We start from the raw sequence: 461373 nt of genomic DNA, 5'->3' as shown, positions 1-461373 counted from the left end.
CCAGCGATAGCGGCAAAGTGGTGACCAAACAGCACGTAGCGGTTGGTTGGCACATAGTTCAGGCCGTCATTGTTTATGACCGCCGGAGTGGCACGCGTCGGGTCGAGCTTCATGACCTTCTGCGCGATGTACAAGCTGTAGTAGCGATAAGCAACAAGATAGACGGAAACCGACGCGACCACGATCCACAGGGCGCTTACGTGCTCGCCCCGGCGTAATGCGACAACCGCCAGACAAAAAGCGCCGAGGATCCCGAGTAAGGCCCAGGGCACGTGCTTCAGTAGTTTTTTAGTATCCATAATAGACCTGGTTTTTTATGTAAAGAAAAAAGGGTCAGGGTTCGTTGTGAGGAGGTGTTGATTAATGCTGGTGGGATCTTGCCAGAACGTCGCGTGTGTAAAGGAGGGTAAATGGATGAGTGGTTGAAAGTGCCAGGTAAGCGGTCAAAGGTGGCGGCGAGTGGTTCCGGTTCGCCGCCAGCGGTCAGAATTATGTGATTGAGATCACTTGGTTATGCGCGCTGCTCTCCATTGCCAGGTAGCTTTCCAGTGTTCGGATGAGTTTCTCCTTAAGCCAGCTCGGCTCCAGGATCTGAATGTCTGGCAGCCAGTAGAAAAGCAGCGGCAAGATCTGATTTTCGTGTGCCGCCTGACAGCGCAGCGTGACGCCGCCGTGTTGCTCCTCCAGCAACTCTTGCTCCGGCAGGAGATCGCGGCGCAGGAAGTAATGTGAAATATTATTTTTAATAAATATTTTCACTGCGAAAGTATCTTCCGACACCCAGGGGTCGAGGCTTTTTTCCAGCAGCTCGCGGGCATTCTCTTCAGGAGTGAAGGTGGTCGTATGAATATCAAGCCAGCTAATCTGACTCAATGAGAAGGATTTCAGTCTGCCATTCTCGGTGGCTTGTAAATACCATATATTTTTTTTGTTAATCAGTTTATAGGGATTAATCAGGCGGGTTTTACTCTTATAAACGATCTGGCAAACATTATGGTTCTTAATCGATTTCTCGATTTTCGCTAAATGACGACGAATATCGCGTTGTACCGTGTGTTCTGCTTCATTCCCAAGGATAAGAATATGGTTTTCGTCAACGCGTGTTTCAAGTTTCTGCCAGAATTCCGTATTTCTTTCAGGGAAAAAGCTATCAGCATTCAGGAAGTTAGCCAGTGAGTGATGTAATCCTTGTCCGCCGGGAGATTGTGAAGAATGGATCAGTCGATATAGCCCATTACCGGTATGTTCAACAATCGGAGAGAGTGCATTTAAATCCCGGTAGACGGTACGCTCGGTAATTTTAAATTTTTCCATTAGCGCACTGCGGTTTACCACACCGTTTAAATGTAGTTCAACCAGAATATCGACCAGACGTTCAGCCGAGCGGCTCCGCGTCGTTTTAGCCATAAGGTCATCCTGTATATTTGTGTATGCGCTGAATGATGCGGATGGCACTGACAACAGATGTCAGTATTCAGGCACAGAAAATTTCTCTTATGGTTATATAACGGCGTGATTTAGTGGAAACCTTAGGAATTTTTGTGGAAAGCGGCGCTGGCCGGAAAAAAAGACCAGCGCGATAGGGGTTATACTGCGGCTTCCGTCTCCATCATGACCGGGTGAAAACGGCGTTTGAAGTAGATCAGGCCATGTTCCGCGTCACTCAGAATGATATTTTTAATTTCAACGAGATAGACAAGATGCGTACCGATGGTTTGCACCTGGCTTATCTCGCCCTCAAGGCTGGCCAGCGCGCCTTTCAGCACCGGCTGTGCCAGCGCGCCGTTCTGCCAGCAGGAGAGCGCAAAGCGCTCCTCCATGGCCATACCGGTCATTCCGGCGAAGTGGCGAGCCATGATCTCCTGCTCGTGGTTCAGCACGTTAACGCACAGCCTGCCGTTGCCCTGAAATACCGGGTTCATGGCGCTATTGGCGTTGATGCATACCATCAGCGATGGTGGTGTGTCCGTTACCGAGCAGACGGCGGTGGCGGTGATCCCGCAGCGACCAGTTTCACCCTCGGTGGTGATAACATTCACTGCGGCCGACAGACTGGCCATCGCATCGCGAAAACGCAGACGTTGTTCTGATTGCATTGTCATCTCCCGCTGCGTTATTTCAGCAGCTTATCCAGCATGTTGATATCGCTGTTGTTGTGCAGGTGCGGCACCGTCCAGCCGTGTTGGTCGTACTCGGACATGCAGCGGTCGACCATTGCCATCATCTTGTCCATGTTGCCGGAGCTCTGCGCCTGACGCAGACACTGCAGGCGGATCTCATCCTGGCTACCGGAGTAGTTGATTTCGTACAGCTCGTGACGGCCGCCAAATTCGCTGCCGATGGCGTCCCACATCAGTTTTAAAATCTTGATGCGTTCGACGTGATCCATACCGTTGGAGCCGCGCACGTATTTCGCCAGATACTGGTCGATCTGCGGGTTGTTCAGATCCCGGGCACTGGACGGCAGGTAGATCAGACCGGACGTCACGTTACGTTCGATGATGTTCTTGATCTTCGCGTAGGCCATCGGTGCCATTACGCGGTAGGTTTGCAGCGCGGCGTGATCCGGCAGATACGCACCGTTGACCCACGGCGTGGCTTCAGAGCACATGGAGTCGCTCAGCGCCCAGAACATGTTGCGCCAGGCCACCACTTCGCCGAGATCTGCCTGCACGCCGCGGAACTCCAGGGTACCGGTACACTCCAGGGATTTCTTCAGCAGGGCAGTGATGAAGTCGAGCTTCACCGCCAGACGTACGCAGGCCTGCAGAGGGTACATACGGGCAAAGCCACCTTCCATTGTCCAGCGACGGCAACGGTCGAAATCGCGGTAGATCAGCACGTTTTCCCACGGGATCAGCACATTGTCCATCACCAGGATCGCGTCGTTCTCGTCGAAGCGGCTGGAGAGCGGGTAGTCGTACGGGGAGCCTGTTGCGCCTGCCACCATCTCGTAAGAGGCGCGGGAGATCAGCTTCACGCCTTCGGCATCCATCGGGGCGACGAACATCAGCGCGAAATCCGGGTTTTCGCCCATCACCTGCGCGGAGCCGAAGCCAATCATGTTGTAGTGAGTCAGCGCCGAGTTGGTGGCCACCACTTTCGCACCGCTGACGATAATTCCCGCGTCGGTCTCTTTCTCCAGCTTGATGTAGACATCTTTCACTTCATCGGCGGGTTTATGGCGATCGATCGGGGGGTTAACGATCGCGTGGTTGAAGTACAGGCCGGTTTCCTGAATGCGGGTGTACCAGTTGCGAGCGTTCTGTTCGAACTGACCGTAGAAGGCCGGGTTAGCGCCGAGCGCGCAACCAAATGCCGCTTTGTAATCCGGCGTGCGACCCATCCAGCCGTAGCTCAGGCGCGACCACTCGGCGATGGCATCACGCTGCTGGCGCAGGTCGTCGGCACTTTTCGCCACGCGGAAGAACTTATGGGTATAGCCGCCACTGCCCGTATCGGTACCCCAGCACAGCGTGTCCTGCATGTCCGGCTTGTGCAGGGCATCGTACATCTGCGCGATGGAGGCTGCCGCATTACGAAATGCCGGGTGGGTGGTGACGTCTTTGACGCGCTCGCCGTAGATATAAATCTCACGACCGTCCTGCAGGCTTTTTAAATACTCTTCGCCGGTTAAGGGACGTTTGGTATCAGCGCGGAAATCTTCTGGCTTCATAGGGACCTCGTATCGGAATAGAGTTGTTAAATTTATGTTTTGTTTTTGTTGTTTAATTGAAGCGTGATAGAGGGGCGGCGTGAAGGGACGATTGGGACAACAACAGGTACTTTTCGGGTGGGTGTGGGTTTTGTGATCTGTGCTGCTTTTCGGCGGGTGGCGCTGCGCTTACCCGCCCTACGGAGCGTTGCCCCATTACGACACCGGTACTTTCTGTGCCCGATAGCTGCTGGGTGAGCATCCCACTAAGCGATTAAAAAATCGGGCGAAATAGGCCGGATCTTTAAACCCCAGCTGCCAGGCAATCTCGTTCACCGCGCTGTCGGAAAAAAGCAGCAGCCGTTTGGCCTCGCGCAGTTGCCGGTCGAAGATCAGCCGTTTCGGTGGGCGGTTGGCGAAGCGGCGGCAGATATCAGTCAGGCGCGATTCGGTGAGATGCAGTTCGCAGGCGTAGTCCGGCACCGTCCAGTGCTGGTGGTAGTGGGTGTCGATCATCTGGTTAAAACGCTGGAACAGCTTCAGCTCGCCGCGGATCCCGCTGGCGGCGTGGTCGTCGAGCTTTGCGTTGCGCAGCAGCAAGGTGAACACCGCCTGGGCCAAAAGTACCAGCGTATGTTCGCGTCCGGGCAGCTGTTCCGTGGATTCGCGTTCGATCAGCCGCCAGTAGTGTTTCAGCGCTGCCAGCTCGTCCGGCTTGTCGGCGAGGGACAGGCAGATCCCCGGCAGGCCGAAGGTTTCACGCGTGCCGGGATAGAGCACCTCCAGCAGCGGCCAGATCAGATCTTCGCGTACCGTCAGGACATGCCCGTCGCTGTCGGATTCGGTGATAAAGGCGTGCGGCACCGACGGCGGCGTGAGCACAAACAGCGGTGCCTGCACCGAATAGCGATGATCGTCGAGCTGAAGCTCAATTTGCCCGGTATCAAGAAAGTGCATCTGAAAGAACTGGTCGTGGCGATGGGCCTGCATATCGCGGCCAAAAAAGGCCGCCATGCGCGCGAACGACTGGTAGTGCACATCGTCGGTGCCCAGACTTTCGTCGTACTCCTTGCTGATATCAATGTTGGCGATGGGGCTCTGGCACATGGCCGCTCCTCTGCTGATCCCGGTGCGTCATCGGGATGCGTGTTAATACCAGCGCTCCGACCACCAGCAGACCGGCGACAAACCACAGTCCTGAACTGAAGCTTCCTGTCGCATCACGCAGAATGCCGATCAGCAGCGGGCTGACGGCAGATCCCACGTTGCCGATGGCATTGATCACCGCCAGTGCCACCGCGCGGGATTGCAGGCTAATAACCTGATCCGGCGTGGTCCAGAATATCGCCATGGCGGTAAACGATCCGGTTGAGGCCATGATGATGCCAAGTAGTTGGATCAGACTGTGATCCGTCGCCGAGGCCAGCATCCATCCCGCCGCCGCGAACAGATACGGCAGGATGGTGTGCTTTTTTCGCTCTTTCAGCCTGTCGGAGCGGCGGCTCCACCAGATCATCCCGAGGATGGTACAAAACTGCGGGATCGCCGCCAGCAGGCCGATCACGATATTGCTGCTGTGGCTGTTAAAGCTTTGCAGGATCTGCGGCGTCCAGATGTTGATTGCACTCAGCGTGTTGGTCAGACAGAAGTAGGCCAGGGTGTAGAGCAGCACCGCAGGGGTCAATACTTCACGTAGCGTCGAGCGCGGCGTGGCGGAATGCGCAACGGCAAGCTCCTGCTCGCGGGCGATCATGGTTTTGAGCGCCTGCTTTTCGTCATCATCAAGCCAGGTGGCCTGATCCGGCGTGTCGTTAAGGAAGAACCAGGTCACCACGCCAAGCACCACGGACGGCAGGCCTTCCAGCAGGAACAGCCACTGCCAGCCTTTCAGGTTCCATAGCCCGTCCATCGCCAGAATGTACCCGGAGAGGATCGAGCCGAGCATCATGGTCACCGGCATGGCAATCATAAACAGCGCGTTGGCGCGGGCACGGTGATACGCCGGGAACCACCAGGTGAGATACACCAGGATCCCCGGCAGAAAACCGGCTTCGGCAATACCCACCAGCATACGCAGGACGTAGAGCGTCTGCGGGCTGGTGGCGAACATGGTGCAGGTCGAGGCAATGCCCCACACCACCATGATCCCGGCGATCCAGCGGCGTGCGCCGATCTTTGCCAGCATGATGTTGCTCGGGATCCCACACAGCACGTAAGTGACGTAAAACAGCGTTGCCGCCAGGCCAAACATGGTGGAGGTCAGGCCCAGATCTTTGCCCATCGTCAGCCCGGCAAAGCCAATGTTAATGCGGTCGAGAAACGAAAAGACAAACAGGATAAAGAGAAACACGATCAAGCGACGGAACAGTTTGTTAATGACGCGATGTTCAACAGCTTTATTATTTTGCAGGGTAGAGGTCGTCATGGTGCGCTCCAGATCTTACGTTTAGTAGACGGATTTATTGTTATTAACTGACGTAACCGGTTTTTCGATAAATCTTGCAGCCAGGGCTTCGGCGCTGCGGGCGAGCAGGGTGGTATCAACGCCGACGGCGACAAACAATGCACCGAGTTCGAGATAGCGTTTTGCCAGCGCTTCATTCGCCATCAGGATGCCGGGCGCTTTACCTGCGTCGCGTATCTGGGCAATGGCCTGTTCGATAGCGGCCTGTACGTCTGGGTGCTGCGGATTACCCGCAAAACCCATGTCGGCGCTGAGATCCGCCGGGCCGATAAACACCCCGTCGACCCCTTCCACGTCCAGGATCTGCGGCAGATTTTTTAGCGCCTCGCGGGTTTCGATTTGCACCAGTACGCACATGGCATCGTTCGCCTGTTGCAGGTAATCCGGGATACGGTTCCAGCGCGACGCACGGGCCAGCGCACTGCCCACACCGCGAATACCCGCAGGGGGATAACGGGTAGCGCTTACCGCCAGCCGGGCTTCATCGGCGTTTTGCACCATCGGTACCAGCAGGGTTTGCGCGCCCACGTCGAGCAGCTGTTTGATCTGCACTGGATCGTTCCACGACGGGCGCACGACCGGCTGGCTGGCGTAAGGCGCAATTGCCTGTAGCTGCGTTAAGACGGTTTGCACATTGTTTGGCGCGTGTTCACCGTCGATCAGCAGCCAGTCGAAGCCCGCGCCTGCCAGCAGTTCGGCGCTGTAGCTGCTGGTCAGCCCCAGCCATAACCCAATTTGCGGCGTTCCGGATTTCAGCGCCGCTTTGAATGCGTTTTGCATGGTTGTCTCCTAGACGAAGCGGCAACTGATGGAGCCCATGTTGCCGTAGTCGACATGGAAGGTATCGCCCTTGCTGGCAGCCACCGGGCGGGTAAACGAACCGCCGAGGATGATTTGCCCCGGTTCAAGCTGCACGTCGTACGGTGCCAGTTTGTTCGCCAGCCACGCCACGCCGTTCGCCGGATGGTTCAGCACGCCTGCTGCGACGCCGGTCTCTTCGATCACGCCGTTGCGATAGAGCAGGGCGGAGATCCAGCGCAGATCCAGCTCGTCGGGTTTAATCGGGCGCCCACCGAGGATCACCCCAGCGTTGGCGGCGTTGTCGGAGATGGTGTCGAACACTTTGCGCGGGCGTTGGGTGTCGGGATCGATGTTGTGGCAGCGGGCGTCGATCAGTTCCAGCGCCGGGATCACGTAATCCGTAGCGTTGTAGACGTCGAAGATCGTGCAGTTCGGGCCGCGCAGCGGTTTGGCCAGCACGAAGGCCAGCTCCACTTCGATGCGCGGCACGATAAAGCGATCGACAGGGATGTCGCTGCCGTCGTGGAAGAACATGTCGTCCAGCAGCGCGCCGTAATCCGGTTCGCTGATCTGCGAGCTGGCCTGCATCGCTTTGGAGGTCAGGCCGATCTTGTGGCCTTTCAGTACGCGGCCTTCGGCGATTTTCAGGCTGACCCATTCGCGCTGCACGGCGTAGGCGTCGTCGATGGTGATCGTCGGGTAGTCCAGCGAGATCTGGCGGATCTGCTCGCGGGATTGCTCCGCCTGGTGCAGACGATGGGCGATCAGGGAATGGGTGTGTTTATCGAGCATGGCGTATCCTTTGTGCGGCTGTTGCCGGGTGGCGCTTCGCTTACCCGGCCTACGTTCGAGCCGTTGTAGGCCCGGTAAGCGAAGCGCCACCGGGCGAAAAGATGTCTACTTAAACAACGCGTGCACGTTGTTTTGTTTGTAATTGAGCGTTGGGTGAAGCTCGTCGAGCTCAAACGACAGCGCCAGATAGCGAGCCGCCATCAGATCCGCGAAATGCGTTTTGATAAGCTCAAACAGCATCTCACCCACGGCCTCACGGCTCTCCAGGCTTCGCCCGGCACCGATTTTCAAGGTCATGTGTACAAAGGCGTAATCATGTTTGCCGTCGGCCATCTGCCAGGTATCCAGCCAGTGCGCGCGGCTGCGGATGCCCCCGAGCGGGAAAATGCCCGTGGCGGCCAGTGCCTCGTTCACTTTGGCGAACAGTCCCGGCAGATCGGCCTGCTCGCGGATATTGTCGGTACATTCAGCGATAAAATGCGGCATGGTGGCTCCTTAAGCGGGCAGTGGGAAAACAGCGTTGACCTGGCCGGTGCCGGAACTGGCAAACAGCTCGGTGAGAAACTCCACCTTGCCGTCGTAATTGTCCCAGCCGAGCATCCCCAGCAGCATCACCGTGTCGTGCATATTGCCTTCCCCATAGCAGTAGTCGGCGTACTCCGGCAGCATGCTGCAAAACTCTTTGAACTGGCCTTCGCGCCACAGCTTCACCACGCGCTCGTCCATCTGGCGGTCGAACTCGCGGGTGTAGCTGTTCATCCCTTCTTCCGCGCGCTGGTCGTCAATAAAGCGGTGCGACAGCGACCCGCTCGCCAGTACCGCGACCGTGCCGTTGTATTTCTCAATCGCGCTGACGATGGCTTCGCCGAGCCTGCGGCTGTCGGCGAAGTCGTGAACGGTGCAGAACGCTGAAATGGAGATCACTTTGAAGTGCTTGTCGCTGTTCATGTAGCGCATCGGCACCAGCGTGCCGTACTCCAGCTTCAGGCTCGGGATGTTGTGCGCTTTGGCGCGCACGCCAAGCTTCACCGCTTCGTCGGCGATAAGCTGGCCGAGCGCCGGGTTACCGTCGTAGTCGTAGGTCATGTCGCGGATAAAGTGCGGCAGCTCGTTGCTGGTGTAGATGCCGGAAAAATGGTCCGCACAGTTAATGTGGTACGCGCTGTTCACCAGCCAGTGGGTGTCGAAAACAATAATGGTATCGACGCCCAGCTCGCGGCAGCGCTTGCTGATCTCTTTGTGTCCGTCGATGGCCGACTGACGGCAGCCGTGGTTTTTCCCCGGCAGCTCAGAAAGGTACATCGACGGAACGTGGGTAATTTTTGCCGCTAACGCTAACTTGCCCATATCAGACTCCCCATTTTGGAATCGGATGGTCGCCCATAGAGATGCAGACGTTCTTCATCTCCGCAAACACTTCGAAGCTGTACTCGCCGCCCTCGCGGCCGGTGCCGGAGGCCTTCACGCCGCCAAACGGCTGACGCAGATCGCGCACGTTCTGAGTGTTCACAAACACCATGCCCGCTTCGATATTACGCGCCAGGCGCAGCACTTTGCTGACGTCCTGGGTCCAGATGTACGACGCCAGACCGTACTCCACGTCGTTAGCCAGACGCAGGCCTTCCGCTTCGTCTTTAAACGGCAGCAGGCACGCCACCGGCCCGAAGATCTCCTCCTGTGCCACGCGCATACGGTTATCGACGTCCGCGAGCACGGTTGGGCGCAGGAAGTTGCCGCCTCTCAGGTGCGCAGGCAGATCGGTCGGTTTATCCGGCCCGCCGGCCAGCAGGGCCGCGCCTTCTTCAATACCGAGACGGATGTAGCCGGAGACTTTCTCCCAGTGCTGCTGGCTGATCAGCGCGCCGACCTGCGTGTTCGGATCGGTCGGGTCGCCCACGCGCAGGCGGTTGGCGCGTTCCGCGAAGCGTTTGACGAATTCCGGGTAGATGCTCTGCTGAATGAAGATGCGCGAGCCGGCGGTGCAGCGCTCGCCGTTGATGGAGAAGATGGTGAACAGGGCGGCATCCAGTGCGCGTTCGATATCAGCATCTTCAAAAATCAGCACCGGTGATTTGCCGCCGAGCTCCATCGAGTACTTTTTCAGCCCGGCATTTTTCATGATGTTGCGCCCGGTGGCGGTACCGCCGGTGAAGGAGACGGCGCGCACATCGTGATGACGCACCAGCGCATCGCCTGCCGTCGCGCCATAGCCCTGCACCACGTTCAGCACGCCCGCCGGAATGCCGGCTTCCAGCGCCAGCTCGCCCAGACGGTCGGCCGTCAGCGGGGAAAGCTCAGACATCTTCAGCACCGCGGTATTGCCCAGCGCCAGACACGGCGCCACTTTCCAGGTGGCGGTCATAAACGGCACGTTCCACGGCGACACCAGCGCACACACGCCCACCGGCTGCACCAGGGTGTAGTTCAGCATCGTGTCATCGACCGGGTAGGTTTTGCCGTTCATCTGCTGGCACACCTCGGCGAAGAACTCGAAGTTGTGCGAGGCGCGCGGGATCAGCACGTTTTTGGTCTGATGGATAGGCAGGCCGGTGTCGGCGGTTTCCATTGCGGCTATTTCAGGTACGTTCTGGTCGATCAGATCGCCCAGGCGACGCATCAGGCGCGCGCGCTCTTTCATCGGCAGGTTGGCCCATTTCGGGAACGCCTCTTTGGCGGCCGCTACGGCCTGATTCACTTCGGCTTCGCCGCCGGAAGCGACTTCTGCCAGTACCTCGCCAGAGGCCGGGTTGGTAGTGTGGAAGTACTCACTTCCCGCCACGTTTTTACCGTTGATCCAATGGTTTATCTTTTTCATTTTGTCGTCTCCTCACTGACAATTCGGTTCACCAGGCGGCCCACGCCTTCTACTTCCACCACCACTTCGTCGCCAGGCACTACGTCGGAAAGCCCTTTCGGCGTGCCGGTGGCAATCATGTCGCCCGGTTGCAGGGTCATAAATTCGCTCAGGTATGCAATCAGGAACGGGATGCTGAAGATCAGGTCTGCCGTGGTGCCTTCCTGGCGTAATTCGCCGTTAACGAAGGTGCGCAGGGCCAGGTTGTGCGGGTCGGGAATGGCCGTTTTCGGCACCACGTTGGGGGAAATCGGCGTCAGCCCGTCGCGGCTTTTGACGCGCAGATTCGGGCGATAGTAGTTTTCGAGGTAGTCGCGGATGGCGTAGTCGTTGCACACCGTATAGCCCGCCACGTAGTCCATCGCGTCGGCTTCACTCACCTTGTGCGCGGTTTTGCCGATGACCACCACCAGCTCCGCCTCGTAGTGCATGTACTCAACGTTGTCCGGGCGTACCGACGTCTGGTTATCACCGTTAAAAGTGTTCGGGGCTTTGATAAACACCAGCGGCTCGGTGGGCGGTTTGAAGTCCAGTTCGCTGGCGTGGTCGGCGTAGTTCAACCCCAGGGCAAACAGCGTGGCATGCGGGTGCGGGCCGTGTGCGATGGCTACGTCGCGTTCATCCACCACCGGGTTTTCCAGCGGGGGAAAACCTTTCGCCAGAATGCGCACGCGATCGCCGGGCTGCAGGGGGACGCGGGAATGCGGAGTACCGAGCAGAATGGCATCACCGGGATTGAGGGTGGCGAATTCGCTCAGGGCGCTGAGCAGTTCGGCGGCATTGCGCTGCAAATCGGCCGTGTTCCAGTGGTCAGCTTCGCGGCCGTTGATCTCGGTGATGATGGTCAGGTTATCGACGTTATCAACGACGACAAGCTCACCCAGCGGACAAAAACCGTCACGGCATTTGGCCTTAATCGCCGGGCGGTAGAAACTCTCTTCCGGCAGGCTCACTTCATTGGCTAACGCATATCCCGCGATGTATGCCGCCGCGTCTTCCACGCGCACCTTGCTGGCGGTTTTGCCCACGACCAGTGCCACCGTCGCACCGCTTAACACGGTTTCCCCTTGTGGGAACGGAATGGGCTCGCCTGCGCGGATCACGGTGTTATGCGGTTTGATAAACCACACCGCCGTTTTTGGCGGCGTGGTGTAGGGGGCTTTTTCAAACGCGTCGCGCCAGGCATCACGCTGGCTTTGATGGTTCAATGCGACGGCAAAAACAGTACCTTTCATTGACTACTCCTCACCCTGAAAGTCCGGGTTGTGATTTCGTTAATATATTAATGATCTGGTTTTATGCTTTTGCTGTTCGTTTCGCAATCAGAAGTGAAAAATTTGTGATATGAATAACAATAAATTTACATATAGATAATTAAATATTTATTTATCATGTAGTTAATAAAATTGTGTTGTTTCTGTTAGACTTTTTGACGTAAAACGAGTTGTTTATAAAAACATCTTTTGTGTAATTGTTTACTTGTTAATGACTGGTGGGGAGAGGCTATGCATGATTCATTAACCATCGCGCTGTTGCAGGCGCGGGAAGCGGCGATGTCTTACTTCCGCCCGATTGTGAAGCGGCATAACCTGACCGAACAGCAGTGGCGGATTGTGCGCGTGCTGGCTGAACATCCGTCGATGGATTTCCACGACCTCGCGTTTCGGACCTGCATTTTGCGCCCGAGCCTGACGGGCATTCTGACGCGCATGGAGCGCGACGGGCTGGTGCTGCGCTTAAAGCCGGTGAACGACCAGCGCAAGCTGTACGTGTCGCTGACTAAAGAGGGTAACGCGCTGTACGAGCACGCCCAGGCGCAGGTGGAAGAGGCCTATCAGCAGATTGAAGCGGAATACACGCCGGAAAAAATGAAACAGCTAACGGCGCTACTGGAAGAGTTCATCGCGCTCGGCAATCGCCATATTGCCGAACGCGGGGAAGAGGAGTAACTCAGCCCTCCGGTTTTGCCAGGTGGATCAGCGTGTCGATACGCGCGGGAGAAAGCGGCTCGCGCGGTTGCGGCAGCGGCCAGCCGTACAGCCAGCGGGCGCTGGTGGCGCAGGTTTTCCCCTGACACGCGCCCATTCCGCAGCGCGAGGCGAGCTTCGCCGCCTGCCAGCTTTCGGCATGTTGCACATCGCCGCAGCGCACATCTTCGCAGCGGCAGAGCAGGGTGTCGGCAGTGATAACGTCTTTTAATGATTCCGGTAAGGTGAAGGTGGTATGAAGCGCCCGGGCAAAACGCTGCCAGCGTGCGCGGGTTGCGATGGCCTTTTCTGCTTTCCCGGGGTTATCCGCCGCGCTATAACCCGCAATCTCCCCTTCTGCCTGCGCCAGTTCGCTGCCGCCAAAACCGGTGCACTCACCCGCAGCATAGATATCCTGCACGCTGGTGCGTTGAGAAGCATCGACCCGGATAGCCTGATTTTCGGTTGTGCAGCCGAAGAGCAGACCGGGTTCAATATTGGGCACCAGCCCATAGCCGATAGCCAGCCTGTCGCACGCTATCTCACGGGTTTTTCCCCCGTGACGCACGGTGACAGACTGAAGGTGTCTCTCCCCCCGGGCGTGGATGACCTGGCTTGCCGGGTGATAGTGGGCCGGAAAAAGCTCGCCGAGCTGGAGCAGTTTTTCTGGCCAGCGCCAGAGCCCAGCCGCGAAACGGGCCAGCGCGCTCACCGGCGCCTGTTCGATGATGGCGACGATATTTCCGCCTGCGCGTTTCACCGTACCGGCGACCGCCAGCAGCAGTGGCCCGCTGCCGGCAATGACGACCCGCTCGCCGTTGAGCGGCAGGCCATGTTTAATCTGTGCCTGTAGCCCACCGGCTCCCGTTACGCCGGGAAGCGTCCAGCCAGGAAACGGCAGGGAGAGTTCCCGTGCGCCGCAGCATAAAATTAACCGCTGCCAGCGGATCTCGCCGCAACTGTCTGCGGTTTCAAAAACAACGCAATGCGATTCAGGGCGGGCAATCAACCGGGCGCCGTTCAGTAGCGTAATGCCCGGCTGTTCCGCCACTGCCTGCCGCAGGGGTAAGGCGCGCGGAGGCAGCGAAACCTGTGGACCATCACGCCAGATTTGCCCCCCAGGGCGCGGGTTGTCGTCAAGTACCATCACCGACTTTCCACAGCGTGCAGCGGCCAGTGCCGCCGACAGCCCGGCTGGCCCGGCACCGAGGACAAGGATCTCGCACTCAAACGTTCGCATGTTGGCTCCTTTCAATCACCATGTCGGGCTGGCATTCCGTCTGGCAGGCCAGCACCCGTCGTCCATTCACCGTGACGCGACACTCCTGGCAAACGCCCATGCCGCAGAAGGGGGCGCGCAGCTCACCGCTGACCGAACTTCGCGTCACGCCGCTACCCGTAAGTGCCAGCGCCGCTGCGATGCTGATGCCAGCAGGAACGTCGCAGGGTTTACCTTCAATAATCAGGTTCAGGGTCGTCATGCAATGGCCTCCTGTATTTGCAGCCGCGCGGGGAGCCAGGCATCCGGTGAAACGGGTGAGCGTTCGCCGAGGATCTGCGCGCAGAGCAGTTCGGCGGTTGCGGGGGCGGTGGTGACGCCCAGCCCTTCGTGCCCCAGTGCCAGCCAGATACCCGGCCGCGCAGGATGCGGGCCGATGAGTGGGTTGCCGTCTGCCGACGCGGCGCGAAAGCCGCTCCAGCAGCGAATGATATTGAGGTTATCCAGAGAGGGGAGAAAATGGCGCGCGCGTGCCAGCATGGCCGCCAGAAGCGGTAAATCCAGCTCGCGGTCGGTATTGTCGAACTGGCGGGAAGAGCCAATCAGCAGCTGCCCGGTGGGACGCGGTTGGACGTTAAACGCCACCGAGGTGCCACCCGCATGAGCGCTGGCACCGTATCCCAGCTCTACCAGCTGGTGGCTGAGCAACGGGGCGTAGCGATCGGTGATCGCCAGTTGGCCTTTTTTCGCCCGTAGCCAGTTTTCGCCAAGCAGCGCGTTGGCCCTCAGACCGCAGGCGATGACGATGGCGCGCGCGCGCAGGCGTTTGCCGCTGTGCAGGGTGACGTTGGGGGCATCGACTGCGAGGGCGCGGTCACGAAGATGCGTGACATCGGCATCATCAATTAACCAGCGAGCGACGTTCGGCGCGTAGACAATCCCGTCTCCGGGCACCCACAGCCCGCCGCTGAGCCGGGAGGTGAGCAGGGGTTCACGTGCGGCAAGCTGGTCGCGGGTCTGCATGTCGCTGGCGACCTGGTGTTGCGCCATCCGCCGTTGCTTTTCTTCTGCCAGTTCAAGCTCCTGCGGCGTTTCCGCCAGCCACAGCGTGCCGCATCCGCGCCAGGCGCAGCTTTCCGGCATCCGGGGCGTCAGTTCCCGCCAGCGTGCCAGAGACCAGGCTGAAAGGGTAAGCTCTGCGGGGTCGTCATCCATGCACACCAGATGTCCCATCCCTGCCGCCGTTGCGCCCGCGTTACCGTCGTCGATCAGCGTGACCCGCTGCCCGCGCTTTGCCAGTTGCCAGGCACAGGCGGCACCGACGATCCCGGCACCAATGACAATGACGTCGGTGTCGGTCACAACGTAATCCCCCAGCGGAACGGATCGTCAGGATTGAGGATCAACCGGTTATCGCCGCAGACCCATGCCTCACCACGGATCGTCGGGATGATCTTGTTGCCATGCTGCACGAAATGGGCGGTAAATTCGCTGCCGATGATGCTCGCTTGCCGCCAGGTTTCTCCCGGCCTGAGTTTGCCGTCTTCTGCCAGACAGGCCAGCTTGGCGCTGGTGCCGGTGCCGCAGGGTGAGCGATCCCAGGCTTTTCCCGGACAGAGCACAAAGCTGCGGCTGTCCGCGCGGTCATCCTCCGCGAAGAGTTCAATATGGTCGATGATACCGTCATGTTCACCGCGAATACCGGCACGTTCTAACCCTTCCCGGATCGCCCAGGCATACTCCGTTAACTGGGGGATCTTGTCCGGCGTCACTGCAAAAGGATGATCGTTGACGAGGAAGAACCAGTTTCCGCCCCAGGCGATATCGCCCGTGACCGTACCGTGAGCGGTTTCAACCTGCACCTGTTTGCGCCAGCGATACGCCGGGACGTTTTCTACCGAAACGCTGCCATCGTCGTGCAGCGTGGCGGTCACATCACCCACCGGGGTTTCAATCAGATGTTTGCCGGGCTGAATGCGGCCAAGCCAGGCCAGCGAGGCGACAAGCCCGATCGTCCCGTGACCGCACATGTTCAGAAAACCGCTGTTGTTGAAGAAGATGACCCCCGCCGTGGCCTTCGGCGATACCGGCACACACAGCAGAGCGCCGACCAGGACATCGTTGCCGCGCGGCTCAAGAATGATGGCTTTGCGCCAGTCGTCATAGTCGCGGGCGAAGCGGTCCCGGCGCTCGGCCATGTTTCCTGCGCCCAGATCCGGAAAACCGTCGATGACCAGGCGGGTCGGTTCGCCACCGGTGTGGGAGTCAATTACTCTCAGTTCGCTGTGCTGCGCTGTCATGGGATCTCCGGAAAGTTAACACCTTGTTGCTAAATGCTGGCGTAAGGCCGGGATTCCTGCTTGATCGCTTTCGTCACCAGAAATGACGAAATCAGCACAGTGACCGGTTTCACTCTTAAGTAAAATTCATATTTATTTCTTATTAATCATTCTGTTGGTGGTGTGGTAAACCAAAAAAGGTGACTGCGCCAGTGGATGAAAAGGGGTAAATCATAAACCTGTGGCAGGATCGCAAAACGCGGTAAGGGCGCTTGATGAGTTAACGAAAAGTTAATAAAGATCCAGCTCACCGATCGGGAGGAAGCGTTATGTCCTGTGTGATTGATAATGCGCTGGCACCCTCGCCAGCACTGGAAGTGACTGAACTGAGCCAGATTTGTGAAGGGCTGGCGCGCCAGCGTCCGGACAATATCCAGACCTTGCTTCATGCGATGGCGTTGATTGCGCCGCTGCTCAATGCCATTCCTAATGTGGTGTTTTTTGTCAAAGACGTGCAGGCGCGCTATCTGATGGTCAATATGACCCTGGCGCGTCGCTGTGGGTTTAAGACGGTGGCTTCGCTGCTGGGGAAAACCTCTGCCGATGTTTTCCCTTCCGCGCTGGGACAGGGCTATACCGAGCAGGATATGCGGGTGCTGCGCGAAGGGGTGACGCTGCGCGATCAGCTGGAGATGCATCTCTATAACGGCCGTGAGCGCGGCTGGTGTCTGACCCAGAAACTGGCGTTGCGGGATGCGCAGGGGCAGGTGATCGGCATGGCGGGCATTTCGCATGACCTACAGGAAGCGCAGGCGCGACACCCGGCGTGGCAGCGGCTGGCGATCGTCGACGATCATATCCGCAAGCATTACCACCGACCGATCGCCATGGAGGAGTTGACCGCGCTGAGCGGTATGTCGGTGGCGCAAATTGAACGCTACTGTAAGCGCATTTTTCACCTCACCCCGCGTCAGATGATCCACAAAGTCCGTCTGGAAAAAGCGACCGAGCTGCTGGCGGGCGATACGCCGATTACCGATATTGCCCTGCAATGTGGCTATACCGATCACAGCGCCTTTAGCCGCCAGTTCAAGGCCATGACCGGCTCTACGCCGCGTGATTTTCGCGTCACGCTGGCCGGGTAAGACAAACGCACTGTGCTAATTTCGTCATCAAAGAGGAGGAAAACCACCAAGCCGTCGGACGCCTGAAACGTCAATCTGTCAGTGAATATTCACCATTCATTCACTTTGACTTAACAAATTGACGACAAGGAACCGAACATGAGCAAGAAAGCCATTCACTGGAGCGGTGTATTCCCGGCAGTCAGCACCCAGTTTCGCAGCGATTACTCTCTCGACCTGGATGCCACCCATACGGTGATGAAAAACCTGGTCAAGGATGGTGTTTCCGGCCTGGTAGTGTGCGGCAGCGTGGGCGAGAACACCTCGCTGACCACGCAGGAAAAGCTGCAAATTATCGAAGTGGCGAAAGACGCGGCGGGTGGCCAGATCCCGGTTATCGCCGGTGTCGCAGAATTTACCACCGCCTTTGCGCAGAAGATGGCGAAAGAGGCCGAGCGTGTGGGCGTTGACGGTATTATGGTGATGCCTGCGCTGGTGTACTCTTCAAAACCGCATGAAACAGCGGCCCACTTCCGCAGCGTGGCAACCGCCACTGACCTGCCAATCATGGTGTACAACAACCCGCCAATCTACAAAAACGATGTGACGCCGGACATCCTGGCGACGCTCGCCGACTGCGACAACATCGTCTGCTTTAAAGACTCTTCCGGCGATACCCGCCGCTTTATCGACCTGCGTAATTCCGTTGGCGACCGCTTTGTGCTGTTCGCCGGGCTGGATGACGTGGTGGTCGAGAGCATCGCCGTGGGGGCGGAAGGCTGGATCTCGGGGATGTCGAACGCGTTCCCACGTGAAGGGGAGACGCTGTTCCGCCTGGCAAAACAGCAGCGCTATGAAGAAGCGATGGCGCTTTACCGCTGGTTCATGCCGCTGCTGCATCTGGATGCGCGTCCGGATCTGGTGCAGTGCATCAAGCTTTGCGAAGAGCTTCTCGGTCGCGGTAGCGCCATTACCCGTCCGCCGCGCCTGGCGCTGGAAGGGGAAACCCGTGCGGAAGTGGTGGCGATTGTCGAGAAGGCGCTGGCGACCCGACCACAGCTGCCTGACGTCGGCCTGTAAGTAAAGGAGTGACGATGACTTTATCTCTCTCTGTAACAGGCCAGCAGTTTATCGCCGGACGCCGCGTGGCAAGCGGTGAGGCAACGCTGCCGGGCCTGCGTGCCGCTGACGGTGAACCCACCGGATACCGTTTTTACCCGGCCTCCCGCGAGGAGGCCGCCGCTGCGGCACTGGCGGCTGAACAGGCGTTCCCTGTTTATTCGCAGACCTCGCCTGAGGCGCGCGCCCGCTTTCTCGAAACCCTCGCCGACGAGCTGGATTTACTCGGCGAGGACTTTTTTGCCATCGCGCATCAGGAGACGGCGCTGCCGCTGCCACGCCTGCAGGGAGAGCGGGCCCGGACCAGCAATCAGCTGCGCATGTTCGCTGGCGTGCTGCGTCGGGGTGATGCCTTCGGCGTGCGCATTGATACCGCACTCCCTGCGCGCCAGCCGTTGCCGCGCCCGGACCTGCGCCAGTATCTGACGGCGCTGGGCCCGGTGGCAGTATTCGGTGCCAGCAATTTTCCGCTGGCTTTCTCCACCGCAGGGGGCGATACCGCCTCTGCGCTGGCGGCGGGCTGCCCGGTGGTGGTGAAGGCTCATCCGGGGCATATGGCAACGGCAGAACTCACCGCTCAGGCTATTGTGCGTGCGGTGGAGAAAGTCGCCCTTCCTGCGGGCGTTTTTAACATGATTTTCGGCACCGACATTGGCGCAGAGCTGGTGCGTCACCCGGCGATCCAGGCGGTCGGGTTTACCGGTTCTTTACGCGGCGGTAAGGCGCTCTGGCAGCTTGCTCAGCAGCGTCCGCAGCCGATCCCGGTCTTTGCGGAGATGTCAGCCATTAACCCGCTGATTATCCTGCCGCAGGCGTTAGCCACCCGGGCAGAGGCGCTGGCGAAGGAACTGGTGGCCTCTTTTACCCTCGGCAGCGGGCAGTTTTGTACCAAGCCCGGGCTGATCCTGGCCTTGCGTGGCGAAGGCATGACCCGCTTCACGCAGGCGCTGAAGGAGGCGGTGGATCAGGCTCCGGCACAGACCATGCTCAATGCCCCGACCCTTGCCCACTACGAAGAAGGCGTCAGTGCGTTTGAGGCGCATCCCGCGATTCAGCGGCTGGCAGGCTCTGATGATTCTGTTAGCGGACGCGCGCAGGCTCGCCTGTATCAGGCCCCGGTTTCGCTGCTGCTGGCGCAGGAGCCTCTGTTGCAGCATGAGGTGTTTGGCCCGCTGGCGGTGCTGGTTGAGGTGGCTGACGAGGCTGAAATGCAGGCTGTTCTGCGTGCCATCCAGGGGCAGTTGACGGCAACGGTGCACGCCGAATCCGATGACGGCCCGCTGGCACAACGCCTGCTGCCAGCCCTGAGCGAAAAGGCCGGGCGCGTGCTGTTTAACGGATATCCGACCGGCGTGGAAGTGTGCGATGCGATGGTGCACGGCGGCCCGTGGCCTGCCACCACCGATTCACGCGGGACCTCCGTCGGAACCCGCTCCATCGAACGTTTTATGCGTCCGGTGTGCCTGCAGAATGTGCCCGCTGCACTGCTGCCGCCTGCTGTCCAGGATGCTAACCCTCTGAACCTGCTGCGCCTGATTAACGGGCAGTGGACCCGGGAAGCCATTTCCCCCTCTGTTGACTGAAGGGCATGACCATGACGATTCACTCTACGCATCAAACATCGTCCCGCGTTGTTGAGTCAGGGAAATTTAAAAAGCAGCTCACGTTAACCGACCTGACGTTTATTGGTCTTGGGGCTATCTTCGGCTCCGGCTGGCTGTTTGCCGCAAGCCATGTGGCCTCGATTGCCGGGCCTGCGGGCATTGCCTCGTGGGTTATCGGCGGGATTGCCGTGCTGCTGCTGGGGATTGTCTATTGTGAACTGGGGGCGGCGCTGCCGCGCGCCGGGGGGATCATCCGCTATCCGGTGTTTTCCCACGGCGAGCTGATGGGGTATCTGCTGGGCTTTATTACGCTGATTGCGTTTTCAAGCCTGATCTCCATTGAGATTGTTGCTGCACGCCAGTACGCGGCCGCCTGGTTCCCGATGCTAACGCAGCCAGGCTCAAGCGATCCGACCCTGCTGGGCTGGGTGGTGCAGTTTTTACTGCTCTGTTTCTTCTTTGGCCTGAACTACTACAGCGTAAAAACGTTCGCACGCTCCAACAACATCATCAGTATTCTGAAGTTTCTGGTGCCGCTGGCGGTTGTCGTCACCCTGTTTACCTTTTTCAAACCTGAAAACCTGCACGTTCAGGGGATTGCGCCGTTTGGTATGTCAGGCGTTGAGGCGGCGATCAGCGCCGGGGGGATTATTTTTGCCTACCTGGGGCTGACACCGATTATCTCTGTGGCGAGCGAAGTACAAAATCCGCAGCGGACCATCCCGGTTGCGCTGATTTTATCTGTGGTGCTGTCGACCATTATCTACGTGCTGTTGCAACTGGCGTTTCTTGGCAGTATTCCAACCGAAATGCTCGGCAGCGGCTGGGCGGAGATCAGCAAACAGTTCTCGCTGCCTTATCGCGATATCGCCATTACGCTCGGTATGGGCTGGCTGGCATTTATGGTGGTGTGCGATGCGATTGTCTCCCCGAGCGGCACCGGCAATATCTATATGAACGCGACGCCGCGCGTGATTTACGGCTGGGCGAAAGCGGGGACGTTCTTTAAGGCGTTTACCCACATTGATAAAGAGTCCGGCATTCCGCGCCCGGCGCTGTGGCTGACCTTCGCCATGTCTATCTTCTGGACGCTGCCGTTCCCGTCCTGGGAGCAGTTGATTAGCGTGGTGTCGGCGGCGCTGGTGTTGAGCTATGCCATTGCCCCGGTCACGGCGGCGGGGCTGCGCCGTAATGCGCCCGATCTGCCGCGCCCGTTCCGCGTGCGTGCCTTCGGGATTATCGGCCCGGTGTCGTTTGTGATTTCAGCCCTGATTGTCTTCTGGTCTGGCTGGGGGACGCTGTCATGGCTGCTGGGGTTGCAGATTGTGATGTTCGTGGTCTACGTGCTGTGCAAAGCAAAAGTGCCTGTCCACACTGTGAGTCTGGCACAGCAGGTGAAATCGTCCCTGTGGCTCATCGCTTTCTACGCGCTGATTATGCTGTTCTCGTGGCTGGGCAGTTTTGGCGGCACAGGGGTGATTGGTCATCCGTGGGATACGGTGGTGGTGGCGCTGATGTCGCTGGGCATTTACTACTGGGGCGAGCGAACCTGTCTGCCACAGGCTAACTTTACCGGAGACGAAGAAGAGTAGAGGAGTGGGTCATGGAGATGGTAAACCTCTCGTTAACAGAGGCTTATGCGCTGGCATTTAACGTGCTGCGCGGGAACGGATTCAGCGAGGCGCACGCCGCCGCGGTGGCGAAAAACGTCACCCACGGCGAGCGCGATGGCTGCGCCTCGCACGGTTTGTGGCGGTTGCTGGGTATTGTCGAAACGCTGCGTAAAGGGAAGGTGTCACCAGACGCAGAACCGGCGATCGCCGATACCGCACCCGCCATCGTGAAAGCGGACGCTGGTGGGGCATTTTCCCTGCTGGCGTTCGAACGTGCGCTGCCGCTGCTGATAGAAAAGGCGCGACACGGTGGTATCGCCGCGCTGGCGATTAACCGCTGCGTGCACTTTTCTGCCCTGTTTGCGGACGTTGAACCGCTGACGGAGGCCGGCCTGGTGGCGCTGGCGACCACGCCGAGCCATGCGTGGGTCGCCCCTGCGGGCGGCACGCAACCGCTGTTTGGCACGAACCCGATTGCTTTTGGCTGGCCACGCGGCGATAAGCCGCCGTTTATTTTTGATATGGCCACCAGTGCGGCGGCGCGGGGTGAAATCCAGCTGCATCAGCGCGCGGGTAAACCCGTGCCGGAAGGATGGGGGATCGATGCTCAGGGCAAACCGACGACCGATGCACAGGCTATTCTCGACGGCGCGATGTTGACCTTCGGTGGACATAAAGGCTCGGCGCTGGCGGCGATGGTGGAACTGCTTGCCGGTCCGCTGATCGGTGATATGACCAGCGCGGAATCGCTGGCGTGGGATGAGGGCGCAGGCGGCCTGCCTTACGGCGGTGAACTGATTCTGGCGCTCGACCCGACGCGTTTTTTGGGGAATGACGCCGCGGCCCATCTGGCCCGCGCCGAGACACTCTTCAGCGGGATGACGCAGCAGGGGGCCCGATTGCCGGGAGAGCGCCGTTATCATTCTCGTGAGCGTGCGAACCGCAATGGTCTGGAGATAACCCTCACACTTTTCAATGACATATCTGAGCTGCTGAAATCATCATCGTGATCGTCAACACAAGAGGAGGGAAATAGTCCCTCTTCTCAGTACGTTTTTCGTAAAGTTTTCCCTTTCCAGGCCGAAAATTCTGTTATCTGTCTGAAGGAAAGAGAAAACATGTTAAACCGTATCAAGATTGTCACCAGCCTAATGCTGGTTTTAGCGATATTTGGCCTTTTACAACTCACATCCGGTGGTCTTTTCTTTAATGCTCTGAAGAATGACAAAGAGAACTTCACCGTCCTGCAAACCATTCGCCAGCAACAATCCACGCTGAACGGCAGCTGGGTGGCGTTGCTGCAAACCCGTAATACCCTGAACCGTGCGGGCATCCGCTATATGATGGATCAGAGCAATATCGGCAGCGGCGCGACCGTTAACGATTTGATGCAAATTGCGTCTGCGTCTCTGAAACAGGCGGAAAAAAACTGGGGTGCGTACGAAGCCCTGCCGCGCGACTCGCGTCAAAGTGATGCAGACGCGATGGAAATCAAACGTAACTACGATATCTATCACGGTGCGCTGGCGGAGCTGATTCAGCTGCTGGGCGCAGGTAAAATCAACGCCTTCTTCGACCAGCCGACTCAGAGCTATCAGGACGGTTTTGAGAAGCAGTACGTAAACTACCTGCAGCAGAACGACAAGCTGTACAAGACCGCCGTTGAGGACAGCAACAGCTCTTACTCTCAGGCTATCTGGGTGTTGATTAGCGTATTGGTTGCCGTTCTGGTGGTGATTGTCGCCGTCTGGCTGGGTATCAAACAGGCGCTGATCTCTCCGTTGAACCGTCTCATCGACAGCATTCGCCATATCGCCAGCGGCGACCTGGTGAAGCGCATTGATGTGGAAGGCTCCAACGAGATGGGCGAACTGGCCGATTCACTGCGTCATATGCAGGGTGAGCTGGTGCGTACCGTTGGCGACGTGCGTAATGGCGCGAACGCCATTTACAGCGGTGCGAGCGAAATCGCGATGGGCAACAACGATCTCTCCTCCCGTACTGAGCAGCAGGCGGCTTCTCTGGAAGAGACCGCTGCCAGTATGGAACAGCTGACGGCGACCGTTAAGCAGAACGCCGAAAACGCCCGTCAGGCAAGCCATCTGGCGCTGAGTGCGTCTGAAACGGCGCAGAAAGGCGGTAAAGTGGTGGATAACGTGGTGCAAACCATGCGTGATATCGCCGGAAGTTCGCAGAAAATTGCCGACATTATTAGCGTAATTGACGGCATTGCTTTCCAGACCAACATTCTGGCACTGAACGCGGCGGTAGAAGCGGCGCGTGCGGGCGAGCAGGGCCGTGGCTTTGCGGTGGTGGCAGGTGAAGTTCGTAACCTGGCGCAGCGCAGCGCCCAGGCGGCACGTGAAATTAAGAGCCTGATTGAAGACTCTGTTGGCCGTGTGGAAGTGGGCTCTACCCTGGTAGAAAGCGCCGGTGAAACCATGGGCGAGATCGTTAATGCAGTCACTCGCGTTACCGACATTATGGGTGAAATCGCCTCTGCGTCAGACGAGCAGAGCCGCGGTATTGACCAGGTGGGTCTGGCTGTCGCAGAGATGGATCGTGTGACCCAGCAGAACGCCTCGCTGGTGGAAGAGTCTGCTGCGGCCGCGGCCGCGCTGGAAGAGCAGGCGAGCCGTCTGACTCAGGCTGTGGCGGTGTTCCGCATTCAGCAGGAGCAGATGAAAGCGCGCGAGTTCGCTGCGGCTAAAGCGGTTTCCACGCCGGTGATGGCGCGTAAAACCGCGACTGCCGATTCAGGCGATAACTGGGAAACGTTCTAATTAAGTGACAGGCGCATGGCACAGCGGGATTCATACGCTAAGCCATGCGCCGCTTCATCCTCTCTTTTCTGACGCAGTTCTGGCGTTAGCTCAGCAATTTGTTCAAATCCCAACCGCGCATAGAACGGCGCATTCCACGGGACGTCCCGGAACGTCGTTAACGTCAGCGACGTCAGCCCTAGCTTACGGGCATGGTCAGCCACACAGGCGATGAGCTGTCGGCCAATCCCTTTTCCCTGCCAGTCCAGATCAACCGAAAGCTCCACGATAAACAGCGATGAAGAGTGTGCTTCGGTGAGGATAAACCCCACGGGGCGGTCATTCGCCAGCGCCAGCCAGCTTTGCCCGCGTTCGGCATACTCAAGGTGCTGCTCAGTGGAAATGACCTCACCCTCGGCAAGCCAGGCGAGCTCCGGATAGCGTCGAAAACGTTCGCCCGCCGCGCGTTCAATGGCGGGCAGGGCGTAAACGTCGTCACAGCGAGTTGGCCGAACGGTTATGTTAAGGGGGACGGTCATTAGCCTGCATTACTCACAATTTTAATTTCGACCATACCTACCCCCAGCTGACGCGGTGAATGGCCGAGGATATTCCCGTCATTCGTGGACTGCGGGTCTGGCGGCACAATCACCAGGGTATTGCTGCGGGATGGATTCTCAAAATGAAGCGTGTGAGTGGTCACTTCGTTTCCAAGCGTTAGCGTCTGCTCTTGTTCGCCCACGCGCACGGGCACGGGCTTATTTGCATTAGAGCCATACGCCCTGGCCGTGATCACCAGGTCAAATTGTTCTGGCAGGGGATGGGTGTACTCAATTTTCACCTCGTTGCCCAACTGCGCATTTGACCAGCGTCCCCAGGACTCCGGACGTGAGATGCCGCTAAACTGTTTCACCTCTTCCGGCGCGCCGGCCACGTTAAAGATAAAGCTGTCCGCCTTGTAGCGAATATCGTTATCGACGATTTTCAGCATGTCGACGTTGTGCTGGTAGCGTGCGGTATCAATCACCGTGTCTTTAAACGCGGTTTTGCCTTTCCATTGGGCTTTATCCACATGCTGCACGGTTTGCTCCCCGCCAAGCTGGCCCTGAGAAACACACCAGTCGGTAGAAAGCGCCAACGGCTGAGACCAGAGTTGGCCCATTTTGTAACATTTGTCGACCCAGACGAAGTTATCGCGAGGGGCAAAGTCAGCCAGCTGGAAACGCAGCGGGGCGGAGTACTCACTTTCCGGCAGCGGTTCGACGCGATTGTCCGACACGCGCACCAGCAGCGGCAGGCGGAAGCTGCTGCCCGAGAAGGCAATCGTGTTTTTATTTTGATCGATGGTGAAATCTTTCATCTCTTTCGGGAAGTTCCACAGGCGGATGATGTCTGGCTTCCACGCGAGGATTTTTTCCTTCATGTTGAGGAAGACTTCAGACAGAGATTGCCCCGACAACGTGCTGCGGCCCAGACCAATAAAGTTGTCTCCGCCCAGAATGTCCAGCACGGTCGCGCCGTTATCCATTGAGTTACGTTTGGTGGCAATCACTTCCTGTTGCGGCTGGTCGCCGCGAAGTACGAAGAACAGATTGCTGCGATCCTGCTTGTTGAGTTGATCCCATGCGCTGTTTTTCATCGCCAGATGGTCAGACGAAACGACGATGACGGTATTTTTAAAATACGGTGAAGCTTTGATTTTCTCGACCAGTGCGGCGATATGCTCCTGGCTACAGGTGACGGCGCTGAAAGATTTGTTGTTTTTGCCGCCGACATCATAGCTTCTGCGTTTACAGGTACGTGAGACGAACCCGTCCGGGTGGTGCGTATCCACGGTCAGAGCAAAGAGGGAGAAGCGCTTACCCGAGCGGGAAAGTTCTTCGAATTTCTTCCAGGTTTCGTCCAGCACCGTATCGTCGTAGAAGCCCCAGTCGTTACGGTAGTTTGGATCGGCAACTGTCGTTTTTAACTCCTCTGAGCCATACAGGTGGTCAAAACCGTGGGACTTCAGGAACACATCTTTTCCGGCAAAGCGCAGGTTCGCCCCCTGGACAAAATAGTTTTCATAGCCGGAGTTTTTCAGAATATCGCCCAGGCAAACATTCTGCGGGAAGAATGTCGACATCGAGGCTGAGGCGTTCCCTTCAAAAGGTGCAAACAGCGGGATACCACACTGGGAGGCAACCATTCCGGCGATAGTGTAATCCGTGCCGGGCAGCTGCATGGTGTGGCTGAAATCAAGACCTTCGTTTTTCAACGCGCCCAGCTCTGGTGTCAGGTTCGGGAACGCGTCGTTATCAAAGTACGTGCGCTCCAGACTTTCGCCGTAGATATAGACCAGATTGAGTTTCGGGCTGGCGATCTTTTTCGACGGCTCTTTGTAGTAGGCCACGAAATCCGGATCGCCGTCGCGCGACTGGGACTTTACCAGCTCGGCGATCTGATGGAATGCGGGACTGGCGTCGACTGAGGCCAGTGCCAGGAAAAGCGCCAGCAGGCTGTAACCATGATGGTGCGGATGATGGCGACGTCGCCGCAGTACCCAGGCCAGTGCGCCAAAAACGACCACCAGTGCCACAACCAGGCCCAGCCCAGGAAGAATATACTTACCTACGCCCGCGCCCGTCAGGCTGTTCGTCAGGGTGTAGAGCACCGCATCGTTAATCCCGTCACCGGTAAAGTAATCGCTGGCGTATAAGGTAATGTTTAAAATAATAAAAATGCCGAGCACCACCAGCGTGGCGATAAACCACCAGGTGTGACGGCCAGCTTTCCAGGCGTAAACGCCGACAGAAGCCAGAAAAAGGATAAGAGACATGAATTCAGACAACAGCATATCCTCATGACGCCAGATGCTTCGCTGGCTAACTGTTTATTTTTAGGTACTACAATGTAATTGCGATGTCGTTTAGCTGCAATTCTAGTGTCATGAAAGTGTGCTGTTATTAGGATTTGGTTTAGAAAACCGTTTTTTTGAAGGTGCTCGCATCCTGACAAACGGACGCTGAGACGGTGGCAGGCAGGGAAAACGCTCATTTAGCGCCGCGTTGCAAGACTATCGCATTAAACGCGGCGTGTTGTGGCAGAAAATGGGATGGATCAGGAGATGAAATTAACGCCTTGTTTCAGCACCAGATCGCAGGCTTTGGTTTTCACCTGTTTGGCCAGAGAAGAGTTGCCGATGGTGCTCAGGTTAAGCTGCTGGCCGTTTTTCGCGTTAAGCAGACCCTGAATACCGTCCATGTAGTTGGTATCCGCTTTCTGCTCCTGGGTATCCAGACCCAGCTTGCCCAGCACCTGGTTTTTGACATTTTGCGCGTCGGTCACGGAGGCCAGCTTTTGCTTCGCGCAATATTCCAGAATGCCCGCCGCGTTGTTCATTGTACCCGCACTCAGGCTCTGGGAGCTGTTACCCAGCAGGCTGGTGAGAGAAGATGCGGACAGCCCGCCCTGAGTGCTGCTGCTCTCTTTGGTCAGTTCGTTTGCTGCGCTTGACAGAGAATCCTGCCAGGACGCCGCTTGCACTGCGCCGGTAACCAACAGGGTGCCTAACAGCGTGCTGATAATAATCTGTTTTTTCATCGTAAATTTCTCAAAAAGGTCCGTTTTGGGCCGGAAGTGATTCCAGTATATACCGCCTTCTCACCATAGATTCCTGGAACTATCTTAATACTCTTTTCCGGTGACGCGGCTACGGTAACTTTCCCAGTCGAAGATGACATACAGGCTGTTACCCAGCTTCATGCGATCCATAACGCGCTCACCCAGTAAGCGGGTCATCTCGTCGATATTGTGGTTTGTCAGCATACCGGTAGGTCGTTTGGACGAGGAACGGCGGTCGACAATCTGGTTAATGATCACCTTTTCATAACGGGATTCCGTCTGCACGCCAATCTCGTCGATGACCAGTAAATCGACGTTACTCAGGTCGTTCAGGAGTTGTTCTTCGCTGGTTTCGCGGTTGCTGAAGGTGTCTTTCATCGCGGACATGATATCGGCCACGGTGATGATGAGCACCGATTTTCCGCGCAGGAGCAGTTCGTTGCAGATAGCGGCGGCGAGGTGATTTTTTCCGGTGCCAGGTTTGCCGCTAAAGATGAAGCTGGCAATATTACCATCGAATTCATCCACATACTGACGGGCGGCGGCAAGCGCGTTCATCTGCCCGTTGGTCTCAACTTTATAATTATCAAATGAGCAGTTCTGATGCAGGGGACGAATACCTGAACGGTTAAAGGTGCGCTGCATTTTCATCGCCCGATTTTCACGGGCGAGCGCGGCGGCGCGGATCTCTCCTTGCTCTTTTTGCCACGCCAGCAGTTCTTCACCCGTGGTGAAAGCGGGCTTCACGTTGGCAGGCATCATTTTTTGCAGACGTTTCATCAGGTCGCCGACGTTCTTCATTTCGCACCTCGGAATCCGTTAGGGATCTGTTTATCCGGTTCTGAAAACGCGTTGATATCGCGTTTTGGCTGGCCATTATTGCTGGCGCGGGTGATTTGAAGATGGCGCGCGAGCTTTTGCTGCCACTGAATATGGGTGAAGACTTTACCTTCTGCCTGCCACCAGGCCGTAAACGCGGCCAGTTCTTCAGCGGTGGCGGGTTGTGTTAACGCAATACCCCACAGCGCGGCCTGCCGCTGAAAATCGGCATCAGGTTGCCAGCCCGCATAGAGAGCAAATTTTCCCATCGGAACGCTCATCGGGGCGTTAACCGGCTCATCAAAGAACTGGTTATCCAGCATGATATCGCTCGCCGGGCGTGATAATTGCGCTTCGATCTCCAGGAGCTGTGCCAGACGTTCCGGTGTGATGGCGTAAAATGCCGGTGCATTGTCGGCAAAAACCGCAACCGTGCCGCCTTCGGCGTGGGTCAACACACCGCGTGGGTCGCGCATAAAGGCATCAATGCCAGCAATGCTGGTGGTCAGAATTCTGGAGGACATAACGCTTACTCTACTGATGACTACGGGCGTGATATGAGCTTATGGTAGCACAGAGAGGATGAGGGGATGGAGGGGATTTCCCCGGTGGCGATGCGCTTATAGGGCTACAACCGTAGACCTGATAAGCGCAGCGCCATCAGGCATTTATCATGCGATGATATTCAGGGTCACGTCGATGTTGCCGCGGGTCGCGTTAGAGTACGGGCAAACGATGTGGGCGGCATCGACCAGCTTTTTGGCTTCCGCAGGATCCATGCCTTCAACATGGATGTTCAGTTTTGCTTCGATACCAAAGCCGGTTGGCAGCGGGCCAATACCCACTTCGCCTTCAATAAAGGCCTCTTTTGGCAGGGTAAATTTGTCGCGTGCGGCGACAAACTTCATCGCGCCCAGGAAGCAGGCAGAGTAACCGGCAGCAAACAGCTGCTCAGGGTTCGTCACTTCTCCCCCCATGCCACCCATCTCTTTTGGCACGCCCAGTTTCACGTCCAGGACACCATCAGAAGAGGTGGCACGACCGTCACGACCTCCGGTTGCTTTTGCTTTGGCGGTATAAACGACTTTTTCTAAAGACATGGCAGGTTCCTCATTTTATATTTAAGTTCGCTATTAAATAGCGTGCGATATATATGTTTAAATAAATACGCGTAAAGTATAGCCTTACGCGTGGTGTAACTGGTGTCGCAAAAGTTCAAGCTGCTGCTTCAGCGCCAGCATCGTGTCAGTATCACATTGCGCTGCGCAACCCACCGCATGGGGGATATTTAGTGCCTGCTGCTGCAGTGCACGTCCCTCGTCGCTCAGCGTGACGGCCACCTGACGTTCGTCTTTACGCGAGCGCTGGCGTTTTATCAGCCCGGCGCTTTCCAGACGTTTTAACAGCGGTGTCAGGGTGGCAGAGTCAAGGAACAGCCGCTCACCAATGTCCGACACCGTCATGTCGTCCTGCTCCCAGAGCACCAGCATCACCAGGTATTGCGGGTAAGTCAGGTTCAGCGGCGCCAGCAGTTGCCGGTACAGCTTGTTAAGCGCCAGATTTGCCGAGTAGAGAGCAAAGCAGAGCTGGTTATCCAGCAGGAGCGCAGCGGTGGTGTCGTTCGTTTTCGTGTTCATGGAATGAATATAGATAGTGCGCGATTTAATTGCAAGCAATTTTATGGGCAGGTATAGCGGAGTGCCACCTGAACGGCCATTTTGCGGTAGTGCTGGCGCTGAGCCTGTTCATCCGCCCCATCTTCAAACAGCAATGTGAAGGTGTAGCTGTTGGCGACGTAGTGAAAGCTGAAACTGCTTATCAGACGGTGGAGATCGCGGGCGTCAACTGTCTGGTTGAATAGCTGCTTTTCTTTACCCCGGTCCAGGATCGCTTCCAGCAGATCGAGCGCGCTACGGTTGACCTGGCGCAGATAGCTCGACTGCTGCATAAAGCGACCACGCTGCATGTTTTCCATGCAGATAATGCGGATGTAATCCGGGTGATCGGCATGATAGTCAAAGGTAGCTTCAACCAGGTTGACCAGCGCTTCTACCGGTGGCATTCCCGCCAGGCTCAGTGCTTTCTCACTGGCGCGGATTTGGGTGTAAACATGCTCCAGGACAAGAAGGTAGAGATTTTCTTTGTTCTTGAAATGGTAAACCACCATGCGCTTGGTCGTGCCTGCTTTCTCCGCAATTTGCTCCATGCGGGCACCGTTCAAACCATATTCGGCGAAAAGCGCGATCGCGCTCTGAAAAATTTTCTCTTTCAGGCTGGATTCTTCATTGTGTGCGGGGTGTTCGCTGCCTGGGTTAGCCACAATCTTTCCTTATTATCACCAAACGGACCAGGACGATTATCCCCATGGCAGCGAAATAACACAAATATCAAACGCGTGGGCGTTTGCGGTACAGCCACAGTCCCGGGATCGACAGCCCGATAGAGAGTGCACCGACAATGGAAGAGGCCTTAAGGAAGTTGCTCAGAAGGAGGATCATCTGTGGCTCGGTGTAGCCAAAATGGCTGATTTTTACTGCGGAAATCATTGCCGTGTAGGCAGATATGCCCGGGAACATCGGGATAACGGCGGCAACGGTGAACACTTTGGGATGCGCCAGATACCAGCGCGACCACTGAATGCCTATGCTACCGACCAGCATAGACGCCATAAATGTCGACCATTCGATGTTAAAACCTGCCGTCATCATGATCATCCGTGACCCATGACCAATCGCACCCAGCAGGGCACACCACGGGAGAGCACGTTGCGGAACATTAAAGACCATCGCAAAGCCAACGGCAGGAATGGCGGCCAGAAGCATGTCCTGTACCAGTGCCAGCAGAAAATCTATCACGCCCATCCGCGTAACCCCCAGAGAGTCATGGCCATGACGACGCCAATACAGGTCGCCAGCGTCAGCAGGCTGGCGATAGCCCAACGTGCCAGACCGGTATTGATGTGCCCTTTAAACATATCGGCGACAGCGTTAATCAACGGGAACCCCGGGACCAGCAGAAGCACACTGGCGGCCATGGCAACAGTGGGGGTGTTAACAAACTGCGGCAGGCGCAGCAGTAAACCAGACACCGTGGTGGCGACAAAAGCGGTAATACAGAAATTGATTTGTGGGTGCATTTGCCGGTGTGTCAGTAGCTGGCGGACATACATCGCGATGCTGCTGGCGAAAAATGTAATGATTGCGCCGTCCCAGCCGCCTTTATTGAGCTTACAAAAACAGGCGCACGACAGCCCAACCATGAGCACAACGAGCCAGCGTGGGTAACGCAATGGCTTTATTTGGTTGAATTTTTTTTCAATCTCATTGTGGTCGAGCAGCTTATGCTCAGCAAGAATGACGATATGTTGCACTTCGGTGACGACGTGCATGTTAATACCACGGTCGTGGTTTTTGCGGGTGGAGGTCAGGCATTGACCATCTTTGATCGTAGTCAGCACAATGGCGTTTGAAGAGATCGCGCTTTCAACGCTATCCATACCTAACGCCAGCCCCAGCCGTGTTGAGAGCTCCTCAACCAGCGCGCTTTCCGCTCCGTGCTGGAGCAGAAAAAGACCGCACTGAATACATAGCCGCGTGATAGCACGCTGCGTTGACCGATCTGCCTGCATGTATTGTCCTGAAGAGAAAATGGATGTTAGCGGTTTGGCCCGTGATGCTTACTTTTAACACAAAGTGCGGTACCCCTTGCTGTGGGTCAGATCAAGATTTAAGCAAACAGTTGCAACCTGTATTGTGAAAGGGTTTTCGCTTTAATTCATAACAATGGTGAATCATTAATGCGGTAACATAAAATATTTGTATTTAGTTATTCTAAATTTATATTGTCGATATTTTAATGAGTCCGTAATTAAATTTTCTTGCACTTTATGAGATATTATCTCTGTTTTAGGCATTTCTTAAATCAGAAACATATCTCATCTTCTGCTTGTATTAATCTGTTTTACACTCAGGGACGAAAATACTTATTACGTTGATGCGTATTAACGTTACTCATCAAATGAAAAATGGACACGGAGGGTCTATGTTGTCATTACATGGTAAACATTGCGTAGTCATAAGCCGGATACCCGTGATGCAAAAAGGGTTTGCAGGCGTTATGGCACGTCACTTCCCCGATTTTGAATTGACCTTTTGCCGCTCACTGCAGGAGCTAACGCTGCTTCAGTTACGCAGTGCAGATGTAATTATTACCGATATTTCAGGTGAATACAGAAACCCCCGGGGCTCGCTCGAAGAGTACTACAGCTTATTGAACCAATACCGTGAAATACACTGGATCTTCTTAGTCTCCCGACCGCTGTACCCGATAGCGGTTGAGTTGCTTATGCGACCAGAAAGCACGCTGCTTTCCGATATGGAACCCATCGACGGCGTGATTAATGCCATCCGGGCCGGGAGTGAGCGTGCTGAACGGATAAGCCAGACGTTATTAATACCAGAACCTCAGAGTGTTGAAGATGAACACGTTATTGCGCTCACGCACTCTGAACGCAAAGTATTACGTTTGTTAGGTAAGGGATGGGGGATTAATCAAATTGCCACCTTGCTCAAGAAGAGCAATAAAACGATAAGTGCGCAGAAAAACAGTGCGATGCGACGGCTGTCGTTGCGGTCTAACGCCGATATGTATGCCTGGATCAGTAGTACACAGGGAATGAGAGAGCTGAGTTTAATCTCAGCCTATGGAGAGTTCGAGGAATGGAAAAAACCGATTCAACAAGACACATCGCCATTATCGAAAATTGTTCAATGAGTGCTGTTGGGCTACAGCATCTTTTTGCTATGCCCACCCTTAACCATTATCAGTTGCACTTATTTAGTGGATTTGAGGGCTTTAAGAAGGCACTTCATCAGACCAATTTTTTTTCGCTGATCTATTCACTTTCCGATGCGCGAGAAGAGCGTCGTAATTGCCTGGCGCACGTGCGGGATCTCGCATTTACCCATAGCCATATTCAACGCATTATTCTGGCGTCTGATGAGATGGAAGCACGGTTAATTAGCCATCTATCACCTTCACGTCTTCACGGAGTGGTCAGTAAATCCTTAACACTTGAGCACTTGCAGAAGGAGCTCGTGGTGTTGTTGGGTGAAACGCTGCGCATCAATGACAATATGCTGAACCACTGGTATCGGAGTCAAAACAGGATGTTAAGCCCCACGGAGCGGGCCATTTTGCGTTATATGTCTTTCGGGTATTCCATTCCCGAAATCGCCGCACAGCTTGAACGCAATATTAAGACTATCCGGGCACATAAGTTTAATGCGATGGTGAAGTTGGGAGTGAGTTCTGACGTAGGGCTGCTTGATGCAGCGGATATTCTTACGCATCTCCCGGCACGAGAACCGCTTAATCCTGCACTCAGCAAACCCACATTTTTATAACCTGCCTTGTGCGCCAGATACTCTCTGGCGCATCAATCAGATGCATACATCAACCCATTTTGCAGATGTTAGCTCTGCCATCCTGTCAGGTGAAATACGTACGGCACTGTGGATCGCGCCAGCGGCAGGGAGTACTTCAGCGTACTGCTTTAAGGAAATATCACAGTAAACCGCAAGCGGGTTTTCCAGCCCGAACGGACAAACACCACCAACAGGATGACCTGTTATGGTCACTACTTCATCACTGCTGAGCATGCGTGCTTTTGCACCAAAGGTGTCTTTTAGCTTTTTGTTATCCAGGCGCGCATCGCCTTTCGCTACCACCAGAATCACCTCGTTTTTCACCTTCAATGACAGGGTTTTAGCAATTTGTCCCGGCTCAACGCGATGGGCGGCTGCAGCGAGTGCAACGGTAGCGGTACTCTGACTCAATTCAATAACGTCTATATCCGGAGCGTTGTCGGCAAAAAACTGCTGTACAGACTGCAAACTCATTGTTTCCTCCTGACAAATATCCTGCGTAATCTGTCATAAGAATTTATGCTCTGTAAATATCTCTTAAGTAACAAATACCCCATATAGCTGATTTCTGGATCATCTTCACAATCACAGAAACCGGTTACAGTAACCGGTTGCAGAGCGTGGTGCGTAGATTAATACTGAGTACGTAACGTTCCCTGTATCCAATAATAAGAGCAAATTATGAAACCATTTAGTCTGAGCAGTACCGCTGGTACACAAGCCAGCAAGGTTGTGAAGCTGATTTATGGAACAACGTGTGGCACGAATGTGCCCGTAACAAACGTCTGACAGGAGATCTGCCATGTCTGCCAACCATGCTGCGTTTAACCTGATATTCCGTTTTGTTGAAAATTACGTTAGCCCAATTGCCGGGCGCATCTCTTCCCAGCGTCATGTTATGGCTATTCGTGATGGGTTCATCTCCGCGATGCCATTTATGATTGTCGGCTCATTTTTGTTAGTGTTCGCTTACCCACCGTTTTCACCTGATACCACCTGGGGTTTTGCGCGCGCCTGGCTGGATATGGCGAAGCAATTTGAAGGCCAGATTCTGACGCCGTTTGATATGACGATGGGCATTATGTCCATTTATATCTGTGCGGCTATTGCCTATAACCTTGGCAAACACTATGTCAAATCGCATCAGTTAGACCCATTTATGTGTGCCATGCTGTCGCTGATGGCGTTTCTCCTGGTTGCAGCACCTAAAACCAAAGGCACACTTCCTGTGGACAGCCTGGGCGGGACGGGCATCTTTACCGCGATTCTGGTGGCTATTTACTGCGTTGAGATGATGCGTTTCCTTAAAGCGCATAACATTGGTATTCGCCTGCCAGACCAGGTTCCCCCGATGATCAAAAACTCTTTCGACCTGCTGATCCCGGTGCTGGTGGTGGTGTTGACGCTCTATCCGCTGAGCCTGATTATTCAGTCTCAGTTTGGCATGCTGATCCCGCAGGCGATTATGTCAGTCTTTAAGCCTTTGGTTTCTGCAGCGGACTCACTGCCTGCGATTCTGCTGGCGGTGTTGATTGGTCATCTGCTCTGGTTCGCCGGGATCCACGGAGCCGCCATTGTCTCCGGGATGTTACAGATGTTCTGGCTGACTAATCTGGGAGCTAACCAGACTGCGCTGGCAGCCAGTCAGCCTCTGCCGCATATTTTTATGGAAGCATTCTGGACGTTCTTTATCGTGATTGGCGGGTCGGGAGCCACAATGGGGCTGGTGATTTGCTATCTGCGCAGTCGTTCAGCACATTTACGCTCTATTGGACGCTTGAGCGTGGTACCAAGCTTCTTTAACATTAACGAACCTGTCATTTTCGGTACGCCGATTGTGATGAACCCAGTGTTCTTTATTCCGTTCCTGTTGGCACCCATGGTGAATGCCGTGCTGGCCTGGGCGGCGATGTCATTTGATCTGATTGGCCGTGTCATTTCAGTCGTGCCCTGGACAGCACCCGCTCCGATTGGCGCCGCATGGGCCCTTGGCTGGGATTTCCGCGCAGCCATTCTGGTCGTTGTTCTGGCCTGCGTATCAGCAATAATCTACTTCCCATTCTTCAAAGTCTACGAGAAGCAGCTGCTGGAGCAGGAAGCCGAGGAAGCGCAGCGTAACGCGGAAGAGGAAAATCAGCAGGTGGCTTAAAAGCGTTGTGCCGGGTGGCGGCTACGCCTTACCCGGCCTACGAGTTGAGGTTTTTGTAGGCCCGGTAAGCGAAGCGCCACCGGGCAATTCAGTGCACTATTTCAGCGTGCAATCCCCGCACTGCTTAACGTCCGGCAGGCGATAGCGCTGGCAGCAGGTGCGACGAACCAGAAGTCCGTCACGGAGAACTACGGAACGGAATAACGGGTTTTCACTGCCATCAGAAAGTTGTTTTGCAAAGAAACAGGACTGACGCAGGGCATCAACGATCTCATCACCAAGCAGAGGCTTCATTTCCGTTAAATACCAGTGGATTAAATACCCGGTATTATTCCAGATAAGTTTCCCGTTAATCTCACCCGTCTCTTCAAGGGCATTAACCACCGGAATCAGAGCCTGAGTGATAAGCTGCTCCATACGCGCCTGAGCAGAAAGTGGCTCTGCGGCCTGGTCTTCGTGGAGATTAATCCAGAAACAGGCTGCACGCCCGGTTTCGTGAAACTCGACATGGAAATTATCCGGCGAGAGCCTCAGCATGCTCTTTTGCGTTAACAGCGCCAGCATGAGGGGGGGCACCATCAGCCCGATATACCACTGCGCCCAGAGAGAGAGCAGGGGTTTATTTTCCCGCTTAAGGGTGGGTTGATGACGATAGATATGGTCGGAATAGGTGGCCAGCAATGATTGCAGTTGGGCTGGTTGCCGCCACTCAGCAAGCGTCATGGCGTGCTGCGGGTGCGCTTCATCAAGCCGGATAAAGTCCAGCAGATGAGCACGAGTTTTCGCAATCTTATCCCGTATGGCATCCGCAAGCGAAGCATTCCCGCTGGCGAGGGGGGCTCGCCAGAGGAGTGGTTCAGCAATGTGTGCGGTTTGAGTGGCCATAGTATGGATAGAAATCTAAATGATAATGATTGCCAATCCTAACTATTGCTCAAACCAATGGCAAGACTTTTGTCCTGGTTAAACGACCTCGCGCTTAAGCCGACTGAAGGCCTTCACTAAGCAGAATATTATTGCGTCCCATATGCTTGGCTTCGTAGAGAGCTTTGTCCGCTTTTTCCAGTGCGCCTTCCACGTCTTCATCCTCGAAAATAGCAATACCAATGCTGATGGTGACATTTGTCGCAACGCTTTCGTTGAACAGATGCGGGATTTTCAAATCGTAGACTTTCTGACGGATCCGCTCTGCCGTCTGGCGGGCATGTTCGAGTGAAATATTGGTCAGCAGCACCATAAACTCCTCCCCGCCAAAACGCGCCACAATATCGCGAGAACGCACGGCGTCGCGAATTGCCGCAGAGACACGTTTCAATGCCTGGTCGCCCATCATATGGCCGTAGTGGTCGTTATAGGCCTTGAAGTGGTCGATATCCATCAGCAGGACAAAGTGTTCGCCGTTCTCAACCGCTGGCAAGTTCTCCAGACGGCTTTGCAGGCCGCGACGATTATAGAGTCCGGTAAGGGGATCCATCATGCTGAGATCGGTGAGGGTTTCCCGTTCTTCCAGTAAGCGAGAGAGCAGCTCCTGAGCAAAGCGATCGTTACGTCTTTGCAAAATGTTATGAATAGCAATTGCCACCACAGGAAGTGCGAAAGAATAGGCTATTCTCAGCCATATATCGTGGTTACCTAACCACAGGCAGACAATAAAGGTGGGTAATGAGTGCAGTATGAATGCCACAATATTACTGGCAAATGCCAGCGTACCGATAAAAAGCACCGTTAATAGCGCTATTATCAAATACGTCATATGGTCGTGAGTAATTAGTGAAAATTTTGAGACAATTTGCCAGGCCCACAAAATACCGAAAATCCCTGAAATAACAGGAATATTGATCTTCCGTGTCCTCTTCTTCCAGTGCCAGGCGAGCAGGCCAGTGCTGATGGAGAAAATAGCAATCAGAGGGAAAGAGAACACGCGCACAGAATTAAGTGGATTTGTTACCGAGAACACGGCTGATGTTGCGTTCAGGAATAAAAATAAACGTAACGATAATTGATATTTTCTGTGAACCAAAGACCGCCAGGATTGTGATGTCATAGTAGTACGTTTTTATTAAAATTTAATTAAAACAAATAAATAGGTGTGGTGTCGCAATTAAAAAAGTAAAAAACTCAAAGAATAATTATCAGAAAATCTTTAGGTGTAATTAACAGGTGTGCAATTTATCACCTTAGGCAATTCCTGTCATTATGGGAAAGGTAAAGGTCGATGGTTTTTGATTCGCTATGCTGACAAATGACAATTTATTTCATATGATATTGGTTATCATTATCAATGTGAGAGGGCGAGTCATGTTGAACAGAGCGCTGGGAAGTGGTTGGGGTGTATTACTGCCGGGAGTGATTCTCGGCGGTTTGATGTTTGCCGATCTCTCCATCAATGTCTGGAAAGCCATCATTGTGTCAGGATTATTAGTCACGTCAGGAATGATATGGCATAAGCAGTTACGCCACTTTGTTCTACTGCCATCGTGCGTTGCACTGGTTAGTGGAATTCTGGTGATACTGATGAGTTTGAAATAACAGAAAAAAGAAGAATTTCAGAAGGGCTGTAAGATAATTGGTGCGAGGGGGGGGACTCGAACCCCCACATCCGTAAGGACACTAACACCTGAAGCTAGCGCGTCTACCAATTCCGCCACCTTCGCACAGTCATCTTACTATTTTTGATATCGCCTCGTTGGTGCGAGGGGGGGGACTCGAACCCCCACATCCTAAGGACACTAACACCTGAAGCTAGCGCGTCTACCAATTCCGCCACCTTCGCCCAGTGCGAGCAATATCAACGTGATTTATGGTGCGAGGGGGGGGACTCGAACCCCCACATCCGTAAGGACACTAACACCTGAAGCTAGCGCGTCTACCAATTCCGCCACCTTCGCATACCATCGATACTGTAAAAGTATCGTAACCACGGAGGCGCATTCTAGATGTTTTCAGCTTTACGTCAACAGAAAAGTGCGCGCGACACCTTGATTGCTGGAAAAATGGCCGATGGTGATGCCATGTGGAGCCGGATAGCGCTTGCGCTTCTCCGGCCTACAGGATTAGAGATTATTTTTTGGCCTGACGCGTCATCACGGTGCGGTAAACCTTAAAGCGACCGGTCTGAGCGATCACTTCATGGAAGCCGAAGGTTTCGTCCAGCACTTTCGGGTACGCCAGGAAGGCGTTAGCCACGATGCGCAGCTCTCCACCGCTGTTAAGGTGACGAACTGCGCCACGGATCAGCGTTTGCGCGGCTTCAAGGCTGGTCTCCATGCCATCATGGAACGGCGGGTTGGAGATAATCATGTCGAAACGACCCGTAATGTCGGAGAAGACGTTACTGGCAATCACTTCGCCTTCGATTCCGTTTGCGGCAAGCGTTGCGCGACTGGCTTCTACCGCTGGCGCGCTCACATCACACAGGGTTAAACGCACTTTTGGCGAATGGCTGGCAAGAACTGTTGAAAGTACCCCCGCGCCACAGCCCACGTCCAGCACTTTGCCTTTGGTGTGCGGCGTCAGGGTGGAGAGCAGCAGTTTGCTACCCGTATCCAGCGCGTCACGGCTGAACACGCCCGGCAGGGTTTTGATGGTCAGACCGTCAAGCTGGTACTCGTCCCAGTAAGCTTGTGCATCAAACGAAGTCTGTTTTTCCAGACGGCCATGGTACAGACCACAGCGGCGAGCGCTGTCGACTTTATTCAGCGGCGCGTAGCCTTCCAACATCTGTTCAGCGCTACGCACGCCGCTGCGGTTCTCACCCACCACAAAAATATCGCAGCCGACCGGCAGCAGGGAGAGCAGGTTCATCAGCTGGAACTGGGCTTCCGGTTTATTCTTCGGCCAGTAGTAAATCAGCGTATCGCAGTCGGCGATATCGCTCTGCTCCGCCACCAGGCTAAAGCGCGCGCGCTCGCCCATCTGGCGGCTCAGGACCTGCCAGTGGTGATAATATTGGGTGTGGGCACGGCTTTCAGCACATTCGAAACGTGCGGGCAGGTCATCCTGCATATCTCCGGCAAACAGAATACGGCTTTCTTCGAAATCATCACTGTGACGCAGCAAGACTTCACTTGCCGGGGTAAATGCAGACATGAATTGTTCCTCAATAAACTCAGGCGGGGATTATAGTAGGTAGATGGCGCACTTTCGACACATTTGCTATATTTGCGCGCCTGAGAGACAGGAGTTTTCCCTATGACATCCCGACGAGACTGGCAGTTGCAGCAACTGGGCATCACCCAGTGGGCTTTGCGTCGCCCGACGGCGTTGCAGGGCGAAATCGCCATCTCCATCCCGGCGCACGTTCGCCTGGTGATGGTGGCGGAAGAACTGCCTGCCCTGAACGAACCCCTGATCGGTGATGTCCTTCGCTGCCTGAAGCTGACGGCCGACCAGGTTTTACAGCTGACGCCAGAACGGGTCGCGATGCTTCCTCCTGATTGCCGCTGTAACAGCTGGCGTATCGGAGAGACAAACGAAATCCCCCTACAGGGGAGCCAGATCTGCTCGCCAGCGCTGGACGAACTGAAAGCCAACCAAAAAGCGCGTTGCGCGCTATGGCAACAAATCTGCGAATATGAACACGATTTCTTCCCTCACGACGCCTGACCTGACCACAGCGTTTGCGATTGAAACACGCGCCCACGCGTTTCCGTGGAGCGAAAAAACCTTCGCCAGCAATCAGGGCGAGCGGTATCTGAATTACCGCCTGGACGTTGACGGCACCATGGCCGCCTTCGCGATTACGCAGGTTGTTCTTGATGAAGCGACGCTGTTTAATATCGCGGTTGATCCTGCGTTTCAGCGTCGTGGGCTGGGAAGAGAACTGCTTGAGCACCTCATCCGTGAGCTCGAAACCCGTGACGTTTTCACCCTGTGGCTGGAAGTGCGCGCATCGAACGTCGCCGCCATCGCGCTCTATGAAAGCTTAGGCTTTAATGAGGCGACAATCCGCCGTAACTACTACCCCACCGCAGAGGGACGTGAAGACGCCATCATAATGGCTCTGCCGATTGGATAACGAAAATAAGGTTGTAACGATGAAATGGGACTGGATTTTCTTTGATGCCGACGAAACGCTGTTTACGTTCGACGCGTTCGGTGGTCTACAGCGGATGTTTCTCGACTATAGCGTAACCTTCACCGCTGAGGATTTTCAGGACTATCAGGCGGTGAATAAACCGCTGTGGGTGGATTACCAGAACGGTGCCATCACCGCGTTACAACTTCAGCATCAGCGTTTTGATGTCTGGGCGGAACGTTTAAAGGTGAGTCCGGGGACGCTGAACGATGCCTTCCTGAATGCGATGGCCGATATTTGTGCGCCACTGCCGGGCGCGGTTTCCCTGCTGAATGCGTTGAAAGGCAAGGTGAAACTGGGGATCATCACCAACGGTTTTACCGCCCTGCAGCAGATCCGCCTTGAGCGCACCGGCCTGCGCGATCATTTTGACGCGCTGGTGATCTCGGAAGAGGTCGGCGTGCCGAAACCGGATCCGCGTATTTTCGATTATGCGCTGGCGCAGGCCGGCAATCCTGACCGCGATCGCGTACTGATGGTGGGTGATACCGCAGAGTCAGATATTCTGGGTGGCATGAATTCCGGTCTGTCGACCGTCTGGCTTAATGCGCATGGCCGCGTGAAGCCTGAAGGTATCGAACCGACCTGGACCGTGACGTCGTTGAACGAACTGGAGCAACTCCTGTGTAAACAATGATTGCCTGCCCCCCATTGATGGGTAAAATAGCCGCATTTTTCGTATTCCATGATGCACGGCGTGCTGCCGCGCTTATATAAGAAGATTTGATTATGACGTTGTCTCCTTATCTGCAAGAGGTGGCCAAGCGCCGCACTTTTGCCATTATCTCGCACCCGGATGCCGGTAAAACGACCATCACCGAAAAGGTGCTGCTGTTCGGACAGGCGATTCAGACTGCCGGTACGGTTAAAGGCCGTGGTTCCAGCCAGCATGCGAAATCCGACTGGATGGAGATGGAAAAGCAGCGTGGTATTTCGATTACCACCTCCGTGATGCAGTTCCCGTATCACAACTGCCTGGTGAACCTGCTGGACACCCCGGGGCACGAAGACTTCTCCGAAGATACCTACCGTACGCTGACGGCGGTTGACTGCTGTCTGATGGTGATCGACGCCGCAAAAGGTGTAGAAGACAGGACCCGTAAGCTGATGGAAGTGACCCGTCTGCGCGATACGCCGATCCTCACCTTCATGAACAAACTCGACCGTGACATCCGCGATCCGATGGAGCTGATGGATGAAGTGGAAAACGAGCTGAAAATCGCCTGTGCACCAATCACCTGGCCAATCGGCTGTGGCAAGTTGTTCAAAGGTGTTTACCACCTTTATAAAGACGAAACTTACCTGTATCAGACCGGTAAAGGCCACACTATCCAGGAAGTGCGCATCGTGAAAGGTCTGGATAACCCGGATCTGGATACGGCGGTAGGTGAAGAGTTGGCCGCACAGCTGCGCGACGAGCTGGAGCTGGTGAAAGGCGCGTCTCATGAGTTCGACAAAGAGCTGTTCCTGAGCGGTGAAATCACGCCGGTATTCTTTGGTACCGCGCTGGGTAACTTCGGCGTTGACCACATGCTTGACGGTCTGGTGGAGTGGGCGCCGCAGCCGATGCCACGTAAAACCGACACCCGTGAAGTGGAAGCGCAGGAAGAGAAGTTCACCGGTTTCGTATTTAAAATTCAGGCCAACATGGACCCGAAACACCGCGACCGCGTGGCCTTTATGCGCGTAGTGTCCGGTAAATATGAAAAGGGCATGAAGCTGCGCCAGGTGCGTATCGGTAAAGACGTGGTGATCTCCGATGCGCTGACCTTTATGGCGGGCGACCGTTCGCACGTTGAAGAGGCGTACCCGGGCGACATCATCGGTCTCCACAACCATGGCACCATCCAGATCGGTGATACCTTCACCCAGGGCGAAATGATGAAGTTCACCGGTATCCCGAACTTCGCACCGGAGCTGTTCCGCCGTATTCGTCTGCGCGATCCGCTGAAGCAGAAACAGCTGCTGAAAGGCCTGGTACAGCTTTCCGAAGAGGGCGCGGTACAGGTGTTCCGCCCAATCGCAAACAACGATCTGATCGTTGGCGCGGTGGGTGTGTTGCAGTTTGACGTGGTGGTGGCTCGTCTTAAGAGCGAATACAACGTGGAAGCGATTTACGAATCGGTGAACGTGGCGACCGCGCGCTGGGTTGAGTGTTCTGACGTGAAGAAATTCGAAGAATTTAAGCGTAAGAACGAAATTCAGCTGGCGCTCGATGGTGGCGATAACCTGACGTACATCGCCCCAACCATGGTTAACCTGAACCTGACTCAGGAACGCTATCCTGATGTTCAGTTCCGCAAAACCCGCGAACACTAATCCCCTCTCAGAGCACGGCTGCCGCCGTGCTCTTCTTTAATTCCTGTCTTATTAATCCCTTGCGGAATGTTCTTAATTCAACGCAATTTCTCGCTATTCGCGCGTTTTTTACCCAATTCTGAAAGCGGCTCTGTGAGAGTGATCTATATTTAACTCAGTGTTTAACGCCGGGCGTGGATAAATTAACTGTTCAATGCATGACTTTAGGTTATCCATTTTGCCCGTGTGTTTATTCGCAATATATAAAACTACTAAGGAAGTATGTAGCCCGAATAACGGGTAAACACAGGAATAGATCGATGAATATGACAAGACTGAAGATTTCGAAAACTCTGCTGGCTGTAACCGTGGGTAGCGTTCTGGTGAGCGGTTCCGCTCTGGCGGAAAGCAGCACCATGGATAAAGCACAGTCCACGGCCGATACCGCAGGGCAAAAAATCGATAGCTCTATGAATAAAGTCGGCAATTTCATGGATGACAGCTCAATCACAGCAAAAGTGAAAGCCGCACTGGTGGATGATGAAGCCATTAAGAGCACCGATATTTCCGTTAAGACCGACAAGAAAGTGGTCACGCTGAGTGGCTTTGTTGAAAGCCAGGCTCAGGCCGAACAGGCGGTGAAAGTGGCGAAAGGCGTCGAAGGCGTTGCGTCCGTTAGCGATAAGCTGCACGTACGTGACAGCAAAAACGCGTCGGTGAAAGGTTATGCCGGTGATGCAGCCACCACTAGCGAAATCAAAGCTAAACTTTTAGCAGATGACATTGTGCCGTCCCGTAAGGTGAAAGTGGAAACCACCGATGGTGTGGTTCAGCTCTCCGGTACGGTAGATTCGCAGGCGCAAAGTGAACGTGCCGAGTCCATCGCCAAAGCGATTGATGGCGTGAAAAGCGTTAAAAACGATCTGAAAACGAAGTAAATCTGGACCATTCGCCCGTCTGGCTAAAACCAGCGGGCGAAAATAAGAACGACTCTGGAAAACGCCGGTGAGTGACCTGAGCGCTCACGTTTAGCGGCCGACATTAACTATGGTAAAGGAGAGGCTTATGTTTCGTTGGGGCATTATATTTCTGGTTATCGCGTTAATTGCCGCCGCATTGGGCTTTGGTGGACTGGCGGGTACTGCGGCATGGGCAGCAAAAGTTGTCTTTGTCGTCGGTATTATTCTGTTCCTGGTCAGCCTGTTTACCGGACGTCGACGTCCGTAGCAAACGCAATATTCCTTCAACAAAAAAAAGCCAGTCACTGCGACTGGCTTTTTCTTATTTGCGTTGCAGGTCGTGTGCGTTACTGTGTTGTTACAGAATAACCAGAACAGGAAGGCAGAGGTGGGGCAACGAATTCCCGTTACGCTCGGCAATATCGCGCCGCTAACGTTAAAGCCGTTTCGTGCAGGCCAGCTCGCGCTGGTCTGTGAGGGGGGCGGGCAGCGTGGCATTTTCACTGCGGGCGTGCTGGATGAATTTATGCGCGCGCAGTTCAACCCGTTTGACCTTTACTTCGGCACCTCAGCCGGGGCACAGAACCTGTCTGCCTATGTCTGTAACCAGCCTGGTTATGCGCGAAAAGTGATAATGCGCTATACCACGGCGAAAGAATTTTTTAATCCGGTACGCTTTGTGCGTGGCGGCAATCTGATCGATCTCGACTGGCTGCTGGAATCCACCTCCAGCCAGATGCCGCTGGCTATGGACACTGCAGCGCGCCTGTTTGATGGCGGGAAAGAATTCTGGATGTGTGCCAGCCGGGGAGATGATTATTCACCGGGGTATTTCTCTCCGCAGAAGGAAAACTGGCTGGATATCATTCGTGCCTCGAGTGCCATTCCCGGTTTTTATCGTACCGGTGCGCAGCTGGATGGCATCAGTTATCTGGATGGGGGGATCAGTGACGCAGTGCCAGTGCAGGAAGCTGCCCGGCGCGGAGCGAAAACTATTGTGGTGATCCGTACCGTACCGTCGCAAATGTACTACACCCCGCAGTGGTTTAAACGCATGGAACGCTGGTTAGGCGACAGCAGCCTGCAACCGCTGGTGAACATCGCTAAACAGCATGAAACCACCTACGGCGCGATGCAGCGTTTCATTGAAAAACCGCCGGGAAAACTGCGTATTTTTGAAATCTATCCACCTAAGCCGCTGGTCAGTATGGCGCTGGGCAGCCGCGTCCCGGCGTTGCGTGCAGATTATAAAACGGGCCGGCTGTGCGGCCGTTACTTCCTGGCGACAGTGGGGAAAATGCTGGCGGAGCAACCACCGCTACATCGGCATAAACGTATTATTATGCCGCCTGCGATTGTCGCTAACGATGCCCTGACGATGCCGCTGGTGGATATTCCGCAGGCGAATGACGCTCTATTGGATAACGAGGATCTGGCGTGACGCACTGCTTTGTCGATACCCACTGCCACTTTGATTTTCCGCCGTTTACGGGGGATGAAGAGCAAAGTATTGCGAAAGCTGCCGAAGCAGGCGTTCAGGCCATCATTGTGCCGTCAGTGGAAGCTGCTTACTTTTCCCGTGTGCTGGATCTTGCCACGCAGTATCCCGCGCTCTATGCCGCGCTCGGCCTCCATCCGATTGTCATTGAGCGACATCTTGATGAGCACATTGAGAGGCTTGATGAGGTACTGCAGACCGCAGGAGACAAACTTGTCGCCATCGGTGAGATCGGCCTCGATCTTTACCGTGAGGAGCCGCAGTTTGAGCGTCAGCAGACGATCCTTGATGCGCAGCTCAGGCTGGCCAAGCGTTACGATCTGCCCGTGATCCTCCACTCAAGACGCACGCACGATAAGCTGGCGATGCACCTGAAACGCATCGATCTACCACGGAGAGGTGTCGTACACGGTTTCTCCGGCAGCCTGCAGCAGGCGCAGCGTTTTACCGAACTGGGCTATAAAATTGGCGTGGGTGGCACCATCACTTATCCGCGTGCCAGTAAAACCCGGGACGTAATGGCACAGCTGCCGCTGTCGGCGCTTCTGCTGGAAACCGACGCGCCGGATATGCCGCTGAATGGTTTTCAGGGCCAGCCGAATCGCCCGGAACAGGCGGCGCGCGTGTTTGTCACGTTGTGCGAGCTGCGCGATGAGCCAGAAGAGGTGATTGCTGATGCCTTGCTTGAGAATACGCGTTCGGTATTTGGTATCACACTATAGATAAAGTGCCGGGCGGATCACGGTTATCTTCTGTTTTTCCAGCGCGAGCGCCAGCGGCTCAACGTCTTCCGGTGTAGCGCTACGCCATGACGCCGCTTCGCCATAAACCCCCTGCGCATGAAACGCGTTGATTCGCACCGGGACGTTTCCAAGCCCGTGGATAAATGTCGTCAGCGGTTTGATCTGTTCCAGATAATCGCACCGATCCGGGATGACCAGTAAGCGCAGTTCCGTCAAACGGTGACGATCCGCCAGCCAGCGAATGCTTTGTTTAATCTGTGGGTTTTCGCGTCCGGTCAGGAAACGGTGATGCTCATTTCCCCATGCCTTCAGATCCAGCATCGCGCCATCCAGCACCGGCAGGAGTTTCTGCCAGCCGGTTTCACTTAACAGGCCATTGCTGTCCACCAGGCAGCTTAGATGATTCAGCGTGGGATCCGTTTTGATCGCCGTGAAAAGCGCGATCAGAAAAGGAAGTTGCGTGGTAGCCTCACCGCCACTCACCGTAATACCCTCAATAAAGGGCGCAGTTCTGCGGATTTGCGCGAGGATCTCCTCTACGCTAAAGCGATGCGCCATGGGCGTTGCCTGCTGCTGGCACTGGCGGAGGCAGGTGTCGCACTGCTGGCAGTCACTCTCCTGCCACCAGACGCGCCCGGCATGAATGGTCAGCGCGTCGTGCGGACAGTGGGGCACGCAGTCACCGCAGTCGTTGCAGCGGCCGATCGTCCACGGGTTGTGGCAGGTTTTACAACGCAGGTTACATCCCTGCAGGAAAAGAGCCAGGCGGCTGCCCGGCCCGTCCACGCAGGAGAAAGGGATAACCTGACTAACTAAAGCGCATCTGCTGTTCATGGCTAATCACGCGCGGCTGACGTTCGAGGATGCGGGTGTTACGCGCGGCTTCTTCTCCAAGCCACGTGGTATTAGTACGCGATCCGGCTTCACGGTATTTTTCAAGATCTGACAAGCGCACCATATACCCGGTCACGCGTACCAGATCGTTACCGGCTACGTTCGCGGTGAATTCACGCATACCGGCTCTGAACGCACCAAGACATAGCTGAACCACCGCTTGCGGGTTGCGTTTTACCGTCTCATCCAGGGTCAAAATATCGCTGATCCCTGAGTGGTAGTATTTATGATGCGGCGCTACGGCCAGCAGATGGTTGATCGGATCCGGTTCATCCCCATAGGGCAGGCGCGCCCCCGGCGTGGTGCCGGAGTCAGAGCTGATCCCCGACTGCGCGTGCAGCATCGCGCGGTGCTTCCAGCCGTGTTTCACCGGCGTGTTTTCCACAAATGCCGCAAGCTGCCCGCTGATGCGGTAGCCCAGCGCGTTGGCCTGCTCGTCTTTACCGTAGCGCCCCGCAATACTTTCCTTTTCGCAAAGTATGTTCACCGCTTCTGCCAGACCGTACATCCCAAACATCGGCACAAACCGATCGGCATCAATCAGTCCCTCTTTTACCAGGAAGCTATTCTCAAAGAAGCCAGATTGCTCGTACAGGAAATCGCAGCGTGAATCGATGATAGCAATTTGCTGCCGGCAGTAATGCGGGAGCGTGCGGGTGAAGAAGTCTTCAATGGAAGTGCTGCGTTCAGCAATGGCTTTGAGGTTAAGGCGTACCAGGGTGCTGCCACCGCCCGCAAGCGGCAGGGAGTTGTAACAACTCACCACGCCGTAACGGCCTTTTGTGAAAATTTTATCATTTTCCGGGCCGTTAGAAATATGTGGTTTGCTGCACTCACAGATGTTTTTTGCCACCTCAAGCAGCAAATCGTCCGGGGTAATATCTGGATCGTAGATAAAGGTGAGGTTCGGCGCGACCTGCTTCAGCTCTGCATCGGCACGCAGAATAGCACGGGTGATGGGGCCGTCAGCAGGTCCGATGTTTGCGTGCATAAATGCATCCGGCAGCGTTCGGTCGAGATAGCGCCAGAAACGTTTTATTCGGCTATCAACCTCTTCTTGTGTTAGAATTATAACATACGGTTGCAGTAACACATCGAGATGGCCCAGATAGACAGGCATGGATGTTACGGATGGCACATGGTGGTAAATAATGGTGAGTAGTGAAAGAGCGTCATCCAGGTCTTTCGCGCCTTCCAGCTCCAGCCATTCTGAGCCGTTGGACAAAAATTTTGCGTAATCCGGCAGAACATAGCGGGGTTTGTAAGGCGCATGGCCTTCGAACATGTCGCAGATAAACCCCTCGTCCAGCGCGGCGCGCGCTGCCTGAGGGAGTTCCGGATAAGGCAGGTTGTTTTCCGCTTCCAGCGCCAGGAAATGACGTTTTTGTTCCGGGGTTAACACCGGGCTTGTCACAATGTGCTGGCAACGTTGTTGCAGGGCGTCGGGGCTGGAGTGGGACATGATCGCTTCCTTGTTTATTCTGCGGATGATGAACGGATTGTAGGAAGCACATCTGTTGGGGCTTTTGATCCGACAGGGGGTATTGCTGCTTTCGTCAGCAATTAGCACGATAAAGTTTGAAGAAGATCTCATTACAGCAATGCAAATTTGTACGTAGTTTTCATTAACTGTGATGAATGTCGAAGTGTGGATGCGGGTGAATGTTAGAATACTCACAGACCCGCAAGGTAAAATTTATACGGCACTGCCGTTGGAGAATGTTATGACCGATTTAACTGCAAGCAGCCTGCGCGCGTTGAAACTGATGGACCTGACCACCCTGAACGATGACGACACCAATGAAAAAGTCATCGCCCTGTGCCATCAGGCGAAAACGCCCGTCGGTAACACCGCTGCTATCTGTATCTACCCGCGCTTTATCCCGATTGCCCGTAAAACGCTGAAAGAGCAGGGCACGCCGGACGTGCGTATTGCAACCGTGACTAACTTCCCGCACGGCAACGACGATATCGAGATCGCGCTGGCAGAAACCCGCGCAGCTATTGCTTACGGTGCAGATGAAGTTGACGTGGTATTCCCATACCGTGCGTTGATTGCGGGCAACGAGCAGGTCGGTTTTGACCTGGTGAAAGCCTGTAAAGATGCGTGTGCTGCGGCAAACGTACTGCTGAAAGTGATCATCGAAACCGGTGAGCTGAAAGAAGAAGCCCTGATTCGTAAAGCATCTGAAATCTCCATCAAAGCGGGTGCTGATTTCATCAAAACCTCTACGGGTAAAGTGCCGGTTAACGCCACCCCGGAAAGCGCACGCATCATGATGGAAGTGATCCGCGATATGGGCGTGTCCAAAACGGTTGGTTTTAAACCTGCGGGCGGCGTACGTACCGCGGAAGATGCGCAACAGTTCCTGGCCATCGCGGATGAACTGTTCGGCGCTGAATGGGCAGATTCCCGTCACTATCGCTTTGGCGCATCCAGCCTGCTGGCCAGCCTGCTGAAAGCGCTGGGTCACGGCGATGGTAAGAGCGCAAGCAGCTACTAAGGTTTGAATTGCCGGGTGACGCGAAGCGATCCCGGCTTATTTCGGGAGGTTACCGTGTTTCTCGCACAAGAAATTATTCGTAAAAAACGTGATGGTCATGCATTAAGCGACGAAGAGATCCGCTTCTTTATCAACGGCATTCGTGATAACACCGTCTCTGAAGGGCAGATCGCTGCGCTGGCGATGACCATTTTCTTCCACGATATGTCGATGCCTGAGCGGGTCTCGCTGACGATGGCGATGCGAGATTCAGGAACCGTTCTGGACTGGAAGAGCCTGAACCTTAACGGCCCGATTGTGGACAAGCACTCCACAGGTGGCGTAGGTGATGTGACTTCCCTGATGCTCGGCCCAATGGTGGCGGCCTGTGGGGGTTACATCCCGATGATCTCCGGGCGCGGCCTCGGCCATACCGGTGGTACGCTCGACAAACTGGAAGCCATTCCGGGCTTCGATATCTTCCCGGATGACAACCGCTTCCGCGACATTATTAAAGACGTTGGTGTGGCGATTATCGGCCAGACCAGCTCTCTTGCTCCGGCAGATAAGCGTTTCTATGCCACCCGCGATATCACCGCGACCGTTGACTCCATCCCGCTGATCACCGCCTCTATTCTGGCGAAGAAACTGGCCGAAGGGCTGGACGCGCTGGTGATGGATGTAAAAGTAGGTAGCGGCGCGTTTATGCCAACCTATGAACTTTCTGCCCAGCTTGCTGAAGCGATCGTTGGCGTCTCCAACGGTGCCGGCGTGCGCACCACTGCACTGCTCACCGACATGAACCAGGTTCTGGCCTCCAGTGCAGGTAATGCGGTTGAAGTGCGTGAAGCCGTACAATTCCTGACCGGTGAATACCGCAACCCGCGTCTGTTCGACGTCACCATGGCACTGTGCGTTGAGATGTTAATCTCCGGCAAGCTTGCCAAAGATGATGCAGACGCGCGCGCGAAACTGCAGGCGGTGCTGGATAACGGCAAAGCGGCGGAGATCTTTGGTCGCATGGTGGCGGCGCAGAAAGGTCCAACCGATTTCGTGGAAAACTACGCGAAATACCTGCCAACGGCGACGCTCAGTAAAGCGGTTTATGCCGATAGCGAAGGCTTTGTCTCAGCCACGGATACCCGTGCACTCGGCATGGCGGTTGTCTCAATGGGCGGCGGTCGTCGCCAGGCATCGGACATGATTGATTACAGCGTCGGCTTTACCGATATGGCCCGACTGGGCGACAGCGTCGACGGACAACGTCCGCTGGCGGTGATCCACGCCAAAGATGAAGCCAGCTGGCAGGAAGCGGCGAAAGCGGTTAAAGCGGCCATTACACTCGACGATAAAGCACCGGAAAGCACACCAACGGTCTATCGTCGTATCACTGAATAGCGGTATACTGATCTGATCAATCATTTTTAAGCACTACGTACGGAGAACAATTATGAAACGTGCATTTATTATGGTGCTGGACTCATTCGGCATCGGCGCAACCGAAGATGCAGAACGTTTTGGTGACGTGGGTTCCGATACCATGGGTCACATCGCGGAAGCCTGTGCCAAAGGCGAAGCGGATAAAGGTCGTAAAGGCCCTCTGACTCTACCCAACCTGACCCGCCTGGGTCTGGTGAAAGCGCATGAAGGTTCTACCGGTAAAATTGCAGCAGGTATGGACGGCAACGCGGAAGTGGTGGGTGCCTACGCATGGGCTCACGAGCTTTCTTCCGGTAAAGACACCCCGTCTGGACACTGGGAAATCGCCGGTGTGCCGGTTCTGTTCGACTGGGGCTACTTCTCCGATCATCAGAACAGCTTCCCGCAGGAACTGCTGGACAAGCTGGTTAAGCGCGCAAACCTGCCGGGCTACCTCGGTAACTGCCACTCTTCCGGTACCGTGATCCTGGATGAGCTCGGTGAAGAGCACATGAAAACCGGCAAACCGATTTTCTATACCTCTGCTGACTCCGTGTTCCAGATTGCCTGCCACGAAGAAACCTACGGCCTGGATAAACTTTACGAGCTGTGCGAAATCGCCCGTGAAGAGCTGACCGAAGGCGGATACAACATTGGTCGCGTTATCGCACGTCCGTTTATCGGCGACAAAGCGGGTAACTTCCAGCGTACCGGTAACCGTCACGATCTGGCCGTTGAGCCACCGGCACCAACCGTGCTGCAGAAGCTGGTTGAAGAGAAAGACGGTCACGTGGTGTCCGTGGGTAAAATTGCGGATATCTACGCCAACTGCGGCATCACCAAGAAAGTGAAAGCCACCGGTCTGGACGCGCTGTTTGATGCCACCATCAAAGAGATGAAAGAGGCGGGTGACAAGACCATTGTTTTCACCAACTTCGTCGACTTCGACTCTTCCTGGGGCCACCGTCGTGATGTTGCCGGTTATGCAGCGGGCCTGGAGTTGTTCGACCGCCGCCTGCCGGAGCTGATGGAGCTGGTGGGTGAAGATGACATTCTGATCCTGACTGCGGACCACGGCTGTGACCCAACCTGGACCGGTACCGATCACACCCGTGAGCACATTCCTGTGCTGGTGTACGGCCCGAAAGTGAAACCAGGCTCCCTTGGTCACCGTGAAAGCTTCGCGGATATCGGCCAGACCCTGGCGAAATACTTTGGTACGTCCGACATGGAATATGGCAAGGCCATGTTCTGAATCATGTTGGGTGCGGTCTGATGCCCTCACCCAACCCTCTCCCACAGGGAGAGGGTGAAAAGAATAAACAATTTAAAAGGAACTGAAGATGGCAACTCCTCACATTAACGCAGAAATGGGTGATTTCGCTGACGTCGTATTGATGCCGGGTGACCCGCTGCGCGCGAAGCACATTGCAGAAACTTTCCTCGAAGACGTGCGTGAAGTGAACAACGTTCGCGGCATGCTGGGCTTCACCGGGACTTACAAAGGCCGCAAAATCTCCGTTATGGGCCACGGTATGGGTATCCCATCCTGCTCCATCTACACCAAAGAGCTGATCACCGATTTCGGCGTGAAGAAAATCATCCGTGTGGGCTCTTGCGGCGCTGTGCGCATGGACGTTCAACTGCGTGATGTGGTCATTGGTATGGGTGCCTGCACCGATTCCAAAGTCAACCGCATGCGTTTCAAAGATCATGACTTTGCTGCGATTGCAGACTTTGGCATGGTGCGTAACGCCGTTGACGCAGCAAAAGCGCTGGGCGTTGACGCTCGCGTAGGTAACCTCTTCTCTGCTGACCTGTTCTATGCGCCAGACGGCGGCGAGATGTTCGACGTGATGGAAAAATACGGCATCCTGGGCGTGGAAATGGAAGCTGCGGGCATCTACGGTGTGGCGGCTGAGTTTGGTGCGAAAGCGCTGACCATCTGCACCGTGTCTGACCACATCCGTACCCACGAGCAGACCACCGCTGCCGAGCGTCAGACCACCTTCAACGACATGATCAAAATCGCGCTGGAATCCGTTCTGCTGGGCGATAAAGAGTAATTCTGTCTCTTCCCTCCCTCTCCCGTTGGGAGAGGGTACCGGACCGCACCTAGCGCACGGCCTGTGCAATCCACGCTGACAGCTCCCGCAGCTCATTTTCCTGCTCCGGGAAATCCTCGATTAACACCTCGCATTCCTGTTGCAGCATATCCGCCCGATACAAACAGCCCTGTAAACGTGCCGCAAGTGCTTCCAGCGGTGCCGGATTCAGGCTATCGGTAAACACCTGCGTGCGGGTGATATGGCCTTTCTCCACGTCAAAATGCAGCTCCACGCCGCCCCAGGTAAAACGCTCATCCAGCAGGTGAGAAAATGCAGGAGCCTGACCGAAGTTCCACTCCCAGCTGCTCTGACGGGCAAACGTCTCGGCAAAGTTGGGCAGATCCGGGGTTTTGTCTGGGGAGATCACTTCTGCTTCCACGCGCTCGCCGTAATGTTCAAAGAAAGCGTCACGGATCGCATCGCAAATCTGCTCGTGAGTAATCCCCGGCAGCAGTTCCACCAGATTTGCCACGCGGCCGCGCACGGAGGTAATCCCTTTGGCCTGCAGCTTTTTCTTATCGGGATTCAGATAGTTCGCCAGACGGCTGAGATCGGCGTTCAGAAGAAGGGTACCGTGGTGGAACCCGCGATCCATCGTTTCGCGGTAAGCCGAACCCGAGACTTTCCGGTCGCCTTCAGCGGTTTTCACCACCAGGTCGTTACGCCCTGAAGCCTCTGCCGTCACGCCGAGCGAATTGAGGGCGTTCAGGACGATGGATGTTGAGATGGTTTTGTCGTACTCCGGTTTGCCCGCCATAAAGGTAAAGCAGGTATTGCCCAGATCGTGAAACACCGCGCCGCCGCCGCTGCTTCTGCGCGCCAGGCGGACGTTGTCCTCTTCCATACGCCGCGTATTGCACTCTTTCCACGGGTTTTGCGCACGACCGATGACCACCGTATCCGCGTTGCGCCAGAGAAATAGTACACGTTGGGTGGCGGGCATCTGGCGGAAGATGCACTCTTCTACCGCGAGATTAAACCAGGGATCGTAAGAGTCAGAGATAAGCAGGCGTAACGTCGTCATGGCAGAGTTCCTTTTCCGGGTCGTCCGCCTACTTTATCATTAATCTTTCTTCTCGCTCTCTTCCTCTTCGGGGATAGACTTGCTTGCGGTCAGCAGGAACGGCGACTGTTGCCAGCGGGTGCGTTTGCCCTGAAGCAGCGTGCGCGCCAGCACGACGCCAATTGCCAGAGAGAGCAGCAGCATCAGGCGGAGAATATTGGTGGTGTTATCCACCTGTTTAGCTTCGGTTGGCAGGGTGTGGGTGTCGAGCGTCATACGCAGATACCCCAGTGGGCCATTTTTGCCCTGGACAGGTTCGACAATCTGCTGGTTGAAATAGCCTCCGGCTTTTTTGCCGTCCAGCGCCAGCCTGTCGCGCACGTCGACATGTTCGCCTGCGCGGGCAATCAGGTCTCCTTGCTCGTCATAAACGCCCGCATCCAGAATACGACTGTTTTCAGTGAGTTGACGTAAGACCTGACCGATTCGTTTATCGTCCGGCGTCTCGGTACGCATATAGGGTGCGACGTTGAGTGTCACCTGACGCGCCAGCGTGCGGGCCAGCTCTTCAAACTGTGGGTTACGTTGCCGTTGATGATTCTGGCTAAACCACGACGCCCCCTGCATCAGCACCACGAGGAGTGCGAGACAGAAAAGGACAATCACGGCGCGATGAAGCCGGAATTTCAGTTTTGCGCGAGCCATATTCCACCTGCTGAAAATTTAGGGCTTAATGTTGCCAGAAGTGATGGTTACAAGGTAGCCTCATGCGTTATTTTCCCTCTGGAACCTTCCGGCGCGAACGAAATTACAGGAGCTTTAATGCCGAACATTACCTGGTGTGACCTGCCAACGGATGTCTCTTTATGGCCAGGATTGCCGCTCTCTCTTAGTGGCGATGAGGTGATGCCTCTGGATTACCACGCTGGCCGTAGCGGCTGGCTGCTGTACGGACGCGGCCTGGATAAGCAACGCCTTACCCAATATCAAACCAAACTGGGTGCCGCGATGGTCATTGTCGCCGCCTGGTGTGTCGAGGATTATCAGGTCATTCGTCTGGCAGGCTCCCTGACGCAACGTGCGACACGCCTGGCGCATGACGCCGGGCTGGATGTTGCCCCGCTGGGTAAAATTCCTCACCTGAAAACGCCGGGCCTGCTGGTGATGGATATGGACTCTACCGCCATTCAGATCGAGTGTATTGACGAGATTGCGAAACTGGCAGGCAGCGGCGATCTGGTGGCGGAAGTCACCGAGCGTGCGATGCGCGGAGAACTGGACTTCACCGCCAGCCTGAGACAGCGCGTGGCGACCCTGAAAGGGGCCGATGCCAACATTCTGCGTCAGGTACGCGACGTGCTGCCGCTGATGCCAGGGCTGACGCAGCTGGTACTGAAGCTGCAGTCGTTAGGCTGGAAAGTCGCGATCGCCTCCGGTGGCTTCACCTTCTTCGCGGATTATTTGCGGGAAAAACTGCATCTGACCACCGTTGTGGCCAACGAGCTGGAGATCATGGATGGCAAGCTGACCGGCCAGGTGATCGGCGATATCGTGGATGCTCAGTACAAAGCCAACACCCTGACCCGTCTGGCGGAAAAATATGAAATTCCGCACGTCCAGACTGTCGCCATCGGCGATGGCGCGAACGACCTGCCGATGATCAAAGCAGCCGGGCTTGGCATTGCCTATCATGCTAAGCCGAAAGTGAACGAAAAGACGGAAGTGACTATCCGTCATGCTGACCTGATGGGAGTGTTCTGCATTCTCTCTGGCAGCCTTAATCAGAAATAACGAGGTAAACCGTGGCGAAAGCTCCAAAACGCGCATTTGTCTGTAATGAATGTGGTGCGGATTATCCGCGCTGGCAGGGGCAATGCAGCGCCTGTCATGCCTGGAACACCATCACCGAAGTGCGTGGTGTGGCGGCTTCGCCGAGCGTGGCGCGCAACGAGCGCCTGAGCGGTTACGCCGGTAACGCGGGCGTGGCGAAGGTGCAAAAGCTCTCGGATATCAGCCTCGAAGAGCTGCCGCGCTTCTCCACCGGGTTCAAAGAGTTTGACCGCGTGCTCGGCGGCGGCGTGGTGCCGGGCAGCGCCATCCTGATCGGCGGTAACCCGGGCGCGGGTAAATCAACCCTGCTGCTGCAAACGCTCTGTAAGCTCGCCGAGCAGATGAAAACCCTGTACGTCACGGGGGAAGAGTCCCTGCAGCAGGTAGCAATGCGCGCGCACCGCCTTGGCCTGCCAACCGGCAATCTGAATATGCTTTCGGAAACCAGCATCGAGCAGATCTGCATGATTGCCGAAGAAGAGCAGCCGAAGCTGATGGTGATCGACTCCATCCAGGTGATGCACATGGCGGACATTCAGTCTTCGCCTGGCAGCGTTGCGCAGGTGCGCGAAACTGCTGCCTATCTGACGCGCTTTGCTAAAACGCGCGGCGTGGCGATTGTGATGGTCGGCCACGTCACCAAAGACGGCTCGCTGGCGGGGCCGAAGGTGCTCGAACACTGTATCGACTGCTCCGTGATGCTCGACGGCGACGCAGATTCCCGCTTCCGTACCCTGCGCAGCCATAAAAACCGCTTCGGGGCGGTGAACGAACTGGGCGTATTTGCCATGACCGAGCAGGGGCTACGCGAAGTTAGCAACCCGTCGGCCATCTTCCTGAGTCGCGGCGATGAAATCACCTCCGGCAGCTCGGTGATGGTGCTGTGGGAAGGGACGCGCCCGCTGCTCGTTGAAATTCAGGCGCTGGTGGACGTGTCGATGATGGGCAACCCACGGCGCGTGGCGGTCGGTCTGGAACAGAACCGCCTGGCGATCCTGCTGGCGGTGCTGCACCGTCACGGCGGGCTGCAGATGGCGGATCAGGACGTCTTCGTTAACGTGGTGGGCGGCGTTAAAGTCACTGAGACCAGTGCAGACCTCGCATTGCTGCTGGCGATGGTCTCCAGCCTGCGAGACAGGCCGCTGCCGCAGGATCTGGTGGTATTTGGTGAGGTCGGTCTGGCTGGAGAGATCCGTCCGGTGCCAAGCGGCCAGGAGCGTATCTCCGAGGCGGCAAAACACGGCTTCCGCCGGGCGATTGTACCTGCCGCTAACGTGCCGAAAAAAATCCCGGAAGGGATGCAGGTTTTTGGCGTTAAGAAACTCGCAGATGCGTTAAATGTCTTTGACGACTTATAATTACGTATTCGATTTTGCAGGAGGCACCGTAATTTATGTCATCATTTGACTACATTAAGACCGCAATCCGCCAGAAGGGCTGCACGTTACAGCAGGTGGCGGACGCCAGCGGAATGACCAAAGGCTACCTTAGCCAACTGCTGAACGCCAAAATCAAAAGTCCCAGCGCGCAAAAGCTGGAGGCGTTACATCGCTTTCTGGGGCTGGAATTCCCGCGTATGCAAAAGAACATCGGCGTGGTGTTCGGCAAGTTTTACCCGCTGCATACCGGGCACATCTATCTGATTCAGCGCGCCTGTAGCCAGGTTGACGAGCTGCACATCATCATGGGCTACGACGAAACCCGCGATCGCCAGCTGTTTGAAGACAGCGCCATGTCGCAGCAGCCGACCGTGCCGGACCGTCTGCGCTGGCTACTTCAGACCTTCAAATATCAGAAAAATATCCGCATCCATGCCTTTAATGAAGAGGGCATGGAGCCGTATCCGCACGGCTGGGACGTGTGGAGCAACGGCGTTAAAGCGTTCATGGAAGAGAAGGGAATCACCCCGAACTGGATCTACACCTCTGAAGAGTCAGACGCGCCGCAGTTCCGCGAGCATCTGGGTATTGAAACGGTGCTGATTGATCCGAAACGGACGTTTATGAACATCAGCGGGGCGCAAATCCGCGAAAACCCGTTCCGCTACTGGGATTACATCCCAACTGAAGTGAAACCGTTCTTTGTCCGCACCGTCGCCATTCTGGGCGGTGAGTCGAGCGGGAAATCAACGCTGGTTAACAAACTGGCGAATATCTTCAACACCACCAGCGCGTGGGAATATGGCCGCGATTATGTCTTCTCGCACCTCGGCGGCGACGAGATGGCGCTGCAGTATTCCGACTACGACAAAATCGCGCTCGGTCATGCCCAGTACATTGATTTCGCGGTGAAATACGCGAATAAAGTGGCATTCATTGATACTGATTTCGTCACCACTCAGGCGTTTTGTAAAAAATATGAAGGGCGTGAGCACCCGTTCGTGCAGGCGCTGATTGATGAATACCGCTTTGACCTGGTGATCCTGCTGGAAAACAACACCCCGTGGGTGGCTGACGGGATGCGCAGCCTCGGCAGCTCCGTGGACAGGCGGGAATTCCAGACCATGCTGGTGGATATGCTCAATGAGAACAACGTTGAGTTTGTGCATGTTGAAGAGTCAGATTACGACTCCCGTTTCCTGCGTTGCGTCGAGCTGGTGAAGGAGATGATGGGGGAGCAGGGGTAAGCGTTAACCGCCCTCTCCCTTTGGGAGAGGGCCAGGGTGAGGGAATCAGACCACTCAGAACTCAACCACCACTTTCCCGCGCATATGCCCGTCCAGCACTTTACGGTGCGCCTCGGTAATGCTTTCCACGCTCAGCCCGTGCAATGTTTCACTCAGCGAACTCTCTACCACACCGTTATCTACCAGTTTCGCCACCTCATTGAGGATCTCCCCCTGACGTGCCATATCGGCAGTCTGGTACATGCTGCGGGTGTACATAAATTCCCAGTGCAGGGCGGCAGATTTTGATTTCAGCTTATCCTGGTTCAGCGGATGCGCGTTCTCAACGATAGAGCAGATATGCCCCTGTGGTGCAATCAGCTCACTGACCGCATCCCAGTGGCCATCGGTGTCGTTGAGAATGAAAATGTAATCCACAAAGGTGATCCCCTGTTTTGCCAGTTCATCTTTCAGGTCGCGGTAGTTCACCACCGCATCAGCACCGCGATCGCGGCACCACTGGGCGGAATCCTCTCTTGACGCCGTCGCGATGATCTTCACCTTGCTGTTGTGCTTCGCAAACGGGATCGCCAGCGATCCTACGCCACCCGCACCGCCGATAATCAACAGCGTTTTATCCGCGTCGGCATTCTGAATGTTCAGCCGCTCGAATAATCCTTCCCAGGCTGTCAGGGCGGTCAGTGGCAATGCGGCTGCGGCGGCCCAACCGAGGTTGGCTGGTTTGTGCCCGACGATACGCGCATCGATCAACTGGTGGGTAGTGTTGCTGCCAGGGCGGGTGATATCCCCTGCATACCACACCGCATCGCCCGGTTTAAATCCGCTAACGCCAGCGCCAACGGATTTAACGATACCGCTGGCATCCCAGCCGAGAATACGCGGCTCCTGCAGACCGTTTCTGGCAATACTGGCATGCACTTTGGTATCGACCGGGTTGATGGAAACGGCCTTCACCTCGACCAGCAGGTCGTGCTCGCCGGGTTGCGGCATCGGTTGAGCAATCTCAATAAAGGCTGAAGGGTTCGATGGGTTAACGGCAATGGCTTTAACGGACATGGTGTGCTCCTCAATGGAATGCGTTTTGTTGAGGCTAGTCTATTAAGTGGACAGCTGCATGATAAGATGGACAATCGAGAACTCAGCGTTCGTACAGGGTGAACAATCATGTTTAAACAGCTGCAGGATATGGCGCTGTTTGCGCTGGTGGCAGAGATGGGAAGCTTTACTGCTGCAGCGCAGAAGGCCGAACTGCCGAAATCCAGCGTCAGCCAGCGCATTAGCCAGCTTGAGCAGCAGGTGGGGATCCGCTTGCTCAACCGTACCACGCGCAGACTGAACCTGACGTTTGCGGGCGAGCACTATCTGGTGCACTGCCGTGAGATGCTGGCAGCCAGTGAGCGTGCGGAGTACGCCATTCAGCGGCTGCGCGAAAACCCGAGTGGGCGGCTAAGGATCACCTGCCCGGCAGGGATTGGCGCGACGCTGCTGGCGCATATGAACGCCGAGTTCCAGTTGAGCTTTCCTGACGTGTCGCTGGATGTGTCGATCTCTGATGACGTGGTGGATCTGGTCGAGGCCGGATTTGACGTGGCGCTGCGTACCGGCAAGCCGCAGGACTCCTCCCTGATTGGCCGGATGATCGGGCACTGTCCGCGCTTTATGCTGGCCTCGCCCGAATATCTCGCGCGTCGGGAGCCGCTGACGCATCCCCGCCAGCTGGTGGAGCACCGCTGTATTACCCACAAAGCCTGGTCTGAATGGCTGCTGCGAAGCGAGAGTGAGGATTACCGCTATCTGCCGGATAACGCCCATATGACGGATAACCTGGTGTACGCGCGTGAGTGCGCGATTGCTGGCGCCGGCATTACGCTGCTGCCTGCTTTTCTGCTGGAAGATAAGGTGGAGAAGGGTGCGTTGGTAAAAGTGCTGCCTGAGTGGAATGTCGAGGGGAATGACCTGTGGCTGGCCTATCCGAGCCGCAAGCTGAATTCGCCTGCGCTGATGAGCTATATCGAGTTTGCGATGCAGTTCGATGAGGTGAAGCGGTATTACGTGGGCGGGTGATTTTGTGCGGCCTGATGCCCTCACCCTGTCCCTCTCCCACGGGGAGAGGGAACAAACATAAAAAAACGGCAACCGAGGTCGCCGTTTTGCTTTTATTTCGCAATACGCTTGTACTTAATACGCTTCGGCTCCAGCGCGTCTGCGCCCAGCGTGCGTTTCTTGTACTCTTCGTATTCGGTGAAGTTACCTTCGAAGAACTCCACTTTACCTTCATCCTGGTAGTCCAGAATGTGGGTCGCGATACGGTCAAGGAACCAACGGTCGTGCGAGATAACCATGGCACAGCCCGGGAACTCCAGCAGGGCGTTTTCCAGCGCGCGCAGGGTTTCGATGTCCAGGTCGTTTGTCGGTTCATCGAGCAGCAGAACGTTGCCGCCAACCTGCAACAGTTTTGCCAGATGCAGACGACCACGCTCACCACCGGACAGCTCGCCTACGCGTTTACCCTGGTCGGTGCCTTTGAAGTTAAAGCGGCCGACATAGGCGCGACTTGGCATCTCGGTGTTGCCGATACGCATGATATCCAGACCGCCGGACACTTCTTCCCACACGGTTTTGCTGTTATCCATCGCGTCACGGAACTGGTCAACGGAGGCCAGCTTCACGGTATCACCCAGGGTGATAGAACCGCTGTCAGGTTGTTCCTGGCCAGACATCATGCGGAACAGGGTGGATTTACCCGCGCCGTTCGGACCGATAATGCCCACGATGGCGCCTTTCGGTACGGAGAAGGTCAGGTCATCGATCAGCAGGCGGTCGCCGTAAGACTTACGCAGATTGCTGACTTCAACCACTTTATCCCCCAGACGTGCTCCAGGTGGAATAAACAGTTCGTTGGTTTCGTTACGTTTCTGGTATTCGGTGTTGTTCAGCTCTTCGAAGCGAGCCAGACGGGCTTTGCCCTTAGACTGACGGCCTTTCGCGCCTTGACGAACCCACTCCAGCTCTTTCTCAATAGACTTGCGACGCGCCGCTTCCTGAGAGGCTTCCTGCGCCAGACGCTGATCTTTCTGCTCCAGCCAGGAGGAGTAGTTACCTTCCCATGGAATACCTTCACCACGGTCCAGCTCCAGGATCCAGCCAGCAACGTTGTCGAGGAAGTAACGGTCGTGGGTAATCGCCACAACGGTGCCTTCGAAGTCGTGCAGGAAGCGCTCCAGCCACGCCACGGATTCTGCATCCAGGTGGTTGGTTGGTTCGTCGAGCAGCAGCATGTCTGGTTTTTCCAGCAGCAGGCGGCACAGCGCTACACGGCGGCGTTCACCACCGGACAGATTTGCGATTTTTGCATCCCAGTCCGGCAGACGCAGGGCGTCAGCGGCGCGCTCCAGCTGCACGTTCAGGTTATGACCGTCGTGCGCCTGGATAATTTCTTCAAACTTGCCTTGCTGAGCAGCCAGTTTATCGAAGTCAGCATCCGGCTCGGCATACTTGGCATACACTTCATCCAGACCTTTCAGGGCGTTAACCACTTCGGACACCGCTTCTTCAACGGATTCGCGGACGGTGTGTTCCGGGTTCAGCTGAGGTTCCTGCGGCAGGTAACCAATCTTGATGCCAGGCTGCGGACGGGCTTCACCTTCGATGTCTGTATCGATGCCGGCCATGATGCGCAGCAGGGTGGACTTACCGGCACCGTTGAGACCCAGAACACCGATTTTTGCGCCCGGGAAGAAGCTCAGCGAGATATTTTTAAGAATATGACGTTTCGGCGGGACAACTTTGCCGACACGATGCATGGTATAAACGAATTGAGCCACGTTGGACTTCGCCTCTTTTATCGTAATGAGAAGGAATTTCAGCCTCGAAGTGTAGCCTTTTTCACGACCTAATCCCAGCCAGGAACGTCGGGAGTGTTAAAACGCGCAAGAAAGGTAAAAAAGTGTCCATGACGTGGCGCGTTGCAGGATGCCTGGTTAGCATAAGTTGATTAGACTTTGACGTGGCAAGACGCTGCAATTGACGAAAAACAAAGAGGAAGAGCTTGTGGAAAAAGCCAAACAGGTGGTCTGGCGTCTGCTCGCTGCCAGCGTATGCGTAATGGCGGTAAGCCAGGCGGTGCATGCCGATTCACTGGATGAACAACGTAATCGCTACGCCCAGATCAAACAGGCGTGGGACAACAAGCAGATGGATACCGTGCAGGCGCTGATGCCGACACTGAAGGATTACCCTCTGTATCCGTATCTGGAGTATCGCCAGCTAACTGACGATCTCATGAATCAACCGACCGTCGCGGTGAATAATTTCATTCAGGCTAACCCAACCCTGCCTCCCGCGCGGACGCTACAGTCTCGTTTTGTGAATGAACTGGCTCGTCGTGAAGACTGGCGCGGGCTGTTAGCTTTCAGCCCTGAAAAGCCGACCACCACGGAAGCGCAGTGTAACTATTACTACGCAAAATGGGCCACGGGGCAGCAGGAAGAGGCGTGGAACGGTGCCAAAGATCTGTGGTTGACCGGTAAAAATCAGCCCAATGCCTGCGACTCTCTCTTTGGTGCCTGGCGCGCCTCTGGCAAGCAAGATCCACTGGCGTATCTGGAGCGTATTCGCCTGGCGATGAAAGCCGGAAACACGCGTCTGGTCACCGCGCTGGCGGGGCAGATGCCATCGGATTATCAAACCATTTCCACTGCGGTGATTGGGCTGGCCAACGATCCTAACTCTGTGCTGACCTTTGCCCGCAGCACAGGCGCGACCGATTTTACCCGCCAGATGGCAGCGGTAGCCTTTGCCAGCGTGGCGCGTGACGATGTGGAAAACGCGCGGCTGATGATCCCGCAGCTGGTGCAGGCGCAGCAACTTAACGAAGAGCAAACCCAGGAGTTGCGCGATATTGTGGCGTGGCGACTGATGGGCACGGATGTGACTGACGAACAGGCGCGCTGGCGAGACGATGCCATTATGCGTTCGAACTCCATGTCGCTGGTGGAACGTCGCGTGCGAATGGCGCTGGGCTCAGGCGATCGTCGTGGGCTCAATACCTGGCTTGCGCGCCTGCCGATGGAAGCGAAAGAGAAAGACGAATGGCGCTACTGGCAGGCCGATCTGCTGATGGAGCGAGGACGTGATGAGGAAGCGAAAGAGATCCTCCATACGCTGATGCAGCAGCGCGGATTCTACCCGATGGCGGCCGCGCAACGCCTGGGAGAAGAGTACACCTTCCGCATTGATAAAGCGCCAGCCAATGCGAACCCTGCATTGACGCAGGGGCCTGAAATGGCGCGCGTTCGCGAGCTAATGTACTGGAATATGGATAACACCGCGCGCAGCGAGTGGGCGAATCTGGTCACCAGCCGTAGTACTGACGAGAAAGCTCAGCTTGCCCGCTATGCGTTTGATAACCACTGGTGGGATCTGAGCGTGCAGGCCACGATCGCCGGTAAGCTGTGGGATCATCTCGAAGAGCGTTTCCCGCTGGCTTACAAAGATCTGTTCGATCGCTATACCAGCGGTAAAGATATCCCGCAAAGCTATGCGATGGCGATTGCCCGTCAGGAGAGTGCCTGGAACCCGAAAGTTCGTTCTCCGGTGGGTGCCAGCGGTCTGATGCAGATCATGCCGGGCACGGCAACGCACACGGTGAAGATGTTTAATATCCCGGGGTACAGCAGCCCGTCACAGCTTCTCGATCCGGATACCAACATCAATATCGGTACCAGCTACCTGCAGTATGTTTATCAGCAGTTCGGTAACAACCGTATCTTCTCGTCTGCGGCGTATAACGCGGGCCCTGGTCGCGTGCGCACCTGGCTTGGCAACAGCGCCGGACGTATCGATGCCGTGGCGTTTGTCGAGAGTATTCCGTTTTCGGAAACGCGTGGCTACGTGAAGAACGTGCTGGCGTATGACGCATACTATCGCTACTTCATGGGGCAGAAAGATACCCTGATGAGCGATGCCGAGTGGCAGAGACGTTACTGATCGGCGCGGGTTGTGTTATGCTGTACTCGCTAAAGAGTACAAGAGGCAGCATAACATGACCCAGCATTCCCCGTATTCCTCGGCAATGGCCGAACAACGTCATCAGGAGTGGCTTCGTTTTGTGGAGTTGCTCCGCCAGTCTTACGCTCAGGATTTGCATTTGCCCCTTATGCAGCTGATGCTCACGCCAGATGAGCGTGAAGCGCTGGGCACGCGCGTGCGGATTATTGAAGAGCTGTTGCGCGGCGAAATGAGCCAGCGTGAACTCAAAAATGAGCTCGGTGCGGGTATCGCAACGATTACCCGCGGATCGAACAGCCTGAAATCGGCACCGGTTGAGCTGCGTCAGTGGCTTGAGTCTGTGCTGTTGGGCGATCAGCGATAAATCGCGTTATGGAACGGGCTTAAGGCCAGGATCACCGCCTGGTGGTAAACGCCTGAACGCGTCAGTGCGCCTGCAGTAAAGACGCCAATAGCCCCTTCTTTACGGCCAATCTCATCAATGCCGGTGTACTGTGACATCACCGGCCCCAGCGCGTCACCCGCACGGACTTTTTCCAGAATGATCTCTGGCAGAGGGAGGGTCGCCGAGCGCGCTTCACCACGCTGTTCGCGGCTTTCAATAACCACCCAGCTAAAGGTTGCGCCTTCGTCGATACCCGCTTCAATCGCCACCCAGAAGTCAGCCTCAGGCACCGCAACTTTGGCATTTGCCACGCGATTTCGTGCGCCAGCCCGCGTTTCCTCGCTGCCAAACGGCTGTTCAGGAACACCACTCTCGACGCCGATGGCATCAATATGGCAGGATCCTTCGCCGAAGATCTCTTCAAATGCCCTTAGAATTGCCTGAATTTTGGCAGGATTAGTGGTAGCAGAGACAACATGGTGCATAATTAAGCTCGATTCGAAAAAAACTCATCGCAGTATAACGGAAAAAAAGCATGTTACAGGTATACCTTGTTCGCCACGGTGAAACGCAGTGGAACGCCGAGCGACGTATTCAAGGCCAGTCAGACAGTCCCCTCACTGAAAAGGGGGTACAGCAAGCGTGGCAGGTGGCGGAACGCGCCCGAACGCTGGGCATCACCCACGTTATCACCAGCGATCTCGGTCGCACACAGCAGACGGCGCGCATCATCGCGGACGCCTGCGGCTGTGACGTCATGCTTGAGCCACGCCTGCGCGAGCTGGATATGGGCGTGCTGGAAAAACGCCATATTGATACGCTGACGGAGAAGGAGGAGGGCTGGCGTCGTACGCTGGTTAACGGTACCGAAGATGGCCGTATCCCTGAAGGCGAATCCATGCAAGAGCTGAGCGTTCGTATGCATGCCGCACTGGCGGAATGCCTGAAGCTTCCGGCGGGAAGCCGTCCGCTGCTGGTGAGTCACGGGATTGCGTTGGGTTGCCTGGTGAGCACCATTCTGGGGTTACCGGCTTACGCTGAACGCCGTTTGCGTCTGCGCAACTGCTCCATTTCCCGGATTGATTACCAGGAAAGCGCATGGCTGGCGTCGGGCTGGGTGGTGGAAATGGCAGGGGACATTTCGCATCTCGATGCCCCTGCACTTGACGAACTGCAGCGTTAACGACGAATCGGAATTAAGAATTCCATACGCAGATTGATTGGGCCTTCTTCCGGTTTGGCATCCTGCGCCGGGTAGTAGCGCTCAATGTCCTGACCTTTACGGCGATTCAGATTCAGCATAGGCATGCAGGTTCCGTAAACGGTCAGGATAAACTCCTGAACGCCCGTTCCCAGCCCTTCATAGGCGAACATCACGTATTCGCCGCCTTCGAGCACGACAGGCTTCGAACCCTGAATATAGCCATTGGCCATCTCTGGGGTCAGCGCGGTGGTGTAGAACACCTCCTGCTCGTCGTCTTTTTCCTGACTTGGATGCGTTTCGTTGAGGCCATACAGAATCGGCGGGATCGCCGGGGCGTGGCTCAGGAAGTCGCGCCAGAACTGAACGCGCATCTGATGACGGAACTCAGAAATCTGCTCCAGAGAACAGGAGTAGCTCTGCGTCGTACCGATCAGATGGGTTTCAGGCAACGTGACAATTTCGTATTTTGGCATCGCGAACTCGCCCAGACGCAGCGGTGGACGCATACCAAACGAGCTCCAGTCAGGCGAGCGACGATAAAGCGCTGGCGTTAACGAGAACTGTTTTTTAAAGGCTCGGGTGAAGGTTTGCTGCGAATCGAAACGATATTGCAGGGCAATATCCAGAATCGGCCGTGCCGTAAGGCGCAATGCCACAGCAGACTTAGACAGACGACGCGCGCGAATATAGGCCCCGATAGCATGACCGGTGACATCCTTGAACATCCTTTGCAGATGCCACTTGGAATAGCCTGCTTTAGCCGCCACATTATCCAGTGACAAAGGCTGGTCGAGATGACCTTCCAGCCAGGTGAGCAGGTCGCGAATAATTCCAGCCTGATCCATATACTATCCTCATCCTTAAAACAGCAGGTGCCTGATAACAGGTTAGCGGATAATAGCATTTTTTGATGTTTTAGCATTCAGTGTTTTTTTTGCGCATTCATGCTTTTTGGAGCACATTGTGGGCAAATATATTCTAATCCTGTGATCTTGCTACATTTTTGTCTAAAGTGTTGAATAATCGCCCAGTGTAATTTTAAAGAATGGTAACAATATGAAATACAAGACTTTGATCTTCACCGCGTTGATGCTGATGGTCGGGCGCGTGGCGCAGGCAGAACAGATTGGTTCCGTCGATACCGTGTTCAAAATGTTTGGCCCGGACCACAAAATTGTGGTCGAGGCGTTTGACGATCCGGACGTGAAGAACGTCACCTGCTATGTCAGCCGGGCGAAAACCGGCGGTATCAAAGGTGGCCTGGGACTGGCGGAAGATACCTCCGATGCGGCAATCTCTTGCCAGCAGGTGGGTCCGGTTGAGTTAAGCGATAAAATTAAGAACGGTAAAGCGCAGGGCGACGTGGTGTTCCAGAAACGCACCTCGCTGGTGTTTAAAAAGCTGCAGGTAGTACGTTTCTATGATGCGAAACGCAACACCCTGGCTTACCTGGCCTATTCCGACAAAGTGGTGGAAGGCTCACCGAAAAATGCGATTAGCGCGGTGCCAATCATGCCGTGGCGTTAATTCAGGGACGAACCATGCAACTACCTGTGGTCTGGCTGGTTGAAGACGAAATCAGCATCGCTGACACACTTATCTACATGCTTCAGCAGGAAGGATTCGCGGTGAAGGCGTTTGAACGCGGTCTGCCCGTGCTGGAAGAGGCGCGGCGGCAGTTACCCGCGCTGGCAATTCTTGATGTCGGGTTGCCGGATATCAGCGGCTTTGAGCTGTGCCGTCAACTGCTGGCGCTGCATCCGGCGTTGCCGGTACTGTTTCTGACGGCGCGAAGCGACGAGGTGGATAAACTGCTCGGTCTGGAGATGGGGGCTGATGACTACGTCGCTAAACCTTTCTCACCGCGCGAAGTGTGTGCCCGGGTGCGGACAATTTTACGGCGGATGCAAAAATCAGCCGCGCCTTCGGATGTTGTGCGTATCGGCCAGTTTGAACTGAACGAACCTGCGGCACGAATCAGCTGGTGCGGTGAGGTGTTACCCCTCACGCGCTACGAGTTTTTGTTACTTAAAACATTGTTACAGGCTCCCGGACGTGTGTACTCCCGCCAGCAGCTAATGGACAAGGTGTGGGGTGAAGACGGGGACAGTTTCGATCGTACCGTGGACACCCATATCAAAACCCTGCGCGCCAAGCTGCGGGCGGTGAACGAGGAGCTTTCACCCATCAGCACCCATCGTGGTATGGGCTACAGCCTGGGGCTTCATTAATGCGCATTGGGATGCGGCTGCTGCTGGGGTACTTCCTGATCGTGGGTATCGCCGCGTGGTTTGTGCTGTCGATCTTTGTTCAGGAAGTGAAACCCGGCGTGCGCAGGGCAACTGAAGGGACGTTGATCGATACCGCGACCTTGCTCGCCGAAGTCGGGCGCGAGGATCTCCTTTCGGGCAATGCGCAGCAGGGCAAACTGGCGCAGGCCTTTTCACAACTTCATCAGCGGCCTTTCCGCGCCAATATCGGCGGCATTCATAAAGTGCGCAACGAATACCACGTCTACATGACCGATGCGCAGGGCAGAGTGGTGTTTGATTCCGCGAGTCTGGCTGTGGGGAAAGATTACTCCCGCTGGAACGATGTCTGGCTGACCCTTCGTGGCGAATACGGCGCGCGGAGCACCCAGAGCAATCCTGACGATCCAGAGAGCACGGTGATGTATGTTGCGGCTCCGGTTGTGGACAACGGTAAGATTATTGGCGTGCTGTCGGTCGGGAAACCCAACAGCGCGATGGCACCTGTTATCCATCGCAGCGAGCGACGGATCCTGTGGGCGGGTGGTGCATTGCTTGGCATTGCTTTGCTGATTGGCCTTGTTGTGGCGTGGTGGATCAATCGTTCTATCGGTACGTTGTCGCGCTACGCTGACGCGGTTACCACCGATTCCCCTCTGCCATTACCGAATCCCGGCAGCAGTGAACTGCGCAAGCTGGCGCAGGCGCTGGAGAATATGCGTATTCGCCTGGAAGGGAAAAATTACATTGAACACTATGTCCACTCGCTCACCCACGAGCTGAAAAGTCCGCTGGCCGCAATCCGGGGCGCGGCGGAAATTCTTGCTGAGCAGCCCTCACCGCAGGTCGCCAGGCGGTTTATCGACAACATCCTGGTGCAAAACGCGCGTATGCAATCGTTGGTCGAAAAGTTGCTTGCCCAGGCCCGGCTTGAAAATCGGGTGGAGATTGTCCCCACAAGCGTTGATGTCGATGCGCTGTTTGCGCGGCTAGCTGACGCCCGCTCGACGCTACTGACCGCTAAAAATATCACCCTGACCTGTAAAAGCACCGCGCTGTGTGTGGAAGGTGATGCGGAGCTGCTTGAACAGGCATTGGGTAATTTACTGGATAACGCCATCGACTTCACGCCGGAGGGCGGGGCTGTTCAGCTTGCAGCCCATGAAGGGGACAAGCAGATACACTTTACCGTCACCGACAGCGGCAGCGGGATCCCGGATTATGCCCTGACGCGAATTTTCGAACGTTTTTACTCTCTTCCTCGTGACAACGGATTGAAAAGCAGCGGCCTTGGGCTGGCCTTTGTACAGGAGGTGGCGCGTCTGCACCAGGGGGAGATCACATTGCGTAATCGTGATGAAGGTGGCGTGATGGCCACGCTGATACTTCACCGTCCCTTCACATAACTTCAAACTGGCCCCACATAGCCCGGTTACGCTCTCCTCATCACAAAGGAGACGTAATGATGAAATCCCCCCTGTTCTGGAAAGTAAGCACTCTGCTGGGGTGCATCCTGCTGTTGTTAGTCCCGCTTTTTATGGTCAGTAACCTGATTTCAGAGCGTGAAAACTACCGCAACGATGTTGAAAATACGCTTCGTCAGAGCACCAGCGGACCGCAAAAGCTGGTCGGTCCGATGATTGCGATTCCGATGACGGAGATCTTTTACAAGATAGAGGACGAGAAGAAGGTCGAATACAAGAAAAGCTATATGCATTTCATTCTGCCGGAATCTCTGGTTGTGGAAGGTAACCAGCGCGTGGAGTCCCGAAATATTGGCATCTACGACGGGCAAATCTGGAACGCTGACCTGAAGATAAAAGCACAGTTTAATACCGAAGAGCTAAAACAACTGAGAGGGGAAACGATAACAACAGGGCAACCGTTTATCGTAACGGGCGTTGGCGACGCGCGGGGCATTGGCACGGTCAGTATCTCTAAAATCAACGGTGCGACGCTAAGCGTGGAACCCGGTTCAGGCGTCTACGGGGCGCTTGCTGGGATCCACATCCCGCTGACCGACAAAGCGCTGGAAGCCAAAACGTTTGCGCTTGAGATGTCCCTCAGCCTGGCGGGAACGGGCAGTTTTGCGGTGGTACCGGTAGGGCGTAATAGCGAAATGACGCTCACCAGCAACTGGCCGCATCCGGGTTTTATGGGCGATTATCTCCCCGTTAAGCATCAGATAGGCGAGTCCGGTTTCCAGGCGAACTGGCAGAGCAGCTGGTTTGCAAATAACCTTGAGAGCTGGTTCTACGACAAGGAGTCGCCGGAGTGGGAGGCGCTCCCGGCCTTCAGCGTCACGGTAGCGACGCCAGCCGACCAGTATCAGCTGACTGACCGTGCGATCAAGTACGCTATTTTGCTGATTGCGCTGACGTTTATGGCCTTCTTTGTCTTCGAAACCTTAACCGGATTACGCCTTCACCCGATGCAGTATCTGCTGGTGGGGCTGTCGCTGGTCCTGTTCTATCTGGTGCTGCTGGCGCTGTCTGAACACGTCGGGTTTACGCCCGCCTGGGTTGTTGCAAGTCTGGTTGGCGCAGCGATGAACGGAATGTACCTGCAGGCCGTGCTGAAAAGCTGGAAGCGCAGCGGGCTGTTTGTGCTGGCGCTACTCGGGCTGGACGTGGTGATGTGGTTCCTGCTGCGTTCGGAGGACAGCGCGCTGCTGTTGGGGTCAGCGGTTCTCGCGCTGGCGCTGTTTGCGGTGATGTTCCTGACCCGTCATTTTGACTGGTACTCGCTCTCTCAGCCGAAGCGTCCTGAACCTCCCGCAGAGCCTGATAACGATACACTGCGAATCTGGAAATAAAAAAAACGGCGCAAAGCGCCGTTTTTTTATGTGTTGCGTGCGGGATTACTCCTGCAGATCGCCGCAGAAACGGTACCCTTCGCCGTGGATCGTGGCGATGATTTCCGGGGTATCCGGCGTAGATTCGAAATGTTTACGAATACGACGGATCGTTACGTCTACGGTACGGTCGTGCGGTTTCAGCTCACGGCCGGTCATTTTCTTCAGCAATTCTGCACGGGACTGAATTTTGCCCGGGTTTTCGCAGAAGTGCAGCATGGCGCGGAATTCACTGCGCGGCAGTTTATACTGCTCACCGTTCGGGCTAATCAGTGAACGGCTATTGATATCAAGTTCCCAGCCGTTGAATTTGTAGCTATCGACGCTACGACGCTCTTCGCTGACCGTACCCAGGTTCATGGTTCGGGAAAGCAGGTTGCGTGCACGAATGGTTAACTCGCGAGGGTTGAACGGCTTGGTGATGTAGTCATCAGCACCGATTTCCAGGCCAAGAATTTTATCAACTTCGTTGTCACGGCCTGTCAGGAACATCAACGCGACGTTCGCCTGTTCACGCAGTTCGCGCGCCAGAAGAAGACCGTTTTTGCCCGGAAGGTTAATATCCATGATCACCAGGTTGATATCATTTTCAGAAAGGATCTGATGCATCTCTGCGCCATCGGTCGCTTCAAAGACATCGTAGCCTTCTGCTTCGAAAATGCTCTTTAACGTGTTGCGTGTTACCAACTCGTCTTCAACGATAAGAATGTGCGGGGTCTGCATGTTTGCTACCTAAATTGCCAACTAAATCGAAACAGGAAGTACAAAAGTCCCTGACCTGCCTGATACATGTCGCAAATTAACATGACCGGCCTAACGTGACTAAAGTACGTAATTGCGTTCTTGATGCACTTTCCATCAACGTCAACAACATCATTAGCTTGGTCTTGGGTACTTTCCCTTTGGACCCGACAGTGTCAAAAACGGCTGTCATCCTAACCATTTTAACAGCAACATAACAGGCTAAGTGACACCAGACACCCAATAAAACTACGCTTCGTTGACATATATCAAGTTCAATTGTAGCACGTTAACAGTTTGATGAAATCATCGTAGCTGAATGCTAGCCTTTATCACAATTTTTCAATAAACCAACTAGTTGCGGACCTTGATTTATAAACGAAGTGAATCCAATCAGAATAGGGTATTCATGTCGCTATTATCATTATAAAACATAAGGATAATAGTCTTCTGTTAACATTCTAACTGATTGTTCAGACACAAAATAGTTTAGCGTTTTTAATTTGTTATGAAACGCTATTTCGGTGATTTGTGTTGCAATTTTGTAAATTCGCGCTGCGTAATATGTTGATGTGCATCACATTTTTACCCGCTAACTGATTAAAAAGAGAGCATAAATGCATCTGTCGATTGTACTGGTTGCCCCAGCCAGAGCCGAAAATATAGGCGCAGCGGCGCGTGCCATGAAGACCATGGGTTTTACCGATTTACGTATTGTGGACAGCACGGCCCATCTGGAGCCTGCCGCCCGGTGGGTGGCGCACGGGTCGGGATATATTCTAGATAATATAACCACTTACGACACACTAGCCGCCGCGTTGCACGACATTTCGTTTACCGTTGCGACCACCGCGCGCAGCCGTGCGAAATTCCACTACTACGCCACCCCTGCTGAACTGGTGCCCATGCTGAAAGAGAAAAGCCAGTGGCTGGAGAAAGCCGCGCTGGTGTTTGGCCGTGAAGATTCCGGGTTAACAAACGAAGAGCTGGAACTCGCTGACGTGCTCACGGGGGCACCGATGGTGGCCGATTATCCGTCCCTGAATTTAGGCCAGGCGGTCATGGTCTACTGCTATCAATTAGCTTCCCTAATGCAAATCCCTCAGCCACAGGCTGAAGGGGCAAACGAAAACCAGCTGGCCGCACTGCGCGCTCGTGTTGAGCAACTGTTATCTCAATTGGGGGTTGCTGACGATCAAAAAATGGCTGACTGGCTGCAGCAGCGTTTGGGGCGTCTTGAACAGCGGGACACCGCCATGCTGCACCGTTTGCTGCACGATATTGAAAAAAAATTGGCCGAGTAAAATACTGCCATAAGTTTTTACTATGGCGAATAAGTCTGTCTGGATGGGTTGCACTTGGGGGAATCGGATGAAAATAAATCTGCACGCAGCGGGACGTGAGAGTCTCCCGAAATGTGATCAAATTAAAAATCCATTGACTTAAGGTGCCCGATCCTTTAACCCTAAAAGAATACAGCACAGACAGATAATAATGACAGAGTACACAACATCCATGAAACGCATCAGCATCACCACCATTACCACAACCATCATCATTACCACAGGTAACGATGCGGGCTGACGCGTACAGGAAAAACAAAAAAAAGCCCGCACCTGAACAGTGCGGGCTTTTTTTTCGGCTAAAGGAAACGAGGTAGAACCATGCGAGTGTTGAAGTTCGGCGGTACATCAGTGGCAAATGCAGAACGTTTTCTGCGCGTTGCCGATATCCTGGAAAGCAACGCCAGGCAGGGGCAGGTTGCGACAGTGCTCTCTGCCCCGGCAAAAATCACGAACCATCTGGTGGCGATGATTGAAAAAACCATCGGTGGTCAGGATGCACTCCCGAACATCAGCGACGCAGAGCGTATCTTCGCTGACTTACTGCAAGGGCTGGCAGAGGCGCAGCCAGGCTTTCCGCACGCTCAACTGAAGTCCTTCGTTGAGCAGGAATTCGCGCAAATTAAACATGTTCTGCACGGCATCAGCCTTCTCGGCCAGTGTCCGGACAGCATCAACGCGGCACTGATCTGTCGAGGCGAAAAACTCTCTATCGCTATCATGGCGGGCGTGCTTGAAGCGCGCGGTCATCACGTGACTGTGATCGATCCGGTTGAAAAACTGCTGGCGGTGGGCCACTACCTCGAATCCACTGTTGATATTGCCGAATCAACTCGCCGCATCGCTGCAAGCAAAATTCCGTCTGACCACATGATCCTGATGGCAGGCTTCACCGCCGGTAACGAGAAGGGTGAGCTGGTGGTGCTGGGCCGTAACGGCTCCGACTATTCCGCCGCCGTGCTGGCCGCCTGTTTACGCGCGGACTGTTGTGAGATCTGGACTGACGTCGATGGTGTTTATACCTGCGACCCGCGCCAGGTACCGGACGCCAGGCTGTTGAAGTCGATGTCGTATCAGGAAGCGATGGAGCTTTCCTACTTCGGCGCTAAAGTCCTTCACCCGCGTACCATCTCCCCGATTGCCCAGTTCCAGATCCCTTGCCTGATTAAAAACACCGGTAACCCGCAGGCACCCGGTACGCTGATTGGCGCGAGTAACGATGAAGACGGCCTGCCGGTGAAAGGGATCTCTAACCTCAACAACATGGCGATGTTCAGCGTCTCAGGTCCGGGGATGAAAGGGATGGTCGGTATGGCGGCGCGCGTGTTTGCAGCCATGTCCCGCAACGGTATCTCCGTGGTGCTGATCACCCAGTCTTCTTCGGAATACAGCATCAGCTTCTGCGTGCCGCAGGCCGACTGCCTGCGTGCCCGCCGCGCGCTGGAGGAAGAGTTCTATCTTGAGCTGAAAGAAGAACTGCTGGAGCCGCTGTACATTCAGGAGCGTCTGGCGATCATCTCGGTGGTGGGCGATGGCATGCGCACGCTACGCGGTATCTCCGCCAAGTTCTTCGCTGCGCTGGCACGCGCCAATATCAATATCGTGGCGATTGCCCAGGGCTCGTCAGAGCGTTCAATCTCTGTTGTTGTGGACAACGATGACGCCACCACCGGCGTTCGCGTGGTTCACCAGATGCTGTTCAACACCGATCAGGTCATCGAACTGTTCCTGATTGGCGTGGGCGGCGTTGGCGGCGCGCTGCTGGAGCAGGTGAAGCGCCAGCAGGCGTGGCTGAAGAAGAAACATATTGATCTGCGCGTCTGCGGGATCGCCAACTCAAAAGCGTTGCTGACCAACGTGCATGGCCTGAATCTGGAAAACTGGCAGGCGGAAATGAACGAGGCGAAAGAGCCGTTTAATCTGGGACGCCTGATCCGACTGGTGAAAGAGTATCACCTGCTCAACCCGGTGATTGTCGACTGTACGTCGAACCAGGCGGTTGCCGATCAGTACGCTGACTTCCTGCGTGAAGGCTTCCACGTGGTGACGCCGAACAAAAAGGCCAACACCTCGTCGATGAACTACTACCACCAGTTGCGCCTGGCGGCGAGCAAATCGCGTCGCAAATTCCTGTATGACACCAACGTGGGTGCTGGTTTGCCGGTTATCGAGAACCTGCAAAACCTGCTGAACGCGGGGGATGAACTGCAGCGTTTCTCCGGTATCCTCTCCGGATCGCTGTCGTTTATTTTCGGCAAACTGGATGAAGGCATGAGCCTCTCAGAAGCGACCCGCGCTGCGCGTGAACTGGGCTATACCGAGCCGGATCCGCGTGACGATCTCTCCGGGATGGATGTGGCGCGTAAGCTGCTGATCCTGGCGCGTGAAACAGGTCGTGAGCTGGAGCTGTCCGATATCGTGATTGAACCGGTCCTGCCCGCAGAATTTGATAGCTCCGGTGATGTCGGTGCCTTTATGGCTAATTTGCCGCAGCTTGACGATGCGTTTGCCGCACGCGTTGCGAAAGCCCGTGATGAAGGTAAGGTATTGCGCTATGTTGGCAATATTGAAGAAGATGGTGTGTGCCGGGTGAAGATTGCCGAAGTGGATGGCAACGACCCGCTGTACAAAGTCAAAAACGGCGAAAACGCCCTTGCGTTTTACAGCCACTATTATCAGCCATTGCCGCTGGTGCTTCGCGGTTATGGCGCAGGGAACGATGTTACAGCGGCGGGTGTGTTTGCCGATCTGCTGCGTACCCTGTCATGGAAGTTAGGAGTTTAACATGGTCAAAGTTTATGCCCCGGCTTCCAGCGCCAATATGAGCGTCGGATTTGATGTGCTGGGTGCGGCGGTCACGCCGGTTGATGGTTCTCTGCTGGGCGATACGGTCACGGTTGAAGCGGCAAATAGCTTCAGCCTGAATAACGTGGGCCGCTTTGCCAGCAAACTGCCGTCGGACCCGCGCGAGAATATCGTCTATCAGTGCTGGGAGCGCTTCTGTCAGGAGATTGGCAAAAATGTGCCGGTCACCATGACGCTGGAAAAAAGTATGCCGATTGGCTCAGGGCTGGGCTCCAGCGCCTGCTCGGTGGTCGCTGCGCTGGTGGCCATGAATGAACACTGCGGCAAACCGCTCAACAATAACCGCCTGCTGGGGTTAATGGGCGAGCTGGAAGGGCGGATCTCTGGCAGCATTCATTATGACAACGTCGCGCCGTGCTTCCTTGGCGGCATGCAACTGATGATCGAAGAAAATGGCATCATCAGCCAGCAGGTGCCAGGGTTTGATGAGTGGCTGTGGGTGCTGGCCTATCCGGGTATTAAGGTTTCCACCGCTGAAGCGCGTGCGATCCTGCCTGCGCAGTATCGTCGCCAGGACTGTATCGCCCACGGACGTCATCTGGCCGGCTTTATTCACGCCTGCTATACCCGTCAGCCGCAGCTGGCGGCGAAATTGATGAAAGATGTTATTGCCGAGCCATACCGCACCAAACTGCTGCCTGGTTTTAACGAGGCGCGACAGGCATCTTTGGATATTGGCGCGCAGGCATGCGGCATCTCCGGCTCCGGCCCGACGCTGTTCGCCTTATGCGATAAACCAGACACTGCGCAACGCGTAGCGGACTGGCTCTCTAAACACTACCTGCAAAATCAGGAAGGCTTTGTTCATATTTGCCGTCTGGACACGGCTGGCGCACGAGTACTGGGATAACGAATGAAACTCTACAATCTTAAAGATCATAACGAGCAGGTCAGCTTCGCGCAGGCGGTGACTCAGGGACTGGGCAAAAATCAGGGGTTATTCTTCCCCCATGACCTGCCGGAATTTCAGCTGACCGAGATTGATGAACTGCTGAAGCTGGATTTTGTCACCCGCAGTACCAAAATTCTGTCTGCGTTTATCGGCGACGAAATCCCGCAGGATCTGCTGGAAGAACGCGTGCGGTCGGCGTTCGCTTTCCCGGCTCCGGTTCAGCAGGTGGAGCCTGACGTTGGCTGTCTGGAACTGTTCCACGGCCCGACTCTGGCGTTCAAAGATTTCGGTGGCCGCTTTATGGCTCAGATGCTGACCCACATCAGCGGCGACAAACCGGTAACCATCCTGACGGCTACCTCCGGTGATACCGGTGCGGCGGTTGCGCATGCGTTCTACGGCCTGAAAAACGTTCGTGTGGTGATCCTCTACCCGAAAGGCAAAATCAGCCCTCTGCAGGAAAAACTGTTCTGTACCCTCGGCGGCAACATTGAGACCGTGGCTATCGACGGTGATTTCGACGCCTGCCAGGCACTGGTCAAACAGGCCTTCGATGATGAAGAACTGAAGGCGGCGCTGGGTCTGAACTCGGCGAACTCCATCAACATCAGCCGTCTGCTGGCGCAGATTTGCTACTATTTCGAAGCGGTTGCACAGCTCCCGCAGGAAGCGCGTAATCAGCTTGTTGTCTCTGTGCCAAGCGGTAACTTTGGTGACCTGACGGCTGGCCTGCTGGCAAAATCCCTGGGTCTGCCGGTGAAACGCTTTATCGCTGCCACCAACGCTAACGACACCGTGCCGCGTTTCCTGAAAGACGGCAAATGGGCGCCGAATGCGACGAAGGCAACGCTCTCCAATGCGATGGATGTGTCGCAGCCGAATAACTGGCCGCGAGTGGAAGAACTGTTCCGCCGCAAAATCTGGCGTCTGGGCGATCTGGGTTATGCAGCGGTGACGGATGAAACCACCAAAGAGACCATGCGTGAGCTGAAAGCGGTGGGGTACACCTCTGAACCGCACGCCGCAATTGCTTACCGTGCTTTGCGCGATCAGCTTAATCCAGGTGAATATGGCCTGTTCCTGGGGACGGCGCATCCGGCAAAATTCAAAGAGAGCGTGGAAGAGATTCTGGGTGAAACGCTGCCGCTGCCGAAAGAGCTGGCCGAACGTGCCGACCTGCCGCTGCTGTCTCATGAACTACCTGCGGATTTTGCCGCGCTGCGTAAGTTGATGATGGCTCGAGCGTGATTTTTGTCGGGTGACGGCTACGCCTTACCCGACCTACAACGGCTCAGAACGTAGGCCGGGTAAGCGCAGCGTCACCCGGCAACAGCAGCACTGTACCGAGGCCGGGTAAGGCGACGGCGCCCCCCGGCTTTTTTATGGAGAAATTAAGGAGAAAAAAAGAAGGGAAAATGCAGAAATTCCCAATAAATGCGGTCACTTAGAGATTAGGATTGCAGAGAATAACAACCCCGGTTCCTCTCACGTAACCTCCTTACATCGGCCCACGTTGGGCAAGAAGAATAAGGAGTCACCTATGTCTACGTTGAAACCTGTCCTCATCGCACTTTCACTGATGCTGGTCGCTCCTATGGCGGTACAGGCATCTGAAATCACACTCGTGCCTGCGGTAAAACTGCAGATTGGTGACCAGGATAACCACGGACACTACTGGGATGGCGGTCGCTGGCGTGACCATGACTGGTGGAAGGCCCATTATGACTGGCGCGATAATCACTGGCGTCCTCATGACGAACATCACGATCGTGACGACCATCCAGACCACCGTCACGACGATCATCGTCCAGGTCCGGACTGGAAGCACCATTAATGCAAACCCCGCCAGCTGGCGGGGTTTTGTTTTACTGCTCGTGGCGCTTAAACACCAGTTCACTTTTCCCTGACGACGCTTCGTCAAAGAAATACCCTTCGCTGTTAAATCCTGTCAACTGCTCCGGCTTCGTCAGTCGGTTCTGAATGATGTAGCGGCTCATCAGACCACGCGCTTTTTTGGCGTAGAAACTGATCACTTTGAACTTACCGTTTTTCTCATCAAGGAAGACCGGCTTGATGATTTCCGCATCCAGTTTCTTTGGCTTTACGGACTTGTAGTATTCGTCAGAGGCCAGGTTAATCACCACGTTATCGCCCTGGGCATGTAGCGCTGCGTTTAACTTGTCGGTGATGATGTCACCCCAGAAATGGTACAGATCTTTGCCTTTTGCATTCTCTAATCGGATACCCATCTCAAGACGGTAAGGTTGCATCAAATCCAGCGGACGCAGAACGCCGTACAGGCCTGAGAGCATGCGCAGGTGCTGCTGGGCAAAATCGAAATCGGCTTCGCTGAACTCTTCCGCCTGCAGGCCGGTATACACATCACCTTTAAACGCCAGCAGCGCCTGGCGAGCGTTGGCTGGCGTGAAATCCGGGTGCCACTCGTGGAAGCGGGTGGCGTTAAGATCTGCGAGCTTATCGCTGATGCTCATCAGCGAGGCGATTTGTGGTGCAGAGAGTTTACGCGCTTCGCGGATCAGCTGTTGCGAATAGTCCAGCAGTTCAGGTTGCGTATAGCGCTCGGTGGCGAGCGGGCTCTGGTAGTCGAGCGTTTTTGCAGGTGAAATAAGAATCAGCATATCCAGTCCTTGCAGGAAATTTAGAGCGACTTTAGCAAAAAATCGCCCTGAATTGATCGATAGCTGTTATCGCCGGGGCAAATCATCCCATGTGCCGGGGGCCAGTTGCGCGTCAACTTCAGGATAGCGTGTGGGATCAAATACCGGTGGAACACCCAGTTTGCGTTGACGAAGATAGTCCCGGGCAATCAGGCTAACAATGGGGGAGAGCAGCAGGATCGCCGTAAGGTTGGTGATGGCCATCAGTGCCATGATGACGTCAGCCAGTTGCCAGACCAACGGCATGCTGAGCAGGGATCCTGCAATGACCATCAGTATCACTCCCAGGCGCAACGCACTGATTGCGGCGCGGGAGTCGAGTTTCAGGAAGATAAGGTTATTTTCGGCGTAAAGGTAATTCACCACAATTGAGCTGAAGGCGAACAATATCAGTATGATCGCGACAAAACCGGCCCCCCAGCTGCCAGTAAGGTTCACCAGAGCCTGCTGAAGAAGCTGTATCCCGGCGTTTCCCGACGAATGCGGTACGGGGCCTGCCAGTAGCAAAATCATGGCGCTGGCGGAGCAGATAATAATGGTATCGGTAAAGACGCCAATCATTTGCACAATGCCTTGTGCGGCAGGGTGTGGCGGCCAGGAAGAGGCGGCTGCCGCCGCGTTGGGGGTTGACCCCATACCCGCTTCATTGGAAAACATTCCTCGCTGAAAACCCGCCATCAGCGCCTGGCTGAAGGTGTAGCCCAGCGCACCTGATGCCGCCTCACGCCAGCCAAAAGCGCTTTTGAAGATAGTGGTAATGATTCCTGGAACCTGGTCGGCATGCAGTGCGGCGACAAACAGGCTCGCGCCAACCCAGAGCAGCGCCATCACGGGAACCATCCACTGCATCAGGCGGGCGATGCCTTTGAGACCAGCAGAAATGGTGAACAGAACGAAGAGGGATAAAACGATGCCTGTGATCCACTCCGGGCAGGCGAAGGCATAGCGCAGAGCATTGGCGACAGAATTAGCCTGAACCGTATTAAAAATAAGGCCATAAGCGAGCAGTAAAAAAAGCGAGAACAGAACGCCCATCCAGCGCATCCCTAACCCACGCGCCATATACCAGGCCGGACCGCCGCGAAACTGACCGTGTTTGTCCTTCTCCTTGTACAGCTGTGCGAGAGAGCATTCGGCAAACGAGGTGGCCATGCCAACGATCGCGGTGACCCACATCCAGAAGACGGCGCCAGGACCACCGGCACTGATGGCCAGCGCTACACCCGCCAGGTTACCGCTACCGACGCGTGCGGCGAGACTGGTACAAAGCGCCTGAAACGAGGTGAGTCCGCCTGGCTGCGGCGTAATGCTGTTTTTCAGACTTCTGCCAAACTTGCGTATATATCTAAACTGGATAAAACCACTGTGCAGTGTGAACCATATACCTGTCCCTAATAGCAGATATATCATTATCGAACCCCAGAGGATTTCGTTGATAAAGAAAAGGAAATCAGGCATTAACGTCCCTCTTGTTGATGCCAATATGAATATGTAAGCGCTACCACTGATTGAGCATGCTGTTACTTAGCAGCCTGTTAATATTCTGAGTTTATCATACTCTGTCTAAGCGCACTGTCTGCGGTTGCGCTACCTCTCACTCGTGTTATCATCTGGGCAGACCGGTTACATCCCCCTAACAAGTAAACCTGTCATTTTTCCGCTGCAGGCATGCTGTCGGTAGCGTGAATTATCCAGGGCACGTTAAAAGAGAAACACTATCATGACGGATAAATTGACCTCCCTTCGTCAGTTCACCACTGTCGTAGCTGACACCGGAGATATCGCGGCAATGAAGTTGTACCAGCCGCAGGATGCCACAACTAACCCTTCTCTGATCCTGAACGCTGCACAGATCCCTGAGTATCGCAAACTGATTGACGACGCTGTGACCTGGGCGAAAGCGCAGAGCAATGACCGCGCGCAGCAGATCGTTGATGCCACTGACAAACTGGCAGTGAACATCGGTCTGGAAATCCTGAAACTGGTTCCTGGCCGCATCTCTACCGAAGTGGATGCACGCCTCTCCTACGACACCGAAGCGTCAATCGCCAAAGCAAAACGCCTGATCAAAATGTACAACGATGCGGGTATCAGCAACGACCGCATCCTGATCAAACTGGCCTCTACCTGGCAGGGCATTCGCGCGGCTGAGCAGCTGGAAAAAGACGGCATCAACTGTAACCTGACTCTGCTGTTCTCCTTCGCGCAGGCGCGTGCATGTGCAGAAGCCGGTGTCTACCTGATTTCTCCGTTCGTAGGCCGTATTCTGGACTGGTACAAAGCCAACACCGATAAGAAAGAGTACGCACCTGCTGAAGATCCAGGCGTGGTTTCCGTTACTGAAATCTACGAATACTACAAACAGCACGGTTATGAGACTGTTGTTATGGGCGCAAGCTTCCGTAACGTCGGTGAAATCATCGAGCTGGCTGGCTGTGACCGCCTGACCATCGCCCCTGCACTGCTGAAAGAGCTGGCAGAAAGCGAAGGCGCGATCGAGCGTAAGCTGTCTTACACCGGTGAAGTGAAAGCGCGCCCAGAACGCATCACTGAATCCGAGTTCCTGTGGCAGCACAACCAGGATCCAATGGCAGTAGACAAACTGGCGGACGGTATCCGTAAGTTTGCTGTTGACCAGGGCAAACTGGAAAAAATGATCGGCGACCTGCTGTAATCATTTCTGCGTGACCGGGTTCCCGGTCACGCGACTTCTTTCGTACCCTGTCTGAATTTCCTCTCTGCGTGTATCATTCCCTTTAATCAGTACTTTTTAGATGGAATGGCTATGAATACCTTACGCATCGGCTTAGTGTCGATTTCTGACCGCGCCTCCAGCGGTGTTTACCAGGATAAAGGCATCCCGGCTCTGGAAGAGTGGCTGGGCAGCGCGCTGACTACCCCTTTTGAAATCCAGACCCGCCTGATCCCAGACGAACAGCCGATCATTGAGCAGACGCTGTGCGAGCTGGTGGATGAGATGAGCTGCCATCTGGTGTTGACCACGGGTGGAACCGGGCCTGCACGTCGCGATGTCACGCCAGATGCGACGCTGGCAGTCGCCGACCGTGAAATGCCGGGCTTCGGTGAGCAAATGCGCCAGATCAGCCTACACTTTGTTCCAACCGCCATCCTCTCTCGCCAGGTGGGCGTGATCCGCAAACAGGCGTTGATCCTGAACCTGCCGGGCCAGCCGAAGTCGATCAAAGAGACGCTGGAAGGGCTTAAATCCGACGATGGCAGCGTGATCGTACACGGGATCTTTGCAAGTGTACCGTATTGTATACAGCTGCTGGACGGTCCGTATGTGGAAACCGATGAGAAAGTCGTAGCAGCTTTTCGGCCTAAAAGCGCGCGCCGCGAGACAATATCCTGAAAATAATGATTATGTGACATTAGCTGAAGCGGCGATGGCGTGGTAAAGGTTTTACGGTATAGTAATTTTTTCTTTACGTTTGCTGTAAAAATAAATCCACAACACACGCATAATGGTTCGCTATGTCACATAACACCCGACCTCTGAATCGACAGGACTACAAAACCCTCACGCTCGCTGCTCTGGGAGGCGCGCTGGAGTTTTACGACTTCATCATCTTCGTCTTCTTCGCCGCCGTGGTGGGGGAGCTCTTCTTCCCGGCAGATATCCCGGAATGGCTGCGCCAGGTACAAACCTTCGGCATTTTTGCCGCAGGGTATCTGGCTCGTCCGTTGGGTGGCATTGTTATGGCGCACTTTGGCGATCTGGTTGGGCGTAAGAAGATGTTTACCCTCAGTATTTTGCTGATGGCTGTACCTACGCTTGCCATAGGCCTGCTGCCTACCTATGCCTCAATGGGCCTTGTTGCCCCGCTATTGCTGTTGCTTATGCGCGTTCTTCAGGGGGCCGCAATTGGCGGTGAAGTACCTGGCGCGTGGGTGTTTGTGGCGGAGCATGTTCCGGCGCGTCGCATTGGTATCGCCTGTGGAACCTTAACGGCGGGCCTGACCATCGGCATTCTGCTGGGCTCGGTCGTTGCAACTCTCGTGAATACCCATATGACGCAACAGGCCGTGCACGACTGGGGCTGGCGTCTTCCGTTCCTGCTGGGCGGGGCCTTTGGTCTGGTGGCGATGTACTTGCGCCGCTGGCTACAGGAGACGCCGATCTTCCTTGAGATGCAGCAGCGCAAGGCACTGGCGCAGGAGTTACCGGTGAAGGCGGTGGTGGTCCGTCACAGAAGTGCGGTGGTGGTGTCGATGCTGCTGACCTGGCTGCTGTCGGCGGGTATCGTCGTCGTGATCCTGATGTCGCCGGTCTGGCTGCAAAAACAGTACGGTTTCGCCCCAGCAGTCACCCTGCAGGCAAACAGTATTGCGACCATTATGCTCTGTTTTGGCTGTCTGGCGGCTGGCCTTGCTGTTGATCGTTTTGGCGCGAGCCGGACCTTTATCGTCGGCAGTCTGCTGCTGGCAGCATCAAGCTGGGCGTTCTACCATCTGGCGGGCAGCCACCCGGAGCAACTGTTCCTGCTGTACGGCGTAGTCGGGCTGTGCGTCGGTGTTGTGGGGGCGGTGCCGTATGTGATGGTGCGTGCGTTCCCGCCAGAGGTTCGTTTCACCGGTATCTCTTTCTCTTACAACGTGTCGTATGCCATTTTTGGTGGTCTGACACCGATTGCCGTCACCATGCTGATGGGGATATCGCCGATGGCTCCAGCCTGGTACGTTCTCGCGCTCTCGCTGATGGGGCTGGTGTTAGGGGTCTGGCTTCGCAAAGGGTGGGAGTGTCGTGCCCGCGAGGCAGGCACGACAGAGGGATCAGTGTTTTTCACCAATCGGTAGAATGGTGCGGTCAAACTGCTCGTTCAGCACTTCGCCCATTGCCAGGTAGATAGCGCTCGCGCCACATACCAGACCAATCCAGCCGGCAACGTGAACGATGCCTTCGTTATCCACCAGGTGACCGATCGCCAGCAGAGCGAACAGTACGGTCAGGCTCAGGAAGACGAACTGCAGCGCGCGGTTACCTTTCAGGGTGCCGAAGAACATGAACAGGGTGAAGACACCCCACAGACCCAGGTAAACGCCCAGGAAGTGGGCGTTTGCCGCATCTGCCAGACCCATTTTAGGCATCAGCAGAATGGCAACCAGGGTCAGCCAGAACGAGCCGTAAGAGGTGAAGGCGGTTAAGCCGAAGGTATTACCTTTCTTATATTCCAGCAGGCCCGCGAAAATTTGCGCGATGCCACCGTAAAAAATGCCCATCGCCAGGATGATGCCATCCATCGGGAACATCCCGATATTGTGCAGGTTCAGCAGGATAGTGGTCATGCCAAAACCCATCAGGCCCAGCGGAGCCGGATTAGCCAACTTAGTGTTGCCCATAAGTCCTCAAAAAAATCATCATTAATATGGTGAAATGGTGAATCCCGCGTCAATACTCCCTGACGGGGCGCGGCATCATAATGGGCGCAATCGATGGCGTCTATGATCTCATCAGGGTGAAATTAAAATTTTTTTTATCCTTCCCCCTTGATGGATGCTGTGGCGACCCCATCTTGTAGTCAACCGCAGTGTGTGGACCTGAAAAAAATCAAATCTGGGCAGTTGAAAAAGCACGTTCTGCCCTTATTACAGGTACACAACCACATGTTGACTGAATTTTTAGTGGAGACGTTTAGATGGGTAAAATTATTGGTATCGACCTGGGTACTACCAACTCTTGTGTAGCGATTATGGATGGCACTACTGCACGCGTGCTGGAGAACGCCGAGGGCGATCGCACCACGCCTTCTATCATTGCTTATACCCAGGATGGTGAAACTCTGGTTGGTCAGCCGGCTAAACGTCAGGCAGTGACAAACCCGCAAAACACCCTGTTTGCGATTAAACGCCTGATCGGTCGCCGCTTCCAGGACGAAGAAGTTCAGCGTGACGTTTCTATCATGCCTTACAAAATCATCGCAGCAGATAACGGCGATGCATGGCTTGATGTGAAAGGCACCAAAACTGCACCGCCGCAGATCTCTGCTGAAGTGCTGAAAAAAATGAAGAAAACCGCCGAAGATTACCTGGGTGAGCCGGTAACTGAAGCTGTTATCACCGTTCCTGCATACTTCAACGATGCTCAGCGTCAGGCAACCAAAGATGCTGGCCGTATCGCAGGTCTGGAAGTAAAACGTATCATCAACGAACCAACCGCGGCTGCACTGGCTTACGGTCTGGATAAAGAAGTTGGCAACCGCACTATCGCGGTTTACGACCTGGGTGGTGGTACCTTCGATATCTCTATTATCGAAATCGACGAAGTTGACGGCGAAAAAACCTTCGAAGTTCTGGCAACCAACGGTGATACCCACCTGGGTGGTGAAGACTTCGATACCCGTCTGATCAACTACCTCGTTGACGAGTTCAAGAAAGATCAGGGCATTGACCTGCGTAACGACCCGCTGGCCATGCAGCGCCTGAAAGAAGCCGCTGAGAAAGCGAAGATTGAACTGTCTTCCGCTCAGCAGACCGACGTGAACCTGCCGTACATCACTGCAGACGCGACCGGTCCTAAACACATGAACATCAAAGTGACCCGTGCGAAACTGGAAAGCCTGGTAGAAGACCTGGTGAACCGTTCCATTGAGCCACTGAAAGTTGCTCTGCAGGACGCTGGCCTGTCTGTATCTGATATCCAGGACGTTATCCTGGTGGGTGGTCAGACACGTATGCCAATGGTTCAGAAGAAAGTGGCTGAGTTCTTTGGTAAAGAGCCACGTAAAGACGTGAACCCGGACGAAGCTGTTGCTATCGGTGCAGCGGTTCAGGGTGGTGTACTGACTGGTGAAGTGAAAGACGTACTGCTGCTGGACGTTACCCCGCTGTCTCTGGGTATCGAAACCATGGGTGGTGTGATGACTGCGCTCATCAACAAAAACACCACCATCCCGACGAAACACAGCCAGGTGTTCTCTACCGCTGAAGACAACCAGTCTGCGGTAACCATCCATGTGATTCAGGGTGAGCGTAAACGTGCGGCGGATAACAAATCTCTGGGTCAGTTCAACCTGGACGGTATTAACCCGGCACCGCGCGGCATGCCACAGATCGAAGTCACCTTCGACATCGATGCTGACGGTATCCTGCACGTGTCTGCGAAAGACAAAAACAGCGGTAAAGAGCAGAAGATCACCATCAAGGCATCTTCTGGCCTGAACGAAGCTGAAATCGAGAAAATGGTTCGCGATGCAGAAGCTAACGCTGAGTCCGACCGTAAGTTCGAAGAGCTGGTTCAGACCCGTAACCAGGGTGACCATCTGCTGCACAGCACCCGTAAGCAGGTTGAAGAAGCAGGCGATAAACTGCCAGCGGAAGACAAAACTGCTATCGAGGCTGCACTGAGTGCGCTGGAAACTTCACTGAAAGGTGAAGATAAAGCGGACATCGAAGCGAAGATGCAGGAACTTGCACAGGCTTCCCAGAAGCTGATGGAAATCGCTCAGCAGCAGCACGCTCAACAGCAGGCAGGCGCTGACGCTTCCCAGAACAACGCGAAAGACGACGATGTTGTTGACGCTGAGTTCGAAGAAGTTAAAGACAAAAAATAATCGCCCTGATGCAGGGTAATTAATCGGCACGGGCGTAGGAGAACTCTCCACGCCCGTGCTCGCATGTTAAGGGGCTTAAAAAAAACAATGGCAAAGCAAGACTATTACGAGATTTTAGGCGTTCCGAAAACTGCGGAAGAGCGTGAAATCAAAAAGGCGTATAAGCGCCTGGCCATGAAATTCCACCCGGACCGTAACCAGGGTGACAAAGAGGCTGAAGCCAAATTTAAAGAGATCAAAGAAGCCTACGAAGTCCTGACCGATGCACAAAAACGTGCAGCCTATGACCAGTATGGTCACGCAGCCTTTGAACAGGGCGGCATGGGCGGCGGTGGATTCGGTGGCGGCGGCTTTGGCGGCGGTGCTGACTTCAGCGATATCTTTGGTGATGTATTCGGCGACATCTTCGGCGGTGGCCGTGGTCGTCAGCGCGCAACGCGCGGCGCGGACCTGCGCTACAACATGGAACTGACGCTGGAAGAGGCCGTTCGCGGTGTCACCAAAGAGATCCGTATCCCGACGCTGGAAGAATGTGACGTTTGCCACGGCAGTGGTGCAAAAGCGGGGACCCAACCGCAGACCTGTCCAACCTGTCACGGTTCAGGCCAGGTACAGATGCGACAGGGCTTCTTCGCGGTACAGCAGGCCTGTCCTCACTGTCACGGTCGCGGTACGCTGATTAAAGATCCGTGCACCAAATGCCACGGCCACGGTCGCGTTGAGAAAACCAAGACCCTGTCCGTTAAAATTCCGGCTGGCGTCGATACGGGCGACCGCATCCGTCTGGCGGGTGAAGGTGAAGCTGGGGAACACGGCGCACCGGCAGGCGATCTGTATGTTCAGGTGCAGGTTAAACAGCACGCCATCTTCGAGCGTGAAGGTAACAACCTGTATTGTGAAGTGCCGATCAACTTCGCGATGGCGGCACTCGGTGGTGAAATCGAAGTCCCGACGCTGGATGGTCGCGTCAATCTGAAGATCCCAGGTGAAACCCAGACCGGTAAGCTGTTCCGCATGCGCGGGAAAGGCGTTAAATCCGTTCGTGGCGGTGCTCAGGGCGACCTGCTGTGCCGCGTCGTCGTGGAAACGCCGGTTGGCCTGAACGACAAGCAGAAACAATTGCTGAAAGAGCTTCAGGAGAGCTTTGGCGGCCCGACGGGTGAGAAGAACAGCCCGCGTTCCAAAAGCTTCTTCGATGGCGTCAAAAAATTCTTCGATGATTTGACCCGCTAATTCGTTAGCTGGCCTTCATCTGCAAAAGCCTGGAAGCAATTCCGGGCTTTTTCTTTTTGTAAGGATAGTTCGGTAAAACTGAATCTATACTCAATATTAATCTGTTTTTGCCGAGCTATGTGGCTTGGTATTATGGTTTTATCGAGGTATTGTTGTAAAAGAGAGAGTTAAAGTGAAATTACTACACCGTTTCTTTAGCAGTGAAGCGTCCGGTGGCGTGATCCTGATTATTGCCGCTGCGGCTGCGATGGTGCTGGCTAACCTGGGGGTTACCCGCGATCTATACCACGCATTTCTGGAAACGCCCGTCGAGCTGAAGGTCGGGGCGCTGGAAATTAACAAGAACATGTTGCTGTGGATCAACGATGCACTGATGGCTGTGTTCTTCCTCCTGGTGGGGCTTGAAGTTAAACGCGAGCTGGTGCTGGGTTCACTTGCCAGCCGCCAGCGTGCAGCGTTTCCGGTAATTGCCGCCATCGGTGGGATGGTGGTTCCGGCGTTGCTCTTCCTGGCATTTACCTGGCAGGACCCCCTTGCGCGTCATGGCTGGGCGATCCCGGCGGCAACGGATATCGCGTTTGCGCTCGGGGTGCTGGCCTTGTTGGGAAGTCGTGTGCCGGTGGCACTGAAGATCTTCCTGATGGCGCTGGCAATTATTGATGATTTGGGCGCTATTGTGATTATCGCGCTGTTCTATACCAGCGAGCTGTCGATCCTGTCGCTGAGCGTGGCGGCTGGGGCAATTGCAGTGCTGGCGCTGCTGAACATTTTCAATGTGCGTCGCATCGGCATCTACATCCTCGTGGGGATGGTGCTGTGGACGGCAGTGCTGAAATCGGGCGTGCACGCCACGCTGGCAGGTGTGATCGTCGGCTTCTTCGTGCCGCTTAAGCCGCAGGACGGCAAGTCGCCAGCCAAACAGCTGGAACATGTGCTGCACCCGTGGGTAGCCTTTATGATCCTGCCACTGTTCGCATTTGCCAACGCGGGTGTTTCCCTGGGCGGTGTGACGCTTGACGGGCTGACGTCCGTGCTGCCTCTGGGCATTATTGCCGGGCTGTTTATCGGTAAGCCGCTGGGGATTAGCCTCTTCTGCTGGCTGGCGCTGAAGCTGAAGATGGCATCATTGCCACACGGCACCACGTTTAAGCAGATAATGGCCGTAGGTGTGCTGTGCGGAATCGGGTTTACGATGTCGATTTTTATCTCGACGCTGGCATTTGGTACGCATGCGCCGGAGCTTATCGTCTGGGCTAAACTGGGCATTCTTATCGGGTCATTGCTGGCCGCAGTGATCGGTTATACCTTGTTGAAGGTGAAGTTGTCCGGACAGGCCGTCCAGGCATAACGGAAAACCGGGAGGAGGGGAGCCTTCTCCCGACACACTATCAGGGAGCGAAAACGCAATGTCTCATTTGAATTACAACCATCTTTACTACTTCTGGCACGTCTACAAGCAGGGCTCGGTCGTGGGGGCCGCAGAGGCGCTCTACCTGACACCACAAACCATCACCGGGCAAATCAAGGCGCTGGAAGAACGACTGCAGGGCAAGCTGTTCAAGCGTAAGGGCCGTGGGATTGAGCCCAGCGAACTGGGCGAGCTGGTGTTCCGTTACGCAGACAAAATGTTTACCCTGAGCCAGGAGATGCTGGATATCGTTAACTACCGCAAAGAGTCTAACCTGCTCTTTGATGTCGGTGTGGCCGATGCGCTGTCAAAACGGCTGGTGAGCGGCGTGCTGGATGCGGCTGTGGTTGAAGATGAGCAAATCCACCTGCGCTGCTTTGAATCTACTCACGAGATGCTGCTGGAGCAGTTAAGCCAGCATAAGCTGGACATGATTATCTCGGATTGCCCAATCGACTCTACCCAGCAGGAAGGGCTGTTCTCAGTGAAAATTGGCGAATGCGGCGTCAGCTTCTGGTGCATTAACCCGCCGCCGGAAAAACCGTTCCCCGCGTGCCTTGAAGAGCGCCGCCTGCTGGTGCCGGGAAGGCGCTCAATGCTCGGGCGCAAGCTGCTGAACTGGTTTAACTCGCAGGGGCTAAAGGTAGAAATCCTCGGTGAGTTCGATGATGCGGCTCTGATGAAAGCCTTTGGCGAAGCCCACAATGCGATCTTCGTTGCGCCGACGCTGTACGCGCACGATCTCTATTCGGACGACAAGATTACGGAGATAGGCAGAGTGGATAACGTGATGGAGGAGTATCATGCCATATTTGCTGAAAGGATGATTCAGCACCCGGCGGTACAGCGAATCTGTAACCGCGACTACGCGGCGCTGTTTACGCCACCGGCAATCTGAAGGCATAAAAAAACCCGCGTTAAGCGGGTTCTTTAAACAAGCAACAACAAGTAGAGATTAAGCCAGTTTGTTGATCTGCGCGGTCAGGTTTGCTTTATGACGCGCTGCTTTGTTTTTGTGGATCAGACCTTTAGCAGCCTGACGATCCACGATTGGTTGCATTTCGTTAAATGCGTTCTGCGCTGCAGCTTTGTCGCCTGCTTCGATTGCTGCGTATACTTTCTTGATGAAAGTACGCATCATAGAGCGACGGCTTGCGTTGTGCTTACGAGCCTTTTCAGACTGAACGGCACGTTTCTTAGCTGATTTGATATTAGCCAAGTCCAACTCCCAAATATGATCTATGTGGACAATTCAAAGGCCGAGGAATATGCCCTCTTTGCCTTCTTTTGTCAATGGATTTGTGCAAATAAGCGCCGTTAATTAGCGACGCTACGTTACGTAGTGATGGCGCAGGATTCTACCAGCTTGTGTTCCCTGAATACAGCCTTTCGGTATAAAAATCGCAGTTCACGAGCAGATTTTTTCGCTGCGAAAGGTCAGCCTGATGAAATCATTACGGCTTTCTGTTTTGCGCGAACAATCGCCGGTTAACCTTAACCGCCGTACAAGGTATACTTTGGCGATTTTCACTGTTTTGAGCCAGACATGAAGCTGATACGCGGCATACATAATCTCAGCAGAGCACCGCACGGGTGCGTGCTGACCATTGGTAATTTCGACGGCGTGCATCGTGGTCATCAGGCGCTGTTGCAGGGATTGCGTAAAGAAGGGGAGGCCCGTGGCCTACCTGTCGTAGTGATGATTTTCGAACCGCAGCCGCTGGAGCTGTTCGCGGGCGATAAATCTCCCGCCCGTCTCACTCGCCTGCGCGAGAAGTTGCGCTACCTGGCAGAGTCCGGTGTGGACTACGTATTGTGTGTACGTTTCGATCGTCGCTTTGCCGCACTGACAGCACAAAGTTTCGTCAGTGACCTGCTGGTTGAGCGTCTTGGCGTGCAGTTTCTTGCTGTGGGGGATGATTTCCGCTTTGGCGCTGGTCGTCAGGGCGATTTCTTGCTATTACAGAAGGCTGGTCTGGAGTACGGTTTTGACGTCACGAGCGCGATGACCTTCTGTGAAGGTGGCATTCGCGTCAGCAGCACGGCGGTACGCCAGGCACTGGCAGATGATGAACTGGATACGGCAGAAACCCTGCTGGGACATCCGTTCACCATCTCAGGTCGCGTCGTTCATGGCGATGCGCTCGGCCGCACTATTGGTTTCCCGACGGCGAATATACCGCTGCGTCGTCAGGTTTCCCCGGTTAAAGGGGTCTATGCGGTGGAAGTGGCTGGACTGGGCGATAAGCCGTTTTACGGCGTCGCTAACATTGGCACGCGTCCAACTGTCGCGGGTGTGCGTCAACAGTTAGAAGTGCACCTGCTGGATGTTGTAATGGACCTTTATGGTCGCCATATAGATGTGATACTGCGTAAAAAAATACGCAACGAGCAGCGATTTGCTTCGCTGGATGAACTAAAAGCGCAGATTGCGCGAGATGAATTGACGGCCCGCGAGTTTTTTGGGCTTTGAACCCGGCTTAAATGCCTACGTGATAAATACGGAACCGAGAATCTGATGAGTGACTATAAATCAACCCTGAATTTGCCGGAAACAGGGTTCCCGATGCGCGGCGATCTCGCCAAGCGTGAACCGGGAATGCTGGCGCGTTGGACTGATGATGACCTGTACGGCATCATTCGTGCAGCCAAAAAAGGCAAAAAAACCTTCATTCTGCATGATGGCCCTCCATATGCGAATGGCAGCATTCATATTGGTCACTCTGTAAACAAGATTCTGAAAGACATTATCGTGAAGTCCAAAGGACTCGCGGGATATGACTCGCCTTACGTTCCGGGCTGGGACTGCCACGGTCTGCCAATCGAGCTGAAAGTTGAGCAAGAGTTTGGCAAGCCAGGTGAGAAGTTCACCGCCGCAGAGTTCCGCGCGAAATGCCGCGAATATGCAGCCACTCAGGTTGACGGTCAGCGTGCTGACTTTATCCGTCTGGGCGTGCTGGGTGACTGGTCACACCCATACCTGACCATGGACTTCAAAACTGAAGCCAACATCATCCGTGCGCTGGGCAAAATCATCGGTAACGGCCACCTGCACAAAGGCGCGAAGCCGGTGCACTGGTGCGTGGACTGCCGTTCTGCGCTGGCAGAAGCGGAAGTTGAGTATTACGACAAAACCTCTCCGTCTATCGACGTGGCGTTCCACGCGGTAGATCAGGATGCGGTGAAAGCTAAATTTGGCGTGTCGTCCGTTAACGGTCCGGTCTCTCTGGTTATCTGGACCACCACGCCGTGGACGCTGCCTGCAAACCGCGCGATCTCCCTGTCAGGTGAGTTCGAATACGCACTGGTGCAGATTGACGGTCAGGCGGTTATCCTGGCGAAAGACCTGGTTGAAAGCGTGCTGAAACGCGCGAATATCGCCGACTATACCGTGCTGGGCACCGTGAAAGGCGACGCGCTGGAGCTGATGCGCTTCAAACACCCGTTCCTGGACTTCGATGTTCCGGCGATCCTGGGCGACCACGTCACGCTGGACGCGGGTACCGGTGCGGTGCATACCGCCGGTGGTCACGGTCCTGACGACTACAACATCAGCCTGAAATACGGCCTGGAAATCGCCAACCCGGTTGGTCCGGACGGCTCATACCTGCCTGGCACCTACCCGGCGCTGGACGGTATCAACGTCTTTAAGGCGAACGACATCATCGTCGATATGCTGCGCACCAGCGGCGCGCTGCTGCACGTTGAAAAAATGCAGCACAGCTACCCATGCTGCTGGCGTCACAAGTCGCCGATCATCTTCCGTGCGACCCCACAGTGGTTCGTGAGCATGGATCAGAAAGGCCTGCGCGCGCAGTCTCTGAAAGAGATCAAAGGCGTGCAGTGGATCCCGGACTGGGGCCAGGCGCGTATCGAATCCATGGTCGCTAACCGCCCTGACTGGTGTATCTCCCGCCAGCGTACCTGGGGCGTGCCAATGTCTCTGTTCGTGCATAAAGAGACGCAGGAACTGCACCCGAACACCCTGGAACTGATGGAAGAAGTGGCGAAGCGCGTCGAAGTTGACGGCATTCAGGCGTGGTGGGATCTCGATTCCCGCGACATCCTGGGCGCTGACGCAGACAACTACGAGAAAGTGCCGGATACCCTGGACGTGTGGTTCGACTCCGGGTCTACCCACTCCTCAGTCGTTGACGTACGCCCGGAATTTGCCGGTCACGCTGCCGACATGTATCTGGAAGGTTCTGACCAACACCGTGGCTGGTTCATGTCATCTCTGATGATCTCTACCGCTATGAAAGGCAAAGCCCCTTACCGCCAGGTACTGACCCACGGTTTCACCGTGGATGGCCAGGGCCGTAAGATGTCCAAGTCTATCGGTAACACCGTTTCTCCGCAGGACGTGATGAATAAGCTGGGCGCAGACATTCTGCGTCTGTGGGTGGCTTCGACCGACTACACCGGCGAAATGGCGGTGTCTGATGAGATCCTGAAACGTGCTGCTGACAGCTATCGTCGTATCCGTAACACCGCGCGCTTCCTGCTGGCGAACCTGAACGGTTTTGATCCAGTGAAAGACATGGTGAAACCGGAAGAGATGGTGGTTCTGGATCGCTGGGCGGTAGGCTGTGCGAAAGCGGCACAGGAAGATATCCTGAAAGCCTATGAGTCTTACGACTTCCACGAAGTGGTGCAGCGCCTGATGCGCTTCTGCTCCATCGAGATGGGCTCGTTCTACCTCGACATCATCAAAGACCGCCAGTACACCGCGAAAGCGGACAGCGTGGCGCGTCGTAGCTGCCAGACCGCGCTGTTCCACATCGCAGAAGCGCTGGTGCGCTGGATGGCGCCGATCATGTCCTTCACCGCAGATGAAATCTGGGGCTACCTGCCAGGCGACCGTGAGAAGTATGTCTTCACCGGCGAGTGGTACGAAGGTCTGTTCGATCTCTCCAGCACCGAAGCGATGAACGATGCCTTCTGGGACGAGCTGCTGAAAGTGCGTGGCGAAGTGAACAAGGTTATCGAGCAGGCACGTGCGGATAAGAAAGTCGGTGGCTCTCTGGAAGCGACAGTGACTCTGTACGCAGAACCTGAGCTGGCGGCAAAACTGACGGCGCTGGGCGATGAATTGCGATTTGTCCTGTTGACCTCCGGTGCGAAAGTTGCAGATTATGCCGACGCTTCTGCTGATGCTCAGCAGAGCGAGCTGCTCAAAGGACTGAAAGTCGCGCTGAGCAAAGCCGAAGGTGAGAAATGCCCGCGCTGCTGGCACTACACCACTGATGTCGGCAAGGTGGCGGAACACGCAGATATCTGCGGACGCTGTGTAAGCAACGTCGCCGGAGACGGCGAAAAACGTAAGTTTGCCTGATGAGTAAAACTCTCTGTTCAACAGGACTGCGCTGGCTGTGGCTGGTTGTGGTGGTGCTGATTATTGATCTGGGCAGCAAGTTCCTGATCCTCCAGAATTTTGCTCTGGGGGAGACGGTTTCACTGTTCCCGTCGCTTAACCTGCACTATGCACGCAACTACGGTGCGGCGTTTAGTTTCCTTGCTGACAGCGGTGGCTGGCAGCGCTGGTTCTTTGCGGGTATCGCGATCGGTATCTGCGTGGTGCTGGCGGTGCTGATGTACCGTTCGAAGGCAACGCAAAAGCTGAATAACATTGCCTACGCACTGATCATTGGCGGCGCACTGGGCAACCTGTTTGACCGCCTGTGGCACGGCTTTGTGGTCGATATGATCGACTTCTACGTCGGCGACTGGCACTTCGCGACCTTTAACCTCGCCGATAGCGCAATTTGCATCGGTGCGGCGTTAATCGTGCTGGAAGGCTTCTTGCCTAACTCGGCCGCGAAAGAGCAGGCGTAACACACTCGCCCGGTGGTGTAGTGCCACCGGGCAAAACAAGCGAGCAATTTGCATGTCTAAATCCGTACAGAGCAACAGCGCGGTTCTCGTTCACTTCACGCTGAAACTGGATGATGGCTCTACCGCTGAATCCACCCGCAATAACGGCAAACCAGCCCTGTTTCGTCTTGGCGATACCTCCCTGTCTGAAGGTCTTGAACAACAGCTTCTCGGTTTGAAAGAGGGGGAGAAAAAGGCGTTTTCACTGGAGCCGGATGCCGCATTTGGCGTGCCAAGCCCGGATCTGATCCAGTATTTCTCGCGCCGCGAGTTTATGGATGCGGGCGAGCCGGAAATCGGGGCGATTATGCTCTTTACCGCTATGGATGGCAGCGAAATGCCTGGCGTGATCCGCGAAATCAACGGCGACTCCATCACCGTTGACTTCAACCATCCACTTGCCGGGCGCACCGTCCATTTTGATATTGAAGTGCTGGAGATTGACCCAGTACTGGAGGCCTGAAATGCAGATCCTGTTGGCTAACCCGCGCGGCTTCTGCGCCGGTGTAGACCGCGCTATCAGCATTGTTGAAAACGCGCTGGAGATCTACGGCGCGCCGATTTATGTGCGTCACGAAGTAGTGCATAACCGCTATGTGGTCGACAGCCTGCGCGAGCGCGGTGCCATCTTTATCGAGCAGATTAGCGAAGTGCCGGATGGTGCGATCCTGATTTTCTCCGCGCATGGCGTTTCTCAGGCAGTGCGTAACGAAGCGAAAAGCCGCGATTTGACGGTGTTTGATGCCACCTGTCCTTTAGTGACAAAGGTGCATATGGAAGTGGCGCGTGCCAGCCGTCGTGGTGAAGAGTCGATTCTGATTGGCCACGCGGGTCATCCGGAAGTTGAAGGCACCATGGGCCAGTACAGCAACCCGGAAGGGGGCATGTATCTGGTTGAGTCACCGGAAGATGTCCTGACGCTGAATGTGAAAAACGAAGCCCGTCTGTCGTTTATGACCCAGACGACGCTCTCCGTGGACGATACCTCTGACGTGATTGACGCCCTGCGTCAGCGTTTCCCGAAAATCGTCGGGCCGCGTAAAGATGACATCTGCTACGCGACCACTAATCGTCAGGAAGCGGTGCGTGCACTGGCTGAACAGGCGGATGTGGTGCTGGTTGTTGGCTCGAAGAACTCCTCTAACTCCAACCGCCTGGCCGAGCTTGCGCAGCGTATGGGGAAAATGGCTTTCCTGATTGATGATGCATCAGATATTCAGGAAGAGTGGGTTAAACACGCGGCCTGTGTCGGCGTGACGGCTGGGGCGTCTGCGCCCGATATTCTGGTACAGAACGTCATTTCCCGTCTGCAGGCGTTGGGCGGTGGCGAAGCGATACCGCTGGAAGGACGTGAAGAGAACATCGTTTTCGAAGTCCCTAAAGAACTGCGTATCGACGCCCGCGAAGTCGAATAGTCCTTTTTCTTATGAAAGGCCAGCACCTCCTGTGCTGGCCTTTTTTTTACCCGTTACTTTATCGTGACGACAAAATCATGTCTTTTACTGATATTTAAGTCGGTTTCACGTTAAATTCTAATTATTGGTGTTTTCAGTTGGCAGCCTCCGTGAAGGCTGGTTAATCTGAAAACGGTTTACATCATTTTAACGTAAGAGAATAACTATGCATGATGCACAGATCCGTGTCGCGATTGCGGGCGCGGGTGGACGTATGGGCCGCCAACTGATTCAGGCGGCACTACAGATGGATGGCGTGGCGCTGGGTGCGGCCCTGGAGCGTGAAGGTTCCTCACTTCTTGGTGCCGACGCAGGTGAGCTGGCGGGTGCAGGAAAGACGGGCGTTACCGTTCAGAGTAGCCTTGATGCGGTTAAAGATGACTTCGATGTATTCATCGACTTTACCCGCCCGGAAGGAACGCTGACGCATCTGGCGTTTTGCCGCCAGCACGGCAAAGGAATGGTCATCGGTACTACCGGTTTTGACGACGCAGGTAAGCAGGCTATTCAGGACGCATCAAAAGAAATTGCGATTGTCTTTGCTGCGAACTTTAGTGTGGGCGTAAACGTCATGCTCAAGCTGCTGGAGAAAGCGGCGAAGGTGATGGGTAACTATACCGACATTGAGATTGTTGAAGCGCACCACCGTTACAAAGTTGATGCACCATCAGGTACGGCGCTGGCAATGGGCGAAGCGATTGCTCATGCACTTGATAAAGATTTAAAAAACTGCGCGGTCTATACCCGCGAAGGTTACACCGGCGAACGCGTGCCGGGCACCATTGGCTTCGCAACCGTGCGGGCGGGTGACATCGTCGGCGAACATACCGCGATGTTCGCCGATATTGGCGAACGTGTTGAAATTACGCATAAAGCCTCCAGCCGTATGACATTTGCAAACGGTGCCGTACGTTCTGCCTTGTGGTTAAAAGACAAAGGAAATGGTCTTTTTGATATGCGAGATGTGCTGGATCTTAACAATTTGTAAGGTTTATTACCCATCGTGATGTGGTTATTGCAGTCGTAATTACTTGATTGCATAGGGCAATAATTTATTGCCCTTTTATTTTTCTCATTTCGAGCTTTATTTGCGATATTGCTTTCAAAAGTAAGCTTATCATCCTATTTTTTCGTTGCTGAAATGTAAATTTTGACCATCTGGTCTACTTTTTATTGCTCTCTAGCCAGATTTCTCATTAAACTTGTCGCGCAAGCGTTTTCCGTGGTGATTTACCTGATCTTTTTGTCGGTTAAGCAGCATTCGGTACGTCAGGCTTGCAAAAGAACAAACAAAATATCCGTTTTAAGTTGACTTTTACCCACCAAATCTCCAGAATGCCGCCGTTTGCCAAAAATCCGCTGGCAACACATTTGCATTGATTCATGACATGGTTATGAATTAATATGCAAATAAAGTGAGTGAATATTCTCTGGAGGGTGTTTTGATTAAGTCAGCGCTATTGGTTCTGGAAGACGGAACCCAGTTTATCGGTCGGGCCATAGGGGCAACAGGTTCGGCGGTTGGGGAAGTCGTTTTCAATACTTCAATGACCGGTTATCAAGAAATCCTCACTGATCCTTCCTATTCTCGCCAAATCGTTACTCTTACTTATCCTCATATTGGCAATGTCGGCACCAATGCGGCTGACGAAGAATCCTCTCAGGTACATGCGCAAGGTCTGGTCATTCGCGACCTGCCGCTGATTGCCAGCAACTTCCGCAACACCGAAGACCTCTCTTCTTACCTGAAGCGCCATAACATTGTGGCGATTGCCGATATTGATACGCGTAAGTTAACGCGTCTGCTGCGCGAGAAAGGTGCACAAAACGGCTGCATCATTGCAGGTGATAACCTGGATGCGGCCCTGGCGCTGGAAAAAGCGAAAGCCTTCCCGGGCCTGAACGGCATGGACCTGGCGAAAGAGGTGACTACCGCTGAAGCCTACAACTGGACGCAGGGCAGCTGGACGCTGGAAGGCGACCTGCCAGAAGCGAAAAAAGAGAGCGAGCTGCCATTCCACGTGGTGGCCTACGATTTCGGTGCCAAGCGCAATATCCTGCGCATGCTGGTTGACCGCGGTTGCCGTCTGACCGTTGTGCCTGCACAAACCTCTGCGGAAGAAGTCCTGAAGATGAACCCGGACGGTATCTTCCTCTCTAACGGCCCGGGTGACCCGGCTCCGTGCGATTACGCTATCAACGCCATTAAATCTTTCCTGGAAACCGATATCCCGGTCTTTGGCATCTGTCTCGGCCATCAGCTGCTGGCGCTGGCGAGCGGTGCGAACACCGTTAAGATGAAATTCGGTCACCACGGTGGTAACCACCCGGTGAAAGATATCGACAACAACACGGTGATGATCACCGCGCAGAACCACGGTTTTGCTGTCGATGAAGCCTCAATGCCGGCTAACCTGCGCGTGACGCATAAATCACTGTTCGATGGCACCCTGCAGGGTATCCACCGTACCGACAAGCCAGCGTTCAGCTTCCAGGGTCACCCTGAAGCCAGCCCGGGCCCGCACGATGCCGCACCGCTGTTCGATCACTTCATCGAACTTATCGAGCAATACCGTAAGACCGCTAAATAATCAGGAGCTGAGAAGACAATGCCAAAACGTACAGACATAAAAAGCATCCTGATCCTTGGCGCTGGCCCGATTGTTATCGGCCAGGCCTGTGAATTTGACTACTCCGGTGCGCAGGCGTGTAAAGCTCTGCGTGAAGAGGGCTACCGCGTCATTCTGGTGAACTCTAACCCGGCAACCATCATGACCGACCCGGAAATGGCTGATGCAACCTACATCGAGCCAATTCACTGGGAAGTAGTGCGCAAAATCATCGAAAAAGAGCGCCCGGATGCGGTACTGCCAACGATGGGCGGCCAGACGGCGCTGAACTGTGCGCTGGAGCTGGAGCGTCAGGGCGTGCTTGCCGAATTCGGCGTAACCATGATTGGTGCGACCGCCGACGCGATTGATAAAGCAGAAGACCGTCGTCGCTTCGACGTGGCGATGAAAAAAATCGGCCTCGACACCGCGCGTTCCGGTATTGCACACAACATGGAAGAAGCGCTGGCCGTCGCGGCTGACGTGGGTTATCCATGTATCATCCGTCCTTCCTTCACCATGGGCGGCACCGGTGGCGGTATCGCTTACAACCGCGAAGAGTTCGAAGAGATTTGCGAACGCGGTCTGGATCTCTCCCCAACCAAAGAGCTGCTGATTGATGAATCGCTGATTGGCTGGAAAGAGTACGAGATGGAAGTGGTGCGTGATAAAAACGACAACTGCATCATCGTCTGTTCCATCGAAAACTTCGATGCGATGGGGATCCACACCGGTGACTCCATCACCGTGGCACCTGCCCAGACCCTGACCGACAAAGAGTATCAAATCATGCGTAACGCCTCGATGGCGGTACTGCGTGAAATCGGCGTGGAAACCGGCGGTTCTAACGTACAGTTCTCGGTGAACCCGAAAACCGGACGCCTGATTGTTATCGAAATGAACCCGCGTGTATCCCGTTCCTCGGCGCTGGCCTCTAAAGCCACCGGCTTCCCGATTGCCAAAGTAGCAGCGAAACTGGCGGTGGGTTACACCCTCGACGAGCTGATGAACGACATCACCGGCGGCCGCACCCCTGCGTCCTTCGAACCGTCTATCGACTACGTTGTGACGAAAATACCTCGCTTCAACTTCGAGAAATTCGCTGGCGCGAACGACCGTCTGACTACCCAGATGAAATCTGTCGGCGAAGTGATGGCAATTGGCCGCACCCAGCAGGAATCCCTGCAGAAAGCGCTGCGTGGCCTGGAAGTAGGCGCGACCGGTTTTGACCCGAAAGTGAACCTGGACGACCCGGAAGCACTGACAAAAATTCGCCGCGAGCTGAAAGACGCGGGCGCAGAGCGTATCTGGTATATCGCCGATGCCTTCCGCGCAGGCCTGTCTGTGGACGGCGTCTTCAACCTGACCAACATTGACCGCTGGTTCCTGGTGCAGATTGAAGAGCTGGTGCGTCTGGAAGAGAAAGTGGCGGATCTGGGCATCAACGGTCTGGACGCTGACTTCCTGCGCGTGCTGAAGCGTAAAGGCTTCGCCGATGCGCGTCTGGCTAAGCTGGCAGGCGTGCGCGAAGCGGAAATCCGCAAGCTGCGTGACCAGTTCAACCTGCACCCTGTCTACAAGCGTGTGGACACCTGTGCGGCAGAATTCTCGACCGATACCGCGTACATGTACTCCACGTATGAAGATGAGTGCGAAGCGAACCCGTCAGTCGACCGCGACAAAATTATGGTACTGGGCGGTGGTCCAAACCGTATCGGCCAGGGCATTGAGTTCGATTACTGCTGCGTTCACGCCTCTCTGGCGCTGCGTGAAGACGGTTACGAAACCATTATGGTTAACTGTAACCCGGAAACCGTATCCACTGACTACGACACCTCTGACCGTCTGTACTTTGAGCCGGTAACACTGGAAGACGTGCTGGAAATCGTGCGTATCGAGAAGCCAAAAGGCGTTATCGTGCAGTACGGCGGCCAGACCCCGTTGAAGTTGGCGCGCGCGCTGGAAGCGGCTGGCGTACCGGTTATCGGTACCAGCCCGGATGCGATTGACCGTGCAGAAGACCGTGAGCGTTTCCAGCAGGCGGTTGACCGTCTGAAACTGAAACAGCCGGCAAACGCCACCGTAACTGCGATTGAACAGGCCGTTGAGAAGGCGAAAGAGATTGGCTACCCACTGGTGGTGCGTCCTTCTTACGTACTGGGCGGCCGGGCGATGGAAATCGTTTATGACGAAGCAGACCTGCGTCGCTACTTCCAGACTGCGGTAAGCGTCTCTAACGATGCGCCAGTGCTGCTCGACCGCTTCCTGGACGATGCAGTAGAAGTGGACGTTGACGCTATCTGCGACGGCGAAATGGTGCTGATTGGCGGCATCATGGAGCACATCGAGCAGGCGGGCGTTCACTCCGGTGACTCTGCCTGTTCTCTGCCTGCGTACACCCTGAGCCAGGAGATTCAGGACGTGATGCGCCAGCAGGTACAGAAGCTGGCCTTCGAGCTGCAGGTTCGTGGTCTGATGAACGTCCAGTTCGCCGTTAAAGACAACGAAGTGTACCTGATTGAAGTGAACCCGCGTGCGGCACGTACCGTACCGTTCGTCTCCAAAGCGACCGGTGTTCCACTAGCGAAAGTGGCGGCGCGCGTGATGGCAGGCCAGACGCTGGCTCAGCAGGGCGTAACTAAAGAGATCATCCCACCGTACTACTCGGTGAAGGAAGTGGTACTGCCGTTCAACAAATTCCCGGGCGTTGACCCACTGTTAGGGCCAGAAATGCGCTCCACCGGGGAAGTGATGGGCGTAGGCCGCACCTTCGCAGAAGCCTTTGCGAAAGCGCAGCTGGGCAGCAGCTCCACCATGAGAAAATCAGGCCGTGCGCTGCTCTCTGTTCGCGAAGGCGATAAAGAGCGCGTGGTTGACCTGGCTGCCAAGCTGTTGAAACAGGGCTTCGAGCTGGATGCGACCCACGGTACGGCGATTGTGCTGGGTGAAGCAGGTATCAATCCACGTCTGGTGAACAAGGTGCATGAAGGCCGTCCGCACATTCAGGACCGTATCAAGAATGGCGAATACACCTACATCATCAATACCACGGCGGGCCGTCAGGCGATTGAAGACTCCAAGCTGATTCGCCGCAGCGCGCTGCAGTACAAAGTGCACTACGACACCACCCTGAACGGCGGTTTCGCAACAGCCATGGCGCTGAACGCGGATGCCACCGAGAAGGTGATTTCGGTGCAGGAAATGCACGCGCAGATTAACAAGTAAGTAAAAAATGCCCGGCAGCACTCTGTTGCCGGGCATTATCCCCACCTTCAGAACCTTCTGGTTTTCCATCCACATTCAGTCAGTTAGCCTAAAATGGTTAGGTCGATAACGAAATCCAACTGAATGCAGGGGAAAACACCATGCAAAATAAATTACTGATCGCTTCCTTTCTGGCTGCCACGACAATGTTTACCGTTGCGGGCTGTTCGTCTAATCAGGCCGTAAAAACCACCGATGGCAAAACCATTGTCACCGACGGCAAACCGCAGGTGGATGACGATACCGGGCTGGTGTCGTATAAAAACGCCGAAACCGGTCAATCCGAGCAGATTAACCGTGACCAGGTAAAATCCATGGGCGAGCTGGATAACTAATTCAGAATTCTGCCGTTAGCCCGTCAATAATATTCACTATTAGCCTGCTGAATTACTGACTACACTCTTTTGTTAAAAGAAAGCAGTAACAACAGGCTAATCAATGATTCTGATAATTTATGCACATCCCTATCCGCAGCACTCGCATGCGAATAAGCGGATGCTTGAGCAGGTAAGGACGCTTGATAACGTAGAGATACGTTCCCTCTATCAACTTTATCCCGATTTTAATATCGACATCGCCGCTGAGCAGGAAGCGGTTTCGCGCGCTGATCTGATCATCTGGCAGCACCCTATGCAGTGGTACAGCACCCCTCCGCTTCTGAAACTGTGGATTGATAAAGTCTTCTCCCATGGCTGGGCATATGGCCATAACGGCCATGCACTGAAGGGCAAAAACCTGATGTGGGCGGTCACGACCGGCGGTGGGGAAAGCCACTTTGATATTGGTTCCTTCCCGGGTTTTGACGTCCTGGCACAGCCGCTGCAGGCCACCGCGCTCTATTGCGGGATGAACTGGCTTCCGCCTTTTGCGATGCACTGTACTTTTGTATGCGACGATGAAACGTTGCAGGCGCAGGCTCGTCATTATAAACAACGCTTACTTGAGTGGCAGGAGGCGCACCATGGATAGCCATACGCTGATACAGGCGCTGATTTACCTCGGCGCGGCGGCGCTGATTGTGCCCGTGGCAGTACGTCTGGGGCTGGGGTCTGTCCTCGGCTACCTGATTGCGGGTTGCGTCATTGGGCCGTGGGGCTTTCGTCTGGTCACGGATGCAGAGGCGATTCTCCATTTCGCTGAAATTGGCGTCGTGCTGATGTTATTTGTGATTGGCCTGGAGCTCGACCCGCAGCGTTTGTGGAAGCTTCGTGCCTCGGTATTTGGCGGTGGCGCGCTGCAAATGGTGGCCTGCGGCCTGCTGCTGGCTGGGTTCTGCATTCTGTTGGGAATGGACTGGAAAGTGGCTGAGCTTATCGGCATGACGCTGGCGCTCTCCTCGACGGCCATTGCTATGCAGGCCATGAACGAGCGAAATCTGACGGTCTCTCAGATGGGGCGCAGTGCGTTTTCGGTGCTGTTGTTCCAGGATATTGCTGCTATTCCGCTGGTGGCAATGATCCCGCTGCTGGCGGCAAGTGGTTCCTCTACGACGCTTGGCGCTTTCGCGCTGTCGGCATTGAAGGTGGTAGGGGCGCTGGCGCTGGTGGTCCTGCTTGGCCGTTACGTGACTCGTCCGCTGCTGCGGTTTGTTGCCCGCTCAGGACTGCGTGAAGTCTTCAGTGCGGTGGCACTGTTCCTGGTGTTCGGTTTTGGTCTGCTGCTGGAAGAGGCCGGTCTGTCGATGGCGATGGGAGCGTTCCTCGCAGGCGTTCTGCTGGCGAGTTCTGAATATCGTCACGCGCTGGAAAGCGATATAGAACCGTTTAAAGGGCTACTGCTGGGACTGTTTTTCATCGGTGTGGGGATGTCAGTCGACTTCGGCACGCTGGTGACACATCCGCTGCGGATCATCATCCTGCTGGTCGGTTTCCTGGTCATTAAAATGGCGATGTTGTGGTTGATTGCCCGTCCGCTGAAGGTGCCGGGCAAACAGCGTCGCTGGTTTGCCGTGCTGCTGGGGCAGGGAAGCGAATTTGCGTTTGTGGTCTTTGGCGCGGCGCAGATGGCAAACGTACTCGAGCCTGAGTGGGCGAAAGCGCTGACGCTTGCCGTGGCGCTGTCGATGGCGGCGACGCCTGTTCTGCTGGTGGTGCTGACGCGTCTGGAAAAATCGGGCAGCGAGCAGGAGCGGGAAGCTGATGAAATTGACGAAGAACAGCCGCGGGTGATCATCGCCGGATTCGGGCGCTATGGGCAGATCGTTGGTCGTTTACTGCTGTCGAGCGGGGTTAAAATGGTTATCCTCGATCACGATCCTGACCATGTCGATACCCTGCGTAAATTTGATATGAAAGTCTTTTACGGGGATGCGACCCGTGTTGATCTGCTGGAGTCTGCCGGGGCGGCAAAAGCCGAGGTGCTGATTAACGCCATCGACGATCCAGAGACCAGCATGCAGATGGTGGAACTGGTAAAAGAACATTTCCCGGAGCTGACCATTATCTCCCGTGCACGCGATGTGGATCATTATATCCGCTTGCGACAGGCGGGCGTCGACGCACCTGAGCGTGAGACGTTTGAAGGTGCGCTGAAATCTGGTCGTATGGCGCTGGAAAATCTGGGGCTTGGCGCGTATGAAGCGCGAGAGCGTGCAGACCTGTTCCGCCGCTTCAATACCGATATGGTAGAAGAGATGGCGGCGATGGCGGGTAGTACGGCCACTGAGCGTGCTGCAGTGTTTAAACGTACCAGTGCGATGCTGACAGAGATCATCAATGAAGATCGTAATCATCTGTCGCTGATCCAGCGTCATGGCTGGCAGGGCACGGAAGAGGGCAAGCACACGGGTAACCCGGAAGACGAACCAGAGAGTAAACCCTCAGTGTGAAGTGGTGTTGCCAGCAATAATAAAAAATTTCTGTTTCTTTACCCTGCCGCCAGTCGACGAAAGATTAAGCTTTCCGTATAGTGGCGGCAATTTTTTGCATCCGGGAAATTTTCAATGATCAGTCTGATTGCAGCGCTGGCGGTGGACCGTGTTATCGGTATGGAAAATGCCATGCCGTGGAACCTGCCTGCCGATCTCGCATGGTTTAAACGTACGACGTTAAACAAGCCGGTAGTGATGGGCCGCCTGACCTGGGAGTCGATTGGTCGTCCATTGCCGGGCCGTAAGAATATCGTTATCAGTAGCCAGCCTGGCACTGACGATCGCGTTGAATGGGTGAAATCCGTGGACGAGGCGATTGCCGCATGCGGTAACGCCGAAGAGATCATGGTGATTGGTGGCGGGCGCGTGTACGAGCAGTTCCTGCCAAAAGCGCAGAAGCTGTATCTGACGCACATTGATGCAGAAGTGGAAGGGGATACCCATTTCCCGGATTACGATCCGGATGAGTGGGAGTCTGTCTTCAGTGAGTTTCACGATGCGGATGCACAGAACTCCCACAGCTACTGCTTCGAGATTCTGGAACGTCGTTAAGTGATTTTCCCTCTCCCGTCCGGGAGAGGGAATAAACCTCAGGAGGCAACGGCCTCGTCTTCACCTAAGTCCAGCTGTCGGTTGGATGGCTGGACAAAGTAAGCTTTATCTTCCCAGCGCAAGCAGGTTAACTCTCCACCCCAGCAGCATCCGGTATCAAGACCGTAGATCCCTTCAGGCGTGCCTTTACCTTCCAGCGCAGCCCAGTGACCGAACACCACGCTGTATTCGTTTGTCACAGGCCCCGGAATGGCAAACCACGGTTTGAGCGGGGCGGGCGCACTTTCCGGTGTCTCTTTTGAATACATGTCCAGCTGCCCGTTCGGGAAACAAAAACGCATTCGGGTAAAAGCGTTGGTGATAAAGCGCAGGCGGGCCAGACCGCTGAGATCTTCGCTCCAGTGGTTCGGCATATCGCCGTACATGGCATCGAGGAAGAAAGGATATGAGTCGCTTGCCAGAACCGCTTCAACATCACGCGCGCAGGTTTTAGCCGTTTCAAGATCCCATTGCGGCGTGATCCCAGCATGGGCCATGACCAGCTTTTTCTCTTCGTCGACCTGCAGCAAGGGCTGCCGGCGTAGCCAGTTGATCAGATCGTCCGCGTCAGGCGCATCCAGTAATGGCGTGAGCCGGTCTTTGGGTTTGTTGCGACTGATCCCGGCGAAGACAGCCAGTAAATGCAGATCGTGATTGCCCAGCACCATGCGCACGTTGTCTCCCAGCGATTTGACGAAACGTAAAACATCAAGAGAGCCGGGGCCACGCGCAACTAAATCTCCCGTCAGCCAGAGTGTGTCCTGTCCGGGCGTAAAGTCGACCTGTTTTAATAATGCGATCAGTTCATCGTAGCAACCGTGAACGTCGCCAATCAGATATGTAGACATTAGATTAATGAATGAGTGTTGTAACGGCGAGACGGAACACAGGAATAGCAACGCGGAACACATTGCCATCAACGTCGACCATTTCGTAATGGCCTTGCATGGTACCCAGCGGCGTTTCAATCACCGCGCCGCTGGTGTACTGATACTCTTCGCCAGGATCGATATGTGGTTGTTCACCGACCACACCTTCACCCTGAACTTCGATTTCACGGCCATTACCGTTGGTGATAAGCCAGTAGCGCCCGCGCAGTTGCACAGGCATCCGCCCCAGATTGCGAATGGTCACGGTGTAAGCGAAGACATAGCGTTCTTCATCCGGTGAGGATTGAGATTCAACATAGACGCTTTGTACATGGACACAGACGCGGGGCGAATCAATCATGGCTTAACTCTCCTTCGGAGGCGCATTTTCACTGATGTAATTAGCCAGCTTGCAGTACTGCTCTACGGAGATGTTCTCTGCACGCATTGCCGGGTCGATACCCAACTCAGCCAGCACGTCAACCGTAAACAGATTACCCAGGCTATTACGGATTGTTTTACGGCGCTGGTTAAAGGCTTCCGTAGTGATACGGCTCAGTACGCGCAGATCCTTGACCGGGTACGGCATCGTTTTATGCGGCACCAGGCGCACAACCGCAGAGTCTACTTTCGGTGGCGGCGTAAAGGCAGATGGCGGAACTTCGAGGACCGGGATCACGTTGCAGAAATATTGCGCCATCACGCTTAAACGACCATACGCTTTACTGTTCGGCCCTGCAACCAGTCGGTTAACAACCTCTTTTTGCAACATGAAGTGCATATCAGCAATGGCATCAGTATAGCTAAAGAGATGGAACATTAGCGGTGTGGAGATGTTATACGGCAGGTTGCCGAATACGCGCAGAGGCTGTCCCATTTTTTCTGACAGTTCGCCAAAGTTCATGGTCATGGCATCCTGCTGATAGATGGTCAGCTTTGGCCCCAGGAACGGGTGCGTTTGCAGGCGTGCGGCCAGATCGCGGTCCAGTTCGATAACGGTCAGTTCGTCGAGGCGTTCACCTACAGGCTCGGTCAGTGCGGCAAGACCAGGGCCGATTTCGACCATAGCCTGACCTTTCTGCGGATTAATGGCAGAGACGATGCTGTCGATCACGAACTGATCGTTGAGGAAGTTTTGCCCGAAGCGTTTTCGGGCTAAGTGGCCCTGATGGACTCGATTAGTCATTGAGTATTAACAATCATTTTGATGGCGAGATTAAGCGCCGTAATAAAACTGCCGACATCCGCTTTCCCCAGGCCTGCCAGATCCAGCGCAGTACCGTGGTCAACGGACGTTCGAATAAAAGGTAAACCGAGGGTGATATTCACCCCGCGGCCAAAGCCCTGGTATTTTAGCACGGGCAGGCCCTGATCGTGGTACATCGCAAGTACGGCGTCGGCATTATCCAGGTATTTCGGTTGGAAAAGGGTATCAGCAGGCAGTGGCCCGCTTAAATTCATCCCTTTTGCACGCATTTCTTCAAGTACCGGAATAATGGTGTCGATCTCTTCGGTGCCCATGTGCCCACCTTCACCAGCGTGTGGATTCAGGCCGCAGACCAGAACGTGTGGCTGTTTGATGCCGAATTTGGTTTGCAGGTCATGATGCAGGATCCCGATGATCTCCCGCAGCAGTTCCGGAGTGATGGCATCAGGGATGGCCTTAATGGGCAGGTGGGTTGTCACCAGAGCAACGCGCATCTCCTCCGTCGCCAGCATCATCACCACTTTCGGACTGTGCGAGCGTTCTTCAAAGAACTCGGTATGGCCAGTAAACGGGATACCCGCTTCGTTGATGACGCCTTTGTGCACGGGGCCGGTGATAAGCGCGGCAAATTCACCTTTCAGACAACCGTCGCAGGCGCGTGCAAGGGTTTCAACGACATAGTGGCCGTTTTCCGTGCTGAGCTGGCCTGGGACAACAGGCGTACGAAGGGGAACAGAAAGCAGCGTGAGCGTACCGGCTTGTTGCGGTGCTGGCTGTTGGCCTTCAACGTAAGGGATAAGCGTTAAAGGCAGACCGAGCAGTGTTGCCCGGTCTTGTAACAGTGTTGCATCAGCGCAGACAACCAGTTCTACCGGCCAACTGCGCTGGGCGAGCTGGACAACGAGGTCAGGCCCAATCCCGGCGGGTTCGCCGGGAGTGATAACAACACGATGCTGTTTCATTAGTTACTCAGAATTTTCACGTAAGCACTGGCGCGTTGTTCCTGCATCCAGGTTGCCGCTTCTTCAGAGAACTTACGGTTAAACAGCATCCGGTAGGCTCTGTCTTTCTGCGCCGCGTCCGTTTTATCAACGTTACGGGTATCCATCAGCTCGATCAGATGCCAGCCAAACGAAGAGTGAACCGGAGCACTGATCTGGCCTTTGTTCAGCTTCATCAGTGCATCGCGGAACGCAGGATCATAAATATCCGCAGCCGCCCAGCCCAGATCGCCGCCCTGGTTAGCAGAGCCTGGATCCTGAGAAAACTCTTTTGCAGCATTTGCGAAGGATGTTTTACCGCTCTTAATATCAGCAGCAATTTGTTCCAGCTTCGCACGTGCCTGATCATCATTCATGATCGGAGAGACTTTCAGCAGGATATGGCGAGCATGGACTTCCGTAACGGAAATATTCTGGCTCTGCCCACGGAGATCGTTCACTTTCAGAATGTGGAAACCCACACCTGAACGGATTGGTCCGACGATATCGCCTTTCTTCGCTGTGCTCAGTGCCTGGGCAAAGATGGATGGCAGCTCCTGAATACGTCCCCAACCCATCTGGCCGCCTTTAAGCGCCTGTTGGTCTGCGGAGTAGGTGATCGCCAGCTTGCCAAAGTCACCGCCATTACGCGCTTGTTCGACAATAGAACGTGCCTGGCTTTCTGCTTCAGCAGCCTGATCGGAGGTTGGATTCTCTGGCAGTGGGATCAGAATGTGGCTCAGATTCAGCTCTGTGCTGGCATCATTCTGGTTACCGACCTGTTTTGCCAGCGCGTCCACTTCCTGAGGCAGGATCGTGACACGGCGACGCACTTCATTGTTACGCACTTCCGAAATCAGCATCTCTTTACGGATCTGGTTGCGGTAGGTGGCGTAGCTGATGCCGTCGTAGGCCAGACGGCTGCGCATCTGATCCATGCTCATGTTGTTCTGTTTCGCGATGTTAGCAATCGCCTGATCGAGCTGCTCGTCAGTGACCTTCACACCCATTTTTTGACCCATCTGCAGAACGATCTGATCCATGATCAGACGCTCCAGGATCTGGTGGCGCAACGTTGCATCATCCGGAAGTTGCTGGCCTGCTTCGCCCGAATTGAGCTTCACAGATTTCATCAGACCGTCAACGTCACTTTCAAGCACGACGCCGTTGTTAACCACAGCAGCGACCTTATCAACAACCTGGGGGGCCGCGAAGCTGGTATTCGCAACCATAGCGACACCGAGCAGCAGCGTTTTCCAGTTCTTCATACTTTTTCCATTTCAATTAACCGCAAAGCGGATTACGTTGCAAATCAAGCACATTACAAAGAGCTACGGTACGGCAGAATGTTGGAACGAAGCATTTTCTGCGTACCCAGACCGTAATTGGAACTCAAACCGCGTAACTCGAAGTTAAAGCCAATCACGTTATCGTATTCGCTTTGATTGTTTTTAGTATCCCAGCCGTTAAGTTTGCGTTCGTAACCGACGCGCAGCGCGTAACAGCAAGAGTTATATTGCAGACCCACCATCTGGTCAGCTGATTTACTGGTGTTGGTGTCAAAGTAGTAAGCCCCTACGATTGACCAGCGATCGGCGATTGGCCAACTTGCCGCGCCACCCACCTGCGAGATGCCGTCTTTATACTGTGCCCCAGTACCATAGTTTGGCAATGTGGCCTGAATATATTCCGGACTGGCGTAACGATAGGTCAACTGCACCATACGGTCTTCATCACGGCGATATTCAATGGCCGCAGTACTGTTGGCTATATTGTCCAGGCGAGTGTCATATTGCACTCCGCCACGCAGGCCCCAGCGCTCAGTCATACGCCAGTAAGTATCACCAGCCCAAACCAGTGAACCCGTTTTGTTGTCTTTCTCCCAGTTAATGTTGTCATCACCGGTTCGTGACTCGGTGAAATAGTAGATTTGACCAACAGAAACGTTAAAACGTTCAACGGCAGCATCATCATAAACACGCGATGTGACGCCGGTCGTTAACTGGTTCGCAGATGCAATGCGGTCAAGGCCACCGTAGGTACGGTCGCGGAACAGGCCGCTATAGTCAGATTGCAGTAAAGAGGAGTCGTAGTTATTGATGTTGCTCTGGTCGCGATAAGGCACGTACAGGTACTGCATACGTGGCTCAAGCGTCTGGGTATAGCCATCCGCCAGCAGGCCCATATTGCGTTCGAAGATTAGCTTACCGTCCATTTTGAACTGAGGAAGCGTACGGTTTACGGATTCCTCAAGATGGGCATTGTTGGTGGTATTGTAATCATCAATATTTTTCTGCTGATAGTGGGTCGCCATCAGCTTGGCTTCTGTGTTCAGACTTGCCCAGTCGTTCGACCATGGCAGGTTGATGGTCGGCTCCAGGTGAACACGCGTGGCTTCCGGCATATTGGCGTTTGTGTTTACAAAATGCACCGCCTGACCATAAATACGGGTATCGAATGGACCTACGTCATTCTGGTACCAGTTGACGTCCAGCTGTGGCTCAGCACCATAGGTACTTGCTGTTTGGCTGGAGAAGACCTGGAACTGCTTGCTTGTGACCGTTGCATCAAAGTTCTGCACCGCATAGCCAACGCTAAAGATCTGTGTGGCATAGCCATCGGTACTTGAACCGTATTTTGACGAGAAATCGTTGAAGTAGTTCGGGTCACTGACCTTGGTGTAGTTGACGTTGAAACGCCAGACCTGATCCATCACCCCGGAATGCTGCCAGAAATACATCCAGCGGTGCTTGTTACCTTCCGTTGGATGCTCGTCCTGGAAGACTTTATCCGACGGCAGATAATCCAGCTCCATCAGACCCGCACCCGCCTGGGTCAGATAACGGAACTCGTTTTCCCACATGATGTTGCCGCGCTTATGGATATAGTGCGGCGTGATCGTGGCGTCCATGTTGGGCGCAATGTTCCAGTAATACGGCAGGTAGAACTCAAAGTAGTTCGTGGTGCTGTATTTGGCATTAGGGATCAAGAAGCCGGAGCGACGTTTGTCACCCACGGGAAGTTGCAGGTAAGGGCTGTAGAACACAGGAACCGGACCCAGCTTGAAGCGCGCGTTCCAGATCTCGGCAACCTGTTCTTCACGGTCATGGATGACTTCGCTCCCGACCACGCTCCAGGTATTCGAACCTGGCAGACAGGAGGTAAAGGTACCATTTTCCAGAATGGTATAGCGGTTTTCACCGCGCTGTTTCATCAGGTCTGCGTCACCGCGCCCCTGGCGACCCACCATCTGGTAATCACCTTTCCAGACGTTAGTATCTTTAGTATTCAGGTTTGACCAGGCTTTCGGACCTTTCAGGATGACCTGATTGTCGTCATAGTGCACATTACCCAGCGCATCCACCGTTCGTACCGGCTCGGCCGCACCTTCCGGCTGCTTCTGGTGCAACTGCACTTCATCTGCCTGCAGGCGGCTGTTACCCTGGTTAATATCCACATTGCCCGTAAACGTGGCGTTGTCAGGATAGGTACCTTTGGAACTGTCGGCAGTAATGGTTACCGGTAAGTTATTTGTATCGCCACTCACCAGAGGACGATTATAACTTGGGACGCCAAGCATACACTGCGAGGCGAGATCGGCCGCCAGCCCCTGTTGACTGTACAGGGCTGTGCCAATCATTGTGGCCAGGAGGGTGGGGATACGTTTTTTCATACGTTGTATTTTATTGTTCCGTCATCAGTGGCTACGGCTTACAAACGCTCAGAGACTATCTTACTCATCAGCGCAGTACCAGCGTTAATCCTGCCGTTTGCGTGCCAGAGTGTTAGGCTCGCTATCGAATGACGAGTATGATAAAGCAAATTATAGGCGATGTCCTTCAATTGACCGTGGCTTAAACACTGTGATGATGGCGTTGCGTCGTCCAGGAATATGACTATCCGGGGAGTATATGCAGTATTGGGGTAAAATAATCGGCGTTGCGTTCGCCATCATCATGGGTGCTGGGTTCTGGGGAATTGTGCTTGGGCTTATTATCGGCCATATGTTTGATAAGGCGCGCAGCCGCAAAATGGCCTGGTTTGCCAACCAGCGCGAGCGCCAGTCCCTCTTTTTCTCAACCACCTTTGAGGTCATGGGGCACTTAACCAAATCCAAAGGACGCGTGACAGAAGCCGATATTCAGATTGCCAGCGTCTTTATGGATCGTATGAATCTGCATGGTGACTCCCGTCTGGAGGCGCAAAATGCGTTCCGCATCGGTAAATCGGATAACTATCCACTGCGCGACAAAATGCGTCAGTTCCGCAGCGTCTGCTTCGGACGTTTCGATTTAATTCGGATGTTTCTGGAGATTCAAATTCAGGCGGCATTCGCCGACGGCTCGCTTCATCCTAATGAACGTGATGTGTTATACGTCATTGCGGAGGAACTGGGGATTTCCCGTATGCAGTTCGACCAGTTCCTGCGGATGATGCAGGGCGGTGCGCAATTTGGCGGCGGCTATCACCAGCAGTCATCTGGCGGTGCCTGGCAGCAGGCGCAGCGTGGCCCGACGCTGGAGGATGCCTGCAATGTGCTTGGCGTAAAGCCCTCTGACGATCAGACCACGATTAAACGTGCCTATCGTAAGCTCATGAGCGAGCATCATCCGGACAAACTGGTCGCGAAAGGCCTGCCGCCAGAAATGATGGAGATGGCGAAGCAAAAAGCGCAGGAAATCCAGAAGGCGTACGAGCTCATTAAAGAGAAGAAAGGTTTCAAATAAAAAAAAGCCCGACGGTGTCGGGCTTTTTTTTAGAAGTCCACCGGGGCTTTAAACGTCATCGCGTTACCGAAGGCCGGGTGGGTGATGGTGAGCGTCTGCGCGTGCAGCTGCAGACGTGGAGCCATCGCCAGCGCTTCTGGCGGCGCGTAGAAGCGGTCGCCCAGAATCGGATGCCCCATAGCGAGCATATGTACGCGCAGCTGGTGAGAGCGTCCGGTAATCGGCTTTAACAATACGCGCGCGGTGTTATCCGGCGCGTATTCCAGCACTTCATACTCGGTTTGCGCCGCCTTGCCGGTTTCATAACACACCTTCTGCTTTGGCCGGTTCGGCCAGTCGCAAATCAGCGGTAAATCCACCAGCCCTTCCTCCTGCGCCGGGTGACCCCATACGCGCGCCACGTACTGTTTTTTCGGCTCGCGCTCGCGGAACTGGCGTTTAAGCTCCCGCTCCGCCGCTTTATTCAGAGCCACTACAATCACGCCGCTGGTTGCCATGTCCAGACGATGGACGGACTCGGCCTGCGGATAATCGCGCTGAATGCGCGTCATCACGCTGTCTTTGTGTTCATCCAGACGTCCCGGCACGGACAATAAGCCGCTTGGCTTGTTGACAACCATAATGTGCTCATCCTGATAAAGAATGACCAGCCAGGGATCCGTCGGTGGATTGTAGGGCTCCATTACCATTTCGCGCTCCGTTTACTGATGCGTCACAACGATGAGACGCAGGGCATCTAGGCGCCAGCTCGCCTGGTCCAGGCTTTCCAGCACCTGCTGGCGGTTGCTTTCAATCGCCGCCAGCTCGTCGTCACGGATGTTCGGGTTCACCGCTTTCAGCGCTTCCAGACGGGAAAGTTCAGCAGATAACTTCTCGTCCGCTTCACTGCGCGCGGCATCAATCAGCGCCCTGGCCGCTTTTTCAACCTGGGTTTCACCCAGTTGCAGAATGGCATGCACGTCCTGCTGAACTGCGTTGACCAGCTTGCTGCCCGTATGACGGTTTACCGCGCTTAGCTGACGGTTGAAGCTCTCGAACTCGACCTGTGCGGCCAGGTTGGTGCCGTTTTTGTCCAGCAGCAGACGCACTGGCGTCGGCGGCAGGAAGCGGGTGAGCTGCAGCTGTTTCGGCGCCTGGGCTTCCACAACGTAGATCAGCTCGACCAGCAGGGTACCGACCGGCAGCGCCTTGTTTTTCAACAGGGAGATGGTGCTGCTGCCGGTATCACCAGAGAGGATCAGATCCAGACCGTTGCGGATCAGCGGGTGCTCCCAGGTAATGAACTGGGCATCTTCGCGAGAGAGGGCCACATCGCGCTCGAAGGTGATGGTGCAGCCATCTTCCGGCAGGCCCGGGAAATCAGGGACCAGCATGTGATCTGACGGGGTCAGAACGATCATATTCTCACCGCGATCGTCCTGGTTGATCCCGACGATGTCGAACAGGTTCATGGAGAAGCTGATCAGGCTGGTGTCGTCATCCTGCTCTTCAATGCTTTCGGCCAGCGCCTGTGCCTTTTCACCACCGTTGGAGTGGATCTCCAGCAGACGGTCACGTCCTTGCTCCAGCTGAGTTTTCAGCGCGTCGTGCTTCTCGCGGCAGGATTTGATCAGCTCATCAAAACCGTCAGTTGTTTCTGGTGCTGCGAGGTAACCGATCAGGTCGCTATGAACCTGATCGTAAATGGTACGGCCTGTTGGGCAGGTATGCTCGAATGCATCCAGACCTTCATGGAACCAGCGCACCAGAACGGACTGAGCGGTTTTTTCCAGATACGGAACGTGGATCTGAATATCGTGCGCCTGACCGATACGATCCAGACGACCGATACGCTGCTCCAGCAGATCCGGGTTAAACGGCAGATCGAACATCACGAGATTGCTGGCGAACTGGAAGTTACGACCTTCAGAGCCGATCTCAGAACACAGCAGAACTTGTGCGCCGCTGTCTTCTTCACCAAACCAGGCTGCCGCACGGTCACGTTCAACAATAGACATGCCTTCGTGGAACACGGCTGCACGAATACCTTCACGCTCACGCAGAACCTGCTCCAGCTGCAGTGCAGTGGCAGCTTTCGCGCAGATCACCAGCACTTTCTGAGAACGGTGTGCGGTCAGGTAGCCCATCAGCCACTCTACGCGTGGGTCAAAGTTCCACCAGGTGCCGGTATCACCTTCGAATTCCTGGTAAATTTGTTCCGGGTAGAGCATGTCACGCGCACGTTCTTCGGCGGTTTTACGCGCCCCCATGATGCCGGACACTTTAATCGCCGTCTGGTACTGCGTTGGCAGTGGCAGTTTGATGGTGTGCAGTTCGCGTTTCGGGAAACCTTTCACGCCGTTACGGGTGTTACGGAACAGAACACGGCTGGTGCCGTGACGGTCCATCAGCATATCGATCAGTTCTTTACGTGCTGATTCCGCGTTGTCACCTTCGCTGTTGGCTGCCTGCAGCAGCGGTTCAATATCCTGCTCGCCAATCAGATCGCTCAGGGTATTGAGTTCGTCATTGGACAGACGCTTGCCCGCCAGTAAAAGGGCGACAGCGTCGGCAACCGGGCGGTAGTTTTTCTGCTCTTCAACAAACTGCTCAAAATCATGGAAACGGTTTGGATCGAGCAGGCGAAGACGTGCAAAGTGGCTTTCCAGCCCCAGCTGTTCCGGCGTTGCGGTCAGCAGCAGGACGCCAGGTACACGTTCGGCAAGCTGTTCGATCGCCATATATTCGCGGCTCGGCGCATCTTCGCTCCAGACCAGATGATGCGCTTCATCGACGACCATCAGATCCCATTCGGCATCGCACAGGTGTTCAAGACGCTGCTTGCTGCGGCGCACGAAGTCCAGCGAGCAAATCACCAGCTGTTCGGTTTCAAACGGGTTGTCCGCATCGTGCTGGGCTTCTGCGTAGCGTTCGTCGTCAAACAGCGAGAAGCGCAGGTTAAAGCGGCGCAGCATTTCGACCAGCCACTGGTGCTGCAGGGTTTCAGGAACCACAATCAGCACGCGCTCGGCTGCGCCAGAAAGCAGCTGTTGATGCAGGATCATACCGGCTTCAATAGTCTTACCCAGACCCACTTCGTCTGCCAGCAGTACGCGAGGTGCATGACGACGGCCGACGTCATGGGCGATATTCAACTGGTGAGGGATCAGGCTGGTGCGTTGACCACGCAGGCCGCTCCACGGCATACGGTACTGTTCACTCTGGAACTTACGGGCGCGATAGCGCAGAGAGAAACGATCCATGCGGTCGATTTGCCCGGCAAACAGGCGGTCCTGCGGCTTACTGAAAACCAGTTTGCTGTCGAGCAGCACTTCACGCAGGATGACATTGGTCTCGTCAGTGTCCAGGCGAGTGCCAATGTAGGCGAGCAGTCCATTCTCTTCTTTTACGTCTTCAACCTTGAGCTGCCAGCCGTCATGGCTGGTCACGGTGTCACCCGGATTAAACATCACGCGGGTCACAGGGGAGTCATTGCGAGCGTACAGGCGGTTTTCACCAGTGGCAGGGAAGAGGAGGGTAACCATGCGCGCATCGACGGCAACGACAGTTCCTAATCCGAGTTCGCTTTCTGTATCGCTGATCCAGCGTTGACCAAGTGTAAAAGGCATAGTTGTTCGGCTCTAATCTTTAATTGCAGGCAATAGTTCGACCCCGTCAAAAAAGACGGTCATCGAAAAATGGGTCCGGGAATGGAAAGGGCGCTATGGTACTGGATGGCAGCCATTTCGTCACGCGTCAAAATAGGCCAAGTTGCCCTGTCACTAGTGTAGCAAAATCATCGTCGATGAAGGGTAAAATTCCCTCTGCAACGGGCTGGAGCTGGCGCGTCAGGTAGTGATCGTAATCGAGTGGCGACTGTTGATAATCAACAGGTTCCGGGCCGCTGGTGGTCCAGACATATTTGATTGTCCCCCGGTTTTGATACTGCGGCGAGCGACCCCGTCGCACATTCTCTTCATCCGCCAGACGGGCGGCGCGCACGTGTGGCGGTACGTTGCGCTGGTATTCAGCCAGCGGGCGGCGCAGGCGTTTGCGATATACCAGTTGATCGTCCAGCTCACCGGCCATCAGGCTGGCAATGGTTTCGCGCACGTAATCCTGATAAGGCTCATTGCGAAAGACTCGCAGATAGAGCGTTTGCTGGAACTGTTGCGCCAGAGGAGTCCAGTCGGTGCGTACCGTCTCCAGCCCTTTAAAGACCATCCTCTGCGCGTCGCCTTCCTGAATCAGCCCGGCGTAGCGCTTCTTGCTACCCTGATCGGTACCGCGAATGGTGGGCATTAAAAAGCGGGCAAAATGGGTTTCATATTCCAGTTCTAACGCGCTGTTTAACCGCTCTTTTTGCAAATGCACCCGCCACCAGTCGTTTACGTAGGCAACCAGCGCTTTGCCGATTTGCGCGGCATCGTCTTCCGAATGTCCACCCTTAAGCCACACAAAGGTGGAGTCCGTGTCGCCGTAGATGACGTCATAGCCCCTGGATTCAATCAGCGCTTTGGTCTGTCGCATGATCTCGTGACCGCGCATGGTGATCGAGGAGGCCAGTCGTGGGTCGAAGAAACGGCAGGCGCTGGTACCCAGCACGCCATAAAAGGCATTCATGATGATTTTTAGCGCCTGTGAGAGCGGCTTATTGCCGTGGCGCTTGGCTTCGTCGCGACCGTGCCAGATGCTTCCGACGATCTCCGGCAGACAGTGTTTTTCGCGTGAGAAGCGAGCCCCGAGAAAGCCTTCGGTGCTGTGCTCATCATCCGGTTGGGCCATGCCCTCAACCAGCCCGACGGGATCGATCAGGAAGGTGCGGATTATCGACGGGTAGAGGCTTTTGTAGTCCAGCACCAGCACGGAGTCATACAACCCTGGCCGGGAATCCATGACATAACCGCCAGGGCTGGCCTGCGGTGGTACTTCTCCGAGATTCGGGGCGACATACCCCGCACGGTGCATGCGGGGGAAGTAGAGATGACTAAAGGCCGCCACGGAGCCGCCGTGTCGATCGGCTGCGAGACCGTTTACCGTCGCACGCTCCAGCAGGAACGGCATAATCTCGGTTTTGTGGAAAATCTGCGTGACCAGCTCGCAGTCTTTCAGGTTATAGGTGGCAAGCGCCGGTTTATCTTCGTTAAAGCGCCGGTCTATTTCATCCATTCTGTCCCAGGGGTTGTCGATAGATTTGCCTTCGCCAAGCAGCTCCTGCGCGACGGCTTCCAGAGAGAACGAAGAGAAGTTCCAGAAGGCGGATTTCAGTGCCTCAATGCCGTCGATAATCAGGCGGCCGTTAGCCTGGGCAAAGAATACGCCGTTTTTAAATCCATGTTCGCGCCATTCTATTTCCGTATTGCCACGTCCCAGCATCAGCGGAATTCGGTACCGCTCGGCGTGTTTTTGCAACACCCGCAGGTCAAACTGCACCACGTTCCAGCCAATCAGCACATCGGGGTCGTACTCGGCAAACCACTGATTCAGTTTTTCCAGCAGATGAGGACGGCTGTTGACATACTCCAGCCGGAAATCCAGCGCGGAGGCATCGCCATTCGGCGGTCCGAGCATATAGACAACCCGATCGCCGCAGCCTTCCAGACCAATGCAGTACAGTTCCCCGTGGCGGGTGGTTTCGATATCCAGCGACACCCATTTCAGCGGCGGGCGATAGTGCGGGTTGGGCTTCAGGCGTGCATCGACAATTCGGCCGTTTTGCTCGGTGCCATCGACCCAAACCGGTGCGGTAATAAACCGCTCCATCAGAAAACGCTCCGGCGGACGGATATCCGCTTCATAAAGCGTGACACCTGCTTCACGCAGCAGTTTTTCATAGCGCATTAATTGCCGGTGGGCGCGACAGTAAAGTCCGTAAACCGGCTGACGGTGAAAATCATTCAGTTCAAGCGGCGTGATGCGCCAGTTATTTTCGCCGCGCAGCAACTGCTTCGCTTTTTCGACGTGTGCCTCAGGAATAAAGGCCACGGATTCCTGTGGCGGCAGCGTAACATTCAGCGGGCCGTTGTCCGTTGCCAGCCAGAATGCAACCTCAGTACCTTGAGGGGTATCCCGCCAGTGTCGGGTCAGTAAAAAGCCTTCTTGCGCCTGCGCCACGCCGTTATCCCATAAAACAAAACCAGGCATGATTATAGCCTGGTTGAATAGTTTATGCTGGGTATATATACAGTTTATTGCCCGTAATAGGCTTTCGCACCGTGCTTGCGCAGATAATGTTTATCCAGCAGGGTTTGCTGCATATCCGGTAACTGCGGCGCCAGCTGGCGACAGAAGATCCCCATATAGGCAATTTCTTCGAGCACTATCGCGTTATGCACTGCATCTTCCGCGTTTTTCCCCCAGGCAAACGGGCCGTGGGAGTGCACCAGAACCCCCGGCATCTGAGCCGCGTCGATTCCCTGCTTTTCAAAGGTTTCGACAATCACGTTGCCGGTTTCCCACTCATATTCACCGTTGATCTCTGCATCGGTCATTAAACGGGTACAGGGAATGGTGCCGTAAAAGTAGTCCGCGTGCGTGGTGCCAGTGGCCGGGATGGACTGGCCAGCCTGCGCCCAGATGGTCGCATGGCGTGAATGGGTGTGGACAATGCCGCCGACCGTCGGGAATGACTGGTACAGCAGACGGTGAGTTGGCGTATCAGAGGAGGGCTTTTTCGTTCCTTCCACTACTTCGCCCGTGGCGATACTGACCACGACCATATCTTCCGCCGTCATTACGCTGTAATCGACGCCGGAAGGCTTGATCACAAACACGCCTTTTTCCCGATCAACGGCGCTAACGTTACCCCAGGTCAGGGTGACGAGATTGTGTTTCGGCAGCGCCAGGTTGGCTTCGAGTACCTGACGTTTGAGTTCTTCTAGCATGCAATCCTCCAGGAAAAGAGGCCCGCCCTGCGGCAGGCCAAAGATTCCCCTGTTAACGTTTTGAACCGTAATAGACTTCGTTCCAGCGCAGCGCGTCTTTGAAGGCTGGCAGGCGGGTATCGTTATCAATCACGGTCAGCTCGATATCGTGCAGTTCGGCAAACTGACGCATGTCATTGAGATCCAGTGCGTGGCTGAAGACCGTGTGGTGCGCTCCACCGGCCAGGATCCAGGCCTCTGACGCGGTTGGCAGGTCAGGCTGTGCTTTCCACAGGGCGTTGGCGACCGGCAGTTTAGGCAGGGAGTGCGGCGTTTCAACCGCGTCGACGCAGTTGACCAGCAGGCGGAAACGATCGCCCAGATCGATCAGGCTGGCGTTGATAGCCGGGCCAGTACGCGTGTTGAAGATCAGACGCGCCGGATCGGCTTTCCCGCCGATACCAAGGTATTGCACGTCGAGGATCGGTTTCTCTTCGACGGCGATAGAAGGACACACTTCCAGCATGTGCGAGCCGAGCACCAGGTCGTTGCCGTTCTCGAAGTGGTAGGTGTAATCCTCCATAAAGGAGGTGCCGCCCTGCAGACCGGTTGACATCACTTTCATGATGCGAAGCAGAGCGGCAGTTTTCCAGTCGCCTTCGCCCGCAAAGCCGTAGCCCTGCTGCATCAGACGTTGTACTGCCAGGCCTGGCAGCTGTTTCAGACCGTGGAGATCTTCAAACGTGGTGGTGAAAGCGTGGAAGCCGCCCTGTTCCAGGAAACGCTTCATGCCCAGCTCAATGCGCGCCGCGTCCAGCACGTTCTGGCGCTTGTCGCCGTGGATCTGCGCGGCGGCGGTCAGGCGGTAGCTGCTTTCGTACTCATCCACCAGCGCGCTCACGTCGCCATCGCTGATTTCATTCACCACCTGTACCAGGTCGCCCACGGCCCAGGTATTCACGGAGAAACCGAACTTGATCTGCGCGGCCACTTTGTCGCCGTCGGTCACAGCGACTTCACGCATGTTGTCGCCAAAACGCACCACTTTCAGGTGGCGGGTGTCCTGCTTAGAGACCGCCTGACGCATCCAGGAGCCGATACGTTTTTGTGCGTGCTGATCCTGCCAGTGGCCAGTCACGACGGCGTGCTGCTGACGCATACGCGCGCCGATGAAGCCAAACTCACGGCCGCCGTGCGCGGTCTGGTTCAGGTTCATAAAGTCCATATCGATGCTGTCCCACGGCAGGGAGGCGTTGAACTGGGTATGGAACTGAAGTAAAGGTTTATTTAGGATGGACAGGCCATTGATCCACATTTTGGCGGGCGAGAAGGTATGCAGCCACACCACCATCCCGGCGCATTTATCGTCGTAGTTGGCGTCCCGGCAAATGTGAGTGATTTCGTCCGGCGTTGTGCCCAGCGGTTTCAGCACCAGTTTGCACGGCAGTTTAGCTTCTGCATTCAGCGCGTTAACGACATGCTCCGCGTGTTTTGTCACCTGCTGCAGCGCTTCCGGTCCGTACAGATGCTGGCTGCCAATCACAAACCACACTTCATAATTATTAAAAATGGTCATCGTCGTGTCCTTAATGGGTCAGGGTTGCCGTAGTGTCCGCGGTGCTTTTGGCCGGGGCGGCGACAGGGAGATAGTGGAGTTCGGCGCTTTTTGTCCATTGCTGGTAGCGCTGATAAAGCTGCTCAAAGCGCTGCGCCTGCGAGGCGCGCGGCTGCAGGGTGTTTTCGACGGCGCTCGCCATATGCTGCTGAGCCGTCGGAATATCCGCGTGAACACCCGCGGCGACGGCGGCGAAAATTGCCGCGCCCAGCGCGCAGCACTGATCGGAGGCCACAATCTGCAGCGGACGGTTCAGCACGTCGCAGCAGGCCTGCATGATCACCGGGTTTTTACGGGCGATACCGCCCAGCGCCATCACGTTGTTCACGTCGATGCCTTGTTCGGTGAAGCACTCCATAATGGCGCGTGCACCAAACGCGGTGGCGGCAATCAAACCGCCAAACAGCGCAGGTGCGTCGGTTGCCAGGTTAAGATCGGTAATCACCCCTTTCAGGCGCTGGTTAGCAAACGGCGTACGGCGGCCGTTGAACCAGTCCAGAACCACCGGGAGATGATCGAGAGACGGATTTTTTGCCCAGGCGTCAGTGAGCTGTGGCAGGAGCTGCTTTTTGCTCTCGGCGATCTGGGTTTTCAGTTCAGGATGCGCCGCCGCCAGCTGGTCCAGCGGCCAGCCGAGCACGCGGCCAAACCAGGCGTAGATATCACCAAACGCAGACTGACCGGCTTCAAGGCCGATAAAGTCTGGCACCACGCTACCGTCAACCTGGCCGCAGATACCTTTTACCACGCGGTTGCCAACGGTGGATTTATCGGCCGTCAGAATGTCGCAGGTCGAGGTGCCGATCACTTTCACCAGCGTATTGGGTTGTGCACCTGCGCCGACTGCGCCCATATGGCAGTCAAACGCGCCGCCGGAGATGGCCACATTCTGCGGAAGCCCAAGACGCTTCGCCCACTCTTCGCAGAGCGTGCCGACAGGGATATCAGCGGTGAAGGTGTCGGTAAACAGCGGATATGTCAGGCTCTTGTTGATGATCGGGTCGAGTTCATCGAAGAACGCAGCCGGAGGCAGGCCGCTCCAGCTTTCGTGCCACAGGGATTTATGCCCGGCGCTGCAGCGACCACGACGGATATCCTGCGGGCGGGTGGTGCCGGAGAGCAGAGCGGGAACCCAGTCGCACAGTTCAATCCAGGAGACGGCCGCCTGGGCAACCGATGCGTCTGCACGGGTAACGTGCAGGATCTTGGCCCAGAACCATTCGCTGGAGTAAATCCCGCCGATATAGCGCGAGTAGTCTGTTTTACCCGTTTGATGGCACAGGCGGGTGATGGCTTCGGCCTCTTCCACGGCGGTATGGTCTTTCCACAGCACGAACATGGCGTTCGGGTTGTCGGCAAACTCAGGGCGCAGCGCCAGCACGCGGCCTTCCGCATCCACAGGGGCTGGGGTAGAACCGGTGCTGTCGACGCCAATCCCGACAATCTCTGCCCGCTGAGCATCAGTCAGTTCAGCGAGGACGGTTTTGATTGCCGCTTCCATTGACTCGATGTAGTCACGCGGGTGGTGACGGAACTGGTTATTTGGCGCATCGCAGTAGCGCCCCTCTTGCCAGCGCGGGTACCACTCAACGCTGGTTGCTATCTCCTGGCCGGACGTGCAGTCCACTGCCAGCGCGCGAACCGAGTCGCTGCCAAAATCGAGGCCAATCGCAATTGCCATGGTGTTGCTCCATCAAAAAAACAGGTATGGAAGAACATTAGAGACTGGGGGCGAAAATCGTCAGGCAGGATCCGCTAATCTTATGGACTAAATTGCTGTTGCGATAGAAAGTGTGACGCCGTGCAAATATTCAATGTGGACATTTCTGCCGCACTTATAGACACTTTTGTTACTGCTTATTTGCCTGACCTGGCGGATAAATCAGTGGGAAAGGCTGAAACATGGCGGACGTAAAAGAGGCGTGATGCTTTTTGGATCTTTTCGCGGGCCATTTTTAACCTGCTTTTTACGATATGGACAATTGGTTTCCTTCAGGACCCTTGGGAGAACTGAATCTATGGCCGAAACGCAAAACGATCCTTTGCTGCCGGGATACTCGTTTAACGCGCACCTTGTGGCGGGACTGACCCCTATCGAGGCTGAGGGATACCTCGACTTTTATGTTGACCGCCCGCTCGGGATGAAAGGGTATATCCTCAACCTGACCGTGCGCGGGGAGGGGATCATCAAGAACGGTGACCAGCAGTTTGTCTGCCGCCCCGGCGATATCCTGTTGTTCCCGCCGGGGGAGATCCACCACTACGGGCGTCACCCGGATGCAAAAGAGTGGTATCACCAGTGGGTCTACTTCCGTCCGCGCGCCTACTGGCAGGAGTGGCTTTCGTGGCCTGCGATTTTTGCGCATACCGGTTTTTATCGACCGGATGATCTCCATCTTGCTCAGTTTCGCGAGCTTTTTGCGCAGATCATTGAGGCGGGGCAGGCGGGAGGACGTTATGCCGAACTGCTGGCGATTAACCTGCTTGAACAACTGCTGCTGCGGCGTATGGAGGCCATTAACGAATCGCTTAACCCTCCGCTGGATAACCGCGTGCGCGACGCCTGCCAGTACATCAGTGACCATCTGGCAGATAGTCAGTTTGATATCGCCAGCGTCGCTCAGCACGTCTGTCTGTCTCCGTCGCGGCTGTCGCATCTCTTTCGCCAGCAGCTTGGCGTCAGCGTGCTAAGCTGGCGTGAGGACCAGCGTATCAGTCAGGCGAAGCTGTTACTCAGCACCACCCGGATGCCGATTGCCACCGTGGGGCGTAACGTGGGCTTTGAGGATCAACTTTATTTCTCTCGTGTTTTCAAAAAATGCACGGGTGCCAGCCCCAGTGAATTCCGCGCGGGTTGTGAATAAACGGTAAAAAAAGATAAACAAACAGGTGAACTGTGGAAGCAACCTGTAAACTATTCAGACAATTGATGCCTTGACGCGGTGCGGGGCGCTAAGCAGAATCGCTGATTCGTTTTCTGACCGGAATAGTTATGCAGGCTTTGCTGGAACACTTTATTACCCAGTCCGTTATGTACTCGCTCATCGCCGTTGCGCTGGTGGCGTTTCTGGAATCGCTGGCGCTGGTCGGGTTAATTCTGCCCGGCACCGTGATGATGGCCGGGCTTGGCGCGCTGATTGGCAGCGGCGAGGTCAACTTCTGGCAGGCGTGGCTGGCCGGGATTATCGGCTGCCTGCTGGGCGACTGGATCTCCTTCTGGCTGGGCTGGCGCTTTAAGAAGCCGTTGCACCGCTGGTCGTTTATGAAAAAGAACAAAGCCCTGCTGGATAAAACCGAACATGCGCTGCACCAACACAGCATGTTCACCATCCTGGTCGGCCGCTTTGTCGGGCCGACGCGTCCGCTGGTGCCCATGGTCGCCGGGATGCTGGATCTTCCGGTCACAAAATTTGTTGTGCCGAATATTATCGGCTGTGTCTTCTGGCCGCCGTTTTACTTCCTGCCGGGGATCCTCGCGGGGGCGGCTATTGATATTCCTGATGGTATGCAAAGCGGTGAGTTTAAGTGGCTATTGCTGGCGACCGCTCTGCTGCTGTGGATCGCCGCATGGCTGTGCTGGCGGCTGTGGCACAGCGCGAAAGCGAATATTGATCGTCTGACGCGCTACCTGCCTCGCTCGCGCCTTTTGTGGCTTGCGCCGTTGACGCTCGGCATAGCCGTAGTGGCGCTGGTGGCGTTGATCCGCCACCCGCTGATGCCGGTGTATGGCGAGATTTTATTGAAGGTCGTCAGCCGTTAACCAATACCCAGAAGCTGTGATGCGCTCGCTTTCCCACTTACCAGTGCTTCCGTTTCGCCATCCCATAAAATGCGACCCTCCGCGATCACCACCGATCGCGGAGCAATCCTCGCGGCATCCTCAATGCTGTGCGATACCATCAACATGGTGAGCTTCTGACGCTGGCAGACCTCCTGTACCAGAGCCAGCATCTCCTGGCGCAGCGCCGGGTCGAGTGCAGAGAAGGGCTCGTCCAGCAACAGAACAGGCTGCTCGCGTACCAGACAACGCGCCAGCGCGACACGCTGGCGCTGACCGCCGGAAAGCTCCCCTGGCAGACGGTCGATAAACCCGGTGATCCCCATCTGCCCGGCAATAAGCTCCAGCTTCTGGCGCTGGGTATCGTTCAGTTTTAACCCCGGATCCATCCCCAGGGCGATGTTCTGCCGTACGGTAAGATGGGTGAAAAGATTATTTTCCTGAAACAGCATCGACACCGGACGCCGGGCGGGTGGCGTGCGGGTATGATCGTGGTTTTCAATCATTATTGACCCGCTTGCCGGTTGCAGAAACCCGGCTATCAGATTGAGCAACGTGCTTTTTCCTGCTCCACTTGGGCCCAGAACCGCAATCATCTCTCCCTGGCGGGCAGAAAGCGTGAAGCGCATTGGCAGGTGCTGGTAGAGCCAGGTTACATCAATCAGTTTTAACATCACGCCCCGGAAGTTTTTCGATAACGGTAAATAAGGCAAAGCAGAGTAGCAGCAGCAAGAGTGCCGTGACGGCGCCATCCTGGCTACGGTAGGAGCCGATCTGCTGGTACAGCCAATATGGCAGCGTGCGGAAATCTTCATTGCCGAAGAGCGCGACCACGCCAAAATCACCGATTGAGAGCACGCAGGCGAAAGCCAGCGCCTGTGCCAGCGGGCGTTTTAGTGCCCGCAGTTCGACCACTCTCAGCCGTTGCCAGCCCTGAATGCCAAGTGACTGACACAGCAGAGCGTAGCGGCTATTAACGTCGCGCATCGGGTTTTCCAGTACCTTCAGAGCATAAGGGATCGCCATCAGGGCATTGGTAAATATCACAATGCCGTCGGCACTTTCCGGCAGACCCACGGTACTGTTGAAAAGTAAAAAGAATCCCGTCGCCAGTACAATGCCTGGCATGGCCAGGATCAGCATACCCGTTAGCTCCAGCGCCTGTCCGGCTTTACGGGCATGGCAGGCATAAAGCTCGCGACTGCTCCACAGCAGCATCATGGTCAGTATGACGCACAGCAACCCGGCGGCCAGCGCAATGCGCAGTGAAGTCCAGGTCGCTTGCCAGAGCACAGACTGCTGCAACACGGACAGGAGATTGAGGTTCAGGCCATCGACGATAACGGCCATCAGCGGCGGCAGCATCAGCAGCAGCGCCAGCGTAATAAGCGAAATATCGGTGATACGGCTACGCAGGCTATCCTGGGGATCGCGCCAGCCTGTTATCTGGTTACTGCCCGGCGGAATGGCTTTACTCAGACGCTGGCTCAGCAGCACCAGTACAAGACAGCACACCATCTGAACTATCGCCAGCAGCGCAGCCCGACCAGGATCGTAGTCGTAACTCAGCGCCTGATAGATTGCCAGCTCAATGGTTGTTGCCTGCGGTCCGCCCCCCAGTGAAAGCACGGTAGCAAAGCTGGCAAAGCAGAGCATGAAGATCAGCGCGGCAACTGGCGGGATTTGGCGGCGCAGCCACGGCCACTCAACAAAGCGGAAGAAAGACCAGCCGCGCATGCCCAGCTGTGCCGCAAGCTGGCGTTGCTCTCCGGGGATATTTTCCAGCGCCTGTAAAAAGAGCCGTGTCGCCATCGGCATATTGAAAAAGACGTGCGCCAGCAGGATGCCCTGAAGCCCGTATGGCGAGAAATGCCACTCCAGACCGAGCAGGCCGAACAGTGAAGCCAGCCAGCCCTGACGACCATAAACGCTCAGAATGCCAAACACGGCTACCAGCACGGGCAGGATCAGCGTCATGGCGCACAGGCGCAGCAGCGCCTGCCTGCCGGGGAAACGCCTGCGATAAAGCGCACGAGCAAGGAAAATGGCGGGGATCACCGACAGCAGGGCAGAGAGAAACGCCTGCCAGAAAGAAAAGCGGATAACGTGCCAGAGATAGCTGTCGTGCCAGAGGGAGAGCAGGTCACTCTCTGGCGCGTTCAACCACAATGCAAGAAAAGCGCCCAGGCTGACCGCCACCATCAGCATGGCGGCGAGCAGCCCAGGAATTAACCAGCCGGGAATTAGCGGCTGACGGCGCGTTGCCATTCACTTACCCATGCTGCACGCTGCGAAGCGACCTGGTGCGGCGTAAACTCCAGAGAAGTTTGCGGTTTGGTCAGCTGCTCGAAACCTGCTGGCAGCGCTACGTTGGTCACGGGATACATCCAGTTACCCGCCGGAATGGCATTCTGGAATGCCGGTGAAACCATAAATTTCAGGAACTTCTCGGCAAGTTCTGGCTGTTTGCTGGCCGCGGTACGCGCAGCCACTTCCACCTGCAGGTAATGACCTTCAGCGAAATTGGCCGCGGCATAGTTGTCTTTCTTCTCGGCGATAATGTGGTAGGCCGGGGAGGTGGTGTAACTCAGTACCAGGTCGCTTTCACCTTTCAGGAACAGGCCGTAGGCTTCACTCCAGCCTTTAGTCACGGTGACGGTTTTGGCGGCCAGTTTCTGCCATGCTTCCGGCGCTTTATCCCCATAGACTTTCTGCATCCACAGCAGCAGACCCAGACCCGGAGTGCTGGTGCGAGGGTCTTCATAAATGACGCGCCATTTCTGATCGCCTTCCACCAGCTCTTTCAGGCTTTTCGGCGGGTTCTTCAGCTTGTTTTTGTCGTAAACAAAGGCAAAGTAGCCGTAGTCGAACGGAACGAAAGTGTCATTTTTCCAGCCGCCCGGAACGTTGACGGCATCTGCAGCTACGCCACTTTTGGCAAACAGTTTGGTCTGCGAGGCGGCCTCCAGCAGGTTGTTATCCAGCCCCAGCACCACATCGGCTTTACTGTTTTTCCCTTCCATACGCAGGCGGTTGAGCAGTGAGACGCCATCTTCCAGCGCCACGAATTTCAATTCACAGTTACAGTCCGCTTCAAAGGCTTTTTTCACCACCGGGCCTGGGCCCCAGTCAGCAGAGAAGGAGTCGTAGGTGTAGACCGTCAGAACGGGCTTCGCAATAGCAGGCAGCGCGAACAGCGCCAGCAGGGGGAGAACTTTTTTTAACACTTTGCACCTCAGGGTTGAGTGGCAAAGGATTTTGAGCAACAGCCTCAAATCCCTTCGCCGGCGTTATCCGGATCAGGTTCGACGGGTATTATCTCAGCGCACATCAGTGATGCAGCACCCCGTTGAGAACGGCGCTATTGTAATGATTTGGTGAATATTGCGAAAGCGTTATGGCTCCGGCGGGGCAAACCAGGCGGATTTAAAATCAAACCAGCCTAAGGTGTTCATCCGCAGGCCGCGCATACTGCGCTGACCCTGAATCATCAGCCAGTGATGGATCAGCGGCACAATCGCCTGCTGCGCGAGCAGTTGCTGACACCACGAGGCCAGGTTCATCTCACCTGCTCGCCACCGGGCGGCATCCTGCTGCCAGTCGCGTTCGATGCAGTGCTGGATCAGCGGCACTTCATACAGGTGAGAGAACAGCGAGAAATCGAGCGGTAGGGTGAAGTTGGCGCTGTTCAGCCAGATATCACTGACGATATCTCCGCGGTGCCATTCATCATAATCGACCTCCTGAATGTCGAGATGAACGCCTTCAGCAGCCAGCAGTTTGCTCATGATCCGGGCGATAAAGCGGTGTTCCACATGATCACGGTAATAGGTCAACGTGATCGACTCCAGCCCGGCAGGCTTTTCACCGTGAACCGGTCGGGCGTGATGCCAGCGAGGGAGCAGGCCGTATGCCGGGAACCAGTATGTCTGGTATTGTTCTTCTGCCTGATAGATAAGGTTAGCCGGAGAGAGAACGTGGCTAACCCACCTGCGCACCTCGCGACTGGCGCCACGATGGCTGCGAGCGTCAAACAGCAGGTAATAGCAGCCTTCTTCAAGACGGCTTTCAACCGCTTTTTCCCCCTCGGTTGGCCCTTCCAGCGTTAAGCCGCAGCTCAACTCTTCGCTGATGTCAGGCAGAACCCAGACGTTGACTTCATCGATCAGCGCGCGATAGCCAAAGTAGTCGTCAAAGGCGCGAATTTTAAGCTGGTTGCTGGTATTGCGCGTCACTGCGTAAGGGCCTGTCCCTACGGGCTGGCTGGCAAAATGAGGCAGAGATGCCCATTCGCGCGGCAGGATCATCGACGGAACATAGCCCATTAGCCACGGCAACCACTGGTCTGGCTCGGACAGTTCGATGTCAACGGTCCATGCTGTCGGGGAGTGGATCCGCGAGACATGGGCATACAGAGGAAGTGTGCGCGCGCGCTGAAGAGAATCAATGACGTCGCTCATCTCCAGCTCGCGGCCGTGGTGAAAGTGGATGCCAGGGCGTAAAAAAAAGCGCCAGTGAAGCGGGGAAAGTTGCTGCCAGTGGTGCGCAATATCTGCTTCCAGTTCCCCATTTTCCTCATTTATGCGCGTCAGGCCGCTGAAGATTTGTCGGGCCATATGGGTTTCAGAGCGACGCAACGCCGTGCCGGGTAACAGATTTTTCATTGGCCGATAGTAGAGCACCCGCAGGATGTGTCGGCCCTGACGAAAACTGCGCCCGAGATGTGAAACCAGCATCTGGCGTACGGCCGCTTTGTCGCCGACCAGCTGCACCAGCTGATCGATGCGATCCTGCTCCAGCAAATCTTCTGCACGCTGCTGCTGTAGCGCTAACCCGGTATAGAGAAAGGTCAGACGCGAGCGTTTGCCGCGACCCGCTTCTGCTTCCCAGCTCAACCAGCCTTGCTGTTGCATGGTGTTAAGCAGGGTACGCATATGACGGCGAGAACAGCTGAGCAGGTCAGCCAGCTCGTTCAGCGTGGTCTCCTTCGATTGCCCCTCACAGCACTGCCAGAGGCGGATAAATTGTTGTTGCAGTCGACCGGAAGGCATAAAAGAGGAACTCCTGACAAATAATCAGCAATTTATTAATCCCTATATTAAGCCAATAATAGTTCCCGATGAAGTGAGGAGGTAAATTATGAAGAGGTCTACCGCACGTCAGTTTTATCAGCACTATTTTTCAGCGACAAAAGGAACGTCCTGGCTGGCCCGCCAGTGTGCAGAGCAACGGCTGAAAATTCTGGAAGACCTGATGCAGTGGGACGTTACGAAAGCGACCTCTTCTCGCTGACTCGCCTCGATCATGTGTGACTGAGTATTGGTGCTTATCACCCGCCAGCAAAATGTTTTTGCTGGCTTTTTTCGTTTATTCTTTCACCCAATTTCGATTCGCTTTCACAAGGATTTTCGCATGCTCTGGTTGATGACAATGGGGCGACGCCTGAATGGCGTCTACGCCGCTTTTATGCTGGTGTCCTTTATGATGGGCGTTGCGGGGGCGCTACAGGCGCCGACGCTGAGTCTGTTTCTCAGCCGGGAGGTAGGGGCGCAGCCGTTCTGGGTTGGCCTGTTTTATACCGTCAACGCCATTGCCGGGATTCTGGTCAGCCTGGGGCTGGCAAAACGATCGGACAGCCATGGCGATCGCCGTAAACTGATCCTCTTTTGCTGCGCGATGGCCGTTGGCAATGCGTTACTCTTTGCCTTTAATCGTCATTATCTGACGCTTATCACCTGCGGCGTGCTGCTGGCGTCACTGGCCAATACCGCCATGCCGCAGCTGTTCGCACTGGCGCGTGAGTATGCCGACAATTCCGCGCGGGAAGTGGTGATGTTCAGTTCGGTGATGCGTGCTCAGCTTTCCCTGGCGTGGGTTATTGGCCCGCCTCTGGCCTTCATGCTGGCATTGAATTACGGCTTTACCGCCATGTTCTCCATTGCGGCAGGCATTTTTGCAATAAGCCTTGTGTTGATTGCTTTCGCGCTGCCGTCTGTGGCGCGCGTCGAGCAGACAACGGACAAACCCATTACTCAGGTGAGCGGCTGGCAGGACAAAAATGTCCGCATGCTATTTATCGCCTCCACGCTGATGTGGACCTGCAACACGATGTATATCATCGACATGCCGCTGTGGATCAGCAGCTCCCTGGGGCTGCCGGATAAGCTCGCGGGGATCTTAATGGGAACCGCGGCCGGGTTGGAAATTCCGGCGATGATTCTGGCCGGGTATTACGTGAAGCGTTTTGGTAAACGCAGGATGATGGTCATTGCGGTGGCTGCCGGGGTGATGTTCTACGTGGGGCTGATCTTCTTCCACTCGCGGGAAGCGCTGCTGGCGCTACAGCTATTTAACGCTGTGTTTATTGGGATTGTTGCCGGAATAGGCATGCTCTGGTTCCAGGATTTAATGCCTGGCCGTGCGGGCTCGGCGACCACGCTTTTTACCAACAGTATTTCCACCGGGGTGATTCTGGCGGGGGTGATTCAGGGGGCGCTGTCGCAAAGCTATGGACATGCGTCGGTCTACTGGATGATTGCGGCGATTTCGTTGGTTACGCTTGGGCTGACCTGCCGCGTAAAAGACGTGTGATCGGATGAATGAGCGGAGCCCGGGTCTCCGGGCTCCGCAAACCTTTCTATTCCGAATACTGATATTTACGCTGTGCGCGTAAAGTCAGGTACATATGCACGAGACCCATAAATCCGTGTGCCCAGAAGTAGGTCTCAATAAAGACCGTCAGGAATTTATGCAAATCTAAGACGGATTCCGTGACGGATGAAACCGGTCCGAGCGTGGCGTTCAGCACGAACCATACCGCTCCGCAGAGTGCAACGCCGAGCAGAGCCAGTACACCTAAGCCTTGCACTGTTGCCGCCATACCGCCAGCGTGAGCATCAGGAAGCTGACGTTGCAAGAGAGTGCGAATATCATCAACGATTCCGCTGAAGTCCAGTGCCAGCCACGCGAAGTAATACTTAAATCCGCGCTGGGTTAACATCCATGCCATCATGGCAATACCGCAAAAAATTAAACCAAAGCCTGAAATAACATGAACCCAGGTGACAATCGCGTTCAGACCCGATTCACCAAGTGCTTCGCTTTCAGTAAAGTTGGAATTAATAATCTGGGCCAGCACCAGTACTGCAACAAGAATGTGCAGTATGCGAAGAAAAGGGGTTTCTTTATGGGGAAGCGTATCGCGTATTGTTGGATTCATCGCTTTTTACCTCAATGATGAGAGAGCTGATGCGATGGAGTGTGACGCAGATTAATTAACGAAACCTTAACGATAAATAAAATGCATCACACCGTAATCATCCACACTATTTTAGTGTGCCGGATCAATATGCGTCATAACATTAAGCACATTAAATTTTTGCATCACGTTGTTTCTGGCCTTCACGGCAATTTCATGTCCTTCTTTTACGCTTAATTCTCCGTCGACTTCAAGATGAACATCGACAAGGGCTAAGTCGCCCATCTTGCGGGTTTTTAAGTCATGGATCCCGGCGACACCTTCGGTTTCGAGCAAACACGTTTTGATGTCGCGCTCAAGGTCAGGTTCAAGCGAACGATCCATCAGGTCGTGCAGCGCGTCAGCAGAGAATTTGTATCCCATATGAGCGATGAACATCCCGACAATCAGGGCTGCAACCAGGTCCATAGAGTGAAAGCCCATTAAATTCCCGGCTATACCAATGGCGACAACCACGGATGAAGCCGCGTCAGAACGGGCATGCCAGGCATTAGCTATCAGTAGTGAGGACTGGATGCGTTTTCCCGTTGCAAGCATGTATCTGAACAGACTTTCCTTAATCACTAAAGCCAGTATCGCTACCCATAGCGCGGCTCCTTTCACTGTCTGGTGCGTCTCAGGGTTGAGCAGTTTATTGCCCGCCGACCAGAGCATTCCAATGCCCACAAGCAGCAAAATAGCACCAATAATGAGCTTTGCTCCGTTTTCGAAGCGAAGGTGACCATAATGATGATCGATATCTGAGGCTTTCTGGCTTTTCTTGTTCGCAATCAGAACGACAAAATCAGAAGATAAATCGGAAAGAGAATGAATCCCATCAGCAATTAGCCCTTGCGAGCCGGAAAATAGTCCTGCAACGATTTGAAAACCAGTAAGTAATATATTTATTACCACGCTAACCAATGTGCATTTATGTATTTCTTGAGAACGGAGGTGAGACTCATTGCTATTTTGATTTTCCATTTATATTTCCGCTGTAAGCCAACTTTTAGATTATCTTGCGCAGGCATTATTAAATTGACATTAAATATAATGTCATTAGCGGATATTTTTTCGAAAACGGCGTGTCAGGAGTGGTGGGTAAGGGAATAAAGCGAGGCCTGCAGAATAAACTGCAGGCCAGAGGTTTACTTCATAAACGCAGGCTGTTTGTGTTCGTAAGTTGCAATTGCCGCTTCGTGCTGGAGTGTTAAACCAATGCTGTCGAGACCGTTCAGCATGCAGTGACGACGGAACGCATCAATGCTGAAGCTATAGGTCTTATCACCGGCTTTCACGACTTCTGCTTCCAGATCCACCTCAAACGAAATACCTGGATTTGCCTGAACCAGAGCGAATAACTCGTCGACCTGCTCGTCCTTCAGTGTGACCGGCAAAAGCTGGTTGTTGAAACTGTTGCCGTAAAAGATATCCGCGAAACTTGGGGCGATAACCACTTTAAACCCGTAGTCGGTCAGAGCCCACGGAGCGTGCTCACGTGATGATCCGCAGCCAAAGTTTTCCCGCGCCAGCAGGATCGATGCGCCTTTATATTCCGGGAAGTTCAGAACGAATTCCGGGTTAGGGACTTCGCCTTTGTCATCCAGGAAACGCCAGTCGTTAAACAGATGGGCGCCAAATCCAGTGCGGGTGACCTTCTGCAAAAACTGCTTAGGAATGATCGCGTCGGTATCGACGTTAGCGGCGTCCAGAGGGACAACCAGGCCCGTATGTTGGGTAAATTTCTCTGCCATGATTGTCTCCTTATTTCAGGCTGCGAATGTCGGCGAAATGGCCGGTGACTGCCGCAGCGGCGGCCATTGCCGGGCTGACCAGATGGGTACGCCCACCGCGGCCCTGACGGCCTTCAAAGTTACGGTTGCTGGTGGAGGCGCAGCGCTCGCCTGGATTCAGGCGGTCATTGTTCATGGCCAGACACATGGAGCAACCCGGCAGGCGCCACTCGAAACCTGCTTCGATAAAGATCTTATCCAGACCTTCGGCTTCGGCCTGGGCTTTTACCGGGCCGGATCCCGGAACTACCAGTGCCTGTACGCCAGGTGCCACTTTACGACCTTTGGCAATCTCGGCGGCAGCGCGCAAGTCTTCGATACGGGAGTTGGTGCAGGAGCCAATAAATACTTTATCAATGGTTACGTCGGTCAATGGAACGCCAGGTTTCAGCCCCATGTAAGCCAGCGCTTTTTCCGCACTGGCGCGCTCGACCGGATCTGCGAAAGAGGCCGGATCGGGAATGGCGTCGTTGACAGAAATCACCTGGCCCGGGTTGGTTCCCCAGGTCACCTGAGGCGCAATCTCCTCTGCCTGCAGCGTGACAACTGTATCAAAGGTTGCCCCATCGTCAGTTTTCAGGGTTTTCCAGTACGCGACGGCTTCGTCAAAATTATCTCCTTTCGGGGCATGCAGACGACCCTTCACATAGCTGAAGGTGGTTTCGTCTGGCGCAACCAGACCGGCTTTGGCACCCATCTCAATGGCCATGTTGCACAGGGTCATACGGCCTTCCATACTCAACGCCTGGATGGCCTCGCCGCAGAATTCCACTACGTGACCGGTGCCGCCTGCACTGCCGGTTTTGCCAATAATCGCCAGCACGATGTCTTTTGCCGTGATACCCGGAGCGGCTTTACCCTTCACTTCAATCTTCATGGTTTTGGCACGACCCTGCTTCAGGGTCTGCGTGGCCAGCACGTGTTCAACTTCAGAGGTACCAATACCGAAGGCCAGTGCGCCGAACGCGCCGTGGGTCGCGGTATGGGAGTCACCGCAGACGATGGTCATCCCCGGCAGGGTAATCCCTTGCTCAGGGCCCATTACGTGGACGATGCCCTGGTACGGGTGGTTCAGATCGTACAGTTCAACGCCAAACTCGTTGCAGTTCTTAATCAATTCCTGCATCTGGATACGTGCCATCTCACCTGACGCGTTGATGTCTTTGGTCTGGGTGGAGACGTTGTGATCCATGGTCGCGAAGGTTTTACCCGGCTGACGCACCGGGCGCTTGTGCGCGCGCAGTCCGTCGAATGCCTGAGGAGAGGTCACTTCGTGCACCAGGTGACGGTCGATGTACAGCAGCGGGGTTTCGTTTGGTGCTTCGTAAACAACGTGCGCATCAAACAACTTTTCATATAAGGTCTTTGCCATGATTACACCCCTTCAGCGACATAGCGGGCAATGATGTCGCCCATTTCATCGGTACTGACTGCCGCCGTGCCGCGTGCTAAATCACCGGTACGGACGCCTTCTTCTAACGCCCGGTTAATGGCGTTTTCAATTGCGGTTGCTGCATCGCCTGCATCCAGGCTGTAACGCAGCAGCAGAGCCAGGGAGAGGATCTGCGCAATCGGGTTAGCAATGTTTTTGCCTGCAATATCCGGTGCGGAACCGCCCGCCGGTTCGTACAGACCAAAACCTTCTTCATTCAGGCTTGCGGATGGCAGCATGCCCATGGAGCCGGTGATCATTGCGCATTCGTCAGAGAGGATATCGCCGAACAGGTTGGAGCACAGCAGCACGTCAAACTGGGACGGATCTTTAATGAGCTGCATGGTCGCGTTGTCGATGTACATATGAGACAGCGCGACGTCCGGGTACTGCTTAGCGACTTCGCCGACGATCTCACGCCACAGAATGGATGACTGCAGCACGTTCGCTTTATCAATGGAGGTCACTTTATGGCGGCGTTTGCGCGCAGACTCAAAAGCGATGTGGGCGATACGTTCGATTTCAAAACGGTGATACACCTCGGTATCAAACGCTTTTTCATGCTGGCCACTGCCTTCGCGGCCTTTTGGCTGACCAAAATAGATGCCGCCGGTCAGTTCACGCACGCACAGAATGTCGAAACCGTTAGCTGCGATATCGGCACGAAGCGGGCAGAACTCTTCCAGACCCTGATACAGCTTCGCCGGACGCAGGTTGCTGAACAGCTTGAAATGCTTACGCAGCGGCAGCAGTGCGCCACGTTCTGGCTGTTCTGCCGGTGGCAGGTGTTCCCATTTTGGACCACCGACTGAACCAAACAGCACGGCATCGGCATTTTCGCAGCCTTCGACGGTCGCTTTTGGCAACGGCGTCCCGTGATTATCAATCGCAATGCCGCCTACATCGTAGTGGCTGGTGGTGATTTTCATCGCAAAACGCGAACGAACGGCTTCCAGTACTTTCAGCGCCTGTGCCATCACTTCCGGGCCAATACCGTCACCCGGCAACACAGCAATATGGTAATTCTTCGACATTACACGGTTTCCTTTTTGTTCTCTTTATTCTGAGCTTTGCGTTGCAACTCTTTTTCGACTTCAGCGGCGCGCCAGATGTTGTTCAGAACATGCACCATCGCTTTCGCGGAGGATTCAACAATATCGGTTGCCAGACCTACACCATGGAAACGGCGGCCATTGTGAGTGACAACAATGTCGACCTGGCCCAGCGCATCTTTGCCATGACCTTTTGCCGTCAGGTCATATTTCACCAGCTCAACGTCGTATTCGGTAACGCGATTGATCGCCTGATAGATGGCATCGACAGGACCATTGCCGTTCGCGGCTTCCGCTTTAATTTCATCACCACAGGCCAGTTTGACCGAGGCGGTTGCGATATCGCTGGAGCCTGACTGCACGTTGAAGTAATCCAGACGGAAGTGCTCTGGTTCTTCCTGCTGCTTGTTAATAAAGGCCAGCGCTTCCAGGTCATAGTCGAACACCTGACCTTTTTTGTCGGCCAGTTTCAGGAATGCGTCGTACAACTGATCCATGTTGTAATCGCTGTCCTGATAACCCATCTCTTCCATACGGTGTTTTACTGCGGCACGACCGGAACGCGAAGTCAGGTTCAACTGCACCTGGTTCAGACCGATCGATTCCGGAGTCATGATTTCGTAGTTTTCACGGTTCTTCAGGACGCCATCCTGGTGAATACCGGAGGAGTGCGCGAAGGCGCCAGTACCAACAATCGCTTTGTTGGCCGGAATAGGCATGTTGCAAATCTGGCTGACGGTCTGGCTGGTGCGCCAGATTTCGTTGTGATTGATGCGGGTGTGCACGTTCATAATGTCTTTGCGCACTTTAATCGCCATAATCACTTCTTCCAGCGAACAGTTGCCCGCACGTTCACCGATACCGTTCATCGCGCCTTCAACCTGACGCGCGCCGGCGTGTACCGCGGCTATAGCATTGCCAACGGCCAGACCCAAATCATCATGGGTATGAACAGAGATAATAGCTTTATCAATATTCGGTACGCGCTCATACAGGCCAGTGATGATGTTGGAGAACTCAAAAGGCATGGTGTAACCGACGGTGTCCGGGATGTTGATGGTTTTGGCACCGGCGTTGATTGCGGCTTCAACCACACGCGCCAGGTCTTCAATCGGCGTACGGCCTGCATCCTCACAGGAGAATTCAACGTCATCGGTGTAGTTGCGTGCGCGCTTCACCATGTACACCGCGCGTTCAATCACTTCATCCAGGGTGCTGCGCAATTTGGTTGCGATATGCATCGGTGAAGTAGCAATAAAGGTATGAATGCGGAAGGCTTCGGCAACTTTCAGTGACTCAGCCGCGACGTCGATATCTTTCTCTATGCAGCGCGCCAGACCACATACGCGGCTGTTTTTAATGGTACGCGCAATGGTCTGGACGGATTCGAAATCACCCGGAGACGAGACAGGGAAACCCACCTCCATCACGTCGACGCCCATACGTTCGAGAGCCAACGCGATCTGCAGTTTCTCTTTTACACTCAGGCTTGCCTGCAACGCCTGTTCACCGTCACGTAATGTGGTATCGAAAATAATGACTTGCTGGCTCATGGGTTAGGTCCTTGTCAGTCTTAGGGCGCCTTGCTACGAGCATAAAAAAACCCGCGCAGTGGCGCGGGTTTTTAGTCTTACTGGTGACGATTCAACGCTGAATTTCGCCCGCCAGTCTACCGCGCACAGTGGATGCGTTTAGTAGTAGTAGACCGGTGAAACGAATGGTGCGAATCATGAATCGTGCTCCGTTAAATTCAATATGCTTTTAGTGGTACTGGATACGGCCTTTCATGTCAACCCCTGACGATAAAAACGGACCTGAAGGGCGTAACAGGCAAGATGCCTGCATTAGCTAATTGTGCTGGATTTTACTTTCATGACCAGACTAATTGTCTAATTTTGGACTTGAAAAACAGATTGCAGAAACAAATAAATATAATTGGTATAAATTGAGTAAAACACGTCGCAGTGAATGCATTATGCTTAAATTATTTTAATATCATTAAGTTATGGGTTTGGTGAATGTTTTTGATGCCGTTGAAATGCCAATGGAGATAACAGGTTGTTAACCAACTGTAGATGAATGGCGTTAACAGTTTAATAATACTTAAGTCATCATTAACTTTATGGTGATTGTATATTGGTTTGGTTTATGGTTTCATTCCTGGCATAAAGTTAAGTGTATCATTTTTGCGATCTTTTGTTTTTTTAGTCTTTGCATCATCTTTATATATTCCGAATTTTAAATAATTCTCTTTTGCTAATCGTATTTGCATGATAAATCATATTTTCCGGGATTATTATCGTACCTTGGCAAAGGGAGTGTAGCGTGACAGTGGAGTCTGAAGTGCCAGAAAATAATATTAAACAACCTCAAACTTCTGATGGGATTAAACCGCAATTACGCACGGTGGATCTTAATCTTCTGACGGTGTTTGATGCTGTCATGCAGGAACAGAATATTACCCGCGCGGCACAAGCGCTGGGGATGTCACAACCTGCCGTGAGTAATGCCGTTGCCAGACTTAAGGTCATGTTTAACGACGAATTATTTGTTCGTTATGGGCGCGGGATCCAACCCACGGCGCGCGCATTCCAGTTATTCGGTTCTATCCGGCAGGCATTACAGCTGGTTCAAAATGAGCTGCCGGGGTCCGGCTTTGAACCCTTAAGCAGTGAGCGAGTATTCCATCTTTGTGTCTGTAGCCCATTAGATAATTATTTAACCTCGATTATTTATAATAAGGTTGAAGAAATTGCGCCGAATATCAACCTTGTTTTTAAGTCATCCTTAAATCAAAACACAGAACATCAGTTACGCTATCAGGAGACGGAATTTGTTCTGGGATATGAAGAATTCCGTCGACCTGAATTCTCCTGCGTGCCGCTGTTTAAGGATGAAATGGTTTTAGTTGCCAGTAAAAAACACCCACGGCTGAATTCTCCTCTACGAGAAAGTGATGTTTATAGTGAACAGCACGCCGTTGTAACACTCGACAGATATGCTTCCTTTAGTCTGCCGTGGTATGACTCCGTTGATAAACAGGCCAGCGTGGCTTATCAGGGGATGGCAATGGTTAGCGTATTAAACGTTGTCTCACAGACTCAGCTGGTCGCTATTGCGCCGCGTTGGCTGGCAGAAGAGTTTTCCGACCCGTTAAATCTGCAAATATTGCCACTGCCGCTCAAGCTGAATAGCCGTACCTGTTATCTTTCCTGGCATGAAGCTGCGGGGCGTGACAAAGGACATCAGTGGATGGAAGAGTTGCTTATTAGCATTTGCCGCCGGTAAACGCATCAGGGTAAATTGCATCGATATATGTGATTTATCCTGACTTCATTTTGATTATTGATATTTTATTCTGTTGTGATTTTTTTTGGCTGCTATCAGGCTCGCAAAAATAGATGAATTACTAAATCATCGCGCTTTTTAGCGATGATTTATCATCGCATCCTCTAATGCCAGATGAATTGACCACATCGCCTCCCAATGTCTGTTTTTTCTGCTTTAAGTACCTCTTCTCTCTGCCGGTTTGCTAATTGCCTGCCTCATAACGAGCGGTTAAGGTAAGGATCACTCTGCAAAATATAAGATTGGTTCATCCCAATAGTAAGACGGTGCGGAAATGAATTCGGCAGTCCGTCTATAACAAAATGCCTGGAGGCAAAGCATGGAGATGTTGTCTGGCGCGGAAATGGTCGTGCGATCGCTTATCGATCAGGGCGTGAAGCAAGTGTTCGGCTACCCTGGCGGCGCAGTCCTTGATATTTATGATGCGCTGCATACGGTAGGTGGCATTGACCATGTTCTGGTACGCCACGAGCAGGCGGCAGTACACATGGCTGACGGCCTGGCACGTGCGACGGGTGAAGTGGGCGTGGTCTTAGTCACGTCAGGTCCTGGTGCAACTAACGCCATCACCGGTATTGCAACGGCGTATATGGACTCTATCCCGCTGGTGATCCTCTCCGGGCAGGTGGCGACCTCACTGATCGGCTACGATGCGTTTCAGGAGTGCGACATGGTGGGGATTTCGCGTCCCGTTGTGAAGCACAGCTTCCTGGTAAAGCAAACCGAAGAAATTCCTGGCATCCTGAAAAAGGCCTTCTGGCTAGCGGCAAGCGGGCGTCCGGGACCGGTGGTGGTCGATCTGCCTAAAGATATTCTGAACCCTGCAAACAAGCTGCCTTATGTCTGGCCAGAATCGGTCAGCATGCGCTCTTATAACCCAACAACGCAGGGGCATAAAGGTCAGATCAAGCGAGCGTTGCAAACGCTTCTGGCGGCCAAAAAACCGGTGGTTTATGTCGGCGGAGGGGCGATCAATTCTGCCTGCGAAGTACAGCTTCGTGAACTGATTGAAAAGCTTAACCTTCCTGTTGCGTCGTCGCTGATGGGGCTCGGGGCATTCCCGGCCACCCACCCTCAGGCGCTGGGAATGCTGGGTATGCACGGTACCTATGAAGCCAACATGACTATGCATCATTCTGACGTGATCTTTGCGGTCGGGGTGCGCTTTGACGATCGTACTACCAACAATCTGGCGAAGTATTGTCCGAACGCTACCGTGCTGCATATTGATATCGATCCGACGTCAATTTCAAAAACGGTGTCGGCGGATGTGCCGATCGTCGGTGATGCTCGTCAGGTTCTGGAGCAAATGCTGGATCTGCTGGCCCAGGAGAACGCTACCCAGCCGCTGGATGAGATCCGTGACTGGTGGCAGCAGATTGATCGGTGGCGTGCGCGCCAGTGTCTGAAATATGACACGCAAAGCGAAAACATTAAGCCGCAGGCGGTTATCGAAGCGGTGTGGCGACTGACGAAAGGTGAGGCTTACGTGACCTCAGACGTGGGGCAGCACCAGATGTTTGCCGCCCTGTATTACCCGTTTGATAAACCGCGACACTGGATCAACTCGGGCGGCTTAGGAACGATGGGCTTTGGTCTACCTGCGGCGCTGGGCGTGAAGCTGGCACTGCCGAATGAAACCGTCGTCTGCGTAACCGGGGACGGCAGTATCCAGATGAACATTCAGGAGTTGTCTACCGCGCTGCAGTATGAACTGCCGGTTCTCGTGCTGAACCTGAATAACGGCTACCTGGGTATGGTGAAGCAGTGGCAGGATATGATCTACTCTGGTCGCCACTCTCAGTCGTACATGAAGTCACTGCCGGATTTTGTTCGTCTTGCTGAAGCTTACGGTCACGTTGGCATACGGGTGACAGATCCAGCTGAGCTGGAAACGAAGCTCGCTGAAGCGCTTGAACACGTTAAAAACAACCGCCTCGTCTTTATGGATGTGATTGTTGATGGGACCGAGCACGTTTATCCAATGCATATTCGCGGTGGTGGTATGGATGAAATGTGGTTAAGCAAAACGGAGAGAACCTGATATGCGCCGGATATTATCTGTGTTACTGGAAAACGAGTCTGGCGCACTGTCGCGCGTCATTGGGCTATTTGCGCAGCGCGGCTATAACATTGAAAGCCTGACCGTTGCACCGACGGACGATCCGACGCTGTCGCGGATGACCATTCAAACCGTCGGCGATGCCAAAGTGCTTGAGCAAATTGAGAAGCAACTGCATAAGCTGGTTGATGTACTGCGCGTGAGCGAGCTGGGGCAGGGGGCCTATGTTGAGCGTGAGGTCATGCTGGTGAAAATCCAGGCCACCGGCTACGGACGTGAGGAGGTCAAACGCAGTGCGGATATCTTCCGTGGGCAGATTATCGACGTCACGCCTTCCCTCTATACGGTTCAACTGGTCGGTACAAGTGACAAGCTGGATGCTTTCCTGGCGTCCGTGCGGGATGTAGCAAAAATTGTTGAGGTCGCGAGATCGGGCGTTGTTGGCCTGTCACGCGGCGAGAAAATCATGCGTTAGTTGTCAAAAAGGTTCGCCTCTTTCAGCCCGGTCACCAAAGCCGGGCTTTTTTTTGCGTAATCAGCCGACAACGCAGATAAAAGCGGTTGCCGCGAAGGCTTTTCTGCGTTTAGATGTTAAAAGATTTAACCATAACCTTGACAGGGCCATGGACTCTTTTCTTTTTTTAAGGGGCAATTGTGAAACTGGATGAAATCGCCCGGCTAGCCGGCGTGTCACGAACAACGGCCAGCTATGTGATTAACGGTAAAGCAAAGCAGTACCGTGTCAGCGATAAGACCGTTGAAAAAGTTATGGCGGTGGTTCGTGAACATAACTACCATCCGAATGCTGTCGCAGCCGGTTTGCGTGCCGGGCGCACCCGCTCTATTGGTCTGGTGATCCCGGATCTGGAAAACACCAGCTACACCCGTATCGCTAACTATCTTGAACGTCAGGCTCGCCAGCGTGGTTATCAATTGTTGATTGCCTGCTCGGAAGACCAGCCCGACAACGAGATGCGCTGCATTGAGCACCTGCTCCAGCGTCAGGTGGATGCCATCATCGTTTCGACCTCTTTGCCACCAGAGCATCCGTTTTATCAGCGCTGGGCTAACGATTCGTTCCCGATTGTTGCGCTGGATCGCGCCCTGGATCGCGAACACTTCACCAGTGTTGTGGGAGCCGATCAGGATGATGCGGAAATGCTGGCTGCAGAGCTAAGAACCTTTCCGGCTGAAACCGTGCTTTATCTTGGCGCGCTGCCGGAGCTGTCTGTGAGCTTCCTCCGTGAACAGGGATTCAGGACCGCCTGGAAAGACGATCCGCGTGAGGTTCACTATCTCTATGCTAACAGCTATGAACGTGAAGCAGCCGCGCAGCTGTTCGAGAAATGGCTGGAGACGCACCCGATGCCTCAGGCATTGTTCACCACCTCGTTTGCTCTTCTGCAAGGTGTAATGGATGTGACCTTACGTCGGGAAGGTAAGCTGCCATCAGACCTGGCCATTGCCACTTTCGGTGATAACGAACTGCTCGATTTCCTCCAGTGCCCGGTGCTGGCGGTGGCGCAACGTCATCGTGATGTGGCTGAACGTGTACTGGAGATTGTGCTGGCGAGCCTGGATGAGCCGCGGAAACCGAAGCCGGGCCTGACTCGTATCAAACGTAATCTCTACCATCGCGGAATTTTAAGCCGCAACAAATGAAATGACTGGGGCGGCGAAATCTGCCCCATTTTGTTGTAATAATTCGCAGAGATAATTCCCTGACAGAAATTAGGATAATTCCTTAGGAATCATAATCGGCTATTTCTCTTAATTCATTTTGACTTTTAAAATGAGCGTCAAAGAACTTTTAAGCGGGTTTAAGCACCTATTTTTGTATTGTTTTGTTACAAAGCCTATTCGGTCGATGAATATTCAGACGTTTTTCCTTCTCCTGTGTCCGCTTGCATGCCAGCCGCCGTGCTTATCGAGCGCGGTGATGAATCTGGCGCTGTTATCCCCTGAGAATCTGTCATAAAATGCTGCCCGCGTCGCAAACTGACACTTTATATTTATCTGCGATGATATTGAGTGAGTCTTAACGCTCGTGTGCATATTCGGTTTTTTTCTTACAAATATTCATAACGTTAATTTTGCCTCGCCAGTTGTGCAGTTATTAACCAGGACTGTTTAACTCTGTAAATAGAGGGCATTTGAGTCCTTACAGGGAGAGTCCTGGCTTGACAAGCTTTTCCCTCGCTCCGTAAACTCCTTTAGGTGGGAATTTGTGGGTTAAAGTGGTGAGGAGGGGTGAGACTGGCATGTTCCGTGGAGCTACGTTAGTCAATCTCGACAGCAAAGGGCGTTTATCGGTACCAACCCGATACCGCGACCAGCTGATTGAGAACGCTGCGGGTCAAATGGTTTGCACCATTGACATTAACTCCCCCTGCCTGCTGCTTTACCCCTTGCCTGAATGGGAAATTATTGAGCAAAAGCTGTCGCGACTGTCGAGCATGAACCCACAGGAACGCCGCGTGCAGCGGTTGTTATTGGGACATGCGAGTGAGTGTCAGATGGATAACGCAGGGCGATTACTGATTGCACCTGTGTTGCGGCAACATGCCGGTCTGACCAAAGAAGTGATGCTGGTCGGGCAGTTCAACAAGTTTGAACTGTGGGACGAAACGACCTGGTATCAACAGGTCAAGGAAGATATCGACGCTGAGCAGTCTGATTCTGCAACATTATCGGAACGGCTGCAGGACTTGTCTCTATAAATATGATGGAAAATTATAAACATACAACGGTGTTACTGGACGAGGCCGTTAACGGCCTGAATATTCGTCCGGATGGCATCTACATTGATGGCACTTTTGGTCGCGGTGGCCATTCGCGTTTGATCCTCTCCCAACTTGGAGCGGAAGGACGTCTGCTGGCAATCGATCGCGATCCGCAGGCGATTGCCGTGGCGCAAACCATCGATGACCCACGCTTTTCCATCGTGCATGGACCTTTCTCTGCGCTCGCGGAATATGTTGCTGAGCGCGGCCTGACGGGCAAGATCGACGGGATTCTTCTCGATCTTGGCGTCTCTTCACCACAGCTTGATGACGCTGAACGTGGCTTTTCCTTTATGCGTGATGGTCCGCTGGACATGCGTATGGACCCGACTCGTGGCCAATCTGCCGCTGAGTGGTTACAGACTGCTGACGAAGCCGATATTGCATGGGTAATCAAAACCTTCGGCGAGGAGCGCTTTGGCAAACGTATTGCGCGCGCCATTGTTGAACGCAACCGCATTGAGCCAATGACCCGCACTAAAGAGCTGGCCGAGGTGATCGCTGCGGCGACACCGGTGAAGGATAAACACAAACATCCCGCGACCCGTACCTTCCAGGCGGTTCGCATCTGGGTAAACAGTGAACTGGAGGAAATAGAGCTGGCGCTAAAAAGCTCGCTCGACGTGCTGGCCCCGGGTGGGCGGTTATCCATCATCAGCTTCCATTCGCTGGAAGACCGTATTGTGAAACGCTTTATGCGTGAACAAAGCCGCGGTCCACAAGTCCCAGCGGGGCTGCCGATGACGGAAGAACAACTCAGGAAGCTGGGTGGCCGTCAGTTGCGAGCATTAGGCAAGTTGATGCCGGGCGAAGAAGAGGTGGCAGAGAATCCACGTGCCCGTAGTTCAGTGCTGCGTGTTGCAGAGAGGACGAACGCATGATCAGCAGAGTGACAGAGACCCTAAGCAAAGTTAAGGATTCGTTAGGAAGCAACGAGCGCCATGCCTTGCCTGGCGTGATCGGCGACGATCTTTTGCGGTTTGGGAAGCTGCCACTCTGCTTGTTCATTTGCATCATTGTGACGGCAGTAACGGTGGTCACCACAGCCCACCACACTCGTTTATTAACTGCGCAGCGCGAGCAGATGGTACTGGAACGCGATGCGCTGGATATTGAATGGCGAAATCTGATCCTTGAAGAAAACGCGCTCGGCGATCACAGCCGGGTTGAACGGATCGCAACGGAAAAGCTGCAACTGCAGCATGTTGATCCTTCCCAGGAAAATATCGTAGTACAAAAATAAGGGAAAACGCGACGCATGAAAGCAGCGGCAAAAACGCTAAAACCAAAACGTCAGGAAGAACAGGCCAACTTTGTCAGTTGGCGTTTTGCGTTGCTTTGCGGCTGCATTTTACTGGCACTGGGTTTTCTGCTGGGACGCGTGGCATGGTTACAAATCGTCGCGCCTGACATGCTGGTACGTCAGGGCGATATGCGCTCTCTGCGTGTCCAGGAGGTCTCGACCTCCCGCGGGATGATCACTGACCGCTCAGGCCGTCCGTTGGCGGTGAGTGTGCCGGTCAAAGCGATCTGGGCTGACCCGAAAGAGCTGCACGATGCCGGGGGGATCACCCTCGATAACCGCTGGAAAGCGCTCTCCGATGCTCTGAAAATGCCGCTGGACCAGCTTGCCTCCCGCGTCAACGCTAACCCGAAAGGGCGTTTTATCTATCTGGCGCGTCAGGTGAACCCTGACATGGCTGACTACATTCGCAAACTGAAACTGCCGGGCATTCATCTTCGTGAGGAATCCCGTCGTTATTACCCTTCCGGCGAAGTAACTGCTCACCTCATTGGCTTCACTAACGTCGATAGCCAGGGGATTGAGGGTGTTGAAAAAAGTTTCGATAAGTGGCTCACCGGCCAGCCGGGCGAGCGAATCGTGCGTAAAGACCGCTATGGTCGCGTGATCGAAGATATCTCGTCCACGGACAGCCAGGCGGCACACAACCTGGCGCTGAGTATTGATGAGCGCTTGCAGGCGCTGGTCTACCGCGAGCTGAACAATGCCGTTGCTTTCAACAAAGCGGAGTCAGGTAGCGCCGTGCTGGTGGATGTCAGCACGGGCGAAGTGCTGGCGATGGCCAACAGTCCATCCTACAACCCGAACAACTTTACCGGCACCGCAAAAGACGCGATGCGTAACCGGGCGATCACCGACGTGTTCGAGCCGGGCTCGACGGTGAAACCGATGGTGGTGATGACGGCGCTGCAGCGAGGCATCGTCAATGAAAACACGGTTCTGAACACGATCCCTTACCGTATTAACGGCCACGAGATTAAAGACGTGGCACGCTACAGCGAATTAACCCTGACCGGGGTGTTACAGAAGTCGAGTAACGTCGGTGTTTCAAAGCTGGCGTTAGCGATGCCGTCCTCAGCGTTAGTAGAGACTTACTCACGTTTTGGACTGGGAAAGGCGACCAATTTGGGGTTGGTCGGAGAACGCAGTGGCTTATATCCTCAAAAACAACGGTGGTCTGACATAGAGAGGGCCACCTTCTCTTTCGGCTACGGGCTAATGGTAACCCCGTTACAGTTAGCGCGAGTCTACGCAACGATTGGCAGCTACGGCGTTTATCGTCCGCTGTCGATTACCAAAGTTGATCCACCGGTTCCTGGAGAGAGAATCTTCCCGGAATCTATCGTTCGTACCGTTGTGCATATGATGGAAAGCGTGGCACTGCCTGGTGGCGGTGGCGTAAAAGCGGCGATCAAAGGCTATCGTATCGCGATTAAAACCGGTACGGCGAAAAAAGTGGGGCCAGACGGCCGCTATATCAACAAATACATTGCCTATACCGCAGGCGTTGCGCCTGCAAGCAATCCGCGTTTTGCGCTGGTGGTCGTCATTAACGATCCGCAGGCGGGTAAATACTACGGCGGCGCCGTCTCCGCGCCTGTGTTCGGGGCTATTATGGGCGGCGTATTGCGCACCATGAATATCGAACCGGATGCGCTGGCGACGGGCGAAAAAAGTGAATTTGTAATTAATCAAGGCGAGGGTACAGGTGGCAGATCGTAATTTGCGCGACCTTCTCGCTCCGTGGGTGCCAAATGCACCGGAGCGAGCACTGCGAGAAATGGTACTGGACAGCCGCGTGGCTGCATCTGGCGATCTTTTTGTGGCGGTGGTCGGTCATCAGGCGGACGGGCGTCGTTATATCCCGCAGGCGATTGCGCAAGGTGTTGCTGCCATTATTGCTGAGGCCAAAGATGAGGCAACCGACGGTGAGATCCGTGAGATGCACGGGGTGCCGGTTATCTATCTCAGCCAGTTAAATGAGCGTCTTTCCGCGCTGGCGGGGCGTTTCTACCACGAACCTTCCGACCAATTACGTCTGGTTGGCGTGACGGGAACAAACGGAAAAACCACCACCACACAACTCATGGCGCAATGGGCGCAACTGTTGGGTGAAACCGGTGCGGTGATGGGGACCGTAGGCAATGGCCTGCTGGGCAAAGTGAGCCCGACGGAAAATACCACCGGATCAGCGGTTGATGTACAGCATGTCCTTGCTGGTCTGGCAGAGCAGGGGGCAACCTTTGCTGCAATGGAAGTTTCTTCGCATGGACTGGTACAGCACCGTGTGGCGGCGTTGAAATTTGCAGCCTCTGTGTTCACTAACCTGAGCCGCGATCACCTCGATTATCATGGTGATATGGAGCATTACGAAGCCGCAAAATGGCTGCTCTACTCCACGCATCATTGTGGTCAAGCCATCATCAACGCCGACGACGAAGTAGGTCGTCGCTGGCTGGCGAAGCTGCCGGATGCGGTTGCGGTGTCAATGGAAGATCATATTAACCCCAACTGCCATGGTCGCTGGTTGAAGGCCGTTAAGGTGAACTACCACGATAGCGGTGCCACCATCCGCTTTACCTCTTCCTGGGGTGAAGGGGAAATTGAAAGCCGCCTGATGGGGGCGTTTAACGTCAGCAACCTGCTGCTGGCCCTGGCAACATTACTGGCGCTGGGCTATCCGATGGCTGAACTGCTGAAAACTGCCGAACGTCTGCAGCCGGTTTGTGGCCGCATGGAAGTGTTTAGCGCGCCAGGTAAACCGACCGTGGTCGTTGATTATGCCCACACGCCGGATGCGCTGGAAAAAGCGCTGGAAGCGGCGCGCCTGCACTGTGCCGGTAAACTCTGGTGCGTGTTTGGCTGCGGCGGCGATCGCGACAAAGGCAAACGTCCGTTGATGGGTGCCATTGCTGAGCAATTCGCGGATATTCCTGTCGTAACTGATGACAACCCGCGTACCGAAGAGCCGCGTGCCATTATCAACGATATTCTGGCAGGTATGCTGGACGCAGGTCGTGCGCGTGTTGTTGAAGGTCGTGCCGAAGCGGTAACGAACACCATCATGCAGGCGCAGGAAAATGACGTGGTGCTGCTGGCCGGTAAAGGCCATGAAGATTATCAGATTGTTGGCAATCGTCGTCTGGACTACTCGGACCGCGTAACGGCAGCACGTCTGCTGGGAGTGGTGGCATGATTAGCATCACGTTAAGTCAGGCTGCTGCGGTACTGCACGGCGAATTGCTGGGTCAGGATCTGACCATTGACGCCGTGACGACCGACACCCGCAAAGTCACTGCAGGTTGTCTGTTTGTGGCGCTAAAAGGTGAGCGTTTTGACGCGCATGATTTTGCACAGCAGGCCAAAGAAAATGGCGCTGGTGCGCTGCTGGTTAGCCGTAAACTGGCTGTCGATCTGCCGCAGATTGTGGTGAAGGATACGCGTCTCGCTTTTGGCGAGCTGGCGGCATGGGTGCGACAGCAAGTCCCTACTCGCGTCGTGGCCCTGACCGGGTCCTCTGGCAAAACGTCTGTGAAAGAAATGACCGCAGCCATTCTGAGTCAGTGCGGAAATACGCTTTATACCGCAGGCAACCTCAATAATGACGTCGGCGTGCCGATGACATTACTTCGCCTGACCAAAGAGCACGAATTTGCTGTTATCGAGCTGGGGGCAAACCACCAGGGTGAAATTGCCTGGACCGTGAGTTTGACTCGCCCGGAAGCGGCGCTGGTGAATAACCTGGCGGCTGCGCATCTGGAAGGCTTTGGCTCGCTGGAAGGTGTGGCGAAAGCGAAAGGTGAGATCTATACCGGCCTGCCTGTTGACGGCATTGCCATTATGAATGCCGACAACAATGACTGGCTGAACTGGCAGAGCATTATTGGCTCGCGTAAAACCTGGCGCTTTTCGCCGAATGCGGCCAACAGTGATTTTACCGCAACCAATATTCATGTGACGTCGCATGGCACGGAATTCACGCTCACTACCCCAACCGGGGGCGTCGATGTTCTGCTGCCACTGCCGGGTCGCCATAATATCGCCAATGCACTTGCGGCGGCGGCATTGTCGACAGCGGTAGGTGCTTCGCATGAAGCGATTAAAACCGGGCTGGCAAATTTAAAAGCCGTACCGGGACGCTTGTTCCCTATCCAGCTTGCTGACAACAAACTGCTGCTGGATGACTCCTACAACGCGAACGTCGGTTCGATGACGGCTGCGGTGCAGGTGCTGTCTGAGATGCCGGGCTACCGCATCATGGTAGTGGGTGATATGGCTGAGCTGGGCGACGAAAGCGAAGCCTGCCACACTCAGGTCGGTGAAGCGGCGAAAGCGGCGGGACTGGACTGCGTATTGAGCGCAGGAAAACTGAGCCAGGCGATTAGCCAGGCCAGCGGCGTTGGCGAGCATTTTGCCGATAAAGCTGCGTTGATTAAACGCCTCAACGCGTTGATTGCAGAAAAACAAATTGTGACAGTACTTGTGAAAGGTTCACGTAGTGCCGCCATGGAAGAGGTTGTGCACGCATTACAGGAGAACGGGACATGTTAGTTTGGCTGGCCGAGCATTTGGTCAAATATTACTCAGGCTTTAACGTCTTTTCCTATCTGACGTTTCGCGCCATTGTCAGCCTGCTGACTGCGCTGTTCATCTCATTGTGGATGGGCCCGCGCATGATTGCCCGTCTGCAAAAACTCTCTTTTGGCCAGGTCGTGCGTAACGATGGTCCGGAGTCGCACTTCAGCAAACGTGGTACCCCTACCATGGGTGGGATCATGATCCTGACCGCCATTGTGGTGTCAGTATTGCTGTGGGCGTACCCGTCCAACCCATATGTCTGGTGTGTACTGACCGTCCTGGTTGGCTACGGCATTATTGGCTTTGTCGATGACTACCGCAAAGTGGTGCGTAAAGACACCAAGGGCCTGATCGCCCGCTGGAAGTACTTCTGGATGTCGGTGATTGCGCTGGGCGTGGCCTTTGCGCTGTACCTGGCTGGAAAAGACACACCGGCCACCGAGCTGGTGGTACCGTTCTTTAAAGACGTGATGCCGCAACTTGGGTTGTTCTACATCCTGCTGGCGTATTTCGTCATTGTTGGTACCGGTAATGCCGTCAACCTGACCGATGGACTGGATGGTCTGGCGATTATGCCAACCGTCTTCGTGGCCGCGGGTTTTGCGCTGGTAGCGTGGGCGACCGGTAACATGAACTTTGCCAACTATTTGCACATTCCTTATCTGCGACACGCGGGTGAGCTGGTAATCGTCTGTACGGCGATTGTCGGTGCGGGACTGGGCTTCCTGTGGTTCAACACCTACCCGGCGCAGGTCTTTATGGGTGATGTCGGTTCCCTGGCTTTGGGCGGTGCGCTCGGCATCATTGCCGTTCTGCTGCGTCAGGAGTTCCTGCTGGTGATCATGGGTGGTGTGTTTGTGGTTGAAACCCTGTCGGTGATTTTGCAGGTCGGTTCCTTCAAGCTGCGTGGTCAGCGCATCTTCCGTATGGCACCGATCCACCACCACTATGAACTGAAAGGCTGGCCAGAACCGCGCGTCATTGTGCGCTTCTGGATTATTTCGCTGATGCTGGTGCTGATTGGCCTGGCAACGCTGAAGGTACGTTAATCATGGCAGATTACCAGGGCAAAAAAGTCGTTATCATCGGGTTGGGCCTTACCGGCCTTTCCTGCGTGGACTTTTTCCTCGCACGCGGCGTGACGCCACGGGTGATGGATACGCGTGTCTCCCCGCCGGGTCTGGACAAGCTGCCGGAACAGGTTGAACGCCACCTTGGTGGTCTGAATGATGACTGGTTGCTGGCAGCCGATCTGATTGTCGCCAGCCCGGGTATGGCGCTGGCGCATCCGTCACTGAGCGCTGCTGCTGATGCGGGCGTTGAGATTGTCGGCGATATCGAACTGTTCTGCCGCGAAGCACAGGCACCGGTTATTGCCATTACCGGTTCTAACGGCAAAAGCACCGTAACCACGCTGGTGGGTGAGATGGCGAAAGCTGCAGGCATGAACGTAGGGGTAGGCGGTAATATCGGCCTGCCAGCGCTGATGCTGCTGGACAAAGGCTGTGAACTATATGTCCTCGAGCTTTCCAGCTTCCAGCTGGAAACGACCTCCAGCCTGCACGCTGCCGCTGCGACGATCCTTAATGTGACCGAAGATCATATGGACAGATATCCATTTGGTCTGCAGCAGTACCGTGCTGCCAAGCTGCGCGTGTATGAAAATGCCAAAGTTTGTGTGGTCAATGCGGATGACGCGCTGACCATGCCAGTGCGTGGGGCGGATGAACGCTGCATTAGCTTCGGTATTACCATGGGTGATTACCACCTGAACCGTCAGCAAGGGGAAACCTGGCTGCGGGTAAAAGGTGAGAAAGTGCTGAACGTCAAAGAGATGAAACTCTCCGGTCAGCATAACTATACCAATGCCCTGGCAGCACTGGCGCTGGCGGATGCGGTGGGTTTACCGCGTTCTTCCAGCCTGAAAGCGTTGACCACGTTTTCCGGTCTGGCGCATCGTTTCCAACTGGCGCTGGAGCATAACGGCGTTCGCTGGATTAACGACTCCAAAGCTACCAATGTGGGCAGCACTGAGGCTGCGCTGAACGGCCTGCACGTTGACGGCACGCTGCATCTGCTGTTGGGCGGCGACGGTAAGTCAGCCGATTTCTCCTCCCTGAAGCAGTATCTTACTGGCGATAACATTCGTCTCTACTGCTTTGGTCGTGACGGCAGTGAACTGGCTGAACTGCGCCCTGAGGTAGCCGAGCAAACCGAAACCATGGAACAGGCTATGCGTCTGATTGCCCCACGTGTGAAGCCTGGCGATATGGTACTGCTCTCTCCGGCGTGCGCCAGTCTCGACCAATTCAAGAATTTCGAACAGCGTGGTGATGTCTTTACCCGCCTGGCGAAGGAGTTAGGCTGATGCGTTTATCTCTCCCTCGCCTGAGAATGCCGCGCCTGCCAGGATTTGGGATCCTGGTGTGGTTGTTTGCGGCACTGAAAGGCTGGGTGATGGGCTCTCGTCAAAAAGATAACGACAGCCTGATCATGTACGATCGCACGCTGTTCTGGCTCACGCTGGGGCTGGCAGCGGTCGGTTTTATTATGGTGACATCGGCCTCAATGCCTGTTGGACAGCGTCTGGCGAACGATCCTTTCCTGTTTGCCAAGCGTGATGGTCTGTACATCATCCTGGCATTCTGCCTGGCGTTGGTGACTTTACGTCTGCCGATGGAGTTCTGGCAGCGGCACAGTACGGCAATGCTGATTGCTTCGATCATCATGCTGCTGATCGTTCTGGTGGTGGGGAGCTCCGTAAACGGGGCATCGCGCTGGATTGCCTTTGGCCCGCTGCGTATTCAGCCTGCGGAATTTACCAAACTCTCCCTGTTCTGCTACCTGGCTAACTACCTGGTGCGTAAAGTGGATGAAGTGCGTAACAATCTGCGCGGCTTCTTAAAGCCGATGGGCGTGATTCTGGTGCTGGCGGTATTACTGCTGGCGCAGCCTGACCTCGGTACCGTTGTCGTTCTGTTCGTTACCACCCTGGCGATGCTGTTCCTGGCGGGTGCGAAGCTGTGGCAGTTCATCGCTATCATCGGGATGGGGATTTCGGCGGTTGTGCTGCTGATCCTCGCCGAGCCTTACCGTATCCGCCGTGTGACATCCTTCTGGAACCCGTGGGAAGACCCGTTCGGCAGCGGTTATCAGCTGACTCAGTCGTTGATGGCCTTTGGACGTGGTGAGGTCTGGGGGCAAGGCCTGGGCAATTCCGTTCAAAAGCTGGAGTATTTACCGGAAGCGCATACTGACTTCATCTTCTCCATTATTGCGGAAGAACTGGGTTATATCGGTGTGGTATTAGCGCTATTAATGGTATTCTTCGTCGCTTTCCGCGCCATGTCTATTGGCCGAAAAGCGCTGGAAATCGATCACCGTTTCTCAGGTTTCTTAGCCTGCTCAATTGGTATCTGGTTTAGTTTCCAGGCATTGGTTAACGTCGGGGCCGCAGCAGGTATGCTGCCGACCAAAGGCCTGACGTTGCCGTTGATCAGTTATGGTGGTTCGAGTCTGTTGATCATGTCGACAGCCATCATGTTTTTGTTACGCATAGATTATGAGACGCGTCTGGAGAAAGCCCAGGCGTTTACACGAGGTTCACGATGAATCAACCGAAGCGGTTAATGGTGATGGCAGGCGGTACCGGAGGACATGTGTTCCCGGGGCTGGCGGTTGCGCACCATTTAATGGATCAGGGCTGGCAGGTTCGCTGGCTTGGAACCGCAGACCGCATGGAAGCCGATCTGGTGCCGAAGCACGGGATCGAGATCGACTTTATTCGTATTTCCGGCCTGCGTGGCAAAGGTATCAAGGCGCTACTCCTGGCGCCGGTGCGGATTTTTAACGCCTGGCGTCAGGCGCGCACCATCATGAAGCGCTTTAAGCCGGATGTGGTACTGGGCATGGGCGGTTATGTGTCTGGTCCTGGCGGGCTGGCTGCATGGTCGTTAGGTATCCCTGTCGTATTGCATGAGCAGAACGGAATTGCCGGCCTGACTAACAAATGGCTGGCGAAAATTGCCACCAAAGTCATGCAGGCGTTTCCCGGCGCGTTCCCGAAAGCGGACGTCGTGGGTAACCCGGTTCGTGTGGATGTGCTGGCACTGCCGCTGCCGGATGCTCGCCTGACGGGCCGTGAAGGGCCGGTTCGTGTGCTGGTCGTCGGCGGTTCTCAGGGCGCGCGCATCTTAAACCAGACGATGCCGCAGGTTGCTGCAAAACTGGGGGATGCCGTTACCATCTGGCACCAGAGCGGAAAAGGTGCTCAGCAGACCGTTGAGCAGGCTTACGCCGAAGCGGGGCAGTCGCAGCATAACGTTACGGAGTTTATTGATGACATGGCAGCAGCATACGCCTGGGCCGATGTCGTCGTTTGTCGCTCAGGCGCGCTGACGGTGAGCGAGATCGCCGCCGCCGGTTTACCCGCGCTGTTTGTGCCGTTCCAGCACAAAGACAGACAGCAGTACTGGAATGCGCTGCCGCTTGAGAAAGCGGGTGCCGCAAAAATATTTGAGCAGCCACAATTTACCGCCGATGCGGTCGCCACCACCCTGGCGGGCTGGAACAGAGACGTATTACTGGAGATGGCAGAACGCGCGCGCGCGACCGCTATTCCTGATGCGACGGAACGGGTGGCAAAAGAAGTGAGCCTGGCTGCCCAGGCTTAACCCTCGCAGCGCGTGTTGCGCTGCACGAATTTTTAAGTAGTCGATGGCGTTTAGAGAATGAATACACAACAACTGGCAAAACTGCGTTCAATCGTGCCCGAGATGCGTCGCGTCCGGCACATTCACTTTGTTGGCATCGGTGGTGCTGGCATGGGCGGTATTGCCGAAGTGTTAGCTAACGAAGGTTATCAGATCAGCGGGTCTGACCTCGCGCCAAACCCTGTTACGCAGCAACTGGCGTCGCTTGGGGCGACTATCTATTTCAACCATCGCCCGGAAAACGTGCGCGATGCGAGCGTGGTGGTGGTATCGAGCGCCATCTCCTCTGACAACCCGGAAATTGTTGCCGCCCATGAAGCGCGCATTCCGGTGATCCGCCGTGCAGAAATGCTGGCGGAACTGATGCGTTTCCGCCACGGTATCGCCATTGCCGGTACCCACGGTAAAACCACGACCACGGCGATGGTCTCCAGTATTTATGCGGAAGCGGGTCTCGACCCGACGTTCGTCAATGGTGGTCTGGTCAAAGCCGCAGGCGTACATGCGCGTCTGGGACACAGTCGTTATTTGATTGCGGAAGCAGATGAGAGCGACGCGTCGTTCCTGCACCTGCAGCCGATGGTGGCGATTGTCACTAACATCGAAGCTGACCATATGGATACCTACCAGGGTGACTTCGAGAACTTAAAACAGACTTTCATCAACTTCCTGCATAACCTGCCGTTCTATGGACGCGCGGTGATGTGCGTGGACGATCCCGTGATCCGCGAGCTGCTGCCGCGTGTCGGGCGTCAAATCACCACTTATGGTTTCAGCGAAGATGCTGATGTCCGTGTGGAAGAATACAAACAGATTGGTGCGCAGGGGCATTTCACCCTCGCGCGTCAGGACAAAGAACTGCTGCACGTGACGCTGAATGCGCCAGGCCGTCATAACGCCCTGAATGCGGCAGCGGCCGTTGCTGTTGCAACGGAAGAAGGTATTGATGACGAGGCGATTCTGAGGGCGCTGGAGAGCTTCCAGGGGACTGGCCGTCGTTTCGACTTCCTCGGTGAATTCCCGCTGGACGCCGTGAATGGTAAAGCCGGTACCGCGATGCTGGTGGACGACTACGGCCACCATCCGACCGAAGTGGACGCGACTATCAAAGCCGCGCGCGCTGGCTGGCCTGACAAGAATCTGGTCATGATCTTCCAGCCGCACCGCTTCACGCGTACCCGCGATCTGTATGACGACTTCGCCAGCGTGCTTTCACAGGTCGATACCCTGTTAATGCTGGATGTTTATTCTGCAGGCGAAACCGCGATTCCAGGTGCTGACAGCCGTTCATTATGTCGCACCATTCGTGGCCGCGGGAAAGTGGACCCTATTCTGGTTTCTGACCCGGCGCAGGTGGCAGAAATTCTGGCACCGGTACTGACAGGTAACGATTTAATTCTGATTCAGGGTGCCGGAAATATCGGCAAAATCGCCCGTACCTTAGCCGAAATCAAACTGAAGCCGCAAACCCAGGAGGATGAGCATCATGGCTGATAAGATTGCTGTCCTGTCTGGTGGTACCTCCGCAGAGCGCGAGGTTTCCCTGAATTCCGGTGCGGCGGTGCTGGCGGGTCTGCGTGAAGGTGGCGTCAATGCCCATCCGGTCGATCCGAAAGAGACGGATGTGACGCAACTGAAAGCGATGGGTTTCGATAAGGTCTTTATCGCGCTGCACGGTCGTGGTGGCGAAGACGGTACCCTGCAAGGGTTGCTGGATTTAATCGGCATGCCGTACACCGGCAGCGGCGTGATGGCTTCCGCGATCTCTATGGATAAACTGCGCAGCAAATTGCTGTGGCAGGGGGCAGGCTTGCCTGTCGCGCCATGGGTTGCACTGACGCGTCGCGAATTTGAATTGGGCCTGTCGGATAGCGTTAATACACGCATTGCTGATCTGGGCTTACCGGTTATTGTTAAGCCGAGTCGGGAAGGTTCAAGTGTTGGGATGTCCAAAGTTGATAAAGCTGAAGATTTATCAGCCGCTTTAGAACTGGCATTTCAACATGATGAAGAAGTTCTGATTGAGAAATGGCTCAGCGGACCGGAATTTACCGTTGCGATGCTTGGCGAAGAAATTTTACCGTCAATTCGTATCCAACCCGCTGGAGTCTTCTATGATTATGAGGCGAAGTATCTCTCTGATGAGACGCAATATTTCTGCCCAAGTGGTCTTGAAGCAGAACGTGAAGCAGATTTACAGTCCCTGGTGCTTAAAGCCTGGAATGTTCTAGGATGCCGCGGCTGGGGACGCATTGATGTCATGCTCGACAGTGATGGCCAATTTTACCTGCTGGAAGCCAATACTTCGCCAGGCATGACCAGCCACAGCCTTGTGCCGATGGCTGCGCGTCAGGCGGGAATGAGTTTCTCACAGTTAGTCGTACGTATTCTGGACCAGGCGGGCTGATATGTCTCAGGCTGCATTGAACACACGCAACCGCGATGACGAAGAAGAATACACTTCTTCACGCCGGAGTAATGGAACGCGTCTTGCAGGGATTATTTTCCTGCTCGGGGTGCTGTGCACCGTGTTTATCAGCGGCTGGATGGTCCTGGGCTGGATGGAAGACGCACAACGGTTACCGCTTTCTAAGCTGGTGGTCACCGGTGAACGTCACTACACGCGAAACGATGATATTCGCCAGTCAATTCTGGCGCTGGGATCGCCTGGCACCTTTATGACTCAGGACGTCAATATTATCCAGAGCCAGATTGAACGTCTGCCGTGGATAAAACAGGCGAGTGTAAGAAAGCAATGGCCTGATGAATTGAAGATTCATCTGGTTGAATATGTGCCCATTGCGCGTTGGAATGATCAGCACATGGTTGACGTAGACGGAAATTCCTTCAGCGTCCCGACCGATCGTGTCAACAAGCAAAATCTACCGATGTTGTATGGCCCTGAAGGTAGCGAAAATGAAGTGTTACAGGGTTTTCGCGAAATGGGACAGGTGCTGGCGAAAGACAGGTTCACGTTAAAAGATGCTGCCATGACGGCACGCCGCTCCTGGCAGTTGACGTTAACGAACGGCATAAAGCTTAACCTGGGTCGCGGCGACACAATGAAGCGTCTGGCGCGTTTTGTAGAACTTTACCCGGTTTTACAGCAGCAGGCACAGACTGACGGCAAACGGATAAGCTACGTTGATTTGCGCTATGACTCAGGCGCAGCAGTCGGTTGGGTACCGGCTCCGGTCGAGGAACCTAATCAGCAGCAGAATCAGGCACAGGTACAGGCAGAACAACAATGATCAAGGCGACGGACAGAAAACTGGTAGTTGGACTGGAGATTGGCACCGCGAAGGTTGCCGCTTTAGTAGGGGAAGTTCTGCCCGACGGTATGGTCAATATCATTGGCGTGGGCAGTTGCCCGTCCCGTGGTATGGATAAAGGTGGGGTAAACGATCTTGAATCGGTGGTGAAATGCGTACAGCGCGCCATCGATCAGGCTGAATTGATGGCAGATTGCCAGATTTCTTCTGTCTATCTGGCCCTTTCTGGTAAGCATATTAGCTGCCAGAACGAAATCGGTATGGTACCGATTTCTGAAGAAGAAGTAACACAGGAAGACGTTGAAAACGTTGTGCATACGGCGAAATCCGTGCGTGTCCGCGATGAGCATCGCGTACTGCATGTGATCCCGCAGGAATATGCCATCGACTACCAGGAGGGTATCAAGAACCCGGTAGGTCTTTCTGGCGTGCGTATGCAGGCAAAAGTGCACCTGATCACATGTCACAACGATATGGCGAAGAACATTGTAAAAGCTGTTGAACGTTGTGGCCTGAAAGTTGACCAACTTATTTTCGCCGGTCTGGCGGCAAGTTATTCCGTGCTGACCGAAGATGAACGTGAACTGGGCGTCTGTGTGGTCGATATTGGTGGTGGTACAATGGACATGGCCGTATATACCGGCGGTGCTCTGCGCCACACCAAAGTGATCCCTTACGCAGGGAATGTTGTGACCAGCGATATTGCTTACGCTTTTGGTACGCCACCGAGCGATGCAGAAGCGATTAAAGTGCGCCATGGTTGTGCGCTGGGGTCTATCGTTGGGAAAGATGAGAGCGTTGAAGTGCCAAGCGTAGGTGGTCGTCCACCGCGCAGTCTGCAACGCCAGACGCTGGCAGAGGTGATCGAGCCGCGCTATACCGAGCTGCTCAATCTCGTCAACGAAGAGATTTTACAGTTACAGGAACAGCTTCGTCAGCAGGGTGTTAAGCATCATCTCGCGGCGGGGATTGTATTAACCGGCGGTGCAGCGCAAATTGAAGGTCTTGCAGCCTGTGCTCAGCGCGTGTTCCATACGCAGGTGCGTATTGGTGCGCCACTGAATATCACCGGTTTAACGGATTATGCTCAGGAGCCTTATTATTCAACGGCTGTGGGCCTGCTTCACTATGGGAAAGAATCTCATCTCAGTGGCGAAGCAGAAGTGGAAAAACGCGTCTCAGTGGGGTCGTGGGTCAAACGACTGAACAACTGGTTGCGAAAAGAGTTTTAATTTTTTTAAGAGACCGGAGAGAATTAGCGGTCTCGGGCGACAGGCACAACGGAGAGAGAAATTATGTTTGAACCTATGGAACTGACCAACGACGCGGTGATTAAAGTCATCGGCGTCGGTGGCGGCGGCGGTAACGCCGTAGAGCATATGGTGCGCGAGCGCATTGAAGGCGTTGAATTCTTTGCGGTTAACACCGATGCGCAGGCACTGCGTAAAACGGCTGTTGGCCAGACTATCCAGATCGGCGGTGGTATCACCAAAGGGCTGGGCGCTGGGGCTAACCCGGAAGTCGGTCGCAATGCGGCTGAAGAAGATCGTGAAGCCCTGCGTGCTGCACTGGAAGGTGCGGACATGGTCTTCATCGCAGCAGGCATGGGCGGCGGTACCGGTACTGGTGCTGCACCTGTTGTGGCTGAAGTTGCGAAAGATTTAGGTATCCTGACCGTTGCTGTTGTGACTAAGCCTTTCAACTTTGAAGGCAAGAAGCGCATGGCCTTTGCGGAGCAGGGTATCACCGAGTTGTCCAAACATGTGGACTCTCTGATCACCATCCCGAACGACAAGCTGTTGAAAGTTCTGGGTCGCGGTATCTCCCTGCTGGACGCCTTTGGCGCAGCAAACGACGTGCTGAAAGGCGCGGTTCAGGGTATCGCCGAACTGATCACCCGTCCTGGCCTGATGAACGTTGACTTTGCAGACGTTCGCACCGTGATGTCCGAAATGGGCTACGCGATGATGGGCTCTGGCGTGGCGAGCGGTGAAGACCGTGCAGAAGAAGCGGCTGAAATGGCTATCTCTTCTCCACTGCTGGAAGATATCGACTTGTCTGGTGCGCGCGGCGTGCTGGTCAACATTACCGCTGGCTTTGACCTGCGTCTGGATGAGTTCGAAACCGTGGGTAACACCATTCGTGCGTTCGCCTCTGACAATGCGACCGTGGTAATCGGTACTTCCCTTGATCCAGAAATGAACGACGAACTCCGCGTGACTGTGGTTGCCACCGGTATCGGTATGGACAAGCGTCCTGAAATCACGCTGGTGACTAACAAACAGACTCAGCAACCGGTAATGGACCGTTACCAGCAGCACGGTATGTCTCCTTTGACTCAGGAGCAGAAGCCGGCCGCGAAAGTGGTTAATGACCCAACACCGCAAACTGCGAAAGAACCAGATTATCTGGATATCCCGGCATTCCTGCGTAAGCAAGCTGACTAAGAATTGGCTGGAATTTGGGGATTTGCGCTCTTTGTGCTAAACTGGCCCACCGTTAGTGATATACACTCTCGGTTGGATAGTTAATTTGGCGAGATTATACGATGATCAAACAAAGGACACTTAAACGTATCGTTCAGGCGACTGGCGTCGGTTTACATACCGGCAAAAAAGTCACACTGACGTTACGCCCTGCGCCGGCCAATACCGGGGTCATCTATCGTCGCACCGACTTGAATCCACCGGTAGATTTTCCGGCCGATGCCAAATCTGTGCGTGATACTATGCTCTGTACTTGTCTGGTGAATGAGCATGACGTGCGGATTTCTACCGTAGAGCACCTGAACGCCGCCCTGGCGGGTCTGGGTATCGACAACATTATTGTTGAAGTTGATGCGCCAGAAATCCCGATTATGGATGGTAGTGCTGCTCCGTTCGTTTATCTGTTGCTGGATGCTGGCATCGAAGAACTGAACTGCGCGAAGAAATTTGTTCGCATCAAAGAGACCGTTCGTGTCGAAGATGGCGACAAGTGGGCTGAATTCAAACCGTACAATGGTTTCTCGTTGGACTTTACCATCGACTTTAACCATCCGGCGATTGATTCCAGCACCCAACGCTATGCGATGAACTTCTCTGCTGATGCATTCATGCGCCAGATCAGCCGTGCCCGTACATTTGGCTTCATGCGTGATATCGAATATCTGCAGTCCCGCGGCCTGTGCCTGGGCGGCAGCTTCGATTGTGCCATCGTTGTTGACGATTATCGCGTACTGAACGAAGACGGCCTGCGTTTCGAAGATGAATTCGTTCGTCACAAAATGCTGGACGCTATTGGCGACCTGTTCATGTGTGGTCACAACATCATTGGTGCATTTACCGCGTTCAAATCCGGTCATGCACTGAACAACAAACTGTTGCAGGCCGTCCTGGCAAAACAGGAAGCCTGGGAATATGTGACCTTCGAAGACGAAGCAGAGCTGCCTCTGGCGTTTAAAGCACCAAGCACGGTTCTGGCGTAACGGTACAAGCCGTTTCGTAAAAAATCGACTGGTTAACCTGGTACTCTCTCCGACCAGGGGAACCAGTCGTTTTTATTTATACCTATCTTCATTTTTGCCCTCAGTCCCTCAACCCGTTGCCATACGTTGAAAATCTGTGCGTTAGCTGCATTCTTGACCGTTTTTCCCCGCAGTAGTATGTCATTCCTGCTGCTGTGTATTGGCTTTAGTGGTAATATCTGGGCGCTTAAAAGAATAACTGACTTCAGCTTGTAAAGGCTGACTTATGTGGTGGAGCAAGTGAGCGGAATACTGACGCGCTGGCGACAATTTGGCAGACGTTACTTCTGGCCGCATCTCTTATTAGGGATGGTCGCGGCGAGTCTCGGCTTGCCTGCGCTCAGTAACAGTGCTGAAGCAGCGACACCGCCGAAAACCTCCACAACCAAACACGATCTCAATACGCGGGTTAATTTTACGAACCTCGCGTGGCTTGAAGCCAGTCGCCGCCCGAATTTCTCAGTAGATTACTGGCACCAGCACGCCATTCGCACGGTTATCCGCCATTTGTCATTTGCGATGGCACCGCAGGCAATGCCTGTTGCTGAAACGGCGCGGCCGGAGCAGGCTCAGCATCTTGCCCTGCTCGATACGCTCAATGCGCTGCTCACTCAGGATAGCCAGCCACCGGTCATGGTGCGTCAAACGGCGCGATTCGCGTTCGTTCCTCCTGCCTCATTCTCCGTTTCAACATGGATTAGCCAGGTTCACGGTATTCGCGCCGGGCCTCAACGCCTCAGTTAAATTAACTTTTTCAATACCTTAATTTATCTGCCCACGATGGGGCGTTTGAGAATTTATTATGCTAATCAAATTATTAACCAAAGTTTTCGGTAGTCGTAACGATCGTACCCTGCGCCGTATGCGCAAAGCCGTCGCAGTCATCAATGGCATGGAACCGGCGATGGAGAAGCTCTCTGATGACGAGCTGAAAGCCAAAACGGCGGAATTCCGTGCGCGTCTGGAAAAAGGTGAAACCTTAGAAAGCCTGATCCCGGAAGCTTTCGCCGTGGTCCGTGAAGCGAGCAAGCGTGTGTTCGGCATGCGCCACTTCGATGTTCAGCTGCTGGGTGGTATGGTGCTCAACGAACGCTGCATCGCGGAAATGCGTACCGGTGAAGGTAAAACCCTGACCGCAACGCTGCCGGCATACCTGAACGCGCTGACCGGTAAAGGCGTTCACGTCGTCACCGTCAACGACTATCTGGCACAGCGTGACGCCGAAAACAACCGTCCACTGTTCGAATTCCTCGGTATGACTGTCGGCATCAACATGTCTGGTCTGCCTGCGCCAGCCAAGCGTGAAGCGTATAACGCGGATATTACCTACGGTACCAACAACGAATACGGCTTCGATTACCTGCGTGACAACATGGCGTTCAGCCCGGAAGAGCGCGTACAGCGTAAGCTGCACTATGCGCTGGTGGATGAGGTGGACTCCATCCTGATCGATGAAGCGCGTACTCCGCTGATTATCTCCGGCCCGGCTGAAGACAGCTCTGAAATGTACCGTAAAGTCGACAAAATCATTCCACACCTGCTGCGTCAGGAGAAAGAAGACTCCGATACCTTCCAGGGTGAAGGCCACTTCTCCGTTGATGAAAAAGCGCGCCAGGTGAACCTGACCGAGCGTGGTCTGGTGAAAATTGAAGAACTGCTGGTCGCTGAAGGCATCATGGAAGAGGGAGAGTCTCTGTACTCTCCGAGCAACATCATGCTGATGCACCACGTGACCGCAGCCCTGCGTGCCCATGCCCTGTTTACCCGCGACGTCGACTACATCGTAAAAGACGGCGAAGTGATCATCGTCGATGAACACACCGGCCGTACCATGCAGGGGCGTCGCTGGTCTGATGGCCTGCACCAGGCTGTGGAAGCCAAAGAAGGTGTGGATATTCAGAATGAAAACCAGACGCTGGCGTCTATCACCTTCCAGAACTACTTCCGTCTGTACGAGAAGCTGGCGGGCATGACCGGTACTGCCGATACCGAAGCGTTTGAATTCAGCTCGATCTATAAGCTGGATACCGTGGTGGTGCCAACCAACCGTCCAATGATCCGTAAGGATATGCCGGACCTGGTGTACATGACCGAAGCGGAAAAAATTCAGGCGATCATCGAAGATATTCGCGATCGTACTGCGAATGGTCAGCCGGTTCTGGTAGGGACCATCTCCATCGAGAAATCCGAAGTGGTTTCTCACGAGCTGACTAAAGCGGGTATCAAACACAACGTTCTGAACGCTAAATTCCACGCCAAAGAAGCAGATATCGTTGCGCAGGCAGGTTATCCGGCTGCCGTGACCATTGCCACCAACATGGCGGGCCGTGGTACCGATATTATGCTGGGCGGTAGCTGGCAGGCTGAAGTGGCTGAACTGGAAAACCCAACGCCAGAACAGATTGCGCAGATCAAAGCCGACTGGCAGGTTCGTCATGACGCGGTTCTGGCATCCGGTGGTTTGCACATTATCGGTACCGAGCGTCACGAATCTCGTCGTATTGATAACCAGCTGCGTGGTCGTGCGGGTCGTCAGGGTGACGCCGGTTCTTCCCGCTTCTACCTGTCTATGGAAGATGCGCTGATGCGTATTTTCGCCTCAGACCGTGTATCCGGCATGATGCGTAAGCTGGGCATGAAACCAGGCGAAGCCATTGAGCACCCGTGGGTGACCAAAGCGATTGCAAACGCGCAGCGTAAAGTAGAAAGCCGCAACTTCGATATTCGTAAGCAACTGCTGGAATATGATGATGTGGCTAACGATCAGCGTCGTGCGATCTACACCCAGCGTAACGAACTGCTGGACGTGTCTGACGTGAGCGAAACCATTAACAGCATTCGCGAAGACGTATTCAAAGCGACTATCGACGCGCATATTCCACCGCAGTCTCTGGAAGAGATGTGGGATATCGAAGGTCTCCAGGAACGTCTGAAAAACGACTTTGACCTCGATCTGCCAATCAAAGAGTGGCTGGACAAAGAGCCTGAGCTGCATGAAGAGACGCTGCGCGAACGTATCTACGAAACTGCGCTGGATGTCTACAAGCGTAAGGAAGAAGTCGTTGGTGCTGAGATGATGCGTCACTTCGAAAAAGGTGTGATGCTGCAGACCCTGGACTCACTGTGGAAAGAGCACCTGGCGGCGATGGACTACCTGCGTCAGGGTATCCACCTGCGTGGCTATGCACAGAAAGATCCGAAGCAGGAATATAAGCGTGAATCCTTCTCGATGTTTGCGTCGATGCTGGAGTCACTGAAATATGAAGTGATCAGCACCCTGAGCAAGGTTCAGGTGCGTATGCCGGAAGAAGTGGAAGCGATGGAGCAGCAGCGTCGCGAAGAAGCTGAGCGTCTGGCACAGATGCAACAGTTGAGCCACCAGACTGATGACAGTGAAGCCGCAGCGGCGATCGCAGCGCAGACAGGCGATCGTAAAGTGGGCCGTAACGATCCGTGCCCATGTGGTTCCGGTAAAAAATACAAGGCGTGCCACGGCCGTCTGAACTAAGTTCATGAAAAAGCAAAAAGGCGCAGACATCTGCGCCTTTTTTATGGAAGTGACACTATGAAAATACTGCAAATTGCCGTCGGGATTATTCGCAACCCGCAAAACCAAATCTTCATTACCCAGCGCGCGGCTGACGCCCATATGGCGAACAAATGGGAGTTTCCGGGGGGGAAAATCGAATCAGGTGAAACGCCGGAAGAGGCGCTGGTTCGCGAACTGCAGGAAGAGGTGGGGATTACTCCACTTGGCGCAACGCTGTTTGATAAGCTCGAATACCAGTTTCCGGACAGGCACATCACGCTGTGGTTCTGGCTGGTAGAAAGCTGGGAAGGTGAACCCTGGGGGAAAGAGGGACAACCGGGTAATTGGGTTGAACTTCAGGTAAGTGATGCCGAAAAATTCCCACCGGCTAATGAGCCTGTGATCCGCCGATTAGTGGCAAACAGGTAGGCCTGCTAAGCGAAGCGCCAGCAGGCTTTATACGTTACTGCTGGTTCTCGCTCCAGTCATCGCTATCCGTGAGATCGCCTTCACTCGGAATGCGTTTCTCCTCCGCTGCCCATTCTCCCAGATCAATCAACTGACAGCGTTTACAGCAGAATGGGCGGAATGGGCTCATTTCGCCCCAGACAACGGTTTTGCCACAGGTCGGGCAGTTTACGGTGGTTACGTCAGACATCGGTACTCCTCAACAACAGGCCAGTTCAAAATCGAGACGTTCTGGCACGGTGCCATTTTCACTGTCGAGTGGCATAAAGCGAATGGCGAAACGACTTTTATGTCCGGAAATTTGTGGGTAAAGCTGTTCGCCAAGCGATAAGTTCAGGCGCAGAAGATCGGCGTCATCACCGTTATCCTGGTAGAAACCGTTCAGGCTGGTTTGCTTACGGAATGGGGCTGAGTTACGGATCAGATCGAGGATAAGCGACAGCGTCTGATGCATCGGCTCCAGACTCGCCAGCCAGCTATTCACCTGCGCGTCACGTTGAGCTTGCGGCATATGCAGCCACATATGTAGCGTCGGGAGATCGAAACTACAGCAACCGCCAGGGATACTCAGACGCTGGCGTACCAGGCCAATCAGGCGGTCTTCACGCAAAAATTGTCCAACACGTGGCGCGGCCATCAGAAGGGTGCTGCTGGCTTTCAACTGCTGGCGGAGATCGTCGATACGGCTTTGATCGACACCGGGGACCTCAGTCCAGGCCTGCAATTTACGTTGTTGGCGCTCCAGCTCTTTGAGCAATTCTGTGCGGACATCTCCGCGTTCAATCACATCCAGTAGATCGCCCACGTTACGGAAGAAGTGTAACGCCGTGGCATGATCGTTGACAGGGAGATGCTGTGAAAGCTGTTGAATGAGAAATTCGATACGTAACCAGGTACGCATTTTTTCGTTGAGCGGATGCTCAAAAAGGATGTGAGTCGACATTATGGTTTTTCCTGTGCAACGGTCTGCGCGGCAAACGTCAGATACTGCGCGTGCAGACGGGCAACATCCGATGCAATGGCATCTGGTGCGCCGTTATTATCAATAACATCATCCGCCACGGCAAGGCGCTGATCGCGCGTGGCCTGAGCGGCAAGAATTTGTTCAGCATGTTCACGCGAGACGCGGTCGCGCATCATGGTGCGCTGGATTTGCGTTTCGGGAGAGACATCAATCACCAGCACCCGGTCGGCTTTTTTCTGCAACTGATTTTCCACCAGTAACGGAACTACCCACAATACATAGGGTGAGCTGGCTGCGGCAATCTGACGCTGGGTTTCCTGGTGGATAATGGGGTGGAGCAAGGCATTAAGCCAGACTTTTTCCGCAGAATCAGAAAAAATGCATTCGCGAAGCTGACGGCGATTCAGAGTGCCATCGGCATTGATGATTGCCTGACCAAAATGTTCTGCGATGGCCTTTAGCGCGGGTGTATTAGGCTCTACCACCTGGCGGGCAATGATATCGGCATCAATAATCGTGATACCCAGACGAGAGAAAGCGTCCGCAACGGTACTTTTGCCACTACCGATGCCGCCGGTTAATGCAACGATATACCCCATTAAATCAAATCCTGGGAATTATTCATTATTAAAATCAGTTGATTAAAACTCTTAGGTGCCCCAGCAACTGTTTAGCCCCGTTTACCGGCTTTTTACCAGGTAAATTTATAGGATTGTAGCGTAAAAAAAGAGAATTTCGCAGTCTTGCGGAGCAGGTATTAGTGCGTATGATAACGTCACTGGAGTTGTGCTTTTAACATATTTGCCTCTAACCCCAGGAATCCGCACATGCGTATTGAAGAAGATCTGAAGTTAGGTTTCAAAGACGTTCTTATCCGCCCTAAACGCTCTACACTGAAAAGTCGCTCAGACGTTGAACTTGAACGTCAATTCACCTTTAAACATTCCGGTCAGACCTGGTCTGGTGTGCCAATCATTGCTGCCAACATGGACACTGTGGGCACATTTGAAATGGCAACGGCGCTGGCAAAATTTGATGTCCTCACCGCTGTGCATAAGCACTACTCTCCTGAAGAGTGGAATGCATTTGTTGCGTCAGCTTCAGACGATGTGGTTAAGCATGTCATGGTTTCTACCGGTACATCCGATGCGGATTTTGAGAAGACCAAACAGATCCTGAATGCGAATCCAGCACTAAACTTCGTCTGTATTGATGTGGCGAACGGCTATTCCGAGCACTTCGTGCAGTTTGTCAGCAAGGCTCGCGAAGCCTGGCCGACCAAAACCATCATCGCGGGTAACGTGGTGACCGGCGAAATGTGTGAAGAGCTGATCCTTTCCGGTGCCGACATTGTGAAAGTAGGCATTGGCCCGGGTTCCGTATGCACCACGCGCGTTAAAACCGGTGTCGGTTATCCGCAGCTTTCCGCCGTGATTGAGTGCGCTGATGCTGCGCATGGTCTGGGCGGCCAAATCATCAGCGACGGCGGTTGCACCATGCCGGGTGATGTTGCGAAGGCCTTTGGCGGCGGCGCAGACTTCGTGATGCTCGGCGGTATGCTGGCAGGTCACGAAGAGAGTGGTGGCACTGTTGTTGAAGAGAATGGCGAGAAATTTATGCTGTTCTACGGGATGAGCTCTGAATCTGCGATGACCCGTCACGTCGGTGGCGTAGCAAAATACCGCGCGGCTGAAGGCAAAACCGTGAAGCTGCCACTGCGTGGCCCGGTCGAAAATACTGCGCGCGATATCCTTGGCGGCTTACGCTCAGCCTGCACCTATGTTGGGGCATCCCGTCTGAAAGAGCTGACGAAACGTACTACGTTTATCCGCGTTCAGGAGCAGGAAAACCGCGTGTTCAACAGTCTGTAATAGCTTCAGCTGGCGCATGCCCGTGCGCCAGCATTATCCTGCACTCATCGCATCCCCCAGATGGAAAATAGGCAGGTACATTGCCACCACCAGTGTGCCGATGATGACTCCCGTCACAATCAGAAGCAAAGGCTCCAGAAGTGCCGCCAGGTTATCTGCCTGCTGGAAGGTTTGCTCCGTGTGATGGTGGGCAAGGTTCTTCAGCATGACGTCCAACGCACCTGACATTTCACCGGTTCGTAAAAGCTGAATACACAGCGGGGTAAAGATTGCCGTCTTCTGGAAGGATGACCAGATGGGGAGACCTTTTTCAATGTCCTCCCGAACGCAGCGGAGTATCCCCCGCCAGTAACAACTTTCAACGGTTTCCTCCGCGCTCTCCAGCCCCTGTAAAAAGGGAATACCCGCCTGTTGTGTAAGCGACAGCACGGTAAAGATCTGTCCCAGTTTTTGGCCTTTTGCCAGTGCGCCCATGACGGGAGTATGCAGCAAGATACGTTGCCAGCGAGGGGCATTTCGCAGAATCCAGGCGGCAGCCACAGGTACAAGCAGTCCCGAGAACAGTGCGAGGGAATATGACTGCATAAAGGCGGCCATCCCCATGACAATCTGTGTCAGTTTCGGGAGCGGGGTATTAAACGTCCTGTAGATAGCGGCAAATTCAGGTAAGACCAGAGTGACCATCGCCAGCACGACGATTACAGCCAGCATCAGGATTATCACCGGATAGCGCAGTGCCTTTTTCACTTTTGCACTGAGCTGCTGCTGAGACTTTTGTTGCTGTGCTAGCTGGCGGCAGCACTCCTCCAGTTTTCCTGTTAGCTCACCGGTTTTCACCATCGAGACATGCAATGGGCTAAAGACCGCAGGCCATCGCTTTAGTGCCTCAGAAAAAGGGCATCCTTCACCAAGTTCATCGGCAATGCTTTGCAGGAGTGCCTGCCAGGGCTTTAATGGATGCTGGTCCGCCAGCATTTGCAGACTATGGGACAATGTCAGCCCAGCCTGCAGAAGAGTCGCGAGCTGGCGAAACATCTCGTAGCAGTGATGTGGCCGCCAGCGGTATTTCTGTGAGCATCGGGTCACTGACAGCGGATGCAACTCGTTACGCATCAGTCTGGTGAAAGCCGCATTACGGTCTGTCGCCCAGAGTGTTCCATTCCGGGGCTCTCCTTCAATGGAAAGCGCTCGCCAGCGCCAGAGTTGATTAGCAACCATCGGGCATTCCCAGAACGCGCAGCAACTCTTCGAGCGTGGTCAGCCCCTGTTCAACCGCGATACAGCCGTGTTCGAACAGGGAAAGCATTCCTGCCTGTCGGGCACTTGCTTCTATCACTTCGGTTCCTGCGCCGCTGGCAATGGCCTGCCGCAGGAAACTATCGATCGCAAGAACTTCAAAAATGGCCACGCGGCCATAGAAACCGTGATAGCAACGATCGCAACCTGTGGGTTGTCAGCGTGGAAGCGGTCTGCACCAGACTGAGCGAGGTAATTCAGCGTTTTCGCTGGCTTCCCGGCGACAATGTGGGCACAGACGACGAACCAGGCGTTGAGCTATCACCATCGAGAGTGCGGAAGATATCATCCAGCGCGCCACGCCCATCTGCTCCAGGCGAGTCAGGGCTTCTGTTGTTGAGTTAGTGTGCAGCGTCGATAACACCAGATGCCCGGTCTGGGCGGCATTAATGGCAATCTCAGCCGTTTCACCATCACGAATTTCGCCGACCATAATGATGTCTGGATCCTGACGTAGCAGCGCTCTCAGCACGCTCTGAAATGTTAAGCCCGCGCGGGGATTAATCTGCGTCTGGTTTAATCCCGCAAGGGGGATCTCAATGGGATCCTCCACGCTACAGATGTTAACATCCGGCGTGTTACGGGCCTGCAACGCACTGTAAAGCGTCACCGTTTTGCCGCTGCCTGTGGGACCCGTGACCAGAATCAGCCCCTGTGGCTGATGAAGAGCGTCGTTAAAGCAGGTCAGTTGTTCAGTACTCATACCAAGTGCTTTCGGCTCAAGAGCCTGCTGAACCTGATGCAACAGGCGCAGCACAATTTTCTCGCCACCGCTGCAGGGAAGCGTGGCGATTCGAAATGAGATCGGCTCATTTGCCAGCTCAATCGTAAACTGACCGTCCTGCGGTAAACGGCGCTCGGCAATATCCAGGTTACTTAACACTTTTAAACGCGCGCTGAACTGGGTTGCCAGTGCTGCAGAAAGCGGAGGTTGCGGGCACAGTACGCCGTCAATACGTAAGCGGATCTGACATGCGTGCTCCATCGGTTCTATATGAATGTCTGATGCGCGTTGGTTTATCGCCTGTTGCAGCGTGTGGTTGAGGATATCTACTGCTGAATGTGAAGGAGAAACGACAGGCAGATGTGATTGTGACGTTAACTGCCGGTGTTTTTCCATACGCTCAGTGCTCCAGCATTCGATATCAATCCGTTTTTGGGTCGCGAAACGCAGGGCTTCCATTAACTCACTGCCAGGGTTTCCCACGACGGCGATGCTAATCATGTCACTATCGCTGGTTAGCAGCAGAGCGTGATGGCGCAGACAGAGTGCCAGGAGTTGATCCGTATTCATTCTCTGCTCCTCAGTTAGTGTCGAAGCGGAAAACATCTTCACAAGCTTGTTTAAGCGTACTGTCAGCACTGATGTTGCAGTCACGCATCCAGCCCGTCATGCCGTTGCCGTCGTTCCACTGTGGCGTCATGACCACCTCCAGCCCGTTGAGACTCTCCTGTCCCGTTAAGATCACAATCCCTTTCGCCACGCTCATTCCTGAGACGTAACGCGTTGTGGTAGGGGAAGGGATACCGTTACTGCCCGCGTCACAACGTTCCAACCCACCATGATCCAGTGCGCAAAGCTCAATGGCGGTGCGGTAGGGAACGAAGGTTTGCAGCATATCGGTCAGCGCGGCTTTTCGCAGGTAATTCTGGTATGCGGGTACGCCGATGGCGCTCAGAATGGCAATAATGCCAATGACCACCATCAGCTCAATGAGTGTAAATCCCTGTTGTCTGTCCATGTCTGCTCCTTATGTTGAATGGCGCTACTCTGACAGCGCAAAAGGGCAGGTACGAGGCACAAAAAAGGGAACGGGAAGGGGGCTTCAGAGAATTCATTCGGTGTTGCAGGGAAGGACAACGGATTTGCGAGCGGAGCTGAAATTCCCCTCTCCAGGCGGAGAGGGGAGAAGACACTATTTAAAGCGCATCGAGAGGTCGAGGGCACGCACGTGTTTGGTCAGCGCCCCGACGGAGATGTAATCAACACCGGTCTCGGCGAATTCACGGATAGTATCGAACGTCACATTGCCGGATACCTCAAGCTGAGCCTGTCCGTTAGTCAGTTTTACTGCCTCACGCATCTGCTCGGTTTCGAAGTTATCGAGCATGATGATATCGGCTCCGGCTTTTATCGCCTGCACAAGTTCTTCCAGGTTTTCGACTTCCACTTCGACAGGGACATCCGGGTGCAGCCAGAAGGCTTTTTCAACCGCCTGACGCACCGAACCCGAGGCAATAATATGGTTCTCTTTAATCAGGAACGCGTCTGACAACCCCAGCCGATGGTTTGCGCCGCCGCCACAGAGCACCGCGTATTTCAGCGCCGTACGCAGGCCCGGCAGTGTTTTGCGGGTATCCAGTAACTGCGTACGGGTGCCGACAAGCAGGTCAACGTAGCGGCGTACTTCACTTGCCACCCCGGATAAGGTCTGGACGAAGTTAAGCGCGGTTCGTTCACCGGTGAGCAAAACGCGTGAAGGACCATTCAGCTCAAACAGCGGCTGGTTTGCCGTAATCGCATCGCCGTCTTCAACATGCCAGGTGATCTGCACATCATCCCCCGCCAGTTGGGTAAAGACCTCTTCAACCCAGCGCTTGCCGCAAAAAACGCCATCTTCACGAGTGATAATGACCGCGTGCGAACGTGCTTCTTTTGGCAATAATTGGGCAGTAATATCCTTTTCGGCATTGATGTCACCGCCCAGATCTTCTTTCAAAGCATGGGCAACGCTTGCCGGAATATCCATATTAATACGTTCCAGAAGCGCTTCACGTCGGTGGTCGGGGTTGTAGCGGCGAGGCGGCATGATAAAACTCCAAATTGGTAACGAATCATAATATTGAAACATGCTACTCTGAACCGAGTAACAGCACCATACATAAGGAGTTCCAGCATGTTGTTAGAAAACGGATGGCTGGTGGATGCGCGGCATGTGCCCTCGCCGCACCACGACTGCCGCCCGGAGGATGAAAAGCCCACACTGCTGGTTGTTCATAATATTAGTCTCCCGCCGGGTGAGTTTGGCGGTCCGTGGATCGATGCATTATTCACAGGAACGATAGATCCTGATGCCCATCCTTTCTTTGCTGAGATTGCACATCTGCGCGTGTCGGCTCATTGTCTGATTCGTCGCGATGGTGAAGTCGTTCAGTATGTTCCCTTTGATAAACGCGCCTGGCATGCCGGGGTGTCGATGTACCAGGGGCGCGAACGATGCAACGATTTTTCTATAGGAATCGAGCTGGAAGGCACTGATACCGTGCCCTATACCGATTCACAGTATCAACAGCTCGTGGCTGTCACCAAAACGCTTATTGGACTCTACCCGGCCATCGCCGAAAATATCACGGGACACAGTGATATCGCTCCGGCGAGAAAAACCGATCCCGGCCCGGCCTTTGACTGGTCCCGGTTTCGCGCCATGCTTACTGCGCCGTCAGAATAAGGAGATAACATGACGTTGTTTACCATGCTGCTGGTCATCATCGCCGAACGCCTGTTCAAACTCGGCGAGCACTGGCATCTGGATCACCGGCTGGAGGTGCTTTTCCGCCGGATTAAGCACTTTTCCATGCTGCGCACGCTGCTGATGCTGGCAGGGGTAATGGTGATTACGTTTCTGCTGCTGCGCTCGCTGCACGGACTCTTTTTCAACGTGCCGCTACTTGTTGTGTGGATCCTGCTGGGTGTGTTGTGCATTGGCGCGGGGAAGGTACGTTTGCATTATCACGCTTATCTTAAAGCGGCATCTCGTGATGATGCCCATGCACGTAGTGCGATGGCGAGCGAACTGACCATGATCCATGGGGTGCCACCGGATTGCGATGAACGTGAGTTTTTACGTGAGCTGCAAAACGCGCTTCTGTGGATTAACTTTCGTTACTACCTGGCACCGCTGTTCTGGTTTGTGGTGGGGGGCCCGTGGGGACCGGTATTGCTGATGGGTTATGCTTTTCTTCGTGCCTGGCAGACCTGGCTTGCCCGCTATCTGACGCCGCATGAGCGCTTGCAGTCTGGGATTGATGCCATTTTGCATGTGCTTGACTGGCTCCCGGTGCGGTTCGTGGGTGTGGTGTATGCGTTGATTGGTCACGGTGAAAAAGCGTTGCCTGCGTGGTTCGCTTCTCTTGCCGATCGCCATACGTCGCAGTACCAGGTGTTAACGCGTCTGGCTCAGTTCTCTCTGGCGCGCGAGCCGCATACCGATAAGATTGAAACGCCAAAAGCCGCAGTGTCGATGGCGAAGAAAACGTCATTTGTGGTGGTGGTGGTCGTGGCGCTGCTGACCATTTACGGCACGCTGGTGTAGGCCAGCGCGCCATAAACACTAAAGCGTATCCGCAGGCGGGATGCCGAAATCAGGCATCCCGTTTTCTTTCCAGCGGACAAGCTTCAGGCGGGTATGACGGTTCGGATCGTAAAGCGGATCGCCTTCAATTTCGGTGTAGTTACGTGCGTGATACACCAGCACATCTTCCCCATCCGGCGTCTGCGTAAAGCTGTTGTGCCCTGGGCCATACTGGCGATTTTCATCGCTGGTGGTGAATACCGGGCGAGGAGATTTCTGCCAGTTCGCCGGGTTTTGCGGATCGGCGGTCATATCGATCCACAATAGACCCATGCAGTAGTTCTCATCGGTCGCGCTGGCGGAATAGCTGATGAAGAGTTTGTCGCCGTGAAACAGTACTGCCGGGCCTTCGTTAACCCAAAATCCACGGCACTCCCAGTCATACTCCGGCTTGCTGAGCATCACCGCCTCGCCTTTTAGCGTCCACGGATTTTCCATTTCACACAGATAGAGGTTGGAGTTACCGGAGATATCCGGGGCTTTTTGCGCCCACAGATACCAGCGTTTCCCCTGGTGCACAAAAGTGGTGGCATCCAGCGCAAAGGTGTCAAATGGCGTGATGACCTGACCTTTCTCCTCCCACGTGCCCGCGAGCGGATCGCGGTCAGTACATTCCAGCACAAACATGCGGTGCTGGAACATGCCGAGCCTGTCGAGCGCCTGAGTGTGTGCCGCTGCAAAGTAGATGTACCACTTACCGTCAATATGATGCAGCTCCGGCGCCCATATTAACTCGCTCATAGGGCCGGTGTCGGGTTTACGCCACACCACTACTTCGTCGGCGCTGCGCAGCCCTTCCAGCGAATCTGCGCGGCGGATTGCCAGCCTGTCATACTGCGGCACGGAGGCAATAAAATAGTATTGCCCCGCGTGGTACAAAATGTACGGATCGGCGCGTTGCTCAATAAACGGGTTTGGCCAGGTTTGCATTCGGCGTTCCTTATTTTGTCTCAGCGGCTTTGAGTTCCGGATAATCGTTCAGCTCGCGATAGTTGTTACGACGCTTTTGCAGATCGGACTGGATCTGCTTCATGGTTTCACGGTCCACTTTCAGCAGACGCACCACTCCCGCGGTAATCAGATATCCAACGCCCGGAATCACCGTGAACAGCAGCACAATACCGTTGATGGCGTCCGCGCTCTGCGCTTTCGCACCGGCATCGTAACCGTACCAGGAGAGCAGGAAGCCCACCATTGCACCGGCAACCGCCAGCCCCAGCTTGAGGAAGAAGATGTTGCCGGAGAAACTGATACCCGTGATGCGTTTTCCGGTTTTCCACTCGCCATAGTCATCGACATCAGCCATCAGCGACCAGTGCAGCGGCGACGGGATTTGATGCAGGATATTCAGCAGGAAGTAGAGCACAACGATGGTGACGGTGGCTTTCGGGTCGAAGAAATAGAATGCACAGGAGAAAATTGCCAGCGCGATGTTGGTCCAGAAGAACACCTTCAGCTTACACCAGCGGTCAGTTAATACTTTCGCCAGCATACTGCCGAGCATCATGCCGACCACCCCGAGGCTGATAAACAGCGTGGCGAAGTGGGTGCTCTGGCCCATAACCCAGGTGACGTAATACATGGTCGCCGCCATGCGGATAAAACCCGGACAGACGTTGCACAGGGTTAACAGCAGAATGCGCACCCATTGATCGTTCTTCCACACGTCTTTCAGGTCGTTTTTCAATTCGTCATGCGTCTGTACCGCCGGTCGCACACGCTCGCGGACGGTGGCGAAGCAGAACAGGAACATACAGGTACCAATCAGCGCCAGTACGGTCATCGCCATCTGGTAACCTTTGGCTTTGTTATCCCCACCAAACCAGTCGGCCATCGGCAGCAAGGTGAGTGACAGCAGCAGCGTCGCAATACCGACCATCACGAAGCGATAAGACTGACAGGCGACGCGCTCTTTAGGGTCGTTAGTAATCACGCCACCCAGCGAGCAGTACGGAATGTTGATGGCGGTGTAGGTCAGCGACAGCAGGAAGTAGGTGACAAAGGCATAGATAACTTTGCTGTTATAGCTCCACTCTGGCGTGGTGAACATCAGGATACTGAACAGTGCATAGGGGACGGCGATCCACAGCAGCCATGGACGAAACCGCCCATATTTACTGCGGGTACGGTCAGCGATAGCACCCATAATAGGATCTGTTACGGCATCAATGACACGAACAGACAACAGCAATACGCCGACCAGCGCAGGTGCCAGACCAAAAATATCCGTATAGAAATAGTTAACAAACAACATGATGGCGCCGAAGATGATGTTGCATCCTGCGTCTCCCATCCCATAGCCGATCTTTTCTTTTACTGACAGTTTGCTGTTATCCATTAACTGCTCTCCAGATTGCGGTATGGAGAGAATTATTTGCTGGCAAAGGAATTTTTGCGTTGCAGTATCGCGTCGGTGATATGGATAAAATTGCTGTTGGCGGGAATTTGTGAGGAAGGTAACAACACTCTGCACATCGGAAAAGGCGTGCAGAGTGGAAGGGCAGATTAGTGTGCTTTCACCGCGTTGCCGTTTTTCTGTTTAACCAGATAACCCACGCCGAGGATCGCTATCCAGACCGGGATCAGGTACACGGAAATCGCCATTCCCGGGGTGATCAGCATGATGACCAGCACTGCGGCCATGAACAGCAGACACACCCAGTTACCCAACGGATAAAGCAGAGCCGGGAAACGCGTAGTCACACCTTGCTGCTGTTTGGCGCGGCGGAACTTGATGTGCGCCAGGCTGATCATCGCCCAGTTGATAACCAGAGCCGAAACCACCAGTGCCATCAGCAGTCCGAAGGCGGATTCCGGGGCCAGATAGTTAATCAGTACACACAGCGCCGTCACAATGGCCGATACGATAATGGTGTTTACCGGCACACCACGTTTGTCGACGTTGAGCAGGGCTTTCGGGGCGTTACCTTGCTGAGCCAGACCAAACAGCATACGGCTGTTGCAGTATACGCAGCTGTTGTAAACGGACAGCGCTGCAGTCAGCACCACGATGTTCAGGGCGTTTGCCACGAAGGTATCGCCCAGCTCGTGGAAGATCAGCACAAACGGGCTGGTATCCGCGGTCACGCGCGTCCACGGCAGCAGGGAGAGCAGCACAGCCAGTGAACCCACATAGAAGATCAGAATACGGTAGATAACCTGGTTAGTGGCTTTCGGGATGCTCTGCTCCGGGTTGTCGGCTTCAGCTGCGGTGATGCCCACCAGCTCCAGCCCCCCGAAGGAGAACATGATGATTGCCATCATCATTACCAGGCCGCTCATGCCGTGTGGCAGGAATCCGCCCTGTTCCCACAGGTTACGTACGGTCGCCTGCGGGCCACCGTTACCGCTGAACAGCAGCCAGCCACCGAAGATGATCATGGCCACAACGGCGATAACTTTGATGATGGCGAACCAGAACTCCATCTCGCCGAACACTTTGACGTTGGTCAGGTTGATGGCGTTAATGATGACGAAGAAGGCCGCAGCAGAGGCCCAGGTTGGGATCTCCGGGTACCAGAACTGAATGTACTTACCGACAGCGGTAAGTTCAGCCATGGCAACGAGTACGTACAGCACCCAGTAATTCCAGCCAGAGGCGAAGCCCGCGAAGCTCCCCCAGTACTTATAGGCAAAGTGACTGAAAGAACCGGCAACGGGTTCTTCAACGACCATTTCACCTAACTGACGCATGATCAGAAAAGCAATAAAACCTGCGATAGCGTAACCCAAAATAATGCCAGGGCCGGCAGACTGGATAACGGATGCGCTTCCCAGAAACAGGCCGGTACCGATAGCACCACCCAAAGCGATGAGCTGAATGTGGCGGTTTTTCAGGCCGCGCTTTAGCTGATCGCCGTGCTGTTGAGCTTCCATTTGAAACCTCGTGTGTGGTTGTTATGTTCACGCTGGGCGTGTGTAATTATGAATGTCCGTTTTCTGTATTTATTTCTTTACGGTTAATGATACCGAAAAAATCGTAGATGACTTCCGTAATCGCCAGAATAGTGGTAAGTGCCTGCGAATGCACCTGCTTTATGACGTACGGATGACGAGTTGAATAAAAAGAAAGCATTTGTAAATCGCTCCGCTCACCCTTCGTATCCCAACCTATAGAATAGAAATGCGCCATAAGTGGGCGAAATTTCATTATTTGCTTTGTTGAATCGCTTCAGATTGCAAAAAACCTCGTTTCATTATGGTTAAAACTCCCTCTTTAGTAGTAATCAACTCATTTGTGCAAAGTTACATTTCTGAAACGTTATTTCTGTAAGGTTGTTAAAATGTGCAGGGTTTACTGATTTCAATCAAAACCAATATGGACAGAAGGTGAATACTTTGTTACTTTAGCGATACGAAATAGAAATTGGTAAGACCAATTGACTCCGGGCAAAAAGGCGTAAGACAGGGAATATGGCCTACAGCAAAATTCGCCAACCAAAACTATCTGATGTGATTGAGCAGCAGCTGGAGTTTTTAATCCTCGAAGGGACTCTGCGCCCGGGTGAGAAACTTCCGCCAGAACGCGAGCTGGCAAAACAGTTCGACGTTTCGCGTCCCTCTCTGCGTGAGGCGATTCAACGTCTCGAAGCAAAGGGCTTGCTGCTTCGTCGCCAGGGCGGCGGAACCTTTGTGCAAAACAGCCTGTGGCAGAGCTTCAGCGATCCGCTGGTAGAACTTCTCTCTGACCACCCAGAATCCCAGTTTGACCTGCTTGAGACCCGTCACGCGCTTGAAGGTATTGCGGCCTATTACGCCGCTCTTCGCAGCACTGATGAAGATCGCGTGCGTATCCGCGAACTGCATCAGGCCATTGAACGGGCACAGCAGTCCGGCGATTTAGACGCCGAGTCCAGCGCCGTCGTCCAGTATCAAATTGCCGTCACCGAAGCGGCCCACAATGTGGTGCTCCTCCATCTGCTACGCTGCATGGAGCCCATGCTGGCCCAGAACGTTCGTCAGAATTTTGAATTGTTGTATGCCCGTCGGGACATGCTCCCACTGGTAAGCAACCATCGCACCCGAGTATTCGAGGCGATAATGGCCGGGGAACCGGAGCAGGCGCGCGAAGCGTCGCACCGACATCTGGCTTTCATTGAGGAAATCTTGCTGGACCGCAGCCGTGAACAATCGCGTCGCGAACGTTCATTACGCCGCATACAGCAACGAAAGGATTAAGCGCCAGGTACTTTTAGAGCGCGGCAACTAAACGCAGAACCTGTCTTATTGTGTTCTTGCCCAAGAGCACAATGGGACAGGTTCCAGACAAATCAACGTATTAGATAGATAAGGAATACCCCCATGTCAGAACGTCTCCAAAATGACGTGGATCCGATCGAAACTCGCGACTGGCTACAGGCGATCGAATCGGTCATCCGTGAAGAAGGTGTTGAGCGCGCTCAGTATCTGATTGATCAGCTGCTTTCTGAAGCCCGCAAAGGCGGTGTGAAGGTTGCTTCAGGTGCAGGGGCTAGCAACTACGTAAACACGATTGCCGTCGAAGACGAACCGGAATACCCGGGCAATCTGGATCTGGAACGTCGTATCCGTTCTGCAATTCGCTGGAACGCCATCATGACCGTTCTGCGCGCATCCAAGAAAGACCTGGAACTGGGTGGCCACATGGCGTCCTTCCAGTCTTCTGCAACCGTTTACGAAGTGTGCTTCAACCACTTCTTCCGTGCAGCGAACGAGAAAGACGGCGGCGATCTGGTGTACTTCCAGGGCCACATCTCTCCGGGCATCTATGCACGTGCATTCCTGGAAGGTCGTCTGACTGAAGAGCAGATGAACAACTTCCGTCAGGAAGTTCACGGTAAAGGTCTGTCTTCTTATCCGCACCCTAAACTGATGCCAACCTTCTGGCAGTTCCCGACCGTTTCTATGGGGCTGGGCCCAATCGGTGCGATCTACCAGGCTAAGTTCCTGAAATATCTGGAACACCGTGGTCTGAAAGACACCTCTGAGCAGACCGTATACGCCTTCCTGGGCGACGGTGAAATGGATGAGCCAGAATCTAAAGGTGCGATCACCATCGCGACCCGTGAGAAGCTGGACAACCTGTGCTTCATCATCAACTGTAACCTGCAGCGTCTGGATGGTCCGGTCACCGGTAACGGTAAGATCATCAACGAACTGGAAGGCATCTTCGCCGGTGCTGGCTGGAACGTGATTAAAGTCATGTGGGGCGGTCGTTGGGATGAGCTGCTGCGTAAAGACACCAGCGGTAAACTGATCCAGCTGATGAACGAAACCGTTGACGGTGACTACCAGACCTTCAAATCCAAAGACGGTGCCTACGTTCGTGAGCACTTCTTCGGTAAATATCCTGAAACCGCAGCACTGGTTGCAGACTGGACTGACGAGCAGATCTGGGCCCTGAACCGTGGTGGTCACGATCCGAAGAAAGTCTACGCTGCACTGAAAAAAGCGCAGGAAACCAAAGGTAAAGCGACTGTAATCCTGGCCCACACCATCAAAGGTTACGGCATGGGTGATACCGCAGAAGGTAAAAACATCGCTCACCAGGTTAAGAAAATGAACATGGACGGCGTGCGTTATATCCGCGACCGTTTCAACGTTCCAGTGACCGATGAGCAGGTAGAAAACCTGTCTTACATCACCTTCCCGGAAGGCTCTGAAGAGCACAAGTACCTGCACGAACGTCGTCAGGCGCTGAAAGGCTACCTGCCAGCTCGTCAGCCTAACTTCACCGAGAAACTGGAACTGCCAGCGCTGGAAGACTTCTCTCAGCTGCTGGAAGAGCAGAACAAAGAAATCTCTACCACCATCGCTTTCGTTCGTGCCCTGAACGTGATGCTGAAGAACAAATCGATCAAAGATCGTCTGGTTCCAATCATCGCCGACGAAGCGCGTACTTTCGGTATGGAAGGTCTGTTCCGTCAGATCGGTATCTACAGCCCGAACGGCCAGCAGTACACCCCGCAGGACCGTGAGCAGGTTGCATACTACAAAGAAGACGAGAAAGGTCAGATCCTGCAGGAAGGTATCAACGAACTGGGTGCTGGCGCATCCTGGCTGGCTGCTGCGACCTCTTACAGCACCAACAACCTGCCAATGATCCCGTTCTACATCTACTACTCCATGTTCGGGTTCCAGCGTATCGGTGACCTGTGCTGGCAGGCTGGCGACCAACAGGCTCGCGGCTTCCTGGTAGGCGGTACTTCCGGTCGTACGACCCTGAACGGTGAAGGTCTGCAGCACGAAGATGGTCACAGCCACATTCAGTCTCTGACTATCCCTAACTGTATCTCTTACGACCCGTCTTACGCGTACGAAGTGGCAGTCATCATGCATGACGGTCTGCAGCGCATGTACGGTGAAGCACAAGAGAACGTTTACTACTACATCACCACCCTGAACGAAAACTACCACATGCCGGCAATGCCAGCAGGTGCCGAGGAAGGTATCCGTAAAGGTATCTACAAACTCGAAACCCTCGAAGGTAGCAAAGGTAAAGTTCAGCTGCTGGGCTCCGGTTCTATCCTGCGTCACGTACGTGAAGCAGCACAGATCCTGGCGAAAGACTACGGTGTCGGTTCCGATGTGTACTCTGTGACCTCCTTCACTGAACTGGCGCGTGATGGCCAGGATTGTGAGCGCTGGAACATGCTGCACCCAATGGAAACCCCGCGCGTTCCGTACATCGCTCAGGTGATGAACGACGCGCCAGCGGTGGCGTCTACTGACTATATGAAACTGTTCGCTGAGCAGGTTCGTACTTACGTACCAGCTGATGATTATCGCGTACTGGGTACTGACGGCTTCGGTCGTTCTGACAGCCGCGAAAACCTGCGTCACCACTTCGAAGTTGATGCTTCTTACGTGGTTGTAGCAGCACTGGGCGAACTGGCTAAACGTGGCGAAATCGATAAGAAAGTGGTTGCGGAAGCAATTACCAAATTCAACATCGATGCAGAAAAAGTTAACCCGCGTCTGGCGTAAGAGGTAAAAGAATAATGGCTATCGAAATCAATGTACCGGACATCGGGGCTGATGAAGTTGAAATCACCGAGATCCTGGTCAAAGTAGGCGACAAAGTTGAAGCTGAACAGTCGCTGATCACCGTAGAAGGCGACAAAGCCTCTATGGAAGTCCCGTCTCCTCAGGCTGGCATCGTTAAAGAGATCAAAGTCTCTGTTGGCGATAAAACCGAGACTGGCAAACTGATCATGATTTTCGATTCCGCCGACGGTGCAGCAACTGCTGCACCTGCGCAGGAAGAGAAGAAAGCCGCTCCGGCCGCCGCTGCTCCAGCAGCTGCCGCGAGCGCGAAAGAAGTTAACGTGCCTGACATCGGCGGTGACGAAGTTGAAGTCACTGAGATCCTGGTGAAAGTGGGCGATACCGTTGCGGCTGAGCAGTCACTGATCACCGTAGAAGGCGACAAAGCCTCTATGGAAGTGCCAGCGCCGTTCGCGGGTACCGTTAAAGAGATCAAGATCAACACCGGTGACAAAGTGTCTACTGGCTCTCTGATCATGATCTTCGAAGTGGCGGGTGCTGCACCTGCTGCTGCGCCTGCACAGGCAGCTGCTCCGGCGGCCGCGGCTCCAGCGGTTGCTGGTGGCGCGAAAGACGTTAATGTACCAGACATCGGCGGTGACGAAGTTGAAGTGACCGAAGTGATGGTTAAAGTGGGCGACAAAGTTGCCGCTGAACAGTCACTGATCACCGTTGAAGGCGACAAGGCTTCCATGGAAGTCCCTGCGCCATTCGCGGGTACCGTTAAAGAGATCAAAATCAGCACTGGCGACAAAGTGTCTACCGGCTCTCTGATCATGGTCTTCGAAGTAGAAGGCGCTGCGCCTGCTGCTGCTCCGGCGGCCGCGGCTGCTCCAGCACCAACTGCTGCACCGGCTCAGGCTGCTAAACCAGCTGCTGCCCCTGCTGCAAAAGCGGAAGGCAAATCTGAGTTCGCTGAAAACGACGCTTACGTCCACGCGACTCCGCTGATTCGTCGCCTGGCGCGCGAATTCGGTGTTAACCTGGCGAAAGTGAAAGGGACTGGCCGTAAAGGTCGTATCCTGCGCGAAGACGTTCAGACTTACGTGAAAGACGCGGTGAAACGCGCTGAAGCTGCACCAGCTGCAGCGGTAGGCGGCGGCATCCCGGGCATGCTGCCATGGCCGAAAGTGGACTTCAGCAAGTTCGGCGAAATCGAAGAAGTGGAACTGGGCCGTATCCAGAAAATCTCTGGTGCTAACCTGAGCCGTAACTGGGTGATGATCCCGCACGTTACGCACTTCGACAAAACCGATATCACCGATCTGGAAGCGTTCCGTAAACAGCAGAACGCCGAAGCTGAGAAGCGTAAACTGGACGTGAAATTCACCCCAGTGGTCTTCATCATGAAAGCCGTTGCCGCTGCTCTTGAGCAGATGCCACGCTTCAACAGCTCCCTGTCCGAAGATGGCCAGAAGCTGACGCTGAAGAAATACATCAACATCGGTGTTGCGGTTGATACGCCAAATGGTCTGGTTGTTCCGGTCTTCAAAGACGTGAACAAGAAGAGCATCACTGAGCTGTCCCGTGAACTGACCGTGATTTCCAAAAAAGCGCGTGATGGTAAGCTGACTGCAGGCGAAATGCAGGGCGGTTGCTTCACTATCTCCAGCATCGGTGGCCTGGGTACAACCCACTTCGCACCGATTGTGAACGCGCCTGAAGTTGCGATCCTTGGTGTGTCCAAGTCCGCGATGGAGCCGGTGTGGAATGGCAAAGAGTTCGTACCGCGTCTGATGATGCCAATCTCTCTGTCCTTCGACCACCGCGTGATCGACGGTGCTGATGGTGCGCGTTTCATCACCATCATCAACAACACCCTGAGCGACATTCGCCGCCTGGTGATGTAATCGAAAAGCCGGCCTGACGGCCGGCTTTTTTCTGGTAATCTCATGGTGTTTGTGAGGTTATTGGCGAAAGCGATAATTCGTGAGCCGTTTGTTGTTTCAAAATTGTTAACAATTTTGTAAACTGCGGGCGGATAGAACGACCCGGTGGACGACGGGTATAAATTAAGAGGTCATGATGAGCACAGAAATCAAAACTCAGGTCGTAGTACTTGGGGCAGGCCCGGCAGGTTACTCCGCAGCATTCCGCGCCGCGGATTTAGGTCTGGAAACCGTCATCGTAGAACGTTACAGCACCCTCGGTGGTGTTTGTCTGAACGTCGGCTGTATCCCTTCTAAAGCGCTGCTGCACGTAGCCAAAGTTATCGAAGAAGCCAAAGCGCTGGCAGAACACGGTATCGTCTTCGGCGAGCCGAAAACCGATATCGACAAAATTCGTACCTGGAAAGAGAAAGTTATCACTCAGCTGACCGGCGGTCTGGCAGGTATGGCCAAAGGCCGTAAAGTGAAAGTGGTAAACGGTCTGGGTAAATTCACCGGTGCGAACACCCTGGAAGTGGAAGGCGAAAACGGTAAAACCGTGATTAACTTCGACAACGCGATCATCGCGGCAGGCTCTCGCCCAATCGAACTGCCATTCATTCCACACGAAGATCCTCGTGTTTGGGATTCCACCGATGCGCTGGAACTGAAAACCGTTCCAAAACGCCTGCTGGTTATGGGTGGCGGTATCATCGGTCTGGAAATGGGTACCGTGTACCATGCGCTGGGTTCAGATATTGACGTGGTTGAAATGTTCGACCAGGTTATCCCGGCTGCTGACAAAGACATCGTTAAAGTCTTCACCAAACGCATCAGCAAGAAATTCAACCTGATGCTGGAAACCAAAGTCACTGCCGTTGAAGCGAAAGAAGACGGTATTTACGTTTCCATGGAAGGCAAAAAAGCCCCATCCGAACCACAGCGTTACGACGCCGTGCTGGTGGCTATCGGCCGTGTGCCGAACGGTAAAAACCTCGACGCGGGCAAAGCTGGCGTGGAAGTGGACGACCGTGGCTTCATCCGCGTTGACAAACAGCTGCGCACCAACGTGCCGCACATCTTTGCTATCGGCGATATCGTCGGTCAGCCAATGCTGGCACACAAAGGTGTTCATGAAGGTCACGTTGCCGCTGAAGTTATCGCCGGCATGAAACACTACTTCGATCCGAAAGTGATCCCATCCATCGCGTACACCGAGCCAGAAGTTGCATGGGTTGGTCTGACTGAGAAAGAAGCGAAAGAGAAAGGCATCAGCTACGAAACCGCCACCTTCCCGTGGGCTGCTTCTGGCCGTGCTATTGCTTCCGACTGCGCAGACGGTATGACCAAACTGATCTTCGACAAAGAGACTCACCGCGTTATCGGTGGTGCGATTGTCGGTACCAACGGCGGTGAGCTGCTGGGTGAAATCGGTCTGGCTATCGAAATGGGTTGTGACGCTGAAGACATCGCGCTGACTATCCACGCTCACCCAACTCTGCACGAGTCTGTGGGCCTGGCGGCAGAAGTGTTTGAAGGCAGCATCACCGACCTGCCAAACGCGAAAGCGAAGAAGAAATAAGTTTCTTCACGATTGCTAAACGCCTCTTCGGAGGCGTTTTTTTTGTCTAAAGCCTACCCATTATGGTAGGTATCTTATTGATATTTCCGCTAAAAAATTTCTCTCATCTGCCGATACCTTTTTCACCATTGTGTAGCTACTGGCCGCACGGTTTAGGGGTTCTGGACTTTTGATTACACGAAAAAAGGAAATAACATGTCTTTGAAGAAAGTTGCGGTGATTGGCTTAGTGGCAGCAGCGATGACGCTGACCGGGTGTGGTGCGATGACCACTGCGGTGAAAAAACGTAATCTGGAAGTGAAAACTCAGATGAGCGAAACCATCTGGCTGGAGCCATCTAACGAAAAAACAGTCTACATTCAGGTTAAAAACACCTCTGATAAAGACATGAGCAACCTGCAGACGCTGCTGGCAAACGATCTGAGTGCCAAGGGATACAAGGTCACCAGCTCTCCTGACAGCGCATACTATTGGGTGCAGGCTAACGTTCTGAAAGCAGACAAAATGGACCTGCGAGAATCTCAGGGCTATCTGAAAACCGGCTATGAAGGTGCCGCTGTTGGTGCTGCGCTGGGTGCCGGTATTACGGCCTACAACAGCAACTCTTCTGGTGCGGCGTTGGGTGTGGGTCTGGCGGCAGGTCTGATCGGTATGGCGGCGGATGCGATGGTAGAAGATGTGAACTATACCATGGTGACCGACCTGCAGATCTCTGAGCGTAGCAAAGCAAAAGTCACCACCGATAACATCGCGGCACTGCGCCAGGGCACATCGGGCGTGAAACTGCAGACCAGTTCCGAGCAGGGCGATCGTGCTAAGTATCAGACACGTGTCGTGTCTAATGCTAATAAAGTGAACCTGAAATTCGAAGAAGCGAAACCGGTTCTGGAAGCGCAACTGGCAAAATCGGTCGCAAATATTCTGTAAGTTAAAAAGCCGGGCGGCGACTTCGCCTTACCCGGCCTACAGGCCTCGCTGGAGAAGAGCTACCGCACATTCAGGGCTCGACGGGCTGCCAGGTTTTATCAGGAGCATATGAGGCCAGCGCCCGCGCCTTATGCTCCGAATCGCTGCCGAGATCCGACTGAAACACCTTGTCGTCCTGATTTATCAAAAAGCTCATTACGCCCGTCTGGCCGTAGCTGACCGGCCAGGCAACCATTGCGAAACCGTGGTTATCCGGCAAAATTCTGAAGCGATAGCCGTGATACCCAGTACCCGGTTCTTTTGGACTGAAGGCCGGGCCGAGCGGGCTGGGCGTTTCACCGGGTGATGCAGGCCAGTACAAACCGTCCTTTTTCCCTGTGGTGCTGACGATCTTCTGGGCATACTTCTGGTTCATCGCATAATAGCTCTGCTGTGCATCCACGTAAGCATGTAATGCTTCAATCGCTGCGAGCTCGTTACGCCCAATTTCGCGGGTCAGGATCTCCTCAGCACCTTCTTTGATATCAAATTGCCAGCCGGAATTGGTCTTGATGACCGGAATAGGGAGCTGCCAGTCAGTCTCTCCGACAACAAGATGCGCCGTATTACCTTCAACAACGGTGTTATGACGGACTTTCCAGTCGCGCAGGAAGCGATCGACGGCATCAGGATCAACCCCTTCAGGGGGCAGGAAATCGCGCCAGTTCTCTCCAAGCAGGTTATTCATTGCACTTTCATTCTGATCACGAATGGCATTTGCCAGTGCGTCGGTCGCCTGGTCAGGCGTGCTAAAAGATTGTTGCGCCATCGCCGAGGCCGAAAGCATGAACAACACCATTCCACTGAGTAGTTTACTTTTCATGTCGGCTCCCTTAACGATGTCGAATTTCACGGCGTTCAGCGCGTCCGCCAGCTGCCTGGTGCGGTTGTTGTTGACGAGCGATCTGTCGGCTTTGCGCCCCTCGCTGCTGCTGTGCCTGCCAGTTGGCGGAGCGGCTGTCGTTGCCACTCAGAGCATTAGCCCGGGGCTGACTGATTCGCTGCTGGGTTGTGCGTTGCTGCGCAGGTTGCGAAACCCGTTTTTCATTTCTTTGCGCTGTGGTCTGACGATTATCACGCTGCTGTGTAGTCGTCCGCTTTGTCGTCTGCGGTTTGGTGTCATAGCCACGGTAGTTGTTGCGCTGGGAAATCTGCTTCAGTTGCTCATTTGAGGCCTTGCGCTGGACATCTTTGGTTCCCGGACGTGCCGTTTGAGGGAAGGTTTTACCCGTTGATTTCTCCATCTGGCTGAGGGCGGCCTGACGCTGGCTATCGCGATTAACCGGTTTTTGCTGCGTTGAACTTAACCCTGCGGCCGCGTTGGTGGAGTGGAAGCGGTTGTTGAGCTGGCTCGTCGGATAGGGTACGCCTTCCCGATAAGCCGGGTTGTGCTGCCAGGTGCGGTTGGCATCCGTCAGGCGCTGCCCGCTGATTTTATTGAAGTTCTCAACGTTGATATTGATGTTGTTATCACCGTTGCGGTTATAGCCGCCGTGATTATCCCAGTCGTCATGGTGATGATCCCAGTCATCGTCATCATCCCAGTCGATGCTGCTGAAGATGGCATAGGTTGTCGCGACGCCCAGGCTGAAGCCTAAACCGTTAACGAAGCTGTTGCCAAACTGCTCCCCGGGTGAAGGCGGGAGATAGGTGGGGGGATAAGCGGTGTTTGGCCAGGTTCCGTAAACCGTATTAGGGTTGTAGGTGGGAACGTACACGACTTGTGGATCGGCAGATTCAATTTTGATCACCGTTGGAGCCGGTGCGGACGTTGTGTTTGTCGTGGTTGACTCGCTGGTGCTCGTTTTAGACGGCGCCGCTTTTGTCACCGTGGTGACCGTTTGTTGAGGTGTCGACTGTAAGGCTCCGGTCTTCTGAGCCAGCACGCGCAGGCGTTGAACGGAATCCATCACATCTTTGGGTTGCGCGAGGAACGCATCGCCCAGATTTTGTACCCACGGTGGGTTCTCTCCCATCAGTGACATCAACTGAGGAAAGGCGACCAGCGATTTTACGCTGGGATCCCAGGGTTGGCTGGCAACGGCCTGAATAGCGGCATCACCTTCCATTTTAGGGTTGTCTTTCGACCACTGTGCAGCCTGGATGACGTTGGCCGGGTAGGTTGATGCCATCAAAATTTGCGACAGCAACGCGTCCGGGTAGAGCGCGATAGGGGCAACCCACTGATCGATTTGCGCGGCAGAGTATGTTGGTGTCGCGGCAGGAGCCGATTGGGGAGCAGGGGGGGCTACCGGTGCAACGGGTTGCTGTACGACGGGAGCCGGGGCTACAGGCTCCGTTGCACGGCTTTTGACGAACATGACGCCAGAGGCAGCAAGCAGCCCGGTACTGCAAAGAAGAACAAGCAGATGTGGCTTAAAAGACAACTTCATAAAATGACTCCAACGAGACAAGCGCTGTGCCGTGAGGCGTTACGGTTGGCGTGAGTATTATTCACCCGTCTTTTACTGTTTTGACTTTTCTTGGGAAACCATCCGGGGTATCCGGATAAAGAGTGTGAGCATTTATTACACAATTATATGTGATGCTGGAAAAATCGCTGGGATTTCAGAAGGCCGCTCTTGTGAGCGGCCAGCAGTAAACCAATCACAACGATCAGCGCAGTGATTCGCATCTTCATTGCGTGCGTTCCTGTAAAGGCTACGCGGGTTCATTCTCCACCGGGAAAGGCAGAACCAGGCAAGTTGGGATTGCCGCAAATCTTCCTGCCCGGTGTGCTACCATCGCAAGGCAACAAAAAAACCGCTGTGAGGCGGTTTTTTTGTACCTTCAAATCATCTCCTCTCCCTGCTACACCATGCTTAACGATTCAGCAAATTTTTTAATGTTGCTTTTTTGTAAACGGATTAACACTGTGCAGAAATCCTGCTATGCTGCCCGACGCGGTATCGGGCATTTACCCTACAAACTGCTGTCTCACAGGAGCGTGAAGAGAACGCCCGCCGCATATGACAATGAGAGCGAGGAGAACCGTCGTGCTAGAAGAATACCGTAAGCACGTAGCAGAACGTGCCGCCGAGGGAATTGTACCCAAACCTTTAGATGCAACCCAAATGGCCGCGCTCGTCGAGCTGCTGAAGAACCCGCCTAAGGGCGAAGAAGAATTCCTGTTAGATCTGTTGATCAACCGCGTACCGCCTGGCGTAGATGAAGCTGCCTACGTAAAAGCCGGATTCCTTGCTGCTATCGCCAAAGGCGAAGCCACCTCCCCACTGGTTACTCCTGAAAAAGCCATTGAACTGCTCGGCACTATGCAGGGCGGCTACAACATTCATCCGCTGATTGACGCGCTGGATAACGACAAGCTGGCTCCGATTGCCGCTAAAGCGCTCTCCTCAACGCTGCTGATGTTCGATAACTTCTACGATGTGGAAGAAAAAGCGAAAGCGGGCAATGTCTATGCGAAGCAGGTGATGCAATCCTGGGCTGATGCCGAATGGTTCCTGAACCGTCCTGCTCTGGCTGAAAAAATTACCGTTACCGTCTTTAAAGTGACCGGCGAAACCAACACCGATGACCTCTCTCCGGCGCCGGATGCGTGGTCTCGTCCTGATATTCCTCTGCATGCCCTGGCGATGTTGAAAAACGCCCGCGAAGGCATTGAGCCGGATCAGCCAGGCAGCGTCGGCCCGATCAAACAGATCGAAGCTCTGCAGAAAAAAGGTTTCCCGCTGGCCTACGTGGGTGACGTTGTGGGTACCGGTTCTTCCCGTAAGTCTGCAACCAACTCCGTGCTGTGGTTCATGGGCGACGACATTCCACACGTGCCGAATAAGCGCGGTGGCGGTCTGTGCCTCGGCGGAAAAATTGCTCCAATCTTCTTCAACACCATGGAAGATGCGGGCGCACTGCCGATCGAAGTGGATGTTTCTAACCTGAACATGGGCGACGTGATTGACGTTTATCCGTTCAAAGGCGAAGTACGTAACCACGAAACCAACGAACTGCTGGCAAGCTTCGAGCTGAAAACCGATGTGCTGATCGACGAAGTGCGTGCAGGTGGCCGTATTCCTCTGATTATTGGCCGTGGCCTGACAACCAAAGCGCGTGAAGCGCTGGGTCTGCCACACAGCGATGTATTCCGTCACGCGAAAGACGTTGCGGAAAGCAATCGCGGTTACTCACTGGCGCAGAAAATGGTTGGTCGTGCATGCGGCGTCGCCGGTATCCGTCCTGGTGCATACTGCGAGCCGAAGATGACCTCTGTGGGCTCCCAGGATACCACTGGCCCAATGACCCGTGACGAACTGAAAGACCTGGCGTGCCTGGGCTTCTCTTCCGATCTGGTGATGCAGTCCTTCTGCCACACTGCGGCGTATCCGAAGCCGGTTGATGTGACGACACACCACACGCTGCCTGACTTCATCATGAACCGTGGCGGGGTTTCCCTGCGTCCGGGTGATGGTGTTATCCACTCCTGGCTGAACCGTATGCTGCTGCCAGATACCGTGGGTACCGGCGGTGACTCTCATACCCGTTTCCCGATTGGTATCTCCTTCCCGGCGGGTTCTGGTCTGGTGGCGTTTGCTGCGGCAACTGGCGTGATGCCGCTGGATATGCCGGAATCTGTTCTGGTGCGCTTCAAAGGCAAAATGCAGCCGGGTATCACCCTGCGTGACCTGGTTCACGCGATCCCGCTGTATGCGATTAAACAGGGCCTGCTGACCGTTGAGAAGAAAGGGAAGAAAAACATCTTCTCTGGTCGTATCCTGGAAATTGAAGGTCTGCCAGATCTGAAAGTTGAGCAGGCGTTCGAACTGACCGATGCCTCCGCTGAACGTTCTGCTGCGGGCTGTACCATCAAGCTGAACAAAGAGCCGATTATTGAGTATCTGAACTCTAACATCGTGCTGCTGAAGTGGATGATTGCAGAAGGCTACGGCGACCGTCGTACGCTGGAGCGTCGTATCCAGGGCATGGAAAAATGGCTGGCCGATCCGCAGCTGCTGGAAGCTGATGCTGACGCAGACTACGCGGCAGTGATCGACATCGATCTGGCGGATATCAAAGAGCCAATTCTGTGTGCACCGAACGATCCGGACGATGCGCGTCTGCTCTCTGATGTTCAGGGCGAGAAGATCGATGAAGTGTTCATCGGTTCTTGTATGACCAACATCGGTCACTTCCGCGCGGCAGGTAAACTGCTGGATACCCATAAAGGCCAGTTGCCAACCCGTCTGTGGGTGGCACCGCCAACCCGTATGGACGCGGCTCAGCTGACGGAAGAGGGCTACTACAGCGTATTTGGTAAGAGCGGGGCGCGTATTGAAATCCCTGGCTGTTCCCTGTGTATGGGTAACCAGGCGCGCGTAGCTGACGGTGCGACGGTAGTGTCTACCTCTACCCGTAACTTCCCTAACCGTTTAGGTACTGGTGCGAACGTCTATCTGGCCTCTGCGGAACTGGCGGCGGTTGCGGCGCTTATTGGCAAACTGCCAACGCCGGAAGAGTACCAGACCTTTGTCGCTCAGGTTGATAAGACGGCGGTGGATACCTATCGCTATCTGAACTTCGATCAGTTGTCTCAGTACACTGAGAAAGCTGACGGCGTTATCTTCCAGACGGCAGTATAAACAGCAAAACCGTCTCCACGAGACGGTTTTTAGTGTTTGCACCCTCTCCCGTGGGAGAGGGACGGGGTGAGGGCATCAGGCCGCAGGGTCTCGCTCTCACCTTTTTATTTTCATTCCTCCCACCTCCCACGCTTTTTTTCTTCCTCTCTGCTGCGATAATTACCCTAATGGCTTTGCAGAGGAAAATACTATGGATTACGAATTTCTGCGCGACATCACCGGAGTGGTGAAAGTGCGTATGTCGATGGGCCACGAAGCCGTTGGACACTGGTTTAACGAAGAGGTGAAAGAGAATCTCGCACTTCTTGATGAAGTTGAACAGGCGGCGAATACGGTGAAAGGCAGTGAACGCTCCTGGCAACGTGCCGGACACGAATACACGCTGTGGATGGACGGTGAAGAGGTGATGGTGCGAGCCAACCAGCTTGAATTCTCGGGTGACGAGATGGAAGAGGGGATGAGCTACTACGATGAAGAAAGTCTGTCGCTGTGCGGCGTTGAAGACTTCCTGAAGGTGGTGAATGCATACCGCGAGTTTATGAAACAGAGATAATTTCCCGAAGCATCCTTGCTCCGGGCAACACTTACACGGCCGGAATATTGCGGCCGTAGTAGATTTCGCGCATCTCTTTCCAGAGCAGGTCAGTGATGGCCTTACGCTCTTCTTCGCTCAGATCTTCCGGCTTCGTGTGGAACATGTAGTGCTTAAGGTCGAATTCCTTCAGTAACATCTTGGTATGGAAGATGTTCTCCTGATATACGTTCACGTCCATCATGTCGTACAGCGCCTTCATATCCTCAGACATAAAGTTCTGAATCGAGTTGATCTCGTGGTCAATGAAGTGCTTCATGCCGTTGATATCACGGGTGAAACCGCGCACGCGGTAATCAATGGTGACGATGTCGGATTCCAACTGGTGGATTAAATAGTTCAGCGCGTTCAGCGGGGAGATCACGCCGCAGGTCGACACTTCTATATCGGCGCGGAACGTACACAGCCCACCTTCCGGATGGCTCTCCGGATAGGTATGAACGCAGATATGGCTTTTATCAAGGTGAGCAACAACCACTTCCGGCAGCGGGCCCGGATGTTCGGTTTTGTCGATAAGCTTAGGATCGACGGGTTCTTCGCTCACCAGAATGGTTACGCTGGCACCCTGAGGTTCATAATCCTGTCTGGCGATATTCAGGATGTTTGCCCCGATAATCGAGCAGGTTTCTGACAGGATCTCGGTCAGACGGTTGGCGTTGTAGAGTTCATCGATATAGGCGATGTAACCATCGCGTTCTTCCGCTGTTTTGGCATAGCAGATATCGTAAATACAAAAACTCAGGCTTTTGGTCAGGTTGTTAAAGCCATGTAGTTTAAGCTTTTTCAATTAGCTCACCCCCTTAGTGGATAAGGCGTCCTGAAGATACTGTGGCAGCGCAAACGCTGCGGTATGAACAGCAGGATTGTAATATCGGCACTGAAGACCAGCCTGATGGAAACGGGCCTGGATAATTTCGGTGGAGAGATGGCGCAGCACGTCGTTATCCGTCGCCCAGGCAAAGGTCATGATCCCGCCGTAGTAGGTCGGAATGGCGGCCTGGTAGAAGCTGACGTCGCCAAAGTAGGTGCTCAGTTTGCGATGGCTATCGAGAGCTTCATCCTGCTGCAGGAAGCAGACGCCATTTTGCGCGACAAAGATCCCACCAGGATTCAGGCAGCGCTTGCAGCCTTCGTAGAAGGAGGAAGTAAACAGCGACCCGCCTGGGCCGATGGGGTCGGTACAGTCCGAGATAATGACATCAAAGGTCTGCGTGGTCTGATTAACGAAGTTAACCCCGTCGTCAATCACCAGATTAAAACGCGGATCGTCATAGCTACCAGCATTGTGGTTGGGCAGGTACTGACGGCAGAAAGAGACCACGCCCGCATCGATCTCCACCATGGTGATGGTTTCAATAGAGCGATGGCGGGAAACTTCACGCAGCATAGCCCCGTCGCCACCGCCGATAATCAGGACATGCTTCGCATGCCCGTGCGCCAGCAGCGGGACGTGGGTCATCATTTCATGATAGATAAACTCATCTCGCTCGGTCGTTTGCACGACGCCGTCCAGCGCCATGACGCGGCCAAAGGCGGCATTCTCGAAGATGATCAGATCCTGGTGATCGGTTTTCTCATGATAGAGCACGTTATCAACGGCAAAGTACTGACCAAACTGGTCATGCAGTGTTTCATGCCACAACGTGTGGTCGGCCATACGCAGACTCCTCCTTTGTTAACATCCGTTACATTCACAAAAAGTGAGCGAAACATGATAGCTAACTCTCACCGTGGTTGCACGGCTACAGGCTCAACAAGGGAGTCGGGAAGCTTATTTCACGTAGGCGAGCAGGCTGAGTGAATCGCGAGCCAGCGCTTTGCATTTTTTGGCAGTAGGGATACCAATACCGCTCAGGTCACGGTAGCTGTCTTCACCAAGAGATTTCATGTCGAAGCTGTCGTAATTGCTGAGGTCCCATTGGTTCTGCTGAGCAAAAAAGACCAGCGCGCGGCGAATTTGCCCGTTGGGTAAATTCTGGTAGCCACAATCATTTTTCAGGAATACAAAAACCGCCGTCAGATCGGCCATATCTTCCGCTTCATTTTCACTTAGCGCATAGCTGTTCGCACACATTGCCATCAGGCTGGTGAACAAAATTGTCCTGAAAAACGTCTTCATTGCTTCTACCACTTCTTCACGGAAAAATAACGTTAGCATACTTGGTGCCAGTGCGACGATCTTTATTATTACTGCTTTACTTGACCTTCCGGTAAGGGGAGGGTTTATGCTCAAAAGATCGCCGGCTGGAAATAAGGAAATGAACATGCAACGTCGTGATTTTTTAAAATATTCCGTTGCGCTGGGGGTTGCCAGCGCATTACCACTGTGGAGCCGCACGGTTTTCGCGGCTGACAGACCTGCCTTACCCATCCCGGACTTACTGACTGCTGACGCTCGTAGTCGTATCCAGCTTGTTGTTCAGTCCGGTAAAACGGCCTTCGGTGGACACAACGCTACTACGTGGGGTTATAACGGCAATCTGCTTGGTCCAGCGCTTCAGCTACGTAAAGGGAAAGCCGTCACCGTTGATATTCACAACACGCTGGCAGAAGAGACGACGCTGCACTGGCACGGGCTGGAGGTGCCGGGCGAGGTCGACGGCGGTCCGCAAGGGATTATTAAAGCGGGCGGTACGCGCAGCGTTACCTTTACTCCTGACCAGCGCGCCGCGACCTGCTGGTTCCACCCCCATCAGCACGGCAAAACGGGCCATCAGGTGGCAATGGGGTTGGCGGGCCTGGTGCTGATTGAAGATGACGAAAGCCGCCTGCTGCGTCTGCCTAAACAGTGGGGGATCGACGATGTACCGGTGATTGTCCAGGACAAAAAATTCACCGCAGACGGTCAGATTGATTATCAACTGGATGTGATGACCGCGGCGGTAGGCTGGTTTGGTGATACTCTGCTGACCAACGGCGCCATTTATCCGCAGCACGCCGCGCCGAAGGGCTGGCTGCGTTTACGTCTGCTTAACGGGTGCAATGCACGCTCCCTGAACTTTGCTACCAGTGATAATCGTCCTCTGTACGTGGTCGCCAGCGACGGCGGATTGCTACCTGAACCGGTGAAAGTGAGCGAGCTCCCAATGCTGATGGGGGAACGTTTTGAAGTGCTGGTGGATATCAGCGACGGCAAAGTGTTTGACCTGGTCACGTTGCCGGTCAGCCAGATGGGTATGGCGCTTGCGCCCTTTGACAAGCCGCACCCGGTGTTGCGGATCCAGCCACTGCAGGTTACAGCATCGGGCACGCTGCAGGATACGCTGACGTCGCTCCCGGCGTTACCTTCCCTTGAAGGTTTAACCCAACGCAAGCTGCAGCTTTCCATGAACCCGATGCTCGATATGATGGGTATGCAGGCGCTGATGGCGAAATATGGCGATCGGGCGATGGCGGGGATGCACCACGGGCAGATGATGGGGCATATGAATATGGACCACGGCAAAATGGGCGGCATGGGCAACATGAATCATGGTGACCATGGTTTTGACTTCCACAACGCCAACATGATCAACGGCCAGGCGTTCGACATGAACACGCCAATGTTTGCTGCCACAAAAGGGCAGTTTGAGCGTTGGGTGATTTCTGGCGAAGGCGACATGATGCTGCATCCGTTCCATATCCACGGTACCCAGTTCCGCATTCTTTCAGAGAACGGCAAAGCGCCTGATGTGCATCGCGCGGGCTGGAAAGATACCGTCAGGGTTGAAGGAGGGGTCAGCGAGGTGCTGGTGAAATTTGACCATGCCGCGCCGAAAGAGTTTGCCTATATGGCGCACTGTCATCTGCTGGAGCATGAAGATACGGGGATGATGTTGGGGTTCACCGTTTAGATTAGTGCGGCCTGATGCCCTCACCCTGACCCTCTCCCAACGGGAGAGGGAATAAACACAAAAACGGCAACCGAAGTTGCCGTTTTGCATATTACCGTAGGCCGGGTAAGGCGTAGCCGCCACCGGGCCTTTTTAGTTACTTACTTTCATCAGGCAGTGCATACGCGACAATATAGTCGCCCATCTTCGTGCCAAACGAACCGTGACCACCCGCAGAGATGACAACGTACTGCTTGCCATTCACTTCATAGGTCATCGGCGTTGCCTGCCCACCGGCTGGCAGACGGCCTTGCCACAGTTTCTCGCCGTTGGTCATGTTGTACGCGCGCAGGTAGTTATCTGCGGTCGCCGCGATGAACAGGACGTTACCGGCGGTGGAGATTGGGCCACCCAGCATCGGCATACCCATATTGAACGGCACCGGAACTGGCATCGGGAACGGCATGCTGTCCTGTGGCGTACCAATACGTTTTTTCCACACAATCTGGTTAGTTTTCAGGTCCAGACCGGAGATATAACCCCAGGCAGGCTGTTTACACGGCAGACCAAACGGAGACAGGAACGGGTTCAGCGTCACGCCAAACGGCACGCCATACTGCGGCTGAATGCCGGATTCGGTCCCTGTGCCTTTCGCGTCTTTCGGTGGCTCCATTGGGTTACCTGGGCCACGTGGGATCAGACGGGAAACGAACGGCAGCGCCATCGGGTTGGCAATCGCCACCTGACGGTTCGGGTCAACGGAGATCCCGCCCCATTCGAACATCCCCAGGTTACCCGGGAAGACCAGCGTGCCCTGCTCAGAAGGCGGGGTGAAGATACCTTCGTAGCGCAACTGGTGGAACATCACGCGGCACACCAGCTGGTCAAACATGGTGGCACCCCACATGTCTGCACCGCTCAGATCTTTCTTCGGACGGAAGCTCAGGTCAGAGAATGGCTGCGTCTTGCTGACGTAATCGCCTTTTGCCGCACCCTGCGGCACTGGTTTTTCTGGCGCAGGCACAACCAGTTTACCGTTGCTGCGATCCAGTACGAAGATGTTGCCGGTTTTCGCCGGAGCGTAAATCACCGGAACGGTTTTACCGTTAACGGTAATGTCCGCCAGTGTCGGCTGGGATGGCATGTCCATATCCCACAGATCGTGGTGAACGGTCTGGTAGCTCCAGGCCAGCTTACCGGTGGTCGCATTCAGCGCCACGATAGCGCTCGCGTAGCGTTCCTGCTCCGGCGTGCGGTTACCACCCCAGATATCGGGTGTGGTTACACCCATTGGCAGGTAGACCAGGTCCAGCTTCGCGTCATACGCCGCTGGCGCCCAGGAGTTTGGCGAGTTAAAGGTAAAGGTGTGTTCATCTGACGGGATCGCATTGGGATCTTTCGCGCCCGGGTCGAAGGCCCACAGCAGTTTACCGGTGTTCACGTCGAAACCACGGATGACGCCGGAGGTTTCACGCGTGGAGAAGTTATCCGTTACCGAACCAGCAATCACGATGGTTTTATCGGTGATGATCGGTGGAGAGGTTGGCTCATACAGACCCGGCGTGGTGTCCGGCATATTGGTCTGCAGATTAAGGATACCTTTGTTGGCAAAGGTTTCGCACAGCTTGCCCGTTTCGGCGTTGATGGCGAACAGGCGGCCATCGTTCACCGGCAGCATAATGCGGCGAGGACAGTCGGCAATGACTTCCGGGCTGGCATTATCGGCACGCGCTTCGTGGTAAGAGACGCCACGGCAGGTGACATGCTGGAACGACGGGTTGGAATTGAGCTGTGGGTCGAAGTGCCATTTCTCTTTACCCGTGGCCGCATCAAGCGCGAACAGACGCTGGTGCGCCGTACACAGATAAAGCATATCGCCCACTTTAATTGGCGTCACTTCGTTGGTCAGTTCGCCCGGATCGTTTGGCATCTTCAGATCGCCAGTACGGAATACCCAGGCTTCTTTCAGGTTTTTAACGTTATCCGCGTTGATCTGCTTCAGCGGGGAGTAGCGTTGACCTTCCTGATTACGACCATACGCAGGCCAGTCACCGTCCGCCACCTGCGAGATAGCCGCAGCAGGCGTGGATTCCGCGTTTAGCGTACCGTTGATCTCCTGCGGGTCGTTAAAACCGGCCCAGGTCAGGATGCCACCGCTGATTAACAGGGCTACCACCAGCGCTGCAACGGCACCACTGGAAGGCACAATCAGGCGACGCCAGACGAAGGGCAGGATCAGCCAGATACCAAAGAACACGAGGATGTCGCTACGTGGCGTCAGTGCCCAGAAGTCGAACCCGACTTCCCAGACGCCCCAGATCATGGTGGCGAGGAGTAATGCAGCATACAGCCACAGCGCGGATTGTTTTCTACGCAATAGCAGGATGGTTACACCAACCATAACCAAACCTGCAATTGGGTAGTACCAGGAGCCGCCAAGCGCGACCAGCCAGACGCCACCGATTAACAAATACAGCGCGCAGAAAGCTGCGAAGGCCGCTGTTAATGTCACCAGTAGACGCGGCTGTTGAGATTTTGTTTCAGCCATAGAAAAGTACTCGTCAGTTTTGTTAATTATTTGCTAGCAATTAATTATAGGCATTAACAAATGTGATCGGAATCACAATATTTGCTTTTTACAACTCATACGCCAGGGTTATCCATTTGCTGATATAATGGCTGGCTTGCGTATCGATGCCGGAGATTAATTCATCCGCATTGAGAGATTTTCATTAAAATCATATGGTTAGTAATATGAAACATACTGTTGAAGTGATGATCCCGGAAGCCGAGATCAAAGCGCGTATCGCCGAACTGGGTCGTCAAATCACCGAACATTACAAGGACAGCGGCAGCGAAATGGTGCTGGTCGGTCTGTTGCGTGGCTCTTTCATGTTCATGGCAGACCTGTGCCGTGAAGTGCATGTGCCACATGAGGTCGATTTTATGACCGCCTCCAGCTATGGCAGCGGCATGTCCACAACCCGTGATGTGAAAATCCTGAAAGATCTGGATGAAGATATTCGTGGCAAAGATGTGTTGATCGTTGAGGACATCATCGACTCCGGCAACACGCTGTCTAAAGTGCGCGAGATCCTGAGCCTGCGTGAACCGAAATCCCTGGCTATCTGCACATTGCTGGATAAGCCTGACCGCCGTGAAGTACAGGTTCCGGTGGAGTTCGTGGGTTTCTCGATTCCTGACGAATTCGTCGTCGGTTACGGCATTGACTACGCGCAGCGCTATCGTCATCTGCCGTATGTGGGGAAAGTGGTATTGCTGGACGAGTAATGGTGGGCTGATGCCCTCACCACGGCCCTCTCCCTGTGGGAGAGGGAGAAAATTCCCGGCTTTATTTATGGTTTACATGCTTAAGCTGAAGGTTGGCAATTCCCGAACGGTAACGCTGTTCCAGCGTTTCGCGGTTTGTTGCAGTCACTTCCAGATTGCGCAGCAGGCCATCGTGAATACCGTACGCCCAGCCGTGGACAGAGACCTTCTGCCCGCGCTTCCACGCCGATTGCATAATCGTTGAGTGGCCCAGGTTATAGACCTGCTCCATCACGTTGAGTTCGCAAAGGGTGTCCATGCGACGCTCTTGCGGCATTTCGCCGAGCAGTGAGCTATGTTTGAACCAGATATCGCGGATGTGCAGCAGCCAGTTATCAATGAGCCCCAGTTCCGTGTTTTCAACCGCCGCCTGTACGCCGCCGCAGCCATAGTGACCGCAAATAATGATGTGCTCGACTTCCAGAACGTCAACGGCATACTGAACCACAGAAAGACAGTTGAGGTCGGTATGGATCACCAGGTTGGCGACATTACGGTGAACAAACAGTTCACCGGGCTCGAGGCCGGTCAGGCGTTCGGCCGGGACGCGGCTGTCGGAACACCCAATCCACAGAAAGCGTGGGTTCTGGGCTTGCGCCAGTTTTCCAAAAAATCCGGGGTCTTCCTCCACCAGCATTTTTGACCATAGTGCATTGTTGCTGATGAGTGTATCTATGTTGTTCATGGAGGTTAGCGACCTGTAACCGAGTTATTGCGTTGCGCTACTATAGGGTAACCCGACTTTTAATGAAACCACACAACGTGTGTAAGAACTGAAGGTAAGTTAAATTCATGGCTATTGCACTGGAGCTTGAGCAGCTTAAAAAAACCTATCCAGGTGGCGTTCAGGCGCTACGCGGGATAGATCTAAAAGTAGAGGCCGGTGATTTTTACGCGCTTCTGGGACCGAACGGCGCGGGGAAATCCACCACGATCGGTATTATCAGCTCGCTGGTTAATAAAACGTCCGGTCGGGTCAGCGTCTTTGGTTATGACCTGCAAAAAGACGTGGTGAACGCCAAGCGCCAGCTGGGGCTGGTTCCGCAGGAGTTCAACTTTAACCCCTTTGAAACCGTACAACAGATTGTAGTGAACCAGGCAGGTTACTACGGCGTTGAGCGCAAAGAGGCGCTTGAGCGCAGCGAAAAGTATCTAAAACAGCTCGATTTGTGGGAAAAGCGTAACGAACGTGCGCGGATGTTATCCGGTGGGATGAAGCGCCGTTTGATGATTGCGCGTGCGCTGATGCATGAACCAAAACTGCTGATCCTCGATGAGCCCACCGCTGGTGTGGACATCGAACTTCGCCGCTCAATGTGGGGGTTCCTGAAAGATCTTAACGACAAAGGCACCACCATTATTCTGACAACCCATTACCTCGAAGAAGCCGAAATGCTCTGCCGCAACATCGGTATCATTCAGAATGGCGAGCTGGTGGAAAACACCTCGATGAAAGACCTGCTCTCCAAGCTGAAATCAGAAACCTTTATCCTCGACCTGGCGGCGAAAAGCCCGCTGCCAAAACTGGAAGGGTATCAGTATCGTCTGGTGGATACCTCGACGCTGGAAGTGGAAGTGCTGCGTGAGCAGGGGATTAACAGCGTGTTCTCTCAGCTAAGCGCACAGGGTGTTCAGGTCTTAAGTATGCGTAACAAAGCGAACCGACTGGAAGAGCTGTTTGTCTCTCTGGTGCAGGATAAACAAGGAGACAAGGCATGACGCATCTTTACTGGGTCGCGCTGAAAAGTATTTGGGCGAAAGAGATTAACCGCTTTATGCGCATCTGGGTGCAAACCCTGGTGCCGCCGGTGATCACCATGACGCTCTATTTCATCATCTTCGGCAACCTGATTGGCTCCCGGATTGGTGAGATGCACGGTTTTACCTATATGCAGTTTATCGTGCCGGGTCTGATCATGATGGCGGTGATCACCAACGCCTATGCCAACGTGGCGTCGTCATTCTTTAGCGCCAAGTTCCAGCGTAATATTGAAGAGCTGCTGGTCGCGCCTGTGCCAACGCACGTCATTATCGCCGGTTATGTCGGTGGTGGCGTGGCGCGTGGCCTCTGTGTGGGGATTCTGGTCACGGCGATCTCGCTGTTCTTTGTGCCGTTCCAGGTGCATTCCTGGCTGTTTGTCGCGCTGACGTTATTGCTGACGGCAATCCTCTTCTCGCTGGCTGGCCTGCTGAACGCAGTCTTCGCCAAAACATTCGACGACATCAGCCTGATCCCGACCTTTGTGCTGACGCCACTGACTTATCTGGGTGGGGTGTTCTACTCCCTCACGCTGCTGCCTCCGTTCTGGCAGGCACTGTCGCACCTGAACCCGATTGTGTACATGATCAGCGGCTTCCGCTTTGGCTTCCTTGGCATTACCGATGTGCCGCTGTTTACCACGGTGGCGGTGCTGGTGGTGTTTATCCTCTTCTTCTATCTGCTGTGCTGGTATCTGATCCAGCGCGGGCGCGGTCTGCGCAGCTAACCGTCTGCCCGGCGACATTCTGGTTGCCGGGTATTTTTCTTTGACAGTTATCACCGAAAGCGAACCTTCACTCCGCTAAACTACTTGCCTGCTAAGGAGAGGTTTATGCTGGGATGGGTGATTACCTGCCATGATGAGCAGGCGCAGAATATGCTGGATAAGCTTGAAGCCAGATTTGGCCCACTGGTGCAATGCCGGGCGGTAAATTACTGGCGTGGATTGAGCACCAACATGCTCAGCCGCATGATGTGCGATGCCCTGCATGAAACCGACACCGGTGATGGCGTGATTTTTTTGACCGATAAATCGGGCGCGGCGCCTTACCGCGCAGCCGCATTGCTGAGCCATAAGCATGATTGCTGTGAGGTGATCTCGGGCATCAGCCTTCCATTACTGAAAATGATGTATCCGCAGCGTGAAACGTTAACCAGTGCCGGATTCCGTGACGCTATTGTTGTGCAGGGCGCACCGGAAGTCAGCAGCTTGTGGCATCAGCAGCAAAAAAATCCTCCTTTCGTCCTGCTTCATGACCTGTATAAGAATTAAACGTTGGTATTGATGTCGCTTTTGCTACAATGGCATAAGTATTTCCGCTTCGAATAAGACCCTCATGTTCACGCGTATTGTTTTCCTGTTATTGATGTTCGTGTCTGGCATTTCTTCTGCCAGTTTACTCAGTCAGCAAAGCCTGCCTGCTCAATATATGCAAACCACCGAAGATGCGGCTATCTGGGCGCAGGTGGGGAACAGCGTCATTAATGTTGGCAATGTGCGCGCGGGGCAAATCCTGGCCGTCGTACCTGCGGCGGCGGATTACTACGAATTTCGCTTCGGTTTTGGCACGGGTTTTATCGACAAGGGGCACCTTGAACCGGTTCAGGGGAAACAGCGCGTTGAGGACAGCCTTGGCGATCTGAATAAACCGCTGAGCAATCAGAACCTCATTACCTGGAAAGACACGCCGATCTATAACGCACCCTCCAGCGGTAGCGCACCGTTCGGGACGTTAAGCGCCAATCTTCGCTACCCTATACTGAACAAGCTTAAGGACCGTCTGAACCAGACCTGGTTCCAGATCCGCATCGGCAACCGTCTGGCATGGGTCAGCAGCCTGGATGCGCAGGAAGACAACGGTATTCCTGTTATTACCTACCACCATATTTTGCGTGATGAAGAGAACACTCGTTTTCGTCATACCTCCACAACCACCAGCGTGCGGGCCTTTAACAACCAGATGACCTGGCTTCGCGACCAGGGCTACACCACCCTGACCATGTACCAGCTGGAAGGGTACGTGCGGAATAAGATGAACCTGCCTGCGAAGGCGGTAGTGATCACCTTCGATGACGGACTGAAGTCCGTGAATCGTTACGCTTACCCAATTCTGAAAGAGTATGGTTTTAAGGCGACGGCGTTTATTATTTCCTCACGCATCAAGCGGCATCCGCAAAAATGGGCACCAAAATTCCTGCAGTTTATGAGCGTGTCGGAGCTGGAGCAGATGCATGACGTGTTCGACTATCAGTCTCACACGCATTTTCTGCACCGCGTTGACGTCAACCATCAGCCCATTTTACTGAGCCGCAGCTACCACAATATTTTGTTTGATTTTAAGCGCTCACGACGGGACCTGGCGCAGTTTAACCCGCACGTGCTTTACCTCTCATATCCGTTTGGTGGCTACGACGAGAAAGCGATAAAAGCGGCGAACGATGCAGGGTTCCACCTGGCAGTGACGACGGTAAGGGGAAAGGTGAAACCGGGAGATAATCCGTTCTTACTGAAACGCCTGTACATCTTAAGAACGGATTCGCTGGAGACGATGTCGCGGCTGATCAGTAATCAGCCGCAGGGATAATGCACTTATTCGTAAGTAATACTGAAGGTGGCCGCCGTCTGGAAATCGCCCGAGTTTACCGCACTACCATCCGGTACAACTTGCGCGGAATAGTTGTAGCTGGTGTTAGCCCCCCAACTATCACGAATATCGCTAACGCTGACTGAACCATCAGGCATCATCTGCATGTTATGATCGGTATTCATGATCTTCACGGCGACGCCTGATGCACTACCGGCACTTTTAGCGAGTAGACCCGTAACCGAAGATGGATACCCGCTAATCATTTTGACGGTCAGTTTTGTCGCGTAACAACTCTGCGTACTAAAGCTAAAAGGCACCGCTTGTGTACTGTTTTTCTTAATATCACTGACAAAATAGTCGCCCAGGTTGACGTTGTTCGAACCATTCTGCAACTGTATTGAGCAGGTCAAGTCGGGAATGCGAAAGTTCAGCGTGCTGTCCGTCATCGCAAAAGTAATGACGGGTTGTCCTGAAGGTCCAATCCTGAACTGACCAATGGTTCCTGCTAAAGAGTGACCCGTTGAAATGCCTTTTTCAGGTTTAAAATCAGGGGTCCTGAAATAGTCTATACGTAATGACCAGTTAGAATCAGCTCCTTCCCAGGTAAATCCCCCCTGGGAAGGGAATACATTTTCGTTACCCCCTCCGGCAGGATATTTTAGCGCCAGGTTATCGTGACCCGAGCCACAGCCACTCGCAGTGTAGCATTGTAACGTCACATCATAGACAATGCCTGGTACGCTTGTTTTAAAAAGTGCCTGACCATTAGGCCCCGTATATTTTGTATCAAGCAGACTGCTGTCAGTGATCACATGGACAGAGTTATCCCAGGGGGATGCACTTTTACATCCAATAGGATTACTACCCCGGAAGGGAATAGTATAATCGTACGACCCGTTTGCATCTTCTACGAAGTCAATATGACCATCAATGATACCCATGTTTAGATTCGGTGTAACAGGATCGTTTGTAACCGTGTAGATACCTTCGGCACTGGAGTTAATATAACAACTCTGATCCGCCAGTGCCGGCTTTATTATAATCAGCGATAGTAACCCTACTAGCGAGAATATTATTTTCTTCATTACATTTCCTTGTAATTTATTCATACATGACGCTAACCAGAACATTGCTGGTAATTCTGCCAGCGGTAATCGCCCCTGTGTTCTGATAACGGGCATAGAAATCGTAATCCGTCAGATAAGCAAAGTTTTTTTGCTGCGAGGTGACATCGTAAACCACATCAGAACTGCCATCCTGTTTTAAAACATTCTGATGGAACGCGTCTGAAAAGATGACAAGACCGACATTTTTGGCTCCGTCACTTTCCTGCTCTTTATCATTAGCAAATACCTGTTTATTCCCCACAGCCAGAGAACCTGATTGCGGTGCAAAGCTAAAATGTAATTTGCTTGCTGCGCCACTGGCTTTATCATCACAATCAGTCACTTGTACAGAGAACCGCGTTCCGCCTGCATCCTGGGCTGCATTGTATTTATTACTGCCATCGGTATTGAAAAACCAGCTGCGGGCAACCACCGGCAACTGAACCTGGCCGCCGTTCGAGACGCTAATTTTACAGGTATTGGCAACAATATTGGCCCTGATATTAACGTCCATCCATGCCCCATCCGCATGGGATGAGGCAGGGATCAGCAAACCTGAAATAACGGCCAGCAGCAGCCTGTATTTTTTTATAAATAACGGTGTATTTCGCATCGTCAAGCTACCGCCTGTTCTTTATGACTTATTGATAGGTGACCAGAAACGTGACAGGCGAAGTAACCGACCCTGTAGTGACATCAGCAACGGTCTTACCGTCAGCGACCACAACGCGCGAACTCAAATTATAGGTCGCTGTGCCAGACGAAATAGTCACGGTTTCGGTTTGTGGTGATTTACAGCTCAGTTGTGTTCCTGTCGCTGAATCCCCATTCCACAGTTCAAATGCCGTATTGTTATTTGCACCAAAATTCAGGCTGGAGGCAGAGGAACAACTGCCACCTGCGCCAGTGGTTGCTCTGATGGCTGCTGAAGACACACCAGCACAACCGGTGAAGGCAATTTTGAATGCCTCTTCACGGGTTTTATTGGCCAGATCGGATTTGAAGACATCACCGAAATTTATTTGAGATACTGGTGAGCCAGAAGCATTCTGCACCTGAGCGCTACAGGTCCCCGCTTCAATGGTGGTGTTGAAGGTTGCTGAAACACTGCTCGTCCCGGTAATGGTCGCAGACGCGGTTGCGGATACTAATCCCAGAACAGAGAGGGCAAAGATCGTAGGTTTAAATTCCATTATAGTTTCTCCGTTTTCTGTCTGGTTATTCGTAATAGAAGTTAAAAGTAGCGACGGCTCTAAACGTACCTGTCGTTACACTGCCTGCCTGGGTTTCTACCAGTTTGGCGGTTAAAGGTACTTCTTTTGCCGTGATTTCACCCGGGGTCCAGACAATACGTTTGCTGTCATCTGTCGAGTTGATCTCAAAAGGCGTTGTCGGTGCTGAACTACGCGCAATAGACACCCCGACATAACTGGCTCCACCAGACGTCTCACTGTTAGCAATGGCCGTCTTCACTGTTGATGCTGAACCGCTTACGGTTGTTTTCAGTGAAGAGAGACTGGATGGACACTCTGTCAGCACCAGTTTGAAATCGGTTGTCGCTGTACCTGCCGCAATCGTGTCAATACGGGTTTTCCCGCTGGTTCCAAGCGTAATGGTGTTGTTTTTACCATCGCCTGTTCCGCCACTGATGGCCATATCACAGGTGGTTTCCCGGATGTTGGCCGTGAAGGTAACGTCGAGGTTATCCGCGGCCTGGGCATAACCGCTGGTGACGGACAAAAGCGTTGCTGCATAAATGCAGCGAACGAAATGATTCAAAGTGAACTTCATGAGTAAAAACTCCCTGTTATAAATGAATTACATCCGGCACAGTTGATGGGTTAGAAGAGTGGTCAAACCCGCCTTCTGTGCATTGGGTTGAATCTGATATTGAACGTTACAGGCGCTTTGTTGCCCGTTACCCCAGACAACCCTGAGCGTGCCTTTATCTTCAATACCGCGAACATAGGCTTGCCCGGCCTGACCCACACTGCCAACGATCTCGCCCTTCTCGTTCAGCACGTCGGCGCCGAGAGGGATGAAGCCGTTATCAGAACGCTGGAGCTCAAGTACTGCCGAACGACCTTCGTTGGTTTCGAAATTCACCAGCACCACCGCACCGCTACGCGGTACGGCAACCGTACTGGTATTTTTCACTTCAACGTCGGCACTCATGGTGCTGGTGTCGAGGCCGATACGGTTTTCGCGGTAGGCGGAAAGATAAGGCATGATGGCGTAGCCGGAATTGCCGATCTCACCGTCACCGTTATTCAGACGTGCCCCTTTTGCTCCACTGGCTTTAATCAGTGCCAGCGAGTCGGTATCACTGATGCTGCCTGGTGCCAGCGTTATCCCGCCGGAATGCAGCAGCATCCCGCCGCTATAACTGGCAGAATATTGTTGCTGGTTGTCATCGCTCGCTGAGGCAGAAAGGCTTAGCGGACCATAAGGGCTGTTATAGCTGCCATAGCCGCTGATCTGATTGAGCGTATTATCATCCGTTCGGTTATTACTGGTCGTCACGCTGTAGTTGAAACGGTTGTCCTCGGTATTGCCGTTCGCAGTGGTATTGAGGCTCGTGCTTCCGTTGAAATCAGAGTTCAGACCCACGTTAACGCTGTTGAAACCAGCAGGGTGTTTACCCGTACCAAACAACGCATCGAACGGCAGGCTGACGTTGAGGTAAACGCTGTCTTCCTGTTCACCAAATTCATCATAAGTACGCTGCAAGGAGACGCTGTAACTGCCATAGGTAAAGGCGTTGCTATAACCCACGGTATAGTTAGAGCTTGAACGGCTGCCATCCCAGTAATCCTGCCAGCTACCGTTGACGTACATCGAACCATAATCCACTTTGCCAGTGCGTAGCGGCTGGCTGATGTTGACCTGAATTTGGTTTTTCATACGCTGGAAGGTGCTATACACATCCTCGCTGTTACTGCCGGGTTTCAGTTCCTGATCGCGATACTTCACGCGATCGGCCAGTGAGGCCGCATCGTGCAAGCTGAGGTAGTCCTCTGTGGAGAAGCGGTAGGCTGCCACGTTTAATGACGTATCCGTTGCCGAGAGCATCTTACTGAAGGAGAGTCGATAACTCTGGCCTGTCAGCGTACGAAGCCCGTCGATATCTGCGCTGGAGTGGGTAACATCCAGTGCAAATGCACCGATCTCAGTGTTCATGGCAAGACCTGCGAGGCCCGCGTAAAAACCGGTGTCCATATATTGCAGGCCGGTATACCCGGTGAAGGTATTGTTCAGCCCGTAATAGAGGGTGGCATAAGCCACTTTTGGTGAGTCATGCAATGAATCGTCATGCAACTCGCCGGCACCAACATCCCAACGTGCGAAGCCCGGACGTAACATTTGAGTCACGGATGAATACGGGACCGAGAAAGAGCGCTTGCTGCCATCGGCTTCCTCGATAGTCACCAGCAAGTCGTTGCCGTAGCCTGTGGTGCTGAGATCGGAAATCTCAAATGCACCCGGTGGCACGGTTGTTTCATAAATCTTGTTCCCGCTTTGTGTTACAAAAACACGGGCGTTGCTGTTAGCAACACCGCGGATGACAGGCGCATAGCTGGAAAGCCCGTTCGGCAGCATACGATCGTCATTATAAAGACGTAAACCGCGCAGGCCGATCGAGTCAAATGCGTCACCACGCGTGTAAGAGTCGCCAATCAACATCTGAGCTTTAAGCGGCGTGATATCTCTCTGCAGATAAATATCCTGGTTTGAGTAATCACTGCCGTTTTTTTCATTCCAGTTCAGACTCCCGCGTGAACGGAAACGCCACGGGCCTAAATTGGCACCGTAACGTAAGCCTGCATAGGCGCTGTCACTGTTGCTGCCCGTACCTTCACTGTGCCAGGCGTTGAGGTCGTAGGACGCCATTGCGACAGGAATACCTTCTTCCCAGAGTGAAGGGTCGACATATCCCTGAGGAAGTTTAAGCACGTACAGCTGGGGAACAGTTAGATCCAGTTCTTGAGTTGACGAGTTAAAGTTGACCGTCGCACCAGGGAACGCTTTCGTGATATCAAAACACGTTGCCGCATCGCCCGAATCCGCTTTTTCGAGCGATTCAGTATTAATACCGACCTGTCTCAGCGTTGTTAATGTCATACACGGCGTAGCACGGGGTGTGCCGTTATCTTTAAACTCGACTTCGGTAGTTATTTTTGCTTTGCCATTAACATTTATTTTGGTCTGATATTTTCCCGGTAAAATAGGGTTGCCTTGCGAAAAACGACCCACGTCGATTTTATTACCCGTGTTAAATAAAAACTGGTCGTTAAACTCGACATCATCCGCTGCGGAATTGACAGTGGATTGAATATCATCCGCGATAGCATTCAGAGGTATTGCCGCACTAATAGAAAGGCACAGAAATGAACGTCGAAAAAACATTATTATCCCGATCCGTGTGTTGCCGATAACGTGTTCGGCATAGCCATGTAATATGATTATTATTAGTTAAGCGCTGCTTCTTGTTCTTGCATTCCACCAAAGTCATTAATAGATGCATAATTAACTTTGCCGTTGCTAATGCCAGTCAGCCCTTTCACTTTCATTGTTTCGCTGGAGAACGGTTTCACAGAACTACTCTCCACTTCATATTTTTTGCCATTAACGGTCAGAGAAGCAGAGGCAATGGAAACGTTGTATGCAGAATCATTCTTCGCAACCAGCACAACATCGTTAGCAACTTTTTTCTGCGACCAGATCAGGTGCTTTGCAGATTCATCGGGTGAACCTTTGAGTCCTGTTGGGCGGAAAAAGAGTTTGATACGCGTGCGGAAAGCCAGTTGCAGCATATTCTGATCGCCATTGTTTTTGGCTTTGGGGGGTACTTCCAGCACGTTAAACCAGAACAGTGATTCACGGTCTTTGGGTAATGACTGGCCGAGTGAGGTAATGCGGATAGACTGGCCTTTTTGCGCTTCTACGCGAGTTACCGGCGGTGTAATGACAAACGGTAATTTAAGCTCCTGAGGGTCGGTCGTGTCGCGGCCATCATCCAGCCATGACTGAACGAGTAAAGGGTGTGAGCCTCTGTTTTCCAGATTCACCACAACATCTTTTGCTTTTTCAGGATAAATAATACGGGTTCCGGAGATAACAATATCAGCGTGGGCATGACATGCCATTATGCTGGTCAGCACAAAAGAGAGTGCTTTCATTCCTTTGATCATTTTTGCATTAAGCTGTCGCATATCCACTCCAGGATAATTGAGATAAACAAGCGCCCACGGCTAAGCGGGCGCATTATTAAATAAATAATCGACGATTATTCGTAGCTCATGGTGAAGTAAGCGTTAGCAGAGACTTTACCCGCAGTGACTGGGTTAGTGTCTTTCACCCATGCAGAACCTGGAACGTAAGCCACACGGTAGTACAGTTTGCCGGAGCCATTGGTCACTGGTGCAACCTGCGTGTTATTGTCAGGCTGACCAACCATAATACGATCGGTATTGCTGGTGGAGTTGTTATACATCGCCAGGCTTACGTTGGTTGCTGAACCTGCAACGTTAGAGTCTGGATCAACGGTACCGTTAGCCACGGAACCCATGTTTTTAGACATGAAGTTTGCGGAAGCTTTAGATACAGTTCCTGGGCAGTTTGTCAGAAGCAGTTCGAAGTTTTTCGCGCCAACACCTTTATCGATAGTGGTGCTTTCAACGTCGGATTTTTTAACGACTGGCAGTGCGATAGTGATGTTGTTAGTACCTTCACCATTGTTGGTGGTAATAGTACAGGTGGTATCGGTAACTGCGCCGTCAAATGTGATCAGGCCAAGATCGGTAGCAGCGAAAGATGAAGAGGAACCCAGTGCCAGAACTACGGTAGCAGCTGCCATGCTAATTTTTTTCAGTGACATAACAATATCCATGTAAAAGATTAAAAAGCCAAACATTGTTTTTGGCGGACGGATAATAGAGTGCACACTAAAAAAAGTAATTTTAAATTTACTTAAAATGGGCTTTAGCTATTCTGTTTTTTCAAATAAACCAGTTGGTTAATAGTGATATTGTGAAAAGATTAAATAAAATCTTAAAAAAATGGAAAGGACTGGCGGAGTATTTCTTTTTGAAGAATAATATTTCTTGGTGATAATTATATCTGCCGGCCCGAATTATTTATCTGGCGATATAATTCGGGCCTTTTTATCAGGCAACCTGAACAGGAATTGCCTTTGCGGTGCGTTTCATGTCGTTGTCGCCTTCGAAGTAGGCCACTTTCGGCTGCCAGCGGCGCGCTTCTTCGTCGGACATCATGACGAAGCTGGCGATGATTACGATGTCACCCACGTCAGCGCAGTGTGCTGCCGCGCCGTTGACGGAGATAATTTTTGAGCCGCGCTCGGCGGCAATCGCGTAGGTAGAGAAGCGTTTGCCGTTGTTCACGTTCCAGATATCAATCGCTTCATTTTCAAGGATGCCAGCTGCGTCCAGAAAATCCTGGTCGATTGCGCAGGAGCCTTCATAGTGCAGGTCGGCCTGGGTGACTTTCACTCGGTGAAGCTTACCTTGCAGCATTTTGCGAATCATTACGTTTACCTTTAATCGTCCGGGTAGAGAAAACTACGCCAGCTCAACCACTTTATTGTCAATAAGGCGGGCCTGGCCGAGCCATGCCGCCACCAGGATCACCGCACGTTTGCTGGTCTCTGCAAGCTCCAGCAGCGTATCGGCATCGCGAATTTGAACGTCGTCAGCGCGGAAACCTTTTTCGTTCAGCGCTTGTTCGGCCAGGGCGATAATCTCTTCTGCACTTAATTCTTTAGCCAGAAGTTGCTCAGCCATGGTATTCATGACCTTGCTTAAGCCCGGCGCGATTTTGCGCTGATCGGCCGTCAGATAGCCGTTACGGGAGCTGAGCGCCAGCCCGTCTTTGGCACGCACAATCGGCACGCCGACGATCTCGATATCGTAACCCATATCGGCAACCATCTTGCGGATCAATGCCAGTTGCTGGAAATCCTTCTCGCCGAAGCAGGCAACGTCTGGCTGCACCAGATTGAACAGTTTGCTGACGATGGTGGACACACCGCGGAAATGACCCGGACGGCTCGCGCCTTCCAGCATGGTGGAAATGCCCGGAACGTCAACGTAAGTTGCTTCGTCGGTACCCTGAGGGTAGACATCGGCGGGAGCTGGGGAGAAAACAATATCCGCATGGCGTTTTTTGAGCTTCTCGCAATCTTCCTGCAGGGTGCGCGGGTAGCGTGCCAGGTCGTCGGCGCGGTCAAACTGCATTGGGTTAACGAAGATACTGACCACCACGATGTCTGCCCGGGCTCTCGCCTCATCGACCAGCTTCATATGGCCGTCATGCAGGTTGCCCATGGTCGGGACCAGTGCGATGCGTTTACCTTCCTGACGTGCACGACGGATGTGCTGGCGCAGCAGCGGCAGGGTTTCAATGATTAGCACAACGAGACTCCTTAATGGAAACTGTGTTCTTCGCCCGGGTAAACGCCGGACTCAACCTCGGCAATATACTGCCTGACCGCAGCGCGCATGTCGCCCGCTTCCGTGAGGAAATTTTTGGCAAATTTCGGGATATGTCCGCCAGTAATGCCAAAAGCGTCGTGCATCACCAGGATCTGGCCATCCGTCACGTTACCTGCGCCAATACCAATCACCGGAATCGACAGCGCGTCGGTGATGCGTTTTGCCAGCTCAACCGGAACGCACTCCAGCACCAGCAGTTGTGCGCCTGCGGCTTCCAGGGCGAGGGCATCATCGAACAGCGTTTGTGCGGCATCGCCACGGCCCTGCACTTTATAACCGCCAAAGATGTTCACGGATTGCGGCGTCAGGCCCAAATGACCGCACACCGGCACGGCGCGCTCGGTGAGCATTTTCACCGTATCAACGAGCCAGGCGCCACCTTCGATTTTGACCATGTTGGCCCCGGCACGCATCACGACTGCTGCATTTTCAAAGGCTTGCTCTGGCGTGGCGTAGGCCATAAACGGCAGGTCGGAAAGTAGCAGGCAGGCTGGCGCACCACGGCGCACGGCACGGGTATGGTAAGCAATATCCTCAACCGTAACCGGCAGGGTGGAATCATGTCCTTGTACCGTCATCCCTAACGAATCTCCGACCAACATGACGTTGATACCCTCTTCGGCAAAGAGTTTGGCGAAGCTGTAGTCATACGCGGTGATGGTGGCGAAGCGTTTTTTTTCCTGTTTGCATTTCTGCAGTAAGGAGATGGTGGTTGGTTTCATACTGTTTCCTGATAGCCCAAAAGCGAATCTTTGCGCATTTTAACAGTAACATTCGGGGGAACAATGATTTTAGCTAACCGATTAACGGCAAATATTTCAGGGTTAATCGGTAAGATGCAGGATTACCAGCGAGCGGGTCTTTCCGCCTTGAGAGTGTCCAGAATAGCCTTCAGCGAGATACCATCCGGAAAGGTGAGATCGGGGGCGACTTCAAACAGCGGCCAGAGCATAAAACCCCGGTTTTTCATGTCGTAGTGCGGAACGGTGAGGCGGTCGGTGTTTATGACCTCATGACCAAACAACATAATATCGAGATCGAGAGTGCGTGGCCCCCAGCGTTCGGCTTTGCGTACGCGACCCTGTTGCAGTTCGATGCGCTGAGTATTATCCAGCAGCGTTTCGGCATCCAGAGTGGTCTCCAGCACAACGGCGGCATTGAGATAATCTGGCTGATCCTGCGGGCCCAACGGTGGGGTACGGTAAAACGAAGAGACGGCCACGATCCGGCTTTGCGGAATTTCGCCCAACGCCTGTACGGCAGCGTTAACCTGCTCCAGCGGAGAGGCTAAATTGCTGCCGATGGCGATATACGCGAGGGTCATGAAGCACCTTCACGACGCGGCGCACGTTTGCGCGGACGACGATGACGGCGACGTGGTTCCGGCTCTTCATCCAGCCCGGTGAGCATATCTTTCTGTTCAGGCGGGGCGGAAACCTGGAACTCGGCCCACCACTGCGCCAGACGCTGTAGCTCCTGATTCCTTTCAATTTCAGCCCGCAGTGACAGCAGATCGAATGCCGCGCGGAACTTAGGATGTTCCATCAACTTCCAGGCACGTTTGCCCTGACGACGGGACATACGCAACTGAAGCTGCCAGATATCACGCACCAGCGTGGTAATACGTTTCGGGATCGCCAGCGTACGGCACCCTTCGTCCAGCACGTCGTTCGCGGCCAGTGCGAAGGCATCGTAATAGGCGAGACCGCTCTCCTGAGTGATTCTTTGAGCCGTTTCCAGCAGTGGATACCAGAACATCGCCGCAAACAGAAACGCCGGATTCACGCGCATATCGTTGCGAATACGGGTATCGGTATTTTTCAGCACCTGCGCAATCATGCGCTCCATCGGGCTGTCACCGCTTTCGGTGAAGTAGCGGGTAATGGTCGGGAACAGCGGCTGGAACAGGTTGTATTCGCGCAGCAGATTATAAGTTTCAAAGCCGTGGCCGGCCTGCAGCAGTTTCAGGGCTTCCTCAAACAGACGGGCAGGGGGCACGTCGTTGATCAGCGTCGCCAGACGGGGAATAGGCTCTGCCGTTTCCGGGCTGATGCGCATATTCAGCTTGGCGGCGAAACGCACGGCGCGCAGCATACGCACGGGATCTTCACGATAGCGCGTTTCCGGCGTGCCAATCAGACGAATCAGACCTTCTTTCAGGTCCTGCATACCGCCGACGTAATCACGCACGGTGAAATCCGCCACGCTGTAGTAAAGGCTATTGATCGTGAAGTCACGACGCTGGGCATCTTCCTCGATAGAACCGAAGATATTATCGCGCAGCAGCATACCGTTCTGGCCGCGCTGCGACGTGGTGCGATCCGATGCGCCCGCTTCATGGTGGCCGCGGAAGGTCGCCACTTCGATGATCTCCGGTCCAAACATCACGTGAGCCAGACGGAAACGGCGGCCAACAAGACGGCAGTTACGGAATAATTTACGCACCTGCTCAGGCGTGGCGCTGGTCGTCACGTCGAAATCTTTTGGCTTTTTGCCCAGCAGTAAATCACGCACTCCACCGCCCACGAGATAGGCCTCGTAGCCCGCTTTATTCAGACGATAGAGCACCTTGAGGGCATTTTCACTGATATCTTTGCGGGAAATATTGTGCTGCTCACGCGGAATAACCGACATGTGTGGCTGTGCAATGGCATCATTCGCCATGCTCTCTTCGCGGCTTAGCACTTTACGGCAAAAATTAGCGACTCGGGTAAAAATGGTACACCTCGTAGTGTGTTTTGTTATGAAAAAAGCGGCTAATCATAGCTCAGCGCAACGCATTTGAGAATGCTGGATTTTTTGCACCGCCGTGAGCGTCCAGTGGGCGATCGCCATTTTCAGCAGTTCGTCAATACGCAGATCCTGCCATTCGTTGGTTACATTCTGGTTGAGAAATCGCAGCGCGTCGATCAAAACCGGGCGTGGATCGCCGTGTGGCAGGGCTGGCGCATGGTTTTGCTTCGACAGCTTACAGCCATGTTCATTGACTGCCAGCGGCAGATGAATGTAATCCGGCGCTTTCCAGCCAAACTGGTGATAGAGCGATATTTGCCGCACGGTAGGTTCAACAAGATCTGCGCCACGAACGATTTCCGTGACGCCCTGGAAATGGTCATCCACGACAACGGCCAGGTTGTAGGCGAACAGACCGTCACGGCGGTGGATAATAAAATCTTCACATGCCAGACGTTCATCGGCATGGATCTTGCCGGAAAGTAAATCGTTAAAGTGCGTCACCGGGGAGCGCTGCTTGATGCGCACGGCGGCATTTTCCGGGGGAAGATTAAGCGTACGACAATGACCGTCATAAACCCCTCCCACGCTCTGGATGCGTGCGCGGGTACAGGTGCAGTTATAGGAAAGCCCCTGAGCGCGAAGCCAGGCCAGACGTTCCCGATACGCGTCGTGACGTTTTGATTGCCAGAGAACGTCGTCGTCCCAGTGAAGACCGTAATGTTCCAGCTGACGCAGAATGGTGTCTGCTGCACCGGGAACTTCACGCGGAGGGTCAATATCTTCAATGCGAACAAGCCATTTGCCCTGGCTGGCACGAGCCTGCAGGTAGCTGCCGAGCGCGGCAATTAATGAGCCGAAGTGTAATTCACCGGAAGGAGATGGCGCGAAGCGCCCAATATAGTGTGATTCAGACATATCAACAGTAACAAGGCGGGAGTGACTCCCGCCTTTGGAGTGTATAAACAGCGCTGGTATTAACCGGCCATCTGTTTTTCGCGGATTTCAGCCAGTGTTTTACAGTCGATGCACAGGTCGGCGGTTGGACGCGCTTCCAGGCGACGAATACCGATTTCAACACCACAGGATTCGCAGTAGCCAAAATCTTCGTCTTCGACTTTTTTCAGCGTTTTCTCGATCTTTTTGATCAGTTTGCGTTCGCGGTCACGGTTACGCAGTTCGAGACTGAACTCTTCTTCCTGAGCGGCACGGTCGACCGGATCCGGGAAGTTAGCAGCTTCATCCTGCATATGAGTAACGGTGCGATCGACTTCATCCCTGAGTTGATTACGCCATGCTTCAAGAATACGCTTGAAGTGCGACAGCTGGGCTTCGTTCATATACTCTTCGCCCGGTTTCTCTTGATACGGCTCCACCCCAGCGATGGCGAGAATACTCAGGGACGATGTTTTACGGTTTTGCCCTTCTTGCATGTTGCTTCTCCTTAACACGCACTATCGATCCCCGTGTCGGGGGAAAAATCAGGTCGCTATAAATAGCAGATGCTTTTCCGGATGGCAATTATCTAAACGTAACACTTGACAAGCCTGTGAGGAAAAGCGTATTTGCGCACGCGGCCAGAACACTTAATCATCAATCGTCTAATCCCTTATAAGACAATGGGAAGAGAGGATCTCAGAGTCATATTATCGGCAGAAAGTTCCGCTTTATAAGCCAAAACCTCTACCCCCTGCTTTTGTGCCTCATTCAACAATTGCGCGTATTTAGGATCAATATGGCGGGCAGGAGAGAATCGTTCAATGGCTGAATGCAACACCGCAAACAGCAATACGGCGCGTTTGCCCGCCGCCGCAACACACATTAGCTCTCGCAGATGCTTCTGCCCGCGTAGCGTTACCGCATCCGGGAAGTAGCCATTTTCCTGTTCCGCTAACGTCACTGATTTTACTTCAATATAGCACTCAGGCCTGTCTTGCGCCTGTAACATGAAGTCAATTCTGCTGCCTTCATCGCCATATTTCACTTCGCTTTTATGCGTGTCATAACCCACCAGTTCGGGAAGGGCATTATTCATTAGCGCTTCTTTAACCAGCTGATTGGCGCGCAGGGTGTTAACACAAATAAATGCCCCGCTTTGTGTTTCGGTCATTTCCCAGGTATGGGCATATTTGCGTTTCATATTCTCTGATGTGGAATACCAGACCCGGTCACCCGGTGTCGCACACCCCGTCATAGCACCGGTATTGGGGCAGTGCAGGGTGAGCTGTGTTCCTTCAGGCGTGACTACGTCTGCGAGGAAGCGTTTGTAGCGTTGAATCAGCGTGGCGTGCTGCAGGGGAGGGCTAAACTTCATCAGGCGTCCTTAACGGTATTGCCCAGCGTCCAGCGCTGTAGCGGCGTGTAGCGGGTGCGTCCTTGTGCAAAGACGGATTCATAAAGTGCGAATTCATTAACCGGAAAGGCCCAGTGAAAACCTGGTGGTGGGATGGCAACGGCCTGACCTGCATCGCGCAGCAACGTGATATGCGGATGAAACGGTTGCGGGCTCTGGTAACAGCCGCTGCGTGCCGCCTGGGCGCGCAGCATATTCGCAAGCTGTAATATCCCACGAGGCGGCTGGCGTGTACCCAGCCAGACCACCCGCGAGCGCAACCACTGCCCGGCATCATCAAGGTGTAGCGTAAATCCCGGTTGAGAGATCCGTCCGGCCATTGATGCCAGGGCCTGCTGTTTATCGGCGCTCACATTACCCAGAAAGGCCAGCGTGAGGTGCAGGTTAGCCGCGGCAACAGGGCGACCCGCTTCCGGCGGGAAGTGCTCAGCGCGCCAGCGAACAATTTGCCGCTGTATTGGGGCGGGTAATTCAATAGCAAAAAACAGCCGTTTCGACTCAGACATACGGGGGACTCGGTAATGATATGCGCCGATGCTACAATGTACGCCGACTAATGTTAACCCTCTGGAGCTGTTAGTGTCCTCATTGCCGGTCGCCGTCGTCCTTCCCGAGCTTCTCGCTGCCTTACAACATGCCCCGCAGGTTTTGCTGAACGCCCCGACAGGGGCCGGTAAATCCACCTGGCTGCCACTGCAGATCCTGAAAGACGGGAATATCAGCGGGAAAATTATCCTGCTGGAGCCGCGCAGGCTGGCCGCGCGCAACGTGGCACAACGCCTGGCGGAATTGCTTAACGAAAAACCGGGCGAGACGGTGGGCTACCGTATGCGCGCTGAAACCTGTATCGGCCCAACCACGCGGCTTGAAGTGGTGACCGAGGGAATACTCACCCGCATGCTGCAAAACGATCCTGAACTGACCGGCGTCGGGCTGGTGATTCTGGATGAATTCCACGAACGCAGCCTGCAGGCGGATCTGGCTCTCGCACTATTGCTGGATGTTCAGCAGGGGCTGCGTGACGACCTTCGGCTGCTCATTATGTCGGCGACGCTGGATAACGAACGGCTGCAGCAGACGCTGCCTGATGCACCAGTGATAGCCTCGCAAGGGCGAGCGTTTCCCGTAGAGCGCCGTTATCAACCGCTACCTGCCCATCAGCGTTTTGATGAAGCGGTCGCCATCGCCACCGCAGAACTGTTGCGTCAGGAACCCGGTTCGCTGCTGCTTTTTTTACCCGGTGTGGGCGAAATCCAGCGCGTGCAGGAGCACCTGGCCTCCCGTGTCAGTAGCGATGTCCTGTTGTGTCCGCTTTATGGTGCGTTGTCGCTGACCGACCAGCGTAAAGCGATTCTCCCCGCGCCTGCGGGGCAGCGCAAAGTGGTGCTGGCAACCAATATTGCGGAAACCAGTTTGACCATCGAAGGTATTCGCCTGGTGGTGGATAGCGCGCAGGAGAGAGTGGCAAGCTTTGACCCGCGTACCGGGCTGACGAAACTCCTGACGCATCGTATAAGCCAGGCGTCGATGTTACAGCGCGCAGGCCGTGCAGGACGTCTTGAGGCGGGTATCTGCCTGCATTTGACCAGTGCAGAGCAGGCTGAACGCGCGGCACAACAAAGCCCCCCGGAAATTTTACAAAGTGATTTATCAGGTCTGGTGATGGATCTGCTGCAATGGGGCTGTCCGGATCCGGGACAACTGACCTGGCTTAATCCGCCTCCTGTCGTAAACCTCACCGCAGCACGTACACTGCTGGCCCAGCTTGGCGCGCTTGAAGGCGAGCGTCTGACGACACGCGGCCAGAAAATGGCTGCGCTGGGCAACGATCCGCGTCTGGCCGCAATGCTGGTTGCCGCGCAAGGGGAAGATGAAATTGCCACGGCGGCGAAACTGGCCGCTATTCTTGAGGAGCCGCCGCGTGGTGGCAGCAGCGATCTGGCGCAGGCATTTTCACGCAATCAGGGGAACTGGCAGCAACGGGCGCAGCAGCTCAGCAGACGGCTAAACAGCCGTGGTGGCTCGCCAGACAGCGATATTATCGCACAGTTGCTGGCACAAGCATTTCCGGACCGAATTGCGCGCCGACGCGGGCTGGACGGTCGCTATCAGTTGGCAAATGGCATGGGCGCGATGCTGGACAGCGACGATGCTCTGACGCGCCATGAGTGGCTGATCGCACCGCTCCTGTTGCAGGGCAGCCAGTCGCCGGATGCGCGGATATTACAGGCGATAGCTGTCGATATTGAGGCCCTGACGCGTGCCTGTCCGCAACTGCTTCAGCAATCCGATACTGTCGAATGGGATGACACTCAGGGCACCCTGAAGGCGTTTCGGCGTAGCCAGATTGGCAAATTGACCCTTGGCACGAAGCCGCTGGCGAAGCCGTCAGAAGAAGAGATGCATCAGGCGATGCTGAACGGCATTCGGGAAAAAGGGTTGAACGTACTGAACTGGACGCCCGAGGCGGAGCAATACCGAATTCGTCTGCACTGTGCCGCGCGCTGGCTGCCAGAATATGCCTGGCCTGCGGTGGATGATGAGACGCTGCTTGCCTCGCTGGAGAGCTGGCTGCTGCCGCAAATGCGCGGTGTACACTCGCTGCGGGCACTAAAAGCCCTTGATGTTAAGGTCGCGTTACAGAATTTACTGGACTGGTCATTACGTCAACGTCTGGATAGTGAACTGCCAGGGCATTACACTGTGCCGACCGGAAGCCGGATTGCCATTCGTTATCACGAGGATAATCCTCCGGCGCTGGCGGTACGCATGCAGGAGATGTTTGGTGAGGCGACCACGCCATCCATCGCTGAAGGACGCGTGCCGGTGGTGCTTGAACTGTTGTCGCCTGCTCATCGTCCGCTACAAATCACCCGCGATCTGGGGGCGTTCTGGGCGGGCAGCTACCGGGAAGTGCAAAAAGAGATGAAGGGTCGATATCCCAAACACGTTTGGCCGGACGATCCGGCCAATACCGCGCCGACACGGCGTACGAAGAAATATTCTTAATTGAGAGATTTCTTCTTTCACGGTGATGTGGAAGAAAAGAGAATCGGGCCTTTGCGCCTGAAAGTTGCGGAGAAAAAGCATGGCGGGGAATGACCGCGAGCCAATAGGACGTAAGGGAAAACCAACGCGTCCGGCGAAAGAAAAGGTAAGCCGTCGTCGCCTCAGAGATGAGGACTATGACGATGACTATGAAGACGATTATGAGGATGAAGAACCGATGCCGCGTAAAGGGAAAGGCAAAGGGCGTAAGCCTCGGGGTAAACGCGGCTGGTTCTGGCTGCTGCTGAAGCTGTTCATTATTTTTGTTGTGCTGATGGCGATTTACGGCGTCTATCTGGATCAGAAGATCCGCAGCCGTATCGACGGTAAAGTCTGGCAATTGCCTGCGGCAGTATATGGCCGCATGGTGAACCTTGAGCCAGATATGTCCATCAGTAAGAACGAGATGGTGAAACTGCTGGAAGCCACCCAGTATCGTCAGGTGTCGAAGATGACGCGCCCGGGTGAATTCACCGTGCAGGCGAAGAGCATCGAGATGATCCGCCGTCCGTTTGATTTCCCGGACAGCAAAGAGGGACAGGTGCGGGCGCGTCTGACCTTTGACGGCGATCGTCTGGATACCATCGAGAACATGGATAACAACCGCCAGTTCGGTTTCTTCCGTCTTGATCCTCGCCTGATCACCATGCTTTCGTCAGCAAACGGTGAACAGCGTCTGTTTGTGGCCCGTAACGGTTTCCCGGATCTGCTGGTGGATACGCTGCTGGCAACCGAAGACCGTCACTTCTACGAGCACGATGGCATCAGCCTTTACTCCATAGGGCGTGCGGTGCTGGCGAACCTGACAGCAGGGCGCACGGTGCAGGGGGCGAGTACGCTCACCCAGCAGCTGGTGAAGAACCTGTTCCTCTCCAGCGAACGTTCTTACTGGCGTAAAGCCAACGAAGCGTACATGGCCGTGCTGATGGACGCGCGTTACAGCAAGGATCGTATCCTTGAGCTGTACATGAACGAAGTGTACCTCGGTCAAAGCGGTGATAACGAAATCCGTGGTTTCCCGCTGGCGAGTCTGTACTACTTTGGCCGTCCGGTTGAAGAGCTGAGCCTTGACCAGCAGGCGCTGCTGGTCGGCATGGTGAAAGGGGCGTCAATTTATAACCCGTGGCGTAACCCAAAACTGGCGCTTGAGCGTCGTAACCTGGTGCTGCGTTTGCTGCAGCAACAGCAGGTGATCGATCAGGAGTTGTACGAGATGCTGAGCGCTCGTCCACTCGGCGTTCAGCCGCGCGGTGGCGTGATTTCGCCTCAGCCTGCGTTTATGCAGCTGGTGCGTCAGGAGCTGCAAAGTAAGCTCGGTGATAAGGTTAAAGATCTCTCCGGCGTGAAGATCTTCACTACCTTTGACTCCGTGGCGCAGGATGCCGCGGAAAAAGCGGCAGTGGAAGGCATTCCGGCGCTGAAGAAACAGCGCAAGCTCTCCGATCTTGAAACCGCGATGGTGGTGGTTGACCGTAACACCGGTGAAGTGCGCGCGATGGTGGGCGGGGCTGAGCCACAGTTTGCAGGTTACAACCGCGCCATGCAGGCGCGTCGTTCGATCGGCTCTCTGGCAAAACCAGCGACCTATCTCACTGCGCTGAGTCAGCCAAACCAGTACCGCCTGAATACCTGGATTGCGGATGCGCCAATTTCCCTGCGTCAGCCTAATGGCCAGGTATGGTCACCGCAGAACGATGATAAACAGTTCAGCGGCCAGGTGATGCTGGTGGATGCGTTAACCCGCTCCATGAACGTACCGACGGTTAATCTGGGCATGTCACTGGGCCTGCCAGCGATTGTTGATACCTGGCAGAAACTGGGTATTTCGAAAGATCAGCTAAATCCGGTACCGGCGATGATTCTGGGTGCGCTTAACCTGACGCCAATCGAAGTCGCACAGGCGTTCCAGACCATTGCCAGCGGGGGGAACCGCGCACAGCTGTCTGCGCTGCGTTCAGTAATAGCTGAAGATGGTTCCGTGCTGTATCAGAGCTTCCCGCAGGCTGAACGTGCGGTGCCTGCTCAGGCCGCCTATATGACGCTGTGGACGATGCAACAGGTTGTGCAGCGTGGTACCGGGCGTCAACTGGGAGCGAAGTATCCGGGTCTGCATCTGGCGGGTAAAACCGGGACCACCAACAACAACGTCGATACCTGGTTTGCCGGTATTGATGGCCGTGAAGTGGTGATCACCTGGGTCGGTCGCGACAACAACCAGCCGACCAAACTGTACGGCGCAAGCGGCGCGATGTCGATTTACCAGCGTTATCTGGCGAATCAGTCCCCGGTGCCGCTGAATCTGGTCGCGCCGGAAGACATTGTTGATATGGGCGTGGATGGTTCCGGTAACTTTGTCTGCGGCGGCGGGATGCGTACCTTGCCGGTCTGGACGACCAACCCGGACGCGCTGTGTCAGCAAAGTCAGCCAGAACAACCATCGGGCAATCCGTTTGATTCGTCTTCTCAGCCACAGCAGCCGCAGCAGCAACAGCCGCAGCAGCAGAATGAGAAGAAAGACAGCGACGGTGTCGCCGGCTGGATTAAGGATATGTTCGGCGGTAACTAGCCTTTTAAAGCCCTCTTCCCTGGAAGGGGGCTTTTTTTACCCGTAGACCTCATTTCGTTAACCCTCGCTTTAACTCTGATTAACCCTTCGTTTTCTCTTGATGATTTCTTAAACCCTTAATTCTCATAGGGCCGCTTACTGCTTGCTATGCAACCAGCGTTTCGCATATTATTCTGGCGCTCATAATAATAATTCTCGTTTACGTTATCATTCACTTTCACATCAGAGATTCAACATGGCGCTTTCCAATACTGCTCAGCCAATGAACACGTCGCTGCGTAAACTCGCGGTCGTCGTCGCCACAGCGGTTGCCGGCATGTCGACTTATGCACATGCTGCCGAAACCCCGAAAAAAGAAGAAACTATTACGGTAACCGCAGCACCTGCGGCACAGGAAAGTGCCTGGGGACCCGCTGCGACTATCGCTGCACGGCAATCCGCGACCGGAACGAAAACGGACACCCCGATTCAAAAGGTCCCACAGTCCATTTCGGTCGTGACTGCTGAAGAGATGGCATTGCATCAGCCACGCTCTGTTAAAGAAGCGCTGAGTTATACCCCAGGTGTCGCTGTCGGCACGCGTGGTGCGTCCAATACCTATGACTACCTGCTCATTCGCGGTTTCGCGGCCGATGGTCAGAGCCAGAATAACTACCTCGACGGTATGAAGATGCAGGGCAACTTCTATAACGACGCGGTGATTGACCCTTATATGCTGGAACGCGCTGAAATCATGCGTGGTCCGGTTTCTGTTCTGTACGGAAAAAGCAGCCCTGGTGGCTTGCTGAATATGGTGAGTAAGCGCCCAACCACTGAGCCGCTGAAAGAGATCCAGTTCAAAGTGGGTACTGACAGCCTATTCCAGACTGGCTTTGACTTTAGCGATGCGATCGACGACGACGGCGTTTACTCCTACCGTTTAACCGGCGTGGCGCGTTCTAACAATGCCCAGCAGGAGCGTGCGGAAGAACAGCGTTATGCTATCGCGCCATCGTTCTCCTGGCGTCCGGATGATAAAACCACCTTCACGTTCCTCTCCTATTTCCAGAACGAGCCTGAAACGGGCTACTACGGCTGGCTGCCAAAAGAGGGAACGGTTGATCCGCTGCCAAACGGCGATCGTCTGCCGACTGACTTCAACGAAGGCGCGAAGAACAACACCTATTCCCGTAACCAGAAAATGGTGGGGTATAGCTTCGATCACGCATTCAACGATACCTTTACCGTGCGTCAGAACCTGCGTTTTGCCGAGAATAAAACTTCGCAAAACAGCGTTTACGGCTATGGCGTCTGTACCGATCCTGCAAATAGCGGCAACAAACAGTGTGCAGCGTTAGCCCCGGCAGACAAAGGCCATTACCTGGCGCGTAAATACGTTGTCGATCATGAAAAACTGCAGAACTTCACCGTTGATACTCAACTGCAGAGCAAATTCTCTACCGGTGAGGTGGACCACATTCTGCTGACCGGCGTTGACTTTATGCGTATGCGTAATGACATCAACTCCTGGTTTGGTTATGACGATTCTGTACCGCTGCTGGATCTCTACCATCCGGTGAACAGCGATTTTGATTTCGGCTCAAAAGATCCTGCAACTTCCGGCCCTTATCAAATTCTCAACCGCCAGAAACAGACAGGACTGTACGTTCAGGATCAGGCGCAGTGGGATAAAGTGCTGGTAACCCTTGGTGGCCGTTATGACTGGGCCGATCAAGAGTCTTATAACCGTGTAACGAACACGACAGCCAAACGTGATGACACGCAGTTCACCTGGCGCGGTGGTGTTAACTATCTGTTCGACAATGGCGTAACACCTTACTTCAGCTATAGCGAATCCTTTGAACCTGCTTCCCAGACTGGTGCGAGTGGCAACATCTTTGCTCCGTCTAAAGGTAAGCAATACGAAGCGGGTGTGAAATACGTGCCGAACGATCGTCCGATCGTGATTACCGGTGCGGTATACCAGCTGACGAAAACCAACAACCTGATGGCTGACCCAGCGGGCTCATTCTTCTCCGTTGAAGGCGGTGAGATCCGTTCCCGTGGCGTAGAGCTGGAAGCGAAAGCGGCATTGTCTGCGAGCGTTAACGTTGTCGGTTCTTACACCTATACCGATGCGGAATACACCACGGACACCAACTACAAAGGCAACACGCCAGCGCAGGTGCCGAAACACATGGCCTCCGTATGGGGGGATTACACCATGTTTGATGGCCCGCTGTCTGGCCTGACGTTGGGTACTGGCGTTCGTTATACCGGTTCCAGCTTTGGCGATCCGGCGAACTCCTTCAAAGTGGGCAGCTATACCGTGGTTGATGCACTTGTCAGATACGACCTGGCGCGTGTAGGGATGGCCGGCTCAAACGTCGCGCTTCACGTGAACAACCTGTTCGATCGTGAATATGTTGCCAGCTGCTTCAACACCTACGGTTGCTTCTGGGGTGCTGAACGTCAGGTTGTAGCCACTGCGACCTTCCGCTTCTAATCTCTCTTTGGGCACGGTTCGCCGTGCCCTTTTTATTTAAGTTGGCTGACATGCAGGATAATAAAACACAATCTGACACCACTTTTACGCTCAACAATCTCTCCTTTCGCGTACCCGGGCGCACCTTGCTGCATCCGCTCTCTTTGACATTCCCTGCCGGTAAAGTCACTGGCCTGATTGGTCACAACGGTTCCGGTAAATCGACTTTGCTTAAGATGCTGGGCCGCCATCAGCCGCCTTCGGAAGGCGATATTCTGCTGGATGACCAACCGCTGGAGAGCTGGAGCAGTAAAGCCTTTGCCCGCAAAGTCGCGTATTTGCCGCAGCAGCTGCCGCAGGCGGAGGGGATGACGGTGCGTGAACTGGTAGCGATTGGACGTTATCCGTGGCACGGGGCGCTTGGGCGTTTCGGTGTCGCCGACAGAGAAAAAGTGGAAGAGGCGATTTCGCTGGTGGGATTAAAACCACTGGCACACCGTCTGGTTGATAGCCTGTCCGGGGGCGAACGTCAGCGCGCGTGGATTGCGATGCTGGTGGCTCAGGACAGCCGTTGCCTGCTGCTGGATGAACCCACTTCTGCGCTGGATATTGCCCATCAGGTTGACGTTCTGGCGCTGGTGCATCGCTTAAGCCAGCAGCGTGGGTTGACGGTGATTGCTGTCCTGCACGATATCAACATGGCCGCGCGTTATTGTGACTACCTCGTCGCGCTGCGTGGCGGGGAAATGATTGCGCAGGGCACACCATCCGAACTGATGCGCAGCGAAACGCTGGAACACATTTACGGAATTCCAATGGGTATTCTGCCTCACCCGGCCGGGGCATCACCGGTGAGCTTTGTATTCTGATGCTGGATTCAATGCAAATGAGCCGCCGTCGCCTGCTGACGGCAATGGCGCTATCACCGTTGTTATTAAAAATGAATACGGCGCATGCCGCTGCCGTCGATCCGCACCGTATCGTGTCTCTTGAGTGGCTGCCAGTCGAGCTGATGATGGCGCTCGGCGTCACGCCTTATGGCGTGGCGGACATTCCCAACTATAACCTCTGGGTGAACGAGCCGAAGCTGCCGGACTCGGTGATCGACGTCGGCCTGCGGACTGAGCCAAACCTTGAACTGCTCACTCAGATGAAGCCGTCATTCCTGTTCTGGTCTGCGGGGTACGGTCCGTCAGAAGAGACAATGGCGCGTATTGCGCCCGGTCGAGGTTTCTCCTTCAGTGACGGTAAAAAACCGCTGACCATGGCGAGACACTCTATTAACGAGATGGCGCATATCCTCGACCGTGAGGCGGAGGCTAAAAAGCATCTCGACGAATTCGACGCCCTGATTGATTCCCTGAAGCCGCGCTTTGCCCATCGGGGCGATCGCCCGCTGTTGATGATGACGTTACTGGATGCCCGCCATATGCTGGTCTTTGGCAAAAACTGTCTGTTCCAGGACGTGCTCGACAGTGTTGGTATTCGCAATGCCTGGGAAGGTGAGATGAACTTCTGGGGCAGTACGACCGTAGGTATTGACCGCCTGGCGGCATTTCGTGATGTCGACGTGCTGTGTTTCGACCACGGCAACGAACGTGGCATGCAAACGCTGATGGCCACTCCCCTCTGGCAGGCGATGCCGTTCGTGCGTGAGCAGCGTTTCCAGCGCGTGCCAGCGGTATGGTTCTACGGCGCGACGCTGTCGGCCATGCATTTTGCCCGCGTGCTGGATAATGCGCTGGGAGGTAAAGCATGAGTACGCGTATTGCACGCTTCCCGGCACTGCTGTTGTCCTTACTCTTCCTTGCCGCGCTGGTTTTAACCTGGTTCAACCTGTCGACGGCATTGCCGCGCGGGGAGTGGGGCACCGCGCTGACAGCCCCGGATATCAACAACATTCAGCAGATGGTGTTCCACTACAGCCTGCTACCGCGTCTGGCGATCTCGCTGCTGGTCGGGGCCGGGTTAGGCCTGGTGGGCGTTTTGTTCCAGCAGGTACTGCGTAACCCTCTGGCAGAGCCGACGACGCTGGGCGTTGCAACAGGCGCGCAGCTTGGGATCACCATTACCACGCTGTGGGCGCTGCCCGGCGCGTTAACCACGCAGTTTGCGGCTCTCGCGGGGGCATGTGTGGTGGGGGCGCTGGTCTTTGGCGTGGCCTGGGGTAAACGCCTGTCCCCCGTGACGCTAATCCTGGCCGGGCTGGTGGTCAGTCTCTATTGTGGCGCGATTAATCAACTGCTGGTGCTGTTCCATCACGATCAGCTGCAAAGCATGTTCCTGTGGAGTACCGGAACCCTTACCCAGACTGACTGGAGTGGTGTTGAGCGTCTGTGGCCGCAGCTAATTGGCGGTGTACTGCTGACCCTGCTGCTCCTGCGTCCGTTAACGTTAATGGGGCTGGATGATGGTGTGGCGCGTAACCTGGGGCTGGCGCTGTCGCTGGCTCGTCTGGCGGCGCTGACGCTGGCAATTGTATTGAGCGCTTTGCTGGTAAACGCCGTTGGCATCATCGGGTTTATTGGCCTCTTTGCACCACTGCTGGCAAAAATGCTCGGCGCACGGCGTCTTCTGGCGCGCCTGATGCTTGCCCCACTGATTGGCGCGCTGATCCTCTGGCTTTCCGATCAGATCATTCTCTGGCTGGCGCAAGTCTGGAGGGAAGTGTCGACGGGATCGGTGACCGCGCTCATTGGTGCGCCGCTGCTGCTTTGGCTGCTCCCGCGTCTGCGCAGTATTAGCGCACCGGCGATGGATGTCGGCGATAAGGTTCATGCTGAACGTCAGTCAGTACTGTGGTTTAGCCTTACCGGTCTGGCGGTGCTGATTATTGCCTCGTTTGCCGCATTGGCTTTTGGGCGTGATGCGGTGGGCTGGCACTGGGCGATGGGCGATTTATTCCATGAACTGCTGCAGTGGCGCTGGCCGCGGGTGCTTTCCGCGTTAATTGCCGGGGTCATGTTGGCCGTCGTGGGCTGTATTATCCAGCGCCTGACCGGCAATCCGATGGCCAGCCCGGAAGTGCTGGGGATTAGCTCTGGCGCGGCGTTCGGCGTGGTGCTGATGTTGTTCCTCGTGCCGGGAAATGCATTCGGCTGGTTGATGCCTGCGGGGAGTATTGGTGCGGCGGTGACGCTGTTAATCATCCTGATTGCTTCTGGTCGCGGTGGTTTTTCCCCGCACCGAATGCTGCTGGCCGGGATGGCGCTCAGTACGGCATTTACCATGTTGCTGATGCTGCTTCAGGCGAGTGGCGATCCGCGTATGGCGAAGATACTGACCTGGATTTCCGGCTCAACGTACAGTGCTACCGGCAGCCAGGTTGTTCATACCGGGATCGTGATGATCGTGTTACTGGCGGTAGTGCCGCTGTGTCGTCGCTGGATGACCATCCTGCCGCTGGGTGGCGAAACCGCACGTGCGGTCGGGTTAGCGCTAACGCCAACGCGCGTGGCGCTACTTCTGCTGGCTGCGTGTCTGACAGCGACGGCCACCATGACGATAGGACCGCTAAGCTTTGTGGGGTTGATGGCTCCGCATATCGCCAGAATGATGGGTTTTCGCCGGACCATGCCGCATATTGTGATGTCGGCGCTAACGGGCGGGATAATGCTGGTGTTTGCGGACTGGTGCGGAAGAATGGTGCTGTTTCCCTATCAGGTCCCGGCAGGTCTGCTGTCGACCTTTATTGGCGCGCCGTACTTTATTTATCTGTTGAGAAAGCAGAGCAGGTAGACCGGGTAAGCGTTAGCGCCACCCGGCAATGCCCTTAGAGCTTCGCGAACACCTTACGCGCCGCGTCGATGGTGTTATTGATATCGTCTTCGCTGTGCGCCACGGACATAAAGCCCGCTTCGAACGCTGACGGAGCCAGGTACACCCCTTCTTCCAGCATCAGGTGGAAGAAGCGCTTGAAGCGTTCGACGTCACATTTCACCACATCCTGATAGCAGGTGACGGTTTTCGCATCGGTGAAGAAAATTCCGAACATCCCTCCCACATGGTTCACCACCAGCGGGATACCCGCTTCTTCGGCGGCTTCCAGCAGACCGTTTGCCAGCTGAGTGGTGAGGTCAGTCAGGGTCTCATGAATACCTGGCTGAGCCACCTCGGTCAGGCAGGCGAAGCCCGCAGCCATCGCGATCGGGTTACCGGAGAGCGTTCCCGCCTGGTAAACCGGGCCTGTTGGTGCCAGGGCTTCCATCACATCCTTACGGCCACCGAATGCACCGACTGGCATACCGCCGCCGATGATTTTGCCGAGGCAGGTCAGATCAGGCTCAACGCCATAATAGGACTGGGCACCCGCCAGCGCTACGCGGAAGCCGGTCATCACTTCGTCAATGATCAGCAGCGCGCCGAATTCATCACACAGTGCGCGCAGGCCCGGCAGGAAATCAGGCTGCGGTGGGATGCAGTTCATGTTGCCCGCAACGGGCTCAACGATAATGCAGGCGATCTCCTGTGGATATTGCTCGAACGCTGCGCGAACGGTATCCAGATCGTTATAGGTACAGGTTAGCGTGTGCTTTGCGAAATCAGCCGGTACACCCGGAGAGTTTGGCTGGCCGAGGGTCAGCGCGCCGGAGCCCGCTTTCACCAGCAGGCAGTCCGCGTGGCCGTGGTAGCAGCCTTCAAACTTGATGATTTTGTCGCGGCCAGTAAAACCACGCGCCAGACGGATGGCGCTCATGGTGGCTTCGGTACCGGAGTTCACCATGCGCACCATATCCATGGTGGGCACCAGTTCAGTCACCAGCTCCGCCATTTTCACTTCCATCTCGGTTGGCGCGCCGAAGCTCAGACCACGCTGAGCCGCTTCAATCACCGCGTTACGAATAGCAGGGTGGTTATGCCCCAGTACCATCGGTCCCCAGGAACCGACATAATCAATGTAGGCTTTGCCATCGACATCATACAGATACGCGCCGTCAGCACGTTCGATAAACAGCGGCGTGCCGCCAACGCCGGTAAAGGCGCGTACAGGTGAGTTCACGCCACCCGGAATAAGCTCGCGGGCTGCACTGTAGAGGTTTTCAGACTTGCTCATGGCGTCGTTCCTGGTTCGTATAAAATGATTAAGCACACTATTCTAAGTGATCCGCGGAAGGTAATGAAATTTTTGCCTCTTTCATTCCTAAACAATTGTTAAGTATTTTTCACGGGATGACATGGCGCACTCTGGTAGAATCCCTGGGGCTATTTGTATGACGATAAGAAACGGTAATGAAAGCAGACATCCCCACATTTGAAGAACAACAGTTCAGACGCATACAGCACCGTATTAGCATTCGGCGTTTGCTCAATCGCGATAAAACCCCGCTGGCTATTCTGCTGGCTGCTGCCGTGGTCGGTACAGTCGCCGGGCTGGTGGGTGTACTATTTGAAAAAGCGGTCAATGCGGTACTGAACTGGCGAGTTGGCACCGTAGCCGGTTTCGCCGATAGTCGGTGGCTGGTTTGGGTATGGGCGTTCGGACTGTCGGCGCTGTTTGCCATGGTGGGTTACTTTCTGGTGCGCAAATTTGCTCCTGAAGCTGGCGGCTCAGGGATCCCGGAAATTGAAGGTGCGCTGGAAGAGTTACGCCCGGTGCGCTGGTGGCGCGTCATCCCGGTAAAATTTATCGGGGGTATGGGAACGCTCGGGGCGGGCATGGTTCTGGGGCGAGAAGGGCCAACCGTACAACTGGGCGGGAACGTCGGCCGCATGGTGGGCGATCTGTTTCGGATGCGTAGCGCCGAAGCGCGCCATACGCTGTTGGCAACCGGCGCGGCGGCGGGGCTTTCGGCAGCGTTTAACGCGCCGCTGGCGGGGATCCTGTTTATCATCGAAGAGATGCGCGCGCAGTTTCGCTACAACCTGATTTCGATTAAAGCGGTGTTTACTGGCGTCATTATGTCGAGCATCGTTTTTCGCATCTTCAATGGCGAGGGCGCGGTCATTGAGGTAGGTAAACTGACCAACGCGCCGGTTAATACCCTGTGGCTTTACCTGATCCTCGGCATGATTTTCGGCGTGGTTGGCCCGCTGTTTAACACATTTATCCTCCGTGCTCAGGATATGTTCCAGCGCATTCACGGCGGAAATACCACCAAATGGGTGCTGATGGGCGGCCTGCTGGGTGGAATGTGTGGTGTACTCGGGTTTATTGAACCCAATGCCGCCGGCGGCGGCTTCGGGCTGATTCCCATCGCGGCGGCAGGGAATTTCAGCGTGGGTCTGCTGCTGTTTATGTTTATTTCTAGAGTCATCACGACGGTGCTGTGCTTCTCGTCCGGCGCACCCGGCGGGATTTTCGCGCCAATGCTGGCACTGGGCACGCTGCTGGGGACCGCGTTTGGAATGGCGGCTGAAGTGGGTTTCCCGGCTTATCATCTGGATGCCGGGACGTTTGCGGTGGCCGGAATGGGTGCGCTGCTGGCCGCATCCCTGCGCGCGCCGTTGACCGGCATCGTGCTGGTGCTGGAAATGACGGATAATTACCAGCTCATTTTGCCAATGATCATTACCTGCCTCGGCGCGACACTATTAGCCCAATTCCTGGGTGGAAAACCGCTATACTCCACCATCCTGGCGCGTACCCTGGCAAAACAAGAGGCTGAACGGGCGGCCACGCAGAATACTTGAATGAAATACCAGGGTATTAGATAATGACATAAAGAATTGGGTGAATTTTGCCCAATAGCAGTATTCATGGGAGCATAAGATGAGTGATGACGTAGCGCTGCCGCTGGAATTTACCGAAGCAGCAGCCAACAAAGTGAAAACCCTGATTGCCGATGAAGACAATCCGGATCTGAAACTGCGTGTCTATATTACCGGTGGCGGCTGCAGCGGCTTCCAGTATGGTTTTACCTTTGACGACCAGGTTAACGATGGCGATATGACGATCGAGAAGCAGGGCGTTGCGCTGGTGGTTGACCCGATGAGCCTGCAATATCTGGTAGGCGGTTCGGTGGATTACACTGAAGGTCTGGAAGGTTCACGTTTTGTTGTGACCAACCCGAATGCAACCAGCACCTGCGGATGTGGTTCGTCGTTCAGCATCTGATGACCAAAAACGGTAACCTGACGGTTACCGTTTTGCTTTTATCTTCCATTATCATCCAGCGCAAACGTCGGCAGCTTCAGATGCCAGCGTATCGCCGCTAAACGTATTCCCAACGTCACCACCATGCCCAGCATGGCAGCGTTTTCCAGCGGAACAGCAAAGGTGTAGTACGCCGTGGCGTGAACAATTCCGCCAATAATGCAGGCCGTAGCATAGATCTCGGTACGCAGAATCATCGGCACTTCACGCGCCAGAATATCGCGAATGATCCCGCCGCCGACGCCGGTTAAGACCCCCATGCAGATTGCCACCATCGGGCCTGTTCCCGCATTGAAGGCTTTATTGACCCCAATACCCACAAACACGGCCAGGCCGACGGCGTCCAGCACCGGAAGTATCCATTTTGGTAATCTGCGGGGCTGGCGCACCAGGACGATGGTTAACAGGCAGGTAACCATCGCCACCACCAGGTCGGTGGGATCTTTTACCCAAAACACGGGGCCATTCGCCAGCGCCATATCGCGGATAGTCCCGCCGCCAACGGCGGTCACAACGCCCAGTACCAGCACGCCAAACGGATCCATGCGTAGTTTCCCGGCCAGCAGGACACCGGAGATAGCAAAAACGGCTGTGCCAAGAATATCCAGCCAATAGACGAGCATCGTTAAATCCTCGAACAGGGTCTTATGTTAGTGACTCTCTGCCAGCGCGGCACAGAGCTGTTTTGCGGCGAGGATAATACGCGGGCTGGCGCGTTCAAACCAGTCACTGTTGAGTGGGATCACCGGAATTTTTAGCTGGTTTCGCCAGAATTGTTCAATTTTAGGAATCTCGCTCGCATTTCCGACCACGACAATCGCCTGTGGCTGGCGTGCCAGTACCTGTTCTCGGCTGACCTGAGGCCACGGTACCCGGCTGGCAGCAAAGATATTTTCACCGCCGCAAACTTCCAGCACCTGATTCTGAATTGAGCCTTTACCGGTGGTGAACAGCGGCTGGCTACCAAACTGCAGGAAGATGCGCTTTTTAACTGGAGTGTCGTATCGCGATTTTAGCGCGGCATAGTCGCTGAGCATCTGTTTCGCCGCGCTCTCGGCTTTTTTGGGCGTTGGGCTATAAGGGGCGAGAGAGCGTAGCGCCTGAGCGACTTGTTCAATGCTCACGGCATCAATCCACATGACGTTGATCCCAAGCGAGGTGAGCTGGTTGACCTGCCGCTCGGCATTACCGCCACGCCACGCCAGCACCAGATCCGGTTTAAGTGCGACGATGCGCTCAAGGTTCATTCCCTGCCAGGTCGCAACCTGTTCAATACCTGCCGCTTGCGGGGGGTAATCTGAAAAGCTACTTACGCCAACGGGCGTGATCCCGGCGGCAAATGCCAGTTCGGTGTTGGCGGGAGAGAGTGTAATCACGCGCGGCACAGCATAGAGCCATACCGGCGTAAGCAGAAGCAGGGCGGCCAGCGCCCTGACGGTATGTTTAGCCACGTGCCAGTTTCTGCACCAGGCGTTCCACCATCACGGTGGACTGTTTTGCCGCAACGGTCAGGAACTCGTCGAAGCTGATGTGAGACTGCTGATCTGCCACGTCAGAGATGGCGCGAACCACCACGAACGGTACGTTGAAGTTATGGCAAACGTGAGCGATCGCGGTCGCTTCCATCTCAACGGCCACCGCCTGAGGGAAGTTATGGCGGATTTTTGCCAGGCCAACAGAACCATTGATGAAGGCATCACCGCTCACAATCAGACCACGCACAGCGTTGAGGTTCAGCTCGGCAATGCAGGTTTCTGCCGCCGCAATCAGTTTATCGTCAGCTTTAAACCCTGCCGGGCAACCCGGGAGCTGGCCGTACTCATAGCCGAATGCGGTGACGTCAGCATCGTGGTAACGTGCTTCGTCGGAGACGACGATATCACCTACTTTCAGCGACGGTGCCAGACCGCCCGCAGAGCCGGTATTAACGATCACGTCTGGCTTGCAGCGCTCAAGCAACAGGGTTGCACCCAGTGCAGCAGCCACTTTACCGATGCCTGATTTCAGCAGAGCCACGTCAACACCGTTCAGTTGGCCGGTGTAGATCTCACAACCCCCCAGAGAGAGCGTCTGACGGTTCTCAATTTTGTCACGCAGCAGCGTAACTTCTTCTTCCATTGCACCAATAATGCCGATTTTCATAGATTTACTCGCGATGTGCCTTGTTAAGATGCATAGTCTATCATGGGCTTTAGTGGAAGCGCATTTCTCACGCGGGGGAGCACATGGCGCAGATCGATTTTCGCACCAAAATTAACTGGCACCGACGTTTCCGTTCGCCGCAGGGCGACAAGACCGAACATGAGATCCTGCGTATCTTCGAAAGCGATCGCGGGCGGATCATTAACTCGCCCGCCATCCGTCGTCTGCAGCAAAAGACTCAGGTATTTCCGCTTGAACGTAACGCTGCAGTGCGCACTCGCTTAACCCACTCAATGGAAGTGCAGCAGGTTGGCCGTTACATTGCCAAAGAGATTTTGAGCCGTCTCAAAGAGCAACGTTTGCTGGAAACCTATGGGCTGGACGAACTGACAGGCCCCTTTGAGAGCATCGTTGAGATGGCCTGCCTGATGCATGACATCGGCAACCCGCCGTTTGGTCACTTTGGTGAAGCGGCAATCAATGACTGGTTTAAACAACGACTTTACCCTTCGGATGCGGTAAGCCAGCCGCTTAGTGATGACCGCTGCATCGTACGCGATTTACGCCTGCGCGAAGGCGAAGAGGGGCTGAACGATCTGCGTCGCAAAGTGCGCCAGGATCTGTGTCACTTCGAAGGTAATGCGCAGGGGATCAGACTGGTCCATTCCCTGATGCGTATGAACCTGACCTGGGCACAGGTCGGCTGTATCCTGAAATATACGCGTCCTGCCTGGTGGATGGGAGAGACGCCCGCATCCCACAGCTATTTGATGAAAAAGCCGGGCTATTACCTTTCTGAAGAAGCCTATATTGAACGGCTACGTAAAGAACTTTCATTGACGCCAAACGGCCGTTTTCCATTAACCTGGATTATGGAAGCCGCAGACGATATTTCCTATTGTGTTGCCGACCTTGAAGATGCCGTTGAGAAAAGAATATTCAGCGTCGAGGAGCTTTATCAGCATCTTTATACTGCCTGGGGAAAGCATGAAAAAGGGTCGTTGTTTGCTCAGGTTGTCGAAAATGCCTGGGAGAAATCGCGCTCAAATACATTAAGCCGCAGCACGGAAGATCAGTTCTTTATGTATTTACGGGTCAATACACTAAATAAACTGGTGCCGTATGCCGCGTCGCGTTTTATTGATAATTTGCCGCTGATTTTCAGCGGGGAATTCAATCACGCGCTGCTGGAAGATGACAGCAGTTTCAGTCAACTCCTTGAGCTTTATAAGCATGTGGCAATGCGGCATGTATTCAGCCATCCGGATGTCGAACAGTTAGAGCTACAGGGATACCGGGTGATCAGTGGGTTACTGGAAATTTACTCTCCATTGCTTCAGTTATCGGTCGATGAGTTCAGTGAACTGGTGGAAAAAGAACGCGTGCGTGGAATACCCATCGAATCCCGCCTTTATCAGAAACTCTCAACCCGTCATCGGCTGGCGTATGTTGAAGCGGTCGGTAAGCTGGATCGCCATTCTCCCCAATGGCCAGTGATGGAATATTATTATCGCTGTCGTCTTATCCAGGACTATATCAGCGGTATGACAGATTTGTATGCCTGGGATGAATACCGCAAGCTCATGGCTGTGGAATAAACGCTGAGTTTTGTAAAGACGGCCAATAAATTTTTACCTTTTCCATAAACTTATCGCCGGAACTAAGCGGTATAAAACGAATCTGAGTTACACAGCAATTATGCGTTACCTGTAAATCGAGATTGAGAAACATGAAAAAAACCACATTAGCAATGAGTGCACTGGCTCTGAGTTTAGGTTTAGCGCTGTCTCCTCTGACGGCTACGGCAGCCGAGACCGCGTCGTCGTCAGCAACCGCGCAGCAGATGCCAAGCCTGGCACCGATGCTCGAAAAAGTGATGCCATCGGTGGTGAGTATTAACGTTGAGGGCAGCACGACCGTCAACACGCCGCGTATGCCGCGTAACTTCCAGCAGTTCTTTGGTGACAACTCACCATTCTGCCAGGACGGTTCGCCATTCCAGAGTTCTCCGTTCTGTCAGGGCGGTGGCGCTGGGGATGACAGCCAGGGCGGCGGCCAGCAGCAGAAATTCATGGCGCTTGGTTCTGGGGTGATTATTGATGCGGCGAAAGGCTACGTGGTGACGAACAACCACGTTGTTGATAACGCCAGCACCATTAAAGTTCAGCTGAGCGACGGCCGTAAATTCGATGCAAAAGTCGTGGGTAAAGATCCGCGCTCTGATATCGCGCTGATCCAGATTCAGGATCCGAAAAACCTGACGGCGATTAAAATTGCCGACTCCGACGCGCTGCGCGTGGGTGACTACACTGTGGCGATCGGTAACCCGTTCGGTTTGGGTGAAACCGTCACCTCGGGTATCGTCTCCGCTCTTGGTCGCAGCGGTCTGAATGCGGAAAACTACGAAAACTTCATCCAGACGGATGCGGCGATCAACCGCGGTAATTCCGGCGGTGCGCTGGTTAACCTGAACGGTGAACTGATCGGGATCAACACCGCGATCCTGGCCCCGGACGGTGGCAACATCGGCATCGGCTTTGCTATTCCAAGTAACATGGTGAAAAACCTGACCGCGCAGATGGTGCAGTACGGCCAGGTGAAACGCGGTGAGCTCGGTATCCTCGGTACGGAACTGAACTCCGAACTGGCTAAGGCGATGAAAGTTGACGCTCAGCGTGGGGCATTCGTCAGCCAGGTGATGCCGAACTCCTCTGCGGCAAAAGCGGGTATTAAAGCGGGGGATGTGATCACCTCTCTGAACGGTAAACCGATCAGCAGCTTTGCCGCCCTGCGTGCGGAAGTGGGCTCTATGCCGATTGGCAGCAAAGTGACCCTTGGCCTGCTGCGTGACGGTAAGCCGGTTAATGTGAGCCTGGAACTGCAGCAGAGCAGCCAGAATCAGGTGGATTCCAGCACCATCTTCAGCGGTATTGAAGGTGCCGAGATGAGCAATAAAGGTGCGGATAAAGGTGTGGTGGTGAACAACGTGAAAGCGAATTCACCGGCTGCACGTATCGGCCTGAAAAAAGGTGATGTCATCATGGGTGCCAACCAGCAGCCGGTGAAAAACATTGCTGAACTGCGCAAAATTCTCGACAGCAAGCCTTCCGTGCTGGCGCTGAATATCCAGCGTGGGGATACCTCTCTCTACCTGCTGATGCAGTAATCCTCTAAAGCCCCTGTACGCAGGGGCTTTCTCGTTTCTGTGACTCTTACCACAACTCCATATATCTTCCTCTCTCTTTGTGCATTCGCACAATGCAGCCGCCGCTGAACTTCCCTATGCTTGAGCTCTGCTCAGAGGAGGGTTACATGGCTGGCTGGCACCTTGATACCAAAATGGCGCAGGATATTGTGGCGCGCACCATGCGAATCATTGATACCAATATCAACGTAATGGATGCTCGTGGGCGCATTATTGGTAGCGGCGATCGTGAGCGTATTGGTGAATTGCACGAAGGTGCGTTGCTGGTGCTCTCCCAGGGGCGGGTCGTGGATATCGACGACGCGGTAGCGAAACACCTGCACGGCGTCCGTCAGGGCATTAATTTGCCGCTGCGCCTTGAAGGCGAGATTGTGGGAGTAATAGGCCTGACCGGCGAGCCGGAGTCCCTGCGTAAATACGGCGAGCTGGTCTGCATGACGGCAGAGATGATGCTGGAACAGTCGCGCCTGATGCACCTGCTCGCCCAGGACAGCCGCCTGCGTGAAGAGCTGGTGATGAATCTGGTCCAGGCGGAAGAACATACGCCGGCACTGAGCGAATGGGCGCAGCGTCTGGGGATTGATCTGAACCAGCCGCGTGTGGTGGCAGTGATTGAGGTCGATAGCGGCCAGCTTGGGGTCGACAGTGCGATGGTTGAGCTGCAGCAGCTACAAAATGCGCTGGCGACGCCGGAGCGCGATAACCTGGTGGCAATCGTATCTCTGACGGAAATGGTGGTACTCAAACCGGCGCTCAATGCTTTCGGCCGCTGGGATGCGGACGATCATCGTCGTCGCGTGGAGCTGCTGATCTCCCGGATGAAGGAAAATGGTCAACTGCGTTTTCGCGTTGCGCTGGGCAATTACTTTACCGGACCGGGCAGCATTGCCCGCTCCTGGCGTACTGCACGCACCACCATGATGGTGGGCAAGCAGCGGATGCCGGAAAGCCGCAGTTATTTTTATCAGGATCTGATGCTGCCGGTGCTGCTCGACAGCCTGCGCGGGGGCTGGCAGGCTAATGAGCTGGCACGGCCATTAGCGCGCCTGAAGGCCATGGACAACAATGGCTTACTGCGCCGGACGCTACAGGCGTGGTTTCGTCATAACGTGCAGCCGCTGGCGACCTCGAAAGCGCTGTTTATTCACCGCAATACGCTGGAATACCGGCTTAACCGGATTTCGGAGCTGACGGGGCTGGATTTGGGGAGTTTTGACGACAGACTGCTGCTGTATGTGGCGCTGCAACTGGACGAACAGCGATGATGTAATTTTGCCCGGCATGCGGAGCGCCACCGGGCAATAAAACGGCTTATTTATTCCGCGTTAATTTCTCAAGATCCGCTTCAATCTCGCTGATCTTATTCGTCACAACGCTTTCAAGGTGACGCAAATCGTCGAGGATCTTACGCTTGAGATCGACTTCAGTGCGGTCGCGCTGGCAGATCTGATCGAGTTCATCGATCACGTAGCGCAGGTTAGGGCTGATTTCCTGAACTTCTTTGTACCCTTGTCCTACACCGTCAGCGACGACGGTTTTACGCTGGCGTGGATATTTAAACTTCACGCTCTTGGCGAAAAACTCTCCTTTGTCCTTGTGAAAATAGATTTTCAGAATATCGTTATTGGCTTCCTGACGGAGGCTGTAACGATCAATTTCATCAGGATTGGTAATGCCCAGACTTTTCAGATTATCGTACATAGCGGTACCCTTGATCTCAACATAACCTTTGAATAATTAACGAAAAAATCTATTTTCGCCACCCTCAGATATAAAAAAAGCGGGGTTGCCCCCGCTTTTTGTTATACCCGATTAATCGATGGTGCGCAGCAGTTCGTTGATGCCAACTTTGCCACGAGTTTTCGCATCGACTTTCTTCACGATAACCGCACAGTACAGGCTGTATTTGCCATCTTTTGACGGCAGGTTGCCGGAAACCACCACGGAGCCCGCCGGAACGCGACCGTAATGCACTTCACCGGTTTCACGGTCGTAGATACGGGTGCTCTGGCCGATGTAAACGCCCATGGAGATCACAGAGCCTTCTTCCACGATCACACCTTCAACCACTTCTGAGCGCGCGCCGATGAAGCAGTTGTCTTCGATGATGGTCGGGTTAGCCTGCAGTGGCTCCAGGACGCCACCGATACCGACGCCGCCGGACAGGTGAACGTTCTTACCGATCTGCGCGCAGGAGCCAACGGTAGCCCAGGTATCCACCATGGTACCTTCGTCAACATAGGCACCGATGTTCACATAGGATGGCATCAGCACGGTGTTGCGCGCGATGAAAGCACCCTGACGAACTGCCGCTGGTGGAACCACGCGGAAACCTTCTTTCTGGAAACGCGCTTCGTCATAGTCAGCGAATTTCATTGGCACTTTATCGAAGTAGCGGCTTTCTGCTCCGTCGATAACCTGGTTATCGTTGATACGGAAAGAGAGCAGCACGGCTTTCTTCAGCCATTGATGAGTGACCCACTGACCGTCGATTTTTTCTGCCACACGCAATGCGCCGGAATCCAGCAGGGAAATAACCTGGTTTACCGCTTCACGGGTCACGGTATCCACATTGGCCGGGGTGATCTCGGCGCGACGCTCAAAAGCGGACTCAATAACGTTCTGTAACTGCTGCATTGTTTACTCTTTCCATTTCACTAAAAAACACGTTACCCTTTATCGTTTGGATTGAGGGCTGCTGTCAACCGTTGTTGCACTTCAAGTTGCAGGTCATTATTAAGGGCACGCCGGTCTGCGGTGGCGATTATAAATAAATCTTCTACTCGCTCGCCAATGGTTGTAATTCTGGCCCCGTGAAGCGAAATTCCCAGATCGGCAAAAACCTGGCCGACACGGGCGAGCAGCCCTGGCTGGTCGAGCGCGATCAGCTCCAGGAACGATTTACGGTCGGTGTGGGTCGGCAGGAAATTGACCTCGGTATCGACGGTAAAGTGGCGTAATTTCGCAGGCTGACGACGCGGCTGCGGAGGTTGCCAGCTGCGCTGGGTGATGGCCTGTTCCAGACCGAAGCGTATTCCTTCGTGCCTGTCCGACGACAGCGGGCTGCCGTCCGGTTCCAGCACAATGAAGGTATCCATCGCCATGCCGTCGCGGGTGGTAAAAATCTGCGCGTCGTGAACGCTCAGATTACGCCTGTCCAGTTCGGCGCAGACGGCGGCAAACAGATAAGGTCGGTCCGGGCTCCAGATGAAAATCTCCGTGCCACCGCGCGTGGCTTGCGGGCTGAGGAGGATCATCGGCTGCGACAAATCATGTTGCAGCAGATGCCGCGCATGCCAGGCAAGCTGATTTGGGCTGTGGCGAACAAAATAGTTAGCACGACAGCGCGCCCAGATCTGATGCAGTGCTTCTTCATCAATGTTATCCATCCGCAGCAGAGCCAGTGCCTGCAACTGGTGGTGGCGCACACGCTCGCGCATGTCCGGGGTATTTTGCATCCCGCGGCGCAGCTGTTTTTCGGTGGCAAAGTACAGCTCGCGAAGCAGGCTTTGCTTCCAGCTGTTCCACAACGTCTCGTTGGTGGCACAAATATCAGCCACCGTCAGGCAGACCAGATAACGCAGACGGTTTTCCGTTTGCACCTCTTCCGCGAACTGCTTGATCACTTCAGGATCCTGAATATCTCGACGCTGCGCGGTGACCGACATCAGCAGGTGATGGCGTACCAGCCAGGCGACCAGCTGTGTTTCACGTGAGTTCAGACCGTGCAGTTCAGCAAATTTGAGCACGTCCTGGGCACCCAGCACCGAATGGTCACCGCCGCGACCTTTGGCAATATCGTGGAACAGGGCAGCAATCAGGATCAATTCCGGATGAGTAAGGCGCGGCCACAATTCCACGCACAGCGGATGGCGAGATCGCGTCTCTTCGCTGGCAAAGCTCTCCAGCTTGAGCATCACGCGGATTGTGTGTTCATCTACCGTGTAGGCGTGGAACAGATCAAACTGCATCTGCCCGACAATGTGTGACCACTGCGGCATATAGGCCCACAGCACGCTGTGGCGGTGCATCGGCAGCAAGCCGCGGCTGACGGCCCCCGGGTGGCGGAGCATGCTCAGGAACAGCGAACGCGCTTCCGGGATATAGCACAGCGGCTGCGTCAAATGGCGGCGCGCATGGCGCAGATGGCGCAGAGTGGTGGAGTAGATCCCGGTGATCGCGCTGTTACGCACCATGGTGTAAAACATGCGCAGGATCGCTTCCGGTTCGCGGATAAATAACGTTTCGTCGCGCAGGTCGATAAGGGTGCCGCGCAGCTGGAACTCGTCGTCGATAGGGCGGGGCTTTTCATCTGCCGTCAGGGCCAGAATTGCCTCATCGAATAGCTGCAACAGCATCTGGTTCAGTTCGGTAACGCGGCGGGTGACTCGGAAGAAATCCTTCATCATGTGTTCAACCGGCTCGTTGCCTTCGCCCTGGTAATTCAGACGTTGAGCTACGCTGAGCTGACGGTCAAACAGCAAGCGGTTATCGTAGCGATTAAGCTCCAGATGCAGGGCAAAGCGAATGCGCCACAGCAGGTGCAGACACTCATTTAATTCGTTACGCTCGGCTTCAGTTAAAAAGCCAAAGCCCACCATCTCATCCAGCGAGGTCGCGCCGAAGTGGCGACGGGCCACCCACTGCAGGGTGTGGATGTCGCGCAGACCGCCGGGGCTGCTTTTGATATCAGGCTCCAGATTATAGCTGGTGCCGTGGTAGCGCTGGTGGCGCTGGTTTTGTTCCTCAACCTTCGCGGCGAAGAACTTTTCTGACGGCCAGAAACCGTCACTGAAAATATGTTTTTGTAGCTCCAGGAACAGCGCCACGTCGCCTATCAGCAGGCGGGTTTCAATCAGGTTGGTGGCGACGGTCAGGTCAGATAACCCTTCCAGCAGGCACTCTTCAAGAGTGCGTACGCTGTGGCCGACTTCCAGCTTCACATCCCAGAGCAGGGTCAGTAGTTCGCCAATTTTTTGAGCCTGTTCGTCCGGCAGTTTTTTGCGACTTAAGATCAGTAAATCAATGTCGGAAAGCGGATGCAGCTCACCGCGGCCATAGCCCCCAACGGCAACCAGTGCAACGTCGCTGATTTGCCCAAAACCGTAATCGATCCACAGGCGCTGCAGCAGCTGGTCGATAAATTCGGTGCGCGCTTCAATGAGCTGCTCGGCGGATACGCCTGCGTCGAACGCACTACCCAGCCAGCGATGGAAAACATCCATATGGGATTTAATATGCGCGCAGGTCAGCTCGTGCGACGGCCATACGCCCGGGTTATCGGGCTGATCGGGGAGGGTGGGAAGTGCTGTGTTAGCATACTGTTCGGGTAAAAGATTACTCATCGTGCGCCACCCATAAGAAAAAGCTATAGCCATTAAAAAAGCCGGCATTTGCCGGCTTTTTTATCATTCATCGTGCGTCAGTATCGCCGGGATAGTGTCATCCTTGCGCAACGTCATAATTTCGCAGCCGTTGTCTGTTACCACAATAGTATGCTCGTACTGCGCAGACAAGCTTCTGTCTTTGGTTTTCACCGTCCAGCCATCTTTCATGGTGCGGATGCGGTAGTCACCGGCGTTGACCATCGGCTCGATGGTGAAGGTCATGCCTTTTTGCAGCACTACGCCGCCATCATCTGCATCATAGTGCAGAACCTGCGGTTCTTCGTGGAACACACGGCCAATGCCGTGACCGCAGTATTCGCGAACGACGGAGAACCCTTCCGCTTCCACGAACTTCTGAATCGCGGCACCAATGGTACGCAGGCGAATACCCGGTTTAACCATTTTCAGCGCCAGGTAGAGGCTCTCTTGCGTCACTTTACACAGACGCTCGCCCAAAATGGTTGGCTTGCCAACGATGAACATCTTAGAGGTGTCACCGTGGTAGTCATCTTTAATGACCGTCACGTCGATGTTGACGATGTCGCCATCTTTGAGCAGTTTTTCGTTGTCCGGAATACCGTGGCAAACCACTTCATTAATAGAAATGCAGACGGATTTCGGGAAACCGTGGTAGCCGAGGCACGCAGATACCGCGTGCTGCTCGTTCACAATATAGTCGTTACAGATGCGGTCCAGTTCACCGGTGCTGACGCCCGGCTTCACGAACGGCTCGATCATTTCCAGCACTTCCGCGGCCAGACGACCGGCGACGCGCATCTTTTCAATTTCTTCAGGTGTCTTAATAGAGATAGCCATGTAATCTGTCCATCGGTGTCGATTTTTTTCGACAATACTAGTCTAAGTGTCGCCAATGGTATCAGTCAGGCACACCTCGTGCCAAATTGAGAATCATTAACAGCACACTCCGCCAACAACTGTTGGTTTCTGGTCGTGTTTTGTGGTATAAAGCGCGCCGGACTTCCGATCCATCTCAGATACACAAGCTGGACGGAAGCGACAAATCTCACTTTGTGTAACAACACACACGTATCGGCACATATTCCGGGGTGCCCTTCGGGGTCGGTAATATGGGATACGTGGAGGCATAACCCCAACTTTCAATATAGAGGTTTTAAACATGGCAACTGTTTCCATGCGCGACATGCTCAAGGCTGGTGTTCACTTTGGTCACCAGACCCGTTACTGGAACCCGAAAATGAAGCCTTTCATCTTCGGCGCACGTAACAAAGTTCACATCATCAACCTTGAGAAAACTGTACCAATGTTCAACGAAGCCCTGGCTGAGCTGAACAAGATCTCTTCCCGTAAAGGTAAGATTCTGTTCGTTGGTACTAAGCGCGCTGCAAGCGAAGCTGTGAAAGATGCTGCTAACAGCTGCGACCAGTTCTTCGTGAACCATCGCTGGTTGGGCGGCATGCTGACTAACTGGAAAACTGTTCGTCAGTCAATCAAACGCCTGAAAGATCTGGAAACCCAGTCTCAGGACGGTACTTTCGACAAGCTGACTAAGAAAGAAGCGCTGATGCGCACTCGTGAGCTGGACAAGCTGGAAAACAGCCTGGGCGGTATCAAAGATATGGGCGGCCTGCCAGACGCGCTGTTCGTAATCGATGCAGACCACGAGCACATCGCAATCAAAGAAGCTAACAACCTGGGTATCCCGGTATTCGCTATCGTTGATACCAACTCCGATCCGGACGGTGTTGACTTCGTTATCCCGGGTAACGACGACGCAATCCGTGCTGTTAGCCTGTACCTGAGCGCTGTAGCTGCTACCGTTCGTGAAGGCCGTTCCCAGGATCTGGCTTCTCAGGCGGAAGAAAGCTTCGTAGAAGCTGAATAATAAGGTTTCACCCCTTATTAGTACCGTGTATGAATAGGGGCCCATTATCGGCCCCTTTTTTCAATTTACACTGTTTGGCCGCAGGCCGGGCAGTTCACATCTCCCGAGGATTTAAGAATGGCTGAAATTACCGCATCCCTGGTAAAAGAGCTGCGCGAGCGTACTGGCGCAGGCATGATGGATTGCAAAAAAGCGCTGACTGAAGCGAACGGCGACATCGAGCTGGCAATCGAAAACATGCGTAAATCCGGTGCGATCAAAGCAGCTAAAAAAGCAGGCAACGTTGCTGCTGACGGCGTGATCATCACTAAAATCGACGGCACCTACGGCATCATTCTGGAAGTTAACTGCCAGACTGACTTCGTTGCTAAAGATGGTGGTTTCCAGGCATTTGCTAACAAAGTTCTGGACGCTGCAGTTGCTGGCAAAATCACTGACGTTGAAGTTCTGAAAGCACAGTTCGAAGAAGAACGTGTTGCGCTGGTTGCTAAAATCGGTGAGAACATCAACATCCGTCGTGTTGCTTCTCTGGAAGGTGACGTTCTGGGCTCTTACCAGCACGGTGCGCGTATCGGCGTTCTGGTTGCTGCTAAAGGTGCTGACGAAGAGCTGGTTAAACAGCTGGCTATGCACATCGCTGCAAGCAAACCAGAATTCGTTAAGCCAGAAGACGTGTCTGCTGAAGTGGTAGAGAAAGAGTACCAGGTTCAGCTGGACATCGCGATGCAGTCTGGTAAACCAAAAGAAATCGCAGAGAAAATGGTTGAAGGCCGCATGAAGAAATTCACCGGCGAAGTTTCTCTGACTGGCCAGCCATTCGTAATGGATCCAAGCAAGTCTGTTGCTCAGCTGCTGAAAGAGCACAACGCTGACGTAACTGGCTTCATCCGCTTCGAAGTGGGCGAAGGCATCGAGAAAGTTGAGACTGACTTCGCAGCAGAAGTTGCTGCAATGTCCAAGCAGTCTTAATGATTGAAAAGGAGCCGCCTGAGGGCGGCTTCTTTTTGTCACCCGTCACAGGAAATCAGACAGGCTCCAGTATCGCTGTGCTGATTTGCGGCATATCATGTCGCCAGAATTAACCCCCATCTTAATCGTTGACAGTCTCAGGAAAGAAACATGGCTACCAATGCAAAACCCGTGTACAAACGCATTCTGCTTAAGCTGAGTGGCGAAGCGCTGCAGGGATCGGAAGGCTTCGGTATTGACGCAAGCATCCTTGATCGCATGGCACAGGAAATCAAAGAACTGGTCGAACTGGGTATCCAGGTTGGCGTGGTCATTGGCGGTGGCAACCTTTTCCGTGGTGCTGGTCTGGCGAAAGCGGGGATGAACCGCGTTGTGGGCGACCACATGGGTATGCTGGCAACCGTCATGAATGGCCTGGCAATGCGTGATGCACTGCATCGCGCCTATGTGAATGCCCGCCTGATGTCTGCGATTCCACTGAATGGCGTATGCGATAATTACAGCTGGGCAGAAGCGATTAGCCTGCTGCGCAACAACCGCGTGGTGATCCTCTCCGCCGGTACGGGTAACCCGTTCTTTACAACCGATTCCGCTGCCTGCCTGCGCGGTATCGAGATCGAAGCCGATGTGGTACTGAAAGCGACCAAAGTAGACGGCGTGTTTACTGCCGACCCGGCAAAAGATCCTTCTGCCACCATGTACGATCAGCTGAGCTACAGCGAAGTGCTGGATAAAGAGCTGAAAGTGATGGATCTTGCCGCCTTCACGCTGGCTCGCGACCACAAACTGCCGATCCGTGTCTTCAACATGAACAAGCCAGGCGCACTGCGTCGCGTGGTCATGGGTGAAAAAGAAGGCACTTTGATCACGGAATAATTTCCGTTGACGCTAAATACAGGTAAGATTCCGCTTTATTTTGTAGTGGTATCTTACCCGGGCGCGCCTTTGGCGTTGTCATGAATTAAACGCGACTATACTTAGCACACCTGTAGCGCTGTGCTGGCGGATAGTCTGCCTGAGACAAGTTTTCAAGGATTCGTAACGTGATTAACGACATCAGAAAAGATGCTGAAGTACGCATGGAAAAATGCGTAGAAGCGTTCAAAACCCAAATCAGCAAAATCCGTACTGGCCGTGCTTCCCCAAGCCTGCTGGATGGCATCATCGTAGAATACTACGGTACGCCAACCCCTCTGCGTCAGCTGGCAAGCGTGACGGTTGAAGATACCCGTACGCTGAAAATCAACGTATTCGATCGTTCTATGGGCCCGGCCGTTGAGAAAGCGATCATGGCGTCTGACCTCGGTCTGAACCCAAGCTCTGCGGGCGCTGATATCCGCGTTCCACTTCCTCCGCTGACGGAAGAGCGTCGTAAAGACCTGATCAAAGTCGTTCGTGGCGAAGCTGAGCAGGGTCGCGTTTCCGTTCGTAACGTACGTCGCGACGCGAACGATAAAGTCAAAGCGCTGCTGAAAGAAAAAGAGATCAGTGAAGATGACGATCGTCGTTCACAGGACGATGTTCAGAAAATGACTGATGCTGCCATCAAGAAAATTGATGCGGCGCTGGCAGATAAAGAAGCGGAACTGATGCAGTTCTGATTTCTGTCGTACACTGATAAACGCCGTTCAGAGGGACTTCGGGTCTTGCTGGCGGCGTTTTGCTTTTATCTGGTCTAACTTTTTTCGGGCATCTCATGAAGCATTTAACACTCCTCGGCTCAACCGGCTCTATCGGTTGCAGTACTCTCGACGTCGTTCGCCATAATCCTGAACTTTACACCGTGACAGCGCTGGTGGCCGGTAAGAATGTGCAGCGAATGGTCGAGCAGTGCCTGGAGTTTTCACCCCGCTATGCGGTGATGGATGACGAAGAGAGTGCGCGTCTGCTGAAAGTGCAACTGCGTGAAAAGGGCTGTCGAACTGAGGTTCTGAGTGGACAACAGGCAGCTTGTGAGATGGCTGCGCTGGATGAGGTTGACCAGGTTATGGCGGCCATCGTCGGGGCGGCTGGGCTGTTGCCAACACTTGCCGCAATTGATGCCGGTAAGGATGTTCTGCTAGCCAATAAAGAGTCTCTGGTTACCTGTGGACGCCTGTTTATGGATGCGGTGAAGCAGCGCGGGGCGCGTCTTTTACCGGTCGATAGCGAGCACAACGCGATTTTTCAGAGTTTACCGCAACCTTTTCAACAGAACCTGGGGTACGCTGACCTTGAGCAGAATGGTGTGGTGTCTATTCTGCTTACCGGGTCTGGTGGCCCGTTCCGCGAAACGCCACTGTCTGAACTGAGCGCAATGACGCCGGATCAGGCGTGCCGTCATCCGAACTGGTCAATGGGGCGTAAAATCTCCGTTGATTCTGCCACCATGATGAATAAAGGTCTGGAATACATTGAAGCGCGCTGGCTGTTTAATGCGTCAGCGAAACAGATGGAAGTACTGATCCACCCGCAATCGGTGATTCACTCGATGGTGCGCTATCAGGATGGCAGTGTGCTGGCACAGTTGGGCGAGCCGGATATGCGTACGCCAATTGCCCATTCCATGGCGTGGCCAAATCGAGTGAAATCTGGCGTGAAGCCGCTTGATTTCTGCAAGTTAAGTTCTCTGACATTTAGCGAACCAGATTACGATCGCTATCCGTGTCTGAAGCTTGCGATGCATGCCTTTGACCAGGGGCAGGCGGCGACGACGGCACTGAATGCAGCTAATGAAATTACCGTTGAAGCATTTTTGAATCAGCAGATCCGTTTTACCGATATTGCAGCGTTGAATTTATCGGTACTGGAAATGATGGATTTGCGTGAACCACAAAGTGTGGACGAGGTGCTGGCGGTAGATACAGCGGCTCGTGATATTGCGCGTAAACAAGTGACACGTCCCGCAAGCTGGTGATAAAGCAAGCACTAGTCGTCGTGCTATTTGTTAGCGTTGGGCTTCAGTGATATAGTCTGCGCCACCTGATCGCAGGTATTTGACTTAATGTGGTCAGGTAAGCCGTGGTTTGACACGGCTTTTTTATGTATAGGCTTCAGTATTCCTGAGTACCGTTAAATCCTTTTCAGGGACAAAAAACGCGTTATGTTGTCTGCGAATCAACCAATAAGCGAAAACTTGCCAGCTCATGGCTGTCGTCATGTAGCAATCATTATGGATGGCAACGGCCGCTGGGCGAAAAGACAAGGCAAGATACGAGCCTTTGGGCATAAAGCTGGGGCGAAATCTGTTCGCCGCGCCGTTTCTTTTGCCGCCAATAACGGCATTGATGCGTTAACGCTCTATGCTTTTAGCAGTGAAAACTGGAATCGACCTCCGCAGGAAGTGACCGCGTTGATGGAATTGTTTGTGTGGGCGCTCGACAGCGAAGTAAAAAGCCTGCACCGCCACAACGTCCGCCTGCGTATCATTGGCGATACCAGTCGTTTTAACTCACGTTTGCAGGAACGGATTCGTAAAGCAGAAGCGCTGACTGAGAATAATACGGGTCTGACGCTCAATATTGCGGCGAATTACGGCGGACGCTGGGATATTATCCAGGGCGTTCGGCATCTTGCCGAACAGGTTCAGGAAGGGCTGTTGAGACCCGACCAAATTGATGAAGAGGCGCTGAACAAGCAAATCTGCATGAATGAACAGGCACCTGTGGATTTGGTAATTAGGACAGGGGGGGAACATCGCATAAGTAACTTTTTGATATGGCAAATTGCCTATGCCGAACTTTACTTTACGGATGTTCTTTGGCCCGATTTTGATGAACAAGACTTTGAAGGTGCGCTGCATGCCTTTGCCAATCGAGAGCGTCGTTTCGGCGGCACCGAGCCTGGTGGCGACAAAGCCTGATGGGGGTAGCTTTTGCTGAAGTATCGCCTGATTTCCGCTTTTGTATTAATACCCATTGTCATTGCGGCGCTGTTTTTACTGCCCCCAGTGGGATTCGCTATTGTTACGCTGGTGGTCTGTATGCTCGCCGCGTGGGAATGGGGACAGTTTAGCGGCTTTACCTCACGCAGTCAGCGAGTATGGCTTGCGGTACTCTGTGGCTTTATCCTGGCCATAATGCTGTTTACGTTGCCTGAATATCATCATGATATTCATCAACCGCTGGTTGCTGGTTCCCTGTGGGTATCGCTGGCCTGGTGGGTTGCTGCTCTGCTGCTGGTGCTTTTCTACCCCGGCTCTGCGGCAATCTGGCGTAATTCAAAAGTGCTGCGGCTTATTTTTGGTTTGCTCACGATTGTTCCATTTTTCTGGGGTATGGTCGCACTGCGTGCCTGGCACTATGACGAAAACCACTACAGCGGCGCGATCTGGCTGCTTTATGTGATGATTCTCGTTTGGGGGGCTGACTCCGGGGCCTATATGTTTGGTAAACTGTTTGGCAAACATAAACTGGCTCCGAAGGTTTCCCCGGGTAAAACCTGGCAAGGCTTCATCGGTGGCTTGTTTACGGCAGCGATTATCTCCTGGGGCTACGGCGTCTGGGCGAATCTGGAAGTGGCACCGTCAATACTGCTGGTGTGCTCGATTTTTGCTGCGCTTGCCTCAGTGCTCGGTGATTTAACCGAGAGTATGTTTAAGCGTGAAGCAGGGATTAAGGACAGCGGACACCTGATTCCAGGGCATGGCGGTATACTGGATCGCATTGATAGCCTGACAGCGGCTGTTCCGGTATTTGCTTGCTTGCTTTTACTGGTATTTGGGACGATTTAACGGAAGGTTTTATGCTGAGCATTCTCTGGAATCTGGCGGCGTTCATTGTTGCACTGGGTGTACTGATTACCGTGCATGAATTTGGCCATTTCTGGGTTGCTCGCCGTTGTGGTGTGCGGGTAGAGCGATTTTCCATCGGTTTCGGTAAATCACTCTGGACGCGCACCGACCGTCACGGTACGGAATTTGTCATCGCCCTTATCCCGCTGGGCGGCTACGTTAAAATGCTCGACGAGCGCGTTGAGCCTGTCGCACCTGAATTACGACACAGCGCATTCAACAACAAAACGGTTGGACAACGCGCCGCCATCATCGCTGCCGGACCGGTAGCCAACTTCATCTTTGCTATTTTCGCTTACTGGCTGGTGTTTATCATTGGCGTCCCCGGCGTGCGCCCTGTGGTAGGTGAAATTGCCCCCAATTCCATCGCGGCGAGTGCGCAAATTACGTCAGGGATGGAACTTAAAGCGATTGATGGCATCGAAACCCCTGATTGGGATGCCGTGCGACTGCAACTGGTAGCCAAAATTGGTGATCAGCAGACAACCATCAGCGTATCACCGTTTGGTTCCGACACGCGTCAGGACAAAGTGCTCGATTTACGTCACTGGCGTTTCGAGCCAGACAAAGAAGATCCCGTCGCTGCACTGGGCATTCGTCCACGTGGCGCTCAGATTGAGCCGGTGTTAGCCGAAGTACAGGCAAATTCGGCGGCGAGCAAAGCGGGTTTGCAAGCGGGCGACAGGATCGTTAAAGTCGATGGTCAACCATTAACAGAGTGGATGACCTTTGTTACTCTGGTGCGCGATAATCCGGGAACGTCCCTCGCACTGGAAGTTGAGAGGAAAGGTAGTCCGCTTTCGCTGACGCTGATCCCGGATACGAAGTCGGTCGGCAAAAAGGCAGAAGGGTTTGCAGGCGTTGTGCCAAAAGTGATCCCGCTGCCAGATGAGTACAAGACAATACGCCAGTATGGGCCGTTCAGCGCCATCCTTGAAGCCACGGATAAAACATGGCAACTGATGAAGCTGACGGTCAACATGTTGGGGAAATTGATAACCGGTGATGTGAAACTGAACAACCTCAGTGGGCCAATTTCGATTGCTCAGGGGGCTGGGATGTCAGCGGAATTCGGGGTGATTTACTATCTCATGTTCCTCGCGCTGATTAGCGTGAACCTTGGGATAATCAACCTGTTCCCGCTTCCCGTTTTAGACGGGGGTCATCTGCTGTTTTTAGCGATTGAAAAGCTAAAAGGCGGACCGGTATCCGAGCGAGTTCAAGACTTTAGTTATCGCATTGGCTCGATTTTGCTGGTGCTGTTAATGGGGCTTGCACTTTTCAATGATTTCTCTCGGTTGTAAGAGAGTGTTAGGAAGAACGCATAATAACGATGGCGATGAAAAAGTTGCTCATAGCGTCGCTGCTGTTTAGCAGCGCCACCGTATACGGTGCTGACGGGTTCGTAGTGAAAGACATTCATTTCGAAGGCCTCCAGCGTGTCGCCGTTGGTGCGGCCCTCCTCAGTATGCCTGTACGCCCCGGCGATACGGTCAATGATGATGATATCAGTAACACCATCCGTGCTCTGTTTGCCACCGGCAACTTCGAGGATGTCCGCGTCCTGCGCGATGGTGATACGCTGCTGGTACAGGTAAAAGAACGTCCAACGATTGCCAGTATCACTTTCTCCGGTAACAAGTCGGTGAAAGATGACATGCTCAAGCAAAACCTTGAAGCATCGGGTGTTCGTGTGGGCGAGTCTCTGGACCGCACAACCCTTTCAGACATTGAGAAAGGTCTGGAAGACTTCTACTACAGCGTGGGTAAATACAGTGCCAGCGTGAAAGCAGTGGTAACACCTCTGCCACGTAACCGTGTTGACCTGAAGTTGGTCTTCCAGGAAGGTGTTTCTGCGAAGATCCAACAGATCAACATTGTCGGCAACCACGCGTTTAGCACCGACGAACTGATCTCGACCTTCCAACTGCGCGATGAAGTGCCGTGGTGGAACGTGGTGGGCGATCGTAAATACCAGAAACAGAAACTGGCGGGCGACCTTGAGACCCTGCGCAGCTACTATCTGGATCGTGGTTATGCCCGTTTCAACATTGACTCGACCCAGGTCAGTCTGACGCCGGACAAGAAAGGGATCTACATTACGATTAACATCACTGAAGGCGATCAGTATAAGCTTTCTGGTGTTGAAGTAAGTGGCAACCTGGCGGGGCATTCTGCTGAGATCGAATCGCTGACCAAAATTCAGCCAGGCGATCTGTACAGTGGTTCTAAAGTGACCAAAATGGAAGACAGCATTAAGAAGCTGCTCGGCCGCTATGGTTATGCCTATCCTCGCGTACAAACACAGCCGGAAATTAACGACGCGGATAAAACCGTTAAGCTGCACGTGAATGTTGATGCGGGTAACCGTTTCTACGTGCGTAAGATCCGCTTCGTTGGTAACGACACCTCTAAAGATTCCGTTCTGCGCCGCGAAATGCGTCAGATGGAAGGCGCATGGTTGGGTAGCGATCTCGTTGACCAGGGGAAAGAGCGTCTGAACCGTCTGGGTTATTTTGAAACCGTAGATACGGATACCCAGCGCGTACCAGGCAGTCCGGATCAGGTTGATGTCGTCTATAAAGTGAAAGAGCGTAACACCGGCAGCTTCAACTTCGGTGTGGGTTACGGTACTGAAAGCGGCGTGAGCTTCCAGGTCGGGGTACAGCAGGATAACTGGCTGGGTACGGGTTACTCTGTTGGTATCAATGGTACTAAAAACGACTACCAGACCTATTCTGAGTTCTCTGTCACTAACCCATACTTCACCGTAGACGGTGTGAGTCTGGGCGGTCGTATCTTCTATAACGACTTTAAAGCTGACGACGCGGACCTGTCCTCTTACACCAACAAGAGTTACGGTGTAGACGGTACGCTTGGTTTCCCGGTTAACGAATACAACACGCTGCGTGCGGGCTTAGGTTACGTGCATAACGACCTGTCCAACATGCAACCGCAGGTAGCGATGTGGCGTTACCTGGACTCTATCGGTCAGTCAACCAGTAAAAATGGTCATGACAACGGCTTTGCAGCAGATGACTTCACCTTTAACTACGGCTGGACCTATAACCGTCTTGACCGCGGTTACTTCCCGACGGAAGGTTCTCGTGTCAACCTGAACGGTAAAGTTACCGTACCGGGTTCCGATAACGAGTTCTATAAGGTCACGCTGGATACCGCGTCTTACTTCCCAATTGATGACGACCACAAGTGGGTGGTTCTGGGTCGTACCCGTTGGGGCTATGGTGATGGTCTGGGTGGCAAGGAACTGCCATTCTATGAAAACTTCTATGCCGGTGGTTCCAGCACCGTTCGTGGCTTCCAGTCCAACAACATTGGTCCGAAAGCGGTCTACTACGGCGGAAACGACAAAGATAACTGTGATAAGTCTTCGACTTCCGACGTTTGTAGCTCCAATGATGCTGTGGGCGGTAACGCCATGGCCGTTGCCAGCCTGGAGTTCATCACACCAACGCCGTTTATCAGTGATAAATATGCGAACTCAGTCCGTACGTCCTTCTTCTGGGATGCCGGTACTGTGTGGGATACCAACTGGCAGAATACTGCCCAGATGCGAGCGGAAGGTATTCCTGACTACAGCGATCCGAGCAATATTCGCATGTCTGCCGGTATCGCATTACAATGGATGTCACCGCTGGGGCCGTTGGTCTTCTCTTACGCCCAGCCGTTTAAGAAATATGATGGAGATAAGTCGGAGCAATTCCAGTTTAACATTGGTAAAACCTGGTAATAATCCGCTGCAAAGGAATGCGTTGGCAGTGTAGCGCTGACAACTGGCGATCGGTAACACGGTCGCCTTGCCACGCAAAGAACGGTACCTTCTGGTGCCAATGGGATGGTAAGGAGTTAATTGTGAAAAAGTGGTTATTAGCTGCAGGTCTCGGTTTAGCGATGGCAACTTCTGCTCAGGCAGCAGACAAAATTGCAATCGTCAACATGGGTAATTTGTTCCAGCAGGTTGCACAGAAAACTGGCGTTTCTGCGACTCTGGAAAACGAATTCAAAGGCCGTGCAAGCGAACTGCAGGGTATGGAAAACGATCTTCAGTCCAAAATGCAGCGTCTGCAGCGTGATGGTTCTACCATGAAAGCAAGCGATCGCAGCAAGCTGGAAAAAGACGTAATGGCTCAGCGCCAGGCGTTCTCTCAGAAAGCGCAGGCTTTCGAGCAGGATCGTCAGCGTCGTTCTAACGAAGAACGTGGCAAGCTGGTGACTCGCATTCAGACTGCTGTTAAAGCAGTGGCTGCCGATCAGAGCATCGATCTGGTTGTTGATGCGAACGCCGTCGCTTTCAACAGCAAAGATGTTAAAGACATCACCGCTGATGTTCTGAAACAGGTTAAATAAGTAATGCCTTCAATTCGACTGGCTGATTTAGCTCAGCAGTTGGATGCAGAATTACACGGTGATGGCGATATCGTCATCACCGCTGTTGCGTCCATGCAATCTGCTAAAGCTGGCACGATTACCTTCATGGTAAGCCCTAAGTACCGTGAACAACTGGCTCAATGCCAGGCGTCAGCTGTTGTTCTGACGCAGGACGATCTTCCGTTTGCCACTAGCGCTGCACTGGTAGTGAAAAATCCCTACCTGACGTATGCACGCATGGCTCAAATTCTTGATACCACGCCGCAGCCGGCCCAGAACATTGCTGCCAGTGCAGCGATTGATCCGACGGCTCAGTTGGGTAACAACGTAGCGGTTGGTGCGAATGCCGTTATCGAGTCTGGCGTAGTGTTGGGCGATAACGTCGTTATCGGACCGGGTTGCTTCGTTGGGAAAAATACGAAAATCGGCGCCGGGACCCGTTTATGGGCCAATGTGTCCATTTACCATGAAGTTGAAATTGGCGAAAATTGCCTCGTCCAGTCCAGTACAGTGATTGGTTCGGATGGCTTTGGTTACGCTAACGATCGTGGTAATTGGGTTAAAATCCCACAGCTTGGTCGCGTGATCATTGGCGATCGTGTGGAGATCGGGGCCTGTACCACTATTGACCGTGGCGCGCTTGACGACACGATCATTGGCAATGGTGTTATCATTGATAACCAGTGCCAGATTGCGCATAACGTTGTGATTGGCGACAATACCGCGGTAGCGGGGGGCGTCATCATGGCTGGCAGCCTGAAAATTGGCCGTTACTGCATGATTGGCGGCGCGAGCGTGATTAATGGCCATATGGAAATATGCGACAAAGTCACAGTGACGGGAATGGGCATGGTAATGCGCCCTATCACTGAACCTGGCGTCTATTCCTCCGGCATCCCGCTGCAACCCAACAAGGTATGGCGTAAAACAGCAGCTCTGGTGATGAACATTGATGATATGAGCAAGCGTCTCAAGTCTCTTGAGCGCAAGATCGATCAACAAGACTAAACGTCATCCGTTTAACGCTATTTTTCCCGGCCTGTCGGCTTTCTAATAAACCGGCAGGCCGTGTTATTATTGTTATCAGTACATTTTGACAGGAAGAGTATTTTGACTACTGACACTCATACTCTGCATATTGAAGAGATTTTAGAACTTCTGCCGCACCGCTACCCGTTTCTGCTGGTAGACCGTGTGCTGGATTTTGAAGAAGGTCGTTTTCTGCGCGCAGTGAAAAATGTTTCCGTGAACGAGCCGTTCTTCCAGGGGCACTTCCCTGGTAAGCCTATCTTCCCGGGTGTGTTGATTCTGGAAGCGATGGCTCAGGCTACCGGTATTCTGGCGTTTAAAAGCGTTGGCAAACTGGAGCCTGGTGAGTTGTATTACTTCGCGGGTATTGATGAAGCGCGCTTTAAGCGCCCTGTCGTGCCTGGTGATCAGATGATCATGGAAGTCACTTTTGAAAAAACGCGTCGTGGCCTGACTCGCTTCAAAGGCGTAGCGCTGGTTGACGGCAAAGTTGTTTGCGAAGCGACGATGATGTGTGCTCGTAGCCGGGAGTCCTGATACGTGATTGATAAATCCGCCTTTATTCATCCTACCGCGATTGTGGAAACCGGTGCCATCATTGGCGCTAACGTCCACATTGGCCCGTTTTGTATTGTTGGACCCCATGTCGAAATTGGTGAGGGTACAGTACTGAAATCTCACGTTGTCGTGAATGGTCACACGACCATTGGCTGCAATAACGAGATCTATCAGTTCGCCTCCATCGGCGAAGTTAACCAGGATCTTAAATATGCTGGTGAGTCGACCCGTCTGGAAATTGGCGATCGTAACCGTATTCGCGAAAGCGTCACCATTCATCGTGGAACAGTACAGGGTGGTGGGTTGACGAAGGTGGGCAGCGATAACCTGTTTATGGTTAATGCGCATATCGCGCACGACTGTACCGTGGGTGACCGCTGTATTCTTGCCAACAACGCAACGCTGGCAGGACACGTATCGGTTGATGACTTCGCAATTATTGGCGGCATGACCGCAGTCCATCAGTTCTGCATTATTGGTGCACACGTGATGGTCGGCGGATGCTCCGGTGTGGCGCAGGACGTCCCACCGTATGTGATTGCGCAGGGCAACCATGCCACGCCGTTTGGCGTGAACATCGAAGGCCTCAAGCGTCGTGGCTTTAGCCGCGAAGCGATTACTGCCATCCGCAACGCGTACAAACTGCTGTACCGTAGCGGCAAAACGCTGGAAGAGGCGAAGCCGGAAATTGCCGAGCTGGCGAATAAGTACCCGGAGGTGAACGCGTTCATGGAATTCTTTGACCGTTCAACAAGGGGTCTGATTCGTTAATGGTCGACAGTCGTCCGCTTACGATAGCCCTGGTCGCCGGAGAAACCTCCGGCGATATTCTTGGTGCAGGTCTTATCCGTGCGCTTAAGGCGCGTGTACCCAATGCACGATTTGTTGGCGTTGCTGGCCCGCTGATGCAGGCCGAAGGCTGTGAAGCCTGGTATGAAATGGAAGAGCTGGCTGTGATGGGCATCGTTGAGGTGCTGGGGCGGCTACGCCGTTTACTGCATATTCGTGCCGATCTTACTCGCCGCTTTACCGAACTGAAACCCGATGTGTTTGTCGGTATCGATGCACCTGATTTCAACATTACCCTCGAAGGGAATTTGAAAAAGCAGGGCATAAAAACCATTCATTACGTCAGTCCGTCCGTCTGGGCGTGGCGACAGAAACGCGTTTTCAAAATCGGACGGTCCACCAACCTGGTGCTGGCTTTCCTGCCTTTCGAAAAAGCGTTTTACGACAGATTTAATGTTCCGTGCCGTTTTATCGGTCATACCATGGCGGATGCGATGCCATTGGATCCGGATAAAAACGCGGCGCGCGACGTGCTCGGCATCCCGCACGATGCGCACTGTCTGGCATTGCTGCCAGGCAGCCGTGGCGCAGAAGTTGAGATGCTGAGCGCCGATTTCCTCAAAACAGCGCAAATTCTTCGCCAGACCTATCCCGACCTTGAAGTGGTTGTTCCGCTGGTGAATGCCAAACGCCGCGAGCAGTTTGAGCGCATCAAAGCGGAAGTCGCCCCGGATCTTCACGTTCGTCTTCTGGACGGGAAAGGGCGGGAAGCGATGTACGCGAGCGATGCCGCGCTGCTGGCCTCCGGCACGGCGGCGCTGGAATGTATGCTGGCGAAATGCCCGATGGTGGTCGGCTATCGCATGAAGCCGTTCACCTTCTGGCTGGCAAAACGTCTGGTGAAAACGGATTATGTCTCCCTGCCAAACCTGCTTGCCGGGCGCGAGCTGGTGAAAGAGCTGTTGCAGGATGAGTGCCAACCGCAGGCGCTTGCCGATGCTCTGCTGCCGCTGCTTGCCGACGGCAAGACCAGCCACCAGATGCATGATACGTTCCGTGAACTGCATCAGCAGATCCGCTGTAATGCCGATGAGCAAGCGGCTGATGCGGTGCTGGAGTTAGCAAAATGATGGAATTTGTTTATCCTCACACCCATCTTGTGGCAGGTGTGGATGAAGTGGGGCGTGGTCCGTTAGTCGGGGCAGTAGTTACCGCAGCGGTGATCCTCGATCCGACCCGCCCGATTATTGGGCTGAACGACTCTAAAAAATTGTCCGAAAAGCGTCGACTGGCGCTGTTTAGTGAGATTCAGGAGAAGGCGCTGGCCTGGAGCCTGGGGCGCGCTGAACCGCATGAAATCGACGAGCTGAATATTTTGCATGCCACGATGCTGGCGATGCAGCGTGCGGTGGCGGGTCTGAAAATACCCCCGGAATACGTCCTGATTGACGGTAACCGCTGTCCGTCATTGCCTATGCCTTCGATGGCCGTGGTCAAAGGCGATAGTCGCGTTGCTGAAATCAGTGCCGCTTCTATTATTGCCAAAGTGACACGCGATGCCGAAATGGCCGCGCTGGATCTCACTTACCCTCAGTATGGTTTCGCCCAGCACAAGGGGTATCCAACAGCTTTCCATCTGGAAAAGCTGGCTGAACATGGCGCAACCGAACATCACCGGCGCAGCTTTGGCCCGGTGAAACGCGCGCTGGGACTGGTGTCCTGAATCAATACGCAAGCAATTAAGTAACGCGGAATCTGAAGATGGCTGAACCACGTTTCGTACACCTGCGGGTGCATAGTGACTACTCCATGATCGATGGGCTGGCGAAGACCGGACCGCTGGTTAAAAAGGCGGCCTCTCTTGGCATGCCTGCACTGGCGATCACCGATTTTACCAACCTGTGTGGCCTGGTGAAGTTCTACGGAACGGCGCATGGCGCGGGGATGAAGCCTATCGTCGGTGCAGATTTTCATGTGCAGAGCGATCTCATCGGCGATGAAATGACGCAAATCTCCGTGTTAGCGATGAACAACACGGGATATCAAAACCTCACACTGCTTATCTCAAAAGCCTATCAACGCGGCTATGGCGCGCTGGGGCCGTGGATCGATCGCGACTGGCTGGCTGAGCTAAATGAAGGGCTGCTGCTGATCTCTGGCGGCCGTATGGGTGATGTCGGTAAATGCCTGCTGCGTGGCAACAGTGCATTGGTGGAACAGTGCGTCTCGTTTTATGAAGAGTACTTCCCGGATCGCTATTATCTGGAGTTGATTCGTACTGGCCGCCCTGACGAAGAGAATTATCTGCACGCTGCTGTCGCGTTGGCTGAAGAGCGTGGCTTGCCCGTGGTGGCAACGAATGACGTGCGTTTCCTGGAGTCTGGTGATTTTGACGCGCACGAAATACGCGTCGCTATCCACGATGGCTTCACCCTCGACGATCCAAAGCGTCCACGTAATTACTCTTCGCAGCAATATATGCGCAGCGAAGAGGAAATGTGCGAACTCTTCTCCGATATTCCGGAAGCGCTGGAAAATAGCGTCGAGATAGCAAAACGCTGCAACGTTACCGTGCGCCTCGGAGAATACTTCCTTCCGCAGTTCCCGACGGGAGATATGACCACGGAAGATTTCCTGGTCGTGAAATCCAAAGAGGGTCTGGAAGAGCGTCTGGAATTCCTGTTCCCGGATGAAGAAGAACGCAAAAAACGTCGTCCTGAATATGACGAACGCCTGGATATAGAACTCCAGGTGATCAACCAGATGGGCTTCCCGGGCTACTTCCTGATCGTTATGGAGTTTATCCAGTGGTCGAAGGATAACGGCGTGCCGGTAGGTCCGGGACGTGGTTCCGGTGCGGGTTCACTGGTTGCTTACGCGCTCAAAATTACCGACCTCGATCCGCTGGAATTCGACCTGCTGTTCGAACGTTTCCTTAACCCGGAACGTGTCTCCATGCCCGACTTCGACGTCGACTTCTGCATGGAGAAACGTGACCAGGTTATCGAACACGTGGCGGATATGTACGGTCGTGATGCGGTATCGCAGATTATTACTTTCGGTACGATGGCGGCAAAAGCGGTTATCCGCGACGTAGGCCGCGTGCTGGGACATCCGTACGGCTTTGTTGATCGTATCTCGAAACTGGTCCCGCCCGATCCGGGCATGACGCTGGCGAAAGCGTTCGAAGCCGAGCCGCAACTGCCGGAAATTTACGAAGCTGACGAAGAAGTCAAAGCGCTGATCGACATGGCGCGTAAGCTGGAAGGGGTCACGCGTAACGCCGGGAAACATGCGGGTGGGGTGGTTATCGCTCCAACCAAAATTACCGATTTTGCGCCGCTTTACTGTGATGAAGCAGGTCAGCATCCGGTTACCCAGTTTGACAAGAACGATGTGGAATACGCCGGGCTGGTGAAGTTCGACTTCCTCGGTCTGCGTACTCTGACCATCATCAACTGGGCGCTGGAGATGATCAACGCCCGCCGTGAGAAGAACAGCGAGCCGCCGCTGGATATTGCCGCTATCCCGCTGGATGACAAGAAAAGTTTCGACATGCTGCAGCGCTCGGAGACCACCGCGGTCTTCCAGCTTGAATCCCGCGGCATGAAAGACCTGATTAAACGTCTGCAACCTGACTGTTTCGAAGATATGATCGCACTGGTGGCGCTGTTCCGTCCGGGACCCCTCCAGTCAGGGATGGTAGATAACTTTATCGACCGCAAGCACGGGCGCGAAGAGATTTCCTACCCGGACGTTCAGTGGCAGCATGAAAGCCTGAAACCAGTACTGGAACCGACCTACGGCATCATTCTGTACCAGGAACAGGTTATGCAGATTGCCCAGGTGCTCTCTGGTTATACCCTTGGCGGTGCGGACATGCTGCGTCGTGCGATGGGTAAGAAAAAGCCGGAAGAGATGGCCAAGCAGCGTGGCACCTTCGAAGAAGGGGCGAAAAAGAACGGCGTTGACGGCGAACTGGCGATGAAAATTTTCGACCTGGTGGAGAAATTCGCCGGGTACGGATTTAACAAATCTCACTCTGCCGCCTATGCTTTGGTTTCGTACCAGACGCTGTGGCTGAAAGCGCACTATCCGGCTGAGTTTATGGCGGCGGTTATGACCGCCGATATGGACAACACCGAGAAGGTGGTTGGTCTGGTGGATGAGTGCTGGCGTATGGGGCTGAAGATCCTGCCGCCGGATATCAACTCTGGCTTGTACCATTTCCACGTTAACGAACACGGAGAAATCGTTTACGGGATCGGTGCGATCAAAGGTGTGGGTGAAGGCCCGATCGAAGCGATCATCGAAGCCCGTAACAACGGTGGTTATTTCCGTGAGCTGTTCGATCTTTGCGCCCGTACGGATACCAAAAAACTGAACCGCCGCGTGCTGGAAAAACTGATCATGTCTGGCGCGTTCGACAGGCTCGGGCCGCACCGCGCCGCGCTGATGAACTCGCTCGGCGATGCGCTGAAAGCAGCCGATCAACATGCGAAAGCGGAAGCCATTGGCCAGGCGGATATGTTCGGTGTGCTGGCAGAAGAGCCAGAGCAGATCGAGCAGTCATACGCCAGCTGCCTGCCGTGGCCAGAACAGGTGGTACTGGATGGTGAGCGTGAAACGTTAGGTTTGTACCTGACGGGGCACCCGATCAACCAGTACATCAAAGAAATTGAGCGCTATGTCGGAGGCTACAGGCTGAAAGACATGCATCCGACAGAACGTGGTAAAATCACCACGGCTGCGGGGCTCGTGATTGCTGCAAGGGTAATGGTCACCAAGCGCGGCAATCGTATCGGCATCTGTACGCTGGATGACCGTTCCGGGCGTCTGGAGGTGATGTTGTTCACCGACGCGCTGGATAAATACCAGCAATTGCTGGAAAAAGACCGCATACTTATCGTCAGCGGACAGGTCAGCTTTGATGACTTCAGCGGGGGGCTTAAAATGACCGCCCGCGAAGTGATGGACATTGACGAAGCCCGGGAAAAATATGCTCGCGGGCTTGCTATCTCGCTGACGGACAGGCAAATTGATGACCAGCTTTTAAACCGACTCCGTCAGTCTCTGGAACCCCACCGCTCGGGGACAATTCCAGTACATCTCTACTATCAGAGGGCGGATGCACGTGCGCGGTTGCGCTTTGGTGCAACGTGGCGTGTCTCTCCGAGCGATCGTTTACTTAACGATCTCCGTGGCCTCATTGGTTCGGAGCAGGTGGAACTGGAGTTTGACTAATACAGGAATACTATGAGTCTGAATTTCCTTGATTTCGAACAGCCGATTGCTGAGCTGGAAGCGAAAATCGATTCTCTGACAGCGGTAAGCCGTCAGGATGAAAAACTGGATATTAACATCGACGAAGAAGTGCATCGTCTGCGCGAAAAAAGCGTAGAACTGACGCGCAAAATCTTTGCCGATCTCGGCGCATGGCAGATTGCCCAGCTGGCGCGTCACCCACAGCGTCCGTACACCCTGGATTATGTCCGCCTGGCGTTTGATGAATTTGACGAACTGGCCGGCGATCGCGCATACGCTGACGATAAAGCCATCGTCGGTGGTATTGCTCGTCTGGATGGACGCCCGGTGATGATCATTGGTCATCAGAAAGGTCGTGAAACCAAAGAGAAAATCCGTCGTAACTTTGGTATGCCTGCACCAGAAGGCTACCGTAAAGCTCTGCGTTTGATGGAGATGGCTGAGCGTTTCAACATGCCAATCATCACCTTTATCGACACGCCAGGCGCATACCCGGGTGTGGGCGCGGAAGAACGTGGCCAGTCTGAAGCTATCGCACGCAACCTGCGTGAGATGTCTCGCCTGAGCGTGCCGGTCATTTGTACCGTTATCGGTGAAGGTGGTTCCGGTGGTGCGCTGGCGATTGGCGTTGGCGATAAAGTTAACATGCTGCAATACAGCACCTATTCCGTTATCTCTCCGGAAGGCTGTGCGTCCATTCTGTGGAAAAGCGCCGACAAAGCGCCGCTGGCCGCAGAGGCGATGGGCATTATTGCTCCACGTCTGAAAGAGCTGAAGCTGATCGATACCGTTATCCCGGAACCTCTGGGTGGCGCGCATCGCAAGCCTGAAGTGATGGCGGCTTCCCTGAAAGCACAGCTGCTGGCAGACCTGGCAGACCTCGACGTGCTGAGTAAAGAAGATTTGCTGAACCGTCGTTATCAGCGTCTGATGACCTACGGTTACGCATAAGCTTCACAATTGTCTGAAAAGCCGCACAATGTTGCGGCTTTTTTTATACCTGCCGTTTACCTTAACTATGCTTAGCTAATATTTTTCAAGGAGGTAAACCGTGAACATTATTGCCATTATGGGGCCGCACGGCGTCTTTTATAAAGACGAGCCCATCAAGGAGCTGGAACAAACCCTGCAGTCGCGCGGGTACCAGCTGATCTGGCCACACAATAGCGCCGATCTGCTGAAATTTATTGAGCACAACCCGCGTATCTGCGGGGTAATCTTCGACTGGGATGAGTACGACCTCGAGCTGTGCAGCGATATCAACAAGCTGAACGAATATCTCCCGCTGTACGCGTTTATCAATACCCACTCGACGATGGATGTCAGCGCCCATGATATGCGTATGGCGCTGTGGTTCTTTGAATATTCGCTTGGCGTCGCGGACGATATTGCGACCCGTATTCAGCAGTACACGCGTGAATATCTCGATAACATCACGCCACCGTTTACCCGTGCGTTGTTTACCTATGTGAAAGAAGGTAAATATACCTTCTGTACGCCCGGACATATGGCGGGAACGGCGTATCAAAAAAGTCCGGTGGGCTGTCTGTTCTATGATTTCTTTGGTGGCAATACGCTAAAAGCGGACGTGTCGATTTCGGTCACTGAGCTGGGATCTCTGCTCGACCATACAGGCCCGCATCTGGAAGCTGAAGAGTATATTGCCCGCACGTTCGGCGCTGAGCAAAGCTATATGGTGACCAATGGCACCTCGACCTCGAACAAAATTGTCGGGATGTACGCCGCCCCCGCTGGTAGCACCTTGCTGATTGACCGGAACTGTCATAAATCGCTGGCGCACTTGCTGATGATGAGCGACGTCGTACCGCTCTGGATGTCACCCACACGCAACGCGCTCGGTATCCTCGGCGGTATTCCACGCCGGGAGTTTGCGCATGAAGCCATTGAAACAAAGGTTGGGACTGTTCCAGGCGCAAGCTGGCCTGTCCATGCGGTGATTACCAATTCCACCTATGACGGTTTGCTGTACAACACCAACTGGATCAAACAGACGCTGGACGTACCCTCGATCCACTTTGATTCCGCGTGGGTACCCTACACCAATTTCCACCCGATTTACGCGGGTAAAAGCGGCATGAGCGGTGAACGCGTGCCGGGTAAAGTGTTTTTTGAAACGCAGTCGACGCACAAAATGCTGGCCGCCTTTTCCCAGGCTTCGCTTATTCACATCAAAGGCGAGTACGACGAAGAGACGTTTAACGAAGCTTTTATGATGCACACCACGACCTCGCCGAGCTATCCGCTGGTTGCCTCCATTGAAACGGCAGCGGCAATGCTGCGCGGTAATCCTGGTAAGCGTTTGATTAACCGCTCGGTTGAACGAGCACTGCATTTTCGTAAAGAAGTTCAGCGACTTAAAGATGAAGCTGACGGCTGGTTCTTCGATATCTGGCAACCGGAAGAGATTGATGAAGCAGCATGCTGGCCCGTCTCACCCGGTGAAAACTGGCATGGTTTCCGCGAAGCTGATCGCGACCATATGTTCCTCGACCCGGTAAAAGTCACGATCCTGACGCCGGGCATGGATGAGCAGGGTAAGATGAGCGACGAAGGGATCCCCGCCGCGCTGGTGGCGAAATTTCTTGATGAACGGGGTGTGGTGGTTGAAAAAACGGGTCCTTATAACCTGCTGTTCCTGTTCAGTATTGGTATTGATAAAACCCGGGCGATGGGGCTATTGCGCGGGCTGATGGAGTTTAAGCGCGCTTATGATCTCAACTTGCGGGTGAAAAACATGCTGCCGGATCTTTATGCTGAGGATCCTGACTTCTATCGCAATATGCGTATTCAGGATCTCGCTCAGGGGATCCATCGGCTTATTCGGCAGCACGATCTGCCGCGTCTGATGCTGCAGGCGTTCGATGTTTTGCCAGAAATGAAGCTTACCCCACACAAAGCATGGCAGCGGCAGGTGAAAGGGGAGGTCGAAACCGTTGAGCTGGAAAATCTTGTCGGGCGCGTATCGGCCAACATGATCCTGCCTTACCCGCCGGGTGTACCGCTCCTGATGCCGGGAGAGATGATTACCGAGGAAAGCCGGGCCGTGCTCGATTTTCTGTTGATGCTTTGCTCGGTAGGGCGTCACTATCCAGGATTTGAGACGGATATCCACGGTGCGAAGCGCGATGAGAACGGCGTTTACTGGGTGCGAGTCCTAAAATAAAGATGGCCACTTGCCAGGTGCGGGTTTTCGGTTGTAACGTTCAGGGATCATAAAAAGGAGAAGCTATGCTGGGTTTAAAAGCTGTTCATCATATTGCGATCATTGCGACCGATTACGCGAAAAGTAAGGCCTTCTACTGCGATATCCTGGGCTTTACGCTGTTGAGCGAGGCCTATCGTGAGGAACGTGATTCCTGGAAGGGGGATCTCGCGTTAAACGGGCAATATGTGATTGAAATGTTCTCCTTTCCCTTCCCACCTGCACGCCCGTCACGCCCGGAAGCCTGTGGTCTGCGCCATCTTGCTTTTAGCGTTGATGACCTGGACTGCGCAGTAAAACATCTGGAAGCGCACGGTGTGGCGTGCGAAGCGATACGCGTCGATCCGTTCACCGACAAGCGTTTCACCTTTTTCAGCGACCCGGACGGCCTGCCGCTGGAGCTTTATCAGCAGTAATGATTTTCCTGTGTGATAATGCCCGCTCAGTTCGGGCATTTTTTATGTGTAATTTCCTATGACCTTACCCGCTATCGCACAAGCCGTTTCACCGTACCGCCAGCTGCTGGTGGGGTTTAGCGGTGGCCTGGATTCTACCGTTCTGCTTCATCGTTTGAAGCTCTGGCGCGATCGGGAGCCTGACGTTCAGCTTCGGGCGGTACATATCCACCACGGATTGAGTTCTCATGCCGATGCCTGGGTGGCGCACTGTGAGGCGCAGTGTGCCGCGTGGGCGATCCCGTTCATTGCTGAGCGCGTCACGCTTCAGGACGAAGGGCTGGGGATTGAGGCACAAGCACGTAAAGCGCGTTATGCCGCTTTTGCCAGCGTAATACAGCCAGGCGAAGCGCTGGTTACGGCTCAGCATCTGGATGACCAGTGCGAAACCTTTTTGCTGGCGCTAAAACGGGGCAGCGGGCCGGCGGGGCTTTCTGCCATGCCCGAACGTGCTGAATTTTCCGGGACGACATTACTTCGTCCGCTGTTGGGTGAGACACGTGCGTCGCTGGAAGCCTGGGCACGGGAATATCAGCTGAACTGGATTGAAGATGAGAGCAATCAGGATGACAGCTACGACCGTAATTTTCTGCGTCTGCATGTCCTCCCGCTTTTGAGCGAGCGCTGGCCGCATTTTGCTGACGCGACAGCAAGAAGCGCCATGCTGTGCGCCGAACAGGAAGCATTGCTGGATGAGTTGTTGAGTGAAGAGCTGGCTGAACTGATCTCTGAAGACGGAGCGCTGGCGATCGCGCCGCTGGAAGCGATGAGCCCGGTGCGTCGGGCGGCACTGCTACGACGCTGGCTGGCCACTCATCGCGCCGCGATGCCATCGCGGGCAATGCTGACCCGTATCTGGGACGAAGTTGCTCAGTCGCGTGAGGATGCGTCCCCGTGCGTACATATGAATGGTTTTGATGTAAGGCGCTATAAAGGGAAGCTCTGGTGGATAAAATCTACCCCCTCTTTTAGCGATGTCGTACTCAACTGGTCGTCACCCGAATTACCGCTGATATTGCCCTGTGATGCAGGACGAGTCTCTCTGGTACCGTCTGGCCATGTGCGCCTACCGGAGCCTGGTGAACAGATCTCCGTGCGCTTTAAGGCTGGCGGCATGCTGCATATCGTCGGGCGAAACGGGGGGCGGAAGCTGAAGAAAATATGGCAGGAGTGTAACGTGCCACCGTGGCTGCGCGATACCACACCACTCCTTTTCTACGGCGAAACGCTGATTGCTGCTGCAGGGGTTTTCATCACGGAAGAGGGATGGGCAGAAGAGGGTGTTAGTTTTGCATGGCAGAAAGCGTAACGGGCAGTTTGACTGCCCGTTAGTATGATTAGGACTCGCTCACCACAACGGTGCCGATTTGTGGGTGGCTGAAGCTGGCTATTTTGTCCAGACGCAACTCACGCGTCGCACCGGCATCTTCCACGATCAGATATTCCACATTCTTACGCGAAACCAGATCGCTGGCTTTCGCCTTCAACACTTCGCCATCTTTTAGCTCCAGCGTCAGTATTAAATGATGCTGGCAGGCGAGTTCGAGGTTGTCATAGTCATCACAATTGATGGGTTGATAAGTATCATTCATCGACATAATCGCTCACCAGTAAATTCGCCGCAGCATACGCTGCTTTCTCCCTGACCGACTCTGAAAGGCTCTCATCAGAGGCCACTTCATTAAGCACTTTCAATACACAGCCCAACGCGTCCGGGACATACCCCAGATCCCCGCTGGCGATTTCCGCATACCGTTTGCGAATTAACTCACAATAATTATTCACATCCCCTCCCGCCAGCGCACTGACTTACTGTGAGATATCATTAAGCCTACGAAGATAAACTCGGTTTAGCAAGGTGACTATACCATACTCATTTAAGCAATATCAGAGCCTTGATAGTGGTGTATTTATCACCCAGTAACAGCCTTTTGCCGCTGTTTTCGCTACAATGTGCGCCTGATTAGAATGGAGTTCTCTCATGGCGCTGAAAGCGACAATTTATAAAGCAGTGGTCAATGTGGCCGATCTTGATCGCAACCAGTTCCTGGATGCGTCGCTTACTCTGGCACGCCACCCCTCAGAAACTCAGGAACGCATGATGCTGCGCCTGCTGGCGTGGATTAAGTATGCTGACGAGCGACTGCAATTTACCCGAGGCTTAAGCGCAGAGGACGAGCCAGAAGCCTGGCTGCGCAACGATCATCTGGGTATCGATCTGTGGATTGAACTTGGCCTGCCGGATGAACGTCGTATTAAAAAGGCCTGCACTCAGTCTGCTGAAGTCGCGTTATTTGCGTATAATCAGCGTGCTGCGGAGATCTGGTGGCAGCAAAATAAGAGCAAATGCAGGCAGTTTGCCAATCTTACCGTCTGGTATCTGGATGATGAGCAACTGGCGCAGTTGAGTGCCTTTGCCAGCCGGACCATGATCCTGCAGGCGACGATTCAGGATGGCGCAATCTGGCTCTCTGATTCTCAGAATAATCTGGAAATTCATTTGACGGCGTGGCAACCCGCCTCATGATCGTCTTATCCCGAAACGTCAGCATTCCTGACAATGAGCTGGAGATCACCGCCATTCGTGCTCAGGGGGCAGGGGGACAGCACGTCAATAAGGCTTCTACGGCTATCCACTTGCGTTTTGACATTCGGGCCTCAAGCCTGCCAGAGTATTATAAAGAAAGCCTGCTTGCTGCCAGCCATCACCTGATCACCGGCGATGGCGTGATGGTGATCAAAGCTCAGGAATACCGCAGCCAGGAGCTCAACCGGGAAGCGGCCATCGCCAGGCTAGTGGCGGTAATCAAAGAATTAACAGCGGTACAAAAGAGCCGCCGGGCAACGCGGCCTACTCGCGCATCGAAAGAGCGTCGGCTGTCGTCGAAGGCCCAAAAATCCACAGTGAAAGCACTACGCGGTAAAGTTCGTCGCCCGACAGAGTGACGAAAGGGAACACAATTTTCAGAAGGAATTCATTGTGAAAAAAGCATTATTATCAGCGCTGGCAGTGAGTACGTTGTTTGCGCTTTTCGGGTGTAACAACCGTTCTGAAACGCAGGTTTTGCAGCCCGCGCAGAATGAAGAGTTAAAGCCCATGCAGCAGAGTTGGCGCGGCGTATTGCCTTGCGCAGACTGTGAGGGTATTGAAACGTCTCTGTTCCTGCAAAAAGACGGTACCTGGGTCATGAATCAGCGGTATCAGGGCGCGAAAGAACCGTCTTCTTTTGCGACTTACGGGACATGGGCGCGTACGGCTGAGAAGTTGGTCCTGACGGATACCACAGGTGAGAAAACCTATTTCCGCGCTAAAGGCGAGGGGATGGAGATGCTCGACCGCGAAGGTAATCCGATTGAGTCCCAGTTCAACTACACGCTGGCACCGGTAAAGGCGGCCCTGCCTGCCACGCCGATGGCAATGCGGGGCATGTATTTCTATATGGCTGATGCGGCGATCTTTACCGACTGTGCAACCGGCAGGAAAGTCAGCGTGGCGAACAATGCACAGCTTGAGCGTGATTACGCTGTTGCACGCGGTAATGACAGTAAGCCGGTATTGCTGACGGTCGACGGTCACTTTACGCTGGAGCCAAACCCGGATAGCGGAGAGATGGTGAAAACGCTGGTGGCAGATAAAGACGCGAAGTTTGTCGCGGGTAAAGACTGCAACAGCAAGTAAGCCGACATAGCCCCATTAAAAAACCCCGCCGGAGCGGGGTTTTTTGTTTCTTAACCTTTAATGGCTTTCACCAGGTAATCAAGAATGTCGCCGGTCTTGATCATCTGTTTCTCGCCGTTACGACGGTATTTGTATTCAATTTCGTCGCTGTCGAGGTTACGGTCGCCGATGACGATGGTATGTGGGATACCGATCAGTTCCATATCAGCAAACATCACACCTGGACGCTCTTTACGGTCATCCATCAGCACTTCGATACCCTGAGCGCGCAGCTCAGCGTACAGCTTCTCAGCCAGTTCCTGCACGCGGTAAGACTTGTGCATGTTCATTGGCAGAATCGCGACCTGGAACGGTGCAATGTTGTCCGGCCAGACGATACCACGCTCGTCATAGTTCTGCTCAATCGCTGCGGCCACAACACGTGTTACCCCAATACCGTAGCAACCCATGGTCAGGATCTGGTTACGACCATCTTCGCCCTGAACGGCAGCGTTCATCGCACGAGAGTATTTATCACCCAACTGGAAGATGTGACCGACTTCGATACCGCGTTTGATCATCAGCGTACCCTGGCCGTCCGGGCTTGGGTCGCCAGCAACGACGTTACGGATGTCAGCCACTTCAGGTGTCGCCACATCGCGATCCCAGTTGATGCCGAAGTAATGTTTACCGTCGATGTTGGCACCTGCAGAGAAGTCGCTCATTGCCGCTACCGTACGGTCAATAACAACAGGCACAGGCATGTTTACCGGACCCAGAGAGCCTGGACCAGCATTGACCACAGCGCGGATTTCAGCTTCCGTCGCGAACGTCAGCGGGCTGGCAACCTGCGGCAGCTTCTCTGCTTTCACTTCGTTAAGCTCGTGATCGCCACGCACCAGCAGTGCAACCAGCGGGTAAGTGCTGCCTTCGGTGGATTTCACCAGCAGCGTTTTCACTGTCTTTTCGATTGGCAGATTGAACTGCTCAACCAGCTCGGCAATGGTTTTTGCGTTTGGCGTATCAACCAGCGTCATCTCTTGTGTTGCAGCTGCACGTGGCTCTTTTGGTGCCAGCGCTTCTGCAAATTCGATGTTTGCCGCGTAATCTGAGGAGTCAGAGAAGATCACATCGTCTTCACCGCTCTGCGCCAGTACCTGGAACTCATGGGATGCGCTACCACCGATGGAGCCGGTATCAGCCTGCACAGCACGGAAATCCAGGCCCATACGGGAGAAGATTTTGCTGTAAGCCTCGTACATTTTGTCGTAGGTCTCTTGCAGAGATTCCTGAGAGGTATGGAAAGAGTAGGCATCTTTCATCAGGAATTCGCGAGAGCGCATGACGCCGAAACGTGGGCGAACTTCGTCACGGAATTTGGTCTGGATCTGGAAGAAGTTCAGCGGCAGCTGTTTGTAAGAGCTCAGCTCATTACGAATCAGGTCGGTAATGACTTCTTCATGCGTTGGGCCGAGGACAAACGGACGATCGCCTCGATCGGCAATACGCAGCAGTTCCGGACCGTACTGCTCCCAGCGACCACTCTCCTGCCACAGCTCAGAGGGCTGAACAACCGGCATTAACACCTCGATAGCACCGGCGTTGTTCATCTCTTCACGCACGATGTTTTCGACTTTTTTCAGGACGCGCACGCCGGTCGGCAGCCAGGTGTATAACCCGGAGGCCAGCTTGCGGATCATCCCGGCGCGCAGCATCAGCTGATGGCTGATCACTTCGGCGTCGGCAGGCGTCTCCTTCAGAGTGGAGAGCAGATATTGGCTAGTACGCATGTTGTTACGGTTCCGTTTCGACTAGTGAGACAGGCTGAAAGGTCAACCTGACACAAAAAAAGTGGTTTAGTTTACCAGTGTGGCAAAGATGCCAAAAGAGAGGAGATTAAAATTACCTGGGTTCCAGGGCAAACACTTCAAAACCTGCCTGTGTGACGCGCCAGCGAACGTTAAAATCCAGCAGCCAGACAGCGTAGGTTTTCCCGGCTTCCTCTTCTTTGCGATAAGCGGGACGGGGGTCCTGCGCCAGAACTTCGGTGATGAAATTCTGCAAACGAGGATAGTGTTTCTCCAGTTGACTCAGCTGAGTTACTATCTCAGGCGTAAAATATACAGGCATGTCCGCCTGGGGGGCATCCTGAGCATAACTTGCGCGCGCGTCCGGGAGAGCTTCGGCGAAAGGCAAATAGGGTTTGATGTCGATAACCGGTGTGCCATCCACAAGATCAAGACTGCCTAACTCGAGTATCACCTGATCCTTCTGGCAACGTATACCCTTCAGTTCGACCAGCGACATTCCAACCGGGTTTGGACGGAAGGTCGAACGCGTCGCAAACACCCCCATTCTCGCATTTCCACCAAGCCGGGGTGGGCGTACGGTTGGACGCCAGCCACCTTCCATCGTCTGGTGAAACACAAATACCACCCATAAATGGCTGAAAGCGTCGAGTCCGCGTACCGCATCGGCCTGATTGTAAGGTGCAATCAGGTGAAGTTCACCGCTTCCGCTGGTGACAAGACCGGGCTGGCGAGGTACGGCGAACTTCTCTTTATAGGGCGAGCGGATAACGCCTATTTGCTCGAACTGAAATGCACTCATTTCGCCGTAATATTCAGCGCAGAACCGATGCATACTGCCTGACGGTAGCAGCCCGGTGTACCGCTGGTCACTTCGCAGCTGTGCAGCAGAACAGCGTTAGCTTTCATTTTTGCGGCATTGATCTGCATGCGTTTACGCGCTGTCGGGATATTCGGTGGAGAGTCCTGGTTGGTCGCCTGGCAGGACTCACCGCTCACTTCACCCAGTTCACGGAACGGTTTACCGACGAGCTCATCAGCCTTAGTGATAATGCGAACCGGTGCAGGACGAACCACTTTCGGTTTCGCAGGCTCTGTTTTTGGCGGGGTTGCCGTGCTTTGAACAGGTTCAACGGGAGATCTGCTTAGCATAGAACAGCCGCTCAACATGAGTGCTAAAAGACAGATCGGTAAAGCACGCATAATAGTTCCTCAATGGATAATCAAAACGTCAGATATTGAATCAGTTGACTGCACAAATGACAAGACGGGCATAAGCCCGTCCTGATGATATTACACTGAGGTGAGATTACCAGCCTTTAACAGCGCCACCGTTAAACACTTTGTTCGCTTCCTGGTAAACTTCATCAGACTGATAGGCCTGAACGAACTTCTTCACGTTTTCCGCGTCTTTATTGTCTTCGCGAGTCACGATCAGGTTAACGTACGGGGAGTCTTTATCTTCAACGAAGATACCGTCTTTGGCTGGCGTCAGGCCAATCTGGCTGGCGTAAGTGGTGTTGATAACGGCCAGGGCAATCTGCGCATCGTCAAGAGAACGTGGCAGCTGTGGTGCTTCCAGCTCAACAATTTTCAGATTTTTCGGGTTTTCAGTGACATCCAGAACGGTTGGCAGCAGGCCAACACCGTCTTTCAGTTTGATCAGACCCACTTTCTGCAACAGCAGGAGAGAGCGTCCAAGGTTGGTTGGGTCGTTAGGCACGGCAACCTGAGAACCTGGCTGCAGTTCGTCCAAAGATTTAATTTTCTTGGAGTAACCCGCAATTGGGTAAACGAAGGTGTTACCCACACCAACCAGTTTATATCCACGATCTTTGATCTGCTGATCCAGGTACGGTTTATGCTGGAAGGCGTTAGCATCGATATCGCCTTTGCTCAGCGCTTCGTTCGGCAGAACGTAATCGTTGAAGGTCACCAGCTCAACGTCCAGACCATATTTCTCTTTTGCGACTTTCTGAGCGACTTCAGCAACCTGTTGTTCTGCACCCACGATAACGCCCACTTTAATGTGGTTTGGATCTTTTTCGTCCTGACCGCAACCCACCAGTGCCAGAGAGCCGATTAGCGCGCCTACTGCTGCAAAGGTCTTTAATTTAAACGCCATGTTTTATCCTTAACTCGTAGAGTTTGTTTTGTGTGTAACGTTATTTGTGCGTAACAGCCCGGACGATGCGATCGCCAGAGAACTGGATTAAGTAAACCAACACAACCAGCAATACCAGAACGGTATTCATCACGGTAGCGTTATATCCAATATAGCCGTACTGGTAACCAATTTGGCCTAAACCGCCAGCGCCAACTGCACCCCCCATCGCGGAATAACCCACCAGGGTGATAAGCGTAATGGTAGCCGCGTTGACCAGCCCTGGCAGTGCTTCCGGCAGCAGCACCTTGCGTACGATCTGCATCGGTGTGGCACCCATTGCGCGGGAGGCTTCAATCAAACCTGTCGGGATCTCCAGCAGGGCGTTTTCAACCATACGCGCGATAAACGGCGCAGCGCCGACAGTCAGGGGAACGATGGCAGCCTGCAGACCGATAGAGGTACCGACAATCACGCGGGTGAATGGAATCATCCATACCAGCAGAATAATGAACGGGATAGAACGGAAGATATTCACCAGCGCAGAAAGCGTGCGGTATAGTTTCGCGTTCTCAATGATTTGCCCCGGACGTGTCACATACAGCAGCACGCCGACCGGGAGACCAATCACAAACCCAAAGAAGCCAGATACAAAGGTCATTGCCAGCGTTTCCCAAACGCCGCGAACCAGCAGCCACATCATCGGCTCAGACATAACCCAGTACCTCTACTTTTACGTGGTGTTCTTGCAGCCAGGCAATCGCGGCCTGGGTTTCTTCTTGTGTGCCGTGCATTTCTGTCAGCATGATGCCGAACTTCACGCCACCGGCGTAATCCATCTGCGCGCTGATGATATTGTTGTTCACGTTAAAGCGACGCGCGGTTTCGGAAAGCAGGGGAGCATCGACAGATTGGCCCGTGAACTCCATGCGCAGCATCGGGACGCTGTCTGCAGTAGGTTCAGTTTTCAAACGCTCCAGATAATCTTCCGGGATATCCAGATGCAGCGTGGACTGAATGAACTGCTGTGCCAGCGGTGTCTTCGGATGAGAGAACACTTCACTTACCGTATCCTGCTCAATCAGTTCGCCGTTGCTGATCACTGCGACGCAGTCACAGATGCGTTTCACCACGTCCATTTCATGCGTAATAAGGAGAATTGTCAGGCCCAGACGACGGTTAATGTCTTTCAGTAGTTCCAGAATTGAACGTGTAGTGGCGGGATCCAATGCGCTGGTGGCTTCATCACACAGCAGTACTTTTGGATTACTGGCCAGCGCGCGGGCAATGGCCACACGCTGTTTTTGCCCACCGGACAGATTGGCCGGGTAGCTATCATGTTTGTCTCCCAGACCCACGAGGTCGAGCAGTTCGATGACGCGACGCTTCACTTCTTCTTTTGGCGTGTTATCCAGCTCAAGCGGCAGGGCGACGTTGCCGAAAACGGTGCGGGAGGCCAGCAGGTTAAAGTGCTGGAAGATCATTCCAATCTGACGACGCGCTTTGGTGAGTTCTTTCTCTGAGAGGGCGGTAAGTTCCTGGCCGCCAACTTCTACGCTGCCCTGGGTTGGGCGCTCAAGCAGGTTAACACAACGAATCAGCGTGCTTTTACCTGCACCCGATGCGCCAATGACGCCATAAATTTGACCAGCAGGGACATGCAGGCTGACGTTGTTCAGCGCCTGAATGGTTCGGTTCCCCTGCTGGAACACTTTGGTGATATTGGAAAGTTTAATCATTAGATTATTTTTATCGTATGTAAGTTAGCCGTGGCATTTTCTTCTGCCATATACGGGTGATGACCGTAAACAAAACGGATGTTAAGGCATCCAGACGTCTAAATCAATCCAACTCTGTACGATGAGCACTTTATTGCGCTGCGATTCATGAGATACTAGCCGGACATGCCTTTTTCAGGAGCAAACCGGTGGCAAAATCAGTACCCGCAATTTTTCTCGATCGTGATGGCACTATTAATGTGGATCACGGTTATGTCCATGAGATTGATGAGTTCGAGTTTATCGAAGGCGTAATAGATGCAATGCGTCAGCTGAAAGAGATGGGCTATGCATTGGTGGTTGTCACCAACCAGTCTGGTATTGCTCGCGGTAAATTTACCGAAGCGCAGTTCGAAACGCTGACAGAATGGATGGACTGGTCGCTGGCCGATCGCGGTGTTGATCTCGACGGTATCTATTATTGTCCGCATCATCCGCAAGGAACAGTCGAAGAGTATCGCCAGACCTGCGACTGCCGTAAGCCTCATCCAGGCATGTTTATCTCTGCGCAGGAATTTTTGCACATTGATATGGCTGCTTCTTATATGGTGGGCGATAAACTTGAAGACATGCAGGCGGCAACCGCAGCTGGTGTAGGCACCAAAATATTAGTACGCACCGGTAAGCCGGTGACGCCAGAAGCAGAGAATGCAGCGGATTGGGTGATTAATAGTCTGGCTGAACTGCCAAAAGAGATCAAAAAGCACCAAAAATAACCTTTTTGGTGAAAAGGTGAGCGGTTGAAATAAAAATGCATTTTTCCGCTTGTCATTCCTCGGCGGCCCCCTATAATGCGCCTCCATCGACACGGCGGATGTGAATCACTTCACAAACAACCCGGTCGGTTGAAGAGAAAAAATCCTGAAATAACGGGTTGACTCTGAAAGAGGAAGGCGTAATATACGCCACCTCGCAACGGTGAGCTGAAAGCCGCGTTGCAACTGCTCTTTAACAATTTATCAGACAATCTGTGTGGGCACTCAAAGTGACATGGATTCTTAACGTCCTCGGACGAAAAATGAATACCAAGTCTCAACGAGTGAACACGTAATTCATTACGAAGTTTAATTCATTGAGCATCAAACTTTTAAATTGAAGAGTTTGATCATGGCTCAGATTGAACGCTGGCGGCAGGCCTAACACATGCAAGTCGAGCGGTAGCACAGAGAGCTTGCTCTCGGGTGACGAGCGGCGGACGGGTGAGTAATGTCTGGGAAACTGCCTGATGGAGGGGGATAACTACTGGAAACGGTAGCTAATACCGCATAACGTCGCAAGACCAAAGAGGGGGACCTTCGGGCCTCTTGCCATCAGATGTGCCCAGATGGGATTAGCTAGTAGGTGGGGTAACGGCTCACCTAGGCGACGATCCCTAGCTGGTCTGAGAGGATGACCAGCCACACTGGAACTGAGACACGGTCCAGACTCCTACGGGAGGCAGCAGTGGGGAATATTGCACAATGGGCGCAAGCCTGATGCAGCCATGCCGCGTGTATGAAGAAGGCCTTCGGGTTGTAAAGTACTTTCAGCGGGGAGGAAGGTGCTGAGGTTAATAACCTCAGCAATTGACGTTACCCGCAGAAGAAGCACCGGCTAACTCCGTGCCAGCAGCCGCGGTAATACGGAGGGTGCAAGCGTTAATCGGAATTACTGGGCGTAAAGCGCACGCAGGCGGTCTGTCAAGTCGGATGTGAAATCCCCGGGCTCAACCTGGGAACTGCATTCGAAACTGGCAGGCTAGAGTCTTGTAGAGGGGGGTAGAATTCCAGGTGTAGCGGTGAAATGCGTAGAGATCTGGAGGAATACCGGTGGCGAAGGCGGCCCCCTGGACAAAGACTGACGCTCAGGTGCGAAAGCGTGGGGAGCAAACAGGATTAGATACCCTGGTAGTCCACGCCGTAAACGATGTCGACTTGGAGGTTGTGCCCTTGAGGCGTGGCTTCCGGAGCTAACGCGTTAAGTCGACCGCCTGGGGAGTACGGCCGCAAGGTTAAAACTCAAATGAATTGACGGGGGCCCGCACAAGCGGTGGAGCATGTGGTTTAATTCGATGCAACGCGAAGAACCTTACCTACTCTTGACATCCAGAGAACTTTCCAGAGATGGATTGGTGCCTTCGGGAACTCTGAGACAGGTGCTGCATGGCTGTCGTCAGCTCGTGTTGTGAAATGTTGGGTTAAGTCCCGCAACGAGCGCAACCCTTATCCTTTGTTGCCAGCGGTCCGGCCGGGAACTCAAAGGAGACTGCCAGTGATAAACTGGAGGAAGGTGGGGATGACGTCAAGTCATCATGGCCCTTACGAGTAGGGCTACACACGTGCTACAATGGCGCATACAAAGAGAAGCGACCTCGCGAGAGCAAGCGGACCTCATAAAGTGCGTCGTAGTCCGGATTGGAGTCTGCAACTCGACTCCATGAAGTCGGAATCGCTAGTAATCGTAGATCAGAATGCTACGGTGAATACGTTCCCGGGCCTTGTACACACCGCCCGTCACACCATGGGAGTGGGTTGCAAAAGAAGTAGGTAGCTTAACCTTCGGGAGGGCGCTTACCACTTTGTGATTCATGACTGGGGTGAAGTCGTAACAAGGTAACCGTAGGGGAACCTGCGGTTGGATCACCTCCTTACCTTAAAGAACCTGCCTTTGCAGTGCTCACACAGATTGTCTGATGAAAAACAGCAGTAAAAATCTCTGCAGGCTTGTAGCTCAGGTGGTTAGAGCGCACCCCTGATAAGGGTGAGGTCGGTGGTTCAAGTCCACTCAGGCCTACCAAACTCCTTTTAAAGGATGAGCGGTACAGAGATTGCAAACGATGGGGCTATAGCTCAGCTGGGAGAGCGCCTGCTTTGCACGCAGGAGGTCTGCGGTTCGATCCCGCATAGCTCCACCATCCTTTACTGCGAACCCAAGAAAACTTCAGAGTGAACCTGAAAAGGTGCACTGCGAAGTTTTGCTCTTTAAAAATCTGGATCAAGCTGAAAATTGAAACGACACACATGTTATGTGTGTTCGAGTCTCTCAAATTTTCGCAAATCGATGATGAATCGAAAGAAACATCTTCGGGTTGTGAGGTTAAGCGACTAAGCGTACACGGTGGATGCCCTGGCAGTCAGAGGCGATGAAGGACGTGCTAATCTGCGAAAAGCGCCGGCGAGGTGATATGAACCTTTGACCCGGCGATGTCCGAATGGGGAAACCCAGTGTGATTCGTCACACTATCGTTAACTGAATACATAGGTTAACGAGGCGAACCGGGGGAACTGAAACATCTAAGTACCCCGAGGAAAAGAAATCAACCGAGATTCCCCCAGTAGCGGCGAGCGAACGGGGAGCAGCCCAGAGTCTGAATCAGCTTGTGTGTTAGTGGAACGGTCTGGAAAGTCCGACGGTACAGGGTGATAGTCCCGTACACGAAAATGCACAGGTTGTGAACTCGAAGAGTAGGGCGGGACACGTGGTATCCTGTCTGAATATGGGGGGACCATCCTCCAAGGCTAAATACTCCTGACTGACCGATAGTGAACCAGTACCGTGAGGGAAAGGCGAAAAGAACCCCGGCGAGGGGAGTGAAAAAGAACCTGAAACCGTGTACGTACAAGCAGTGGGAGCACCTTCGTGGTGTGACTGCGTACCTTTTGTATAATGGGTCAGCGACTTATATTCTGTAGCAAGGTTAACCGTATAGGGGAGCCGAAGGGAAACCGAGTCTTAACTGGGCGTTAAGTTGCAGGGTATAGACCCGAAACCCGGTGATCTAGCCATGGGCAGGTTGAAGGTTGGGTAACACTAACTGGAGGACCGAACCGACTAATGTTGAAAAATTAGCGGATGACTTGTGGCTGGGGGTGAAAGGCCAATCAAACCGGGAGATAGCTGGTTCTCCCCGAAAGCTATTTAGGTAGCGCCTCGTGAACTCATCTTCGGGGGTAGAGCACTGTTTCGGCTAGGGGGCCATCCCGGCTTACCAACCCGATGCAAACTACGAATACCGAAGAATGTTATCACGGGAGACACACGGCGGGTGCTAACGTCCGTCGTGAAGAGGGAAACAACCCAGACCGCCAGCTAAGGTCCCAAAGTCATGGTTAAGTGGGAAACGATGTGGGAAGGCACAGACAGCCAGGATGTTGGCTTAGAAGCAGCCATCATTTAAAGAAAGCGTAATAGCTCACTGGTCGAGTCGGCCTGCGCGGAAGATGTAACGGGGCTAAACCATGCACCGAAGCTGCGGCAGCGACACTATGTGTTGTTGGGTAGGGGAGCGTTCTGTAAGCCGTTGAAGGTGTCCTGTGAGGGGTGCTGGAGGTATCAGAAGTGCGAATGCTGACATAAGTAACGATAATGCGGGTGAAAAGCCCGCACGCCGGAAGACCAAGGGTTCCTGTCCAACGTTAATCGGGGCAGGGTGAGTCGACCCCTAAGGCGAGGCCGAAAGGCGTAGTCGATGGGAAACAGGTTAATATTCCTGTACTTGGTGTTACTGCGAAGGGGGGACGGAGAAGGCTATGTTAGCCGGGCGACGGTTGTCCCGGTTTAAGCATGTAGGCGGAGGTTCCAGGTAAATCCGGTACCTTATTAACGCTGAGGTGTGATGACGAGGCACTACGGTGCTGAAGTAACAAATGCCCTGCTTCCAGGAAAAGCCTCTAAGCATCAGGTAACATCAAATCGTACCCCAAACCGACACAGGTGGTCAGGTAGAGAATACCAAGGCGCTTGAGAGAACTCGGGTGAAGGAACTAGGCAAAATGGTGCCGTAACTTCGGGAGAAGGCACGCTGATATGTAGGTGAAGCCCCTGCGGGTGGAGCTGAAATCAGTCGAAGATACCAGCTGGCTGCAACTGTTTATTAAAAACACAGCACTGTGCAAACACGAAAGTGGACGTATACGGTGTGACGCCTGCCCGGTGCCGGAAGGTTAATTGATGGGGTTAGCGGCAACGCGAAGCTCTTGATCGAAGCCCCGGTAAACGGCGGCCGTAACTATAACGGTCCTAAGGTAGCGAAATTCCTTGTCGGGTAAGTTCCGACCTGCACGAATGGCGTAATGATGGCCAGGCTGTCTCCACCCGAGACTCAGTGAAATTGAACTCGCTGTGAAGATGCAGTGTACCCGCGGCAAGACGGAAAGACCCCGTGAACCTTTACTATAGCTTGACACTGAACACTGGTCCTTGATGTGTAGGATAGGTGGGAGGCTTTGAAGCGTGGACGCCAGTCTGCGTGGAGCCGCCCTTGAAATACCACCCTTTAATGGCTGGTGTTCTAACGTAGACCCGTAATCCGGGTTGCGGACAGTGTCTGGTGGGTAGTTTGACTGGGGCGGTCTCCTCCCAAAGAGTAACGGAGGAGCACGAAGGTTAGCTAATCCTGGTCGGACATCAGGAGGTTAGTGCAATGGCATAAGCTAGCTTGACTGCGAGAGTGACGGCTCGAGCAGGTGCGAAAGCAGGTCATAGTGATCCGGTGGTTCTGAATGGAAGGGCCATCGCTCAACGGATAAAAGGTACTCCGGGGATAACAGGCTGATACCGCCCAAGAGTTCATATCGACGGCGGTGTTTGGCACCTCGATGTCGGCTCATCACATCCTGGGGCTGAAGTAGGTCCCAAGGGTATGGCTGTTCGCCATTTAAAGTGGTACGCGAGCTGGGTTTAGAACGTCGTGAGACAGTTCGGTCCCTATCTGCCGTGGGCGCTGGAGAATTGAGGGGGGCTGCTCCTAGTACGAGAGGACCGGAGTGGACGCATCACTGGTGTTCGGGTTGTCATGCCAATGGCACTGCCCGGTAGCTAAATGCGGAAGAGATAAGTGCTGAAAGCATCTAAGCACGAAACTTGCCCCGAGATGAGTTCTCCCTGACCCTTTAAGGGTCCTGAAGGAACGTTGAAGACTACGACGTTGATAGGTCGGGTGTGTAAGCGCAGCGATGCGTTGAGCTAACCGATACTAATGAACCGTGAGGCTTAACCTTACAACGCCGAAGCTGTTTCGGCGAAGAGAGACAGAAGATTTTCAGCTTTGATACAGATTAACAGAATTTGCCTGGCGGCTTTAGCGCGGTGGTCCCACCTGACCCCATGCCGAACTCAGAAGTGAAACGCCGTAGCGCCGATGGTAGTGTGGGGTCTCCCCATGTGAGAGTAGGGAACTGCCAGGCATCAAATTAAGTAGTAAGCCGGTGCATAAATCCGGTGGTTACAGCAGTCTTCGGTGGAGCGGTAGTTCAGTCGGTTAGAATACCTGCCTGTCACGCAGGGGGTCGCGGGTTCGAGTCCCGTCCGTTCCGCCACTTATTAAAAGCCCTGAGTTAACGCTCAGGGCTTTTTCTTATCTGTCGTATAATTATTGCTTAATTAGCAAAAATCCTCTGCTTTTTACGCTCTTTTTCTGAATAACGACAATAGCGATAATCTTCCTCAGTTAACGAAAACTATGATTAACGAGGAATTACATGACTATCCCTGCATTTGGTCTGGGCACTTTCCGCCTGAAAGACGACGTTGTTATCGCATCAGTTAAAACCGCACTCGAACTGGGCTATCGTGCAGTTGATACGGCACAGATCTATGAAAACGAAGCTGCCGTTGGACAAGCGCTCGAAGAGAGTGGTGTCCCGCGCAATGAACTGTTTATCACCACTAAAATCTGGATTGAGAATCTCAGCAAGGACAAACTGATCCCCAGCCTGAAAGAGAGTCTGAAAAAACTGCGTACTGATTACGTCGATCTGACTCTGATCCACTGGCCTTCACCGAATGATGCTGTTTCAGTGGAAGAATTCATGCAGGCATTGCTGGAGGCGAAAAAACAGGGCTTAACCCGTGAAATTGGTATTTCTAACTTCACTATTCCGCTGATGGAAAAAGCAATTGCGGCCGTTGGTGCAGAAAATATTGCGACTAACCAGATTGAACTGTCACCTTACCTGCAAAACCGCAAAGTTGTTGACTGGGCAAAACAGCATGGCATTCATATTACGTCTTATATGACGCTGGCTTATGGCAAAGCATTGAAAGATGAAGTGATTGCACGCATCGCAGCAAAACATAATGTGACTGCAGCTCAGGTCATCCTGGCGTGGGCAATGGGTGAAGGTTATGCCGTGATCCCATCTTCAACTAAACGTGAAAACCTGGCCAGCAACCTGTTAGCACAGGATCTCCAGCTTGACGACGAAGACAAAAAAGCGATCGCCGCACTGGATTGCAACGATCGCCTGGTCAGCCCGGAAGGGTTAGCCCCTCACTGGGATTAAGTTTGACCCCACCTTTTGTATCCTGAAACCCTCATACAGCTCCTTCGGGAGCTGTTTTTATATGCTCGCTCAGGAAGTCAATAAAGGCACGAATACGCGTGCTTACCGCTCTGTCACTGTAATACACCGCACTAAACGGCATTTCGACCGGCAGACGTTTATCTGCCATCAGTTCCACCAGTTCGCCACGCGCAATCTCTTTATCAATCATGTAGTCAGACAGACAGGCGATCCCGTTACCTTCAAGGCATAATTGCTTCAGCGTCTCCCCGCTGTTAGACGACAACCCGCAGGTGATCTCATGTAACTGACCGTCAGGGCAGGCGACAGGCCAGGTGTTCAGCGACACAGGTTCCGTAAAGCCCAGGCACAGATGCTGCTTTAACTCTTCAACCGTCTCAGGTTTTCCATGCTCTGCAATATACTGCGGTGAGGCGATAATTTTGCGGTAGCTCGCAAACAGTGGGCGGGCGCGCAGGCTTGAATCTGTCAGGGTTCCTGCCCGGATGGCCACATCCACTTTCCGTTCGATAAGATTGATAAACGTCTCTGAGGAGACCAGAGAGAGCGTCATCTCCGGATAGCGTTCGCGGAAAGGTTTGATCAGCGGCATCAGAAAGTGAAGCACAACCGGCGTGGCCGCATCAATGCGCAGTAATCCACGTGGTGTGCTGCGGGTTTCCATAATCTCCGTCTCTGCAGCGGCCATTTCTTGCAGGATGGACTGCACACGGCGGAAATAGCGCTCTCCTTCTTCCGTCAGGCTGAGCTGCCGCGTCGTACGGTTGAGCAGACTGACTCCAAGCTTCATCTCCAGCTTTTTCACCGAGCGACTGATGGCCGAGTTAGCCTGCCCTAACTGTTCAGCCGCACGGCTAAAACTGCCGCTTTCGACGACGGCGACAAAGATTGTCAGCTCTTCCGACGTTGCTTTCATTGTTGCACCACCTGCAAAATTCAATTGATATTTTGACCATTTTTGTTATTTAAGCACTGGCGCATACTGCCTGTCATCTTAATCCTGAAGAGACGGAGTATTTTATGCCACTGGCGCTACTTGCCCTCACGATCAGTGCCTTTGCAATTGGCACGACCGAATTTGTTATCGTAGGACTGGTTCCTACCATCGCCGACCAGCTTGCGATTTCGCTGCCATCTGCCGGGCTGCTGGTATCTATTTATGCACTGGGTGTTGCTGTCGGTGCGCCTGTATTGACGGCACTCACCGGTCGATTCCCTCGCAAGCAACTGTTGGTGGCACTAATGGTGTTGTTCACAGCGGGTAACGTTCTGGCCTGGCAATCCCCGGATTACACCACACTGGTGATTGCCCGCCTGCTGACCGGCCTTGCTCATGGTGTCTTTTTCTCAATTGGTTCTACCATTGCCACAAGTCTGGTACCCAAAGAGAAAGCGGCATCAGCCATTGCGATTATGTTTGGTGGACTGACTGTCGCGCTTGTTACAGGCGTACCGCTGGGGACATTTATCGGCCAACACTTCGGCTGGCGTGAAACCTTCCTGGCGGTTTCTTTACTGGGTGTGATTGCTCTGGTAGCCAGTTTTCTGTTGGTGCCATCGAATATACCTGGTCGTGCGAGCGCCAGCCTGCGCGACCAGCTAAAGGTTCTGACGCATCCGCGCCTGTTGATCATTTATGCCGTGACCGCACTGGGCTATGGTGGTGTATTCACTGCTTTTACTTTCCTGGCACCGATGATGCAGGATCTCGCAGGCTTCTCCCCGAATGCGGTGAGCTGGATTTTGCTGGGCTACGGCATCTCCGTCGCAATAGGTAATATCTGGGGCGGCAAACTAGCAGACAAACATGGTGCGGTTCCCGCTCTCAAATTCATCTTTGCAGCATTGGTTGTTTTGCTGCTGGTGTTCCAGTTCACAGCATCAATGCAATACGCCGCACTGGCCACTGTCCTGGTCATGGGGATCTTTGCCTTCGGTAACGTGCCGGGCCTTCAGGTTTATGTGGTACAGAAAGCAGAACTGTATACGCCCAACGCGGTGGATGTGGCATCCGGCCTGAACATTGCCGCTTTTAATATCGGCATTGCTATTGGCTCCATTGTGGGTGGGCAGACGGTTGAACATTTTGGACTGGCGCAAACGCCATGGATTGGTGCTGCGATCGTGCTTGTAGCCTTCCTGTTGATTGGTCTGAGTGGACGCCTTGATAGACCAACTCGGGTAGCACTGGGGTAACATCAGTAAGTGCTTGCTTACAAAACTGGAAAGCGGTTTCTCAGAAATTGCGTTGAAAGTGTAACCTAAAGTCCCTATAACATTAGAACCAGTCCGTTTTCAGGGCTGGTTCATGTTACAGAGGCTGTTTCCAAAAGTGCGAAAAAATACCTATGCCATGCGTTATGTTGCCGGAATGCCAGCGGAGAGGATCTTGCCTCCGGGGTCGTTTGCGAGCATAAGCCAGGCATTACCTGCCGGCACACCGTTAAGCAGCGATGAGAAAATCCGTGTACTGGTGTGGAATATCTTTAAGCAGCAGCGTGCGGAATGGTTATCGGTACTTAAGAATTTTGGAAAAGATGCCCATCTGGTTCTGCTCCAGGAGGCGCAAACCACCCCTGAGCTGGTGCGGTTTGCCACCACGAACTATCTTGCCGCCGATCAGGTTCCCGCGTTTGTCCTGCCGCAACATCCCTCAGGTGTGATGACACTCTCTTCAGCGCATCCGGTCTATTGCTGTCCTCTGCGCGAACGTGAGCCTATCCTGCGTCTGGCGAAATCGGCGCTGGTCACGGTCTACCCGTTGCCGGACACCCGAATGTTGATGGTCGTGAATATCCATGCGGTAAACTTCAGCCTGGGCGTGGATGTCTACAGTAAGCAGTTACTTCCAATTGGCGATCAGATTGCCCATCACAGCGGCCCCATCATTATGGCAGGCGATTTCAATGCCTGGAGCCGTCCGCGCATGAATGCCCTGTATCGCTTTGCGCGCGAGATGTCGCTGCGTGAAGTTCGTTTTAGCGATGACCAACGCAAGAAAGCCTTTGGTCGTCCTCTCGATTTTGTCTTCTATCGCGGTTTGAGCGTGCATGACGCCTCCGTTCTGGTGACGCGCGCCTCCGATCACAATCCTCTACTAGTGGAATTCAGTCCCGGCAAACCTGATAAATAATGGTGTGTCAGGTCTGCCGTGGGGCAGGCCTGTTCGGGTGCTGCCCTTTATTTTTTACCAACAAAGGACAGTACGATGACAACAACACACTCCCATCATGACAACGTAGAAAAACAGTTTGGCTCTCAGGCAAATGCGTATCTGAGCAGCGCCGTACATGCTTCCGGCCGCGATCTGGTGCGTCTCGGTGAACGTCTGGCTGCGTTCCCGCAGGCACACGTACTGGATTTAGGCTGCGGGGCAGGGCATGCCAGCTTTACGGCTGCACAACAGGTCGCGCACGTTACTGCGTATGACTTATCCAGCCAGATGCTGGCGGTGGTTGCCGAGGCGGCGAAAGCGAAGGGGCTGGAAAACATTGATACGCGCCAGGGCTATGCCGAATCTTTACCTTTTGAAGATGTTTCGTTTGAGGTGGTTATCAGCCGTTATTCCGCACATCACTGGCATGATGTTGGCCAGGCATTACGTGAAGTAAAACGTGTCCTGAAGCCGGGTGGTGTTCTTATCATTATGGATGTGATGTCTCCGGGACACCCGGTGCGCAATATCTGGCTGCAGACGGTGGAAGCACTGCGCGATACCTCGCATGTGCAAAACTACTCCAGTGGAGAGTGGTTATCGCTCATTACCGAGGCGGGATTGATTTCGCGCTCATTAATAACCGATCGCTTACCGCTGGAATTCAGCTCATGGATCGCCCGTATGCGCACTCCGGAGGCATTAAGTCACGCTATTCGGTTGTATCAGCAGAGTGCGTCCGCAGAGGTGAAGGCTTACTTTGAATTACAGGAGGATGGTTCGTTTACCAGCGATACCATCATGACTGAAGCGCAAAAAGCGGGATAAACAAAAAAGGCACCGAGGGGAATCGGTGCCTTTTTATCTTTCCATCGTGTTCTCAGGAGTCTGGCGTGGCGCTGTTCTTCACAAACAGCGTCAACTGGTCGCCTGGTTTCAGATTGTCAGTATCATTATTCCAGCGCATCACATCTTTGATGTTCACGCCGTGGCGTTTTGCGATACTGGACAGTGAATCGCCTTTACGCACGCGATAGGTGATGCTATCGCTGTTGCTGGCGAGACGCTGTGCACTGCTACCTGCACCCACCGTCAGAGTTTGACCCACTTTAAGGCCTGAACTGCGCAGGTTATTCCACTGCTGCAGATCGCTTGCTGTCACGCCAAGACGTGATGCAATACCCGAAAGCGTATCACCTGAACGAACCTTATAACTGCGGCTGTTGACTGATGAAGCGTCCGCGATCAGCGTTGACTGAACGGCTGCAATTTCACCAGAAGCTAAAGACTCACGTAACTGTTCAGCATGTTTCTGCGGAACCATTACGTACTGCGGGCCACTTGCCCCCAGCGTTGAGCCTTTAACGCCAGCATTAAAGGTTTTCAATTTACTTACCGACATACCCGTCATATCTGCAACCTGTTGAATATCAACTGGATTGCTGAGGCGAACGCGCGCCAGTGCACGACTTTCGTCTGGTGTTGGCAGTTGTACACCGTAACGCTTGCTGTTCTTGAGAATATCGCTCAATGCCAGCATCTTCGGTACGTAAATCTTTGTTTCCTGTGGCAGTGAGAGCGACCAAAAATCGGTGGATTTACCCCGTGCTTTATTCGCTTTCATTGCCTTCAGTACACGACCTTCGCCGCTATTGTACGCTGCGACCGTTAACAGCCAGTCGCCATCAAACATCTTGTTAAGACGTTGCATCATGTCGAGAGCGGCTGTCGTTGAAGCGACAACATCACGACGCGCATCATAGCTGCGAGTCTGTTTCAGACCATAGTTTCGCCCGGTGCTCGGAATGATCTGCCAAATGCCTGCGGCATTGGCGCCAGACGTTGCGTGTGGGTCAAAAGCGCTCTCCACTATGGGTAGGAGTACCAGCTCCATAGGCATGTTACGTTTCTTCACCTGCCCGGCTATCCAGTACATATACGGCTCTGCCCGTAACGTTACATCGTGGAGATAGCTCTTATTTCTTAAGTACTTCTGTTTCTGTTCGCGAATCCGGCTGTTTTCCGGAATTCCCATCTTTAGCTCGTCGCCAATAGAGGTCCACAAGTCTTGATCCTGCGCGAATGATGTTCCATCGTCCATCCATCGCGCCGAACTTGTAAACTTCCCTGCTTCCCCTTGACCAGCTGCAGAAAGGCTCTGTGCGTGCTGTTGTACGTTGCTGCCGTTCTGCGACTGGCAACCTACAAGCAGGACAGAGGCGAGTAATATCGCTTTTGCCTTCATGTGTGTGTCAATAGTTGCTTAAAAGACGAGCGATGATAACGGCGAAATTTTGAAAAGGCAACCCGCAATTATCTGAAGTTATCTTTCTTTGACCTTAACCATGCAAAACGCTGCTCTGGTTGTTGCAAATTTGTTTCTTGGTTAATTTTGTTAATTAAATCAATATCATCTGTTCGTAAAAATAAATTAATCTTGCGCTCATTTTTCAGAATTACGGGGAGTGTGTTTTGGTTTTTTGCACGTAACTCCTTCACTTTGTGATAATAATCCTGGATCGCGCGATCCTCGGGTAAGAGGTTAACGGAAAACTTCATATTTCCTAATGTATATTCATGTGCGCAACAAATAAGCGTGTCATCGGGTAGGGCATTAATTTTCTGTAAGGACTGATACATCTGGGTTGCTGTGCCTTCGAAAAGTCTTCCACAGCCTCCAGAGAACAGTGTGTCGCCACAAAAAAGATAAGGTTTGCTGTAGAAACACAGATGTCCCAAAGTGTGACCTGGTGTGGCAAATACGGAAAATTCCCACTGGTGTATGAGGATCTTTTCGCCTTCCTGGACTATCCGGGTTGTTCCCTTATCTTGTGTCTCTGCCGGTCCGTAAACCACCAGATGGGGAAAATGGGCCCGCAGCTCGGGAACGCCGCCAGTGTGATCGTGATGATGATGCGTCAAGAGAATGGCTTCTGGCTGCCAGTCATTCTCTTTTATTGCACGTAATACAGGGGCGGCTTCTCCGGGATCAACAATGACGCATCGACGATCATCGTCAACCAAAACCCAGATGTAATTGTCCTCAAAAGCAGGAATACTGATAAGATTCATACATTACCTCTAATAACGTGGCAGGTGTTTTGATGAAACCGGCAAGGATACCTCAGACTGTCGCAGCACCGGAGCGTTGGGCGGAATTGCCCTGGGGTGAATACTATCGCGAGGCCTTAGAGCAACAACTGAAGCCCTGGCTTGCGAAAATGTATGGCTTTCACCTGCTTAAGATTGGCAATCTCAGCGCGGAAATCAATACCGAAAGCTGCGCTATCTCACATCAGGTCAATGTCTCGCTCGGCGGATCGCCGGTTCAGGTGAAAGCAGACCCATTGCATCTGCCATTTGCGGAAAAGTCCGTTGATGCGTGTTTGCTTGCCCATACACTGCCCTGGTGTAGCGATCCCCATCGCTTGCTGCGTGAAGCCGACCGTGTTCTGATTGATGATGGCTGGCTGGTACTCAGCGGGTTTAATCCTCTGAGTTTGATGGGCCTGCGCAAGCTGGTACCCGTGTTACGCAGAACTCCACCTTATAACAGCCGGATGTTCACGATGATGCGCCAGCTCGACTGGCTTTCACTGCTAAACTTTGAGGTGCTCTGCTACGGCGGTTTTCAGGTGCTCCCCTGGGCGCGGCAGGGAGGTGTACTGTTGAGCACGCATTTGCCCGCTTTAGGCTGCATGCAGTTCATCGTTGCACGTAAGCGCACTATCCCTCTTACGCTTAATCCAATGAAGCAGAGCAAAACGAAAACGCATATCCGTCAAACTGTTGGTGCAACGCGGCAATACAAAAAAACCGATTAAACGTCGGGCTGATAGCCCGCATCTTCATGTGCGGGATTGGATGCCGCAGCACGCGCCAGTTCGTCGCAGCGTTCGTTTTCCGGGTGACCGGCGTGGCCTTTAACCCATTCCCATTTAATCTCGTGCTGGCCCAGCGCCGCATCAAGACGTTTCCAGAGATCGACGTTCTTGACCGGCTTCTTATCAGCGGTCTTCCAGCCGCGTTTTTTCCAGTTATGGATCCACTGGGTTATCCCCTGACGTACGTACTGGCTATCGGTGCTTAACACCACGTCACAATGCTCTTTTAACGCCTCCAGTGCCACTATGGCCGCCATCAATTCCATTCGGTTGTTGGTGGTCAGAAAATAGCCTTCGCTAAAAGTTTTTTCGTGCTGGCGATAGCGCATAATCGCGCCATAGCCGCCAGGCCCTGGGTTGCCGAGACAAGATCCATCGGTGAAAATTTCTACCTGTTTACGCATCTCTGGTAGACTTCCTGTAATTGAAACGTTCAGTTAAACGATAAGTCTGACATAAATGACCGCTATGAGCACTGCAATTACTCGCCAGATTGTCCTCGATACCGAAACCACCGGTATGAACCAGATCGGCGCGCACTACGAAGGGCACAAGATTATCGAGATCGGTGCCGTTGAAGTGGTGAACCGTCGTCTTACGGGGAACAACTTCCACGTCTACCTCAAACCCGATCGGCTGGTAGATCCCGAAGCGTTCGGCGTTCACGGTATTGCCGATGAGTTCTTGCTGGATAAGCCGACTTTTGCGGATGTCGCTGACGAGTTCCTGGAATACATCAGGGGCGCGGAACTTGTCATCCATAACGCCTCGTTCGATATCGGCTTTATGGATTATGAATTCAGCAAGCTTAATCGTGATATCCCGAAGACAAACACCTTCTGTAAGGTAACAGACAGCCTGGCGCTGGCGAGGAAAATGTTCCCCGGCAAGCGTAACAGCCTTGATGCGCTCTGTTCCCGCTACGAAATAGACAATACCAAGCGAACGCTGCACGGGGCATTACTCGATGCCCAGATCCTGGCCGATGTCTATCTGACGATGACCGGTGGACAGACGTCAATGAAGTTCAGCATGGAAAATGAATCTCAGCAGACGCAGGGCGAGGCGGGAATTCAGCGTGTTGTCCGCCAGGCAAGTCGGTTGCGGGTTGTTTTAGCCAGTGATGAAGAGCTTCTTAATCACGAATCCCGACTCGATCTGGTGCTGAAGAAAGGTGGAAGTTGTATGTGGCGCGCCTGAAAAGCGCCGGAATGCTTGTAAAAACATCGTTTGGGCGATTTTTGCAGCAAACGATTCAAAACGTGAGAAAAAGCGTTGACGAGATCAGAGGCACACCGTAATATGCGCCTCGTTCCCCAAACGGGAACAGTGGAGCGGTAGTTCAGTCGGTTAGAATACCTGCCTGTCACGCAGGGGGTCGCGGGTTCGAGTCCCGTCCGTTCCGCCACTATTCAGAAGGCCTGAATCAGAAATGATTCAGGCCTTCGTCGTTTCCACTTTCCGAATTACCCTTCCTTCTGTTATTAACAAAAAGTTAATTTTAGCGGTGCAATTAATTAACATATGCACAACATTAGTGCGTTATTTGCACTGATACTGTGCATTTAGCCTCCCGTCGTCTCTTCTGGCGCCTGTCGGAATGTGTCACTTTGTAAATATAAATCACGAAAAATCATCCTCTTATCACTCGCTTTCCAAAAAACACCTGAACCAATTGAATATTGGTTTGGTTATTGCTTAATCATTAGCACGATAAGCTTCATTTCATATCAATAACTTATCGTTAATAAAAATAAAGTAATGATGAAAGCGAGCGAACCAATATGGAAAAACCGTCACGGTTTCTGGCAAATTCCAGCACCGCGCTTGAACAACTGCGCGGGTTAATCAACCAGCACGAGTCAACACCAGGCACTCCGCTGCCCACAGAACGTGAGCTATCGGAAACTCTCGGCGTAGGACGACGTGAAGTGCGTCGTGCGCTGGATGTGCTGGAAGAAGAGGGGCGCATCTGGCGTAAACAGGGCAAAGGGACTTTTATCGGTCCGGCTGCCCCGGTTGAACCGCTGGCCCTTCAGGGATTGGTTCAGCAAACCAACCTTCTGGAAGTGATGGAAGCTCGTCTGCAGCTCGAACCCGGCTTAGCCCGGCTTGCGGCACTGCGTGCCACCAGGGAAAACCTCGCGCTGATGCAGCGCATGCTGGAACGCATTGATAAGGTCAGCCCGGATGACCGCGATCTCAACGAACTGTGGGACAGCGCCTTTCACCGGGCGATTGCGGAAGCTGCGGGTAATCGCCTGATGCTCGGCCTGTTTGATGCCATTGATGCCGTCAGACGTGAACCGGGCTGGCAGCATCTGCGCGAATTAGCCCGCACCCCCGAACGCGTCGATAGCTACAACGACCACCATCACAAGATCATGTCTGCGATTATCCATCGCCAGCCTAATGAGGCCGCGGCCGCCATGCGCGAACACCTGCTCAGCCTGCAAACCGCCCTGATCCATGCTATCCACCTTGAGGACGACTTCACGCTATGACGACGATTCCGTTTAAGGACACTGCGCCTGTACTGAACCTGCATAATCTCAACGTTAAATTCGCAGGCTCGCCTGTGAGCGTCCTTGATGGTATTTCACTGATAATTAAAGCGGGCGAAACGCTGGCGCTGGTGGGAGAGTCTGGATGCGGAAAAAGTATCACCTCACTGGCGTTAATGGGGTTACTGCCCGCCAGCGCGCAGATCGTCAGCGGGGAGATGCAGTTTCGCCGTCACAACCTCCGCAAGCTTTCGCCTCGGGAATACACTGACCTGCGTGGCAGCGAACTGGCGATGATTTTCCAGGAGCCGATGACCTCGCTCAATCCGGCGTTTACGCTGGGGGACCAGCTTAGCGAAGCGGTCATGCGACACCAGAGTGTCTCGCGCGCAGAGGCGATGAATGTCGCGCTGCAGATCCTCGAGAAGGTACAGATCCCGGCGGCAGAGATGCGCCTGAAAGCATATCCCCACCAGCTTTCCGGCGGAATGCGCCAGCGCGTGATGATTGCGATGGCGCTGATTAACCACCCGAAACTGCTGATTGCCGATGAACCGACCACAGCCCTTGACGTGACGATCCAGGCGCAAATTCTCACCTTGCTGAACACCCTCAAAGAAGAGACCGGCACGGCGGTCCTGATGATCACTCACGATTTAGGTGTTGTGGCAGAAGTCGCCCAGCAGGTGGCGGTGATGTATGCCGGTCAGGTGGTAGAGCAGGGGAGCGTTGAGGCCATCTTTGCCGATCCGCAGCATCCGTACACTATCGGCCTGATGGGGTCGATTCCTTCTCTTGGGGCACGTAAGGGGCAGCTCTCCACCATTCCAGGCTCGGTGCCACTGCCAGAATTTATGCCGAAAGGCTGCCGTTTCGCTACCCGTTGCCCGTTTGCGCAGTCACGCTGCCATGATGAAAAACCTTCGCTCAATACGCTCGGCGCGGGTCATCAGGTTGCCTGCTTCCGCGTGCCGCTGGAGCAACACATTGCCCTGGGAGACATTGCATGACTACGCCCATTCTTGAAGCCCGTGACTTGAGCAAGCTCTTCCCCGGCCCGAAAAAACTGTTTACCCCGGCGAAGTTTGTCACGGCAGTCGATCGCGTTTCACTTTCCGTTATGCCGGGGGAAACGCTGGCGATTGTGGGTGAGTCTGGTTCCGGTAAATCTACACTCGGTCGTCTGCTGCTGCGTTTGCTGGCCGCCAGTGAAGGGCGTGTGTTTTACCAGGGGGAGGAGATCACGCATGCCTCGGGTGCTCGTCTGAATCAGCTCCGGCGCGAGCTGCAGATTATCTTTCAGGATCCCTTCGCCTCGCTGAACCCGCGCATGACGGTGGAGCAGATCGTCGGTGAACCGCTGTGGCTGCACCAGAACATGAAGAAAGCGGACCGTCAGTACCGCGTCGCGGAGCTTCTTAAAACCGTAGGTTTGCCTGCCGCCTGGGCTGGGCGCTATCCGCACGAGTTTTCCGGCGGGCAGCGCCAGCGTATCGGCATTGCGCGCGCGCTGGCCTCGGGACCGAAGCTGCTGCTGGGTGATGAGCCGGTATCCGCGCTGGATGTGTCCGTTCAGGCGCAGGTAGTGAACCTGCTCGAAAGCCTGAAGCACCAGCTGGGGCTGACGATGGTGATTGTCGCCCACGGCCTGGCCGTTATCCGCCACATGAGCGACCGCGTGGCGGTGATGTATCTTGGGCAAATCGTCGAGCTTGCGACTGTTGAAGAAATTTTTGATGCGCCGCTACACCCCTATACCCAGGCACTTATCGCCTCTGCGCCGCAGATGCAGCCAGGCGTTGAACGTGACGCGCCGCTGCTGCAGGGGGACTTACCGAACCCGTCCAGCCCACCATCTGGTTGCCGGTTCCACACCCGTTGCCCGTACGTCACCGACGAATGCCGCCAGGTGGAACCGATAAATCAGGTACTGGACGGTGGACGTCAGGTGGCCTGCCATCGCTGGCAGGACATTAATCGCGATCGCAGCGTTATCCAGATTGCTCCGCCATCTACTGCCTTTCTGCGCCGCCGCGCGCTGTTTGAACACGCGGCATCTCACTCCTCCCTTCCTTCAAGGAACTCATGATAATGACAATGCGTAATTCTCTTTTGACCGTACTGGGAAGTGTCATGTTGCTCGGCGCGGCGCTGCCCGCCCATTCTGAAAGCGTGCTGCGAATTGGTCTGGGCGCTGACCCGGACATGCTCGACCCGCATCTGGCGCGCACCTACTATGGCCGCTTCGTGTTTGCCTCCCTGTGCGACAGGCTGGTGGACGTGGATGAAAACCTGAAGGTTATCCCCGGTCTGGCGAAAGACTGGGCGTGGAGCGACGACGGTAAAACTCTAACCCTGAATTTGCGTGAGGGCGTCACCTTCCACGACGGTGAGAAATTCGATGCTGCCGCCGCAAAATACAACCTCGACCGTGCCCTGACCTTAAAAGGCTCCCTGCGTAAAAGCGAGATTTCCTCCGTGGAGTCCGTTGAAGTCACTGGCCCGATGCAGATTGCCCTGCACCTGAAAACGCCGGACGCCGCGCTGCTGATGCAACTCACCGACCGCGCGGGCGCGATGATGGCACCCGAAGCGGCAAAAAAACCGGATTTTGCCGCGCATCCCGTCTGTTCCGGTCCGTATAAATTCGACAGCCGCGTGTCGCAGGACCGCATCGTCCTGACGCGTTTCGACAACTACTGGAACAAAGACGCCTACCACTTCGACAAAATTATCTATCTGCCGATCCCGGATGCCTCCGTGCGCCTCGCGAACCTGCGCGCGGGCGATCTCGACTTGACTGAAGGCATCGCCGCCAGCGACGTGAAGACTGTGGAAGCTGACAGCAAGCTGGCGCTGGCGAAGGTCACCGGTCTGGGTTATCAGGGCATTACCTTCAACATTAATAACGGGAAGGTGCCAGCGAACGATCCGTTCAAGGACGCCCGCGTGCGCGAGGCGTTTTCTCAGGCAATTGACCGCGATGCGCTAAATCAGGTGGTCTTTGAAGGGCTGTATTCGCCAGCCAACCAGGCGTTTTCAACGGTGAGCCCGTATCACGTCAACCTGCCGGTACCACCGCGCGATGTCGACAAAGCCAAAGCGCTGCTGAAAGCGGCAGGCGTCGCCACGCCGCTGACCGTCAACCTGCTGGTGCCGAACAACCCAACATCGCAGCAGGTCGGTCAGGTGCTGCAGGCGATGGTCGCTGAGGCGGGCTTTAACCTGAACCTGCAGATGACTGAATTCGCCACGCTGCTGGATCGCCAGCAGAACGGTGACTATCAGTTGAGCTTCTCCGGCTGGTCCGGTCGTCCCGATCCGGATGGCAGCATCTTTGGCTTCATTAACAGCAAAGGCACTTTAAACGACGGCCGTTACAGTAATGCTCAGGTAGATGAATGGTTGACTCAGGCGCGTCAGAGCACCGATCAGGCCGCACGCCAGCCGTTGTACGAGAAAGTGGTGAAGCAACTGCAAACCGATATGCCGATTGCCTACCTCTACTTCGAGCCGCGCATTTTTGGCCTGAACAAAAGCGTGCAGGGCTTTAAGCCGTACCCGGACGGCATCGTGCGTCTGGCCGGTTTGACGCTGGCGAAATAAACGTCCTGAGGAGAACCCATGCTGGAACTGATTTGCAAACGTCTGCTGCTGGCTATACCAACCCTGCTGCTGGTGAGCATGATGGTCTTCGGGCTACAAAAGCTGCTGCCCGGCGACCCGTTGATTGCCATGGCCGGCGAGGAGCGCGATCCGGCAGTCATCGCCCAGCTGCGTGCGGAGCTGAACCTCGATGCGCCAATCCCCGTGCAGTATTTTAACTGGCTGACGCGTGCGCTGCAGGGCGATCTGGGCGTCTCCTTACGCACGCACGAGCCGGTGACGCAGCTGATTGCCAGCAAGTTGCCGGTGACGCTGGAGTTGTCGCTACTGGCGATGATTATCGCGCTGGTGTTTGGCATCAGCATGGGGATCCTTGCGGCGGTGAACAAAAACAGCTGGGTCGATCATGGGGCGAACTTTGTGGCGATCTCGGGGATCTCAATACCGCACTTCTGGCTGGGGATCCTGCTGATTCTGGTCTTCTCGGTAAACCTGCAGTGGCTACCCGCGTCTGGCTACGTACCGTTCAGTGAAGATCCGCTCCAGAACCTGCGCACGCTGCTGCTGCCCGCGTCCGTGCTCGGAACCGGCCTGGCGGCGACGCTGATGCGCCACACCCGCGCCTCGATGATTGCGGTCCTGAAAGCAGATTACATCCGTACCGCGCGGGCTAAGGGGCTGCTGCCTAAGGCGGTGATCCTGAAGCACGCGTTTCGCAACGCGCTGGTGCCGGTAATTACCCTCACCACGCTGCTGTTCGGCGAGCTGCTGGGCGGCGCGGTGCTGACCGAGCAGGTCTTCACCATTCCGGGCTTCGGCAAGATGATCGTCGACTCGGTATTTAACCGTGACTACGCGGTGGTGCAGGGTGTGGTGCTGATCGTGGCGATTGGCTTCCTGATGCTCAACCTGCTGGCCGACGTGCTCTACGTTCTTATCAACCCGAAAATGCGAGGTTAACCGTGGCGGAACTGACGACTCAAACCGTTGTGCCTGCACTGCCGCGCGCGCAGAACCGGGTGCTGAAGAAATTCCTCGCGAACAAAAGCGCAGTAATTGGCGCGGTGGTGGTGGGCTTCTTTGTGTTGCTCGCGCTGCTGGCGCCGTGGATTGCGCCGTTTGATCCGGTCAAAGCCAACTTCCTGGCGGTGCGCAAAGCACCGTCGGCGATGTACTGGTTCGGCACCGACGAGCTGGGGCGCGACATTTTATCCCGCATTATCTGGGGAGCACGCACCTCGCTGATGGCAGGCTGTATGTCGGTGGTGATTGCCGTTGTCATCGGCGTTCCGCTGGGGCTGGTGGCGGGTTACTTCCAGAAGATGTGGGATGGGGTGATCTCGCGCGTTATCGAAGCGCTACTGGCCTGTCCGTTCCTGATCATGGCGATCGCGCTGGGGGCGTTTTTGGGCCCGAGCCTGACCAACGCCATGATCGCCATCGGTCTTTCGGCGATGCCGATCTTCGCCCGCCTGACGCGCGGGCAGGTGATCGCCATCCGCAACGAAGAGTACATCGACGGTGCGCGGGCGATTGGCCTGCCGGACCGCTGGATCATCATCAAATACATCCTGCCGAATGTAATGTCACCGATCCTGGTGCAGGCCACGCTGGCGATTGCCTCGGCGATTATCGCCGAAGCCAGCCTGTCGTTTTTGGGGCTGGGACAGCAGCCGCCAAATCCGTCCTGGGGCTCGATGCTCAATACCGCGAAAGGTTTCCTGGAGCAGGCTCCGTGGATGTCCGTTTTCCCCGGCGTGGCGATTTTCCTTGCCGTGCAGGGCTTTAATTTACTCGGCGACGGGCTGCGCGATGCGCTCGATCCGCGCCACGACTAAGGAGTCATGATGACCAAAGCGCTTGATTTCACATCCGGTTATGATTCACGACGCCCACCGATGATGGGGCATAATGCCGTTGCTACCTCGCAGCCGCTGGCGGCACAGGCGGGGATGCGCATGTTACAACTGGGCGGTAATGCCGTCGACGCGGCCGTTGCTACGGCGATGGCGCTGACGGTAGTCGAGCCCACAGGGAATGGTATTGGTAGCGATGCCTTTGCCATTGTCTGGGATGGGGAAAAGCTCCACGGCCTTAATGCATCGGGTCGCTCACCTGCCAGCTGGCATGCCGATCTGTTTGCTGGCAAAACCGCGGTGCCGGAAATTGGCTGGGACGCAGTGACCGTGCCGGGCGCGGTATCCGGCTGGGTCGCACTGGCGGAACGCTTTGGCACGCTGCCGCTGACTACCCTGGCACAGCCTGCGATTGATTACGCGCGCAACGGTTTCCCTGTCTCGCCGCTGATTGGTCATCTGTGGCAACGGGGCTACAACAAGCTGAAAGACCAGCCGGGCTTTAGTGCGTGTTTTGCCCCTGAGGGACGCGCCCCGCGCATTGGCGCAATATTCCGTAACCCGGCGCAGGCAAACTCGCTGGAGCTGATTGCCAAAACCAACGGCGAAGCGTTTTATCGCGGCGAGCTGGCGCAGAAAATTGCCGCCTTTGCCAAAGAACATGGCGCACATCTTACCGCCGACGATCTGGCAAACCATCGTGTAGACTGGGTTGAACTGTTGTCACGTGATTTTGCGGGCGGTTCGGTGCAGGAGTTGCCGCCAAACGGGCAGGGGATCGCCACGCTGATTGCGCTCGGCATTCTGGAGCAGTGCGGTATCGAAAAACACCACCCGGATTCCGTTCAGGCGCTGCACTTGTCAATTGAAGCAATGAAACTGGCGCTGGCCGATCTTGATCGCTACGTGGCGGATGAAGAGCACATGGAATTCGCTGCCAAAGCGCTGCTGAGCGATAGCTATCTGAAATCGCGTGCAGCGCTTATCGATCAGAGTAACGCCTCTGATTTCGTCTATGGTTCGCCGACGCAAAGCGGGACGGTCTACATCAGCACAGCGGATGCCAACGGCATGATGGTTTCGTTTATTCAGTCTAACTATATGGGCTTTGGCTCCGGGATTGTGGTGCCTGACACGGGGATCAGCCTGCAAAATCGCGGCTGTGGTTTTTCGCTGGATCCGAATCACCCGAACGCGCTGGCGGGCGGCAAGCGTCCGTTCCACACCATCATTCCTGGCTTTGCGATGGACGGTAAGGGAAAACCGCTGATGTCATTCGGCGTGATGGGCGGACCAATGCAGGCGCAGGGGCACATGCAGATGGCGCTGCGCATTATGCTGCACGGACAAAACCCGCAGGCAGCTATCGACGCGCCGCGCTGGCGCGTGGTGCAGGGGAGAGAGGTGATCGTTGAGTCGACGTTCGATCGCAACACGATTGCGGCGCTACGCGAACGCGGGCATCAGATCGTGGTAGAAGATCCGCTTCAGGATTACAACTTTGGCGGTGCGCAGGTGATTTACCGTCTGCCGGAAGGGCATTACGTTGCCGCGACGGAAAGCCGCAAAGACGGGCAGGCGTTGGTGAGTTAATTAACGCCCGGTGGCGCTGCGCTTACCGGGCCTACGCTGTGCTTTTTGTAGGCCGGGGACGGCGTAGCCGCCACCCGGCTTTTTTCACCCAATACTAAATGGATCCGCATCCTGCCACGCCGGAAACTTCTCGCGATACTCCTGCAGCGCCGTCAATGACAGTTCGGCATCAATACGCGTTGCCTGATGCGGCTCGGCAGTCGCAATAATTTCGCCCTGTGGATTCACCACCCGGCTGTCGCCGCGATAGTGATGCCCGTTGCCGTCAGTGCCTACCCGGTTACAGCCCACCACGTAGGCCTGGTTCTCAATCGCGCGCGCCACAAGCAGCGACTGCCAGTGCAGAGAACGCGGCGCAGGCCAGTTGGCGACATACAGCGCCAGGTCGTAATCGTTGCGGTTGCGTGACCACACCGGGAAGCGCAGGTCATAGCAGACCAGCGGCAGAATACGCCAGCCGCGCCATTCGAACACCACGCGCTCATTTCCGGCTTCATAGTGATGATGTTCATCCGCCATACGGAACAGGTGGCGTTTGTCGTAAAAATGCACTTTCCCTTCTGGTTCAACCAGCAGGAAGCGGTTCACCGGCCCGCGCTCGGTTTGCAGGGCGGCGCTGCCCGCGATCAGCGCGTTGGTCTGCTGCGCTTTGGCATGCATCCAGGCGACCACCTCTTCCTGCGGCATCGACTGTTTAGCCGCTTCCATCGCGAAGCCGGTGGTGAACATCTCCGGCAGGACAATCACATCACGCCCGGTAATACCTTCCAGTTGACGATCAAAGTGACGCAGGTTGGCGGGGCCATCCATCCACACTAACGGTTGCTGCAAAATCGAAATCTTCAGACCAGGCACAATTCAGACTCCTCAAACGACCACTTTTTGACACTGTAGCACGACATAACGAGAAAATGTGGCAATAAAAAACCCCGCGCATGGCGGGGTTTGTGCAAGCGAAACGCCTTATGCAGCTTCAGATTTGCGGTGTTTCTCCGGTAGCTTTACCGGCTGCGTCGCCAGCTCATCCGGTTCGAAATCATCCACGTTGATACTGCGCAGACGGCTCTCTTCAGCTTTCACCAGGATTGCAGCTTCATCCTTATCGATGATACCGCCCGCCAGGGCCTGTTTTGCCAGTTCGTCCAGACGGGTAAACGGCAGGTTTTTGCCCAGCTGTTTGCAGATCTTCTGATGAATCGGATCGGCAGCCATCACGTCCAGCAGCGCCTCTTCCAGCAGACCCACCGGGTTATGCGGGGTTGGAGCCAGATACTGACCACGACCGATACGTGAACGGGTTGCGCTCGGAACCTGCAGGATCTTCGCTACTTTGTGATCCAGCTTGTCGGATGGAGCCTGGTGATGACGACCGGTCGGGAAGATCACCACGCGCAGGGCTCCGGCCACAAAACGGTTCGGGAAGTTCGCCAGCAGATCGTCAATGGCCTGTTCTGCCTGATACATCGCATCCTGTACGCCCCAGTGGACCAGCGGCAGATCCGCTTCCAGACGACCTTCATCGTCGTAGCGTTTCAGGACCGCAGAGGCCAGGAACACCTGACTCAGCACATCTCCCAGACGTGCAGAGATACGTTCGCGACGCTTCAGGCTACCGCCCAGCACTGCCATAGAAACGTCAGACAGCAGAGCCAGGTTGGCGCTCAGACGGTTCAACTGTTGATAGTAACGTTTCGTCGCATCACCGGTTGGCGTAGCGCTGGTACGGCCATTCGTCAGACCGAGCCAGAAGCTGCGCATCTTATTGCTACCCACATGACCAATATGTTTGAACAGCAGCTTATCGAAGGCATCTACGTCGTTGTTCTGCGCAGCGGCCATCTCTTCCAGCACGTATGGATGGCAGCGAATGGCGCCCTGACCGAAGATCATCATGCTGCGGGTCAGAATATTCGCCCCTTCAACGGTGATTGCGATAGGCGCGCCCTGATAACCACGGGCGAGGAAGTTACCTTCGCCGAGCATAATGCCTTTACCGCCCGCGATATCCATCGCGTCAATGATCGACTGCTGCGCACGGTGAGTACAGTGGTACTTCACGATTGCGGACAGTACAGCTGGTTTCTCGCCCAGCATAATGCCGTAGGTAATCAGGGAGGCGGCAGCATCCATCACATAGGCGTTACCCGCGATACGTGCCAGCGGTTCTTCAATACCTTCCATCTTGCCGATGGAGATTTTGAACTGACGGCGGATGTGAGCGTACGCACCAATCCCCATCGCCACAGATTTCAGACCACCAGTGGAGTTTGACGGCAGGGTAATACCGCGACCTACAGACAGACATTCCACCAGCATGCGCCAGCCCTGACCGGCCATTTTCGGGCCACCGATGATGTAATCAATCGGTACAAAGATATCCTGGCCACGCGTTGGACCGTTCTGGAACGGCACGTTCAGCGGGAAGTGACGACGACCAATTTCAACGCCTGGGGTAGAAGTTGGGATCAGCGCACAGGTAATGCCCAGATCTTCTTCTCCACCCAGCAGTTTCTGCGGGTCAGAGAGTTTAAACGCCAGGCCGAGCACGGTGGCGATAGGTGCCAGCGTGATGTAGCGCTTGTTCCAGGTCAGGCGCATCCCGAGCACCTGCTCACCCTGCCATTCACCCATGCAAACCACGCCGGTATCCGGGATCGCACCCGCATCGGAGCCCGCTTCCGGGCTGGTCAGCGCGAAGCAAGGGATTTCCAGACCGCGTGCCAGGCGCGGCAGGTAGTGATCTTTCTGCTCTTCCGTACCGTAATGTTGCAGCAGTTCGCCCGGGCCTAAGGAGTTAGGTACGCCGACAGTGATGGCCAGGATCCCAGAGACGCCAGCCAGTTTTTGCAGGACACGGGCCTGAGCGTAAGCGGAGAATTCCAGACCACCGTACTCTTTCTTGATGATCATCGCGAAGAAGCGATGTTCTTTCAGGTACGCCCACAGTTCTGGCGGCAGATCGGCCATTTCATGGGTGATGGCGAAATCATTTGCCATACGGCACGCTTCTTCCACAGGGCCGTCAATAAAGGCCTGTTCTTCAGCAGTCAGACGTGGCTGTGGGTAGTTATGCAGCTTTTTCCAGTCCGGGTTACCCTGGAACAGGTCGCCTTCCCACCAGGTGGTGCCCGCATCAATCGCTTCTTTTTCAGTACGCGACATTGGCGGCATCACTTTGCGGAAACCTTTGAACACCGGGGCAGAAATCATGGATTTACGCATCGGGGCAAAGTTAAACGGCAGAAGAATGATAGCGAGTGGGACTAAAAGCCAGATATTCCAGAGACCTGCGACGCCAAGCGCAGCCGTCCAGGCCAGAAGAATCAGGCTGCTCAGGAATAAACTTACACGGTGATAGAACAACACACCGAGCAGAACAACGGTTGCGAGAATGCTCAAAATCATCATAAAGAAAAGCTCCCTTGCTTGTAGGAGGTCTGACCACTTGTGATGATATGGTTGTAGTTGATGTGAATTTTTTTAGCAATGTGTTTACAAAATAATTACAACCTGGTTCACATTGTTCGTGTTTTAGCCGGCACAAAAAATCAAAACGCCGGGCGATTCGTATGGCTTTAGCTTCTCGCTTTTCCCGCTATCCGGTACACTCCACTGTGTTATTTCATCAATACTGAAGGATTATCCTCATGTACCAGGATCTTATTCGTAACGAACTGAACGAAGCGGCGGAAACGCTGGCTAACTTTCTGAAAGATGATGCCAATATTCACGCTATTCAGCGCGCGGCGGTCCTGCTGGCCGACAGTTTCAAAGCCGGGGGCAAAGTGCTCTCTTGCGGTAACGGCGGTTCCCACTGCGACGCTATGCACTTCGCAGAAGAGTTGACCGGGCGTTATCGCGAAAACCGTCCGGGTTACCCGGCGATTGCGATCTCTGATGTGAGCCATATCTCCTGCGTGAGCAACGATTTTGGTTACGACTACGTCTTCTCCCGCTATGTTGAAGCGGTCGGACGTGAAGGCGACGTGCTGCTGGGTATCTCTACCTCTGGTAACTCCGGTAACGTGATCAAAGCGATTGCTGCCGCGCGCGAAAAAGGGATGAAAGTCATCACCCTGACCGGTAAAGATGGCGGTAAAATGGCGGGTACGGCGGATATTGAAATTCGCGTTCCGCACTTCGGTTATGCTGACCGCATTCAGGAAATTCACATCAAAGTGATCCATATCCTGATCCAGCTGATCGAAAAAGAGATGGTTAAGTAAGACTTCGCTGGGGGCTGAATTGCCCCCGCTGTTGTGGAGGTGATGTATGTGCGAATTGCTCGGGATGAGCGCCAATGTGCCAACCGATATCTGCTTTAGTTTCACCGGGCTGGTTCAGCGTGGTGGAGGAACCGGGCCGCATAAAGACGGCTGGGGCATCACTTTCTACGAAGGCAAAGGGTGTCGCACGTTCAAAGATCCACAACCCAGCTTTAACTCACCGATCGCTAAACTGGTGCAGGACTATCCCATTAAATCCTGTTCGGTGATTGCCCACATCCGCCAGGCAAACCGTGGCGAAGTGGCGCTGGAAAATACCCATCCGTTTACCCGTGAACTGTGGGGCCGTAACTGGACCTATGCACACAATGGGCAACTCACGGGTTATAAATCACTGGAGACGGGCAATTTCCGCCCGGTTGGCGAAACCGACAGTGAAAAAGCCTTCTGCTGGTTACTGCACAAGCTGACGGAGCGCTATCCCCGCACGCCTGGTAACATGGCCGCCGTGTTTAAATACATCGCGACGCTGGCGTCGGAGCTACGCGAAAAAGGCGTGTTTAACATGCTGCTCTCTGACGGGCGCTATGTGATGGCGTTCTGCTCGACAAATCTGTTCTGGATCACCCGTCGTGCACCGTTTGGCGTTGCGACCTTGCTCGATCAGGATGTGGAGATTGATTTTCAGAAGGAGACCACACCGAACGATGTGGTCACTGTCATTGCAACGCAACCGCTGACGGGCAACGAAACCTGGCAAAAGATTATGCCAGGCGAGTGGGTGCTATTTTGTCTCGGGGACCGTGTAATTTGACGCCAGTTGTGGATGGACGACTTCGTGGCTCAGCGGTTTGCTGACCACGTAACGGCCATCTACGATAGAGACCACTGGTGGCTTGTGGGTCTGCTCAAAGTAGTCGTAACCAGGTTTCAGCTGTTTCCAGAAATCCGCGTAGTAAGAGTACTTGTGGCGTGCCATGTTGGCATCGGTCATGCGGAACGGATAGATGCTGACCTGAACGTTAGGTTGCCCAAAGACCAGCGCGCCCGTCACGAACTGGAAAATCTCATCAATGCCGGAATCGGTCATCGCATAACAGCCGATAGACACGCAGGCACCGTGGATCATCAGGTATTTACCTTCATAACCGTGAGCACGGTCATAGGCATTCGGGAAGCCGATGTTAATGGCTTTATAGAAGCGGCTGTCAGGTTTGAGCTGGTTACGCTGAACGCTGTAAAACCCTTCCGGACTTTTGAAATCGCCCTGACGCTGTTTTGGCCCCAGCCCGCCGGAGTAGTTACAAATTTTGTAGCTATCAAGCAGCTGATAAGTCTCGCCCATTTTTACAAACAGATCGAGAGTGCGCTCTTCCTTGAAGATCTGAATATAAACCGGCGATCCCATTAACTGCTGTTTATATTCTTTGCTGATCGGCGTCGTTGAGCTATTACTGCTGAGCAGCCCGGCAAACGACATGCACGGAATCAGAAGCATCGCAATGAACAATGCGATTTTACGCATACTACTAGTTCCTTGATAAAACCATGACCAACTTGCCAGGACGGCAAAAGAGACCCGAAATCAGATTATTCTGTTAGGAGCGCTCACATTAGCACCGCCAGAGATTTTCGCAAGAGCCGGGCGGTGAGTTTACAAATTAGTTTTACTTTATAAACCATCACAATCGCGTTTGCGCCAGGAACTTTGCGCAATAGCTCGCAATTTGGCGCCCCCGACGGCGGATTACCTGCCCGTCAGAAGGTGAAAATGGTACACTCCGCGTCCACTGGATTGTTGTTTATGGAAACCTGCTAACCACATGTTTAAAATAAAAAAAGGACTTAATTTGCCGATTGCAGGCGTGCCTGAGCAGCTCGTCTCGTCAGGCGCAAGTGTCCGTCATGTTGCCATTTTAGGTGATGATTATCTGGGAATGCGTCCTTCTATGCTGGTGCAGGAGGGCGATCGCGTGATTAAAGGGCAGGCGCTCTTTGAGGACAAAAAAAATCCCGGCGTCATGTTCACGGCACCCGCAAGCGGCACTGTTGTCGCGATCAACCGCGGCGAACGCCGCGTTCTGCAGTCGGTGGTTATCCGTATTGAAGGCGATGAGCAGTGTGAATTTGCGCATTATGACGCCGCAGACCTCGCATCGCTGAGCCGTGACGCGGTTCAGGCTCAGCTTCTGGCGTCTGGTTTATGGACCGCGCTTCGCACGCGTCCTTTTAGCAAATCACCTGTTCCGGGTACGGAACCGGCCGCTATTTTTGTTACGGCAATCGACACCAACCCGCTCAGCGCAGACCCGCAACCGGTTATTCTGTCTCAGCGAAAAGCCTTTGATGCCGGGCTGACTATTTTAACCCGCCTGACCTCAGGAAAGGTCCACGTCTGTCAGGCTGGTGGCGGTAAGCTCGGTGGGCACCCGCAGGGGCAGGTGACATTTAATGAGTTTGCAGGCCCTCATCCCGCAGGTCTGGTCGGGACGCATATTCACTTTCTTGAACCCGTGAGCCTGACGAAACAGGTCTGGCACCTGAATTATCAGGATGTTATTGCCATAGGTACGCTGTTTACCACGGGTGAACTCAGGGCTGAACGGGTAATCGCCATCGGCGGGCCGCAAGCGGCCAACCCGCGTCTGGTGAAAACGCTGCTGGGCGCTGACATTAATGAACTGCTGGTGGGTGAAATAAAAGAGGGCGAAAACCGCCTGATCTCCGGCTCGGTTCTCAGCGGACGCCATGCCGTGAATGCGCACGCTTATCTGGGGCGTTTCCATTTGCAGGTCAGCATTGTGCAGGAAGGGCGCGAGAAAGAGCTGTTTGGCTGGGTTCTGCCCGGTGCGGAAAAATACTCCGTCACCCGGACCACGCTGGGCCATTTCCTGCGCCATAAACTCTTTAACTTCTCGACCAGCACGCATGGCGGAGAGCGCGCGATGGTACCCATTGGCAACTACGAGCGCGTCATGCCGCTGGATATTCTGCCGACCATGCTGCTGCGCGATCTGCTCGCCGGCGATACCGACAGCGCTCAGGCATTGGGTTGCCTGGAGCTGGACGAAGAAGATCTGGCGCTTTGTACCTATGTTTGTCCGGGAAAATACGAATACGGACCCGTATTGCGCGAGGTGTTAACCCGCATTGAGCAGGAAGGATAACCGATGGGCTTAAAACACCTCTTTGAAAAAATTGAGCCGCACTTTACCGAAGGGAAGCTCAAAAAGTATTACCCGCTGTATGAAGCGACGACCACCATTTTTTACACGCCAGGCCTGGTGACGAAAGGCGCGGCACACGTTCGCGATGCCATCGATCTGAAGCGAATGATGATTCTGGTGTGGTTTGCGGTCTTCCCGGCCATGTTCTGGGGCATGTACAACGTGGGGCTGCAGACCATTCCTGCACTGCATCATCTGTACGATGCTCAGCAGCTGGCGCAGGTGCTCCAGTCTGACTGGCACTACCGTCTGGCGCAGTCATTGGGCGTGAGCTTTGCGTCAGACGCGGGCTGGGTCAGCATGATGACGCTGGGGGCGGTGTTCTTCCTGCCGATCTACATCACGGTATTTATCGTGGGTGGCTTCTGGGAAGTGCTGTTTGCCATCATCCGTAAACATGAGATCAACGAAGGCTTCTTCGTTACTTCCATTCTTTTTGCCCTGATTGTTCCGCCAACATTACCGCTCTGGCAGGCTGCGCTGGGGATTAGCTTTGGTGTGGTGATTGCGAAAGAGATCTTCGGCGGGACCGGGCGTAACTTCCTCAACCCAGCGCTGGCGGGACGTGCGTTCCTGTTCTTTGCCTATCCTGCACAAATATCAGGCGATCTGGTATGGACAGCGGCGGATGGTTTCTCCGGTGCGACACCTCTTTCTCAGTGGGCGGCACACGGGGGCGAAACGCTGGTTAACAACGCGACAGGCCAGCCTGTTACCTGGTTTGATGCCTTTATTGGCAACATACCGGGCTCCATTGGGGAAGTCTCTACGCTGATGATTTTGCTGGGTGGTGCGATCATTCTTTTCGGTCGCGTGGCCTCCTGGCGGATTGTTGCCGGTGTGATGATCGGCATGGTGCTGACCGCCACGATGTTCAATGTGATCGGTTCGACTACCAATCCGATGTTCTCCATGCCGTGGTACTGGCATCTGGTGTTGGGGGGCTTCGCATTCGGCATGATGTTTATGGCGACCGATCCCGTCTCTGCCTCGTTTACTGATAAAGGTAAATGGAGCTATGGCGTGCTCATTGGTGCGATGTGTGTCCTGATTCGTGTGGTCAACCCGGCGTATCCGGAAGGGATGATGTTGGCCATTCTGTTTGCCAACCTGTTTGCGCCACTTTTCGATTATCTGGTGGTGCGTGCCAATATTCAGCGGAGGAAGGCGCGTGGCTGAAGTTAAAAATAACGACAGCATCAGCAAAACGCTGCTGGTGGTGCTGGTGCTCTGCCTTGTCTGTTCCATTGTGGTGGCCGGTTCTGCCGTGGGGTTAAAGCCGCGACAGCAGGAGCAGCGCGCGCTGGATAAACAGCGCAATATCCTGGCTGTTGCCGGGCTGATGCAGGAAGGTATGAATGCCGACGATGTCTCTGCAGTCTTTGCTGAGCGCATTACCGCGCGTCTGGTGGATTTAAAAACCGGGCAACTGCTGGATAAAGATCCGGCGAAATACAACCAGTCGCTGGCATTAAAAGACCCGCAGATGAGCCTGACGCTGGACGCCTCACAGGATCCGGCTGGCATCAAGCGTCGCAGTAATCTTGCCGAAATCTATCTCGTGCGCGATGAACAAAAACGGGTGCAGGAAGTGGTAGTGCCTATCTACGGCAACGGTCTGTGGTCGATGATGTACGCCTTTGTGGCGCTTGATACGGATGGTCGCACTGTGAAAGGCATTACGTACTATGACCAGGGCGAAACGCCGGGGCTCGGCGGTGAAGTGGAGAACCCTAACTGGCGGGCACAGTTTGTCGGCAAGAAAGTGCTCGACGATAACGGTCTGCCTGCGCTGAAGGTAATGAAAGGGGCTGCTCGTCCCGGTGACGACTACGCCGTCGACGGGCTTTCCGGTGCCACGCTCACCTCAAAAGGCGTGCAGCACAGTTTTGATTTCTGGATGGGCGAGCTGGGCTTTGGTCCTTTCCTGAAAAACGTACGTGAAGGAGCGCTGAACAATGGCTGATACCGGTGAACTGAAAGAAGTCAAAAAGGTGCTCATTGGCCCGTTGCTCGCCAATAACCCAATCACGCTGCAGGTACTGGGTGTCTGTTCAGCTCTGGCGGTGACGACCAAGCTGGAAACAGCGGTAGTGATGACGTTGGCAGTCACGCTGGTTACCGCGTTTTCCAGCATGTTTATCTCCATGCTCCGTCACCACATTCCCAACAGCGTGAGGATCATTGTGCAGATGGCGATCATCGCCTCGCTTGTGATCGTGGTCGATCAGCTATTGCGCGCCTTCGCCTATGAAACCTCCAAACAGCTGTCGGTGTTTGTTGGTCTGATTATCACCAACTGTATCGTGATGGGGCGTGCGGAAGCCTACGCCATGAAAATGCCGCCGCTGGCGAGCTTTATGGACGGCATCGGCAACGGCCTTGGCTACGGTGTGATCCTGCTGACCGTGGGGTTCCTGCGAGAGCTGATTGGCAGCGGTAAGCTGTTTGGCATCACGGTGCTGGACACGGTGCAGAACGGCGGCTGGTATCTGCCGAATGGACTGTTCCTGCTGGCCCCCAGCGCATTTTTCATTATCGGTTTGCTGATCTGGCTGATTCGTACTTTGAGACCAGAACAGCAGGAAAAGGAGTAACCGACAATGGCTCATTACCTGAGTTTATTTGTGCGTGCGGTGTTTGTTGAAAACATGGCGCTCGCGTTCTTCCTCGGCATGTGTACGTTCCTTGCCGTGTCCAAGAAGGTCTCGACTGCATTTGGCCTGGGCGTAGCGGTTACCGTGGTGCTCGGCTTATCGGTGCCGATCAACAACCTGGTATACAACTTTGTACTGCGGGACGGCGCGCTGGTGGAAGGCGTTGATCTCAGCTTCCTGAACTTCATCACCTTTATCGGTGTGATTGCGGCGCTGGTGCAAATCCTTGAGATGATCCTCGATAAGTATTTCCCGTCGCTATACAACGCGCTGGGGATCTTCCTGCCGTTGATCGCGGTGAACTGCGCCATCTTCGGCGGCGTCTCGTTTATGGTTCAGCGTGATTACAACTTCAGTGAATCCGTGGTGTACGGTTTCGGTTCTGGCATTGGCTGGATGCTGGCGATTGTCACCATGGCGGGGATCCGCGAAAAAATGAAATATGCCAACGTGCCTGCAGGCCTGCGTGGCTTAGGGATCACCTTTATCACCACCGGGCTGATGGCGCTGGGCTTTATGTCCTTCTCCGGTGTGCAGCTATAAGGGCTAACTGATGGAAATTATGCTTGGCGTAGCGATGTTCACGCTGATTGTACTGGTGTTGTCAGGGCTTATTCTGGTGGCACGTGCGAAGCTGGTGAATTCCGGCGACGTGGTGATTGATATTAACGACGAGCCGCAGAACCAGATCCGTACGCCCGCCGGAGATAAACTGTTGAATACGCTCTCCGGCAACGGGATCTTTGTCTCTTCGGCCTGTGGCGGCGGTGGTTCCTGTGGACAGTGCCGCGTTACGGTGAAAGAGGGTGGAGGAGATATCCTGCCAACCGAACTGGCGCATATCACAAAGCGTGAGGCAAAAGAGGGCTGTCGTCTGGCCTGCCAGGTCGCCGTACGTCAGAACATGAAAATAGAGTTGCCGGAAGAGATCTTTGGCGTTAAAAAATGGGAATGTGAAGTTATCTCTAATGATAACAAAGCCACGTTTATCAAAGAGTTGAAGCTGCGGGTGCCGGAAGGGGAAGATGTTCCGTTCCGCGCCGGAGGATACATTCAGATTGAGTGCCCGAAACACGCTGTGGCGTATGCTGACTTCGACGTGCCGGATGAGTACCGCGCCGACTGGGACAAATTCAATCTCTTCCGCTTTGTATCGGAGGTAAAAGAGCCAACGCTACGCGCCTACTCGATGGCTAACTACCCGGAAGAGAAGGGCATCATCATGCTCAATGTGCGTATCGCCACGCCGCCACCGAATGTGCCGGATGCACCGCCGGGTGTCATGTCTTCGTACATCTGGTCTCTCAAGCCTGGTGACAAAGTGACGATCTCCGGTCCGTTCGGTGAGTTCTTTGCCAAAGATACCGACGCGGAAATGGTGTTTATCGGCGGCGGTGCCGGCATGGCCCCGATGCGCTCGCACATCTTTGATCAGCTCAAACGACTGGGTAGCCAGCGTAAAATCAGCTTCTGGTACGGGGCCCGTTCGCTGCGTGAGATGTTCTACGACGATGAGTTCGAACAGCTGGCGCGTGAAAACCCGAACTTTACCTTCCACGTGGCGCTTTCCGATCCGCAGCCGGAAGATAACTGGACGGGCTATACGGGGTTCATCCACAACGTGCTGTATGAAAACTACCTCAAACAGCATCCTGCGCCGGAAGACTGCGAGTTTTATATGTGTGGCCCGCCAGTAATGAACGCCGCAGTCATTAAGATGCTGAAAGATCTTGGCGTGGAAGATGAGAGCATCATGCTTGATGACTTTGGAGGCTGATGATGCTGACGTTTCTGGCAACCTTTGCGGTTTTTGTGCTTGTCATCTTCGGCATGTCGTTAGGCTGGATCGTTAAGCGGAAAAGCCTTCAGGGCAGCTGCGGCGGCATCTCTTCCATTGGGATGAAGAAGGTGTGCGATTGCCCGGAACCGTGCGATGCCCGTAAAAAACGCATGGCGCGCGAGCAGCAGCGCATCATTTAATCTGGTAGGTCGGGTAAGGCGAAACCGCCACCCGACAATTCTCACGCACACTTCTCAACCCTCATTTATTTACTGTATACTTATCCAGTAATGAGTGAGGGCTTACTATGCGCAAAATAATCCATGTTGATATGGACTGCTTTTTTGCCGCAGTGGAGATGCGTGACAACCCGGCGCTGCGGGATATTCCCATCGCCATTGGCGGCAGCCGCGTTCAGCGTGGTGTTATCAGCACCGCCAACTACCCTGCGCGTAAATTTGGCGTGCGCAGCGCCATGCCTACCGCAATGGCCCTGAAGCTTTGCCCTCATCTCACTCTTTTACCCGGTCGCTTTGACGCTTACAAAGAGGCCTCAATTCATATTCGGGAAATCTTCTCCCGCTACACCTCTCGGATAGAACCGCTGTCGCTGGACGAAGCCTATCTTGATGTGACCGACAGCGTACACTGCCAGGGCTCAGCAACCCTGATGGCACAGGAAATCCGCCAGACCATCTTCAAAGAGTTAAATCTGACCGCGTCGGCAGGAGTCGCTCCGGTGAAATTTCTGGCCAAGATCGCCTCCGATTTAAATAAGCCCAACGGTCAGTACGTCATCACGCCGGAAGAGGTGCCTGCGTTCTTAAAAACGCTGCCACTTGGCAAAATCCCTGGTGTGGGAAAAGTATCTGCTGCAAAGCTGGAAAGTATGGGATTACGGACCTGTGAAGATGTGCAGCGAAGCGATCTGGCAATGTTGCTTAAGCGTTTTGGAAAATTTGGGCGCGTACTGTGGGAACGCAGCCAGGGGATTGACGATCGTGATGTGAACAGCGAACGGCTACGGAAATCCGTTGGGGTTGAGCGAACGCTGATTGAAGACATTCATGACTGGTCTGAATGCGAAACCATCATTACGGAACAGCTCTATCCTGAGCTGGAGCGACGCTTGCTCAAGGTGAAACCGGATCTGCTCATTGCCCGTCAGGGTATCAAATTAAAATTCAACGATTTCCAGCAGACCACGCAGGAACATGTCTGGCCGCGTCTGAATAAAGAGGATCTCATTGCGACGGCGAAAAAGGCATGGGAAGAACGAAGAGGAGGGCGAGGGGTGAGGCTGGTGGGATTGCACGTCACGCTGCTGGACCCGCAGTTAGAGCGGCAGCTGGTTTTGGGATTGTAAAAAAGCCCGGAAGTACTAACCGGGCCTACGTTTTTCACCCTCTCCCTTTTGGTGAGGGCTGGGGGAGGGAGTTACTTAACAGGAATCGCTTTCAGCAGCTCAGTCAGCAGCGTCCAGTAATGACCCACGCTTTCGATATGAACCTGCTCATCCGGAGAGTGTGGCCCGGTAATAGTTGGCCCGATAGAGACCATGTCCATATTCGGATACGGTTTCTTGAACAGACCACATTCCAGACCCGCGTGGATCACCTGAATGTTCGGTGTGCTGTTGAACAAACGCTGGTAGGTTTCACGGACCAGTGCCATCACCGGAGAACTTGCATCCGGCTGCCAGCCAGGGTAACTGCCTTTAGCAGATGTTTTCGCACCGGCCAGCGTGCCCAGAGATTCCAGCATGCTCACCACGTACTCTTTGCCTGTGTCGATAAGTGAACGGATCAGGCAGATGATCTCTGCGCTGTCGTCACTCATGGTCACCACGCCCACGTTCAGAGAGGTTTCAACCACGCCTTTGGCCACGTCAGAGTTGCGGATCACGCCGTTTGGCGTCGCGTTCAGCAACTGAACGAAGGTGTCGCGGGACTGCGCGGTCAGCGCGGCTTTATCCGTGGAGACGGGTTCCAGCACCACGGTCAGATTTTTCTCTTTCGCCGACAATTCGTTTTTCAGGATATCCAGATACACGCTGGAGAGTTTTTTCAACTCGTCCGCTTTTGCCGCTGGTACGGCCACGGTGGTGAATGCTTCACGTGGGATCGCGTTACGCAGGGTACCGCCGTTGAAGTCTACCAGACGTAGATCCAGCTCAGCCGCATGGCCAGCCAGGAAGCGTGCCAGCAGTTTGTTGGCGTTGCCGAGACCCAGATGAATATCACCGCCGGAGTGACCGCCTTTTAGCCCTTTCAGCGTCAGCTTGAAGGTCTGGAAGCCAGCAGGAATCGCTTCGCGTGACAGCGGCAGGGTAGAGATGAAATCAATTCCGCCCGCGCAGCCCATGTAGATCTCGCCTTCTTCTTCTGAGTCGGTGTTGATCAGAATATCTGCCTGCAGCCAGTTAGCCTGCAGACCGAATGCACCGTCCATACCCGCTTCTTCGGTCATGGTCAGCAGCACTTCCAGTGGACCATGTTCAACGCTATCGTCCGCCAGCACGGCCAGTGCAGAGGCCATACCTATGCCGTTATCCGCACCCAGCGTGGTGCCGCGTGCTTTCACCCAGTCGCCGTCGATGTACGGTTGAATCGGGTCTTTGGTGAAGTCGTGAACGGTGTCGTTGTTCTTCTGTGGCACCATGTCCAGGTGCGCCTGCAGTACAACCGGTTTGCGGTTTTCCATGCCAGCAGTTGCTGGTTTGCGGATCAGAATGTTACCAACCTGGTCACGTTCAGCATGCAGGCCTTTTTCCTTCGCCCAACCCATAATGTGTTCGGCAAGCTGTTCTTCATGGTAGGAAGGGTGTGGAATGGAACAGATTTTGGCAAAAATATCCCACAGTGGCTGCGGAGATAATTGAGACAGTTCAGACACGATAAGTCTCCTTGTCGATGCACTGCAAACAGGGTTGCAGGTCACAGGGTTAGCAGGTTAATAGTTACCACAAGTCAGACTTGCGAGATGAAACCGAGAATACCACTTTCTCCGCTGGCTGGTAGCATAAAGCATGTAAAAACTCGGGCTCAGGGCGCTAAACACTGGTTTTTAGTGCGTCAGATCTCTATAATCTCGCGCAACCTATTTCCCCCTCGAACACTTTTTAAGCCGTATAAAAACAGGCTGGGACACTTCACATGAGCGAAAAATACGTCGTCACCTGGGACATGTTGCAGATTCACGCCCGCAAACTGGCTGCGCGTCTGATGCCTTCCGAACAGTGGAAAGGCATTATTGCCGTTAGCCGCGGCGGTCTGGTACCGGGGGCGCTGCTGGCTCGTGAGCTGGGTATTCGTCATGTCGATACCGTCTGCATCTCCAGCTATGACCATGACAACCAGCGTGAGCTGAAAGTGCTGAAACGCGCGGAAGGTGACGGTGAAGGTTTCATCGTTATTGATGACCTGGTGGATACCGGTGGTACCGCTGTGGCCATTCGCGAAATGTATCCAAAAGCCCACTTCGTCACTATTTTCGCCAAGCCTGCAGGCCGCCCTCTGGTTGACGATTATGTGATTGATATTCCCCAGGACACCTGGATTGAACAGCCGTGGGATATGGGCGTGGTCTTTGTACCACCTATCTCTGGTCGTTAATTCCGAACCGTCATTATTTTAACGCCCGGTGATACCGGGCGTTGTTTTTTTTAGTCTGGCGCGCGTTACAATAGTCTCTATATGACGATTCATGGAGGCAACGTAATGACGCAGGCGAATCTCACCGAGACTCTCTTCAAACCCCGTTTCAAACACCCCGAAACGTCGACGCTGGTGCGCCGCTTTAATCCGGGGACCATGCCTGCCATCCAGTCTGCATTAGACGGTAAAAACGTGCCCCACTGGTATCGCATGATTAACCGCCTGATGTGGATCTGGCGGGGTATAGACCCCCGTGAAATTCTCGACGTGCAGGCTCGGATCGTCATGAGTGACGCCGAGCGCACCGACAGCGAACTCTACGATACCGTCGTGGGATACCGCGGTGGTAACTGGATCTACGAGTGGTCTAAACAGGCGATGCTCTGGCAGCAAAAAGCCAGCCAAGAAGAGGACGCCACGATCAGCGGCAAGCACTGGCTGCATGCTGCAAACCTCTATGGCATTGCCGCGTATCCGCATTTAAAAGGGGATGAACTGGCTGAGCAGGCTCAGGCGCTGGCGAATCGTGCCTATGAAGAGGCTGCTCAACGCTTGCCGGGGCGGATGCGCGAACTGGAGTTTACCATTCCTGGCGGGGCGTCCGTTACCGGATTCCTGCATATGCCTGAAGGGGAAGGTCCGTTCCCGACCGTCCTTATGTGTGGCGGGCTGGATTCACTACAGATCGACTATTACAGCCTTTATGAGCGTTACTTCGCACCAAAAGGGATCGCGATGCTAACGCTTGATATGCCGTCAATTGGCTTCTCATCCAAGTGGAAACTGACTCAGGATTCCAGTTTACTGCACCAGCATGCGCTAAAAGCGCTGGAGAATATTCCCTGGGTAGATCACACCCGTGTTGCCGCATTTGGTTTCCGTTTCGGGGCGAACGTCGCGGTGCGTCTGGCTTACATTGAATCATCCCGCCTGAAAGCCGTCGCCTGTCTTGGCCCGGTCGTTCACGCGTTGCTAAGCGATCCCGAACGTCAGGGCAGCGTACCCGAAATGTATCTGGATGTGCTGGCCAGCCGTCTTGGCATGCATGATGCATCAGACGAAGCGCTACGCGTTGAACTCAATCGTTACTCGTTAAAAATGCAAGGTCTGCTGGGACGTCGGTGTCCAACACCGATGCTATCAGGTTTCTGGAAAAACGATCCGTTTAGTCCGGAAGAAGAGTCCCGCTTAATCACTTCGTCATCTGCGGATGGTAAATTGCTTGAGGTGCCGTTCAGCCCCGTTTATCAGAATTTTGACAAAGCCTTGAAAGAGATCACGCGCTGGATCGCTCAGAGATTGTGTTAATAGATTGCTAAATTTTGCTGGTTTGGTAAAACAGTGGCTTCACAAAAGGAGATCGCAATGACGTTACCGAGTGGACACCCGAAAAGTAGACTGATTAAGAAATTTATGGCTCTTGGCCCGTATATTCGAGAAGAGCAGTGTGAAGAGAATCGCTTTTTTTTCGACTGTCTGGCTGTATGCGTCAACGTGAAGCCTGCACCCGAAAAACGTGAATTCTGGGGCTGGTGGATGGAAATGGAAGCAGAGGAAAAACGCTTTACATATAGCTACCAGTTTGGCCTGTTTAATAAAGACGGCAAATGGCAGGCCACCTCCATTAAAGATCAGGAAGTCATTGACCGCCTGGAATATACCCTGAAAGAGTTCCAGGACAAGGCAAACGCACTGCTGGCTACTTTGGATCTCAAGTTCGAGCCAGCGGATGACTTCTCCAGCGAAGCGGTGAAGCTGACTGCCTGATGGCTTTCTCCCTCTTCCTGTGTGAGAGGGCATCAGACTGCATTAATCTCGACCAAAAAAAACCGGCATCAAGCCGGTTTTTTTATTTCTCATAATCAGAACTGGTAAGTCATCCCCAGGGCAACGATGTCATCGCTGCTCACGCCCAGTTTATTTTTGTCATCAATCTGGTTGATTTTATAATCAACAAACGCAGACATATTTTTGTTGAAGTAATAGGTTGCGCCAACATCAATGTATTTCACCAGATCTTCGTCACCAATACCCTCGATATCTTTGCCCTTAGACTGGACATAACCCAGGGACGGACGCAGACCAAAGTCGAACTGATATTGTGCGACAACTTCAAAGTTCTGAGCTTTATTCGCAAAACCACCAGAAATTGGCGTCATATTGCGAGTTTCTGAATACATTGCTGCCAGATAAATATCGTTAGCATCATATTTCAGACCGGTTGCCCACGCTTCTGCTTTGTCGCCCTGGCCGCGAGTCAGCAGGTTCTGAGCATTGGTACGGTCAGAGTTGGTGTAGGCGCCGCTGATGGCGAAATCGCTGCCACCGAAGTCATACGTCAGAGAAGTACCAAAGCCGTCACCGTTCTGCTTCTTGGCGTCACGGTTTTCGTTTTTACCCTGGTATTGCAGCGTCATATCCAGACCGTCAATCGCACCGAAGAAGTCGGTGTTACGGTACGTGGCAAGGCCGGTGGCACGCTTGGTCATGAAGTTGTCGGTCTGCGCGGAAGAGTCACCGCCGAACTCAGGGAACATATCGGTCCATGCTTCGACGTCGTACAGTGCACCCAGGTTACGACCATAATCCAGGGAACCGAAGTTTTTCAGTTTCAGACCGGCGAAGGCCAGACGTGTTTTCTGTGAGGAATCACTTTCTGCTTTGTTACCCGCAAATTCAGATTCCCAGCGGCCATAGCCTGTCAGCTGATCGTTGATCTGCGTTTCGCCTTTAAAACCGAAACGCACGTAAGTCTGGTCACCATCTTTGGTGGCATCATCACTGATGTAGTGCATGGCTTTAACTTTGCCGTACACGTCCAGTTTATTACCATCTTTATTATAAACTTCAGCTGCGTGAACAGATGCAGAAGCCACGACGCCCATAACCACTAATGCCAGAGTGCTCTTTTTCATTTTCGATCCTGTCTTATAAACGCGCTAAAAAATTCGCTGGACGATAAGCTCATGCTTAAGTCCCGTGAAAAAACAGGAAGGGTTTTATCGTTCTGGAGTGAAACTTTTATGACAAACTAAGAATAATTTTAAAAAACTGTGATTTATTATTTCAGTAATAAAATTGTCAAACTTTGCCGCTACGCTTCCTGATCCCGAGCAATAAAGTGTTTCGTGATGTGCTATGGCAGTTGGCAACGGGGCTGACTCCTGTTAAAACGTTCGTTTGACATTACTTTCCCTTATCGTTGAACGGCAGAGAATCATGAGTGACAGCCAGACGCTGGTGGTAAAACTCGGTACCAGTGTTTTAACAGGCGGATCGCGCCGCCTAAATCGCGCCCACATTGTTGAGCTTGTACGTCAGTGCGCTCAGTTACATGCCGCAGGGCATCGTATTGTGATTGTAACCTCCGGGGCGATTGCCGCCGGGCGTGAACACCTTGGCTACCCCGAACTCCCCGCGACGATCGCCTCCAAACAGCTGCTGGCCGCCGTGGGACAAAGCCGACTGATTCAACTCTGGGAACAGCTGTTCTCTATCTACGGTATCCACGTCGGGCAGATGCTGCTGACGCGTGCGGATATGGAAGATAGGGAGCGTTTCCTGAACGCCCGCGATACCCTGCGTGCGTTGCTGGACAATAATATTGTTCCCGTCATTAACGAAAACGATGCCGTTGCCACCGCTGAAATCAAAGTGGGTGACAACGACAACCTCTCAGCGCTGGCCGCGATTCTGGCCGGTGCCGATAAATTACTGCTCCTGACCGATCAGCAGGGTCTGTTTACTGCCGACCCGCGCTCTAACCCTGAAGCCGAACTGATTACCGATGTACACGGCATTGACGATGCGCTTCGCGCCATCGCGGGCGACAGCGTGTCTGGCCTGGGAACCGGCGGCATGGGTACCAAGCTGCAGGCCGCTGATGTAGCGTGCCGCGCCGGTATCGACACCATTATTGCGGCGGGCAGCCGTCCTGGCGTCATTGGCGACGTGATGGAAGGCATCTCCGTCGGTACTCGTTTCCACGCGCAGGAATCCCCGCTGGAAAACCGTAAACGCTGGATATTTGGTGCGCCTCCTGCTGGCGAACTCGTCGTTGATGAAGGGGCGACTGCCGCGATTCTGGAACGAGGGAGTTCATTACTTCCTAAAGGAATTAAAAGCGTGACAGGCAACTTCTCCCGTGGTGAAGTGATCCGCATCCGTAACCTCGAAGGTCGCGACATTGCCCACGGCGTAAGCCGCTATAACAGCGATGCCTTACGCCGCATTGCGGGTCACCACTCGCAGCAGATCGACGCCATCCTCGGCTATGAGTATGGCCCGGTTGCCGTGCATCGTGATGACATGATTATTCGTTAAGGAGCCAGAACATGCTGGAACAAATGGGCGCAGCTGCGAAAGCCGCCTCTTACAAACTGGCGCTCCTTTCCAGCCGCGAGAAAAATCGCGTGCTGGAAAAAATCGCTGATTATCTGGAATCGCAATCCGCTGAGATTTTGCGAGCTAATGAACAGGATCTGGCTGAGGCACGTGTAAACGGTCTGAGCGAGGCCATGCTTGACCGCCTGGCGCTGACGCCGGCGCGTCTGAAAGGTATCGCTGATGATGTCCGTCAGGTTTGCAATCTCGCCGACCCGGTTGGGCAGGTGATTGACGGTGGCCTTCTCGACAGCGGTTTACGTCTTGAGCGTCGCCGTGTGCCGCTTGGCGTAATCGGCGTGATTTATGAAGCTCGCCCAAACGTCACCGTTGATGTCGCCTCCCTGTGTTTGAAGACCGGCAACGCCGCCATTCTGCGCGGCGGAAAAGAGACCTGGCGTACCAATGCTGCGACGGTAAACGTTATTCAGCAGGCGTTGGAAGAGTGTGGTTTACCGGCGGGTGCCGTCCAGGCTATCGAGAGCCCGGACCGCGCGCTGGTGAACGAAATGCTGCGCATGGATAAATACATCGACATGCTGATCCCACGTGGGGGGGCGGGTTTGCACAAGCTCTGCCGCGAGCAGTCGACCATTCCAGTAATTACCGGTGGTATTGGCGTGTGCCATATCGTCGTTGACGACAGTGCTGAGATTGAGCCGGCGCTGAAGATTATCGTCAATGCGAAAACCCAGCGTCCAAGCACCTGTAACACCGTGGAAACGCTGCTGGTGCATCAGGGTATTGCAGATTCTTTCCTGCCAGCACTGAGCAAACAGATGGCGCAAAGCGGCGTGACGCTGCACGCTGATGCCGGCGCTCTGGCGCTGTTGAAAGATGGCCCGGCGACTGCGGTTCCAGTAAAAGCGGAGCAGTATGACGATGAATTCCTGTCTCTGGATCTGAATGTGAAGATTGTTGCCGATCTCGACGACGCGATTGCGCACATTCGTGAACACGGTACGCAGCATTCTGACGCGATCCTGACGCGCACCTTGCGCAATGCCGATCGCTTCGTGAACGAAGTGGATTCCTCTGCGGTATATGTTAATGCCTCGACGCGCTTCACTGATGGCGGTCAGTTTGGACTGGGCGCAGAGGTGGCTGTCAGCACGCAGAAATTGCACGCGCGCGGCCCGATGGGCCTTGAAGCACTGACCACTTACAAGTGGATCGGCTTTGGTGACGATACGATTCGTGCGTAAATAATCACGGGTGATGCAAAAATAGCCGTTTGATTCAAAAGGGCATTGACGCATCACCCGGATAGATCTAACCTTTTGCCCCGTGGTTACACTCGTAACCGGCCTCTCAGGGCCGATATAGCTCAGTTGGTAGAGCAGCGCATTCGTAATGCGAAGGTCGTAGGTTCGACTCCTATTATCGGCACCACTAACCACGCGGGTTCACGCGATATTCACCAGTTCAGCAAAAGCGCCTTGTGCCATATTTGTGCCATTCCCCGCCAGGAATGAGTCGATTTGCATGGCATGCTGCGTCAGGTGATTCGGTGCCAGATGGGCATAACGCTGTACCATCTCGATGCTTTCCCACCCGCCCATTTCCTGTAGCGCACTGAGTGGCACGCCGGACTGTACAAGCCAGCTCGCCCAGGTGTGCCGCAGGTCATGGAAACGGAAATTTTCTATTCCCGCCCGCCTTAACGCTGCGCGCCATGCCGTGTTAGCATCAGACCGCATTTTGCGCACCGCCTTTGTTCTCGTTCCATCCGGGCGAACGGATGATTCAGTGTGAACAAAGACCCACCGGTTATGTTTCCCCAGCTGCTCCCGCAGCACCTTACAGGCCGATTCGTTCAGGGCGACCCCAATCGCCCTTCCTGCTTTCGCGTCCTCGGGATGAATCCATGCGACCTTCCTCTGCATATCAATTTGCGACCACTCCAGATCTGTGATGTTCGACCTGCGCAGCCCCGTCGCCAGTGCAAAAATAACAACTGGTTTCATATGCTCGGGCAGCTCCCGGATCAGGTTCGCCGCTTCCTCTTTGGTTAGCCAGCGAATACGCTTATTTTTCGGCACCGGGCATTTGATGTTCGGCGCTTTGGCTATCCATCGCCATTCGTTGGCCGCGCATCGTAACAGCGCCCGGATGAAAGCAAGGTGCGTTGCCTTCGTCGCCAGCGACGCTGGTTTATCCTTAAATTCAGGAACCGGCTTACCTCTTCGCAGCAGGCTGTCCCGCTTAGCCTCCCAGTTCATTCGATGTTTGCGATTAACCATCGAACTCACCGCCGACAAGATCCTGTCTTCCGTGATTGCTGACAGGTCCATTCCTTTGAAGTGCATCCTCCAGAATCCGATCCGGCTTTTGTCATCGTCCAGGCTTTTCTTGTGCTGCTTTTCGTTAAGCCAGCGAACGCATGCTTCATCGAACGTTCGCGGCTTAAACTCCCCCATCTTATCAACTCGCCATGCTTCAGCTTTCAGCTGATCATAGAGTTCCTGCGCTTGCCTTTTGTCCGTTGTCCCAAGAGACCGTCTAATTCGACTTCCACTAGGCGTAACGAAGTCGCAGTGCCACGTACCGGCACGTTGTTTGATTGACATGCTTTATCCTCCTGCACATCAACCGCATTCACGGGTTGATTGTGGATCGGGTTCTTCACTGCCGCAATACAGTCTGTTTTGCAGATCAGGTATGGGCTTTTTTTCTTATGTGGATTTTTTCGGGTAGCAGCCAGGCGACCGGACTTTATCCACTGGGCAATCGTGCCTTTATCCACTTTTAGGAAGGCGGCGGCCTCATCTCTGGTAAATACTTCTTCGTCCATCGATGTTCTCCAGTGACCCCAGCCGGGGCCGTCATTGTTATTCAGTGTGCCTGTGCTGGCAGGTTTCGAAGTTTACGAACGCCGATCATTGCTGTGGCGACATAGCTGGTGGCCCGGTTGACGACTTCGACGGTGACCTTCATGCCATCCACCTCAACGGTGTAATTTGTCTGGTGTTTCTGCCTGCCGTAATCGCCATATTTTGCGTGGTGCGCCGCCAGCGCAACATCGCAAGCGCGGCGACCAATAGGTGATTGCTTACTGCGATTAATCAGCTTCATCATCACTGCACTCCCAAAGTGGCTACAACATCACTCGCTGTTTCTCGGGTGCTGCCTTTGCTGGATATAGCCCGGCGAGCACTTACGCGGTGCAGAGTGAAGCCGTGCTGTTCGTAAAGTTCGATTACGCGCGGTGCGGTAGAATTGCTGATTACCACTTTTGCCCCCCGCTGGTGGGCTGCCACACAGCTTTCCGCAAGCTCTACCTGGCTATCCCATGAGAACCCACCAGCCGCGTAGTTAGTGAAACCAGCGGTGCCGGGCAGCGGTTCATAAGGCGGATCGCAGTAAATGACGTCACCATCCCCAGCCAATGCGAGCGTGCGCCTGAAACCTGCATTCATGAATACGCATGAGTGAGCCTTCCGCTTAAATGCCTTGATCTCTTCTTCCGGGAAATATGGCGCTTTATATTTCCCAAAGCCGACGTTAAAAAAACCGTCCAGGTTGTAACGGATCAGGCCGTTGAAGCAGTGCCGATTGAGGTAAAGGAATGCTGCTGCGCGCTCGACCGCATCCAGCTGCTGCGCGTTGAATGCTTCACGAATTACCGTGTAGTTTTCGGCATCATTCAGATGCCTGAATGCCTTCATTGCCTCATAGATCACCGAGTCGGGGACCACCGCCAGCATCTGATACAGGTTAATCAGGTCAGCGTTGACGTCAGCCAGAAGGAAGCGTTCGTGCTTGTCTGAGTTAAGGAACACCGAGCCGCCACCCACAAAAGGCTCAATAAGGCGTTCACCTGCGGGGATAAGGCGATCCAGCTCCGGCAGCAGCGAATATTTACCGCCAGCCCATTTAAGGAACGGGCGCTGCCAGCTACGTGGCGCTGTTTCTGCCTCTTGAGTCGACATCTCAGCACAATCACTCATGCCGCCACCTGCTTATCGTTAAGTTCTTCAGCCAGTCGTTGCGCCTTCAGTGGGTTGGTAACGACATCACCCCACGGCAGCAACCATCCGTTTTTCTCTTTGAGCCAGGGAAGGCGCACCGCGCCAACCCTGATTTCGTCCTGTGCGTGTGTCATAGCGCATAGATAGAGTGAGAAGGGAACGGAAGACCGATCGGCGCAAATGGGATATCGTCGTCAAAGTCTACCGGTGGCTGACCGCTGTTCTGCTGCAAGCGAGACTGTGGTGTGCCGCCAGTCTGATTTGCATAAGGGTTACCGCCATGTAGGGTATTGCGCTGACCAGAGAACTGCGCGCCACCGTGCATACGTTCGTCCTTGTCCTTCATCGACAGTTCAAGCGCGGCGATCGCTTCTGCTGGGGCGTTCTCAGCGTGTTCGGCGTAGGTCTTACGCGTTCCCGGCTGGAAAACGTGGCGTACTTCGAACTTGTAGCCGTCGCCGCCATCGTTTTTGGTGTACAGCACCTTCTGGAGGAACAAACCAACCTTTTTTCCAACCAGTGCCGGGCAGTGCCATTCGATGCCGTTTTGACCCTGTACCTGCTGAGGTTGCGCCTGTTTGACCTGGGCTACCCACATCAGCGCTGATACCAGCCCCATGCCGAAAGTCTGCTGGCCGTCTTTACCGAGGAAGTTAATGCGCAGGTAATTTGCTTTTGCCCCGTTCGAGTCCAGGCTCAGTTCGAGCGCCTGGGACTGGCTGCCATCTTTCCCGAAGGTGTACACCGCAGAAACGATTTCGCCCTCGTAAGCGCCGGTTTCGCTGATCCCGCCTGTTGCGCCAGCTTTCTTCGCCATCTCAGCCGTTTCGTTGTTCCACATAAAAGTCATTGGTTGGTTCATCGTTAAATCCTCAAAGTTACAATTCGGTCATAAATTCGGTGATAGCCACGTCTACGGCGTGGAGGTCGTTGTCCATTTCCGTCTGATCAGGGAACAGGTCAGGCGGTGCTTTGGCGGTGTCGTTGTCATCGCCTTTGATGAGAAAAACGTGTTTGCCGTCCTTCTTGATGGCGCGCAGCACGATGGAGAAATAGCCCTCTGGCGTCAGCTTTTCGTTGAGCATCTTCCCGGTGGTCTTCATGCGGATCTTTCCCTCGGTCTCTTCGGTATGAGCCAGGAAATAGACGCGGAAGTCGTCCGGCAACTCGGTGGCCGCCATGATGATTCGCCAGATGTGATCTGCCATTTCGGTGAACTTGGCATAGCCGGTCTGGTACGCGCGGTTCATGTTTTCGTGCTGCATGACCACCTGGAAATCGTCGATGATCAGGACGCGGCGCGTTTTCGACTGCACCATGCGATAGATGGTGTCCAGCACCGTTTCCCAGTTATCCGATCGAAGAACGTTACCGCGCTGCTTGCTTCCGTCGGGCAGCAGCTTGCCGTGAAGTTTCCAGCCCGCAGACTTGAACGGCAGCATTTTGGGGATGCACTGGAGCAGCATCACATCGTCCGGATTGAAGTTGCGCAGGCTGTAGGACTTGCCTGCGCCAGAGTCACCGAGGATCAGCACTGGAGTACCCATCATTTACCCCCGTTCAGCCAGTGTTCAGCCGTAAACAGCACGTCTTCGTCGTCGCTGTTGGCAACGAGCCAGCGCAGGTAACCCGGTTCTGTTTTTGCCAGCTCTGCGAACGGGACGCCTTTATGCTTACCGAAGCGGAGTGCGTGCAGCAGGGAAGGGTTATTAGAGATGGCCCGCATTTCGCCCATCGTCCATTTCGCCAGGCGGCCCATATAAAGCAGCAATTCGGCGGTGACGTAGCAGTCATACAGCGCGCGGTGAGCGTAAAGCCCTTCAGGTACTTCCGGTTTCAGCCCGAGGCTGTAACGCAGGTACTGGTTGCTGTGGCTCTTGTGATCCGGCAGGAGCGAACGCGCCAGCTTAGCGGTACAGATCCACGGGGCGTTCATTGCAGGAAGTTTGGCTTTATCGAACTTTGCGTTGTGGGCGACATATGCGTCAGCGCCCATATAGCGGCCAATTACTTCACTGAGCAGCGGCGCGCCTTCCACCATATCTTCGGTGATATGGTGAATAGCCATGGCCTCAAAACCGATCGCCACGCCTGGCTTAACGAGGTCGCTCATTGGGTTGCAGATCACCCCGTCGACGATATCGACGCTGGCAATTTCCACCACGGTTTCCGGGCCGCCTTCCAGCCCAGTCGTTTCGGTATCAATGACACGCAACATTGTTAATCCCCTGTGTTCTGTAATCACAAACTGCATCGAAGTGCGCGAGCTGGTGGGCGATGGCCTCAAGGTCAGCTGGCGATAAGTGGTACATCAGGCACAGCAACGCGATAAGGTTCATGGCTTGCTGTTGGTTTTCGGATCGCATCGCTTTTTCTCCTGTTCTGGAAGCCCGGCACCGTGGAGGCTGCCGGAATCAATTCAGTCTTTCGGATTGAGCTTTTCTGTCAGTTCAGCCACACGATCACGCCCGGCCTTTTTGTATGCTTCGGCTGCGTTGCCGTCATACTTGTCATCTACTGCCTGTTCGAACTGCTCGATGGAGCCGAAGAAGCAACCCGCAGCGATCCGAAACTCTTTTCCGGTCCACACAGCGAAGATGGTACGGCTGTAGTAACCGCAGTTTTCACGGTAAGAAACGTTCGTGATCTTCTCCGGGCGCAGGTAGAGCGAGCCGTCCACGGTCAGATTGTCCGGCAGAGCGGTGATGCTGGTGCCGCGCAGGTCGAGCCAGCCGCCCACGGTCAGATTGTCCGGCAAGGCGTCGACGCCGCTAACATCTTCCAGATCCAGATTGTGGGTGACGGTGATATTCCCGTTATCGGAAACAGTGTGCTGAATATCGTTTTTAACGAGGTGCTTAATTAAGTCGAACATTGCTGATCCTTAAATTTTGGGTGTAACAATCCTGTCGCTTTAATAGCCGACCGTTCGGTTAAATTCGGTTTTGCTGGTGGTTTTAGCCCTGCGCTTCGCCGCAGAACGGGCAGAAACTCATTTTCACGTTGGTTTCCAGGCGGTTCAGGTTTTTAGCCATTTCGCCGTTTTTCTTTTTGGCCCGGTACGCCAGTTTGTATTTCAGCATCACAAACAGTTTGCCTTCGGAAAGAGAAAGAACCTGATTATCCCAGCCGGTATCAAAAGTGCTTTCGCTTACTTCAGCACCTTCCGGAACCTTCTCTTTCAGTCGCGCTTCGATCTGAGCACCGACCTCATTAATGCAGTTGCACATCCCTTATCCCTCAAAATTTCGCGTCATAACCTGCTGGCGTTTCGTCAGCGTGAATGATGCCTTCGACTGGATAGCAGTTAGTGACGCCCATTTGCTCACTCGCTGCCGCTTCACATTGCTGCTGATTGTCGAAAATACCGACGACAGCATCCTGGTAATCACCGTTCGTCATGGTGATGGTCAGCACTAATGCGTACAGGGCTCCCATCAGTGAGTCCCCGCAGGCACAAGATTTGGTTCGATGGTGCGTGAGGCATAAGGGCGGCGAATGTGGCGCAGATTGCCCTGCGGCTCGTGCCAGTAGGTGCCGTCGCGGTAGTCGTAGGAAACCTGCCATGCTGCGCCGGTGCGACTGTTGCGCATGACGACTGCACGACCGTTGTTTGGTACTGCGTGGTTAATTTTCATCTCATCCCCTTGCCGTCTTCCCGGCTGCCAGAACTTTTACCCGGGCATTCGCGTTTGAATGCGTTGTTTGGATGAGTGGATAATAGCTTTGGGTATTTTAACTGTAAATAGCTAAAGATATAATTTATTGCATTCGGTTGTTATTTTTATGATAACTAAAGAAATTTATTTTAAATAACTTGCGTGATATGATTAAAAAATCAGCTAATGGAGGGGGTTATGGAATTCGATGAAGAACGCGCAGGCATGATTTCGAGCGCCATTGGTTTGGCTGTGGTGAACTTGATTACTTATGGCGTCCCTATCAACAAAGAAAATCTTGTCGAACAACTCGAACGAACGAGGCGAGAGACTGGGAATGTGATTGGAAAGGGCGTTAACAGGGATGCGGCTGAGATAGTAAGAAAGGGGGTTTAAAACCCGGCCTTTTGGCCGGATTAACAAATGGGCTCATTTAGCCATGTTTTCGATAAGTCTGAGGCATGCTACCAATCACCTTACCGAAGATAAAAACTCGGTTCATTTCATCGCGCTCTATTGGTTCCCAGGCTGGGTAGATCTTGTTGTCAGAAATGACAATAAGCTTATCTTTCATTTTCTGGAGCCGCTTAACATGCGCTGTTTCGTCATAGAGAAATGCGTAAATACCATCGCCATCAAAACTGCGAATGCTGATATCAACAAACAGCAGATCACCAGGCTCGATTGTCCCTGACATACTGTCACCGCTGACATTTATTATTCGTATCTGTTCTGCTTTCCTGCCGTTAAACATTCTCTTGGCATCGTCTGGCGAGTACTCAACCGAACGTAATACCTCAACGAACTCATTGTTAATCACTCCAGGCCCCGCGCTAACAGAAACGTCAAGAACCTCCAGCCGATAGCTAGATGAGTTAGATTTTGCTTCACGTTCTGCGGGCAATTGTCCATCGTAGCGCATAGGTTCAACCCCATCGGCAAGCCATTCGGGGCGGACCCCTAGTGCTTTTGAAATCTCATATAACTTTCTGGTGTTTTGCGTTCTACCTGTAGCTAATTTCCATACGCTGGGTTGAGACATGCCCACAGCCTCCCCGAGGGAAGCCTGACTGTGCCCTGCATCTTTCATGGCTCGATTGAGCCTGTCCGCGAAAGTCTCTTTTTTCATATTCATAAAATTATAGCCACGGCTATTGTTAGTCAAATAGCTAAAGGTATTTACAGTTTGAATAGCTTTGGCTATTATCATCTCACTAACCAATTCTGGAGTTATTTATGGTTAACAAAGCAATCAGCTCTGCAATCGGAATTGTGGGCAGCCAGCAAAAGTTAGCTGAGGCATGTGGTGTTCGTCAGCCCACTGTTTGGGCATGGCTACATGGAAAGAAAAAAGCCTCAGCAAGCAATGCAATCCGCATTGAGAGAGCCACTAACGGGGAGGTTCAGGCCTACGAAATTCGCCCTGATCTTCCTGATTTATTCCCTCACCCTAATCACGCTAATTAACCGTGTTAGCTCAACTCATAGAGGAATTATCACCAATGGAGAACGCAATCGCACGAAAGTTAGACCCGCCAGTTATCAATCCGGTTGAGATAGAAAGCGTCCTGCTCAACCGGCTTGCATCAGTGGGCCAGAAGTCTTACGCCGAGCATATGGGCATCAGCGAGTCGACAGCCAGCAGGCGTAAAGCCGAAGGGCATTTCAGCACCATGGCGAAAGAACTGGCATTCCTTGGGATTCAGGCTGCGCCACCGGAAGCGGTGCTGGTATCGCGTGAATATCTGGCCTCAGTCGAAACGCTCGCCGATATCGGGCTGAAAGCCGAACGAGCCAGGCCGGGGCCGCTGGGGTGGGATTAAGCCATGAACCATATCGAATTCATAGAAAAGCATGTGCGTGAAGAACTGCTAAAGCTCGGTTTCTCTCTGGGAGTGGCTCAGGGGGGGCATTCCAGGCTATCGACATGTACAAGCGCATGAGCCAGGCAAGCAGAAAGGGGAAGATTTTTGATGATGTTTTGCGGCACGCAAAGCTGTGGGCGGAGAAGCAGCAGTTACCCGCTGACCGCTTTGAGAAGCGAAAAGTTAAACGGAACGCCCAGCCGGGCCTGTTCTGAAAAGGCGAAAGCCGCAGTGCGTGAACACATGCGGCTCTCAGGTGCAACAAACGTGAGTAAATTGCGAGGTCAATTCTAATGCCAAAGCGCAAAAAGTACCAGGAAAATGAGGAGCGACGCCTTCAGGATTCCCCTGATGGGCTGGTGGTTGCCGCGTCAAAAAACAGGGCGTTCGCCGAACGTCTGGTGGGCGTGATCCGTCTGGCTCTGGCTTCATCGGGAGTGAAAAATGGGCGTCGTTAAGTTAGCAGACTACCTGCCTCAGCGTGAGGTATTGGAGAGTAAAGTGGCAAGTCTTGATGACGGGTACATGCGTATTGCTACCAGCATCGGGAAGCTTAAGCCAAAACTGAAACTTGCAGGCCGAGAACATCAGGTTCTGGATGCCGTTATCTACTGCACCTTTGGCTGGAATAAGTCAGAGGACAAGGTAACAAATACATATCTGGCTGATGTGACTGGCCTGGATGATTCGGATGTAGCGGCTGCCCTGAATGTTCTGGCAGAACGCCGGATTATTAATCTGCGTAAAGTGGGTGGGTTCAAGCTGGTAAGCGTTAACGTAAGCATTGATAAATGGGTTCTCAATAAGACACCAAAAAAATCACCCAAAAGGTTGGGCGGAACTACCCAAAACGTTGGGCGAAAAGAGGTTTTGAATTGGGCGAAATCACCCGACACCCTAAACAGTCTTACCAAAGACAATATAAATACCCCCCAACCCCCAGAGGGGGAGTGTGTCGGGCAGGAAGAAAAACCTGTCACAAAGAAAACTCAGATCGACTACCAGGCGGTGCTGTCTGCATACAACACCACCCTGGGAGACCGCCTTCCCCAGGCAGAGGCACTAAACGACAAACGTCGCCGTGCTATCAAACGCCTGCTGACCGAACTGAAAGAGCCAACCGTCGAGGCGGTGGAGAATTACTTCGCCGCTTTCGCTGAGCGAGCACCAAAGTTTTACTTCGGTGAGAACGACAGAGGCTGGCGCGCCAGTTTCGATTATCTGTTGCGCTCTGACACCCTGCTGAAAACCAGGGAGAAAGCGCTATGACCGACATGAACATGATCCCGCAGAACATCGAAGCCGAACAAAGTGTGCTGGGCGGCATGATGCTGGATAGCGGTAGCGATCGCTGCCAGACCGCCATGTCGATGCTCAAACCAGAATCGTTCTACATCCGCCCCCACCAGGTGATTTTCGCCGAGATGCGGGAGCTGGCAGCCAACCAGAAGCCTATCGACCTGATCACCCTGATTGAGTCGCTGGAATCTAAAGGGCTTGGCGAGCAGGCTGGTGGCTTCGCTTACATGGCCGAGATATCCAAAAACACTCCCAGCGCGGCGAACATCGTTCACTACGCCATGCTGGTGCGCGAGAAAGCCATGGAGCGTTACGGCATTGACAAGCTGAACAGCGCCACCGAGCTGCTGTATTCCCGCAACGGGATGACCACCAGCCAGAAGTTTGACGCTATTCAGACCCTGTTCACTGATATCGCTGACTACGCGAAAACCGGTAACCGCCGGGGGCTCCGCGAGTTTTCGGAAGTGATGGGCGACTGGGTGGACGAGGTGGAAGCGCGCTGGAGCGACTCAGACGCAACGCGTGGACTGTCGACGGGGATTGGCTCGCTGGATGACCTGCTGCAACCGAAAGGACTGGTTAAAGGCGCTCTGATGGTGATCGGCGCACGTCCGAAGATGGGTAAAACCACGCTGTATAGCCAGCTGGCCGTCAACTGTGCCGAAGTTGAGCAGCTCCCCGCGCTGATGTTTAGCCTCGAAATGCCGGATAAGCAGATTGTGGAGCGCATGATCGGGCAGGTCAGTCGCGTGAATACCGACGTGTTTTATGGCGATCGGTACGACGACGCGCAGGTGGCAATGGCTTTTGCCGCTGGTGGACGTCTGGCCCAGACCGGAAACCTTTACGTCGACGACACGCCCGGGATCACGCTGGCGCACATCGTCGCAGAGTCACGCCGCATTAAACGCGAACGCGGCGCTGTCGGCATGGTGCTGGTGGACTACCTGACCCTGATGACCGCAGACAAGGCTGACCGTAACGATCTGGCCTACGGGATTATCACGAAGGGGCTGAAGAACCTGGCGAAGGAACTGAACTGCATCGTGGTGCTGCTTACCCAGCTGAACCGCGATCTGGAGAAGCGTACCAACAAACGTCCTATGCCGAGTGACTCCCGCGATACCGGGCAGATTGAGCAGGATTGCGATTACTGGATCGGCATTTACCGCGAAGGCGCATACGACGAAAACGCAGATCAGGCGGCTACCGAATTGCTGTTGCGCCTGAACCGCCACGGCCCGACTGGCGTTGTTTATTGTGACCAGCGTAACGGTGCGATCTACGACTGTGACCAGGCTGCTGCTGAGCAGAAACGCCGCGCGAATGATGCCAGGCCCAACAAAAAGAGGGAATTTTGATGAAAATTTACATTGCTGGGCCAATGACCGGCATCCCGAAATATAACCGCCCTGCGTTCCATTTTGAGGCTATGCGCCTGGCTTCGGAAGGCCATGTGGTGTTAAACCCCGCGACGCTTCCCGATGGCCTGAGCCAGCCAGAGTACATGGATATTTGTCTCGCAATGCTCCGCTGCGCTGACGGTATTTTCCTGCTGTCCGGCTGGCAGAACTCCGCAGGCGCAAAAGCGGAACACGCTCTGGCTCAAAAGCTGGATCTGGAAATCATTCATCAGGAGAACGCGGCATGACCAACAAAACCAAAGAACTCGTAGCTGCCGGGCATGCGCTGGCGAAAGATCTGCATTGCGCTGAGTCTGCCGCGCTGGTGCGCGAACTGGCGACACAGCTGGATGTGCAACTATCTCGCAGTAATGCGCTGGCTGCGGAGAATGCGGGGCTGAAGGCTGCGTTTGACAAGCCTCAAGCCTATCTATCCTGGCACGCTATCCCGCCAACTTGGGAAGACCCTCTCCCGTGCGGTGAGTATCTTGATGTTCACGATGATGCTGGCCACAAGAATTCCGACGGTACTGATTGCTGGCCGGTATATGCCAAGCCAGAAATCAACACCCCGGCCACCGACGCTTTCCTGGCCGAAGTGCGGGAAAGTGCTATTCCAGATGAAGCCACTGAGCGTGATTTATTCGAAGAATGGGTAATGGAGAAGATATTCATCTCTAAGACCACGCTAGAAGGTTTGCGCACTGATGATGGCTACCGAAATTCGACTCTATCAGGCCGTGATTACAACGGAATGTGGTCGCAGTGGAAAGCAATTCGCGCCGCCCAGCTTCACCAGGAGACAGCCCAATGACCATCAACAAACAGGCGCTGCGTGAAATCGCAGCGGCAGCAGTTGGCGCACATGAGCGCCTTAGTGTTATGCCGCCTGATGACATTTTCGATATCTCACTGGCAGAAGGAACTCAGCTTGATGCAGATATCACTGCCTTGAACGCGCTGAACTCCGCAGCAAACCCCACTACCGTGCTGGCGCTGCTGGATGAGCTGGAAGCCAAAGACAAGAGGATTGCTGAGCTGGAGGCACGTGAAATCAATCTGCCGCCATATTCGTTCTTCGACTTCAAGCAAGGCTCTCCGTTCAAAAGTGGTGCTTATTGCCATATTGATTCTGTAAACCAAGAGCTATCCAAGCATGGCATCAAGATGACCGCCGCAGCCGGAAAAGGAGAGTGAGCATGAAAAATTATCTCAGCAATTTAGCCAGCATGCTTCAGGGCATTGCAGGTGTAATTTCAGACGGTGAAAAGGTGCGGAAAGAGTGCCCTGCGCACTTAAAGTCAGCATTGCTAGAAGCCTCTCACGCGCTGGATGGTCAATCGGTCAGGGTCAATTATCCGCCTAATGGCAAGCCTGAAATTGTTAATGCCCGCGGACACCATCGACCGCTTACCTTGCGGGAAAGAGTGGCAATTCGCTTACTTGGCGGAAGAACGGAGATTCGCCCATGAGCACTATTACCAAAGAACGCGCACAACAAATTTTCCTCGGCAACGGTCCTGAGCCAACTGCATCAGAAGAAAGGGAGCTGGCGCGTATCGCGCTGGCATCGCTCGAAGCGGAGGCTGTTGGTACGTTCAAGAAAGGTCCGTGTGGGTACCACCCATCTTTTCATGAAGATGCCGTTCCGCTATACACTGCCCCGCCAGCGCCAGCAAATGCCGAACCCGTAGCCTGGCTGTGGTCACACAGGAAACATCCAAGCGAAGTATCTCTCGTTAGGCCTGAAGATGATGAGAGAGCTGAAGGAGTTCACTGGTCTGGGTGGAGTTGTCAGGCGCTTTATGCCGCGCCGCCAGCGCCGATATCTGTGCCTGAGTGTTTCAAGCGCCTTCTCCACCATGCTTACGGCATGACAATGGGGCATGACTGGAACAAAGGAACTATGGCTGGACATCACCGCGCCAAGCTGTGTCAGGCTGTTGATGAGTGCCGGGCAGCCATGCTTCAGGGTGCAGATGGTACCCTCACCAATGAAGGTACCATACCAGTCACGCAATTTAAGCCGGTAGCAGACCTGTACGGCTTAACCTCACCAACTGGCGGCGAAACATCATTCACTTTCGACGCTGTTGAAGCTCGCGATTTCATTGATGGCGGTTGGTTATGTCAGGAGTACGTGGAGCTTGAACGCTTTCAGGAAGCGATAACCAACCATACCGAGGATAAGCTCGCTATGGTTGACCATTCCGGTGACTCCAACAATATGGTTGAACCTGTAACGACGGCTTGCAAGTTGCCAGATGATTTCGACTTCGATCGCTTTAACGATGTAGTTTGGCTGGAGGCTGTAGCAAGCAATCCTCACATGCATTCGCCAACAACATCGACCATCGCTATGGTGGCGCTGGAGCTGAACAGGAAGTTAGCTGATGGCAACTCTCCGGTGATTCCGGATGGTTGGGTGATGGTGCCGGTTGAGCCTACAGAAGACATGATCGTTTACGGCTTCGAGTCCGAACCGGATGAGGACTTCAGCGATCCGGCTGCATGGGAGGAGTACCAGGCTATGAGTGGGTGCCGACAGGCGGCGCATCGGGCTAAATTATGTTGGGCAGCGATGATTGCTGCTGCGCCGAAACTGGAGGTGGAGTGATGGACACTTTCGCGAAATACACGATTATTGACTGGATTGTTCTCTTCCAGGTAGTGCTCATCTGGTTTTTTATGGCTTACAAGGCTGGGCAATGGATTTTCGGCGTAGCACTTCGTAAAGGCTGGCGGTGGTGGAATCGTAAGGATGAGAAATTGCTGGCTTTGGATTCCTTTTACGAGGCGTTTAACCTTGGGGATATCCAGCCGGGGAATGCCATTGTGGTCACCACTGAAAGCGGTATGACTATTCGCATCCACAAGCCAAAGGGGCCGGATAATGGCTAAAACCGCCGCCGAACGCAAAGCCGCCCAGCGTGCCCGGCAAGCTGCTGCTGGTGGGCGTAAATTTGAGCTCATACTTGATACGCAGGAACTGGAGATGCTGGAGCGCAATTGTGCATCACGCCGCCCGGGGCGAGCGCCGTATGAAATGAGCGAGTACGTCGCGATGCTGATCCGCCAGGATGATGCCCGGGTGCGCGGACGCATCAAAGCCATCAGTGCGAACCGTTGCGGGAAATGTGGCGATGCGCTGCCGGTTGAGTCGTGTCCTTGCGACGGTGATTCGCAATGCTGGGTTACGCGCGGCTGGCATGAAACCAAATTAGCGGTGTGACATGTCACAATGTAATCAATGACATACAAGCCTCTTCGGAGGCTTTTTTTGTCGGCGTTAAATTGCTTTTGCCACAATGCCCAGCCATAATATCCCTGCCAGCCTGAACAACTGACACCCGGACATTCGCGCCACGGAGAACACCATGGCGCAGCACCACCAGCTTAAACACAATCGCCTGACGTTATCCGACGTCAGCGATTTGTCGTATCTGTCGCTTAACCTCTTCGGGGGTGACGCGTGAGCCAACAATTCCACCTCGTTAACGAAAGCGTTAAGCAGAACGCTATCAACTACATTCGTCAGTTGCCGGTCGACAGCAAGCGCCCGCTGATTCTCGACGTGAAAGAGTCGACGCGTACCGCTATTCAAAACCGCAAGATGTGGCCGCTCCTGAAAGACCTTTCCGACCAGGTTCTCTGGTTCGGCAACAAATACGATTCCGACGACTGGAAAGACCTCATCACCGCGCTGGTGGCGAAGACCAAAAAGCAGGAACAGAGAATGGCTCCCGGCCTCGATGGCGGCGTCGTGATGTTCGGCCAGCGCACCAGCAAAATGACCATTCCCCAGATGGTCGAAGTCATCGAGACGATTTACTGGTTCGGCATCCAGCAGGGCGTCACCTTCAGCGAAAAATCCCGCAATGAAATCGAGTGGGCGAAGCGTTGGGGGGAGAGCAATGCGAAATAACTCCAATCAGCGAACCTACCGCAGCAAAAAATGGCTCGCCGCTGTCGGGCAGATCGAACAGTGCGTGTTATGCGGTTCATGGGGGACACAGGTTGCGCACCGTAACGAAGGCAAAGGCATGGGCCTTAAAGCCGATGATTGCGCCACGGCGGCGATCTGCGTTTGCTGCCACGACAGCATCGACAACGGGAGCAAGCTATCGCGCGACGAACGTCGCCAGCTTATGGACCGCGCCATCGTTTTGACCGTTATCCAGATCGCCCGCCTTGGGCTGGTGGTGCCAGCATGAAAATTTACGATATCACCCCAATCGGTAAGCCTCGAATGACCCGCGCCGACAAATGGAAAAAGCGACCAGCGGTCATGCGTTACCGCGCATTTTGCGATGAAGCTCGCCTGCGCAAAATTAACCTGCGCCGAGTCCGGCGCGCACGTCACCTTCGTTATGCCAATGCCCCCGAGCTGGAGCAAAAAGAAGCGAGAACAATTCAACGGCAAGCCGCACCAGTCAAAACCAGACTGCGACAACATGCTTAAAGCGTTGATGGATGCGCTATTTGATGATGATTCCAGCGTCTGGGATTGTCGCATCACGAAGCTATGGGGCGAGAAAGGTCAGATCATCATCCGGGAGAGCTCACAGTGACACGCAACGAAATCAACACCTACCAGAAGAGTTCCATCGAACGTGCGACGTTTCCAACTGCGCAATATCTGGAGTTTATCCGGCAACAACTGATTGTTGCGACCGCTGATATGAGTGGGGCGACAAAAGGGCAATTAATGGCCTGGCGGGAGAACGCCCAGTTTGATACCGACACATTCAAGAGAAAGAAACCCCGAATAATGGATGAGGTAACAGGGAAAATGATCACCTTGGATAACCCGCCAATACCCGGTAAGCAATCCCGCGCCAAGGGATCATCAATTGCATTAGTGAGCCCAGTTGAGTTTTCAACGGCATCATGGCGGCGGGCTATGCTGGCACTCGACGACCACCAGAAAGCATGGCTGCTGTGGAACTACAGCGAAAATATCCGCTTTGAGTACCAGGTGGCTATAACCCAGTGGGCGTGGGCAGAGTTCCGTGAGCAGCTCGGCGAGAAGAAGGTGGCGGGCAAGACACTGGAGCGCCTGAAGAAGCTGATATGGCTGGCGGCGCAGGACGTCAAAGCAGAGCTGGCTGGGCGTGAGACGTACGAATATCAGGCGCTCGCAGAACTGGCGGGCGTAGCGAAATCGACTTGGACGGAAACGTATTTGCCTCACTGGCTGGCGATGCGTAACAGCTTTAAGCGGCTCGATAGCGGTGCTCTTATCTCCGTAACGCGATCACGTTCACAACAAAAGGCGACAAATTTAGATGTAAGTCTTGCAAAACCGAACTGAAACGCATATATTTCATGTAAATCTGATATTGTCGCCATAGCTTCGTAGGTCGACAAAGAATTAAGAGCCTCGCCATCGCGCGGGGCTTTTTTATTTGCGGTACGCCGCACACAGAACCCACTGCCTGGGACCCTTCGGCCGACGAGCCGGCATTGCCTTACCCCCATATTGCCCGCCTGTCGCGGGCTTTTTTATTTCAGGATCCGGGAACCATCCTCGACATGCCTTCTTGTTAAATCGTCCCGAGGGCCTGACCCCTTTTAAACACACAGCCCCCGCTTTTAAGCCGGAGGTTAGAGACTATGAAAATGCATAACGATCCCCACTCCTGGACGGAGTTTATCGAACTACTCCACAGTTGGTGGCGTGGAGAAACGCCGATGGGTGCCGTATTGCTATCGGTTGTTATGGCTGCTATGCGAATCGCTTACGGCGGTGGCGGCTGGAAGAAAATGCTCCTTGAGGGGGCAATCTGTGGAGCCCTGACCCTTACAGCTGTGTCAGCTCTTGATTACTTCAACCTTCCGCAGTCCCTGTCGATTGCTATCGGTGGCGCGCTCGGGTTTGTTGGCGTAGAGCAGGTTAAAGTTATGGCTTCCCGGGTGTTTAATTCTCGCTTTGGAGGCGGAGATGCAAACCAGTGATAAAGGCATTTCCCTGATCAAACAGTTCGAAGGTTGCAAGCTCACCGCCTACCAGGACAGCGTCGGAGTGTGGACGATCGGATACGGATGGACTCAGCCTGTCGACGGTAAACCAATCCGCGCCGGGATGACGATTAAGCAGGAAACGGCAGAGCGTCTGCTGAAGACTGGACTGGTCAGCTACGAAAGCGATGTGTCCCGCCTGGTCAAAGTGGGTCTGACTCAAGGGCAGTTCGATGCTCTGGTGTCGTTCACGTATAACCTTGGTGCTCGCTCCCTGTCGACATCGACACTGCTGCGAAAACTCAACTCCGGTGATTACGCTGGCGCTGCCGATGAGTTCCTGCGCTGGAATAAAGCTGGTGGCAAAGTCCTGAACGGGCTGACCCGTCGCCGGGAGGCAGAGCGGGCTCTGTTCCTGTCATGATTGGCGCGCTGGTTAAGCGTTACTGGCTGCAGCTGCTGGTGGTGGCGTTAATCGGTGTGCTGGCGTTCTTCGTGAACCACTACCGCAACAACGCCATCGCCTACAAAGACCAGCGCGATAAAGAAACGGTCAGGGCAGACAAATCAGAGGCGATCACCAACAACGTGATCACCACGATGAACCTCATTCGTGACATCTCACAGGCTACCCAGAATGCTAAGAACGAACTGGCCCAGAAAGGCGAAACGCGCATTGTCTACATCAGGCAGGCGCTTGAAGGAGATCCGTGCGCTAACCAGCTTGTTCCTTCTGCCGCTGCTGACAGCTTGCGGGAATACGCAGACAGTTTACGTTCCATCCCCAGTGGTGCCGATAAGCGCTGACCTGACTGCAGAAACGCCGATCCCAGGAATGGCGGTTCCGTTCACGTGGCAGGCAAGTCTGGAGTTAAACGCTCAGCTCTATACGGCGCTAGGGCAGTGCAATCTGGATAAGGCGGCAATCAGGAAAATCGAATCATCACGAGCCTCGCAATAGCGGGGCTTTTTTATGTCCGCAGTAAACCGCGCATTCTCGTGCGCATATCAACCAAGAGCCTTTCGGGGTAGAGCTTGAGATAGGGCAGTGGTAACGCTGACCGCTCTTGGGCTGCCCGTATCTACGAGAACAGGCTCAACCACCAAAAGGTATCAGCGAAATGAAATCATTAACCCTCTTCAATCAACCAATCCGTGTCGGGGAAGACGGCATGATCTGCCTCACCGATATGTGGAAAGCCAGTGGCAAAAGTGATGCTGAGTCGCCGTACCACTATCTGCGAAACAAGCAGACAAAAGAGTTCCTGGCCGAGCTGGAGAAAAACCACGAATCTGTGGTTTTCACTGCACGCGGCGTACATGGCGGAACCTATGGCGGGAAGTTTGTTGCTTACGATTATGCGGCCTGGTTAAACCCAGGGTTCAAGTACGCAGCTTATAAAATCCTCGATGACTACTTCACCGGAGAGCTTCAGCATCGCAACAGCTTAAGTGCGCAGCTCAACATGAAGTGTCATGAGTTTGACCAGAAGAAGGACATGGCGAGATTCTGCAGGCAAGGCCTCGCTGCATGGCGCTATACAAAGTTTGTATTGGTCGCTGAGATTAACACCCTGGCTAACCAATTGCAGATTAAGATCCCCGGGCTGCCGGGATGAGTAATCGCGTCATCGAATGCGCCTCCAGAGCGGGGCGCGACTTCTCAGAGTTCATGAAAGGCGAGAAGGGCATGATGGAAGCGCTGGCCTCGGTTGATCAGTTTGGCGAGCAACTCCGTCTCAACGGCTGCGTCAATCATCACTTTGTCAGTTACATGATGAGGAACTCGATCATGCAGGCATTCATGGACATGGCAAACGCCGAGAAGAAAGAAGAGCGCCGCCGTAAAAGAGCGGAAGCAAAAACGAAGTAGCCATTACAGAAGCCCTTCACTGAGGGGCTTCGATAATGGATCACTGGAATTATTCATGAACAGACCACACCCACCAGCGCATTTTACGATGCCACCTGACCCGAAGCCGTACATCAGCATAATGCCCGCCAGTGACGTTGGCGAGTGGCTGAATCAGCACATCCTGAGCGATGAGGGTGACCTCTACAACCCTGACCACCAGCATTTGCTTGAAGCGGATCTGTGCTTTCTCTGGGCGTCGAACGCTTTCGAGAAGAAAGGGCGTTCCGTGCTGGGGCAGGCGGAAGAAGTGGCAATGCGGGCTGGAGGCTGGCAGAAAGCGCGGATGGAACAGCAAATGTATGAATGGTTCGGCAGGGTGCCGCAGTTCATCATCACGCTGGCCGCCGATTACTGTTCGGAATGTTCTGATCTGGAGTTCTGCGCGCTGATAGAGCACGAGCTTTACCACATCTGCCAGGCGACAAATGAATTTGGTGCGCCGAAGTTCACGCAGGAAGGGCAGCCAAAGCTGAAGCTGCGCGGCCATGACGTGGAAGAGTTTGTGGGCGTGGTTCGCCGTTACGGTGCGAGCCGGGACGTGCAGGAAATGATTGATGCGGCGAATCAGCCAGCGGAGGTTGCTCATCTCGATATTGCCAGAGCGTGCGGGACGTGCATGCTGCGACTGGCTTAAATACTGGACTGTATAAGACGAATGGTGATTTATGGCTGCATTAAAACCTGATGTGAAAGCCTTCATCATTCAGTCGCTTGCGTGCTATGACACGCCATCGCAGGTGGTCGAGGCTGTCCAAAAAGAATTCGGGATCAAGATCACCCGCCAGCAGGCTGAATCTCACGACCCCACGAAGGCCAGCGGTAAGACGCTTGCCAAAAAGTGGATCGAGATGTTCCACGCGACGCGCGAACGATTCCTGACCGAAACCAGCGACATTCCGATCGCGAACAAATCCTATCGCCTCCGCGTGCTTGACCGCATGGCAACCAAAACCGAGGGGATGAAAAACTTCTCCCTGACGGCGCAGCTTATTGAACAGGCCGCGAAAGAGGTTGGCGACGCTTACACCAATAAGCTGAAGGTTGAGAGCACTGGCAAGGATGGCGGCCCGATCAAGACCGAGACGACCAACCTCACCGCAGATCAGGCCGCAGAGATTTACCGCAAGATGATGGGGTGATCATGCCTCTCCCGTTTGAATTCGATTTCAGAAACCCTGATTACCAGATGGTTTTTGAATGGCGGATGGAACGCTTACAGCGCATTCGCCAGAACCCTGAAATGCTGCCAGCGCTAAAGCAGTTTTACCGCACCAACCCGGCACAGTTCATCATCGACTGGGGTATGACGACTGACCCGCGTAACATCGATTATGGCCTGCCGGTCACCATCCCTTTTCTGCTGTTCCCGAAACAGGAAGAGTGGATTCACTGGATCATGGAGCGGCGCGAACGGCTGGAGAACGGCATCACCGAAAAGAGCCGCGAAATGGGGCTCAGCTGGACGGCTATCGGGCTGGCTTGCTCGCTCTGCCTCTTCAACAAAGAAATGGTCATCGGCTTCGGCTCCCGTAAAGAGGAATATGTCGACAGCACCGGTGACCCGAAGGCGCTGTTCTGGAAGGCGCGCAAGTTCGTGGAAACGCTGCCCGTCGAGTTTCGCGGTTCATGGGACGAGAAGAAGCACGCGCCGTACATGCGCGTTGAGTTTCCCGATACTGGTGCGGTCATCAAAGGCGAAGCTGGCGACAATATCGGACGTGGTGACCGTACCACGCTCTACCTGGTGGATGAGGCTGCATTCCTCCAGCGGCCCCTGCTGATTGATGCGGCGCTGTCGCAAACCACCCGCTGCCGTATCGACCTGAGTTCGGTTAACGGCATGGCGAACCCGTTCGCGCAGAAGCGTCACGGCGGGAAGATACCGGTATTCACATTCCACTGGCGAAATGACCCGCGCAAGGATGAAGAGTGGTATCGCAGGGAATGCGAGAAAATCGACAATCCGGTGGTGGTGGCGCAGGAACTTGACCTGAACTACAGCGCATCTGCGGAAGGCGTCCTGATCCCGTCCGACTGGGTACAGGCTGCCGTCGACGCGCATATCAAGCTGGGCATCCAGCCAACGGGCAAACGCCTGGGCGCGATGGACGTCGCCGACGAAGGCCGGGACAAAAACGCCTTTTCGACCCGTCACGGCTTCCTCCTGGAGAACGTGCGGGAATGGTCCGGCGTGGGCAGCGACATTTACCAGTCCGTTGAGAAGGTCTTCGGCTTCTGCGAACAGGACAACCTCGAAGAGTTTCGCTTCGACGAGGACGGTCTGGGCGCTGGCGTTCGCGGCGATGCGCGCGCCATCAACGAACTGCGCAACGCTGCGCGCCGACCGTCAATACTCGCCACACCGTTTCGCGGTAGCGGCGCAGTGTTTGATCCGGACGATGAAGCGGTGCGCGGCGACAACGGACAGGCCGCCCGCCTGAATAAGGACTTCTTCGCTAACGCCAAGGCCCAGAGCTGGTGGCGGTTACGCAAGCTTTTCCAGAACACCTATCGCGCCGTGGTTGAAAAGATGGCTTACAACCCGGACGAAATCATCTCAATCAGCGGCACTATGGCGAACAAAGACAAACTCATCATCGAGCTGTCGCAGCCGACCTACTCCATTAACGGCGTGGGGAAAATCGTTGTTGATAAACAGCCTGACGGCACCAAGTCGCCGAACCTCGCCGACTCGGTGATGATCAGCTACGCGCCAATGAATTCAGCCCTGAACATCTGGGAGCTGCTAGGGAGACAGGCCTGATGGCACGAAACAAACAAGCCTCTCAGCGAACGGCGCAGGCCACCGCTGATGGTTATGAGAACTTTGTCGCCCGCGTGGGGATGCAGACGCCTAACCAGCACTCAGCATCGACCTACCGGGCGAACTTCACCAGCCGCAACCGCATGCTGGTGGAATGGTCCTATCGTTCGTCCTGGATCATCGGCGAAGCGGTCGACGCTATACCGGACGATATGACCAGGAAAGGTATTCGCATCACCTCGGAGATTGACGCGAAAGACCGTGGCACCCTCGAAGCGCAGCTGGACGAGTTGCAGATCTGGGATGCTCTGAACGACGTGCTGAAATGGTCGCGTCTCTACGGCGGCGCGGTTGGCTTCATCATGATTGAGGGGCAGGCACCAATGACCCCGTTGCGGCTCGAAACCATTGGAGAAGGCAAGTTTAAGGGCATTCTCCCGCTCGACCGCTGGATGATTAACCCGGTGCTGACCCGCCGCATTAAAGATATGGGGCCGGATCTCGGCAAACCTGAGTTTTACGACGTGGTGACCACTGCAACGGGCATCCCGGCGTGGCGCATCCATCACAGCCGCCTGATTCGCTTCGACGGGGTGACGCTGCCATTCCAGCAGAAGATGACCGAAAACGAATGGGGAATGTCGGTTGTAGAGCGTATCTGGGATCGGCTTACTGCGTTTGACAGCGCCACTGTCGGCGCGGCACAGCTGGTCTACAAAGCTCATCTGCGCACCTACAGCGTGGAGAAGCTGCGCGAGCTTATCGCGCTTGGTGGCCCGGCGTTCGAGGCGCTGCTGAAGAACATCGACCTGATCCGCAAGTTCCAGAGTAATGAAGGCATGACGCTCATGGACTCGCGGGATAAGTTCGAAACCCACCAGTACAGCTTCAGTGGTCTGGATGACATTCTTTCGCAGTTCGCTGAGCAGATCAGCGGTGCCGTTGGTATCCCGCTGGTACGCCTGTTCGGTCAATCCCCGAAAGGCTTCTCTACTGGTGATGCAGACCTCGCCAACTATTACGACCGGGTGAGCTCATTGCAGGAGCGCCGTTTACGGCTGCCGATGCGCCGGATACTTGACATTATGCACCGCTCGGAACTCGGTAAGCCTCTGCCGGACGATTTCACGTTTGAGTTTAACCCGCTATGGCAAATGTCTGACGTTGACCGCTCAACGGTGGCCGTAAACACCACCAACGCGATCAGCACCGCGCTGGGCGACGGATTGATGACGCGTAAGGCGGCAATGACCGACCTGCGCGAAAACTCTGACGTCACCGGCATCGGGGCATCTATTACCGACGAGGATATCGAGAATGCCGAAGACGAAGCGCCGCCAGGCATCGGCGAACTTGGCGACAAACCGCCAGAGTCGCCAGGCGGAGATCCGATATCGAACGAGCCTACGGCAGATAGCGCGGGCGGTCGGGGATATCGTAAATGGGCGCTACGATGGTTCAAACGATAGCGTCACCGAAATAATGGATGCGCTGGAGCGCTACAGCGAAATCATCACCCCCTGGGCGACGAAGGTTGCTGAGAACTTTACCGCCGACATTGCGCGCCAGAATGAAAAGCAGTGGCGTCAGCACAGCCGGAACATCAGCGCAGAGCTGCGCAACATGGTTGACCGCGCCCCGGTAGGCCAGGTGATGAAATCCATCGTCGCCGAGCAAATTAAGTACATCAAGTCACTGCCTCTTGAGGCCGCCGATCGGGTGTATGACATTCAGAACAAGGCCATCGAGGCCGTTGTGTCTGGTGGCCGCGCTGAACCATTCGCGAAAGAGATAGCAGCGTCCGGTGACGTGTCACGCTCACGAGCGAACCTTATCGCCCGTACCGAGCTTGGACGTGCAACCGGCGCGCTGGATCAGGCGCGTGCGCTATCAATTGGTTCGAATGGTTATATCTGGCGTACAGCCGAAGATGGCGATGTCCGGCACTCTCATCGTGAGATGGAGGGCAAGTTTGTCGAATGGGGCCGACCTCCAACGCTTGACGGCATGACCGGTCATGCTGGCGAGCTCCCGAACTGCCGCTGTTATAAAGAGATCGTCTTCCCCAACCCTCATTCTTATCTCGCCTGAATCGCAGGTAAACCATGAAATATTTTTTCAATACCCGGCTGGGGGAAACCCGCTATCAGCTGGCTGACGGCTCTCTGTTGTGCAAAGACGTGCCGATAGGTCGAACGGGTAAGCAGCTCTACGGTGCTGCCGATCTGCCAAACCTCAAACCCGACAAGCTCGGTGAGATAGTCGTAACGCGCTCTCCTGAGCAGGTATTCCATCCGGCCACGCTCGCCTCATTCGAAGGGATGAGCATCACGATCCTGCACCCTGAAGATGAAAACGGGAATGTGCGGCTGGTGAACCCAGAGAACTGGAAAGAGCTTGCGGTCGGGCATCTTCAGAACGTGCGGCGCGGGACTGGTGACCAGTCTGATTTGATGCTGGCTGACCTTATCGTCAAAGACGAAAGCGCCATTCAGCTGATCGAAGATGGTCTGCGCGAAGTGTCGTGCGGCTATGACGCGGAGTACGAGCAGACCGAGCCTGGTAAAGCCGAGCAGGTCGATATTACCGGAAACCATGTGGCTCTTGTCCCCAAAGGCAGAGCCGGAAATCGTTGTGCAATTGGAGACAGAGACACAATGGCAAATCAAAAGAAAAGCTGGTGGACCCGCATGCGCACGGCCATCAAAACAGGTGACGCGGACACCATGAACGAACTGCTGGACTCTGCGCCAGCGGCGGTAACGGGCGATGAAGGGGAACTGCCGAGCGGCGTTAACCTCAACATTAACCTTTCACCGCAACAACCATTGCCGGACAAAAAGCCGGAAATGGGCGGAGAGCCAACCGGCGACGGCGAGGACGATATCAAAACCTTGCTCAAAGCCCTGCTGGCTAAGCTGGAAGGTACGGCAACGGGCGATAACGGCGATAAGCCTGACGGCAAAGATAACAAAGACCCTACCGGCGACGGCGAGGACGATGAAGAGGAAACCACGATTACCGGTGACTCCGCTTATCGTGCCGAGGTTATCGTCCCGGGTATCGATCTGAGCCGTAAGGTGAAACCGACCGCGTTCAAACGTGATGTGCTGGCCGCCGCTGACAAAACACTGGTTCGCCAGGTTGTCGGTGATGCTGATATCCGCAAATTGCCAAAGCAATCAGTCGATATGGCGTTTAACGCCGTGTCTGAGATTGCCAAAGGGCGAAACACCCGCAGCACCACGGGCGATGCACAACGTCCAAATATGGGCATGACCAGCATCGCTTCCCTGAACAAACAAAACGCCGACTTCTGGTCTAACCGCAAAGGATAATCCAATGACTGCATATCTGTACCGGATGCCTGTTGGCATTGCCGGGGCTATCTCTCGCCCGCAGGACTTAACCGTCGAGCCGGTGATCCTTAAATCCGCTAACGCCTTCGCTGCCTATGGTCTGGCTGGCAAATACGACGCTGACGGCTTTTTCGTGCCGCTGGCGGACGGTGACACCGCCGACAAGGTGAAGGGTATCTACGTTCGTCCGTATCCGACTACGTCCCAGCCGGACATGGTTCGCCAGGTGGGGACGGAAAAGAACTTCCCGGGCGACGCCATGAAGCGTGGCTACATGACCGTTAACCTCGGATCTGGCGTCGATGCCAGTACCATCAAAAAAGGCGCGCCTGTCTACGTGGTTGTTTCGCTCGATTCGACCATTGACGTGCCGCTGGGCGGCTTTATGTCCACGTCCGTCAGTGGCAAAAACGTGGCGCTGACCAACGCCGAATTCACAGGGGCCGGTGACGCTAACGGCAATGTAGAAATCTCCTGGAAGATTTAAGGAACAGACGAATGATTACTTTTGATCAGGCAACCGTTGATGGCTCTGGTGCCTTTCTCATCGGGGAGCTGGAGCGACTCGACCAGACGCTGAACCTGCCGCTGGTGGGTTACACCTGGACACGAGATATCCAGCTGCGTGAAGACGTCTCTATCGCAGATGACATTTCCAGCTGGACTAACACCAGCTTTGGCGCTGCGGGCACTGGCGCAAACCCGAACGGCAAAAACTGGGTAGGCAAAGACTCCACTGCTATTGCTGGCGTGAACGTTGATATCGGCAAAGATGGCAATCCGCTGAACCTCTGGGGTATGGAACTGGGCTGGACCGTTGTAGAGCTGGCAGCAGCTCAGCAGGTAGGCCGCCCGATTGATACCCAGAAGTACGACGGTATGCAGCTCAAATGGCAGATGGACAACGACGAGCAGGTTTACATCGGTGATGACGCGCTCGGCCTGAAAGGTCTGGCAAACCTCGTCGGTGTGACGCTAAACAACGCGCCGAAGACCTGGGCGAACTCCACCAACGACGAGATCCTCGATAGCGTGAACAGCATTCTTTCGAATGCCTGGGCAGCATCCGGTTACTCCGTCGTGCCTTCTGATCTGCGCATTCCACCAGAGCAGTATTCACTGCTGGCGAGCCGTAAGGTTTCCGAAGCGGGTAACCAGTCACTGCTGACCTATCTCGCCGTGAACACTATCGCTTTCCACCAGAATGGCGTTCCGCTGGAAATCAAAGCGGTCAAATGGCTGAAAGCGCGCGGGGTTGGCGGTAAAGACCGTATGGTCGCTTACACCAACGATAAGAAATATGTGCGTTATCCGCTGGTGCCGTTGCAGAGCGTGCCTGTCCAGTATCGCGGTCTGTACCAGATTGCGACCTACTACGGCAAGCTCGGTGCGGTTGAGCCTGTGTACAAAGAAACCCTGTCCTATGTGGACGGTATCTGATAACCAGAACGGCCCCGAAAGGGGCCAGAAGGAAACTGAAAATGGCGAAAGAAAAGCTGGTTACCATCCATGTTCACACCCCGTTTACGCTGACGCTCGGCGATCAGTCAAAACAGGAGTTTGGCCGGGGACGGCATAACGTACCGGAAGAGGTCGCGTCGCACTGGTTCACTCAGGCGCACTCTGAGCTTTCCGATAGCGTGGTCAGCGGCACCGATGATCTGCAACCCATTATCGACAGCCTGCAAGTGCAGATTGCCGATAAAGATAAGCAGATTGTCGATAAAGATCAGCTGATTGCCGATCTGAAAGAAGCACTGCTCAAGCTGCAAGAGCAGAACGACAGCCTGCAAGTGCAGATTGCTGCCGCCCAGACTGGCGGTGATGGGGCGAAAGATGCCAAAGAATCAAAGTCTACCAACGGTAAGTGATTTTCGCCGCGACTTCCCGCAGTTTGCTGACCCTGCCAAATATCCCGAAGCGCAAATCCAGTTTCGTCTGAATCTGGCTGATGTGCTGCTTAGCGAAAACATCACCGGCAAAAAGTTGTTTCCGTACTTTGCCGAGTTATTCGTGGCGCACTACATGACGCTCTGGGCAGCAGATAGCCGGGCAATGCTCGTCGGCGGCCCAGGTGGTTCAACCAATGGTGTTCAGTCCTCCAAGTCCGTTGACAAGGTAAGCGTCAGCTATGACACCAGCGCGACGCTAAACCCAGATGCAGGCTTCTGGAATAACACACGATATGGCGCTGAATTTTATCAGCTGATCACGATGTTCGGTGCGGGCGGTCGCCAGCTATGAGTTTCAAAAGCGGTGTAACAACGAGGGTGGATAACGCTCAGGCCATCCTTGATGCGCTCAGGTTGCTAACCAAAAAGGATGTGCTGGTCGGTATTCCTGAAGAAGACAGCGAGCGTGAGGATGTTCCATTTGGTAATGCCGGGATCGGTTACGTCAACGAATACGGATCACCAGCGCAAAACATACCCCCACGCCCGCACCTGATCCCCGGCGTTAAATCCGTAGAGGAACAGACGGTGCCGCAGCTCAAAGCAGCGGCGCAGGCTGCGCTTGATGGTAATGCGGCGGGTGCGGAAAGAGCGCTCAACCGCGCCGGAACGCTGGCCGCTAATGGCGTCAGGCGTTACATGACCATTACCGGCTTTACACCGCTTGCTGATAGCACCGTAGAGGTCCGCGCACGTAGAGGGCGCAAAGGGGCAAAAGCGGAACTTGCGCGGCGCGCTGCTGGTGAGTCTCCTGGAACCGATATGGTGAAACCGCTAATCGACACCGGGCAATATCGCAGAGATATTACCCATGTTGTGAGGGATAAAGATGCCGACTCTTGATGTAACAGACGTGCTTTTTGACCCCGATTTTTGCGACTTCAACCTGTGGGTAACGCGTCGCGCGCAAACGGTGGACGAGGACGGGATCGGCAGCGACAGCGAAGTTAAAACGCAGTTTGCCGGGGTTGTTACTGTTGACCGCTCCCTAGAAAACCGCCGCATGCAGGCCGGGCAGGTTATCAGCGGCGCGATTCTCATCGTGACAACTGAGCGGCTGACGCAGGGGCAGACTGGCCGTGATGCCGATATCGTGACGTATCAGAACCGTGATTATCGCGTGACATTCGTCGACCCGTATACGGCTTACGGTGCTGGCTTCGTCCAGGCTCATTGTGAATTACTGCCGTTTGATGGGGGAACTCCCGTTGAGCAATAACACCAGCACAGAGCGCGGCTGGCTGACACCCACCAGCGGCGATCCGGATTATGACGAAGCGCTCGACAGGCTGTTAAGCCAGTGGATGCGCAACGTTTCCGGCTTGCCTGCTGGGATGGTTCGCCCGCGCTGGCAGAAAGATCAGCCGCCACTGCTACCCGTTGAAACGAACTGGTGCGCGTTTGGCATCATCGAATGGCCCATTGATAACAGCCCCGCATTCACTCAACAGACCGATACCGGAACACAGCTCTGGCGGCATGAGGATTTTGTCGCTATGGCGTCGTTCTACGGCCCAGGGGGGATGCAAATTGCTTCGCGATTCCGTGACGGAGTATCGGTTGAGCAAAACAACGCCGAGCTGAACCAGTCGGATCTCTCGCTCGTTGACTATGGCGATATTGTCCCTTTCCCCGAGCTTATTAACCAACAGTGGGTGCGCCGTTACGACATGAAAGTGCGGCTGCGCCGGAAAGTGGTTCGAGAGTACAACATCCTGGCGCTGCAAGATGCGCCCGTTTCATTCTTCGGAGAGTAAATTATGCCGCAGGGATTACCTGTATCTAACGTCGTGAATGTCGACGTGATCATTGGGCCGCGTGCGGCTACTGGTCGAAACTTTGGTTCACTGCTCATTCTCGGGAGCTCGACGGTTATCCCGGTTTCTGAGCGTATTCGCCTCTACTCATCCCCTGAAGATATCGGCTCTGATTTCGGCGTGGATAGCCCGGAATATGAAGCCGCGACTGTGTATTTCTCACAGTCACCGAAACCTCAGCAGGTGTATGTCGGTCGCTGGGCTAAAACGCTGGTATCGGCTGAAAGTGGTTCGACGGAAACGCTGCTGCAGGCCGTGAACGCTGTACTGAATTACACGAGCTGGTACGGTCTGGGCGTAGCCGATGATGAAGAGATCGACGATGCCGACTGGCTGAGCGTGGCCGCCGCGATCGAAGCTTCCAGCCTCAGTCGTATTCTGGCAATTACCACTCAAGACCCGGAAGCGATTAAAACGACATCAACAACCGATCTCGCCTATAAGCTGAAGGCGGCAAAATACGCTCGCACGTTTGTGCAGTATTCCACCAGCAGCAAGTACGCCGCGCTTTCTGCGTTTGGCCGGGCGTTTACGGTGAATTTCAACGGCAGTAACACGACCATTACCCTGAAATTCAAGCAGGAGCCGGGTATCACTTACGAGACACTGGATCTCAGCCAGGCTAAGGCGCTGGATACCAAAAACTGTAACGTCTACGTGTATTACGAAAACGATACGGCAATTCTGCAGCAGGGCGTCATGTCCAGCGGCGATTTCTTCGATGAGCGCCACGGGCTCGACTGGCTGCAGAACTACGTTCAGACCAACCTGTATAACCTGCTCTACACCAGCACAACCAAAGTCCCACAGACTGATGCGGGTGTTACACGCCTCCTTTCTAACGTTGAGAAATCAATGGATCAGTCTGTCAAGAACGGGCTGGTGGCTGCTGGCGTATGGAACGGTGGCCCGATTGGGCAGCTGGATTCCGGCGACACGCTGACCAAAGGCTATTACGTCTACGCGCAGCCGATTTCCGAGCAGGCGCAGGCAGACCGTGAAGCACGTAAGGCACCGGTTATTCAGGTCGCCTGTAAGCTGGCGGGTGCGGTTCATTTCGCTGATGTTCAGATCAACGTCGTTCGCTAAGGAGAACATGAATGGCTACTTATTCTTTTATGGACGTCACGGCGTCCCTCTCCGGCCCGACCGGCGAGATTGATCTGGGCTACGGTTCCGCCAGTTCAGAGGAGGGGATCACCGTTGCAATGGGCGGCCCCAAAAATACCATGACCATCGGCGCTGACGGCGAAGTGATGCACAGCCTGCACGCGGATAAAAGCGGCACGGTAACCGTCAACCTGCTGAAGACCTCGCCGACAAACAAAAAGCTGTCGCTGGCGTACAACGCGCAGAGTCAGTCCTCAGGTACCTGGGGAAACAACGTCATTGTGATCCGAAACAAGGTGAGCGGAGACATCATCACGGCGCGCAGCGTGGCGTTCCAGAAACAGCCGGATAACGCCAACGCTAAAGCCGGTAATACGATGCCCTGGGTGTTTGACTGCGGCAAAATCGACCAGGTTCTCGGAGAGTTTTAACAGATGGAATGCTCAATCAAAGGCCACGATTACCGCGTGGCAAAACTCAGCGTTTTTGACCAACTGAAAGTGACCCGCAAACTGCTGCCGGTGCTGGCGGGCATGATGTCAGATTTCGGGAGCATTCGCTCCCTTCTGCCTGCTGATGGCAAAATCGACACCGTGAAATTCGATCAGCTGAAACCGGTGTTTGAAACCCTGCTCCCGCGTATCGCTGAGGAACTGTCTTCCCTGACCGAAGAAGACACCAACGCGATTATTCATCCGTGCCTGGCCGTGGTATCACGCAAGCACATGGACGGATGGACGCCGGTATTCAACAGCGGTCAGCTGATGTTCGATGACATCGACCTGCTGACCATGCTGCAGCTGGTGGCGCGGGTGGTCGCCGATTCACTGGGAAATTTTTTGCCCGTGAGCCTTACCAGTGCGACGCCGGGCCAGCCTCAGGGTTAACCCTCAACAGCCTGCCTGACGGGCTGTCTTATCTCCTTGACCCGGTTGACGCCGGGTTAATCCCTTATTACGCGCTGAAGGATGGATCAGTCGATCTGTGCGATATCGCGCTGATGAATGACCACCTGGCCGTTAAGGCAGACAACCAGCGCCGTATTGAGAAATGGAGAGAGGATAATGAACGCTGAGACTATTAAAGATTTCCTCGTCTCGCTCGGATTCGATATCGATGAAGCGGGCGCGTCAAAGTTCGACTCTGTTCTCGCCGGTACGACCGCAAACACCATCAAAATGGGGCTGGCCGTCGAAGGTGCCGCGCTTACCGTGGTGGCCTTCACGGCTAAGATCGCCTCGGGGCTGGATAATCTCTACTGGGCGTCACAGCGCACCGGCGCGACGGTTCAGGGGATTCAGTCTATTGGCTATGCGGTTTCGCAGGTAGGCGGCAGCGTTGACGCGGCGCGAACCTCTCTGGAAAGCCTCTCCCGGTTTGTTCGTAACAATCCCGGCGCGGAAGGTTTCCTGAATCGCCTGGGCGTACAGACCCGTGACGCCAGCGGCAACATGCGCGACATGGCCGCTATCTTTACGGGTGTCGGCCAGAAGCTCAGCAGCATGCCGTATTACCGGGCTAACCAGTATGCGCAGATGCTGGGCATTGACGAAAATACCCTGATGGCGATGCGTCGGGGTGTGGGCGGTTTCTCCGGGCAGTACAGCGCAATGGCGAAAGCTATCGGCTTCAATGCTGACGAGGCGGCCAGAAGCTCCAATAAATTCATGACCTCCCTGCGCGAGTTCGGCGCGATGGCAGGCATGGCCCGTGACAAAATCGGCTCTAATCTTGCTGGTGGTCTGGCGGGTTCGCTGGACACGCTGCGCCGACACATCCTGGATAACTTCCCGCGCATCGAGCAGACCCTGACGAAAGCCATAAAAGGCATTCTGGCGCTCGGGGACATTATCGGGCGGCTGTTCTTCAGGCTTATTGAGGGGACATCCAGCCTTATCACCTGGTGGCAATCGCTGGATAAGCAAACCCGGGAGCTGATCTCGCTGTTTGGCGCGCTGACGATTGCGCTGCGCATTCTGAACAGTACGTTCTGGATGTCGCCGATTGGCCTGATTACCGCGCTTGCGGCGGGAATTGCCCTTCTGTGGGAGGACTATCAGACCTGGAAGGAAGGCGGGGACAGCCTGATTGACTGGGGCAAGTGGAAGCCGGAAGTCGACGCCGCGCTGAAGATGGTTCGTGACCTTAAAACGTCCGTTAACGAACTGGCGAAAGCGCTGGCGAAACTGCTCAATATTGACCCCAAATCATGGTCCCTGAAGTGGGATTTCAGCAACTTTATCGACCAGATGGGCGAGTTCAGCAAAATGCTGAATATGATCGCCGACCTGCTCAACGCCATTAAAGATGGCCGCTGGGCTGATGCCGCCAGCATCGGCAAACAGATGCTTAATCAGGGCAGCGAAAATCCGTCCGCGATGCCGATGGTAACAGACAGCGCCAACGGTACCGCCGACTGGATTAAAGAGCACTGGGGATTCGATCCTCGCAGCGTGGGCCGAACGGTGCGCGGCTGGTTTGGTGACGATGAGCCAGATCAACTCAGCCAGTCAGTTAAGCGGCCACAGCCAACCAAAGCGGGCTCTGAGCTGCTGGGATGGATGCAGCCGATGCTTACCAACCTTGAACAGCTCTACCGGCTTCCGGAGGGGTTACTGCGCAGCGTGGCCATAACGGAATCGGGCGGTAATCAGTTCGCCGTTTCAGGCGCTGGCGCTAAAGGCCTGTTTCAGTTTATGGACGGCACGGCGCGTGACATGGGGCTGCGCGGAAACGATGTTTTCGACCCGGAGAAGGCCGCGCAGGCAGCCGCAAAGTATCTTTCACAGCTGCTGCAGGCTAACGGTGGTGACCTGAGCAAGGCGCTGGCCTCATACAACTGGGGGATCGGGAACGTGCAGAAGCACGGTATGGCCCTCATGCCTCAGGAAACCCGCAACTACATTCCGAAGGTGTTAAGCAACATGCCCGCGCCCGGGGCTCAGGTACAGCAACAGAACACTTATCACATTTACGGTGGTGGTGACCCGCGTTCTGTCGGTACCGAGGTCGAGCGTCGACAGCAGTCGGCAAACGCCCAGGTTATGCGCGGTAATCAAACGAAGGTGGGCTAATGGATATTCTCTCTACGCTCTTTCAGCAGCAGAGCCGAAAAATAGGGATGGTTGTCCCCAGCGTGGTTGTTTCTGAGAAGCATACCGACACGCTGGAGATAACAGAGCACCCTGTCGAGGTCGGGGCCGCCATCGCCGACCATGCCTACAAAAAACCGTCTGAAGTGGTGATGGAGGTCGGTTTCGCTGGTGGCGGATCGTTGCTGGATTTTGCCAGTAACCTGACGGCTACCAGCCTGCTTGGTCTAAGTCCCCAGCAGACGTATCAGGAGATACTCGACCTGCAGGCGAGCCGTATTCCTTTCGATGTAGTGACTGGCAAACGGCTGTACAGCAACATGCTGATCCGCGCGCTGGAAGTGACGACAGACAAGACAACCGAAAACGTCCTGTCTGCCGTTCTCACCCTGAGGGAGGTTCTTATCTCGCAGACGCAGCAGATCACCGTCGCGGATAAAACCAACATGAAGGACGGGGCCAGCACGTCGGCGGTACTGAATACCGGCAACAAAACCACAAAGCCGCCAAATACCTCGCTGCTGAAAAGCATCACGGGTAACGCGGCGTCATTACTGGGGCTCGGCTAATGGCAATTCAGGAAATCCCGCTGACAGCGGATAACCAGCAATTCAGCATCATCCTGGCGGGGACCACCTGGCGGATTAGTATCACCTGGCGCGATCTGTACTGGATTATGGACCTACAGAACGACAGAGGGGAGCCGGTAATCTCCGGTATTCCTCTCGTCACCGGCGCTGACCTGCTGGCGCAGTACGCCTATATGGGCCTCGGCTTTAAGCTGGTGGTGGTTTGTGACGACAGCACACAGGATTATCCGACGAAAACCGACCTGGGCGGCCGCAGTCATTTACTGGTATCAACGGAGTAAACATGTCACAGAACTGGATGAGACATTTCGAGCTGCAGCTCCTGGACGAGAACGGGCAGGGGATTGAGCTCAGCGATTTTAAAGTGACCTTTACGATCGACTGGTTCAACATCAGCAGCGCGTCACGGGTGGGGACGTTCAAAATTTACAACCTGTCTGCAGATACCTCCAACCGTATAACCGGCAAAGAGTTTTCGAAAGTTCGGCTGATTGCCGGTTACGACGGTATCGCGCCGGAGGTGTCGGCAAGCGACGTCGGGACCGTGCGCGAAGTCGACGCGGCGGACGTGGGCCAGAGTGATGGCCGGAACTACGGTCTGATTTTCAGCGGCGAAATTCGCTACTCGGTCACAGGAAAAGACAGTCCCATCGATTCCTACGTCCTGATTCAGGCTGCTGATACGGATCTGGCTTTTGCCACCAGTATAACCTCGCAGACGCTGGCAGCCGGTTACACGGTCGCAGACGTGAACCGCGCGCTGATGAAAGACTTCGAGGCCAAAGGCGCGACCGAAGGTCTGACGCCTGAAATGCCTGCTACCGTCTTCCCCCGGGGCCGGGTGCTGTTCGGCATGACACGGCATCTTATGGATAACGTTGCCGGACAATGTGGCGCAACATGGCAATTCGTGGACGGCCAGCGGCAGATGGTGGCCAATAACGAGTATGTTCACGACGCGATTGTGCTCAACAGCGCTACCGGGCTTATCGGTATGCCACAGCAGACCATCGGCGACGGGGTAAACGTCCGCGCGCTGATTAACCCGAACATCCGGGTTAACGGGCTCATTCAGCTGGATCAGGCTTCCGTGTATCGCACCGCGCTGTCGAACAACGATATCGCTATGGCCGGTGGGCAGATCACCGACCAGAACACGGACGGAAATATCACGCTCAGCGGCACCACGGCGCAGCCTGCCAGCATCGCAACGGATGGCGTTTATATTGTGCGCGGGATTATGTACACTGGCGACACAAGGGGCCAGGCGTGGTACATGGATATGATGTGCTTTGCTCGAGATGCTAGTGATATTCCTAGCCAGTCAGCGATGAATCGAGGTGCATAATAGTGAGCAGACTTGCGATAACTACAATCGTATTTTCTCTTTTTTTAACTTCATGTAGTTGGGATCCTAATGGTGCAAAAGCCCAGGAAAAATGGCTAGCCCAAAAAAATGAAGAAAAACAAGCGTACGATAAGCAAGTTGAGGAGGGCCAGAAAAGCAGGCTTCAAACACAGCGCGAAGAAAATTCTCAATTTGAAGTTTCACACCCAGAGGTTATCGTTGCTGGTGTTGGGGACGAGCTTACAAGTCAAGGAGCAGAGTCTTTGCGAGATGCGTACAACAGCATTCCATTCGTAACTCGTTATCCGGGGACTACGGACCCTAATAAAGTTTATACCTATGTCGGTGACTACAAATTAAATTTGCAACTGGTTAACTCATCTGTGCTTTCTCAGATCTCAGATTGCAAACGAATTTCAGCGTATGCCGATGTTGATATTAATCGTACTTGCTTCAATCAAATTGGAAATGATTTGAGTTTGTTTGCATCTGTAATTAAAGACAAAAATATTACCGGAATTGCAAAAAAAGCAGCTCTACGAGATTCAACTTACGGAACCAAAATTGATTTTGGTCATGCAGCGCGTTTAGCAAAAATGCATGCCACTTTATGCCAAAAGCAGGGCGGTAAAGGATTTGTCGAAATGTCGACTGTGGCTGTGCCTTGCGGTTCTTCAGGCGATGTACTTAACTCTCGAAGCGCCGGTAAGATGGGGCTTATAAACTGAAAAAAACCAAATTAGTCACATAAAACCCGCCACCCGGTGGGTTTTTTGCTTTCTGGAGCCTACAAAATGGCAGTATCTGACCAGACCCGCAGCGGTGACCTTGCCGAAACATTCAAATCGGAGCGGGAAACCACAAAGAACCAGATCCGTGTCGCTTTGCCTGGCATCGTTCAGTCATTCGATCCTGACGCGGTTACGGCGGTTGTGCAGCCTGCTATCCGTTCGGTTGAAACTGATAACGACGGGAACCGCATTACCAAAAATTACCCGCTGCTGGTGGATGTGCCGGTGTTATTTCCGCGCGGCGGCGGCTGCACGCTGACGTTCCCGGTTAAAGCCGGTGATGAATGTCTGGTGATTTTCGCCGATCGCTGCATCGATTTCTGGTGGCAGAACGGCGGGGTGCAGGAGCCTGTTGACGATCGGGTGCATGATTTATCGGATGCGTTCTGTATCGTTGGACCGCAGTCACAGGCGCAGAAAATCAGCGGAATCAGCACGGGGGCCGCTCAGCTGCGCAGCGACGACGGAAGCACGTTCTTTGAGCTCAACCCCACTACGCAGAAAATTAAAATCGTAGCGCCTGGCGGTCTGGATGTACTTACCCCGCAGGCCGACTTCTCGGCGAAAGTTACCATTCACGGGCTCCTGTCCTGGCTGGGTGGAATGGTGGGCTCTGTTGCTTCTGGCGTTGCATCCAAAATCACCGGCGCGGTCGAGTTTATCGGTACCGTTAAAGCTAACGGCAAGTCAATTGATGATACGCACACTCACGGCGGCGTGCAGCACGGCACCAGCAACACAGACGGGGTGAACTGATGCGATACAGACGTGAAGACGCCGAGGGGGATTACACCTTTGGCAGCGGCGATGATACCTGGCTGATTAACTCACCTGAGGCCGTGGCACAGGCCGTGAAAACGCGGTTCGAATTGTGGTACGGGCAATGGTTCCTCGACACCACCGAGGGGACTCCGTGGATTCAGTCCGTACTCGGTAAGCAGAAGCCGGAAACCTACAACCTGGCGATCCGTAAGCGCATCCTCGAAACGCGGGGCGTTAAATCCATTCTCTCTTTCAATACGACAGTGAATACTACGACGCGCCGCGTCCAGTTCTTCGCTGAAATCGACACCATCTACGGAACAACGACAGTAACCAGCGAGGCATAAATGGCCCTCAATTTGGACACACTCGGCTTATCGGCAACGGTAACCGCTGAGGGGATCAGTGCGCCTGATTACCAGACGATACTCGATACCCTGACGAGCTATTTCCAGCAGATTTATGGCAGTGACGCTTATCTGGAGCCAGACAGCAAAGACGGCCAGATGGTGGCTATATATGCTCTGGCTATTCACGATGCCAACAATACTGCTATAGCGGTCTATAACTCCTTTTCTCCGTCAACTGGTATCGGTCGCGCACTTTCAAGCAACGTAAAAATCAACGGCATTGCCAGGAAGGGAGCCACCAACTCAACTTCAGATCTTGTTCTGGAAGGTGAACCCGGAACGCTCATCACTGCAGGCATGGTGCGAGATGAAAACAGGAAATTATGGGCTCTACCAACAAACATCAATATTCCGCCATCGGAGACCGTGACCGTAACCGCCACGTGTACGACACCCGGTGCCGTTGCTGCGCTGGCTGGTACCATCAGGAACATTGCAACCCCCACCCGAGGCTGGCGAACGGCCACCAACCCGGCAGCGGCCACGCTCGGGCAACCAGGGGAAAACGATCCGCAGTTACGTGACAGGCAGTCAAGAAGCACAGCATTACCTTCCAAGACGACCATTGACGGTATGGACGGTTCTTTGCTGGATATTTCCGGTGTAACACGGGGACGTATTTACGAGAACGACACGGACACCACTGACAGCAATGGTCTGCCGCAACACTCGATATGTGCAGTGGTGGAAGGCGGCGACGCTACTGAAATAGCCACTGTTCTGTCTAAGAAGAAGGACCAGGGGACTTTCACCTTTGGCACTACCGCCGTCGACATAACCGGAAAGTACGGTGAACCGAAAACAATCAGGTTCAGCAGACCAACAATCGTCAACATATTTGTTGATATTGAACTGACCACTTACCCGGGCTATACGTCGCAGATTGCTGATCAGATGAAGGTGGAGATTGCAAAGTACATCAACAGTCTTGGTATTGGCGAGAATGTACTCATCAGCCGGATTTATTCACCTGCCAACCTCGGGGTAATGAGTGGAGGGGCCAGCCGTTATTACGATATCACCTCACTGAAAATTGGTAAGGCGGCCGCCGGGGTAAGTGCGGCGAACGTGGACATTCTGTTTAACGAAGCCGCTGCTGGGGACGTTGCCAACATTAAGGTGACACCGGTATGAGCAAATACACGGAAAGAATAACGAATTACCACGCTACTAAGCCTCTTTTTGAACAACACGTTGACCTGATAACCCGGCCATTAACCGACATCGTAAAATCACAGGAAAGCTTTATAGCTGCGTTTGACCTCGATCGGGCCGTGGGTGTGCAGCTCGACGTCGTTGGGGAATGGGTGGGGCGTGGCAGAACAGTGAGCGTACCTATCGCGGACGTCTATTTCTCCTGGGACACTGAAGGGCTTGGATGGGATCAAGGTAGCTGGCAAGGGCCATTCGACCCTGATACGGGTTTCACCCGTCTGAGTGACGATACGTACCGTGTGGTACTGAAAGCGCAAATCGCGATTAACACCTGGGATGGCACGATCGGCCATCTTGAGGACATTCTCGAAACCATCTTTGCCGGTTCCGGGATAGAAATGCAGATCATCGACAACCAGGACATGAGCATCACGATAAATGCTATCGCCATTAATGGAATAGCAAACACATCGGCTGAGCTTATTTCCGTTATCAAAGCAGGCGAGCTGAATATCAAAGCCGGTGGCGTGAGAGTTAAAAACCTCAATGTCATTGATCCCGCTCGTCCTCTGTTCGGTTTTGACACACAGAGTATCGCTATCGCCGGTTATGACGCCGGATACTGGAGCTAATAAATGGCAAAAAACGAGTTTAAACCCTTCTCCATAGCTGGCGGGGCTAACGTTATTTCACAGGCTGACTATGAGGTTCTGGCAGCCCTTTCAACCGGTTTTACCGCAGGAGTTGCAAAAGCTAGCGAAATTAACAAAGTCCTGCGACAGGCATCTTTCGTTGCGGCCGCACTCGCTCAGTTTATCAGTGACAAAACCAATAGTGATGTACTGGACGATGGTAGTCTGTCTGGGTTTGAAACGAAACTGATTGCAGCCCTTAATGCGCTTTCACAGCCGCTGGATGCCACGCTTACAGCGCTCGCCGGGTTGCAAACTAGTCCGAATAAAGTCCCCTATTTTACGGACGCGGATATTGCAGCACTGACAGACCTGACTTTGGTGGGGAGAAATATCATAGGGAAGGGATCTGTCAGCGAGGTAGTACAATATCTTGGATTACAGAATGCTCTGGTGAAGGGTTCTTATGGGTTAGGGTCACGAGATAGCCAGAGCGCGGCCAGCAAAGAGCATGTTGGTAGTTTTTTCTACGAGCCATTTCAGCCTGGCACCCTTTATCCTGATAGTGTTGTTGCCATCGAATCCGCAGGCCCCACATCTCAGGAGTGGGGGCAGTTTGCGGTTTCCTATGGTGCTGCTATTCGTGTTTTTGCTGCTCATAAATCATATTCAGGTCAGCCTGAAACGACGGAGCTTTATCATGACAAAAGGAAACCAACCTCCAGCGATGTTGGTGCATACCCTTTAACTGGTGGCATTCTTAACGGCAATTTGTCCGCTACGGGTAGTGTGACATCTGGGGCAGGGAAAGATATTTCATCAGCTCAGGATTTATGGGCGGGAAGAGATATTTATGCTCAAAGAAATTTAAGCGTGACCTCCATTGCGTCAGTCGGTTCTGATTTGACTGTTGGTGGCAGCGTTGGTGTTACGGGAAACGTCGATGCTGGTGGCTTTGTTCGCTCTGGTGCGGGTAAGGATGTGGTATCGCAAAATGATATCTGGGCTTCTCGCTATATTTATGAGAACGGTCAGCGCCTTTATGGTCCAAACAACCCGCCACCTAATAAATTTAGCAAATCATTAAATACTATCTCATGGGAAAAAAACCTTGAGACTGGTGTAATTAGGCAGTGGGGCTTTGTTGATGTAGGGGATAATGCTTATGTTACAGTTAATCTTCCTATCGCGTTTCCTTCCTCTTTCTTATCACTAACGGTAACCCCTAGAGTTCCCGGGGCTGTCTCTGGTACAGATGTTGTATCTGCATTTGGCCAAATTCAAACCAATAGAACGTTTGGTGCAGGTGTTAGTGCTAACTTTACCCCCGGCTGGTCAGGTGTTTATTTTGAAGCAATAGGAGTTTAATATGACGATTTATAATAAAGAAGCAAAACTATATTCCATTAGTGGTTATAATAATTATGCATGGTCAGCATCAAAAAATGTGTTCTATCTTATTGCTGACTTAGTTGCATATATCCGAGCGGGTAACTGGCCAGATGATGCTGTAGAGGTATCAGACGATGTTTTTAACGAGTTCGCTTCCTTCCAGAATGGAAATGGAATGATCAGAGGTGTCGGTAGTGATGGTCTTCCTGCATGGGTAGCGCCACCTGAACCATCAAAGGAGATGTTGATTAGAAATGCTGAGGTCAATCGTGACACGCTTACCGCAAAAGCCAGTCTGGAAATTGAAATTCTGACGGATGCAGAGTCTGATGGATCGATTACTGATGGGGAAAAAGACATGCTGGCAAAATGGAAAACTTATCGTCTCGCACTTCGTCGACTTGATTTAACAACGGCCCCGGACATCGACTGGCCTGAACAACCATAGACATCTCAAATAGAAGCGGGATAACCCGCTTCTTTAATGGTGGATCAGCTGGTTATAGGCTTTTCCAGCATTGCATCCACTTTTTTCTTGTGAAGGAAAGGACGCTCGATATAACGGTAAGATAGTATGGCTAAAATCGTGGTTATGAGTGCGCATGCGGCCATGCTTACATAGAGGTTTAAATTAGTATTGTTAATCATTATTTGCTGAACTGGAAATGCATAAATATAAACGCCATAAGATATATCAAACCTACCATTAATGATTCGGTCTTTAAAAGAAAGGCCTAAGACAATAATTATTGTTGTGACGCAAAGTGGAATGATTGTTGATACCTGAGGTTCTCCAATCTTTGCAAATATGAATGCAATGGCGATTCCTAACATCCATTTTTTGTATTTCATCCATGCGTTAGATGTCATGTAAAGAAGTGCGCCAAATGAGAAAGGTATAGAGAAAAATGCTAACCATTTAAAAGGAATGCTATAATAAGTGGCGCTGTCAGGATAAAAGCTAAAAAATATACTGGAGATAATTCCGGTCACCAATAGGAGCGCAGGGGTTACCCAGCTAAATGATATTGAAAGAGCAAAGCCTATAATTATATAACAAGCAAACTCAATAGGAAGTGTCCACAGACTACCATCAATCTCCCTGGGGAAAATGTAACTTGTAAAAACACCATCTACAGAATCTCTTATAAAAAGAATATTCCTCAGTGTATGCATTAATGGTTTAGACGAAATTAAATATTCTACCTGGTTAGAAGTGTTGAAAACAACCGCAATCAAGAAGTAAAGAACGAAAGAACAAAAAATCAACCCTGGAAATATTCGTAAGCATCTTTTTTTCATAAACTCCATAAAGTTTTCGGAGGATTGAAAACTTTTAGGCATTAAATATCCAGAAAGACAAAAGAAAATTGCTACAGCGAGCGCACCATAGGTGTTCCATCTGGCGAAAATAGGCTCATCAAATCCGGATAATCGAAAGTGATGAGAGACAAGCACTGTATAAGCTGCAATGTGACGTATGATATCAAAGCAATTATCTCTTCGTGTCATTTAATTTTTCCGTATTCATTCATATTTATTCCTAACCTGTCAGAAATCATACTGCATGCCCTGCATTTTCTCTTGTGCCTGTGCCAATTATACTTAGATTAATGCTAACTGAGCAGCCTTGCTGTATGCAAGAGCGGGGTTGGCTGCCAAGTATTCATCGCGAGAAATCGAAGGGAGTATTACCCGAGTAATACTTAAAGTCCAACCTGGCGAACTGTCGGGAACTCGGAAACCAGCCACATATCGGCCTCTTCAAACATCTCCTCCAGCATGCGGTTCAGCTTTTCCCGATCGCTTTTGCTGGCATCACTATTTAAGGCGTTAGCCTGCATCGGCTTCACCTTCACTTCGGCATCAGGGAAAATCTGGTGTACCCGTTTCGTCAACTCGGACAAGATAATTTCTCTGGCTCTTGCCAGCCCTTCAACGTTACGTTTGTCATAAACCAGTTCGACGATCATGTCTCACCTCATTGTACTGTTTGAATGTACAGTGTTAAAGGCGTAAAACCCTTTTCGGTCAAGGGGGGCTTACATCAAAAGCATGTGCCATTTTTGTGACACATATGGTAAGGCTACATTCATCACCATGCATCATGTGCCGTTAAGTTATCTTTTGTGAATGCGGCAATGTGTATGTAAAACAGTTAGTTAAATGTGATTCTACTAATTCGTAATGCGAAGGTCGTAGGTTCGACTCCTATTATCGGCACCATAAAAATCAAGTAGTTACCTGAAAAATCCCAAATCTCTTTCTTGCTTAAAAAAAACATGTAAGTGCTGGTGTAAGTGAATTAGGTCAATGGTGGTCAACAGTTTTAACTGCAAACAACAATGACACTATTGCTAAAGCCATAGCTATCGTTTTGCGTTATAGCCAGTTATCACACTGGCTATACTCTCAGTATGGCGATGAAGTCATGTAAACAGGAGCGGAGTAGACGGAACCTCGAACTAGGTAGGTCGCAGGACTCTGAAAGCTGTAGATAGTCCCTTTAACCGATAAATAGATCGCATTATTTTCGACCTTCTTCAATGCGTCTTTGTCCGTGGTGATCATGAAAGGCTCGTTATCATTCTTCAGACCCGCCATAAACGCTTTATCGTCTTTGGTTGCATCGCACAGATAGAAACGGTAGGAAAAGCCTGTGGTGGCTCCTGCACTCGCTTCCGTGATGTAGAGGTTAGCTAGGTTACTTATTTTCACCTTCTTGATAACCTTTTGCTCAAGTGGCGAGAAGTGCAGTACCTTGTAAACCCCAAAGGCGACAATAGCCAACAGGATCAGAAGTAGATACCGCTTCTTAAAAACCCGTGCGTTTTGCATAGTCGATACCCGCTCTTATCCAATACTGGTCGTTAGGATCATCACCGTAAGGCGCTGAGCCATACCAATCGCCAAAAGCTGGATCGGTTGTTCCTGCGCGACTTTGTGCCCATCCTGCGCCCCTAAGTAATACTTCGTCAGGAATCCCCGCAGCGTGACCAACAGCACCGTAATGGAAGTTTCCAAAACTCTCGAACTGTCTCCCGCGCTGTTTGTAATCCCACGGGCCATGCCCTCTTACCTGCTGATAGAACCAAGCATATGTAAGGGCTGACGGGCCACGGTGAAAGCGAGCCATCATCATGTTATTGACGATATTCACACCAGGTGGGGTGAAAGAGGACACATCAAACGGCGGATGAGGTGATGCCGCTAATGTTGGATACCTCACGCTTGCGCTCTCTCATTCCATGCATCGGTAAACTGTACGTTGCCATCACAGTATTTCCAGGTGATTTTTTCATAACGAAGTTCTACACACTCAAGGTGGTTATGCTTCTCTTTGGCGGGATCTTTGGTGTCATGCATCACAGGTGAAACGCCGACAACTTTCACACCCTCAAGCTGGATATTGAAGTATTCCGCTTCCTGACCTGCATCGTTGATTTTGTACCATTTGAACTCCGCAGATTTGAGCGTTTGACCAGTGGCAACGGCTTTATAGAGGTAAGGGGAGGAGCTATCAAATTCTTTTTGGACAAGCACGGCTGAGTGTTTGCGGGTTCCAGTGATCTTTCCTGTCATTCCGTCAGTTGGAATACTTAGATTATGAGAAAACCCGGTGATCTCAATGCTGCCGTCGCGATCTTGGACATCTACAGACCCCTTAATGTCTGCGCCGCCGTCATCTTTAAGCCACAGATAAGCTGGTATAGCCATTTTCTTTTTTCCTCATGTTGTTATATAAACCATGAGGAAAATGTACCTATTTAGCAGGAAGGGCAGTAAATGATCAAATGTAACAAAGTTATTAATGTAAGCGACGCTTAACTTTAGTTAAGAATAGCTGGCTTCAGAAATACCGGCTTCACGGCAGACATCCTTAACGGTACGTCCGGCTTCGACGGACTTCAGAACGGCAATGATCTGGTGTTCGGTGAATCGGGCTTTACGCATGGCAATCTCCTCCGGGGACATAATCAGTATGTCGGAAGATCTCTACAAGTGAATGGTACGTTTTGCAGGGATACTTACATGAACTGTTTCTCACCGAATAAGTTCCTAAGTGCATTTGCCGGATAAAGCCATCCGGCAAACTGCCTGATAGCGCTGCGCTTATCAGACCTGAAAGTCAAAGTGGTAAGCGCAGCCGCCTTCAGCGATTAAAACTGATTAAACATTGTCTGGATCTGTTTCGGATCTTTAGTCTGCGTCAGCGCCAGTTGCAGCAGTACGCGTGCCTTCTGTGGGTTCAGGGAACCAGAGGCAACGAAACCGTATTTCGCATCATCGATTTCAGCATCCTGCGTGGTTGAACCCGTCGGTACGCGGGAAGAACGTACTACAACAGTCCCTTTATGCGCTGCCGTTGCCAGCGTATCGAAGACCGTTTTGTACAGGTTGCCGTTACCCACACCCGCGCTCACAATCCCATCATAACCGGCATCCACCAGCGCTTTTGCCGGCAGATCTGAAGCATTCGCGTAGTTATAGACGATACCGACCTTCGGCAGTTCATTCAGCTTAGAAACGTCGAACGGCGTAGAGGTGGTGTGCTTACGCGCAGGCGTACGCTGGTAGTCGATTTTACCGTTATGAATGTAGCCCAGTGGTCCGTAGTTTACGGATTTGAAGGTCGCCACATCGGTGGTGTTGGTTTTGGTCACGTCGCGCCCGTCAAGCACGGTGTCATTCATCACCACCAGCACGCCACGGCTGGCAGAGGCTTTATCCGCCGCGGTCACCACCGCGTTATAGAGGTTGAACGGACCGTCTGCGCTCATCCCGGTAGACGGACGCATTGCGCCAACCAGCACCACTGGCTTATTGCACTTCACGGTTAGATCGAGGAAGTAAGCGGTCTCTTCCATGGTGTCTGTACCGTGGGTAATCACGAAGCCGTCGGTGCTGTCACACTCGTTATTGATCTTTTTCGCCAGGGTTAACCAGACGTCGTCGTTCATATCCTGCGAACCGATATTGACGACCTGCTCACCCTTAACGTTAGCGATATCCTTAAGTTGAGGAACGGCTTTGACCAGATTCTCTACGCCAACTTTGCCCGCCGTATAGTTAGATTTAGTTGCGGAGTCACCGCCACCGGCAATCGTCCCGCCGGTCGCTAAAATGGTGATGTTCGGTAAGGCGAGCGCTGCACCGCTGAAACCCATAACCAGTGCTGTCAGCGCCGTTTTCCTGAAAAACTCCATGTTATTTCTCCAGTTACGTGAATTTATCGTATTATCCCAACCTCATAGTTGAATAATGTGATTTCATCCAGTTAACCAGACAAATGTATTTTTTAGATTGTTAAATTTAGAGGTGGATGTCGCTTCCACCTGAACCACCAGCAAAATCGCCGTTGCTACGTTTCTGAAAAACCTGCCACAACCACTCTGAAAGGGTTACCAGCTTCCCAGCAGCACTTTTCAGCAATACCCGTTTATTCCTCAACCCATCAACCAATACGACGTTCATCAAACCAAGCCACACTGAATTTGGCCACCTGAGCAGAGGTGATGGACTGACTCCGCATCGGTATTACCCATTTTGGTAGCTGATGGGACTCTCCTGCTGTGAGATAATGCGTACGCAAACGGTTTCGTACCGTTTTCGACACATATATCTTGATGGCATTGATGCCTGGTTTTTTCATTCTGGACGCCACCGTTCCCTGACGAGGCGTCTTTTTTTCCGTTACTAAAGCGTTAACGGATTATGAAAAAGTGCTGTGTAAAGCAGGAGAAAATGCTAGATGTGATTTAGCCGTTTTTGATTTTTCGGTCGACTTGAGATTGAGGTTTTCCAAACAGGTATCCCTGCACGAGATCGCAGCCAAGTGCCTGAAGACGTTCAAGCTGCGCTTCGGTTTCAACACCTTCTGCGATGACACTCATATTGAGGCTCTTCGCCATACCGGTTATCAATTTGACGATATTAAGCGCATCATCCTGTGTGGAAATAGGATTCACAAAGGATTTGTCTATTTTAATTTTATCAAAATTCAATTCACTCAGTCTTGAGAGCGACGAATATCCCGTTCCGAAATCATCGATGGAAATTTTTACACCCAGAGATCTGAGCTTTTTGAGGATAGTGATTGGCATATTGCTGTCACTGAAAAGAGAAGATTCCGTCACCTCCAGTTCGAGTCGGTTAGCCGGTAGTCCTGTCTCTTTAAGGATGGATTGCACCATCGTCGTAAATGATTTATTACCCAATTGAATTGGTGAGACGTTAACGGAGATCCTTGCCGGAATCGCCCATAGCGCTGCTTCCCGGCAGGCAAGCTCAAGCACAATTTTCCCGATCTGATTGATCATCCCGGTTTTTTCAGCGACAGAAATAAAGTAATCAGGTGACAGTATCCCCTTCACAGGGTGTATCCAGCGAATAAGCGCTTCATATCCGTAAATTTGATTGCTGAATGAATCGACAATAGGTTGGTAATATACAACGAACTCATGGTTATCGAGTGCTAGTGCCATGTCATGTTCAAGGGTTCTACTTTCCTGTAATCTTTGCATCATCCACTGACGGAAGACTTTTATCTGCTGTGAACCTGCTTTTTTGGCTTCATAGAGCGCCAGATCCGCAAATTTATAGAGATAATCAGAGCGTCGTTCATTGTCTGATAAAACGATACCTACACAGGTAGCAATTTTTATAAGTTGATTATTAATCGTATAGGGCTGACTAATCTCATCGCTGATTTCTCTGGCTCGCGAAAGTGCCGCTGTTTCGGTCAAACCGCTGGACAGAAGTGCAAATTCATCACCGCCCAGGCGGTAAAATGTCTCTGAATCGCAACTCATTGAAGTCAGACGGCGGGATACCTGACGTAACAGTAAATCGCCGGTATCATGGCCATAGGTATCGTTGACCTCTTTAAACCGGTCTAAATCAAATAACATCACCGTGACAGGGATGTGGTTCTTATCTGCCTGAAGATTAATTTTGTTGAGATCGTCCCAGAAGTAAAGGCGGTTTTTCATCCCCGTCAGGGAATCATGGTAGACATCATATTCCAGCTTCGCATTCTGAATCTGCAGTGTTTCTTTTGACAACTGGAGCTCTTCAGCAAGGCTTTTAACCTGCATATGTGCTTTGAGAATATTTTTGTTCTGATAAATCATTAAAAAGCCCAGGATAAAGCTTAATATCACCAGGAGTAATGAAAGAGCAGAGTAAATATAATAAAGGATCTGTATTTTCTTGTTAGATTCATTAACCGTGTTAATGTCTTTCGTTAGTGCCGTTGCAGAAAGCTGGCTCAGCGGAGCATCAAGCATATGCATATTTTTCAGGTATGCCTGTAACTCCGGATGGCTCATTTTCTCAAGATGATCGTCCAGATAGTTCAGTATTTGCTCTAAGCGTGAAGCGAGCTCCTGGTGCGCTTTATCGCTGTCAATATAGCGACCTAAATCTCCCCCTTTCATTAAATCGCCCTGACTCAGCATAATTTCAAGGCGCATGCGGACCTGGTCTATCGTAACGTCATCGGTATCGGTTGCGTATAGACCAAGCCATGATTCAAAACGGTAATACTCAGATACCAGTTGGGCCACTGACCAGGACTCAGTGTATTGAGTCAGTTTTTGCAACTCTTGCTGTCGATCATAAACAAGGTATGCAATATATCCTGTCGTGATAAAAAGAGAAAAAATGATACCAACCAGTATCCTGTTCATTATGTTCTCCTGAACGACTACTCAATCTTCATTTTGCTAACCTGCCATGCTGATCGTGAGTAATAAATCTGATTATTCAACTCAGGAAGACTGTCATAGGGGTATACAATGAATGATGGGCCTTTATCGCGGATGCGCATATATTCGCCATTAACCTTTAGGGCAAGTATGGCGTTGTATTTTTTGAAGTCACTGAGAGGGATGACGGTAGAGTAATCATTGAGCGCGATAACATTAATGTTTGATCCCTTCGCACCCACATAATCCATGAGTTTGCTCATTGGAACACCCTCAAACTTAGTGCGGCCATTATACCAGGGGGATGTTGTCTCAAAACTCACCATACCCAGTTTTTCAAGGCTGGCGAGATCAAACACTGCTTTCCCATTATCATTGGTATTTTCTATATTACCGTAAATCGTTAAAATGGGTTTACCGACTGGTTTTGGCAGGTCGCCAGCCCAGGTCAAACTCGGTGCCAGACAGCATAACAGCAGTAGGATTAATCGCATTTTGGCCTCCACTTTTTTACCAGAAGTATAAGAATTATAATTTAGTTATCATACTAGTTTATATATTTTGTTGAGACGCTACTGTTTTTATACATTTTTTGCGTGTAAATCAAGTGAAATCAATGAGTTGTGTTTATGAGGTGACAGGGTGTTTTCTGCATAAAAAACGGTTAAGTTGTTGAGATAAACCAATGTTACTTGAATAAACTCCCCCGCGTTTAAAAAATGATCGCTTTAATTGATTGATATTTTCTCACACTACTGATTTTACCCGACCCGGTAACGTAGAAAAACACAACATAATGGGTGGCGAAGCCGTACGTTTATCCAGCTGGGCGAGAACGTGTAAGCCACGTTGTTGCAGGCGGGAAAAATTCATACCGGAAAACCTGTTTAATCAGCCCGCCTCCAGCATCCCAAAACTCACAATCCTTGACCGACCCAACTCTTTCGCCCTGTATAGGGCCACATCCGCGGCGCGCAGCAGGTTGTCACTCTGGGCATGCTGGGGATAGCTGGCAATACCAATCGAGACATCCACCGGCCCAATTTCTGTAAGCCCGTAGCGAAGCGACAGCTCATGCACGCCGTTGTAAATCTTCTGTGCGCAGGTGTGAGCCTCTTCTTCACCAGCACCGGAGAGCAGAACCAGAAACTCTTCACCCCCATAGCGGAACGCCAGTCCGTTGTCATGTGCCGCCCGCTGAACAATCGACGCCACGCTTTTGATCACCTGATCGCCCGCTTCATGGCCGAAGCGGTCATTGATGCTCTTGAAGTGATCGATGTCGATCATCATGCAGCTTAACGGTTCACCGTTACGCATCGCCTGCGTCATTTGGGTTTGCAGGGTATCTTCCAGATGATGACGATTACGCAAACCGGTAAGCGGGTCAAAAAGGGCTTTTTCCAGCAATGCGTCGCGTAGTCGCTGGTTGGCGAGCGCCAGACCGAGTGCTTCGGCCATCAGTTCCAGATACGCGCGGGAAGGGGCATTATCCGCAGTGATATTCTGGAAGGAGAGCAAACCAATCGCCTCGCCCTGGGCGATAAGCGGCACGCACAGTGAACTATTCGACTGTGACTCCGGCAGGTGGTAACAGGCGATATCTGGCTCACCATTTACCGGCGGGTGGCTCTGCCCGCGACGCACGGCCCAGCACTCATCCGGATGGAACGTCGTCTTTTCCCCGATCGGTGAAAGCCATTGTGCGACACAGCGCATCTGCCACGGATCGCGGTCAAGCACGTAGAGTTGGCCCGCTATCCCCGGTGCGATATTCGGTGCAAACAGCTCCGCCACGTTAATCACATCGTTAAAGTTCTCGCACCCTTGTAGTCGCTGGGTCATGCGCGCCAGCAGTTCGCGGATGGCCCAGTCGGCATCGCGCTCTTTTTCCAGACGTTGTCGCGCCAGGCCGTTTTCACGGAAGATGCGGATGGCTTGTGCCATATCACCGATCTCATCAATCTGGTTGAAGTTCGGCGTTTCAACCGCGTAATCCTGCGAGGCCAGGCGGTGTACCACATCACTCAGACGTACGACGGGGCGCAGCACGCGGCGTTTCAAGATAAAGCCGAGAACAAACAAGAACAGCAGGGCGGTCAGACCAACCATCATCTCAGAGGCCGTACGCAGCGCTTTCGATTTTTTGGTCGCATCCTGAACGGAGGCGATGACGCGTTTGTCGAGGATCTGACGAAAATGATCGATTTGGTTCTGCGCGCGCTCCAGCTCCTGCTCATACGGGGCGCCATAGAGCAGGGCCACGGCCTGAGCGTCTTCTCCTCGTTTCAGGCTGGAAAGCGCGGTTTGCTGCTCATCCTGCAGCTCATCAATAATTTTTAACCCTTCACGCAGCAGAGACAGCTCATCATCTGATGCACCATTGTCCCGCAGTTTTTCCAGCCGGAATTCAATGTTCTTCAGATAGCCCTCTGACTGCTGGTATTCCCTGTAGGTTTGCGGATCTTTTTTTATGACGTACAGGCGTGCCAAATCGGACTGCGCCCAGGCGTCGGTCTCCACATCTTCGGTAAGCTCATCAAAACGCTGGCGTTGTTCTACAGCATGACGTTCTGCGGTGTCGGCATTGGACGCCATCAGCATGATGATGCCTGAGGCGATGGTCAGGCAGACCGTGGCACCATAGGCCCAGTTGGTTATTGTCGCGATTCGCACCTGGTGATCCTTTTACGACATGAATAGGAGGGCGTTTTTTCAAATTATAGAAAACGTCTGATTTAAGGCGAAAAAAAAAGGCGGCACAGCGCCGCCTGGTGTGGTCTTTATCGTCACATCCTCACAAATCTGGAGGGTTTTTTCCTTCTTCGATGAAATCGGCGTCCAGTTCTTCGGCGTTACCTTCGTGATCGCGTCCGGAGAAGAGGTTCCAGCAGGCAATAAACAGCGCGGCGATCAGCGGGCCAATTACAAAGCCATTAATGCCGTACAGCTCCATGCCGCCAAGAGTGGAGATCAAAATCAGATAGTCCGGCATTTTGGTGTCTTTTCCCACCAGCAGCGGGCGCAAGATATTGTCCACCAGCCCAACGACGATCACGAAGAAGCCCACAATAAATAGCCCCTGCCAGATCTGATGCGTGGCGAACAGGAAGATGGCGGCAGGCACCCAGACAATCGCCGAGCCGATGGCGGGCACCAGCGAGAGGAACGCCATCAGCGCGCCCCAGAGCACGCTGCCGTCAATACCCGCAATAGCAAACGCAATCCCGCCGAGGATGCCCTGAACCACCGCCACCGCCGCTGTTCCTTTTACCGTGGCACGCGACACGCCGACGAATTTGGCGAACAGGTGCTGCTTGGCGAAATCCGACAGAGGGAGGGAGTCGAGGATCTGGCGCACCAGATACGGGCCGTCTTTCAGCAGGAAGAACAGCAGATAAAGCATGATGCCGAAGCTAATCGCAAAGCCAAACGTCCCTTTGCCAATCAGAAACGCGCTGCCGGCCAGATACTGTCCACCCTGCAGGGCGACATCCGAGAGTTTTTTCTGAATCTGTGCCGCGTTGTTCAGGTTGTGATCCGCCAGGAAACCGCTGGCCCAGTCTGGCAGGTGGTTGAAGATACTTGCCACTACCTCCGGGAATTGCGTGTTGTTCTCCTGTAGCTTGGTGTAAACCACGTTCAGCTCAATGGCGAGTGAGGAGAGGATCACCATCAACGGGATAAACACTATCAGGCAGATGATGCCGATGGTCAGCAGCGAGGCCAACCCGTTGCGATCCCCTAGCGCGGCGCGCAATCTGTTTTTTACCGGGTTAAAAATGACCGTCAGGATCGCGGCCCACAGTATCGCGGAGAAGTAGGGCGACAGCACATCGAAGAAGGCCCAGGTGACAAGGGCAAGAATAAAAATAAAGAAACCTTTGGTCAGTCCGTTAAAGCGCATCAGTCAGTCCTGGTTACTAAGAAACAGTGTCGACTATAGAACTGATTGTGAGAATTACCAACCTTACGCCGGGTGGCGGGCAGTGTTACGGTATGAATCCGCTCTTCACGGATACCACTTTCGACTGACCGAAGATCGCCTCTTCCCGCACCATGCTGTAAGTATCTGCTTGCGGAGGTGCTTATGGCCTGGCGTCCGATTCTTTATGTGATCCTCACCACCCACCCCAGACTCAGCTCGCGGCGCGCCCGTTTGCGTCTGGTCATCTAGCTTTTTATTAACAATCGCGGTATAACACACCTTCTTTGGATGTTTAGATGTCCATACGTATAGAAGGTAATATGCAAACACAACAAGAAAATGGGCAGCTTAAGCGCACCATGAAAACACGCCACCTGATAATGCTCTCGCTGGGTGGCGTGATTGGGACAGGGTTATTCTTCAATACTGGCTACATCATTTCCACGACCGGTGCAGCAGGCACGCTGCTGGCGTACCTGATAGGCGCGCTGGTGGTCTGGCTGGTGATGCAGTGTCTGGGCGAGCTCTCCGTGGCGATGCCGGAAACCGGCGCGTTTCACGTCTACGCCGCACGCTATCTGGGTCCGGCGACGGGTTATACCGTGGCATGGCTCTACTGGCTGACCTGGACGGTGGCGCTCGGGTCGAGCTTTACTGCCGCTGGGTTCTGCATGCAGTACTGGTTCCCGCAGGTGCCCGTCTGGGCCTGGTGTGTCGTGTTCTGCGCGGTGATTTTTGGCCTGAACGTCATCTCCACGCGCTTCTTCGCCGAGGGCGAGTTCTGGTTCTCGCTGGTCAAAGTGATCACCATCATCGCCTTTATTATTCTTGGCGGTGCGGCAATCTTTGGTTTTATCCCGATGCAGGATGGTTCGCCTGCGCCAGGCTTAACCAATATTACGGCTGAAGGCTGGTTCCCGCACGGTGGCCTGCCGATCCTGATGACCATGGTGGCGGTGAACTTTGCTTTCTCCGGCACAGAGCTTATCGGTATTGCAGCCGGAGAGACGGAAAATCCGCACAAGGTGATTCCGGTCGCTATCCGTACCACTATCGCACGCCTGATTATCTTCTTTATCGGTACCGTATTTGTACTGGCGGCGCTGATCCCTATGCAGCAGGCGGGAGTGGAAAAGAGTCCGTTCGTGCTGGTGTTTGAGAAGGTCGGCATTCCTTATGCGGCAGATATCTTTAACTTTGTGATTTTGACGGCGATCCTCTCGGCGGCCAACTCCGGGCTGTATGCTTCGGGCCGCATGCTGTGGTCGCTCTCGAACGAGAAAACGCTGCCGCGCTGTTTTGCTCGCGTTAATAAGAACGGCGTACCGCTGACGGCGCTATCCGTTTCTATGCTTGGCGGCGTGCTGGCGCTGTTCTCAAGCGTGGTGGCACCGGACACGGTGTTTGTGGCGCTGTCGGCGATTTCTGGCTTTGCGGTGGTGGCGGTGTGGATCAGCATCTGCGCGTCGCACTTCGTTTTCCGTCGTCGTCATTTACAGTCCGGCCAGCCTCTCTCGGCTTTGCAGTACCGCGCGCCATGGTATCCGCTGGTTCCCGTGCTCGGATTTATCCTCTGTGTGGTGGCCTGTGTTGGGCTGTGGTTTGACCCAAGCCAGCGCATTGCCCTTTATTGCGGGCTTCCGTTTGTTGCCCTGTGTTATGGTGCCTACTACCTGACCCGAAATATGACATCGCAGGAGCCTGAACATGTCGCAGAATAATCCGCTTACCGCCATCCTCGAAAAACAGCCATTTGTGGTGCTGGATGGCGCGATGGCAACGGAGCTGGAAGCTCGTGGTTGTAATCTTGCAGACAGCCTCTGGTCTGCCAAAGTGCTGGTCGAAAACCCGGATCTTATCCGTGAAGTTCACCTCGACTACTACCGGGCAGGCGCGCAGGTGGCGATCACCGCCAGCTATCAGGCTACGCCTGCGGGCTTTGCAGCGCGCGGTCTGGACGAGGCGCAATCTCGGGCGTTAATTGGCAAAAGCGTGGAACTGGCGCGTAAGGCGCGTGAAGCGTATCTGGCTGAAAACCCACATGCGGGTACGCTGCTGGTGGCCGGTTCCGTTGGGCCGTATGGTGCGTATCTGGCGGACGGCTCTGAGTATCGTGGCGACTATGTACGCAGCGAAGAAGAGTTCACCACCTTCCACCGTCCACGCGTAGAAGCGCTACTGGATGCGGGAGCGGATCTGTTGGCCTGCGAAACGCTGCCGTCTTTTGGGGAAATCAAAGCGCTGGCGGCACTCCTGGCCGAGTATCCCCGCGCCCGGGCGTGGTTCTCCTTTACCCTGCGGGACAGCGAACACCTGAGCGACGGTACGCCGCTGCGGGAAGTGATTGCGGAGCTGGGGCATTATCCGCATATTGTCGCGCTGGGCATCAACTGCATCGCGCTGGAAAACACCACCGCGGCTCTGAAACACCTGCAGAGTCTGACCTCGCTGCCGTTGGTGGTTTACCCGAACTCGGGCGAGCATTATGACGCGGTAACCAAAACCTGGCACCACCACGGTGAAGCGTGCGAGACGCTGGCAGGGTATTTGCCGCAGTGGCTGGACGCAGGGGCCAAATTAATCGGTGGATGCTGTCGGACCACGCCGAAAGATATTGCTGAGCTGAACGCGCAGCGCTGATGCCCTCACCCTGACCCTCTCCCATTGGGAGAGGGAAAAAGCTACACCGCACAAAATCAACTATCCTTTCCCGCTTTTTATCTAAAAACGAATCGTTATGAGCGATTCATTTTTATTCCTTTATCAAAATTCCCGCGCCGGAAATACTGCCCTCATAACAACAAGGGGAGCAGGCACTATGGCAATTTCATCGCGAATCACACTTCTCGGCGCACTGGCGCTGTGGGCATTTCAGGCGCAGGCGGTAGACGTCACCGTCGCGTATCAAACCTCTGCGGAACCGGCGAAAGTCGCGCAGGCGGACAACACCTTTGCCAAAGAGAGCGGCGCGAAGGTTGACTGGCGCAAGTTCGACAGCGGGGCGTCCGTCGTGCGTGCGTTAGCCTCCGGCGATGTGCAGATCGGCAATATCGGATCCAGCCCGCTGGCGGTTGCGGCCAGCCAGCAGGTGCCGATTGAGGTGTTCCTGCTCGCCTCGCAGCTCGGTAACTCTGAAGCGCTGGTGGTGAAGAAAAACATCACCAAACCGGAAGATCTGATCGGTAAACGCATCGCCGTGCCGTTTATCTCCACCACCCACTACAGCCTGCTGGCGGCGTTGAAACACTGGGGCATCAAACCGGGTCAGGTACAAATCATCAACCTGCAGCCGCCGGCAATTATCGCGGCCTGGCAGCGCGGCGATATTGACGGCGCATACGTCTGGGCACCGGCTGTCAACGAACTGGAAAAAGACGGTACCGTGCTGACCGACTCGGAAAAAGTGGGCCAGTGGGGCGCGCCAACCCTCGACGTGTGGGTCGTGCGTAAAGACTTTGCCGAGAAACACCCTGAGGTGGTGAAAGCCTTCGCCAAAAGCGCGATTGACGCCCAGCAGCCCTATATCAGCAACCCGGATGAATGGCTGAAGCAGCCCGCCAACCTGGAGAAACTCTCCCGCCTGAGCGGCGTGCCGGAAGCGGACGTACCGGGGCTGGTGAAAGGCAATACCTATCTCACCCCCGCGCAGCAGGTGCAGCAGCTGACCGGGCCGGTGAACAAAGCGATTGTGGATACCGCCACCTTCCTGAAAGAGCAGGGCAAAGTGCCTGCGGTGGCCGCTGATTACAGCCAGTACGTGACCGATCGTTTTGTGAAATAAGGAGTCCGCCATGCTGAATATTACAAATCTGTATGCCGATTACGCTGGTAAGCCCGCGCTGGAGGACATCAACCTGACGCTGGACAGCGGAGAACTGCTGGTGGTGCTGGGCCCGTCCGGGTGGGGAAAAACCACGCTGCTGAATCTGATCGCCGGGTTTGTCCCTTATCAGCATGGCACCATTCAACTGGAAGGCAAAAAGGTGGAAGGCCCGGGCGCCGAGCGCGGCGTGGTCTTCCAGAACGAAGGATTACTTCCCTGGCGCAACGTGCAGGAAAACGTGGCGTTTGGGCTACAGCTTGCGGGCATCAGTCGCGAACAGCGGCTGGAAACGGCACGGACGATGCTGAAAAAAGTGGGGCTGGAAGGGGCGGAAAAACGCTTTATCTGGCAGCTTTCCGGCGGTCAGCGGCAGCGCGTAGGTATTGCCCGCGCGCTGGCAGCGAATTCACAGCTATTGCTGCTGGACGAGCCGTTCGGGGCGCTCGACGCCTTCACCCGCGAGCAGATGCAAACCCTGCTGCTGCGCCTGTGGTATGAAACCGGCAAACAGGTGCTGCTGATCACGCATGATATTGAAGAGGCGGTATTTATGGCCACCGAACTGGTGTTGTTATCGCCAGGGCCTGGGCGCGTACTGGAACGCCTGCCGCTTGAGTTTGCCCGCCGCTACGTCACAGGAGAACCCGTGCGCAGCATCAAATCCGATCCGCTGTTTATCGAACAGCGTGAATACGTCTTAAGCCGCGTGTTTGAACAACGGGAGGCGTTCTCATGAGCATCGTCTTCAGTGAAAAAACGCGCCGCACGCGTATGGTGCTGCGCTGGCCTTTCTCGCACCAAATCACACTGAGCGTCGGCACGCTGCTGGCATTACTGGCGGTGTGGTGGCTGGTGGCTGCCCAGCAGTGGATTAGCCCACTGTTTCTGCCACCGCCGGGACAGGTTCTGGCCAAACTTATTTCCATCGCCGGGCCGCAGGGCTTTATGGATGCCACGCTGTGGCAGCACTTAGGCGCAAGCCTGGCCCGTATTCTGGTGGCGCTGCTGGCGGCGGTCATCATTGGTATTCCGGTGGGAATTGCGATGGGGTTGAGCCCGACTGTTCGCGGCATTCTCGACCCGTTGATTGAGCTTTACCGCCCGGTGCCGCCGCTGGCGTACCTGCCGCTGATGGTGATCTGGTTTGGTATTGGTGAAACGTCAAAAATTCTGCTGATTTATCTGGCGATTTTTGCCCCGGTCGCCATGTCGGCGCTGGCGGGAGTGAAGAGCGCCCAGCAGGTGCGGATCCGCGCGGCGCAGTCGCTGGGAGCAAGCCGCACGCAGGTGCTGTTGTTCGTGATTTTACCCGGCGCGCTGCCGGAGATTTTAACCGGACTGCGCATCGGCCTCGGCGTGGGCTGGTCCACGCTGGTGGCGGCAGAGCTGATTGCAGCCACGCGCGGTCTTGGATTTATGGTGCAGTCTGCCGGAGAGTTTCTGGCGACTGACGTGGTACTGGCAGGAATTGCGGTGATCGCCGTGATTGCCTTTGGATTAGAACTGGGGCTGCGCGCGTTACAGCGCCGCCTGACGCCCTGGCATGGAGAAATACAATGAGTGAACGTCTGACCATTACCCCGCTGGGGCCGTACATTGGCGCGCAGGTGTCGGGGCTGGATGTGACCCGCCCGCTGAGCGATAACCAGTTCGAGCAGTTGTACCACGCAGTACTGCGCCATCAGGTGGTGTTCCTGCGCGAACAGGCGATAACCCCGCAGCAGCAGCGCGCCCTGGCGCTGCGTTTTGGTGACCTGCATATCCACCCCGTCTATCCGCATGCGGAAGGCGTGGAGGAGATTATCGTTCTGGATACCCACAACGATAATCCACCGGATAACGACAACTGGCACACTGATGTGACCTTTATCGAGACGCCGCCTGCCGGGGCGATCCTGGCGGCGAAGCTGTTACCGGAAACCGGCGGCGATACGCTGTGGGCTAGCGGCATAGCGGCCTTTGAAGCGTTGTCCGCGCCGTTCCGGACGCTGCTGAGCGGCTTGCGGGCGGAGCATGACTTCAAAAAATCGTTCCAGGGTACAAGTACCGTAAGAGCGAAGAAGAACATCAGCGCTGGCAGGAAGCGGTTGCAAAGCATCCACCGTTGCTACATCCGGTCGTGCGTACTCACCCGGTAACGGGCAAGCAGGCGCTGTTCGTCAACGAAGGGTTCACCACGCGCATTGTGGACGTGACGGAAAAAGAGAGCGAGGCGTTGTTGAGTTTCCTGTTTGCGCATATCACTAAACCGGAATTTCAGGTGCGCTGGCGCTGGCAGGAGAACGATCTGGCGATCTGGGATAACCGCGTGACTCAGCATTACGCCAATGCGGATTACCTGCCGCAGCGCCGGATTATGCAGCGGGCAACGATTTTGGGCGATAAGCCGTTTTACCGTCCTTAACCCGTCGCTCCCGTAGGCCGGGCAAGCGCAGCGCCACCCGGCGAAAACGGTGCACAATTGCCGGGTGGCGGCTACGCCTTACCCGGCCTACAAAATACCGCACATTTAAAGGTGCGCCTCAATATACCGCTGATAGCGGTTCGCCTTCAGGTAACACAAATCCACCAGCACCAGTCCGTCGACGCAGTCGTTAAATGCCGGGTCGCTGCCAAAATCAATAAACTGCACGCCGCCGGGTTCGCAAAGCTCGGAATACTGTTTGTAGAGCGGGGGAATGCCGCAACCGAGGTTTCCGAGCAGCGATTTAAGCTTCGTCAGGTCATCCACATAATCCACGCCGCTAAACTGTGCCAGAACATCCGGCAGCGATGCCGGATACGGCTGACGTGAGGCGGCTAATGGATGTGTCGCCGGGAACCAGAGACGGTAAAATGCCACCAGCAAATCCCGTGCGGCAGGCGGTAAGCCGCCGGAAATGGAGACCGGGCCAAACAGGTAGCGATAGTGCGGATAACGTGCAAGGTACGCCCCAATGCCGGACCACAAATAATCCAGACCACGACGTCCCCAGTAGCGTGGCTGAATGAAGCTGCGCCCCAGTTCAATACCGTGCTCCAGCACATCCTGCATTTTGTCGTCGTAGTGGAACAAGCTATAGCTGTACAACCCTTCCAGACCGCGACGCTCAACCTGTCTGGCGGTAGGCATAAAGCGATACGCGCCGACGATCTCCAGATCCTCATCATCCCACAGGATCAGATGCAGATAATCATCATCATAACGGTCGGTGTCCCGGCGTTTGCCGCTCCCTTCTTCCACCGCGCGAAAGGCAATTTCGCGCAGGCGGCCCAGCTCGCGCAACAGCGGGGCATCTTCCTGACCGTTACGTTGCCAAAGATAGATGGTTTTACCGTCGCTGGTATTGCCCAGACATTCGGCCTGCGCCAGCGCGCGTTTCAGGGTGGCCCGGTCTTCCGGGCGGGCGATAGCGCACTGGGTTTTAAAGACGCCAGGCACTCCCTTGCCAAGACGCATCACGTGCTGACGACATTGCTCGGCCATCTCACGTGACGAAAGGGTGGCGCTATGCCAGTGATGCCAGGCGATCTGCTGGCCGATTTTAATCGGCAGCTGGCTATGGCGGCGGCGGAACATCTGCTGCATCAGCAACAGCATCGACAGCGTCGGGGAGACCAGCGTGCTGGCATAAAAGAGCAGGCTGTTATGTGCCTGAATATGCACCGGCAGCAGCGGGGCGCGCAGCTTGCTGGCGAGTTTGATGAAGCCAGAGTGCCATTTTTTATCGCGAATGCCTTTGCGCGTGGGCCGCGAAACTTCTCCCGCCGGGAAGAAAATCAGCACGCCAGCGTTTTGCAGATGCTGTTCCATCTGGACCAGGGACGTTTTCGCCGTCCTGCCACCCATATTGTCCACTGGAATAAACAGCGAACTGAGGGGCTCAAGGTGGGTCAGCATCCGGTTGGTCACGACTTTGACATCGCGTCGTACCCTGGAGACGGCGTACAACAGCGCCAGCCCGTCAAGCGTACCCGTCGGGTGGTTGGCAATAATGACCAGCGGGCCATGTTCGGGGATTTGTTCGAGATCGCGGGCGGAAACGGTGCAGAGAATATCAAGGTGCTCCAGAACTTGCTCCACCATATCCAGACCTTTCAGGTGGCGGTGTGCTGCGGCAAATTGCTGGAATTCGTCTTCGTAAAACAGTCTTTTTAACAGACTTTTTTGCCAGGGGGCTGGCCTCGCCTGAGGCCAAAGATCGTCGAGAACGCTATCGAGGCTAAACATGATTACTCCTCCTGCCGTCTTGCGAAGACAGTAGAAGGAGCAGATGTCGGTTGTATTGCAGTTTGGTGAAGATTAGCGGAGGATTTTTTTCTCGGCCAGATCCAGCGTGAAGTAGCTGAAGATCAGATCCGCGCCTGCGCGTTTGATCGCGCCGAGGCTTTCGAGAACCACTTTCTCTTCATCAATCGCACCTGCCAGGGCGGCGAATTTGATCATCGCGTACTCACCGCTTACCTGATAAGCGCCCAGTGGCAGCTCGGTACGCTCGCGAATGTCGCGCAGGATATCGAGATAAGCACCGGCCGGTTTCACCATCAGACAATCTGCGCCCTGGGCTTCATCAAGCAGGGATTCACGAATCGCTTCCCGGCGGTTCAGCGGGTTCATCTGATAGGTTTTACGGTCGCCTTTCAGCGCCGTACCCGCTGCTTCACGGAACGGGCCGTAGAACGAGGAGGCAAATTTGGTGGAGTAGGACATGATGGCAGTGTCAGTAAAACCTGCAGCATCCAGGGCCTGACGAATCGCCTGAACCTGTCCGTCCATCGCGGCGGATGGCGCGATGAAATCCGCACCGGCAGCGGCAGCGACGACCGCTTGTTTGCCGAGATTAAGCAGGGTGGCATCGTTGTCCACGCCGTGATCGCACAGCACACCGCAGTGGCCATGAGAGGTGTATTCGCAGAAACACGTGTCAGACATCACCACCATTTCCGGCACTGTCTCTTTGCAGATGCGGGACATACGAGCGACCAGGCCATCTTCTTTCCACGCGTCGCTGCCGGTGGCATCGGTATGGTGGGAGATGCCAAAGGTCATTACCGAGCGGATCCCGGCGTTGGCGATGCGTTCGATCTCACGCGCCAGATATTTTTCCGGAATGCGCATCACGCCAGGCATGGCTTCGATGGCCTTATAGTCATCAATCTCTTCTTCGACAAAAATCGGCAACACCAGATCGTTTAAGGTCAGTGTTGTCTCTTCAAACATAGCGCGCAGTGCAGGTGACTTGCGCAGGCGGCGGGGGCGTGCAATTAAATCGGTCATGGTATGCCTGATGTTTGTGGAACAAAGAGGGCTAGTGTACATCAAAGTGAAGACGGGTGTTTTACTAAAGTGGGCATTTTGTTTTTTGCGATATTCTCTAATGAAATATTTGTGCTGCTTCTATATTAATGGTTATGCATGTTTGAAAGTGATTTATTATTTTTGATTATATATTTCGCATCTGCTGGTAAGTATTTTAACGTTATGTTTTTATAATATTTATCTATTGTGACCCTATTCTTTTCATGTATCTTAAGGTCAATTGTCTGGATACGGACTTAATGGAAACATTCATTGAACCTTTTCGAATTGAAAATGCATAATTCCCTCCGCAATAAATATTGCCAAATGATTGATGGACAAACTTGCTTACGTCCCTGAGGAGGGATGACCCAATGCAAACATGGAAAAAGAAACTGGTTGTATCTCAACTTGCATTAGCCTGCACCCTGGCTATCGCTTCTCAGGCCAATGCGAAAGATATTTCCGGTACGACATATAATACTTTTGGATATGATAATACAGCTTCCACTCCCTGGTATTATGGTTATACGGACTGGAATGACTCTGACGTTGCTCACGACGGTGATATTTATCCGGTGATGAATAAATCCACCGTGAATGGTGTTATTTCCACATATTATCTGGATGAGGGTGTTAATGGTCGGGCGAATGCATTGAGCATTTCCAATAGCACCATTAATGGCATGATCACCTCTCAATGTATGACCGCTTCGTGTTCTGATGGCCTGGATACCGACGGTACGATCCATTCGCAGTACGATCGTTTTAGCCTGACCGTCGACAATTCCACTATTAACGACACTTACGAGCACTATGCGTATGACGTTGTTAACGGGGAAAATACGGAAACACATTATCTTGATACTTATGGTCTGGGCAATGCGATTACCCTGGATGTGGAATCGGATATTGTTATCCAGAATAATTCTCACGTTGCCGGTATTACCCTGACGCAGGGTTATCAGGAGCGGGATAATACCCCGTACGACGGCGTTGAAGGCGTGGCTAACAGCAGCAAGGTGTTTACTGACACGCTTGTGGTGAAAGATTCTGTACTGACTTCTGGCGCGTATAGCGATCTGGGTACCAGCGGGTTCTATGGTCAAACCGCGAAGCCGAGCGACTATGGTGAAACCAATGCGACAGCAGCAGATGATGCGGCGCTGATTGTGTCAGCCAGCGAATCTGACAACGCGATGCAGACCTCTGCCACGTTCGATCATTCCACCATCACTGGCGATATTTTATTCTCCAGTACCTTCGACAACAACTTCTACCCGAATGGCGATCCGGCAACCGATACCACCGAGGATGGCATCTATAACCCCACGACTAACGGCTGGGACGGTACCGATAAGCTGGATGTGACTCTCACTAACGGCAGCAAATGGGTGGGCGCGGCACAGTCCAGCGTCGAGGCTATCGGCACGGCTCAAATGTACGGCCTGGGCTATAGCAACGTAGACTGGAGCACGCTGTCCCCCAACAGCATTTGGCCGGACTCCACCTATGACAGCAACGGACACGTTGCGGGAGAATCGGTTTATCAGAGCGGTCTTTTCAACGTTACGCTGGATAACGGTTCTGAGTGGGATACCCGCAAGCTTTCTAACATCGACATGCTGACGGTAAACAACCAGTCGCAGGTCAATGTTGAAAACTCAGGCCTGTTGGCTGATTCCATTACGCTGACCAATACATCCTCGCTGAATATCGGCGATAGCGGTGGTGTGGCCACTGACCATCTGTATCTGGACAGCAATAGCCGCGCGGCACTGACGGAAGAAACGGCCGATCTCTATGCCAACACCATCACCGTGGATAACGGCGCAGAGCTGGCGTTGGGGCTGGGTCAGGTTGATACGCACAATATGGTGCTGAGCGATGGTGGTGTGCTGAACGTTGCCAGCCGTGACTACGTGCTGAATAGCGATCTGAACAACGCGCGCTATATCACCAACGATAAGCACAATGCCGATTATGACTACGGCGTTGTGGCGATTAACTCTGACGGCCATCTGGCGGTGAACGGTGACGTTGCGGGCAACTACAAAGTACGCATCGACGAGGCCACCGGTGCCGGTTCCGTAGCCGATTACAAAAACAAAGAGATCGTTCGCGTCTATGACAATAACGCGGATACCGCAGCCAGCTTTACTGCCGCAAACAAAGCCGATTTAGGTGCTTACACCTATCAGGCGCAGCAGCAGGGTGACACCGTTGTCCTCCAGCAGAAAGCGCTGACCGACTACGCGAATATGGCGCTGAGCATCCCTTCTGCCAATACCAACATCTGGAACCTGCAGCAGGATACCGTCGGAACGCGTCTGACCAACAGCCGTCACGGGCTGGCGGATAACGGCGGGGCGTGGGTGAGCTACTTCGGTGGCAACTTCGACGGTGACAATGGTGTAATCCGCTACGATCAGGACGTGAGCGGTATTATGGTGGGTCTGGATACCCAGATAGACGGTAATAACGCGAAATGGATCGTCGGCGGAGCGGCAGGTTTTGCGAAGGGAGATATCAGCGATCGTAGCGGTCAGGTCGATCAGGACAGCCAGACGGCGATGATCTACGCGTCGGCGAAGTTCATGAACGATCTGTTCCTCGACAGTTCCCTGAGCTATACCCGCTTCAACAGCGATCTCTCTGCTAACATGAGCAACGGTCAGTATGTTGACGGTAACGCCACCAATGACGCAGTGGGTTTTGGGCTGAAACTGGGCTATGACTGGAAGCCAAACCTCTCCGGCTACGTTACGCCATACGCAGCGGTGTCTGGCCTCTTCCAGTCCAGTGATGACTATCGTCTCAGCAATGACATGCGCATGGATGGGCAATCTTACGATAGCCTGCGTTATGAACTCGGTGTCGATGCCGGTTACACCTTCAACTACGGCGGCGATCAGGCTCTGACCCCTTACTTCAAACTGGCCTACGTGTATGATGATGCCGATAACAATGCTGATATTAACGGCGACAGCATTGATAACGGCGTGAAAGGCTCAGCTGTGCGGGTAGGGCTGGGCACCCAGTTCAGCTTCACGAAAAACTTCAGTGCTTACACTGATGCCACTTATCTGGGCGGCGGCGACGTTGACCAGAACTGGGGGGCAAATCTGGGTGTGAAATATACCTGGTAATGAATAAGGCGGGGGGATATCCCCCGCTTTTTATATACAGAAATAAAAATAATATTGAACCGACAAATACGGATGCCTTGAGGTCTGCATGAACGTTAATGCGAAACCACTTTCTGAATTACGCCGGCTCGAACAGTACTTGAAATCAGCCAGTACCTCTTTTAAATGTGCCCCACAGCAATTAATTACCTCCGGCAAGTGTAGTGAGTCCCGGACGATCGTAGTACAGACCGGTATCATCGAAATCTATCGACATTCGGATGAACTGCTTGTGGGCATCGCGACAGCGCCCTTTATTTTTGGTTTGTCCGCCGTGATGATTAATTCCTGTCAGGAATATAAGGTGATAGCCAAAGCATCCTGCACGGGTTTTTATTTGCCCACTGAAACTACCCGCCAACTGCTGCAACAGAATTCCCTGTGGCAAGACGCTTTCGGTTGGTTATCCTGGATAAATTACATTCTTGGAAAACGCGATATGCAGCTGGTGGGAAATAACTCCTATCACCAGATCCGCGCCATGCTGCTGAATATGGCGGAATGGGATGAAGCGTTGCGTTCAAAAATTGGTGTGATGAATCATATTCAACAAAGTACGCGTATTTCACGCTCGGTTGTTGCAGAGGTTCTCGCAGCCCTACGGCAAGGAAACTATATCAGTATGAGCCGGGGCAAACTGGTTAGTATCAACCGTTTGCCCACGGAATATTAATATCAGTTGGACGCGGTAAGCACCTGAGCTTTATTGGCGCTCAGTTCAGCAACTAAATTATTAAGGCCGTCACTCATATTGACGAAACGCGTATGCGGAGAGCGGGTAACCACCACAAATGCGCCTACGTTTGACTGCGGGATCATCGCCATATACGTAATAAATCCACCGCCGCCGCCGGTTTTCTGAATAATACCAGGACGGCCATTTTTCGGTGCCAGATAGACCCAGCCAAGGCCGAGCGCATCGGCTTTACCCGGCACGTCCATCCCAATAACGCGGTGCAGTTGGGTACGCTGATAAATCAGGGTCTGCATACGATCGGCCTGGCTGCTGCGCGAGTAGAAATCCGATGAAAGGAACTGCTGCATCCAGCGCATCATATCGCCAGGCGTGGAGTAAACCCCGCCGCTGCCCACGGCCGCCAGCGTGTTATTACAGGGGCTAGCGCCTTTCTCTGCCACCATCAGGCGACGGCACTGGTCCGGGGACGGGGTAAAGGTGGTGTCTTTCATGCCCAGCGGGCGGGTTATCTGTTCTTCAAACAGCTGCGTGTAGGGTTTACCAGACGCCGTAGAAAGGGCGTCTGCCAGCAGGTCAAACGCCAGGTTTGAATACGAGGCCTGCGAACCCGGAGCCGCCTTCAGCGTGGCAGTGCTCAGATAGTTCCAGCGCTGGTCGCGCGTTGGCCAGACAAATACGTCACGATGCGCTGCCCCGCCTGGCTGCTCACGCGGCAGGGCGCTGGTATGGGTGGCAAGGTTCACAAGCCGGATTGGTGTGCCCTGGTAGGTCGGAACGCGCGCGCCAGGCGGAGCGTATTTGCTGAGCGGGTCGTCGAGCTTAACCACGCCCTGGTCGAGCAGTTTCACCAGCATTTCACTCGTCATCAGCTTGGTTAAGGATGCGATGCGGATAACGGAATCCAGCTGCGGGTGAACGTTATTTCCTGGGCGCGTCTCGCCAAAGCTGCGGAACACGCGCTGGTTGCCGTCGATCACGACCATCGCCATCCCGGTCGCGCCGCTGCCGTAATAGATAAGGTTCGCGTAGCGATCGGCAATATCTGAAGCCAGAACGGGCGCCGTCAGCGGTTGGGCTGCCTGGGCGGTAGAAAAGCTCACCGCACACAGCGCGGCAAAAGAGAGCAGACAACGTTTCAACGAAAAGCATCCATGAAGTGAATGAGGAAAGTAATGGGTATTTATACTACTAATCGGAACCGTGCAATGCCCCGAATTGCATAACGATAGCGAGAAAAACGTAACCATGGGTAAATATGAACAATTTACTTGCAAGCCATCTCCCATTTTGTGACATCGGGCTTATGATAGGCACCTGTATCACTCAATCTTACGGAGAACGGTATGTCTGAAAAGCGTGTGGTTATGGTTGTCGATATGCAGAACGGCGTATTTGAAACGCCTCGTCATCAGCGTGAAAAGTGTGTCTCTCTGATCAACCAGCTTACGCAGGCAGCCGACAAGGTGATTTTTATCCAGCATACCGAGGCCGGAGGGCTGGAAGAGGGAAGTGATGGGTTTGCATTGCTGCCTGAACTGCACCAGCCTGCTGATGCGCTCTATGTTACCAAGACGGCCTGCGATGCGTTTTATAACACGCCGCTTGAGGCGCTATTACGCGAGCAGGGTATTCAAGAGTTTGTCATCTGTGGTTGTGCCACGGATTACTGTGTCGATGCCACGATCAAGAACGGCGTCAGCCGGGGTTATCACATCACCGTGGCGGAAGATGCCCATACTACCGCCAATCGCCCGGCGGCAGATGCGCAGATCCTGATTAACCACCACAACGACGTCTGGCGTAACTTCATCGCGCCGGCGAATCCTCTCGCAGTGAAACGCACCGAAACAATTCTCGAAAACTGGAAAGCGAACTAATAATTAACCCTCGGGTCTGACCTTTTTGCCTGAGCCTTGAGACGGGCTCAGGCATGATTTTCGTGTGGTGATGTGTTGAACACAGCAAAAGCCATAACAACAAGAAGGAAGCATTATGTTTAAGTCTTTTTTCCCAAAGCCGGGGCCATTTTTCCTGTCGGCATTTATTTGGGCACTGATCGCCGTTATTTTCTGGCAGGCGGGCGGCGGTACCTGGCTGACGCGCATCACGGGTGCGACGGGCGATGTACCGATTAGCGCGGCGCGCTTCTGGTCGCTGAGTTTTATAGTATTTTATGCCTACTACACGTTATGTGTGGGGCTGTTTGCACTCTTCTGGTTCAAGTATTCTCCGCATCGTTGGCAGTTTTGGTCGATTTTGGGATCTGCACTGATCATTTTCGTTACCTGGTTCATGGTGGAAGTGAGCGTTGCAATTAATGCATGGTATGCACCCTTCTACGATTTGATCCAAAAAGCACTAAGCGCCCCGAATAAGGTTCCGATTGGTGAACTCTATGCCAGTCTCGTTAGTTTTACCGGCATTGCCATGATTGCAGTAACAGTGGCAGTGCTGAACAATTTCTTCGTTAGCCATTACGTTTTCCGTTGGCGTACTGCTATGAACGAGTATTACATGGCAAATTGGCAACGACTGCGGCACATTGAAGGCGCTGCACAGCGTGTACAGGAAGACACCATGCGTTTTGCCTCAACGCTGGAGGACATGGGGGTCAGCTTGCTTAATGCTGTGATGAAACTTATCGCTTTTTTACCGATTCTGATTGCACTTTCACCCCATGTACCTGAACTTCCAGTTGTTGGTCATATACCCTATGGTTTGGTTATTGCGGCACTGGTCTGGTCTCTTATGGGAACTGGGCTTCTTGCTGTGGTGGGGATCAAATTGCCGGGGTTACAATTTAAAAATCAGCGCGTGGAAGCGGCTTATCGCAAAGAACTTGTTTACGGTGAGGATGACCCATCACGAGCTGCGCCACCAACGGTAAAAGAGTTATTTCAGAACGTCCGTTTTAACTACTTTAAGCTCTACTTCCACTACATGTATTTCAACATAGCTCGTATTTTATATCTTCAGGCCGATACTGTTTTTGGAATAGTCCTGTTGTTCCCGTCAATTGTTGCAGGGACAATTACCCTGGGACTGATGACCCAAATTACCAACGTGTTTGATCAGGTTAGAAGTTCATTCCAGTACCTGATCAACTCCTGGACCACGCTGGTGGAGCTGATGTCTATTTACAAACGTCTGCGCAGCTTTGAACGTGAGCTGGACGATCGTGACCTGCAGGAAGTGACCAATACTTTTAGCTAATACAGGGAGTTGCTATGTCTTTTGCCGTACCGCGTGCGTTACCGTTGTCCTTACTGACTGCTCTCGTCCTGGTCGGATGCGCCGAAAAAGGGGCTGCTCCGCTCAAGAAGGGCGAAAAGCCGGTTGATGTGGCAAGCGTTGTACGGCAGAAAATGCCCGCCAGCGTGAAGGATCGCAATGCGTGGGCAGACGCGCTGGCAAAAACCTTTGAAAGCCAAAAGATCGCGCCGACCGAGGAGAATATTTGCTCGGTGCTGGCGGTGGCGCAGCAGGAATCAATGTACCAGTCAGACCCGGTGGTGCCGGGTCTGAACAACATTGCCTGGAAAGAGATCGACCGCCGCGCGGAATCCATGCATATCCCGGTCTTTCTTGTTCATACCGCACTTAAAATCACCTCGCCAAACGGAAAAAGCTACAGCGAACGGCTGGATACGGTGAAAACTGAAAAACAGCTCAGCGCCATCTTTGATGATTTCATCAGTATGGTCCCGATGGGGCAGAAGCTGTTTGGCTCACTGAACCCGGTACACACCGGTGGCCCGATGCAGGTGAGCATCGCGTTCGCGGAGAAGCATACCGACGGCTACCCGTGGAAAATCGACGGTACGGTGCGCCAGGAGGTCTTCTCCCTGCGCGGTGGGCTGTGGTTCGGCACGTATCATCTGCTGAACTATCCGGCGAACTACAATGAGCCGCTGTACCGTTTTGCCGATTTTAACGCGGGCTGGTATGCCAGCCGTAATGCGGCATTTCAGAGTGCGGTCAGCCGCGCAAGCGGCGTCAAGCTGGCGCTGGACGGCGATCTCATCGCTTACGGCAGCAGCGAGGCGGGCAGCACCGAGCTGGCGGTACGGAAATTATCGACAGCGCTTGGCCTGAGCAACAGCGATATTCGCCGTCAGCTTGAGAAAGGTGACAGCCTGGCCTTTGAGAAAACGGATCTGTACAAGAAAGTCTTTGCTCTTGCCGAGCAGAAGAGCGGGAAAACGTTACCGAGAGCTATTCTGCCGGGTATTCAACTGGAAAGCCCGAAGATCACGCGTAACCTGACAACCGCATGGTTCGCAAAGCGGGTGGACGATCGTCGGGCGCGTTGTATGGGGCTTTAACGGCGGCGGCGAACACGCAAAACTAACGCCACGACGCCTAAAATCATACAACCGGCGAGGAAGGGAACAAGGCCAAACAGGGTGCTGACACCAAACCCAATCTCAACTCGCGGGCGTCCGTTATCCTGTACCTGCATCAGGTGTTCATATACCCCTGGTGCATGAACCAGCATATTGAGCAGCTGGGAACCGGCCCAGAAGCAGAACAGAACAAACAGGGCATAAGCAATATTACCTGCCGTGGAGGTTTTTGGTTTGCCGCCAAAAATCGGTTTCGACAATGTAAAATCAGCCATGATGACCTCCCGAAATATCACTCTGTTCAATATGCTTCTTACAGGGGGAGTTTGACAGGTCATCGCATTTGTCAATATCAGAATCGTGGTAATTTACCCTCAGGAATTCTCCTGGATTGTCGATTTCTGCAGCACATCACAATTTCATCCCTTAAGTGAAATTGCGTCGCGTTTCAGAATTTCCGTATCCGCCACAGACCTGGCCGTAAAACTGTGAGAGGATGTCTTTTTTTTCCTGCCGGAGTTGTTATGAAGCTCACGTCCAAACTACGCCGTGACTGGCACTACTACGCCTTTGCTATCGGGCTGATCTTTATTCTTAACGGCGTCGTGGGGCTGCTGGGATTTGAAGCAAAAGGATGGCAAACCTATGCCGTCGGGCTGGTGACCTGGGTGATCAGTTTCTGGCTGGCAGGATTGATTATCCGCCGTCGTCCTGAAGAAACGACAGCGGATGAGACGGAGACGGCGAAGAGCGCCGATTAACCGTTTACGGAGCTTTTAAGGGCGCTGTCGGCGGCATGACGCTCCAGCGCCAGCTCGATCAGGCGAGTGATAAGTTCAGAGTAGCTAAGTCCGCTCGCCTGCCACAGTTTCGGATACATGCTGATATTCGTGAAACCCGGCAGCGTGTTGATTTCATTGATGACCACCTCGTTTTCCGGCGTCAGGAATACATCCACACGCGCCATACCGCTGCAGCCGAGTGTCTGATAGGCGTTAATGGCGATCGCCCGGATCTTATCGTTGATTGCGGGATCGATATTGGCAGGCACGACAACCTGAGCACCTTTGTCATCAATGTATTTGGTGTCGTAGGAGTAGAAGTCGCTGTTTAAGACCACTTCACCGCAGGTGCTCGCCTGTGGAAAATCATTGCCCAGCACGGCGCACTCAATTTCACGGCCTTTAATACCCTGCTCAACCACCACTTTATGGTCGAATTCAAACGCCAGACGGACAGCCTGTGTGAACTCTGCTTCGCTGGTGACTTTGCTGACGCCTACGGAGGAGCCCTGATTTGCCGGTTTCACAAACAGCGGCAGACCCAGCTCTCCGCTAATTTGCGCGAAGCTGTGTTTGTCGCGGTTGGCGCGAGTGAGCGTCACGAAAGGCGCTATATTCAGCCCGGCATCACGCAGCAGGCGTTTGGTGACGTCTTTGTCCATGCACGCGGCAGAGCCGAGGACGTCCGAGCCGACGAACGGCAGGTTGGCCATGCGCAACATTCCCTGCAGGGAACCATCTTCACCCAGAGTACCGTGAACGATGGGGAACACGACATCAATCTGAGCGAGAGACTGTGCATTGCCAGCGTCGATGAGTTGCCCCTTCACGACGCCGGGCACAGTGGCGACGCTAATTTCCGAAGGATTAAGGGCGATATGTGCTGGATCGTTGGCATTAAGCAGATACTGACTAGCATCGTTAACATGCCACTGGCCCTGTTTATCAATACCCAGCAGCACCACCTCGAAACGGCTTTTATCAATCGCATCAACGATATTTTTGGCCGATTGCAATGAAACCTCGTGCTCTGCTGATTTTCCCCCAAAGACAATACCTACGCGCTGCTTTGCCATCTCACTCTCTTCCAGTATGACGAAAAGCCAATAACATACCACGATGCCCTGCGGGTTTCGCGGCCTTCCGCCATAATGTTTTGGGGAATGTTGATGGGGAAGTGGGAGAGGGAAAACTCTTCTGAAGCATAAAATCCCGCCTGGAAATGGATGATTTGTGACTTATTTCACAAATATGATGACTGGGAAGATAAAACACCAAAGTCATCAAGGCCGCATCTCTGGTGCGACGTCACTATGCGTAACTTGCTAATCTGTAGGCGAATTCGCCTAAAAATGAAGACTGTTTCTTTATGGAATCATGGAAAGTTAATCTTATCTCGGTCTGGTTCGGTTGCTTCTTTACCGGGCTCGCCATCAGCCAGATCCTGCCGTTCCTGCCGCTGTATGTGTCACAGTTGGGTGTGACCTCGCACGAGGCGCTCTCCATGTGGTCTGGTCTGACGTTCAGCGTCACGTTTCTGGTCTCCGCGATTGTGTCACCAATGTGGGGCAGCCTGGCGGATCGGAAAGGCCGAAAGCTGATGCTGCTGCGCGCCTCGCTCGGGATGGCGATTGCCATTCTGCTGCAGGCCTTCGCCACCAACGTCTGGCAACTGTTTTTCCTGCGGGCGGTGATGGGGCTGACTTCCGGGTATATTCCGAATGCCATGGCGCTGGTCGCCTCGCAGGTGCCGCGAGAACGTAGCGGCTGGGCGCTGAGTACGCTTTCCACCGCACAGATTAGCGGCGTAATTGGCGGCCCGCTGCTGGGGGGCTTTCTGGCGGACCACGTCGGGCTGCGCGCCGTATTTATCATTACCGCGATCCTGCTGGTGGTCAGTTTTCTGGTCACGCTTTTTCTTATCAAAGAGGGCGGTCGTCCCGTTATCAGCAAATCTGAACGTCTGAGTGGCAAGGCTGTCTTCGCCTCTCTGCCTTACCCTGGGCTCATGATCAGCCTGTTTGTTACTACTATGGTGATCCAGCTCTGTAACGGTTCGGTCGGGCCGATTCTGGCGTTGTTTATTAAGTCGATGGAGCCAGACAGCAATAATATCGCCTTTCTCAGCGGCATGATCGCCGCCGTGCCAGGCGTATCGGCACTGATTTCTGCACCACGGTTGGGAAAACTGGGTGATAGGATCGGTACGGCGCGAATTCTGATGGCTACGCTGATTTTTGCCGTGGTGCTCTTTTTCGCGATGTCGTTTGTGACCTCTCCGCTTCAGCTTGGCGTGCTGCGATTTTTGCTCGGCTTTGCCGATGGCGCAATGCTGCCTGCGGTACAGACCTTGCTGGTCAAATATTCCAGCGACCAGGTGACAGGGCGTATTTTTGGATATAACCAGTCGTTTATGTATTTGGGTAATGTTGCCGGTCCGCTTATTGGCGCCTCTGTTTCCGCGATGGCCGGTTTTCGTTGGGTATTTGCCGCGACGGCGATTGTTGTTTTGATCAACATTATCCAGCTGGCTATTGCTCTGCGGCGCCGCAGGCACATGGCGGAGGTAAAATCGGCAAGATAATGCTTCTGTTGATGTATTGTATATTCTTATGATTGCCGCATTTTTCTATCACCCAATGCGGCATTTTTTATAGAAAAACGTTTCGCTGATAATTCCGAAACCCTATTTTTTTCGATGTCGTAACTTTTGCATAAGATAATACCTTTCTCCGCTTTGCATATTTCCCTCTTGATGTTAGTTTCAGGGGAAATCACATAAGGAAATAACACGATGAAAAATCTCATTGCTGAGTTGCTGGTCAAGCTTGCACAAAAGGAAGAGGAGTCAAAAGAACTGGTCGCCCAGGTCGAAGCTCTGGAAATTGTTGTCACCGCACTATTACGACAGATGGCTAAATCTGACCAACAGGCATTAATAGAGAGCGTCGAAGGTGCGCTGGATAAGGCAAAACCCGATACTCAGGTTCCGGTTGAGGATGCAGAGTTGCTCCAGCAATACGTAAAGAAGCTCTTGAGGCATCCTCGCAGCTAAACCGTCGCCGGACATAACGACGTGTCATAGAATTGTCATGCAGGATGCCTATAGTCGCTCTGTTTTTATTTTTATGTATTTGTACATGGAGAAAATAAATTGAAACAGAGCGCACTTTTCATCGCATTACTTCCCCTGTTTATTACCCCTGCTATTTATGCTGATACGTCCAATACTCACGTGCTGGATAATCGCGCAGCAAAAGGGGATATCACTCAGCCAGGCGGCGCACGCCGTTTATCTGAAGATCAAACAGCCGCTATTCGCGCTTCGCTGAATGAGAAACCGGCGAAAAATATCATTCTGCTTATTGGCGATGGAATGGGTGATTCCGAAATAACAGCGGCGCGAAATTATGCCGAGGGGGCAGGCGGATTTTTTAAAGGTTTCGACGCATTGCCGCTGACCGGACAATATACCCATTACTCACTGGATAAAAAAACCGGTAAACCGGATTACGTAACGGATTCGGCTGCCTCTGCTACGGCGTGGTCTACGGGGGTAAAAACCTATAATGGCGCGCTGGGTGTCGATATTCACGAAAAAGATCATCAAACCATTCTGGAAATGGCAAAAGCGGCGGGGCTGGCCACCGGCAACGTTTCTACCGCTGAACTTCAGGACGCGACGCCGGCGGCGCTGGTATCGCATGTGACTTCACGTAAGTGCTACGGCCCGTCGGTGACCAGTGAAAAATGCCCAACCAACGCCCTGGAAAAAGGGGGCAAAGGCTCGATTACTGAACAACTGCTGAATGCACGCGCTGACGTCACGCTGGGCGGTGGGGCGAAAACCTTTGCAGAAACCGCGACGGCTGGCGAATGGCAGGGTAAAACGCTGCGTGAGCAGGCACAGACTCGTGGCTATCAACTGGTGAGCGATGCAAGCGCTCTGGCAGCAATCACTGAGGCGAATCAAGACAAACCGCTGCTGGGACTGTTCTCTGATGGCAATATGCCTGTGCGCTGGGAAGGTCCAAAAGCCTCTTATCACGGCAATATTGATAAGCCTGCCGTGACCTGTACTCCTAACCCGAAACGCACTGACAGCGTGCCGACGCTGGCGGCAATGACCGATAAAGCGATCTCTCTGCTGAGCAAGAGCGAAAAAGGGTTCTTCCTGCAGGTGGAAGGCGCGTCGATCGACAAGCAAGATCATGCGGCGAATCCGTGTGGCCAGATTGGCGAAACCGTCGACCTGGACGAAGCGGTGCAGAAGGCACTCGAATTCGCGAAGAAAGACGGAAACACCCTTGTGGTGGTCACCGCGGACCATGCGCACGCCAGCCAGATCATCCCGGCAGATACCAAAGCGCCAGGCCTGACGCAGGCGCTGAACACGAAAGATGGTGCTGTAATGGTGCTGAGCTATGGCAACTCTGAAGAAGAGTCCATGGAGCACACGGGCACCCAGCTGCGTATTGCCGCCTACGGACCGCATGCGGCAAATGTGGTCGGACTGACCGATCAAACCGATCTGTTCTACACCATGAAAGCGGCACTAGGCCTTAAATGATAAAAGCCCGGCGGAATTTGTCTCTGCCGGGTGACTTTTTTCCTGTCACGGACCAGACTTACAGGGAATGTTTACAAAAGGATGGTGCAATGAAAACAACATTACTGGTTACTCTGCTCTCTGGCCTGTTCCTGATTTCATCGGCGAACGCGGAAGAGAAAACATTAACGCCTCAACAACAACGCATGACCACCTGTAACCAACAGGCCACGTCCCAGAGTCTGAAGGGGGATGCCCGTAAGACCTACATGAGCGACTGCCTTAAAAATGGCGCATCTAAACCTGCTGAAAAAAGCCTGACGCCACAGCAGCAGAAAATGCGCGACTGTAATGCGAAGGCCACTGAGCAGTCTCTGAAAGGTGACGATCGCAGTAAATTTATGAGCACCTGCCTGAAGAAAAAAGCGTAGTTCTAACGGGTGAGTGGCTCTGGCGACTCACCCGAAATTTCATACTTTCCTCGCACCCCCCCTCTCTATAATTTGGGAAAATGTTTCAGAATATTCCCAAAAATGATGAATGATGAATCCTATTACGACAAAAAATGCATTCGCGAAGAGTTGGATTTAACCCTTTCTCTGGATGCCCCTCACCGTGCTGGCATTCAGTTTGCCCGGCGAGTTCGGCTGGCGCGCGCTGTCGGGCTGGCGGCGATGTTTTTCCCTGTCGCTGGGATACTGGTTACCCATTTTTTACCCGGTGGCTGGTGGCTTTTACTGGTGGGATGGGCGTTCATCTGGCCTCATTTCGCCTGGCAGTTATCCTGTCGGGCTTCATCACCTCATCAGCAGGAAATTTTCAATCTCAAAATGGATGCCATTATCGCCGGGCTCTGGATTGGCGTGATGGGGATAAATGCGTTACCCACAACCGCGCTGGTGATGATGGTAGGGATGAATATGATGGGCTCCGGCGGCTGTCGACTCTTCATTCCGGGGATCATATTGACCCTGCTTTCCGCACTGCTGACGCTGCCCCCGGTCGGGAGAGTGGTGGTCTTTAATCCTGATCCGGTGGAGTGGGGCTTAACGCTTCCTGTGTTTGTGCTTTATCCCATGCTGTTTGCCTGGCTAAGCCATCGCACTGCCGTCAGGCTGGCTGAACATAAGCGGCGGCTGGAAATGATGAGTACACGCGATGGAATGACAGGGGTCTTTAATCGTCGACACTGGGAAATGCTGCTGCGAAACGAATTTGAGCAGTGCCGACGTCATAATGGTACGGCAACAATATTGCTGATTGATATCGACCACTTTAAAAACATCAACGATACCTGGGGGCATGATGTGGGCGATGAGGCGATCATTGCGATTACGCGTCAGTTGCAGATTTCGGTACGTTCAGGCGATGCAATAGGCCGTTTTGGTGGAGATGAATTTGCGGTGATTATGTCGCGGACAGCCGCTGACAGCGCAATCGCCGTTATGTCCCGGGTTCATGAACGGCTGGAAAAACTGTCATTACCTTGCGCGCCTGAAGAAACCCTGCGTATAAGCGTAGGTATCGCCACCTGGGGGCCACAGTTTGGGCACTATCGGGAGTGGCTCAAGGCGGCTGATGTGGCGCTGTACAAGGCAAAAAATGCCGGGCGTGGCCGCACTGAAGTGGCTGCCTGACACCCGGCTGAGACGATCAGGATTTACTCAGTTTCTCTGATTTTTCCATGCATTTTGCCACCGCTTCGATGACGGCAGCACGGAATCCGCGTTCTTCCAGTACCCGCACCGCTTCGATGGTGGTACCACCAGGGGAGCAAACCATATCTTTCAGCTCACCAGGATGTTTACCGGTTTCCAGCACCATTTTGGCAGAACCCATAACTGCCTGTGCTGCGAATTTATACGCCTGCGCACGCGGCATACCGCCCAGTACTGCGGCGTCGGCCATCGCTTCTAAGAACATGAAGACATACGCAGGGGCTGAACCGCTCACGCCGACAACCGGATGGATCATGGATTCGGCAATCACTTCCGCTTCACCGAAGCAGCGGAAAATGTTCAGGACATCAGCCACGTCTTCTGTGGTCACCAGTGCGTTTGGCGTGACGGAAGTCATGCCAGCGTTAACCAGTGAGGGGGTATTAGGCATCGCCCGGACGATTTTACGGTCATGACCCAGCGCGCGCGCCAGTTGATCCAGCGTGACGCCCGCAGCAATGGAGACGACCAGCGTCTCTTTATTCAGGCTGGAGGTGATGTCGCTCAGCACTTTGATCATGATGTTCGGCTTGACGGCGCCAAAGACGATATCGGCGACCTGGGCGACTTCCTGAGCGCTTTCGGCGGCGTTGATCCCGTATTGATCGCGCAACGCGGCGACTTTATCAGGTGACGGGGTATAAACCCAAATCTGACCCGGCAGCACCTGCCCGCTGGCGATCAGGCCGCCCAGGATGGCTTTGCCCATGTTACCGCAGCCGATAAACCCGATTTTCTTATCCATCACGACTCTCCGTCATTATGCGTTGTTTTCTCTGATTGATAGCTTAACAACGAAATGCAGGCGACAATAGTCGGCAGAGTCATTAAGGGGAGACAATATGGCGATTTGGGTTGATGCGGACGCGTGTCCGAATGTGATTAAAGAAATTTTGTTCCGTGCCGCCGAGCGTGTTCAGATGCCGCTAACGCTGGTGGCGAACCAGAATATTCGCGTCCCTCCTTCCAGATTCATTCGCGCGTTGCGGGTTCCGGCCGGGTTTGACGTGGCGGATAACGAAATTGTCCGTCTGTGTAGCGCGGAAGATCTGGTGATCACGGCGGATATCCCTCTGGCTGCTGAAGTGCTGGAGAAAGGGGCTGCGGCGCTGAACCCTCGGGGGGAGCGTTATTCACCTGCGACCATTCGGGAAAAACTCACTATGCGTGACTTTATGGATACGCTCCGCGCCAGCGGTGTGCAGACGGGTGGGCCAGACAGCTTATCCCAGCGCGATCGTCAGCAGTTTGCCGCAGAGCTGGATAAATGGTTGCTGGAAGTGAAGCGTCGCACCGCGTAATGATAACCATTGTCAATTTGTGGTACAGTATGGCCTCCTCAGGGTTGTCATCCCGTACCGCTTTGCAGTAAAGTAATCGAAACATCTTCTGCAATTATTTCTTTACACTCTTCGGCCATCCGGCATCAAGGGGAACACCTGGTTATGACCCAACCCATCTTTTTAGTTGGCCCCCGCGGCTGTGGGAAAACCACCGTTGGCCTGGAACTGGCACGCGCGTGCGATCGTCAGTTTGTGGATACTGACCACTGGTTGCAAACAGAGGCCGGAAGAACGATCGCGGACATTGTCGAACAGGAAGGATGGGACAGCTTCCGCGCACGTGAAACGGCAGCGCTGAAAGCGGTAACCACACCTTCTGCGGTTATCGCGACAGGAGGGGGCATTGTTCTGGCTGAATGTAATCGCCACTTTATGCGCGAAAAAGGGATTGTGATCTATCTCAGTGCACCTGTTTCTGCTCTGGTAGGGCGTCTGGAAGCCTTTCCGGAAGAGGGGCAACGTCCTGCACTGACCTCCAGACCGCTTAGCGAAGAGGTGAGAGAAGTGCTGGCTGAACGTGATGCGCTATACCGTGAAGCAGCCCACCACGTGGTGGATGCTTCTGCGGCTCCTGAAGATGTGGTTACCCAGATTATTACTGCTCTACGTTTGGCTTGTGCCAGCTAACCGGCGTCTATACTTATAGCTCAGACATATAAAAAAGGATGAGCTATGCCGACCAGACCTCCCTATCCGCGTGAAGCGCGCATTATTACCGTTGAAAAAGGCCATACGGGTCATACTGTTACCTGGTATCAACTGCGTGCCGATCACCCTAAACCAGACTCGCTGATCAGTGAACACGAGACTGAACAGGAAGCGCTGGATGCGAAACGGCGCTACGAAGATCCTGATATAACCTGACCGTTTTCCTAAACGCTCCAGGATCGTGCCTGAATCACACTTTTTACTCATCGAGAAAGTTAAGCAGGAGTTAATATTTAGTTATTACAAGTAACTCCGATATTGACGGTCGATCTTTACATTTCGATGTGAAGATCACCTGCTACGCTTGGTGCTGTTTTGTTGAAAAAATGAACTGTGCAGCGTAGTGAGCCTGTACCTGTGTGCACGATGTTGTAGTAATGGAAGGCGATAAAGATGAAGGCGACGTTGGCGATCCTCACCATTGGTGTGGTCCCTGTAAGCGAAGTGTTACCGCTCTTAACCGAGCATGTCTCTGAACAACAGATAACGCATCTTAGCCTGCTGGGGAAGATGAGTCGGGAAGAGGTCATGGAGGACTACGCTGTCGAGGCGGGGGAGGATCCCCTGGCGACGTTATTAAGTGACGGTAAACTGGCGCATGTTTCGCGTCAGAAAATCGAGCGCTCGCTGCAAGGGGTGATAGAAGTGCTCGATAATCAAGGTTATGACGTTATTTTGCTGATGAGTACCGCACCCATTAAAGGTCTCACGGCGCGTAATGCGATTCTGCTGGAGCCGATGCGCATCATCCCGCCGCTGGTGGCCTCAATTGTTGATGGTCATCAGGTGGGGGTCATCGTCCCGATTGAAGAGTTGATGGACAACCAGGAGGCAAAGTGGCACGTGCTTGAAAAAGTGCCCTTATATGCGCTGGCAAATCCTTTCTGGGATAGCGATGCCGCACTGATTGAGGCCGGACGTGAGTTGCTGGAGAGAGGGGCGGATGTGTTGATCCTGGACTGTCTTGGCTTCCACCAGCATCATCGCGATTTACTGCAGAAGGCGCTGGATGTGCCGGTGCTGTTATCCAATGTTCTGATGGCTCGCCTGGCTTCAGAGCTTCTGACGTAATGATTTTGCGTGACAGGTGATGAGCATGGCCCCTATAGTGAATTTTTATCTAAAAATATAAGGGCCAGTTCATGCTTCAAAGTAACGAATACTTTTCCGGTAAAGTGAAATCCATTGGTTTTACCAGCAGCAGCACTGGCCGCGCCAGTGTCGGTGTCATGGCCGAAGGGGAATACACTTTTGGTACGGCCGAAGCGGAAGAGATGACGGTCGTTAGCGGTGCGCTCAACGTCCTACTGCCGGGTGAAACGGAATGGAAAGTTTACGCAGCCGGGCAAGTTTTCAACGTTCCTGGCCACAGCGAGTTCCATCTGCAGGTTGCTGAACCGACCTCTTATCTGTGCCGCTATCTGAAATAAAAAATAAGCCGGGTGGCGCTAACGCTTACCCGGCCTACGCTTTGCCTGTTATCTTTGCGCTTCGCCGCCGAGACCTTCCACCAGATTCTGAATCAACGCGGCCAGTTCCCCGGTCATCAGGATGAAGTCCGCGTCAAAACGCTGGGCGTAATCTTCCCGGTCGATGTCTTCATTCTGATCGCGCAGTTCATCGCAGAACTTCAGACGTTTCACGGAACCGTCATCGCACATCATAAACTGAATCCGCTGCTGCCAGTCGAGCGCCAGTTTGGTCACCACTTTGCCCGCTTCGATGTGTACGGCAATCTCGTCGCTCACCAGATCCTGTTTCTTCGCGCGGATCACGCCGCCATCTTCCAGCAGGGCTTTCAGCTCGGCCTCATCGAGGATCTGGAAACCTTGCGCGGCAGCACCGCTGCGTACCCACTCGGTCAGGGTCAGCTCGATTGGCGTTTCCAGCGCCAACGGTACGACCGGCAGAGAGCCGATGCTTTTGCGCAGCAGAGCCAGCGTATCTTCTGCTTTTTTGGCGCTGGCGCAGTCCACCATAATCAGCCCGTTAACGGTATCGATCCACATCATGGTCTGGCTGAAGCGGCTAAAGGCGCGCGGCAGCAGAGAGTGCAGAACTTCGTCTTTCAGCGAATCTTTTTCGGTTTTCTTCAGCTTGCGACCCTGTTCGGCTTCCAGCTTGAAGATCTTCGCTTCGAGCGCCTGTTTAACCACCGGCGTTGGCAGAATTTTCTCTTCTTTACGGGCGCAGACGATGATTTGACCCGTGCTGCTGGCGTGGGTCAGTGCATCGCTTTGTGAACCCATTGGCGGAACCCAACCGGTTTTTGCCATATCCTGGCTACCGCAAGGGGAAAAGGTGTAAGCGGCTAACTGTTTTTCCATCTCTTCTGCACGCAGCGAAACGTCGCGGCTGAGACGGTAAACCATCAAATTTTTGAACCACAGCATGATAATTTCCACGGCCTTGTCGTTAAATCAGCGGGCATGATAACGAATTGTCGCATCGCTTGCATTGCTAATCGGGAAGCGTGCTTCTACTCTGTTGATAATCAAAATAATGAGGAGAGTCTTGTGCGTATTGGGATTGATTTGGGCGGCACCAAAACAGAAGTCATCGCACTGAGCGAGCAGGGGGAACAGCTGTTCCGCCACCGTCTGCCTACGCCGCGCGATGATTATCACCAGACTATCGAGACGATCGCGAGACTGGTTGAAATGGCAGAGCAGGCGACAGGACAAACCGGCTCCGTCGGAATGGGGATCCCGGGGTCGATCTCGCCTTATACCGGGGTGGTTAAAAATGCCAACTCGACGTGGCTAAACGGTCAGCCTTTTGATAAAGATTTGAGCGCGCGTCTGAAACGCGAAGTGCGTCTGGCCAACGACGCTAACTGTCTGGCGGTTTCAGAAGCGATTGACGGCGCGGCTGCCGGTGCCCATACCGTTTTTGCCGTCATCATCGGTACCGGCTGCGGAGCAGGCGTGGCCTTAGGCGGGCGTGCCCATATCGGGGGTAACGGTACGGCGGGCGAGTGGGGACACAACCCACTGCCGTGGATGGATGAAGATGAGCTTAAATATCGCGCTGAAGTACCGTGCTATTGCGGCAAGCAAGGTTGTATTGAGACGTTTATCTCCGGTACCGGTTTTGCGACCGATTACCACCGTCTGAGTGGTCAGCCGCTCAAAGGGAGCGAGATCATGCGTCTGGTCGAAGAACAGGATTCGGTAGCTGAACTGGCGCTCCGCCGCTACGAAATGCGCCTGGCGAAATCGCTGGCGCACGTGGTGAATATTCTCGACCCGGACGTGATTGTGCTCGGCGGCGGCATGAGCAACGTCGACCGCCTGTACAGCACGGTCCCGAATCTGGTGAAACAGTGGGTGTTTGGCGGCGAGTGTGAAACCCCGATCCGCAAAGCGCTGCACGGTGATTCCAGCGGCGTGCGCGGCGCGGCATGGTTGTGGCCGGAATAAAAGCAAAGAGTGTTTATTCCCTCTCCCTGTGGGAGAGGGTCAGGGTGAGGGCACCAGACCGCACCGCCCCCCATTCACTCCACCGCATACTCTTTATCCAGCCTGCTGTATCCCAGCCCGTTGATCTTTTTCACTTTAATCTGCACCGGAATACGCTCTTTCATCGCCTCGACGTGGCTGATGACACCGATAGTTTTCCCGGTGGCGTTCAGCGCGTCGAGGGCATCCAGCGCGGTATCCAGCGTTTCGCTGTCGAGCGTGCCGAACCCTTCATCCAGGAACAGCGAGTCGATCCGCGTTTTGTGACTCACCAGATCGGAAAGTGCCAGCGCCAGCGCCAGGCTGACCAGGAAACTTTCGCCACCAGAGAGCGTACGGGTGTCGCGCACGGCATCCGCCTGCCAGGTATCGACCACTTCCAGCTCCAGAGCATCGCTGGCTTTGCGCTGGAGCAGATAACGCCCGTGCAGGCGGTTAAGTTGCTGGTTAGCAAGCCAGACAAGATTATCCAGCGTCAGCCCCTGGGCGAACTTGCGGAACTTGTCGCCGGTACTGGAGCCGATAAGCGCATTCAGGTACCCCCAGTCGTCTGCCAGACGGCTGGCCTCTTCAATTTGCTGCATTAAAGCCAGTTGGTGCAGGCGGTTATCGCTATCCTGCTTAAGCTGCTGGCGGATCTCTCCCTGCCGCGTGGTGTTCTCACGAAGCTGCTGCGTCAGTTGCTGGAGCTGGATCTGCAGGCCTGGTGCATCGGCGTCGAGCCCTTCTGGCCGCAGCGCCTGGTGCGCCTGCAACTGTTGGTTTGCCTGTCCGGACAAGGCGGCTGCCTGCTGTATCTGGTTTTCCAGCGATTGCTTCAGATGATTGAGGTGTTGGAGCATGTTCTCATCCAGCAGAGCGGCAAGGAACGCATCTTGATCGGCAAAACAGCTTGCCGACAGGGCCTGGGTGAATTGCACCTGCGATTGCTGCAGGCGCTCACGCTCCAGCGTTTCCTGCTGCCGGTGTGCCGCCAGTTGGCTCTGCAGAGACACGCATTCGTCGTGGATTGCGCGCCAGTTGTCAGGAATGGCGGGTTCGGTCTCTTCACTGTTGGTGACCGGAAGTGCGTCAAGCAGTGGCTTCAGGGCGTTTATACGTTCCTGAATCGCACCCTGCTGTGTCTGTTTTTCCTGCCACTGTGCGAACTCCGTTTCACGGGTGTTCAGCCAGGCGGCCTCTGTACCTTCTTCAGGTACGCTGAGTGAAAGTGCGGCCAGGGCGCTTTCCAGCCCCTGACGCGTTGTCGCCAGTTGCTGCTGGTACTGGCGTTCCTGCTCTTCCATTTCGTTGAGCTGGTTTTGCAGCGTCAGACGCTGGCTGAGCTGATAAAGCTGGCGTTCATAGTGCTCCTGTTCGCTCATCCAGATGGCAATATCTTCCTGAATATTCAGCGAAATATTTAATGCCGCGCAAACCTCCTGCCACTCTTTAGTGAGCGCTTGCTCTTCCTGAGAGAGTGTCTGCGCTTCGCCTGTCTCGCGCTGGATCTGTTGAGTCAGGGCATTAACCTGGCCCAGAACCAGCAGCCCTTCCTCTTTTAGCGAGGCGACCTCTTTTTCCAGGGCATCACGGCGGCGCTGATTATCAGTGAGTTCAAGCGCTTGATATTTCTCCACGGCGGGATGTTCGCTGGAGCCGCACAGTGGACAGGGTTTGCCTGCCTCAAGCTGAGAACGATAGCTTTCCAGATCTTTAATCGTCGCTTCACGTTCACACAGGGCTTTCAGGTCCAGATAGTGCTGGTTTTTCTCTTTGTATTGCAGGCGACGTAGCGTCAATGTTTCATTGAGTTTTACCTGCTCAGCCAGGGCCTTCTGCATGCTTTCACCGTTCTGGTGCAGGCGTTTTTGTAGCGGCTGATAGCGGGCATGGAGCGAGGTCAGACGTTGACGCATCGTTCGTGACTGCGCCTGTTGTTCCATCGCTACTGCAACCTCATCCACCGTCAGCGTCAGGGTTGTTTCCGGCAGGGCGGCCCGTTTATGGCGTAATTCAGTGAGGCGGGCGGTCAGGGCAGTAAGCTGATTTTTATCACGGCCAAGCTGAGCGAAGTGCGCTCGCCAGCCTGCCATTTCCTGTCCCCATAAGCGGAATCGATCATGTTCTGCCTGCCACTGCGTCAATACCGTTAATTCAGTCTGCAACTGCTCATGGGTATGAATGGCGGTATTACGGATACGCGAGCGCAGCGCGGTTTTATCTTGTAAGCGAGTATTTACTTCGATAATTCGCTGCTGGGTTTGAGCCAGACGCGAGGCTTGCTCTTGCTGGTGTTCCCAAAGCGGTCGAAGCTGAGCGGCGGGTTGAGCAAGCTGGAGCTTTGCCAGGCCAGGCGCGGCGTCGGTCAGCGCCTGCTGTGCCTGCTGTTGTAACACGCTTACGCGCTGTTGCTCGCGAAGAAGCTCATCATGGCGTGTAAGCCACTGATAATCTTTCTGCTGGCGCTGTTGCTGTGCCAGCAGTGTTTTCTCTTCGTCAGTAAGTGCCTGCAAACTCTGCTGTAACTGCTGCTGTTGCTCTTCGCTCAACAGCACCACACCCGCTGCCTGTGCCTCGCGCATTTCAAGTACGTTTCGGGCGGCTTTGTGTTTCTCAAATATCCTGGCGGAAATCTGGCCATAGATCTCGGTTCCGGTCAGTTCTTCCAGCAGCTCTGCGCGATCGCTCGGCTTGGCATTGAGGAAAGCGGCAAACTGCCCCTGAGAGAGCAGCATTGAACGGGTAAATCGGTCATAGTCCAGCCCGGTGAGCGCGGCGGTTTGCTCCAGTTTATCTGTCACTTTGTCGGCGAGAATCTTGCCATCTTCGCAGCGAGCCAGTTCCACACGCGGTGCCTGCAGGTTCCCGTCTGGCTGATTACGCGCCCGGTTCTGGCTCCAGAAGGCGCGGTAGGCGGTACCTTTTACTTCAAACTCAACCTCGGCCAGACACTCGGCGGTATCACGCGTCATCAGATCGTTTTGCGCCTGAGACACTTTTTGCAGACGCGGCGTTTCGTGATAGAGCGCCAGACAGATGGCGTCGAGCAGGGTGGTCTTGCCTGCACCGGTCGCACCGGTAATGGCAAACAGCCCGTTGCTGGCAAAGGGCTCAGCGGTAAAGTCAATTTTCCACTCGCCCTTGAGTGAGTTGAGGTTTTTCAGACGCAGGCTCAGGATTTTCATGCGTTCTCTTCCTCGTTATTCAGCGCGTGGAGCGTATGGGCGAACAGCTCGTTCAGCCGGGCGCGTTTTGCATCGTCCATCTCTTCCTGGGCCAGTCGGCGTTCAAAAACCTCTTCGACTTTAAGTTCACTCAGCGTTTCGCGCTGAGCACTCAGCAGGATTTTTTCGCGCTGCTCGCGACTACGGCGTACCAGTAAAACCTCGACAGGAAGATCTTCCGTCAGCGCCTGAATTTTTCGCTGCATATCATGCAGATAGTCGTCTGTCGTGATTTCGATATCCAGCCAGACGGGGGGATTAAGCGCAGTGCCACGCCACTGTTCAAGCTGGGAGGTGATGGCATCAAGGTCACCCTTCAGCACCGCCAGCGGCTGGGTAACAGGGACTTCCAGCGTTTCGACGGCGCTGAGTTTACCTCCGTTAAAACTCACCAGATGCACAGATTTGGCTTTACCTGTCTCATCAAAACTCAGCGAAATGGGCGAGCCACAATAGCGAATGTGTTCGCAGCCACCAATGATCTGTGCGCGGTGAATATGCCCAAGCGCAATGTAGTCGGCAGGCGGGAAATTTTGCGCCGGGAACGCATCCAGCGTACCAATATAGATGTCACGTACGGCGTCACTTTTACTGGCTCCGACGGTGGTGAGATGCCCGGTTGCAATCACCGGAATAAGCTGTTCGCCGCGCAAGGTACAGGCATCGGTATATTGTTGGTGATAATAGTCAGTGATGCTCTGCAACAGATGCTGCTGTTTTTCTCCGCCGGACATCCCGGCCTGGCTCTGCACGATATCGCGTGGGCGCAGGAAGGGAACCGGGCACAGCACCGCCCCCGGTGTACCGTCACGTTTTTTCAGGATCTGCGGCGCATGCCCGGCACTGGCCACCACGGTAGTGTTCAGGAAGGCCAGGATGTCGCGGGATTCATTCAGCGTGGCGACGGAGTCGTGATTACCGGCGACAATCACCAGATGGCAGCCTGTTTGCTGCAGATTTACCACGAAGCGGTTGTACAGCTCACGCGCATAGCTTGGCGGCGAGCCGGTGTCGAAAATGTCACCCGCGACAATAATCGCATCCACTTCGCGCGATCGAGCCGTATCCAGCAGCCAGTTCAGGAACGCTTCATGCTCAGCTGCCCTGCTTTTGCTGTAAAAGTTTTGACCCAGATGCCAGTCCGAAGTGTGAAGTATGCGCATAGGAGATCCGTGGCGAAAAAAGATGTTGGCGATTATAAACATTCAGGGGCAGAAAATAACCGCTGTAATAAAACAACAGTTTGCCATTTATAGTGGTAAGGTTTTTCATAAATCTGTCATAAATCTGACGCATAATGACGCCGCATTACAAACTTGTAACTTAAATAAGATAAGACAGGGCAAAGTATGGCGAGACGTATTCTGGTCGTAGAAGATGAAGCTCCAATTCGTGAAATGGTGTGCTTCGTGCTCGAACAAAATGGCTTCCAGCCGGTTGAAGCGGAAGATTATGACAGCGCGGTGAACCAGTTGAATGAGCCCTGGCCCGATCTGATTCTGCTCGACTGGATGTTGCCTGGCGGCTCTGGACTGCAGTTTATCAAACACATTAAACGTGAAGCGATGACCCGCGATATCCCCGTTGTCATGCTGACGGCACGTGGTGAAGAAGAGGATCGCGTGCGTGGGCTTGAAACGGGTGCCGATGATTACATTACCAAGCCGTTCTCCCCGAAAGAGCTGGTTGCTCGTATCAAAGCCGTAATGCGCCGCATTTCACCGATGGCAGTGGAAGAGGTGATTGAGATGCAGGGGCTGAGCCTTGACCCGACCTCACACCGCGTCATGACGGGCGAAAACCCACTCGACATGGGGCCTACCGAATTTAAACTTCTGCACTTCTTTATGACTCACCCGGAACGCGTTTACAGCCGCGAACAGTTGCTGAATAACGTCTGGGGAACTAACGTGTATGTCGAAGACCGGACGGTTGACGTCCATATCCGCCGCCTGCGAAAAGCGCTGGAACTGAGCGGCCACGATCGCATGGTGCAGACGGTCCGCGGCACGGGTTATCGTTTTTCTACCCGTTTCTGAACAATGACAGGAGTGTGACGCGTGCTGGAACGTCTGTCATGGAAAAGGCTCGTCTTTGAACTGATCTTATGTTGTATTCCGGCCTTCATTCTGGGGGCCTTTCTTGGACATCTGCCGTGGTTTCTGCTGGCCTCGGTCACCGGGCTGCTGATCTGGCATTTCTGGAACCTGTTACGCCTCTCCTGGTGGCTATGGGTTGACCGAAGTATGACACCGCCGCCGGGAAGCGGCAGTTGGGAACCGCTGCTTTACGGTTTGCATCAGATGCAGATGCGTAATAAAAAGCGCCGCCGCGAACTGGGAAGCCTGATCAAGCGTTTTCGCAGCGGGGCGGAGTCGCTACCGGATGCGGTCATTCTGACGACCGAAGAAGGGACAATCTTCTGGTGTAATGGTCTTGCGCAACAGTTGCTGGGGTTGCGCTGGCCGGATGATAATGGCCAGAATATCCTCAACCTTCTGCGTTATCCTGAGTTTGCGCAGTATCTAAAAAAGCGTGATTTTACCGGTCCGCATAATCTGAAACTCAATAATGGTCGCCATCTGGAAATCCGCGTGATGCCCTACAGCGATCGGCAGTGGCTGATGGTGGCGCGCGATGTCACCCAGATGCACCAGCTGGAAGGCGCGCGACGCAACTTCTTCGCGAACGTGAGCCACGAATTACGCACCCCGTTGACCGTACTGCAGGGGTACCTGGAGATGATGCAGGAGCAAACGCTTGAAGGTGCGCCACGTGAAAAAGCGCTGCACACCATGCGCGAGCAAACGCACCGTATGGAAGGTCTGGTGAAACAGCTGTTGACGCTCTCAAAGATTGAAGCGGCGCCAACGCTTGCGCTGAATGACACCATTGATGTCCCCATGATGCTGCGGGTGGTGGAGCGTGAAGCACAGACGCTAAGCCATAAAAAGCACCACCTGACTTTTGAGGTCGACAATACGCTGAAGGTTCTGGGCAGTGAAGATGAGTTGCGCAGCGCCATTTCCAACCTGGTGTATAACGCGGTGAATCATACGCCGGAAGGGACGGAGATCGTGGTGCGCTGGCAACATACCCCTACGGGCGCTGAATTTAGCGTCGAGGATAATGGTCCGGGGATTGCTCCGGAGCACATCCCGCGTCTGACCGAACGTTTCTATCGCGTGGATAAGGCGCGATCGCGACAGACAGGGGGAAGCGGTCTGGGGCTGGCGATTGTAAAACATGCCGTCAATCACCATGAAAGCCGCCTCGATATTCAGAGTACCCTGGGTAAGGGAACCCGCTTTAGTTTCGTGATCCCGGAACGATTAATTGCCAAAAAGATCGCCTGATAACGGGTGTGTCATTTTACCTTTCCACGGGTCAGCGTTTGCTGGCCCGTTTGCTTTGCAGTCAAACGAAACGCGAATGAATTTTATACGGCTGACTGTTTTTTGTTCGCATGATTAGCCATGGGTTTTTCTGATAATTAGCGTATTATGCTGGTGTGTTTTTTCATGGTGGCATATTGTTCTGGTTTTGCGATCCCACCTTGCCTTTAAACGTTATAAGCGTTTAAATTGCGCCCCAGATACTGTCAGACCGACTGTATTTGCGTGGTAAATCGAAAAACTATTCTTCTCCACGCCAGGACGGGAGCATTTCCCGCTGAAATTGAGCAATTTTTCGGCTGTATCTTCCCACCAGGGAAATCGAAAAGCTCAATGTTTTCAACACCACATCCACAGGCAGTAAGGTTTTATGACCCATCACTTAAAATCGCGTGACATCATCGCGCTGGGCTTTATGACATTTGCGCTGTTCGTTGGCGCAGGCAACATCATTTTCCCTCCAATGGTTGGTTTACAGGCGGGTGAACACGTCTGGACTGCCGCATTTGGTTTCCTGATTACTGCTGTGGGTTTACCGGTACTGACCGTTATCGCCCTGGCGAAAGTGGGTGGCGGTGTTGATAGCCTCAGCACCCCGATCGGCAAAGTGGCGGGTGTTCTGCTGGCAACCGTCTGCTATCTGGCCGTGGGCCCACTGTTTGCGACCCCGCGCACGGCGACCGTTTCCTTCGAAGTGGGCATTGCTCCTCTGACCGGTGACGGCGCGATGCCGCTGTTTATCTACAGCCTGATCTACTTCGCGATTGTGATTCTGGTTTCTCTCTATCCGGGCAAGCTGCTGGATACCGTCGGTAACTTCCTGGCTCCGCTGAAAATTGTGGCGTTGATTGTGCTGGCGGTTGCGGCGATTGTCTGGCCGGCAGGTCCGATTAGCGACGCCATGGATGCCTACAAAAATGCCGCATTCTCCAACGGCTTTGTGAACGGCTACCTGACGATGGATACGCTGGGCGCAATGGTGTTTGGTATCGTCATCGTTAACGCCGCGCGTTCCCGTGGTGTGACCGAAGCACGTCTGCTGACCCGCTACACCATCTGGGCTGGCCTGATGGCCGGTGTGGGCCTGACGCTGCTCTATCTGGCGCTGTTCCGTCTGGGTTCCGATAGCGCCATGCTGGTTGATCAAAACGCGAATGGCGCGGCTATTCTGCATGCTTATGTTCAGCACACCTTCGGCGGTGCGGGCAGTATGCTGCTGGCAGCGCTCATCTTCCTGGCATGTCTGGTGACCGCCGTTGGCCTGACCTGTGCCTGTGCTGAGTTCTTTGCGCAGTATCTGCCGCTCTCTTACCGCACTCTGGTGTTTATTCTCGGCATTTTCTCCATGGCGGTGTCCAACCTCGGTCTGAGCCACCTGATTCAGGTCTCTATTCCGGTGCTGACGGCTATCTACCCGCCGTGTATCGTGCTGGTGGTACTGAGCTTTACTCGCCCGTGGTGGAATAACTCCTCACGAATTATTGCGCCAGCCATGTTTATCAGCCTGATTTTTGGTATCCTTGACGGGATTAAAGCATCAGCTTTCGCAGAAATTTTGCCAGCCTGGACACAGCGTCTGCCGCTGTCCGAACAAGGCCTGGCCTGGCTGATGCCTACCGTTGTTGCATTGGTTCTGGCGGTTATCTGGGATCGTGCTGCAGGGCGTCAGGTCGCATCGAACGCCCATTAATCAACGGCAACAAACTGTTTAACCACGGGGCTTAAGGCCCCGTGGTTTTTTGTTTTTTTCGTGTTGAATGGCAAGATTTAAATGGAAAGCACTAACAAACTTAAACGTGGACTCAGCACGCGCCACATCCGCTTTATGGCGCTGGGCTCCGCTATCGGTACCGGTCTTTTTTATGGCTCGGCAGATGCCATTAAAATGGCCGGTCCAAGCGTTCTGTTGGCCTACATAATCGGCGGTGTGGCGGCCTATATCATCATGCGTGCCCTCGGGGAGATGTCGGTTCACAATCCGTCAGCCAGTTCGTTCTCCCGTTACGCGCAGGAAAACTTAGGTCCGCTGGCCGGGTTTATTACCGGCTGGACCTATTGCTTTGAAATCCTGATTGTGGCGATTGCCGATGTGACCGCGTTTGGTATCTATATGGGGGTCTGGTTCCCGGCGGTACCGCACTGGATTTGGGTGCTGAGCGTGGTGCTGATCATCTGCGCGGTTAACCTGATGAGCGTGAAAGTCTTCGGTGAACTGGAGTTCTGGTTCTCTTTCTTTAAGGTCGCCACCATCATCATCATGATTGTCGCCGGTTTTGGGATCATCATCTGGGGGATTGGTAACGGCGGTCAGCCGACCGGTATCCATAACCTCTGGAGCAACGGCGGTTTCTTCAGTAATGGCTGGCTCGGCATGGTGATGTCGCTCCAGATGGTGATGTTTGCCTACGGCGGTATTGAGATTATCGGTATCACTGCCGGGGAAGCGAAAGACCCGGAGAAGTCGATTCCGCGCGCCATCAACTCGGTGCCGATGCGTATTCTGGTGTTCTATGTGGGTACGCTGTTCGTGATCATGTCCATCTACCCTTGGAACCAGGTGGGCACTAACGGTAGCCCGTTTGTACTGACCTTCCAGCATATGGGCATTGCGTTTGCTGCCAGTATTCTGAACTTTGTGGTGCTGACAGCGTCGCTTTCCGCGATCAACAGTGACGTCTTTGGCGTGGGGCGTATGCTGCACGGCATGGCGGAGCAGGGCAGTGCGCCAAAGATATTTGCCAAAACTTCACGCCGCGGTACGCCGTGGGTCACCGTGGTGGTGATGACCGTCGCACTGCTGTTCTCGGTTTACCTGAATTACATCATGCCGGAAAACGTCTTCCTGGTGATTGCATCGCTGGCGACCTTCGCGACGGTGTGGGTGTGGATTATGATCCTGCTGTCACAGATTGCATTCCGCCGTCGTCTGTCTCCGGATGGGGTGAAAGCACTGAAGTTCAAAGTGCCGGGCGGTGTGGCAACGACCGTGGTTGGCCTGCTCTTCCTGGTCTTTATCATCGCCCTGATTGGCTACCACCCGGATACCCGTATTTCCTTATACGTCGGCTTCGCGTGGATCGTCCTGCTACTGGTTGGCTGGATGTTTAAATGCCGCCGTGACCGTCAGCTGGCGGAAGCACAGTAATGTTAATGCCCGACGATGTCGGGCATTTTTTCTCCTCCCCCATCCTCCTCCCCCAATAAACCGCATCATGATGAGCTAACCTTAACCACCCTGTGGCAAGGTGACGTCAATTTCATCAAAGGGGATTCGTGATGTTAAACGCCTGGCACCTTCCGGTTGCCCCATTTGTTAAGCAAAACAAAGACAACCTTGTGATTACGCTCTGGCTGACGGGGGAAAATCAGCCTGAACGCGTAACGCTCCGCGCCGAAATTGATAACGAAGAGACCGCGCTGAAAATGCACAAACAGCGTAGCCAGCCGCAGCCGGGGATCACGGCCTGGCGGGCAAATATCGACTTGCGCAGCGGGCAGTCACGCCGGCGCTACAGTTTCAAACTGCTGTGGAACAACCGTCAGCTGTGGTTTACCCCGCAGGGGTTTAGCCGTTTCCCTCCGGCCCGTCTTGAGCAGTTTGCCGTTGATTACCCGGATAACGGACCGCAATGGGTTAACGATCAGGTCTTTTACCAGATTTTCCCGGATCGCTTTGCCCGCAGTGAAAAACGCACTGCTGACCAGGATAAGATCTATCACCACCATGCCGCAGGCCATGACATTATCCTGAAAGCGTGGGATGAACCACTGACCGCGCAGGCGGGCGGTTCGACGTTCTACGGCGGCGATCTCGACGGTATCAGCGAAAAGTTGCCGTACCTGAAAAAGCTCGGCGTGACGGCGCTGTATCTCAACCCGGTGTTTAAAGCTCCGAGCGTACACAAATACGATACCGAAGATTATCGCCACGTTGACGCGCAGTTTGGCGGCGACGAAGCGTTATTGCGCCTGCGGCAGAACACCAGAAATGAAGGTATGCGCCTGATTCTGGACGGTGTGTTTAACCACAGCGGAGATTCACACGCGTGGTTTGACCGTCATAATCAGTCGATGAGCGGAGCATGCCATAACCCGGATTCACCGCAGAGAAGCTGGTATAGCTTTAATGAGGAGGGACGTGCGCTGGACTGGCTGGGTTATCCGAGCCTGCCAAAGCTGGATTTCCAGTCACCTTCTCTGATCGATGAAATCTACGGCGGTGAAGACAGCATTGTGCGCCACTGGCTGAAAGCACCGTGGAATATGGATGGCTGGCGCCTGGATGTGGTGCACATGCTGGGCGAAGCGGGCGGGGCGCGGAACAATATTCAACACGTCGCGGGTATTACCCGCTCTGCAAAAGTGGCTCAGCCAGAGGCATTTGTATTTGGCGAACATTTTGGCGATGCGCGCCAGTGGCTGCAGGCCGATGCGGAAGATGCGGCGATGAACTATCGTGGCTTTACCTTCCCGCTGTGGGGATTCCTCGCGAATACCGATATCTCCTACGATCCGAATCACATTGATGCCGAAACTTGTATGGCGTGGATGGATAACTACCGCGCCGGTCTGTCGCATCAGCAGCAACTGAGAATGTTTAATCAGCTGGATAGCCACGATACGGCGCGCTTTAAATCCCTGCTTGGCAAGGATGTGGCGCGTCTGCCGCTGGCCGTCACCTGGCTCTTCACATGGCCAGGCGTACCCTGTATTTACTACGGTGATGAAGTAGGGTTGGACGGTAACAATGATCCCTTCTGCCGCAAAACCTTCCCGTGGCAGCCAGCGAAACAGGACAAGGTGCTGTTCAGCCTTTATCAGCGGTTGGCGAAGTTACGTAAACAGCACCAGGCATTACGCTATGGCGGATGCCAGGTGCTGTACGCCCACGACAACGTGGTGGTGTTTGTCCGTGTTTATAACCAGCAGCGCGTGCTGGTGGCGATTAACCGGGGTGAGGCCTGTGAAGTGGTGCTGGATGACTCCCCATTGCTGCACGTGAAGGCGTGGCAATGTAAGGAGGGTAAAGGGACTCTTCAGGAAGGCATACTCTCATTACCTGCAATTTCTGCTTCCATCTGGTTCGGTAATTAATCTCTGTCTGCAACCGGTACGGTGTACGGGTTGCAGAATATTTCCCTGTGTTGTTCGGTTTTATTCAACAGAGGGGACAAATATCTTTACTATTCGCTCAGTCAATTCTCGCTATACTCAATTTGCTTTATCAGTCAGGGCCCTTTCTCATATAGCACACCGAATGTTTACTTTTAACCCATTGTTTAAAAGGTACTTTTATGTCTATTCGTGAACTGATTGACCCATCCAATTCCGCACTGATTTTTATCGATCACCAACCGCAAATGTCCTTTGGTGTCGCTAATATTGACCGTCAATTGCTGAAGAATAATACGGTAGCACTGGCGAAAGCCGGCAAAATTTTTGATGTTCCTGTTATCTACACGTCGGTCGAAACGAAAAGCTTCAGCGGCTATATCTGGCCAGAATTGCTGGCGGTTCATCCGGATGTCAAACCCATTGAACGTACCTCGATGAACTCCTGGGAAGACGATGCGTTTGTTGCGGCAGTTAAAGCAACGGGCCGTAAGAAACTTATCATCTCAGCCCTGTGGACCGAGGTTTGCCTGACTTTCCCGGCGCTGATGGCGCTCGACGAAGGCTTCGAAGTGTACGTGGTAACCGATACGTCCGGCGGTACATCCGTTGATGCGCACGAACGAGCGATTGACCGTATGGTTCAGGCCGGGGCCGTACCGGTGACCTGGCAGCAGGTGTTGCTTGAGTACCAGCGCGACTGGTCCCGCAAAGGCACTTACGACGCGGTAATGGACCTGGTTCGCGAGCACAGCGGGGCTTATGGCATGGGCGTTGATTATGCCTACACCCTCGTTCATGGCGCGCCAGAACGTAAAGCGTAAACCTTTCAGGGCGGGGTTCTCCCGCCCATCAATGACCAGGGAGCTTTTATGGCGCAAACATCACATGTGACGCTGGTGATTACTCACACGTTACTTCCGGGACAGGCTGAGCACTACGAACAGTGGCTTGGCAGGATCATGCCCATCGCGGCGGAATTTCCCGGCCATCTGGGCGCGAACGTGATCCGCCCGTCCGAAGGGCAAAACCTGTGGACGGTGATTATCCGCTTCGACACCCTCGAACACCTCTATGAGTGGACTCAGTCTGATACCCGCAATGCGCTGGTGAAAGAGATTGAACCGCTGCTGGCGGAAGGCGACAAAACCGAAGTGCGTACGGAACCTGCGTTCTGGTTTACGCCACCGGAGACACACGTACGTAAGCCAAAACAGTGGAAACAGTTTCTGATCACGCTCCTGGTGATCTTTCCCAGCACCAATCTGGTACCACAAGTGACTGGCGCGCTGCTTCCTGGCCTGAAAGGCTCATTGCTGCTGCATTTGATTAACGATGCCTGTGTGGTCGCGCTGGTGGTCTGGCTGTGGATGCCCATCGTGACCCGTCTGTTTGCCGGATGGCTAAAAAAAGCCTGATTCGGCCGAAAGGAGTACGTTATGTCTCAAACTGCCACACTGATCTTAACTAAGGGTAAGATCCATACACTCGATCGTGAGAATCCGCTTACCGAGGCGGTAGCGATCGCCAACGGCAAGATCCTTGCTACGGGTAATCACGATCGCATCATGAGTTATGCGACGCAGGGAACGCAGATCGTCGATTTACAGGGAAGCACGGTAATCCCCGGCCTGAACGATTCTCACCTGCACCTGATCCGCGGCGGGCTTAATTACAACCTGGAGCTGCGCTGGGAAGGTGTTCCTTCACTGGCGGATGCGTTGCGCATGCTTAAAGTTCAGGCCGACCGCACGCCGTCACCACAGTGGGTGCGTGTTGTCGGCGGCTGGAGCGAGTTTCAGTTTGCTGAACGTCGAATGCCGACCATCGAAGAACTCAATGAGGCGGCGCCGGACACCCCGGTATTTGTGCTGCATCTCTACGATCGCGCGTTGCTCAACCGTGCAGCCTTGAAAGCTGTCGGGTATACCAAAGAGACCCCGAACCCGCCGGGCGGCGAGATTGTGCGCGACAACAACGGTAACCCGACCGGGATGCTGATCGCCAAACCCAATGCAATGATCCTCTACGCCACACTGGCGAAAGGGCCGAAACTGCCGATTGAGCAGCAGGTGAACTCTACGCGCCAGTTTATGCGCGAGCTGAACCGCCTGGGATTGACCAGCGCAATTGATGCAGGGGGCGGTTTCCAGAACTACCCGGAAGATTACGAGGTAATTGCTGAGCTGCACGCCAAAGCGCAGATGACTGTGCGCATTGCTTACAACCTCTTTACCCAGCGCCCAAAACAGGAACTGGACGATTTTGAGCGCTGGACAGATATGCTCAAGCCGGGTCAGGGAACGGATTTCTATCGCGCGAACGGAGCCGGTGAGATGCTGGTCTTCTCGGCGGCGGATTTCGAGGATTTCCTTCAGCCGCGTCCGGATCTGCCGGAAGGAATGGAAGACGAACTGGAGCGTGTGGTGCGTCATCTGGTGGAAAACCGCTGGCCGTTCCGCTTGCACGCGACTTACGACGAATCCATCAGTCGCATGCTGGATGTGTTCGAGAAAGTGAACCGCGATATCCCGTTCAACGGGCTGCACTGGTTCTTCGACCATGCCGAAACCATTACCGAGCGCAATATCGAACGCGTTAAGGCGTTGGGCGGTGGGATTGCGGTCCAGCACCGCATGGCATTCCAGGGCGAGTACTTTGTCGACCGCTATGGCAAAGAGGCGGTGAAGCATACGCCGCCGGTAGCGAAAATGCTGGAACTGGAGGTGCCGGTTGGGTTAGGTACGGACGCGACCCGCGTGGCGAGCTATAACCCGTGGACTGCGCTCTACTGGCTGGTATCCGGGCGTACCGTGGGTGGGCTTGCGATGTATGAAGACAATAACCGTCTGCCGCGTGACGTAGCTCTTGAGCTGTGGACGGCAGGCAGTGCGTGGTTTTCCAGCGAGCAGGGTAAAAAAGGTCGCCTGGTAGAAGGGCAACTGGCGGACCTGGTGGTGCTGTCGAAAGACTACTTCAGCGTGCCGGAAGAGGAGATCAAAGGTATTGAATCGGTACTGACCGTGGTGGATGGCAAGGTGGTGTATGCCGCCGGACATTTCAGCCCACTGTCGCCACCGCCAATTCCGGTTGTGCCAGAGTGGTCGCCAGTGGTGAAGGTACCCGGACATTATCGCTCCGCACCGCCAGCCGCCAGTAAAGTGGGCGCGGTGGTACAGATGCACCAGTGCATCGGGAGTTGTGGCGTGCATGGGCATGCGCACGGTATCGCGCGCCAGTCGGATATACCTGTCTCCGATGAACAGGCATTCTGGGGCGTGTTAGGGTGTTCGTGCTTCGCGTTCTAAAACAAAAGGCCCGCATAAGCGGGCCTTTTTCGTAAACCGTGCCGATTACAGGCTGGATACGTTCTCAGACAGGTATTTCGCTACGCCGTCTGGAGAGGCAGCCATACCTTCTTTACCTTTTTCCCACTGAGCCGGGCATACTTCACCGTGCTCTTCGTGGAACTGCAGCGCGTCAACCATACGCAGCATTTCGTCGATGTTACGACCCAGCGGCAGATCGTTCACAACCTGGTGACGCACGATGCCGTTTGCGTCGATCAGGAAAGAACCACGCAGTGCAACGCCAGCGTCCGGATGTTCGATACCGTAAGCCTGCTGGATTTCGCGTTTGATGTCCGCAACCATTGCGTATTTCACCGCACCGATGCCGCCTTTGTCGACAGGGGTGTTACGCCATGCGTTGTGTACAAATTCAGAGTCGAAGGAGACGCCAACAACTTCTACGCCACGCTTCTGGAATTCTTCGTAACGTTTGTCGAACGCGATCAGCTCAGATGGGCAAACGAAAGTGAAGTCCATTGGCCAGAAGAACAGAACGGTCGCTTTACCGTTGGTGTGCTGTTTGAAGTTGAAGTTTTCAACGATTTCACCGTTGCCCAGAACTGCTGCAGCTGTAAAATCCGGAGCCGGACGAGTTACCAGAACCATATGATTCTCCTGTAGATACTAAGGTTATTTGGAACGCAACGCGAGCCAGTATAGAGAGTGTTCCAGGATAAGACAAAGAGGTGGTGACAATCGTTCCGCCAGCTTTTACCTATCAATGCGAATTCTGTCAGAGCTGTTTGCTTTTCGCCTGCGCCATCATGCGCGGATAGAATTGCCAGAATCGGGTCTCCAGCGCATCGTAATGTTCATCCAGGTCATACCAGGAGTCGCGTAGTGCATCCAGGCGCGGTCGGCGACTGGCCATCCCATTTAACACATTCTGAATGAAATCCATCTCGCGATAGCGCTCCAGCCAGCGTTCTGACCACAGGTAGTTATTCAGATTCACAAAGCGCGGCGGCGAGTCGGGCAAAATGATTGACACCTGCTGGTGGGCATAGCGCACAAAATCCGTTAATGGCAACTCCGGCGAGAGTTGTGCCCAGTGGCGCGACAGGAAATGATCCCACATCACATCAAGCGTGATCGGCGCTACCCGGCGCGTTTCGGGGCGAAACCACGCTTTGGCTTCCGTCACTTCCGGCAAGTTATCTGTCAGCACGTCGATACGGCGATGCATAAAAATACCGTCAACGATCTCAGGGGAATAGTTCTCAGCGGGGTTACCGCGTACGAAATCGGCCAGCAAATTACCGGAAAGGGAGCTGTCAGCGAGGTGTGCGAGATGCAGGTGAGCGAGAAAATTCATGCGTTTTATTTGTCCGGGGGTGGCTAGTTGTTGCAGCAAAAGGGTGTGAGCACTAGACTATGCCGCCTGTTTTTAAGTCACGAGTATACGTCATGCGCGTCGCCGATTTCTCCTTTGAACTACCTGAATCCCTGATTGCTCACTATCCAATGCCTGAGCGCAGTAGCTGTCGTTTGCTGTCACTGGATGGGCCAACGGGCGAGCTGACGCACGGTACTTTCACCGATTTGCTCGACAAGCTCAACCCTGGCGATCTGCTGGTCTTTAACAATACCCGCGTGATCCCGGCGCGCCTGTTCGGCCGTAAAGCCAGCGGCGGCAAGATTGAAGTGCTGGTCGAACGTATGCTCGATGATAAACGTATTCTGGCACATATTCGCGCCTCTAAAGCACCCAAGCCGGGTGCAGAACTGCTGCTCGGTGATGACGAGAGCATCAAAGCGACCATGACCGCGCGCCACGACGCGCTGTTCGAGGTGGAATTCGATGACGAGCGTACTGTGCTCGACATTCTGAATGCTATCGGCCACATGCCGTTGCCGCCGTACATTGAGCGTCCGGACGAAGAGGCCGACCGCGAGCTGTACCAGACTGTCTATAGCCAGAAACCTGGCGCAGTCGCCGCGCCGACCGCGGGTCTGCACTTTGATGAACCGCTGCTGGAAAAACTGCGTGCAAAAGGCGTTGAGATGGCGTTCGTGACGCTGCACGTTGGCGCGGGTACCTTCCAGCCGGTGCGCGTGGACAGCATCGAAGATCACATCATGCACTCCGAGTATGCCGAAGTACCGCAGGACGTGGTGGATGCTGTTCTGGCGGCGAAAGGCAGAGGGAGCCGCGTGATTGCCGTCGGCACTACCTCTGTGCGTTCGCTTGAGAGCGCCGCACAGGCCGCGAAGAACGATCTTATCGAACCGTTCTTTGGCGATACGCAGATCTTCATCTACCCAGGTTATCAGTACAAAGTCATTGATGCGCTGGTGACCAACTTCCATCTGCCTGAATCCACGCTGATTATGCTGGTGTCCGCGTTTGCGGGTTATCAGCATACGATGAATGCCTACAAGTCTGCGGTAGAACAAAAATATCGCTTTTTTAGCTACGGGGACGCGATGTTTATCACGTACAATCCGCAGGCTTTGAATGAGCGTGTCGGGGAATAAGTCCGCGGCACCGTTTTACAACGTTGGACTGTTTTTCTGACGTCGGAGAAAAAATGAAATTTGAACTCGATACCACCGATGGCCGCGCGCGTCGCGGTCGCCTGGTGTTTGATCGCGGAGTGGTGGAAACCCCCGCGTTTATGCCTGTGGGCACCTACGGCACCGTAAAAGGAATGACGCCGGAAGAAGTGGAAGCCACTGGCGCACAGATTATCCTCGGCAACACCTTCCACCTGTGGCTGCGTCCGGGTCAGGAGATCATGAAGCTCCACGGTGACCTGCACGACTTCATGCAGTGGAAAGGCCCAATCCTGACCGACTCCGGCGGTTTCCAGGTCTTCAGCCTGGGTGATATTCGCAAGATCACCGAGCAGGGCGTACACTTCCGTAACCCGATCAACGGCGATCCTATTTTCCTCGATCCAGAAAAATCGATGGAGATTCAGTACGATCTCGGTTCTGACATCGTCATGATCTTCGACGAATGTACACCGTATCCGGCCGACTGGGATTACGCTAAACGCTCTATGGAGATGTCTTTGCGTTGGGCGAAGCGTAGCCGCGACCGTTTTGACTCCCTGGAGAACAAAAATGCGCTGTTCGGCATTATTCAGGGCAGTGTTTACGAAGATTTACGTGATATCTCCGTTAAAGGTCTGGTAGAGATAGGTTTTGATGGCTACGCTGTCGGCGGTTTGGCTGTGGGTGAGCCGAAGGCAGACATGCATCGCATTCTGGAACATGTCTGCCCGCAAATCCCGGCAGATAAACCCCGTTACCTGATGGGTGTGGGTAAACCAGAAGATCTGGTTGAAGGTGTACGTCGCGGCATTGATATGTTCGACTGCGTGATGCCAACCCGTAACGCGCGTAATGGTCATCTGTTTGTTACCGATGGCGTGGTGAAAATCCGTAACGCGAAGCATAAGAGTGACACCAGTCCGCTCGATGCCGAGTGCGATTGCTATACCTGTCGCAATTATTCTCGCGCGTATCTGCATCATCTCGATCGTTGCAATGAGATTTTGGGTGCGCGTCTCAATACCATTCATAACCTTCGCTATTATCAGCGCTTAATGGCTGGTTTACGCAAGGCTATCGAAGAGGGTAAATTAGAGAGCTTCGTGACCGATTTCTACCAACGTCAGGGTCGAACCGTTCCACCTTTGAACGTTGATTAATTTTAATAATGAGGGAATTTGAATGAGCTTTTTTATTTCTGATGCGGTAGCGGCAACAGGTGCTCCGGCGCAGGGCAGCCCGATGTCTCTGATTCTGATGCTGGTTGTGTTCGGTCTGATCTTCTACTTCATGATCCTGCGCCCACAGCAAAAGCGTACCAAAGAGCACAAAAAGCTGATGGACTCCATCGCGAAAGGCGATGAAGTGCTGACCAACGGTGGTCTGGTTGGTCGCGTAACCAAAGTGGCTGAAAGCGGCTACATTGCTATCGCGCTGAACGACACCACTGAAGTGGTTATCAAACGTGACTTCGTAGCTGCCGTTCTGCCGAAAGGCACTATGAAGGCGCTGTAATCCCAACTTTTCCCAAAGGGAACTGCCGTGTTAAACCGTTATCCTTTGTGGAAGTACATCATGCTGGTCGTCGTGATTCTCGTCGGCCTGCTGTACGCGCTTCCCAACCTGTATGGTGAGGATCCGGCTGTTCAAATCACTGGCGCGCGCGGTGTCGCCGCCAGTGAGCAAACGCTGATCCAGGTCCAGAAAACGTTACAAGAAGAAAAAATTACCGCTAAGTCTGTGGCTCTGGAAGAGGGTGCAATTCTTGCTCGCTTCGACACCACCGACACGCAGCTCCGCGCCCGTGAAGCGCTGATGGGCGTGCTGGGTGATAAATATGTCGTGGCGCTTAACCTTGCTCCTGCAACCCCTCGTTGGCTGGCTGCACTGAACGCAGAGCCAATGAAACTCGGTCTTGACCTGCGTGGTGGCGTTCACTTCCTGATGGAAGTGGATATGGATACCGCGCTGGGCAAACTGCAGGAACAGAATATCGACAGCCTGCGTAGCGATCTGCGTGAAAAAGGCATCGCGTACACTACCGTACGTAAAGAAGATAACTACGGTATGAGCATCACGTTCCGCGACAGCGCGGCGCGCGATCAGGCTGTAACTTATCTGTCTCAGCGTCACCGCGATCTGGTGATCACCTCTTCAGGCAGCAACCAGCTGCGCGCGGTGATGACCGATGCGCGTCTGAGTGAAGCGCGTGAATACGCCGTTCAGCAGAACATCAACATTCTGCGTAACCGTGTAAACCAACTGGGTGTGGCTGAGCCTCTGGTACAGCGCCAGGGTGCTGACCGTATCGTGGTCGAACTGCCAGGTATCCAGGATACCGCACGTGCGAAAGAGATTCTGGGTGCGACCGCAACGCTGGAATTCCGTCTGGTTAACTCCAACGTTGATCAGTCCGCTGCCGCCGCAGGCCGTATTCCGGGTGACTCCGAAGTGAAACAGACCCGCGAAGGTCAGCCTGTTGTGCTGTACAAACGCGTGATCCTGACCGGTGACCACATCACTGACTCCACTTCCAGCCAGGACGAATACAACCAGCCGCAGGTTAACATCTCGCTGGATAGCGCGGGTGGTAACATCATGTCTAACTTCACCAAGGACAACATCGGTAAACCGATGGCGACCCTGTTCGTGGAGTACAAAGACAGCGGTAAGAAAGATGCCAATGGCCGTGCAGTGCTGGTGAAAGAGGAAGAGGTGATTAACATCGCCAATATCCAGTCTCGTCTGGGTAACAGCTTCCGTATTACCGGTATCAGCAACCCGAACGAAGCGCGTCAGCTCTCTCTGCTGCTGCGTGCCGGTGCGCTGATTGCACCAATTCAGATTGTTGAAGAACGTACCATTGGTCCTACTCTGGGTATGCAAAACATCCAGCAGGGTCTGGAAGCGTGTCTGGCCGGTCTGGTGGTCTCTATCCTGTTCATGATCTTCTTCTATAAGAAGTTTGGTCTTATTGCGACGTCCGCGCTGCTGGCTAACCTGGTGCTGATCATCGGCATCATGTCCCTGCTGCCGGGTGCGACGCTGACCATGCCGGGTATTGCGGGTATCGTTCTGACCCTTGCGGTGGCGGTCGACGCCAACGTACTGATCAACGAACGTATCAAAGAAGAGTTGAGCAACGGTCGCTCTGTGCAGCAGGCGATTGAAGAAGGCTATAAAGGCGCGTTCAGCTCCATCTTCGATGCGAACGTAACAACACTGATTAAGGTTCTTATCCTGTATGCAGTGGGTACTGGCGCGATCAAAGGCTTTGCGATTACTACCGGTATCGGTGTTGCAACGTCGATGTTTACCGCTATTGTCGGCACCCGTGCCATCGTGAACCTGCTGTACGGCGGCAAGCGCGTCAAAAAGCTGTCTATCTGAGGAGTGCGTTGTGGCACAGGAATATACTGTTGAACAATTAAACCACGGCCGTAAAGTCTGGGACTTTATGCGCTGGGACTACTGGGCCTTCGGCATTTCAGGTTTTCTGCTGATTCTGTCCATCGTTATTATGGGTGTGAAAGGCTTTAACTGGGGTCTTGATTTTACCGGCGGTACGGTAATTGAAATTTCCCTGGAAAAACCGATTGATATGGACCAGATGCGCGAATCGCTGCAGAAAGCGGGCTTTGAAGAGCCGCTGCTGCAAAACTTCGGCAGCAGCCGCGATATCATGGTGCGTATGCCGCCAGTGCATGATGCCAACGGCAGCCAGGAGCTGGGTAGCAAGGTTGTTAGCGTGATTAACGAAACAACCAGCCAGAATGCGACGGTTAAGCGTATTGAGTTTGTCGGCCCAAGCGTGGGTGCAGACCTTGCCCAAACCGGTGCAATGGCGCTGATGGTGGCGCTGATCTCCATCCTGATTTACGTTGGTTTCCGCTTCGAGTGGCGACTGGCGGCAGGTGTGGTTATCGCGCTGGCGCACGACGTGGTGATCACCATGGGCGTACTGTCTTTGTTCCACATTGAGATTGACCTGACGATCGTGGCATCGCTGATGTCCGTTATCGGTTACTCACTGAACGACAGTATCGTGGTATCTGACCGTATTCGTGAAAACTTCCGTAAGATCCGTCGCGGTACGCCGTACGAAATCTTTAACGTGTCGTTGACCCAGACGCTGCACCGTACCTTGATCACATCCGGTACAACCTTGATGGTTATCCTGATGCTGTATCTCTTCGGTGGTCCGGTGCTGGAAGGCTTCTCGCTGACCATGCTTATCGGTGTGACTATCGGTACGGCGTCTTCTATTTACGTCGCATCCGCACTGGCACTGAAACTCGGCATGAAGCGCGAGCACTTGCTCCAGCAGAAAGTCGAGAAAGAAGGGGCGGATCAGCCGTCAATTCTGCCGTAAGACGTTTATCGCGTTATCGAAATCCCGGTCTGATGACCGGGATTTTTTTTATCTGCTCCTGACAAACACTCCTGACAGTATGCTGTCAGGAGCCCTGTCGTAGACTCTTTTCGAACCCAAACAAACAGTCAGGAGGATGTATGAAAAGTGTAATTAACTGGTTTGAAATCCCGGTCACGGATATGGATCGCGCGATTACTTTTTATGAGCCAGTGATGCAGGTTTCGTTAAAACGCGAGAAAATGGACTGCGCTGAGCTGGCCGTTTTCCCGCATGAGGATCCGGGTACCGGCGGAGCGCTGGCAAAATTTGAGGGCATTGTGCCGTCTCACGAAGGCGCTATTATTTACCTGCATACTGGCAATCTGCCGGCCACGCTCGATCGTATCGTTACCGCAGGCGGTGAGTGTGTATTCGGCCCACTGGAATTACCTCGTGGCATTGGCACTATCGCATTGTTTACCGACAGTGAAGGTAATCGCGTCGGTCTCCATCAACCAGCCTGAGAGTTAACGAAAATATGACCCGACGCGCTGACCGTTTGTTTCAGATTGTGCAGATCCTGCGGGGCAGGCGTCTGACAACGGCAGCGCATCTGGCGGACAGGCTTGGCGTGTCTGAGCGGACGGTCTACCGCGATATCCGCGACTTGTCACTTTCCGGCGTGCCGGTGGAGGGCGAGGCGGGAAGCGGCTATCGGCTGATGTCGGGTTTTGATTTACCGCCGCTGATGCTGACAAACAAGGAGTCAGAGGCGCTGATGGTGGCGATTCGCCTGCTCAAAACCTGGGGAGGAGAATCGCTGTCGCGCGAACTGGAGTCGGCTCAGGAGAAGGTGTTAGCGATTCTGCCTGAGGAGAGTCGTCGAAAGGCGGAGCAGACGCGGATCTACGCCCCTGATTTTTGCATGCAAAGCCACTCCCGTAGCGATTTTGACATGATTCATCAGGCAATTTCCGCCCAGCGCGTGCTGGCGCTGCATTACCGTGATGAAGCCGGACAGCTCTCACAGCGTGAGGTTCAGCCGTTGGGATTGTTCTTCTGGGGGGAGCGCTGGCTGCTGGCGGCCTGGTGTGAACGGCGCGATGACTACCGCTGTTTCCGGCTCGACAGGTGTCTTAACATTGTGCAGACGGAGCGGCGGTTTAGCGAGAGTGCAGACAGGTCTCTGGCGGATTTTTTGCGGAAGGTTAAGCAGTAAAAAGCCAGCTCGTGAGCTGGCTTTTTGTCCGGCGGCTACCACAAGATTAGAAGTTGTAACCCACAACCAGGTAACCACCCCAACCGGTAGAACGAACGCTGAAGTCACCCTTACCGAAGTTCAGGCTGGCATCGTCGTTCCACTGGCCACCGTTGTGCCAGTAACGAGCAACAACAGAGTAGTGCCAGTGATCGTAGTTCAGAGCCAGGATGTGGCTGGAAGCGATAGAGTTGCTGGTACGAGCATGCTTCCCGTTGTTGTCATAGAAGTTATCGTCACCCAGATCTGAACCCCAGTCAAAGTTAGTGAAACCGATGTAGCTCAGATTACCGCCCCACAGCTGCGTCAGCGGTACAAAGTATTTCACTTTGAAACGGTATCCATCCCACTCGTTTTCGTTGGACGCACCGTAGTTCTGCCACTGGTATTTCGCGTAAATGTTCATGGACAGGCTCATCGGCAGACCCGTGTCGATGTCGGTACCCAGACCCATATACCAGGTGCTTTGTTCCTGAGAATCGTTGCGACCCATGTCATAGATGTAGTTGTTCGCGATGTACCACTCTTTGAACGGACCGAAGCTCAGATCGGTGCCGGTCAGTTTGTCGATGGAGAAGCGCGGTTCGATTTCCATGAACAGCGGGGAACCGTTGTTCCAGATACCTTTCGCATCGGTATTACCACCGAAGAACACCGGCAGATCCACGTAACCGTAGAAATCAAACCAGTCTTTCTTGGCGAATGCTTCGTACTCCAGGTAGGTATCGTTGCGGATCTGTGGTCCGAAACGGGTGTGGTAGCTGCCGACCACGTTAACGCTCTGGTGCCACCAGTCGGAGAGATATTGTGGTTTATCGTTTTCCGCTGCGTTAACAGTGAAAGAGGAGGAAAGTGCCAGCACGGTGCCGGCTGCAAGTAATGTTTTTTTCATAATCATGCCACTGATTGAAATTCCCTTCCGGGAGTGAAAAATGCGCGAATTGCGTTTCTAAATATTTCGTGTTTCTGCGGTGCCTATTATAGGAATCCCTGCTCACAAAAATATGTGTTGTTTCACATATCTCTCACACACGTAATCGATTGCGTTCACGTTTGCGTACTTTAAACGGCCGGGATTGTAGCGACAATCATTAATGTTGCCAATCCATACGAAATGTAAATGTTAGCGGAGTGACATTGCACTCCGCTGAAGGTGGGGCTACTGCACGGCGGGCTGGATATCGTGGATGCGGATAAAACCTAACTGGTCTGGCGTGAGTCCACTCAGCTGAAGCGGGATATCAACATCGCTGGGCGCCAGTATACTCGCGGGGGCGGTGAATAATTGGTTCTTTACATTCACTTCCTGGTAGCTCTCGGTTGTGCCCTGGATCTGGCCCCACTCGACGGTGCCACTGAAGGCTGGAAGGGGATCGTTGGATTCACCCTGGATGCGTAATGTTGCGCGAGTACCATCTGCATTCGCCGCAACGTTCACCAGTGACATTTTCAGCGTGCCAATCTGGCTGTTGAGTCGCGCAGGCGTATTGGCACCAGGCAGCAGATACACCCCGCTGCTGGATTTTGCGTTCAGCGCGTTTTGTTGGGTGATCTTCACCGTTTCTTTATTCAGCTTATCCATTGCCGTATTGAGCGTATTGACGCTTTGTTTCATCTGGCGAACTTCGGTTTGCTGTGCACAGGCGCTAAGGGTGAAGAGGCTCCCCACCAGCAAAATCTTCAGGTAACGTCTTGTCATTGCGTTTATTTCCTTGAAATAACGGATCCTCATTATGGTAGCCAGCATCCACCTGTCAGACATAGATCCTTTGTCTCAAAAAGCTCTTCCTTTGTTGTCAGGCCAGATCAGGGTAAAATGAAATAAGTTAACCAGATAACAGGGATACCGTATGCATTGCCCATTCTGCTCCGCTGTGGATACCAAAGTCATCGACTCTCGTCTTGTAGGCGAAGGGTCTTCCGTGCGCCGTCGTCGGCAGTGTCTGGTATGTAATGAACGTTTTACGACCTTTGAGGTTGCAGAGCTGGTTATGCCGCGCGTGGTAAAAAGTAACGACGTGCGAGAGCCGTTTAACGAAGAGAAGTTGCGCAGCGGAATGCTGAAGGCTCTGGAAAAACGTCCCGTCAGCGCGGACGACGTTGAAATGGCGTTAAACCACATTAAATCTTATCTTCGTGGTCTGGGTGAGCGTGAAGTGCCAAGCAAGATGATTGGCAACCTGGTGATGGAGCAGTTGAAAAAGCTCGATAAGGTCGCCTATATCCGCTTCGCTTCGGTCTACCGCAGTTTCGAAGATATCAAAGAGTTTGGCGAAGAGATCGCCCGCTTACAGGATTAAGCTCATGCAGGATGAGATTTACATGGCGCGAGCCATGAAGCTGGCGCAGCGCGGGCGTTTTACCACCCATCCCAACCCGAATGTCGGGTGCGTTATCGTCAAAGATGGCGAGATTGTGGGCGAAGGTTTTCACTATCGCGCGGGCGAGCCGCATGCTGAGGTGCACGCGTTGCGCATGGCTGGTGAGAAGGCGCGCGGTGCTACGGCCTACGTCACGCTGGAGCCCTGCAGCCATCACGGCCGTACGCCACCGTGCTGTGAAGCACTGATTGCGGCGGGTGTTTCACGCGTCGTCGCGTCAATGCAGGACCCGAACCCGCAGGTCGCCGGCCGCGGTTTGTATCGTCTGCAGCAGGAAGGGATTGACGTCAGCCATGGGCTGATGATGCAAGACGCGGAAGCGATCAATAAAGGCTTCCTCAAGCGCATGCGCACCGGGTTCCCGTATATCCAACTTAAGCTGGGTGCCTCTCTGGACGGTCGCACGGCAATGGCGAACGGTGAGAGCCAGTGGATCACCTCTCCGCAGGCAAGGCGCGATGTGCAACGTCTGCGTGCGCAAAGCCATGCTATCCTCACCAGCAGTGAAACCGTTCTGGCTGACGATCCCGCCATGACCGTGCGCTGGAACGAACTGAATGCCGATACCCAGGCGCTTTACCCCCAGGAGAACCTGCGTCAGCCGCTGCGTATTGTCATAGATAGCCAGAACCGCGTCACACCTGAACACCGCATTGTGCAGCAGCCCGGTGAAACCTGGATTGCGCGCACTAAAGAAGTTTCACGTGACTGGCCGGAAGGCGTGCGCAGCATCATGGTGCCGGAGCATAACGGGCATCTGGATCTCGTGGTGTTAATGATGTTACTTGGCAAACAACAGGTAAACAGCATCTGGGTAGAAGCGGGGCCAACGCTCGCCGGTGCGCTCTTACAGGCTGGGCTGGTGGATGAGCTGATTGTTTACGTTGCGCCTAAACTGTTGGGTAGCGACGCGCGTGGCCTGTTTGTGCTGCCCGGCCTTGAAAAACTGGCCGATGCACCACAACTCAAATTTAGCGAGATTCGTCCGGTGGGTCCGGATGTCTGCCTCCATTTAACGACAGCGTAATTGCTCCTGAAATAGGGAAGCAGTACGCAAAGTATTATGATAAAATCCGCCCCCCTGCGGGGCCAAATGAACCCGTAAAGGAAGAGTATGAACATTATTGAAGCTGCTGTAGCTACCCCGGACGCTCGCGTCGCCATCACCATTGCGCGTTTCAACAACTTCATCAACGACAGCCTGCTGGAAGGTGCCATTGACGCCCTGAAACGTATCGGCCAGGTTAAAGATGACAACATTACCGTTGTTTGGGTTCCAGGTGCTTACGAACTGCCACTGGCAGCAGGCGCGCTGGCAAAAACCGGTAAATACGACGCGGTGATTGCTCTGGGTACCGTTATTCGTGGCGGCACTGCGCACTTCGAATACGTTGCGGGCGGTGCAAGCAATGGTCTGGCACACGTTGCGCAGGATGCTGAAATTCCTGTCGCGTTTGGCGTGCTGACCACCGAAAGTATTGAACAAGCCATCGAACGTGCTGGCACTAAGGCCGGTAACAAAGGTGCAGAAGCTGCACTGACCGCGCTTGAAATGATCAATGTATTGAAAGCCATCAAGGCCTGATTTTTTTGTAAGGGGAATTCCGTGAAACCTGCTGCTCGTCGCCGCGCCCGTGAATGTGCCGTCCAGGCACTTTACTCCTGGCAGTTGTCCCAGAACGACATCGCTGATGTTGAATACCAGTTCCTGTCAGAACAGGACGTAAAAGACGTCGATGTTCTGTACTTCCGTGAACTGCTGTCGGGAGTGGCGACTAATAGCGCGTATCTCGATGGTCTGATGAAGCCCTACCTGTCCCGTCTGCTCGAAGAGCTGGGTCAGGTTGAAAAAGCAGTGTTGCGCATTGCGCTGTTTGAGCTGTCTAAACGTGATGATGTGCCGTATAAAGTGGCCATCAACGAAGCGATCGAACTGGCGAAAACCTTCGGCGCTGAAGACAGCCACAAGTTTGTAAACGGCGTACTTGATAAAGCAGCACCTGCGATCCGTCCCCACAAAAAGTGATCCGCAAACCGGAGTTCTGCATTGCCTGATGGGCAGTGCGGCTCCGGTTTTTTCTTTTATTTGCTGAGGCATAACGTATGGCATGCGGCGAATTCTCCCTGATTGCCCGTTATTTCGACCGTGTCAGAACCTCTCGTCTTGATGTTGAAACCGGCATTGGCGATGACTGCGCACTTCTCAATATTCCCGAAAAACAGACGCTGGCAATCAGCACCGACACCTTAGTGTGCGGACGTCATTTTTTACCGGATATCGATCCTGCCGATCTGGCGTATAAAGCGCTGGCCGTCAACGTGAGCGATCTGGCGGCAATGGGCGCCGATCCCGCGTGGCTGACGCTGGCTCTGACGCTGCCAGAGGTAGATGAAGTCTGGCTTGAAGCCTTTAGCGATGCGTTGTTTGAGCAGCTCAACTATTACGATATGCAGTTGATTGGCGGTGATACCACTGCCGGGCCGCTGTCGATGACGCTGGCAATCCACGGCTATGTGCCGCTCGGTCGCGCGCTGAAACGATCGGGTGCAAAACCCGGTGACTGGATCTACGTGACCGGTACGCCGGGTGACAGTGCCGCAGGGCTGGCGATCCTCCAGGACCGCTTAACCGTGAAGGATGCTGACGACGCGGCATATCTGGTGAAACGCCATTTGCGGCCAACACCGCGTATTCTGCACGGTCAGGCGCTGCGCGAGCGGGCAAGTTCGGCTATCGATCTCTCTGACGGACTGATCTCAGATCTCGGTCATATTCTGAAGGCCAGCGGCGCGGGTGCGCGTGTTGACCTGGATCTCTTCCCGCTGTCAGAGCCACTGCTTCGCCATGTGGATCCTGAGCAGGCGCTGCGCTGGGCGCTCTCCGGTGGAGAAGATTACGAGCTGTGCTTCACGGTGCCTGAGCTCAACCGTGGAACGCTGGACGTGGCGTTAGCGCATCTCGGCGCGAAATTTACCTGCATCGGGCAGATCATGCCGGAGAGCGAAGGGCTGAAGTTTGTGAGAGACGGTACGCCCATTACGCTGGACTGGAAAGGATACGATCACTTCGCGTAAGTTTGCTTTTTTCCCTTCTCCCACCGGGCTGAGGGATCCCCACAAAATAATACCAGCACGGACGACCCCCCTCTCCCTTGAGGGAGAGGGCTGGGGTGAGGGGGAGCATACGGCTCTGGTGGTCATTCCGTTCACTTTATGTTCATTGCTACTCTGTAACAGCATGACGTGTGAACGTGCCAGGGCGGCTCAATCGCCGCCACCCTGGCGACCCGGGCTCCCGGCGGTAAATCGCCGCTTCGCGGTACCCTCAGCTTATTCCTTCAGGCTATCGGGTCGGGCATGAGCCTGCATCCCTGCAGGCCACGCCCTCTCGGCGCATCCCTGCGCCTCGCCCCGGCCTTACGGAAACGCTTCGGCGATTTACAGCCGGACCAGACATCGCTGTAAGCCATTAATTTTCCGGAAGCAATATTCATCGCTTCCGGTTAAAAAAAATTACTGGGGATTCCTCACCCCACCGGGAGAGGGTCAGGGTGAGGGCTTACTTAAACCCCACCACCGGATGCTGTTGATATGGCGTCTCCAGCTCGGCAATCTGCTCCGGCGTCAGCGTGATGTCCACCGCATTCAGCAGTTCATCAAGCTGTTCTTCCCGCGATGTTCCAATAATCGGTGCCGTAACCCCGCGTTTACCCAGCAGCCACGCCAGCGCCACCTGGGCCCGGGTTGCACCGGTTTCGTCAGCAATCCCGGCTAAACGTTCTGCAATCAACGCATCGCTGGCCTCTGTTCCTTCATACAGATTTTTTCCCACTTCATCCGATACCAGGCGGGCCGTGGATTCCCCCCACGGACGGGTCAGACGACCGCGCGCCAGCGGGCTCCACGGGATCACCGCCACGCCCTCCTGATGGCACAGCGGCAGCATCTCACGTTCTTCTTCGCGATAGATCAGATTGTAGTGATCCTGCATGGTGACGAAGCGCGCCCAGCCATGCTGTGCCTGGAGATCGAGCGCCTGTGCAAACTGCGACGCGTGCATTGATGAGGCGCCGATGTAGCGCGCTTTACCCGCTTTCACCACGTCGTTGAGTGCTTCAAGCGTCTCCTCGATCGGCGTGTTGTAATCCCAGCGGTGAATTTGCAGCAGATCGACATAATCCATGTTCAGGCGTCTGAGACTGTCATCAATAGAACGCAGGATCTGCGTGCGAGAAAGGCCCTGAGCCAGATCGCCAACCGGATAATACACCTTGGTGGCGACCACAATTTCATCACGACGGGCAAAATCGCGCAGGGCACGGCCGACAATCTCCTCGCTGCTGCCGTCGGAGTAGCTGTTGGCGGTGTCAAAGAAGTTAATACCACCTTCGATGGCGCGTTTGATGATAGGGCGGCTACTCTCTTCCGGCAGCGTCCAGGCATGATTACCCCGGTCAGGCTCGCCAAAGGTCATGCACCCCAGGCAAAGTCGGGAAACCTTAAGGTCTGTTTTTCCTAATGTTGTGTATTGCATGGTTCCACTCCTGCTGTTTTAAACAATACGTTTAAGCATAGCAGGAGCAGAACAGGGGGAGGGATCAGCCCAGCCAGGAGCGGATTTTTGCTTCGATACCTGCGGCATCCAGGCCAATCGCCGTGCGGGCTTCGTCCTGAGTACCTTGCGGAATGAAGTGATCCGGCAGACCGAGGTTCAGCACCGGAACGGCTTTACGATTCGCCATCAGCACCTCGTTCACGCCGCTGCCCGCGCCGCCCATGATGGCATTTTCTTCCAGCGTCACCAGCACGTCATGGGTTTCTGCCATGTTCAGGATCAGGGATTCATCGAGCGGTTTCACAAAGCGCATATCCACCAGAGTGGCATTCAGCGTTTCAGCCACTTTCGCTGCCTCTGGCATCAATGTGCCGAAGTTCAGGATCGCCACTTTCTCACCGCGACGCTTCACCAGACCTTTACCTATCGCCAGCTTCTCCAGCGGTTGCAGCTCAACGCCTACCGCATTACCGCGTGGGTAGCGAACCGCGCTTGGGCCGTCCTGATAGTGGTAGCCGGTAAACAGCATCTGACGACATTCGTTCTCGTCGGATGGCGTCATGATGACCATATCCGGGATACAGCGCAGGAACGACAGGTCAAAAGCCCCCTGGTGTGTCTGTCCGTCCGCACCGACGATGCCCGCACGATCGATAGCAAACAGCACAGGCAGCTTCTGAATGGCAACGTCATGGATCACCTGATCGTAAGCGCGCTGCAGGAAGGTGGAGTAGATCGCGACAACCGGTTTGTAGCCGCCAATCGCCAGGCCCGCTGCAAACGTCACCGCGTGCTGCTCGGCAATGGCAACGTCAAAATACTGGTCAGGGTATTTTCTGGAGAACTCCACCATGCCGGAGCCTTCACGCATGGCCGGGGTGATCGCCATCAGCTTGTTGTCTTTTGCCGCGGTTTCGCACAGCCAGTCGCCGAAGATTTTTGAATAGCTCGGCATGCCGCCGCTGCTTTTTGGCAGACAGCCGCTGGACGGGTCGAATTTCGGTACCGCGTGGAAGGTGATCGGATCTTTTTCCGCTGGCTCGTAGCCACGCCCTTTTTTGGTCATGATGTGCAGGAACTGCGGGCCTTTAAGATCCCGCATGTTCTTGAGTGTTGACACCAGCCCCAGCACGTCGTGTCCGTCAACCGGGCCAATATAGTTAAAGCCCAGCTCTTCAAACAGGGTACCCGGTACAACCATGCCTTTGATGTGTTCTTCGGTACGCTTGAGCAGTTCTTTGATCGGCGGTACGCCGGAGAAGACTTTTTTCCCGCCTTCACGCAGCGAGGAGTAAAGCTTACCCGAGAGCAACTGCGCCAGATGGTTGTTCAGCGCGCCGACGTTCTCAGAAATCGACATTTCGTTATCGTTAAGAATAACCAGCATGTCCGGCTTGATATCACCCGCGTGGTTCATGGCCTCAAAGGCCATACCGGCAGTGATGGCCCCGTCGCCAATTACGCAGACGGTGCGGCGCTGCTTGTTCTCTTTTTCGGCAGCGACGGCAATCCCGATACCCGCGGAAATTGAAGTGGAGGAGTGGCCGACGCTCAGCACGTCATACTCGCTTTCACCGCGCCACGGGAACGGATGCAGGCCGCCTTTCTGACGAATGGTGCCAATTTTATCGCGACGCCCGGTCAGAATTTTGTGCGGATAGGCCTGGTGACCCACGTCCCAGATGAGCTGATCGAACGGCGTGTTATAGACATAGTGTAGCGCCACGGTCAGCTCAACCGTGCCAAGCCCGGAGGCGAAATGGCCGCTGGAGCGGCTTACGCTGTCGAGCAGGTAACGACGCAGCTCGTCGCACAGCTTCGGCAGGCTCTCTTTCGGCAACAGACGTAACTCCTGGGTGGAGTCAACTAACGCCAGTGTCGGGTATTTGGCAATATCAAAACTCATCAAAGGCTCATCGAGATAGTGTGTTTATTTATCACGCTGGATTATATAGTCCGCTAGCGCTTCCAGTGCCGAAGTATCCAGTGATTGCGCGGCCAGTTGATTCAGCGACTGGCGGGCATCCTCTATCAGATCCCGGGCTTTACGTTGGGCTTGCTCAAGACCCAGCAGGGCGGGGTAGGTACTTTTGCCAAGCTGCTGGTCCGCACCCTGACGTTTACCCAATGTTGCAGTATCGCCCACCACATCCAGAATGTCATCCTGAACCTGGAATGCCAGACCGATACTTTCTGCGTATCTGTCCAGAATCGGCAGGGCTTTGCGCCCTTGCTCACCCGCGCTCAGCGCGCCCAGGCGAACGGCGGAACGAATCAATGCCCCGGTTTTATGGCGATGAATACGCTCCAGCTGTTCCAGATTAACCTGACGTCCTTCGGCGTCCAGATCCAGTGCCTGCCCCCCGCACATACCGGCCACGCCGCTGGCCATGGCCAGTTCGGAGATCATTGCCAGGCGGTCGCGATCGGCCACTTCAGCCATCGGTGCATCGCTCAGAATCGAAAATGCCAGCGTTTGCAGGGCATCTCCCGCCAGAATGGCATTTGCTTCGCCAAACTTGATATGGCAGGTAGGCTGACCCCGACGTAAGTCGTCATCGTCCATTGCCGGTAAATCATCGTGGATCAGTGAGTAGGCATGGATACACTCAACGGCAGCTGCCGGGGCGTCCAGCGTGTTTTCGCTGATACCAAACATATTGCCTGTGGCATAGACCAGGAATGGGCGCAGGCGCTTTCCTCCCAAGAGTGCGCCATAGTGCATGGCTTCAACCAGTGGAGTGTTCTGAAAAGGCTGTGGCTCGATAAAACGGCGCAGCGCATCGTTGGCACGCGCGACGCATGCCTGAAGCTCGTTGGCAAAATCCATTTACTCGGCGTCCGGTGTAAAAGGCGTGGTTTTAGCATCTTCGCTATCGGACAGCAGGATCTGCACACGCTGTTCGGCCTGCTGCAGTTTGACCTGCCCCTGACGTGCCAGTTGCACGCCACGCTCGAATTCGTTGAGTGCCTCTTCCAGCGGGAGATCGCCGCTCTCAAGACGGGTAACGATTTGCTCCAGTTCACTCAGCGCAGTTTCGAAACTGGCCGGTGCGTCGTTCTTCTTCGGCATAGTGAATTGACTCTTATATTCTCAGCCCCGACATGGTAACGGACTCAGGGCAATTATCAAATAACGCGCAATGTGCACAGGAGCGGCGCGATGGTGGTATACTTGCGCGCCTGGAAGCAGCCTTCGGTTATAGGGGCTGCTGTATTTTTCCATTACAAGCCTTATAAGCTTGCCTAAGAAACATTGCCGCCATGAAGTTTATCATTAAATTGTTCCCTGAAATCACCATCAAAAGCCAATCTGTGCGTTTGCGCTTTATTAAAATTCTCACCGGGAACATTCGTAACGTATTAAAGCACTACGACGAAACCCTTGCCGTGGTGCGCCACTGGGACCACGTTGAAGTCCGCGCGAAAGACGAAAACAAGCGTCAGGATATCCGCGACGCGCTGACCCGTATTCCGGGCATCCACCATATTCTGGAAGTGGAAGATGTTCCTTTCACCTCCCTGCATGACATCTTCGAAAAAGCGCTGGTGCAGTACCGCGACCAGATTGAAGGCAAAACCTTCTGCGTGCGCGTGAAGCGTCGCGGCAAGCACGAATTCAGCTCCATTGAAGTGGAACGTTACGTTGGCGGCGGTCTGAACCAGCACGTCGAGTCTGCGCGCGTGCGTCTGACCAACCCGGACGTAACCGTTAACCTGGAGATCGAAAACGATCGTCTGCTGCTGGTGAAAGGTCGTTACGAAGGTATTGGCGGTTTCCCAATCGGTACTCAGGAAGATGTGCTGTCTCTGATCTCGGGTGGCTTCGATTCCGGCGTCTCCAGCTATATGCTGATGCGTCGCGGCTGCCGCGTGCACTACTGCTTCTTCAACCTGGGCGGCGCGGCGCATGAAATCGGCGTTCGTCAGGTTGCGCATTATCTGTGGAACCGCTTCGGCAGCTCTCACCGGGTGCGTTTCGTCGCGATTAACTTCGAACCTGTGGTCGGCGAAATCCTTGAGAAAGTCGACGACGGTCAGATGGGCGTGGTGCTGAAGCGTATGATGGTGCGTGCAGCATCCAAAGTGGCTGAGCGCTACGGCGTGCAGGCGCTGGTTACCGGTGAAGCGCTTGGCCAGGTCTCCAGCCAGACGCTGACCAACTTGCGTCTGATCGACAACGTGTCAGATACGCTGATCCTGCGTCCGCTAATCTCCCACGATAAAGAGCACATCATCGATCTGGCGCGCGAAATCGGTACTGAAGATTTTGCCCGTACCATGCCGGAATACTGCGGCGTGATCTCAAAAAGCCCGACCGTCAAAGCGGTGAAGGCGAAGATCGAAGCGGAAGAAGAGAACTTCGATTTTAGCATCCTGGAAAAAGTGGTGGCGGAAGCGTCCAACATTGATATCCGCGAGATTGCCCAGCAGACCGAACAGGAAGTGGTAGAAGTTGAAACCGTGAGCGGTTTCGGCGCTAACGATGCAATTCTGGATATTCGCTCCATTGATGAGCAGGATGACAAGCCGCTGCAGGTTGAAGGCGTCGAAGTGGTTTCTCTGCCGTTCTACAAGCTGAGCACCAAATTTGGCGACCTCGACCAGAGCAAAACCTATCTGCTGTGGTGTGAGCGTGGGGTGATGAGCCGTCTGCAGGCGCTGTATCTGCTCGAGCAGGGCTTTGCGAATGTGAAGGTGTATCGCCCGTAGTTTCTCGCCCGGTGGCGCTTCGCTTACCGGGCCTACGGTACCGTGTATTTGTAGGCCGGGTAAGGCGTAGCCGCCACCCGGCTTTTTTATGCACTACTCTTCATAGTAGTTATAAATCCCCGCCGGTATCACCAGCGATGACGCTACTTCGTACGCCTTCTCACGCCCGACCAGCAGGTCAATAATCTTTAAGCCAAAATCAATCGCGGTACCGGGCCCCTGGCTGGTCAGCAGGTTGACGCGCGGGTCCCAGACGACGCGTTTATCCACCCAGTGCTCTTCCGGGATCGTATCCTTAAGCCCCGGGAAGCCGGTCATATTGCCGATGGGGAAAATATCGTGCGGAATCAGAACCGTTCCGGCGGCGGCACAGATTGCCGCGACGATGCGACCGGATAAATGAAACTGGCGCACGGTTTCGACCAGCAGCGGGCTGTCGCGAAAACACTCTGCGCCCTTCAGGCCACCAGGCAGGACGATGATGTCGTATTCCCCATCGGCCACCTGCACCAGCGGGGCATCCGCGAGGATTTTTACCCCGCGTGAGCAGGTGATTGCCAGATTACCGTCGCTGGCGACGCTGGCGGTTGTCACCTTAATACCGCCGCGCACCATCAAATCAATGGTGGTGACCGCTTCTGTCTCTTCGCTACCAGGAGCGAGGCAGACCAGTGCCGACGCGCTCATATTCACTCTCCTTACGTTTAACCAGGTCATACAGACGGGCGTTTTCCGGCACCGCAATACCGTGTGCGCGGGCGCGTTTTAGCAGATAGCCGGTAATGTAGTCGATTTCAGTGTGGCGTAATGCCCGAACATCCTGCAACATCGAGGAGATATTTTCTGCAGTACTATCAATAACCTGTTCGACATAATAGCGTAAATCCTCTGCCGAGGTATGCAAGCCTTCCCGCTCAATGACCTCCGCGACTTCCGCACATAGGACGGCGACGTCTTGCGGATGGTTTTTTAGCTCGCCGTTAGGGCAATCCCACAGCGCCGTGAGCGGGTTAATGACGCAGTTTACGGCCAGTTTGCGCCACAGCTGAGGACGGATATTGTTATGCCAGGCCACGTCCGGCAATACCTTCTGCAGTACGTCTGCCAGATAACTGAAGTCGCCATCCTGTGCCCTGGCAGGGCCGATATGCGTCACCCCACTGGCGACATGTACGATGATATTGCCGTCGCGACGTGCAGCGTGCGTGGTCGTCGCCATCAGCAGCGGCTGCGGGATGCTTTTGAGCTCATCAAGCGTCCCCATGCCGTTATGCAGCAGCAGAACAGGGGATGTGGGGGGGAGCTGAGCGGCCAGTGCTTTTACGGCGTCTGAAACCTGCCATGCCTTGAGCGTCACCAGTAAAAGGTCACTTTGCGCCAGGAAGTCAGGATCGTTCGCAGTAAGAGATTCGTTAAAGATGCTTCCGTCTTCACCAATCAGGTTTACACTGCAATAGGGCTGGGGCACGCGCAGCCAGCCCTGAACCTCATGTCCGTGCTTGCACAGCGCGGTCAGCCACAGCTGACCAAGCGCTCCGCATCCGAGCACTGTAATTTTCATTGTTCCTCCTCACCTGCAACTGCGCCAGGTGTTACAGCTTAATTATACAGCTAAGCTTCTGTTGAGTTATGCCTCGTAGCGGGTATTATGCAACGCAACAAAAGTGAAGGGAGAAGAAAAGATGCCATCTTTCGATATTGTTTCCGAAGTTGATATCCAGGAAGTTCGCAACGGCGTAGAGAACGCAACCCGCGAAGTTGAGTCACGTTTCGATTTTCGTGGCGTTGAGGCAACGTTTGAGCTGAACGATGCAAATAAGACCATTAAGGTGCTGAGCGAGTCTGATTTCCAGGTAAATCAGCTGCTCGACATTCTGCGTGCCAAGCTGTTAAAGCGCGGCATTGAAGGAACATCTCTGGATGTGCCGGAAGAGTTTGTGCACAGCGGTAAAAACTGGTTTGTCGAAGCCAAACTGAAGCAGGGCATTGAGAGCGCGGTGCAGAAGAAGATCGTTAAGCTCATCAAAGACAGCAAGCTGAAGGTGCAGGCGCAGATCCAGGGCGAAGAAATTCGTGTAACGGGCAAATCCCGTGATGATTTGCAGTCCGTAATGGCGCTGGTGCGTGGCGGCGATCTGGGGCAACCGTTCCAGTTTAAAAACTTCCGCGATTAAGACGAAAATGCCCGGTCAGACCGGGCATTTTTTCAGGCTTTGAGCGCCTGCTCGACTTCAAAGCGGTTAGTTACCTTACTGTCTATTTTGACATAGGCACTGCGCTCTTCCGGGGCGATCAGCACTTCACTTACCCCCTCTGTGGTTTCAAGACGCTGTTTGAGTGCGTCGTTGATCTCAACATCATCAGGGATTTCTACTCGCAGACTGCTGACGTAGCGCGGTTCTTTCATGGTGCTGGCAACCAACAGCCAGACAGTGGCCAGCAGCGCGCCCGCAAGGAACACGGTTTGTGAGTCAAACAGACCATCCACCCAGCCGCCAAGCGAACCGCCAATTGCCACGCCGATAAACTGGCTGGTGGAGTAAATACCCATCGCCGTGCCTTTGTAACCCGCAGGCGATTCTTTACTGATAAGCGACGGCAGCAACGCTTCCATCAGGTTAAACGCCAGGAAGAAGAGTTGCACACCCGCTACCAGTTCCCAGAAGTGCGGGCCGGAGCCCCAGAGTACAATCTCGGCAATCAGCAGTACCGCCACGCAGCCCACGAAAACGCGCTTCATTTTGCGCTTCACTTCGGCGTAGATGATAAACGGTACGACGGAGACAAACGAAATCAGCATCGTGACCAGATAGATTTTCCAGTGCTCAGCGGCCGGGAAGCCCGCCGCGGCAAGCTGGCCTGGCAGGGCGACAAAGGTCGACATCAGCAGGATATGCAGGCACATAATGCCAAAATTGAGCTTGAGCAGGCGAGGCTCGACAATCACTTTGCTGAAGCAGCCTTTTACCATTCCAGATTCACGGTTGAGAACGTGGTTTTTGCTGTCTGGCACCACCCATAGTGTTAAGGCGATACCGATTGTCGCCAGCACGGCAATCATCCAGAACAGGGCGTGCAGGCCGAGTGCATGGGTAATAATGGGGCCGAGCACCATCGCAATCGCAAAGGTGACGCCAAAGCTTACGCCGATAAACGCCATGGCCTTGGTGCGGTTTTGCTCGCGAGTTAAATCTGACAACAGTGCCATCACCGCAGCAGCTATCGCACCGGAACCCTGCAAGGCCCGGCCAAGAATAATGCCCCATATGGAGTGGGAGAGGGCGGCAATGACGCTCCCGAGAACAAAAATAAGCAGACCACCGACAATCAGCGGTTTTCGTCCAACCCGATCAGAGAGCAGCCCAAACGGGATCTGGAATACCGCCTGCGCCAGACCGTAGATTCCGATTGCAAGTCCAATCAGCGCCTCGCTGGCTCCCTGCAGCGCCATACCGTATGTGGTCAGAACAGGCAGGACCATAAACATGCCAAGCATCCGTAGCGAGAAGACAGTCCCTAAGCCCCAGGTCGCGCGTAGCTCGCCTGGCGTCATTTTATAATCGTTCATTACCACCTCAGTTCAAAAGCAGGCCATAGTGTAGTGCGGGGAAGGGGCGGGGTAAATAAAGGGTTATTTAACAAATATTACATGCGTTATTAATAGATTCAGTGAATAAAAAGGGGTGCCGAAGCACCCCTTTATTCACCTGTTGTGGCTTACCAGACGTAAGTCAGCAGGTTGTGTGATTCAGGCACCATGAAGTCTACGGACATCATCACGGACAGCGAGGTGATGGCCACAATCGAGAACACAAACAGTTTGCGCGCCCAGACTTTGTCATCTTCCACTTTGTAACCGCGCAGCGCCATACCGAGCCACCAGACGCTCACTGCGGCCGCTACTGCCAGATATTTGTATCCAGCGTATCCGCCCAGAGAGAGCATCAGCGTCGCCACGGCAAAGGCGATGATGTACAGCGTGATGTGGTTCTTGGCAACGGAAATGCCTTTCACGACCGGCAGAACTGGGATGTTCGCTGCCTGATAATCCTTAAAGCGGAAAATCGCGATGGCATAGGAGTGCGGCATCTGCCACAGGCTAAAGATAGCCAGCAGGATAGCTGCACCGCTGTCGAACTCGTTCGTGACCGCGCAGTAGCCAATCACCGGCGGCGCAGCGCCGGAGAGAGAACCAATCAGCGTGCCGTAGACGGAGTGGCGTTTCATATACAGGCTGTAGACGCCCACATATACCACGAACCCCATCACCCCCAGCCAGCAGGCCAGTGGGTTAGCACCAAACCACAGCAGCATAAAGCCAGCAATACCCAGCAAGGTGGCGTACACCAGCGAGACGGAAGGGGCGATCAGGCCTTTCACCAGCACCCGATTTTTGGTCCTTTCCATCTTCTTGTCGATATCCATGTCGATGTAGTTGTTAAATACACAACCGGACGCAACAACCAGTGACACACCGACCAGCGTGTAGATAAAGAGGGTGTAATCAATGCTGCCTTTAGAGGCCAGCAGGAACCCTCCGATCACGGAGATCAGGTTGCCAAAGATGATGCCTGGTTTCGTTACTTGCAGGTATTGCTTAAACATACTCGCCGCTCTTAGTGAACCATCATGTTGTAGTTGAGGTTCCACATAATCCAGATGGAACCGACTACCAGGATAGCGATGATAATCACGGTAAAGACGAAGGCCGTCATGTTCCAGCCTTCATCGGACTTGGTGTTCATGTGCAGGAAGCAAACCAGATGCACCAGAATCTGAACCACTGCGGTAACCAGGACGGTGCCCAGAATCGCCGCGTGAGAAGCAGAACCGCTCATCACCATCCAGAACGGGATCACCGTCAGGATGATCGACAGGATGAAACCTGTCATGTAGGTTTTTACGCTACCGTGGGAAGCGCCATGATCGGTTGAATGACTCATTACATCGCCCCCATCAGATAGACAACAGAGAACACACAGATCCATACCACGTCCAGGAAGTGCCAGAACAGGCTCAGGCACATAATACGGGTACGGTTAGTGCTGGTCAGGCCGCGACGGGATACCTGGAACATCAGTACCGCCATCCAGATCAGACCTGAGGTTACGTGCAGACCGTGAGTACCGACCAGCGCGAAGAACGCGGACAGGAAGCCACTACGATCAGGCCCGAAGCCTTCCATAATCAGGTGATGGAATTCATAGATTTCCATCCCGATAAATCCAGCACCAAACAACCAGGTCAACGCCAGCCAGGAGACAACCTGGCTCTTGTTGTTTTTATACATGGCGATAGCCGCCATGCCGTAGGTAATAGAGCTGAATAACAGCAGTGCGGTTTCAACCAGAACGAACGGCAGTTCAAAGATGTCCTTGCCAGTCGGGCCTCCCGCTGTGCCGTTCACGAGAACGGCATAGGTCGCGAACAGACAGCAGAACAGAATGCAGTCGCTCATCAGGTAGATCCAGAAACCGAAGACTTTGGTCGGTCCTGTATCGTGGTGCGCATGTTCATGCGCGTGGGCAGTTGAGTGCGCCAGAGTATCAGTTGCCATTTTTCAGCCCCGCTTTAGAAATCTCGTCGAAATGCTGGTTTTCCAGTTTTTCGACTTCACGGACTGGTACGTAGTAGTCCACGTCCTCGTCAAAGCTCTTCACAATCCAGCTAATGATGACGCCAGCGAAGCTCGCAATCGCCAACCACCAGATGTGCCAGATCATTGCGAAACCAAACACCGTTGCGAAAGCGGCAATCACAATGCCCGCGCCGCTGTTTTTCGGCATATGGATCTCTTCGTAATGAGCAGGTTGCTTGTACGCTTCACCTTTTTCTTTCATTTCCCAGAATGCGTCACGTTCGTGAACGTGTGGCACGATGGCAAAATTATAGAACGGAGGTGGAGAAGAGGTCGCCCACTCCAGCGTACGGCCACCCCATGGGTCACCGGTCAGGTCACGGTTCTGATCGCGGTCGCGAATAGAAACGTAGAACTGAATCAGCTGGCATGCGATACCCAGTGCAATCAGCGCCGCACCACAGGCTGCAACAACCAGCATTGGGTGGAACTGAGGGTCAATCTGCTGGCTCAGGCGACGGGTCATACCCATGAAGCCCAGCACATACAGCGGCATGAACGCTACGAAGAAGCCGATGATCCACAGCCAGAACGCACGTTTGCCCCAGGTCTCGTTCAGCGTGAAGCCGAACGCTTTTGGCCACCAGTAAGTGACGCCAGCGAAGCAACCGAAGACCACACCACCGATAATAACGTTATGGAAGTGCGCAATCAGGAACAGGCTGTTGTGCAGTACGAAGTCAGCACCCGGTACCGCCAGCAGTACGCCGGTCATCCCACCCACGGAGAAGGTCACGATGAAGCCGATGGTCCACAGCATTGCTGAGTGGAACACGATGCGGCCCTGATACATGGTGAACAGCCAGTTGAAGATCTTCACCCCGGTCGGGATGGCGATAATCATGGTGGTGATACCGAAGAAGGCGTTTACGTTCGCGCCTGCACCCATGGTGAAGAAGTGGTGCAGCCAAACGATGAACGACAGCACGGTAATACACACGGTTGCCCACACCAGAGAGGTGTAACCAAACAGGCGCTTACGTGAGAAGGTCGCTGCGATTTCGGAGAACACACCGAAGACAGGCAGAACCAGAATGTACACTTCCGGGTGACCCCAGGCCCAAATCAGGTTGATGTACATCATCATGTTGCCACCCATATCGTTGGTAAAGAAATGGGTGCCCAGGTAGCGGTCCAGGGTCAGCAGCGCGACGGTGACGGTCAGAATTGGGAAGGAGGCAATAATCAGGATGTTGGCGCACAGAGATGCCCAGGTAAATACTGGCATCTTGAACATCGTCATGCCAGGGGCACGCATCTTGATAATGGTCACGAAGAAGTTAATACCGGTCAGGGTTGTACCGATACCGGAGAGCTGAATCGCCCAAATCCAGTAGTCGACACCTACGCCAGGACTGTATTCAATTCCCGAAAGCGGTGGATAAGCCAGCCAGCCGGTCTGAGCAAACTCGCCCACGCCCAGTGACAGGTTAACCAGGATTACGCCAACAACCGTGAACCAGAAGCTCAGGTTGTTCAGGAACGGGAATGCAACGTCGCGCGCGCCGATTTGCAGCGGAACGACAACGTTCATCAGACCGATAACCAGCGGCATCGCCACGAAGAAGATCATGATAACGCCGTGGGCGGTAAAGATCTGATCGTAGTGGTGAGGTGGCAGGAAGCCCGCTTCACCCGCAGAGGCAAGCACCTGCTGGCTACGCATCATGATCGCATCCGCAAAGCCACGAATTAACATGACGATACCGACGATGCAGTACATGATACCGAGTTTTTTGTGGTCAACCGAAGTCAGCCACTCATTCCACAGGTAGCTCCACTTACCGAAGTAAGTGATTAAGGCCAGTAAAGCCGCACCACCAATGATAATTGCAGCCACCGTAACCACGATAATGGGTTCATGGTATGGCACTGCATCCAGTGTCAATTTTCCGAACATTTTCTTCCTCGGCCCCTTAGTGAGCGGTTTCCGCGTGGCTCATGTCCATGCCTTCCATACCTTCATGCGCGCTGTGCTCGCCTTCTGGCTGGGACATGTTCATGCTCTTACCGTGATCCATAAATTTGCCAATAACGTCTTTGAACAAATCAGGTTTCACGTTAGAGAAGTACTCCACCTTGTTGTATTCGCTAGGTGCAGCCACTTTATCGAACGCCGCCATGTCAGACATGGTGTTTTGAGACTGTTTCGCTTTTTCAACCCACTGGTCGAAAGCGGCACGGTCTGGCGTCGCAATAGCTTTGAACTTCATACCTGAGAAGCCCGGACCGCTATAGCTGGCGGAGATACCATCATAGGTGCCTGCTTCATTGGCAATCAGGTGCAGGTTAGTCTGCATACCGGCCATCGCGTAAATCTGGCTGCCCAGACGCGGGATGAAGAAGGAGTTCATTACGGAGTTGGAGGTCACTTTGAACTGAACCGGAGTGTTCGCCGGGAAGGCGATTTCATTCACGGTAGCAATGCCCTGTTCCGGATAGATGAAGAACCATTTCCAGTCCATGGAGACCACTTCGATGGTAATCGGTTTTTCATCATGAACCAGCGGTTTGCTAGGTTCGAGGGAGTGAGTGGTTTTCCAGGTCAGCACGGCAAGGAACAGGATGATCAGAATAGGCACTGTCCAGACCACAGCTTCCACTTTATTGGAGTGTGACCAGTTAGGACTATACTTCGCATCTTTATTGCTCGCACGATACTTCCAGGCGAAACCAACAGCCATCAAAACGGCAGGAATAACCACAATCAACATCAGGCCAAAAGCCGTCAATATCAGTGAACGTTGTTCCAGTCCAATCTGCCCTTTGGGGTCTAGTAGTGCAGAATCGCAGCCACTGAGTAATACAGTGCCCGCGAATAATGACAACCATCCCAAACTTTTATTGTATTTCCCGAGTCTCATTTAACGACCTCAATTCCACGGAGTCTGGTGGCGTTTAAAGTGTGCGGGCATTTTACGGGAAGGTTACATTACTGTAAACATCATTAGGACTGTGTCAGGAGGGTGTTACCGGGTTCTGCCGCACGTGTCACAAGTGTTGCAAATTATGTCGGTTTTTATGACCGAAGCCGCATGGCAAGGGCTTTATAACGAAAGGACCCCCAAGCATACCCTAAAAGGGGCAATTGGTATAACCATTGTTGAAAATAAACAAAAAATTAACAATTAATTATCAATAAAGAGACATATAAAAAACGAAAAATCAAACTATCTGATGCTGAATCGGTTAATGAAAAATAGTGTTTTGGAACAGGCTCCAATAATTTCCAAATTTTATCCCGCACAAAACAACAATTATTTTTTCAGCGGTTGGCGGCTATTTCACCGTTATAATTTCGTTTAGTGATTACAACGGGAAATAACCTTTCGCATTTCTCTTCAGGTCATCTGCGTTTTACGCAGAGCCATGAAATCGAGCAGACCCCCGATCAGGATCCCGGCGACAGCCAGTAGGGCTCCGGCATCCAGCAGAAGGGTTACAAGGGGAAGTGCCATAGAGGTGCTGGCATTAATAATGAGCACCACAAGCCAGAGCACCAGCGCGAAGCAACCCGCCATTAACAGACGTAACGCGAAACGGTAAGCGCGGTGATATTCAGTGCGCGGCATAAAGTGTTCCGTCCGTTGGGTGTATTCCAGCGTCTGGCGACAGACCAGCAACAATAAAATACCCGGCACGGCAGCCACCACGGAGAAGAGATAAAACGTTGGCCAACCGTGGGCTTCTACAAACCAGCCGGCAATTGGCCCAACGTACACGCGGCCAACGGCAGAGAGCGCCGAGAGCAGTGCGAACTGCGTGGCGGAAAATGACTTGTTGCACAGGGTCATCAGCAGGGCGACAAATGCCGCGGTCCCCATACCGCCGCAGAGATTTTCAAAGAACACCGCTGAGGCCATGCTGATCATATGTTTGTCGGTAATTGACAACAGCCAGTAGCCTGCGTTGGATGCGCCTTGCAGGATGCCAAAGATCAGTAGCGCGCGGAACAGCGTCAGGCGTTGCATCAACACACCGCCATAAAGTGCCCCGACAATGGTCGCAAACAGCCCCAGCGTTTTATTCACCACGCCCACTTCACCCGCATCAAAACCCACACCACGAATGAGGAAGGTGGTGGTCAGGCTCATCGCAAAGGCATCGCCCAACTTATAAAGGACGATAAGCAACAGGATCAGCCAGGCGTTGTTGCGGCCAAAGAAATCGCGTAATGGTTCGGCGACGGCCTGTTCCAGAGAGCGGGGGACCGGGATGACATCACTCGGTTCGGGGGCGAACAGGGTGGCAATAATACACGGGATCAGCAGGGCGGCCATCAGCCAGTACATGCCTTGCCAACCAAGGTAGCGGTCGGCCAGCCACAATGCCAGCCCACCGGAAACCAGCATGCCAAGGCGATAGCCCAGCACGCTGATGGCCGCACCAGCTCCACGTTCTTCAGCAGGCAACACGTCCGTCTTCCAGGCATCAAACACAATATCCTGGGACGCGGAACAGAAGGCGATCACCACCGCAAGGGCGGCCATCCAGCGAAGTTGAGTTGACGGTTCCAGGAAGCCCATGGTGGCAATGGCCAGCAGCAGCAGCACCTGCGTCATAACCAGCCAGCCGCGACGGCGGCCGAGAAACGGTGGGGTGTAGCGATCCATCACCGGCGACCACAGGAACTTAAAGACATAAGCCTGGCCGACGAGTGAGAAGAAGCCAATAGTTTTGAGATCGATATTCTCGACGGTCATCCATGCCTGCAAGGTGCCTGAAGTGAGCGCGAGAGGTAAACCGGAGGCAAAGCCAAGGATCAGCAGAATCGCTGATTTCGGTTGCTGGAAAATGCGTAAGTAATGACTGGACATGTTCTTAAAAACTGACCCGGCTAAAAACCGGGTCAGTCAGCAGGATTAACGCGCGTTCTGCTTGATGAAGTCGTGAATGCTGGTGTCCTGCGCCATGTCGGAAATGGTATCCGTCAGCACGCTGTTAACCGCATCAGCAATATTTTTATTCGATGCCTGGAACGCGCCTTCTACAGAGTAGCTCGCGCGATAGTTCTTGGTCATCTTGTTGCCATTCTTCGCGGTGGCAATGATGGCGATATCCGCTTTGGTGGCGATGTTGTAGCGAACGTTACCCTGAGAAACATCAGCATAAAGGTTGTTCACGATGATCTGCAGATCTACCGCACCGCTTGGGCCAACCATATAGCCACGAGAAGTCATCTGTTTTTCCAGCACTTCCTGCAGCAGGAAGCGCAGGTCGCGGGATGCAGTCAGCGTTACCTGCTGGTTATCGCGGGTCACTTTTGCCAGCGCTTGATCCTGACGCTGATCGGCACCGTTAATACTCACGGTAACACCCATCAGGCTTGGGTCCTGCTGAGGCAGGGTAATTTTTGGTGAGACATCAATGGTGGTAGGCGGAGTCGCACAGCCTGCCAGCATAAAAAGGGCTACCAACGGAAAGAAGAGTTTTTTTAACATTTTCAGGTTCTCAACGAATCGTAAGCATATAGAGAGAAAAATTGCCGCCATCATAACATCGCCAACGGTCAGGGGAAGTGGTCAACGCATGTAAATTCATCGCCTTGTCTGAAAACTGACCTTTGCACCCTTTTTCACCTCGTGTGAATGACAAAAGGTATGAGCCACACAGTTAACTTCATTCGTTTGAATGAGAAAATCAGACGAAAGCTAAATATTTGTTGTCAAGGTGTAATGGAAACGGTAAAAGCGGCTAACATTTAAAGGGATGGGTGACATCCTGGCGTTGTCGGAGGAGTAATTTCATGATGATACGTGAGCAGATAGAAGATAAATTAAGGGCAGCGTTCAACCCTGTGTTCCTCGAAGTCGTCGACGAAAGCTATCGTCATAACGTGCCGGCAGGTTCTGAAAGCCACTTTAAAGTGGTTCTGGTTAGCGATCGCTTCACGGGAGAACGTTTCCTGAACCGACACCGCTTGATCTACAGCACCTTGACGGAAGAACTCTCCACAACCGTACATGCGCTGGCATTGCATACCTACACCATTAAGGAATGGGAAGGTTTGCAGGATACGGTTTTCGCATCGCCGCCTTGTCGCGGTGCTGGCACCATCGCCTGATAAATCGGATTTGCAACGGCTGGAGTTTTTCCAGTATGTTGCTTAAAGATTTCCTCAAAACGGCCTCCGGGCCGTTTTGTTTTGTCTGAGTTTTGAGCGGATGGTGCGATTTTAAGGCTAAAAATAGCCTTAAAGTGTGAAAAAAGCCGCAGCAACATGCCCCAACCGTTCTCGACTCACCTAAGTGATGCCGCTATAATGCCGCGTCTTATTGAATGTCTTCGGGATGATTCTGGCGACAGGGAATGTGAATCTGCACTAAGAGAGCATCCCGGTATAACAGACAGATTCAGAGTTGACCGAGCACTGTGATTTTTTTGAGGTAACAAGATGCAAGTTTCAGTTGAAACCACTCAAGGCCTTGGCCGCCGTGTAACGATTACTATCGCTGCTGACAGCATCGAAACTGCTGTGAAAAGCGAGCTGGTCAACGTAGCAAAAAAAGTACGTATTGACGGCTTCCGTAAGGGCAAAGTACCAATGAATGTTGTTGCTCAGCGTTATGGCGCTTCCGTGCGTCAGGATGTGCTGGGTGAACTGATGAGCCGTAACTTTATTGATGCGATCATCAAAGAAAAAATCAATCCGGCCGGCGCGCCAAACTACGTTCCAGGCGAATACAAACTGGGCGAAGACTTCACCTACTCCGTAGAGTTCGAAGTGTATCCGGAAGTTGAGCTGAAGGGTCTGGAATCAATCGAAGTTGAAAAACCGATTGTGTCCGTGACTGACGAAGATGTTGACGGCATGCTGGACACCCTGCGTAAGCAGCAGGCGAACTGGAAAGAGAAAGAAGGCGCTGTTGACGCGGAAGACCGTGTGACCATCGACTTCACCGGTTCTGTAGACGGCGAAGAGTTCGAAGGCGGTAAAGCGTCTGATTTCGTACTGGCAATGGGTCAGGGTCGTATGATCCCAGGCTTCGAAGACGGTATCAAAGGCCACAAAGCTGGCGAAGAGTTCACTATTGATGTGACCTTCCCTGAAGAGTACCACGCTGAAAACCTGAAAGGTAAAGCGGCCAAGTTCGTTATCAATCTGAAGAAAGTTGAAGAGCGCGAACTGCCAGAACTGACTGAAGAATTCATCAAACGTTTCGGCGTGGAAGATGGTTCTGTAGCGGGTCTGCGTACAGAAGTGCGTAAAAACATGGAGCGCGAGCTGAACGGCGCTGTGCGTAACCGTGTGAAATCTCAGGCGATCGAAGGTCTGGTGAAAGCGAACGACATCGACGTTCCAGCTGCCCTGATCGACAGCGAAATCGACGTGCTGCGCCGTCAGGCTGCACAGCGTTTCGGTGGCAACCAGCAGCAAGCAATGGAACTGCCGCGTGAGCTGTTCGAAGAGCAAGCTAAACGCCGCGTTGTTGTTGGCCTGCTGTTGGGCGAAGTGATTCGTACCCACGAGCTGAAAGCTGACGAAGAGCGTGTGAAAGGCCTGATCGAAGAGATGGCGTCTGCATACGAAGATCCATCAGAAGTTATCGAGTTCTACGGTAAAAACAAAGAGCTGATGGACAACATGCGCAATGTCGCACTGGAAGAGCAGGCTGTTGAAGCGGTACTGGCGAAAGCTAAAGTGTCCGAAAAAGCGACCTCTTTCAACGAACTGATGAACCAGCAGGCGTAATTTCGCCCCAAAGGTTTAAAGTTTGAACAGAAAACCCGTTGCCTTGTGGCAGCGGGTTTTTTTTATCACACCAATAGCCCAGGAAGAGTGCTAAAACGCCCTTTCAGTGTTAGCGTAACAACAAAAGGTTGTTATGCTTGAAATAGGGCACAGTGAACCCCATAAGTGTGTAATCACGATGAATGAGACTGGCTGATAATCCGTCCGTAAGGTTACAATCAGTACAGCAGGTGTTTTCAATTTTGATCCAGGAGACGGAAATGTCATACAGTGGCGAACGAGATAACTTTGCACCCCATATGGCGCTGGTGCCAATGGTTATTGAACAGACCTCACGTGGTGAGCGTTCTTTTGATATCTATTCCCGTCTGCTCAAGGAACGCGTTATCTTTCTGACCGGTCAGGTGGAAGACCACATGGCTAACCTGATCGTGGCGCAGATGCTGTTTCTGGAAGCGGAAAACCCGGAAAAAGACATTTACCTGTACATTAACTCCCCGGGTGGCGTGATTACGGCAGGTATGTCCATTTATGACACCATGCAATTCATCAAGCCTGATGTAAGCACTATCTGTATGGGTCAGGCTGCATCTATGGGCGCGTTCCTGTTAACAGCAGGGGCTAAAGGCAAGCGTTTCTGCTTACCTAATTCCCGCGTGATGATTCACCAGCCGCTGGGTGGTTACCAGGGGCAGGCGACGGATATTGAAATCCACGCCCGTGAAATTCTGAAAGTAAAAGCGCGCATGAATGAACTCATGGCGCAGCATACAGGTCAATCGCTTGAGCAGATCGAGCGCGATACCGAGCGCGATCGCTTCCTCTCTGCTTCAGAGGCAGTTGAGTACGGCTTAGTCGACTCCGTATTGACCCATCGTAATTGATGCCCGCGACGCAAGTGTGCCGCTATACTAAAGTAGGGCGGCACTCTGCCTGAGAGCAGCTTGCGTCTTAGAATGGCATTTGCGTCGTCATGTGCGGCACAAAGAACTTAAAAAGAGGTTTGGACTCATGACAGATAAACGCAAAGATGGTTCGGGCAAACTGCTGTACTGCTCTTTTTGCGGCAAAAGCCAGCATGAAGTGCGTAAACTGATTGCCGGGCCGTCCGTGTATATCTGCGACGAATGTGTCGATTTATGTAACGACATCATTCGCGAAGAGATTAAAGAAGTTGCGCCACACCGTGAACGTAGCGCGCTGCCAACTCCGCATGAAATTCGTCATCACCTTGACGACTATGTCATCGGTCAGGAGCAGGCTAAGAAAGTGCTGGCGGTAGCGGTATATAACCACTACAAACGTCTGCGTAACGGTGATACCAGCAATGGCGTAGAACTGGGTAAAAGTAACATTTTGCTGATCGGCCCAACCGGTTCAGGTAAAACGCTGCTGGCTGAAACTCTGGCGCGTCTGCTGGATGTTCCGTTCACCATGGCGGATGCCACCACTCTGACCGAAGCGGGTTATGTGGGTGAAGATGTAGAAAACATCATCCAGAAACTGCTGCAGAAGTGCGATTACGACGTACAGAAAGCCCAGCGCGGGATTGTTTACATCGATGAGATCGACAAGATTTCTCGTAAATCCGACAACCCGTCGATCACCCGTGATGTGTCGGGTGAAGGCGTACAGCAGGCACTGCTGAAGCTGATCGAAGGGACTGTTGCCGCTGTTCCGCCACAGGGAGGTCGTAAACATCCGCAGCAGGAGTTCCTGCAGGTTGATACCTCCAAGATCCTGTTCATCTGTGGTGGTGCGTTTGCGGGTCTGGATAAAGTTATCTCCCACCGTGTTGAAACCGGCTCCGGCATTGGTTTTGGCGCGACGGTGAAATCGACGTCAGAAAAACCGAACGAAGGCGAACTGCTATCTCAGGTTGAACCAGAAGATCTGATCAAATTCGGTCTGATTCCTGAATTCATTGGTCGTCTGCCGGTTGTGGCCACACTCAATGAGCTGAGTGAAGAGGCGCTGATCCAGATCCTGAAAGAGCCGAAAAATGCGCTGACTAAACAGTATCAGGCGCTTTTCAATCTGGAAGGTGTTGATCTGGAGTTCCGTGACGAAGCGCTGGATGCGATTGCTAAAAAAGCGATGATTCGTAAAACCGGTGCGCGTGGTCTGCGTTCTATCGTAGAAGCGGCGCTGCTGGATACCATGTACGATCTGCCATCGATGGAAGATGTCGAAAAAGTGGTTATCGACGAGTCTGTCATTAGCGGTCAAACCAAACCGCTGCTGATTTATGGTAAACCGGAAGCGCAGCAAGCATCTGGCGAATAATTCACCAAATCATACAAGCAGTTAATCAAAAAGGGGGGATTTTATCTCCCCTTTACTTTTTCCGTATTCATGGCGTTGAATGTGTGGGAAACATCCCCATATACTGGATACATGTTAATGGTTGTGTGAAGTACTGTTACATGACCAGCTTACCTGGCGGACACTAAACTAAGAGAGAGCTCTATGAATCCTGAGCGTTCTGAACGCATTGAAATCCCCGTATTGCCGTTGCGCGATGTGGTGGTTTATCCGCACATGGTCATACCCTTATTTGTAGGGCGGGAAAAATCTATCCGTTGCCTCGAATCCGCCATGGATCATGATAAAAAAATCATGCTGGTGGCGCAGAAGGAAGCATCAACGGATGAGCCGGGTGTAAACGATCTTTTCACCGTCGGGACCGTGGCCTCTATTTTGCAGATGCTGAAGCTGCCTGACGGCACCGTCAAGGTGCTGGTTGAAGGCCTGCAGCGTGCGCGTATTACCACTCTGTCTGACAATGGCGAACATTTCTCTGCGAAGGCAGAGTACCTTGATTCGCCTCAGCTTGATGAACGCGAGCAGGAAGTGCTTGTACGCACCGCGATCAGCCAGTTTGAAGGCTATATCAAGCTGAACAAGAAAATCCCACCAGAAGTGCTGACGTCGCTGAACAGCATCGACGATCCTGCCCGTCTGGCGGACACCATCGCTGCACATATGCCGCTGAAGCTGGCTGACAAACAGTCCGTGCTGGAAATGTCCGACGTTAACGAGCGTCTGGAATATCTGATGGCGATGATGGAGTCTGAAATCGATCTGCTGCAGGTTGAGAAGCGTATTCGCAACCGCGTGAAAAAGCAGATGGAGAAATCTCAGCGTGAGTACTATCTGAATGAGCAAATGAAAGCTATTCAGAAAGAACTGGGCGAGATGGACGATGCGCCGGACGAAAACGAAGCGTTGAAGCGCAAGATCGACGCGGCGAAGATGCCAAAAGAGGCAAAAGAGAAAGCGGAAGCGGAATTGCAGAAGCTGAAAATGATGTCTCCAATGTCGGCTGAAGCGACCGTTGTACGCGGCTACATTGAGTGGATGGTGCAGGTTCCGTGGAACGCCCGCAGCAAGGTCAAAAAAGACCTGCGTCAGGCCCAGGAAATCCTCGATACCGACCACTACGGCCTGGAACGCGTGAAAGATCGTATTCTTGAGTACCTCGCGGTACAAAGCCGTGTAAACAAAATCAAAGGCCCAATTCTGTGCCTGGTAGGACCTCCTGGTGTGGGTAAAACCTCTCTGGGTCAGTCCATCGCCAAGGCGACCGGGCGTAAGTACATCCGTATGGCGCTGGGTGGTGTACGCGATGAAGCGGAAATCCGCGGTCACCGTCGTACCTACATCGGTTCTATGCCGGGTAAACTGATCCAGAAGATGGCGAAAGTGGGCGTTAAAAACCCGCTGTTCCTGCTCGATGAGATCGACAAAATGTCATCGGACATGCGCGGCGATCCTGCGTCTGCGCTGCTGGAAGTGCTTGATCCAGAACAGAACGTGGCGTTCAGCGATCACTACCTGGAAGTGGACTACGACCTGAGCGATGTGATGTTCGTGGCGACCTCCAACTCCATGAACATTCCGGCCCCGCTGCTGGATCGTATGGAAGTGATCCGTCTCTCCGGCTATACCGAAGATGAGAAGCTGAACATCGCTAAGCAGCACCTGCTGCCGAAACAGATTGAGCGTAACGCGCTGAAAGCCAACGAGCTGACCGTAGAGGACAGCGCGATTATTGGCATCATCCGCTACTACACCCGTGAAGCGGGCGTGCGTAGTCTTGAGCGTGAAATCTCTAAACTGTGCCGTAAAGCGGTCAAACAGCTGCTGCTGGATAAGAGCCTGAAACACATTGTGATTAACGGCGACAATCTGCATGCCTATCTCGGTGTTCAGCGCTTCGACTATGGTCGCGCGGACAACGAAAACCGCGTGGGTCAGGTGACGGGTCTGGCATGGACGGAAGTGGGTGGCGATCTGCTGACCATCGAAACCGCCTGTGTACCGGGTAAAGGCAAGCTGACCTACACCGGCTCTCTGGGCGAAGTGATGCAGGAATCCATTCAGGCTGCATTGACCGTGGTACGTGCGCGCGCGGAAAAACTGGGTATCAACCCGGATTTCTACGAAAAACGCGACATCCACGTGCACGTTCCTGAAGGCGCGACGCCGAAAGATGGCCCAAGCGCGGGTATTGCCATGTGTACCGCTCTGGTTTCCTGCCTGACGGGGAACCCGGTGCGTGCCGATGTGGCGATGACGGGGGAAATTACCCTGCGTGGACAGGTGCTGCCAATCGGTGGATTAAAAGAAAAACTGCTGGCTGCACATCGTGGTGGGATCAAAACGGTATTGATTCCTTACGAGAATAAACGCGATCTGGAAGAGATTCCGGACAACGTAATTGCCGATCTGCAGATCCATCCGGTTAAACGCATTGAGGAAGTTCTTAGTCTCGCACTGCAGAATGAACCCTCCGGAATGCAGGTTGTAACCGCAAAATAGTGACCTCGCGCAAAGAGCGTCAATAAAAACAAGGCTGGTAAGTCATTTCGCACTTGCCAGCCTTTTTTTGTATAGCTAATTTAGATTGCTGATTAGGTCAGCCATCAACAACGGGTGTTGTAAGGTCATGGCAGGCCTGATATAACTGCTGCGCGGTCGCGTTGTGAAGGATTCAGGCGCGATATAAATTATAAAGAGAGGAAGAGAACAGTGAATAAATCTCAACTGATTGACAAAATTGCTGCTGGTGCTGATATTTCTAAGGCTGCAGCTGGACGTGCGTTAGATGCATTAATTGCTTCTGTTACTGAATCTCTGCAGGCTGGGGACGACGTTGCACTGGTAGGCTTCGGTACTTTTGCTGTTAAAGAGCGTGCTGCCCGTACTGGCCGCAACCCTCAGACCGGTAAAGAGATCACCATTGCTGCTGCTAAAGTGCCGGGTTTCCGTGCAGGTAAAGCGCTGAAAGACGCAGTAAACTGATTGCTTTCCCGATTCAGGGAAGCTGAATAGTACAAGGGCGCATCATTTGATGTGCCTTTTTTGTTTGTCCAGACCTGATTTGTGCGAGTTTATGCGAGTTGTGGGCTGACAATCGCCCCGTTTTCTTGTCACAATACGCCTTCACGCGCGACGGGCAGGATTTTCCGTCAGCGTCAGGTAACCAGTCACCTACAGCGGAGTGTTGTTACACCATGATGGACAGCTTACGCACGGCTGCTAACAGTCTCGTGCTCAAGATTATTTTCGGTATCATTATCGTGTCGTTCATATTGACCGGCGTGAGCAGTTACCTTATTGGCGGTGGCGCAAACTATGCCGCAAAAGTGAATGGCCAGGAAATCAGCCGTGGTCAGTTCGAGAATGCTTTTGCCGGTGAACGTAACCGTATGCAGCAACAGCTGGGCGACCAATTCTCTGAACTGGCGGCGAACGAAGGGTATATGAAAACCCTGCGCCAACAGACACTGAACCGTCTTATCGACGAAGCGCTGCTGGATCAGTATGCAAAAAAACTGGGTCTGGGCATCAGTGATGAGCAGGTGAAAAAAGCCATCTTCTCTACACAAGCCTTCCAGTCTAACGGCAAATTCGACAACGCACGTTACAACAGCATCGTCAACCAGATGGGGATGACGGCCGATCAGTACGCTCAGGCGCTGCGTAACCAGCTAACCACCCAGCAGCTCATCAATGCCGTCGTGGGTACCGATTTCATGCTCAAAGGTGAAACGGATGAACTGGCAGCATTAGTGTCGCAGCAGCGCGTTGTACGTGAAGCGACCATTGATGTGAATGCCCTGGCCGCGAAACAGCAGGTGAGCGACGCTGACGTTAATGCCTGGTACGAGCAGAATAAGAATTCCTTTATTTCTCCGGAGCAGTTCCGTGTGAGCTACATCAAGCTGGATGCTGCAGCGTTGCAGGAAACTGCGTCAGATGCGGAAATCCAGTCTTACTACGATCAACATCAGGATCAGTTCACTCAGCCGCAGCGTAACCGCTACAGCGTGATCCAGACCAAAACGGAAGCAGATGCTAAGGCTGTTCTGGACGAACTGAGCAAAGGTGCTGATTTCGCCACCGTCGCGAAAGCGAAATCCACCGATATTATCTCCGCGAAAAACGGCGGTGATATGGGCTGGCTGGAAGATGCAACGACCCCTGATGAGTTGAAAAATGCCGGTCTGAAAGACAAAGGCCAGCTTTCTGGCGTAATCAAGTCTTCCGTTGGTTTCCTGGTCGTGCGTCTGGACGATATTATCCCTGCGAAAACCAAACCACTGACTGAGGTTCGCGATGATATCGCGGCGAAAGTGAAGCAAGAGAAAGCGCTGGATGCCTACTACGCGCTGCAGCAGAAAGTGAGCGATGCCGCCAGCAACGACAACGAGTCTCTGGCTGGTGCAGAGCAGGCGGCTGGTGTGAAAGCGGTTGAGACGGGCTGGTTTGGACGTGACAACCTGCCGGAAGAGCTGAACTTCAAACCGGTTTCTGATGCCATCTTCAACGGTGGTCTGGTGGGCGAGAATGGCACCCCTGGCAGTAACTCTGACATCATTACCGTTGACGGCGATCGTGCATTTGTTCTGCGTGTCAGCGAGCACAAACCAGAAGCGATTAAACCGCTGACGGAAGTGAAGGATCAGATTGTCGCCCAGGTTAAGCACAACAAAGCTGAACAACAGGCGAAACTGGATGCGGAGAAGATTCTGGTTGATCTGAAAGCGGGCAAACAGGACGCGCTGAAAGCCGCTGGCCTGAGCTTCGGTGAGGCGAAAACGTTGAGCCGTACCGGTCAGGATCCAATCAGCCAGGCTGCGTTTGGTCTCTCCCTGCCAGCAAAAGACAAACCGAGCTTCGGTACCACAACGGATATGCAGGGCAATGTGGTTCTGCTGGCGCTGGATGAAGTGAAAGCCGGCACGATGCCAGAAGCGCAGAAGAAAGCGATGGTTCAGGGGATTACCCAGAACAACGCCCAGATTGCTTTCGAGGCGATGATGAGCAACCTGCGTAAAGAAGCCAAGATTAAGCTGGGCGATGTGATGACTCAGCAGCA

At 53.9% G+C, this 461373-nt stretch carries 444 protein-coding genes, 8 tRNA genes, 3 rRNA genes, 5 pseudogenes, 1 riboswitch and 1 other annotated feature (2 of these 462 running past the window's edge); of the genes and pseudogenes, 280 read left to right on the top strand and 180 right to left on the bottom strand.

The window, feature by feature from the left end:
* The 12 genes from AC0XWG_RS04210 to hpaG form a co-directional block, all read right to left on the bottom strand.
* Window positions 1–299, bottom strand: partial view of a carbon starvation CstA family protein gene (locus AC0XWG_RS04210; RefSeq protein ID WP_028016551.1) — the 5' portion only. Its footprint begins 1855 nt before the window's first position; only the first 299 of its 2154 coding nucleotides appear in the window; it begins with the start codon at window positions 297–299; its stop codon lies beyond the left edge, outside the window.
* Window positions 300–489: 190 nt separating this feature from the next.
* Window positions 490–1407, bottom strand: a complete 918-nt coding sequence (locus AC0XWG_RS04205) for a helix-turn-helix transcriptional regulator (RefSeq protein WP_028016552.1) — start codon at window positions 1405–1407, stop codon at window positions 490–492.
* A gap of 179 nt (window positions 1408–1586) precedes the next feature.
* A complete protein-coding gene (locus AC0XWG_RS04200) occupies window positions 1587–2096 on the bottom strand; it encodes a 4-hydroxyphenylacetate 3-monooxygenase reductase subunit (protein WP_134708246.1) in 510 nt (169 codons plus the stop codon).
* 17 nt (window positions 2097–2113) lie between these two features.
* On the bottom strand, window positions 2114–3676 hold the full coding sequence (gene hpaB / locus AC0XWG_RS04195) for a 4-hydroxyphenylacetate 3-monooxygenase, oxygenase component (protein WP_128348637.1): 1563 nt from the start codon (window positions 3674–3676) through the stop codon (window positions 2114–2116).
* Window positions 3677–3871: 195 nt separating this feature from the next.
* Entirely contained in the window at window positions 3872–4762 is an 891-nt protein-coding gene (hpaA, locus tag AC0XWG_RS04190) for a 4-hydroxyphenylacetate catabolism regulatory protein HpaA (RefSeq protein ID WP_014068745.1), read from the bottom strand.
* Window positions 4734–6080 carry a 4-hydroxyphenylacetate permease gene (gene hpaX, locus AC0XWG_RS04185; protein ID WP_108089512.1) on the bottom strand — a complete coding sequence of 449 codons (1347 nt, stop codon included), beginning with the start codon at window positions 6078–6080 and terminating at the stop codon, window positions 4734–4736. The genes hpaA and hpaX overlap by 29 nt, the downstream gene beginning before the upstream one ends.
* Window positions 6081–6101: 21 nt before the next feature.
* A complete protein-coding gene (gene hpaI, locus AC0XWG_RS04180) occupies window positions 6102–6899 on the bottom strand; it encodes a 4-hydroxy-2-oxoheptanedioate aldolase (protein ID WP_128348638.1) in 798 nt (265 codons plus the stop codon).
* Between the two features lie 9 nt (window positions 6900–6908).
* A complete protein-coding gene (gene hpaH / locus AC0XWG_RS04175; protein ID WP_128348639.1) occupies window positions 6909–7712 on the bottom strand; it encodes a 2-oxo-hept-4-ene-1,7-dioate hydratase in 804 nt (267 codons plus the stop codon).
* Window positions 7713–7817: 105 nt separating this feature from the next.
* Window positions 7818–8198 carry a 5-carboxymethyl-2-hydroxymuconate Delta-isomerase gene (locus AC0XWG_RS04170; RefSeq protein ID WP_049007411.1) on the bottom strand — a complete coding sequence of 127 codons (381 nt, stop codon included), beginning with the start codon at window positions 8196–8198 and terminating at the stop codon, window positions 7818–7820.
* 9 nt (window positions 8199–8207) lie between these two features.
* A complete protein-coding gene (gene hpaD, locus AC0XWG_RS04165; RefSeq protein ID WP_108089515.1) occupies window positions 8208–9059 on the bottom strand; it encodes a 3,4-dihydroxyphenylacetate 2,3-dioxygenase in 852 nt (283 codons plus the stop codon).
* 1 nt (window position 9060) lies between these two features.
* The gene (gene hpaE / locus AC0XWG_RS04160) at window positions 9061–10527 is read right to left on the bottom strand and encodes a 5-carboxymethyl-2-hydroxymuconate semialdehyde dehydrogenase (protein WP_475680399.1); all 1467 of its coding nucleotides are present in this window, start codon (window positions 10525–10527) and stop codon (window positions 9061–9063) included.
* Complete coding sequence (gene hpaG, locus AC0XWG_RS04155) at window positions 10524–11801, bottom strand: 4-hydroxyphenylacetate degradation bifunctional isomerase/decarboxylase (protein WP_475680398.1); 1278 nt, start codon at window positions 11799–11801, stop codon at window positions 10524–10526. The genes hpaE and hpaG overlap by 4 nt, the downstream gene beginning before the upstream one ends.
* Before the next feature lie 270 nt (window positions 11802–12071).
* Between hpaG and hpaR the strand changes: the two genes are divergently transcribed.
* A complete protein-coding gene (gene hpaR / locus AC0XWG_RS04150; protein WP_028016562.1) occupies window positions 12072–12515 on the top strand; it encodes a homoprotocatechuate degradation operon regulator HpaR in 444 nt (147 codons plus the stop codon).
* A 1-nt stretch (window position 12516) separates the two neighbouring features.
* Here hpaR and AC0XWG_RS04145 read toward each other — a convergent pair whose 3' ends face one another.
* From AC0XWG_RS04145 to AC0XWG_RS04130, 4 genes are read right to left on the bottom strand one after another with little or no spacing between them, the layout of a single operon-like run.
* Complete coding sequence (locus tag AC0XWG_RS04145; protein ID WP_475680397.1) at window positions 12517–13773, bottom strand: FAD-dependent oxidoreductase; 1257 nt, start codon at window positions 13771–13773, stop codon at window positions 12517–12519.
* On the bottom strand, window positions 13760–14014 hold the full coding sequence (locus tag AC0XWG_RS04140; RefSeq protein WP_028016564.1) for a (2Fe-2S)-binding protein: 255 nt from the start codon (window positions 14012–14014) through the stop codon (window positions 13760–13762). The genes AC0XWG_RS04145 and AC0XWG_RS04140 overlap by 14 nt, the downstream gene beginning before the upstream one ends.
* A complete protein-coding gene (locus tag AC0XWG_RS04135) occupies window positions 14011–15114 on the bottom strand; it encodes an NAD(P)/FAD-dependent oxidoreductase (RefSeq protein ID WP_128348643.1) in 1104 nt (367 codons plus the stop codon). Before AC0XWG_RS04135 ends, AC0XWG_RS04140 begins: the two co-directional genes overlap by 4 nt.
* Window positions 15111–16052: a 4-hydroxyproline epimerase gene (locus tag AC0XWG_RS04130; RefSeq protein WP_128348644.1), complete on the bottom strand. Its 942-nt coding sequence runs from the start codon at window positions 16050–16052 to the stop codon at window positions 15111–15113. Before AC0XWG_RS04130 ends, AC0XWG_RS04135 begins: the two co-directional genes overlap by 4 nt.
* A gap of 308 nt (window positions 16053–16360) precedes the next feature.
* Here AC0XWG_RS04130 and AC0XWG_RS04125 point away from each other — a divergent pair, with 308 nt between their 5' ends.
* The 6 genes from AC0XWG_RS04125 (at window position 16361) to tsr (ending at window position 24274) form a co-directional block, all read left to right on the top strand.
* The gene (locus AC0XWG_RS04125) at window positions 16361–17176 is read left to right on the top strand and encodes an AraC family transcriptional regulator (RefSeq protein ID WP_128348645.1); all 816 of its coding nucleotides are present in this window, start codon (window positions 16361–16363) and stop codon (window positions 17174–17176) included.
* A gap of 138 nt (window positions 17177–17314) precedes the next feature.
* The gene (locus AC0XWG_RS04120) at window positions 17315–18235 is read left to right on the top strand and encodes a dihydrodipicolinate synthase family protein (RefSeq protein ID WP_128348646.1); all 921 of its coding nucleotides are present in this window, start codon (window positions 17315–17317) and stop codon (window positions 18233–18235) included.
* 14 nt (window positions 18236–18249) lie between these two features.
* Window positions 18250–19857, top strand: coding sequence for an aldehyde dehydrogenase (NADP(+)) (locus tag AC0XWG_RS04115; RefSeq protein WP_128348647.1), 1608 nt, complete (start codon window positions 18250–18252; stop codon window positions 19855–19857).
* Between the two features lie 11 nt (window positions 19858–19868).
* Window positions 19869–21470, top strand: coding sequence for an APC family permease (locus tag AC0XWG_RS04110; RefSeq protein WP_108089524.1), 1602 nt, complete (start codon window positions 19869–19871; stop codon window positions 21468–21470).
* An 11-nt stretch (window positions 21471–21481) separates the two neighbouring features.
* Window positions 21482–22501, top strand: a complete 1020-nt coding sequence (locus AC0XWG_RS04105) for an Ldh family oxidoreductase (protein ID WP_475680396.1) — start codon at window positions 21482–21484, stop codon at window positions 22499–22501.
* A gap of 108 nt (window positions 22502–22609) precedes the next feature.
* A complete protein-coding gene (tsr, locus tag AC0XWG_RS04100) occupies window positions 22610–24274 on the top strand; it encodes a methyl-accepting chemotaxis protein (RefSeq protein WP_475680395.1) in 1665 nt (554 codons plus the stop codon).
* Here tsr and AC0XWG_RS04095 read toward each other — a convergent pair.
* From AC0XWG_RS04095 to AC0XWG_RS04050, 10 genes are all read right to left on the bottom strand, one after another.
* Window positions 24271–24792: a GNAT family N-acetyltransferase gene (locus AC0XWG_RS04095; protein WP_475680394.1), complete on the bottom strand. Its 522-nt coding sequence runs from the start codon at window positions 24790–24792 to the stop codon at window positions 24271–24273. The genes tsr and AC0XWG_RS04095 overlap by 4 nt on opposite strands.
* Complete coding sequence (opgB, locus tag AC0XWG_RS04090) at window positions 24792–27083, bottom strand: phosphatidylglycerol--membrane-oligosaccharide glycerophosphotransferase (RefSeq protein WP_475680393.1); 2292 nt, start codon at window positions 27081–27083, stop codon at window positions 24792–24794. Before opgB ends, AC0XWG_RS04095 begins: the two co-directional genes overlap by 1 nt.
* 269 nt (window positions 27084–27352) lie before the next feature.
* Window positions 27353–27835 (bottom strand): YjjA family protein, encoded by a 483-nt coding sequence (locus tag AC0XWG_RS04085; protein WP_049007398.1) that lies wholly within the window; start codon window positions 27833–27835, stop codon window positions 27353–27355.
* Window positions 27836–27919: 84 nt separating this feature from the next.
* Window positions 27920–28657, bottom strand: a complete 738-nt coding sequence (gene dnaC, locus AC0XWG_RS04080) for a replicative helicase loader DnaC (protein ID WP_023334409.1) — start codon at window positions 28655–28657, stop codon at window positions 27920–27922.
* Window positions 28654–29199: a primosomal protein DnaT gene (gene dnaT, locus AC0XWG_RS04075; RefSeq protein ID WP_128348654.1), complete on the bottom strand. Its 546-nt coding sequence runs from the start codon at window positions 29197–29199 to the stop codon at window positions 28654–28656. The genes dnaC and dnaT overlap by 4 nt, the downstream gene beginning before the upstream one ends.
* A 147-nt stretch (window positions 29200–29346) precedes the next feature.
* Window positions 29347–29775 (bottom strand): organic hydroperoxide resistance protein, encoded by a 429-nt coding sequence (locus tag AC0XWG_RS04070; protein WP_013095463.1) that lies wholly within the window; start codon window positions 29773–29775, stop codon window positions 29347–29349.
* A gap of 84 nt (window positions 29776–29859) precedes the next feature.
* The gene (locus AC0XWG_RS04065) at window positions 29860–30312 is read right to left on the bottom strand and encodes a MarR family winged helix-turn-helix transcriptional regulator (RefSeq protein ID WP_108089611.1); all 453 of its coding nucleotides are present in this window, start codon (window positions 30310–30312) and stop codon (window positions 29860–29862) included.
* 41 nt (window positions 30313–30353) lie between these two features.
* On the bottom strand, window positions 30354–30995 hold the full coding sequence (locus AC0XWG_RS04060) for a TetR/AcrR family transcriptional regulator (protein ID WP_028016578.1): 642 nt from the start codon (window positions 30993–30995) through the stop codon (window positions 30354–30356).
* 67 nt (window positions 30996–31062) lie between these two features.
* Complete coding sequence (locus AC0XWG_RS04055; RefSeq protein WP_108089527.1) at window positions 31063–31536, bottom strand: threonine/serine exporter; 474 nt, start codon at window positions 31534–31536, stop codon at window positions 31063–31065.
* The gene (locus tag AC0XWG_RS04050) at window positions 31527–32303 is read right to left on the bottom strand and encodes a threonine/serine exporter family protein (RefSeq protein ID WP_028016580.1); all 777 of its coding nucleotides are present in this window, start codon (window positions 32301–32303) and stop codon (window positions 31527–31529) included. The genes AC0XWG_RS04055 and AC0XWG_RS04050 overlap by 10 nt, the downstream gene beginning before the upstream one ends.
* A gap of 413 nt (window positions 32304–32716) precedes the next feature.
* Between AC0XWG_RS04050 and AC0XWG_RS04045 the strand changes: the two genes are divergently transcribed.
* Both AC0XWG_RS04045 and bglJ read left to right on the top strand, forming a co-directional pair.
* Window positions 32717–33448: a helix-turn-helix transcriptional regulator gene (locus AC0XWG_RS04045; protein WP_475680392.1), complete on the top strand. Its 732-nt coding sequence runs from the start codon at window positions 32717–32719 to the stop codon at window positions 33446–33448.
* Complete coding sequence (gene bglJ / locus AC0XWG_RS04040) at window positions 33445–34080, top strand: DNA-binding transcriptional activator BglJ (RefSeq protein WP_257247830.1); 636 nt, start codon at window positions 33445–33447, stop codon at window positions 34078–34080. Before AC0XWG_RS04045 ends, bglJ begins: the two co-directional genes overlap by 4 nt.
* Window positions 34081–34116: 36 nt before the next feature.
* Here bglJ and AC0XWG_RS04035 read toward each other — a convergent pair whose 3' ends face one another.
* Window positions 34117–34575, bottom strand: coding sequence for a YbaK/EbsC family protein (locus AC0XWG_RS04035; protein WP_008502085.1), 459 nt, complete (start codon window positions 34573–34575; stop codon window positions 34117–34119).
* A gap of 328 nt (window positions 34576–34903) precedes the next feature.
* Between AC0XWG_RS04035 and AC0XWG_RS04030 the strand changes: the two genes are divergently transcribed.
* The gene (locus AC0XWG_RS04030) at window positions 34904–36250 is read left to right on the top strand and encodes a PTS sugar transporter subunit IIC (protein WP_257246795.1); all 1347 of its coding nucleotides are present in this window, start codon (window positions 34904–34906) and stop codon (window positions 36248–36250) included.
* 96 nt (window positions 36251–36346) lie between these two features.
* Here AC0XWG_RS04030 and fhuF read toward each other — a convergent pair whose 3' ends face one another.
* Together fhuF and AC0XWG_RS04020 are read right to left on the bottom strand one after the other, a co-directional pair.
* Complete coding sequence (fhuF, locus tag AC0XWG_RS04025; protein WP_475680391.1) at window positions 36347–37135, bottom strand: siderophore-iron reductase FhuF; 789 nt, start codon at window positions 37133–37135, stop codon at window positions 36347–36349.
* A gap of 94 nt (window positions 37136–37229) precedes the next feature.
* The gene (locus AC0XWG_RS04020) at window positions 37230–38294 is read right to left on the bottom strand and encodes a GGDEF domain-containing protein (RefSeq protein ID WP_028016585.1); all 1065 of its coding nucleotides are present in this window, start codon (window positions 38292–38294) and stop codon (window positions 37230–37232) included.
* Window positions 38295–38509: 215 nt separating this feature from the next.
* On the opposite strand from AC0XWG_RS04020, the gene AC0XWG_RS04015 reads away from it, so the two are divergent.
* A complete protein-coding gene (locus tag AC0XWG_RS04015) occupies window positions 38510–38779 on the top strand; it encodes a DUF1435 domain-containing protein (protein ID WP_203250369.1) in 270 nt (89 codons plus the stop codon).
* Window positions 38780–38817: 38 nt separating this feature from the next.
* Here the strand turns inward: AC0XWG_RS04015 and AC0XWG_RS04010 are convergent.
* From AC0XWG_RS04010 to rsmC, 4 genes are all read right to left on the bottom strand, one after another.
* Window positions 38818–38904: transfer RNA gene (locus AC0XWG_RS04010), tRNA-Leu, on the bottom strand.
* Window positions 38905–38937: 33 nt separating this feature from the next.
* Window positions 38938–39023 (bottom strand) — tRNA-Leu (locus tag AC0XWG_RS04005).
* A 28-nt stretch (window positions 39024–39051) separates the two neighbouring features.
* Window positions 39052–39138: transfer RNA gene (locus AC0XWG_RS04000), tRNA-Leu, on the bottom strand.
* A 172-nt stretch (window positions 39139–39310) separates the two neighbouring features.
* A complete protein-coding gene (gene rsmC / locus AC0XWG_RS03995) occupies window positions 39311–40339 on the bottom strand; it encodes a 16S rRNA (guanine(1207)-N(2))-methyltransferase RsmC (protein WP_028016587.1) in 1029 nt (342 codons plus the stop codon).
* 102 nt (window positions 40340–40441) lie between these two features.
* On the opposite strand from rsmC, the gene AC0XWG_RS03990 reads away from it, so the two are divergent.
* From AC0XWG_RS03990 to AC0XWG_RS03955, 8 genes are all read left to right on the top strand, one after another.
* The gene (locus AC0XWG_RS03990; RefSeq protein ID WP_475680390.1) at window positions 40442–40855 is read left to right on the top strand and encodes a DNA polymerase III subunit psi; all 414 of its coding nucleotides are present in this window, start codon (window positions 40442–40444) and stop codon (window positions 40853–40855) included.
* Window positions 40824–41267: a ribosomal protein S18-alanine N-acetyltransferase gene (gene rimI / locus AC0XWG_RS03985; RefSeq protein ID WP_023334424.1), complete on the top strand. Its 444-nt coding sequence runs from the start codon at window positions 40824–40826 to the stop codon at window positions 41265–41267. Before AC0XWG_RS03990 ends, rimI begins: the two co-directional genes overlap by 32 nt.
* Window positions 41268–41286: 19 nt before the next feature.
* Entirely contained in the window at window positions 41287–41964 is a 678-nt protein-coding gene (gene yjjG, locus AC0XWG_RS03980; RefSeq protein WP_128348211.1) for a pyrimidine 5'-nucleotidase, read from the top strand.
* A gap of 92 nt (window positions 41965–42056) precedes the next feature.
* Window positions 42057–43646, top strand: coding sequence for a peptide chain release factor 3 (gene prfC / locus AC0XWG_RS03975; RefSeq protein WP_028016590.1), 1590 nt, complete (start codon window positions 42057–42059; stop codon window positions 43644–43646).
* A 299-nt stretch (window positions 43647–43945) separates the two neighbouring features.
* Window positions 43946–44563: a molecular chaperone OsmY gene (osmY, locus tag AC0XWG_RS03970; protein WP_134708262.1), complete on the top strand. Its 618-nt coding sequence runs from the start codon at window positions 43946–43948 to the stop codon at window positions 44561–44563.
* Between the two features lie 127 nt (window positions 44564–44690).
* Entirely contained in the window at window positions 44691–44852 is a 162-nt protein-coding gene (locus tag AC0XWG_RS03965; RefSeq protein ID WP_032666762.1) for a DUF1328 domain-containing protein, read from the top strand.
* A 120-nt stretch (window positions 44853–44972) separates the two neighbouring features.
* Window positions 44973–46025 (top strand): patatin-like phospholipase family protein, encoded by a 1053-nt coding sequence (locus AC0XWG_RS03960; RefSeq protein ID WP_032666763.1) that lies wholly within the window; start codon window positions 44973–44975, stop codon window positions 46023–46025.
* A complete protein-coding gene (locus AC0XWG_RS03955; protein ID WP_134708263.1) occupies window positions 46022–46804 on the top strand; it encodes a TatD family hydrolase in 783 nt (260 codons plus the stop codon). The genes AC0XWG_RS03960 and AC0XWG_RS03955 overlap by 4 nt, the downstream gene beginning before the upstream one ends.
* Here AC0XWG_RS03955 and AC0XWG_RS03950 read toward each other — a convergent pair.
* A complete protein-coding gene (locus tag AC0XWG_RS03950; protein ID WP_134708264.1) occupies window positions 46799–47659 on the bottom strand; it encodes a YjjW family glycine radical enzyme activase in 861 nt (286 codons plus the stop codon). The genes AC0XWG_RS03955 and AC0XWG_RS03950 overlap by 6 nt on opposite strands.
* The gene (locus AC0XWG_RS03945; protein WP_475680389.1) at window positions 47634–49181 is read right to left on the bottom strand and encodes a YjjI family glycine radical enzyme; all 1548 of its coding nucleotides are present in this window, start codon (window positions 49179–49181) and stop codon (window positions 47634–47636) included. Before AC0XWG_RS03945 ends, AC0XWG_RS03950 begins: the two co-directional genes overlap by 26 nt.
* A gap of 262 nt (window positions 49182–49443) precedes the next feature.
* On the opposite strand from AC0XWG_RS03945, the gene deoC reads away from it, so the two are divergent.
* From deoC to deoD, 4 genes are all read left to right on the top strand, one after another.
* The gene (gene deoC, locus AC0XWG_RS03940; protein WP_032666764.1) at window positions 49444–50223 is read left to right on the top strand and encodes a deoxyribose-phosphate aldolase; all 780 of its coding nucleotides are present in this window, start codon (window positions 49444–49446) and stop codon (window positions 50221–50223) included.
* A 54-nt stretch (window positions 50224–50277) separates the two neighbouring features.
* Window positions 50278–51600, top strand: coding sequence for a thymidine phosphorylase (gene deoA / locus AC0XWG_RS03935; protein ID WP_134708266.1), 1323 nt, complete (start codon window positions 50278–50280; stop codon window positions 51598–51600).
* A 52-nt stretch (window positions 51601–51652) separates the two neighbouring features.
* Window positions 51653–52876, top strand: a complete 1224-nt coding sequence (deoB, locus tag AC0XWG_RS03930) for a phosphopentomutase (RefSeq protein WP_028016598.1) — start codon at window positions 51653–51655, stop codon at window positions 52874–52876.
* Window positions 52877–52964: 88 nt separating this feature from the next.
* Window positions 52965–53687 carry a purine-nucleoside phosphorylase gene (gene deoD / locus AC0XWG_RS03925; RefSeq protein ID WP_028016599.1) on the top strand — a complete coding sequence of 241 codons (723 nt, stop codon included), beginning with the start codon at window positions 52965–52967 and terminating at the stop codon, window positions 53685–53687.
* A gap of 49 nt (window positions 53688–53736) precedes the next feature.
* Here the strand turns inward: deoD and lplA are convergent, their stop codons facing one another.
* Window positions 53737–54753 carry a lipoate--protein ligase LplA gene (gene lplA / locus AC0XWG_RS03920; protein ID WP_475680388.1) on the bottom strand — a complete coding sequence of 339 codons (1017 nt, stop codon included), beginning with the start codon at window positions 54751–54753 and terminating at the stop codon, window positions 53737–53739.
* 39 nt (window positions 54754–54792) lie between these two features.
* A complete protein-coding gene (locus AC0XWG_RS03915) occupies window positions 54793–55437 on the bottom strand; it encodes a YtjB family periplasmic protein (RefSeq protein WP_028016601.1) in 645 nt (214 codons plus the stop codon).
* 117 nt (window positions 55438–55554) lie between these two features.
* Here AC0XWG_RS03915 and serB point away from each other — a divergent pair, with 117 nt between their 5' ends.
* The 3 genes from serB to nadR are packed head-to-tail and all read left to right on the top strand — an operon-like array spanning window position 55555 to window position 59188.
* Window positions 55555–56523 carry a phosphoserine phosphatase gene (gene serB, locus AC0XWG_RS03910; RefSeq protein WP_028016602.1) on the top strand — a complete coding sequence of 323 codons (969 nt, stop codon included), beginning with the start codon at window positions 55555–55557 and terminating at the stop codon, window positions 56521–56523.
* 11 nt (window positions 56524–56534) lie between these two features.
* Window positions 56535–57920, top strand: coding sequence for a DNA repair protein RadA (gene radA / locus AC0XWG_RS03905; protein WP_014068810.1), 1386 nt, complete (start codon window positions 56535–56537; stop codon window positions 57918–57920).
* A 35-nt stretch (window positions 57921–57955) separates the two neighbouring features.
* Window positions 57956–59188 carry a multifunctional transcriptional regulator/nicotinamide-nucleotide adenylyltransferase/ribosylnicotinamide kinase NadR gene (gene nadR / locus AC0XWG_RS03900; protein WP_028016603.1) on the top strand — a complete coding sequence of 411 codons (1233 nt, stop codon included), beginning with the start codon at window positions 57956–57958 and terminating at the stop codon, window positions 59186–59188.
* A gap of 54 nt (window positions 59189–59242) precedes the next feature.
* Here nadR and AC0XWG_RS03895 read toward each other — a convergent pair whose 3' ends face one another.
* On the bottom strand, window positions 59243–60244 hold the full coding sequence (locus AC0XWG_RS03895; protein WP_475680387.1) for a zinc-binding alcohol dehydrogenase family protein: 1002 nt from the start codon (window positions 60242–60244) through the stop codon (window positions 59243–59245).
* Between the two features lie 108 nt (window positions 60245–60352).
* Between AC0XWG_RS03895 and AC0XWG_RS03890 the strand changes: the two genes are divergently transcribed.
* Window positions 60353–61252 (top strand): LysR family transcriptional regulator, encoded by a 900-nt coding sequence (locus AC0XWG_RS03890; protein ID WP_108089536.1) that lies wholly within the window; start codon window positions 60353–60355, stop codon window positions 61250–61252.
* Window positions 61253–61344: 92 nt separating this feature from the next.
* Here the strand turns inward: AC0XWG_RS03890 and ettA are convergent, their stop codons facing one another.
* On the bottom strand, window positions 61345–63012 hold the full coding sequence (gene ettA, locus AC0XWG_RS03885) for an energy-dependent translational throttle protein EttA (RefSeq protein WP_475680386.1): 1668 nt from the start codon (window positions 63010–63012) through the stop codon (window positions 61345–61347).
* Window positions 63013–63238: 226 nt separating this feature from the next.
* On the opposite strand from ettA, the gene sltY reads away from it, so the two are divergent.
* The gene (sltY, locus tag AC0XWG_RS03880; protein ID WP_028016607.1) at window positions 63239–65176 is read left to right on the top strand and encodes a murein transglycosylase; all 1938 of its coding nucleotides are present in this window, start codon (window positions 63239–63241) and stop codon (window positions 65174–65176) included.
* A 55-nt stretch (window positions 65177–65231) separates the two neighbouring features.
* Window positions 65232–65561, top strand: a complete 330-nt coding sequence (gene trpR, locus AC0XWG_RS03875; protein ID WP_028016608.1) for a trp operon repressor — start codon at window positions 65232–65234, stop codon at window positions 65559–65561.
* On the opposite strand, the gene yjjX is transcribed toward trpR, so the two are convergent.
* Window positions 65552–66067: an inosine/xanthosine triphosphatase gene (gene yjjX, locus AC0XWG_RS03870; RefSeq protein WP_128348219.1), complete on the bottom strand. Its 516-nt coding sequence runs from the start codon at window positions 66065–66067 to the stop codon at window positions 65552–65554. The genes trpR and yjjX overlap by 10 nt on opposite strands.
* A gap of 50 nt (window positions 66068–66117) precedes the next feature.
* On the opposite strand from yjjX, the gene gpmB reads away from it, so the two are divergent.
* Entirely contained in the window at window positions 66118–66765 is a 648-nt protein-coding gene (gene gpmB / locus AC0XWG_RS03865; RefSeq protein WP_048989680.1) for a 2,3-diphosphoglycerate-dependent phosphoglycerate mutase GpmB, read from the top strand.
* Here the strand turns inward: gpmB and robA are convergent.
* Window positions 66762–67631 carry an MDR efflux pump AcrAB transcriptional activator RobA gene (gene robA, locus AC0XWG_RS03860; protein ID WP_028016611.1) on the bottom strand — a complete coding sequence of 290 codons (870 nt, stop codon included), beginning with the start codon at window positions 67629–67631 and terminating at the stop codon, window positions 66762–66764. The two genes, gpmB and robA, sit on opposite strands and share 4 nt — an antisense overlap.
* A 211-nt stretch (window positions 67632–67842) precedes the next feature.
* Here robA and creA point away from each other — a divergent pair, with 211 nt between their 5' ends.
* The 4 genes from creA to creD are packed head-to-tail and all read left to right on the top strand — an operon-like array spanning window position 67843 to window position 71850.
* Entirely contained in the window at window positions 67843–68313 is a 471-nt protein-coding gene (gene creA, locus AC0XWG_RS03855; RefSeq protein WP_028016612.1) for a protein CreA, read from the top strand.
* Between the two features lie 14 nt (window positions 68314–68327).
* Window positions 68328–69017 (top strand): two-component system response regulator CreB, encoded by a 690-nt coding sequence (gene creB / locus AC0XWG_RS03850; RefSeq protein WP_257246798.1) that lies wholly within the window; start codon window positions 68328–68330, stop codon window positions 69015–69017.
* A complete protein-coding gene (gene creC / locus AC0XWG_RS03845; RefSeq protein WP_128348221.1) occupies window positions 69017–70441 on the top strand; it encodes a two-component system sensor histidine kinase CreC in 1425 nt (474 codons plus the stop codon). Before creB ends, creC begins: the two co-directional genes overlap by 1 nt.
* Window positions 70442–70497: 56 nt before the next feature.
* Window positions 70498–71850, top strand: a complete 1353-nt coding sequence (gene creD, locus AC0XWG_RS03840) for a cell envelope integrity protein CreD (protein WP_475680385.1) — start codon at window positions 70498–70500, stop codon at window positions 71848–71850.
* Between the two features lie 45 nt (window positions 71851–71895).
* Here the strand turns inward: creD and arcA are convergent, their stop codons facing one another.
* The gene (gene arcA / locus AC0XWG_RS03835) at window positions 71896–72612 is read right to left on the bottom strand and encodes a two-component system response regulator ArcA (RefSeq protein ID WP_003856501.1); all 717 of its coding nucleotides are present in this window, start codon (window positions 72610–72612) and stop codon (window positions 71896–71898) included.
* Between the two features lie 95 nt (window positions 72613–72707).
* Here arcA and yjjY point away from each other — a divergent pair, with 95 nt between their 5' ends.
* The 7 genes from yjjY to AC0XWG_RS03800 all read left to right on the top strand — a co-directional run bounded on the left by yjjY (window position 72708) and on the right by AC0XWG_RS03800 (window position 79564).
* On the top strand, window positions 72708–72848 hold the full coding sequence (gene yjjY, locus AC0XWG_RS03830) for a YjjY family protein (protein ID WP_085928893.1): 141 nt from the start codon (window positions 72708–72710) through the stop codon (window positions 72846–72848).
* A gap of 399 nt (window positions 72849–73247) precedes the next feature.
* Complete coding sequence (locus AC0XWG_RS03825) at window positions 73248–73934, top strand: tRNA/rRNA methyltransferase (protein WP_128348223.1); 687 nt, start codon at window positions 73248–73250, stop codon at window positions 73932–73934.
* A gap of 211 nt (window positions 73935–74145) precedes the next feature.
* Window positions 74146–74214, top strand: coding sequence for a thr operon leader peptide (gene thrL / locus AC0XWG_RS03820; protein ID WP_015572623.1), 69 nt, complete (start codon window positions 74146–74148; stop codon window positions 74212–74214).
* Window positions 74153–74270, top strand: a sequence feature (Thr leader region). Its footprint overlaps the gene before it by 62 nt.
* 24 nt (window positions 74271–74294) lie before the next feature.
* Window positions 74295–76757, top strand: a complete 2463-nt coding sequence (gene thrA, locus AC0XWG_RS03815; RefSeq protein WP_049005227.1) for a bifunctional aspartate kinase/homoserine dehydrogenase I — start codon at window positions 74295–74297, stop codon at window positions 76755–76757.
* Window position 76758: 1 nt separating this feature from the next.
* Window positions 76759–77688, top strand: a complete 930-nt coding sequence (gene thrB, locus AC0XWG_RS03810; protein WP_028016618.1) for a homoserine kinase — start codon at window positions 76759–76761, stop codon at window positions 77686–77688.
* 3 nt (window positions 77689–77691) lie between these two features.
* Window positions 77692–78978 carry a threonine synthase gene (gene thrC, locus AC0XWG_RS03805; RefSeq protein WP_028016619.1) on the top strand — a complete coding sequence of 429 codons (1287 nt, stop codon included), beginning with the start codon at window positions 77692–77694 and terminating at the stop codon, window positions 78976–78978.
* Window positions 78979–79270: 292 nt separating this feature from the next.
* Window positions 79271–79564: a DUF2502 domain-containing protein gene (locus tag AC0XWG_RS03800; protein ID WP_128348224.1), complete on the top strand. Its 294-nt coding sequence runs from the start codon at window positions 79271–79273 to the stop codon at window positions 79562–79564.
* 31 nt (window positions 79565–79595) lie between these two features.
* Here AC0XWG_RS03800 and yaaA read toward each other — a convergent pair whose 3' ends face one another.
* Both yaaA and AC0XWG_RS03790 read right to left on the bottom strand, forming a co-directional pair.
* A complete protein-coding gene (gene yaaA, locus AC0XWG_RS03795) occupies window positions 79596–80369 on the bottom strand; it encodes a peroxide stress protein YaaA (RefSeq protein WP_128348225.1) in 774 nt (257 codons plus the stop codon).
* 66 nt (window positions 80370–80435) lie between these two features.
* Window positions 80436–81866: an alanine/glycine:cation symporter family protein gene (locus tag AC0XWG_RS03790; RefSeq protein ID WP_475680384.1), complete on the bottom strand. Its 1431-nt coding sequence runs from the start codon at window positions 81864–81866 to the stop codon at window positions 80436–80438.
* Window positions 81867–82128: 262 nt separating this feature from the next.
* Between AC0XWG_RS03790 and tal the strand changes: the two genes are divergently transcribed.
* From tal to AC0XWG_RS03775, 3 genes are all read left to right on the top strand, one after another.
* The gene (gene tal, locus AC0XWG_RS03785) at window positions 82129–83082 is read left to right on the top strand and encodes a transaldolase (RefSeq protein WP_028016623.1); all 954 of its coding nucleotides are present in this window, start codon (window positions 82129–82131) and stop codon (window positions 83080–83082) included.
* Window positions 83083–83193: 111 nt separating this feature from the next.
* Window positions 83194–83781, top strand: coding sequence for a molybdopterin adenylyltransferase (gene mog / locus AC0XWG_RS03780; protein WP_128348227.1), 588 nt, complete (start codon window positions 83194–83196; stop codon window positions 83779–83781).
* 122 nt (window positions 83782–83903) lie between these two features.
* Complete coding sequence (locus tag AC0XWG_RS03775) at window positions 83904–85226, top strand: MFS transporter (RefSeq protein WP_028016625.1); 1323 nt, start codon at window positions 83904–83906, stop codon at window positions 85224–85226.
* Here the strand turns inward: AC0XWG_RS03775 and satP are convergent.
* Window positions 85203–85769, bottom strand: coding sequence for an acetate uptake transporter (gene satP / locus AC0XWG_RS03770; protein ID WP_028016626.1), 567 nt, complete (start codon window positions 85767–85769; stop codon window positions 85203–85205). The two genes, AC0XWG_RS03775 and satP, sit on opposite strands and share 24 nt — an antisense overlap.
* A gap of 296 nt (window positions 85770–86065) precedes the next feature.
* Here satP and dnaK point away from each other — a divergent pair, with 296 nt between their 5' ends.
* The 4 genes from dnaK (at window position 86066) to nhaR (ending at window position 91518) form a co-directional block, all read left to right on the top strand.
* Complete coding sequence (gene dnaK / locus AC0XWG_RS03765) at window positions 86066–87979, top strand: molecular chaperone DnaK (RefSeq protein ID WP_108089544.1); 1914 nt, start codon at window positions 86066–86068, stop codon at window positions 87977–87979.
* An 87-nt stretch (window positions 87980–88066) separates the two neighbouring features.
* Window positions 88067–89212 carry a molecular chaperone DnaJ gene (dnaJ, locus tag AC0XWG_RS03760; RefSeq protein ID WP_028016628.1) on the top strand — a complete coding sequence of 382 codons (1146 nt, stop codon included), beginning with the start codon at window positions 88067–88069 and terminating at the stop codon, window positions 89210–89212.
* 172 nt (window positions 89213–89384) lie between these two features.
* Window positions 89385–90560, top strand: coding sequence for a Na+/H+ antiporter NhaA (nhaA, locus tag AC0XWG_RS03755; RefSeq protein ID WP_028016629.1), 1176 nt, complete (start codon window positions 89385–89387; stop codon window positions 90558–90560).
* Window positions 90561–90618: 58 nt separating this feature from the next.
* Window positions 90619–91518 carry a transcriptional activator NhaR gene (gene nhaR, locus AC0XWG_RS03750; RefSeq protein WP_029740864.1) on the top strand — a complete coding sequence of 300 codons (900 nt, stop codon included), beginning with the start codon at window positions 90619–90621 and terminating at the stop codon, window positions 91516–91518.
* Between the two features lie 57 nt (window positions 91519–91575).
* Here the strand turns inward: nhaR and rpsT are convergent, their stop codons facing one another.
* The gene (rpsT, locus tag AC0XWG_RS03745) at window positions 91576–91839 is read right to left on the bottom strand and encodes a 30S ribosomal protein S20 (RefSeq protein ID WP_003856458.1); all 264 of its coding nucleotides are present in this window, start codon (window positions 91837–91839) and stop codon (window positions 91576–91578) included.
* Window positions 91840–91940: 101 nt separating this feature from the next.
* On the opposite strand from rpsT, the pseudogene AC0XWG_RS03740 reads away from it, so the two are divergent.
* From AC0XWG_RS03740 to folA, 13 genes and pseudogenes are all read left to right on the top strand, one after another.
* Window positions 91941–92159: pseudogene (locus tag AC0XWG_RS03740) on the top strand (DUF2575 domain-containing protein).
* A 7-nt stretch (window positions 92160–92166) separates the two neighbouring features.
* On the top strand, window positions 92167–93093 hold the full coding sequence (gene ribF, locus AC0XWG_RS03735) for a bifunctional riboflavin kinase/FAD synthetase (protein WP_028016631.1): 927 nt from the start codon (window positions 92167–92169) through the stop codon (window positions 93091–93093).
* Between the two features lie 45 nt (window positions 93094–93138).
* Complete coding sequence (gene ileS / locus AC0XWG_RS03730; RefSeq protein ID WP_475680383.1) at window positions 93139–95955, top strand: isoleucine--tRNA ligase; 2817 nt, start codon at window positions 93139–93141, stop codon at window positions 95953–95955.
* Window positions 95955–96455, top strand: coding sequence for a signal peptidase II (lspA, locus tag AC0XWG_RS03725; RefSeq protein WP_028016633.1), 501 nt, complete (start codon window positions 95955–95957; stop codon window positions 96453–96455). The genes ileS and lspA overlap by 1 nt, the downstream gene beginning before the upstream one ends.
* Before the next feature lie 52 nt (window positions 96456–96507).
* The gene (fkpB, locus tag AC0XWG_RS03720) at window positions 96508–96957 is read left to right on the top strand and encodes an FKBP-type peptidyl-prolyl cis-trans isomerase (protein WP_013095528.1); all 450 of its coding nucleotides are present in this window, start codon (window positions 96508–96510) and stop codon (window positions 96955–96957) included.
* A gap of 1 nt (window position 96958) precedes the next feature.
* Entirely contained in the window at window positions 96959–97909 is a 951-nt protein-coding gene (gene ispH, locus AC0XWG_RS03715; RefSeq protein WP_128348231.1) for a 4-hydroxy-3-methylbut-2-enyl diphosphate reductase, read from the top strand.
* Between the two features lie 205 nt (window positions 97910–98114).
* Complete coding sequence (dapB, locus tag AC0XWG_RS03710; protein ID WP_475680382.1) at window positions 98115–98936, top strand: 4-hydroxy-tetrahydrodipicolinate reductase; 822 nt, start codon at window positions 98115–98117, stop codon at window positions 98934–98936.
* 454 nt (window positions 98937–99390) lie between these two features.
* The gene (carA, locus tag AC0XWG_RS03705) at window positions 99391–100539 is read left to right on the top strand and encodes a glutamine-hydrolyzing carbamoyl-phosphate synthase small subunit (RefSeq protein ID WP_028016644.1); all 1149 of its coding nucleotides are present in this window, start codon (window positions 99391–99393) and stop codon (window positions 100537–100539) included.
* A gap of 18 nt (window positions 100540–100557) precedes the next feature.
* Window positions 100558–103782 carry a carbamoyl-phosphate synthase large subunit gene (gene carB / locus AC0XWG_RS03700; protein ID WP_475680381.1) on the top strand — a complete coding sequence of 1075 codons (3225 nt, stop codon included), beginning with the start codon at window positions 100558–100560 and terminating at the stop codon, window positions 103780–103782.
* Between the two features lie 140 nt (window positions 103783–103922).
* A complete protein-coding gene (locus AC0XWG_RS03695) occupies window positions 103923–104156 on the top strand; it encodes a YgdI/YgdR family lipoprotein (protein WP_475680380.1) in 234 nt (77 codons plus the stop codon).
* A gap of 103 nt (window positions 104157–104259) precedes the next feature.
* Window positions 104260–104790: a glutathione-regulated potassium-efflux system oxidoreductase KefF gene (gene kefF, locus AC0XWG_RS03690; protein WP_114979063.1), complete on the top strand. Its 531-nt coding sequence runs from the start codon at window positions 104260–104262 to the stop codon at window positions 104788–104790.
* Window positions 104783–106648 (top strand): glutathione-regulated potassium-efflux system protein KefC, encoded by a 1866-nt coding sequence (kefC, locus tag AC0XWG_RS03685; RefSeq protein ID WP_108089549.1) that lies wholly within the window; start codon window positions 104783–104785, stop codon window positions 106646–106648. The genes kefF and kefC overlap by 8 nt, the downstream gene beginning before the upstream one ends.
* 114 nt (window positions 106649–106762) lie before the next feature.
* A complete protein-coding gene (folA, locus tag AC0XWG_RS03680) occupies window positions 106763–107242 on the top strand; it encodes a type 3 dihydrofolate reductase (RefSeq protein ID WP_008502023.1) in 480 nt (159 codons plus the stop codon).
* 38 nt (window positions 107243–107280) lie between these two features.
* On the opposite strand, the gene apaH is transcribed toward folA, so the two are convergent.
* The 6 genes from apaH to lptD are packed head-to-tail and all read right to left on the bottom strand — an operon-like array spanning window position 107281 to window position 114010.
* Window positions 107281–108129 (bottom strand): bis(5'-nucleosyl)-tetraphosphatase (symmetrical) ApaH, encoded by an 849-nt coding sequence (gene apaH / locus AC0XWG_RS03675; RefSeq protein WP_028016648.1) that lies wholly within the window; start codon window positions 108127–108129, stop codon window positions 107281–107283.
* Between the two features lie 4 nt (window positions 108130–108133).
* Window positions 108134–108511, bottom strand: coding sequence for a Co2+/Mg2+ efflux protein ApaG (apaG, locus tag AC0XWG_RS03670; RefSeq protein WP_028016649.1), 378 nt, complete (start codon window positions 108509–108511; stop codon window positions 108134–108136).
* 3 nt (window positions 108512–108514) lie between these two features.
* Window positions 108515–109336: a 16S rRNA (adenine(1518)-N(6)/adenine(1519)-N(6))-dimethyltransferase RsmA gene (gene rsmA / locus AC0XWG_RS03665; RefSeq protein ID WP_013095540.1), complete on the bottom strand. Its 822-nt coding sequence runs from the start codon at window positions 109334–109336 to the stop codon at window positions 108515–108517.
* The gene (gene pdxA / locus AC0XWG_RS03660; protein WP_128348235.1) at window positions 109333–110319 is read right to left on the bottom strand and encodes a 4-hydroxythreonine-4-phosphate dehydrogenase PdxA; all 987 of its coding nucleotides are present in this window, start codon (window positions 110317–110319) and stop codon (window positions 109333–109335) included. Before pdxA ends, rsmA begins: the two co-directional genes overlap by 4 nt.
* Window positions 110319–111605: a peptidylprolyl isomerase SurA gene (gene surA / locus AC0XWG_RS03655; RefSeq protein WP_049005247.1), complete on the bottom strand. Its 1287-nt coding sequence runs from the start codon at window positions 111603–111605 to the stop codon at window positions 110319–110321. The genes pdxA and surA overlap by 1 nt, the downstream gene beginning before the upstream one ends.
* A gap of 53 nt (window positions 111606–111658) precedes the next feature.
* Window positions 111659–114010 (bottom strand): LPS assembly protein LptD, encoded by a 2352-nt coding sequence (lptD, locus tag AC0XWG_RS03650; protein ID WP_128348236.1) that lies wholly within the window; start codon window positions 114008–114010, stop codon window positions 111659–111661.
* A 238-nt stretch (window positions 114011–114248) separates the two neighbouring features.
* Between lptD and djlA the strand changes: the two genes are divergently transcribed.
* A complete protein-coding gene (gene djlA, locus AC0XWG_RS03645; protein ID WP_028016653.1) occupies window positions 114249–115064 on the top strand; it encodes a co-chaperone DjlA in 816 nt (271 codons plus the stop codon).
* A 29-nt stretch (window positions 115065–115093) separates the two neighbouring features.
* On the opposite strand, the gene rluA is transcribed toward djlA, so the two are convergent.
* The 6 genes from rluA to araB form a co-directional block, all read right to left on the bottom strand.
* The gene (gene rluA / locus AC0XWG_RS03640; protein ID WP_049005249.1) at window positions 115094–115753 is read right to left on the bottom strand and encodes a bifunctional tRNA pseudouridine(32) synthase/23S rRNA pseudouridine(746) synthase RluA; all 660 of its coding nucleotides are present in this window, start codon (window positions 115751–115753) and stop codon (window positions 115094–115096) included.
* A 12-nt stretch (window positions 115754–115765) separates the two neighbouring features.
* Window positions 115766–118672 carry an RNA polymerase-associated protein RapA gene (gene rapA / locus AC0XWG_RS03635; protein WP_134708282.1) on the bottom strand — a complete coding sequence of 969 codons (2907 nt, stop codon included), beginning with the start codon at window positions 118670–118672 and terminating at the stop codon, window positions 115766–115768.
* 127 nt (window positions 118673–118799) lie between these two features.
* The gene (polB, locus tag AC0XWG_RS03630; RefSeq protein ID WP_128348237.1) at window positions 118800–121187 is read right to left on the bottom strand and encodes a DNA polymerase II; all 2388 of its coding nucleotides are present in this window, start codon (window positions 121185–121187) and stop codon (window positions 118800–118802) included.
* A 44-nt stretch (window positions 121188–121231) separates the two neighbouring features.
* Window positions 121232–121927 (bottom strand): L-ribulose-5-phosphate 4-epimerase, encoded by a 696-nt coding sequence (araD, locus tag AC0XWG_RS03625; protein WP_028016657.1) that lies wholly within the window; start codon window positions 121925–121927, stop codon window positions 121232–121234.
* Window positions 121928–121979: 52 nt separating this feature from the next.
* Complete coding sequence (gene araA, locus AC0XWG_RS03620; RefSeq protein WP_128348238.1) at window positions 121980–123482, bottom strand: L-arabinose isomerase; 1503 nt, start codon at window positions 123480–123482, stop codon at window positions 121980–121982.
* A 10-nt stretch (window positions 123483–123492) separates the two neighbouring features.
* Complete coding sequence (araB, locus tag AC0XWG_RS03615) at window positions 123493–125202, bottom strand: ribulokinase (protein ID WP_475680379.1); 1710 nt, start codon at window positions 125200–125202, stop codon at window positions 123493–123495.
* Window positions 125203–125539: 337 nt separating this feature from the next.
* On the opposite strand from araB, the gene araC reads away from it, so the two are divergent.
* Both araC and AC0XWG_RS03605 read left to right on the top strand, forming a co-directional pair.
* Window positions 125540–126385, top strand: coding sequence for an arabinose operon transcriptional regulator AraC (araC, locus tag AC0XWG_RS03610; protein WP_028016660.1), 846 nt, complete (start codon window positions 125540–125542; stop codon window positions 126383–126385).
* Between the two features lie 128 nt (window positions 126386–126513).
* Window positions 126514–127281, top strand: coding sequence for a DedA family protein (locus AC0XWG_RS03605; protein WP_128348240.1), 768 nt, complete (start codon window positions 126514–126516; stop codon window positions 127279–127281).
* On the opposite strand, the gene thiQ is transcribed toward AC0XWG_RS03605, so the two are convergent.
* The 4 genes from thiQ to sgrR all read right to left on the bottom strand — a co-directional run bounded on the left by thiQ (window position 127278) and on the right by sgrR (window position 132350).
* Window positions 127278–127973: a thiamine ABC transporter ATP-binding protein ThiQ gene (gene thiQ, locus AC0XWG_RS03600; RefSeq protein ID WP_108089556.1), complete on the bottom strand. Its 696-nt coding sequence runs from the start codon at window positions 127971–127973 to the stop codon at window positions 127278–127280. The two genes, AC0XWG_RS03605 and thiQ, sit on opposite strands and share 4 nt — an antisense overlap.
* A complete protein-coding gene (thiP, locus tag AC0XWG_RS03595; RefSeq protein WP_028016663.1) occupies window positions 127957–129567 on the bottom strand; it encodes a thiamine/thiamine pyrophosphate ABC transporter permease ThiP in 1611 nt (536 codons plus the stop codon). The genes thiQ and thiP overlap by 17 nt, the downstream gene beginning before the upstream one ends.
* On the bottom strand, window positions 129543–130526 hold the full coding sequence (gene thiB / locus AC0XWG_RS03590; RefSeq protein ID WP_128348242.1) for a thiamine ABC transporter substrate binding subunit: 984 nt from the start codon (window positions 130524–130526) through the stop codon (window positions 129543–129545). The genes thiP and thiB overlap by 25 nt, the downstream gene beginning before the upstream one ends.
* 31 nt (window positions 130527–130557) lie before the next feature.
* Window positions 130558–130658: riboswitch (TPP riboswitch) on the bottom strand.
* A 36-nt stretch (window positions 130659–130694) separates the two neighbouring features.
* Window positions 130695–132350 carry an HTH-type transcriptional regulator SgrR gene (gene sgrR, locus AC0XWG_RS03585; RefSeq protein WP_128348243.1) on the bottom strand — a complete coding sequence of 552 codons (1656 nt, stop codon included), beginning with the start codon at window positions 132348–132350 and terminating at the stop codon, window positions 130695–130697.
* An 88-nt stretch (window positions 132351–132438) separates the two neighbouring features.
* Between sgrR and sgrT the strand changes: the two genes are divergently transcribed.
* Both sgrT and AC0XWG_RS03575 read left to right on the top strand, forming a co-directional pair.
* Entirely contained in the window at window positions 132439–132591 is a 153-nt protein-coding gene (sgrT, locus tag AC0XWG_RS03580; protein ID WP_032666766.1) for a glucose uptake inhibitor SgrT, read from the top strand.
* A 120-nt stretch (window positions 132592–132711) separates the two neighbouring features.
* Window positions 132712–133890 (top strand): sugar efflux transporter, encoded by a 1179-nt coding sequence (locus AC0XWG_RS03575; protein WP_128348244.1) that lies wholly within the window; start codon window positions 132712–132714, stop codon window positions 133888–133890.
* Between the two features lie 46 nt (window positions 133891–133936).
* Here the strand turns inward: AC0XWG_RS03575 and AC0XWG_RS03570 are convergent, their stop codons facing one another.
* From AC0XWG_RS03570 to leuL, 7 genes are all read right to left on the bottom strand, one after another.
* A complete protein-coding gene (locus AC0XWG_RS03570; protein ID WP_049005261.1) occupies window positions 133937–134518 on the bottom strand; it encodes a cytochrome b/b6 domain-containing protein in 582 nt (193 codons plus the stop codon).
* Window positions 134519–134629: 111 nt separating this feature from the next.
* Entirely contained in the window at window positions 134630–135520 is an 891-nt protein-coding gene (locus tag AC0XWG_RS03565; RefSeq protein WP_128348245.1) for a cation diffusion facilitator family transporter, read from the bottom strand.
* A 164-nt stretch (window positions 135521–135684) separates the two neighbouring features.
* On the bottom strand, window positions 135685–136290 hold the full coding sequence (gene leuD, locus AC0XWG_RS03560; protein WP_028016669.1) for a 3-isopropylmalate dehydratase small subunit: 606 nt from the start codon (window positions 136288–136290) through the stop codon (window positions 135685–135687).
* Between the two features lie 10 nt (window positions 136291–136300).
* Window positions 136301–137701, bottom strand: a complete 1401-nt coding sequence (gene leuC, locus AC0XWG_RS03555) for a 3-isopropylmalate dehydratase large subunit (protein WP_028016670.1) — start codon at window positions 137699–137701, stop codon at window positions 136301–136303.
* Between the two features lie 2 nt (window positions 137702–137703).
* Entirely contained in the window at window positions 137704–138795 is a 1092-nt protein-coding gene (leuB, locus tag AC0XWG_RS03550; protein ID WP_028016671.1) for a 3-isopropylmalate dehydrogenase, read from the bottom strand.
* A complete protein-coding gene (gene leuA, locus AC0XWG_RS03545; protein ID WP_475680378.1) occupies window positions 138795–140366 on the bottom strand; it encodes a 2-isopropylmalate synthase in 1572 nt (523 codons plus the stop codon). Before leuA ends, leuB begins: the two co-directional genes overlap by 1 nt.
* A 91-nt stretch (window positions 140367–140457) precedes the next feature.
* On the bottom strand, window positions 140458–140544 hold the full coding sequence (gene leuL / locus AC0XWG_RS03540; protein WP_071530973.1) for a leu operon leader peptide: 87 nt from the start codon (window positions 140542–140544) through the stop codon (window positions 140458–140460).
* A gap of 594 nt (window positions 140545–141138) precedes the next feature.
* Here leuL and leuO point away from each other — a divergent pair.
* From leuO to mutT, 23 genes are all read left to right on the top strand, one after another.
* Window positions 141139–142101, top strand: coding sequence for a transcriptional regulator LeuO (gene leuO / locus AC0XWG_RS03535; protein ID WP_276321488.1), 963 nt, complete (start codon window positions 141139–141141; stop codon window positions 142099–142101).
* A gap of 379 nt (window positions 142102–142480) precedes the next feature.
* Window positions 142481–144205 (top strand): acetolactate synthase 3 large subunit, encoded by a 1725-nt coding sequence (ilvI, locus tag AC0XWG_RS03530; RefSeq protein ID WP_128348247.1) that lies wholly within the window; start codon window positions 142481–142483, stop codon window positions 144203–144205.
* A gap of 1 nt (window position 144206) precedes the next feature.
* Window positions 144207–144698 (top strand): acetolactate synthase small subunit, encoded by a 492-nt coding sequence (ilvN, locus tag AC0XWG_RS03525; protein ID WP_028016675.1) that lies wholly within the window; start codon window positions 144207–144209, stop codon window positions 144696–144698.
* A gap of 179 nt (window positions 144699–144877) precedes the next feature.
* A complete protein-coding gene (cra, locus tag AC0XWG_RS03520) occupies window positions 144878–145885 on the top strand; it encodes a catabolite repressor/activator (protein ID WP_028016676.1) in 1008 nt (335 codons plus the stop codon).
* A 599-nt stretch (window positions 145886–146484) separates the two neighbouring features.
* Window positions 146485–146943 carry a division/cell wall cluster transcriptional repressor MraZ gene (mraZ, locus tag AC0XWG_RS03515; RefSeq protein ID WP_021240528.1) on the top strand — a complete coding sequence of 153 codons (459 nt, stop codon included), beginning with the start codon at window positions 146485–146487 and terminating at the stop codon, window positions 146941–146943.
* Between the two features lie 2 nt (window positions 146944–146945).
* Window positions 146946–147887: a 16S rRNA (cytosine(1402)-N(4))-methyltransferase RsmH gene (rsmH, locus tag AC0XWG_RS03510; protein WP_028016677.1), complete on the top strand. Its 942-nt coding sequence runs from the start codon at window positions 146946–146948 to the stop codon at window positions 147885–147887.
* Entirely contained in the window at window positions 147884–148249 is a 366-nt protein-coding gene (gene ftsL, locus AC0XWG_RS03505; RefSeq protein ID WP_014830643.1) for a cell division protein FtsL, read from the top strand. The genes rsmH and ftsL overlap by 4 nt, the downstream gene beginning before the upstream one ends.
* A gap of 15 nt (window positions 148250–148264) precedes the next feature.
* Window positions 148265–150031, top strand: a complete 1767-nt coding sequence (locus tag AC0XWG_RS03500; protein WP_028016678.1) for a peptidoglycan glycosyltransferase FtsI — start codon at window positions 148265–148267, stop codon at window positions 150029–150031.
* Complete coding sequence (murE, locus tag AC0XWG_RS03495; protein ID WP_257246802.1) at window positions 150018–151505, top strand: UDP-N-acetylmuramoyl-L-alanyl-D-glutamate--2,6-diaminopimelate ligase; 1488 nt, start codon at window positions 150018–150020, stop codon at window positions 151503–151505. The genes AC0XWG_RS03500 and murE overlap by 14 nt, the downstream gene beginning before the upstream one ends.
* Window positions 151502–152860 (top strand): UDP-N-acetylmuramoyl-tripeptide--D-alanyl-D-alanine ligase, encoded by a 1359-nt coding sequence (gene murF, locus AC0XWG_RS03490; RefSeq protein ID WP_128348249.1) that lies wholly within the window; start codon window positions 151502–151504, stop codon window positions 152858–152860. The genes murE and murF overlap by 4 nt, the downstream gene beginning before the upstream one ends.
* Entirely contained in the window at window positions 152854–153936 is a 1083-nt protein-coding gene (gene mraY, locus AC0XWG_RS03485) for a phospho-N-acetylmuramoyl-pentapeptide-transferase (protein WP_008501985.1), read from the top strand. Before murF ends, mraY begins: the two co-directional genes overlap by 7 nt.
* Window positions 153937–153938: 2 nt before the next feature.
* Window positions 153939–155255 carry a UDP-N-acetylmuramoyl-L-alanine--D-glutamate ligase gene (murD, locus tag AC0XWG_RS03480; RefSeq protein ID WP_128348250.1) on the top strand — a complete coding sequence of 439 codons (1317 nt, stop codon included), beginning with the start codon at window positions 153939–153941 and terminating at the stop codon, window positions 155253–155255.
* Window positions 155255–156499: a cell division protein FtsW gene (gene ftsW / locus AC0XWG_RS03475; RefSeq protein ID WP_028016683.1), complete on the top strand. Its 1245-nt coding sequence runs from the start codon at window positions 155255–155257 to the stop codon at window positions 156497–156499. Before murD ends, ftsW begins: the two co-directional genes overlap by 1 nt.
* Window positions 156496–157560, top strand: coding sequence for an undecaprenyldiphospho-muramoylpentapeptide beta-N-acetylglucosaminyltransferase (murG, locus tag AC0XWG_RS03470; RefSeq protein WP_049005271.1), 1065 nt, complete (start codon window positions 156496–156498; stop codon window positions 157558–157560). The genes ftsW and murG overlap by 4 nt, the downstream gene beginning before the upstream one ends.
* Window positions 157561–157617: 57 nt before the next feature.
* Window positions 157618–159093, top strand: coding sequence for a UDP-N-acetylmuramate--L-alanine ligase (gene murC, locus AC0XWG_RS03465; protein WP_028016685.1), 1476 nt, complete (start codon window positions 157618–157620; stop codon window positions 159091–159093).
* Window positions 159086–160006, top strand: coding sequence for a D-alanine--D-alanine ligase (locus tag AC0XWG_RS03460; RefSeq protein WP_128348251.1), 921 nt, complete (start codon window positions 159086–159088; stop codon window positions 160004–160006). Before murC ends, AC0XWG_RS03460 begins: the two co-directional genes overlap by 8 nt.
* 1 nt (window position 160007) lies before the next feature.
* A complete protein-coding gene (gene ftsQ, locus AC0XWG_RS03455) occupies window positions 160008–160850 on the top strand; it encodes a cell division protein FtsQ (protein WP_008501979.1) in 843 nt (280 codons plus the stop codon).
* Window positions 160847–162103: a cell division protein FtsA gene (gene ftsA / locus AC0XWG_RS03450; RefSeq protein WP_006173845.1), complete on the top strand. Its 1257-nt coding sequence runs from the start codon at window positions 160847–160849 to the stop codon at window positions 162101–162103. The genes ftsQ and ftsA overlap by 4 nt, the downstream gene beginning before the upstream one ends.
* Before the next feature lie 63 nt (window positions 162104–162166).
* On the top strand, window positions 162167–163318 hold the full coding sequence (gene ftsZ / locus AC0XWG_RS03445) for a cell division protein FtsZ (protein ID WP_008501978.1): 1152 nt from the start codon (window positions 162167–162169) through the stop codon (window positions 163316–163318).
* Between the two features lie 101 nt (window positions 163319–163419).
* Window positions 163420–164337 carry a UDP-3-O-acyl-N-acetylglucosamine deacetylase gene (gene lpxC, locus AC0XWG_RS03440; protein ID WP_028016687.1) on the top strand — a complete coding sequence of 306 codons (918 nt, stop codon included), beginning with the start codon at window positions 163420–163422 and terminating at the stop codon, window positions 164335–164337.
* A 279-nt stretch (window positions 164338–164616) separates the two neighbouring features.
* The gene (secM, locus tag AC0XWG_RS03435) at window positions 164617–165120 is read left to right on the top strand and encodes a secA translation cis-regulator SecM (RefSeq protein ID WP_075204721.1); all 504 of its coding nucleotides are present in this window, start codon (window positions 164617–164619) and stop codon (window positions 165118–165120) included.
* Between the two features lie 58 nt (window positions 165121–165178).
* On the top strand, window positions 165179–167884 hold the full coding sequence (secA, locus tag AC0XWG_RS03430; RefSeq protein WP_028016689.1) for a preprotein translocase subunit SecA: 2706 nt from the start codon (window positions 165179–165181) through the stop codon (window positions 167882–167884).
* 57 nt (window positions 167885–167941) lie between these two features.
* A complete protein-coding gene (gene mutT / locus AC0XWG_RS03425) occupies window positions 167942–168334 on the top strand; it encodes an 8-oxo-dGTP diphosphatase MutT (RefSeq protein WP_028016690.1) in 393 nt (130 codons plus the stop codon).
* 34 nt (window positions 168335–168368) lie between these two features.
* Here the strand turns inward: mutT and yacG are convergent, their stop codons facing one another.
* From yacG to coaE, 3 genes are read right to left on the bottom strand one after another with little or no spacing between them, the layout of a single operon-like run.
* A complete protein-coding gene (gene yacG / locus AC0XWG_RS03420) occupies window positions 168369–168563 on the bottom strand; it encodes a DNA gyrase inhibitor YacG (protein WP_028016691.1) in 195 nt (64 codons plus the stop codon).
* A gap of 9 nt (window positions 168564–168572) precedes the next feature.
* Entirely contained in the window at window positions 168573–169316 is a 744-nt protein-coding gene (zapD, locus tag AC0XWG_RS03415; protein ID WP_028016692.1) for a cell division protein ZapD, read from the bottom strand.
* Window positions 169316–169936, bottom strand: coding sequence for a dephospho-CoA kinase (coaE, locus tag AC0XWG_RS03410; protein WP_028016693.1), 621 nt, complete (start codon window positions 169934–169936; stop codon window positions 169316–169318). Before coaE ends, zapD begins: the two co-directional genes overlap by 1 nt.
* Before the next feature lie 228 nt (window positions 169937–170164).
* On the opposite strand from coaE, the gene AC0XWG_RS03405 reads away from it, so the two are divergent.
* Complete coding sequence (locus AC0XWG_RS03405; RefSeq protein WP_049005275.1) at window positions 170165–171208, top strand: GMP reductase; 1044 nt, start codon at window positions 170165–170167, stop codon at window positions 171206–171208.
* Between the two features lie 33 nt (window positions 171209–171241).
* Here the strand turns inward: AC0XWG_RS03405 and hofC are convergent, their stop codons facing one another.
* The 4 genes and pseudogenes from hofC to nadC all read right to left on the bottom strand — a co-directional run bounded on the left by hofC (window position 171242) and on the right by nadC (window position 175314).
* Window positions 171242–172426: a protein transport protein HofC gene (gene hofC, locus AC0XWG_RS03400; protein WP_475680377.1), complete on the bottom strand. Its 1185-nt coding sequence runs from the start codon at window positions 172424–172426 to the stop codon at window positions 171242–171244.
* A pseudogene (gene gspE / locus AC0XWG_RS03395) lies at window positions 172416–173798 on the bottom strand (type II secretion system protein GspE). Before gspE ends, hofC begins: the two are co-directional and overlap by 11 nt.
* A gap of 10 nt (window positions 173799–173808) precedes the next feature.
* Window positions 173809–174246 carry a prepilin peptidase-dependent pilin gene (gene ppdD / locus AC0XWG_RS03390; RefSeq protein ID WP_028016697.1) on the bottom strand — a complete coding sequence of 146 codons (438 nt, stop codon included), beginning with the start codon at window positions 174244–174246 and terminating at the stop codon, window positions 173809–173811.
* A gap of 174 nt (window positions 174247–174420) precedes the next feature.
* Window positions 174421–175314: a carboxylating nicotinate-nucleotide diphosphorylase gene (gene nadC / locus AC0XWG_RS03385; protein WP_028016698.1), complete on the bottom strand. Its 894-nt coding sequence runs from the start codon at window positions 175312–175314 to the stop codon at window positions 174421–174423.
* 87 nt (window positions 175315–175401) lie between these two features.
* On the opposite strand from nadC, the gene ampD reads away from it, so the two are divergent.
* Together ampD and ampE are read left to right on the top strand one after the other, a co-directional pair.
* On the top strand, window positions 175402–175953 hold the full coding sequence (gene ampD, locus AC0XWG_RS03380) for a 1,6-anhydro-N-acetylmuramyl-L-alanine amidase AmpD (protein WP_028016699.1): 552 nt from the start codon (window positions 175402–175404) through the stop codon (window positions 175951–175953).
* Window positions 175954–175962: 9 nt separating this feature from the next.
* Window positions 175963–176817 carry a beta-lactamase regulator AmpE gene (gene ampE / locus AC0XWG_RS03375; protein WP_028016700.1) on the top strand — a complete coding sequence of 285 codons (855 nt, stop codon included), beginning with the start codon at window positions 175963–175965 and terminating at the stop codon, window positions 176815–176817.
* Window positions 176818–176835: 18 nt separating this feature from the next.
* Here ampE and AC0XWG_RS03370 read toward each other — a convergent pair whose 3' ends face one another.
* The 3 genes from AC0XWG_RS03370 to aroP all read right to left on the bottom strand — a co-directional run bounded on the left by AC0XWG_RS03370 (window position 176836) and on the right by aroP (window position 180732).
* The gene (locus AC0XWG_RS03370) at window positions 176836–177786 is read right to left on the bottom strand and encodes a glycoside hydrolase family 43 protein (protein ID WP_129323928.1); all 951 of its coding nucleotides are present in this window, start codon (window positions 177784–177786) and stop codon (window positions 176836–176838) included.
* A 10-nt stretch (window positions 177787–177796) separates the two neighbouring features.
* Window positions 177797–179194, bottom strand: a complete 1398-nt coding sequence (locus tag AC0XWG_RS03365) for a glycoside-pentoside-hexuronide (GPH):cation symporter (protein WP_028016702.1) — start codon at window positions 179192–179194, stop codon at window positions 177797–177799.
* A 167-nt stretch (window positions 179195–179361) separates the two neighbouring features.
* Entirely contained in the window at window positions 179362–180732 is a 1371-nt protein-coding gene (aroP, locus tag AC0XWG_RS03360; RefSeq protein ID WP_028016703.1) for an aromatic amino acid transporter AroP, read from the bottom strand.
* 537 nt (window positions 180733–181269) lie between these two features.
* Here aroP and pdhR point away from each other — a divergent pair.
* The 5 genes from pdhR (at window position 181270) to traT (ending at window position 189258) form a co-directional block, all read left to right on the top strand.
* Complete coding sequence (gene pdhR / locus AC0XWG_RS03355) at window positions 181270–182034, top strand: pyruvate dehydrogenase complex transcriptional repressor PdhR (protein WP_008501960.1); 765 nt, start codon at window positions 181270–181272, stop codon at window positions 182032–182034.
* 123 nt (window positions 182035–182157) lie between these two features.
* The gene (aceE, locus tag AC0XWG_RS03350) at window positions 182158–184821 is read left to right on the top strand and encodes a pyruvate dehydrogenase (acetyl-transferring), homodimeric type (protein WP_028016704.1); all 2664 of its coding nucleotides are present in this window, start codon (window positions 182158–182160) and stop codon (window positions 184819–184821) included.
* Window positions 184822–184835: 14 nt separating this feature from the next.
* Window positions 184836–186731 carry a pyruvate dehydrogenase complex dihydrolipoyllysine-residue acetyltransferase gene (aceF, locus tag AC0XWG_RS03345; RefSeq protein WP_128348261.1) on the top strand — a complete coding sequence of 632 codons (1896 nt, stop codon included), beginning with the start codon at window positions 184836–184838 and terminating at the stop codon, window positions 186729–186731.
* A 175-nt stretch (window positions 186732–186906) separates the two neighbouring features.
* A complete protein-coding gene (gene lpdA, locus AC0XWG_RS03340) occupies window positions 186907–188331 on the top strand; it encodes a dihydrolipoyl dehydrogenase (protein WP_023332094.1) in 1425 nt (474 codons plus the stop codon).
* 195 nt (window positions 188332–188526) lie between these two features.
* Window positions 188527–189258 (top strand): conjugal transfer complement resistance protein TraT, encoded by a 732-nt coding sequence (gene traT / locus AC0XWG_RS03335; protein ID WP_028016706.1) that lies wholly within the window; start codon window positions 188527–188529, stop codon window positions 189256–189258.
* Window positions 189259–189328: 70 nt separating this feature from the next.
* On the opposite strand, the gene AC0XWG_RS03330 is transcribed toward traT, so the two are convergent.
* Window positions 189329–190120 (bottom strand): DUF2950 family protein, encoded by a 792-nt coding sequence (locus AC0XWG_RS03330; RefSeq protein WP_108089576.1) that lies wholly within the window; start codon window positions 190118–190120, stop codon window positions 189329–189331.
* Window positions 190121–190130: 10 nt separating this feature from the next.
* Entirely contained in the window at window positions 190131–191690 is a 1560-nt protein-coding gene (locus AC0XWG_RS03325) for a DUF3300 domain-containing protein (RefSeq protein ID WP_128348262.1), read from the bottom strand.
* Between the two features lie 603 nt (window positions 191691–192293).
* On the opposite strand from AC0XWG_RS03325, the gene acnB reads away from it, so the two are divergent.
* Together acnB and yacL are read left to right on the top strand one after the other, a co-directional pair.
* Window positions 192294–194891 carry a bifunctional aconitate hydratase 2/2-methylisocitrate dehydratase gene (acnB, locus tag AC0XWG_RS03320; protein ID WP_208593960.1) on the top strand — a complete coding sequence of 866 codons (2598 nt, stop codon included), beginning with the start codon at window positions 192294–192296 and terminating at the stop codon, window positions 194889–194891.
* Between the two features lie 190 nt (window positions 194892–195081).
* Window positions 195082–195444 carry a protein YacL gene (gene yacL / locus AC0XWG_RS03315; RefSeq protein ID WP_028016710.1) on the top strand — a complete coding sequence of 121 codons (363 nt, stop codon included), beginning with the start codon at window positions 195082–195084 and terminating at the stop codon, window positions 195442–195444.
* Between the two features lie 31 nt (window positions 195445–195475).
* Here the strand turns inward: yacL and speD are convergent, their stop codons facing one another.
* The 3 genes from speD to AC0XWG_RS03300 form a co-directional block, all read right to left on the bottom strand.
* Window positions 195476–196270: an adenosylmethionine decarboxylase gene (gene speD / locus AC0XWG_RS03310; protein ID WP_028016711.1), complete on the bottom strand. Its 795-nt coding sequence runs from the start codon at window positions 196268–196270 to the stop codon at window positions 195476–195478.
* On the bottom strand, window positions 196271–197140 hold the full coding sequence (speE, locus tag AC0XWG_RS03305; protein WP_475680376.1) for a polyamine aminopropyltransferase: 870 nt from the start codon (window positions 197138–197140) through the stop codon (window positions 196271–196273).
* A 114-nt stretch (window positions 197141–197254) separates the two neighbouring features.
* Window positions 197255–197602, bottom strand: a complete 348-nt coding sequence (locus AC0XWG_RS03300) for a YacC family pilotin-like protein (RefSeq protein WP_028016713.1) — start codon at window positions 197600–197602, stop codon at window positions 197255–197257.
* 145 nt (window positions 197603–197747) lie between these two features.
* On the opposite strand from AC0XWG_RS03300, the gene cueO reads away from it, so the two are divergent.
* Window positions 197748–199316, top strand: a complete 1569-nt coding sequence (gene cueO, locus AC0XWG_RS03295; RefSeq protein ID WP_257246805.1) for a multicopper oxidase CueO — start codon at window positions 197748–197750, stop codon at window positions 199314–199316.
* Window positions 199317–199452: 136 nt separating this feature from the next.
* Here cueO and AC0XWG_RS03290 read toward each other — a convergent pair whose 3' ends face one another.
* Entirely contained in the window at window positions 199453–201843 is a 2391-nt protein-coding gene (locus tag AC0XWG_RS03290; protein ID WP_108089580.1) for a glucose/quinate/shikimate family membrane-bound PQQ-dependent dehydrogenase, read from the bottom strand.
* Window positions 201844–202049: 206 nt separating this feature from the next.
* Here AC0XWG_RS03290 and hpt point away from each other — a divergent pair, with 206 nt between their 5' ends.
* Entirely contained in the window at window positions 202050–202586 is a 537-nt protein-coding gene (hpt, locus tag AC0XWG_RS03285; RefSeq protein WP_008501948.1) for a hypoxanthine phosphoribosyltransferase, read from the top strand.
* A gap of 61 nt (window positions 202587–202647) precedes the next feature.
* On the opposite strand, the gene can is transcribed toward hpt, so the two are convergent.
* Window positions 202648–203310, bottom strand: a complete 663-nt coding sequence (gene can, locus AC0XWG_RS03280; protein ID WP_028016716.1) for a carbonate dehydratase — start codon at window positions 203308–203310, stop codon at window positions 202648–202650.
* Window positions 203311–203417: 107 nt separating this feature from the next.
* On the opposite strand from can, the gene AC0XWG_RS03275 reads away from it, so the two are divergent.
* The 4 genes from AC0XWG_RS03275 to AC0XWG_RS03260 all read left to right on the top strand — a co-directional run bounded on the left by AC0XWG_RS03275 (window position 203418) and on the right by AC0XWG_RS03260 (window position 206969).
* A complete protein-coding gene (locus AC0XWG_RS03275; protein WP_028016717.1) occupies window positions 203418–204344 on the top strand; it encodes an ABC transporter ATP-binding protein in 927 nt (308 codons plus the stop codon).
* Complete coding sequence (locus AC0XWG_RS03270) at window positions 204341–205111, top strand: ABC transporter permease (RefSeq protein ID WP_028016718.1); 771 nt, start codon at window positions 204341–204343, stop codon at window positions 205109–205111. The genes AC0XWG_RS03275 and AC0XWG_RS03270 overlap by 4 nt, the downstream gene beginning before the upstream one ends.
* A gap of 105 nt (window positions 205112–205216) precedes the next feature.
* The gene (locus tag AC0XWG_RS03265; RefSeq protein ID WP_336214258.1) at window positions 205217–205657 is read left to right on the top strand and encodes a PTS sugar transporter subunit IIA; all 441 of its coding nucleotides are present in this window, start codon (window positions 205217–205219) and stop codon (window positions 205655–205657) included.
* A 64-nt stretch (window positions 205658–205721) separates the two neighbouring features.
* On the top strand, window positions 205722–206969 hold the full coding sequence (locus tag AC0XWG_RS03260; protein WP_108089582.1) for a polysaccharide deacetylase family protein: 1248 nt from the start codon (window positions 205722–205724) through the stop codon (window positions 206967–206969).
* Between the two features lie 5 nt (window positions 206970–206974).
* Here AC0XWG_RS03260 and AC0XWG_RS03255 read toward each other — a convergent pair whose 3' ends face one another.
* From AC0XWG_RS03255 to thpR, 16 genes are all read right to left on the bottom strand, one after another.
* Entirely contained in the window at window positions 206975–208057 is a 1083-nt protein-coding gene (locus tag AC0XWG_RS03255) for a fimbrial protein (protein ID WP_475680375.1), read from the bottom strand.
* 16 nt (window positions 208058–208073) lie between these two features.
* On the bottom strand, window positions 208074–208691 hold the full coding sequence (locus AC0XWG_RS03250) for a fimbrial-like protein (RefSeq protein ID WP_475680374.1): 618 nt from the start codon (window positions 208689–208691) through the stop codon (window positions 208074–208076).
* Window positions 208692–208719: 28 nt separating this feature from the next.
* Window positions 208720–209271, bottom strand: a complete 552-nt coding sequence (locus AC0XWG_RS03245; RefSeq protein WP_407220186.1) for a fimbrial protein — start codon at window positions 209269–209271, stop codon at window positions 208720–208722.
* A gap of 25 nt (window positions 209272–209296) precedes the next feature.
* Window positions 209297–209869, bottom strand: coding sequence for a fimbrial protein (locus AC0XWG_RS03240; RefSeq protein ID WP_475680373.1), 573 nt, complete (start codon window positions 209867–209869; stop codon window positions 209297–209299).
* Window positions 209870–209896: 27 nt separating this feature from the next.
* Window positions 209897–212485 carry an outer membrane usher protein gene (locus AC0XWG_RS03235; RefSeq protein WP_475680372.1) on the bottom strand — a complete coding sequence of 863 codons (2589 nt, stop codon included), beginning with the start codon at window positions 212483–212485 and terminating at the stop codon, window positions 209897–209899.
* 62 nt (window positions 212486–212547) lie between these two features.
* Window positions 212548–213291, bottom strand: a complete 744-nt coding sequence (locus AC0XWG_RS03230) for a fimbrial chaperone (protein ID WP_080282792.1) — start codon at window positions 213289–213291, stop codon at window positions 212548–212550.
* Window positions 213292–213365: 74 nt separating this feature from the next.
* Window positions 213366–213956, bottom strand: a complete 591-nt coding sequence (locus AC0XWG_RS03225; protein ID WP_050482924.1) for a fimbrial protein — start codon at window positions 213954–213956, stop codon at window positions 213366–213368.
* A 289-nt stretch (window positions 213957–214245) separates the two neighbouring features.
* The gene (gene panD / locus AC0XWG_RS03220; RefSeq protein WP_006810068.1) at window positions 214246–214626 is read right to left on the bottom strand and encodes an aspartate 1-decarboxylase; all 381 of its coding nucleotides are present in this window, start codon (window positions 214624–214626) and stop codon (window positions 214246–214248) included.
* A gap of 33 nt (window positions 214627–214659) precedes the next feature.
* Window positions 214660–215511 carry a pantoate--beta-alanine ligase gene (gene panC / locus AC0XWG_RS03215; RefSeq protein ID WP_028018323.1) on the bottom strand — a complete coding sequence of 284 codons (852 nt, stop codon included), beginning with the start codon at window positions 215509–215511 and terminating at the stop codon, window positions 214660–214662.
* 11 nt (window positions 215512–215522) lie between these two features.
* Window positions 215523–216314, bottom strand: coding sequence for a 3-methyl-2-oxobutanoate hydroxymethyltransferase (panB, locus tag AC0XWG_RS03210; RefSeq protein ID WP_049005295.1), 792 nt, complete (start codon window positions 216312–216314; stop codon window positions 215523–215525).
* A 122-nt stretch (window positions 216315–216436) separates the two neighbouring features.
* Window positions 216437–216916, bottom strand: a complete 480-nt coding sequence (gene folK / locus AC0XWG_RS03205) for a 2-amino-4-hydroxy-6-hydroxymethyldihydropteridine diphosphokinase (RefSeq protein WP_128348538.1) — start codon at window positions 216914–216916, stop codon at window positions 216437–216439.
* Window positions 216913–218310, bottom strand: a complete 1398-nt coding sequence (gene pcnB / locus AC0XWG_RS03200) for a polynucleotide adenylyltransferase PcnB (protein WP_028018320.1) — start codon at window positions 218308–218310, stop codon at window positions 216913–216915. Before pcnB ends, folK begins: the two co-directional genes overlap by 4 nt.
* Before the next feature lie 42 nt (window positions 218311–218352).
* Window positions 218353–219243, bottom strand: a complete 891-nt coding sequence (gene gluQRS / locus AC0XWG_RS03195; RefSeq protein WP_028018319.1) for a tRNA glutamyl-Q(34) synthetase GluQRS — start codon at window positions 219241–219243, stop codon at window positions 218353–218355.
* 59 nt (window positions 219244–219302) lie between these two features.
* Entirely contained in the window at window positions 219303–219758 is a 456-nt protein-coding gene (dksA, locus tag AC0XWG_RS03190) for an RNA polymerase-binding protein DksA (RefSeq protein WP_001155232.1), read from the bottom strand.
* A gap of 176 nt (window positions 219759–219934) precedes the next feature.
* Entirely contained in the window at window positions 219935–220639 is a 705-nt protein-coding gene (gene sfsA / locus AC0XWG_RS03185) for a DNA/RNA nuclease SfsA (RefSeq protein ID WP_129323910.1), read from the bottom strand.
* Window positions 220639–221184 carry an RNA 2',3'-cyclic phosphodiesterase gene (gene thpR / locus AC0XWG_RS03180; RefSeq protein ID WP_128348536.1) on the bottom strand — a complete coding sequence of 182 codons (546 nt, stop codon included), beginning with the start codon at window positions 221182–221184 and terminating at the stop codon, window positions 220639–220641. The genes sfsA and thpR overlap by 1 nt, the downstream gene beginning before the upstream one ends.
* A gap of 73 nt (window positions 221185–221257) precedes the next feature.
* Between thpR and hrpB the strand changes: the two genes are divergently transcribed.
* From hrpB to fhuB, 6 genes are all read left to right on the top strand, one after another.
* A complete protein-coding gene (hrpB, locus tag AC0XWG_RS03175; RefSeq protein WP_475680371.1) occupies window positions 221258–223687 on the top strand; it encodes an ATP-dependent helicase HrpB in 2430 nt (809 codons plus the stop codon).
* 79 nt (window positions 223688–223766) lie between these two features.
* Complete coding sequence (gene mrcB / locus AC0XWG_RS03170) at window positions 223767–226292, top strand: bifunctional glycosyl transferase/transpeptidase (RefSeq protein ID WP_128348534.1); 2526 nt, start codon at window positions 223767–223769, stop codon at window positions 226290–226292.
* A gap of 235 nt (window positions 226293–226527) precedes the next feature.
* Window positions 226528–228777, top strand: a complete 2250-nt coding sequence (fhuA, locus tag AC0XWG_RS03165) for a ferrichrome porin FhuA (RefSeq protein WP_028018314.1) — start codon at window positions 226528–226530, stop codon at window positions 228775–228777.
* Window positions 228778–228827: 50 nt separating this feature from the next.
* Window positions 228828–229625, top strand: coding sequence for a Fe3+-hydroxamate ABC transporter ATP-binding protein FhuC (gene fhuC, locus AC0XWG_RS03160; protein WP_049005303.1), 798 nt, complete (start codon window positions 228828–228830; stop codon window positions 229623–229625).
* The gene (gene fhuD / locus AC0XWG_RS03155; RefSeq protein ID WP_475680370.1) at window positions 229625–230515 is read left to right on the top strand and encodes a Fe(3+)-hydroxamate ABC transporter substrate-binding protein FhuD; all 891 of its coding nucleotides are present in this window, start codon (window positions 229625–229627) and stop codon (window positions 230513–230515) included. The genes fhuC and fhuD overlap by 1 nt, the downstream gene beginning before the upstream one ends.
* A complete protein-coding gene (gene fhuB, locus AC0XWG_RS03150; protein ID WP_475680369.1) occupies window positions 230512–232494 on the top strand; it encodes a Fe(3+)-hydroxamate ABC transporter permease FhuB in 1983 nt (660 codons plus the stop codon). Before fhuD ends, fhuB begins: the two co-directional genes overlap by 4 nt.
* 34 nt (window positions 232495–232528) lie before the next feature.
* Here fhuB and hemL read toward each other — a convergent pair whose 3' ends face one another.
* Entirely contained in the window at window positions 232529–233809 is a 1281-nt protein-coding gene (gene hemL, locus AC0XWG_RS03145; protein ID WP_128348530.1) for a glutamate-1-semialdehyde 2,1-aminomutase, read from the bottom strand.
* Window positions 233810–233985: 176 nt separating this feature from the next.
* Here hemL and clcA point away from each other — a divergent pair, with 176 nt between their 5' ends.
* Together clcA and erpA are read left to right on the top strand one after the other, a co-directional pair.
* Window positions 233986–235386: a H(+)/Cl(-) exchange transporter ClcA gene (clcA, locus tag AC0XWG_RS03140; RefSeq protein WP_028018309.1), complete on the top strand. Its 1401-nt coding sequence runs from the start codon at window positions 233986–233988 to the stop codon at window positions 235384–235386.
* A gap of 79 nt (window positions 235387–235465) precedes the next feature.
* The gene (gene erpA / locus AC0XWG_RS03135) at window positions 235466–235810 is read left to right on the top strand and encodes an iron-sulfur cluster insertion protein ErpA (RefSeq protein ID WP_013095643.1); all 345 of its coding nucleotides are present in this window, start codon (window positions 235466–235468) and stop codon (window positions 235808–235810) included.
* Between the two features lie 38 nt (window positions 235811–235848).
* Here erpA and AC0XWG_RS03130 read toward each other — a convergent pair whose 3' ends face one another.
* From AC0XWG_RS03130 to mtnN, 3 genes are read right to left on the bottom strand one after another with little or no spacing between them, the layout of a single operon-like run.
* Window positions 235849–236472 carry a TRIC cation channel family protein gene (locus AC0XWG_RS03130; RefSeq protein WP_028018308.1) on the bottom strand — a complete coding sequence of 208 codons (624 nt, stop codon included), beginning with the start codon at window positions 236470–236472 and terminating at the stop codon, window positions 235849–235851.
* 27 nt (window positions 236473–236499) lie between these two features.
* Complete coding sequence (gene btuF, locus AC0XWG_RS03125; RefSeq protein WP_049005309.1) at window positions 236500–237300, bottom strand: vitamin B12 ABC transporter substrate-binding protein BtuF; 801 nt, start codon at window positions 237298–237300, stop codon at window positions 236500–236502.
* Complete coding sequence (gene mtnN / locus AC0XWG_RS03120) at window positions 237293–237991, bottom strand: 5'-methylthioadenosine/S-adenosylhomocysteine nucleosidase (protein WP_028018306.1); 699 nt, start codon at window positions 237989–237991, stop codon at window positions 237293–237295. The genes btuF and mtnN overlap by 8 nt, the downstream gene beginning before the upstream one ends.
* Window positions 237992–238074: 83 nt before the next feature.
* Between mtnN and dgt the strand changes: the two genes are divergently transcribed.
* The 3 genes from dgt (at window position 238075) to AC0XWG_RS03105 (ending at window position 242461) form a co-directional block, all read left to right on the top strand.
* Window positions 238075–239589, top strand: coding sequence for a dGTPase (gene dgt / locus AC0XWG_RS03115; protein WP_049005310.1), 1515 nt, complete (start codon window positions 238075–238077; stop codon window positions 239587–239589).
* Window positions 239590–239720: 131 nt separating this feature from the next.
* Window positions 239721–241157, top strand: a complete 1437-nt coding sequence (degP, locus tag AC0XWG_RS03110) for a serine endoprotease DegP (protein ID WP_032666893.1) — start codon at window positions 239721–239723, stop codon at window positions 241155–241157.
* A gap of 146 nt (window positions 241158–241303) precedes the next feature.
* Window positions 241304–242461 carry a CdaR family transcriptional regulator gene (locus AC0XWG_RS03105; RefSeq protein ID WP_475680368.1) on the top strand — a complete coding sequence of 386 codons (1158 nt, stop codon included), beginning with the start codon at window positions 241304–241306 and terminating at the stop codon, window positions 242459–242461.
* Between the two features lie 46 nt (window positions 242462–242507).
* Here AC0XWG_RS03105 and AC0XWG_RS03100 read toward each other — a convergent pair whose 3' ends face one another.
* From AC0XWG_RS03100 to map, 4 genes are all read right to left on the bottom strand, one after another.
* Complete coding sequence (locus tag AC0XWG_RS03100; protein ID WP_008501916.1) at window positions 242508–242897, bottom strand: DUF3461 family protein; 390 nt, start codon at window positions 242895–242897, stop codon at window positions 242508–242510.
* A 111-nt stretch (window positions 242898–243008) separates the two neighbouring features.
* Window positions 243009–243833, bottom strand: a complete 825-nt coding sequence (gene dapD / locus AC0XWG_RS03095) for a 2,3,4,5-tetrahydropyridine-2,6-dicarboxylate N-succinyltransferase (protein WP_008501915.1) — start codon at window positions 243831–243833, stop codon at window positions 243009–243011.
* Between the two features lie 32 nt (window positions 243834–243865).
* Entirely contained in the window at window positions 243866–246541 is a 2676-nt protein-coding gene (glnD, locus tag AC0XWG_RS03090) for a bifunctional uridylyltransferase/uridylyl-removing protein GlnD (RefSeq protein ID WP_475680367.1), read from the bottom strand.
* 63 nt (window positions 246542–246604) lie between these two features.
* Entirely contained in the window at window positions 246605–247399 is a 795-nt protein-coding gene (gene map / locus AC0XWG_RS03085; protein ID WP_028018301.1) for a type I methionyl aminopeptidase, read from the bottom strand.
* A 322-nt stretch (window positions 247400–247721) separates the two neighbouring features.
* Between map and rpsB the strand changes: the two genes are divergently transcribed.
* The 20 genes from rpsB to tilS all read left to right on the top strand — a co-directional run bounded on the left by rpsB (window position 247722) and on the right by tilS (window position 271204).
* Window positions 247722–248447 (top strand): 30S ribosomal protein S2, encoded by a 726-nt coding sequence (gene rpsB / locus AC0XWG_RS03080; protein WP_003856207.1) that lies wholly within the window; start codon window positions 247722–247724, stop codon window positions 248445–248447.
* Between the two features lie 117 nt (window positions 248448–248564).
* Window positions 248565–249416 carry a translation elongation factor Ts gene (gene tsf, locus AC0XWG_RS03075; RefSeq protein WP_014830708.1) on the top strand — a complete coding sequence of 284 codons (852 nt, stop codon included), beginning with the start codon at window positions 248565–248567 and terminating at the stop codon, window positions 249414–249416.
* A gap of 150 nt (window positions 249417–249566) precedes the next feature.
* A complete protein-coding gene (gene pyrH / locus AC0XWG_RS03070; protein ID WP_008501910.1) occupies window positions 249567–250292 on the top strand; it encodes a UMP kinase in 726 nt (241 codons plus the stop codon).
* Window positions 250293–250459: 167 nt separating this feature from the next.
* Window positions 250460–251017, top strand: coding sequence for a ribosome recycling factor (gene frr, locus AC0XWG_RS03065; RefSeq protein ID WP_028018300.1), 558 nt, complete (start codon window positions 250460–250462; stop codon window positions 251015–251017).
* Between the two features lie 95 nt (window positions 251018–251112).
* Window positions 251113–252312: a 1-deoxy-D-xylulose-5-phosphate reductoisomerase gene (gene ispC / locus AC0XWG_RS03060; protein ID WP_475680366.1), complete on the top strand. Its 1200-nt coding sequence runs from the start codon at window positions 251113–251115 to the stop codon at window positions 252310–252312.
* A 186-nt stretch (window positions 252313–252498) separates the two neighbouring features.
* Window positions 252499–253257 carry a (2E,6E)-farnesyl-diphosphate-specific ditrans,polycis-undecaprenyl-diphosphate synthase gene (ispU, locus tag AC0XWG_RS03055; protein WP_028018298.1) on the top strand — a complete coding sequence of 253 codons (759 nt, stop codon included), beginning with the start codon at window positions 252499–252501 and terminating at the stop codon, window positions 253255–253257.
* Between the two features lie 12 nt (window positions 253258–253269).
* Window positions 253270–254127, top strand: coding sequence for a phosphatidate cytidylyltransferase (gene cdsA / locus AC0XWG_RS03050; protein WP_028018297.1), 858 nt, complete (start codon window positions 253270–253272; stop codon window positions 254125–254127).
* An 11-nt stretch (window positions 254128–254138) separates the two neighbouring features.
* Entirely contained in the window at window positions 254139–255491 is a 1353-nt protein-coding gene (gene rseP, locus AC0XWG_RS03045; protein ID WP_028018296.1) for a sigma E protease regulator RseP, read from the top strand.
* A 29-nt stretch (window positions 255492–255520) separates the two neighbouring features.
* Window positions 255521–257938, top strand: coding sequence for an outer membrane protein assembly factor BamA (bamA, locus tag AC0XWG_RS03040; RefSeq protein ID WP_028018295.1), 2418 nt, complete (start codon window positions 255521–255523; stop codon window positions 257936–257938).
* A gap of 122 nt (window positions 257939–258060) precedes the next feature.
* Window positions 258061–258555, top strand: a complete 495-nt coding sequence (gene skp / locus AC0XWG_RS03035; RefSeq protein ID WP_008501902.1) for a molecular chaperone Skp — start codon at window positions 258061–258063, stop codon at window positions 258553–258555.
* Between the two features lie 3 nt (window positions 258556–258558).
* A complete protein-coding gene (gene lpxD, locus AC0XWG_RS03030) occupies window positions 258559–259584 on the top strand; it encodes a UDP-3-O-(3-hydroxymyristoyl)glucosamine N-acyltransferase (protein ID WP_114979150.1) in 1026 nt (341 codons plus the stop codon).
* 102 nt (window positions 259585–259686) lie between these two features.
* Window positions 259687–260142, top strand: coding sequence for a 3-hydroxyacyl-ACP dehydratase FabZ (gene fabZ / locus AC0XWG_RS03025; protein ID WP_010426706.1), 456 nt, complete (start codon window positions 259687–259689; stop codon window positions 260140–260142).
* 3 nt (window positions 260143–260145) lie between these two features.
* Window positions 260146–260934, top strand: a complete 789-nt coding sequence (lpxA, locus tag AC0XWG_RS03020) for an acyl-ACP--UDP-N-acetylglucosamine O-acyltransferase (RefSeq protein WP_049005315.1) — start codon at window positions 260146–260148, stop codon at window positions 260932–260934.
* Entirely contained in the window at window positions 260934–262082 is a 1149-nt protein-coding gene (gene lpxB, locus AC0XWG_RS03015) for a lipid-A-disaccharide synthase (RefSeq protein WP_128348525.1), read from the top strand. Before lpxA ends, lpxB begins: the two co-directional genes overlap by 1 nt.
* The gene (gene rnhB, locus AC0XWG_RS03010) at window positions 262079–262675 is read left to right on the top strand and encodes a ribonuclease HII (RefSeq protein ID WP_134708322.1); all 597 of its coding nucleotides are present in this window, start codon (window positions 262079–262081) and stop codon (window positions 262673–262675) included. Before lpxB ends, rnhB begins: the two co-directional genes overlap by 4 nt.
* 38 nt (window positions 262676–262713) lie before the next feature.
* Window positions 262714–266196 carry a DNA polymerase III subunit alpha gene (gene dnaE, locus AC0XWG_RS03005; protein WP_475680365.1) on the top strand — a complete coding sequence of 1161 codons (3483 nt, stop codon included), beginning with the start codon at window positions 262714–262716 and terminating at the stop codon, window positions 266194–266196.
* Window positions 266197–266208: 12 nt separating this feature from the next.
* The gene (gene accA / locus AC0XWG_RS03000) at window positions 266209–267168 is read left to right on the top strand and encodes an acetyl-CoA carboxylase carboxyl transferase subunit alpha (RefSeq protein WP_006810033.1); all 960 of its coding nucleotides are present in this window, start codon (window positions 266209–266211) and stop codon (window positions 267166–267168) included.
* Window positions 267169–267268: 100 nt separating this feature from the next.
* Window positions 267269–269401, top strand: a complete 2133-nt coding sequence (locus AC0XWG_RS02995) for a lysine decarboxylase LdcC (protein ID WP_475680364.1) — start codon at window positions 267269–267271, stop codon at window positions 269399–269401.
* A 65-nt stretch (window positions 269402–269466) separates the two neighbouring features.
* A complete protein-coding gene (locus AC0XWG_RS02990; protein WP_475680363.1) occupies window positions 269467–269856 on the top strand; it encodes a VOC family protein in 390 nt (129 codons plus the stop codon).
* Window positions 269857–269914: 58 nt separating this feature from the next.
* Window positions 269915–271204 carry a tRNA lysidine(34) synthetase TilS gene (gene tilS, locus AC0XWG_RS02985; protein WP_134708325.1) on the top strand — a complete coding sequence of 430 codons (1290 nt, stop codon included), beginning with the start codon at window positions 269915–269917 and terminating at the stop codon, window positions 271202–271204.
* Between the two features lie 28 nt (window positions 271205–271232).
* Here the strand turns inward: tilS and rof are convergent, their stop codons facing one another.
* Together rof and AC0XWG_RS02975 are read right to left on the bottom strand one after the other, a co-directional pair.
* Window positions 271233–271493 carry a Rho-binding antiterminator gene (gene rof, locus AC0XWG_RS02980; RefSeq protein ID WP_014830722.1) on the bottom strand — a complete coding sequence of 87 codons (261 nt, stop codon included), beginning with the start codon at window positions 271491–271493 and terminating at the stop codon, window positions 271233–271235.
* Complete coding sequence (locus AC0XWG_RS02975; protein ID WP_008501889.1) at window positions 271480–271680, bottom strand: YaeP family protein; 201 nt, start codon at window positions 271678–271680, stop codon at window positions 271480–271482. The genes rof and AC0XWG_RS02975 overlap by 14 nt, the downstream gene beginning before the upstream one ends.
* Window positions 271681–271876: 196 nt before the next feature.
* Here AC0XWG_RS02975 and AC0XWG_RS02970 point away from each other — a divergent pair, with 196 nt between their 5' ends.
* The 3 genes from AC0XWG_RS02970 to nlpE are packed head-to-tail and all read left to right on the top strand — an operon-like array spanning window position 271877 to window position 273574.
* Window positions 271877–272422, top strand: coding sequence for a YaeQ family protein (locus AC0XWG_RS02970; RefSeq protein ID WP_049005322.1), 546 nt, complete (start codon window positions 271877–271879; stop codon window positions 272420–272422).
* Entirely contained in the window at window positions 272419–272841 is a 423-nt protein-coding gene (arfB, locus tag AC0XWG_RS02965) for an alternative ribosome rescue aminoacyl-tRNA hydrolase ArfB (protein WP_196365527.1), read from the top strand. The genes AC0XWG_RS02970 and arfB overlap by 4 nt, the downstream gene beginning before the upstream one ends.
* 34 nt (window positions 272842–272875) lie before the next feature.
* Entirely contained in the window at window positions 272876–273574 is a 699-nt protein-coding gene (gene nlpE / locus AC0XWG_RS02960; protein ID WP_134708327.1) for an envelope stress response activation lipoprotein NlpE, read from the top strand.
* A 50-nt stretch (window positions 273575–273624) separates the two neighbouring features.
* Here nlpE and proS read toward each other — a convergent pair whose 3' ends face one another.
* The 6 genes from proS to metN all read right to left on the bottom strand — a co-directional run bounded on the left by proS (window position 273625) and on the right by metN (window position 279204).
* Window positions 273625–275343 carry a proline--tRNA ligase gene (gene proS, locus AC0XWG_RS02955; protein WP_049005324.1) on the bottom strand — a complete coding sequence of 573 codons (1719 nt, stop codon included), beginning with the start codon at window positions 275341–275343 and terminating at the stop codon, window positions 273625–273627.
* Window positions 275344–275455: 112 nt separating this feature from the next.
* Window positions 275456–276163, bottom strand: a complete 708-nt coding sequence (tsaA, locus tag AC0XWG_RS02950) for a tRNA (N6-threonylcarbamoyladenosine(37)-N6)-methyltransferase TrmO (protein WP_134708329.1) — start codon at window positions 276161–276163, stop codon at window positions 275456–275458.
* Window positions 276160–276564 (bottom strand): Rcs stress response system protein RcsF, encoded by a 405-nt coding sequence (rcsF, locus tag AC0XWG_RS02945; protein WP_008501883.1) that lies wholly within the window; start codon window positions 276562–276564, stop codon window positions 276160–276162. Before rcsF ends, tsaA begins: the two co-directional genes overlap by 4 nt.
* A gap of 106 nt (window positions 276565–276670) precedes the next feature.
* Entirely contained in the window at window positions 276671–277486 is an 816-nt protein-coding gene (gene metQ / locus AC0XWG_RS02940; RefSeq protein ID WP_014168729.1) for a methionine ABC transporter substrate-binding lipoprotein MetQ, read from the bottom strand.
* A gap of 40 nt (window positions 277487–277526) precedes the next feature.
* Entirely contained in the window at window positions 277527–278180 is a 654-nt protein-coding gene (locus AC0XWG_RS02935) for a methionine ABC transporter permease MetI (RefSeq protein WP_003856130.1), read from the bottom strand.
* Window positions 278173–279204, bottom strand: coding sequence for a methionine ABC transporter ATP-binding protein MetN (metN, locus tag AC0XWG_RS02930; protein WP_028018280.1), 1032 nt, complete (start codon window positions 279202–279204; stop codon window positions 278173–278175). Before metN ends, AC0XWG_RS02935 begins: the two co-directional genes overlap by 8 nt.
* 188 nt (window positions 279205–279392) lie before the next feature.
* On the opposite strand from metN, the gene gmhB reads away from it, so the two are divergent.
* The 8 genes from gmhB (at window position 279393) to dkgB (ending at window position 286505) form a co-directional block, all read left to right on the top strand.
* On the top strand, window positions 279393–279959 hold the full coding sequence (gene gmhB, locus AC0XWG_RS02925) for a D-glycero-beta-D-manno-heptose 1,7-bisphosphate 7-phosphatase (RefSeq protein ID WP_028018279.1): 567 nt from the start codon (window positions 279393–279395) through the stop codon (window positions 279957–279959).
* A 373-nt stretch (window positions 279960–280332) separates the two neighbouring features.
* Window positions 280333–281872 (top strand): 16S ribosomal RNA (locus AC0XWG_RS02920).
* Between the two features lie 69 nt (window positions 281873–281941).
* Window positions 281942–282018: transfer RNA gene (locus AC0XWG_RS02915), tRNA-Ile, on the top strand.
* Between the two features lie 42 nt (window positions 282019–282060).
* A tRNA-Ala gene (locus AC0XWG_RS02910) sits at window positions 282061–282136 on the top strand.
* A gap of 180 nt (window positions 282137–282316) precedes the next feature.
* Window positions 282317–285221, top strand: a 23S ribosomal RNA gene (locus AC0XWG_RS02905).
* A 70-nt stretch (window positions 285222–285291) separates the two neighbouring features.
* Window positions 285292–285407: ribosomal RNA gene (gene rrf / locus AC0XWG_RS02900) — 5S ribosomal RNA — on the top strand.
* Together the 16S, 23S and 5S rRNA genes with 3 tRNA genes alongside form the textbook arrangement of a ribosomal RNA operon.
* 55 nt (window positions 285408–285462) lie before the next feature.
* Window positions 285463–285539 (top strand) — tRNA-Asp (locus tag AC0XWG_RS02895).
* A 162-nt stretch (window positions 285540–285701) separates the two neighbouring features.
* Complete coding sequence (gene dkgB / locus AC0XWG_RS02890) at window positions 285702–286505, top strand: 2,5-didehydrogluconate reductase DkgB (RefSeq protein WP_475680362.1); 804 nt, start codon at window positions 285702–285704, stop codon at window positions 286503–286505.
* A 31-nt stretch (window positions 286506–286536) separates the two neighbouring features.
* Here the strand turns inward: dkgB and yafC are convergent, their stop codons facing one another.
* The gene (gene yafC, locus AC0XWG_RS02885) at window positions 286537–287442 is read right to left on the bottom strand and encodes a DNA-binding transcriptional regulator YafC (protein WP_028017746.1); all 906 of its coding nucleotides are present in this window, start codon (window positions 287440–287442) and stop codon (window positions 286537–286539) included.
* 104 nt (window positions 287443–287546) lie between these two features.
* Between yafC and AC0XWG_RS02880 the strand changes: the two genes are divergently transcribed.
* The 3 genes from AC0XWG_RS02880 (at window position 287547) to AC0XWG_RS02870 (ending at window position 290508) form a co-directional block, all read left to right on the top strand.
* Complete coding sequence (locus AC0XWG_RS02880; protein WP_028017745.1) at window positions 287547–288722, top strand: MFS transporter; 1176 nt, start codon at window positions 287547–287549, stop codon at window positions 288720–288722.
* Window positions 288723–288858: 136 nt separating this feature from the next.
* Window positions 288859–289659 (top strand): endonuclease/exonuclease/phosphatase family protein, encoded by an 801-nt coding sequence (locus AC0XWG_RS02875; RefSeq protein ID WP_028017744.1) that lies wholly within the window; start codon window positions 288859–288861, stop codon window positions 289657–289659.
* A 75-nt stretch (window positions 289660–289734) separates the two neighbouring features.
* Complete coding sequence (locus AC0XWG_RS02870; RefSeq protein ID WP_475680361.1) at window positions 289735–290508, top strand: class I SAM-dependent methyltransferase; 774 nt, start codon at window positions 289735–289737, stop codon at window positions 290506–290508.
* Window positions 290509–290560: 52 nt separating this feature from the next.
* Here the strand turns inward: AC0XWG_RS02870 and mltD are convergent, their stop codons facing one another.
* Together mltD and gloB are read right to left on the bottom strand one after the other, a co-directional pair.
* Complete coding sequence (gene mltD / locus AC0XWG_RS02865) at window positions 290561–291925, bottom strand: murein transglycosylase D (RefSeq protein ID WP_462073096.1); 1365 nt, start codon at window positions 291923–291925, stop codon at window positions 290561–290563.
* A gap of 68 nt (window positions 291926–291993) precedes the next feature.
* The gene (gene gloB / locus AC0XWG_RS02860; RefSeq protein WP_049005846.1) at window positions 291994–292752 is read right to left on the bottom strand and encodes a hydroxyacylglutathione hydrolase; all 759 of its coding nucleotides are present in this window, start codon (window positions 292750–292752) and stop codon (window positions 291994–291996) included.
* Between the two features lie 32 nt (window positions 292753–292784).
* Here gloB and AC0XWG_RS02855 point away from each other — a divergent pair, with 32 nt between their 5' ends.
* On the top strand, window positions 292785–293504 hold the full coding sequence (locus AC0XWG_RS02855) for a class I SAM-dependent methyltransferase (protein ID WP_108090748.1): 720 nt from the start codon (window positions 292785–292787) through the stop codon (window positions 293502–293504).
* Here AC0XWG_RS02855 and rnhA read toward each other — a convergent pair.
* Window positions 293501–293968, bottom strand: coding sequence for a ribonuclease HI (gene rnhA, locus AC0XWG_RS02850; protein ID WP_028017739.1), 468 nt, complete (start codon window positions 293966–293968; stop codon window positions 293501–293503). The two genes, AC0XWG_RS02855 and rnhA, sit on opposite strands and share 4 nt — an antisense overlap.
* Before the next feature lie 64 nt (window positions 293969–294032).
* On the opposite strand from rnhA, the gene dnaQ reads away from it, so the two are divergent.
* The 9 genes from dnaQ (at window position 294033) to AC0XWG_RS02805 (ending at window position 303123) form a co-directional block, all read left to right on the top strand.
* Window positions 294033–294764: a DNA polymerase III subunit epsilon gene (dnaQ, locus tag AC0XWG_RS02845; protein WP_075204687.1), complete on the top strand. Its 732-nt coding sequence runs from the start codon at window positions 294033–294035 to the stop codon at window positions 294762–294764.
* A 131-nt stretch (window positions 294765–294895) separates the two neighbouring features.
* Window positions 294896–294972: transfer RNA gene (locus AC0XWG_RS02840), tRNA-Asp, on the top strand.
* Window positions 294973–295348: 376 nt separating this feature from the next.
* Window positions 295349–296068 (top strand): FadR/GntR family transcriptional regulator, encoded by a 720-nt coding sequence (locus AC0XWG_RS02835; RefSeq protein ID WP_108090747.1) that lies wholly within the window; start codon window positions 295349–295351, stop codon window positions 296066–296068.
* Window positions 296065–297078, top strand: coding sequence for an ABC transporter ATP-binding protein (locus AC0XWG_RS02830; RefSeq protein ID WP_475680360.1), 1014 nt, complete (start codon window positions 296065–296067; stop codon window positions 297076–297078). Before AC0XWG_RS02835 ends, AC0XWG_RS02830 begins: the two co-directional genes overlap by 4 nt.
* Window positions 297075–298157 (top strand): ABC transporter ATP-binding protein, encoded by a 1083-nt coding sequence (locus tag AC0XWG_RS02825; RefSeq protein WP_475680359.1) that lies wholly within the window; start codon window positions 297075–297077, stop codon window positions 298155–298157. Before AC0XWG_RS02830 ends, AC0XWG_RS02825 begins: the two co-directional genes overlap by 4 nt.
* A 2-nt stretch (window positions 298158–298159) precedes the next feature.
* The gene (locus tag AC0XWG_RS02820; protein ID WP_206616259.1) at window positions 298160–299674 is read left to right on the top strand and encodes an ABC transporter substrate-binding protein; all 1515 of its coding nucleotides are present in this window, start codon (window positions 298160–298162) and stop codon (window positions 299672–299674) included.
* A gap of 18 nt (window positions 299675–299692) precedes the next feature.
* Window positions 299693–300634 carry an ABC transporter permease gene (locus tag AC0XWG_RS02815; protein ID WP_028017733.1) on the top strand — a complete coding sequence of 314 codons (942 nt, stop codon included), beginning with the start codon at window positions 299693–299695 and terminating at the stop codon, window positions 300632–300634.
* Window positions 300635–300636: 2 nt separating this feature from the next.
* Complete coding sequence (locus tag AC0XWG_RS02810) at window positions 300637–301512, top strand: ABC transporter permease (protein ID WP_128348681.1); 876 nt, start codon at window positions 300637–300639, stop codon at window positions 301510–301512.
* Between the two features lie 9 nt (window positions 301513–301521).
* Complete coding sequence (locus AC0XWG_RS02805; RefSeq protein ID WP_475680759.1) at window positions 301522–303123, top strand: gamma-glutamyltransferase family protein; 1602 nt, start codon at window positions 301522–301524, stop codon at window positions 303121–303123.
* Window positions 303124–303207: 84 nt separating this feature from the next.
* On the opposite strand, the gene AC0XWG_RS02800 is transcribed toward AC0XWG_RS02805, so the two are convergent.
* Both AC0XWG_RS02800 and fadE read right to left on the bottom strand, forming a co-directional pair.
* Window positions 303208–303978 carry an amidohydrolase gene (locus tag AC0XWG_RS02800; protein ID WP_475680358.1) on the bottom strand — a complete coding sequence of 257 codons (771 nt, stop codon included), beginning with the start codon at window positions 303976–303978 and terminating at the stop codon, window positions 303208–303210.
* Window positions 303979–304086: 108 nt separating this feature from the next.
* On the bottom strand, window positions 304087–306531 hold the full coding sequence (fadE, locus tag AC0XWG_RS02795) for an acyl-CoA dehydrogenase FadE (RefSeq protein ID WP_475680357.1): 2445 nt from the start codon (window positions 306529–306531) through the stop codon (window positions 304087–304089).
* 239 nt (window positions 306532–306770) lie between these two features.
* On the opposite strand from fadE, the gene lpcA reads away from it, so the two are divergent.
* Together lpcA and AC0XWG_RS02785 are read left to right on the top strand one after the other, a co-directional pair.
* Window positions 306771–307349 carry a D-sedoheptulose 7-phosphate isomerase gene (lpcA, locus tag AC0XWG_RS02790; protein ID WP_028017728.1) on the top strand — a complete coding sequence of 193 codons (579 nt, stop codon included), beginning with the start codon at window positions 306771–306773 and terminating at the stop codon, window positions 307347–307349.
* Window positions 307350–307395: 46 nt separating this feature from the next.
* The gene (locus AC0XWG_RS02785; protein WP_028017727.1) at window positions 307396–308163 is read left to right on the top strand and encodes a class II glutamine amidotransferase; all 768 of its coding nucleotides are present in this window, start codon (window positions 307396–307398) and stop codon (window positions 308161–308163) included.
* Here AC0XWG_RS02785 and dpaA read toward each other — a convergent pair.
* Window positions 308134–308874 (bottom strand): peptidoglycan meso-diaminopimelic acid protein amidase, encoded by a 741-nt coding sequence (dpaA, locus tag AC0XWG_RS02780; RefSeq protein ID WP_028017726.1) that lies wholly within the window; start codon window positions 308872–308874, stop codon window positions 308134–308136. The genes AC0XWG_RS02785 and dpaA overlap by 30 nt on opposite strands.
* 298 nt (window positions 308875–309172) lie before the next feature.
* On the opposite strand from dpaA, the gene AC0XWG_RS02775 reads away from it, so the two are divergent.
* From AC0XWG_RS02775 to dinB, 8 genes are all read left to right on the top strand, one after another.
* Window positions 309173–310516 carry a Na(+)-translocating NADH-quinone reductase subunit A gene (locus AC0XWG_RS02775; RefSeq protein ID WP_028017725.1) on the top strand — a complete coding sequence of 448 codons (1344 nt, stop codon included), beginning with the start codon at window positions 309173–309175 and terminating at the stop codon, window positions 310514–310516.
* Window positions 310517–310519: 3 nt separating this feature from the next.
* Window positions 310520–311755 (top strand): NADH:ubiquinone reductase (Na(+)-transporting) subunit B, encoded by a 1236-nt coding sequence (locus AC0XWG_RS02770; RefSeq protein ID WP_128348683.1) that lies wholly within the window; start codon window positions 310520–310522, stop codon window positions 311753–311755.
* Entirely contained in the window at window positions 311748–312542 is a 795-nt protein-coding gene (locus AC0XWG_RS02765) for a Na(+)-translocating NADH-quinone reductase subunit C (protein ID WP_028017723.1), read from the top strand. The genes AC0XWG_RS02770 and AC0XWG_RS02765 overlap by 8 nt, the downstream gene beginning before the upstream one ends.
* Window positions 312535–313173, top strand: coding sequence for an NADH:ubiquinone reductase (Na(+)-transporting) subunit D (locus AC0XWG_RS02760; protein ID WP_128348684.1), 639 nt, complete (start codon window positions 312535–312537; stop codon window positions 313171–313173). Before AC0XWG_RS02765 ends, AC0XWG_RS02760 begins: the two co-directional genes overlap by 8 nt.
* A gap of 6 nt (window positions 313174–313179) precedes the next feature.
* Entirely contained in the window at window positions 313180–313776 is a 597-nt protein-coding gene (gene nqrE, locus AC0XWG_RS02755; RefSeq protein WP_023334613.1) for an NADH:ubiquinone reductase (Na(+)-transporting) subunit E, read from the top strand.
* A gap of 10 nt (window positions 313777–313786) precedes the next feature.
* Window positions 313787–315010, top strand: a complete 1224-nt coding sequence (gene nqrF, locus AC0XWG_RS02750; protein WP_475680356.1) for an NADH:ubiquinone reductase (Na(+)-transporting) subunit F — start codon at window positions 313787–313789, stop codon at window positions 315008–315010.
* Window positions 315010–315213 carry a (Na+)-NQR maturation NqrM gene (gene nqrM / locus AC0XWG_RS02745; RefSeq protein WP_028017721.1) on the top strand — a complete coding sequence of 68 codons (204 nt, stop codon included), beginning with the start codon at window positions 315010–315012 and terminating at the stop codon, window positions 315211–315213. The genes nqrF and nqrM overlap by 1 nt, the downstream gene beginning before the upstream one ends.
* 107 nt (window positions 315214–315320) lie before the next feature.
* A complete protein-coding gene (dinB, locus tag AC0XWG_RS02740) occupies window positions 315321–316379 on the top strand; it encodes a DNA polymerase IV (protein ID WP_475680355.1) in 1059 nt (352 codons plus the stop codon).
* A 71-nt stretch (window positions 316380–316450) separates the two neighbouring features.
* Here dinB and pepD read toward each other — a convergent pair whose 3' ends face one another.
* The gene (pepD, locus tag AC0XWG_RS02735; protein WP_028017719.1) at window positions 316451–317908 is read right to left on the bottom strand and encodes a cytosol nonspecific dipeptidase; all 1458 of its coding nucleotides are present in this window, start codon (window positions 317906–317908) and stop codon (window positions 316451–316453) included.
* Window positions 317909–318168: 260 nt separating this feature from the next.
* Between pepD and gpt the strand changes: the two genes are divergently transcribed.
* The 3 genes from gpt to crl all read left to right on the top strand — a co-directional run bounded on the left by gpt (window position 318169) and on the right by crl (window position 320436).
* Window positions 318169–318627, top strand: coding sequence for a xanthine phosphoribosyltransferase (gene gpt, locus AC0XWG_RS02730; RefSeq protein WP_003863205.1), 459 nt, complete (start codon window positions 318169–318171; stop codon window positions 318625–318627).
* A 105-nt stretch (window positions 318628–318732) separates the two neighbouring features.
* Window positions 318733–319977, top strand: a complete 1245-nt coding sequence (gene frsA / locus AC0XWG_RS02725; RefSeq protein ID WP_128348686.1) for an esterase FrsA — start codon at window positions 318733–318735, stop codon at window positions 319975–319977.
* 57 nt (window positions 319978–320034) lie between these two features.
* Entirely contained in the window at window positions 320035–320436 is a 402-nt protein-coding gene (gene crl / locus AC0XWG_RS02720; RefSeq protein WP_028017717.1) for a sigma factor-binding protein Crl, read from the top strand.
* A 95-nt stretch (window positions 320437–320531) separates the two neighbouring features.
* On the opposite strand, the gene phoE is transcribed toward crl, so the two are convergent.
* Window positions 320532–321584 (bottom strand): phosphoporin PhoE, encoded by a 1053-nt coding sequence (phoE, locus tag AC0XWG_RS02715; protein ID WP_028017716.1) that lies wholly within the window; start codon window positions 321582–321584, stop codon window positions 320532–320534.
* Window positions 321585–321888: 304 nt separating this feature from the next.
* Between phoE and proB the strand changes: the two genes are divergently transcribed.
* The 3 genes from proB to AC0XWG_RS02700 all read left to right on the top strand — a co-directional run bounded on the left by proB (window position 321889) and on the right by AC0XWG_RS02700 (window position 324444).
* On the top strand, window positions 321889–322992 hold the full coding sequence (gene proB, locus AC0XWG_RS02710; RefSeq protein ID WP_008501877.1) for a glutamate 5-kinase: 1104 nt from the start codon (window positions 321889–321891) through the stop codon (window positions 322990–322992).
* An 11-nt stretch (window positions 322993–323003) separates the two neighbouring features.
* Window positions 323004–324257, top strand: a complete 1254-nt coding sequence (gene proA, locus AC0XWG_RS02705) for a glutamate-5-semialdehyde dehydrogenase (RefSeq protein WP_128348687.1) — start codon at window positions 323004–323006, stop codon at window positions 324255–324257.
* A gap of 111 nt (window positions 324258–324368) precedes the next feature.
* Window positions 324369–324444, top strand: a tRNA-Thr gene (locus tag AC0XWG_RS02700).
* Between the two features lie 14 nt (window positions 324445–324458).
* Here AC0XWG_RS02700 and AC0XWG_RS02695 read toward each other — a convergent pair.
* The 13 genes from AC0XWG_RS02695 to AC0XWG_RS02635 all read right to left on the bottom strand — a co-directional run bounded on the left by AC0XWG_RS02695 (window position 324459) and on the right by AC0XWG_RS02635 (window position 330661).
* On the bottom strand, window positions 324459–325616 hold the full coding sequence (locus AC0XWG_RS02695; protein WP_229218311.1) for a site-specific integrase: 1158 nt from the start codon (window positions 325614–325616) through the stop codon (window positions 324459–324461).
* A complete protein-coding gene (locus AC0XWG_RS02690) occupies window positions 325499–325846 on the bottom strand; it encodes a helix-turn-helix domain-containing protein (RefSeq protein ID WP_072025390.1) in 348 nt (115 codons plus the stop codon). The genes AC0XWG_RS02695 and AC0XWG_RS02690 overlap by 118 nt, the downstream gene beginning before the upstream one ends.
* Window positions 325847–325887: 41 nt before the next feature.
* Window positions 325888–326127 (bottom strand): DUF4060 family protein, encoded by a 240-nt coding sequence (locus tag AC0XWG_RS02685; protein ID WP_029139424.1) that lies wholly within the window; start codon window positions 326125–326127, stop codon window positions 325888–325890.
* Between the two features lie 2 nt (window positions 326128–326129).
* The gene (locus AC0XWG_RS02680; RefSeq protein ID WP_475680354.1) at window positions 326130–327002 is read right to left on the bottom strand and encodes a DNA adenine methylase; all 873 of its coding nucleotides are present in this window, start codon (window positions 327000–327002) and stop codon (window positions 326130–326132) included.
* Window positions 326999–327157 carry a DUF1317 family protein gene (locus AC0XWG_RS02675; RefSeq protein ID WP_072778530.1) on the bottom strand — a complete coding sequence of 53 codons (159 nt, stop codon included), beginning with the start codon at window positions 327155–327157 and terminating at the stop codon, window positions 326999–327001. Before AC0XWG_RS02675 ends, AC0XWG_RS02680 begins: the two co-directional genes overlap by 4 nt.
* Complete coding sequence (locus AC0XWG_RS02670; protein ID WP_407197958.1) at window positions 327154–327885, bottom strand: single stranded DNA-binding domain-containing protein; 732 nt, start codon at window positions 327883–327885, stop codon at window positions 327154–327156. The genes AC0XWG_RS02675 and AC0XWG_RS02670 overlap by 4 nt, the downstream gene beginning before the upstream one ends.
* Window positions 327886–327901: 16 nt before the next feature.
* Window positions 327902–328570, bottom strand: a complete 669-nt coding sequence (locus AC0XWG_RS02665; protein ID WP_000537165.1) for a DEAD/DEAH box helicase family protein — start codon at window positions 328568–328570, stop codon at window positions 327902–327904.
* Window positions 328570–329241, bottom strand: coding sequence for an exodeoxyribonuclease X (exoX, locus tag AC0XWG_RS02660; protein WP_368789953.1), 672 nt, complete (start codon window positions 329239–329241; stop codon window positions 328570–328572). Before exoX ends, AC0XWG_RS02665 begins: the two co-directional genes overlap by 1 nt.
* A complete protein-coding gene (locus tag AC0XWG_RS02655; RefSeq protein ID WP_215757732.1) occupies window positions 329225–329389 on the bottom strand; it encodes a hypothetical protein in 165 nt (54 codons plus the stop codon). The genes exoX and AC0XWG_RS02655 overlap by 17 nt, the downstream gene beginning before the upstream one ends.
* Window positions 329390–329442: 53 nt before the next feature.
* Window positions 329443–329898, bottom strand: a complete 456-nt coding sequence (locus tag AC0XWG_RS02650; RefSeq protein ID WP_475680353.1) for a hypothetical protein — start codon at window positions 329896–329898, stop codon at window positions 329443–329445.
* Window positions 329899–329980: 82 nt separating this feature from the next.
* Window positions 329981–330253 (bottom strand): hypothetical protein, encoded by a 273-nt coding sequence (locus AC0XWG_RS02645; RefSeq protein WP_289423657.1) that lies wholly within the window; start codon window positions 330251–330253, stop codon window positions 329981–329983.
* Between the two features lie 10 nt (window positions 330254–330263).
* Entirely contained in the window at window positions 330264–330461 is a 198-nt protein-coding gene (locus AC0XWG_RS02640) for a DUF1482 family protein (RefSeq protein WP_000501155.1), read from the bottom strand.
* The gene (locus AC0XWG_RS02635) at window positions 330461–330661 is read right to left on the bottom strand and encodes a hypothetical protein (protein WP_080298635.1); all 201 of its coding nucleotides are present in this window, start codon (window positions 330659–330661) and stop codon (window positions 330461–330463) included. Before AC0XWG_RS02635 ends, AC0XWG_RS02640 begins: the two co-directional genes overlap by 1 nt.
* A 219-nt stretch (window positions 330662–330880) precedes the next feature.
* On the opposite strand from AC0XWG_RS02635, the gene AC0XWG_RS02630 reads away from it, so the two are divergent.
* Window positions 330881–331078: a hypothetical protein gene (locus tag AC0XWG_RS02630; protein ID WP_047634008.1), complete on the top strand. Its 198-nt coding sequence runs from the start codon at window positions 330881–330883 to the stop codon at window positions 331076–331078.
* Window positions 331079–331115: 37 nt separating this feature from the next.
* Here AC0XWG_RS02630 and AC0XWG_RS02625 read toward each other — a convergent pair whose 3' ends face one another.
* Window positions 331116–331811 carry an XRE family transcriptional regulator gene (locus tag AC0XWG_RS02625; RefSeq protein ID WP_047635047.1) on the bottom strand — a complete coding sequence of 232 codons (696 nt, stop codon included), beginning with the start codon at window positions 331809–331811 and terminating at the stop codon, window positions 331116–331118.
* Window positions 331812–331918: 107 nt separating this feature from the next.
* Here AC0XWG_RS02625 and AC0XWG_RS02620 point away from each other — a divergent pair, with 107 nt between their 5' ends.
* From AC0XWG_RS02620 to AC0XWG_RS02370, 51 genes and pseudogenes are all read left to right on the top strand, one after another.
* On the top strand, window positions 331919–332149 hold the full coding sequence (locus AC0XWG_RS02620; protein WP_047634006.1) for a transcriptional regulator: 231 nt from the start codon (window positions 331919–331921) through the stop codon (window positions 332147–332149).
* 35 nt (window positions 332150–332184) lie between these two features.
* Entirely contained in the window at window positions 332185–332505 is a 321-nt protein-coding gene (locus AC0XWG_RS02615) for a CII family transcriptional regulator (RefSeq protein ID WP_000426372.1), read from the top strand.
* Between the two features lie 104 nt (window positions 332506–332609).
* Window positions 332610–332762, top strand: coding sequence for a hypothetical protein (locus tag AC0XWG_RS02610; protein ID WP_000278093.1), 153 nt, complete (start codon window positions 332610–332612; stop codon window positions 332760–332762).
* A 78-nt stretch (window positions 332763–332840) separates the two neighbouring features.
* A complete protein-coding gene (locus tag AC0XWG_RS02605; protein ID WP_047634001.1) occupies window positions 332841–333005 on the top strand; it encodes a hypothetical protein in 165 nt (54 codons plus the stop codon).
* Window positions 332992–333816 carry a replication protein gene (locus AC0XWG_RS02600; RefSeq protein WP_289441680.1) on the top strand — a complete coding sequence of 275 codons (825 nt, stop codon included), beginning with the start codon at window positions 332992–332994 and terminating at the stop codon, window positions 333814–333816. The genes AC0XWG_RS02605 and AC0XWG_RS02600 overlap by 14 nt, the downstream gene beginning before the upstream one ends.
* Window positions 333813–335210 (top strand): DnaB-like helicase C-terminal domain-containing protein, encoded by a 1398-nt coding sequence (locus AC0XWG_RS02595; RefSeq protein WP_047063806.1) that lies wholly within the window; start codon window positions 333813–333815, stop codon window positions 335208–335210. The genes AC0XWG_RS02600 and AC0XWG_RS02595 overlap by 4 nt, the downstream gene beginning before the upstream one ends.
* Window positions 335210–335500, top strand: coding sequence for a DUF4406 domain-containing protein (locus AC0XWG_RS02590; protein ID WP_047063808.1), 291 nt, complete (start codon window positions 335210–335212; stop codon window positions 335498–335500). The genes AC0XWG_RS02595 and AC0XWG_RS02590 overlap by 1 nt, the downstream gene beginning before the upstream one ends.
* Window positions 335497–336066 carry a hypothetical protein gene (locus AC0XWG_RS02585; RefSeq protein ID WP_475680352.1) on the top strand — a complete coding sequence of 190 codons (570 nt, stop codon included), beginning with the start codon at window positions 335497–335499 and terminating at the stop codon, window positions 336064–336066. Before AC0XWG_RS02590 ends, AC0XWG_RS02585 begins: the two co-directional genes overlap by 4 nt.
* Complete coding sequence (locus AC0XWG_RS02580; RefSeq protein ID WP_447604385.1) at window positions 336063–336449, top strand: ead/Ea22-like family protein; 387 nt, start codon at window positions 336063–336065, stop codon at window positions 336447–336449. Before AC0XWG_RS02585 ends, AC0XWG_RS02580 begins: the two co-directional genes overlap by 4 nt.
* 2 nt (window positions 336450–336451) lie before the next feature.
* A complete protein-coding gene (locus AC0XWG_RS02575; protein ID WP_475680351.1) occupies window positions 336452–336724 on the top strand; it encodes a hypothetical protein in 273 nt (90 codons plus the stop codon).
* Entirely contained in the window at window positions 336721–337869 is a 1149-nt protein-coding gene (locus tag AC0XWG_RS02570) for a hypothetical protein (RefSeq protein WP_475680350.1), read from the top strand. Before AC0XWG_RS02575 ends, AC0XWG_RS02570 begins: the two co-directional genes overlap by 4 nt.
* Entirely contained in the window at window positions 337869–338153 is a 285-nt protein-coding gene (locus AC0XWG_RS02565) for a DUF4752 family protein (protein ID WP_165472959.1), read from the top strand. The genes AC0XWG_RS02570 and AC0XWG_RS02565 overlap by 1 nt, the downstream gene beginning before the upstream one ends.
* Window positions 338146–338484: a hypothetical protein gene (locus AC0XWG_RS02560; RefSeq protein WP_280021500.1), complete on the top strand. Its 339-nt coding sequence runs from the start codon at window positions 338146–338148 to the stop codon at window positions 338482–338484. The genes AC0XWG_RS02565 and AC0XWG_RS02560 overlap by 8 nt, the downstream gene beginning before the upstream one ends.
* 240 nt (window positions 338485–338724) lie before the next feature.
* The gene (locus tag AC0XWG_RS02555) at window positions 338725–339177 is read left to right on the top strand and encodes a recombination protein NinB (protein ID WP_280021499.1); all 453 of its coding nucleotides are present in this window, start codon (window positions 338725–338727) and stop codon (window positions 339175–339177) included.
* A complete protein-coding gene (locus AC0XWG_RS02550; RefSeq protein WP_058690040.1) occupies window positions 339167–339466 on the top strand; it encodes a DUF1364 family protein in 300 nt (99 codons plus the stop codon). Before AC0XWG_RS02555 ends, AC0XWG_RS02550 begins: the two co-directional genes overlap by 11 nt.
* A pseudogene (locus AC0XWG_RS02545) lies at window positions 339463–339823 on the top strand (RusA family crossover junction endodeoxyribonuclease). Before AC0XWG_RS02550 ends, AC0XWG_RS02545 begins: the two are co-directional and overlap by 4 nt.
* Before the next feature lie 110 nt (window positions 339824–339933).
* Window positions 339934–340566, top strand: coding sequence for a bacteriophage antitermination protein Q (locus AC0XWG_RS02540; protein ID WP_475680758.1), 633 nt, complete (start codon window positions 339934–339936; stop codon window positions 340564–340566).
* A 302-nt stretch (window positions 340567–340868) separates the two neighbouring features.
* On the top strand, window positions 340869–341210 hold the full coding sequence (locus tag AC0XWG_RS02535) for a phage holin, lambda family (RefSeq protein WP_048976644.1): 342 nt from the start codon (window positions 340869–340871) through the stop codon (window positions 341208–341210).
* Window positions 341197–341637 (top strand): lysozyme, encoded by a 441-nt coding sequence (locus AC0XWG_RS02530; protein ID WP_150343992.1) that lies wholly within the window; start codon window positions 341197–341199, stop codon window positions 341635–341637. The genes AC0XWG_RS02535 and AC0XWG_RS02530 overlap by 14 nt, the downstream gene beginning before the upstream one ends.
* Window positions 341634–342020, top strand: coding sequence for a DUF2570 domain-containing protein (locus AC0XWG_RS02525; RefSeq protein WP_246957622.1), 387 nt, complete (start codon window positions 341634–341636; stop codon window positions 342018–342020). Before AC0XWG_RS02530 ends, AC0XWG_RS02525 begins: the two co-directional genes overlap by 4 nt.
* Complete coding sequence (gene lysC, locus AC0XWG_RS02520) at window positions 342001–342174, top strand: Rz1-like lysis system protein LysC (RefSeq protein WP_119918975.1); 174 nt, start codon at window positions 342001–342003, stop codon at window positions 342172–342174. The genes AC0XWG_RS02525 and lysC overlap by 20 nt, the downstream gene beginning before the upstream one ends.
* Before the next feature lie 160 nt (window positions 342175–342334).
* On the top strand, window positions 342335–342832 hold the full coding sequence (locus tag AC0XWG_RS02515) for a KilA-N domain-containing protein (RefSeq protein WP_280021516.1): 498 nt from the start codon (window positions 342335–342337) through the stop codon (window positions 342830–342832).
* Window positions 342829–343086, top strand: coding sequence for a hypothetical protein (locus AC0XWG_RS02510; protein WP_096149710.1), 258 nt, complete (start codon window positions 342829–342831; stop codon window positions 343084–343086). The genes AC0XWG_RS02515 and AC0XWG_RS02510 overlap by 4 nt, the downstream gene beginning before the upstream one ends.
* Window positions 343087–343141: 55 nt before the next feature.
* Window positions 343142–343762: a putative metallopeptidase gene (locus AC0XWG_RS02505; protein ID WP_475680349.1), complete on the top strand. Its 621-nt coding sequence runs from the start codon at window positions 343142–343144 to the stop codon at window positions 343760–343762.
* A gap of 31 nt (window positions 343763–343793) precedes the next feature.
* Window positions 343794–344267, top strand: a complete 474-nt coding sequence (locus AC0XWG_RS02500) for a DUF2280 domain-containing protein (protein ID WP_016243561.1) — start codon at window positions 343794–343796, stop codon at window positions 344265–344267.
* A gap of 2 nt (window positions 344268–344269) precedes the next feature.
* Window positions 344270–345892 carry a hypothetical protein gene (locus AC0XWG_RS02495; RefSeq protein ID WP_053520720.1) on the top strand — a complete coding sequence of 541 codons (1623 nt, stop codon included), beginning with the start codon at window positions 344270–344272 and terminating at the stop codon, window positions 345890–345892.
* On the top strand, window positions 345892–347361 hold the full coding sequence (locus AC0XWG_RS02490) for a DUF1073 domain-containing protein (RefSeq protein WP_475680348.1): 1470 nt from the start codon (window positions 345892–345894) through the stop codon (window positions 347359–347361). Before AC0XWG_RS02495 ends, AC0XWG_RS02490 begins: the two co-directional genes overlap by 1 nt.
* Window positions 347362–347374: 13 nt before the next feature.
* Window positions 347375–347983, top strand: coding sequence for a phage head morphogenesis protein (locus AC0XWG_RS02485; RefSeq protein ID WP_059363151.1), 609 nt, complete (start codon window positions 347375–347377; stop codon window positions 347981–347983).
* A 14-nt stretch (window positions 347984–347997) separates the two neighbouring features.
* A complete protein-coding gene (locus tag AC0XWG_RS02480) occupies window positions 347998–349230 on the top strand; it encodes a DUF2213 domain-containing protein (RefSeq protein WP_475680347.1) in 1233 nt (410 codons plus the stop codon).
* 4 nt (window positions 349231–349234) lie between these two features.
* Window positions 349235–349738, top strand: a complete 504-nt coding sequence (locus AC0XWG_RS02475; RefSeq protein ID WP_475680346.1) for a structural cement protein Gp24 — start codon at window positions 349235–349237, stop codon at window positions 349736–349738.
* 11 nt (window positions 349739–349749) lie between these two features.
* On the top strand, window positions 349750–350691 hold the full coding sequence (locus AC0XWG_RS02470) for a DUF2184 domain-containing protein (protein ID WP_063161727.1): 942 nt from the start codon (window positions 349750–349752) through the stop codon (window positions 350689–350691).
* 41 nt (window positions 350692–350732) lie between these two features.
* Window positions 350733–351122: an STY1053 family phage-associated protein gene (locus AC0XWG_RS02465; protein ID WP_475680345.1), complete on the top strand. Its 390-nt coding sequence runs from the start codon at window positions 350733–350735 to the stop codon at window positions 351120–351122.
* Window positions 351088–351495 (top strand): DUF4054 domain-containing protein, encoded by a 408-nt coding sequence (locus tag AC0XWG_RS02460; protein WP_320741438.1) that lies wholly within the window; start codon window positions 351088–351090, stop codon window positions 351493–351495. The genes AC0XWG_RS02465 and AC0XWG_RS02460 overlap by 35 nt, the downstream gene beginning before the upstream one ends.
* A complete protein-coding gene (locus tag AC0XWG_RS02455) occupies window positions 351492–352046 on the top strand; it encodes a hypothetical protein (protein ID WP_475680344.1) in 555 nt (184 codons plus the stop codon). The genes AC0XWG_RS02460 and AC0XWG_RS02455 overlap by 4 nt, the downstream gene beginning before the upstream one ends.
* Complete coding sequence (locus AC0XWG_RS02450; protein ID WP_001142474.1) at window positions 352033–352422, top strand: hypothetical protein; 390 nt, start codon at window positions 352033–352035, stop codon at window positions 352420–352422. Before AC0XWG_RS02455 ends, AC0XWG_RS02450 begins: the two co-directional genes overlap by 14 nt.
* Complete coding sequence (locus AC0XWG_RS02445) at window positions 352412–352960, top strand: phage neck terminator protein (RefSeq protein ID WP_475680343.1); 549 nt, start codon at window positions 352412–352414, stop codon at window positions 352958–352960. Before AC0XWG_RS02450 ends, AC0XWG_RS02445 begins: the two co-directional genes overlap by 11 nt.
* A 3-nt stretch (window positions 352961–352963) precedes the next feature.
* Window positions 352964–354109: a DUF3383 family protein gene (locus AC0XWG_RS02440; RefSeq protein ID WP_475680342.1), complete on the top strand. Its 1146-nt coding sequence runs from the start codon at window positions 352964–352966 to the stop codon at window positions 354107–354109.
* Window positions 354110–354120: 11 nt separating this feature from the next.
* Window positions 354121–354561: a DUF3277 family protein gene (locus AC0XWG_RS02435; RefSeq protein ID WP_000257260.1), complete on the top strand. Its 441-nt coding sequence runs from the start codon at window positions 354121–354123 to the stop codon at window positions 354559–354561.
* 3 nt (window positions 354562–354564) lie between these two features.
* Window positions 354565–355017, top strand: a complete 453-nt coding sequence (locus AC0XWG_RS02430; protein ID WP_475680341.1) for a phage tail assembly chaperone — start codon at window positions 354565–354567, stop codon at window positions 355015–355017.
* 23 nt (window positions 355018–355040) lie between these two features.
* A complete protein-coding gene (locus AC0XWG_RS02425) occupies window positions 355041–355205 on the top strand; it encodes a DUF6889 family protein (RefSeq protein ID WP_023229521.1) in 165 nt (54 codons plus the stop codon).
* A complete protein-coding gene (locus AC0XWG_RS02420; protein WP_475680340.1) occupies window positions 355195–357204 on the top strand; it encodes a transglycosylase SLT domain-containing protein in 2010 nt (669 codons plus the stop codon). The genes AC0XWG_RS02425 and AC0XWG_RS02420 overlap by 11 nt, the downstream gene beginning before the upstream one ends.
* The gene (locus tag AC0XWG_RS02415) at window positions 357204–357791 is read left to right on the top strand and encodes a phage baseplate protein (RefSeq protein ID WP_289423675.1); all 588 of its coding nucleotides are present in this window, start codon (window positions 357204–357206) and stop codon (window positions 357789–357791) included. Before AC0XWG_RS02420 ends, AC0XWG_RS02415 begins: the two co-directional genes overlap by 1 nt.
* Complete coding sequence (locus AC0XWG_RS02410) at window positions 357791–358093, top strand: phage baseplate plug family protein (protein WP_032666013.1); 303 nt, start codon at window positions 357791–357793, stop codon at window positions 358091–358093. The genes AC0XWG_RS02415 and AC0XWG_RS02410 overlap by 1 nt, the downstream gene beginning before the upstream one ends.
* Window positions 358094–358095: 2 nt before the next feature.
* Window positions 358096–359160, top strand: coding sequence for a hypothetical protein (locus tag AC0XWG_RS02405; RefSeq protein ID WP_475680339.1), 1065 nt, complete (start codon window positions 358096–358098; stop codon window positions 359158–359160).
* Window positions 359161–359162: 2 nt separating this feature from the next.
* Window positions 359163–359888: a hypothetical protein gene (locus tag AC0XWG_RS02400; RefSeq protein ID WP_289450807.1), complete on the top strand. Its 726-nt coding sequence runs from the start codon at window positions 359163–359165 to the stop codon at window positions 359886–359888.
* A 66-nt stretch (window positions 359889–359954) separates the two neighbouring features.
* On the top strand, window positions 359955–360707 hold the full coding sequence (locus AC0XWG_RS02395) for a Gp138 family membrane-puncturing spike protein (RefSeq protein ID WP_289424444.1): 753 nt from the start codon (window positions 359955–359957) through the stop codon (window positions 360705–360707).
* Window positions 360707–361060 carry a contractile injection system sheath initiator gene (locus tag AC0XWG_RS02390; RefSeq protein WP_094935658.1) on the top strand — a complete coding sequence of 118 codons (354 nt, stop codon included), beginning with the start codon at window positions 360707–360709 and terminating at the stop codon, window positions 361058–361060. The genes AC0XWG_RS02395 and AC0XWG_RS02390 overlap by 1 nt, the downstream gene beginning before the upstream one ends.
* A complete protein-coding gene (locus AC0XWG_RS02385) occupies window positions 361061–362257 on the top strand; it encodes a baseplate J/gp47 family protein (protein ID WP_342701567.1) in 1197 nt (398 codons plus the stop codon).
* Window positions 362254–362910, top strand: coding sequence for a DUF2612 domain-containing protein (locus AC0XWG_RS02380; RefSeq protein WP_045399576.1), 657 nt, complete (start codon window positions 362254–362256; stop codon window positions 362908–362910). The genes AC0XWG_RS02385 and AC0XWG_RS02380 overlap by 4 nt, the downstream gene beginning before the upstream one ends.
* Window positions 362911–362913: 3 nt before the next feature.
* A complete protein-coding gene (locus AC0XWG_RS02375) occupies window positions 362914–364278 on the top strand; it encodes a gp53-like domain-containing protein (protein WP_475680338.1) in 1365 nt (454 codons plus the stop codon).
* Window position 364279: 1 nt separating this feature from the next.
* Complete coding sequence (locus AC0XWG_RS02370; protein ID WP_289424606.1) at window positions 364280–364750, top strand: tail fiber assembly protein; 471 nt, start codon at window positions 364280–364282, stop codon at window positions 364748–364750.
* Between the two features lie 44 nt (window positions 364751–364794).
* On the opposite strand, the gene AC0XWG_RS02365 is transcribed toward AC0XWG_RS02370, so the two are convergent.
* The 12 genes and pseudogenes from AC0XWG_RS02365 to AC0XWG_RS02310 form a co-directional block, all read right to left on the bottom strand.
* Window positions 364795–365814 (bottom strand): acyltransferase family protein, encoded by a 1020-nt coding sequence (locus AC0XWG_RS02365; RefSeq protein WP_342701569.1) that lies wholly within the window; start codon window positions 365812–365814, stop codon window positions 364795–364797.
* 194 nt (window positions 365815–366008) lie between these two features.
* Window positions 366009–366275, bottom strand: coding sequence for a DinI family protein (locus AC0XWG_RS02360; protein WP_289424390.1), 267 nt, complete (start codon window positions 366273–366275; stop codon window positions 366009–366011).
* Window positions 366276–366714: 439 nt separating this feature from the next.
* Window positions 366715–367140, bottom strand: a complete 426-nt coding sequence (locus AC0XWG_RS02355) for a hypothetical protein (RefSeq protein ID WP_128348688.1) — start codon at window positions 367138–367140, stop codon at window positions 366715–366717.
* Entirely contained in the window at window positions 367118–367438 is a 321-nt protein-coding gene (locus AC0XWG_RS02350; RefSeq protein WP_238934147.1) for a polymorphic toxin type 44 domain-containing protein, read from the bottom strand. The genes AC0XWG_RS02355 and AC0XWG_RS02350 overlap by 23 nt, the downstream gene beginning before the upstream one ends.
* An 89-nt stretch (window positions 367439–367527) precedes the next feature.
* Window positions 367528–368019 carry an Hcp family type VI secretion system effector gene (locus tag AC0XWG_RS02345; RefSeq protein ID WP_128348689.1) on the bottom strand — a complete coding sequence of 164 codons (492 nt, stop codon included), beginning with the start codon at window positions 368017–368019 and terminating at the stop codon, window positions 367528–367530.
* Between the two features lie 123 nt (window positions 368020–368142).
* Window positions 368143–368256, bottom strand: a pseudogene (locus AC0XWG_RS02340) (transposase); the annotation flags it as partial.
* A gap of 206 nt (window positions 368257–368462) precedes the next feature.
* Window positions 368463–369509 (bottom strand): L-asparaginase 2, encoded by a 1047-nt coding sequence (ansB, locus tag AC0XWG_RS02335; RefSeq protein WP_128348691.1) that lies wholly within the window; start codon window positions 369507–369509, stop codon window positions 368463–368465.
* 248 nt (window positions 369510–369757) lie between these two features.
* A complete protein-coding gene (locus AC0XWG_RS02330) occupies window positions 369758–369955 on the bottom strand; it encodes a hypothetical protein (protein ID WP_128348692.1) in 198 nt (65 codons plus the stop codon).
* Between the two features lie 106 nt (window positions 369956–370061).
* On the bottom strand, window positions 370062–371993 hold the full coding sequence (locus tag AC0XWG_RS02325; RefSeq protein ID WP_475680337.1) for a putative bifunctional diguanylate cyclase/phosphodiesterase: 1932 nt from the start codon (window positions 371991–371993) through the stop codon (window positions 370062–370064).
* 17 nt (window positions 371994–372010) lie between these two features.
* Window positions 372011–372505, bottom strand: coding sequence for a putative pterin-binding protein (locus AC0XWG_RS02320; protein WP_049007691.1), 495 nt, complete (start codon window positions 372503–372505; stop codon window positions 372011–372013).
* Window positions 372506–372902: 397 nt separating this feature from the next.
* Window positions 372903–374687: a diguanylate cyclase gene (locus AC0XWG_RS02315; protein ID WP_257246830.1), complete on the bottom strand. Its 1785-nt coding sequence runs from the start codon at window positions 374685–374687 to the stop codon at window positions 372903–372905.
* 121 nt (window positions 374688–374808) lie between these two features.
* The gene (locus AC0XWG_RS02310) at window positions 374809–375918 is read right to left on the bottom strand and encodes an AI-2E family transporter (protein WP_108090730.1); all 1110 of its coding nucleotides are present in this window, start codon (window positions 375916–375918) and stop codon (window positions 374809–374811) included.
* A gap of 341 nt (window positions 375919–376259) precedes the next feature.
* On the opposite strand from AC0XWG_RS02310, the gene mmuP reads away from it, so the two are divergent.
* The 6 genes and pseudogenes from mmuP (at window position 376260) to tauD (ending at window position 382166) form a co-directional block, all read left to right on the top strand.
* On the top strand, window positions 376260–377660 hold the full coding sequence (mmuP, locus tag AC0XWG_RS02305; RefSeq protein WP_128348695.1) for an S-methylmethionine permease: 1401 nt from the start codon (window positions 376260–376262) through the stop codon (window positions 377658–377660).
* A complete protein-coding gene (mmuM, locus tag AC0XWG_RS02300; protein ID WP_128348696.1) occupies window positions 377647–378579 on the top strand; it encodes a homocysteine S-methyltransferase in 933 nt (310 codons plus the stop codon). The genes mmuP and mmuM overlap by 14 nt, the downstream gene beginning before the upstream one ends.
* A 178-nt stretch (window positions 378580–378757) precedes the next feature.
* Complete coding sequence (gene tauA, locus AC0XWG_RS02295; protein WP_023293188.1) at window positions 378758–379720, top strand: taurine ABC transporter substrate-binding protein; 963 nt, start codon at window positions 378758–378760, stop codon at window positions 379718–379720.
* Window positions 379721–379730: 10 nt separating this feature from the next.
* Window positions 379731–380498, top strand: a complete 768-nt coding sequence (tauB, locus tag AC0XWG_RS02290) for a taurine ABC transporter ATP-binding subunit (RefSeq protein ID WP_475680336.1) — start codon at window positions 379731–379733, stop codon at window positions 380496–380498.
* The gene (tauC, locus tag AC0XWG_RS02285; RefSeq protein WP_108090726.1) at window positions 380495–381322 is read left to right on the top strand and encodes a taurine ABC transporter permease TauC; all 828 of its coding nucleotides are present in this window, start codon (window positions 380495–380497) and stop codon (window positions 381320–381322) included. Before tauB ends, tauC begins: the two co-directional genes overlap by 4 nt.
* A pseudogene (gene tauD, locus AC0XWG_RS02280) lies at window positions 381319–382166 on the top strand (taurine dioxygenase). Before tauC ends, tauD begins: the two are co-directional and overlap by 4 nt.
* Window positions 382167–382271: 105 nt before the next feature.
* Here the strand turns inward: tauD and olsF are convergent.
* Both olsF and hemB read right to left on the bottom strand, forming a co-directional pair.
* On the bottom strand, window positions 382272–383972 hold the full coding sequence (gene olsF, locus AC0XWG_RS02275) for a bifunctional ornithine lipid synthase OlsF (RefSeq protein WP_049007682.1): 1701 nt from the start codon (window positions 383970–383972) through the stop codon (window positions 382272–382274).
* A gap of 72 nt (window positions 383973–384044) precedes the next feature.
* Window positions 384045–385019, bottom strand: a complete 975-nt coding sequence (gene hemB, locus AC0XWG_RS02270; protein ID WP_475680335.1) for a porphobilinogen synthase — start codon at window positions 385017–385019, stop codon at window positions 384045–384047.
* 395 nt (window positions 385020–385414) lie between these two features.
* On the opposite strand from hemB, the gene AC0XWG_RS02265 reads away from it, so the two are divergent.
* Both AC0XWG_RS02265 and AC0XWG_RS02260 read left to right on the top strand, forming a co-directional pair.
* Window positions 385415–388189: an autotransporter outer membrane beta-barrel domain-containing protein gene (locus AC0XWG_RS02265; protein ID WP_475680334.1), complete on the top strand. Its 2775-nt coding sequence runs from the start codon at window positions 385415–385417 to the stop codon at window positions 388187–388189.
* Window positions 388190–388277: 88 nt separating this feature from the next.
* Window positions 388278–388901 carry a helix-turn-helix domain-containing protein gene (locus AC0XWG_RS02260; protein ID WP_108090722.1) on the top strand — a complete coding sequence of 208 codons (624 nt, stop codon included), beginning with the start codon at window positions 388278–388280 and terminating at the stop codon, window positions 388899–388901.
* A 2-nt stretch (window positions 388902–388903) separates the two neighbouring features.
* Here the strand turns inward: AC0XWG_RS02260 and ampH are convergent, their stop codons facing one another.
* Complete coding sequence (gene ampH, locus AC0XWG_RS02255; RefSeq protein ID WP_028017694.1) at window positions 388904–390064, bottom strand: D-alanyl-D-alanine-carboxypeptidase/endopeptidase AmpH; 1161 nt, start codon at window positions 390062–390064, stop codon at window positions 388904–388906.
* A gap of 204 nt (window positions 390065–390268) precedes the next feature.
* On the opposite strand from ampH, the gene AC0XWG_RS02250 reads away from it, so the two are divergent.
* The 3 genes from AC0XWG_RS02250 (at window position 390269) to AC0XWG_RS02240 (ending at window position 393250) form a co-directional block, all read left to right on the top strand.
* Window positions 390269–390802 (top strand): isochorismatase family protein, encoded by a 534-nt coding sequence (locus tag AC0XWG_RS02250; protein ID WP_028017693.1) that lies wholly within the window; start codon window positions 390269–390271, stop codon window positions 390800–390802.
* A 115-nt stretch (window positions 390803–390917) separates the two neighbouring features.
* Window positions 390918–392138 carry a peptide antibiotic transporter SbmA gene (gene sbmA / locus AC0XWG_RS02245; RefSeq protein WP_108090720.1) on the top strand — a complete coding sequence of 407 codons (1221 nt, stop codon included), beginning with the start codon at window positions 390918–390920 and terminating at the stop codon, window positions 392136–392138.
* Window positions 392139–392152: 14 nt separating this feature from the next.
* The gene (locus AC0XWG_RS02240) at window positions 392153–393250 is read left to right on the top strand and encodes a DUF1615 domain-containing protein (protein WP_028017691.1); all 1098 of its coding nucleotides are present in this window, start codon (window positions 392153–392155) and stop codon (window positions 393248–393250) included.
* Here the strand turns inward: AC0XWG_RS02240 and AC0XWG_RS02235 are convergent.
* On the bottom strand, window positions 393247–393546 hold the full coding sequence (locus AC0XWG_RS02235; protein ID WP_028017690.1) for a DUF2755 family protein: 300 nt from the start codon (window positions 393544–393546) through the stop codon (window positions 393247–393249). The genes AC0XWG_RS02240 and AC0XWG_RS02235 overlap by 4 nt on opposite strands.
* Window positions 393547–393795: 249 nt before the next feature.
* On the opposite strand from AC0XWG_RS02235, the gene AC0XWG_RS02230 reads away from it, so the two are divergent.
* Window positions 393796–394032, top strand: coding sequence for a DUF2754 family protein (locus AC0XWG_RS02230; RefSeq protein WP_028017689.1), 237 nt, complete (start codon window positions 393796–393798; stop codon window positions 394030–394032).
* Here AC0XWG_RS02230 and ddlA read toward each other — a convergent pair.
* On the bottom strand, window positions 394029–395129 hold the full coding sequence (ddlA, locus tag AC0XWG_RS02225; RefSeq protein ID WP_128348495.1) for a D-alanine--D-alanine ligase: 1101 nt from the start codon (window positions 395127–395129) through the stop codon (window positions 394029–394031). The genes AC0XWG_RS02230 and ddlA overlap by 4 nt on opposite strands.
* A 293-nt stretch (window positions 395130–395422) precedes the next feature.
* On the opposite strand from ddlA, the gene AC0XWG_RS02220 reads away from it, so the two are divergent.
* The 5 genes from AC0XWG_RS02220 (at window position 395423) to adrA (ending at window position 400239) form a co-directional block, all read left to right on the top strand.
* The gene (locus AC0XWG_RS02220) at window positions 395423–396637 is read left to right on the top strand and encodes a multidrug efflux MFS transporter (protein ID WP_028017687.1); all 1215 of its coding nucleotides are present in this window, start codon (window positions 395423–395425) and stop codon (window positions 396635–396637) included.
* 210 nt (window positions 396638–396847) lie between these two features.
* Complete coding sequence (gene iraP, locus AC0XWG_RS02215; RefSeq protein ID WP_049007514.1) at window positions 396848–397108, top strand: anti-adapter protein IraP; 261 nt, start codon at window positions 396848–396850, stop codon at window positions 397106–397108.
* Between the two features lie 99 nt (window positions 397109–397207).
* The gene (gene phoA / locus AC0XWG_RS02210) at window positions 397208–398623 is read left to right on the top strand and encodes an alkaline phosphatase (protein WP_475680333.1); all 1416 of its coding nucleotides are present in this window, start codon (window positions 397208–397210) and stop codon (window positions 398621–398623) included.
* A gap of 89 nt (window positions 398624–398712) precedes the next feature.
* On the top strand, window positions 398713–399033 hold the full coding sequence (psiF, locus tag AC0XWG_RS02205; RefSeq protein WP_028017684.1) for a phosphate starvation-inducible protein PsiF: 321 nt from the start codon (window positions 398713–398715) through the stop codon (window positions 399031–399033).
* 102 nt (window positions 399034–399135) lie between these two features.
* The gene (adrA, locus tag AC0XWG_RS02200) at window positions 399136–400239 is read left to right on the top strand and encodes a diguanylate cyclase AdrA (RefSeq protein ID WP_475680332.1); all 1104 of its coding nucleotides are present in this window, start codon (window positions 399136–399138) and stop codon (window positions 400237–400239) included.
* Window positions 400240–400255: 16 nt separating this feature from the next.
* On the opposite strand, the gene proC is transcribed toward adrA, so the two are convergent.
* Window positions 400256–401065, bottom strand: a complete 810-nt coding sequence (gene proC / locus AC0XWG_RS02195) for a pyrroline-5-carboxylate reductase (RefSeq protein ID WP_475680331.1) — start codon at window positions 401063–401065, stop codon at window positions 400256–400258.
* Window positions 401066–401162: 97 nt separating this feature from the next.
* Here proC and AC0XWG_RS02190 point away from each other — a divergent pair, with 97 nt between their 5' ends.
* The 5 genes from AC0XWG_RS02190 (at window position 401163) to ppnP (ending at window position 403801) form a co-directional block, all read left to right on the top strand.
* Window positions 401163–401621 (top strand): YaiI/YqxD family protein, encoded by a 459-nt coding sequence (locus tag AC0XWG_RS02190; protein WP_014830847.1) that lies wholly within the window; start codon window positions 401163–401165, stop codon window positions 401619–401621.
* Window positions 401622–401765: 144 nt separating this feature from the next.
* Window positions 401766–402290 carry a shikimate kinase AroL gene (gene aroL / locus AC0XWG_RS02185; RefSeq protein WP_028017681.1) on the top strand — a complete coding sequence of 175 codons (525 nt, stop codon included), beginning with the start codon at window positions 401766–401768 and terminating at the stop codon, window positions 402288–402290.
* 45 nt (window positions 402291–402335) lie between these two features.
* Window positions 402336–402527, top strand: a complete 192-nt coding sequence (yaiA, locus tag AC0XWG_RS02180) for a protein YaiA (protein ID WP_028017680.1) — start codon at window positions 402336–402338, stop codon at window positions 402525–402527.
* A gap of 237 nt (window positions 402528–402764) precedes the next feature.
* The gene (locus AC0XWG_RS02175) at window positions 402765–403442 is read left to right on the top strand and encodes an AroM family protein (RefSeq protein ID WP_028017679.1); all 678 of its coding nucleotides are present in this window, start codon (window positions 402765–402767) and stop codon (window positions 403440–403442) included.
* 71 nt (window positions 403443–403513) lie between these two features.
* A complete protein-coding gene (gene ppnP / locus AC0XWG_RS02170; protein ID WP_008503270.1) occupies window positions 403514–403801 on the top strand; it encodes a pyrimidine/purine nucleoside phosphorylase in 288 nt (95 codons plus the stop codon).
* Between the two features lie 48 nt (window positions 403802–403849).
* Here the strand turns inward: ppnP and rdgC are convergent, their stop codons facing one another.
* A complete protein-coding gene (rdgC, locus tag AC0XWG_RS02165) occupies window positions 403850–404764 on the bottom strand; it encodes a recombination-associated protein RdgC (protein WP_028017678.1) in 915 nt (304 codons plus the stop codon).
* Between the two features lie 123 nt (window positions 404765–404887).
* Between rdgC and mak the strand changes: the two genes are divergently transcribed.
* Complete coding sequence (gene mak / locus AC0XWG_RS02160) at window positions 404888–405793, top strand: fructokinase (RefSeq protein WP_108090716.1); 906 nt, start codon at window positions 404888–404890, stop codon at window positions 405791–405793.
* A 74-nt stretch (window positions 405794–405867) separates the two neighbouring features.
* On the opposite strand, the gene sbcC is transcribed toward mak, so the two are convergent.
* Both sbcC and sbcD read right to left on the bottom strand, forming a co-directional pair.
* Window positions 405868–408999: an exonuclease subunit SbcC gene (sbcC, locus tag AC0XWG_RS02155; protein ID WP_475680330.1), complete on the bottom strand. Its 3132-nt coding sequence runs from the start codon at window positions 408997–408999 to the stop codon at window positions 405868–405870.
* Window positions 408996–410201, bottom strand: a complete 1206-nt coding sequence (sbcD, locus tag AC0XWG_RS02150; RefSeq protein WP_128348500.1) for an exonuclease subunit SbcD — start codon at window positions 410199–410201, stop codon at window positions 408996–408998. The genes sbcC and sbcD overlap by 4 nt, the downstream gene beginning before the upstream one ends.
* A gap of 186 nt (window positions 410202–410387) precedes the next feature.
* Here sbcD and phoB point away from each other — a divergent pair, with 186 nt between their 5' ends.
* From phoB to AC0XWG_RS02110, 8 genes are all read left to right on the top strand, one after another.
* A complete protein-coding gene (phoB, locus tag AC0XWG_RS02145) occupies window positions 410388–411077 on the top strand; it encodes a phosphate response regulator transcription factor PhoB (protein WP_003859122.1) in 690 nt (229 codons plus the stop codon).
* A 21-nt stretch (window positions 411078–411098) separates the two neighbouring features.
* A complete protein-coding gene (phoR, locus tag AC0XWG_RS02140) occupies window positions 411099–412394 on the top strand; it encodes a phosphate regulon sensor histidine kinase PhoR (RefSeq protein ID WP_049007507.1) in 1296 nt (431 codons plus the stop codon).
* A gap of 409 nt (window positions 412395–412803) precedes the next feature.
* The gene (gene brnQ, locus AC0XWG_RS02135) at window positions 412804–414123 is read left to right on the top strand and encodes a branched-chain amino acid transporter carrier protein BrnQ (protein WP_008503262.1); all 1320 of its coding nucleotides are present in this window, start codon (window positions 412804–412806) and stop codon (window positions 414121–414123) included.
* Between the two features lie 81 nt (window positions 414124–414204).
* Entirely contained in the window at window positions 414205–415578 is a 1374-nt protein-coding gene (gene proY, locus AC0XWG_RS02130; protein WP_128348502.1) for a proline-specific permease ProY, read from the top strand.
* A 131-nt stretch (window positions 415579–415709) separates the two neighbouring features.
* Window positions 415710–417527, top strand: coding sequence for a maltodextrin glucosidase (gene malZ / locus AC0XWG_RS02125; RefSeq protein ID WP_128348503.1), 1818 nt, complete (start codon window positions 415710–415712; stop codon window positions 417525–417527).
* 200 nt (window positions 417528–417727) lie between these two features.
* Window positions 417728–418369 carry a hydrolase gene (locus AC0XWG_RS02120; protein WP_014069092.1) on the top strand — a complete coding sequence of 214 codons (642 nt, stop codon included), beginning with the start codon at window positions 417728–417730 and terminating at the stop codon, window positions 418367–418369.
* 48 nt (window positions 418370–418417) lie between these two features.
* A complete protein-coding gene (locus AC0XWG_RS02115) occupies window positions 418418–418963 on the top strand; it encodes an antibiotic biosynthesis monooxygenase (protein WP_028017671.1) in 546 nt (181 codons plus the stop codon).
* Between the two features lie 21 nt (window positions 418964–418984).
* Complete coding sequence (locus tag AC0XWG_RS02110; RefSeq protein WP_475680329.1) at window positions 418985–420853, top strand: amidohydrolase; 1869 nt, start codon at window positions 418985–418987, stop codon at window positions 420851–420853.
* A gap of 45 nt (window positions 420854–420898) precedes the next feature.
* Here AC0XWG_RS02110 and AC0XWG_RS02105 read toward each other — a convergent pair whose 3' ends face one another.
* Window positions 420899–421501 (bottom strand): peroxiredoxin, encoded by a 603-nt coding sequence (locus AC0XWG_RS02105; RefSeq protein WP_008503347.1) that lies wholly within the window; start codon window positions 421499–421501, stop codon window positions 420899–420901.
* Between the two features lie 127 nt (window positions 421502–421628).
* The gene (gene acpH / locus AC0XWG_RS02100) at window positions 421629–422210 is read right to left on the bottom strand and encodes an ACP phosphodiesterase (protein ID WP_128348506.1); all 582 of its coding nucleotides are present in this window, start codon (window positions 422208–422210) and stop codon (window positions 421629–421631) included.
* Between the two features lie 92 nt (window positions 422211–422302).
* On the opposite strand from acpH, the gene queA reads away from it, so the two are divergent.
* The 7 genes from queA to AC0XWG_RS02065 all read left to right on the top strand — a co-directional run bounded on the left by queA (window position 422303) and on the right by AC0XWG_RS02065 (window position 428967).
* Window positions 422303–423373, top strand: a complete 1071-nt coding sequence (gene queA, locus AC0XWG_RS02095) for a tRNA preQ1(34) S-adenosylmethionine ribosyltransferase-isomerase QueA (protein ID WP_114977917.1) — start codon at window positions 422303–422305, stop codon at window positions 423371–423373.
* 53 nt (window positions 423374–423426) lie between these two features.
* Window positions 423427–424554 (top strand): tRNA guanosine(34) transglycosylase Tgt, encoded by a 1128-nt coding sequence (gene tgt, locus AC0XWG_RS02090; protein ID WP_128348508.1) that lies wholly within the window; start codon window positions 423427–423429, stop codon window positions 424552–424554.
* A 22-nt stretch (window positions 424555–424576) separates the two neighbouring features.
* A complete protein-coding gene (yajC, locus tag AC0XWG_RS02085; RefSeq protein ID WP_000007630.1) occupies window positions 424577–424909 on the top strand; it encodes a preprotein translocase subunit YajC in 333 nt (110 codons plus the stop codon).
* A gap of 27 nt (window positions 424910–424936) precedes the next feature.
* Entirely contained in the window at window positions 424937–426784 is a 1848-nt protein-coding gene (gene secD / locus AC0XWG_RS02080) for a protein translocase subunit SecD (protein WP_072032696.1), read from the top strand.
* A gap of 10 nt (window positions 426785–426794) precedes the next feature.
* Complete coding sequence (gene secF / locus AC0XWG_RS02075) at window positions 426795–427766, top strand: protein translocase subunit SecF (RefSeq protein ID WP_028017665.1); 972 nt, start codon at window positions 426795–426797, stop codon at window positions 427764–427766.
* A 140-nt stretch (window positions 427767–427906) separates the two neighbouring features.
* Window positions 427907–428272: a VOC family protein gene (locus tag AC0XWG_RS02070; RefSeq protein WP_028017664.1), complete on the top strand. Its 366-nt coding sequence runs from the start codon at window positions 427907–427909 to the stop codon at window positions 428270–428272.
* A 14-nt stretch (window positions 428273–428286) separates the two neighbouring features.
* Entirely contained in the window at window positions 428287–428967 is a 681-nt protein-coding gene (locus AC0XWG_RS02065) for a helix-turn-helix transcriptional regulator (protein WP_049007503.1), read from the top strand.
* A 46-nt stretch (window positions 428968–429013) separates the two neighbouring features.
* Here the strand turns inward: AC0XWG_RS02065 and AC0XWG_RS02060 are convergent, their stop codons facing one another.
* Both AC0XWG_RS02060 and AC0XWG_RS02055 read right to left on the bottom strand, forming a co-directional pair.
* A complete protein-coding gene (locus tag AC0XWG_RS02060; RefSeq protein ID WP_028017662.1) occupies window positions 429014–429898 on the bottom strand; it encodes a nucleoside-specific channel-forming protein Tsx in 885 nt (294 codons plus the stop codon).
* A 267-nt stretch (window positions 429899–430165) separates the two neighbouring features.
* Complete coding sequence (locus tag AC0XWG_RS02055; protein ID WP_128348509.1) at window positions 430166–430705, bottom strand: SadB/YajI family lipoprotein; 540 nt, start codon at window positions 430703–430705, stop codon at window positions 430166–430168.
* Window positions 430706–430856: 151 nt separating this feature from the next.
* Between AC0XWG_RS02055 and nrdR the strand changes: the two genes are divergently transcribed.
* The 5 genes from nrdR to thiL all read left to right on the top strand — a co-directional run bounded on the left by nrdR (window position 430857) and on the right by thiL (window position 434462).
* Window positions 430857–431306 carry a transcriptional regulator NrdR gene (nrdR, locus tag AC0XWG_RS02050; RefSeq protein WP_008503337.1) on the top strand — a complete coding sequence of 150 codons (450 nt, stop codon included), beginning with the start codon at window positions 430857–430859 and terminating at the stop codon, window positions 431304–431306.
* Window positions 431307–431310: 4 nt separating this feature from the next.
* On the top strand, window positions 431311–432414 hold the full coding sequence (gene ribD, locus AC0XWG_RS02045) for a bifunctional diaminohydroxyphosphoribosylaminopyrimidine deaminase/5-amino-6-(5-phosphoribosylamino)uracil reductase RibD (protein ID WP_475680328.1): 1104 nt from the start codon (window positions 431311–431313) through the stop codon (window positions 432412–432414).
* A gap of 87 nt (window positions 432415–432501) precedes the next feature.
* Entirely contained in the window at window positions 432502–432972 is a 471-nt protein-coding gene (ribH, locus tag AC0XWG_RS02040) for a 6,7-dimethyl-8-ribityllumazine synthase (protein WP_006176874.1), read from the top strand.
* A 21-nt stretch (window positions 432973–432993) separates the two neighbouring features.
* Entirely contained in the window at window positions 432994–433413 is a 420-nt protein-coding gene (gene nusB / locus AC0XWG_RS02035) for a transcription antitermination factor NusB (RefSeq protein WP_006809908.1), read from the top strand.
* A 77-nt stretch (window positions 433414–433490) separates the two neighbouring features.
* Window positions 433491–434462 (top strand): thiamine-phosphate kinase, encoded by a 972-nt coding sequence (gene thiL, locus AC0XWG_RS02030; protein ID WP_128348510.1) that lies wholly within the window; start codon window positions 433491–433493, stop codon window positions 434460–434462.
* A 484-nt stretch (window positions 434463–434946) separates the two neighbouring features.
* Here the strand turns inward: thiL and AC0XWG_RS02025 are convergent, their stop codons facing one another.
* From AC0XWG_RS02025 to xseB, 4 genes are all read right to left on the bottom strand, one after another.
* Window positions 434947–435921 (bottom strand): aldo/keto reductase, encoded by a 975-nt coding sequence (locus AC0XWG_RS02025; RefSeq protein WP_128348511.1) that lies wholly within the window; start codon window positions 435919–435921, stop codon window positions 434947–434949.
* Between the two features lie 64 nt (window positions 435922–435985).
* A complete protein-coding gene (gene dxs, locus AC0XWG_RS02020; protein ID WP_028017657.1) occupies window positions 435986–437848 on the bottom strand; it encodes a 1-deoxy-D-xylulose-5-phosphate synthase in 1863 nt (620 codons plus the stop codon).
* Between the two features lie 24 nt (window positions 437849–437872).
* Window positions 437873–438772, bottom strand: a complete 900-nt coding sequence (ispA, locus tag AC0XWG_RS02015) for a (2E,6E)-farnesyl diphosphate synthase (protein ID WP_028017656.1) — start codon at window positions 438770–438772, stop codon at window positions 437873–437875.
* Complete coding sequence (xseB, locus tag AC0XWG_RS02010) at window positions 438773–439015, bottom strand: exodeoxyribonuclease VII small subunit (protein ID WP_008503331.1); 243 nt, start codon at window positions 439013–439015, stop codon at window positions 438773–438775.
* Between the two features lie 191 nt (window positions 439016–439206).
* Here xseB and thiI point away from each other — a divergent pair, with 191 nt between their 5' ends.
* Window positions 439207–440655, top strand: a complete 1449-nt coding sequence (gene thiI, locus AC0XWG_RS02005) for a tRNA uracil 4-sulfurtransferase ThiI (protein ID WP_108090703.1) — start codon at window positions 439207–439209, stop codon at window positions 440653–440655.
* Between the two features lie 93 nt (window positions 440656–440748).
* On the opposite strand, the gene yajL is transcribed toward thiI, so the two are convergent.
* Together yajL and panE are read right to left on the bottom strand one after the other, a co-directional pair.
* Window positions 440749–441342, bottom strand: a complete 594-nt coding sequence (yajL, locus tag AC0XWG_RS02000) for a protein deglycase YajL (protein ID WP_108090702.1) — start codon at window positions 441340–441342, stop codon at window positions 440749–440751.
* Window positions 441305–442216: a 2-dehydropantoate 2-reductase gene (panE, locus tag AC0XWG_RS01995; RefSeq protein WP_049007498.1), complete on the bottom strand. Its 912-nt coding sequence runs from the start codon at window positions 442214–442216 to the stop codon at window positions 441305–441307. The genes yajL and panE overlap by 38 nt, the downstream gene beginning before the upstream one ends.
* A gap of 121 nt (window positions 442217–442337) precedes the next feature.
* Here panE and AC0XWG_RS01990 point away from each other — a divergent pair, with 121 nt between their 5' ends.
* Window positions 442338–442829: a YajQ family cyclic di-GMP-binding protein gene (locus tag AC0XWG_RS01990; RefSeq protein WP_028017651.1), complete on the top strand. Its 492-nt coding sequence runs from the start codon at window positions 442338–442340 to the stop codon at window positions 442827–442829.
* A gap of 32 nt (window positions 442830–442861) precedes the next feature.
* Here AC0XWG_RS01990 and AC0XWG_RS01985 read toward each other — a convergent pair whose 3' ends face one another.
* The 8 genes from AC0XWG_RS01985 to AC0XWG_RS01950 all read right to left on the bottom strand — a co-directional run bounded on the left by AC0XWG_RS01985 (window position 442862) and on the right by AC0XWG_RS01950 (window position 451734).
* Window positions 442862–444223, bottom strand: coding sequence for an MFS transporter (locus AC0XWG_RS01985; RefSeq protein ID WP_108090700.1), 1362 nt, complete (start codon window positions 444221–444223; stop codon window positions 442862–442864).
* Between the two features lie 149 nt (window positions 444224–444372).
* Window positions 444373–445260, bottom strand: coding sequence for a heme o synthase (gene cyoE, locus AC0XWG_RS01980; RefSeq protein ID WP_028017649.1), 888 nt, complete (start codon window positions 445258–445260; stop codon window positions 444373–444375).
* 11 nt (window positions 445261–445271) lie between these two features.
* Entirely contained in the window at window positions 445272–445598 is a 327-nt protein-coding gene (locus AC0XWG_RS01975; protein WP_028017648.1) for a cytochrome o ubiquinol oxidase subunit IV, read from the bottom strand.
* Entirely contained in the window at window positions 445598–446212 is a 615-nt protein-coding gene (locus tag AC0XWG_RS01970) for a cytochrome o ubiquinol oxidase subunit III (protein WP_028017647.1), read from the bottom strand. The genes AC0XWG_RS01975 and AC0XWG_RS01970 overlap by 1 nt, the downstream gene beginning before the upstream one ends.
* Window positions 446202–448193, bottom strand: a complete 1992-nt coding sequence (gene cyoB / locus AC0XWG_RS01965) for a cytochrome o ubiquinol oxidase subunit I (RefSeq protein WP_028017646.1) — start codon at window positions 448191–448193, stop codon at window positions 446202–446204. The genes AC0XWG_RS01970 and cyoB overlap by 11 nt, the downstream gene beginning before the upstream one ends.
* A gap of 16 nt (window positions 448194–448209) precedes the next feature.
* Entirely contained in the window at window positions 448210–449157 is a 948-nt protein-coding gene (cyoA, locus tag AC0XWG_RS01960) for a cytochrome o ubiquinol oxidase subunit II (RefSeq protein ID WP_049007496.1), read from the bottom strand.
* Between the two features lie 477 nt (window positions 449158–449634).
* A complete protein-coding gene (gene ampG, locus AC0XWG_RS01955; RefSeq protein ID WP_475680327.1) occupies window positions 449635–451110 on the bottom strand; it encodes a muropeptide MFS transporter AmpG in 1476 nt (491 codons plus the stop codon).
* A 45-nt stretch (window positions 451111–451155) separates the two neighbouring features.
* Window positions 451156–451734, bottom strand: a complete 579-nt coding sequence (locus AC0XWG_RS01950; protein WP_028017643.1) for a lipoprotein — start codon at window positions 451732–451734, stop codon at window positions 451156–451158.
* Between the two features lie 305 nt (window positions 451735–452039).
* Between AC0XWG_RS01950 and bolA the strand changes: the two genes are divergently transcribed.
* The 7 genes from bolA to ppiD all read left to right on the top strand — a co-directional run.
* A complete protein-coding gene (gene bolA / locus AC0XWG_RS01945; protein WP_013095855.1) occupies window positions 452040–452357 on the top strand; it encodes a transcriptional regulator BolA in 318 nt (105 codons plus the stop codon).
* A gap of 330 nt (window positions 452358–452687) precedes the next feature.
* On the top strand, window positions 452688–453986 hold the full coding sequence (gene tig, locus AC0XWG_RS01940; protein ID WP_028017642.1) for a trigger factor: 1299 nt from the start codon (window positions 452688–452690) through the stop codon (window positions 453984–453986).
* A gap of 260 nt (window positions 453987–454246) precedes the next feature.
* The gene (gene clpP, locus AC0XWG_RS01935) at window positions 454247–454870 is read left to right on the top strand and encodes an ATP-dependent Clp endopeptidase proteolytic subunit ClpP (RefSeq protein WP_020885210.1); all 624 of its coding nucleotides are present in this window, start codon (window positions 454247–454249) and stop codon (window positions 454868–454870) included.
* A 127-nt stretch (window positions 454871–454997) separates the two neighbouring features.
* The gene (gene clpX, locus AC0XWG_RS01930) at window positions 454998–456272 is read left to right on the top strand and encodes an ATP-dependent protease ATP-binding subunit ClpX (RefSeq protein WP_028017641.1); all 1275 of its coding nucleotides are present in this window, start codon (window positions 454998–455000) and stop codon (window positions 456270–456272) included.
* Window positions 456273–456455: 183 nt separating this feature from the next.
* Entirely contained in the window at window positions 456456–458810 is a 2355-nt protein-coding gene (gene lon / locus AC0XWG_RS01925) for an endopeptidase La (RefSeq protein WP_049007494.1), read from the top strand.
* Between the two features lie 210 nt (window positions 458811–459020).
* Window positions 459021–459293, top strand: coding sequence for a nucleoid-associated protein HU-beta (gene hupB / locus AC0XWG_RS01920; protein WP_002444653.1), 273 nt, complete (start codon window positions 459021–459023; stop codon window positions 459291–459293).
* 212 nt (window positions 459294–459505) lie between these two features.
* Window positions 459506–461373, top strand: the 5' portion of a protein-coding gene (gene ppiD, locus AC0XWG_RS01915; RefSeq protein WP_128348512.1) for a peptidylprolyl isomerase. 4 nt of this gene lie beyond the right edge of the window; 1868 of the gene's 1872 nt are visible here — the first part of the coding sequence; the start codon lies at window positions 459506–459508; its stop codon lies beyond the right edge, outside the window.

The organism is Enterobacter sp. DVT3837 (genome assembly GCF_056238685.1).
This window is presented reverse-complemented; position numbering and strand designations above follow the sequence as displayed.

Coding starts and splice junctions, on each gene's coding strand:
- ribF (WP_028016631.1), top strand. CDS start 92,167: ATGAAGCTGATACGCGGCATACATAATCTCAGCAGAGCACCGCACGGG.
- cyoA (WP_049007496.1), bottom strand. CDS start 449,157: ATGAGACTCGGGAAATACAATAAAAGTTTGGGATGGTTGTCATTATTC.
- leuL (WP_071530973.1), bottom strand. CDS start 140,544: ATGATTCGCACCATTCGTTTCACCGGTCTACTACTACTAAACGCATCC.
- polB (WP_128348237.1), bottom strand. CDS start 121,187: ATGCCTGGTTTTGTTTTATGGGATAACGGCGTGGCGCAGGCGCAAGAA.
- exoX (WP_368789953.1), bottom strand. CDS start 329,241: ATGTTGCGTGTCATTGATACCGAAACGACTGGGCTGGAAGGCGGCCCG.
- AC0XWG_RS04085 (WP_049007398.1), bottom strand. CDS start 27,835: ATGAAAAAACAGATTATTATCAGCACGCTGTTAGGCACCCTGTTGGTT.
- AC0XWG_RS02680 (WP_475680354.1), bottom strand. CDS start 327,002: ATGAGTGATTGTGCTGAGATGTCGACTCAAGAGGCAGAAACAGCGCCA.
- ampE (WP_028016700.1), top strand. CDS start 175,963: ATGACGTTGTTTACCATGCTGCTGGTCATCATCGCCGAACGCCTGTTC.
- AC0XWG_RS03990 (WP_475680390.1), top strand. CDS start 40,442: ATGACATCCCGACGAGACTGGCAGTTGCAGCAACTGGGCATCACCCAG.
- rseP (WP_028018296.1), top strand. CDS start 254,139: ATGCTGAGCATTCTCTGGAATCTGGCGGCGTTCATTGTTGCACTGGGT.
- AC0XWG_RS02970 (WP_049005322.1), top strand. CDS start 271,877: ATGGCGCTGAAAGCGACAATTTATAAAGCAGTGGTCAATGTGGCCGAT.
- AC0XWG_RS02620 (WP_047634006.1), top strand. CDS start 331,919: ATGGTTAACAAAGCAATCAGCTCTGCAATCGGAATTGTGGGCAGCCAG.
- leuB (WP_028016671.1), bottom strand. CDS start 138,795: ATGTCGAAGAATTACCATATTGCTGTGTTGCCGGGTGACGGTATTGGC.
- speE (WP_475680376.1), bottom strand. CDS start 197,140: ATGGCCGACCACACGTTGTGGCATGAAACACTGCATGACCAGTTTGGT.
- AC0XWG_RS04055 (WP_108089527.1), bottom strand. CDS start 31,536: ATGGGCGTGATAGATTTTCTGCTGGCACTGGTACAGGACATGCTTCTG.
- secA (WP_028016689.1), top strand. CDS start 165,179: ATGCTAATCAAATTATTAACCAAAGTTTTCGGTAGTCGTAACGATCGT.
- nrdR (WP_008503337.1), top strand. CDS start 430,857: ATGCATTGCCCATTCTGCTCCGCTGTGGATACCAAAGTCATCGACTCT.
- serB (WP_028016602.1), top strand. CDS start 55,555: ATGCCGAACATTACCTGGTGTGACCTGCCAACGGATGTCTCTTTATGG.
- AC0XWG_RS02645 (WP_289423657.1), bottom strand. CDS start 330,253: ATGTGCAACTGCATTAATGAGGTCGGTGCTCAGATCGAAGCGCGACTG.
- AC0XWG_RS02485 (WP_059363151.1), top strand. CDS start 347,375: ATGGATGCGCTGGAGCGCTACAGCGAAATCATCACCCCCTGGGCGACG.
- lon (WP_049007494.1), top strand. CDS start 456,456: ATGAATCCTGAGCGTTCTGAACGCATTGAAATCCCCGTATTGCCGTTG.
- gluQRS (WP_028018319.1), bottom strand. CDS start 219,243: ATGTCTGAATCACACTATATTGGGCGCTTCGCGCCATCTCCTTCCGGT.
- ppdD (WP_028016697.1), bottom strand. CDS start 174,246: ATGGACAGACAACAGGGATTTACACTCATTGAGCTGATGGTGGTCATT.
- dapD (WP_008501915.1), bottom strand. CDS start 243,833: ATGCAGCAGTTACAGAACGTTATTGAGTCCGCTTTTGAGCGTCGCGCC.
- AC0XWG_RS03800 (WP_128348224.1), top strand. CDS start 79,271: ATGTCTACGTTGAAACCTGTCCTCATCGCACTTTCACTGATGCTGGTC.
- AC0XWG_RS03270 (WP_028016718.1), top strand. CDS start 204,341: ATGACGCATCTTTACTGGGTCGCGCTGAAAAGTATTTGGGCGAAAGAG.
- tig (WP_028017642.1), top strand. CDS start 452,688: ATGCAAGTTTCAGTTGAAACCACTCAAGGCCTTGGCCGCCGTGTAACG.
- AC0XWG_RS02515 (WP_280021516.1), top strand. CDS start 342,335: ATGAAATCATTAACCCTCTTCAATCAACCAATCCGTGTCGGGGAAGAC.
- kefC (WP_108089549.1), top strand. CDS start 104,783: ATGGATAGCCATACGCTGATACAGGCGCTGATTTACCTCGGCGCGGCG.
- proA (WP_128348687.1), top strand. CDS start 323,004: ATGCTGGAACAAATGGGCGCAGCTGCGAAAGCCGCCTCTTACAAACTG.
- mraY (WP_008501985.1), top strand. CDS start 152,854: ATGTTAGTTTGGCTGGCCGAGCATTTGGTCAAATATTACTCAGGCTTT.
- AC0XWG_RS03130 (WP_028018308.1), bottom strand. CDS start 236,472: ATGCTCGTCTATTGGCTGGATATTCTTGGCACAGCCGTTTTTGCTATC.
- hpt (WP_008501948.1), top strand. CDS start 202,050: ATGAAACATACTGTTGAAGTGATGATCCCGGAAGCCGAGATCAAAGCG.
- AC0XWG_RS02350 (WP_238934147.1), bottom strand. CDS start 367,438: ATGGCTCGCTTTCACCGTGGCCCGTCAGCCCTTACATATGCTTGGTTC.
- AC0XWG_RS04110 (WP_108089524.1), top strand. CDS start 19,869: ATGACGATTCACTCTACGCATCAAACATCGTCCCGCGTTGTTGAGTCA.
- murD (WP_128348250.1), top strand. CDS start 153,939: ATGGCAGATTACCAGGGCAAAAAAGTCGTTATCATCGGGTTGGGCCTT.
- AC0XWG_RS04130 (WP_128348644.1), bottom strand. CDS start 16,052: ATGACAGCGCAGCACAGCGAACTGAGAGTAATTGACTCCCACACCGGT.
- arfB (WP_196365527.1), top strand. CDS start 272,419: ATGATCGTCTTATCCCGAAACGTCAGCATTCCTGACAATGAGCTGGAG.
- nadC (WP_028016698.1), bottom strand. CDS start 175,314: ATGCCGCCTCGCCGCTACAACCCCGACCACCGACGTGAAGCGCTTCTG.
- metN (WP_028018280.1), bottom strand. CDS start 279,204: ATGATTAAACTTTCCAATATCACCAAAGTGTTCCAGCAGGGGAACCGA.
- hpaA (WP_014068745.1), bottom strand. CDS start 4,762: ATGTGCCAGAGCCCCATCGCCAACATTGATATCAGCAAGGAGTACGAC.
- ftsL (WP_014830643.1), top strand. CDS start 147,884: ATGATCAGCAGAGTGACAGAGACCCTAAGCAAAGTTAAGGATTCGTTA.
- AC0XWG_RS02855 (WP_108090748.1), top strand. CDS start 292,785: ATGAAACCGGCAAGGATACCTCAGACTGTCGCAGCACCGGAGCGTTGG.
- AC0XWG_RS02535 (WP_048976644.1), top strand. CDS start 340,869: ATGAAAATGCATAACGATCCCCACTCCTGGACGGAGTTTATCGAACTA.
- lspA (WP_028016633.1), top strand. CDS start 95,955: ATGAGTAAAACTCTCTGTTCAACAGGACTGCGCTGGCTGTGGCTGGTT.
- hpaB (WP_128348637.1), bottom strand. CDS start 3,676: ATGAAGCCAGAAGATTTCCGCGCTGATACCAAACGTCCCTTAACCGGC.
- aceE (WP_028016704.1), top strand. CDS start 182,158: ATGTCAGAACGTCTCCAAAATGACGTGGATCCGATCGAAACTCGCGAC.
- AC0XWG_RS02390 (WP_094935658.1), top strand. CDS start 360,707: ATGCGATACAGACGTGAAGACGCCGAGGGGGATTACACCTTTGGCAGC.
- surA (WP_049005247.1), bottom strand. CDS start 111,605: ATGAAGAACTGGAAAACGCTGCTGCTCGGTGTCGCTATGGTTGCGAAT.
- pyrH (WP_008501910.1), top strand. CDS start 249,567: ATGGCTACCAATGCAAAACCCGTGTACAAACGCATTCTGCTTAAGCTG.
- AC0XWG_RS02880 (WP_028017745.1), top strand. CDS start 287,547: ATGCCACTGGCGCTACTTGCCCTCACGATCAGTGCCTTTGCAATTGGC.
- AC0XWG_RS02550 (WP_058690040.1), top strand. CDS start 339,167: ATGCGAAATAACTCCAATCAGCGAACCTACCGCAGCAAAAAATGGCTC.
- AC0XWG_RS03950 (WP_134708264.1), bottom strand. CDS start 47,659: ATGAACAGCAGATGCGCTTTAGTTAGTCAGGTTATCCCTTTCTCCTGC.
- AC0XWG_RS03570 (WP_049005261.1), bottom strand. CDS start 134,518: ATGAATCCAACAATACGCGATACGCTTCCCCATAAAGAAACCCCTTTT.
- AC0XWG_RS04105 (WP_475680396.1), top strand. CDS start 21,482: ATGGAGATGGTAAACCTCTCGTTAACAGAGGCTTATGCGCTGGCATTT.
- yacL (WP_028016710.1), top strand. CDS start 195,082: ATGGATTACGAATTTCTGCGCGACATCACCGGAGTGGTGAAAGTGCGT.
- can (WP_028016716.1), bottom strand. CDS start 203,310: ATGAACAACATAGATACACTCATCAGCAACAATGCACTATGGTCAAAA.
- deoB (WP_028016598.1), top strand. CDS start 51,653: ATGAAACGTGCATTTATTATGGTGCTGGACTCATTCGGCATCGGCGCA.
- AC0XWG_RS02360 (WP_289424390.1), bottom strand. CDS start 366,275: ATGATCGTCGAACTGGTTTATGACAAACGTAACGTTGAAGGGCTGGCA.
- sgrR (WP_128348243.1), bottom strand. CDS start 132,350: ATGCCTTCCGGTCGACTGCAACAACAATTTATCCGCCTCTGGCAGTGC.
- AC0XWG_RS03945 (WP_475680389.1), bottom strand. CDS start 49,181: ATGTCCCACTCCAGCCCCGACGCCCTGCAACAACGTTGCCAGCACATT.
- brnQ (WP_008503262.1), top strand. CDS start 412,804: ATGACCCATCACTTAAAATCGCGTGACATCATCGCGCTGGGCTTTATG.
- AC0XWG_RS03330 (WP_108089576.1), bottom strand. CDS start 190,120: ATGAAAAGTAAACTACTCAGTGGAATGGTGTTGTTCATGCTTTCGGCC.
- frsA (WP_128348686.1), top strand. CDS start 318,733: ATGACGCAGGCGAATCTCACCGAGACTCTCTTCAAACCCCGTTTCAAA.
- fadE (WP_475680357.1), bottom strand. CDS start 306,531: ATGATGATTTTGAGCATTCTCGCAACCGTTGTTCTGCTCGGTGTGTTG.
- AC0XWG_RS02615 (WP_000426372.1), top strand. CDS start 332,185: ATGGAGAACGCAATCGCACGAAAGTTAGACCCGCCAGTTATCAATCCG.
- xseB (WP_008503331.1), bottom strand. CDS start 439,015: ATGCCGAAGAAGAACGACGCACCGGCCAGTTTCGAAACTGCGCTGAGT.
- mltD (WP_462073096.1), bottom strand. CDS start 291,925: ATGAAGGCAAAAGCGATATTACTCGCCTCTGTCCTGCTTGTAGGTTGC.
- AC0XWG_RS02835 (WP_108090747.1), top strand. CDS start 295,349: ATGGAAAAACCGTCACGGTTTCTGGCAAATTCCAGCACCGCGCTTGAA.
- accA (WP_006810033.1), top strand. CDS start 266,209: ATGAGTCTGAATTTCCTTGATTTCGAACAGCCGATTGCTGAGCTGGAA.
- AC0XWG_RS02510 (WP_096149710.1), top strand. CDS start 342,829: ATGAGTAATCGCGTCATCGAATGCGCCTCCAGAGCGGGGCGCGACTTC.
- dksA (WP_001155232.1), bottom strand. CDS start 219,758: ATGCAAGAAGGGCAAAACCGTAAAACATCGTCCCTGAGTATTCTCGCC.
- folK (WP_128348538.1), bottom strand. CDS start 216,916: ATGACCCTCGCGTATATCGCCATCGGCAGCAATTTAGCCTCTCCGCTG.
- AC0XWG_RS02630 (WP_047634008.1), top strand. CDS start 330,881: ATGGAATTCGATGAAGAACGCGCAGGCATGATTTCGAGCGCCATTGGT.
- prfC (WP_028016590.1), top strand. CDS start 42,057: ATGACGTTGTCTCCTTATCTGCAAGAGGTGGCCAAGCGCCGCACTTTT.
- araC (WP_028016660.1), top strand. CDS start 125,540: ATGGCCGAAACGCAAAACGATCCTTTGCTGCCGGGATACTCGTTTAAC.
- psiF (WP_028017684.1), top strand. CDS start 398,713: ATGAAAACAACATTACTGGTTACTCTGCTCTCTGGCCTGTTCCTGATT.
- AC0XWG_RS03235 (WP_475680372.1), bottom strand. CDS start 212,485: ATGTTTTTTCGACGTTCATTTCTGTGCCTTTCTATTAGTGCGGCAATA.
- arcA (WP_003856501.1), bottom strand. CDS start 72,612: ATGCAGACCCCGCACATTCTTATCGTTGAAGACGAGTTGGTAACACGC.
- nqrF (WP_475680356.1), top strand. CDS start 313,787: ATGGAAATTATGCTTGGCGTAGCGATGTTCACGCTGATTGTACTGGTG.
- degP (WP_032666893.1), top strand. CDS start 239,721: ATGAAAAAAACCACATTAGCAATGAGTGCACTGGCTCTGAGTTTAGGT.
- olsF (WP_049007682.1), bottom strand. CDS start 383,972: ATGTTTAGCCTCGATAGCGTTCTCGACGATCTTTGGCCTCAGGCGAGG.
- yaiA (WP_028017680.1), top strand. CDS start 402,336: ATGCCGACCAGACCTCCCTATCCGCGTGAAGCGCGCATTATTACCGTT.
- AC0XWG_RS02830 (WP_475680360.1), top strand. CDS start 296,065: ATGACGACGATTCCGTTTAAGGACACTGCGCCTGTACTGAACCTGCAT.
- AC0XWG_RS02560 (WP_280021500.1), top strand. CDS start 338,146: ATGGCTAAAACCGCCGCCGAACGCAAAGCCGCCCAGCGTGCCCGGCAA.
- AC0XWG_RS02530 (WP_150343992.1), top strand. CDS start 341,197: ATGCAAACCAGTGATAAAGGCATTTCCCTGATCAAACAGTTCGAAGGT.
- adrA (WP_475680332.1), top strand. CDS start 399,136: ATGATGAATGATGAATCCTATTACGACAAAAAATGCATTCGCGAAGAG.
- nhaR (WP_029740864.1), top strand. CDS start 90,619: ATGTCTCATTTGAATTACAACCATCTTTACTACTTCTGGCACGTCTAC.
- AC0XWG_RS02935 (WP_003856130.1), bottom strand. CDS start 278,180: ATGTCTGAGCCGATGATGTGGCTGCTGGTTCGCGGCGTTTGGGAAACG.
- acpH (WP_128348506.1), bottom strand. CDS start 422,210: ATGAATTTTCTCGCTCACCTGCATCTCGCACACCTCGCTGACAGCTCC.
- rsmA (WP_013095540.1), bottom strand. CDS start 109,336: ATGACTAATCGAGTCCATCAGGGCCACTTAGCCCGAAAACGCTTCGGG.
- dapB (WP_475680382.1), top strand. CDS start 98,115: ATGCATGATGCACAGATCCGTGTCGCGATTGCGGGCGCGGGTGGACGT.
- AC0XWG_RS02665 (WP_000537165.1), bottom strand. CDS start 328,570: ATGGGTACTCCAGTGCTGATCCTCGGTGACTCTGGCGCAGGCAAGTCC.
- thiQ (WP_108089556.1), bottom strand. CDS start 127,973: ATGTTAAAACTGATTGATGTAACCTGGCTCTACCAGCACCTGCCAATG.
- cyoB (WP_028017646.1), bottom strand. CDS start 448,193: ATGTTCGGAAAATTGACACTGGATGCAGTGCCATACCATGAACCCATT.
- AC0XWG_RS03245 (WP_407220186.1), bottom strand. CDS start 209,271: ATGGAATTTAAACCTACGATCTTTGCCCTCTCTGTTCTGGGATTAGTA.
- yafC (WP_028017746.1), bottom strand. CDS start 287,442: ATGAAAGCAACGTCGGAAGAGCTGACAATCTTTGTCGCCGTCGTCGAA.
- araD (WP_028016657.1), bottom strand. CDS start 121,927: ATGCTAGAAGAACTCAAACGTCAGGTACTCGAAGCCAACCTGGCGCTG.
- mtnN (WP_028018306.1), bottom strand. CDS start 237,991: ATGAAAATCGGCATTATTGGTGCAATGGAAGAAGAAGTTACGCTGCTG.
- AC0XWG_RS03240 (WP_475680373.1), bottom strand. CDS start 209,869: ATGAAGTTCACTTTGAATCATTTCGTTCGCTGCATTTATGCAGCAACG.
- AC0XWG_RS02590 (WP_047063808.1), top strand. CDS start 335,210: ATGAAAATTTACATTGCTGGGCCAATGACCGGCATCCCGAAATATAAC.
- AC0XWG_RS02430 (WP_475680341.1), top strand. CDS start 354,565: ATGGAATGCTCAATCAAAGGCCACGATTACCGCGTGGCAAAACTCAGC.
- AC0XWG_RS02600 (WP_289441680.1), top strand. CDS start 332,992: ATGGGCGTCGTTAAGTTAGCAGACTACCTGCCTCAGCGTGAGGTATTG.
- AC0XWG_RS01950 (WP_028017643.1), bottom strand. CDS start 451,734: ATGTTAAAAAAACTCTTCTTTCCGTTGGTAGCCCTTTTTATGCTGGCA.
- AC0XWG_RS02440 (WP_475680342.1), top strand. CDS start 352,964: ATGCCGCAGGGATTACCTGTATCTAACGTCGTGAATGTCGACGTGATC.
- rluA (WP_049005249.1), bottom strand. CDS start 115,753: ATGGTAATGGAGCCCTACAATCCACCGACGGATCCCTGGCTGGTCATT.
- AC0XWG_RS03965 (WP_032666762.1), top strand. CDS start 44,691: ATGTTTCGTTGGGGCATTATATTTCTGGTTATCGCGTTAATTGCCGCC.
- AC0XWG_RS03605 (WP_128348240.1), top strand. CDS start 126,514: ATGCAGGCTTTGCTGGAACACTTTATTACCCAGTCCGTTATGTACTCG.
- AC0XWG_RS02990 (WP_475680363.1), top strand. CDS start 269,467: ATGCTGGGTTTAAAAGCTGTTCATCATATTGCGATCATTGCGACCGAT.
- thrB (WP_028016618.1), top strand. CDS start 76,759: ATGGTCAAAGTTTATGCCCCGGCTTCCAGCGCCAATATGAGCGTCGGA.
- AC0XWG_RS03255 (WP_475680375.1), bottom strand. CDS start 208,057: ATGAAGAAAATAATATTCTCGCTAGTAGGGTTACTATCGCTGATTATA.
- aroP (WP_028016703.1), bottom strand. CDS start 180,732: ATGGAAGCTCAACAGCACGGCGATCAGCTAAAGCGCGGCCTGAAAAAC.
- ftsA (WP_006173845.1), top strand. CDS start 160,847: ATGATCAAGGCGACGGACAGAAAACTGGTAGTTGGACTGGAGATTGGC.
- tgt (WP_128348508.1), top strand. CDS start 423,427: ATGAAATTTGAACTCGATACCACCGATGGCCGCGCGCGTCGCGGTCGC.
- apaH (WP_028016648.1), bottom strand. CDS start 108,129: ATGTCTACATATCTGATTGGCGACGTTCACGGTTGCTACGATGAACTG.
- tauB (WP_475680336.1), top strand. CDS start 379,731: ATGCTGAATATTACAAATCTGTATGCCGATTACGCTGGTAAGCCCGCG.
- lpdA (WP_023332094.1), top strand. CDS start 186,907: ATGAGCACAGAAATCAAAACTCAGGTCGTAGTACTTGGGGCAGGCCCG.
- dxs (WP_028017657.1), bottom strand. CDS start 437,848: ATGAGTTTTGATATTGCCAAATACCCGACACTGGCGTTAGTTGACTCC.
- dnaT (WP_128348654.1), bottom strand. CDS start 29,199: ATGTCCTCCAGAATTCTGACCACCAGCATTGCTGGCATTGATGCCTTT.
- AC0XWG_RS02325 (WP_475680337.1), bottom strand. CDS start 371,993: ATGAACAGGATACTGGTTGGTATCATTTTTTCTCTTTTTATCACGACA.
- deoD (WP_028016599.1), top strand. CDS start 52,965: ATGGCAACTCCTCACATTAACGCAGAAATGGGTGATTTCGCTGACGTC.
- phoE (WP_028017716.1), bottom strand. CDS start 321,584: ATGAAAAAGAGCACTCTGGCATTAGTGGTTATGGGCGTCGTGGCTTCT.
- AC0XWG_RS02420 (WP_475680340.1), top strand. CDS start 355,195: ATGAACGCTGAGACTATTAAAGATTTCCTCGTCTCGCTCGGATTCGAT.
- AC0XWG_RS02470 (WP_063161727.1), top strand. CDS start 349,750: ATGATTACTTTTGATCAGGCAACCGTTGATGGCTCTGGTGCCTTTCTC.
- mog (WP_128348227.1), top strand. CDS start 83,194: ATGAATACCTTACGCATCGGCTTAGTGTCGATTTCTGACCGCGCCTCC.
- mraZ (WP_021240528.1), top strand. CDS start 146,485: ATGTTCCGTGGAGCTACGTTAGTCAATCTCGACAGCAAAGGGCGTTTA.
- clcA (WP_028018309.1), top strand. CDS start 233,986: ATGAAAGCAGACATCCCCACATTTGAAGAACAACAGTTCAGACGCATA.
- AC0XWG_RS03230 (WP_080282792.1), bottom strand. CDS start 213,291: ATGCGACAGCTTAATGCAAAAATGATCAAAGGAATGAAAGCACTCTCT.
- cyoE (WP_028017649.1), bottom strand. CDS start 445,260: ATGTTTAAGCAATACCTGCAAGTAACGAAACCAGGCATCATCTTTGGC.
- AC0XWG_RS03105 (WP_475680368.1), top strand. CDS start 241,304: ATGGCTGGCTGGCACCTTGATACCAAAATGGCGCAGGATATTGTGGCG.
- AC0XWG_RS03775 (WP_028016625.1), top strand. CDS start 83,904: ATGTCACATAACACCCGACCTCTGAATCGACAGGACTACAAAACCCTC.
- fhuD (WP_475680370.1), top strand. CDS start 229,625: ATGCTGGATTCAATGCAAATGAGCCGCCGTCGCCTGCTGACGGCAATG.
- sbcC (WP_475680330.1), bottom strand. CDS start 408,999: ATGAAAATCCTGAGCCTGCGTCTGAAAAACCTCAACTCACTCAAGGGC.
- AC0XWG_RS03300 (WP_028016713.1), bottom strand. CDS start 197,602: ATGAAGACGTTTTTCAGGACAATTTTGTTCACCAGCCTGATGGCAATG.
- AC0XWG_RS02025 (WP_128348511.1), bottom strand. CDS start 435,921: ATGCAATACACAACATTAGGAAAAACAGACCTTAAGGTTTCCCGACTT.
- leuA (WP_475680378.1), bottom strand. CDS start 140,366: ATGAGCCAGCAAGTCATTATTTTCGATACCACATTACGTGACGGTGAA.
- ispC (WP_475680366.1), top strand. CDS start 251,113: ATGAAGCATTTAACACTCCTCGGCTCAACCGGCTCTATCGGTTGCAGT.
- fhuF (WP_475680391.1), bottom strand. CDS start 37,135: ATGGCCACTCAAACCGCACACATTGCTGAACCACTCCTCTGGCGAGCC.
- rsmC (WP_028016587.1), bottom strand. CDS start 40,339: ATGTCTGCATTTACCCCGGCAAGTGAAGTCTTGCTGCGTCACAGTGAT.
- hemL (WP_128348530.1), bottom strand. CDS start 233,809: ATGAGCAAGTCTGAAAACCTCTACAGTGCAGCCCGCGAGCTTATTCCG.
- AC0XWG_RS02370 (WP_289424606.1), top strand. CDS start 364,280: ATGACGATTTATAATAAAGAAGCAAAACTATATTCCATTAGTGGTTAT.
- bglJ (WP_257247830.1), top strand. CDS start 33,445: ATGAGTGCTGTTGGGCTACAGCATCTTTTTGCTATGCCCACCCTTAAC.
- creC (WP_128348221.1), top strand. CDS start 69,017: ATGCGCATTGGGATGCGGCTGCTGCTGGGGTACTTCCTGATCGTGGGT.
- fhuB (WP_475680369.1), top strand. CDS start 230,512: ATGAGTACGCGTATTGCACGCTTCCCGGCACTGCTGTTGTCCTTACTC.
- ansB (WP_128348691.1), bottom strand. CDS start 369,509: ATGGAGTTTTTCAGGAAAACGGCGCTGACAGCACTGGTTATGGGTTTC.
- tal (WP_028016623.1), top strand. CDS start 82,129: ATGACGGATAAATTGACCTCCCTTCGTCAGTTCACCACTGTCGTAGCT.
- ftsZ (WP_008501978.1), top strand. CDS start 162,167: ATGTTTGAACCTATGGAACTGACCAACGACGCGGTGATTAAAGTCATC.
- iraP (WP_049007514.1), top strand. CDS start 396,848: ATGAAAAATCTCATTGCTGAGTTGCTGGTCAAGCTTGCACAAAAGGAA.
- ddlA (WP_128348495.1), bottom strand. CDS start 395,129: ATGGCAAAGCAGCGCGTAGGTATTGTCTTTGGGGGAAAATCAGCAGAG.
- mutT (WP_028016690.1), top strand. CDS start 167,942: ATGAAAATACTGCAAATTGCCGTCGGGATTATTCGCAACCCGCAAAAC.
- dinB (WP_475680355.1), top strand. CDS start 315,321: ATGCGCAAAATAATCCATGTTGATATGGACTGCTTTTTTGCCGCAGTG.
- AC0XWG_RS04045 (WP_475680392.1), top strand. CDS start 32,717: ATGTTGTCATTACATGGTAAACATTGCGTAGTCATAAGCCGGATACCC.
- osmY (WP_134708262.1), top strand. CDS start 43,946: ATGAATATGACAAGACTGAAGATTTCGAAAACTCTGCTGGCTGTAACC.
- ampD (WP_028016699.1), top strand. CDS start 175,402: ATGTTGTTAGAAAACGGATGGCTGGTGGATGCGCGGCATGTGCCCTCG.
- djlA (WP_028016653.1), top strand. CDS start 114,249: ATGCAGTATTGGGGTAAAATAATCGGCGTTGCGTTCGCCATCATCATG.
- yjjX (WP_128348219.1), bottom strand. CDS start 66,067: ATGCACCATGTTGTCTCTGCTACCACTAATCCTGCCAAAATTCAGGCA.
- thrC (WP_028016619.1), top strand. CDS start 77,692: ATGAAACTCTACAATCTTAAAGATCATAACGAGCAGGTCAGCTTCGCG.
- AC0XWG_RS04070 (WP_013095463.1), bottom strand. CDS start 29,775: ATGTCTTTAGAAAAAGTCGTTTATACCGCCAAAGCAAAAGCAACCGGA.
- AC0XWG_RS02230 (WP_028017689.1), top strand. CDS start 393,796: ATGAAGCTCACGTCCAAACTACGCCGTGACTGGCACTACTACGCCTTT.
- murG (WP_049005271.1), top strand. CDS start 156,496: ATGAATCAACCGAAGCGGTTAATGGTGATGGCAGGCGGTACCGGAGGA.
- rof (WP_014830722.1), bottom strand. CDS start 271,493: ATGTCGATGAATGATACTTATCAACCCATCAATTGTGATGACTATGAC.
- AC0XWG_RS03460 (WP_128348251.1), top strand. CDS start 159,086: ATGGCTGATAAGATTGCTGTCCTGTCTGGTGGTACCTCCGCAGAGCGC.
- ampG (WP_475680327.1), bottom strand. CDS start 451,110: ATGTCCAGTCATTACTTACGCATTTTCCAGCAACCGAAATCAGCGATT.
- lpcA (WP_028017728.1), top strand. CDS start 306,771: ATGTACCAGGATCTTATTCGTAACGAACTGAACGAAGCGGCGGAAACG.
- AC0XWG_RS02120 (WP_014069092.1), top strand. CDS start 417,728: ATGTCTATTCGTGAACTGATTGACCCATCCAATTCCGCACTGATTTTT.
- rpsB (WP_003856207.1), top strand. CDS start 247,722: ATGGCAACTGTTTCCATGCGCGACATGCTCAAGGCTGGTGTTCACTTT.
- creD (WP_475680385.1), top strand. CDS start 70,498: ATGATGAAATCCCCCCTGTTCTGGAAAGTAAGCACTCTGCTGGGGTGC.
- AC0XWG_RS01985 (WP_108090700.1), bottom strand. CDS start 444,223: ATGAACGATTATAAAATGACGCCAGGCGAGCTACGCGCGACCTGGGGC.
- tilS (WP_134708325.1), top strand. CDS start 269,915: ATGACCTTACCCGCTATCGCACAAGCCGTTTCACCGTACCGCCAGCTG.
- AC0XWG_RS02565 (WP_165472959.1), top strand. CDS start 337,869: ATGGACACTTTCGCGAAATACACGATTATTGACTGGATTGTTCTCTTC.
- AC0XWG_RS02190 (WP_014830847.1), top strand. CDS start 401,163: ATGGCGATTTGGGTTGATGCGGACGCGTGTCCGAATGTGATTAAAGAA.
- map (WP_028018301.1), bottom strand. CDS start 247,399: ATGGCTATCTCTATTAAGACACCTGAAGAAATTGAAAAGATGCGCGTC.
- coaE (WP_028016693.1), bottom strand. CDS start 169,936: ATGGGGTATATCGTTGCATTAACCGGCGGCATCGGTAGTGGCAAAAGT.
- AC0XWG_RS02260 (WP_108090722.1), top strand. CDS start 388,278: ATGAACGTTAATGCGAAACCACTTTCTGAATTACGCCGGCTCGAACAG.
- thrA (WP_049005227.1), top strand. CDS start 74,295: ATGCGAGTGTTGAAGTTCGGCGGTACATCAGTGGCAAATGCAGAACGT.
- sfsA (WP_129323910.1), bottom strand. CDS start 220,639: ATGAAGTTTAGCCCTCCCCTGCAGCACGCCACGCTGATTCAACGCTAC.
- rdgC (WP_028017678.1), bottom strand. CDS start 404,764: ATGCTGTGGTTCAAAAATTTGATGGTTTACCGTCTCAGCCGCGACGTT.
- clpX (WP_028017641.1), top strand. CDS start 454,998: ATGACAGATAAACGCAAAGATGGTTCGGGCAAACTGCTGTACTGCTCT.
- AC0XWG_RS02265 (WP_475680334.1), top strand. CDS start 385,415: ATGCAAACATGGAAAAAGAAACTGGTTGTATCTCAACTTGCATTAGCC.
- araB (WP_475680379.1), bottom strand. CDS start 125,202: ATGGCAATTGCGATTGGCCTCGATTTTGGCAGCGACTCGGTTCGCGCG.
- proB (WP_008501877.1), top strand. CDS start 321,889: ATGAGTGACAGCCAGACGCTGGTGGTAAAACTCGGTACCAGTGTTTTA.
- AC0XWG_RS02820 (WP_206616259.1), top strand. CDS start 298,160: ATGACAATGCGTAATTCTCTTTTGACCGTACTGGGAAGTGTCATGTTG.
- AC0XWG_RS02240 (WP_028017691.1), top strand. CDS start 392,153: ATGTCTTTTGCCGTACCGCGTGCGTTACCGTTGTCCTTACTGACTGCT.
- thpR (WP_128348536.1), bottom strand. CDS start 221,184: ATGTCTGAGTCGAAACGGCTGTTTTTTGCTATTGAATTACCCGCCCCA.
- AC0XWG_RS03565 (WP_128348245.1), bottom strand. CDS start 135,520: ATGGAAAATCAAAATAGCAATGAGTCTCACCTCCGTTCTCAAGAAATA.
- rnhB (WP_134708322.1), top strand. CDS start 262,079: ATGATGGAATTTGTTTATCCTCACACCCATCTTGTGGCAGGTGTGGAT.
- creB (WP_257246798.1), top strand. CDS start 68,328: ATGCAACTACCTGTGGTCTGGCTGGTTGAAGACGAAATCAGCATCGCT.
- AC0XWG_RS02635 (WP_080298635.1), bottom strand. CDS start 330,661: ATGAAAATTAACCACGCAGTACCAAACAACGGTCGTGCAGTCGTCATG.
- AC0XWG_RS02625 (WP_047635047.1), bottom strand. CDS start 331,811: ATGAAAAAAGAGACTTTCGCGGACAGGCTCAATCGAGCCATGAAAGAT.
- queA (WP_114977917.1), top strand. CDS start 422,303: ATGCGCGTCGCCGATTTCTCCTTTGAACTACCTGAATCCCTGATTGCT.
- AC0XWG_RS03895 (WP_475680387.1), bottom strand. CDS start 60,244: ATGTCCGTTAAAGCCATTGCCGTTAACCCATCGAACCCTTCAGCCTTT.
- metQ (WP_014168729.1), bottom strand. CDS start 277,486: ATGGCGTTTAAATTAAAGACCTTTGCAGCAGTAGGCGCGCTAATCGGC.
- lpxD (WP_114979150.1), top strand. CDS start 258,559: ATGCCTTCAATTCGACTGGCTGATTTAGCTCAGCAGTTGGATGCAGAA.
- AC0XWG_RS03790 (WP_475680384.1), bottom strand. CDS start 81,866: ATGCCTGATTTCCTTTTCTTTATCAACGAAATCCTCTGGGGTTCGATA.
- AC0XWG_RS02475 (WP_475680346.1), top strand. CDS start 349,235: ATGACTGCATATCTGTACCGGATGCCTGTTGGCATTGCCGGGGCTATC.
- AC0XWG_RS04050 (WP_028016580.1), bottom strand. CDS start 32,303: ATGCAGGCAGATCGGTCAACGCAGCGTGCTATCACGCGGCTATGTATT.
- AC0XWG_RS02495 (WP_053520720.1), top strand. CDS start 344,270: ATGCCTCTCCCGTTTGAATTCGATTTCAGAAACCCTGATTACCAGATG.
- proY (WP_128348502.1), top strand. CDS start 414,205: ATGGAAAGCACTAACAAACTTAAACGTGGACTCAGCACGCGCCACATC.
- AC0XWG_RS02650 (WP_475680353.1), bottom strand. CDS start 329,898: ATGTTCGACTTAATTAAGCACCTCGTTAAAAACGATATTCAGCACACT.
- ilvN (WP_028016675.1), top strand. CDS start 144,207: ATGCGCCGGATATTATCTGTGTTACTGGAAAACGAGTCTGGCGCACTG.
- pdhR (WP_008501960.1), top strand. CDS start 181,270: ATGGCCTACAGCAAAATTCGCCAACCAAAACTATCTGATGTGATTGAG.
- AC0XWG_RS04015 (WP_203250369.1), top strand. CDS start 38,510: ATGATATTGGTTATCATTATCAATGTGAGAGGGCGAGTCATGTTGAAC.
- AC0XWG_RS03260 (WP_108089582.1), top strand. CDS start 205,722: ATGTTCACGCGTATTGTTTTCCTGTTATTGATGTTCGTGTCTGGCATT.
- AC0XWG_RS01975 (WP_028017648.1), bottom strand. CDS start 445,598: ATGAGTCATTCAACCGATCATGGCGCTTCCCACGGTAGCGTAAAAACC.
- rcsF (WP_008501883.1), bottom strand. CDS start 276,564: ATGCGTGCTTTACCGATCTGTCTTTTAGCACTCATGTTGAGCGGCTGT.
- aceF (WP_128348261.1), top strand. CDS start 184,836: ATGGCTATCGAAATCAATGTACCGGACATCGGGGCTGATGAAGTTGAA.
- bamA (WP_028018295.1), top strand. CDS start 255,521: ATGGCGATGAAAAAGTTGCTCATAGCGTCGCTGCTGTTTAGCAGCGCC.
- AC0XWG_RS02640 (WP_000501155.1), bottom strand. CDS start 330,461: ATGGGAGCCCTGTACGCATTAGTGCTGACCATCACCATGACGAACGGT.
- AC0XWG_RS02415 (WP_289423675.1), top strand. CDS start 357,204: ATGGATATTCTCTCTACGCTCTTTCAGCAGCAGAGCCGAAAAATAGGG.
- AC0XWG_RS02175 (WP_028017679.1), top strand. CDS start 402,765: ATGAAGGCGACGTTGGCGATCCTCACCATTGGTGTGGTCCCTGTAAGC.
- AC0XWG_RS02375 (WP_475680338.1), top strand. CDS start 362,914: ATGGCAAAAAACGAGTTTAAACCCTTCTCCATAGCTGGCGGGGCTAAC.
- deoC (WP_032666764.1), top strand. CDS start 49,444: ATGACCGATTTAACTGCAAGCAGCCTGCGCGCGTTGAAACTGATGGAC.
- yajC (WP_000007630.1), top strand. CDS start 424,577: ATGAGCTTTTTTATTTCTGATGCGGTAGCGGCAACAGGTGCTCCGGCG.
- AC0XWG_RS02775 (WP_028017725.1), top strand. CDS start 309,173: ATGTTTAAAATAAAAAAAGGACTTAATTTGCCGATTGCAGGCGTGCCT.
- ispH (WP_128348231.1), top strand. CDS start 96,959: ATGCAGATCCTGTTGGCTAACCCGCGCGGCTTCTGCGCCGGTGTAGAC.
- sbmA (WP_108090720.1), top strand. CDS start 390,918: ATGTTTAAGTCTTTTTTCCCAAAGCCGGGGCCATTTTTCCTGTCGGCA.
- hpaH (WP_128348639.1), bottom strand. CDS start 7,712: ATGCTCGATAAACACACCCATTCCCTGATCGCCCATCGTCTGCACCAG.
- AC0XWG_RS02675 (WP_072778530.1), bottom strand. CDS start 327,157: ATGACACACGCACAGGACGAAATCAGGGTTGGCGCGGTGCGCCTTCCC.
- AC0XWG_RS02815 (WP_028017733.1), top strand. CDS start 299,693: ATGCTGGAACTGATTTGCAAACGTCTGCTGCTGGCTATACCAACCCTG.
- dnaK (WP_108089544.1), top strand. CDS start 86,066: ATGGGTAAAATTATTGGTATCGACCTGGGTACTACCAACTCTTGTGTA.
- AC0XWG_RS02355 (WP_128348688.1), bottom strand. CDS start 367,140: ATGCAAAACGCACGGGTTTTTAAGAAGCGGTATCTACTTCTGATCCTG.
- AC0XWG_RS04115 (WP_128348647.1), top strand. CDS start 18,250: ATGACTTTATCTCTCTCTGTAACAGGCCAGCAGTTTATCGCCGGACGC.
- lptD (WP_128348236.1), bottom strand. CDS start 114,010: ATGAAAAAACGTATCCCCACCCTCCTGGCCACAATGATTGGCACAGCC.
- AC0XWG_RS02110 (WP_475680329.1), top strand. CDS start 418,985: ATGTCTCAAACTGCCACACTGATCTTAACTAAGGGTAAGATCCATACA.
- yaaA (WP_128348225.1), bottom strand. CDS start 80,369: ATGCTGATTCTTATTTCACCTGCAAAAACGCTCGACTACCAGAGCCCG.
- leuD (WP_028016669.1), bottom strand. CDS start 136,290: ATGGCAGAGAAATTTACCCAACATACGGGCCTGGTTGTCCCTCTGGAC.
- AC0XWG_RS02405 (WP_475680339.1), top strand. CDS start 358,096: ATGTCACAGAACTGGATGAGACATTTCGAGCTGCAGCTCCTGGACGAG.
- proS (WP_049005324.1), bottom strand. CDS start 275,343: ATGCGTACTAGCCAATATCTGCTCTCCACTCTGAAGGAGACGCCTGCC.
- AC0XWG_RS02105 (WP_008503347.1), bottom strand. CDS start 421,501: ATGGTTCTGGTAACTCGTCCGGCTCCGGATTTTACAGCTGCAGCAGTT.
- dgt (WP_049005310.1), top strand. CDS start 238,075: ATGGCGCAGATCGATTTTCGCACCAAAATTAACTGGCACCGACGTTTC.
- AC0XWG_RS02410 (WP_032666013.1), top strand. CDS start 357,791: ATGGCAATTCAGGAAATCCCGCTGACAGCGGATAACCAGCAATTCAGC.
- ftsQ (WP_008501979.1), top strand. CDS start 160,008: ATGTCTCAGGCTGCATTGAACACACGCAACCGCGATGACGAAGAAGAA.
- AC0XWG_RS02685 (WP_029139424.1), bottom strand. CDS start 326,127: ATGAAGCTGATTAATCGCAGTAAGCAATCACCTATTGGTCGCCGCGCT.
- AC0XWG_RS03915 (WP_028016601.1), bottom strand. CDS start 55,437: ATGGCTCGCGCAAAACTGAAATTCCGGCTTCATCGCGCCGTGATTGTC.
- AC0XWG_RS02070 (WP_028017664.1), top strand. CDS start 427,907: ATGAAAAGTGTAATTAACTGGTTTGAAATCCCGGTCACGGATATGGAT.
- AC0XWG_RS02570 (WP_475680350.1), top strand. CDS start 336,721: ATGAGCACTATTACCAAAGAACGCGCACAACAAATTTTCCTCGGCAAC.
- AC0XWG_RS04120 (WP_128348646.1), top strand. CDS start 17,315: ATGAGCAAGAAAGCCATTCACTGGAGCGGTGTATTCCCGGCAGTCAGC.
- clpP (WP_020885210.1), top strand. CDS start 454,247: ATGTCATACAGTGGCGAACGAGATAACTTTGCACCCCATATGGCGCTG.
- mmuP (WP_128348695.1), top strand. CDS start 376,260: ATGCAAACACAACAAGAAAATGGGCAGCTTAAGCGCACCATGAAAACA.
- apaG (WP_028016649.1), bottom strand. CDS start 108,511: ATGATTGATTCGCCCCGCGTCTGTGTCCATGTACAAAGCGTCTATGTT.
- AC0XWG_RS02490 (WP_475680348.1), top strand. CDS start 345,892: ATGGCACGAAACAAACAAGCCTCTCAGCGAACGGCGCAGGCCACCGCT.
- leuC (WP_028016670.1), bottom strand. CDS start 137,701: ATGGCAAAGACCTTATATGAAAAGTTGTTTGATGCGCACGTTGTTTAC.
- AC0XWG_RS02605 (WP_047634001.1), top strand. CDS start 332,841: ATGCCAAAGCGCAAAAAGTACCAGGAAAATGAGGAGCGACGCCTTCAG.
- ribH (WP_006176874.1), top strand. CDS start 432,502: ATGAACATTATTGAAGCTGCTGTAGCTACCCCGGACGCTCGCGTCGCC.
- AC0XWG_RS02690 (WP_072025390.1), bottom strand. CDS start 325,846: ATGGACGAAGAAGTATTTACCAGAGATGAGGCCGCCGCCTTCCTAAAA.
- hemB (WP_475680335.1), bottom strand. CDS start 385,019: ATGACCGATTTAATTGCACGCCCCCGCCGCCTGCGCAAGTCACCTGCA.
- thiP (WP_028016663.1), bottom strand. CDS start 129,567: ATGGCAACGCGCCGTCAGCCGCTAATTCCCGGCTGGTTAATTCCTGGG.
- gloB (WP_049005846.1), bottom strand. CDS start 292,752: ATGAATCTTATCAGTATTCCTGCTTTTGAGGACAATTACATCTGGGTT.
- AC0XWG_RS02760 (WP_128348684.1), top strand. CDS start 312,535: ATGGCTGATACCGGTGAACTGAAAGAAGTCAAAAAGGTGCTCATTGGC.
- rsmH (WP_028016677.1), top strand. CDS start 146,946: ATGATGGAAAATTATAAACATACAACGGTGTTACTGGACGAGGCCGTT.
- tsaA (WP_134708329.1), bottom strand. CDS start 276,163: ATGAGTGCATTTCAGTTCGAGCAAATAGGCGTTATCCGCTCGCCCTAT.
- rimI (WP_023334424.1), top strand. CDS start 40,824: ATGAACACGATTTCTTCCCTCACGACGCCTGACCTGACCACAGCGTTT.
- AC0XWG_RS02825 (WP_475680359.1), top strand. CDS start 297,075: ATGACTACGCCCATTCTTGAAGCCCGTGACTTGAGCAAGCTCTTCCCC.
- AC0XWG_RS03695 (WP_475680380.1), top strand. CDS start 103,923: ATGCAAAATAAATTACTGATCGCTTCCTTTCTGGCTGCCACGACAATG.
- AC0XWG_RS03325 (WP_128348262.1), bottom strand. CDS start 191,690: ATGAAGTTGTCTTTTAAGCCACATCTGCTTGTTCTTCTTTGCAGTACC.
- AC0XWG_RS04020 (WP_028016585.1), bottom strand. CDS start 38,294: ATGACATCACAATCCTGGCGGTCTTTGGTTCACAGAAAATATCAATTA.
- proC (WP_475680331.1), bottom strand. CDS start 401,065: ATGGATAAGAAAATCGGGTTTATCGGCTGCGGTAACATGGGCAAAGCC.
- AC0XWG_RS02595 (WP_047063806.1), top strand. CDS start 333,813: ATGACCGACATGAACATGATCCCGCAGAACATCGAAGCCGAACAAAGT.
- AC0XWG_RS03825 (WP_128348223.1), top strand. CDS start 73,248: ATGCATCTGTCGATTGTACTGGTTGCCCCAGCCAGAGCCGAAAATATA.
- nadR (WP_028016603.1), top strand. CDS start 57,956: ATGTCATCATTTGACTACATTAAGACCGCAATCCGCCAGAAGGGCTGC.
- sgrT (WP_032666766.1), top strand. CDS start 132,439: ATGAAGAGGTCTACCGCACGTCAGTTTTATCAGCACTATTTTTCAGCG.
- dkgB (WP_475680362.1), top strand. CDS start 285,702: ATGACTATCCCTGCATTTGGTCTGGGCACTTTCCGCCTGAAAGACGAC.
- AC0XWG_RS04125 (WP_128348645.1), top strand. CDS start 16,361: ATGTCCTGTGTGATTGATAATGCGCTGGCACCCTCGCCAGCACTGGAA.
- AC0XWG_RS02655 (WP_215757732.1), bottom strand. CDS start 329,389: ATGCGATCCGAAAACCAACAGCAAGCCATGAACCTTATCGCGTTGCTG.
- AC0XWG_RS02770 (WP_128348683.1), top strand. CDS start 310,520: ATGGGCTTAAAACACCTCTTTGAAAAAATTGAGCCGCACTTTACCGAA.
- satP (WP_028016626.1), bottom strand. CDS start 85,769: ATGGGCAACACTAAGTTGGCTAATCCGGCTCCGCTGGGCCTGATGGGT.
- kefF (WP_114979063.1), top strand. CDS start 104,260: ATGATTCTGATAATTTATGCACATCCCTATCCGCAGCACTCGCATGCG.
- murC (WP_028016685.1), top strand. CDS start 157,618: ATGAATACACAACAACTGGCAAAACTGCGTTCAATCGTGCCCGAGATG.
- AC0XWG_RS02465 (WP_475680345.1), top strand. CDS start 350,733: ATGGCGAAAGAAAAGCTGGTTACCATCCATGTTCACACCCCGTTTACG.
- AC0XWG_RS03405 (WP_049005275.1), top strand. CDS start 170,165: ATGCGTATTGAAGAAGATCTGAAGTTAGGTTTCAAAGACGTTCTTATC.
- traT (WP_028016706.1), top strand. CDS start 188,527: ATGTCTTTGAAGAAAGTTGCGGTGATTGGCTTAGTGGCAGCAGCGATG.
- AC0XWG_RS04095 (WP_475680394.1), bottom strand. CDS start 24,792: ATGACCGTCCCCCTTAACATAACCGTTCGGCCAACTCGCTGTGACGAC.
- lpxB (WP_128348525.1), top strand. CDS start 260,934: ATGGTCGACAGTCGTCCGCTTACGATAGCCCTGGTCGCCGGAGAAACC.
- AC0XWG_RS02385 (WP_342701567.1), top strand. CDS start 361,061: ATGGCCCTCAATTTGGACACACTCGGCTTATCGGCAACGGTAACCGCT.
- phoB (WP_003859122.1), top strand. CDS start 410,388: ATGGCGAGACGTATTCTGGTCGTAGAAGATGAAGCTCCAATTCGTGAA.
- AC0XWG_RS04145 (WP_475680397.1), bottom strand. CDS start 13,773: ATGCGAACGTTTGAGTGCGAGATCCTTGTCCTCGGTGCCGGGCCAGCC.
- AC0XWG_RS02575 (WP_475680351.1), top strand. CDS start 336,452: ATGAAAAATTATCTCAGCAATTTAGCCAGCATGCTTCAGGGCATTGCA.
- AC0XWG_RS02460 (WP_320741438.1), top strand. CDS start 351,088: ATGCCAAAGAATCAAAGTCTACCAACGGTAAGTGATTTTCGCCGCGAC.
- ftsW (WP_028016683.1), top strand. CDS start 155,255: ATGCGTTTATCTCTCCCTCGCCTGAGAATGCCGCGCCTGCCAGGATTT.
- AC0XWG_RS02500 (WP_016243561.1), top strand. CDS start 343,794: ATGGCTGCATTAAAACCTGATGTGAAAGCCTTCATCATTCAGTCGCTT.
- hofC (WP_475680377.1), bottom strand. CDS start 172,426: ATGGTTGCTAATCAACTCTGGCGCTGGCGAGCGCTTTCCATTGAAGGA.
- robA (WP_028016611.1), bottom strand. CDS start 67,631: ATGGATCAGGCTGGAATTATTCGCGACCTGCTCACCTGGCTGGAAGGT.
- AC0XWG_RS02525 (WP_246957622.1), top strand. CDS start 341,634: ATGATTGGCGCGCTGGTTAAGCGTTACTGGCTGCAGCTGCTGGTGGTG.
- AC0XWG_RS02065 (WP_049007503.1), top strand. CDS start 428,287: ATGACCCGACGCGCTGACCGTTTGTTTCAGATTGTGCAGATCCTGCGG.
- AC0XWG_RS02870 (WP_475680361.1), top strand. CDS start 289,735: ATGACAACAACACACTCCCATCATGACAACGTAGAAAAACAGTTTGGC.
- ribD (WP_475680328.1), top strand. CDS start 431,311: ATGCAGGATGAGATTTACATGGCGCGAGCCATGAAGCTGGCGCAGCGC.
- AC0XWG_RS02235 (WP_028017690.1), bottom strand. CDS start 393,546: ATGGCTGATTTTACATTGTCGAAACCGATTTTTGGCGGCAAACCAAAA.
- araA (WP_128348238.1), bottom strand. CDS start 123,482: ATGACCATTTTTAATAATTATGAAGTGTGGTTTGTGATTGGCAGCCAG.
- AC0XWG_RS01990 (WP_028017651.1), top strand. CDS start 442,338: ATGCCATCTTTCGATATTGTTTCCGAAGTTGATATCCAGGAAGTTCGC.
- dnaC (WP_023334409.1), bottom strand. CDS start 28,657: ATGAAGAACGTCGGCGACCTGATGAAACGTCTGCAAAAAATGATGCCT.
- hpaI (WP_128348638.1), bottom strand. CDS start 6,899: ATGCAAAACGCATTCAAAGCGGCGCTGAAATCCGGAACGCCGCAAATT.
- AC0XWG_RS02480 (WP_475680347.1), top strand. CDS start 347,998: ATGAAATATTTTTTCAATACCCGGCTGGGGGAAACCCGCTATCAGCTG.
- AC0XWG_RS02580 (WP_447604385.1), top strand. CDS start 336,063: ATGACCATCAACAAACAGGCGCTGCGTGAAATCGCAGCGGCAGCAGTT.
- lplA (WP_475680388.1), bottom strand. CDS start 54,753: ATGACGACGTTACGCCTGCTTATCTCTGACTCTTACGATCCCTGGTTT.
- creA (WP_028016612.1), top strand. CDS start 67,843: ATGAAATACAAGACTTTGATCTTCACCGCGTTGATGCTGATGGTCGGG.
- AC0XWG_RS02055 (WP_128348509.1), bottom strand. CDS start 430,705: ATGACAAGACGTTACCTGAAGATTTTGCTGGTGGGGAGCCTCTTCACC.
- AC0XWG_RS03225 (WP_050482924.1), bottom strand. CDS start 213,956: ATGTCACTGAAAAAAATTAGCATGGCAGCTGCTACCGTAGTTCTGGCA.
- dnaQ (WP_075204687.1), top strand. CDS start 294,033: ATGAGCACTGCAATTACTCGCCAGATTGTCCTCGATACCGAAACCACC.
- AC0XWG_RS02435 (WP_000257260.1), top strand. CDS start 354,121: ATGGCTACTTATTCTTTTATGGACGTCACGGCGTCCCTCTCCGGCCCG.
- AC0XWG_RS04030 (WP_257246795.1), top strand. CDS start 34,904: ATGTCTGCCAACCATGCTGCGTTTAACCTGATATTCCGTTTTGTTGAA.
- thiI (WP_108090703.1), top strand. CDS start 439,207: ATGAAGTTTATCATTAAATTGTTCCCTGAAATCACCATCAAAAGCCAA.
- AC0XWG_RS02365 (WP_342701569.1), bottom strand. CDS start 365,814: ATGACACGAAGAGATAATTGCTTTGATATCATACGTCACATTGCAGCT.
- nqrE (WP_023334613.1), top strand. CDS start 313,180: ATGGCTCATTACCTGAGTTTATTTGTGCGTGCGGTGTTTGTTGAAAAC.
- AC0XWG_RS02310 (WP_108090730.1), bottom strand. CDS start 375,918: ATGCGCTTTAACGGACTGACCAAAGGTTTCTTTATTTTTATTCTTGCC.
- aroL (WP_028017681.1), top strand. CDS start 401,766: ATGACCCAACCCATCTTTTTAGTTGGCCCCCGCGGCTGTGGGAAAACC.
- AC0XWG_RS04200 (WP_134708246.1), bottom strand. CDS start 2,096: ATGCAATCAGAACAACGTCTGCGTTTTCGCGATGCGATGGCCAGTCTG.
- hpaX (WP_108089512.1), bottom strand. CDS start 6,080: ATGACGACCTCTACCCTGCAAAATAATAAAGCTGTTGAACATCGCGTC.
- AC0XWG_RS02345 (WP_128348689.1), bottom strand. CDS start 368,019: ATGGCTATACCAGCTTATCTGTGGCTTAAAGATGACGGCGGCGCAGAC.
- crl (WP_028017717.1), top strand. CDS start 320,035: ATGACGTTACCGAGTGGACACCCGAAAAGTAGACTGATTAAGAAATTT.
- nqrM (WP_028017721.1), top strand. CDS start 315,010: ATGATGCTGACGTTTCTGGCAACCTTTGCGGTTTTTGTGCTTGTCATC.
- trpR (WP_028016608.1), top strand. CDS start 65,232: ATGACCCAGCATTCCCCGTATTCCTCGGCAATGGCCGAACAACGTCAT.
- fhuA (WP_028018314.1), top strand. CDS start 226,528: ATGGCGCTTTCCAATACTGCTCAGCCAATGAACACGTCGCTGCGTAAA.
- AC0XWG_RS02450 (WP_001142474.1), top strand. CDS start 352,033: ATGCCGACTCTTGATGTAACAGACGTGCTTTTTGACCCCGATTTTTGC.
- rapA (WP_134708282.1), bottom strand. CDS start 118,672: ATGCCTTTTACACTTGGTCAACGCTGGATCAGCGATACAGAAAGCGAA.
- AC0XWG_RS02060 (WP_028017662.1), bottom strand. CDS start 429,898: ATGAAAAAAACATTACTTGCAGCCGGCACCGTGCTGGCACTTTCCTCC.
- AC0XWG_RS02540 (WP_475680758.1), top strand. CDS start 339,934: ATGAGTGGGGCGACAAAAGGGCAATTAATGGCCTGGCGGGAGAACGCC.
- AC0XWG_RS03500 (WP_028016678.1), top strand. CDS start 148,265: ATGAAAGCAGCGGCAAAAACGCTAAAACCAAAACGTCAGGAAGAACAG.
- AC0XWG_RS03275 (WP_028016717.1), top strand. CDS start 203,418: ATGGCTATTGCACTGGAGCTTGAGCAGCTTAAAAAAACCTATCCAGGT.
- AC0XWG_RS03265 (WP_336214258.1), top strand. CDS start 205,217: ATGCTGGGATGGGTGATTACCTGCCATGATGAGCAGGCGCAGAATATG.
- sbcD (WP_128348500.1), bottom strand. CDS start 410,201: ATGCGCATACTTCACACTTCGGACTGGCATCTGGGTCAAAACTTTTAC.
- AC0XWG_RS02585 (WP_475680352.1), top strand. CDS start 335,497: ATGACCAACAAAACCAAAGAACTCGTAGCTGCCGGGCATGCGCTGGCG.
- dnaE (WP_475680365.1), top strand. CDS start 262,714: ATGGCTGAACCACGTTTCGTACACCTGCGGGTGCATAGTGACTACTCC.
- AC0XWG_RS02610 (WP_000278093.1), top strand. CDS start 332,610: ATGTACAAGCGCATGAGCCAGGCAAGCAGAAAGGGGAAGATTTTTGAT.
- cueO (WP_257246805.1), top strand. CDS start 197,748: ATGCAACGTCGTGATTTTTTAAAATATTCCGTTGCGCTGGGGGTTGCC.
- rnhA (WP_028017739.1), bottom strand. CDS start 293,968: ATGCGTAAACAGGTAGAAATTTTCACCGATGGATCTTGTCTCGGCAAC.
- AC0XWG_RS02330 (WP_128348692.1), bottom strand. CDS start 369,955: ATGAAAAAACCAGGCATCAATGCCATCAAGATATATGTGTCGAAAACG.
- AC0XWG_RS02455 (WP_475680344.1), top strand. CDS start 351,492: ATGAGTTTCAAAAGCGGTGTAACAACGAGGGTGGATAACGCTCAGGCC.
- folA (WP_008502023.1), top strand. CDS start 106,763: ATGATCAGTCTGATTGCAGCGCTGGCGGTGGACCGTGTTATCGGTATG.
- AC0XWG_RS04170 (WP_049007411.1), bottom strand. CDS start 8,198: ATGCCGCATTTTATCGCTGAATGTACCGACAATATCCGCGAGCAGGCC.
- AC0XWG_RS03290 (WP_108089580.1), bottom strand. CDS start 201,843: ATGGCTGAAACAAAATCTCAACAGCCGCGTCTACTGGTGACATTAACA.
- malZ (WP_128348503.1), top strand. CDS start 415,710: ATGTTAAACGCCTGGCACCTTCCGGTTGCCCCATTTGTTAAGCAAAAC.
- ileS (WP_475680383.1), top strand. CDS start 93,139: ATGAGTGACTATAAATCAACCCTGAATTTGCCGGAAACAGGGTTCCCG.
- carB (WP_475680381.1), top strand. CDS start 100,558: ATGCCAAAACGTACAGACATAAAAAGCATCCTGATCCTTGGCGCTGGC.
- dpaA (WP_028017726.1), bottom strand. CDS start 308,874: ATGCGTAAAATCGCATTGTTCATTGCGATGCTTCTGATTCCGTGCATG.
- glnD (WP_475680367.1), bottom strand. CDS start 246,541: ATGAGTAATCTTTTACCCGAACAGTATGCTAACACAGCACTTCCCACC.
- AC0XWG_RS04205 (WP_028016552.1), bottom strand. CDS start 1,407: ATGGCTAAAACGACGCGGAGCCGCTCGGCTGAACGTCTGGTCGATATT.
- ppnP (WP_008503270.1), top strand. CDS start 403,514: ATGCTTCAAAGTAACGAATACTTTTCCGGTAAAGTGAAATCCATTGGT.
- thiL (WP_128348510.1), top strand. CDS start 433,491: ATGGCATGCGGCGAATTCTCCCTGATTGCCCGTTATTTCGACCGTGTC.
- mrcB (WP_128348534.1), top strand. CDS start 223,767: ATGGCGGGGAATGACCGCGAGCCAATAGGACGTAAGGGAAAACCAACG.
- gpt (WP_003863205.1), top strand. CDS start 318,169: ATGAGCGAAAAATACGTCGTCACCTGGGACATGTTGCAGATTCACGCC.
- AC0XWG_RS02115 (WP_028017671.1), top strand. CDS start 418,418: ATGGCGCAAACATCACATGTGACGCTGGTGATTACTCACACGTTACTT.
- AC0XWG_RS02505 (WP_475680349.1), top strand. CDS start 343,142: ATGAACAGACCACACCCACCAGCGCATTTTACGATGCCACCTGACCCG.
- yacG (WP_028016691.1), bottom strand. CDS start 168,563: ATGTCTGACGTAACCACCGTAAACTGCCCGACCTGTGGCAAAACCGTT.
- ispA (WP_028017656.1), bottom strand. CDS start 438,772: ATGGATTTTGCCAACGAGCTTCAGGCATGCGTCGCGCGTGCCAACGAT.
- fkpB (WP_013095528.1), top strand. CDS start 96,508: ATGTCTAAATCCGTACAGAGCAACAGCGCGGTTCTCGTTCACTTCACG.
- AC0XWG_RS01970 (WP_028017647.1), bottom strand. CDS start 446,212: ATGGCAACTGATACTCTGGCGCACTCAACTGCCCACGCGCATGAACAT.
- AC0XWG_RS03250 (WP_475680374.1), bottom strand. CDS start 208,691: ATGCGAAATACACCGTTATTTATAAAAAAATACAGGCTGCTGCTGGCC.
- ilvI (WP_128348247.1), top strand. CDS start 142,481: ATGGAGATGTTGTCTGGCGCGGAAATGGTCGTGCGATCGCTTATCGAT.
- panD (WP_006810068.1), bottom strand. CDS start 214,626: ATGATTCGCAAAATGCTGCAAGGTAAGCTTCACCGAGTGAAAGTCACC.
- tauA (WP_023293188.1), top strand. CDS start 378,758: ATGGCAATTTCATCGCGAATCACACTTCTCGGCGCACTGGCGCTGTGG.
- yajL (WP_108090702.1), bottom strand. CDS start 441,342: ATGAGCGCGTCGGCACTGGTCTGCCTCGCTCCTGGTAGCGAAGAGACA.
- hpaR (WP_028016562.1), top strand. CDS start 12,072: ATGCATGATTCATTAACCATCGCGCTGTTGCAGGCGCGGGAAGCGGCG.
- AC0XWG_RS02250 (WP_028017693.1), top strand. CDS start 390,269: ATGTCTGAAAAGCGTGTGGTTATGGTTGTCGATATGCAGAACGGCGTA.
- fhuC (WP_049005303.1), top strand. CDS start 228,828: ATGCAGGATAATAAAACACAATCTGACACCACTTTTACGCTCAACAAT.
- gpmB (WP_048989680.1), top strand. CDS start 66,118: ATGTTACAGGTATACCTTGTTCGCCACGGTGAAACGCAGTGGAACGCC.
- panE (WP_049007498.1), bottom strand. CDS start 442,216: ATGAAAATTACAGTGCTCGGATGCGGAGCGCTTGGTCAGCTGTGGCTG.
- tauC (WP_108090726.1), top strand. CDS start 380,495: ATGAGCATCGTCTTCAGTGAAAAAACGCGCCGCACGCGTATGGTGCTG.
- AC0XWG_RS02220 (WP_028017687.1), top strand. CDS start 395,423: ATGGAATCATGGAAAGTTAATCTTATCTCGGTCTGGTTCGGTTGCTTC.
- AC0XWG_RS02395 (WP_289424444.1), top strand. CDS start 359,955: ATGGCAGTATCTGACCAGACCCGCAGCGGTGACCTTGCCGAAACATTC.
- hpaG (WP_475680398.1), bottom strand. CDS start 11,801: ATGAAAGGTACTGTTTTTGCCGTCGCATTGAACCATCAAAGCCAGCGT.
- AC0XWG_RS03100 (WP_008501916.1), bottom strand. CDS start 242,897: ATGTACGATAATCTGAAAAGTCTGGGCATTACCAATCCTGATGAAATT.
- AC0XWG_RS03370 (WP_129323928.1), bottom strand. CDS start 177,786: ATGCAAACCTGGCCAAACCCGTTTATTGAGCAACGCGCCGATCCGTAC.
- mmuM (WP_128348696.1), top strand. CDS start 377,647: ATGTCGCAGAATAATCCGCTTACCGCCATCCTCGAAAAACAGCCATTT.
- AC0XWG_RS03575 (WP_128348244.1), top strand. CDS start 132,712: ATGCTCTGGTTGATGACAATGGGGCGACGCCTGAATGGCGTCTACGCC.
- panB (WP_049005295.1), bottom strand. CDS start 216,314: ATGAAACCAACCACCATCTCCTTACTGCAGAAATGCAAACAGGAAAAA.
- pdxA (WP_128348235.1), bottom strand. CDS start 110,319: ATGAAACAGCATCGTGTTGTTATCACTCCCGGCGAACCCGCCGGGATT.
- murF (WP_128348249.1), top strand. CDS start 151,502: ATGATTAGCATCACGTTAAGTCAGGCTGCTGCGGTACTGCACGGCGAA.
- ispU (WP_028018298.1), top strand. CDS start 252,499: ATGTTGTCTGCGAATCAACCAATAAGCGAAAACTTGCCAGCTCATGGC.
- AC0XWG_RS02670 (WP_407197958.1), bottom strand. CDS start 327,885: ATGAACCAACCAATGACTTTTATGTGGAACAACGAAACGGCTGAGATG.
- tsr (WP_475680395.1), top strand. CDS start 22,610: ATGTTAAACCGTATCAAGATTGTCACCAGCCTAATGCTGGTTTTAGCG.
- tsf (WP_014830708.1), top strand. CDS start 248,565: ATGGCTGAAATTACCGCATCCCTGGTAAAAGAGCTGCGCGAGCGTACT.
- AC0XWG_RS04140 (WP_028016564.1), bottom strand. CDS start 14,014: ATGACGACCCTGAACCTGATTATTGAAGGTAAACCCTGCGACGTTCCT.
- AC0XWG_RS02320 (WP_049007691.1), bottom strand. CDS start 372,505: ATGCGATTAATCCTACTGCTGTTATGCTGTCTGGCACCGAGTTTGACC.
- AC0XWG_RS04035 (WP_008502085.1), bottom strand. CDS start 34,575: ATGAGTTTGCAGTCTGTACAGCAGTTTTTTGCCGACAACGCTCCGGAT.
- hpaD (WP_108089515.1), bottom strand. CDS start 9,059: ATGGGCAAGTTAGCGTTAGCGGCAAAAATTACCCACGTTCCGTCGATG.
- lpxC (WP_028016687.1), top strand. CDS start 163,420: ATGATCAAACAAAGGACACTTAAACGTATCGTTCAGGCGACTGGCGTC.
- AC0XWG_RS02380 (WP_045399576.1), top strand. CDS start 362,254: ATGAGCAAATACACGGAAAGAATAACGAATTACCACGCTACTAAGCCT.
- AC0XWG_RS02785 (WP_028017727.1), top strand. CDS start 307,396: ATGTGCGAATTGCTCGGGATGAGCGCCAATGTGCCAACCGATATCTGC.
- hpaE (WP_475680399.1), bottom strand. CDS start 10,527: ATGAAAAAGATAAACCATTGGATCAACGGTAAAAACGTGGCGGGAAGT.
- zapD (WP_028016692.1), bottom strand. CDS start 169,316: ATGTCGACTCACATCCTTTTTGAGCATCCGCTCAACGAAAAAATGCGT.
- bolA (WP_013095855.1), top strand. CDS start 452,040: ATGATGATACGTGAGCAGATAGAAGATAAATTAAGGGCAGCGTTCAAC.
- dnaJ (WP_028016628.1), top strand. CDS start 88,067: ATGGCAAAGCAAGACTATTACGAGATTTTAGGCGTTCCGAAAACTGCG.
- erpA (WP_013095643.1), top strand. CDS start 235,466: ATGAGTGATGACGTAGCGCTGCCGCTGGAATTTACCGAAGCAGCAGCC.
- AC0XWG_RS04065 (WP_108089611.1), bottom strand. CDS start 30,312: ATGAACACGAAAACGAACGACACCACCGCTGCGCTCCTGCTGGATAAC.
- AC0XWG_RS02805 (WP_475680759.1), top strand. CDS start 301,522: ATGACCAAAGCGCTTGATTTCACATCCGGTTATGATTCACGACGCCCA.
- AC0XWG_RS03890 (WP_108089536.1), top strand. CDS start 60,353: ATGTTTAAACAGCTGCAGGATATGGCGCTGTTTGCGCTGGTGGCAGAG.
- yjjG (WP_128348211.1), top strand. CDS start 41,287: ATGAAATGGGACTGGATTTTCTTTGATGCCGACGAAACGCTGTTTACG.
- AC0XWG_RS03365 (WP_028016702.1), bottom strand. CDS start 179,194: ATGGATAACAGCAAACTGTCAGTAAAAGAAAAGATCGGCTATGGGATG.